The 461,373-nt window shown below is 60.6% G+C and carries 354 protein-coding genes, 7 tRNA genes, 3 rRNA genes, 1 other RNA gene, 9 pseudogenes and 1 riboswitch (2 of these 375 cut by a window edge); of the genes and pseudogenes, 153 read left to right on the forward strand and 221 right to left on the reverse strand.

From position 1 onward, the window contains the following. The 5 genes and pseudogenes from K5Y35_RS28050 to K5Y35_RS03435 all read right to left on the reverse strand — a co-directional run. Window positions 1-41, reverse strand: partial view of a methyl-accepting chemotaxis protein gene (locus tag K5Y35_RS28050; protein ID WP_410055918.1) — the 5' portion only. Its footprint begins 889 nt before the window's first position; the window shows 41 of its 930 coding nt (coding positions 1-41); its start codon is at window positions 39-41; its stop codon lies off the left edge, out of view. Then, a pseudogene (locus tag K5Y35_RS28055) lies at window positions 18-1,109 on the reverse strand (methyl-accepting chemotaxis protein); the annotation flags it as partial. The pseudogene K5Y35_RS28055 and the gene K5Y35_RS28050, both read right to left, overlap by 24 nt. A gap of 331 nt (window positions 1,110-1,440) precedes the next feature. After that, entirely contained in the window at window positions 1,441-2,280 is an 840-nt protein-coding gene (gene ampE, locus K5Y35_RS03425; protein ID WP_128615779.1) for a regulatory signaling modulator protein AmpE, read from the reverse strand. Continuing rightward, the gene (gene ampD / locus K5Y35_RS03430; protein WP_123464552.1) at window positions 2,277-2,837 is read right to left on the reverse strand and encodes a 1,6-anhydro-N-acetylmuramyl-L-alanine amidase AmpD; all 561 of its coding nucleotides are present in this window, start codon (window positions 2,835-2,837) and stop codon (window positions 2,277-2,279) included. Before ampD ends, ampE begins: the two co-directional genes overlap by 4 nt. A gap of 63 nt (window positions 2,838-2,900) precedes the next feature. After that, window positions 2,901-5,087 carry a DUF1631 domain-containing protein gene (locus tag K5Y35_RS03435; protein ID WP_222833675.1) on the reverse strand — a complete coding sequence of 729 codons (2,187 nt, stop codon included), beginning with the start codon at window positions 5,085-5,087 and terminating at the stop codon, window positions 2,901-2,903. Between the two features lie 377 nt (window positions 5,088-5,464). On the opposite strand from K5Y35_RS03435, the gene nadC reads away from it, so the two are divergent. Next, a complete protein-coding gene (gene nadC, locus K5Y35_RS03440) occupies window positions 5,465-6,313 on the forward strand; it encodes a carboxylating nicotinate-nucleotide diphosphorylase (protein WP_123464548.1) in 849 nt (282 codons plus the stop codon). A 95-nt stretch (window positions 6,314-6,408) separates the two neighbouring features. On the opposite strand, the gene K5Y35_RS03445 is transcribed toward nadC, so the two are convergent. Continuing rightward, complete coding sequence (locus tag K5Y35_RS03445) at window positions 6,409-6,708, reverse strand: DUF6388 family protein (RefSeq protein ID WP_122662506.1); 300 nt, start codon at window positions 6,706-6,708, stop codon at window positions 6,409-6,411. Between the two features lie 276 nt (window positions 6,709-6,984). Between K5Y35_RS03445 and K5Y35_RS03450 the strand changes: the two genes are divergently transcribed. Continuing rightward, the gene (locus tag K5Y35_RS03450) at window positions 6,985-7,479 is read left to right on the forward strand and encodes a hypothetical protein (protein WP_222833676.1); all 495 of its coding nucleotides are present in this window, start codon (window positions 6,985-6,987) and stop codon (window positions 7,477-7,479) included. Between the two features lie 6 nt (window positions 7,480-7,485). On the opposite strand, the gene K5Y35_RS03455 is transcribed toward K5Y35_RS03450, so the two are convergent. The 16 genes from K5Y35_RS03455 to rlmE form a co-directional block, all read right to left on the reverse strand. After that, window positions 7,486-7,561, reverse strand: a tRNA-Thr gene (locus K5Y35_RS03455). A gap of 194 nt (window positions 7,562-7,755) precedes the next feature. Further along, window positions 7,756-9,861 (reverse strand): polyribonucleotide nucleotidyltransferase, encoded by a 2,106-nt coding sequence (pnp, locus tag K5Y35_RS03460; protein ID WP_123464544.1) that lies wholly within the window; start codon window positions 9,859-9,861, stop codon window positions 7,756-7,758. Window positions 9,862-10,055: 194 nt separating this feature from the next. Next, a complete protein-coding gene (gene rpsO, locus K5Y35_RS03465; RefSeq protein ID WP_011332409.1) occupies window positions 10,056-10,325 on the reverse strand; it encodes a 30S ribosomal protein S15 in 270 nt (89 codons plus the stop codon). A gap of 143 nt (window positions 10,326-10,468) precedes the next feature. After that, entirely contained in the window at window positions 10,469-11,386 is a 918-nt protein-coding gene (gene truB / locus K5Y35_RS03470) for a tRNA pseudouridine(55) synthase TruB (RefSeq protein ID WP_024011571.1), read from the reverse strand. 4 nt (window positions 11,387-11,390) lie between these two features. After that, entirely contained in the window at window positions 11,391-11,792 is a 402-nt protein-coding gene (gene rbfA, locus K5Y35_RS03475; protein ID WP_128615783.1) for a 30S ribosome-binding factor RbfA, read from the reverse strand. Window positions 11,793-11,952: 160 nt separating this feature from the next. After that, on the reverse strand, window positions 11,953-14,472 hold the full coding sequence (gene infB, locus K5Y35_RS03480) for a translation initiation factor IF-2 (protein WP_222833677.1): 2,520 nt from the start codon (window positions 14,470-14,472) through the stop codon (window positions 11,953-11,955). 27 nt (window positions 14,473-14,499) lie between these two features. Further along, entirely contained in the window at window positions 14,500-15,981 is a 1,482-nt protein-coding gene (gene nusA / locus K5Y35_RS03485) for a transcription termination factor NusA (protein WP_003221546.1), read from the reverse strand. A 47-nt stretch (window positions 15,982-16,028) separates the two neighbouring features. After that, on the reverse strand, window positions 16,029-16,487 hold the full coding sequence (rimP, locus tag K5Y35_RS03490) for a ribosome maturation factor RimP (protein ID WP_007973115.1): 459 nt from the start codon (window positions 16,485-16,487) through the stop codon (window positions 16,029-16,031). Between the two features lie 139 nt (window positions 16,488-16,626). Then, a tRNA-Met gene (locus K5Y35_RS03495) sits at window positions 16,627-16,703 on the reverse strand. A 97-nt stretch (window positions 16,704-16,800) separates the two neighbouring features. Further along, window positions 16,801-16,886: transfer RNA gene (locus tag K5Y35_RS03500), tRNA-Leu, on the reverse strand. A 22-nt stretch (window positions 16,887-16,908) separates the two neighbouring features. Continuing rightward, the gene (gene secG / locus K5Y35_RS03505; RefSeq protein ID WP_027610782.1) at window positions 16,909-17,295 is read right to left on the reverse strand and encodes a preprotein translocase subunit SecG; all 387 of its coding nucleotides are present in this window, start codon (window positions 17,293-17,295) and stop codon (window positions 16,909-16,911) included. 4 nt (window positions 17,296-17,299) lie between these two features. Then, a complete protein-coding gene (tpiA, locus tag K5Y35_RS03510; RefSeq protein WP_016986498.1) occupies window positions 17,300-18,055 on the reverse strand; it encodes a triose-phosphate isomerase in 756 nt (251 codons plus the stop codon). 65 nt (window positions 18,056-18,120) lie between these two features. Further along, entirely contained in the window at window positions 18,121-19,458 is a 1,338-nt protein-coding gene (glmM, locus tag K5Y35_RS03515) for a phosphoglucosamine mutase (RefSeq protein ID WP_222833678.1), read from the reverse strand. 16 nt (window positions 19,459-19,474) lie between these two features. After that, window positions 19,475-20,326, reverse strand: coding sequence for a dihydropteroate synthase (gene folP / locus K5Y35_RS03520; RefSeq protein ID WP_123464538.1), 852 nt, complete (start codon window positions 20,324-20,326; stop codon window positions 19,475-19,477). A gap of 8 nt (window positions 20,327-20,334) precedes the next feature. Continuing rightward, window positions 20,335-22,242, reverse strand: a complete 1,908-nt coding sequence (gene ftsH / locus K5Y35_RS03525; RefSeq protein WP_123464536.1) for an ATP-dependent zinc metalloprotease FtsH — start codon at window positions 22,240-22,242, stop codon at window positions 20,335-20,337. A 202-nt stretch (window positions 22,243-22,444) separates the two neighbouring features. After that, a complete protein-coding gene (gene rlmE, locus K5Y35_RS03530; RefSeq protein ID WP_123464534.1) occupies window positions 22,445-23,074 on the reverse strand; it encodes a 23S rRNA (uridine(2552)-2'-O)-methyltransferase RlmE in 630 nt (209 codons plus the stop codon). Window positions 23,075-23,175: 101 nt separating this feature from the next. Between rlmE and K5Y35_RS03535 the strand changes: the two genes are divergently transcribed. Then, on the forward strand, window positions 23,176-23,484 hold the full coding sequence (locus tag K5Y35_RS03535; protein WP_003221534.1) for a YhbY family RNA-binding protein: 309 nt from the start codon (window positions 23,176-23,178) through the stop codon (window positions 23,482-23,484). 9 nt (window positions 23,485-23,493) lie between these two features. Here K5Y35_RS03535 and K5Y35_RS03540 read toward each other — a convergent pair whose 3' ends face one another. From K5Y35_RS03540 to grpE, 8 genes are all read right to left on the reverse strand, one after another. After that, entirely contained in the window at window positions 23,494-23,898 is a 405-nt protein-coding gene (locus K5Y35_RS03540) for an MFS transporter (RefSeq protein ID WP_128615784.1), read from the reverse strand. Window positions 23,899-23,926: 28 nt separating this feature from the next. Beyond that, a complete protein-coding gene (gene greA, locus K5Y35_RS03545) occupies window positions 23,927-24,403 on the reverse strand; it encodes a transcription elongation factor GreA (RefSeq protein ID WP_123465972.1) in 477 nt (158 codons plus the stop codon). A gap of 2 nt (window positions 24,404-24,405) precedes the next feature. Beyond that, a complete protein-coding gene (gene carB / locus K5Y35_RS03550; RefSeq protein WP_123464530.1) occupies window positions 24,406-27,627 on the reverse strand; it encodes a carbamoyl-phosphate synthase large subunit in 3,222 nt (1,073 codons plus the stop codon). A gap of 126 nt (window positions 27,628-27,753) precedes the next feature. Then, window positions 27,754-28,890, reverse strand: a complete 1,137-nt coding sequence (gene carA / locus K5Y35_RS03555) for a glutamine-hydrolyzing carbamoyl-phosphate synthase small subunit (protein ID WP_123464528.1) — start codon at window positions 28,888-28,890, stop codon at window positions 27,754-27,756. A gap of 256 nt (window positions 28,891-29,146) precedes the next feature. Beyond that, the gene (dapB, locus tag K5Y35_RS03560; protein WP_016771766.1) at window positions 29,147-29,950 is read right to left on the reverse strand and encodes a 4-hydroxy-tetrahydrodipicolinate reductase; all 804 of its coding nucleotides are present in this window, start codon (window positions 29,948-29,950) and stop codon (window positions 29,147-29,149) included. Between the two features lie 9 nt (window positions 29,951-29,959). Next, window positions 29,960-31,084, reverse strand: coding sequence for a molecular chaperone DnaJ (gene dnaJ, locus K5Y35_RS03565; protein ID WP_003221522.1), 1,125 nt, complete (start codon window positions 31,082-31,084; stop codon window positions 29,960-29,962). Window positions 31,085-31,381: 297 nt separating this feature from the next. Beyond that, window positions 31,382-33,298 (reverse strand): molecular chaperone DnaK, encoded by a 1,917-nt coding sequence (gene dnaK / locus K5Y35_RS03570; protein ID WP_222833679.1) that lies wholly within the window; start codon window positions 33,296-33,298, stop codon window positions 31,382-31,384. Between the two features lie 102 nt (window positions 33,299-33,400). Then, window positions 33,401-33,967, reverse strand: a complete 567-nt coding sequence (grpE, locus tag K5Y35_RS03575) for a nucleotide exchange factor GrpE (RefSeq protein WP_123464526.1) — start codon at window positions 33,965-33,967, stop codon at window positions 33,401-33,403. A 240-nt stretch (window positions 33,968-34,207) separates the two neighbouring features. On the opposite strand from grpE, the gene recN reads away from it, so the two are divergent. Beyond that, entirely contained in the window at window positions 34,208-35,881 is a 1,674-nt protein-coding gene (gene recN, locus K5Y35_RS03580; RefSeq protein WP_123464524.1) for a DNA repair protein RecN, read from the forward strand. Window positions 35,882-35,968: 87 nt separating this feature from the next. Here recN and fur read toward each other — a convergent pair whose 3' ends face one another. Beyond that, window positions 35,969-36,373 carry a ferric iron uptake transcriptional regulator gene (gene fur, locus K5Y35_RS03585; protein ID WP_003221515.1) on the reverse strand — a complete coding sequence of 135 codons (405 nt, stop codon included), beginning with the start codon at window positions 36,371-36,373 and terminating at the stop codon, window positions 35,969-35,971. Window positions 36,374-36,470: 97 nt separating this feature from the next. On the opposite strand from fur, the gene K5Y35_RS03590 reads away from it, so the two are divergent. Further along, a complete protein-coding gene (locus tag K5Y35_RS03590; protein ID WP_123464522.1) occupies window positions 36,471-36,998 on the forward strand; it encodes an outer membrane protein assembly factor BamE in 528 nt (175 codons plus the stop codon). Window positions 36,999-37,059: 61 nt separating this feature from the next. On the opposite strand, the gene K5Y35_RS03595 is transcribed toward K5Y35_RS03590, so the two are convergent. Genes K5Y35_RS03595 through K5Y35_RS03605 form a run of 3 tightly spaced genes read right to left on the reverse strand, consistent with a single transcriptional unit; the run spans window position 37,060 to window position 39,212 of the window. Beyond that, a complete protein-coding gene (locus K5Y35_RS03595; protein ID WP_128615787.1) occupies window positions 37,060-37,374 on the reverse strand; it encodes an RnfH family protein in 315 nt (104 codons plus the stop codon). Then, window positions 37,367-37,801, reverse strand: coding sequence for a type II toxin-antitoxin system RatA family toxin (locus tag K5Y35_RS03600; protein ID WP_123464518.1), 435 nt, complete (start codon window positions 37,799-37,801; stop codon window positions 37,367-37,369). The genes K5Y35_RS03595 and K5Y35_RS03600 overlap by 8 nt, the downstream gene beginning before the upstream one ends. 7 nt (window positions 37,802-37,808) lie before the next feature. Further along, window positions 37,809-39,212, reverse strand: a complete 1,404-nt coding sequence (locus tag K5Y35_RS03605; protein WP_128615788.1) for a sodium-dependent transporter — start codon at window positions 39,210-39,212, stop codon at window positions 37,809-37,811. Window positions 39,213-39,331: 119 nt separating this feature from the next. Here K5Y35_RS03605 and smpB point away from each other — a divergent pair, with 119 nt between their 5' ends. Next, window positions 39,332-39,814 (forward strand): SsrA-binding protein SmpB, encoded by a 483-nt coding sequence (smpB, locus tag K5Y35_RS03610; RefSeq protein WP_007915208.1) that lies wholly within the window; start codon window positions 39,332-39,334, stop codon window positions 39,812-39,814. Window positions 39,815-39,932: 118 nt separating this feature from the next. Here smpB and K5Y35_RS03615 read toward each other — a convergent pair whose 3' ends face one another. Continuing rightward, a complete protein-coding gene (locus K5Y35_RS03615; RefSeq protein ID WP_007915207.1) occupies window positions 39,933-40,700 on the reverse strand; it encodes an FCD domain-containing protein in 768 nt (255 codons plus the stop codon). 262 nt (window positions 40,701-40,962) lie between these two features. Between K5Y35_RS03615 and K5Y35_RS03620 the strand changes: the two genes are divergently transcribed. The 9 genes and pseudogenes from K5Y35_RS03620 (at window position 40,963) to K5Y35_RS28060 (ending at window position 51,583) form a co-directional block, all read left to right on the forward strand. Beyond that, entirely contained in the window at window positions 40,963-42,657 is a 1,695-nt protein-coding gene (locus K5Y35_RS03620; RefSeq protein WP_222833680.1) for a lactate permease LctP family transporter, read from the forward strand. 150 nt (window positions 42,658-42,807) lie between these two features. After that, the gene (locus K5Y35_RS03625) at window positions 42,808-43,632 is read left to right on the forward strand and encodes a (Fe-S)-binding protein (RefSeq protein ID WP_222833681.1); all 825 of its coding nucleotides are present in this window, start codon (window positions 42,808-42,810) and stop codon (window positions 43,630-43,632) included. Then, a complete protein-coding gene (locus K5Y35_RS03630) occupies window positions 43,629-45,083 on the forward strand; it encodes a LutB/LldF family L-lactate oxidation iron-sulfur protein (RefSeq protein WP_123464508.1) in 1,455 nt (484 codons plus the stop codon). Before K5Y35_RS03625 ends, K5Y35_RS03630 begins: the two co-directional genes overlap by 4 nt. Then, the gene (locus K5Y35_RS03635) at window positions 45,083-45,754 is read left to right on the forward strand and encodes a lactate utilization protein C (protein WP_222833682.1); all 672 of its coding nucleotides are present in this window, start codon (window positions 45,083-45,085) and stop codon (window positions 45,752-45,754) included. Before K5Y35_RS03630 ends, K5Y35_RS03635 begins: the two co-directional genes overlap by 1 nt. Then, on the forward strand, window positions 45,751-48,561 hold the full coding sequence (locus K5Y35_RS03640) for an FAD-binding and (Fe-S)-binding domain-containing protein (protein WP_222833683.1): 2,811 nt from the start codon (window positions 45,751-45,753) through the stop codon (window positions 48,559-48,561). Before K5Y35_RS03635 ends, K5Y35_RS03640 begins: the two co-directional genes overlap by 4 nt. Window positions 48,562-48,691: 130 nt before the next feature. Next, the gene (locus tag K5Y35_RS03645; RefSeq protein ID WP_222833684.1) at window positions 48,692-48,970 is read left to right on the forward strand and encodes a hypothetical protein; all 279 of its coding nucleotides are present in this window, start codon (window positions 48,692-48,694) and stop codon (window positions 48,968-48,970) included. 96 nt (window positions 48,971-49,066) lie between these two features. Beyond that, window positions 49,067-49,455: a transfer-messenger RNA gene (gene ssrA / locus K5Y35_RS03650) on the forward strand. Between the two features lie 192 nt (window positions 49,456-49,647). After that, window positions 49,648-50,883: pseudogene (locus tag K5Y35_RS03655) on the forward strand (integrase domain-containing protein). A 406-nt stretch (window positions 50,884-51,289) separates the two neighbouring features. Then, window positions 51,290-51,583, forward strand: coding sequence for a transposase (locus K5Y35_RS28060; protein WP_222833685.1), 294 nt, complete (start codon window positions 51,290-51,292; stop codon window positions 51,581-51,583). A 127-nt stretch (window positions 51,584-51,710) separates the two neighbouring features. Here K5Y35_RS28060 and K5Y35_RS03665 read toward each other — a convergent pair whose 3' ends face one another. Beyond that, the gene (locus K5Y35_RS03665; protein ID WP_261991234.1) at window positions 51,711-54,875 is read right to left on the reverse strand and encodes an Eco57I restriction-modification methylase domain-containing protein; all 3,165 of its coding nucleotides are present in this window, start codon (window positions 54,873-54,875) and stop codon (window positions 51,711-51,713) included. A gap of 13 nt (window positions 54,876-54,888) precedes the next feature. Then, window positions 54,889-55,112 (reverse strand): annotated as a pseudogene (locus K5Y35_RS03670) (type II toxin-antitoxin system RelB/DinJ family antitoxin). 513 nt (window positions 55,113-55,625) lie between these two features. On the opposite strand from K5Y35_RS03670, the gene acpP reads away from it, so the two are divergent. Then, on the forward strand, window positions 55,626-55,862 hold the full coding sequence (acpP, locus tag K5Y35_RS03675; protein WP_222833686.1) for an acyl carrier protein: 237 nt from the start codon (window positions 55,626-55,628) through the stop codon (window positions 55,860-55,862). A 395-nt stretch (window positions 55,863-56,257) separates the two neighbouring features. Here acpP and K5Y35_RS03680 read toward each other — a convergent pair whose 3' ends face one another. Beyond that, window positions 56,258-57,298: a DMT family transporter gene (locus tag K5Y35_RS03680; RefSeq protein ID WP_222833687.1), complete on the reverse strand. Its 1,041-nt coding sequence runs from the start codon at window positions 57,296-57,298 to the stop codon at window positions 56,258-56,260. Window positions 57,299-57,503: 205 nt separating this feature from the next. Between K5Y35_RS03680 and K5Y35_RS03685 the strand changes: the two genes are divergently transcribed. The 5 genes from K5Y35_RS03685 (at window position 57,504) to K5Y35_RS03705 (ending at window position 62,774) form a co-directional block, all read left to right on the forward strand. Further along, entirely contained in the window at window positions 57,504-58,427 is a 924-nt protein-coding gene (locus K5Y35_RS03685; RefSeq protein WP_222833688.1) for a PliI family lysozyme inhibitor of I-type lysozyme, read from the forward strand. An 85-nt stretch (window positions 58,428-58,512) separates the two neighbouring features. Then, window positions 58,513-59,919: a DUF2252 domain-containing protein gene (locus tag K5Y35_RS03690; protein ID WP_222833689.1), complete on the forward strand. Its 1,407-nt coding sequence runs from the start codon at window positions 58,513-58,515 to the stop codon at window positions 59,917-59,919. Window positions 59,920-60,062: 143 nt separating this feature from the next. Continuing rightward, window positions 60,063-60,428 carry a DUF6124 family protein gene (locus K5Y35_RS03695; protein ID WP_123464475.1) on the forward strand — a complete coding sequence of 122 codons (366 nt, stop codon included), beginning with the start codon at window positions 60,063-60,065 and terminating at the stop codon, window positions 60,426-60,428. A 250-nt stretch (window positions 60,429-60,678) separates the two neighbouring features. Beyond that, the gene (gene rimJ / locus K5Y35_RS03700) at window positions 60,679-61,266 is read left to right on the forward strand and encodes a ribosomal protein S5-alanine N-acetyltransferase (RefSeq protein WP_222833690.1); all 588 of its coding nucleotides are present in this window, start codon (window positions 60,679-60,681) and stop codon (window positions 61,264-61,266) included. Window positions 61,267-61,334: 68 nt separating this feature from the next. After that, on the forward strand, window positions 61,335-62,774 hold the full coding sequence (locus K5Y35_RS03705) for an ArnT family glycosyltransferase (RefSeq protein WP_222833691.1): 1,440 nt from the start codon (window positions 61,335-61,337) through the stop codon (window positions 62,772-62,774). A gap of 204 nt (window positions 62,775-62,978) precedes the next feature. Here the strand turns inward: K5Y35_RS03705 and K5Y35_RS03710 are convergent, their stop codons facing one another. Further along, the gene (locus K5Y35_RS03710) at window positions 62,979-63,650 is read right to left on the reverse strand and encodes a histidine phosphatase family protein (protein ID WP_222833692.1); all 672 of its coding nucleotides are present in this window, start codon (window positions 63,648-63,650) and stop codon (window positions 62,979-62,981) included. A 386-nt stretch (window positions 63,651-64,036) separates the two neighbouring features. On the opposite strand from K5Y35_RS03710, the pseudogene K5Y35_RS28065 reads away from it, so the two are divergent. Then, a pseudogene (locus tag K5Y35_RS28065) lies at window positions 64,037-64,915 on the forward strand (methyl-accepting chemotaxis protein); the annotation flags it as partial. A gap of 201 nt (window positions 64,916-65,116) precedes the next feature. After that, the gene (locus K5Y35_RS28070) at window positions 65,117-65,821 is read left to right on the forward strand and encodes a methyl-accepting chemotaxis protein (RefSeq protein WP_409347920.1); all 705 of its coding nucleotides are present in this window, start codon (window positions 65,117-65,119) and stop codon (window positions 65,819-65,821) included. A gap of 206 nt (window positions 65,822-66,027) precedes the next feature. Here K5Y35_RS28070 and K5Y35_RS03720 read toward each other — a convergent pair whose 3' ends face one another. From K5Y35_RS03720 to K5Y35_RS03745, 6 genes are all read right to left on the reverse strand, one after another. Next, window positions 66,028-67,401, reverse strand: coding sequence for a DUF1329 domain-containing protein (locus K5Y35_RS03720; RefSeq protein WP_222833693.1), 1,374 nt, complete (start codon window positions 67,399-67,401; stop codon window positions 66,028-66,030). Between the two features lie 130 nt (window positions 67,402-67,531). Continuing rightward, on the reverse strand, window positions 67,532-69,490 hold the full coding sequence (locus tag K5Y35_RS03725) for a DUF1302 domain-containing protein (protein WP_123464465.1): 1,959 nt from the start codon (window positions 69,488-69,490) through the stop codon (window positions 67,532-67,534). 47 nt (window positions 69,491-69,537) lie between these two features. Continuing rightward, window positions 69,538-70,827 (reverse strand): phospholipase, encoded by a 1,290-nt coding sequence (locus K5Y35_RS03730; protein WP_222833694.1) that lies wholly within the window; start codon window positions 70,825-70,827, stop codon window positions 69,538-69,540. 162 nt (window positions 70,828-70,989) lie between these two features. Beyond that, complete coding sequence (locus K5Y35_RS03735; RefSeq protein WP_222833695.1) at window positions 70,990-72,558, reverse strand: FGGY-family carbohydrate kinase; 1,569 nt, start codon at window positions 72,556-72,558, stop codon at window positions 70,990-70,992. A 20-nt stretch (window positions 72,559-72,578) separates the two neighbouring features. Continuing rightward, window positions 72,579-74,171 (reverse strand): glycerol-3-phosphate dehydrogenase/oxidase, encoded by a 1,593-nt coding sequence (locus K5Y35_RS03740; protein ID WP_123464459.1) that lies wholly within the window; start codon window positions 74,169-74,171, stop codon window positions 72,579-72,581. A gap of 5 nt (window positions 74,172-74,176) precedes the next feature. After that, a complete protein-coding gene (locus tag K5Y35_RS03745; protein WP_222833696.1) occupies window positions 74,177-75,772 on the reverse strand; it encodes an FAD-binding oxidoreductase in 1,596 nt (531 codons plus the stop codon). Window positions 75,773-75,983: 211 nt separating this feature from the next. On the opposite strand from K5Y35_RS03745, the gene K5Y35_RS03750 reads away from it, so the two are divergent. Further along, window positions 75,984-77,000 (forward strand): AraC family transcriptional regulator, encoded by a 1,017-nt coding sequence (locus tag K5Y35_RS03750; protein ID WP_222833697.1) that lies wholly within the window; start codon window positions 75,984-75,986, stop codon window positions 76,998-77,000. A gap of 516 nt (window positions 77,001-77,516) precedes the next feature. Continuing rightward, window positions 77,517-77,882 (forward strand): DUF6124 family protein, encoded by a 366-nt coding sequence (locus tag K5Y35_RS03755; RefSeq protein WP_222833698.1) that lies wholly within the window; start codon window positions 77,517-77,519, stop codon window positions 77,880-77,882. A 255-nt stretch (window positions 77,883-78,137) separates the two neighbouring features. On the opposite strand, the gene K5Y35_RS03760 is transcribed toward K5Y35_RS03755, so the two are convergent. From K5Y35_RS03760 to K5Y35_RS03790, 7 genes are all read right to left on the reverse strand, one after another. Next, the gene (locus tag K5Y35_RS03760; RefSeq protein ID WP_123464449.1) at window positions 78,138-78,506 is read right to left on the reverse strand and encodes a glyoxalase superfamily protein; all 369 of its coding nucleotides are present in this window, start codon (window positions 78,504-78,506) and stop codon (window positions 78,138-78,140) included. A gap of 195 nt (window positions 78,507-78,701) precedes the next feature. After that, a complete protein-coding gene (locus tag K5Y35_RS03765; protein ID WP_222833699.1) occupies window positions 78,702-80,159 on the reverse strand; it encodes an N-acyl-D-amino-acid deacylase family protein in 1,458 nt (485 codons plus the stop codon). A 1-nt stretch (window position 80,160) separates the two neighbouring features. Next, on the reverse strand, window positions 80,161-81,021 hold the full coding sequence (locus tag K5Y35_RS03770; protein WP_123464445.1) for a MurR/RpiR family transcriptional regulator: 861 nt from the start codon (window positions 81,019-81,021) through the stop codon (window positions 80,161-80,163). A 15-nt stretch (window positions 81,022-81,036) separates the two neighbouring features. Beyond that, window positions 81,037-82,386, reverse strand: a complete 1,350-nt coding sequence (locus K5Y35_RS03775; RefSeq protein WP_186746321.1) for a GntP family permease — start codon at window positions 82,384-82,386, stop codon at window positions 81,037-81,039. A 315-nt stretch (window positions 82,387-82,701) separates the two neighbouring features. Then, complete coding sequence (locus K5Y35_RS03780) at window positions 82,702-83,595, reverse strand: NAD-dependent epimerase/dehydratase family protein (RefSeq protein ID WP_222833700.1); 894 nt, start codon at window positions 83,593-83,595, stop codon at window positions 82,702-82,704. Between the two features lie 103 nt (window positions 83,596-83,698). After that, window positions 83,699-84,610 (reverse strand): LysR family transcriptional regulator, encoded by a 912-nt coding sequence (locus K5Y35_RS03785; protein WP_123464441.1) that lies wholly within the window; start codon window positions 84,608-84,610, stop codon window positions 83,699-83,701. Window positions 84,611-84,722: 112 nt separating this feature from the next. Beyond that, window positions 84,723-85,313 carry an NAD(P)H-dependent oxidoreductase gene (locus K5Y35_RS03790; RefSeq protein ID WP_222833701.1) on the reverse strand — a complete coding sequence of 197 codons (591 nt, stop codon included), beginning with the start codon at window positions 85,311-85,313 and terminating at the stop codon, window positions 84,723-84,725. Between the two features lie 182 nt (window positions 85,314-85,495). Between K5Y35_RS03790 and K5Y35_RS03795 the strand changes: the two genes are divergently transcribed. After that, window positions 85,496-85,810 (forward strand): putative quinol monooxygenase, encoded by a 315-nt coding sequence (locus K5Y35_RS03795; protein ID WP_123464437.1) that lies wholly within the window; start codon window positions 85,496-85,498, stop codon window positions 85,808-85,810. Here K5Y35_RS03795 and K5Y35_RS03800 read toward each other — a convergent pair. After that, complete coding sequence (locus K5Y35_RS03800) at window positions 85,800-86,564, reverse strand: sulfite exporter TauE/SafE family protein (protein ID WP_222833702.1); 765 nt, start codon at window positions 86,562-86,564, stop codon at window positions 85,800-85,802. The two genes, K5Y35_RS03795 and K5Y35_RS03800, sit on opposite strands and share 11 nt — an antisense overlap. Before the next feature lie 234 nt (window positions 86,565-86,798). Between K5Y35_RS03800 and K5Y35_RS03805 the strand changes: the two genes are divergently transcribed. The 3 genes from K5Y35_RS03805 to K5Y35_RS03815 all read left to right on the forward strand — a co-directional run bounded on the left by K5Y35_RS03805 (window position 86,799) and on the right by K5Y35_RS03815 (window position 88,922). Further along, window positions 86,799-87,680 carry a LysR substrate-binding domain-containing protein gene (locus K5Y35_RS03805; RefSeq protein ID WP_222833703.1) on the forward strand — a complete coding sequence of 294 codons (882 nt, stop codon included), beginning with the start codon at window positions 86,799-86,801 and terminating at the stop codon, window positions 87,678-87,680. 55 nt (window positions 87,681-87,735) lie between these two features. Next, the gene (locus tag K5Y35_RS03810; RefSeq protein ID WP_222833704.1) at window positions 87,736-88,311 is read left to right on the forward strand and encodes an NAD(P)H-dependent oxidoreductase; all 576 of its coding nucleotides are present in this window, start codon (window positions 87,736-87,738) and stop codon (window positions 88,309-88,311) included. Window positions 88,312-88,511: 200 nt separating this feature from the next. Next, entirely contained in the window at window positions 88,512-88,922 is a 411-nt protein-coding gene (locus K5Y35_RS03815) for a MerR family transcriptional regulator (RefSeq protein WP_123464430.1), read from the forward strand. A gap of 69 nt (window positions 88,923-88,991) precedes the next feature. Here K5Y35_RS03815 and K5Y35_RS03820 read toward each other — a convergent pair whose 3' ends face one another. From K5Y35_RS03820 to K5Y35_RS03870, 11 genes are all read right to left on the reverse strand, one after another. After that, window positions 88,992-91,613 carry an efflux RND transporter permease subunit gene (locus K5Y35_RS03820; protein ID WP_222833705.1) on the reverse strand — a complete coding sequence of 874 codons (2,622 nt, stop codon included), beginning with the start codon at window positions 91,611-91,613 and terminating at the stop codon, window positions 88,992-88,994. Between the two features lie 33 nt (window positions 91,614-91,646). Further along, window positions 91,647-92,483, reverse strand: coding sequence for an outer membrane lipoprotein-sorting protein (locus K5Y35_RS03825; protein ID WP_123464428.1), 837 nt, complete (start codon window positions 92,481-92,483; stop codon window positions 91,647-91,649). A 68-nt stretch (window positions 92,484-92,551) separates the two neighbouring features. Then, a complete protein-coding gene (locus K5Y35_RS03830) occupies window positions 92,552-93,850 on the reverse strand; it encodes a DUF1302 family protein (protein WP_222833706.1) in 1,299 nt (432 codons plus the stop codon). Between the two features lie 2 nt (window positions 93,851-93,852). Continuing rightward, complete coding sequence (locus tag K5Y35_RS03835) at window positions 93,853-94,617, reverse strand: SDR family NAD(P)-dependent oxidoreductase (protein WP_123464424.1); 765 nt, start codon at window positions 94,615-94,617, stop codon at window positions 93,853-93,855. Continuing rightward, window positions 94,614-95,351: a 3-oxoacyl-ACP reductase family protein gene (locus K5Y35_RS03840; protein ID WP_123464422.1), complete on the reverse strand. Its 738-nt coding sequence runs from the start codon at window positions 95,349-95,351 to the stop codon at window positions 94,614-94,616. The genes K5Y35_RS03835 and K5Y35_RS03840 overlap by 4 nt, the downstream gene beginning before the upstream one ends. Window positions 95,352-95,360: 9 nt before the next feature. Then, window positions 95,361-98,231, reverse strand: coding sequence for an aminotransferase class III-fold pyridoxal phosphate-dependent enzyme (locus K5Y35_RS03845; RefSeq protein WP_222833707.1), 2,871 nt, complete (start codon window positions 98,229-98,231; stop codon window positions 95,361-95,363). A gap of 54 nt (window positions 98,232-98,285) precedes the next feature. Next, window positions 98,286-99,494, reverse strand: coding sequence for a beta-ketoacyl synthase N-terminal-like domain-containing protein (locus tag K5Y35_RS03850; protein WP_123464418.1), 1,209 nt, complete (start codon window positions 99,492-99,494; stop codon window positions 98,286-98,288). Continuing rightward, a complete protein-coding gene (locus tag K5Y35_RS03855) occupies window positions 99,491-100,786 on the reverse strand; it encodes a beta-ketoacyl-[acyl-carrier-protein] synthase family protein (protein WP_123464416.1) in 1,296 nt (431 codons plus the stop codon). Before K5Y35_RS03855 ends, K5Y35_RS03850 begins: the two co-directional genes overlap by 4 nt. Beyond that, the gene (locus K5Y35_RS03860) at window positions 100,783-101,841 is read right to left on the reverse strand and encodes a beta-ketoacyl synthase (RefSeq protein ID WP_123464414.1); all 1,059 of its coding nucleotides are present in this window, start codon (window positions 101,839-101,841) and stop codon (window positions 100,783-100,785) included. Before K5Y35_RS03860 ends, K5Y35_RS03855 begins: the two co-directional genes overlap by 4 nt. Window position 101,842: 1 nt before the next feature. Further along, window positions 101,843-103,117 carry a beta-ketoacyl-[acyl-carrier-protein] synthase family protein gene (locus tag K5Y35_RS03865; RefSeq protein ID WP_222833708.1) on the reverse strand — a complete coding sequence of 425 codons (1,275 nt, stop codon included), beginning with the start codon at window positions 103,115-103,117 and terminating at the stop codon, window positions 101,843-101,845. An 8-nt stretch (window positions 103,118-103,125) separates the two neighbouring features. Next, a complete protein-coding gene (locus K5Y35_RS03870) occupies window positions 103,126-103,695 on the reverse strand; it encodes an acyl carrier protein (protein ID WP_186746345.1) in 570 nt (189 codons plus the stop codon). Between the two features lie 523 nt (window positions 103,696-104,218). On the opposite strand from K5Y35_RS03870, the gene K5Y35_RS03875 reads away from it, so the two are divergent. Next, a complete protein-coding gene (locus K5Y35_RS03875) occupies window positions 104,219-104,563 on the forward strand; it encodes a cupin domain-containing protein (protein WP_003177747.1) in 345 nt (114 codons plus the stop codon). A 248-nt stretch (window positions 104,564-104,811) separates the two neighbouring features. On the opposite strand, the gene mmsB is transcribed toward K5Y35_RS03875, so the two are convergent. Both mmsB and K5Y35_RS03885 read right to left on the reverse strand, forming a co-directional pair. Further along, the gene (gene mmsB, locus K5Y35_RS03880) at window positions 104,812-105,699 is read right to left on the reverse strand and encodes a 3-hydroxyisobutyrate dehydrogenase (RefSeq protein ID WP_128614874.1); all 888 of its coding nucleotides are present in this window, start codon (window positions 105,697-105,699) and stop codon (window positions 104,812-104,814) included. 9 nt (window positions 105,700-105,708) lie between these two features. Beyond that, window positions 105,709-107,235 (reverse strand): CoA-acylating methylmalonate-semialdehyde dehydrogenase, encoded by a 1,527-nt coding sequence (locus K5Y35_RS03885; RefSeq protein WP_123464406.1) that lies wholly within the window; start codon window positions 107,233-107,235, stop codon window positions 105,709-105,711. Window positions 107,236-107,384: 149 nt separating this feature from the next. Here K5Y35_RS03885 and K5Y35_RS03890 point away from each other — a divergent pair, with 149 nt between their 5' ends. The 5 genes and pseudogenes from K5Y35_RS03890 to K5Y35_RS27780 form a co-directional block, all read left to right on the forward strand. Then, a complete protein-coding gene (locus tag K5Y35_RS03890) occupies window positions 107,385-108,332 on the forward strand; it encodes a LysR family transcriptional regulator (protein WP_222833709.1) in 948 nt (315 codons plus the stop codon). A gap of 248 nt (window positions 108,333-108,580) precedes the next feature. Then, complete coding sequence (locus tag K5Y35_RS03895; RefSeq protein WP_261991235.1) at window positions 108,581-109,834, forward strand: S-type pyocin domain-containing protein; 1,254 nt, start codon at window positions 108,581-108,583, stop codon at window positions 109,832-109,834. 10 nt (window positions 109,835-109,844) lie between these two features. After that, window positions 109,845-110,201 carry a DUF6572 domain-containing protein gene (locus K5Y35_RS03900; protein ID WP_222833710.1) on the forward strand — a complete coding sequence of 119 codons (357 nt, stop codon included), beginning with the start codon at window positions 109,845-109,847 and terminating at the stop codon, window positions 110,199-110,201. Between the two features lie 43 nt (window positions 110,202-110,244). Continuing rightward, complete coding sequence (locus K5Y35_RS03905; protein ID WP_123464401.1) at window positions 110,245-110,721, forward strand: hypothetical protein; 477 nt, start codon at window positions 110,245-110,247, stop codon at window positions 110,719-110,721. Between the two features lie 112 nt (window positions 110,722-110,833). Continuing rightward, window positions 110,834-110,971, forward strand: a pseudogene (locus K5Y35_RS27780) (LysR family transcriptional regulator); the annotation flags it as partial. Here K5Y35_RS27780 and K5Y35_RS03910 read toward each other — a convergent pair. From K5Y35_RS03910 to K5Y35_RS03970, 13 genes are all read right to left on the reverse strand, one after another. Beyond that, window positions 110,968-111,420, reverse strand: a complete 453-nt coding sequence (locus K5Y35_RS03910) for an OmpA family protein (RefSeq protein WP_222834434.1) — start codon at window positions 111,418-111,420, stop codon at window positions 110,968-110,970. The pseudogene K5Y35_RS27780 and the gene K5Y35_RS03910 sit on opposite strands and share 4 nt — an antisense overlap. A gap of 46 nt (window positions 111,421-111,466) precedes the next feature. Continuing rightward, window positions 111,467-112,735: a diguanylate cyclase domain-containing protein gene (locus K5Y35_RS03915; protein WP_222833711.1), complete on the reverse strand. Its 1,269-nt coding sequence runs from the start codon at window positions 112,733-112,735 to the stop codon at window positions 111,467-111,469. Beyond that, a complete protein-coding gene (locus tag K5Y35_RS03920; protein ID WP_222833712.1) occupies window positions 112,732-113,307 on the reverse strand; it encodes a YfiR family protein in 576 nt (191 codons plus the stop codon). Before K5Y35_RS03920 ends, K5Y35_RS03915 begins: the two co-directional genes overlap by 4 nt. 118 nt (window positions 113,308-113,425) lie before the next feature. Continuing rightward, the gene (gene recD, locus K5Y35_RS03925) at window positions 113,426-115,534 is read right to left on the reverse strand and encodes an exodeoxyribonuclease V subunit alpha (RefSeq protein ID WP_222833713.1); all 2,109 of its coding nucleotides are present in this window, start codon (window positions 115,532-115,534) and stop codon (window positions 113,426-113,428) included. Next, window positions 115,531-119,220, reverse strand: coding sequence for an exodeoxyribonuclease V subunit beta (gene recB / locus K5Y35_RS03930; RefSeq protein ID WP_222833714.1), 3,690 nt, complete (start codon window positions 119,218-119,220; stop codon window positions 115,531-115,533). The genes recD and recB overlap by 4 nt, the downstream gene beginning before the upstream one ends. After that, window positions 119,217-122,669, reverse strand: coding sequence for an exodeoxyribonuclease V subunit gamma (gene recC, locus K5Y35_RS03935; RefSeq protein ID WP_222833715.1), 3,453 nt, complete (start codon window positions 122,667-122,669; stop codon window positions 119,217-119,219). Before recC ends, recB begins: the two co-directional genes overlap by 4 nt. A 153-nt stretch (window positions 122,670-122,822) precedes the next feature. After that, a 5S ribosomal RNA gene (gene rrf, locus K5Y35_RS03940) occupies window positions 122,823-122,938 on the reverse strand. Between the two features lie 150 nt (window positions 122,939-123,088). Continuing rightward, window positions 123,089-125,976, reverse strand: a 23S ribosomal RNA gene (locus K5Y35_RS03945). A gap of 246 nt (window positions 125,977-126,222) precedes the next feature. Beyond that, window positions 126,223-126,298: transfer RNA gene (locus K5Y35_RS03950), tRNA-Ala, on the reverse strand. Between the two features lie 30 nt (window positions 126,299-126,328). Next, a tRNA-Ile gene (locus K5Y35_RS03955) sits at window positions 126,329-126,405 on the reverse strand. A gap of 81 nt (window positions 126,406-126,486) precedes the next feature. Then, window positions 126,487-128,021: ribosomal RNA gene (locus K5Y35_RS03960) — 16S ribosomal RNA — on the reverse strand. Together the 16S, 23S and 5S rRNA genes with 2 tRNA genes alongside form the textbook arrangement of a ribosomal RNA operon. Window positions 128,022-128,650: 629 nt before the next feature. Continuing rightward, window positions 128,651-130,144, reverse strand: coding sequence for a CoA-acylating methylmalonate-semialdehyde dehydrogenase (locus K5Y35_RS03965; protein ID WP_222833716.1), 1,494 nt, complete (start codon window positions 130,142-130,144; stop codon window positions 128,651-128,653). 144 nt (window positions 130,145-130,288) lie between these two features. Next, window positions 130,289-131,638: an aspartate aminotransferase family protein gene (locus K5Y35_RS03970; RefSeq protein ID WP_123471149.1), complete on the reverse strand. Its 1,350-nt coding sequence runs from the start codon at window positions 131,636-131,638 to the stop codon at window positions 130,289-130,291. 138 nt (window positions 131,639-131,776) lie between these two features. On the opposite strand from K5Y35_RS03970, the gene K5Y35_RS03975 reads away from it, so the two are divergent. The 7 genes from K5Y35_RS03975 to K5Y35_RS04005 all read left to right on the forward strand — a co-directional run bounded on the left by K5Y35_RS03975 (window position 131,777) and on the right by K5Y35_RS04005 (window position 139,713). Next, window positions 131,777-132,697 (forward strand): LysR family transcriptional regulator, encoded by a 921-nt coding sequence (locus tag K5Y35_RS03975; RefSeq protein ID WP_123471147.1) that lies wholly within the window; start codon window positions 131,777-131,779, stop codon window positions 132,695-132,697. Between the two features lie 164 nt (window positions 132,698-132,861). After that, entirely contained in the window at window positions 132,862-134,250 is a 1,389-nt protein-coding gene (locus K5Y35_RS03980; RefSeq protein ID WP_222833717.1) for a uracil-xanthine permease family protein, read from the forward strand. Window positions 134,251-134,337: 87 nt separating this feature from the next. Next, the gene (locus tag K5Y35_RS03985; protein ID WP_123471143.1) at window positions 134,338-134,988 is read left to right on the forward strand and encodes a TetR/AcrR family transcriptional regulator; all 651 of its coding nucleotides are present in this window, start codon (window positions 134,338-134,340) and stop codon (window positions 134,986-134,988) included. An 8-nt stretch (window positions 134,989-134,996) separates the two neighbouring features. Beyond that, a complete protein-coding gene (locus tag K5Y35_RS03990) occupies window positions 134,997-135,578 on the forward strand; it encodes an IMPACT family protein (RefSeq protein WP_123471142.1) in 582 nt (193 codons plus the stop codon). A gap of 541 nt (window positions 135,579-136,119) precedes the next feature. Next, window positions 136,120-137,667 carry an ABC transporter ATP-binding protein gene (locus K5Y35_RS03995; protein WP_222833718.1) on the forward strand — a complete coding sequence of 516 codons (1,548 nt, stop codon included), beginning with the start codon at window positions 136,120-136,122 and terminating at the stop codon, window positions 137,665-137,667. A 13-nt stretch (window positions 137,668-137,680) separates the two neighbouring features. Beyond that, window positions 137,681-138,787, forward strand: coding sequence for an ABC transporter permease (locus K5Y35_RS04000; RefSeq protein WP_222833719.1), 1,107 nt, complete (start codon window positions 137,681-137,683; stop codon window positions 138,785-138,787). Further along, window positions 138,787-139,713 (forward strand): ABC transporter permease, encoded by a 927-nt coding sequence (locus tag K5Y35_RS04005; protein ID WP_123471136.1) that lies wholly within the window; start codon window positions 138,787-138,789, stop codon window positions 139,711-139,713. Before K5Y35_RS04000 ends, K5Y35_RS04005 begins: the two co-directional genes overlap by 1 nt. A 59-nt stretch (window positions 139,714-139,772) precedes the next feature. Here the strand turns inward: K5Y35_RS04005 and K5Y35_RS04010 are convergent, their stop codons facing one another. Beyond that, a complete protein-coding gene (locus K5Y35_RS04010; RefSeq protein WP_222834435.1) occupies window positions 139,773-140,219 on the reverse strand; it encodes a hypothetical protein in 447 nt (148 codons plus the stop codon). Between the two features lie 83 nt (window positions 140,220-140,302). On the opposite strand from K5Y35_RS04010, the gene K5Y35_RS04015 reads away from it, so the two are divergent. From K5Y35_RS04015 to K5Y35_RS04025, 3 genes are all read left to right on the forward strand, one after another. Beyond that, the gene (locus K5Y35_RS04015) at window positions 140,303-140,653 is read left to right on the forward strand and encodes a MerR family transcriptional regulator (protein WP_222833720.1); all 351 of its coding nucleotides are present in this window, start codon (window positions 140,303-140,305) and stop codon (window positions 140,651-140,653) included. Between the two features lie 27 nt (window positions 140,654-140,680). Further along, the gene (locus K5Y35_RS04020) at window positions 140,681-141,376 is read left to right on the forward strand and encodes an SDR family oxidoreductase (RefSeq protein WP_222833721.1); all 696 of its coding nucleotides are present in this window, start codon (window positions 140,681-140,683) and stop codon (window positions 141,374-141,376) included. Between the two features lie 254 nt (window positions 141,377-141,630). Continuing rightward, window positions 141,631-142,989, forward strand: a complete 1,359-nt coding sequence (locus tag K5Y35_RS04025) for an 8-oxoguanine deaminase (RefSeq protein WP_222833722.1) — start codon at window positions 141,631-141,633, stop codon at window positions 142,987-142,989. A gap of 125 nt (window positions 142,990-143,114) precedes the next feature. Here the strand turns inward: K5Y35_RS04025 and K5Y35_RS04030 are convergent, their stop codons facing one another. Beyond that, the gene (locus tag K5Y35_RS04030; protein ID WP_222833723.1) at window positions 143,115-144,206 is read right to left on the reverse strand and encodes a calcium:proton antiporter; all 1,092 of its coding nucleotides are present in this window, start codon (window positions 144,204-144,206) and stop codon (window positions 143,115-143,117) included. A 285-nt stretch (window positions 144,207-144,491) separates the two neighbouring features. Between K5Y35_RS04030 and K5Y35_RS04035 the strand changes: the two genes are divergently transcribed. The 3 genes from K5Y35_RS04035 (at window position 144,492) to K5Y35_RS04045 (ending at window position 147,707) form a co-directional block, all read left to right on the forward strand. Further along, a complete protein-coding gene (locus tag K5Y35_RS04035) occupies window positions 144,492-145,565 on the forward strand; it encodes a BMP family ABC transporter substrate-binding protein (protein ID WP_123471126.1) in 1,074 nt (357 codons plus the stop codon). A 142-nt stretch (window positions 145,566-145,707) separates the two neighbouring features. Then, the gene (locus tag K5Y35_RS04040; protein ID WP_222833724.1) at window positions 145,708-146,673 is read left to right on the forward strand and encodes a 2-oxoglutarate and iron-dependent oxygenase domain-containing protein; all 966 of its coding nucleotides are present in this window, start codon (window positions 145,708-145,710) and stop codon (window positions 146,671-146,673) included. An 80-nt stretch (window positions 146,674-146,753) separates the two neighbouring features. Next, entirely contained in the window at window positions 146,754-147,707 is a 954-nt protein-coding gene (locus tag K5Y35_RS04045; protein ID WP_123471122.1) for an adenosine deaminase, read from the forward strand. A 121-nt stretch (window positions 147,708-147,828) separates the two neighbouring features. On the opposite strand, the gene K5Y35_RS04050 is transcribed toward K5Y35_RS04045, so the two are convergent. From K5Y35_RS04050 to K5Y35_RS04060, 3 genes are all read right to left on the reverse strand, one after another. Further along, window positions 147,829-149,211 (reverse strand): MFS transporter, encoded by a 1,383-nt coding sequence (locus K5Y35_RS04050; protein WP_123471120.1) that lies wholly within the window; start codon window positions 149,209-149,211, stop codon window positions 147,829-147,831. A gap of 131 nt (window positions 149,212-149,342) precedes the next feature. After that, entirely contained in the window at window positions 149,343-150,074 is a 732-nt protein-coding gene (locus K5Y35_RS04055; RefSeq protein WP_123471118.1) for an ArsR/SmtB family transcription factor, read from the reverse strand. A 317-nt stretch (window positions 150,075-150,391) separates the two neighbouring features. After that, window positions 150,392-151,321, reverse strand: coding sequence for a LysR family transcriptional regulator (locus tag K5Y35_RS04060; protein WP_123471116.1), 930 nt, complete (start codon window positions 151,319-151,321; stop codon window positions 150,392-150,394). Window positions 151,322-151,438: 117 nt separating this feature from the next. Between K5Y35_RS04060 and K5Y35_RS04065 the strand changes: the two genes are divergently transcribed. Continuing rightward, window positions 151,439-152,452 (forward strand): zinc-binding alcohol dehydrogenase family protein, encoded by a 1,014-nt coding sequence (locus K5Y35_RS04065; protein ID WP_123471114.1) that lies wholly within the window; start codon window positions 151,439-151,441, stop codon window positions 152,450-152,452. 150 nt (window positions 152,453-152,602) lie between these two features. Then, entirely contained in the window at window positions 152,603-152,776 is a 174-nt protein-coding gene (locus K5Y35_RS04070; RefSeq protein WP_007914687.1) for a hypothetical protein, read from the forward strand. 7 nt (window positions 152,777-152,783) lie between these two features. Here K5Y35_RS04070 and K5Y35_RS04075 read toward each other — a convergent pair whose 3' ends face one another. Both K5Y35_RS04075 and K5Y35_RS04080 read right to left on the reverse strand, forming a co-directional pair. Continuing rightward, window positions 152,784-153,986, reverse strand: coding sequence for a multidrug effflux MFS transporter (locus tag K5Y35_RS04075; protein ID WP_222833725.1), 1,203 nt, complete (start codon window positions 153,984-153,986; stop codon window positions 152,784-152,786). Window positions 153,987-154,135: 149 nt separating this feature from the next. Beyond that, the gene (locus K5Y35_RS04080; RefSeq protein WP_123471110.1) at window positions 154,136-154,333 is read right to left on the reverse strand and encodes a heavy-metal-associated domain-containing protein; all 198 of its coding nucleotides are present in this window, start codon (window positions 154,331-154,333) and stop codon (window positions 154,136-154,138) included. Between the two features lie 148 nt (window positions 154,334-154,481). Between K5Y35_RS04080 and K5Y35_RS04085 the strand changes: the two genes are divergently transcribed. The 3 genes from K5Y35_RS04085 (at window position 154,482) to cueR (ending at window position 157,796) form a co-directional block, all read left to right on the forward strand. Beyond that, window positions 154,482-154,865, forward strand: a complete 384-nt coding sequence (locus K5Y35_RS04085) for a hypothetical protein (RefSeq protein WP_186748585.1) — start codon at window positions 154,482-154,484, stop codon at window positions 154,863-154,865. Window positions 154,866-154,992: 127 nt separating this feature from the next. After that, complete coding sequence (locus K5Y35_RS04090) at window positions 154,993-157,386, forward strand: heavy metal translocating P-type ATPase (protein WP_222833726.1); 2,394 nt, start codon at window positions 154,993-154,995, stop codon at window positions 157,384-157,386. Then, the gene (gene cueR / locus K5Y35_RS04095) at window positions 157,383-157,796 is read left to right on the forward strand and encodes a Cu(I)-responsive transcriptional regulator (RefSeq protein ID WP_025111722.1); all 414 of its coding nucleotides are present in this window, start codon (window positions 157,383-157,385) and stop codon (window positions 157,794-157,796) included. Before K5Y35_RS04090 ends, cueR begins: the two co-directional genes overlap by 4 nt. On the opposite strand, the gene K5Y35_RS04100 is transcribed toward cueR, so the two are convergent. Continuing rightward, a complete protein-coding gene (locus K5Y35_RS04100) occupies window positions 157,750-158,964 on the reverse strand; it encodes an MFS transporter (protein WP_222833727.1) in 1,215 nt (404 codons plus the stop codon). The genes cueR and K5Y35_RS04100 overlap by 47 nt on opposite strands. Before the next feature lie 321 nt (window positions 158,965-159,285). Further along, the gene (locus tag K5Y35_RS04105; RefSeq protein WP_123471103.1) at window positions 159,286-160,182 is read right to left on the reverse strand and encodes a PA4780 family RIO1-like protein kinase; all 897 of its coding nucleotides are present in this window, start codon (window positions 160,180-160,182) and stop codon (window positions 159,286-159,288) included. Window positions 160,183-160,782: 600 nt separating this feature from the next. Here K5Y35_RS04105 and K5Y35_RS28075 point away from each other — a divergent pair. Together K5Y35_RS28075 and K5Y35_RS28080 are read left to right on the forward strand one after the other, a co-directional pair. Then, window positions 160,783-161,667, forward strand: a pseudogene (locus K5Y35_RS28075) (cache domain-containing protein); the annotation flags it as partial. Window positions 161,668-161,868: 201 nt separating this feature from the next. Beyond that, window positions 161,869-162,573: a methyl-accepting chemotaxis protein gene (locus tag K5Y35_RS28080; protein ID WP_410055919.1), complete on the forward strand. Its 705-nt coding sequence runs from the start codon at window positions 161,869-161,871 to the stop codon at window positions 162,571-162,573. A 216-nt stretch (window positions 162,574-162,789) separates the two neighbouring features. Here the strand turns inward: K5Y35_RS28080 and K5Y35_RS04115 are convergent, their stop codons facing one another. Next, the gene (locus K5Y35_RS04115; protein ID WP_222833729.1) at window positions 162,790-164,067 is read right to left on the reverse strand and encodes an acetyl-CoA C-acetyltransferase; all 1,278 of its coding nucleotides are present in this window, start codon (window positions 164,065-164,067) and stop codon (window positions 162,790-162,792) included. Between the two features lie 239 nt (window positions 164,068-164,306). Between K5Y35_RS04115 and K5Y35_RS04120 the strand changes: the two genes are divergently transcribed. From K5Y35_RS04120 to K5Y35_RS04135, 4 genes are all read left to right on the forward strand, one after another. After that, the gene (locus K5Y35_RS04120; protein ID WP_222833730.1) at window positions 164,307-165,659 is read left to right on the forward strand and encodes a 3-oxoacyl-ACP reductase; all 1,353 of its coding nucleotides are present in this window, start codon (window positions 164,307-164,309) and stop codon (window positions 165,657-165,659) included. 2 nt (window positions 165,660-165,661) lie between these two features. Next, window positions 165,662-166,516: a MaoC family dehydratase gene (locus K5Y35_RS04125; RefSeq protein WP_222833731.1), complete on the forward strand. Its 855-nt coding sequence runs from the start codon at window positions 165,662-165,664 to the stop codon at window positions 166,514-166,516. 477 nt (window positions 166,517-166,993) lie between these two features. Beyond that, window positions 166,994-168,559: a collagen-like triple helix repeat-containing protein gene (locus tag K5Y35_RS04130; protein WP_222833732.1), complete on the forward strand. Its 1,566-nt coding sequence runs from the start codon at window positions 166,994-166,996 to the stop codon at window positions 168,557-168,559. Between the two features lie 133 nt (window positions 168,560-168,692). Further along, window positions 168,693-170,363, forward strand: coding sequence for a ShlB/FhaC/HecB family hemolysin secretion/activation protein (locus K5Y35_RS04135; protein ID WP_222833733.1), 1,671 nt, complete (start codon window positions 168,693-168,695; stop codon window positions 170,361-170,363). A gap of 107 nt (window positions 170,364-170,470) precedes the next feature. Here K5Y35_RS04135 and K5Y35_RS04140 read toward each other — a convergent pair whose 3' ends face one another. The 8 genes from K5Y35_RS04140 to cpaB are packed head-to-tail and all read right to left on the reverse strand — an operon-like array spanning window position 170,471 to window position 177,950. Next, window positions 170,471-170,752, reverse strand: coding sequence for a DUF3613 domain-containing protein (locus K5Y35_RS04140; RefSeq protein ID WP_222833734.1), 282 nt, complete (start codon window positions 170,750-170,752; stop codon window positions 170,471-170,473). Between the two features lie 11 nt (window positions 170,753-170,763). Continuing rightward, the gene (locus K5Y35_RS04145) at window positions 170,764-171,459 is read right to left on the reverse strand and encodes a hypothetical protein (RefSeq protein ID WP_222833735.1); all 696 of its coding nucleotides are present in this window, start codon (window positions 171,457-171,459) and stop codon (window positions 170,764-170,766) included. Window positions 171,460-171,469: 10 nt separating this feature from the next. Continuing rightward, a complete protein-coding gene (locus tag K5Y35_RS04150) occupies window positions 171,470-172,360 on the reverse strand; it encodes a type II secretion system F family protein (protein ID WP_123471086.1) in 891 nt (296 codons plus the stop codon). After that, window positions 172,357-173,241 (reverse strand): type II secretion system F family protein, encoded by an 885-nt coding sequence (locus tag K5Y35_RS04155; RefSeq protein ID WP_186747427.1) that lies wholly within the window; start codon window positions 173,239-173,241, stop codon window positions 172,357-172,359. Before K5Y35_RS04155 ends, K5Y35_RS04150 begins: the two co-directional genes overlap by 4 nt. 10 nt (window positions 173,242-173,251) lie before the next feature. Continuing rightward, the gene (locus K5Y35_RS04160) at window positions 173,252-174,523 is read right to left on the reverse strand and encodes a CpaF family protein (protein WP_222833736.1); all 1,272 of its coding nucleotides are present in this window, start codon (window positions 174,521-174,523) and stop codon (window positions 173,252-173,254) included. Further along, window positions 174,520-175,710 carry a pilus assembly protein gene (locus K5Y35_RS04165; protein WP_222833737.1) on the reverse strand — a complete coding sequence of 397 codons (1,191 nt, stop codon included), beginning with the start codon at window positions 175,708-175,710 and terminating at the stop codon, window positions 174,520-174,522. Before K5Y35_RS04165 ends, K5Y35_RS04160 begins: the two co-directional genes overlap by 4 nt. Continuing rightward, window positions 175,707-176,978: a type II and III secretion system protein family protein gene (locus K5Y35_RS04170; protein WP_186747431.1), complete on the reverse strand. Its 1,272-nt coding sequence runs from the start codon at window positions 176,976-176,978 to the stop codon at window positions 175,707-175,709. The genes K5Y35_RS04165 and K5Y35_RS04170 overlap by 4 nt, the downstream gene beginning before the upstream one ends. A 21-nt stretch (window positions 176,979-176,999) precedes the next feature. Then, on the reverse strand, window positions 177,000-177,950 hold the full coding sequence (gene cpaB / locus K5Y35_RS04175) for a Flp pilus assembly protein CpaB (protein ID WP_222833738.1): 951 nt from the start codon (window positions 177,948-177,950) through the stop codon (window positions 177,000-177,002). A 337-nt stretch (window positions 177,951-178,287) separates the two neighbouring features. On the opposite strand from cpaB, the gene K5Y35_RS04180 reads away from it, so the two are divergent. Both K5Y35_RS04180 and K5Y35_RS04185 read left to right on the forward strand, forming a co-directional pair. Beyond that, window positions 178,288-178,491, forward strand: a complete 204-nt coding sequence (locus tag K5Y35_RS04180; RefSeq protein ID WP_123471076.1) for a Flp family type IVb pilin — start codon at window positions 178,288-178,290, stop codon at window positions 178,489-178,491. A 59-nt stretch (window positions 178,492-178,550) separates the two neighbouring features. Continuing rightward, the gene (locus K5Y35_RS04185) at window positions 178,551-178,958 is read left to right on the forward strand and encodes a response regulator (protein WP_123471074.1); all 408 of its coding nucleotides are present in this window, start codon (window positions 178,551-178,553) and stop codon (window positions 178,956-178,958) included. 43 nt (window positions 178,959-179,001) lie between these two features. Here the strand turns inward: K5Y35_RS04185 and K5Y35_RS04190 are convergent, their stop codons facing one another. Beyond that, window positions 179,002-179,781 (reverse strand): response regulator transcription factor, encoded by a 780-nt coding sequence (locus K5Y35_RS04190; protein ID WP_315985724.1) that lies wholly within the window; start codon window positions 179,779-179,781, stop codon window positions 179,002-179,004. Between the two features lie 126 nt (window positions 179,782-179,907). After that, window positions 179,908-180,378 carry a prepilin peptidase gene (locus tag K5Y35_RS04195; protein WP_222833740.1) on the reverse strand — a complete coding sequence of 157 codons (471 nt, stop codon included), beginning with the start codon at window positions 180,376-180,378 and terminating at the stop codon, window positions 179,908-179,910. Between the two features lie 75 nt (window positions 180,379-180,453). Here K5Y35_RS04195 and K5Y35_RS04200 point away from each other — a divergent pair, with 75 nt between their 5' ends. Together K5Y35_RS04200 and K5Y35_RS04205 are read left to right on the forward strand one after the other, a co-directional pair. Beyond that, complete coding sequence (locus K5Y35_RS04200) at window positions 180,454-180,894, forward strand: TadE/TadG family type IV pilus assembly protein (protein WP_222833741.1); 441 nt, start codon at window positions 180,454-180,456, stop codon at window positions 180,892-180,894. Continuing rightward, window positions 180,891-183,620 carry a PAS domain-containing sensor histidine kinase gene (locus tag K5Y35_RS04205; protein ID WP_222833742.1) on the forward strand — a complete coding sequence of 910 codons (2,730 nt, stop codon included), beginning with the start codon at window positions 180,891-180,893 and terminating at the stop codon, window positions 183,618-183,620. The genes K5Y35_RS04200 and K5Y35_RS04205 overlap by 4 nt, the downstream gene beginning before the upstream one ends. Here K5Y35_RS04205 and K5Y35_RS04210 read toward each other — a convergent pair. The 5 genes from K5Y35_RS04210 to K5Y35_RS04230 all read right to left on the reverse strand — a co-directional run bounded on the left by K5Y35_RS04210 (window position 183,617) and on the right by K5Y35_RS04230 (window position 188,107). After that, a complete protein-coding gene (locus K5Y35_RS04210) occupies window positions 183,617-185,605 on the reverse strand; it encodes a pilus assembly protein TadG-related protein (RefSeq protein WP_222833743.1) in 1,989 nt (662 codons plus the stop codon). The two genes, K5Y35_RS04205 and K5Y35_RS04210, sit on opposite strands and share 4 nt — an antisense overlap. A 214-nt stretch (window positions 185,606-185,819) precedes the next feature. Then, entirely contained in the window at window positions 185,820-186,377 is a 558-nt protein-coding gene (locus K5Y35_RS04215; RefSeq protein WP_123471066.1) for a DUF4136 domain-containing protein, read from the reverse strand. A 51-nt stretch (window positions 186,378-186,428) separates the two neighbouring features. Then, window positions 186,429-187,043, reverse strand: coding sequence for a DUF4136 domain-containing protein (locus K5Y35_RS04220; RefSeq protein ID WP_123471065.1), 615 nt, complete (start codon window positions 187,041-187,043; stop codon window positions 186,429-186,431). A 12-nt stretch (window positions 187,044-187,055) separates the two neighbouring features. Continuing rightward, the gene (locus K5Y35_RS04225; RefSeq protein ID WP_222833744.1) at window positions 187,056-187,805 is read right to left on the reverse strand and encodes a methyltransferase domain-containing protein; all 750 of its coding nucleotides are present in this window, start codon (window positions 187,803-187,805) and stop codon (window positions 187,056-187,058) included. Then, on the reverse strand, window positions 187,805-188,107 hold the full coding sequence (locus tag K5Y35_RS04230; protein ID WP_123471061.1) for a MazG-like family protein: 303 nt from the start codon (window positions 188,105-188,107) through the stop codon (window positions 187,805-187,807). Before K5Y35_RS04230 ends, K5Y35_RS04225 begins: the two co-directional genes overlap by 1 nt. Window positions 188,108-188,272: 165 nt before the next feature. Here K5Y35_RS04230 and K5Y35_RS04235 point away from each other — a divergent pair, with 165 nt between their 5' ends. Together K5Y35_RS04235 and K5Y35_RS04240 are read left to right on the forward strand one after the other, a co-directional pair. Beyond that, window positions 188,273-188,566, forward strand: coding sequence for a hypothetical protein (locus tag K5Y35_RS04235; protein ID WP_222833745.1), 294 nt, complete (start codon window positions 188,273-188,275; stop codon window positions 188,564-188,566). Between the two features lie 818 nt (window positions 188,567-189,384). Then, entirely contained in the window at window positions 189,385-190,734 is a 1,350-nt protein-coding gene (locus K5Y35_RS04240; RefSeq protein ID WP_123471060.1) for an MATE family efflux transporter, read from the forward strand. On the opposite strand, the gene K5Y35_RS04245 is transcribed toward K5Y35_RS04240, so the two are convergent. The 7 genes from K5Y35_RS04245 to K5Y35_RS04275 form a co-directional block, all read right to left on the reverse strand. After that, complete coding sequence (locus K5Y35_RS04245) at window positions 190,728-191,603, reverse strand: alpha/beta hydrolase (protein WP_222833746.1); 876 nt, start codon at window positions 191,601-191,603, stop codon at window positions 190,728-190,730. The two genes, K5Y35_RS04240 and K5Y35_RS04245, sit on opposite strands and share 7 nt — an antisense overlap. Before the next feature lie 12 nt (window positions 191,604-191,615). Next, on the reverse strand, window positions 191,616-192,410 hold the full coding sequence (locus K5Y35_RS04250; protein ID WP_123471056.1) for a DUF4123 domain-containing protein: 795 nt from the start codon (window positions 192,408-192,410) through the stop codon (window positions 191,616-191,618). Then, complete coding sequence (locus tag K5Y35_RS04255) at window positions 192,407-193,744, reverse strand: type VI secretion system Vgr family protein (protein ID WP_186747454.1); 1,338 nt, start codon at window positions 193,742-193,744, stop codon at window positions 192,407-192,409. Before K5Y35_RS04255 ends, K5Y35_RS04250 begins: the two co-directional genes overlap by 4 nt. Window positions 193,745-193,977: 233 nt before the next feature. Further along, entirely contained in the window at window positions 193,978-195,891 is a 1,914-nt protein-coding gene (speA, locus tag K5Y35_RS04260; protein ID WP_222833747.1) for an arginine decarboxylase, read from the reverse strand. A 217-nt stretch (window positions 195,892-196,108) separates the two neighbouring features. Beyond that, entirely contained in the window at window positions 196,109-196,480 is a 372-nt protein-coding gene (locus K5Y35_RS04265; protein WP_041068080.1) for a translation initiation factor Sui1, read from the reverse strand. A 284-nt stretch (window positions 196,481-196,764) separates the two neighbouring features. Beyond that, entirely contained in the window at window positions 196,765-197,322 is a 558-nt protein-coding gene (locus K5Y35_RS04270) for an NUDIX hydrolase (protein ID WP_123471053.1), read from the reverse strand. 3 nt (window positions 197,323-197,325) lie between these two features. Further along, window positions 197,326-198,393 carry a DUF2333 family protein gene (locus tag K5Y35_RS04275; protein WP_123471051.1) on the reverse strand — a complete coding sequence of 356 codons (1,068 nt, stop codon included), beginning with the start codon at window positions 198,391-198,393 and terminating at the stop codon, window positions 197,326-197,328. 436 nt (window positions 198,394-198,829) lie between these two features. Between K5Y35_RS04275 and gcbA the strand changes: the two genes are divergently transcribed. From gcbA to K5Y35_RS04340, 13 genes are all read left to right on the forward strand, one after another. Beyond that, the gene (gene gcbA / locus K5Y35_RS04280) at window positions 198,830-200,500 is read left to right on the forward strand and encodes a diguanylate cyclase GcbA (RefSeq protein ID WP_123471050.1); all 1,671 of its coding nucleotides are present in this window, start codon (window positions 198,830-198,832) and stop codon (window positions 200,498-200,500) included. Between the two features lie 953 nt (window positions 200,501-201,453). Next, entirely contained in the window at window positions 201,454-202,497 is a 1,044-nt protein-coding gene (locus K5Y35_RS28085) for a methyl-accepting chemotaxis protein (protein ID WP_410055920.1), read from the forward strand. Between the two features lie 241 nt (window positions 202,498-202,738). After that, window positions 202,739-203,191, forward strand: coding sequence for a type II 3-dehydroquinate dehydratase (gene aroQ, locus K5Y35_RS04290; RefSeq protein WP_123471047.1), 453 nt, complete (start codon window positions 202,739-202,741; stop codon window positions 203,189-203,191). A gap of 48 nt (window positions 203,192-203,239) precedes the next feature. Continuing rightward, window positions 203,240-203,704 carry an acetyl-CoA carboxylase biotin carboxyl carrier protein gene (gene accB, locus K5Y35_RS04295; RefSeq protein WP_103306135.1) on the forward strand — a complete coding sequence of 155 codons (465 nt, stop codon included), beginning with the start codon at window positions 203,240-203,242 and terminating at the stop codon, window positions 203,702-203,704. A 17-nt stretch (window positions 203,705-203,721) separates the two neighbouring features. Further along, window positions 203,722-205,080: an acetyl-CoA carboxylase biotin carboxylase subunit gene (gene accC / locus K5Y35_RS04300; RefSeq protein ID WP_045122275.1), complete on the forward strand. Its 1,359-nt coding sequence runs from the start codon at window positions 203,722-203,724 to the stop codon at window positions 205,078-205,080. A gap of 195 nt (window positions 205,081-205,275) precedes the next feature. Next, window positions 205,276-206,154 (forward strand): 50S ribosomal protein L11 methyltransferase, encoded by an 879-nt coding sequence (prmA, locus tag K5Y35_RS04305; RefSeq protein ID WP_123471045.1) that lies wholly within the window; start codon window positions 205,276-205,278, stop codon window positions 206,152-206,154. Window positions 206,155-206,184: 30 nt separating this feature from the next. After that, window positions 206,185-207,471 carry a DUF3426 domain-containing protein gene (locus K5Y35_RS04310; protein ID WP_222833749.1) on the forward strand — a complete coding sequence of 429 codons (1,287 nt, stop codon included), beginning with the start codon at window positions 206,185-206,187 and terminating at the stop codon, window positions 207,469-207,471. A 185-nt stretch (window positions 207,472-207,656) separates the two neighbouring features. Then, the gene (gene dusB / locus K5Y35_RS04315; protein ID WP_222833750.1) at window positions 207,657-208,667 is read left to right on the forward strand and encodes a tRNA dihydrouridine synthase DusB; all 1,011 of its coding nucleotides are present in this window, start codon (window positions 207,657-207,659) and stop codon (window positions 208,665-208,667) included. Next, entirely contained in the window at window positions 208,664-208,984 is a 321-nt protein-coding gene (gene fis, locus K5Y35_RS04320) for a DNA-binding transcriptional regulator Fis (RefSeq protein WP_002555375.1), read from the forward strand. Before dusB ends, fis begins: the two co-directional genes overlap by 4 nt. A gap of 82 nt (window positions 208,985-209,066) precedes the next feature. Then, window positions 209,067-210,674, forward strand: coding sequence for a bifunctional phosphoribosylaminoimidazolecarboxamide formyltransferase/IMP cyclohydrolase (gene purH / locus K5Y35_RS04325; RefSeq protein ID WP_123471039.1), 1,608 nt, complete (start codon window positions 209,067-209,069; stop codon window positions 210,672-210,674). A 190-nt stretch (window positions 210,675-210,864) separates the two neighbouring features. Next, window positions 210,865-212,160: a phosphoribosylamine--glycine ligase gene (gene purD / locus K5Y35_RS04330; RefSeq protein ID WP_123471037.1), complete on the forward strand. Its 1,296-nt coding sequence runs from the start codon at window positions 210,865-210,867 to the stop codon at window positions 212,158-212,160. A gap of 99 nt (window positions 212,161-212,259) precedes the next feature. Then, window positions 212,260-215,034 carry a hybrid sensor histidine kinase/response regulator gene (locus K5Y35_RS04335; RefSeq protein ID WP_222833751.1) on the forward strand — a complete coding sequence of 925 codons (2,775 nt, stop codon included), beginning with the start codon at window positions 212,260-212,262 and terminating at the stop codon, window positions 215,032-215,034. Window positions 215,035-215,193: 159 nt separating this feature from the next. After that, window positions 215,194-215,790, forward strand: a complete 597-nt coding sequence (locus tag K5Y35_RS04340; RefSeq protein WP_064117315.1) for a MarC family protein — start codon at window positions 215,194-215,196, stop codon at window positions 215,788-215,790. Window positions 215,791-215,869: 79 nt separating this feature from the next. Here K5Y35_RS04340 and K5Y35_RS04345 read toward each other — a convergent pair whose 3' ends face one another. The 6 genes from K5Y35_RS04345 to cobG all read right to left on the reverse strand — a co-directional run bounded on the left by K5Y35_RS04345 (window position 215,870) and on the right by cobG (window position 235,040). Continuing rightward, on the reverse strand, window positions 215,870-222,937 hold the full coding sequence (locus tag K5Y35_RS04345) for a TcdA/TcdB pore-forming domain-containing protein (RefSeq protein WP_222833752.1): 7,068 nt from the start codon (window positions 222,935-222,937) through the stop codon (window positions 215,870-215,872). A 265-nt stretch (window positions 222,938-223,202) separates the two neighbouring features. Continuing rightward, complete coding sequence (locus tag K5Y35_RS04350) at window positions 223,203-230,387, reverse strand: TcdA/TcdB pore-forming domain-containing protein (protein WP_222833753.1); 7,185 nt, start codon at window positions 230,385-230,387, stop codon at window positions 223,203-223,205. 304 nt (window positions 230,388-230,691) lie between these two features. Continuing rightward, window positions 230,692-232,392: a precorrin-3B C(17)-methyltransferase gene (gene cobJ, locus K5Y35_RS04355; protein ID WP_222833754.1), complete on the reverse strand. Its 1,701-nt coding sequence runs from the start codon at window positions 232,390-232,392 to the stop codon at window positions 230,692-230,694. Beyond that, window positions 232,392-233,126, reverse strand: coding sequence for a precorrin-2 C(20)-methyltransferase (locus tag K5Y35_RS04360; RefSeq protein ID WP_371921307.1), 735 nt, complete (start codon window positions 233,124-233,126; stop codon window positions 232,392-232,394). The genes cobJ and K5Y35_RS04360 overlap by 1 nt, the downstream gene beginning before the upstream one ends. Continuing rightward, window positions 233,123-233,749: a precorrin-8X methylmutase gene (locus tag K5Y35_RS04365; protein WP_123471028.1), complete on the reverse strand. Its 627-nt coding sequence runs from the start codon at window positions 233,747-233,749 to the stop codon at window positions 233,123-233,125. Before K5Y35_RS04365 ends, K5Y35_RS04360 begins: the two co-directional genes overlap by 4 nt. Then, window positions 233,742-235,040, reverse strand: coding sequence for a precorrin-3B synthase (gene cobG, locus K5Y35_RS04370; protein WP_315985725.1), 1,299 nt, complete (start codon window positions 235,038-235,040; stop codon window positions 233,742-233,744). Before cobG ends, K5Y35_RS04365 begins: the two co-directional genes overlap by 8 nt. Before the next feature lie 132 nt (window positions 235,041-235,172). On the opposite strand from cobG, the gene cbiE reads away from it, so the two are divergent. The 10 genes from cbiE to K5Y35_RS04420 all read left to right on the forward strand — a co-directional run bounded on the left by cbiE (window position 235,173) and on the right by K5Y35_RS04420 (window position 244,164). Beyond that, complete coding sequence (cbiE, locus tag K5Y35_RS04375) at window positions 235,173-236,384, forward strand: precorrin-6y C5,15-methyltransferase (decarboxylating) subunit CbiE (protein ID WP_123471024.1); 1,212 nt, start codon at window positions 235,173-235,175, stop codon at window positions 236,382-236,384. Then, window positions 236,377-237,474 (forward strand): cobalt-precorrin-5B (C(1))-methyltransferase, encoded by a 1,098-nt coding sequence (locus K5Y35_RS04380; protein WP_222833756.1) that lies wholly within the window; start codon window positions 236,377-236,379, stop codon window positions 237,472-237,474. The genes cbiE and K5Y35_RS04380 overlap by 8 nt, the downstream gene beginning before the upstream one ends. Further along, the gene (locus K5Y35_RS04385) at window positions 237,471-238,199 is read left to right on the forward strand and encodes a cobalt-precorrin-6A reductase (protein WP_222833757.1); all 729 of its coding nucleotides are present in this window, start codon (window positions 237,471-237,473) and stop codon (window positions 238,197-238,199) included. The genes K5Y35_RS04380 and K5Y35_RS04385 overlap by 4 nt, the downstream gene beginning before the upstream one ends. Before the next feature lie 205 nt (window positions 238,200-238,404). Continuing rightward, window positions 238,405-238,659, forward strand: coding sequence for a type II toxin-antitoxin system RelE/ParE family toxin (locus K5Y35_RS04390; protein ID WP_222833758.1), 255 nt, complete (start codon window positions 238,405-238,407; stop codon window positions 238,657-238,659). Between the two features lie 3 nt (window positions 238,660-238,662). Next, the gene (locus K5Y35_RS04395; RefSeq protein ID WP_003221244.1) at window positions 238,663-238,953 is read left to right on the forward strand and encodes an addiction module antidote protein; all 291 of its coding nucleotides are present in this window, start codon (window positions 238,663-238,665) and stop codon (window positions 238,951-238,953) included. Window positions 238,954-239,051: 98 nt separating this feature from the next. Further along, a complete protein-coding gene (locus K5Y35_RS04400; protein WP_123471018.1) occupies window positions 239,052-239,450 on the forward strand; it encodes a DUF2946 domain-containing protein in 399 nt (132 codons plus the stop codon). A gap of 48 nt (window positions 239,451-239,498) precedes the next feature. Beyond that, the gene (locus K5Y35_RS04405) at window positions 239,499-239,975 is read left to right on the forward strand and encodes a copper chaperone PCu(A)C (protein ID WP_123471016.1); all 477 of its coding nucleotides are present in this window, start codon (window positions 239,499-239,501) and stop codon (window positions 239,973-239,975) included. 21 nt (window positions 239,976-239,996) lie between these two features. Continuing rightward, a complete protein-coding gene (locus K5Y35_RS04410) occupies window positions 239,997-240,431 on the forward strand; it encodes a DUF2946 domain-containing protein (RefSeq protein ID WP_222833759.1) in 435 nt (144 codons plus the stop codon). Between the two features lie 85 nt (window positions 240,432-240,516). Then, a complete protein-coding gene (locus K5Y35_RS04415) occupies window positions 240,517-242,637 on the forward strand; it encodes a TonB-dependent copper receptor (RefSeq protein ID WP_222833760.1) in 2,121 nt (706 codons plus the stop codon). Window positions 242,638-242,790: 153 nt separating this feature from the next. Beyond that, window positions 242,791-244,164, forward strand: coding sequence for a PepSY-associated TM helix domain-containing protein (locus K5Y35_RS04420; protein ID WP_222833761.1), 1,374 nt, complete (start codon window positions 242,791-242,793; stop codon window positions 244,162-244,164). A 54-nt stretch (window positions 244,165-244,218) separates the two neighbouring features. Here the strand turns inward: K5Y35_RS04420 and K5Y35_RS04425 are convergent, their stop codons facing one another. Then, window positions 244,219-249,051 (reverse strand): DUF4329 domain-containing protein, encoded by a 4,833-nt coding sequence (locus K5Y35_RS04425; protein ID WP_222833762.1) that lies wholly within the window; start codon window positions 249,049-249,051, stop codon window positions 244,219-244,221. A gap of 308 nt (window positions 249,052-249,359) precedes the next feature. On the opposite strand from K5Y35_RS04425, the gene urtA reads away from it, so the two are divergent. From urtA to ureC, 11 genes are all read left to right on the forward strand, one after another. Next, window positions 249,360-250,625, forward strand: a complete 1,266-nt coding sequence (gene urtA, locus K5Y35_RS04430; RefSeq protein WP_123471008.1) for an urea ABC transporter substrate-binding protein — start codon at window positions 249,360-249,362, stop codon at window positions 250,623-250,625. Between the two features lie 445 nt (window positions 250,626-251,070). After that, window positions 251,071-252,573, forward strand: a complete 1,503-nt coding sequence (gene urtB, locus K5Y35_RS04435; RefSeq protein WP_222833763.1) for an urea ABC transporter permease subunit UrtB — start codon at window positions 251,071-251,073, stop codon at window positions 252,571-252,573. Then, on the forward strand, window positions 252,573-253,652 hold the full coding sequence (urtC, locus tag K5Y35_RS04440) for an urea ABC transporter permease subunit UrtC (protein ID WP_123471004.1): 1,080 nt from the start codon (window positions 252,573-252,575) through the stop codon (window positions 253,650-253,652). Before urtB ends, urtC begins: the two co-directional genes overlap by 1 nt. Beyond that, window positions 253,649-254,518, forward strand: coding sequence for an urea ABC transporter ATP-binding protein UrtD (urtD, locus tag K5Y35_RS04445; RefSeq protein WP_123471002.1), 870 nt, complete (start codon window positions 253,649-253,651; stop codon window positions 254,516-254,518). The genes urtC and urtD overlap by 4 nt, the downstream gene beginning before the upstream one ends. Before the next feature lie 140 nt (window positions 254,519-254,658). Next, window positions 254,659-255,357 carry an urea ABC transporter ATP-binding subunit UrtE gene (gene urtE / locus K5Y35_RS04450; protein ID WP_123471001.1) on the forward strand — a complete coding sequence of 233 codons (699 nt, stop codon included), beginning with the start codon at window positions 254,659-254,661 and terminating at the stop codon, window positions 255,355-255,357. A 43-nt stretch (window positions 255,358-255,400) separates the two neighbouring features. Continuing rightward, on the forward strand, window positions 255,401-256,240 hold the full coding sequence (locus K5Y35_RS04455; RefSeq protein ID WP_128616171.1) for an urease accessory protein UreD: 840 nt from the start codon (window positions 255,401-255,403) through the stop codon (window positions 256,238-256,240). Between the two features lie 437 nt (window positions 256,241-256,677). Beyond that, a complete protein-coding gene (gene ureA, locus K5Y35_RS04460; protein ID WP_003221215.1) occupies window positions 256,678-256,980 on the forward strand; it encodes an urease subunit gamma in 303 nt (100 codons plus the stop codon). Between the two features lie 9 nt (window positions 256,981-256,989). Next, window positions 256,990-257,523, forward strand: a complete 534-nt coding sequence (locus K5Y35_RS04465) for a GNAT family N-acetyltransferase (RefSeq protein WP_222833764.1) — start codon at window positions 256,990-256,992, stop codon at window positions 257,521-257,523. A gap of 5 nt (window positions 257,524-257,528) precedes the next feature. Continuing rightward, complete coding sequence (locus K5Y35_RS04470) at window positions 257,529-258,065, forward strand: GNAT family N-acetyltransferase (protein WP_123470995.1); 537 nt, start codon at window positions 257,529-257,531, stop codon at window positions 258,063-258,065. Further along, window positions 258,062-258,367, forward strand: coding sequence for an urease subunit beta (locus K5Y35_RS04475; protein WP_123470994.1), 306 nt, complete (start codon window positions 258,062-258,064; stop codon window positions 258,365-258,367). Before K5Y35_RS04470 ends, K5Y35_RS04475 begins: the two co-directional genes overlap by 4 nt. Window positions 258,368-258,616: 249 nt before the next feature. Beyond that, window positions 258,617-260,317: an urease subunit alpha gene (ureC, locus tag K5Y35_RS04480; protein WP_123470992.1), complete on the forward strand. Its 1,701-nt coding sequence runs from the start codon at window positions 258,617-258,619 to the stop codon at window positions 260,315-260,317. Between the two features lie 188 nt (window positions 260,318-260,505). Here the strand turns inward: ureC and K5Y35_RS04485 are convergent, their stop codons facing one another. Next, window positions 260,506-260,811, reverse strand: a complete 306-nt coding sequence (locus tag K5Y35_RS04485; protein WP_123470991.1) for a chaperone modulator CbpM — start codon at window positions 260,809-260,811, stop codon at window positions 260,506-260,508. Window positions 260,812-260,833: 22 nt separating this feature from the next. Continuing rightward, window positions 260,834-261,784 (reverse strand): DnaJ C-terminal domain-containing protein, encoded by a 951-nt coding sequence (locus K5Y35_RS04490; protein ID WP_123470989.1) that lies wholly within the window; start codon window positions 261,782-261,784, stop codon window positions 260,834-260,836. A gap of 292 nt (window positions 261,785-262,076) precedes the next feature. On the opposite strand from K5Y35_RS04490, the gene K5Y35_RS04495 reads away from it, so the two are divergent. Further along, window positions 262,077-263,351 (forward strand): Hsp70 family protein, encoded by a 1,275-nt coding sequence (locus K5Y35_RS04495; RefSeq protein WP_222833765.1) that lies wholly within the window; start codon window positions 262,077-262,079, stop codon window positions 263,349-263,351. Between the two features lie 153 nt (window positions 263,352-263,504). On the opposite strand, the gene K5Y35_RS04500 is transcribed toward K5Y35_RS04495, so the two are convergent. The 3 genes from K5Y35_RS04500 to K5Y35_RS04510 all read right to left on the reverse strand — a co-directional run bounded on the left by K5Y35_RS04500 (window position 263,505) and on the right by K5Y35_RS04510 (window position 266,123). Then, on the reverse strand, window positions 263,505-264,518 hold the full coding sequence (locus tag K5Y35_RS04500) for an AI-2E family transporter (RefSeq protein WP_222833766.1): 1,014 nt from the start codon (window positions 264,516-264,518) through the stop codon (window positions 263,505-263,507). A gap of 441 nt (window positions 264,519-264,959) precedes the next feature. After that, the gene (locus K5Y35_RS04505) at window positions 264,960-265,265 is read right to left on the reverse strand and encodes a PsiF family protein (RefSeq protein WP_007950613.1); all 306 of its coding nucleotides are present in this window, start codon (window positions 265,263-265,265) and stop codon (window positions 264,960-264,962) included. A gap of 63 nt (window positions 265,266-265,328) precedes the next feature. Beyond that, window positions 265,329-266,123 (reverse strand): AraC family transcriptional regulator, encoded by a 795-nt coding sequence (locus K5Y35_RS04510; RefSeq protein ID WP_123470983.1) that lies wholly within the window; start codon window positions 266,121-266,123, stop codon window positions 265,329-265,331. Between the two features lie 96 nt (window positions 266,124-266,219). On the opposite strand from K5Y35_RS04510, the gene K5Y35_RS04515 reads away from it, so the two are divergent. After that, entirely contained in the window at window positions 266,220-267,107 is an 888-nt protein-coding gene (locus tag K5Y35_RS04515; protein ID WP_222833767.1) for a DMT family transporter, read from the forward strand. A gap of 121 nt (window positions 267,108-267,228) precedes the next feature. Here K5Y35_RS04515 and K5Y35_RS04520 read toward each other — a convergent pair whose 3' ends face one another. From K5Y35_RS04520 to K5Y35_RS04530, 3 genes are all read right to left on the reverse strand, one after another. Continuing rightward, window positions 267,229-268,107: an esterase/lipase family protein gene (locus K5Y35_RS04520; RefSeq protein ID WP_123470979.1), complete on the reverse strand. Its 879-nt coding sequence runs from the start codon at window positions 268,105-268,107 to the stop codon at window positions 267,229-267,231. 91 nt (window positions 268,108-268,198) lie between these two features. Next, complete coding sequence (locus tag K5Y35_RS04525; RefSeq protein WP_123470977.1) at window positions 268,199-268,504, reverse strand: DMT family transporter; 306 nt, start codon at window positions 268,502-268,504, stop codon at window positions 268,199-268,201. After that, complete coding sequence (locus tag K5Y35_RS04530; protein WP_222833768.1) at window positions 268,505-269,143, reverse strand: FMN-dependent NADH-azoreductase; 639 nt, start codon at window positions 269,141-269,143, stop codon at window positions 268,505-268,507. It lies immediately after the preceding gene. 109 nt (window positions 269,144-269,252) lie between these two features. Between K5Y35_RS04530 and K5Y35_RS04535 the strand changes: the two genes are divergently transcribed. Continuing rightward, entirely contained in the window at window positions 269,253-270,212 is a 960-nt protein-coding gene (locus K5Y35_RS04535; protein WP_261991236.1) for a LysR substrate-binding domain-containing protein, read from the forward strand. Window positions 270,213-270,303: 91 nt separating this feature from the next. After that, window positions 270,304-270,837 carry a bacterioferritin gene (locus K5Y35_RS04540; protein WP_128615924.1) on the forward strand — a complete coding sequence of 178 codons (534 nt, stop codon included), beginning with the start codon at window positions 270,304-270,306 and terminating at the stop codon, window positions 270,835-270,837. A gap of 92 nt (window positions 270,838-270,929) precedes the next feature. Here the strand turns inward: K5Y35_RS04540 and K5Y35_RS04545 are convergent, their stop codons facing one another. Further along, a complete protein-coding gene (locus K5Y35_RS04545; protein WP_222833770.1) occupies window positions 270,930-273,005 on the reverse strand; it encodes an AsmA family protein in 2,076 nt (691 codons plus the stop codon). A 384-nt stretch (window positions 273,006-273,389) separates the two neighbouring features. Here K5Y35_RS04545 and K5Y35_RS04550 point away from each other — a divergent pair, with 384 nt between their 5' ends. The 7 genes from K5Y35_RS04550 (at window position 273,390) to K5Y35_RS04580 (ending at window position 278,690) form a co-directional block, all read left to right on the forward strand. Then, window positions 273,390-273,980: a hypothetical protein gene (locus K5Y35_RS04550; protein ID WP_123470969.1), complete on the forward strand. Its 591-nt coding sequence runs from the start codon at window positions 273,390-273,392 to the stop codon at window positions 273,978-273,980. A gap of 156 nt (window positions 273,981-274,136) precedes the next feature. After that, a complete protein-coding gene (locus tag K5Y35_RS04555; RefSeq protein WP_007966952.1) occupies window positions 274,137-274,769 on the forward strand; it encodes a TetR family transcriptional regulator in 633 nt (210 codons plus the stop codon). Window positions 274,770-274,976: 207 nt separating this feature from the next. Further along, on the forward strand, window positions 274,977-275,477 hold the full coding sequence (gene ureE, locus K5Y35_RS04560; protein ID WP_222833771.1) for an urease accessory protein UreE: 501 nt from the start codon (window positions 274,977-274,979) through the stop codon (window positions 275,475-275,477). After that, window positions 275,474-276,148 carry an urease accessory protein UreF gene (locus tag K5Y35_RS04565; protein ID WP_222833772.1) on the forward strand — a complete coding sequence of 225 codons (675 nt, stop codon included), beginning with the start codon at window positions 275,474-275,476 and terminating at the stop codon, window positions 276,146-276,148. Before ureE ends, K5Y35_RS04565 begins: the two co-directional genes overlap by 4 nt. Before the next feature lie 12 nt (window positions 276,149-276,160). Then, complete coding sequence (ureG, locus tag K5Y35_RS04570; protein ID WP_123470963.1) at window positions 276,161-276,775, forward strand: urease accessory protein UreG; 615 nt, start codon at window positions 276,161-276,163, stop codon at window positions 276,773-276,775. A gap of 27 nt (window positions 276,776-276,802) precedes the next feature. Then, window positions 276,803-277,375: a HupE/UreJ family protein gene (locus K5Y35_RS04575; RefSeq protein WP_222833773.1), complete on the forward strand. Its 573-nt coding sequence runs from the start codon at window positions 276,803-276,805 to the stop codon at window positions 277,373-277,375. 181 nt (window positions 277,376-277,556) lie between these two features. Then, complete coding sequence (locus K5Y35_RS04580) at window positions 277,557-278,690, forward strand: AGE family epimerase/isomerase (protein WP_222833774.1); 1,134 nt, start codon at window positions 277,557-277,559, stop codon at window positions 278,688-278,690. Between the two features lie 93 nt (window positions 278,691-278,783). Here the strand turns inward: K5Y35_RS04580 and K5Y35_RS04585 are convergent, their stop codons facing one another. The 8 genes from K5Y35_RS04585 to K5Y35_RS04620 form a co-directional block, all read right to left on the reverse strand. Then, entirely contained in the window at window positions 278,784-279,548 is a 765-nt protein-coding gene (locus K5Y35_RS04585) for an SDR family oxidoreductase (RefSeq protein ID WP_123470958.1), read from the reverse strand. Window positions 279,549-280,388: 840 nt separating this feature from the next. Next, window positions 280,389-281,105 carry an ABC transporter ATP-binding protein gene (locus tag K5Y35_RS04590; RefSeq protein WP_123470957.1) on the reverse strand — a complete coding sequence of 239 codons (717 nt, stop codon included), beginning with the start codon at window positions 281,103-281,105 and terminating at the stop codon, window positions 280,389-280,391. After that, a complete protein-coding gene (locus K5Y35_RS04595; protein WP_123470954.1) occupies window positions 281,102-281,974 on the reverse strand; it encodes an ABC transporter ATP-binding protein in 873 nt (290 codons plus the stop codon). The genes K5Y35_RS04590 and K5Y35_RS04595 overlap by 4 nt, the downstream gene beginning before the upstream one ends. Further along, window positions 281,971-283,272, reverse strand: coding sequence for a high-affinity branched-chain amino acid ABC transporter permease LivM (gene livM, locus K5Y35_RS04600; RefSeq protein ID WP_123470953.1), 1,302 nt, complete (start codon window positions 283,270-283,272; stop codon window positions 281,971-281,973). The genes K5Y35_RS04595 and livM overlap by 4 nt, the downstream gene beginning before the upstream one ends. Before the next feature lie 3 nt (window positions 283,273-283,275). Then, complete coding sequence (locus K5Y35_RS04605; protein ID WP_034151619.1) at window positions 283,276-284,190, reverse strand: ABC transporter permease subunit; 915 nt, start codon at window positions 284,188-284,190, stop codon at window positions 283,276-283,278. A 241-nt stretch (window positions 284,191-284,431) separates the two neighbouring features. Next, the gene (locus K5Y35_RS04610) at window positions 284,432-285,565 is read right to left on the reverse strand and encodes an ABC transporter substrate-binding protein (RefSeq protein WP_123470951.1); all 1,134 of its coding nucleotides are present in this window, start codon (window positions 285,563-285,565) and stop codon (window positions 284,432-284,434) included. 368 nt (window positions 285,566-285,933) lie between these two features. Continuing rightward, window positions 285,934-287,217, reverse strand: a complete 1,284-nt coding sequence (locus K5Y35_RS04615; protein ID WP_128615915.1) for an NAD(P)/FAD-dependent oxidoreductase — start codon at window positions 287,215-287,217, stop codon at window positions 285,934-285,936. Window positions 287,218-287,362: 145 nt separating this feature from the next. Continuing rightward, a complete protein-coding gene (locus tag K5Y35_RS04620) occupies window positions 287,363-288,853 on the reverse strand; it encodes an aldehyde dehydrogenase family protein (protein WP_222833775.1) in 1,491 nt (496 codons plus the stop codon). Window positions 288,854-289,016: 163 nt separating this feature from the next. Here K5Y35_RS04620 and K5Y35_RS04625 point away from each other — a divergent pair, with 163 nt between their 5' ends. From K5Y35_RS04625 to nadE, 3 genes are all read left to right on the forward strand, one after another. Beyond that, window positions 289,017-289,919, forward strand: a complete 903-nt coding sequence (locus K5Y35_RS04625; protein ID WP_123470947.1) for a LysR family transcriptional regulator — start codon at window positions 289,017-289,019, stop codon at window positions 289,917-289,919. Between the two features lie 165 nt (window positions 289,920-290,084). Continuing rightward, window positions 290,085-291,308 (forward strand): nicotinate phosphoribosyltransferase, encoded by a 1,224-nt coding sequence (pncB, locus tag K5Y35_RS04630; RefSeq protein ID WP_123470945.1) that lies wholly within the window; start codon window positions 290,085-290,087, stop codon window positions 291,306-291,308. Between the two features lie 4 nt (window positions 291,309-291,312). Beyond that, window positions 291,313-292,140: an ammonia-dependent NAD(+) synthetase gene (nadE, locus tag K5Y35_RS04635; protein ID WP_123470944.1), complete on the forward strand. Its 828-nt coding sequence runs from the start codon at window positions 291,313-291,315 to the stop codon at window positions 292,138-292,140. Between the two features lie 198 nt (window positions 292,141-292,338). Here the strand turns inward: nadE and azu are convergent, their stop codons facing one another. After that, on the reverse strand, window positions 292,339-292,785 hold the full coding sequence (gene azu, locus K5Y35_RS04640) for an azurin (RefSeq protein WP_123470942.1): 447 nt from the start codon (window positions 292,783-292,785) through the stop codon (window positions 292,339-292,341). A gap of 339 nt (window positions 292,786-293,124) precedes the next feature. Between azu and K5Y35_RS04645 the strand changes: the two genes are divergently transcribed. Together K5Y35_RS04645 and K5Y35_RS04650 are read left to right on the forward strand one after the other, a co-directional pair. Beyond that, a complete protein-coding gene (locus K5Y35_RS04645) occupies window positions 293,125-293,712 on the forward strand; it encodes a TIGR00730 family Rossman fold protein (RefSeq protein ID WP_222833776.1) in 588 nt (195 codons plus the stop codon). A gap of 68 nt (window positions 293,713-293,780) precedes the next feature. Then, window positions 293,781-293,966 carry a hypothetical protein gene (locus K5Y35_RS04650; RefSeq protein WP_123470938.1) on the forward strand — a complete coding sequence of 62 codons (186 nt, stop codon included), beginning with the start codon at window positions 293,781-293,783 and terminating at the stop codon, window positions 293,964-293,966. Window positions 293,967-294,147: 181 nt separating this feature from the next. Here the strand turns inward: K5Y35_RS04650 and K5Y35_RS04655 are convergent, their stop codons facing one another. From K5Y35_RS04655 to K5Y35_RS04670, 4 genes are all read right to left on the reverse strand, one after another. Further along, a complete protein-coding gene (locus K5Y35_RS04655; protein WP_128615696.1) occupies window positions 294,148-295,038 on the reverse strand; it encodes a transglutaminase N-terminal domain-containing protein in 891 nt (296 codons plus the stop codon). Next, on the reverse strand, window positions 295,038-297,524 hold the full coding sequence (locus K5Y35_RS04660) for a circularly permuted type 2 ATP-grasp protein (protein ID WP_222833777.1): 2,487 nt from the start codon (window positions 297,522-297,524) through the stop codon (window positions 295,038-295,040). Before K5Y35_RS04660 ends, K5Y35_RS04655 begins: the two co-directional genes overlap by 1 nt. An 88-nt stretch (window positions 297,525-297,612) precedes the next feature. Further along, window positions 297,613-300,888, reverse strand: a complete 3,276-nt coding sequence (locus K5Y35_RS04665) for a DUF2126 domain-containing protein (protein WP_222833778.1) — start codon at window positions 300,886-300,888, stop codon at window positions 297,613-297,615. A 633-nt stretch (window positions 300,889-301,521) separates the two neighbouring features. Next, a complete protein-coding gene (locus K5Y35_RS04670; protein ID WP_123470930.1) occupies window positions 301,522-303,834 on the reverse strand; it encodes a YgiQ family radical SAM protein in 2,313 nt (770 codons plus the stop codon). Window positions 303,835-304,042: 208 nt separating this feature from the next. Between K5Y35_RS04670 and K5Y35_RS04675 the strand changes: the two genes are divergently transcribed. The 3 genes from K5Y35_RS04675 (at window position 304,043) to K5Y35_RS04685 (ending at window position 313,039) form a co-directional block, all read left to right on the forward strand. Then, window positions 304,043-306,610, forward strand: coding sequence for a hypothetical protein (locus K5Y35_RS04675; RefSeq protein WP_222833779.1), 2,568 nt, complete (start codon window positions 304,043-304,045; stop codon window positions 306,608-306,610). Between the two features lie 33 nt (window positions 306,611-306,643). Next, window positions 306,644-309,217, forward strand: coding sequence for a hypothetical protein (locus tag K5Y35_RS04680; protein WP_261991237.1), 2,574 nt, complete (start codon window positions 306,644-306,646; stop codon window positions 309,215-309,217). A 90-nt stretch (window positions 309,218-309,307) separates the two neighbouring features. Further along, entirely contained in the window at window positions 309,308-313,039 is a 3,732-nt protein-coding gene (locus tag K5Y35_RS04685; RefSeq protein ID WP_261991238.1) for an NEL-type E3 ubiquitin ligase domain-containing protein, read from the forward strand. 40 nt (window positions 313,040-313,079) lie between these two features. Here K5Y35_RS04685 and dnaB read toward each other — a convergent pair whose 3' ends face one another. From dnaB to rnr, 7 genes are all read right to left on the reverse strand, one after another. Then, a complete protein-coding gene (dnaB, locus tag K5Y35_RS04690) occupies window positions 313,080-314,477 on the reverse strand; it encodes a replicative DNA helicase (protein WP_053277211.1) in 1,398 nt (465 codons plus the stop codon). A gap of 121 nt (window positions 314,478-314,598) precedes the next feature. Then, window positions 314,599-315,045 (reverse strand): 50S ribosomal protein L9, encoded by a 447-nt coding sequence (rplI, locus tag K5Y35_RS04695; RefSeq protein ID WP_003221136.1) that lies wholly within the window; start codon window positions 315,043-315,045, stop codon window positions 314,599-314,601. A gap of 19 nt (window positions 315,046-315,064) precedes the next feature. After that, window positions 315,065-315,958: a hypothetical protein gene (locus tag K5Y35_RS04700; RefSeq protein ID WP_123470927.1), complete on the reverse strand. Its 894-nt coding sequence runs from the start codon at window positions 315,956-315,958 to the stop codon at window positions 315,065-315,067. Between the two features lie 36 nt (window positions 315,959-315,994). After that, complete coding sequence (gene rpsR, locus K5Y35_RS04705; RefSeq protein WP_002551829.1) at window positions 315,995-316,225, reverse strand: 30S ribosomal protein S18; 231 nt, start codon at window positions 316,223-316,225, stop codon at window positions 315,995-315,997. 28 nt (window positions 316,226-316,253) lie between these two features. Further along, window positions 316,254-316,676, reverse strand: coding sequence for a 30S ribosomal protein S6 (gene rpsF / locus K5Y35_RS04710; RefSeq protein ID WP_123470926.1), 423 nt, complete (start codon window positions 316,674-316,676; stop codon window positions 316,254-316,256). 239 nt (window positions 316,677-316,915) lie between these two features. Further along, complete coding sequence (rlmB, locus tag K5Y35_RS04715; protein ID WP_128614582.1) at window positions 316,916-317,686, reverse strand: 23S rRNA (guanosine(2251)-2'-O)-methyltransferase RlmB; 771 nt, start codon at window positions 317,684-317,686, stop codon at window positions 316,916-316,918. Next, complete coding sequence (gene rnr / locus K5Y35_RS04720) at window positions 317,683-320,313, reverse strand: ribonuclease R (RefSeq protein ID WP_222833780.1); 2,631 nt, start codon at window positions 320,311-320,313, stop codon at window positions 317,683-317,685. The genes rlmB and rnr overlap by 4 nt, the downstream gene beginning before the upstream one ends. Before the next feature lie 226 nt (window positions 320,314-320,539). Between rnr and K5Y35_RS04725 the strand changes: the two genes are divergently transcribed. From K5Y35_RS04725 to K5Y35_RS04740, 4 genes are all read left to right on the forward strand, one after another. Beyond that, window positions 320,540-320,626: transfer RNA gene (locus K5Y35_RS04725), tRNA-Leu, on the forward strand. A gap of 180 nt (window positions 320,627-320,806) precedes the next feature. Then, window positions 320,807-320,893 (forward strand) — tRNA-Leu (locus tag K5Y35_RS04730). Window positions 320,894-321,085: 192 nt separating this feature from the next. After that, window positions 321,086-322,096 (forward strand): extracellular solute-binding protein, encoded by a 1,011-nt coding sequence (locus tag K5Y35_RS04735; protein WP_186748567.1) that lies wholly within the window; start codon window positions 321,086-321,088, stop codon window positions 322,094-322,096. Then, window positions 322,096-323,661 (forward strand): ABC transporter permease, encoded by a 1,566-nt coding sequence (locus K5Y35_RS04740; protein ID WP_222833781.1) that lies wholly within the window; start codon window positions 322,096-322,098, stop codon window positions 323,659-323,661. Before K5Y35_RS04735 ends, K5Y35_RS04740 begins: the two co-directional genes overlap by 1 nt. 90 nt (window positions 323,662-323,751) lie before the next feature. On the opposite strand, the gene K5Y35_RS04745 is transcribed toward K5Y35_RS04740, so the two are convergent. From K5Y35_RS04745 to K5Y35_RS04800, 12 genes are all read right to left on the reverse strand, one after another. Further along, on the reverse strand, window positions 323,752-325,686 hold the full coding sequence (locus K5Y35_RS04745) for a methyl-accepting chemotaxis protein (protein WP_123471170.1): 1,935 nt from the start codon (window positions 325,684-325,686) through the stop codon (window positions 323,752-323,754). Window positions 325,687-325,826: 140 nt separating this feature from the next. Beyond that, on the reverse strand, window positions 325,827-327,116 hold the full coding sequence (locus K5Y35_RS04750; RefSeq protein WP_123470917.1) for an adenylosuccinate synthase: 1,290 nt from the start codon (window positions 327,114-327,116) through the stop codon (window positions 325,827-325,829). Between the two features lie 54 nt (window positions 327,117-327,170). Next, window positions 327,171-328,358, reverse strand: a complete 1,188-nt coding sequence (locus tag K5Y35_RS04755; protein ID WP_123470915.1) for an ATP phosphoribosyltransferase regulatory subunit — start codon at window positions 328,356-328,358, stop codon at window positions 327,171-327,173. A 313-nt stretch (window positions 328,359-328,671) separates the two neighbouring features. Beyond that, a complete protein-coding gene (gene hflC / locus K5Y35_RS04760) occupies window positions 328,672-329,541 on the reverse strand; it encodes a protease modulator HflC (protein WP_123470914.1) in 870 nt (289 codons plus the stop codon). Next, window positions 329,541-330,716, reverse strand: a complete 1,176-nt coding sequence (gene hflK / locus K5Y35_RS04765; RefSeq protein ID WP_123470912.1) for an FtsH protease activity modulator HflK — start codon at window positions 330,714-330,716, stop codon at window positions 329,541-329,543. Before hflK ends, hflC begins: the two co-directional genes overlap by 1 nt. A gap of 96 nt (window positions 330,717-330,812) precedes the next feature. After that, on the reverse strand, window positions 330,813-332,114 hold the full coding sequence (hflX, locus tag K5Y35_RS04770) for a ribosome rescue GTPase HflX (protein WP_123470910.1): 1,302 nt from the start codon (window positions 332,112-332,114) through the stop codon (window positions 330,813-330,815). Window positions 332,115-332,126: 12 nt separating this feature from the next. Then, complete coding sequence (gene hfq, locus K5Y35_RS04775; RefSeq protein ID WP_007902656.1) at window positions 332,127-332,387, reverse strand: RNA chaperone Hfq; 261 nt, start codon at window positions 332,385-332,387, stop codon at window positions 332,127-332,129. Window positions 332,388-332,481: 94 nt separating this feature from the next. After that, window positions 332,482-333,453, reverse strand: coding sequence for a tRNA (adenosine(37)-N6)-dimethylallyltransferase MiaA (miaA, locus tag K5Y35_RS04780; protein ID WP_186748569.1), 972 nt, complete (start codon window positions 333,451-333,453; stop codon window positions 332,482-332,484). Next, window positions 333,453-335,363: a DNA mismatch repair endonuclease MutL gene (gene mutL / locus K5Y35_RS04785; protein ID WP_222833782.1), complete on the reverse strand. Its 1,911-nt coding sequence runs from the start codon at window positions 335,361-335,363 to the stop codon at window positions 333,453-333,455. The genes miaA and mutL overlap by 1 nt, the downstream gene beginning before the upstream one ends. Continuing rightward, entirely contained in the window at window positions 335,360-336,790 is a 1,431-nt protein-coding gene (locus tag K5Y35_RS04790; protein WP_123470904.1) for an N-acetylmuramoyl-L-alanine amidase, read from the reverse strand. Before K5Y35_RS04790 ends, mutL begins: the two co-directional genes overlap by 4 nt. Continuing rightward, window positions 336,791-337,261: a tRNA (adenosine(37)-N6)-threonylcarbamoyltransferase complex ATPase subunit type 1 TsaE gene (gene tsaE / locus K5Y35_RS04795; protein WP_007967425.1), complete on the reverse strand. Its 471-nt coding sequence runs from the start codon at window positions 337,259-337,261 to the stop codon at window positions 336,791-336,793. Beyond that, window positions 337,249-338,748: an NAD(P)H-hydrate dehydratase gene (locus K5Y35_RS04800; protein ID WP_222833783.1), complete on the reverse strand. Its 1,500-nt coding sequence runs from the start codon at window positions 338,746-338,748 to the stop codon at window positions 337,249-337,251. The genes tsaE and K5Y35_RS04800 overlap by 13 nt, the downstream gene beginning before the upstream one ends. Window positions 338,749-338,811: 63 nt before the next feature. Here K5Y35_RS04800 and queG point away from each other — a divergent pair, with 63 nt between their 5' ends. Then, on the forward strand, window positions 338,812-339,876 hold the full coding sequence (gene queG, locus K5Y35_RS04805; RefSeq protein WP_123470900.1) for a tRNA epoxyqueuosine(34) reductase QueG: 1,065 nt from the start codon (window positions 338,812-338,814) through the stop codon (window positions 339,874-339,876). 101 nt (window positions 339,877-339,977) lie between these two features. Here queG and K5Y35_RS04810 read toward each other — a convergent pair whose 3' ends face one another. Then, window positions 339,978-340,589, reverse strand: coding sequence for a trimeric intracellular cation channel family protein (locus K5Y35_RS04810; RefSeq protein ID WP_123470899.1), 612 nt, complete (start codon window positions 340,587-340,589; stop codon window positions 339,978-339,980). Window positions 340,590-340,835: 246 nt separating this feature from the next. After that, window positions 340,836-341,378, reverse strand: coding sequence for an oligoribonuclease (gene orn, locus K5Y35_RS04815; RefSeq protein ID WP_003221098.1), 543 nt, complete (start codon window positions 341,376-341,378; stop codon window positions 340,836-340,838). A 107-nt stretch (window positions 341,379-341,485) separates the two neighbouring features. On the opposite strand from orn, the gene rsgA reads away from it, so the two are divergent. The 4 genes from rsgA (at window position 341,486) to K5Y35_RS04835 (ending at window position 344,590) form a co-directional block, all read left to right on the forward strand. Beyond that, window positions 341,486-342,517: a small ribosomal subunit biogenesis GTPase RsgA gene (rsgA, locus tag K5Y35_RS04820; protein WP_123470897.1), complete on the forward strand. Its 1,032-nt coding sequence runs from the start codon at window positions 341,486-341,488 to the stop codon at window positions 342,515-342,517. 212 nt (window positions 342,518-342,729) lie between these two features. Beyond that, window positions 342,730-343,137 (forward strand): TIR domain-containing protein, encoded by a 408-nt coding sequence (locus K5Y35_RS04825; protein WP_123470896.1) that lies wholly within the window; start codon window positions 342,730-342,732, stop codon window positions 343,135-343,137. Window positions 343,138-343,139: 2 nt separating this feature from the next. After that, entirely contained in the window at window positions 343,140-344,099 is a 960-nt protein-coding gene (locus K5Y35_RS04830; RefSeq protein WP_222833784.1) for a caspase domain-containing protein, read from the forward strand. Beyond that, complete coding sequence (locus K5Y35_RS04835) at window positions 344,099-344,590, forward strand: toll/interleukin-1 receptor domain-containing protein (protein ID WP_222833785.1); 492 nt, start codon at window positions 344,099-344,101, stop codon at window positions 344,588-344,590. Before K5Y35_RS04830 ends, K5Y35_RS04835 begins: the two co-directional genes overlap by 1 nt. A gap of 55 nt (window positions 344,591-344,645) precedes the next feature. Here K5Y35_RS04835 and K5Y35_RS04840 read toward each other — a convergent pair whose 3' ends face one another. The 3 genes from K5Y35_RS04840 to motA all read right to left on the reverse strand — a co-directional run bounded on the left by K5Y35_RS04840 (window position 344,646) and on the right by motA (window position 347,801). After that, window positions 344,646-345,779 carry a sterol desaturase family protein gene (locus tag K5Y35_RS04840; protein ID WP_123470892.1) on the reverse strand — a complete coding sequence of 378 codons (1,134 nt, stop codon included), beginning with the start codon at window positions 345,777-345,779 and terminating at the stop codon, window positions 344,646-344,648. A 90-nt stretch (window positions 345,780-345,869) separates the two neighbouring features. Beyond that, window positions 345,870-346,946 (reverse strand): flagellar motor protein MotB, encoded by a 1,077-nt coding sequence (motB, locus tag K5Y35_RS04845; RefSeq protein WP_222833786.1) that lies wholly within the window; start codon window positions 346,944-346,946, stop codon window positions 345,870-345,872. A gap of 3 nt (window positions 346,947-346,949) precedes the next feature. Continuing rightward, window positions 346,950-347,801: a flagellar motor stator protein MotA gene (gene motA, locus K5Y35_RS04850; RefSeq protein WP_123470887.1), complete on the reverse strand. Its 852-nt coding sequence runs from the start codon at window positions 347,799-347,801 to the stop codon at window positions 346,950-346,952. Window positions 347,802-347,967: 166 nt separating this feature from the next. Between motA and K5Y35_RS04855 the strand changes: the two genes are divergently transcribed. The 4 genes from K5Y35_RS04855 (at window position 347,968) to K5Y35_RS04870 (ending at window position 353,087) form a co-directional block, all read left to right on the forward strand. Next, a complete protein-coding gene (locus K5Y35_RS04855) occupies window positions 347,968-349,506 on the forward strand; it encodes an HDOD domain-containing protein (protein ID WP_222833787.1) in 1,539 nt (512 codons plus the stop codon). Between the two features lie 42 nt (window positions 349,507-349,548). Next, window positions 349,549-350,373, forward strand: a complete 825-nt coding sequence (gene rhdA / locus K5Y35_RS04860; RefSeq protein WP_222833788.1) for a thiosulfate sulfurtransferase — start codon at window positions 349,549-349,551, stop codon at window positions 350,371-350,373. 9 nt (window positions 350,374-350,382) lie between these two features. After that, entirely contained in the window at window positions 350,383-351,243 is an 861-nt protein-coding gene (gene asd / locus K5Y35_RS04865; RefSeq protein WP_123470881.1) for an archaetidylserine decarboxylase, read from the forward strand. A 92-nt stretch (window positions 351,244-351,335) separates the two neighbouring features. Next, on the forward strand, window positions 351,336-353,087 hold the full coding sequence (locus K5Y35_RS04870; protein WP_222833789.1) for a molecular chaperone: 1,752 nt from the start codon (window positions 351,336-351,338) through the stop codon (window positions 353,085-353,087). 60 nt (window positions 353,088-353,147) lie between these two features. Here the strand turns inward: K5Y35_RS04870 and serB are convergent, their stop codons facing one another. Next, window positions 353,148-354,362 carry a phosphoserine phosphatase SerB gene (serB, locus tag K5Y35_RS04875; RefSeq protein ID WP_123470877.1) on the reverse strand — a complete coding sequence of 405 codons (1,215 nt, stop codon included), beginning with the start codon at window positions 354,360-354,362 and terminating at the stop codon, window positions 353,148-353,150. Window positions 354,363-354,496: 134 nt separating this feature from the next. On the opposite strand from serB, the gene K5Y35_RS04880 reads away from it, so the two are divergent. Then, the gene (locus K5Y35_RS04880; RefSeq protein ID WP_222833790.1) at window positions 354,497-356,002 is read left to right on the forward strand and encodes an AhpA/YtjB family protein; all 1,506 of its coding nucleotides are present in this window, start codon (window positions 354,497-354,499) and stop codon (window positions 356,000-356,002) included. A 548-nt stretch (window positions 356,003-356,550) separates the two neighbouring features. Here the strand turns inward: K5Y35_RS04880 and K5Y35_RS04885 are convergent. From K5Y35_RS04885 to K5Y35_RS04925, 9 genes are all read right to left on the reverse strand, one after another. Further along, on the reverse strand, window positions 356,551-357,261 hold the full coding sequence (locus tag K5Y35_RS04885; RefSeq protein ID WP_123470874.1) for a membrane integrity-associated transporter subunit PqiC: 711 nt from the start codon (window positions 357,259-357,261) through the stop codon (window positions 356,551-356,553). 186 nt (window positions 357,262-357,447) lie between these two features. Then, the gene (parC, locus tag K5Y35_RS04890) at window positions 357,448-359,712 is read right to left on the reverse strand and encodes a DNA topoisomerase IV subunit A (protein ID WP_003221074.1); all 2,265 of its coding nucleotides are present in this window, start codon (window positions 359,710-359,712) and stop codon (window positions 357,448-357,450) included. A 7-nt stretch (window positions 359,713-359,719) separates the two neighbouring features. Next, window positions 359,720-360,244, reverse strand: coding sequence for a TIGR02281 family clan AA aspartic protease (locus K5Y35_RS04895; RefSeq protein WP_222833791.1), 525 nt, complete (start codon window positions 360,242-360,244; stop codon window positions 359,720-359,722). Continuing rightward, the gene (locus K5Y35_RS04900; protein ID WP_186748754.1) at window positions 360,241-361,230 is read right to left on the reverse strand and encodes an esterase-like activity of phytase family protein; all 990 of its coding nucleotides are present in this window, start codon (window positions 361,228-361,230) and stop codon (window positions 360,241-360,243) included. The genes K5Y35_RS04895 and K5Y35_RS04900 overlap by 4 nt, the downstream gene beginning before the upstream one ends. Further along, window positions 361,230-363,137 (reverse strand): DNA topoisomerase IV subunit B, encoded by a 1,908-nt coding sequence (gene parE, locus K5Y35_RS04905; RefSeq protein ID WP_003221068.1) that lies wholly within the window; start codon window positions 363,135-363,137, stop codon window positions 361,230-361,232. Before parE ends, K5Y35_RS04900 begins: the two co-directional genes overlap by 1 nt. Before the next feature lie 42 nt (window positions 363,138-363,179). After that, the gene (locus K5Y35_RS04910) at window positions 363,180-363,788 is read right to left on the reverse strand and encodes a YqiA/YcfP family alpha/beta fold hydrolase (RefSeq protein WP_222833792.1); all 609 of its coding nucleotides are present in this window, start codon (window positions 363,786-363,788) and stop codon (window positions 363,180-363,182) included. Between the two features lie 280 nt (window positions 363,789-364,068). Next, complete coding sequence (gene cpdA / locus K5Y35_RS04915; RefSeq protein WP_222833793.1) at window positions 364,069-364,884, reverse strand: 3',5'-cyclic-AMP phosphodiesterase; 816 nt, start codon at window positions 364,882-364,884, stop codon at window positions 364,069-364,071. Between the two features lie 99 nt (window positions 364,885-364,983). Next, window positions 364,984-365,436 carry a DUF1249 domain-containing protein gene (locus tag K5Y35_RS04920; protein WP_007967395.1) on the reverse strand — a complete coding sequence of 151 codons (453 nt, stop codon included), beginning with the start codon at window positions 365,434-365,436 and terminating at the stop codon, window positions 364,984-364,986. Next, window positions 365,427-366,044 carry an NUDIX domain-containing protein gene (locus K5Y35_RS04925; RefSeq protein ID WP_128613697.1) on the reverse strand — a complete coding sequence of 206 codons (618 nt, stop codon included), beginning with the start codon at window positions 366,042-366,044 and terminating at the stop codon, window positions 365,427-365,429. The genes K5Y35_RS04920 and K5Y35_RS04925 overlap by 10 nt, the downstream gene beginning before the upstream one ends. A gap of 228 nt (window positions 366,045-366,272) precedes the next feature. Between K5Y35_RS04925 and K5Y35_RS04930 the strand changes: the two genes are divergently transcribed. Then, window positions 366,273-367,019, forward strand: coding sequence for an RsiV family protein (locus K5Y35_RS04930; RefSeq protein WP_123470864.1), 747 nt, complete (start codon window positions 366,273-366,275; stop codon window positions 367,017-367,019). Here the strand turns inward: K5Y35_RS04930 and cytX are convergent. Both cytX and thiC read right to left on the reverse strand, forming a co-directional pair. Further along, on the reverse strand, window positions 366,988-368,280 hold the full coding sequence (gene cytX, locus K5Y35_RS04935; RefSeq protein WP_123470862.1) for a putative hydroxymethylpyrimidine transporter CytX: 1,293 nt from the start codon (window positions 368,278-368,280) through the stop codon (window positions 366,988-366,990). The two genes, K5Y35_RS04930 and cytX, sit on opposite strands and share 32 nt — an antisense overlap. Window positions 368,281-368,447: 167 nt before the next feature. Further along, window positions 368,448-370,337 carry a phosphomethylpyrimidine synthase ThiC gene (thiC, locus tag K5Y35_RS04940; RefSeq protein WP_222833794.1) on the reverse strand — a complete coding sequence of 630 codons (1,890 nt, stop codon included), beginning with the start codon at window positions 370,335-370,337 and terminating at the stop codon, window positions 368,448-368,450. 146 nt (window positions 370,338-370,483) lie between these two features. Next, window positions 370,484-370,589, reverse strand: a riboswitch (TPP riboswitch). A 206-nt stretch (window positions 370,590-370,795) separates the two neighbouring features. On the opposite strand from thiC, the gene K5Y35_RS04945 reads away from it, so the two are divergent. Then, window positions 370,796-372,229 carry a TolC family outer membrane protein gene (locus K5Y35_RS04945; protein ID WP_123470860.1) on the forward strand — a complete coding sequence of 478 codons (1,434 nt, stop codon included), beginning with the start codon at window positions 370,796-370,798 and terminating at the stop codon, window positions 372,227-372,229. A gap of 38 nt (window positions 372,230-372,267) precedes the next feature. On the opposite strand, the gene K5Y35_RS04950 is transcribed toward K5Y35_RS04945, so the two are convergent. From K5Y35_RS04950 to K5Y35_RS04985, 8 genes are all read right to left on the reverse strand, one after another. Continuing rightward, window positions 372,268-373,224 (reverse strand): hypothetical protein, encoded by a 957-nt coding sequence (locus K5Y35_RS04950; protein WP_222833795.1) that lies wholly within the window; start codon window positions 373,222-373,224, stop codon window positions 372,268-372,270. A gap of 4 nt (window positions 373,225-373,228) precedes the next feature. Continuing rightward, on the reverse strand, window positions 373,229-374,182 hold the full coding sequence (locus tag K5Y35_RS04955; protein WP_222833796.1) for a DUF6708 domain-containing protein: 954 nt from the start codon (window positions 374,180-374,182) through the stop codon (window positions 373,229-373,231). Then, entirely contained in the window at window positions 374,179-375,105 is a 927-nt protein-coding gene (locus K5Y35_RS04960; RefSeq protein ID WP_222833797.1) for a hypothetical protein, read from the reverse strand. Before K5Y35_RS04960 ends, K5Y35_RS04955 begins: the two co-directional genes overlap by 4 nt. Then, window positions 375,102-378,374, reverse strand: a complete 3,273-nt coding sequence (locus tag K5Y35_RS27785) for a toxin VasX (protein ID WP_261991239.1) — start codon at window positions 378,372-378,374, stop codon at window positions 375,102-375,104. Before K5Y35_RS27785 ends, K5Y35_RS04960 begins: the two co-directional genes overlap by 4 nt. Continuing rightward, complete coding sequence (locus K5Y35_RS04970) at window positions 378,371-379,204, reverse strand: DUF4123 domain-containing protein (RefSeq protein WP_222833798.1); 834 nt, start codon at window positions 379,202-379,204, stop codon at window positions 378,371-378,373. Before K5Y35_RS04970 ends, K5Y35_RS27785 begins: the two co-directional genes overlap by 4 nt. After that, window positions 379,201-381,222: a type VI secretion system tip protein VgrG gene (locus K5Y35_RS04975; protein WP_222833799.1), complete on the reverse strand. Its 2,022-nt coding sequence runs from the start codon at window positions 381,220-381,222 to the stop codon at window positions 379,201-379,203. Before K5Y35_RS04975 ends, K5Y35_RS04970 begins: the two co-directional genes overlap by 4 nt. A gap of 204 nt (window positions 381,223-381,426) precedes the next feature. After that, a complete protein-coding gene (gene waaA / locus K5Y35_RS04980; RefSeq protein WP_222833800.1) occupies window positions 381,427-382,701 on the reverse strand; it encodes a lipid IV(A) 3-deoxy-D-manno-octulosonic acid transferase in 1,275 nt (424 codons plus the stop codon). Window positions 382,702-382,712: 11 nt separating this feature from the next. Next, window positions 382,713-383,609 (reverse strand): LysR family transcriptional regulator, encoded by an 897-nt coding sequence (locus tag K5Y35_RS04985; protein WP_123470846.1) that lies wholly within the window; start codon window positions 383,607-383,609, stop codon window positions 382,713-382,715. Between the two features lie 108 nt (window positions 383,610-383,717). Here K5Y35_RS04985 and K5Y35_RS04990 point away from each other — a divergent pair, with 108 nt between their 5' ends. From K5Y35_RS04990 to K5Y35_RS05005, 4 genes are all read left to right on the forward strand, one after another. Continuing rightward, window positions 383,718-384,050: a DMT family transporter gene (locus K5Y35_RS04990; protein WP_123470844.1), complete on the forward strand. Its 333-nt coding sequence runs from the start codon at window positions 383,718-383,720 to the stop codon at window positions 384,048-384,050. A gap of 140 nt (window positions 384,051-384,190) precedes the next feature. Continuing rightward, window positions 384,191-385,366, forward strand: coding sequence for an NAD(P)/FAD-dependent oxidoreductase (locus K5Y35_RS04995; protein ID WP_222833801.1), 1,176 nt, complete (start codon window positions 384,191-384,193; stop codon window positions 385,364-385,366). Then, a complete protein-coding gene (locus tag K5Y35_RS05000; RefSeq protein WP_123470841.1) occupies window positions 385,363-386,175 on the forward strand; it encodes an aldo/keto reductase in 813 nt (270 codons plus the stop codon). The genes K5Y35_RS04995 and K5Y35_RS05000 overlap by 4 nt, the downstream gene beginning before the upstream one ends. A gap of 31 nt (window positions 386,176-386,206) precedes the next feature. Then, window positions 386,207-387,172, forward strand: coding sequence for a metal ABC transporter ATPase (locus K5Y35_RS05005; RefSeq protein ID WP_222833802.1), 966 nt, complete (start codon window positions 386,207-386,209; stop codon window positions 387,170-387,172). A gap of 3 nt (window positions 387,173-387,175) precedes the next feature. Here K5Y35_RS05005 and K5Y35_RS05010 read toward each other — a convergent pair whose 3' ends face one another. From K5Y35_RS05010 to msbA, 7 genes are all read right to left on the reverse strand, one after another. After that, the gene (locus K5Y35_RS05010) at window positions 387,176-387,976 is read right to left on the reverse strand and encodes a hypothetical protein (protein ID WP_222833803.1); all 801 of its coding nucleotides are present in this window, start codon (window positions 387,974-387,976) and stop codon (window positions 387,176-387,178) included. Between the two features lie 51 nt (window positions 387,977-388,027). Continuing rightward, on the reverse strand, window positions 388,028-388,714 hold the full coding sequence (locus K5Y35_RS05015) for a hypothetical protein (RefSeq protein ID WP_222833804.1): 687 nt from the start codon (window positions 388,712-388,714) through the stop codon (window positions 388,028-388,030). Beyond that, window positions 388,715-389,689: a glycosyltransferase gene (locus K5Y35_RS05020; RefSeq protein ID WP_123470833.1), complete on the reverse strand. Its 975-nt coding sequence runs from the start codon at window positions 389,687-389,689 to the stop codon at window positions 388,715-388,717. It abuts the gene before it with no gap. 131 nt (window positions 389,690-389,820) lie between these two features. Then, window positions 389,821-391,242, reverse strand: coding sequence for a bifunctional D-glycero-beta-D-manno-heptose-7-phosphate kinase/D-glycero-beta-D-manno-heptose 1-phosphate adenylyltransferase HldE (gene hldE, locus K5Y35_RS05025; RefSeq protein ID WP_123471167.1), 1,422 nt, complete (start codon window positions 391,240-391,242; stop codon window positions 389,821-389,823). A 64-nt stretch (window positions 391,243-391,306) separates the two neighbouring features. After that, window positions 391,307-392,707, reverse strand: coding sequence for a PIG-L deacetylase family protein (locus K5Y35_RS05030; RefSeq protein WP_222833805.1), 1,401 nt, complete (start codon window positions 392,705-392,707; stop codon window positions 391,307-391,309). Between the two features lie 4 nt (window positions 392,708-392,711). Further along, window positions 392,712-393,608, reverse strand: a complete 897-nt coding sequence (locus K5Y35_RS05035; RefSeq protein WP_222833806.1) for a GNAT family N-acetyltransferase — start codon at window positions 393,606-393,608, stop codon at window positions 392,712-392,714. Next, the gene (gene msbA / locus K5Y35_RS05040) at window positions 393,602-395,422 is read right to left on the reverse strand and encodes a lipid A export permease/ATP-binding protein MsbA (RefSeq protein WP_123470828.1); all 1,821 of its coding nucleotides are present in this window, start codon (window positions 395,420-395,422) and stop codon (window positions 393,602-393,604) included. Before msbA ends, K5Y35_RS05035 begins: the two co-directional genes overlap by 7 nt. 125 nt (window positions 395,423-395,547) lie before the next feature. Here msbA and K5Y35_RS05045 point away from each other — a divergent pair, with 125 nt between their 5' ends. After that, window positions 395,548-396,201 (forward strand): toluene tolerance protein, encoded by a 654-nt coding sequence (locus tag K5Y35_RS05045; protein WP_123470826.1) that lies wholly within the window; start codon window positions 395,548-395,550, stop codon window positions 396,199-396,201. 4 nt (window positions 396,202-396,205) lie between these two features. Here the strand turns inward: K5Y35_RS05045 and K5Y35_RS05050 are convergent, their stop codons facing one another. The 13 genes from K5Y35_RS05050 to K5Y35_RS27790 all read right to left on the reverse strand — a co-directional run bounded on the left by K5Y35_RS05050 (window position 396,206) and on the right by K5Y35_RS27790 (window position 411,359). Continuing rightward, window positions 396,206-397,645, reverse strand: coding sequence for a hypothetical protein (locus K5Y35_RS05050; protein WP_261991240.1), 1,440 nt, complete (start codon window positions 397,643-397,645; stop codon window positions 396,206-396,208). Between the two features lie 77 nt (window positions 397,646-397,722). Then, on the reverse strand, window positions 397,723-398,631 hold the full coding sequence (locus K5Y35_RS05055; RefSeq protein ID WP_123470823.1) for a glycosyltransferase family 2 protein: 909 nt from the start codon (window positions 398,629-398,631) through the stop codon (window positions 397,723-397,725). After that, window positions 398,624-400,378, reverse strand: a complete 1,755-nt coding sequence (locus K5Y35_RS05060) for a carbamoyltransferase (RefSeq protein WP_123470822.1) — start codon at window positions 400,376-400,378, stop codon at window positions 398,624-398,626. Before K5Y35_RS05060 ends, K5Y35_RS05055 begins: the two co-directional genes overlap by 8 nt. A 174-nt stretch (window positions 400,379-400,552) precedes the next feature. Further along, window positions 400,553-400,888 carry a YceK/YidQ family lipoprotein gene (locus K5Y35_RS05065; protein WP_123470820.1) on the reverse strand — a complete coding sequence of 112 codons (336 nt, stop codon included), beginning with the start codon at window positions 400,886-400,888 and terminating at the stop codon, window positions 400,553-400,555. 141 nt (window positions 400,889-401,029) lie between these two features. Next, window positions 401,030-402,481, reverse strand: coding sequence for a lipopolysaccharide kinase InaA family protein (locus K5Y35_RS05070; RefSeq protein ID WP_123470818.1), 1,452 nt, complete (start codon window positions 402,479-402,481; stop codon window positions 401,030-401,032). Beyond that, on the reverse strand, window positions 402,481-403,233 hold the full coding sequence (locus K5Y35_RS05075) for a lipopolysaccharide kinase InaA family protein (protein WP_222833808.1): 753 nt from the start codon (window positions 403,231-403,233) through the stop codon (window positions 402,481-402,483). Before K5Y35_RS05075 ends, K5Y35_RS05070 begins: the two co-directional genes overlap by 1 nt. Then, entirely contained in the window at window positions 403,230-403,964 is a 735-nt protein-coding gene (locus tag K5Y35_RS05080) for a lipopolysaccharide kinase InaA family protein (protein ID WP_123470815.1), read from the reverse strand. The genes K5Y35_RS05075 and K5Y35_RS05080 overlap by 4 nt, the downstream gene beginning before the upstream one ends. Next, complete coding sequence (gene rfaP / locus K5Y35_RS05085; RefSeq protein ID WP_186746179.1) at window positions 403,964-404,770, reverse strand: lipopolysaccharide core heptose(I) kinase RfaP; 807 nt, start codon at window positions 404,768-404,770, stop codon at window positions 403,964-403,966. The genes K5Y35_RS05080 and rfaP overlap by 1 nt, the downstream gene beginning before the upstream one ends. Beyond that, a complete protein-coding gene (locus tag K5Y35_RS05090; protein ID WP_222833809.1) occupies window positions 404,771-405,892 on the reverse strand; it encodes a glycosyltransferase family 4 protein in 1,122 nt (373 codons plus the stop codon). It lies immediately after the preceding gene. Beyond that, window positions 405,892-406,953 (reverse strand): lipopolysaccharide heptosyltransferase I, encoded by a 1,062-nt coding sequence (waaC, locus tag K5Y35_RS05095; protein ID WP_123470809.1) that lies wholly within the window; start codon window positions 406,951-406,953, stop codon window positions 405,892-405,894. The genes K5Y35_RS05090 and waaC overlap by 1 nt, the downstream gene beginning before the upstream one ends. Window position 406,954: 1 nt before the next feature. Next, the gene (gene waaF, locus K5Y35_RS05100; RefSeq protein ID WP_222833810.1) at window positions 406,955-407,989 is read right to left on the reverse strand and encodes a lipopolysaccharide heptosyltransferase II; all 1,035 of its coding nucleotides are present in this window, start codon (window positions 407,987-407,989) and stop codon (window positions 406,955-406,957) included. 308 nt (window positions 407,990-408,297) lie between these two features. Continuing rightward, the gene (gene glnE / locus K5Y35_RS05105; protein WP_222833811.1) at window positions 408,298-411,237 is read right to left on the reverse strand and encodes a bifunctional [glutamate--ammonia ligase]-adenylyl-L-tyrosine phosphorylase/[glutamate--ammonia-ligase] adenylyltransferase; all 2,940 of its coding nucleotides are present in this window, start codon (window positions 411,235-411,237) and stop codon (window positions 408,298-408,300) included. Then, on the reverse strand, window positions 411,234-411,359 hold the full coding sequence (locus K5Y35_RS27790) for a hypothetical protein (protein WP_256198919.1): 126 nt from the start codon (window positions 411,357-411,359) through the stop codon (window positions 411,234-411,236). The genes glnE and K5Y35_RS27790 overlap by 4 nt, the downstream gene beginning before the upstream one ends. Window positions 411,360-411,621: 262 nt before the next feature. Here K5Y35_RS27790 and aceE point away from each other — a divergent pair, with 262 nt between their 5' ends. The 5 genes from aceE to msrA all read left to right on the forward strand — a co-directional run bounded on the left by aceE (window position 411,622) and on the right by msrA (window position 421,737). Next, window positions 411,622-414,267: a pyruvate dehydrogenase (acetyl-transferring), homodimeric type gene (gene aceE, locus K5Y35_RS05110; RefSeq protein ID WP_123470804.1), complete on the forward strand. Its 2,646-nt coding sequence runs from the start codon at window positions 411,622-411,624 to the stop codon at window positions 414,265-414,267. An 11-nt stretch (window positions 414,268-414,278) separates the two neighbouring features. Then, window positions 414,279-416,240, forward strand: a complete 1,962-nt coding sequence (gene aceF / locus K5Y35_RS05115) for a dihydrolipoyllysine-residue acetyltransferase (protein WP_222833812.1) — start codon at window positions 414,279-414,281, stop codon at window positions 416,238-416,240. A 277-nt stretch (window positions 416,241-416,517) separates the two neighbouring features. Next, window positions 416,518-417,915, forward strand: a complete 1,398-nt coding sequence (locus K5Y35_RS05120; RefSeq protein WP_222834439.1) for an alkaline phosphatase D family protein — start codon at window positions 416,518-416,520, stop codon at window positions 417,913-417,915. Window positions 417,916-418,169: 254 nt separating this feature from the next. After that, the gene (locus tag K5Y35_RS05125; protein WP_123470799.1) at window positions 418,170-420,866 is read left to right on the forward strand and encodes a putative bifunctional diguanylate cyclase/phosphodiesterase; all 2,697 of its coding nucleotides are present in this window, start codon (window positions 418,170-418,172) and stop codon (window positions 420,864-420,866) included. Between the two features lie 205 nt (window positions 420,867-421,071). Beyond that, window positions 421,072-421,737 carry a peptide-methionine (S)-S-oxide reductase MsrA gene (gene msrA, locus K5Y35_RS05130; protein ID WP_123448336.1) on the forward strand — a complete coding sequence of 222 codons (666 nt, stop codon included), beginning with the start codon at window positions 421,072-421,074 and terminating at the stop codon, window positions 421,735-421,737. 125 nt (window positions 421,738-421,862) lie between these two features. On the opposite strand, the gene K5Y35_RS05135 is transcribed toward msrA, so the two are convergent. The 5 genes from K5Y35_RS05135 to putP all read right to left on the reverse strand — a co-directional run bounded on the left by K5Y35_RS05135 (window position 421,863) and on the right by putP (window position 428,282). Then, a complete protein-coding gene (locus K5Y35_RS05135) occupies window positions 421,863-422,702 on the reverse strand; it encodes a 23S rRNA (adenine(2030)-N(6))-methyltransferase RlmJ (protein WP_007915674.1) in 840 nt (279 codons plus the stop codon). 376 nt (window positions 422,703-423,078) lie between these two features. Beyond that, window positions 423,079-423,396 (reverse strand): hypothetical protein, encoded by a 318-nt coding sequence (locus K5Y35_RS05140; RefSeq protein WP_222833813.1) that lies wholly within the window; start codon window positions 423,394-423,396, stop codon window positions 423,079-423,081. A gap of 330 nt (window positions 423,397-423,726) precedes the next feature. Further along, on the reverse strand, window positions 423,727-424,440 hold the full coding sequence (locus tag K5Y35_RS05145; RefSeq protein WP_222833814.1) for a DUF4123 domain-containing protein: 714 nt from the start codon (window positions 424,438-424,440) through the stop codon (window positions 423,727-423,729). Beyond that, window positions 424,430-426,445, reverse strand: a complete 2,016-nt coding sequence (locus K5Y35_RS05150; RefSeq protein ID WP_222833815.1) for a type VI secretion system tip protein VgrG — start codon at window positions 426,443-426,445, stop codon at window positions 424,430-424,432. The genes K5Y35_RS05145 and K5Y35_RS05150 overlap by 11 nt, the downstream gene beginning before the upstream one ends. A 352-nt stretch (window positions 426,446-426,797) precedes the next feature. Beyond that, window positions 426,798-428,282, reverse strand: coding sequence for a sodium/proline symporter PutP (gene putP / locus K5Y35_RS05155; protein WP_123470792.1), 1,485 nt, complete (start codon window positions 428,280-428,282; stop codon window positions 426,798-426,800). 458 nt (window positions 428,283-428,740) lie between these two features. Here putP and putA point away from each other — a divergent pair, with 458 nt between their 5' ends. Next, a complete protein-coding gene (gene putA, locus K5Y35_RS05160) occupies window positions 428,741-432,694 on the forward strand; it encodes a trifunctional transcriptional regulator/proline dehydrogenase/L-glutamate gamma-semialdehyde dehydrogenase (RefSeq protein ID WP_222833816.1) in 3,954 nt (1,317 codons plus the stop codon). Window positions 432,695-432,954: 260 nt separating this feature from the next. Next, complete coding sequence (locus K5Y35_RS05165; protein WP_222833817.1) at window positions 432,955-434,757, forward strand: acyl-CoA dehydrogenase; 1,803 nt, start codon at window positions 432,955-432,957, stop codon at window positions 434,755-434,757. A 594-nt stretch (window positions 434,758-435,351) separates the two neighbouring features. On the opposite strand, the gene K5Y35_RS28090 is transcribed toward K5Y35_RS05165, so the two are convergent. From K5Y35_RS28090 to K5Y35_RS05180, 4 genes and pseudogenes are all read right to left on the reverse strand, one after another. Next, on the reverse strand, window positions 435,352-436,197 hold the full coding sequence (locus K5Y35_RS28090; RefSeq protein ID WP_410055921.1) for a methyl-accepting chemotaxis protein: 846 nt from the start codon (window positions 436,195-436,197) through the stop codon (window positions 435,352-435,354). A 69-nt stretch (window positions 436,198-436,266) separates the two neighbouring features. Next, a pseudogene (locus tag K5Y35_RS28095) lies at window positions 436,267-437,289 on the reverse strand (cache domain-containing protein); the annotation flags it as partial. 99 nt (window positions 437,290-437,388) lie between these two features. Next, a complete protein-coding gene (locus K5Y35_RS05175; RefSeq protein ID WP_123470784.1) occupies window positions 437,389-437,691 on the reverse strand; it encodes a cell division protein ZapA in 303 nt (100 codons plus the stop codon). Then, window positions 437,688-437,918 (reverse strand): hypothetical protein, encoded by a 231-nt coding sequence (locus K5Y35_RS05180; RefSeq protein WP_123471165.1) that lies wholly within the window; start codon window positions 437,916-437,918, stop codon window positions 437,688-437,690. The genes K5Y35_RS05175 and K5Y35_RS05180 overlap by 4 nt, the downstream gene beginning before the upstream one ends. A gap of 345 nt (window positions 437,919-438,263) precedes the next feature. Between K5Y35_RS05180 and K5Y35_RS28100 the strand changes: the two are divergent. From K5Y35_RS28100 to selO, 5 genes and pseudogenes are all read left to right on the forward strand, one after another. Beyond that, window positions 438,264-438,920, forward strand: a pseudogene (locus K5Y35_RS28100) (MCP four helix bundle domain-containing protein); the annotation flags it as partial. A gap of 303 nt (window positions 438,921-439,223) precedes the next feature. Continuing rightward, window positions 439,224-439,823, forward strand: a pseudogene (locus K5Y35_RS28105) (methyl-accepting chemotaxis protein); the annotation flags it as partial. Between the two features lie 419 nt (window positions 439,824-440,242). Next, window positions 440,243-441,985 (forward strand): potassium/proton antiporter, encoded by a 1,743-nt coding sequence (locus K5Y35_RS05190; RefSeq protein WP_123470781.1) that lies wholly within the window; start codon window positions 440,243-440,245, stop codon window positions 441,983-441,985. Window positions 441,986-442,019: 34 nt separating this feature from the next. Further along, window positions 442,020-445,373, forward strand: a complete 3,354-nt coding sequence (gene mscK / locus K5Y35_RS05195; protein ID WP_222833820.1) for a mechanosensitive channel MscK — start codon at window positions 442,020-442,022, stop codon at window positions 445,371-445,373. Window positions 445,374-445,421: 48 nt separating this feature from the next. After that, entirely contained in the window at window positions 445,422-446,885 is a 1,464-nt protein-coding gene (selO, locus tag K5Y35_RS05200) for a protein adenylyltransferase SelO (protein ID WP_222833821.1), read from the forward strand. 6 nt (window positions 446,886-446,891) lie between these two features. On the opposite strand, the gene K5Y35_RS05205 is transcribed toward selO, so the two are convergent. Next, window positions 446,892-447,218, reverse strand: coding sequence for a type II toxin-antitoxin system HigA family antitoxin (locus K5Y35_RS05205; RefSeq protein WP_261991241.1), 327 nt, complete (start codon window positions 447,216-447,218; stop codon window positions 446,892-446,894). A gap of 120 nt (window positions 447,219-447,338) precedes the next feature. Here K5Y35_RS05205 and trxC point away from each other — a divergent pair, with 120 nt between their 5' ends. After that, entirely contained in the window at window positions 447,339-447,773 is a 435-nt protein-coding gene (trxC, locus tag K5Y35_RS05210) for a thioredoxin TrxC (RefSeq protein WP_123470775.1), read from the forward strand. 130 nt (window positions 447,774-447,903) lie between these two features. Here the strand turns inward: trxC and K5Y35_RS05215 are convergent, their stop codons facing one another. Both K5Y35_RS05215 and K5Y35_RS05220 read right to left on the reverse strand, forming a co-directional pair. Continuing rightward, window positions 447,904-448,674, reverse strand: a complete 771-nt coding sequence (locus K5Y35_RS05215; RefSeq protein WP_123470774.1) for a ParA family protein — start codon at window positions 448,672-448,674, stop codon at window positions 447,904-447,906. 276 nt (window positions 448,675-448,950) lie between these two features. Beyond that, window positions 448,951-449,853, reverse strand: coding sequence for a LysR family transcriptional regulator (locus tag K5Y35_RS05220; protein WP_123470769.1), 903 nt, complete (start codon window positions 449,851-449,853; stop codon window positions 448,951-448,953). A 118-nt stretch (window positions 449,854-449,971) separates the two neighbouring features. Between K5Y35_RS05220 and K5Y35_RS05225 the strand changes: the two genes are divergently transcribed. After that, complete coding sequence (locus tag K5Y35_RS05225; protein ID WP_222833822.1) at window positions 449,972-451,246, forward strand: MFS transporter; 1,275 nt, start codon at window positions 449,972-449,974, stop codon at window positions 451,244-451,246. A gap of 177 nt (window positions 451,247-451,423) precedes the next feature. Here the strand turns inward: K5Y35_RS05225 and hemE are convergent, their stop codons facing one another. The 5 genes from hemE to aroB all read right to left on the reverse strand — a co-directional run. Then, a complete protein-coding gene (gene hemE, locus K5Y35_RS05230) occupies window positions 451,424-452,491 on the reverse strand; it encodes a uroporphyrinogen decarboxylase (RefSeq protein WP_083367241.1) in 1,068 nt (355 codons plus the stop codon). Window positions 452,492-452,744: 253 nt separating this feature from the next. Next, window positions 452,745-454,163: an FAD-dependent oxidoreductase gene (locus K5Y35_RS05235; RefSeq protein ID WP_007909438.1), complete on the reverse strand. Its 1,419-nt coding sequence runs from the start codon at window positions 454,161-454,163 to the stop codon at window positions 452,745-452,747. Window positions 454,164-454,196: 33 nt separating this feature from the next. Further along, window positions 454,197-458,642 carry a glutamate synthase large subunit gene (gltB, locus tag K5Y35_RS05240; protein WP_222833823.1) on the reverse strand — a complete coding sequence of 1,482 codons (4,446 nt, stop codon included), beginning with the start codon at window positions 458,640-458,642 and terminating at the stop codon, window positions 454,197-454,199. Window positions 458,643-458,991: 349 nt separating this feature from the next. Then, a complete protein-coding gene (locus tag K5Y35_RS05245; protein ID WP_123470763.1) occupies window positions 458,992-460,581 on the reverse strand; it encodes an AAA family ATPase in 1,590 nt (529 codons plus the stop codon). A 10-nt stretch (window positions 460,582-460,591) separates the two neighbouring features. Further along, a protein-coding gene (gene aroB / locus K5Y35_RS05250; protein WP_123470762.1) for a 3-dehydroquinate synthase crosses the window boundary here: on the reverse strand, window positions 460,592-461,373 show its 3' portion. The gene runs 319 nt beyond the window's last position; only the last 782 of its 1,101 coding nucleotides appear in the window; the start codon falls outside the window, past its right edge — the gene reads right to left on this strand; its stop codon occupies window positions 460,592-460,594.

Genomic DNA, 461,373 nt, shown 5'->3' on the forward strand with positions numbered 1-461,373 from the left:
CCCAGTTCATCGCGGCTGTTGGCTTTGAAATTGACCGTCATGTCGCCCGCTGCGACCTTGTCCATCATCGCGCCGAGACGTTTGAGCGTGGTGCGGGTCGAGGCGTAGAAGCCGCCGTAAAGGTAGAAAATCAGCACAAACACCAGCGATAGCGCGACAGCCTGCAAGACCATGTGCGTCCGGTTCTGCGTCAGACGCTGCTGCAATTGGGTGTCGAGGTAGTTCAACGTGGCTTCGTTGAGCTGGTAGGTGTTGTCCATCAACGCCGTGACCTGATCATAAAAGGCCTGCCAGGGTGCATCGAGGGTGTCAGCCATCACCACCTGTTCTTCGAACAATTCGCTGGCCTGCTTCAACGTCGCCTTGCTGGTATCGGCCTGCGCACTGAGCGCGGCGCTGGCAGCTTTGCTGGAGCCGAGGGCGTCCTGCAACTTCAGGCCGTACTCGGCCTGGAGCTTCTCGATCTGCACCAGCAATTCATCAAACCGGGTGCTCGAAGAACTGTTGAGAAAGCCCTGCCCCAACGAATACGAGCCCATGGCCCGGCCTTCGCCAAGGGTTTGCGTCACTGTCGGCGTAATCAGGGTGACCAGTTCGCTGAGCTGGCGGATATCGCTTTGGTTATCGCGGCTCAGACCAGCCTGACTGGTGATGATCTGACTGAAAATCTGCGCACTCGCCAGCAGTTTGCCGATCAGCGCACTTTTGCTTTGCAGTGAGTTTTCCGCTTGCTGAGCCTTGAACGCGGCAATCATTTCATCGCGTTTGCCGTCGAACACCTTGATCTGCTCGGGATCGTCGGTCATTGCCGTCAGCCCTTGCAGGCGCGCCAGCACCGCTTGTTCCAGCGTGGTGATCTGCGCTTCGACGTTACCGGCCTTGCCGGACTGGCCAAGGGTGACGTTGATTTGCACCAGATTGTTGAGGGTCTCCAGATCCCGGCGCAGGGTCAGGCTGCTGCCCAGCAGGTCGAGGCTTTGCAGCTCGACGCGGGTACCCTGGAACTCACGATAGGAATCGCGCACCAGATAGAAATTGGTCACCAGCATCGGCACCAGGAACAGCACGCTGATCAGGCTGAACTTCATGCCGAAGCTCAGACGGTTCATCAGCGAGACAGCGGGATAGAGCAAGCTCTTCACTGGAAGTCTCCCTTGGCTTTTCTTGTTTTTATTGGCAGGCGCGGGGCGACAGCAGATAGCCACTATCGAGCGCCATCTCTGTATAGCTCAAATCGAAGGGAGGTTTTGTAACTTAAGGTTAACGGCTACAGCGGCCGACCACCGACCGGTGGCGAGGGGATTTGTCCCCTCTCGGCTGCGCAGCAGTCTTAAAACCAAACACCGCAGACTTTCTGACACACCGCGTGTGCTTGATTTGCGGCCGCTGCGCAGCTGAACGGGGATAAATCCCCGCGCCACACGTGCTTTCACCGAAGGATCAGTGAACCAGCACGGTCCACAAGGCAAACCCGGCATACCACAACACCGCCGCCCGCAGCAGCAGTTCCCACAGGCAATCGAGGGTGTTGATGCCTTCCGGTCCGACCACCGGTGGCGGAATTTCTCCAGCCGCCAGACCGACCTTGTCGATCAGTTGCGCAGCGCTGATGTTCCAGTTCAGCAGTTCGTGCAGCATCACCCGGCTGACGGCGACAAAGTTGCCGACCAACGCCAGACTCGCGGCCAGCAGACGCACCGGCACCCAGTCGAAGGCATGGCGCAATTGCCCGGCGCGCTCGACCAATGCCGGGTTCTGACCATGCGCTTCGGCCAGCGCCAACAAGCGATAGGCCAGCGCCGCCACCGGGCCGAGCAGGAAATACCAGAAGATCACCGCAAAGAAGCTCTGATAGGCCTGCCACAGCAAGTGCCGTTGCACGCTTTCGAGCAATTGCTCGCCGCTGTCGGCGCAGATATTCAGGTCACGTTTGGCGACGTGGGCCGCCGCTTGCAGATCCTCACGGCGCCAGGCGTCGCGAAACGGTCCGAGGCCGCCCAACAGGTCACCGCGTCCGAGGGCATAGATGACCACCAGCAGATGCACCGGCAATGCCAGCAAGCCATACGCCACAGGCTCCAGCACCCACAGCAGCAGACCCAGCAGCGCCACCGGCAACAGCACCAGAATGGTCAGTATCAGCCACGGTTTGTCGGCCAGCCGGGCGCCGGTTTCGAGTTTGTTCAGCTCGCGGATCCATCCGCCATCGCGTTGAATCCGATGACGCAGGGCCGAGAATTTCTCGATCCAGACCGCCAGCAGTAACACCAGAAAACTCATTGTCCTTCCTCTTGTGCCAGGGCCGCGCGGTAACGCGCCCAGTCGAATGCCGGGCCAGGATCGGTCTTGCGCCCGGGTGCAATGTCGCTGTGCCCGCAGATGCGAGCGCCGGTGATCGCCGGAAATGCTGTTTGCAGCTGACGCGTCAGCGTGATCAACGCCTGATACTGCGCCTCGGTAAAGGGCAGATCATCGGTGCCTTCGAGTTCGATGCCCACGGAAAAATCATTACAGGTTTCGCGGCCTTCGAACATCGACACACCCGCATGCCACGCCCGCTCAAGACAGGAGACAAACTGGGTCACCGTGCCGTCACGTTCGATCAGAAAATGCGCGGAGACGCGCAGGTCGGCGATGCCTGCAAAATAGGGATGTTCGGTGACATCCAGACGATTCTGGAAAAATTCCTGCACCTTGCCGGTGGCGAATTGCGCCGGTGGCAGGCTGATGTTATGGATCACCAGCAAGGAAATTTCGCCCGCGGGGCGTTCATTGAAGTTGGGCGATGGGCAGACCTGCACCCCGTGACACCACCCGCTAGCGGGATCCAACTGCATACCGATTCCTTCAACGCCGACTGTGTTGCGCCCAGTATGCCGTGATCGGCACCCGACGTGCGATCACTTGGCGCGATTGAGGCGCCGCAGATTGCCCAGCACCGACTCCAGCGCCCGGTCAAACAGCAAGGTGTCGTCCAGTGCCCGTGCCGCCCCCCGGCGGAACTCAAGGGCCAGCCCGGTGCGGCTGTGTTCGAGGACTTTCATGCCGGTGCGGTCGACAAACACATACTTGCCGGTGGCTTCGATGATTGCGGCAAGCTTGCAGCGCAGGGTGTGCTCTTCATCTTCCTGAAACACGACCCAACTGCCCGGCCGCAGCTGATCGACCTGGCGCACACTGGCGTCGTCGTGGCCCAGACGTAGCGGGCTAAGCGCCATCGTGCCCTCCTCCGCGCCAGGCAGGACGATCTGCTGCGAGACTTCGATCAGCTCCGGCCCTTCGGCCTGAGCGGACTCGCTGGACGGTTCGAGCACTCGCACGTGCAGTGCCTCGAGCTCGCTGAAAAATTCGCTGGTGGCAAACGGGTCGAATGCCGAACGGGTCAAACCGTCACGCAATGACTTGAGCAGACCCGGGACCAGCGCCAGCAAGCGCAGGCCGGCTGCCGCATCGTCATGACGCTGCACACTCCAGATCAGTTGCTCCAGGGTTTGCACATCGGCCTGCCATTCGGCGGAGCGATCGCCATGCTTGAGGCAGGTCAGCAACAACACTTTGCTCCAGGCGTTCTGCGCGAACATGACCACGGTGGGCGGCAGCACCTTGCCCAACAGTGCCTGGTTCAACGCCTGCTCGACTCGCCGCCTGGCGAGCTCGGTCTTCGCCCGGCCCTCTTCGGCATCGCGCAAACGCTGTTCAAGCAATTCGCTGCGCCGGCGTTCATCGCTGGTGAAGGCGAGGAAGTCGGCGAGCAGCTCGGAGAAAATCGCCGGGTCATCGACAAAATCACTCAACAGCCGCTGCACCACTTGTTCGATGCGCAGGTACAGGCTGTCGCGCGCCTCGCCATTGCAATCGCCCCAGCCCATGGCGGCCTCGGCGATTTCATTAAGCAGGCGCCGTGCCGGGTGGCTGCTGCGGCTGAAGAAACTCTTGTCGAGTACCGCAACCTTCAGCATCGGGATCTGCAACCGGGCAATCAATGCCTTCAGCGAGTCCGGCAGGTTGCGATCCTCGAGCATGCAGTCGAAGACCATGGCAATCAGGTTGATCACATCTTCATCGGCGCCGTCCACGACCCGCGACTTGCCGCTTCTGACGCTGACCCGGGTCAGCAGTTGTTCGAGCTGATTGCGCAGATCGAAGTCGTCCTGCGCCGCCAGCGCCGGCACGTACTGTTGCAAGTGCGAGAGCAGCCGCAGCAGGTCGCGGGTGGTAATCGGCTGGGCGGCGGCGCTGGGTTCCAGGGTCGGCGCGACACTGCCGCGCACCTGCACCAACAAGGCCTGCAAGGCGCTGAAGACTTCCTGCACGCCTTCGTCCGCCGGCTGCAGATCATCACTTTCTTCGTCGTGCACACTGGCCACCGCGCGGTCGATTACCCGGCGCGCCGGTGCCGGTTTCAACTGCGGCAAGACGCCGGTGGCGAGCAGCAGCTGATTGGCTTCGGCATACAATTGTTCGGTGTCGGCCAGCACATAGCGTTCGAACAGCTTGAGCAGGATCAGCTTGACCTTGATCTCCACGCCCAGGTTACGTCCGGCCTGCAGAAAGTACTCGCAGAGCATTGCCGGACCGAGCGGGTTGTGTTGATCGTCAAGGGTATTGTCGAGCAGCGCATTGAGGCGCAGGGTCAATTGGTCGAGGGCAAAGCCATCACGCTTGAGCACCCGGCCGACCATGGTTTCGACGGCGACATTGCGTTCCATGTCATCGGTGCGGGGCGCCGAATCTTCGTAGATCAGCGAACCCGACAGCGCGTTGTGCGTGGCGTCGTGTCGGGTCAGGGCGACGAATGCTTCGAAGAATTGTTCGAGAAAACCACGCTCGATGTTTTTGCGCTTGAGGCGCAGGTCGCGCATGGCTTCGAAGAAAATGTTCTGCTCGACGTCGTTGCGCGCCCGATCGGCCATTTCAAACAGCGTGTCGTCAGCGTTATCGAACAGTTCCTGCAAACCGTGGCGCAGTTGCTGGGCAGCCTTGTCGCGAACCTGAAGCAGAATCACAGGCAGGCGGGCGAGCGGCGAGTGATTCGCCTGATCGGTAGTGGCCTTGTACAAAGGCACTACTTTCCCGTCGTTGTGCATCCAAGCCTCCTGAAACGGTGATTCGTTCGATCAAGCAAACGCTGCCCCTGTGGGAGCGAACCTGCTCGCGAGAGCGGTGTGTCAGCCGCTTCAATGTCATTGAAAGAATGCATTCGCGAGCAGGCCCGCTACCACAAGTTCCAATCAGGACGTCAAAGCTATGACGTCAAATGCAAGGCGGATTATCTTGCAAAAGTCGTCCCCGGCGCTATAGCCGTCAGGGTTTCCCCTATGCCTCGCCCCCCTCTCAATGACCACGACTGAACCGGCTTTACTCACAAGAAATCGACCAGATGCAGTCAGGCACGCGAGTTCTCGCCTTGGGTTGGCTCGCGCCATGCCCCTATAATCGAACCACTTTGTTTGTGGAGCCCGTTATGCCGAATCTACGTCTCGCCGATTTGACCGCCGAAATCGAAGCCAACGTGCGCCGTGCGTTGCTCGAAGACATCGGCAGCGGCGACATCACCGCGCAACTGATCCCGGCCGAACGCCTGGCCAAAGCCACCATCATCACGCGCGACGCAGCCGTCATTTGCGGCACGGCGTGGGTCGATGCGGTATTTCGTCAGCTCGATCCGCGCGTCGCGGTGCATTGGCAAGTGGTCGATGGCGAACGGGTCAAGCCCAATCAGCCGTTGTTTCATCTGGAAGGCCCGGCGCGCTCGCTGCTGACCGGTGAGCGCAGCGCATTGAATTTCCTGCAGCTGCTGTCTGGCGTGGCAACACGTGCGCAATACCTGGCAGATTTCGTCGGCGCCACTCAGGTCAAGCTGCTCGACACCCGCAAAACCCTGCCAGGCCTGCGTCTGGCGCAGAAATACGCGGTAACCTGCGGCGGTTGCCACAACCACCGCATCGGCCTGTACGACGCGTTCCTGATCAAGGAAAACCACATCGCCGCCAGCGGTGGCATCCCGCAGGCCATTAGCGCGGCCCACAAGATTGCCCCGGGCAAGCCGGTGGAAATCGAAGTGGAAAGCCTGGATGAATTGAAGGAAGCGCTGGCCGCCGGCGCCGACATCATCATGCTGGATGAGCTGAGCCTGGACGACATGCGCGAAGCCGTGCGCCTGAACGGCGGCAAGGCGAAACTCGAAGCCAGCGGCGGCATCAACGAAAGCACGTTGCTGCCGATCGCCGAAACCGGGGTGGATTACATCTCGATCGGCGCGATGACCAAGGATGTCAAAGCGGTGGATCTGTCGATGCGCCTGAGCCTTTAACAGCAACGGCAAGTTTCAAGCTACAAGCTGCAAGCCACAGCGCTTTTGCTTTGACTTGCAGCTTGCCGCTTGCCGCTTGAAACTCATAGCTGCTTTTATACGACGAGATTGTTCATCTCGCAGTACTCGTCCCACTCGACACCCAACACTTCAGCCGCCTCTTTGTGCAGCACGAGGCGCTGTGCCTCGAACTCTTCCGGCGTGCTCGTGTACTTGAGCGTCAGCTCCCACGGCTGCAACCCCTGGGCTTCGGCTTCGTCTTCGAATGCCCACTGGATCTGGTCCTTCTGATCATCGGGACTCAGGTCCTTGATCTCTTCTTTCAGGTCCGGGACGTCCAGAATGTATTTTTCCAGCGCTAGTTCGTGACGTTGCTCTTGAGTTAATTCGGTCATGGCGTTCTCGCTGATCGTAAGAATGGAGGATGGATCTGGATCATCAAGGATCTCTCTGACGCGGATTGTCCGGCCTTCGGAACCATTCGGGATCATCTGAAAACTGCTGGGCGATGCTCATGCAGGCACCGAATATAGGACGTTTGCATGACGAATTACACGGCTCTTTACATCTCAGGCGCAAAAAGTTGACTTGCGGAACATAAATCCGCTTTCCAAGTCATAGCGTTGTGCCACTTCGGCACCCACCCTCGCTGTTCACAAGGAAAACCAGTGATGCGCAGCTTTTCGAAGATTTGCTCCATTCTGTCTGCCAGTACCTTGCTCGCCGCCATGTTGCTGCCGGCAAGCGCCATGGCGCTGGAACTGAGCACCAGCAGTTCCTCCTACGGCGACAAAGTTTCATTGATTCACAACGATTACGGCAAAGAGGTTGTCATCAAAAGCGATATCAGCATTGATGAACTGCAAAAGATCCGCGATACCGTCCGTGACCAGTCACGCCAGATTGAAGAACTCAAACGCAGCAGCGGTTCCAGCTCGAGCGCCGGCAGTAAAGAAGTCGACGACCTGAAGAACAAGCTCAAGGAGCAGGATCGCCAACTGGAGACCCTCGGTCGCCAGGTCGAAGACCTCAAGCGCAACAGCGGTTCCAGCTCCAACTCGAACAACAGCGAGATTTCGAGTCTGAAACAGAAGATCAACGATCAGGATCGTGCAATGGACCAGCTCAAACGTACCGTCGAGGACCTGAGCCGCAAAGTGAAATAAGGGAAGTGGTGCCCGAGACAGGAATCGAACCTGCGACCTTCGCGTTACGAGTGCGCTGCTCTACCGGCTGAGCTACACGGGCGGTGGGCTAAACCTAGCACCGGTTTTCACAAAAGCAAAGATCGCAGCATGCTTCGGCTCCTGCGGAATCGGGTTATCACCGCGTTTTTACCAGCGCTGCCGCAGGCTGCGAGCTTTTGATCTTTATGGCAGACAAAAAAATGCCCCGCCGTTTTCACGGCGGGGCATTTTCATTGCGCTAAAGCGAGGGGGTGATTACACGCCCGATGCCTTGGCCGCTGCCACGTCTTTGATGGACAGCTTGATACGGCCGCGGTTGTCCACGTCCAGTACCAGCACTTCCACTTCCTGGCCTTCTTTCAGGATGTCGGTCACTTTCTCTACACGAGCGTCGCTCAGCATGGAGATGTGCACCAGACCGTCCTTGCCTGGCAGGATGTTGACGAATGCGCCGAAGTCGACGATGCGCTCAACTTTACCCACGTAGATCTTGCCGATCTCGGCTTCAGCGGTGATGCCCAGAACGCGCTGACGAGCAGCTTCAGCGGCTTCTTTGGTTTCGCCGAAGATCTTGATCGAACCGTCGTCTTCGATGTCGATCGAAGCCTTGGTTTCTTCGCAGATCGCACGGATGGTCGCGCCACCTTTACCGATAACGTCACGGATCTTGTCGGTGTCGATTTTCATCGCGATCATGGTCGGAGCGTTGGCCGACAGTTCGGTACGCGACTGGCCAATGATCTGGTTCATCTGGCCGAGGATGTTCAGGCGCGCTTCCAGGGCTTGGCCCAGAGCGATTTCCATGATCTCTTCGGTGATGCCCTTGATCTTGATGTCCATCTGCAGCGCGGTGACGCCTTTGGCGGTACCGGCTACCTTGAAGTCCATGTCGCCCAGGTGGTCTTCGTCACCGAGGATGTCGGTCAGGACGGCGAACTTCTCGCCCTCTTTAACCAGACCCATGGCGATACCGGCAACCGGCGCCTTCATCGGCACACCAGCGTCCATCAGGGCCAGGGAAGCGCCGCAAACGGAAGCCATCGAGCTCGAACCGTTGGATTCGGTGATTTCCGACACGACACGAATGGTGTACGGGAACACGTCAGCGGCTGGCAGCATGGCCGAAACCGAACGACGGGCCAGACGGCCGTGACCGATTTCACGACGACCAGCGCCACCCATGCGACCACACTCGCCCACCGAGAACGGAGGGAAGTTGTAGTGCAGCATGAACGGGTCTTTTTTCTCGCCTTCCAGGGTGTCCAGCAGCTGTGCGTCACGGGCGGTGCCCAGGGTCGCGACTACCAGAGCCTGGGTTTCACCACGGGTGAACAGCGCCGAACCGTGAGTCTTCGGCAGAACGCCGACTTCGATGTTCAGCGGACGTACGGTCTTGGTGTCGCGACCGTCGATACGTGGCTTGCCGTTAACGATGTTTTCGCGAACGGTGCGGTATTCGATTTCGCCGAAAGCGGCTTTGACGTCGGCAGCCGAAGGCTGGCCTTCTTCACCGGACAGCTTGGCAACAACCTGATCCTTCAGCTCGCCCAGACGTGCGTAGCGGTCAGCCTTGACGGTGATGGTGTAAGCCTGGGAGATCGCATCGCCGAACTCGGCACGGATAGCGCCCAGCAGTTCGGTGGCTTCTGGCGCCGGAGCCCAGGTCCAGGTTGGCTTGGCAGCTTCAGCGGCCAGTTCCTTGACGGCGTTGATCACCACCTGGAACTCGTCGTGAGCGAACAGTACCGCGCCCAGCATCTGGTCTTCGGTCAGCTCTTTGGCTTCCGATTCAACCATCAGTACGGCGTCGGAGGTACCGGCAACGACCATGTCCAGGCTCGAAGCGGCTTGTTGTTCGTAAGTCGGGTTCAGCAGGTAGCCGGTGCTTTCGTGGAAAGCGACGCGAGCGGCGCCGATCGGGCCGTCAAACGGGATGCCCGAAATAGCCAGGGCAGCCGAAGTACCGATCATCGCAGCGATGTCCGGATCGGTCTTTTTGCTGGTGGAAACGACGGTGCAGACAACCTGCACTTCGTTCATGAAACCTTCCGGGAACAGCGGACGGATCGGACGGTCGATCAGTCGGGAAGTCAGGGTTTCTTTCTCGGAAGGACGGCCTTCACGCTTGAAGAAACCGCCAGGGATCTTACCGGCAGCGTAAGTCTTTTCCTGGTAGTGAACGGACAGAGGGAAGAAGCCCTTGCCCGGATCGGCTTGCTTGGCACCGACGACGGTCACCAATACGCTGACGTCGTCGTCAACGGTGACCAATACTGCGCCGGAGGCCTGACGGGCGATACGGCCAGTCTCGAGGGTAACGGTCGACTGACCGAACTGGAATTTTTTGATTACCGGGTTCACGGTGTCCTACCTTCTTTGTGGCTCTTGGGGGAACTGGTTTCTTGCGAAATTCTTGGGCAATGTCGGGAATCGGCCCAACGCTTGTCCGGGGTAAAACGTGTATCCAGATAAAACTTGAGGCTGGGAGCCTGCAAGGCGCCAGCGGTAAACCGCCGACGTCCCACAGACCACCAACCTCATAGCGCAATCGCTGATTAGCGACGCAGACCCAGGCGAGCGATCAGAGCGCTGTAACGGCTCACGTCCTTGCCTTTCAGGTAGTCCAGCAGCTTGCGACGCTGGTTTACCATGCGGATCAGACCACGACGGGAGTGGTGATCTTTACCGTTGGCCTTGAAGTGACCTTGCAGTTTGTTGATGTTGGCGGTCAGCAGTGCAACTTGCACTTCTGGCGAACCAGTGTCACCAACAGCTTGCTGGTAGTCAGCAACGATTTGAGCTTTTTCTTGAACGTCGAGAGCCATGAGGCAATCCTTTTATCAGGAAACTGTTTCAGAGAAACAGCTTCAACAGGCCAGGGACAAATCCCTGTATCTATAAATGAGTAGTGACCGTGCCTGTTAACAGCCACACTCGCCGGCACGCTGTAATACGCACCGGTTTCCGGTCATTCTGACCGAATCAAACGACGTGGCGCGATGCGCCCGTCTTCGCTCACTTCACCGATACCGATGAAGCGACCATTGTGATCCTGTACCCGCACCATGCCGAACTTCGGAGCATCCGGGGCGCGTACCGGCTGGCCGTTGAGCCAGTAGAACGCGCTCGCTTCCGAAAAGTGCAGCAACGGCCAATCCTGCAGGCCGCTGTCCGATGGCATCAGGAAGCGATCGACCGCTTCGTTGCCGCCTTCGGCATGTACCGCTTCGAGCTCTTCGAGGGTAACGGTTTGCGCCAAAGTGAAAGGCCCGGCCTGGGTACGGCGCAATTCTGCGACGTACGCACCACAACCGAGTTGCTCACCGATATCCTCCACCAGGGTACGAATATAGGTGCCTTTGCTGCAATCCACTGCAAGACGCGCAGTATCGCCTTCGAAGGCCAGTAATTCCAAGCGCGCAATAGTAACAGAACGCGGTTCGCGCTCCACTACTTCGCCTGCACGGGCCAGCTTGTACAGCGGCTGGCCATCACGCTTGAGTGCCGAGTACATCGGCGGTATCTGACTGATTTGACCACGAAATTTCGGCAGGACCGCTTCGACGTCGGCGCGACCAACGGTCACCGGACGCTCCTGCAAAACCTCACCCTCGGCGTCTGCCGTGGTGGTGGTCTTGCCCAGTTGCGCCAGGGTTTCATAACCCTTGTCGGAATCGAGCAGGTACTGCGAGAACTTGGTGGCCTCACCGAAGCACAGCGGCAACACGCCAGTGGCCAGCGGGTCGAGGCTGCCGGTGTGACCGGCCTTCTCGGCGTTGAGCAGCCAGCGAACCTTCTGCAACGCGGCGTTGGAGGTGAACCCCAACGGTTTGTCGAGCAGGATGATACCGCTGACGTTACGACGGATACGTTTGACCTGAGCCACCGAATTACTCCTTGGCGTCTTCAGGTGCAGGCGCGGTGACGTGCTGATTGTCTTCAGCCACGGCGCGCTCGATCAGAGCCGACAGGTGCGCACCACGGACAACGGATTCGTCGTAGTGGAAGTGCAATTGCGGCACACTGCGCAGCTTCATTTCACGGGCCAGTTGCATGCGCAGGAAACCTGCGGCGGCATTGAGCACCTTGATGCTTTGCGCGATATCTTCGGCGTTGTCCTGCCCCATCACGGTGATGAAAATCTTCGCGTGACCGACGTCACGGCTGACTTCCACAGCGGTAATGGTGACCAGGCCGACGCGCGGATCTTTGACTTCGCGACGGATCAGTTGGGCCAGCTCGCGCTGCATCTGATCGCCGATACGTTGGGTACGGCTGTATTCTTTTGCCATGATTTTGTTACCTGTTACTGCCCCACGGTGAAACCCGCAAGGTCTGAAAGCGGCAAACGCCCGGCCTGACAAATGCCAGACCGGGCGTTGCGTTTAGAGTCCTGACGCCGTGGCGCGCATCTGCATGCGGCGGCTCGGCGTGGCCCTTGAAGTGCGCGAGTTAGAGGCTGCGAGCAACCTGAACCTTCTCGAAGACTTCGATCTTGTCGCCGACTTTGACGTCGTTGTAGCTCTTCACGCCGATACCGCATTCCATGCCGGCACGTACTTCGGAAGCGTCATCCTTGAAGCGGCGCAGGGATTCCAGCTCGCCTTCGAAGATAACGATGTCTTCACGCAGTACACGGATCGGACGGTTACGGTGCACAACACCTTCGATCACCATGCAACCGGCGATCGCGCCAAACTTCGGCGAACGGAACACGTCGCGCACTTCGGCCACGCCCAGGATGTTCTCGCGAACATCGCTGCCGAGCATACCGGTCAGGGCTTTCTTGACGTCTTCGATGATGTCGTAGATCACGTTGTAGTAACGCATGTCCAGACCTTCCTGCTCGACGATCTTCCGTGCGCCAGCATCGGCACGCACGTTGAAGCCGAACAGTACAGCGTTGGAAGCCAGTGCCAGGTTGGCGTCGGATTCGGTGATACCACCGACACCGCCACCGACCACGCGCACTTGCACTTCGTCGTTGCCCAGGCCATTCAGAGCGCCCTGCAATGCTTCCAGCGAACCACGGACGTCGGATTTGAGGACGATGTTGAGCGTCTTCTTCTCTTCCTGGCCCATGTTTTCGAAGATGTTTTCCAGCTTGCCGGCGTGAGCGCGGGCCAGTTTGACTTCGCGGAACTTGCCTTGACGGAACAGAGCCACTTCACGGGCTTTCTTCTCGTCGGCAACCACGCTCATCTCGTCGCCAGCGTCCGGAGTACCGTCAAGGCCGAGGATCTCGACCGGAATGGCCGGACCTGCTTCCTTGATCGGCTTGCCGTTCTCGTCGAGCATGGCGCGCACGCGGCCATAGTTCGAACCGACCAGCACCATGTCGCCTTGACGCAGCGTACCGTCCTGAACCAGAACAGTGGCTACCGGGCCACGGCCCTTGTCGAGACGCGATTCGACCACAACACCACGGCCAGGCGCCGACGGAGTAGCGGTCAGTTCGAGCACTTCGGCCTGCAGCAGAACGGCTTCGAGCAGTTCGTCAACGCCGGTACCCATCTTCGCGGAAACCGGAACGAATGGAGTGTCGCCGCCCCACTCTTCGGAAGTCACGCCATGAGCCGACAGTTCGCTACGGATGCGATCGAGATCAGCACCTGGCTTGTCGATCTTGTTCACCGCAACCACCAGCGGAACGCCAGCAGCCTGAGCGTGCTGAACGGCTTCGATGGTTTGTGGCATCACGCCGTCGTCCGCCGCAACCACGAGGATCACGATGTCGGTCGCCTTGGCACCACGGGCACGCATGGCGGTAAACGCAGCGTGACCCGGGGTATCGAGGAAGGTGACCATGCCGCGTTCGGTTTCAACGTGGTATGCACCGATGTGCTGGGTGATACCGCCGGCTTCGCCAGCAGCAACCTTGGCACGACGGATATAGTCGAGCAGCGAGGTCTTACCGTGGTCAACGTGGCCCATGACGGTCACGACTGGCGCACGAGGCACCGCTTCACCTTCGAACTTCAGCGACTCGGCCAGGGAATCTTCCAGGGCGGTGTCGCTGACCAGGGTCACTTTGTGGCCCAGTTCTTCAGCAACCAGTTGGGCAGTTTCCTGATCCAGTACCTGGTTGATGGTGGCCGGAGTACCCAGCTTGAACATGAACTTGATGATTTCGGCAGCCTTGACCGACATCTGCTGGGCGAGATCGCCAACAGTGATGGTTTCGCCGATCTTCACTTCACGCACGACAGGGCCGGTCGGGCTCTGGAAACCGTGAGCGTTGCGTTTCTTCAGCTTGGCCTTGCCGCGACCACCACGACGGAAGCCATCGCTTTCTTCGTCGGTAGTGCGTGGTGCCACACGTGGCGCCGGCGCTTTTTCTTTGACCGATGCGCGATGCGGAGCGTTTTTGCGCTCGCCATCACCACCGCCACGACGGTTGTTGTCGTCGGCACGCGGTTTGTCCGGACGGCGCTGTTCGTCACGCTTGCGAGTGTCGGCAGCCGGCGCAGCAGCTACAACCGGCGCAGCTTCGCGCACAGGTTCAGCCACTGCAGCTGGGGCAGCAACAGGTTCGGCAGCAGCGGTCGGAGCGGCAGCAGGCTGGCGGCGCGCTTCTTCTTCGGCGCGCTGCTTGGCTTCTTCTTCAGCCTTCTGACGAGCAGCATTTTCTACTGCGCGACGCTCATCCAGTTCACGCTTGCGTTCGGCTTCGATTTCTTCCGGGCTACGCTGTACGAAAACTTTCTTTTTGCGAACTTCTACGCTGATGCTTTTGCTACCAGCCACACGCAGGGTGCTGGTGGTTTTACGCTGCAGCGTGATCTTGCGTGGTTCTTCCACTTTCGCCTTGTGGCTGCTCTTCAAGTGAGTCAGCAGGGATTGCTTCTCACTGTCAGTCACATTTTCTTCGGCGGCGGTGTGCGGCAGACCTGCCTCACGCATCTGCTGCAACAGGCGCTCTACCGGTGTTTTGACCTCATCGGCCAGTTGTTTCACCGTGACTTGCGTCATGCACTTCTCTCCTCAGGCCGCGCCTAATTACTCGAACCAGTGGGCTCGGGCGGCCATGATCAACTTGCCGGCACGATCATCGTCAATGCCGTCGATGTCGAGCAGGTCGTCAATAGACTGCTCGGCCAGGTCTTCGCGGGTAATTACGCCGCGCACCGCCAGTTCCATCGCCAAATCCTTGTCCATACCCTCAAGCGAGAGCAGGTCTTCGGCCGGATGGGCGTCTGCCAGCTTTTCCTCAGTAGCGATGGCTTTGGTCAACAAACGATCCTTGGCACGAGCGCGAAGCTCGTTGACGATGTCTTCGTCAAAGCCGTCGATGTTGAGCATTTCTTCCAACGGTACGTAGGCAATCTCTTCCAGGCTGGTGAAGCCTTCATCAACCAGCACCTGAGCCAGTTCTTCGTCGACTTCCAGCTCGTCGATGAAGTTGCGCAGGATGTCGCCGGTTTCTGCTTGCTGCTTAGCCTGGATGTCCGATTCGGTCATCACGTTCAGGGTCCAGCCAGTCAACTGGCTCGCCAGACGCACGTTCTGACCACCACGACCGATGGCCTGAGCCAGATTGTCTGCGCCAACGGCGATGTCCATGGCGTGGGCATCTTCGTCAACAATAATTGCCGCAACCTCGGCCGGGGACATGGCGTTGATCACGAACTGAGCCGGGTTGTCGTCCCACAGCACGATATCAACACGCTCACCGCCCAACTCGCCCGACACTGCCTGGACGCGCGAACCGCGCATACCGATGCAAGCGCCCTGCGGGTCGATGCGTTTGTCCTTGGAGCGAACGGCGATCTTGGCGCGCGAACCCGGATCACGGGACGCAGCCATGACTTCGATCAGGCCTTCAGCGATTTCCGGCACTTCGATGCGGAACAGCTCGATCAGCATTTCCGGCGCGGTACGCGACAGGATCAGCTGCGGGCCGCGGTTCTCGGTGCGGATTTCCTTGAGCAGCGCACGCAGACGCACGCCGACACGGAAGGTTTCGCGCGAAATGATGTCTTCACGAGCCAGCAACGCTTCAGCGTTATTGCCCAGATCGACGATCACGTTGTCGCGGGTGACTTTCTTCACGGTGCCGGAGATGATTTCTCCCAGGCGCTCGCGATAGGCGTCAACCACTTGAGCGCGCTCGGCTTCACGCACTTTCTGCACGATGACCTGCTTGGCAGTCTGTGCAGCAATGCGGCCGAACTCGATGGATTCGATTTTTTCTTCGACAACATCGCCGACCTTGGCGCCCGGATGCGTTTCCGCAACCTTGCTTGGCCAGGTTTCGATGGCCGGATCATCGAGATCATTCTCTTCGACGACCGTCCAGCGACGGAACGTTTCGTAAGAACCGGTGTGGCGGTTAATTTCCACACGCAGGTCAACTTCGTCTTCAAAACGCTTTTTGGTAGCAGTGGCCAGAGCCAGCTCCAGCGCTTCAAAAATTACGCTTGCCGGTACGCCCTTTTCATTGGATACCGACTCAACAACCAGCAGTACTTCTTTGCTCATCGTACGCCTCGCCTTTCGCAAGCCATTGGATCCGCGGGATCCGCGTCTCAGTCAAAACTGGGAATAATGTTGGCCTTGTCGATCATATCGATCGGCAACAGGAACTCATGGTCTTCTACCTGCACCACGACGTCCTGTTCTTCTACACCGCGCAGAAGGCCCTGAAAGTTGCGTCGACCTTCAAAAGGCGAGCGCAGCTTGATCTTCACTTGTTCACCGGCAAATTTTGCAAACTGCTCAAGAGTGAACAGCGGGCGCTCCATGCCAGGCGAGGAAACTTCGAGGGTGTATTCAACGGAGATTGGATCTTCAACATCCAGTACACCGCTGATCTGACGGCTGACAATGGCGCAATCGTCCACCAGCACGCCGCCCTCTTTATCGATATAAACGCGCAACATCGAGTGACGACCCTGAGCCGAAAACTCGATCCCCCAGCATTCATAGCCCAGGGCCACGACCACCGGGGCCAGCAAGGCCTGCAACTCTTCTAGCTTGCTCGACACCTGAACCCCCTAGTGCATGATATGTGCATGCTTTGCAAAATAAAAAAATGGGCTTAACGCCCATCCTTGAAACGCCGTCGAATAGCGGCGTTGAAAGTGTCCAGCTAACAAAAAGCCCCTTAAAAGGGGCTCCTTAAACTGGTTGCGGGGGCCGGATTTGAACCGACGACCTTCGGGTTATGAGCCCGACGAGCTACCAGACTGCTCCACCCCGCGACAAAGCTGGGGCAGAAGTATACGACCGATCCCTTATAGGGTCAATGTAACCTTCCACCTGCAAGAAAGCCCGCAACAGCGGGCTCTCCTGACTAATTGGTACCGAGAAGGGGACTCGAACCCCTACACCCTATGGGCACAACCACCTCAAGGTTGCGTGTCTACCAATTCCACCACCTCGGCAAAACTACGTTTGAAACCCTTCTTACTTCTGCTCTTGAGCTGGAGGTACGTCAGTCGCTGGAGTAGCCGACTTTTGCTCTTGAAGCACCGGGACATCATCAGAAGCCGGTTGTTGTTGCTTAGGTACTTCCAACACTGCTGGGTCTGGGAGACCTGCTTGAGTCAGCTGATGAGCTTTCTCTTTAGCAAAGTAACCTAACCCCAAGCTGGTTATGAAGAAACCGGCGGCAAGTATAGCAGTAAACTTACTAAGAAAGGTAGAGGAACCTTGGCTTCCGAACACAGTATTTGAAGCACCTGCTCCGAAAGACGCGCCAGCATCCGCACCTTTACCCTGCTGCAGCAAAACCAGAGCAACTACGCCCAATGCACCCAGCAGATGAAAAACGACTACGACTGTTTCCAGCATTTTTTCAGTTTCCCGCGGCGCGACAGATCGCACCGAACTCATCTGCATTCAGGGAAGCTCCACCAATGAGCCCCCCATCGATATCCGGCATGCCGAACAGTTCGACCGCATTGGCCGCCTTCACGCTGCCGCCGTATAGAAGCCGCACACCTCGTGCGACCTCAGAATTCTCTGCCGCCAACTGCTCGCGAATGGCTTTATGCACATCCTGCGCCTGTTGCGGCGTTGCAGTCAGTCCGGTACCAATAGCCCAGACCGGCTCGTAAGCAATGACTGCCTTGGCAAAGGCACCTACACCCAGCTCCTCGATGATACTGCCCAGCTGACGCCCGACAACCTCAAGAGTTTTACCGGCTTCGCGCTGTTCAAGGGTTTCCCCTATACACAACACCGGAATCAAGCCACATGCCTGTGCCGCTGCGAACTTGCGATTCAGCATCCCGTCTCGCTCGCCCATTATCTGGCGGCGTTCGGAGTGCCCGACAAGCACCAGGGAACAACCTGCATCCACCAACTGACTGGGAGCAATCTCACCCGTCAATGCACCTTGCATGGATTCCACCGCAGAGTTCTGCGCACCGACCGAAATCGACTTGCCTTTCAAGCCATCAATCACTTGATTGATATACAAGCAAGGCGGGAATACCGCGACATCAACACCGCTTGGCAAGGCCAGATGACGAAGGCCGTTGATCAGCTCAGCGACGCTGGCGCGGGTACCGTGCATCTTCCAGTTACCAGCTACCATAGGGCGACGCATGCTGTACCTCGTCGGTCAAAGTGGGCGCAGATGTTACCCAACACAATCATGGCTGGCAAGCCGAATCAGGCAGAAACTTCACTTACCAGTTTTGCCAGTTCTTCCGCATAGCCTCGAACCTGGGTTTCGTCCTCCCCTTCGACCATCACGCGCACCAGAGGCTCTGTCCCGGACTTGCGCAAAAGCACACGGCCGCGACCCGCCATCGCCTGGGTAACACGCGCACTGGCCTCCTTGACAGCCGGATGCTCGAGCGGGCTTTCACCGCCACCAAAACGCACATTGATCAGCACCTGAGGACACTTGCGCAACGCCTGCCGGGTTTGCGCCAGCCCTTGGTTTCGAGTCTTGAGCGCCATCAACACCTGCAATGCAGCGATGATCGCGTCGCCAGTCGTGGTGTGATTGAAGCAAACGATATGCCCCGAATTTTCACCGCCGACCAACCAGTTACGCTCCAGCAACTCGGCGATCACATAGCGATCACCGACGTTGGCACGAATAAACGGAATCGAAAGATCCGCCAGCGCCAGCTCGAGCCCCAGGTTACTCATCAGAGTGCCGACTACGCCGCCCTGCAATTTGTCACGCTCATGCAGGTCACGCGCGATGATGAACAACAACTCGTCACCATCGACAATGGCGCCCGTGTGATCAACCATCAGCACCCGGTCACCATCGCCATCGAAGGCAATCCCCAGATCGGCGTGCTCAGCCATCACTGCCGCCTGCAACTGCCCCATATGGGTCGAGCCGCAGTTTTCATTGATGTTCAGGCCGTTCGGCTGCGCTGACAAGACGACAACTTCTGCGCCCAGCTCGCGAAAGACGCTCGGCGCCACCTTATAGGTCGCACCATGGGCACAGTCGATGACAATCCTGAGGCCGGCAAAACTGGTGCCGGTCGGCACACTGCTTTTACAGAATTCGATGTAGCGACCGGAGGCGTCATTGATGCGCGACACCTTGCCGATCTTGCTCGACTCGACCACGGTCATCGGCGTATCGAGCAACTCTTCGATCATCAGCTCCAGCTCATCGGGCAACTTGGTGCCTTTGCCGGAGAAGAACTTGATGCCGTTATCGTCATGCGGGTTGTGCGAAGCACTGATCACGATGCCGGCCTCAGCCTGGAACGTGCGCGACAGGTAGGCAATCGCCGGCGTCGGCATCGGTCCGAGCAGCATCACATCGGCGCCCGCCGATGTCAGACCGGCCTCGAGCGCCGATTCGAACATATAACCGGAAATCCGCGTGTCCTTGCCGACCAGCACCTTGCAGGCGCCCATCTTGCGGAACGCCATGCCGGCAGCCCAGCCGAGCTTGAGCATGAAGTCAGGAGTAATCGGGTATTCACCGACGCGACCACGAATGCCGTCGGTACCAAAATATTTCTTGCTCATAAGTGCTCCATCATTCTTATTCGGCTGATTCCACGGCTTCGATCATCCGCACCACATCTACCGTTTCCGCCACATCATGGACCCGCAATATACGCGCACCTTTGACCGACGCCAGTGCCGCCAGCGCCAGACCGCCATGCAGACGCTCGCCCACGGGACGATTCAATGCATGTCCGATCATGCTCTTGCGCGAAACACCAACCAACAACGGCCGCCCCAGCGCATGCAAGGCTTCCATATGCTTGAACAAGCTTAGATTGTGCTGCAGGGTTTTGGCGAAACCGAAACCGGGGTCGAGAATGATCCGATTGGCCGGGATACCCGCCAATGCACATTGAGCCATGCGCTCTGCGAGAAACTCGCCGACTTCCCGGGTGACATCCTGATACTGCGGATTGTCCTGCATGTCGCCAGGCTCACCCAGCATATGCATCAGGCACACCGGCAGGCCAGTGGCGGCGGCCGCGTCCAGCGCACCATCGCGCTGCAGGGAGCGCACATCGTTGATCAACCCTGCACCCAGTCGCGCAGTTTCACGCATGACCGCCGGCGTTGAAGTGTCAACCGAGATAACCACATCCAGTTCGCGATTGATCAATTCAACGACGGGCGCCACGCGCTCCAGCTCCTCCAGAGGAGAAACCGCTCGCGCACCTGGCCGGGTCGATTCGCCGCCGACATCAATCAGCGTCGCGCCAGCCAACACCATGGCTTCGGCATGGCGCAAGGCTGCGTCGTGCTGGCTGTAACGGCCACCATCAGAGAAAGAATCGGGAGTGACATTGAGAATGCCCATGACGTGTGTCCGGGCCAAATCAAGAACCCGGTTGCCGCAAGGCAACCGGGTCAGGGACTGTACAGAAGTCATTTCAAACCTTAAACGTCAGCAGCCGGGCCGCCGATCGGTGTTTCCGGACGCTCGTCCTGAACCACTGGAGGTGGAGGTGTACCCGTGCCGCCGGACCAGTCGCGAGGCTCGCGAGGAGTACGACCCGCCATGATGTCGTCGATCTGTTCAGCGTCGATCGTTTCGTACTTCATCAACGCATCAGCCATGGCGTCGAGCTTGTCACGGTTGTCCGTGAGGATCTGCTTGGCCGTGCCGTAGCACTGGTCAATGATGCTGCGCACCTCGGAGTCGATCAGCTTGGCTGTCTCGCCGGAGAAGCTGGCACTCTGACCGCCACCGCCGCGACCGAGGAACACCTCGCCTTCTTCTTCGGCATACATTAGCGGGCCGAGCTTTTCCGACAGACCCCACTTGGTCACCATGTTCCGTGCAATCTGGCTGGCACGCATGATGTCGTTGGACGCGCCGGTGGTGACACCGTCAAAGCCCAGGGTCATCTCTTCAGCGATACGGCCGCCGTACAGCGAGCAGATCTGGCTGATCAATGCACGTTTGGACAGGCTGTAGCGATCCTCTTCCGGCAGGAACATGGTTACACCCAGCGCGCGACCACGCGGAATGATCGACACCTTGTACACCGGATCATGCTCTGGCACTACACGACCGACGATAGCGTGGCCGGCCTCATGATAAGCAGTGTTCTGCTTTTCCTTCTCGGACATGACCATCGACTTGCGCTCGGCGCCCATCATGATCTTGTCTTTGGCCAGTTCGAACTCTTTCATTTCAACGATGCGTTTGCCGCTACGCGCAGCGAACAGCGACGCTTCGTTGACCAGGTTAGCCAGGTCAGCACCAGAGAAGCCCGGAGTACCACGCGCGATAACGGCCGGAGCAACGTCGTCACCCATTGGCACTTTGCGCATGTGAACCTTGAGGATCTGCTCGCGACCACGGATGTCCGGCAAGCCAACCACCACCTGACGGTCGAAACGGCCCGGACGCAGCAACGCCGGGTCAAGCACGTCAGGACGGTTGGTGGCAGCGATTACAATGATGCCGTCGTTCATCTCGAAGCCGTCCATCTCTACCAGCAACTGGTTGAGGGTCTGCTCGCGCTCGTCATGACCGCCGCCCATGCCGGCGCCACGATGGCGACCGACGGCGTCGATTTCGTCGATGAAGATGATGCAAGGCGCGTGTTTCTTCGCCTGCTCGAACATGTCACGTACGCGGCTGGCACCGACACCGACGAACATCTCGACGAAGTCAGAACCGGAAATGGTGAAGAACGGCACCTTGGCTTCACCGGCAATCGCTTTGGCCAGCAGGGTTTTACCGGTACCCGGAGGGCCGACCATCAGCACGCCGCGAGGAATGCGACCGCCCAGACGCTGGAACTTGCCCGGATCACGGAGGAACTCAACCAGTTCACCCACTTCTTCCTTGGCTTCGTCGCAACCGGCAACGTCAGCCAATGTGGTTTTCACCTGGTCTTCAGACAACAGACGCGCCTTGCTCTTGCCAAAGCTCATCGGCCCGCCCTTGCCGCCGGCTCCACCCTGCATCTGGCGCATGAAGAACATGAACACCGCGATGATCACCAGGATCGGGAAGCTGGCCACCAGAAGCTGGGTCCAGATGCTTTGCTGTTCAGGCTGCTTGCCTTCGACCACGACGTGGTTGTCGACCAGGTCGCCGATCAGGCCATTGTCCTGGATCGCCGGACGAATGGTCTTGAAGCTATCGCCATCGTTGCGCTTACCGGTAATCACATAGCCATCAACGGCTACGCGCTCGACCTTGCCATCCTTGACCTGCTGGATGAAGTCGGAATAGTTGAGGGTCTGCGGCTCGTTAGGGCTGGAGAAGTTGTTCATCACCGTCACGAGGACTGCCGCGATGATCAACCACAGGATCAGATTCTTTGCCATATCGTTCAATTAACTACCCTCTGAAGCAAGCTCCGCTACTGGCGCGCGCTTCGCATGATATTCACCGGCCTAACTTACTACATTACCTACAACTCTGGCAGGCGCCGTCTGTAACCCTTTGTGAAACACTTTCTACACAATATTCGCTTATGCACACGGGGCAAAATACGAAAAACCTATCACCCCGGCAAAAAACCTCGTGTTACTCACTACGCCCGCGGTAACCCCAGGCCAGCATGTACTGCTCGCGGGAACTGCCGCGGGAGGAGTCTGGCTTGATCATCTGGATCTTGTCGAATTTCCGACGAGCATCCTTCAGGTAAACATCAAAACCTTCGCCCTGAAAAATCTTGATCACGAAATTGCCACCCGGCTTGAGTATCCGTTCCGCCAGATCAAGCGCCAGTTCACAAAGGAACATGGCTTTTGGCATGTCCACTTCAGGCGTACCACTCATATTGGGGGCCATATCGGAAATCACAAGGTCTACCTGCGAATTACCCACGGCCTCAAGGATCCGCGCGAGCACTTCGTCCTCGGTGAAGTCCCCCTGAATGAAATTCACGTCCGGAATACTGTCCATTTCCAGAATGTCCGAGGCGATCAGGCGCCCCTGACCACCGATCAACCGGCTCGTGACCTGCGACCAGCCACCGGGCGCCGCGCCGAGGTCGACAACGCTCATGCCGGAACGGATCAACTTGTATTTCTCCTGGATCTCCAGAAGCTTGTAACTCGCACGCGAGCGGTAGCCATCCTTCTGCGCTTGCTTCACATAGGGATCGTTGACATGTCTTTTCAGCCAACCAAGGCTTGTCTTGGAACGCGCCATTGGGCACCTCGATGATAAGGGTCGTGATTAATTGGGCGGATCCACGAACCCTCGGGTAAAATGGCCGCCATTTTACAGAATCCAGACGAAAGGGTCAGATTATGCCGCTCACTCCAGAGCAGAAGAAACAGTACAAATCCATTGGCCACCATCTGAAACCAGTTTTGACTGTGGCTGACAACGGTTTGACTGAAGGTGTGCTAGCCGAACTTGAACGCGCCCTGGCGGATCACGAGCTGATCAAGATCAAGCTCAATATCCTCGATCGCGAGTCGCGCCTGGCGCACATTGCAGAGCTGTGCAAGGTCGGCAAAGCGGACCTGGTACAGGTCATCGGCAAGATGGCACTGGTTTACCGCAAGAACTTCAGCGTCAACAAGCAGCTGTCGAACGTTCATCGCTTCAAGTGATGACAAGGGTCAAGGGTGTGCTTCGCGCACCCTGCCACCCCATCCCGGCACCGGTTGCAGCACCAGCACCAGCCCGGAAAACCCCAGGATCAGAAAGCTGAACACCTGCCAGCGCTGCGCATCCGGCCAGCCGACACGTATTGCGACAAACATCGCGCACGCATACAACGCCATCAGCAGCACCTGACCGCGAAAATCCCGCCATAGACTGGCAAGGCCTTCGGCCTGTACCAGCACTAAAGCCTGAAAAATCACGCATGCGGCGGCGAATCCCACCACCAGCACTTCAAATGCACTGGCCACTTCATCGACCAACAGCGGTGCCAGGCCGATTTTGCCCAACACCGGCTGCAAGCCAAGATGAATCAGCCATAGACCGCCGACCCAAAGCATCTGGGTCAGCTGCCAAAGCATGGCGCCCGCACGCAGCGGGCGCCCGTTTTCAGATGTGACGGACTTCGACAATCTCGTACTCGATAACGCCACTTGGCGTTTTCACGGCAACCACATCGCCCTCTTCCTTGCCGATCAGGGCACGGGCCAGCGGCGAGCCGACCGAAATCTTGCCGAGTTTGAAGTCAGCCTCATCCTCACCCACGATGTGGTAAGTGACGCTTTCATCCGTCTCGACGTTAGCGATTTCGACGGTGGTCCCGAAGATCACTTTGCCAGTGTGCGCAATGGTCGTGACGTCGATGATGACCTGATTCTGAATCCGGCCTTCGATGTCACGAATCCGCGCCTCGACCATGCCTTGCTGTTCGCGGGCGGCATGGTATTCAGCGTTTTCTTTCAAGTCACCCAACTCGCGGGCCGTACCGATGTCCTGGCTGAGCTTCGGACGGACGACCTTGGTCAGGTGAGCATGCTCTTCTTCCAGGGCGCGAGCGCCCTGAACAGTCATTGGGTACTTGGTTATGCTCATGCCTTCAATCCTGCGTGTAGATCCTGCAAGCGGCGCACGGTCTTCTCGGGACCGAACTTCAGCGCTTCACAGATAGCTTCGCCCGCAGCAATGGTCGTGGTGCAGTAAATCTTGTGCTGCAGGGCATTACGACGAATGGAGTACGAATCAGCGATCGACTGACGACCTTCAGTGGTGTTGATGATCAGCGTGACTTCGTCATTCTTGATCATGTCGACCACGTGCGGACGACCCTCGGTCACCTTGTTCACACGGCGCACTTTCAGGCCTGCGGCTTCGATCAGCTTGGCAGTCCCGGCAGTGGCAACCACTTCGAAGCCCAAGTTGATCAGATCACGGGCCACGCCTGCAACCAGTGGCTTGTCATCGTCACGCACGCTGATGAACGCGGTACCACCAGTCGGCAGCACTTCGCTGGCGCCCATCTGGGCCTTGGCGAAAGCTTCACCGAAAGTGTCGCCGACGCCCATCACTTCACCGGTGGACTTCATCTCTGGGCCGAGGATCGGGTCCACGCCAGGGAATTTGGCGAACGGGAACACCGCCTCTTTCACGCTGTAGAAGTTCGGGATGATTTCTTTGGTGAAGCCGATTTCCTGCAGGGTCTTACCGGCCATCACGCGCGCAGCGATCATGGCCAAGGAGACACCGATGCACTTGGAAACGAACGGCACGGTACGGGAAGCGCGCGGATTGACTTCAATGACGTAGATGTCTTCGCCCTGCAGCGCCAACTGCACGTTCATCAGGCCGACAACGCCCAGTTCCAGGGCCATTTTCTTGACCTGTTCGCGCATCTCGTCCTGGATGTGCGCCGGCAGCGAGTAAGGCGGCAGCGAGCACGCGGAGTCACCGGAGTGAACGCCCGCCTGTTCGATGTGCTGCATGATCGCGCCGATCACCACATCTTTGCCGTCGCAGACCGCATCCACGTCCATCTCGATGGCGCAGTTGAGGAAGTGGTCGAGCAGCACCGGGCTGTCGTTGGACACTTGCACCGCGTCACGCAGGTAGCGCTTGAGCTCGTCTTCCTTGTAAACGATTTCCATCGCACGGCCGCCCAATACGTAGGACGGGCGCACTACCAGCGGGTAACCGATCTTGGCGGCAGCACGAACAGCTTCGTCTTCGCTGCGCACGGTGGCGTTTGGCGGCTGACGCAGGTTCAGGCGCTCAACCATTTGCTGGAAGCGCTCACGGTCTTCGGCACGGTCAATGGCGTCAGGGCTGGTACCGATGATCGGCACGCCAGCGGCTTCCAGGGCTCGCGCCAGTTTCAGCGGAGTCTGGCCGCCGTACTGGACGATCACGCCTTTCGGCTTCTCGACGCGGCAGATTTCCAGCACGTCTTCCAGGGTTACCGGCTCAAAGTACAGGCGGTCGGAAGTGTCGTAGTCAGTGGAAACGGTTTCCGGGTTGCAGTTGACCATGATGGTTTCGTAGCCGTCTTCGCGCAGTGCGAGGGCAGCATGTACGCAGCAGTAGTCGAACTCGATGCCTTGGCCGATACGGTTCGGACCGCCGCCCAGGATCATGATCTTGTCACGACCCGACGGTGCAGCTTCGCACTCTTCCTCGTACGTCGAGTAGAGGTACGCGGTGTCGGTGGCGAACTCGGCGGCGCAGGTGTCAACGCGCTTGTAGACCGGGAATACTTCCAGCTTCTGGCGGTGAGTACGCAGGTTTTTCTCGGTCACACCCAGCAGCTTGGCCAGGCGCTGATCGGAGAAGCCTTTGCGCTTGAGCTTGAACATCAGATCGCGGTCGATCGCGGACAGACCGAGGGTCTTGACCTTCTCTTCGTCCTTGATGAGATCTTCGATCTGCACCAGGAACCAAGGGTCGATCATGTTCATGGCGAAGATATCTTCGACAGTCATGCCGGCACGGAAAGCGTCTGCCACGTACCAGATGCGCTCGGCACCCGGCACGGTCAGTTCGCGCTTGAGCACGCTCATGCTTTCCGGGTTGCTCAGGTCGAGCTTCTCGTCCAGACCACAAACGCCCACTTCCAGGCCGCGCAGGGCTTTCTGCAGGGATTCCTGGAAGGTCCGGCCGATGGCCATGACTTCACCGACCGACTTCATCTGAGTGGTCAGACGTGCGTCAGCCTTGGCGAATTTTTCGAAGGCGAAGCGTGGCAGCTTGGTCACGACGTAGTCGATCGACGGCTCGAAGGACGCCGGGGTCTTGCCGCCGGTGATGTCGTTCGACAGCTCGTCGAGGGTGTAACCCACAGCCAGCTTGGCCGCGACTTTGGCGATCGGGAAACCGGTGGCTTTCGAAGCCAGCGCCGAGGAGCGCGATACACGCGGGTTCATTTCGATCACAACCATACGGCCAGTGTTCGGGCAGATACCGAATTGCACGTTGGAACCGCCAGTCTCGACGCCGATCTCGCGCAGTACCGCCAGGGAGGCGTTACGCAGGATCTGGTATTCCTTGTCGGTCAGGGTCTGTGCCGGAGCAACAGTGATCGAGTCACCGGTGTGCACGCCCATCGGGTCGAAGTTCTCGATCGAGCAGACGATGATGCAGTTGTCCTTTTTGTCGCGGACAACTTCCATTTCATATTCTTTCCAGCCGATCAGCGATTCGTCGATCAGCAGTTCCTTGGTCGGCGACAGGTCCAGACCGCGAGCGCAGATTTCTTCGAACTCTTCACGGTTGTATGCGATACCGCCACCGGTGCCGCCCATGGTGAAGGACGGACGGATGATGCACGGGAAGCCCAGGGTTTCGAGAACCGCGTTGGCTTCTTCCATGCTGTGGGCGATACCGGAACGCGGGCACGCCAGGCCGATGGACTTCATCGCCTTGTCGAAACGCGAACGGTCTTCAGCCTTGTCGATGGTGTCGGCGTTGGCGCCGATCATTTCCACGCCGAACTTCTCCAGAACGCCTTCGCGCTCCAGGTCCAGGGCGCAGTTCAGAGCCGTCTGGCCGCCCATGGTTGGCAGTACCGCGTCCGGACGCTCTTTTTCGATGATTTTGGCAACGGTCTGCCACTTGATCGGCTCGATGTAGGTCGCGTCGGCCATGTCCGGGTCGGTCATGATGGTGGCCGGGTTGGAGTTCACCAGGATGACGCGGTAACCCTCTTCGCGCAGGGCTTTACAAGCCTGGGCGCCGGAGTAGTCGAATTCGCAGGCCTGGCCGATAACGATCGGGCCAGCGCCGAGAATCAGGATGCTTTTAATGTCTGTACGTTTTGGCATGGGTTTGTCACTCAAATCCGCAGGTCAGTCGGCAAGCCGTCTTGATCGATTTCTGAAGCCTCGAAGGGGCCGCCGGGGTCGGGGCCGCCCTCGAGGGGCTTCTCTCTACAGTCTCAAGGCGAACGCTTAGCGTCGCTTGGCCATCTCGTTGATGAAGCGGTCAAACAGTGGCGCCACGTCGTTCGGGCCCGGGCTCGCTTCAGGGTGACCCTGGAAGCTGAAAGCGCTCTTGTCGGTGCGCTCGATGCCTTGCAGGGTACCGTCGAACAGCGATTTGTGGATCGCACGCACGTTGGCCGGCAAGGTTTCTTCGTCTACCGCGAAGCCGTGGTTCTGGCTGGTGATCATCACGACGCCAGTGTCGAGATCCTGTACCGGGTGGTTGGCACCGTGGTGGCCGTGGCCCATTTTCAGGGTCTTGGCGCCGGAGGCCAGAGCCAGCAACTGGTGACCGAGGCAGATGCCGAATACCGGGATTTCGGTTTCCAGCACTTCCTTGATCGCCTTGATCGCGTAGTCGCAAGGCTCCGGATCACCAGGGCCGTTGGACAGAAACACGCCGTCCGGCTTCAGTGCCAGTACGTCGGCAGCCGGAGTTTGTGCCGGCACCACGGTGACGCGGCAGCCGCGCTCGACCAGCATGCGCAGGATGTTCAGCTTGACGCCGTAGTCGTAGGCAACCACGTGGTAAGGCAGCTCGGAAGCGTCGATGGTCGCGTGGCTGTCGGTCTTCAGATCCCAGACAGTCGAGCGCCATTCGTATTGAGTCTTGGTGCTGACGACTTTCGCCAGATCCATGCCCTTGAGGCCCGGGAAGCCTTGCGCGGCGGCGATTGCAGCTTCTTCGGAGATGTTGTCGCCGGCCATGATGCAGCCGTTCTGTGCGCCTTTTTCACGCAGGATGCGGGTCAGGCGACGGGTGTCGATACCGGCGATCGCCACAACATTGTTGGCTTTCAGGTAATCGGACAGGGACATCGTGTTACGCCAGTTGCTCGCTACCAGCGGCAGGTCACGAATGACCAGGCCAGCGGACCAGACGCGGTCGGACTCGGCGTCTTCCGGCGTGGTGCCGGTGTTGCCGATGTGCGGGTAAGTCAGGGTCACGATCTGTTGGGCGTAGGAAGGATCGGTAAGGATTTCCTGATAGCCGGTCATTGCGGTGTTGAACACCACCTCACCAACGGTTTGACCGTCGGCTCCAATGGCTTCGCCGCGAAAAATGCTGCCATCAGCAAGGGCGAGTATGGCTGGCTTAGTCAAGAAGACCTCCCGTAAATAACGCATGAAAGGGCAATCGCAGGTTGTAAAAAAGCGGAGTGACGTATGGACACGTCACCCCGCTTCTTCACTGAATTATTCTGCGCGCTTTTAGTGGACACACTAAAGCTGTAGCTTACAGAAAAAGGCTTTTTTGGTCCACCGCTAAAGAGCCTAAAAGGCCGGAGAATGCGACAGGTCGTCGCTCAGCGGGAAAAACCGGCGCAAACAGGGCGTTTGCACCGGGTTCAACAGGGGTTTAACGCAGGTCGAGCACGTCTTGCATGTCGTACAGACCCGGCTCGCGACCGTCCAGCCACAGCGCCGCACGTACCGCGCCTTTGGCGAACGTCATGCGGCTCGATGCCTTGTGCGTGATCTCGACACGCTCGCCATCAGCGGCGAACAGCACGGTGTGATCACCCACGATGTCGCCCGCACGCACGGTAGCGAAACCAATGGTTTCACGCTCACGCGCACCGGTCTGACCTTCGCGCCCGTAGACCGCAACCTTTTTAAGGTCACGTCCCAACGCATCAGCAATCACTTCACCCATGCGCACAGCGGTGCCCGACGGCGCATCGACCTTGTGGCGATGGTGAGCTTCCATGATTTCGATATCGACATCATCACCCAGCACCCGCGCAGCCGTGTCGAGCAGCTTCAGGCACAGGTTGACACCCACACTGAAGTTGGCGGCGAAGACAATTGGAATGTCCTTGCCCGCTTCGGCCAGCAATTGCTTTTCTTCGACACTGAAACCGGTCGTGCCGATGATCATCGCCTTGCCGTGCTTGCGGCAGAACGCGAGATTCTTCAGGGTCACGGTCGGGTGAGTGAAGTCGATCAGCACGTCGAACTCTTCGACCACGCGATCCAGATCCCCGGACAACGGCACACCGATACGGCCCAGCGCTGCCAGCTCACCGGCATCCGCACCGACCAGCGTGCTGTCGGGACGATCCACCGCCGCCGTCAGACCGGCACCCGGCGTTTGCTGCACCGCTTCAATCAGGGTTTTGCCCATGCGCCCGGCGGCGCCCATCACTGCAATACGTCGCATGCCGACTCCTTACAAATCGCCGAAGAAGCGCTTTACACCGTCGAACCAACCGGTGGTTTTCGGCGAGTGGCTGTTGTCGTCGGCCAGGGAGCTGCGGAACTCTTCCAGCAGTTCGCGCTGACGACGGTTCAGGTTGACTGGGGTTTCGACGGCCACGCGGCACATCAGATCGCCCGCACCGCCGCCACGCACTGGCGCCACGCCTTTGCCACGCACGCGGAACTGCTTGCCGGTCTGGGTGCCCTCGGGGATTTTCAGTTTGACGCGACCGTCGAGGGTCGGAATTTCCAGCTCGCCGCCCAATGCCGCATCGACGAAGCTGATCGGCACTTCGCAGAACAGATGCTTGCCATCACGCTGGAAGATGTCGTGCTCGCGCACATTGATGACGACATACAGATCGCCTGTCGGACCACCCTGCGTACCCGCCTCGCCTTCGCCGGACAGACGAATGCGGTCACCGGTATCGACGCCGGCCGGCACTTTGACCGACAGAGTCTTGTACTCTTCGACACGACCGTCGCCGTGGCAAGAGTCGCACGGATCGGAAATGATCTTGCCCTGGCCATGGCAACGCGGGCAGGTCTGTTGTACCGAGAAGAAGCCTTGCTGCATGCGCACCTGGCCGATGCCGCCGCAGGTCGGGCACGTCGACGGCGACGAGCCTTTCTTCGCGCCGGAACCGTCGCACGGCTTGCAGTTGACCAGTGTCGGAACGCGGATGTTCACGGTGGTGCCGCGTACCGCTTCTTCCAGATTCAGCTCCAGGGTGTAGCGCAAATCGCTGCCACGCTGGGCGCCACCACGGGAACCGCCGCGACCGCCACCGAAGAAGTCACTGAAGACATCGCCAAAGATGTCAGAGAAGTTCTGCCCGCCGAAACCGGCGCCACCGCCACCCATGCTCGGGTCGACGCCGGCATGACCGTATTGGTCGTAGGCCGCGCGCTTGCTGGAATCGGACAATACTTCGTAGGCCTCATTGGCCTCTTTGAACAGTTCTTCCGACGCTTTGTCATCGGGATTACGGTCCGGGTGATGCTTCATCGCCAGGCGGCGATAGGCCTTCTTCAAGTCCGCGTCGCTGGATCCACGCTCAACACCCAACACTTCGTAATAGTCACGCTTTGCCATAAGTTCTTTGCACTCTTGAGGACGTCCGGCAAACCCCTCCTGAGGATGGCCAAACTCGTTGAGCCCCAATACAGGCCCGGACCCAACTCACGTCAATTCAACGATCCTGGTCTTTGTTTCTTGTGGTACTTGCGGCGCGAAAAGCAGGAGCATTCCCGGCCATACCAGCAACACGCGAGGCTTGTCGCATGTTGTAAAAATTCACGTATTCCAGATACGCCAACGCGGGAGCAAGCTCCCGCGCGGCGACATCCTACCAGTCACCGCCGCAAGGCAGTCAACCGGCCGACCAACAACTTACTTGTGGTCTTTGACTTCTTCAAACTCGGCATCGACAACATCGTCGGCCTTTTCAGCTTTCTCGTCGTGCGGCGCCGCGCCTTCAGCAGGCTGAGCCTGTTCGGCGTACATCTTCTGGGCAACCGGAGCCGAGACTTTCGACAGCTCTTCAACCTTGGCTTCGATGGCAGCCTTGTCGTCGCCTTTTACAGCGGCTTCCAGTGCAACCACGGCAGCTTCGATCGCGGTCTTCTCTTCAGCGCTGACTTTGTCGCCCGCGTCAGCAACCATTTTGCGCGTCGAGTGAACCAGAGCATCACCCTGGTTACGGGCAGCGGCCAGCTCTTCGAACTTGCGGTCTTCCTCGGCATTCGCCTCGGCGTCACGCACCATGCGCTCGATCTCTTCGTCGGACAGACCGGAGTTGGCCTTGATCACGATCGACTGAGTCTTGCCGGTCGCCTTGTCTTTCGCGCCGACGTGCAGGATGCCGTTGGCGTCGATGTCGAAGGTCACTTCGATCTGCGGCACGCCACGTGGAGCAGGTGGAATGTCGGCCAGGTCGAACTTGCCCAGAGACTTGTTCTGCGCCGCTTGCTTACGCTCACCTTGCAGGACGTGAATGGTCACAGCGCCCTGGTTGTCGTCGGCAGTCGAGAACACTTGCGATTTCTTGGTAGGAATCGTGGTGTTTTTCTCGATCAGCGCGGTCATCACGCCACCCATGGTTTCGATACCCAGGGTCAGCGGGCTGACGTCGAGCAGCAGAACGTCTTTCACGTCACCGGCCAGAACCGCGCCCTGGATGGCAGCACCCATGGCAACTGCTTCGTCCGGGTTCACGTCTTTACGTGCTTCTTTACCGAAGAAATCGGTCACCAGTTTCTGCACCAGCGGCATACGGGTCTGACCGCCGACCAGGATCACGTCGTTGATCGCGCCAACGTCGATACCGGCGTCTTTCATGGCGATGCGGCAAGGCTCGATGGTGCGCTGAACCAGGTCTTCAACCAGTGCTTCGAGCTTGGCACGCGAGATCTTCACGTTCAGGTGCTTAGGACCGGTCGCGTCTGCAGTGATGTACGGCAGGTTGACGTCGGTCGACTGAGCGGACGACAGCTCGATCTTGGCTTTCTCAGCGGCTTCTTTCAGGCGCTGCATGGCCAGCGGGTCACCTTTGAGGTTCATGCCGCTTTCTTTCTTGAATTCGTCAACGAGGTAGTCGATCAGACGAATGTCGAAATCTTCACCGCCGAGGAAGGTGTCACCGTTGGTGGCCAACACTTCGAACTGGTGCTCGCCGTCAACTTCAGCGATCTCGATCACGGAAACGTCGAAAGTACCGCCACCCAGGTCGTAAACGATCACGGTGTGATCGCCCTTGGCCTTGTCCATACCGTAAGCCAGAGCAGCTGCGGTTGGTTCGTTGATGATACGTTTAACGTCCAGACCGGCAATGCGGCCGGCGTCTTTGGTCGCCTGACGCTGGCTGTCGTTGAAGTAGGCCGGAACGGTGATTACCGCTTCGGTCACTGGCTCGCCGAGGTAGTCTTCGGCGGTCTTCTTCATCTTCTTCAGGATTTCAGCCGAGATTTGTGGCGGTGCCATTTTCTGGCCGTTCACTTCTACCCAGGCGTCGTTGTTGTCAGCCTTGACGATCTTGTAAGGGACCATCTGGATGTCTTTTTGCACAACTTCTTCGTCGAAACGACGACCGATCAGACGCTTTACTGCGTACAGGGTGTTGTGCGGGTTGGTCACTGCCTGACGCTTGGCCGACTGACCTACCAGGATTTCGCCATCGTTGGCGTAAGCGATGATCGACGGCGTGGTGCGCGCGCCTTCAGCGTTTTCAATAACCTTGGCCTTGCCGTTTTCCAGCACGGAGACGCAGGAGTTGGTAGTCCCCAGGTCGATACCGATAATTTTGCCCATGTTCACTCTCCCGAAACTTTGGATTTTGTTGCCGCAGCAGTGGTGGCTAACTGCGGTAATACTTAAACGCTTGACTTCTAAATGGGGGCCTTGCGGCTAATTTCAAGCCTTCTCGTCAATCGAAGGCGAAATTGGCGCTGGCGCCTTGCTGACCACAACCATGGCCGGACGCAACAGGCGACCGTTGAGTTGATAACCCTTCTGGAACACCTTCAGAACGCTGTTCGGCTCTACGTCGGCACTTTCTTGCATGGCCATCGCCTGATGATGAACGGCGTTGAACGGTTCGCCATGCGGGTCGATCGCTTCAAGCTGATAACGCTTGAGGGTGTCGTGGAACATTTTCAGGGTCAGTTCGATGCCTTCACGCATCGGACGGATGCTTTCGTCGTCCGGGCTCGAAAGCTCGAGGCCGCGCTCCAGGCTGTCGACGATCGGCAGCAGGTCGCCGGCGAATTTTTCCAGCGCAAACTTGTGCGCCTTCTCGACATCCTGTTCGGCACGGCGACGGACGTTCTGCAGATCGGCAGCTACACGCAGAGACTGATCCTGCGCGGCGGCCAATTGCTCTTCGAGCACTTGTACACGGGTCGCCAGGTCGTCACCCGAGCCTTCGGGCGCCTGATTGGCTTCTGGGTTTTGCGTATCTACTGTCTGTTCGTCAGCCATAGAATTCTCCTTTCAATTTCGTCCGCGAGCCTGACTCGCGCTTCTGCCCCGATATATGGGGCCGCAAAATCAGGCTTCAAGGGCTGCCAATGATTAACCCTACAAAAAAGTGCCGCATTCTCATTACCGGATGCGCTAAGCAGTTTTTGAGTTCAAGCAAATCGAGCTAAGGAAGGGCATTGTCAGCCCGAAACAAAACACTGTATAAATAACCAGACCTTAAGCTTGGGAGCGGCCTTCATGCTGGTGCACCTGTCCGTACATAACTACGCCATCGTTGAACATCTCGATCTCGAACTTGATCGCGGGATGAGCGTGATCACAGGGGAAACCGGCGCCGGCAAGTCGATCATGCTCGACGCTCTGGGCCTGACCCTCGGCGATCGCGCCGACAGCGGCGTGGTTCGCCCCGGCGCCGACAAGGCCGACATCCTCGCCACCTTCGACCTGGTGGACATCCCTGAAGCCCATGCCTGGCTGGCCGAGCGCGACCTGGACATCGACGGCCCGTGCATCCTGCGCCGGGTCATCACCTCCGAAGGTCGTTCCCGCGGCTATATCAATGGCACGCCCTGCCCGCTCGGCGATCTGAAGTCGCTCGGCGAGTTATTGATCGACATCCACAGCCAGCATGAACACCAGTCGCTGCTGAAGACCGATACTCATCGCCGTTTGCTCGACGAATACGCAGGCGCCACCGACCTGGCCCGTCAGGTTCAACTGGCCGCCCAGCGCTGGCGCCAGACGCGTCAGGAGCTTGAGCGACTGTCCAACTCCGGCGACGAGCAACGCGCTCGCCACCAACTGCTCAGCTATCAGCTGGAAGAACTGGAGAATCTCGGCCTCGGCGAAAACGAACTCGAGCAACTGGAGCAGGAACACAAGAACCTGACAAACGCCGAGACCCTGCTGGGCATTTGCCGACAAGTGGTCGAGCAATGCAGCGAGAGCGATTCCGGCAATGTGCTGAACGCGCTCACCGCCAGCCTCAATCGCCTATCGAGCGTGAACAACTCGGTCGGCGCACTGGGCGAAGCCAGCAGCCTGCTCACCAGCGCGCAGATTCAGGTGGAAGAAGCCGTCGGCGAGCTCAATCGCTTCCTCGATAACTTCGATGCCGACCCGGCCCGCCTGCAATATCTGGAGGAGCGCCTCGACGCGATCTATACCCTGGCTCGCAAGCACCGGATCCAGCCGACCGAAGTCGGAGAAATGCAGCAAAAGCTGCTGGATGAAATCGAAACCCTCAACGCCAATGATGAATCCATCGAGCGCCTGGGCGAGGAACTGGCTTCCTATGCCCGCCACTATCAGGAAAAAGCCCGAGAGCTGAGCGATCTGCGCCATCAGGCCGCCGGCAGTCTCGCCAGCGCGGTTGAGCAGGAAATTCAGCGCCTGGGCATGCCTGGTGGTCGATTCACCATCGAACTGCGGGCCAATAGCAGTGACGAACTATTGCCTAACGGCCTCGAACAGGTCGAACTGCTGGTCAGCGCCAACCCCGGCCAGCCACTCAAGGCACTGGCGAAAGTGGCCTCCGGTGGTGAGCTGTCGCGGATCAGCCTGGCGATTCAGGTGATCACCGCGCAAACCTCTCGCGTACCGACCCTGGTATTCGACGAAGTGGATGTGGGGATTGGCGGGCCAACCGCTGAAATCGTCGGCCAATTGTTGCGTCGGCTCGGCGAGCGCGGGCAGGTCCTGACCGTGACGCACTTGCCGCAAGTGGCGGCGCAAGGGCATCAACATCTGTTCGTGCACAAGGTGCGCGGCGAACAGGCGACGCATACCGCCGTTTCCAAATTGAGCAAAAACGACCGTATAGAAGAAGTAGCACGGATGCTGGGCGGGATCGACCTGACCAAGGAGTCGCTGGCGCACGCCAAGAAGATGGTCGTTACCGCGAAAGCCTGAGCGCCGAAACAAGTACGACAGAAAGCACGAAGGCGACCCTTGGGTCGCCTTCGTTCGTTTCGCGAACCTGAAATTCGCGCGACATGCTTACTTTTTCTTGCGTACGTACAGCACCAGATTGTGATCTACCAGATCAACACCGTGCTCCTCGGCAATTGCCTTCTGGAGCTTTTCGATTTCCGGGCTGACGAATTCGACGACCTCACCGGTTTCCACGTTGACCATATGATCGTGGTGGCCGCCGTCGGCCAATTCAAATACCGCGTGGCCACCGTCGAAGTTGTGACGGACCACGAGGCCAGCGGCTTCGAACTGGGTCAGAACACGGTAAACCGTGGCCAGACCGACGTCCTCGCCCGCTTCCATCAACGCCTTGTAGACGTCCTCGGCACTCATGTGACGCTGCTCGGTAGAGTCGAGCATTTGCAGGATCTTGACCCGTGGCAGGGTCACTTTGAGGCCGGCTTTGCGTAGTTCGCTATTTTCAACCATGGTCAGCTTTCTCGCGATGCTGCTTCGCAGCTTCTCTTAATGCGGGTATGATCGGCGTTTACGTTGTCCCAGCCAAGATAGTGGAAGTCGCCCACCGATGCAAAACACCAAGCTCTTGCTAACCAGTTTCACCTTTGTGGGACTGCTCGCACTCGCCGGTTGTTCATTCCCCGGGGTTTACAAAATCGACATCCAGCAGGGCAATGTCGTCACGCAGGACATGATAGACCAGTTACGCCCGGGAATGACCCGGCCGCAAGTACGGTTTATCATGGGCAACCCTCTGCTTGTCGACACGTTCCATGCCGATCGCTGGGATTATCTGTACAGCCTGCAACCGGGTGGCGGTGAACGCCAACAGGAACGCGTCAGCGTTATTTTCAACTCAAACGACCAGCTTGTCAGCCTGTCCGGTGACTTTATGCCGGGCGTCAGCCGTGACGAAGCCATTCTCGGCAAGGACAGTGGCACCAAGGTGACCGCTCCTGCTGAAAACGCCGAGAAGCCAAAACCGGAAAAACCGGTCAAGCCAGGTTCCTTGCTGGATCAAATCCAGAAGGACGTCGATGGTGTAGAAACCGTTCCGGTTCCGACACCAGAGCCCCTGGACACCTCGCCGCAATAATTTGCGACGCAATAAAAAACCCGGAAATTCCGGGTTTTTTATTGTCTGCCGTTTGGCATTCTCACTGATTTCGAGCTTTCGCCTCGGCAGCCTTGGCTGCGCGCAAGCGCCGTACCTCTTTCGGGTCAGCGAGCAACGGGCGATAAATCTCAATACGATCCCCCGCCTGAACCAGGCGAACCTGAGGATCGGCAACCACTTTGCCAAAGATCCCCAAAGGGCAATCCGCCAGATTCAGTTCGGGAAACGCCTCACCGATGCCCGAGGCGAGCACCGCAGCCCGTATTGTCGAACCTTCAGCCACACTGACGGTACGCAAAACCTGACGATCAACGGCCGCATACACGACCTCTATCTCGATCACCGGCTCAACCATGCATCTGCTTGGCGCGCTGGCAGAACGCGTCCACCAGGGTATTCGCAGCCTGATTGAACAGCGGCCCCAAGGTCGCACGCACCAAAGGCCCGGCGTAGTCGAAGGAAAGATCCAGGCTGATCTTGCAAGCCTTCTCATTCAACGCTTTGAACACCCAGACACCGTGCAACTGATTAAACGGACCTTCTTCAAGGTTCATCTCGATTGTTTGCCCCGGCACCAGCGTATTACGCGTCACAAAGTGCTGACTGAGTCCACCCTTGGCCACGCCGACGCTGGCGCGCATGTGTTCCGGCGAGCTTTCCAGCACTTCGGCAGACGAGCACCACGGCAGAAACTCCGGATAACGCGCCACGTCGTTGACCAGGTCGTAGAGAAATTGCGCCGGGTACGGCAGCAGCGCTGATCGTTGAATATGTGTCGTCATGTAAGCGTTACTTCCAGAGCTGAGCGGCAAATACTACAAGAATGCCGATAGGCGCCACGTAGCGCATCAAGAACAAAGACAGGGCAAACAGCGCCGGATTGCGAATCGACAACTCGTCACGCACCGCCTCACGCCCCATCACCCAACCGGCAAACAGCACAAAACACAGGCCACCGAGCGGCAGCATGATCCGCGAGGTGAAGAAATCGATCACGCCGAAGAAGTCCAGACCGCCCGCCGCCCCCCATTGGTAGAGATGGAACATTCCGCCTTCGTTCACGAAAAATTTGGCCTCCTTCCAGATATTGAAGGAGAACACCGTGCCCAGACCAACGAACCAGCAAATGAATGCCAGCCAGAAAGTAACCCAGGCGCGGCTGATTTTCGTGCGCTCAACCAGATAGGCCACCATCGGCTCCAGCAGGGAAATCGCCGAACTCCACGCCGCAATCGCCACCAGCACAAAGAACACCACGCCCATCAACTGACCGAATGCCACGTTACCAAAAGCAAATGGCAGGCTGACGAACATCAGGCCTGGGCCTTCGCTAGGGTTCAGTCCGCCGGCAAACACAATCGGGAACAGCGCCAGACCGGCCACCAGCGACACAAAGGTATCGAGCAGTGCGACGCCGACCACCGTACCGGACAACGACGCATCCTTAGGCATGTAAGCACCGTAGATCATGATCGAGCCGACACCGACGCTCAGCGAGAAGAACGCGTGGCCCATGGCCGGCAACAAGCCGTCGAGGACTTTTTCCGGGTGGAAGTCGAACATGAAATGCACGCCTTCCATGAAATGCCCGGTGGTCATGCTGTAACCCAGCAGCACCAGCACCATCACGAACAACAGCGGCATCATGATGCGCAGGCTGCGCTCAAGCCCGGCGACCACCCCTTTGGCGATCACCACCGCCGACAGCAGCATGAAAATCGTGTGCCAAAGTGTCAGACGCCACGGATCGGCAATGACCTTGCCGAAATAAGCGCCGACCTGGTCGGCCGTGGCGCCCTGAAAGTCCCCGCGCCCCATGTCGACGATGTAATCCAGCGACCAGCCGCCGACCACACTATAAAAAGACAGGATCAGCAGCGCCGTGATCATCCCGGCAAAGGCGCCCCACGACCACTTGGCCGAATGCCCGGCATCGAGCGCCAGGACCTTCAGGGCGTTCGCCGGACTTTGCCGGGCGCGACGACCGATCAGGGTTTCAGCGAGCATGACCGGAACACCGATCAGCGCGATGCACGCCAGAAACATCAGCACAAAGGCACCGCCGCCGTAGACCCCGACCATGTAGGGGAATTTCCAGATACTACCCAGTCCCACGGCCGAACCGGTCGCGGCGAGTATGAATACCCAGCGGCTAGCCCAACTGCCGTGGACAGAAACCTTGTCTGTCGACATCGTTTATCACGCCCAAGCGTTAGAAAAAGAGGCCGCATTGTCCGGGATTCACTCAACCTGCTCAAGCACGCAGCATCACCGTAGCCGACAGCGGAACAACTCCATATAATGCCGCCCCTATGGCTAAACAGAAGAAACACCCAACAGGGACCATCGCGCAGAACAAAAAGGCGCGACACGATTACTTCATCGAGCATAAGTTCGAGGCTGGTCTGGTCCTGGCCGGCTGGGAAGTAAAAAGTCTGCGGGCAAGCAAGCTACAGCTGGTCGACAGCTATGTCCTGCTCAAGGATGGCGAAGCGTGGCTGCTCGGCAGTCACATCACGCCTCTGATGACCGCAAGCACCCACGTCATCGCAGACCCGGTGCGCACACGCAAATTGCTGCTCAACCGCCGCGAGCTGGAAAAGCTCGCCGCCGCCGTGCAGCAAAAGGGTTACGCCTGCGTATGCCTGTCCTGGTACTGGAGCAAGCACATGGTCAAGTGCGAAATTGCTCTGGGCAAGGGCAAGAAGGAATACGACAAGCGCGACACCGAGCGCGAGCGCGATGCCGGTCGCGAGTTGCAGCGCGCCGTGCGCAACAAGGGCAAGGAAGACTGATTTCTTCTGCCTTTAGAGCGTATTCGCGAGCAAGCTCGCTCCCACCTTGGAATGCATTTCAATGTGGGAGCGAGCTTGCTCGCGAAAGCTATTGCAGCATCAACACAAAAACAACTGATCACATCCCTTTGCGTCGCTCCGCCCGGGCCATGCGCTGAACCTCCTGCCGCACCTCTTCCAGCACTTCCTGCACATACAGAATGTGCCGACTGGACACTTCCCGCGCCTGCTCCGCGCGACCTTCGATGATCGCCAGATACAATTCCCGGTGCTGAGTGATCAGCATGTCGCGGGTTTCCGTGCGTTGTTTGTACATGCCGCCGATGTTGGTCACGACGTTACGCTTGAGCAGATCGAACAGCCCGCGAATGGTGTGCAGCAACACCGCGTTATGACTGGCCTCGGCAATCGCCAGATGGAATTTTGCGTCCGCCGCGCCCTCTTCTGCCCGACTGACTTCGTCGTGACGCGAATAACAATCCTGCAACTCTTCGAACGCTGCGGTCAGCCGCTCACGGTCGACATCGGTGGCACGCAATGCAGCGTAATAGGCGCACGATGCCTCCAGAGTGTGCCGAAATTCCAGTAGATCGCGCTGCGCCTCCGGATTGCTTTCGAGCAGTTGCAGCAGTGGATCACTGAAGGTCGAACCGAGGCTTTCCACCACATAGTTGCCACCGCCCTGACGACTGACCAGCAAGCCTTTGGCCGCCAGTTTCTGGATCGCCTCGCGCAGCGACGGCCGTGATACGCCAAATTGTTCGGCCAGCGTGCGTTCCGCCGGAAGCCGCTCCCCCGACTTCAGCGTGCCCTCGAGAATCATCCCCTCGAGTCGCTCGACAATATCGTCAGACAAACGGCGCTGCCGAATCTGATCAAACCCCATAGCTCATTTCTCCACGACCCCGACCGCTCGCCGGGCTCTCTATTCTGGCCTATCGGCGCCTTGCCGACACCTACCAAACACCACCTGCCCGAACCGGATCAGTTGCCATCTGCACCGCTTGTTCGACAAAAGTTTTAGGGCGGCAAATTGACACACCGCCATCAAGGCTTTTACCCTAGCCAACAGCGATTGTAAATTGGTATTACCAATTAACCAAGAACGCTGACAGTGCCTGACCAACAACAATTAGGGGCCACCCCATATGCAAACCTGGCAACAGCTCTACAGCCCGCTCGGCAGTCTCGGCGTGTCCGCTCTCGCGGCCGTCATTCCCATCGTTTTCTTTTTCCTCGCGCTGGCGGTGTTCCGCCTCAAAGGTCATGTGGCCGGCAGCATCACGCTCGCCTTGTCGATTGCTGTGGCGATTTTCGCTTTCCACATGCCGGTCGACATGGCCCTCGCTGCGGCGGGATACGGCTTTGCCTATGGTCTGTGGCCAATTGCCTGGATCATTGTGGCGGCGGTGTTCCTCTACAAACTGACGGTCAAGAGTGGTCAGTTCGAGGTCATTCGCAGTTCGGTGCTGTCGATCACCGACGACCAGCGCCTGCAGGTGCTGCTGATCGGTTTCTGCTTCGGTGCATTTCTGGAAGGTGCCGCCGGTTTCGGCGCGCCCGTGGCGATTACTGCCGCGCTGCTGGTCGGCCTGGGTTTCAACCCGCTATATGCCGCCGGCCTGTGCCTGATCGCCAACACTGCACCGGTTGCCTTCGGCGCTTTGGGGATTCCAATCATTGTTGCCGGGCAAGTGACCGGCATTGATGCGTTCAAGATCGGCGCCATGACCGGTCGCCAACTGCCGCTGCTGTCGCTGTTCGTGCCGTTCTGGCTGGTGTTCATGATGGACGGCCTGCGTGGCGTGCGTGAAACCTGGCCGGCTGCACTGGTCGCGGGCCTGAGCTTCGCCATCACCCAATACTTCACCTCGAACTTCATTGGGCCAGAATTGCCGGACATCACCTCGGCGCTGGCCAGCCTGATATCGCTGACCCTGTTCCTGAAAATCTGGCAGCCAAAACGCACCGCAGGCGCGCAAATCGCCGGCGCCACGTCGAGCGCAGCGATCACCGCCAGCGTCGGCGGTTTCGGACAGAAGCGCACCACCGTGGCGTCGCCTTACAGCCTCGGGGAAATTTTCAAAGCCTGGTCGCCGTTCCTGATTCTCACCGTGCTGGTGACGATCTGGACGCTGAAGCCTTTCAAAGCGATGTTCGCCGCTGGCGGCTCGATGTACAGCTGGGTGTTCAACTTCGCGATTCCGCACCTTGATCAAATGGTGATCAAAACCGCACCGATCGTGGCCACCCCGACTGCCATTCCAGCGGTGTTCAAACTCGACCCGATTTCCGCGACCGGCACGGCGATTTTCTTCTCCGCGCTGATCTCGATGCTGGTGCTGAAGATCAATTTCAAAACTGGTCTGACCACTTTGAAAGAGACCTTCTACGAACTGCGCTGGCCGATCCTGTCGATCGGCATGGTGCTGGCCTTCGCTTTCGTCACCAACTACTCCGGCATGTCTTCGACCATGGCCCTGGTGCTGGCCGGTACGGGCGCAGCGTTCCCGTTCTTCTCGCCATTCCTCGGCTGGCTCGGCGTGTTCCTCACCGGTTCGGATACCTCGTCCAACGCACTGTTCAGTTCGTTGCAAGCGACCACCGCACACCAGATCGGCGTCAATGACACCCTGCTGGTGGCGGCCAATACCAGCGGCGGCGTGACCGGCAAGATGATCTCGCCACAGTCGATTGCCGTGGCCTGCGCGGCGACCGGCCTGGTGGGCAAGGAATCGGATCTGTTCCGTTTCACCCTCAAGCACAGCCTATTCTTTGCAACCATTGTCGGTCTGATCACGCTGGCCCAGGCCTACTGGTTCACCGGCATGCTGGTGCACTAAACCTACAACAAACACAGAAAAAACCGACGCCGGTTCGTGATACCGGCGTCAGCAATTCACACCCCGGTCTGTAAGGCTGCTGAAAGCAACGCTCTTTATATTCAGCAGCCGCCACAGACGGATAACCGGGACCACCCGGAGACACGCCTGATGAGCGAGCTTTTTTACAACGCTGTGCCCAACGCCACCCGCGTGGCACCGCCACTGCCCGAACCTCGGCAATACCCCAGCGAGAAACCGTCGCGGGTCTACCTGTTCGGCACGTGTGTGGTTGACCTGTTCTACCCCGAAGCCGGGATGGACGCGATCCACTTGCTGGAGCACGAAGGGATCAAGGTCGAGTACCCGCAAGGGCAAAGCTGCTGCGGACAACCGGCCTACACCTCGGGTTACACCGAGCAGGCACGAACCGTCGCGCGCTCGCAACTGGCGCTGTTTACCGGGGATTATCCGGTGGTGGTGCCGTCGGGTTCATGCGCGGGCATGCTGCGCGAGCATTACGCCGATTTGTTCAAGGACGAGCCGGAGACGTTGAAACAGGTGCAGGCCCTCGCCGCCCGCACCTATGAACTGGCTGAGTTTCTGCTGTTTGTCTGCAAGGTGCAGCTCAAGGACAGCGGCGAGCCGGTCAAAGTCGCGCTGCACACTTCGTGTTCGGCACGGCGCGAGATGAACACCCACCTGCACGGCCGCGAGTTGTTGGCGCAGCTGAGCAACGTGGAACGGGTCAACCACGATCACGAAAGCGAATGCTGTGGCTTCGGTGGGACATTCAGCGTCCGTATGCCAGACATTTCCGGCGCGATGGTGGCTGACAAGACCAAAGCGTTGAAGGAATCCGGCGCGCACAAGGTCTTGAGTGCCGACTGCGGCTGCTTGATGAACATCAACGGCGCATTGGAGAAACAAAAAGAAGCGCTGCGCGGGCAACATCTCGCCAGCTTCCTGTGGCAACGAACCGGAGGTGCGCAATGAGCACTTCCGCGATTATTCCTACGGTCGCCGTAGAAGAAGATTTCCGCACCCGGGCGCACAACGCTTTGGGTGATCAGCAGTTGCGGAACAACTTCCGCACGGCCATGGACTCACTGATGGTCAAGCGGGCAGCCGCTTTCAGTGATGCCCACGAAAGAGAACATTTGCGCGCCCTGGGCAACTCGATCAGGGCGCGTGCGCTCTCCAAGTTGCCCGACCTGCTCGAGCAACTGGAAAAGAACCTGACCCGCAACGGTGTGACAGTGCACTGGGCGGAAACGGTGGACGAGGCCAATGGCATCGTCTTGTCGATCATCCGCGCTCACGAGGCGCGGCAAGTGATCAAGGGCAAATCGATGGTCAGCGAAGAGATGGAGATGAACCATTTCCTCGAGGCTCAAGGTGTTGAATGCCTGGAGTCCGACATGGGGGAATACATCGTCCAGCTCGACCACGAGAAGCCTTCACACATCATTATGCCGGCGATCCACAAGAATGCCGGTCAGGTCGCGTCCTTGTTCCACGACAAACTTGGCGTGGAATACACCAAGGACGTTGACCAACTCATTCAGATCGGTCGCAGAGTCCTGCGGCAGAAATTCTTCGAAGCGGACATCGGCGTCTCCGGTGTCAACTTCGCCGTCGCCGAAACCGGCACCCTGCTGCTGGTGGAAAACGAAGGCAACGGGCGCATGACCACCACCGTGCCACCGGTGCACATCGCCGTCACCGGCATCGAAAAGGTGGTGGAAAACCTGCGCGACGTGGTGCCGCTACTGTCGCTGCTGACCCGCTCGGCGCTGGGTATTCCAATCACCACCTACGTCAACATGATCTCCGGCCCGCGCAAGGAACATGAACTCGACGGCCCGCAGGAAGTGCATCTGGTGCTGCTCGACAACGGTCGCAGCCAGGCCTTTGCCGACAGCGAATTGCGCCAGACCCTGAATTGCATCCGCTGCGGCGCCTGCATGAATCATTGCCCGGTCTACACCCGCGTCGGCGGTCACACCTACGGCGAGGTGTACCCTGGACCGATCGGCAAAATCATCACCCCGCACATGGTCGGCCTGGCGAAAGTCCCGGATCACCCGAGCGCTTCGTCGCTGTGCGGCGCCTGCGGTGAAGTGTGCCCGGTAAAAATTCCGATTCCGGCAATCCTGCGTCGTTTGCGCGAAGAAAACGTCAAGGCCCCGGACTCGCCGCATCAAGTGATGCGCGGTCAGGGCAGCAAGTATTCGCGCAAGGAACGTTTCATCTGGAACGCCTGGGCGAAACTTAACAGCTCGCCGACGCTGTATCGACTGTTCGGTTTCTTCGCCACACGCCTGCGCGCACTGACGCCAAGCAACGTCGGCCCGTGGACGCAAAACCACAGCGCGCCGAAACCCGCCGCCCGCTCACTGCACGACATGGCCCGCGAGCATCTGGCCAAACAGGGAGACCGCTGATGAGCGCCAAGCAAAACATCCTCGCCAAGCTGCGGAAAAGCCTGACCGGCGCCACACCAATTGCCGACAACTTTGATGTCGATCTGGTGACGCAGCCTTACACCTACAGCGCCGATCAACGCATCCCGCAACTGCGCAAACTGATGGAAGCGGTGCACACCGAAATTCATCTGACCTCTGACGCAGAATGGCCGGCGCTACTCGCGCAATTGCTGCGTGATCGCCAACTGCCAAGCCTGTTGATCGCGCCGACTACAGCGCACGGGCAACGCATCACACAACACTGGGCGAATCATCCTGATCTGCCCGCGCTGAAATCCTACGACCGGCCGATGGAAGCGTGGAAAGCCGAGTTGTTCGACGACACCCCGGCCAGCCTCACCGGCACCCTCGGCGCAATTGCCGCCACCGGTAGCCTGATTATCTGGCCGACCCGCGAAGAACCGCGGTTGATGAGCCTGGTGCCGCCGGTGCATTTCGCCCTGCTCAAGGCCAGCGAAATCCGCGACAACTTCTATCAGGTGCAACAGGAATTCGAGTGGGCCCAAGGCATGCCGACCAACGCATTATTGGTGTCCGGCCCGTCGAAAACCGCTGACATCGAGCAAGTCCTCGCTTACGGCGCCCACGGCCCGAAAGACCTCGTAGTGCTGATCCTGGAGGACCAATGACGCTTCCGGTGAATTTCCTGCGTGATGCGCAACAACTGATTCCGGCCGAGCGCCGTTTTGATGATCCGCTATCGACGCTGGCCTTTGGCACTGACGCCAGTTTTTATCGGCTGATCCCGAAACTGGTCATCCGCGTCGAGTCCGAAGATGAAGTCGTCGGCCTGTTGAAACTGGCCCAGCGCGACCACGTTCCGGTGACCTTCCGCGCTGCGGGCACCAGCCTTTCCGGGCAAGCCATCAGCGATTCGGTGCTGATCGTGCTGGGGGATAACTGGAACGCCCGCGAGATTCGCGGCCAAGGCACGCAAATCCGCCTGCAGCCGGGCGTCATCGGTGCGCAGGCCAACGCATGGCTGGCACCGTTCGGCCGCAAGATCGGCCCGGACCCGGCGTCGATCAACGCCTGCAAGATCGGCGGCATCGTCGCCAACAATGCCAGCGGTATGTGCTGCGGCACGGCGCAAAACACCTATCACACGCTGGCCGGGATGCGCCTGGTGCTGGCCGATGGCACGCGTCTCGACACCGAAGACGCTGCCAGTGTCGCAGCATTTCGCAACAGTCATGGCGATCTGCTGGAGCGCCTGGCGACATTGGGCCGCGAGACCCGCGCCAATGCCGAGTTGGCCGCGAGAATTCGCCACAAATACCGTCTGAAAAATACCACCGGCCTGTCACTCAACGCCCTGGTGGATTTCGACGAGCCTGTGGATATCTTGAGCCACCTGTTGGTTGGCTCCGAAGGCACCCTCGGTTTTATCAGTGCGGTGACCTACAACACAGTGATCGATCACCCGCACAAGGCGTCGGCGCTGATCGTGTTCCCGGATGTGGAAACCTGCTGCAACGCGGTCACCGTGCTGAAAAGCCAACCGGTGTCGGCGGTGGAACTGCTCGATCGACGCAGCCTGCGCTCGGTGCAGGACAAACCCGGCATGCCCACTTTCGTACAACAGCTGTCGAACAATGCCTGCGCCCTGCTGATCGAATCCCGCGCCGCCTCTTCCTCTTTGCTGCAGGAACAGCTGGCGCAGATCATGGCGTCACTCAGCGGTTTCCCTGTGGAAAAACAAGTCGACTTCACCGAAGACCCGGTCGAGAACGCCCGCCTCTGGGCGATTCGCAAGGACACCTTCCCCGCCGTCGGTGCCGTACGCAAAACCGGCACCACGGTGATCATCGAAGACGTGACTTTTCCGGTCGAGCAACTGGCCATCGGCGTCAATCGCCTGATCGAGCTATTCGACAAGCATGCCTACGACGAAGCGATCCTTTTCGGACACGCACTGGAAGGCAATCTGCACTTCGTCTTCACCCAAGGCTTCAACAGCGCGGAAGAAGTCGCACGCTATCAGGCGTTCATGGACGACGTCGCGCAACTGGTGGCGGTGGAATTCGGTGGCTCGCTGAAGGCCGAGCACGGCACCGGGCGCAACATGGCGCCGTTCGTGGAGCTGGAATGGGGCAGCGATGCCTATCAACTGATGTGGCAGCTCAAACGCCTGCTCGACCCCAACGGCATCCTCAACCCGGACGTGGTGCTCAGCGAAGATCCGCAGATTCACCTCAAGCACCTGAAGCCGCTGCCGGCGGCCGACGAGATTGTGGATAAATGCATCGAGTGCGGCTTCTGCGAACCGGTCTGCCCGTCGAAAGGCCTGACCCTGAGTCCGCGCCAGCGCATCGTGATCTGGCGTGACATTCAGGCAAAAAAACGCGCTGGCATCGACACCCGCGAACTGGAAGAAGCCTACGCGTACCAAGGCATCGACACCTGCGCCGCCACCGGCTTGTGTGCGCAACGCTGCCCTGTAGGCATCAACACCGGCGAACTGGTGAAAAAGCTCCGCGCCCGTAACGCCACGCATCAGAAAACCGCTGACTGGATCGAAGGAAATTTCGCCAAGACCCTGCAAGGCGCACGTTTTACTCTGCACGTGGCCAACGGTGCGCGGATGCTGCTCGGTGCGCCACGTCTGGCGAAGCTTTCAGCAACCCTGACGCGCTTGTCCAAAGGCCAGGTGCCGCTGTGGACGAATGCGATGCCGCAGCCGGAAAAAGCCATTCGCTTCAGTCCGAGCGTCTCCGATGAGCGTCCGCGCGTGGTCTATCTGGCTGCCTGCGTATCGCGGGTCATGGGCCCGGCAGCCGGAGACAAAGAGCAGATGTCGCTGTACGACAAGACCCGTGGCCTGCTGGAAAAGGCCGGTTACCAGGTGGTGTTCCCGGACAATCAGGACAACCTCTGCTGCGGTCAGCCGTTCGCTTCCAAAGGCTATGCCGAACAGGCCGAGCACAAGCGCCAGGAGCTGATCAGCGCCCTGCTTCACGCCAGTCGCGGCGGACTCGATCCGATCTATTGCGACACCAGCCCGTGCACCCTGCGCCTAGTGCAGGATGTCGGCGATGTTCGCCTGGACCTGTACGACCCGGTGCGCTTCATTCGTACGCACCTTCTCGAGCGACTCGAGTTCACCCCGCAGGATGCACCGATTGCTGTGCATGTGACGTGCAGCACCCAGCATCTGGGCGAGAGCCAGGCGCTGATCGATCTGGCACGCAAATGCAGCACCAACGTGGTCATCCCCGAAGGCATCCATTGCTGCGGGTTTGCCGGTGACAAGGGCTTCACCACGCCGGAGCTGAACAGCCATTCGCTGCGCACGCTCAAGGAGGCGGTGCAGCATTGCAGCGAAGGGATTTCCACCAGCCGGACTTGCGAGATCGGTCTGACGCAACATGGCGGAATTGACTACCACGGACTGGTCTATCTGGTGGATCGAGTGACCCGGGCGAAGGCCTGCTGAAGAAAAATAGAACCCTTGAGTTCGACTGTAGTCCACAGAATAACCCCGACTGATCGGGGTTTTTCTTCCATACGGTTGCCCGTCCTGACGGCCAGCGAAGTCTGGACCCACTCGGTTCAAGGAGATACACATGAAACGTTCTGTACTGTTAGGTCTGTTCGTTACTGCATCGATGATGGCTTCCACTTCGTTCGCCGCGGACAAGCCTGCCAACCTGTGCGATGCCAATATTCAGACCATCAACAATGCCAAGGGGCAGCTGTCAGCGAACCCGGAACTGAGCCAGCGCGCTAACGCCAGTGTGAGCAAGGCCGAGGCGCTCAAGGCTGATGGCAAAATCGACGATTGCATTGCGGAAACCTCGCAAACCATCGTGGAACTGCGCAAATCCACCGGCACCAACAACTGATCAGCTGCCCGGCCAACCTTCGGGTTGGCCTCGCGGGCCGTTTGGCGTACACTGCGCAGGCTTGTTGCTCAAACAGTTGTGCTGAGCAATGAGTTCGGGGCCGTTTAGGATTCGACGCCGGTTGCGAAACTTTAGGTGCATGCCGACTTGGTAACAGAAGTCGTAAATCCACTGTTGCAACTACTTATAGTTGCCAATGACGACCAATACGGTGTTGCTCTCGCTGCTTAATTGCAGCTGACAATGCTCCTGGTACCTTCGGGTCCAGCAATCATCAGGGGATGTCTGTAAACCCGAAATGATTGTCATATAGAACAGAATCGCCGTGCAGTACGTTGTGGACGAAGCGGCTAAAACTTACACAACTCGCCCAAAGCACCCTGCCCTTCGGGTCGCTGAGGGTTAACTTAATAGAAACGGCTACGCATGTAGTACCGACAGCGGAGTACTGGCGGACGGGGGTTCAAATCCCCCCGGCTCCACCACTTCATCATCTAAAGACGTCCACGGACGTCTTTTTTTGTGCCTGAAATCCAGTAAATACGGGGGTTTCAGATCCATTGGCGTCCGAAGGGATCCGAAGGGATCCGAGATCATCCATCAACTCGTGTATTCCAGGTGGTATTCCAAGCCTTCCACTGATATTTTTTGGAATACACACAGCGTTGGAGAACACCATGGGTGCCCAAGCCACGCGGCTTTCAGACGTCAAAGTCAAAGCCGCTAAAGCAAAGGAAAAGGACTAAATCCTCACAGATGGCGACGGCCTTCAGATGAGGGTCAGAGCCAATGGCTCAAAGCTGTGGAATTTTAACTATATCCACCCAGTGACCAAAAAGCGGATCAACATGGGCCTCGGCACGTTTCCGGAGGTGAGCCTGGCTCAAGCGCGAAAACGGACGGTTGAAGCCAGGGAATTTGTTGCTCAAGGACTTGATCCGAAGGCGAAGCGCGACGCAGATCGGCAAACGCTGAAAGCGAGCACGGAGCACACTTTCAAGAATGTGGCCACCGCATGGTTCGAGCTCAAAAAAGACTCGGTGACCACTGCCTACGCTGAGGACATTTGGCGGTCTCTGACGCTGCACGTTTTTCCTGATTTGGCTATTACTACAATCTCAGCGATCACCGCGCCAGCGGTCATAAAGTTGCTGAGGCCTCTTGAAACCAAGGGTAGTCTTGAGACCGTCAAGCGGCTAAGTCAACGTCTAAACGAAATCATGACTTACGGCGTCAACTCAGGCCTGATCCATTCGAATCCGCTTAGCGGGATTCGCTCAGTCTTCAAGAAACCAAAAAAGAAAAACATGGCGGCACTCGCGTCTGATGAGCTGAAAGAGTTAATGGTGACCGTCGCCAATGCCAGTATAAAAAGAACTACGCGCTGCTTGATCGAGTGGCAACTTCACACGATGACTCGTCCAGCAGAGGCTGCTACTGCTCGCTGGGTGGACATCGACGTCGAGAAGAGGATCTGGACGATACCGCCGGAGCGGATGAAAAAGCGTCGCACGCACATCATTCCGCTAACAGAACAAGCAGTAGCTCTCCTTGACGCAATCAAGCCCCTCAGCGGACACCGTGAGTATGTCTTTCCTGCAGACCGGAATCCTCGCACTCACTGCAACAGCCAGACCGCCAACATGGCATTAAAGCGTATGGGTTTCGAAGGCCGCCTGGTGAGCCACGGTATTCGGTCAATGGCGAGCACTATCCTCAACGAGCACGACTGGGATCCTGAGCTGATAGAGGTTGCGCTTGCTCATGTTGATAAGGACGAGGTACGCAGCGCCTATAACCGGGCTGACTATATCGAGCGCAGGCGTCCAATGATGCAATGGTGGAGCGAACACATTCAGGGGGCTGCTACCGGAAATCTTTCAATGTCAGCAATCATTGAAATGAGGAACTAAAGATTCGCGCCAACTCTCACCAAGCCACTTTTATCCGAGAGAGGCCAGCAGGTAAAGGCGAGCATCCAGTCCGCAATACTTAGAAGATGCATCGCAATTTCAAAATAGTCTGCGTGAGGAGGGTCAGGAATTGACGGAAAATTAGACAGCGCTCACCTACCCGAAACCGATGACACGTGAAAAGCTGCCTGCCTAGACTTAAAGCCAAGGCAGGCGGCCCTTCTTTTTTTGCACATTTGTACAGCTATCAGCAAACCGCGCTAAGCCTAAGGCGGGGTACATTCTCACACTCCGGCGATTGTGAGTATGCGTCCGGCCAAGTCATCTACCCGCCCCGCAAAGCCAGAACATGGTGCGCACTAAAATTTAGGTAAGCACCAGTTCTAGCCTTTAAAGCGGTTATTTCATGCAGCCAACACGCCGTTCGTACTCCAAATACTTCAAGGCCCAGGTCATTCAAGAGTGTGCCCAACCCGGAACTTCGATTGCCAGCATCGCGCTCAGCCATAGCCTCAACGCAAATCTCGTCCACAAGCGGATTCGGGTGCAGGTGCAGAAAAGCACGGCCCTTCAAACAGCATCCATCCCATTGCCTGCGCAAACAACGGCGCCGGTATTTTCATCGAATATTAGCGTTGCGATTCCTGCAGATGAACATCAGCGACAAGCTCCACTTGGGTGTCGGTTTGGCGATGGCTGAATATGCCGCTCGTGATGCAATCGTCGACATGCGCCGCGGACTTAAGTTGTGCATTAGGCAATCCGTAAACTTAAACGAAAAAGGGCCTAAAAGGCCCTTTTTTTGCGTGGCTCAATTAAAGATTAGCTTAGCGTTTAGCCATCCACGATTCTAAAACATTATCTGCATTGGTCGAAATTTCCGCAACAAGCGAAAGTCGTTTGACCCCATCATGCTCTTGATGAGCATGCTCAACCAACATAGCTAGCTCAAGGTGAGCCTTATTTTTGTTATCGAATCGAGGTAACTCCATATGCTTGAAAATATTGCCAACTTGTATCGAGATGTTATGACTCTCAACGTACTCTTTTACAACTAAAGAGTTCAGTAGACCACAAAGAAAATGAGCTTCCTGCTTATTATCAAAAGCTACAAAGTATACTTTATGATCCGGCACGTAGGGACGGTCACCTTTAAAAGGAACGCTCCCATTACCAGCCACTGCGGCAGAAAAACGCCCTGACATTTCTGCCCAAATAACTTTCCAAGGTTTGAAAGTAAAATCACCTACATTATAGACAGCATAATAAGGTGCGCCGGGCATTCGACCTCGATAAGTGGATCGCTCAGATAAGATTTTCTCGAACGATTCAAAGTACTGCCTCGTTTTTTTCAACTTATTGACAGCCGCTGTAGCGGCCTTATAGTCGTCCCTATTTATGCCAGTATTAGGTACAAATGTAAAAAGATCTTGCGATGGCTTGAAGTAGCAAGCTTCAAAGTCTCTTGCACCTTTAATTAAGGGAAAAAGTAAATCAGGCTCTATCCAAACCTTTTTTACATTTCCAATATCCTTTTTTCCTGCTTCAGGTCGAGTTCTGATTTGAACCAATCCATTCGTAGACACATCTTCGATTGGCACAAAATAAACACCATTAAGATCTGCTGTTATACCTTTCCGTCCTAGGATCCACTTTGATTCGCCCGAGAGCTTGTTGAGCATTTCCCAGCGTCCCGGCCGAAGAATGGCCCATGGCGATCCAGTATCGCCAACAGGCATAGCCTCCATGTTCTGAATCGATACACGACTTAAGACGTCCTGGAGAGAAAGCGTCGGATCAATCGACCTTCCTCCACGCGCTCCTGCCTGCCAAACCCGGTAGTCAACCGGGTAAATCGGAATAACATTCCCTTTCTCGAAAACGACCACAGAAGTCTTGTTAGCAGCATCCGGAAATGGCTTAAGGGCTTGAAGATCGTCAACGAAAAGTGGTGACAACCAATCCGTTTGGTTGATTTTAAAGTTTCTAAAACCCGCAGATGATGGTGATTGAAAGACTGTCTGGGTTATTACGAAAGCAAGCTTACCGCCAATTTTTAACCATTTATCTCCAGCGGTGTAAGTGATCATGGCAGAAATATCAAGCTCATTGCCGCCATGAAATTTGGTATTGGAGAAAATCGAATATTGTTCACATGTGGGTTTTACTCGTTCTCTATATGCTTCGGGTAGCTTAGACCAGCGCACCCAGGGCGGATTCCCACATACTAGATCGAACTTACCAGCAGTAGCTGACCAGAAAAAATTTCGTACAATACGAAACCAAATACCATTCCAGTTTTGCCGATGAAGGTTTAAAACCTGGTCATAAGTCTCTTTCAATGGCTTACGCCAAGCTGCAGCATCTTGAGTGCTCAAGAGCTCAGATTCGATCAAGACACTTTCGGCTTGCTCAAACGCCATGTTGTCTTCTACAGATTTACCCATAAGCTCAAAAACGTTGTCTAACCGTTTACGATTAAAAGCTAGGTCCGCTGGTAAACGAATATCCAATCGGGCTACTTGGCTGCCAATTTGATAAGAGATCACATCTTCATTTTCATTTGGGTCTCGTGCCGGTGAGTAAATGGCATCCGCTAATAAAATTGGGATTTCGATTTGCTCACCTTTGCATACTCGCAATAGGTCAGCGATTTCCATTAGGTAATTCACACGTGCTGTCTGTACAGCTAGGGGGTTTAAATCAAAACCCCATACTGATTCGCAGAGCATTTCGATAGTTTTAGAAGCTGACATCCCAGCCTCTTCTGCTAGACGTCGCTTGCGGCGAATCATTTCAATAACGAAAGAGCCTGACCCACAAGTAGGATCAAGCCCCCTAATTTTCAGCCAATCATTTACATTTACACTGGAAAGCGTATGTTCAACAAGCCAGTCAGGTGTGTAAAACTCTCCGAGACTCTTGCGTAATGTTTCAGGAACCAGTCCTTGGTAAAAATCACGCAACACATCTCGGGTCCGTTCAAGTCGATCTGTGCGATATATTACTAGCTTACGCAAAACACCGCGTAAAGAGTTAATAATTAACTTTTTATAAGTAGGGTTGTCGCAGACGTCCAAGTACCAGCTAAAAATAGCTTCCTCAACAAATCCCTTGATACCAGCTTCGGAAAAAATCCGACCGCGCTCAATATCGGTAGCTAGCGATTTAATCAAGGCGTCATCAGACAAAAGGAACGCCATTTCCTGGGCTGGACTAGTCTTCGACGATAGACCATGTGCAGATACAATCTCCGCAGCTAATAGCTTGATAAGGAGAGAATTATAGCTATGAATGACAAAAAGCCGACCTGCCATTTTGTATCTTGGACTGCCATTCCAGACAAATCGCAATGAAGCGTTAATAGCACTATGTTGCTCAATGGAAAGATCCGCAACCTGACCGTAGAGCGTGCGCCATTCTTCAAACAGCATTTTAACTTTATTGTTACCGGACAACTCAAGGCTATCGGACAATGCGTCTGCCATAGCCTGCATCAGTGCAATAGCACTTGGCGCACCCTGGCCAAAATCCTCAATTAGATTTTCTGTAATTACTGCACGTCGATAGTTGTTCTGTATAGCATCCAGAACAAGTCCAACTGTATCAGGCGAGAATGGTAGCAAGTGTTGTGTGTGTATATTGTTATCTACAACCTGAGCGAAACAAACATGTTCGCCATCGATCGCTATTCCAATATATTCATCTTGATTAATATTCTGAGCTATTGCAGCGCGAACAATGTACTTAAGTAGCCGATCTTCCGTCGCTTCTTTAAATTTAGCGCTGTTTTTTGATCCATTAAAGAGTCCTGGAGCTTTAAATTCTATAATTACGTTGTTGTAGCTACCATCACGTTTTGCTCGCTCTGCATCGAAGTGCACGCCCAAAGCGTTTTCAATAGCCCCAATCCACGCCAGTCTTACTTCCTCCTCATTACTCCACGGCCGATTACGCTTTGCTTGAATTGCGTTAAATACTTGTTGTAACACGTTCCATCCCCAGTTAAGCTTTATCGTGCTGCGGTTTCGCTAAACGCTCGCGCACAATATTTATGCGGGTTCATTATCCGTTGTCATGAGCACAGACTGGAATGGTAGCTGACCGTGATCAGCTACATACCGTAAGGCTTGGCGCATGAGTTCGGACGGCGTCATTCCCAAACGTTCCAATTCGCGATAAGCACGGTTTTTGAGGTCATCGTCCACACGGACATTGATCGAAGCCATAACATGACACCTGTACAGACGTTTGTCTTTACAATATCATTAAAGCGGACTTTTTCCAAGTATAAGTCCAAACATTTCGTATATAAAGTGTAGTTAGTCTTAACGCTTTTGGTCTTCTAAAATACGACATAACTATTTTAAAATTTTTAATCTAGAGTAGATTTGAGCCTCCCGAACGCGCTGATGACCGATGCCGTTAAAGCTGCGATTTAGCCCGATGCACCGCTTAACCTCCCTTGACCTGCGCTCTCGCCTCAACCGGCCAGCCATGTCTCGGTAATGGGATTGGGCGGCGTTTCTCAAATCCATGATGGCCGTTAGTGCTTTGTGCTTTGATTGCAGGCAGTCAACGACCGTAGTGCCTCGCTTATGTGCAGATCGTCGACGAAATTAAGGCTAACGAGCATCTCATGGCTGAGGAGTGAAGCTTTCAGTTGAAAAACTGAAAAGTCTTTCTATACACTTAGCCACTGGCTAGCTGCCTGAATTTGTCCATTGGGAGTGAAACAAGTTATGAGCACCATTGAAGCCCGCGTCAAGAAAATCGTTGCCGAGCAACTGGGAGTTAAAGAAGAAGAAGTGGTCAATACTGCTTCCTTTGTTGACGAACTGGGTGCTGACTCCCTAGACACCGTTGAGCTGGTGATGGCTCTGGAAGAGGAATTCGAGACTGAAATCCCTGACGAAGAAGCCGAGAAGATCACTACTGTACAAGCTGCAATCGACTACGTTACCAGCCACCAGGCGTAACAGAACGGAGCAGTGTTCGGGCTGAAGCGAAATGGAGATGGAGATGGAGATGGAGATGGAGATGGAGATGATGGTAATAAATGTGCTGATGGCTACTTCTATACGATATAGAAAGTAGGCCTTTTTAGGGATGAGCTATTACAGTCGAATCTCACTGGACTAGGTGAGACAATATCGGACACGTCGAACCAGCTCACAAAGCACCGCCACTGACGACAGTATTCCAAGAAGTATTCCAACACGATTACTAAGAATAATAATCTGATATAAATCAACTAGTTACAAACCCGGTACAGATTACCCCGGCACTCTCAACGACAAAGCCCGCCTAGTGCGGGCTTTGTCGCATCTGGCCGTCCCATCCAGCCCCTCCGCCACCCCCCCCCCCACACACCTCAATGCTCATGCCGATGATGCACATCCGGAAAATGCGCATGGCTATGCCGCATCGGCGTATGCACATGCGGATGACTGTGCGGCTCAGTTCCATCCCATTCAAACCCGTGCGTATGCTGATGGTGCTCGTCGTGTGTGTGGCGATGATCGTGCTCGAGCCGTTCGTGCTGATGCTCGTGGGCATGGTTCTCCATCAGGTGAATCCACACCCCCACGGCCATTAACGCCGCAGCGAGCAGGAACATCAGCGATATCGACTCGCCCAGTAGCAGAATGGAGATAGCTGCGCCCAGAAACGGCGCGGTGGAAAAGTACGCGCCGGTGCGCGCACTGCCAAGTCCGCGCAGGGCGAGGACGAACATCACCAGGCTGACGCCGTAGCCGAGAAACCCGACCAGCAGGATCGGCACCAGCGAGTCGGCGGCGGGCAATTGTTTGCCGATGAACAAGGCCAGGCCGCAGTTGACCAGACCGGCCACGAGGCCTTTGCTGCCGGCGATGAACAGTGCGTCCGAGGCAGAGACTTTCCGCGTGAGGTTATTGTCGATGGCCCAGCAAAAGCAGGCGAAGGCGACGGCCAGTGGCCCGATCCAGTCTTGCGCCGATATGGCCCCCTGCGGCCATGACAACACCACACCGCCGGCCACGATGGCGAGCATGCCGAGTACGATTCGCCGATCGGCATTTTCCTTGAACACCACCCAGGCCAGCAGCGCCGTGAGCACCGATTCCAGGTTGAGCATCAGTGACGCGCTGGCGCCGGATGTTCTGGTCAAACCGAACATCAACGCCACCGGCGCCAGCACACCGCCGAAGCCGATGGCGCCGACCAGCCATGGCCATTCGCCGGTGCCGAGTCCGGAACGCTGCCAGCCTCGATCGCGGGCAACACGCAGCAGGGTCAAGCCCAGACCACTGCCCAGATAGAGCAGCCCGGCCAACAGAATCGGCGAAATCTGTGCTCCCAACAGTTTGGCAAGTGGCGTACTGGCGCCAAACAGCGCCGCCGCAACCAAAGCGTAGAGAACGCTGACATTCATGACGGGATCACTCGTTTGAGCCTATGAAGTACCGGCAACGATCATGGCAAAACTCAGGTGAGAATTATGTGAACAGCTGATTCGTGTCAGGGAACATCACCCCAAGCACGTGCTCAAATCCAGCAACATTTAATCCGCGTAATCACTGGGCGACTGCTCGACGCAGCCTCTATGCTGCAAACATCGAGATGCAATGGAGTTGAAGATGAAAACCTGGATCGCCGCCGCGCTGGCGGTACTGATTTCCCTGCCTGCCCACGCAGCAGATGCTGGCGCTGTGCGCGTCGAACCGATCGCTTTCACAACCAGCGCCGACAGCGTCCAGCGCAAACAGTCGATCAAGGGTGACCAGACCGCGGAGTACAGATTCAATGCCAGGGCCGGCCAGTTGCTCACCGTCGACTTCAAACCGTCCAACACCTCCGCCTATTTCAACATCACCGCCAAGGGCGCGGATTACGCGCTGTTCAACGGTTCGATCATGGGCAATCACTTCCTCGGAACGTTGCCGGCCGATGGCGAGTACACGGTTCAGGTCTATCTCATGCGCAATGCCGCACGGCGCAACGAGGTGGCCAACTACGAGTTGTCTCTGAGACTGGTCAATGGCGATGCCACCCGCGGCAAACAGCCCTTCGAGCAGACGCTGGAATGGCAGGGCATTACCTTTCACGTCAGCACCGAACAGGTTGACGGCAAACCGACGCTGCGCATCACCCCCAAAGGTCTGGAGATCGATAACGCGATCATCAGCCGGGCGCTCACCGGTGAGGTCGTGCGTGCCGAAGTCGCAGACCTCAATAACGACGGCTCCCCTGAACTCTACGTGTTTACCCGCTCGCCCGGGCGCGGCATGCCGGGCGATCTGATCGCCTATTCAGCCAATAACAAAAAATCCCTGAGCGAAATCTACTTGCCCCCGGTCAGCGACAACCCGAAAACCGCCGAGGGCTATCAGGGCGAGGATTCGTTTGCAGTGGTGGAAAACCGCCTGGTGCAGCGCTTCCCGGTGTATGACAGCGCTGACGCAGGCGCAGGCCGCACGGGGAAGATGCGCCAGGTTCAATACACGTTGGTGGCGGGCGAGGCCGGGTGGGTTTTGCGCGAGGACAAGGTGACGGAGTATTGAGTTAGCTTCACCCGGCTCACGCCAGCGGATAAACCCCGAAAGCGCTTCTACACTCACGGCGCCCCTTCCGCCGAACCGAGCCCTCATGACTTCACTCAAAGACCGCATGCAACAAGGCAAGGACGCCCGCAAGCAGTGCTCGCGCAGTGCTCAGGCGTCCACAGGCAAGATGAACCGTGATCCGATTCCGTTGATCAAGGCCTCCAGCCAGGGCCGTGTCGAGTCGCTGGTCGAACTGCGTTACGGGCGCATGCTGGTGTCGCCGTTCACCTTCTTTCGCGGCAACGCGTTGCTGCAGGCGCACGATCTGTCGGGCACGGCGAACATGGGCCTGAACGTGCCCATCTGCGGTGACTGCCATCTGATGAACTTCGGGGGCTTTGCCACGCCTGAGCGCAATCTGCTGTTCAGCGTCAACGATTTCGACGAGGCGCATCCCGGTCCGTGGGAGTGGGATCTGAAGCGACTCGCAGCGAGTTTCGTAGTGGCCGCCCGCGACTTGCGCCACGGTGAGTCGGTCGAGGAGCAGGTGTGCCGTGAAATGGTCGGCGCCTATCAGACCACACTGCTGGAATGCGCCGAACAGAGCACGCTGGAAAACTGGTACGAGTCCATCAGCTACAACGACCTGCTGGCGCAGGCACGCAAAAGTACCCTTGAACATGTGCAGCGCGCCATCGAGAAGGCCGAGCGGCGCACGCACGCCGAGTTGCTGCCGAAAATCAGTGAACGCGATGCCCACGGGCGCCTGATCATTCGCGATGACCTGCCGGAAATTTTCCACCTGCACAAAAACACTACGCTGCTGGATGCCGAGGATGACTGGCTGCGACTCGCGGACTGGCGTCCGCTCTTCGACACTTTCATGCGCGAGTATCGCAGCACGTTGCAACCCGACCGCCGCGAGTTGTTGTCGCGGTTTCACGTGCAGGATCTGGCATTCAAAGTGGTCGGCGTCGGCAGTGTCGGCACGCGTTGTCTGGTGGCGCTGCTGACCGACGATCAGGAGTTCCCGCTGTTCCTGCAACTCAAGGAAGCCCGGCGCTCGGTGCTCGCCGACTACGTCAAAAGCAAATCGCGGGTGCGCCATGAAGGTCAGCGCGTGGTCGAGGGGCAACGCCTGATGCAAGCGGCCAGCGACATGTTTCTGGGCTGGACCACCGGCCCCAGGGGGCGGCACTTCTACGTGCGGCAATTGCGCGACATGAAGATCTCCGCCGAACTGGAAAACTTCGACGCAGAGACGTTCGCCGCCTACGGGCGAGTTTGCGGCCGCGCCCTCGCCCGAGCCCATGCCAAAGCCTCCGGCCTCGCTGCGCAGATCAGTGGTTACATCGGCAAAGGCGATGCGCTGGCGGATGCGCTGTTGAAGTACGCGCAACATTACACCGCGCAGAACGAACGCGATTTCGAACGCTTCCAGACGGCCTGCCGCAAGGGGCGGTTGCGGGCCCGCTCAGAGGCTGATTTTGCCGCTGACCATTTGCCTTGAGCCGGGGCGCTGCCAGCGCGGCAGTGTCCTACGCCGGGCGTCCTAGGAAAATTCCCGCAACACGTGTCGACTTTCATGAACTGGTGCAGCGATTTTCGGGGCGTTACCCTCCTCGCCTGCTGTTCATTCCACGGAGCTGCGTCATGAAAAAAATCACCCGACTTTCGCTCGTTGGACCGGTATTACCCGATGCGCAAACGGCCCGCACGAAAACCCGATCGAACGCCACCGCCGCCACAGGCGGTTCGAAACGACGGCCTGGCCTTCCCCTCAACCAGATGCTCAGGGTGCGTGACGACGTCGACACCATCACCCTGCTCGAGCATGCCAGCGAACTGCTCGGGTCTCTCGCCGCCATCAGTGAAAATTTTGCCGAAGAATTCGATGGCTCCCGGCGTCATGTGGCGGTGGCGATCAAACAGCTGAGCGCATTGGCCGAAATCGTCGTCTGCCGGGCTCGGGACAATCTTGCCTCGCCGGGATCGCCGACGCCGGACGTTCGCCACTGACGGGCGAAACCCTTAAGGCGCGAGCGGTCTTGCCTGTCAGGATCGAGCCACGGTGTAGCAGTTGATCGAGATGAATTTTTCTTCACTGCCGTTGCCCGGTCGAACCTGTACATTCCGTTTGCTCATTCAAGAAACTACGGTTCGCCCGCGCTCTCCCGCGGGCTTTTTTTTGCCTGAAATCAGCCACAGCTTGCTGTGCCCCGGGTAATTGCGCGACGCTGCCAGCAGATCCCTCGCCAAGGAACGCCCGATGCCGCTGTTGACCCTGCCCTGCCAACGCCTGACGCTGGCGATACTCGCCCCGGATCAGGCAGAGCTCGAAAGTGATTTCTATCGACGCAATCTGCACCACCTCGCCCCGTGGTCGCCGATCCGCACCACCGAATACTTTTCCACCGAGCAAATTCGCCGACGCCTTGAGGTCCAGGCCAGCGCATTCGAGGCCGGACTGGCCATGCACTTCGCCCTGTTGACGCCGGATGGTGAGCAAATGATCGGTGCGTGCAACTTCAGCGGCCTTATTCGCGGCGCGTTCCAGGCGTGTTATCTGGGTTATCACCTCGATGAAACCCGTCAGGGTCAGGGGCTGATGCAGGAAGCGCTGGAGGCGGGCATCGGCTATATGTTCGAAACCCAGAACCTGCACCGGATCATGGCCAACTACATTCCCGGTAACGAACGCAGTGCGCGGTTGCTTGAACGGCTGGGTTTCGAGCGCGAAGGCTACGCCAAGGCGTACCTGAATATTGCCGGGCGCTGGCAGGATCATGTGCTGACGGCGCTGGTCAATCCGGTGTTCGAAACACCGGAAAAGCGCTGGTCGCGGCATCTCGCGTGAGTTTCACAATTTGTTAAGCATTGGCGAAGTATGCTCAGACCTTCGCCCCTTCCGGTTGCTTGAAACCCATGTCGCGTTCCGCCACTTCGCTGTTTCTCCTCGCCGCCCTGCTGTTTTTCTTCGCGCTGGGCAACCATCAATTGCAAGGTTCTACCGAAGCCCGCGTCGCCGGCATCGCCATGGAGATGCATCTGGACGATGACTGGGTCACGCCACGGCTGTTCGGCGAGCCGTTTCTGGAAAAACCACCGCTGAGCCTGTGGCTGGATGCGGGCGCGATGCGCTTGTTTGGCGTTTCGCCGTGGGCGGTACGATTGGCTTCGGCGGTGGCCGGGCTGCTCAGTGTGATGGTGTTGTACGGCATGTTGCGCCGGTTTGGCCGACCGAAAACGGTCGCATGGACCGCCGGGATCCTGCTGGCCACCATGGCCAGTTACTGGAGCAACGTGCGCGGGGTCGGCGAGGATGCGCTGCTGGCCCTCGGCGTGACCACCGCGTTGCTGGGGTTTTTCCAGGCGCAAAAAGCGTCGACCCCGGGCAGTTCGTTGCTGTTCGTGGTCGGGATCGCCATCGCCACCTTGAGCAAAGGGGTGTTGGGCCTGGCCATGCCGGGGGTGGTGATTTTCGCTTATCTGCTGGCCGACAACCTGTTGGACAAACGCCTGAAACTCGGCGACTGGCTGCGGCCGGGCCTGCTGACCGTGGTCGGTTTGATTCCGTTGATGATCTGGCTGGCGGTGCTCTATCAGCACGGCGGCGCGCAAGCGCTTAAAGAAGTGTTGCTGACCAACAGCGTCGGGCGCTTCAGCGGGTCGTTCGTCGAGGCGGGGCACTACGAACCGTTTTATTACTACCTCGCCAAACTGCCGGAAGCTTTTCTGCCGTGGAACATCCTGGTGTATCTGGGGCTCTGGCATTTCCGCAAAGAATTGAAGACCCACCGTTACCTGCTGTTCTTCAGCCTGTGGATCGTCGCGCAGTTCGTCATGCTGACGCTGGCGTCGAGTAAACGCACGGTGTACCTGATGTCGATGACACCGGCAGCAGCGGTGATCGCTGCGGAATATGTGGGTGTGCTGTTCGAAAAACTCAAAGCGTACGAATCTTCCAGCCGCTTTGCAGGGCGCATCGCCCGTCATCGTCAGGCATTGGGCGCTACTGTCCTGACGGTGATCATCGCCAGTTACCTTGGCGCCGCACAATGGGCGCTGCCCAACGCGGATAAAAAACTCTCGTTCCTGCCGCTGACCGAACAAATTCAGACGCTGCAGGCGCAAGGGCATCAGGTCGCATTGTTTCAGGCCAACGAACGGCTCGGCGGTGCCAGCGTGTTCTACACCCAACAGGTGCTCAAGGGCCTGGACACGGATGCGCAACTGCGCGAGTACCTGAGTGCATCGCCATCACACGTCGCGGTGATGGCGGGCGACAGCGAGCCCGCTGCGCCGCTGAAGGTGCTCAAGACATTGATCGTCGGGCGGCAGGCGTACTACTTCGTCGGCTACTGAATCTTTTGCCGCGTGGCGGCAAGCCATGGTGGCGAGGGGATTTATCCCCGTTGGCGCGCGCAGCGGCCCTTCTCTTGATTTAAAAGAGGGCCTGCTGCGCAGTCCAACGGGGATAAATCCCCTCGCCACCAATCAACAGCAGGCGTACTCAGGTTTCCTGATTCACCTGCAATAACCCGAAGTTGTAAACGCAGAAACGAGACGTCATCGGGCGGTTACCGTGCGCCAGTCGGAAGCTTCAATAAAACCGAGCATTTTGGGGCCCACCGGACTCGCGGTGGAAACGAACAGCGAGGAGCCGTAACCCGGGTTCGAGGCCGAGACGTCCAGGTCTTTTTCAAGCTGCCCCATGCATTCGCTGTGGGTGACCAGAATCAGGTTGCGCCCCGGAATTTTATGCGCGAGCGCGTCCTGCAACATGCGCCCCTTGCAGTCGATCAGCCACTCTTCGCCACTGGCGGCGCGGTTAAACATATAACCGGCGGTCTGCACCGTGCGCATCGACGGGCTGTTGTAGATCTCGGCCTTGTTCAGGCCCAGGTGCTCGAACTGTGCGCCCACGGCCACCGCGACACTGCGCGAGCGGTCGGTGATGCCGTCGTTGCCGCTCAGGCAGGACGCTTTCGAGTGATCGCAGCGCTCGACATGGCGCACCAGCACGATCACATCGCCCCTGGCCCAATCCGCCGCCAGTGCCTTGGCCCCGGCGACATTGCCGTGGGCCAGGTCCGGCACCGTCGCCGGGGCCAGCAGCCACAACGTCAACGGAATCACCAACACCGAGGCCGCCAGCACCACCCAGGTATTGCGAAAACGCGCCAGGGCGCTCAGGTTGATCGAGCGCTTGACGCCAAACAGACTCAGTCTCAATTCCACAAAAACCGCCTCGCCAGCCAGCATCACTTGTCATTCGATGCGCCACGGTACCGATGGCCACATGGGCAGGCAGTGAAACTCATGTGAAAAAAGTCTTGGGATCCGTTGTTACAAATCCACCGGGACAAAATCCTTTCAGCTCTCGGATTTACGGCCGATACAGTCCTGCTACACCCTTGCTGGCTCAAAAAAACAACAATCTTCCAGCCTGACCGATGATCGAGAAGCACAACGTTCCTGGAGGAATTGTGATGAATAGCTGGTTCGGCAACATCAGCGTGAACATGAAATTGGGCCTGGGCTTCGGCCTGGTCCTGGCCCTGACCTGCGTACTGGCCCTGACCGGATGGACCAGCCTCGGCGGCCTTATTGACCGCAGCAACTGGATGAGCGACATCACCCAGCTCAATGCCGGTCTGACCAAACTGCGCGTGGTGCGCCTGCAATACATGCTGACCAACGGCGACGAAACCGCCGCGCAGAATGTGCAGACCACCCTTGAAAGCTTTGCCGCCCAGCAGCAAGCACTGATCAACAAGTTCAAGAGCCCGGAAAACGTCAAGCTGCTCAAGCAGCAGGCGGCGACCATCGCCGAATACCAGACGTCGCTGAACAAGATGCGCAACGCCTACCGCACCGGCAACAGCGCGCGCGACGTGATGAGCACCAATGCCGAGACCGCTTACAACATGATCGAAACGATCAGCAAGCGCGTGCAGCAGATGGACATGAGTGAGCAGCGTTTCGATCAGTTCCAGGCAATCACCACCGCCAAGGAAGCGTTCATCCTCGCCCGTTACGAAGTGCGCGGCTACACCGCCACCACCAACGCCGAAACCGAACAGAAAGCCGTCGGCCAACTCGACGTCGCGATCGCCAGCCTCAAGCAGTTGAGCGCGCATTTCGCCGACAGCCAGCAAGACGCCCTGCGTCAGCTGGAAACCGCACTGCTCAACTACCGCAGCGCGTTGCAGGCGTACAAAAACGCCAACAGCGAAGCGGTACAGGCGCGCAAGGAAATGACCGACCAAGGCGCCGCGATCGTCAACACCAGCGAGCAGCTGTATCAGATTCAACTCGACCGTCGTGACATCGAAAGCGCTCAGGCCCGTACCTTCCAACTGATCAGCACCCTGCTGGCGCTGTTGGTCGGCGTGATTGCCGCCGTGATTATCACTCGTCAGATTACCCGTCCGCTGCAAGAAACCCTGGCCGTGGTCGAGCGCATTGCCAGCGGCGACCTGACCCAGAACGTCACAGTCACCCGCCGCGACGAGCTCGGCGTACTGCAACAAGGCATTGCGCGCATGGGTGTGACTCTGCGTGACTTGATCAGCGGCATCCGCGACGGCGTTACCCAGATCGCCAGCGCCGCCGAAGAGCTGTCGGCCGTTACCGAGCAGACCAGCGCCGGTGTGAACAGCCAGAAGGTCGAGACCGATCAGGTTGCCACCGCCATGCACGAGATGACTGCCACCGTGCAGGAAGTCGCGCGCAACGCCGAAGAAGCCTCGCAAGCCGCAGCCGCCGCTGATGGTGAAGCCCGTGAAGGCGACAAAGTGGTGAATGAAGCCATCGCCCAGATCGAACGTCTGGCGAGCGAAGTGGTGCGTTCCACCGAAGCCATGAGTGTGCTGCAACAGGAAAGCGACAAGATCGGCAGCGTCATGGACGTGATCAAGGCAGTAGCCGAACAGACCAACCTGCTGGCGCTCAACGCTGCGATTGAAGCAGCCCGCGCCGGTGAAGCCGGCCGTGGGTTTGCCGTGGTCGCCGACGAAGTCCGTGGCCTGGCTCAGCGCACGCAGAAATCCACCGAAGAGATCGAAGGCCTGGTCGCCGGTCTGCAGAACGGCACCCAGCAAGTCGCTGCCGTGATGAACAACAGCCGCGCCCTGACTGACAGCAGCGTGGCCCTGACCCGCAAGGCTGGCGACTCACTGGAAAACATCACCCGCACGGTGTCGAACATCCAGTCGATGAACCAGCAGATCGCGGCGGCTGCCGAGCAGCAAAGCGCCGTGGCCGAAGAGATCAGCCGCAGCATCATCAACGTGCGCGACGTGTCGGAACAAACCGCCGCCGCCAGCGATGAGACCGCAGCGTCCAGCGTTGAGCTGGCGCGTCTGGGTGGCCAGTTGCAGCAGATGGTCAGCCACTTCCGCGTCTGACCTTCAATCAGCGCCAAAGCGTAAATCCAATCGCGGGCCAGCCCGCTCCCACAGGTAACGAGTCGAACACACAATTGTGAACGACTCAAAAAACTGTGGGAGCGGGCTTGCCCGCGATTGCGTCAGCCCCGTCCCCCAATGTCACAGACAACCCGCCTTGTGCAGGATCTGCAGCAGGGATTGCGTTCGATCACCAGTCCAGTCCGTCAGCGAGTGCCGCGCTGACGCAACGCCGACGGCATGAAATACGCGTCTTCCGGCACCGGTTGTGAGAAGTCCACGGTGGAGGCTTCTTCGTTGTCGAGGTTCTGCACGTAGTAACGACGGGCTTGTAAGTCGTGGAACACGTCCAGTGCGCTCCAGGTGGTCGGCAGGTCGTAGAAGTTTTTCAGGTAGGCCATCGACACCCGCCACAACTCCCCTCGCCCATCGTATTGATCGACCAGCGCCGCGCCCCAGCTGTCCTCGTCAAGAAACAGCACGCGCCTGGAATAGATATGCCGCGCCCCCGGTTTCAGGTTGCCTTCGACCACCCATACGCGGTGCAGCTCATAGCGGGTGAATTGCGGGTTGAGGTGGCCCGGGGTGAGCAGTTGTGCGTACTTCACGTCCGGGCTGCCGACCTTGTAGTTGTTGTAGGGGATGTAGATTTCCTGCTTGCCCTTGAGCTTCCAGTCGTAGCGATCCGGCGAGCCGTTGAACAGGTCGGTGTCGTCGGCGGTGCGCAGGCCATCGGATGAGGCGATCGGCGTGTCGTACGCCAGGTTCGGCGCGCGGCGCACGCGGCGTTGGCCGGCGTCGTAGACCCAGGCCTGACGCGGGTCCTTGAGCTGATCGAGCATCTCGTGCACCAGCGCTGCACCGCCGGCCAGCCGTGCCGGGCTTTTCACGAAGGCGAGGTAGTAGAACAGGATGTTTTTCAGGTCGGCGTACTGACCGCCCGGACGGTAGAAGTTGAACAGCGCTTCCTGCTGCGAAGTGACCAACGCAAAGCTGCCGTTGCGCTGCACCGGGGCCTCGGATGCGCGGCGCACCACGTAGATCCCGCGATAACGGGTGATGTGATTCCACAGCACTTCGATACCGTCCTTGGGCACCGGGAACGGCACGCCGCCGTAGGCATCGGCGAATCCACTGCCGCCCTCGAGCAGCTTGGCCGAGGTCGCGTTCTTCAAGGTGTTGTCATACAGCCACTGCGGCGCGGAACCCGAACGACGCGACGGATAGACCGGCATCTGGAACGTGTCGGGGTAGCTGTTGAACAGCGCGATCTGCCCGGGACTCAGGTGCGCCTTGTACTGGTCGAGATTGGCCTTGGTGATGGTGAACAGCGGTTTGTCGGCGGCGTATGGGTCCGGGTGATGCTGACCCGGTTTGTAGCCGGCCGGCGCCTGGGTGATGCCACCGGTCCAGGCCGGGATGGTGCCGGCGGCGTTGCCCGCACGCTCGGCGCCCATGGGCGTGAGGGTGGTTTTCAGTTGTTCGGCTTGTTGCGGGGTGATGGCGGCAAGTGCGTTGCCGGCGCTCAGGCCCAGAACAAGCGCCAATGAGATCCGGGACATCCTTGAAGTGTGAAACATGATCTTCTCCAAAGTACAAAACCTGTGGGAGCGAGCTTGCTCGCGGAAACGGTGTGTCAGGCAACATCTGTGTTGAATCTGCTGGCCTCTTCGCGAGCAAGCTCGCTCCCACAGGGGGATGAGTTGGAATTCACAAGAAGTACTTGAGGTTGAACCCGACGTTGTCGCGGTCGCGAATCCCGTTGTTCTGCCCGCCGCCCCAGAAGTTGGTGTATTGCACCTCGGCTTCGAGCTTGTTCTGGTAGTTGGCCTTGATTCCCAGGGTGTAGGCCTTGCGCCCGTCGATGGTGTTGCCGGCCTGATAGCTGTTGCCTTTGAAATCGTCCTTGTAGACGACGTAAGGCGAGACGTTGACCCCGGCGTACACGTCGTTCCAGGTGCCGTTGAGCATGGCCGTGTAGCTGTAGGAATCGCGATTGACCTGATCGTCACGATCGCCGCCCGACACATAGGAATAGTTACCAGTGCCGGCGTAGTAACGACGACTGCCGTCATAAGCGGTGTATTGCAGGCTGCTGCCGCGCAGGTGCTCGGAGGCCAGTTCGAAGATGCCGAACAGTGAGTCGAACGACGCCGTCGGGCCGAAGTTATAGATAGTGCCCAGCGAAGTATTGAACGCTTCCACGCGTTCGGCGTTGTTGATCTGGCTGTCGAGGGTGACCATCTGCCCACCGACGTTGATCGCTTTGCCGGTCACTGCCGCAGCCGCACCGTTGGCCAAGTCGCCAATCAGATCGTTGGTCGCGGCGACGCCGATAGGCAGGTTGGGCCGATAGGCCAACTCGCCGAACACCGAGGCCTCACCCAACGTGGTGTTGAAGCTGAACCCGTACATGCGGATGTCTTCGGCATAGCGCCGATGCGCCTGGATGTTGCCCATTACATCCGCGGTGGCCAAACCGTTGGCCAGTGCGCCGGCCTGACTGCCCGCGACACCCGCCAGCAGATTGGTCAGGGCATTCATGTCGATGCCCTTGTAACCGCCAAGATCCGCAGCGATGGTCGGTTCCTTGGCGTGGTAATTGACCAGGTACAAACCGAACTCGGTGCTATTGAGTTGCTCGGCAATGTAGCGAAAGGCGAAACCGAACTGACCGTCGTTGCGCGCGTTATAGTCCTTGCCGATGGACGCGACCTTGAGCGTATTGCCGTAGGCCGGCGTCACGCCGTTGGCGTACAGGCCGGTGGTTTGCAGGGCCTGGCTCAGCAACGGGTTGTTGCCCAAGGCACTGTAAAGCCCGATGACGTTGCCAAACCCCGGCACCGGCGTGTCGAGCGCGGTGCCGCTGAAGTTGTTGTAGCCGGTGTTGCCACCGTCGGCGAACAGGTCGGTCTGCGAGTAGAACGTGCCGACCGGGTCGATGCGGGTTTCCTTCCAGTTGGTCTGGTAGAAACTCTCCAGGGTCAGGCTGTCGGTCAGACCGATGTTGAAGCTCAGCGCCTCCACCGGTACCAGCACTTCCTTCACTTCGGCGCCGGGCAAGCGGTACTTGGCAGCGTCCACCGGGTTGGTGGTGTTGATCCCGCCGCGATAGAAAATTCCCTCGCCCCAGTTGAATACCTGGCGGCCGACCCGCGCGGTCACCGGCATCTGCGCGACGTCCCAACTGCCGTGGACATAGGCGTCGAGCATCTCGATCCGGCTGCCGGCGATGTCGCGGGTCTGACTGGTGAAACGGTCGTCCTGCGGGTAGCTCTGGCTCGGTTGCGACGGGTTGTTGTTGCGGTAGTAATCGTTGCGCTTGTCCATCAACTGGGTGTCGTAGAACGCCGTGCCGCGCACGAACAAACCGTAGTTCTGATAGTTGGCCTCAAGCTCGGAGGTGATCTTGTACACCTCGGAAACCAGCCCGGTATCGAAGTTGCGATTGCCGTCGTTGGTGTTGACGTCATCGTTGTTCTTGTCGCGCCCTTGCACCCGCCACAAACGACCATAGGACAGGGTCGTGTCGATCGAGCCGGTGACTTGATTGTCCAGCACGCTGAACTCGGCAGCCTGCACAGCATCCACCGCACAGAGTTGCAGCAGCCCTGCCAGGCCGACACCGGGAAGTGCCACGCCGGTCAGGCGCAATCGAGTGTTGATCATGGGTTTCTCCCTCCTTGTTCTTATTGTTTTTTGCGTGGCCGCGATGGCTAGGGTGCCAGCCCCGCACGGACATAAATCCGGCTGTGCGCGCCAAAATGGCCGAGCAGTTTGAACAGCTGCCGATTGAGTGCCGGATGCTCGAAACGCTCGCGCTGCAACTGATTGCCGCTGCTGAAATCGCTGGTCAACGGGGCCGTCTCCAGCCACTGGCCGATGGCTTCATCGAACGCTGCCGAGTCCTCGACCGACTCGGCGCTGACCACTTCGCGCAAGTAGTCCACGGAGTACGGCGGATACTGTTTGTCTTGGGCCACATCAGCGTAGGCAGCGAGCATCGGATGCTGCTGACCGGCGCGCAGCAGGCGCCGCAGCCAGGTCGACTGGTACTTCTCGACTTCCATGTGGCGGGTGGCGACGCGCTCGATCGAGGCTTTTTTATCATCGGCAAAACCGGCCAACGCCTTGCCCTCCAGCAGCAACAGACTGGGCAGTTCGACCCCGGGCAATGGCTTGGCGTGATACGGCTGGGTCAAGTCCTGCACGTGGTGCACGCCCCAACCAAGGAACCGATAGCCCCAGTAAGGATGGCCACTGGCGAACGCCAGTCGCGCCAGCCCCAGGTACTGATAGGCGCGCCAGTCCGGCCAGCTGCGCTGAAGAAATCCGGCCGCGGCATACACCACCGCGCTTTCATGGAAGAAGCCCATGTGGAACGGCGCCTGCGAGCTGTACTGGAAACGCGCATCGCCAAACGGCTGCGGGCCGAAGCCGTACAGCGCGGCAACCGCGCCGGGGTTGTCGCTGAACAGGTTGATGTCGTGACCGTAATCCGGCTCATCGGCGGCGCTCGCCAGTACCGCCAGCGCCGCGACTTTTTCGCCGTCCGCCACGCGAATGAAACGCTGACGATTCCATGGCGAACGCGTCTGCTCGACCATCACCTGATCGGCACTGAGATGTTCGCGCTCGGGTATGTCTTGACCCGGCAATGGCTGAATGACCATCGCCAGATGAATGCGCGGATTGAGCCGCAACGCAGTGAGAAAGTCGTGGCGCAGATTGTCACCCGGCACGGCGGGCAGCTTCAGATTGTCGGGGCGCGGCGGGTACTGGGTGAAGTGTTCCCGGGCGAAGCTTTCCTGTTGCTCCAGCAGCGCAACCACGGCCGGATATTGCTCGGCGAGAAAGCGCTCCAGCGGCTCGACCTCCACCGGTGGCGCATCACGCAGCGCCGGCAATTCCTGCAACGCCAGATAGCTGCCCACCGTGTGGTTCGACCAGCCCCACGCCGTCGGGGCCATTGCACAAAGCAGCAACAGGAGAAATGTCAGCTTCATTGCTTTTAATTCTTATTGGAAGTGCTGTGGGGGTTGAGCCTAACAACCGCCCCCGGCGCTGACACTGTCCAATCTCACCAGAAAAAGTCTCCGATAGCGCCACATGAGAATCGCCATGCCTCCCTGCAGGAGTGAGCCTGCAAGGGAATTGGCGGTGTTTCTTCAGGCCGGGTAACCGGTGATTTTGCGGATGCTCTGATACAACGGTTTGAGCTGGCGATACATGCGCAGGTACACCTCTTTGTACAAACGCTCATAGACCTGCTGCGCCTCGGGTTGCGGCGTGAATACCGCGCCAACCCGCGTCATTGCCGCGATCGCACTCGGAAAGTCCGCATACAACCCCAACCCCACCGCACAACAGATCGCCGCGCCCAGCCCGGACGCTTCGTACACATGCGGACGTTCCGCCGGCAGGCCGAAAATATTCGCCGTCAGTTGCATCGCCGCGTCGCTCTGCGAGCCGCCACCGGCTACCCGCAAGCGCTTGATCGAGACCTTCGAACGCTGCTCGATTTTCTCCATGCCCTGGCGCAACGCGTACGCCAGCCCTTCCAGAATCGCCCGGTAAATATGCGCGCGGGTGTGCACATCGCCGAAGCCGATCATCGCGCCTTTGGCCTCCACGCCGGGCTCGCGAATACCCGGTGACCAGTAGGGTTGCAGCATCAGCCCCATCGACCCCGGCGGCACCGCGTTGACCAGTGCATCGAACAACTGCTCCGGCTCGATGCCCTGCGCTTGCGCCTGCTGCATCTCGCGCAGGCCGAACTCATTCTTGAACCAGCTGACCATCCAGTAACCGCGATAAATCATCACCTCGCAGTTGTACTGATCCGGCACCGCCGAGGGGTACGGCGGAATCAACGGGACGATTTCCCGGTAGCGCGCGCGGGTGCTGGTGATCGTCGCCGTGGTGCCATAGGAAAGGCACACCGTATCGACATCGACCACGCCGGAACCGACCACTTCACAGGCCTTGTCGGCACCGGCGGCAATCAGCGGCAAGCCCTCGGGAATCCCGGTGTGGCGGCTGGCTTCAGCACTGATGTGGCCGAGGATTTCCCCAGGTTTGTGCAAGGTCGGCAACTGCTCGGGACGCACCGCCAGCGCCTGCCATTTCCAGTCGCTGGGCGCGGCCCATTTCAGGCGTTTGAAATCGAACGGCAGGTAGCCGACGCAACAGCCGACAGAGTCAACGAAGCGCCCACACAGACGATGGGTGAGAAACCCCGAGAGCAGCAAAAACTTGTCGGTCGCCGCCCAGATTTCCGGTTGATGCCTGGCGATCCAGTTGGCCTCGGCCTGGGCGCGAAAATAATCCACCGTAGCCTGCGCGCCGACCAGTTTGAACAGCCAGCCCCACGGGCCCTTGATCCCGCCCTCGACTTCGCTCTGGCGCTGATCGAGCCACAGAATCGCCGGGCGCAGCGGTTTGCCCGCGGCATCGACGTTGATCACCGTGCCGCGTTGAGTGGTTAGCGAAACACCGGCGATCTGCGAACGATCAATCCCGGTTTGCGCCCACACCTGCTGGCAGGCCTCGCCGAGTTTCGCCCAGTAATATTCCGGGTCCTGCTCGGCCCAACCCGGTTGCGTCGAGTAATACGCCTGCAATTGGACCTTGCCTTTGCCGAGCAGATTGCCCTGCAGATCGAAGAGCAATGCGCGCACGCTCTGGGTGCCGTTGTCGATCGCCAACAGGTAACGCTTGTTCGAGTGGTTATCCATGGCGCTCTCTTCAAGGGGCATCAAGGCGTGGCCTCCGGCAAACCGTGATGGCGTTGCCACAACACCCGGTAACGCTGCTGCTCTTGCTGCCAGTGTGCATCGTCCCAGCCCAGACGTGGCTGGCAGAGCTGGCGAATGGCAGGGAAATACGCTTCGCCACCGCGCGCCAGCAACAAGCCCAGTCGGGTGCGGCGCAACAATAGATCATCGAGGTGCAGAACCATTTCCGCTTCGCAGGCGAAGGCCAGCTCTGCCCACAAGGTGTCGGTGTTGCCGACCGTTTCGGGGCCCGACTCGGCGATCAGCTGCGCCAGCCTCGGCAGGTCACGGCCGTGGCGTCCGGCCAGGCGTCGCCACTGTTGAGGGCTGAGTCCGGGAATGCTCAGGGCTGGTACGGCGGCGAACACCGCAGCGGCATCATCTTCAAAATGACGGCCGAGCATGTCTGCGCAAGCCTTGAGCACTTCAATGGCTTGCGGGCGAAACGTCGTCAGTTTGCCGCCGGCCAGGGTCACGCAACCGGGCTCCTGCCACAGCACATGTTCACGGGTTTCATTCGACGGCTTGCCTTGATGCGCACTTGCGCTGCCCACCACCGGGCGCACGCCCGACCAGGTTGACAGCACATCGGTGGCCGAGACTTCGGCAGCGGGAAACTGTTGCGTGCAGGCCGCCAGCAGATAGTCGAGTTCTTCGGCGCTGATGCTCGCGCTCTGGTCCAGATCCTCGCGATGATCAAGATCGGTGGTGCCGACCACCGTCGCGCCCTCCCAAGGGAAAACAAAGACTGGCCGACGGTCTCGCTCATGCAGAAAGGTGAACGCCTGCGCCACCGGCAAACGCCAGCCCGGCAGCAGCAGATGACTGCCACGCAGTGGCCGCAGTTGTCGCGGTGACTCGGGCAAACGCAAGCGCTCCGCCCACGCCCCCGTAGCCACCGCCAACACGCCGCAGCGTAATTGCAGCGGCCCACCTGCCTCGCAATCTTCGACCTGAACTCCGTACACCCGCCCGTCTTCGCGCAGCAACTGTTCGACGCGCACACCGTTGAGCACCACCGCACCATCGGCCCGCGCCTCGCTCAATACGCGCATCACCAGCCGCGCATCATCGGTCAGCGCATCGACAAAACAGGTGCCGCCAATCAGCTTGCTCTCCTTCACCCCCGGCGCCAGAAAACGCAATTGCTGCGCGTCATGAAAACGATGGCTGCGCCGTCCGGCCAACGCGTCGTAAACCGACAGCAAGCCACCGAGCACACGCGGCCCGGGAAAGCCGCCGCGATAGTGCGGCATCATGAAACTCATCGGCTCCACCAGCCCCGGCGCCTCGTCGAGCAGACGCTGGCGCTCGCGCACCGAATCGCGGGTCAGACGCCACTGACCCTTGGCGATGTAACGCAAACCACCGTGGACCATTTTCGACGATCGGCTGGACGTGCCCCAGGCGAAATCCCGTTGTTCCAGCAGCAGGCAACGCCAGCCACGCCGCGCCGCTTCGCGCAGAATGCCGGCACCGCTGATGCCGCCGCCGATGACAATCAGATCCCAGGTTTCGGCTGCCAGCGTCGGCAGAATCTGCTGGCGCCACGCGGCGTTCCAGTCCTGATTCATGGTCGTCACTCCGGCAACAACGTGCCGGGATTGAGGCGCCCGGCCGGATCGAAGTGCTTGCTCAGCGCCTGCAAGGTGTCCAGCGCCAGCGCGCCTTTTTCGCGCAGCAGGTACGGTGCATGATCCTTGCCGACACCATGCTGGTGACTGATGGTGCCGTGGTTGTCGACAATGGTCTGGCTGGCCGCGTGTTTGAGTGCCTGCCAGCGCGCCAGCGTCGCCGGGTAATCCGCCGCCGGGCGAAACACATAGGTGGTGTAGATGCTCGAACCTTCGCCGTAGACGTGGGACAAGTGGGTGAACACATGCACCCGCTCGCCCTCCGCTGCCAGGGCATCGCGCAGGCTGTTTTCGATCAGGTTGAGCAAGTGGTCGACGTTGCTCCAGTCGGTGGCCGTTTCCAGGGTGTCGACCACGTAACCGGCGTTCCACAGGTTCTCGCGCAGGTAGGGAAAACGGAAACGGTTCTGCGCCCACTTCTTGCCGAGCAGGGTGCCGGTGAACACCCCGCCAAAGGCTTTCAGATGCTGCCGGGCCTGGGTCAATGACAGCGCGTTCTGCCGACGATTGCCGGTCACGCCGAAGGTCAGCAGGCACTTGCCCTCACCGGCGCCGCGCAGGTTCAGATACTTCTCCAGCCAGGCGATTTGCTGTGGATGCCCGGCCAGCGCCAGTTGGGTTTCGGTTTCCACGGCGTTGGACAGACGCAGCATCGACAGCGGCACCCGCGCCTGGGCCAATTGGCGGATCGCTTGCAGCGCCTTGCTCCAACTGGGCAGGAAAACGCCATAAAAGCGCTCATCGGCGGGCAACGGACTGACCCGCACTTTGACCTCGGAAATGATCCCGAAACGGCCCTCGCTGCCGAGCACCACTTCGCGCAGATCAGGCCCTGCGGCGGAGGCCGGGAAGGTCGGGATGTCCAGAGGTCCGGCAAAGGTTTCCAGGGTGCCGCCAGCGAACAATTGCTCGATGCGCCCGTAGCGCAACGACTGCTGGCCGCTGGAGCGACTGGCGACCCAACCGCCCAGCGTCGACAACTCCCACGACTGCGGAAAATGCCCCAACGTGTAGCCGCGAGCGCGTAGCTGACTTTCCACCTGCGGGCCGCTGGCGCCGGGGCCGAACGTCGCCAGTTGGCTGGCCTCGTCGAGGTCGCTCAGGCGATTCATCCGCGCCAGCGACACCGTCACCACCGGCCGCGTCGAATCCGGCGGATTGATGTGCCCGGCCACCGAGGTGCCGCCGCCGTAGGGAATCAGGCACAGGTCCTGTTCATGGGCGAGCGTCAGCAATTGGCGGATCTGCTCGGCGGTTTCGGGGAACGCCACGGCGTCGGGATAGTTGCCCAGCGCGCCTTCGCGCAGCGCCAGCCAGTCCGGCAGGCTCTGGCCGCGGGCATGCAGCAGGCGATCATGGGCATCGACGCTGTACAACGCGTGCTGCGCCAGCCGCGAGGCCGGCACCCGCGCCAGTGCCGACTCCAGTGAGGCATCCGGCAGCGCGCGCCCGCCCCCCAGCCGTTCGTTGAGAAAACTCGCGCCCTGGGCCGGCAGTTCGACCACCGTGCCTGCCTCTCCCCAGCCGTTCCAGCGTCGCATGCGTGTGTCCTTCTTTGCCGTCGGATCATGGATGTTTCAGGCCTCCATACTAGCCAGCGGCCGCCCGGTGTCACGGTCGTATCCGGCCAGTTCATGTAGCCAATTGAGTCAAACGTCGCGCAAGCGTCAGGCATTTACTTTAGTCGCGGTTTGCACTTACCTTTCAGGCTATTCGTCTGCCCATGCCGCCGTTGATCAAAGGATCGGGATCATGCAATCGCTCGGCTTCACCTCAGTGCCGCCCCTGCTCAAATACCTGCGCCATGCCGAACAACTGGGCATGGCCATCGAGCCGGCATTGACGGCGGCCGGGTTGCAGGCGCAGCAACTGAGCGACAACACCCTGCGCTTGCCGGGTGAGGCTCATGAAAAACTGCTCGATTATTTCTGCGAACACTCGGGCGACCCGCTGTTCGGGCTTAACGCAGCGAATTTTGTCCTGCCCAACTCCTGGAGCGTGCTCGGTTACATCACCATGAACTGCGCGACGCTGGGCGATGCCATGAGCCGGATCATGCCGTTCGAGAAACTGGTGGGCGACATGGGCGTCAGCCGCGCCGAGGTGCAGGACGGCCATGTGCACCTGATCTGGACCTGCCGCTATCAGCGCCCGCGCATTCGTCGGCATCTGGTGGAAAACGTGCTCGGCTCGTGGCTGCAATATGCTCGCTGGATTGCCGATACGCAGATGTCGCCGGCCGCTGTGTGGCTGGAGCATGCGCGCCCGGACGAAGTGACGCTGGCGCAATATGAGCAGTTCTTCGATTGTCCGGTGTTGTTCGATCAGCCCTATTCGGCGCTGATCGTGCCGTTAGCGTACTTGCAGTTGCCGTTGCGCCAGGCCGATGCGCAATTGCTGCGCACGCTGGAAGAACATGCGATGGGGTTGATGGCGACGCTTGAGGATGCGTCGCTGGAACAGCAGGTGAAAAGCATCCTGCGCCAGTTGCTCAAGGAAGGCTTGCCGCGCAAGGAGCAAGTGGCCGAACAACTGGCGGTGTCGGTGCGCACATTACAGCGCCAGTTGCATCAGGCGGGGACGTCGTATCAGCAGATTCTCGATGATTTGCGCCAGGAGCTGGCTGAGCATTATCTGTTGAACAGCACCTTGCCGATTCAGGACATTGCGCAGTATCTGGGGTTTACCGAACCGAGGTCGTTTCATCGCACGTTCAAGAGTCGGCGGGGGATGCCGCCCGGCGAGTTTCGGCAGATGCATCGTGGGTGATTGTTCCGGCCTCTTCGCGAGCAAGCTCGCTCCCACAGTTGATCTCGGCTGCTCACAAATTCGATGTTCACTGCAGATCCATTGTGGGAGCGAGCTTGCTCGCGAATGCGCCAGCTGCAGCACCCAATTCCTACAGGTAAATCTTCGATATTTGAGCGCAATAAACATCCCGCATCACAGATGTTTAAAGACACTCAGAGTTACGCGAAACAGCCCACAAATCCTTGCGCCACTGCCTACGCCTGCGCCAGAATCCGCCGGCTTGTGCGCCCTGAGCATGCTGCGTAACTTGATTGCGTCACTGATTCCCAGTGATCGAGCTTAGCGGCTCGGCTACATTCGCTCCCCGCTGCACGAGTATCATCCAGTCAGGTATTTGCCTGTGCTTAATGGTGGCTGTGCGCATGGCACCTTCGGGTGCGCCGGGGTGGGATGCGACCGGTCCGCTAACTTGCGCACAGCTGCCTCCCTTTTGCTTAGCGGCGAAATGGATGCGGCTTTAAAAGGTACGCTCCCATGTTCAAAGTAACGCCAAACCCGCCGGTCACCGACCCGGCCTCCCCCTACGAATCCCCCGACTCAAAGAAACTCCACGAAGCCGCCGAGCGCGCCCTCGACCACTACCTCGGCCCGCCAACCGCCGAGATCATGGCCGCGCCCTACAAACCCAACAGGCTGTACATGACCGACCCCGAAGCCGATACCGAGTCGCTGCTGGTGGATGCCAGTGAAACCCTCGGCTCGGCCACCGTCATGCTGCATAACCACGCAGCGCTGGTTGAGGGCACGCACCGCAAAACCCTGCAAGGCATCGCTCAAGTGGTGATGTTGGCGGAGCTGGCGGTTAATCGCGTGCTGGATAAGTTAGTGCCGACCGAGTGACGAAAAAGCCCGCTGTCAGACCTTGGTGGTTTGGCAGCGGGCTTTTTTGTCTGGGTTGCGATTTTTGCCCTCACCCCAGCCCTCTCCCCGAGGGAGAGGGGGCCGACCGAGGTGTCTGGCGTTTTACATCGACCTGAACGACCGAGTCGATTATGGATTCAGCAAAGCATATTCAGGTCGGCGTAACTCGAAAGCATCCCACAACCAGTCCCCTCTCCCTCCGGGAGAGGGTTAGGGTGAGGGGCTCTTCTCAGCTCAAACGCTGATCGCGTTGGTAAACACCAACCGATTACCAAACGGATCAGCAATCGTCATGTCCTGACTCCCCCACGGCATCGCCTGAATCTGTGGGTGTGAGAACTTGTAGTCCTTGGCCACCAATTGCTGCTGGAACGCCTCCAGCTCATCGGTCTCGATGCGCAGCGCCGAACCCGGTGTTGCATCGCCGTGATGCTCGGTCAGGTGCAGCACGCATTCGCCACGGGACACCTGCAGATACAACGGAAAATTCGCCTCAAAGCGATGCTGCCAGTCGATCTTGAAGCCGAGGAAGTCGACGTAAAACTCGACAGCCTTGGCTTCATCGAAGATCCGCAGGATCGGGGTGGTTTTGCCGAAGCTCATGGGGTGCTCCCTGACTGATTGGCCCCACAGTGTAGATGGGGTGGATGTCAGCAATTCGGCTTGGGCTGGCGTTTCTTTAATTGCACAGTGCCACTATGAGACGCAGTTCAAAAGATCGCAGCCTGCGACAGCTCACACCTTGGAGCGCGTACCTCTGGAGCTGCCGCAGGCTGCGATCTTGTGCCGGCATCACAATCACCGAAACCCTTCTCGCAAATCCCCGTCCCGTGCAAGAAACCGCCCTTCCCGGCGACCATTCGCCTGCCCGTCGCGATAGCTCAGCACGCCATTGACCCACACCCCGTCAATCCCTTGCGCTGCTCGTTGCGGGTCATTGAAATCCGCCACATCGCGCACGGTCACCGGATCGAACAACACCAGATCCGCCCAGTGTCCTTCGCGAATCTCGCCCCTTTCCTTCAAGCCAAAGCGCGCCGCTGACAGACCGGTCATCTTGTGCACGGCGGTGTGCAGCGGAAACAGCCCGACATCGCGACTGAAATACCCGAGCACCCGTGGGAAAGCGCCCCACAGGCGTGGATGCGGGAACGGGTCTTCCGGCAGTCCGTCAGAGCCGACCATCGACAACGGATGGGCAAGGATTCTTCGCACATCGGCCTCGTCCATTCCGTAGTACACCGCGCCCGCCGGTTGTAGGCGTTTTGCCGCGTCGAGCAGTGGCACGCTCCATTCGGCGGCGATGTCGATCAGGTCGCGGCCGCTCACTTGCGGATGCGGTGTCGACCAAGTGATGGTGATGCGATGCGCGTCGGTGACTTGCTTCAGATCCAGCGTCGAAGAACTTGCCGCATACGGGTAGCAGTCGCAACCGACGTGCTGGGTTTTCGCCGCTTCCTCCAACGCCGCCAGCAACTGCGGACTGCGTCCCCAGTTACCGACTCCGGCGCACTTGAGGTGGGAAATGATCACCGGCGAGCGCGAATGACGGCCGATACTGAACGCTTCATCCATCGCCTCCAGCACCGGTTCGAATTCACTGCGCAGGTGCGTGGTGTACACCGCGCCGAATGCCGTCAGTTCTTCGGTCAGTTGCTTCACTTCATCGGTAGAGGCGTTGAACGCACTGGCGTAGGCCAGACCTGTGGATAAGCCGAGCGCACCGGCTTCAAGGCTTTCACGCAATTGCTCGCGCATCGCAGCGATTTCGCCTGGCGTGGCGGTGCGGAACAAGTCGTCGAGGTGATTGCTGCGCAGTGCCGTGTGGCCGACCAGTGCCGCCACATTCAGCGTGGTGTTCGCCGCTTCGACCGCCGCACGGTAATCGCTGAAGCGTGGATAAACGAAGGCTGCCGCGGTGCCGAGCAGGTTCATCGGGTCCGGCGGATTGCCTTTCAGCGTCACGGGCGAGGCGCTGATCCCGCAGTTGCCGACGATCACGGTGGTCACGCCTTGGCTGAGTTTGGGCAGCATCTCGGGTTGGCGGATGACCACGGTGTCGTCATGGGTGTGGACGTCGATAAAACCCGGCGCCAGCACGCGGCCGGCGGCGTCGATTTCTTCGGCAGCACTGGCGTCTTGCAAGTCACCAATGCGCTCGATGCGACCAGCACAAATCGCCACATCGGCGTGGTAGCCGGGCGTGTTGCTGCCATCAATGACCAGGGCGTTGCGAATCAGCGTGTCGTACAGCATGTCAGTCTCCCAGCGGCAGGTGATCGTCGCCGCCACGGTATTCGTCGAGGGCCAGTTTGATCCGCCGCAGACGTTCTTGATTGTCTTCAGGATTGGCCAGTGCCAGCTCGGTGGCGAGTACGTCGATGGCCAGCAGCATGCCGTAGCGCGCCGCCGTCGGTTTGTAGATGAACGAGGTTTCTGCGCCTTGCAGCGGCAGGACGATGTCGGCCAATTGCGCCAGCGGCGAGCCGGCGCGGGTGATGGCGAGGATGCGCGCGCCGTAGTTGCGCGCCAGTTCGACCGTTTCCAGCAGCTCTGGAGTGATACCGGTCAGCGAGCAGACGATCACCACTTGTTCGGCATTCAGGCTGGCGGCAGTGACGCGCATCATCACCGCGTCGTGACACACCGCAATCGGGTAGCCGAGGCGCACCAGCCGCACCTGCAATTCGTCGCTGCACAGGGTCGAGCAACCGCCCATGCCGAACGCATGAATCATCCGTGCCTGGCCGAGCATTTTCACCGCATCGGCGAAGCGCGATTCGTCAAACCCGGCCAGATGCTGGCGCAGGGTGGTTTCGATATCGCCGACAATCTGCCCGTAGAACGCCGACTGCTCGGGGGTGCCCGCCGGATCGAGAAAACGGCTGCCAACGCCGCTGGCCTGAGCCAGTTGCAGGCGCAGATCACGCAGGTCGCGACAGCCCACGGTGCGGGCGAAACGCGACAGCGTGGCGGTGCTGACTTCGGCACGGCGCGCGAGGTCTTCGAGACTGGCGCTCGCAGCAAAACCAACGTCGTCGAGCATCAGCCGGGCGATGCGGCCCTCGCCGGCGCTGAAGGAATCCTGACGGGCGCGGATCTGATAAAGGATGTCCATGGCGGCGGGCTCCGGTTACAGCAGGTAGGAAAGGCCGACGGTCAGGCCGAAAGCGACCAGCGAGATCAACGTCTCGAGCACGGTCCAGGTCTTGAACGTCTGCGCGACCGTCATGTTGAAGTATTCCTTGATCAACCAGAAGCCGCCGTCGTTGACGTGGGAAAAGATAACCGAGCCGGCACCGGTCGCCAGCACCAACAGCTCAGGGTGTGGATAACCCAGACCAATGGCCACCGGCGCAACCACGCCGGACGCTGTGGTCATGGCCACGGTCGCCGAACCGGTGGCCACCCGCATCAACGCGGCGAACAGCCAGCCCATGATCAGCGGCGACAGGTGAAATTCATGGGCCAGGCCGACGATCTGATCGGTGACACCGGCGTCGACCAGAATCCGGTTCAAGCCGCCGCCGGCGCCCACCAGTAACGTGATACTCGCGGTCGGCGCCAGGCATTCGTTGGTGAACTTGAGGATCGACTCGCGATTGAAGCCCTGGGCGATGCCCAGCGTCCAGAAGCTCAGCAAGGTCGCCAGCAACAGCGCAATCACCGAGTTGCCGATGAACAACAGGAACTGATTGAAACCGCTGCCCGGCGTGGAGATCAGGTTGGCCCAGCCACCGATCAGCATCAGCACCACCGGCAACAGGATGGTCGCCATGGTGATGCCGAAACCCGGCAGATCGTCGCGCGGTTCGCGGTCGAGGAATTGTTTTTCCAGCGGGTTATCCGCCGGCAAGTGAATGCGCGGCACGATGAATTTGGCGTACAGCGGCCCCGCGATAATCGCCGTCGGAATGCCGATGGCAATCGCATACAGCAAGGTCTGCCCGACCGACGCCTGATAGGCCTGCACCGCGAGCATCGCCGCCGGGTGCGGCGGCACCAGCGCATGCACCACCGACAGGCCGGCCACCATTGGCAAGCCGACCATCAGAATCGACACCCCCACCCGTCGCGCCACAGTGAAGGCAATCGGCACCAGCAAGACAAAACCGACTTCGAAAAACAACGGCAGGCCAACCAGAAACGCAATGCAGACCATCGCCCAGTGCGCGTTCTTCTCGCCGAATTTCGCGATAAGCGTGCGCGCCATCTGCTCGGCGCCACCGGATTCGGCCATCATCTTGCCGAGCATCGTCCCGAGCGCGACCACCAGCGCAATATGCCCCAGCGTCTTGCCCACCCCGGCCTCATACGCCCCCACCACGCCTGACGGCGGCATCCCCGCCACCAGCGCCAGACCGATGGAAATCAGGGTGATGACAATGAACGGATTGAGCCGGTAACGGGCGATCAACACGATCAGCGCGATGATGGCGACGGCGGCATAGACCAGCAGCCAATAGCCGAAGGAAGGCGTCATGCGGTACTCCTCGAAAGGGTCACGTTCGAATGGGTTGTGAAACTCATAAATCATTTCGAGATCGAGTTTTCAAACCACATGAAAGTTATTTTCGTGGAGAGGTAAGGCGTGTCGCGAACGGATATGTCTTGTCGCGATAAATGAAAATCACGGGGCGGGATTTACATGACATTCCGACAGATGAGAAACCCCTGTGGGAGCTGGCTTGCCAGCGATGATGGCCGCACATTCAACACAGATGCTGACTGGTCGACCGCTATCGCTGGCGAGCCAGCGCCCACAGGTTCGGTGGTGTTTACAGAGGGGGTGTACGACTCACACCATTTCGTTACGAATCCATTCCACCACTGACGTACGCTTCGGCGCCCAACCCAGCAGTTCGCGGGCGTGTTTGCCGCGTACGCGGCTGTTGGAGCCGAGGCCGTAGTTGGCCATTTCGTAGCCCCATTCGGCTTCGGCGTCTTGCAGCGGCCAGTCTTGTGGCTGGCCGAGGTTCAGGGCCTGGGCCATGGCGGTGGTCATGTCGATGAATGACGCTTCACCGCTCTCGACGAAGTAGAAGGTACCCGGCACGTTCCTGGTCAGCGCCAGCAGGTACAGGGCGACGACGTCTTCGATGTGCACGTTGGACCAGATGTTCTGGCCGCTGCCGACGTGCCGTACCACGCCGCTTTTGCGGGCCTGTTTGAGCAGGCGCGGCAACTGCACGCTGTCGCGATTGACGCCCAGGCTGTGGCCATAGATCAGGGTGTTGCAGATCACCGCCGAATTCACTCCGTCTTTCGCCGCCGCGAGGATCAGGTTGTCGATGGCCACGCGGGCCGCCTTGTCGACGGTCGGTGGCGGCAGGTTGTCTTCGACGTAGATAACGTCGCTGGACTTACCGCCCGAGGCATCGCCGACGATGCTCGAACCGCTGGTGTGCAGGAACGCTTTGTTCGAGCCGCGCAACGCGTCGAGCAAGGCTTCGACCGCACCGCGATGGTCGCTGCTGGCGGCGTTGATCACCGCGTCAGCCGCGCGGGCCTGTGCGGCCAGCAGCGTGCTGTCTTCGAGGGTGCCGATCACCGGGGTGATGCCCAATGCCTTCAGCTCATCAGCCTGCTCGGCGCTGCGCATCAGGCCCGTGACATTGTGCCCGGCCTGGACCAGACCGGTGGCGATGGAGCCGCCGATAAAACCGGCGGCGCCGGTGATGAATACCTTCATGGAGAAACTCCCTGCGTGAATAAGTGATGGGGCGAGTATCGGCCGCCGAGCGTGCGGGAAACACCCGCCCTCGCCCAATTCACTCTTGCGCAGAGGTCACGAATCAGCCCTTGAAGTCGGCGTTGGCGTAAGCGACGAGTTTGCTCTGGATGAAGTCGAGGAAGCACTGAATGCGCAGCGCCAGTTGCGAGTTACGGTAGTACACGGCGTTAATCGGCTGACGATAACCGCTGTTGAATTCCGCCAGCAGCACCTTGAGGCGCCCGGCACGGATGTCGTCGATGGTCATGAAGTGCGACAGGCAGGCGATGCCCTGACCTTCCAGCGCCAGATGACGCACGGTCTCGCCACTGGAGGCGCTGATCGCCGGGGTGATCGGCCAGCGGTCGCCGTGCACGTAGCGCAGCGGCCATTGGTTGAGGCCTTCGTTCTGGGTGAAGCCGAGCAAGGTGTGTTCGCTCAGATCGGCGACTTGCTGCGGCGCGCCGTGTTTCTCCAGATACGCGGGGCTGGCGACGATCAGCAACGGACTGCAGCCGAGGGAGCGCGCGTGCAACGTCGAATCGGCGAGGGTGCCGATGCGGATGGCGATGTCGGTGCTTTGTTCCAGCAGGTCAATGATCAGGTCATTGCTGTTGAGTTCGAGCTGGATGTCCGGATAGAGGCGGCGGAATTCGTCGATGTAGGGGACGACGGCATGCAGCATGAACGGCGATGCGGCGTTGATCCGCAGGCGTCCGGACGGGGTTTGCTGGCGCGAGGACAGACGCTCTTCGAGGGCGTCCATCTGATCGAGAATCAGCTTGGCCTGCTCGAAGAAGTACTTACCCTCCTCGGTCAGGTCCATGCGCCGTGTGGTGCGGTTGATCAGCGTGGTGTCGAGCTTGGCTTCCAGCCGTGACAAGGTGCGACTGACCGCCGACGGCGTCTGCCCGACCTGCTCGGCTGCGGCAGAAATCGAACCGCACTCGATCACGCAGACGAAAATCTGCAATTCATCGGATCTGGCTTTCACAGGTATCCCTTGGGCTGATCATCACCCTTGTATTGTGGGGAAGGTATCCAATTGTGGCGAGGGGATAAATCCCCCTCGCCACAGATCACTCGCCTGGCCCAAGGAAATCACTTCACGCCTGGAGGCCAAACACCTCTGTCAGATGCCGCTCATAGCGCGCCACATCGTTCTCGATGTTCGGCCGCTTCATCACGTCGACACAGAGGAATGTCGGCAACCCGGTCATGCCGAGAAACTCATTGGCCTTGTGAAACGGGAAGTACACCGCGTCCACGCCTTGGGCTTCGAAGAAGTCGGTCGGGTCATCGAAGGCCTGCTGCGGTGCGTTCCAGGTCAGCGACAACATGTATTGCTTGCCCTGGATCAGGCCGCCACTGCCGTACTTCTGCGACGCGTCGGAACGGGTACGACCGTCGCTGGCATAGAGGCTGCCGTGGCCTTCGGTGAACACTTCGTCGATGTACTTTTTCACCGTCCACGGTGCGCCCATCCACCAGCCCGGCATTTGATAAATGATCACGTCGGCCCAGAGGAATTTGGCCACTTCTTCTGCGACGTCGTAGCCCTCGTCGATGAACGTGGTCTTGACGTCGACACCGCCGCGATCCAGCACACTCAGTGCGGCTTCATGCAGGGTGGTGTTGTAGCGACCATCGGAGTGGGCGAATTTTTTACCGCCATTGAGCAACAATACTTTTTTCATGAAAGCGCCTCGCACAGCCATTGGGCTGGAGAAAGATGGGCAAAGGAATGGCGGCAGGTTACCCACCCATCACGCGCGGAATAAGCCGCTTGAGCGCAAAATACATTTGATCAAAATGCACGAATCTAATGCCGATTGTTGCAATAGCATTTCCGGCTATCAGTATTTGAGGAGTTGTTTTGATGAATGAACACCACGGTTTTATCCTGCACGCCAAGACTCGCCCGGAGAAAGCCGATGCCTTCGAAGCGCTGTTTCGCGCTTACGTCGAACCGAGTCGCGCCGAGCCCGGCTGCATCGAGTACCACATGCTGCGCGACAAGGAAGACCCGACGCTGTTCATCTTCTACGAGATCTGGGAAAGCCAGGCGCATCTGGACGTGCATTCGAATCTGCCGCACATGCGCGAGTTTTTCGAGAACCGCATGGCGTACCTGGAGCGCGATTTCGATATCCGTCGGATCGACATGCTCAGCGCGTCGTCGGCTAGCCGCTGATCAGCAAATGGGCGCCGAGCGCGCCCAGTCCAATGAAGAATGCGCGCTTGAACAACACCGCGCTGATCCGCTGACGCAGCCATTGGCCGAGCAACATGCCCAGCACTGCCGGGATCAGCGCCAACAGCGAGGCACTCAATTCGCCGCCACCCAACGCGCCGCGCCAGAGCAAACCACCGGCCAGCGCCAGCGTTGAAACGGTGAAGGACAGACCCAGCGCCTGCACCAGTTCATCACGACTCAAGCCCAGCGCCTGCATGTACGGCACCGCCGGAATCACGAAGACGCCCGTGGCCGAGGTGATGACGCCCGTCAGCAAACCGCACAGCGGACCGAGCCAGGTTTCGTGGCGCGGTTTGACGTGCATCGCTGGCAGGAACAACCCGCTCAACGCATACAGCAACAACGCCGCGCCCAGTCCGCGTACCACCCAATGTCCACCGGCCATGCCGATCCACAAAGTGCCGACGCCGGTGCCGAGGAAAATCATCAGCAGCATCGGCCACAGACGCTTGAGCAATCCTTTCAGATGCCCGCCAAAGGCCAGTTGCCAGACGTTGGTCAGCGTAGCCGGAATGATCAGCATGGCGGCTGCCTGTGACGGTGCCATAGCCAGACCGAGCAGGCCCATCGCAACGGTGGGCAGGCCGAGGCCGATTACGCCTTTGATCAGGCCGGCGAGGACAAAGGTCGCGATGACCAGCAACGACAGGGCCAGCCCCAGGTTTTGGTAGAAATCTGTGAGTGTGTTCATGGCGCTACTGTGCGCCAGTCGGGGTTGGCTGAAAATCCGCCATATACTGAGAGTGCCTCTCACTGAGCAAGAGGCTGATATTGTCTTTGGCGCTTCTGGCCCCATCGCTGGCAAGCCAGCTCCCACAGGTTTCAGTGTTGAGCTCTAAATGTGTGATCAACAACAATTCTGCGGGAGCTGGCTTGCCAGCGATGAGGCCCGCCCAGACACCACCAAAATCAGAGGCTGCCAACCATGCACTTCGACCTCACCGACCTGCGCCTCTACCTGCACATCCTCGACACCGGCAACATCACCGCCGGCGCCGCCCGCAGCCACTTGTCCCTGGCCGCCGCCAGCGCCAGAATCCGCGCCATGGAAGCCTCGCTTGGCGTCGATTTTCTTGAGCGCGGCCGCCGTGGCGTCACCCCGACTGCCGCCGGCAAAGCGCTGGCGCAACACGCACGGATCCTTCTGCAGCAGGCCGAACGCATGCAGCAGGATCTGGCCGAATACGCCCAAGGCGTGAAAGGCCAGGTGCGCTTGCTGTGCAACACCACGGCGATCACTGAATACCTGCCGGAGGTGCTGGCGGACTTTCTGCGCAGTCATCCCAATCTCGACATTGATCTGCAAGAACTGCCAAGCGCACGCATCACCCATGCCCTGCGCCAGGGCGCAGCGGACATCGGGATTGTCTCCGATGCGGTGGACACCCACGGTCTACAGACCCGCGCCTTTCGCGATGATCCGCTGGTGTTGATCCTGCCGCCGGCGCATCCGCTGGCCGAGCAGCCTTCCCTGACCTTTGCGCAAACCCTGGCGCATGATTTCGTCGCGCTCGGCGCTCATAGCGCGCTGGCCATTCACCTGGAGGAACAGGCGCTGCACATCGGCCAGCGCATGGCGATCCGCATCCGCACCGATGGCTTTGACGGAGTCATGCGCATGGTGGCGCGCGGGGCGGGGCTGGCGATCGTGCCTAAGGTCGCCGTCGAGCGCTGGGCCTCGGTGCATTCGCTGGTGTGCCGACCGCTCGACGAGATCTGGGCGAACCGCGCCCTGCAACTCTGCGCGCGGGATTTCGCGCAGTTGCCCGGTTACGCACGGGCCTTGCTCGACGCATTGACGCCTTGACTCTACCGCTAGGGGCAGACTCTATCCTGTGCGCTTCATTTCAGGAGTACACACAATGAGCAAACGAATGCTCGTGATTCTGGGGCACCCCTCCACCGACAGTTTTTGCGGGGCATTGAGCGAGACCTATGTGCAGGCGGCCAAAGACGCCGGGCATGACGTCCGCCTGCTACGCCTGGATGCGCTGGATTTCGACCCCGTGCTGCACGAGGGCTACAACAAGGTGCAGCCACTGGAGCCGGATCTGCTGCAAGCCCAGGCCGATATCACCTGGGCCGAGCACCTGACGTTTGTCTATCCGATCTGGTGGGGCGGGATTCCGGCGTTGCTGAAGGGCTTCCTCGACCGGATTTTTCTGCCCGGATTCGCCTTCAAGTACCGTGAGGGCAAAGCCTTTCCGGACAAGCTGCTCAAGGGACGCACTGCACACCTGCTGGTGACCATGGACACGCCGCCCTGGTATTACAAGTGGATCTATCGCATGCCGGGGCTGCACCAGATGCGCAAGACCACCCTGGAATTCTGCGGGATCAAACCCCTGAAAACCCTGACGTTCGGACCGATCCTGGGCTCCAAACCCGGCCAGCGCGATATCTGGCTCGAACAGGCCCGGGCAATCGCCGCCAGCTGACGTTGCCTGTCTGAACCACTGACGGCGCAGTCGCCGCCGTCAGTCCGCCACCGGGCTGCCGTCACAGGCCCGTCCGTCGCCTGTGCGCGTCATTTACGCACAGTTGCAATACCTCGATGATATTCGACATATAATCGCCCCTCGATCTGGCATGACGCCTGATCGCGCTACGCCCTGTTTGATCATCGAGACGGACCTTTATGTACATTGGCAAAGCCGCCCAGCTGTCGGGCACCACAGTCAAAAGCATTCGCCATTACGAAGAAATCGGCCTGTTGCCCGAGCCCAAGCGTGAAGGCAAATACCGCATCTACAGCCAGCAAAGCGTTGAAGTGTTGACGTTCATCAAGTGCGCCCAGCAACTGGGCTTCAAGCTCAAAGAGCTGCAGGTGATCCTCAACAACTACCGCGGCGACGAGTTTCCCTGGGACATGGCGCAACGTGCGATTGCCGAAAAAAAAGCCGAACTGGTGTCCCAGATCGGCGATTTGCAGCAATTGCACGACGGCCTTGAAGCGTTTGAGAACAACCTCAACGATGCCCGCCAGGAATGTCAGTTCGAGCGCATTGCCCGCTATGGCGAAAAAAACCCGGGCAATACACTGAACTGAAAACCCTGCTGCACCGTATGACCGGGCTCGCCTGCCGCCTCAGGGCCTGCGCACCCGGTCGGCGGCGAATCAGCCCGGCACCGCCTCTGTCTCTGCCTCAGTGCGGGGGGCCTGAACCGGCGCATGCACTGGCGCAATCGCCGCAAAGAACCACGGCGATACCAGCGTCACCAGCACAATGGTCATGACCCCGCTGGAAAACAGCGCCATCGCCACCAGTGCACCGAGGTCGACGATCGGTTTGAAGTCGGAAAACAGCAGCGCCATGAAGCCCACGGAGAAGATCACCACGTTGATCACCGTCGAGCGCCCGACGCTGTGCATCGCCTGCAGAATCGCCGCATCAATTTCGATGCCCTGCTGCACCAGCAGCTTGATGCGCGACAGCAGGTGCACCGCGTAATCGACCACGCCTACCACCAGGAACGTCACCAGCGTCGTGCCGATGTTCAGTTCGATGTTGAACAGGAACATGAAGCCGTAGACCGTCACCGAAGTGGTCAGCAAGGTCAGCATGCCGAGGATCCCGAGGCGCACCGACTTGAGCCAGTACATCATCATCAACGTGACGACCAGCAGCGCCAGGGAAAAGCTCAATACCTGGCCCTGAGTGATTTCCTGCAACACACCGGTCCAGATCAATGGCGTGCCGGCGTGGGTCACCTCGAGGTTGGCGGGTTTGTTGATCAGCAACCAGGCATCGAGCCGATCGAGCATGCCCTGATAGTCGCTGGCGACCGACGAGGTCATGGTGTACAGGGTCAAGGCCTTGGAAAAGTCCGCATTGAGTACGTTGTTCAGGTCGGAGCCGCCACCGTTTTCGAACAGCATCACGTGTTGCTCGATCAGCGAATTGCCCGGCACTTCAAACTGCTCGACCTGCCCGTCATCATTGACCGACGTGACCTTCTCCACGGCATTCGGCACCCGCAGATAATCCGGGTTCATGTCGTTGAGCACCAGGTTCATGCGCTTGACGTAAGTGGCCAGCGAGTAGCCGTAGCTGACGTTCGGCTGCTGCTTGATGAAGTGGTCGAGCTTGTCGATGAACTGCACCACGTCGGTGGTCAGCACCCCGCGCGGCTCCTTGCTGTCGATGGCGATCCAGCCCGGCGCCGTGCCCGCGACCTTCGCGTGGTTGATGAATTGATCGGACACGCGAATGTGGCTCTCAGGCTTGAAGTAGGCAATGCCGGAGTCTTCGATATCGACGCGGAAGGTGAACACCGTGGCCAGCGCCAGCAGCGGCAGCACGACCATCAGGATCGGCTTGCGAAAGCGGATCATCCAGGCGCAGAACGCGACCAGGTAACGCGAGATGATCGATTCCTTGTGCACGTCAGCCTTGGCTTGCGCCGGGTGATCCTTGCCCCACAGCGAGATCCACGCCGGAATCAGCAACAGCGAAATGATCAACGCCGCCGTCAGGCCGATGGACATGAACACGCCGAAATTGCGAATGCTGACAATGTTGTTGGTGGTGGAAATCATAAACGTGGCGATGGTCGTCACCGTCGTCAACACCACCGGCACCACCATCAGGCGCTGGGTTTCACGGTTGGCTTCGCGGTTGCTCTTGCCGGCGTTTTTCTGCTCGTAATATTCGGCCATCACATGGATCGCGTCCGAGCAGCAAATGGTGAACAGGAACACCGGCAGCACACTGGTCAGCAGGTCGAACGGCACCCGCAACAGCGCCATCAGCCCGAGGGTCCAGATGGTGCAGAACAGAATATTGAACAGCGGCAACAGCACGCCCAGCGGTTTGCGGAAGAAGAAAGTCAGCAACAGGGTGATCAGCAAAAACACGATCGGGAACAGCACGGCCAGGTCGTGGTCGATGATTTCCTGCTGCGCGGCGATGAAGATCGGCATGCCGGCAATGAAAATTTCGTCCTTGTACTCCGGATGATCGGCCTGATATTGCGCAACGATGCCGCGCACGATCTGATAGGCGCGCAGTTGCGCCTGGGCATCGTCCTGCTTGGTGCCGAGTTCGGCCACCAGCATCGCGACTTTCTTGTCCTTGGACACCACCCCGTCGACCATCAATTCGTTGCCCATGATCTGCGACTCGACCACGGCCGGGTCCATGTCATAGGCATTGAGAGTCTTGTGGATCAACAGCTCGCCGTCGTCGGTCAGGACGATGTTTTCCAGGTCGCCCATCGAGGCCATTTCGCGGATCGGGTTGATCCGCTCGGCGAGAAAGGTCAGGAACAGCTGATCGTGCGAGTCCCAGTTCTGGCTCTGCGCATGGTCACGCAAAGCCTTGGCCTGGGCATAGTCGTTCTGGGAAAAGCCGCCCTCCAGGATGTCCCGGGTCAACAACTGCGCGCGGCTGTCATTCGGGTACTTGCCGACGATTTGCGCCAGTTGCTCCTTGTCGGCATCGTTGGCCAGAATCATCTTGCGCACTGACTGCGACATCGAAAACAGCGCGTTGAGCGTCTGCTTGTTGAACACCGTCTGCGGGTTGTTCAGCGCCACCATCACCGAGTCGAAGGTGCCGGTGAACTCACCCTGCAAGTCGATGATGGTCTTGCGCGCCGGGTGGCTTTCCTTGAGCAGATAAGGGTTGGTGTCGGAGACCAGCGCGCCCAGCGTATAGGTGAAATACGCGGTAATCGCCACCAGCAGGAAAACAATCGCCCGCGCATAACGCTCGACGAAATTCAGATATCTTTCCATGATCATGCGGTTCCAGGTCGTCGGGGTCGGCGCTTAGCGGGCAGACACGGCAAATTCCGGCAAGTCACCGGATTTCAGGCCGCGCTTGATCGCGGTCTGGGTAAACAGGCGGTCTTCCAGCGGGACGTTGTACTGCAACTGGTTGAAGCGCATTTCCGAGCGCGTGCCGTCGATGAAGTGTTCGGTTTCACTGAGCACGATGCTGTCGATCGAGTCGATGGTCGCGACTTTCTGCGTGCGCATCTGCTTGATCAACACGCCTTTGACGTCGAAAAAGTCCTGGCGCATGACCAGGAAGTTCTGCTTGTCGATCCACACCTTCAGCTTGTTGTAGCCGGTCTTGGCCAGCACTTCAGGGGATGCCGGTTCGCGCTCGATCACGTAGCAGTCGCGGCCCTTGATCTGCTCTTCGCCGACGAGCTTCTGCGAGTAATCCTTGACGCGGATCTTGTCCAGGTCGGCATACGAATACTCACTGCCCATGAACGAGCCGCGCTTGTCGGTGGTGGAGATGCGGCGGGTCTGGCGGCTGACCGGCAGGTACATCCACTGGCTGTCTTCCAGGCCCAGGGTTTCGTGGGGGTTCTCGATGTGGAAGGCAACGTCACGCACGTCGGTCGGCGCGGAAAAGTACATGCTGAATTTGTCGCTGTCCGGGTAGTCCTTTTGCAGGTAAGTGAACTCGCGAACCCGGGTATTGCCCTTCTTGTCATGCAGGATCAACGAGACCTGGGACATGAAGCTGTTACCGTCGTTGCGATCACGCACCTGACGGATGATGTCATCGGCATTGCCGGCTTCGGCGGCACTGGCGCAGGCGCTGCCCAGAATCAATGCGGCGGTGGTCAGACTTTTCAAAAACGGCAACATAAGAACTTCCCTTTTCATCGGATGAATGCGTGGGCGCCTGCACCAGCGTGGCGACAGGCGCAATGGGGTTAAAACAGATAGCCGGCCGACAGGCGCAGCTGGTCGTGCTTGCGGTACTCGCCGAAAGACCGCTCAGGTTTGCCGAAGAACACGTCCACTTCCAGGCCGAGCTTGATGTAGTCCACCGGTTTGTAGGTGAAGATGCCTTGCAGCAATGCGTTGTCCTGAAACGGTGGCGAGGCGGCGGCCACCAGACGACTCTTGAGACGGTCCTGCCAATGGGTGCCTTCGGCCGACAGGGTGAACAGCGGTTCGCGCTTGTCCTGCAACATGCCGTCCTGCCAGTCGAGCAGCACTTGTTCCTGCCACTGCGCGGAAATCAACCAGTCGCGCAACAGGTAATCGACCCCCAGCAATGACTTGACCATCGGCGTGCTGTCGGCACCGTAGGCACGCGTCGGATTGGTCACGCGCCAGTTGTCGAAATACGCCACCTCGCTGCGCACCACGATGCTGTGCCCGGCGTCGATCGCCAGCCCGGCACCGCCCATGGTGTAACGGGGAAACTGCCGTTCCAGCCGAGTGCGACCGTCGTCGGCGAGGCCTTCGACCGCGTACACCGGGTCCTGCTGACGCGCGCTCAAGGCGACAAAACTGGTGTCTACCGCGCCGATCCGGCCGTTGGCGCTCAGGCCATAGGAATAACCCTTGTCACCGTCATAGCCAGGTTTGGAATCGAGCAGGAAATATTGCGGGTCCGGCGCGGCAAACAGTGGCGCGGCAAACTCACTGCCGGCCACCGGCGGCTGGTTTTTCACAAAATCGGTGATCCACAGCGCTTCCAGTTCCCACTCGCCCACCGGTTGCGCAAACCGCACCATCGGCACGGCGATGCGGCTGTCTTCGAGCAGCGGGGTCAGGCCGTCGCGGTAGTCCAGCGGGTTGATCTGGTCGAGCACGCGCAACTCATCGGCACGCCCCCAGACCACTTGCTGCCAACCGACCGTCACCTCGCCATCGCCCAGTGCATGGCCCACATACAAGTGCCGCCAATCGGCATCGAAACGGTATTTGTCCCGCGCCCGCTCGCTGTACGGTTGGTTGCCGTCGTAGCGCGCGTCATACCGCACGCGGCCCTTGGCCTTGTAGTAACCGCCGTCCCAGTTGTCTTCCAGGTTGGCTTTGAAATACACGGCTTTCTGCGTGACCTGATCGTCACCGTGCAGGCGCACGGCCGTGGCCACGCCGACTTCACCGTCGGCGTAATCCGGCTTGAGATCATCGACGGTGAATTCGGCCATCGCGGCGGGCGCGGCCAGGCACGTCCACACGGCACAGGCGAGGTGGCTGATGTGAAATCGAGGCATCGTTACATTCCCAACCCGACACCGCCATCAATCACCAGGCTCTGGGCAGTCACCCCACCAGCCTCGGGACTGGCCAGGTAACGCACCATCGCCGCCACTTCTTCGCTCTGGATGAAACGGCGCATCGGCAGTTTCTTCTTCGCGTTGCGCACGATCTGTTCCTGGGTCAAACCGGCAATCGCCGCTTGCGTCGCCAGTTCACCCTGCAACATCGGCGTATCGATCCAGGCCGGCAGAATCGCGTTGACGGTGATCTGACGCGACGCCAGGTCCAGCGCCAGCGCCTTGGTCATGCCGACGATGCCGTGCTTGGACGCACAGTACGCGGTGTTGCGCACCTTGCCGGCCCGGCCGAGGATCGACGACATGTTGATGATCCGGCCCCGATCGGGCATCAGCGCCAGACACAACGAGGTCACGTAGAACGTGCCGTTGAGGTTGACCGAAATCACCTTGTGCCAGTTGTGCAAATCCTCCGGCTCGTTCTCGTTGCAGATACCGGCGCTGTTGACCAGCACATCAACGTATTCGACTTGCGAACCGAGGGTCTTGAAGAACGCCTCCATCGCCGGCAGGTCGGCAATGTTCGCCGCGTGGGTTTCGACCCGTGCCTTGATCTGCGCGTGTTGTTCGTCGACCCAGCGCTGCAGTTCCGGCAGATCGAGATCCAGCAGGATCAGACGATTGTCGGCCTCGGTGGCGAAATTCTCCGCCACCGCGCGGCCGATGCCCTTGGCGGCACCGGTAATCAGAATGGTCCGGCTCATGGCATTTTCAGCCCGCCGTTGACCGGCAGGACCTCCCCGGTCAGGTACAAACCGCGATCAGCGAGGTACAGCACCGCTTCGGCAATTTCTTCAGGTTCGGCGTAGCGTTTGATCAGCAGGCGCGACTGGATTTCTTCCTCCTGACTGCCGATCAGCGCCGTGCTCATCTCGGTCTTGACGATGCCCGGCGCTACCGCATTGACGCGAATGTTGCGCGGCGCCAATTCCACAGCCAGGGCACGAGTCAGCGACTCGACCCCGCCCTTGGCCGCGGCATAATTGCTTTGGCCCTTGCCGGGTTTTTGCGCCGCCACCGAACTGATATTGACGATGCAGCCACTGCGCTGGCGCATCATGCCCGGAACCACCTGCTGACAGCACAGCAGGGTGCCGATCAGGTTGGTCTGGATCACCTCGACGATGTCGCGGGCCGACATCGTCGCGAGCAAGCCGTCACGGGTAATGCCGGCGTTGTTGACCAACAGATCGACACGCTGGAAATGCTGGTCGACCCGTTCGAAAAACGCCTTGATGCTCTCGCCGTTACCGACGTCGCATTGCAGCGCCAGGCAGTCGATGCCCGACGCCTGCACTTCATCGCGCAAGGCCATCGCCGCCACTTCATCGCGCACGTAACTGAACGCGATCTGATAACCCGCACGGGCGAGGGTCAGGACAATCGCCCGACCGATGCCGCGACTGCCACCGGTCACCACTGCTACTTTATTCGGCATGACCGTTCCTTAAAGCGAGTTGTCGGTTTTGAACTGGGCGAGGCTGAAGCCGTGGGTCGCGGCCAGTGCACGAATCTGCTGCACTTGCTCGCGGCTGATATCGCCGTAGGAGTAGTGCTGCTTCATTCCGGACAGGCCCATCAACACCGACTCGGCCATGCACGCATACAGCTGACCTTGCTTGAGGTAGGCGCGGACGTTTTTCTCCAGGCCATCGCCCAGTGGCGTCTGCACGATGCCGCCATGCATGTAGAGCACGTCGGCGCGCTGGCTGGCGAGGTTCTGGTCAACGTTCAGCGGCACGGCGATGTCGCAGATCACGCTGTTTTCGGCGAAGTGCTCGGCAAAGAGAAACGGCTGCGGTGCGTTCGCCGCGCAGAGCACGATGCGCGCTTGCTTCAACACCTCAAGATCGTTGCTGACCGTGATAAAGGCGTTGGCGCCCAGGCGTTCTTCAACCAGCTTCGCCACGCGTTGACCGAGGTCGGCACTGTTGCCATGGACCTGCAGCAGCGCTTCGATACCGTCGATTTGCTGCAAGCGCCGGGCGAGACGATCGTGTTCGGCGACACCCTTGAGGATCGCCCGGGCGGCTTCGGCGTAGATCTGTTGAGCGGTTTTCTCCAGACGGCGCAGCGAACCGTCGCGACCGCTGCCGATAAGGATCAGGTGCTCGACACTGGTCGACAACAACGAGGCATAGGTCGAAGCGATGTTGCCGGCAGCGCCGACTACCGCTGCAGTCTGCTCGCCCAGCTCAAGGCCCTGTTGCTTGCAGCCCTGTTCGATGGCTTCCAGGCCCATGCCGATGGTCAGTGCATTGCCGGAAGTCAGCGCCATGTCAGGAATCTGCAGCGCCTGGCAGTTGTTGGTCACGATCGAGGTGTACATGCCCAGACCGGCGACGCTGTAGCCATCGGCGCGGGCATCCTTGATGCGATTTCCAACCTCTTCGCGGATGGTTTGCAGATCACCGCTGGCGATATACGCAGCCATCGCATCGGAGTCCATGCACAGCGGGTACAAGGTGAACTCCACCGCCGTGCCGAGTTTCGAGCGAATCTGCACCGGGCCGATCGGCGCGGCACGGCGCTCGGGGGCCATGCGTTTGATGAACTCGCGCTTCTGTTCAGCGCTCAGGGTCGACAGCGAAGGATCGACATCGCTGAGCATGTCCGAATCGATCAAATGGTTGATGAACGCCACGCGAGCCACCACGCGCACGTTCTCGTCAGACTTTGGGCGGGTTTCGGTCTCCTTGAAGCTGACCTCGCGCGCTGGCACGTCAGCGATGCTGTCGGCACACACACCGGCGGCCAGCGGGAAGGCATCGCGGCGGCGCAGCATGTCGCAGACTTTTTGCAGGGAAGCGATCAACCCGTCAATTTCCGCAAAGGTGATGCACACCGGCGGTTCCAGACGGATCACATTGGCGTTACTGCCCGACGGCGCCACGCGCAGGGATTCGAATTGCAGCAGGTAGCCGGCGATGATGTAGCCCAGCGCGTCGTTGTACTGCGCCGATGCCTGAACCAGTGAGCTGGTGCCGGTCAGGTCGTGCAGTTCGAAACCCAGCAGCAAGCCGCGGCCGCGCACGTCGGCGATGACGTCCGGATAGGCCGCCTTGAGTTCCAGCAACGAAGATTTGAGGTATTCGCCCTTTTTGTTCACGTCCTTGAGCATCGCGCTGTCGTTCTCAAACAAACGGCGCAGGGCCGACAGGGCGATATGGCAGGACGCATCGTCTTCGGCGAAGGTCGAGCTGTGGATGTAGCTGAAATCGTTTTCGTAGTGGCTGGCGCGGATCACCGTCGCGGCGATTTTCATCAGGCCACCGCCCAGGGCTTTCGACAGGCAGTAGTAATCGCCCTGCAAGTTGAAATGGCTGGCGCCGAGCAAGGTGCCGGTGCGGCCGAAACCCGATTGCACTTCGTCGATGATCAACGGGCACTGCTGCTCGTTGCACAGGCGGCGCAGGCCCAGGTAAAACTCGCCGGCGAACTCGTTGATGCCGCCTTCGCCCTGGATCGGTTCGAGCAGGACTGCGGTGATCGCGCTGAACGCCTCGCGCCGTACCTGCAGGGTTTCACCGCTCCATTCCAGGCTCAGCCAGTGACGGATATGCCGGGCCGGCAGTTCTTGCAATTGCTGCGGCTGCTGCGGGTCGATGAACTCGACGTTGAGACCGAAACGGGCGAACGGCTTGCGGTACTGCTTGCCATAGGTCAACTGAACGGTGTTCACCAGTTTGCCGTGGAAGCTGCCGCGCACAGCCAGGAACACCGGCTCGACATGCAACTGCGCCAGGTTGTGCTGACGCACCGCTTCGGCCACTTGGCGCACGGTGACGCAGGACAGATTCTGCGGCAGCAGGCCCGCAGGCAAATCGAGATCGTCGATGTCCAGTTCGACATAAGCCTTGTCGCTGGCAACCAGATTGGCGAGGGCGAAATCGCGCTCGTCGAATTGCTTCTGCAGGTTTTTCTGACGACGGTATTCGGCGTGCTTGACGGCGATTTCCACCGACTCGGCGCCGCTGTTGGAGAAGGTCGAAATGTAGCGTTCGTTATTGTTCAGCTCACGGTTGAACGCCTCACTGAGTTCGCGCCCCAACTGGCCGGCGGCACCGCGCACCGACATCTGCGCGTTGAACGGCACATCGGCACGCAACAGGCCGCAGAGCTGATCGACGAATTGCGGATCGTTGTGGCCATACAGCGCGGCCCCGTAACCGCCGAGGAAGTCGGTGACGGTCACCTCTGCACCCTGCTTGTCGCGGTAAAACAGTTTGCTGCCGAGCGCACGATGGAACTGGCACTCCAGGCCCAGGGCCTGCATCAGTTCAACGAATTTCGGCCGTACGTAATCGCGATAATCCATGACAGTTATATCCCTTGAGTGAAAAATCAGATGCGCTGCGTTGCGTCCGGACAGTCAGTCGGCCGCGTGAAATTCCAGTTGAAAACAGGCGCTGAAGCCGTTGTCGTCGCGGTTGATGACCAGGCAATCGTGCAGCACGGCATCGCGCGGCTGCGCCATGACAAACGGCAGATGCGGGTCCACCGGTTGCTCAAGACCGATGATCGGCGCGACGCTTTGCGCCTGCAGGGTTTGCCGGGCGAGAATCAGATCCACCAGGCTCGGCGCACCACTGAGAATGCCGGTCAGCGGCGTGCTGCTGGTGATGTGCGCGGCACCGGTTCGCGCCAGTGTGCGGGCCAGGTCGGCGTCCTTTTGCGGGTCACCGGTGGCGCTGCTGATCAGCAGATCAACCTGTTTGTCCGGCAGGTTCAACGAGTCCAGGCGTGGGTGCGCAAAGAGCCCTGTCAGACAGGTCTGCGGCCCGGCCGGCAGGTCATCGGCACGTCGCAGCACCACGGCCGCAGCGCCTTCGCCGACAATGCCGCCGTGTCCCTGGCGATCGAATGCGCGCAGGTGCTGCGAACCGTCGGTGCTGATCACACCGGCCTCGGCCAGGGCAGCCAGCGCCAGCGGATCGAGCTCACTGCCGGCACCCACCACAATCGCCGCATCAATGCGGCCACTGTGCAGCGCCGCGCAGGCTTCGCGCAGTGCCGCCAGATTACCGGCCACGCCTTGCATGTAGGCGTTGCACTCGCACTCCAGTTTCAGCGCCAGACTGACCACGCCGAGCAAACCGTTGCTCAGGCTTTTGAGCACCAGAAACGGATCGAGCGCACGCTCCTGCAACACCCGTTGGGCGAGGCGTCGCATGTCGGCACCGTTCTCGGTCTGACATTCTTGCAGCAGTTCGCCGTAGGACGTCAGCGATGGATGGGTGTAGCCGCCCTGACAGCAATAGAGACCGAAACGCACGTCGCTGGCACCCGGCTCGAGTCCGGCTTGCGCCAACGCCTGACGCACCGCGCTGACACCCCAGATCACCGCCGGCGGGCAGTAACGCTGCAGGTTTTGCGCGACGTCCTGGCGACTGCGTTGGTGCGCCGCATCGCTGACGTGGCCGAATGCGACGACCCGCTCACTGTGCAACAGCGACGATTGCAGGGGCGAGATCGCGCTGCGACCTTCAAGGGCCGCCGACCACAATCGGTCGACGCCCCAACCGCTGGGCAACACACAGCCGCTACCGGCAATGGCGATACGCGCGGTGGCATGAGTCATTGTCCGTGCTCCCGATATTTGCCAAGGGCCAGCGAGGTGTTGAGGCCACCGAATCCGAAGGAATTGCTCAGCGCGTAATCAACCCGACGGCTGACAGCCTGACCGGGGCAATAATCCAGATCGCACTGTTCATCGGCGGTATGCCGGTTCACCGTTGGCGTGATCTGGTCATTCAGGCAGGCCAGCGCAGTGACGATGCATTCCGGCGCACCGGCGGCCGCAATCAGATGGCCGAATTGCGATTTGTTGGCGCTGACCGCCAACGCCCGATAATGCTGCTGTTCGGCGAATACGCTCTTGATCGCCAGGGTTTCGGCAACATCGTTGAGCGGGGTCGAGGTACCGTGGGCATTGATCAGGTCGATCTGCTGTGCGCGCAGGCCGGCGTCGTCCAGCGCGGCCTGCATCGCCAGTGCGGCGCCGCGTCCTTGCGGTTGTGGCGCGGTGACCTTGTAGGCATCCAGGCTGCTGCCGAAACCCAGCACTTCGGCATAGGGCGTCGCGCCACGGGCCAGGGCATGCTCGAGGCTTTCGAGGACGACAAAACCACCGCCCTCACCGGCAATCAAGCCGCTGCGGTCGCGGTCGAACGGCCGGCACAGATCGGCGCCCCAGCGTTGTTCGCCCGAGGCGGCGCCGAGCAGGTACAGCGCGGCCATGGTGTCCAGGTTGAGCACCGAATCGGCACCGCCGGCCAGCGCCACGCTGACTTCGCCACGTCGAATCATCTGAAAGGCATTGCCGATGGCCTGAGAAGCACCGGCGCAGGCACTGCTGATGTTGATCACCGGTCCTTCACACCCCAGATCGTCGGCGATCACACGCGCCAGCCGGTCATTGCTCTGACGCAGCGAACCTTCGGCACTGACCTGGGCCGATCGCGACATCAAATGCTGCCAGCCCGGCACACCGCCCTGCGGCGACTCGGTCAACAGCATGTCGGCGAGCATGTGCTGCGGTGCACCCGAGGCACACAACACCGCCGCGCCGCGCAACTGCTCTGGCTGCAGGCCGCTGTCGCTGACCGCCTGGGTGGCAGCCACCCAGCCAAAGCGGCTGCGCTTTTCCAGGGGCAACGTCCAGGCCGGGTGGTCTTGCAGTTTTTCCGGCATCAGGCGCATGTCGACAGGCGCGGCATAGCGCACGGCAAATGTCCCGTCGTCCACGTCATCGGGTTGCCACGGCCGCACACAATGTTCGGCGCCGAGCATTTTTTCCCAGAGGGTCTGCCATTCGAAACCGAAGCCGGTGACGGCGCCCATTCCGGTGATCACAATCCGTGTCGCACTCATGCGTGCTTCTCCATGGTTTCACTGGCCAACAGCAACGCGCCCCAGTGACCGGCGCGGGTGTGGCTGACAAGCAACGTGTAGCCCGGCGTCGCGGCCGCTTCACGGCTGAGGTGCAACGTCAGGGCGACATCGGTCAACAGGCCGCTGGCGCCCAACTCACCGGTGAAGACCCGCGTGTGGCGCAGGCCGTGCCGGGAGGCTTGGAGCACGCTCATCAATTGAGCGTCATCACCGTTGCCGACGAGGTGCTCGACGTCGCCCAGACGCAGCTTCTCGCGACTCAGGGCCTGTTCGATCACACGTTGACCGACCGCAGCAGCGCGCTGCGGATCGGCGCTGTAGCCGCGGGCAAAACCGGCCACGCGCAGTATCTGTGTCGCGCCCGCAGGCGGGGTCGCGGCCAGCAGCAAAGCCGCTGCGCCTTCACCGAAAACCGGTTCGCCTGCCGGATCGGAGTCCCGCAGGTACAGCGCCGGCGTCAGGTTCGGACTGCTGCTGACCACCAGCGCCGCATCGGCACGGCGTTCGCCGATCTGCTGGCAGGCTTCGATCAGCGCATCGAGCCCGGCGTTGTCCTGAGAACAGAAACCGCCCATCGGCCCATGGCAATTCAGCGCTTCGGCGACGTAAGCCATAACGCTGCTGTTGAGCAGGGTCAGCGCGTGCAGCGGCGGCGTATTGGCCAGCAGTTGCACAAGCTGTTTTTGCGGCTGCTCGATGATCGCTTGCACCGCGTCCCAGCAAGGGCTCGGGGCGTCGACTTCCGGAATGGCCGCCGTCAGGGCGATGCGCGACGCGGGCAATTGCAGTGCCGCCAGCGCTGGCGCCAGCCGCGCGGTGCAATGCAGCAGCCGCAACCCCTGCGGCTCAACGCTGCGCTGGATTTTGCGGTCGAACAGGTCACTGGCCAGACGCGGCGTCGGCAAGGCGAATGCCTGGCGCCGAGGGTCAAAGGCCAGTGGCTGGGCTGCCGGCGGGGTGCCAAGCAAGTCGGCGCATTCGCTGCCGGCCGCGTTCAGCACGGCAGCGGCATTGATATAGATGGCTCGGTTCATGTCATGCCCTCCCCAGAACCAGCGAGCTGTTGATGCCGCCGAAGCCGAACGAATTGGACATCACCACGCTGATCGGCTGCCGCGCCGGTTCGCTCAGGAATTTCAGCGACGGGTATTCGCTACGCTCATGCTGATAGTTCAGGGTTGGCAGCAGCACCCCCTCGCGCAGACTGATCAGCGACAGCACCGCTTCGATCGCACCGCTGCCGGCCAGAGAGTGGCCGATGGCGGACTTGTTCGCGGTGAAGGTCATGAAGTCCTGGCATCCACCGAACAACCGTTGCAGCGCCAGCGCTTCACAACTGTCGTTGGCCTGAGTGGAGGTGCCGTGGGTGTTGACGTGTTGCACGGCACTGCGCAGCAGCCCGGCATCTTCGATTGCAGCTTCCATGCATTCCTCGTATTTGCTGCCGTCGCGGCTACTGGACGTCATCTTCTGGGCCTCGCAGACATTCGCGTAACCCAGCACCCGCCCCAGTGGCGCGGCCTTGCGCCGCTGGGCGTGCGCGGCGGATTCAAGCACGACCATCGCCGAACCTTCGCTGAGTACAAAACCACTGCGGTCCGGCATGAACGGGCGACTTTGCTCACTCGCGGGCAGATCGGCCTGACACAGCGCCCCAAGGCTGTTGAACATGTAATAAGGCAATTCGTTGGCCATCAGTTCGACGGCACCGCAAAGAGCCACGTCGATCTCGCCGCGCTCGATGGCCCGGTAAGCACTGCCGATGGCCATGGTGCCGGCGGCGCAGGCATCGGAGTGAGTGGAGATGTGATCGCGGATACCGAGCCGGTCGGCCAGATGCTGGGTCTGTTGGTCGACCCGCCGCACGAACCTCGCGCTCGACGGGGCCGGGTTGTCCAGCAGCTGATCGAGGTCAACGCGGCCGGCCGGGTCCATGCAACGGCTGACCCGCTGCAAGTCATGGCTGTCGGCACAGTACTTGTTGGCCCCCAGAAACAGGCCGCTGCGACTGTGGGCAAAATCCGCCGGCGTCAGACCGGCATGTTCCAGTGCCTGACGGGCCACGTACTCGGCCAGCACGCTTTGCCGTGGGTGCAGCGCCACGTTGCCGCCGAAACCCGCGCCGATCTGCTGCCACTGCGCGTCGTCGATAAACCCCGCTGCGCTGTTGGCAAAACCCAGCGCCCTGAACCGGGGATGTTCGCGGACACAGGATTGCTTCCGGCAAATCCGCTCGAACAACGTGGCAGCGTCCAGCGCCATGGGCGCAACCAGACCGAACCCGCTCACATAGACTTCTCGTGCCCGCATGAGAACTCCTACACCGTCTCTTTGACGTGAGTGGCGACAAACTGCTCGACCAGTTGACGGGACACTTCGTCACCATCCGCCGGCACCAGACGTGCACTGCACGCACCACAGACCACTTGCTGACGCTCGTTCAGCACGGCCTGGTGAGCGCCGCAATCCGGGCAGGTGGCCGGCAGGTAGTTGAAGAGGTTGCGGCACTGGTTGGCCCAGTTGCGCACGGTGGTCGCGGCGAAGACCTGAGCTGGCTGCATGCCAGCCTTCAGTTGATCCGGGGTGTAGGCACTCAGGCTTTGCTCGAGCAGGGCCTTGCCGCTTTCGGTGATACGGCCGCTGGCGAGAAATTCGCTGGCGTCGCCGCACACCGCCACGGCGTGGTCCAGTACGCTGGTTTTTGGCAGCGTGCAGCCGTACTGGCGGCCCAGCTGGAAACTCAGGTCGACGATGTCGAGCGAGTCGGCACCGAGGTCTTCGACGATACTGCTGTGTTCATCAATTTCATCGGCGCCCATCACCAACAGCTGAGCGAGGATTTCGCGAGTGCTGGCAATGACATGTTCCAAGTCCAATGGATTGTTCATTTCTATCTCCCTATATGTCGTGACTACTTCATGATTTCGGCTTATGAGAAGTAACTTTTCCCACAGCAACTTCTTACGCGGCGGCAATCTAAACTCTGCCCTTAAGGGGAGAGTCAACGAACTATTCAAGGTTTTTTTACAACTTGGGAAAAGCGTACGAAGTCCCGCAACCACCGCGCCCCATTGGTGCAGAGCAGCATGACGAGCGACATATTTACTTAACAAAGACGGGGTATGGTGAAGCGCCCGCGCCCTCATGCGAAAGAAGTCTCGAGAACAACTTAACGAGGTGGCACTGACGTAAGAAAAGAAAAATACCGGAGAAGTAAATTAGTTATAACTTCATAACCTTTGTCCTGGATCAATACTGCTGTTAATTGAGTTCACAGGAAGGTTTATTCAGGTTGTGAGTAAACCTGAGGCAGCGTTTATGGATAACTGAATGTCGAGCACAGACATCTGACATAGAGCGTGGCGCTATACGGTGCTGCTTCCGTTTCATCGCCTTGTCTGGAGCCGACACATGACCGCCCCCATCACCGTTCTGCGCGACACCCACCCGCTGCCGGTACTCGATGCCTGCAAATGGGAAAAACTCGAAGGCGACCCACACACCGTCAACCTCAACGCCTACACCAGCGAAGACGGCAGCAAGATCATGGGCACCTGGATTTGCACACCGGGCAAGTGGCGCGTCGATTACGTGAAGTGGGAGTACTGCCATTTCCAGGAAGGCTACTGCGTGATCACCCCGGATGGCATGGCGCCGATCCACTTGCGTGCTGGCGACATCTTTGTGGTAGAGCCGGGGATGAAAGGCACGTGGGAAGTGGTCGAGACCGTGCGCAAGTATTTCGTGTTCGCCTGATGCAAAAAAGCCGGGAGATCACCCGACGTGATTTCCCGGCAACACCTGCTGCATTCTGACTGCCTGGCCTTGTGGACGCTGTGGCAATAGAGAACCTGTGGCGAGGGGATTTATCCCCGCTCGGCTGCGCAGCAGTCGCCAAACCTGAATAGCCGATTTGACTGACAGTACGCAGGGGATCGCCTTGCGACCCAGCGGGGATAAATCCCCTCGCCACAAAGCGCCCTCACCACCAAAGCCGCGGCAAACTATTGCGGTTTACGATAGCTGTTAATGATCGCCGAGAAGTCCTTGCCGCCCTCGCCGCGCTGACTCATCGCCTGATACAACTGCTGCGCCACCGCGCCGAGCATGACCGGTTGGTGCGCCTGACGCGCCGCTTCGGTCGCCAGCCCCAGATCCTTGAGCATCAACTCGGCACCAAACCCACCGGTATACCCGCGCGAGGCCGGTGCCGTTTCGACGATGCCCGGCCAAGGGTTGTACATTTCCGAACTCCAGCAACGCCCGGTCGAGCTGTTGATGATCCCGGCCAGCACCGAGGTGTCGATCCCCAGTGCATCGCCCAGCGCCATCGCTTCACTGACGCCGACCATCGAGATCGCCAGCAGCAGGTTGTTGCAGATCTTGGCGATTTGCCCGGTGCCGACTTCACCGCAATGCACAATGTTGCGACCCATCTGCGCCAGCACCGGTTGCAGGGTGGCGAACAGCTCCGGCGTGGCGCCGACCATAAAGGTCAGCGTGCCAGCCGTCGCCCCACCGGTGCCGCCGGAGACCGGCGCGTCAGCCATTGCCACGCCTTGTTTGGCTGCGGCAGCGGCGACATCGCGGGCGGTCTGCGGATCAATGGTGCTGCAATCCACCGCCGGTACGCCTTTGCCGATACCGGCAAGCACACCATCCTCACCGAGCCAGACGCTGCGTACATGCACAGCGGCCGGCAGCATGGTGATCACCAGTTCGGCATCCTCGGCGGCTTCCCGCGCCGAAGCGCGAATGCTGCCGCCCAGTTGTTCAAGTTCCGCCAGCACGGTCTTGTTCAGGTCGACCAGGTTCAGCGAGTGGCCGGCCTTGATCAGGTTGCGCGCCATCGGCGCGCCCATGTTGCCCAGCCCGATAAATGCGATTTTCATGGCCAGTCCTCAGCGCAGGTTGATGGTGGTGTTGACGCCGTCGTTGACGCTGTCGTCATCGAACCAGCGCGCCGTGACCGTTTTGGTCTGGGTGTAGAACTGCACCACTTGCTTGCCGTACGGGCCAAGGTCGCCAAGTTTCGAACCGCGCGAACCGGTGAAACTGAAGAATGGCACCGGCACTGGAATCGGGATGTTGATGCCGACCTGGCCGACGTCGATTTCACTCTGGAATTTGCGCGCCGCTGCACCGCTCTGGGTGAACAGACCCGTGCCGTTGCCGAACGGGTTGGCGTTGACCAGCGCGATGGCCTGATCGAGGGTGTCGACTTCCAGCACCACCAGTACCGGACCGAAGATTTCCTGGGTGTAGATCTGCATGTCAGTCTTCACCCCCGAGAACAGGGTCGGGCCGACAAAGTTGCCTTGCTCGTAGCCCGGCACCTTGATGTCGCGACCGTCCAGTTCCAGCTTGGCGCCTTCCTTGATGCCGCTTTCGATCAGCTCGAGAATCCGCGCCTTGGCTTTCTTCGAGATCACCGGGCCGACATCGGTGCCCGGCTCACTGCCGGCGTTGACCTTGAGTTTCTGCGCCAGCGCTTTCAGGTCCGGCAGCCATTGTTTCGCCGCACCGACCAGCACCACCACCGAGGTGGCCATGCAACGTTGCCCGGCCGCACCGAAACCGGCGCCGACCAGCGCATTCAGCGCTTGTTCGCGATTGGCATCCGGCAGTACCACGGCGTGGTTCTTCGCGCCCATCATCGACTGCACGCGTTTGCCGTGCTTGCCGGCCAGGTCATAGACGTGGGTACCGACCGCGGTCGAACCGACGAACGATACCGCTTTGATGTCCTTGTGGGTGCACAAGGCATCGACCACATCCTTGCCGCCGTGCACCACATTGAGCACGCCGGCCGGAACGCCGGCCTCGATCGCCAACTCGACCAGCAGCATGGTCGACAGCGGATCCTGTTCCGAAGGTTTCAAGACGAAGGTGTTGCCGCAGGCGATGGCCATCGGGAACATCCACAGCGGAATCATCGCCGGGAAGTTGAACGGGGTGATGCCGGCGCACACGCCGATTGGCTGACGCAAGGTGTAGGTATCGACGCCGCCGGCAACGTTTTCGGCGAACTCGCCCATTTGCAGGGTGCCGATGGAGCACGCATGCTCGACCACTTCCAGGCCTCGGAAAATATCACCCTCGGCATCGGCAATGGTCTTGCCCTGCTCGGCACTCAGGACGACGGCGATGCGTTTGGAATGCTCACGAATCAGCGCCTGCAGCTTGAGCATGATGCGCATGCGTGCACCGATCGGCGTCAGTTTCCAGGTCTGGAACGCGCGGTGTGCGGCACTGATGGCGGCATCGACTTCAGCCGCGGTGGCGAACGGCACTTTGGCCAGCACTTGCTGGGTCGCCGGGTTGACGATGTCGTGCCACTCGGTGGTCTGCGATTCGACCCACTCGCCGTCGATCAGCAGCTTGACCTTCTGGACCGTGGTTTCATTGGGCGTAAGCGATGCGTTCATGCTGGTCTCCGAAACTTGTTTTTATCGTAGGAGCCAAGGCGAAAGGTTCGCCTTGAGATGAGGCGTGTGTCACGAATTGGTTGTCGGACTGTTTTTGGAGTATAGATGTGCAAACTTCTAATAAGAACGCACATATAAGCCCGTCCATCATGCAAAAAAACATCACCTCACTCGGTTCCCTGAATTGGGACGACCTCAAGTTTTTCCTCGAAGTCGCCCGCACCCGCAAGGCCAGCACTGCGGCCAAGCGCCTGGCGGTCGACTACACCACGGTGTCGCGGCGCATCAGTTCGCTGGAAGCCGCATTGGGTACGCTGCTGTTCGAAAAATCGCGCACCAGCGGTTTTGTGCTGACCGCCGAAGGCCAGCGGCTGCTGGGGTATGCCGAGTCGATTGAAAGCACGCTGCACATGGCCTGCGAGCAGGTGTCCGGTTCCGGCGTGGCGCTGTCGGGGCACGTACGCATGGGCTGCACCGAAGGTTTCGGCAGCTTTTTCATCACCCCGCAGCTGAGCCACTTCGTCGACGCCTACCCGGCGATCTCGGTGGACATCCTGCCGCTGCCGCACTTCATCAGCCTGTCCAAACGCGAAGCCGACATCGTCATCGCCCTGGAGCGCCCGGAGCACGGGCCGTACGTGTGCTGCAAACTCTGCGACTACCGCTTGCAGCTCTATGCAACCCAGGACTACCTCGACAAACATCCACCGATCCGCCGCCCGGCAGACTTGGGCAAGCATCAATTCATCAGTTATGTGGATGACCTGGCGTTCAGCTCGGAGCTGCTGTACCTGGCAAATGTGCTGCCCGGCGCCAGCGCACATCTGCGCAGCACCAGCGTGATCGCGCAATTCGTCGCGGCGCAGCAAGGGCGTTCACTGGCGATTCTGCCGTGCTTCCTCGCCGCGCAGGATCCACGCCTGTTGCCGGTGCTGCCCGAAGAGATCGACATCACCCGGCAGTTCTGGATGTACTGCCGGGAGGACCTGCGCAAGTTGAAACGGATCACCTTGTTGTGGGACTACATCCGTGAGGTGACCGAGCGTAATCAGGGTCTGCTGATGGGACAGACCCGCGACATGCAGTTCGCTGACTAAAAACTTTCAAGGAATAAGGCTGCGGATTCGTAACGTGCTCTACAGCCTTCAGTCGTTTGTATCCCTGCTTGATACGCAACCGGTCCCCCCTGCACTTCCGCCCCCCGCAATGAAATCAAACCACTCAAGCAGCCTCTGAAGATTTTTCAGAACTTTGGGAAGCGCCCTACATACACGCCAAACACCCTTGGAGTAGCGTCCTGTCGCACTTCAATGGCGAAGGATCGCCAATTTGCACAAGGGATGTTATGGCGGTTGAAAACCTGTTCCCGAATTATCGAGGATGTAACGGGATAGACAGCAACAGGCGACATGCAGAGGCGACAGAGGCAGTGCAGGCCGCTTGGGGCAGAACAGTGACGGCGAACGAAAGGAACGAGCGGGAAGCGGACGCACGCAGGAATGCGATTAAAAAGCGGGATGAAGTGGCACCACGCGGATGCGTCTTTGCCAAGAGTTGTAACCTTCCCGACGGCGTGATCAATCACAACAACCCATCCGGGTTTGTACCTGTTGAAAAACTGGCCGAATACGGACTGTGGGCTGTGCTTGGCACCGGCGCAGCAATCACAGCACAAGGCACCCCACTGCAACTGGTGGCAGGGTCTGCCAACGGCAGTGCAATTGCTCAACGTCTTGGCGGGTCACTGTCACTGGGTCTACTGACAGGAACAAGTGTGGTTGCTGCGGGCTTCGTAACGGGCATGGTTGGGATGCTGATACCAAACACCCGCATTTCCCCAGACAGCGCCTTCTACACGAACGATCAGTACGCAACGCTTGAAACTGGCCGCTCTCGTGTCCGTTTCAACGTGAAGACGTTGCCGGACGGCTCCGTTGACGTTTATGGCTTCTACACGGGTGGTAAACCGGAATGGGAAAACGTTCCAGTCATCAGGGGCGAGAAGGTCGGGGAGAAATACGTTGCTGACATTGGCAACGGAATTGGCCTGACATGGACGCCAACAGAAAGTGGTGATGGTGTACTGGGTATTCCTGCACTTGAAGGTGCCCCACAGTTGCCATCTGCCTGGGTGTATCCGCCGACAGCACGGTCTGACTCGGTGTTGGCAAACCCTGCACATCCTCCTGAGTTCCAGGATGCGATTATCTGGTTCCCTGACTCGGGCATTGAGCCACTCTACATCGTGCTTAGCACGCAACTGCAAAAGAACAAGCAGAGAGGCAAAGAGTACGAAGACGAATCCTTCGAGGAGTACAGCAAAACCAGACCCGAGGCAGCCCGCGAGATTACAATTAAAGCCGACAACGGAGTTAAAACCCGAGTTGATATGATTGGGCGAGACGCTGACGGTGAAATCTCATGTGTCGAATGCAAATCATCCGATACAGCGCCATTGACCAAGAATCAGAAATCGGCCTTTTCTGAAATTGAGAAAACGGGGGGTACGGTTGTAGGTAAAGGAAAACCCGGCTTCCCCGGAGGCACCAGAATTCCACCTACAAGAATTGACATCATTCGACCCGACCCAACCCTCTGAGGGAGCAGACATGTCCATCACCGAAACAAAAGTCGTCGATATTATTGCGGTGCCCGAGTGGGAGCCTGAAAACGTTATTTTGGTAATCACTGACCACCTTGAGTGGGGTGATAAAGCGCAACAAGGCGAACACCTGCTACTGCTTCAAGAAAAGATCAACAGTTACGTTGCTTTCATTGAGAGCGGAGAGCTGCTGGAAAGCTACCCGCCAGCGAAAGACAAGCTACCAATCATCCGAGTTAACGGTTTGTATGAGCTGCCAGCACAAGGCGAAACCTTTGTAGACCGAGTCACTGACCTTCTGAAAAGTGCAGGTATCGGCTTTGAGTTCGTGCTGAAAGAAAGCGAGAAAATTCGCAAAATGTGACTACCCGTGTCCAAAGGCTAGCGGATTGCTCAAGGAGAAAACTATGAAGCTTCGCCCTGACTTAATGCCACCGGTGCTGGATGAACCCTTGGTTGCTCGATTGACGATGCTTGCAGAAGAAATTGATTGCGGGCACGAAGAACAAACCCAGAGTCAGGTGGCTGCATTCAACCGGGAAGCAATGACCGCACTTGAGTTCATCGACTTTCAGGGAATCTATGGCGGGCAATCTCACGACACATGGGTTCGCAAGGTCTTAGCAACACCTTATGAGCGGCGCGTGGCAGACGTGACCAAGCAAGAGTTGGTTGAGTTGGCTCGAAGGGTCATGGAGGGTGTTGGCGCTGACCATGAAGTCGAGTTCTGGTTGAGCATGTTGGCAATCAACATACCCCATGAACGCATATCCGATCTGATCTTCTGGCCAGACGAATACTTCGATGAAGCAGATTACCCACAGCGACTATCCCCAGAGCAGGTGATCGAAATCGCGTTGAATGATAGAGATGCTGTGCTGTAGCGACAGCCGGCACATACAAAAGGATTGTCGACCGTGGTTTAACAAAAGGTCGAACTTCAAGAATACCGACGGCGGTTCCCCCCGTAATCATTGAATGAGCCTGAGCTCCTTGAAGTTCTGGATGCACCACCGGGCGGATCTCAGGAAGTTGAAGCGGATTACCCTGTTGTGGGATGACTTCCGCGAAGTGCCCCAGCGCAATAAGGGTCTGCTGATGGGGCAAACTCGGGAGATGCGGTTCGCCGACTAGTCGGCGCTGACCACAATCGAGACCCGGCGGTTTTCCGTGCGACCGGCCGCCGTATCGTTGGACGCCACAGGCTCTTTGCTGCCCAGGCCCTGCAGCTGGATGTTTTCTTGCTTCATGCCGACTGTGAGCAAGACGTTGGCGACACTTTTCGCACGACGCAGCGACAGTTGCTGGTTGTAGACTTCCTTGCCCGACGCATCGGTGTGGCCATCAACCCGCACCCGCTCGATGCCGACGCCCAGCAAGGCCTTGCCAATGCGCTCGACGATTTCCGTGCTCTGGCTGTTCAGGCTTTCGACGTCGCTGCCAAACAGCACCTTGCCGGACAGGCCAAACTCCCAGCCCTCATCGGTCAGCTCAAAGCCCTGTTGTTTGAGTACCGCGACTTGTGCCGGGGTCAGGCCTTTTTGCGGGGCGGTCTGGCAGCCGGTCAGGGCCAGTAGGGCCATCAGCAACACGGCGGAAAACAATCGAACGGGAAGTTTGAACACGGGATTAGCTCCTGGTTTGAATGGGATCGGCCGGGTGCTCCGACCCGGCCGTGAATTGGGCGCCACGTGACAGGCGCTTGGCCTGATACATCGCCGCGTCAGCGGCATTTAGCAGCGCACCGGGTGTGGCGCCATGGTCGGGATAAACCGCGATGCCGATACTGAGTGAGGTCACGACACTGGTTTCGCCCGGCAGCGCAATCGGCATGTCCATGCTGGCGAGGATCTTGTCGCCAATGCGCTCGGCGTCTTCGATCCTGTGCAGCGGAGTGAGCAACACGGCGAACTCGTCACCGCCCAGACGCGCCACCAGATCCTCTTCACGCAGTTGCGCGCGGACCCGGTTAGCGATCGCCACCAACACCGCGTCGCCGGCAGCATGACCGAAGTTGTCATTGATGCCTTTGAAGCGATCACTGTCGAGAAACAGCACGGCCACCCGCTCGTTGAGCTTGCCGGCATTGCGCAAGGCCCGAATCAGACGGCCCTCGAAAAAGGCACGGTTCGGCAGACCAGTGAGGCTGTCGTGGCTGGCCTGGTGGGCAAGGGTTTCGTTTTCGCTTTGCAGGTGGCTTTGCCAGGATTCGAGTTCGCCGAGCAAAGCGTTGAAGTCGTTGCCGAGGTTGTCCAGTTCGGCGATCTGCGCCGGCGGTACGCGGCGATCCAGTGCCCGTTCGCTGCGAGCGGCGTGAGCTACATCGGCGAGGCGGCGCAACGGGCCGGTGATCGCACGCAACTGTCGACGCGCCAGGTACAGCGCCACCCAGGCACTGATCGCGGTACACAGAAAAATCCCGGCCAGACCGCTCAACAGAAACCGCATCAGGCTGCCGCCGTGACCGGTGAGCAGAATATGACCGATCTCCCGATCCTGATGCATGATCGGCAGGTTGATCGGCCGTTCCAGTACGGCGCGGGTAATTTGCATTTCCAAACCGGAAAACAGACCGTTTTCCGGACGCTGCCAATGGGCGAGCAACTGGCCTGTCGCGTCCAGCACCTGAGCATCTGCCACCTCTTCGGTGGAGGCGATCAAGGCCAGCGCTTCGGTTGCGGCAGACTTGTCGTTGAAGACGACGGCCGCCTCGACGGTGTAACTGATCGAGCGGGCGATCAGGTGCAGGTTGTGGTCGGCGTAGACCCGCAACGCCAGCACGCCGAGAAAGGTCAGCGACACACTGGCCATCGCCACGCCGACCAGTGCGACAATCAAATGCCCTCGGCCAATCACCGAACCCAGGGTTGGGCGGCTGCCAGGTTTGAACAACTTCATGGGGCCGCCGGTTTGCGGCGCGACAACTGCAGCACGCTGGGATGAATGCGCACGCCGCTGCGGGCAACGGAGTCGAGGTTGACCTCGAACGACACTTGCTCATCGCCCACCCGCAGGCAGAACAGGCTGCCGACCGTGCATTGGTCGCCGCCTTCGCTGATGCTCAGCACCGGATGGCCGATCAGCGAAGTGAACAGTCGGCTGCGTTCATCCGTGGTGAGTTTGCCGATGTACACCGCGTCGCATTCGCTGACGATGGCCGGGTTGTCTGCGAGCAGTCGCCGGACGACAACGGGACGGCCCGTGGCCTGGGTGGTGCCTTTGACCAGATCATCGGTGTATTCGGTGGGGCCGACGATGCACAGGCGCAACTGCGCAGGTTCCACCGGCCAGCGTGCGTAGCTGAGGATGCCAAGAACGACCTGAGTGACGGATTTTGCCCGTTGTTCAGCCATGCCCGTCGGCGCTTGCGTTTGCGCAACGGCAACGCCCGTCAACAACCAGAGCAGACCGACAAGCAACGTGTGCTTGCAGCCCGTTACGCGCTCTGCCGCCCAGACAGACACCTTCATGCAGGGATTCTCTTGGACCGTACCGAAATGATGCCGCAACGATAGCACAGCAGGGAAACACCAGCGAGGCATCGACCTCTGACCGCTTGGTCAGTAATTACAGCTGATCACCGCTACTTCATCGCCGCCCCTTACTGCCCTCCTCCAGCTCCAGCATCAATCCGCTCAGGCGTTTGACCTTGCGCTGCACCGCCTCTTCAAAGACCCCGGCACGCGGTTCGATCAGGGTGAACCAGTGCTTGGCACGCGTAATCCCGGTGTAGATCAGTTCCTTGGTCAGTACCGGATTCAGGGCATCCGGCAGGATCAGCGCAGTATGGGCAAACTCCGAGCCCTGGGACTTGTGCACAGTCATGGCATACACGGTTTCAACATCGTTGAGCCGGCTTGGCAGCACGAAACGCACCCCGCCCTGGCCATCATTGCGCGGGAACGCCACGCGCAGCACCGGTTTACCGGCATCCGGCCCCTCACGTTCGGGCAGCTTCAGGGCGATGCCGATGTCACCATTCATCAAGCCCAGTCCGTAATCGTTGCGGGTCATCAGGACGGGGCGACCTTCGTACCATTGCTGGTCACTCTCGATCAGGCGCGCCTTGAGCAACGCCGCCGTGATGCGCTGGTTCAACCCTTCGATACCCCAGGGACCTTTACGCACCGCGCACAACAACTGGAAGGCATCGAACGCCTGCAAGACTTCACGGGCCCAGACGGTCCAGTCCGGATGCTCCAGTGGCCTGCCCAACGGCGGACGCTGATGGCGCAGCACACTCAGGTAATGTCGATAACCTTGTGGGCCATCGCCGTGACCTTCGAGCAGCAGGCGCTCCAGCTTGTGATCGTTTTCGCCGGCCAGGCGCAACGAAAACACATCGTCATAGTGCTTCGTTTGCAGCAACTCACGGGCCTCGTCCGGCAGTTGCTGATTGACCCGGCGGGCGAGCTGGCCAATGCCGCTGCCCTCGCCGAAACGCCGTGAGTGGCGCAACATCACCACTTGCTGTGCCAGCGGATGCGAGCCATCGACGTCTTCATGCAAACCGCTGCCCTGCAAGGACTCACCGCTGACGGCCTCCAGCCACTGCCGGGTCTGCGGGCTGTACCACCCGCCCTCGGCGTCGCGACACAGATCGCCGAGCACTGCACCAGCCTCCACCGAGGCCAGTTGATCCTTGTCACCCAGCAACACCAGGCGCGCATGGGCGGGCAAGGCATCGAGCAGATTGGCCATCATTTCCAGGTCGATCATCGACGCTTCATCGACCACCAGCACATCCAACGGCAAGCGGTTGCCGGCATGATGACGAAAGTGTCGGGTGCCGGGACGGCTGCCGAGCAAGCGGTGCACCGTGGTCACGTCGCAGGGGATTTTCTCTCGCACCGCTTCGGCGACTTTCAGCGATTGCACCTGCTGACTGATCGACTCGGTCAAGCGTGCCGCTGCCTTGCCCGTCGGAGCGGCCAGTCGGATCCGCAGCGGGTGCCCGGCCTCCACTGCCGGCGCCTGAAGCAACGCGAGCAAGCGCACCACCGTAGTGGTCTTGCCGGTGCCCGGTCCGCCCGTGACGATGCTGAAAGCACCGCGCGTTGCCAGGGCACAGGCGAGTTTCTGCCAGTCGATCATGTCGCCGGTTCCGGCGGATCCGAACAGCTCATCGAGTCGTTGCGGCAGATCAACCGGTGTCGCCTCAGCCTGGGCAAGACGCTGACGCAACGCCAGATCAATACGGCGCTCGTACGCCCAATAGCGCCGCAAGTACAAGCGTTTCGAAGACAGCACCAACGGCCGTTGCTGCGCTGATTCACCGCTGTCGGCAGCCAGTGCTACCAAGGGGCTGCCCGCCAGAACCTTGCACCAATGCGCGCCGTCGAGCGCTTCAAGCAATTGCGAGGGCAGCAACAGCACGCCACCTTGCACATCGCCTTCGGGCGGTAGCGACAGCGCAAAATCCGGCGCTTTGAGGGTTTCGAACAGATCCAGACAAACGTGACCATGGCCAAGCTGATGACTGGTAAGTGCCGCCGCGAGCAGCACCAGTGGATCGGTATCTGGCTCCAGTTCATGCAGAAAGGCCACGAAGGCCTTATCCAGTGAGCGCAGCCAGCCGCGCTCGACCCATCGGGTGATCAGCAACAACAAATCATCGGCGCTGGTCAGCGGCGAGAGTGCGGACAGACTGTCGGCTGCCAGTGGCGTCGGCAAAAGATCGGCGAAGGTGCGGCTCATAGCAGGACTCCCTGTTCCCATGCGGGTTCGGCCTTGGGTTCGGGCTTGCCCTGGAACATTCGGTCAAGACGCTCGATCAGCTCCCGGGGTGGCCGCGCAAAATACACGCCGCGACTGGCAGCACGGGTACCGCGCAGGAACAGGTACACCGCGCCTCCCACATGCCGGTCGTAATCATAGTCGGGTAGCCGCGCCTTGAGCTGGCGATGCAAGGCCAGCAGGTACAAGACGTATTGCAGGTCGTAGCGATTGTCGAGAATCGACTGCTCCATGGCTTGCTCGGTGTAGGCGAGATCATCCACGCCCAGCCAGTTGGATTTGTAATCGGCCACGTAATAACGGCCTTCGTGTTCGAAGGTCAGGTCGATGAAGCCTTTGAACATGCCATTGAGCTGCACCGCTTCGGCGCCCACCCGGGCCACGCCCTTGTGGGTGTACTGACGCACCAGCTCGTCGAGCTTGAGCACATCGACCTTGTGGCTGGCGAACCAGAATTCCATCTCGACCCGGTATTGTTGCAACTGCTCGAGAATGACCGGTGGCTGTTCACCGCCAATCGGTAGCGGGGATTTGAGCAGATGCTGCAACCAGTCACTCAGGGTGTTGATCCAGCCCTCCCAGCCACGCAGGTTGCAGCGCCGCGCAATCGCGTCTTCCAGCGCCTCGCGGGCAACCGTAAATCCCTCATCCCCCGCCCATTCGAGCAAACCGTGGAGAAACGTCCCGGGATTGGGGCCACGCGGGAAGCGGTGAATGTCGGCACCACCGGCAATGATTTCTCGCGGGGCGTCAGGGTCGAGGCGTTCGTCATCGAACAGCTTTTGCGCTTGCGGACTGTCCGGCGCCTCGTCGCTACCGACACTCAGCACATCACTGATACGCAAGGCGCTGTAGGACGCAATCCACCAGTTTTCACTGGCCTTGCGTCTGGGCAACAGCGTGGCACTGAGGATGGCCTCATTACGCGGCGGCAGATAATGTTCGGCGGTGGCGTCGGGCATTTCACCGATGCTGATTGCCGGGCAGTCCTGTTGCAGGTCATGCAGCCAGCGGTTCAGTTGCGTCGATTCCCCCAGTAAAGCGCCGCCACCCAGTAAATAACCCAGCGCCGAAAGATGCAGCACGGAACTGTTGTTATTGCCGCGTTTGAGATCCGTCACGCCCAGCCAGCAGGCATGTTGTGCCCGGGTCAGAGCGACATAGAGCAGGCGCAAGTCTTCAGCCAGACGTTCCTCATCCGCTTGGGTAATCAGTTCGGCAGTGGGTTTGAGACTGACCTGGGCCTTGCCCGAGGCGTCGTGGTAATGCAGCGGCAACCGACTGCCATCCACCGGCTTCGCCGAGCAGATAAACGGCAGAAAGACCAACGGGTATTCAAGACCTTTCGACTTGTGAATGGTCACGACCTTGACCAGTTGCTCGTCACTTTCCAGACGCAGAATCTGCTCTTCACCGGCCTGACCGGACAATGCCAACAGCTCGGCCAGATGACGGATCAGCGCTTGCTCGCCATCCAGTTCGGCTGCGGCCTGCTGCATCAACTCCGACAAGTGCAAAAGGTTGGTCAGCACGCGCTCGCCATCACTGCGCGTCATCAGGATCTGCGGCAAATGGAAGTCGTGCAGCAGGCGCCGCAACATTGGCAGCACGCCTTGCTTGCGCCAGAGCTCGCGATAGCCACGGAACTGCATGACGCGGTTTTCCCAAACCAGTTCGTCCTGATTCAGACGCTCCAGTTCGGCCAACGGCAGATTTAACGTGATGCAGGCCAGCGCGGCTTTCAGCGAACGCTCGACATCAGGTTCGGCGCAGGCCTTGAGCCAGGACAACAGGTCGTGCGCCTCTTGCGCAGCGAATACCGAGTCCTTGTCGGACAAATAAACGCTACGCACACCACGAGCGGCGAGCTCGGCACGCACGGCCTGTGCCTCTTTGCCGTCACGAACGAGGATCGCAATGTCGGAAGGCCGTAATCCCCTGAAGTCTTTGCCCTCCTGCACGAACCCGGCCTGAGCGGTTTGCCCGCCATTGAGCAGCGCGGTTATTTCACTGGCGCAGGCCGTCGCCAATTGCTGACGATACACCGCGCCCGACAGTGGCTGGTCGGTGGACAGGTGCCAGATATTCAACGCCGCGACACTCGCTCCGGCGATCTGTAGATGCTCTTTACGTCCCTGAGATTCGACCGGTTGAAACGGAACCGGATTTTCACCACTTTTCTCCCGGAACAGAAACGCACCACGCCCCAGCACCCGGGTTTCCGCACGCTCGAAGACATGGTTGACCGCCTGCACCATGCCATGACTGGAACGGAAGTTGGTACCCAGCGTATGCAGACGCCCCGTAGTGGCCTGCCGGGCGCGCAGATAGGTGTAGATGTCTGCACCGCGAAAAGCGTAAATCGCCTGCTTGGGATCGCCGATCAGAAACAGACCGGTGTCAGGGCTGTTCTCTTCAATGCGATAGATGCTCTCGAAGATTCGGTACTGCACCGGATCGGTGTCCTGGAACTCATCGATCAGTGCGACCGGAAACTGTTCGCGGATCAGCGTCGCCAGACGCTCGCCGCCCTCGGCCTGGAGCGCCGCATCAAGGCGCAGCAACATGTCGTCAAAGCCCATTTCGGCGCGGCGCCGCTTCTCTTCTTCGAAGCGCGCGCCGACCCATCGGGCTGCATGCTGCAGCACTGCGGCGTCGGGGGTCGGCAAGGCATCGAGACTCGATTTGAGATCCGACATCGCGTCCAGTCCCGGATGGCTCGGCGCCTGGCCTTTCCAGGCTTCGGCCATGCCGTCGGGGGTCAGCCGCGTGAAGCCGGTGCCGATGTCCAGCTGTTCCACGGACTCATCTTCGGCCCAGGCCTTGAGCTTCTCGAACCACGGTTCAAAATAACGTGCCTGCATCTTGCGGCCGTCGACGGTCTTGCTCGCGACGCCTTCATGACAGATGGCCAACAGCTCGTCCGCCCACTCACGCCAGGGCATTTTCAATTCAAGCAACGCAACCCGGCGTTCCTGCAAGCACTCGTCGATCAACTCCGCCGGAGCCTTGCCTTCGTCGCTGTCGCGTGCACTGGCGAACAAGCCTCGTACACGAGGCAACAACGCCGCCGGCCCGCCCCAATGACTGCGAACCCAGTTCAGCGCGTCGCCCTGCATCGGGTAGCAGAACAACCGCCAGTAATCGCGCAACACCTCTCCCAGCAATTCGCTGTGATCGGTTTCCAGCGATTGCGTAAACAGGCTGCCACTGTCGAACGCATGTTCCCGCAGCATGCGCTGACACCAGCTGTGGATGGTGGACACCGCGGCTTCGTCCATCCATTGCGCCGCGATATCGAGGCGGTTGGCGCATCCTGGCCATTGCTGCGGATCAAACTGATCGCGCAATTCGGCGATCAGTCCATCGGGCGCAGGTGTCTCGTCGCGGAAGAAGCGCGCGGCCTCGGCCAGACGCGTGCGAATCCGCTCGCGCAACTCTTTGGTTGCCGCGTCGGTGAAAGTCACCACAAGAATCTGCGGCGGCAACAGCTCGCGACTGAACCCGTTCGCCTCACCGCCGTGCCCCAGAATAAGCCGCAGATAGAGCGCAGAAATGGTGAAGGTTTTACCAGTGCCGGCGCTGGCTTCGATCAGTTGGCTACCGCGCAGCGGGAAGGCCAGTGCAAGAGGAGTCTTCGAACTCATGGGCGCGCCCCTTCACTGGCCAATGAGCGCCAAGGCGCTTCAAACAGAGGTCGATACAAGACATCACACCAACCAGAGAAAGTCTCGTCGGTCAGCAATGCAACGAAGTCAGTGTATTGGCGAAATAGCGCAGGGCTTTCGCCGCGTTCGCCCTTGTTGTCCAGGCCATCGCCTTCGTAAGCTTTACGGGCAGCCGCCTCGGCTTTCAGCGGATCGGACTGGGATAACCAGGCGAACGCGGTCTTTACGGCGATCGGCAGAGGTTGTCGCATGCCCGCCTGCCAGGCCAGGAGCAGATCGGCGAGCAAGCGAGTGGCTCTGTCCTGATCCAGCGGCTCCAGCAGCAGCGTGTCGTCACTCGCCACCAATGCAGTGGTCAATGGAATTGCGCTGGCACAGGCCACGACGTGATTGACCCACGGTTTGGTCAACCGATGCCATTTGCGGCTTTTGATCGAGCCAATGCTGTTGGGAATGGTGGTGACCGACAAGACACCACCATCGGCACGTTGATGCAATCCCGCAAGCCAGCCTTCCAGACGCACCCCCTTTAACTCCAGATTGACCGGTATTGCGCTGGTGAGCGGCGTTGGCCAGAGCGTCAGCAGTTGTTGATAGCGCTGCAGCAAGTCCGGAAGTGGTTCGATCAATTCGCGTTGCAGACACTCGCCAAAACCCGCCATTGGCAACAGTCCGCTGTTTTGCAGGCGCCGGGCCTGGGCTTCGAGCGCTTGATCAATGTTGTCCGGCTGGCTAATCGCAGCTTCGAGCAGACTGTCGCTGAGTGTGTAGCGCTGCAGTGCGTCCAGTACGAAGGGTTCTTCGTCCGCCAGCGGTGCTTCAGCTGCTTCGAAATACACTTTGAGTCGCTGAGTGAAAAAGTGCCGAACCGGATTGCGCAGGAAATCCTGCAACAGTGCCAGACTCAACGGCTCCTCTTGGGTGTAGGGGGCGAGCAACTCGGTATCCTTTTGCAGCTCATGCTGCTGGTGCAACACCTGCCATTCGCTGGCATAGCTGAACAACGGGTCGCCTTCATGAAAGTAGCGCGCGCTGAATGGCTGCAAGGGATGCTCTTCAGTCATGGCGCCAAGTAGATCCTGGTTCTCGTCGGGCAATCGCCAACCGCTTGCGAGATGGTCGCGCAACTGGCCGATCAGGACTGAAGCGGGACGTTCACTGTTGTCGCGAATACTGCGACCAACCCAGCTGATATAGAGCTGATTGCGCGCAGACAAAAGTGCTTCCAACAGAAGATAGCGATCATCCTCACGTCGGGAGCGATCACCCGGCCGGTAGTCACTGCCCATGAGATCGAAATCCAGTGGTGGTTGTGCGCGGGGGTAGTCCCCATCGTTCATCCCCAACAGGCAGACCAGTTTGAAAGGAATGGCCCGCATGGGCATCAACGTACAAAAATTCACTGCACCGGCCAGGAAGCGTTGAGACAGGCGCCCCTGATCAAGCCCCGCCAGCCAGGCTTCACGAACGACGGTCAGCGGCAGGTCATCTGTCAGGCCTACGGCTTCACACGTCTCCAGCCAGGTTTCACGAAGCTCTTCCAGTTGGGTCAACAAGTAATCGTCATGTTCGTTGCTGGCTTTGAAAAACACCTGCATCAACGCTTGCAGGCGCTGCCCCCAAGCCTTGGGTTGAGCGGGTTGCATAAGCGCCTGGTGGGCGAGCTCCAGCGCATCGAGCAAGGCTACCAAGGGCCCGATCAATGCTGCATCCAGGCCACCGATCTCGTCGTAGGGCTCGATACCGGCGCAGGCTTTGGCACTGCCGACGGCGTATCCCAGCAACATTCGGCGCAGACCGAAATGCCAGCTGTTCTGTTCCAGTTCCTGCGGTAACCCCAGGCCCGCTCGCTGCTCGGCGTTCATGCCCCAACGCACTCCGGCACCTTCGATCCAGCGATGCAATGTTGGCAGGTCACGCTCCTCCACACCGAAGCGGGCCCGCAGTGCAGGAACGTCAAGCAGGTCCAGGATTTCACTGACGGGGAAACGGCTGTCTGGCAGTTTGAGCAGATGTTCGACGGCGATCAGCAAAGGATCGCGTCCACGTTGTCCCTGATCCGCCAGGGTGAATGGTATGAACCGCGGATCGTGCCGATCCAGTTGACCAAACACAGCGCGAATGTGCGGCGCGTAGCTGTCGATATCCGGCACCATCACAATCACGTCTCGAGGGCGCAGATCCGGATTGGCACTGAAACGCGCCAATAGCTGATCGTGAAGAATCTCCACCTCACGTTGAGCACTGTGAGCAATGTGAAAACGGATCGACTTGTCTTGCGTCAGATCGACGGCGGGCCAAAGCTCGCGGGTTTCATTGAGCGGCCGTAATTCCAGGATATCGTCCTGAAGCTGGTTGAGCAGGTTATGTGGCCGGGTTTCGCTGAACAGGTCGATACGCCCGTCGCGAAAGGCCGCGCGATAGCTGTTGGGATCGTCATAGCTATCGAGCAGATTGATGTAGTCACGACCTTGCTTGCCCCACGCCGCCAGAAGCGGGTGAGCATGCTGATGCAGGGTTTCGGGATCCAGTACGACGGGCATACCGCTCTTGCGGGATTGTCGCTTGTATTGATGACGCAGCAAGTCTTTGTCCGCGACGATATCGGCCCAGTGGTGGCGGCAGGGATTATGCACACACAGCAGGACCTGACTGAAACGCGCGAGTCCGGCCAGTGCTTCAAGCACCTGGGCCGGCAACGAAGAAATCCCGAAAACGATCACTCGCGGGGGTAAGCCGGCAGGCGCTTTCTCGAGCCTGTTTATACACTCGATGAATCGTTGGTGTACGCCGGCCCGGCTTTGAGCCATGCCCTGCTCACCGACATCATCCAATAACGCACGCCACAGTTCGGCCTGCCAGCAACTGGACGGCGGCAGCGGCTTCACCTCGCCTCTGACGTTACGCAACTGGTGCCGCCCTTCAGCCCAATCCTCAAGCCAGTCGGCACGATACACCTGATACTGGTCAAAGAGATCCGCGAGACGTTCGGACAGCTGATAGCGCTTGCGCAGGTCGGTGTCGTGGGTGAGGAAACGTTGTAGCGGTTCGAAATGCGGTCGATTGATGACCTGCGGCAACAAACGCATGAGCCGCCATGTCAGCGGGGCCTTGTCGAGCAGGGATTTGGCAGGAATTTCCTCCCGTCCCAACACCATGCGGTAGAGCTGCCACATGAAGCTGCCCGGCAATTGCACATCAATGGCAGCAGCAATCCCGCAGCCGCCGAGATCATCCTCTTCGGGATCTTCGGCCAAGGCCAGCTTCAGCCACTGAGCGATGCCGTTGCTCTGCACCAGAGCAATTTCATTCTCCAAGGGTGCCAGCGGATAGCGCCGCATGATGCTGACCACAAGGCTGCGTAGCTCGTCCAGGCTGTTGCTCTGAACCACCATGAATGCAGCGTTGAGGGACTGGGCGTCCGGCATAGGGTTTCCTTGGAAAAGTACGAAAGCCAGGGCAGAACCTTAGCATTGTCGGCAGGTTGTGACAGCCGGACGGAGTCGGTGAATGCTGTACGAACTTTCCTGCGGGCAAAACAAAACCCCAACTGCTTTCGCAATTGGGGTTTCGGAATTTAATCTTGACGATGACCTACTCTCACATGGGGAAACCCCACACTACCATCGGCGATGCATCGTTTCACTTCTGAGTTCGGGATGGGATCAGGTGGTTCCAACGCTCTATGGTCGTCAAGAAATTCGGGTACTGACTCGTGACCATTTGGCCTCGCTTCAGCAAATCGGGTATGTGATACAGGTGTCTTGTGAGTTGCGCGAACTTTCGGTTCATTTCGTCTTCACACACCGCAATCTGGTCTCTTCGACGCAAATTGCTTGGGTGTTATATGGTCAAGCCTCACGGGCAATTAGTATTGGTTAGCTCAACGCCTCACAGCGCTTACACACCCAACCTATCAACGTCGTAGTCTTCGACGGCCCTTCAGGGAACTCAAGGTTCCAGTGAGATCTCATCTTGAGGCAAGTTTCCCGCTTAGATGCTTTCAGCGGTTATCTTTCCCGAACATAGCTACCCGGCAATGCCACTGGCGTGACAACCGGAACACCAGAGGTTCGTCCACTCCGGTCCTCTCGTACTAGGAGCAGCCCCTCTCAAATCTCAAACGTCCACGGCAGATAGGGACCGAACTGTCTCACGACGTTCTAAACCCAGCTCGCGTACCACTTTAAATGGCGAACAGCCATACCCTTGGGACCGGCTTCAGCCCCAGGATGTGATGAGCCGACATCGAGGTGCCAAACACCGCCGTCGATATGAACTCTTGGGCGGTATCAGCCTGTTATCCCCGGAGTACCTTTTATCCGTTGAGCGATGGCCCTTCCATACAGAACCACCGGATCACTAAGACCTACTTTCGTACCTGCTCGACGTGTCTGTCTCGCAGTCAAGCGCGCTTTTGCCTTTATACTCTACGACCGATTTCCGACCGGTCTGAGCGCACCTTCGTACTCCTCCGTTACTCTTTAGGAGACCGCCCCAGTCAAACTACCCACCATACACTGTCCTCGATCCGGATAACGGACCTGAGTTAGAACCTCAAAGTTGCCAGGGTGGTATTTCAAGGATGGCTCCACGCGAACTGGCGTCCACGCTTCAAAGCCTCCCACCTATCCTACACAAGCAAATTCAAAGTCCAGTGCAAAGCTATAGTAAAGGTTCACGGGGTCTTTCCGTCTAGCCGCGGATACACTGCATCTTCACAGCGATTTCAATTTCACTGAGTCTCGGGTGGAGACAGCGCCGCCATCGTTACGCCATTCGTGCAGGTCGGAACTTACCCGACAAGGAATTTCGCTACCTTAGGACCGTTATAGTTACGGCCGCCGTTTACCGGGGCTTCGATCAAGAGCTTCGCGTTAGCTAACCCCATCAATTAACCTTCCGGCACCGGGCAGGCGTCACACCCTATACGTCCACTTTCGTGTTTGCAGAGTGCTGTGTTTTTAATAAACAGTCGCAGCGGCCTGGTATCTTCGACCGGCATGAGCTTACGGAGCAAGTCCTTCACCCTCACCGGCGCACCTTCTCCCGAAGTTACGGTGCCATTTTGCCTAGTTCCTTCACCCGAGTTCTCTCAAGCGCCTTGGTATTCTCTACCCAACCACCTGTGTCGGTTTGGGGTACGGTTCCTGATTATCTGAAGCTTAGAAGCTTTTCTTGGAAGCATGGCATCAACCACTTCGTCACCTGAAAGGTAACTCGTCATCAGCTCTCGGCCTTAAGATCCCGGATTTACCTAAGATCTCAGCCTACCACCTTAAACTTGGACAACCAACGCCAAGCTGGCCTAGCCTTCTCCGTCCCTCCATCGCAATAACCAGAAGTACAGGAATATTAACCTGTTTTCCATCGACTACGCTTTTCAGCCTCGCCTTAGGGACCGACTAACCCTGCGTCGATTAACGTTGCGCAGGAAACCTTGGTCTTTCGGCGTGGGTGTTTTTCACACCCATTGTCGTTACTCATGTCAGCATTCGCACTTCTGATACCTCCAGCAAGCTTCTCAACTCACCTTCACAGGCTTACAGAACGCTCCTCTACCGCATCACCCGAAGGTGATACCCGTAGCTTCGGTGTATGGTTTGAGCCCCGTTACATCTTCCGCGCAGGCCGACTCGACTAGTGAGCTATTACGCTTTCTTTAAAGGGTGGCTGCTTCTAAGCCAACCTCCTAGCTGTCTAAGCCTTCCCACATCGTTTCCCACTTAACCATAACTTTGGGACCTTAGCTGACGGTCTGGGTTGTTTCCCTTTTCACGACGGACGTTAGCACCCGCCGTGTGTCTCCCATGCTCGGCACTTGTAGGTATTCGGAGTTTGCATCGGTTTGGTAAGTCGGGATGACCCCCTAGCCGAAACAGTGCTCTACCCTACAGTGATACATGAGGCGCTACCTAAATAGCTTTCGAGGAGAACCAGCTATCTCCGAGCTTGATTAGCCTTTCACTCCGATCCACAGGTCATCCGCTAACTTTTCAACGGTAGTCGGTTCGGTCCTCCAGTCAGTGTTACCTAACCTTCAACCTGCCCATGGATAGATCGCCCGGTTTCGGGTCTATTCCCAGCGACTAGACGCCCTATTAAGACTCGCTTTCGCTACGCCTCCCCTATTCGGTTAAGCTCGCCACTGAAAATAAGTCGCTGACCCATTATACAAAAGGTACGCAGTCACAGAACAAAGTCTGCTCCCACTGCTTGTACGCATACGGTTTCAGGATCTATTTCACTCCCTCTCCGGGGTTCTTTTCGCCTTTCCCTCACGGTACTAGTTCACTATCGGTCAGTCAGTAGTATTTAGCCTTGGAGGATGGTCCCCCCATATTCAGACAAAGTTTCTCGTGCTCCGTCCTACTCGATTTCATGACTAAGAGATTTTCGCGTACAGGGCTATCACCCACTATGGCCGCACTTTCCAGAGCGTTCCGCTAATCTCAAAGCCACTTAAGGGCTAGTCCCCGTTCGCTCGCCACTACTAAGGGAATCTCGGTTGATTTCTTTTCCTCAGGGTACTTAGATGTTTCAGTTCCCCTGGTTCGCCTCTTGCACCTATGTATTCAGTACAAGATAACCATCTTATGATGGCTGGGTTCCCCCATTCAGACATCTCCGGATCAAAGTCTGTTTGCCGACTCCCCGAAGCTTTTCGCAGGCTATCACGTCTTTCATCGCCTCTGACTGCCAAGGCATCCACCGTATGCGCTTCTTCACTTGACCATATAACCCCAAGCAATCTGGTTATACTGTGAAGACGACATTCGCCGAAAATTCGCAAAACTCTTAAGAGTCACTCACAAATTTTACCTTAGCCTGATCCGTTACCAGTGAAAGTAACGTTCAGTCTATCTTTCTATCACATACCCAAATTTTTAAAGAACGAACTAGTCAAAGACTAGAAATCAACATTCATCATCACACTGATGGAATGCTCATTTCTAAGCTTTCAAACTTCAGAAGCAGTAGTGGTGGAGCCAAGCGGGATCGAACCGCTGACCTCCTGCGTGCAAGGCAGGCGCTCTCCCAGCTGAGCTATGGCCCCGTATTTCTACAGGCGTTTCCCACACAAAATTGGTGGGTCTGGGCAGATTCGAACTGCCGACCTCACCCTTATCAGGGGTGCGCTCTAACCAACTGAGCTACAGACCCAATTTCGGGCTGCTTCTATCGTCTTCTTCAATGAATCAAGCAATTCGTGTGGGAACTTATGGAGCAGCTGATGTCGTCGATTAAGGAGGTGATCCAGCCGCAGGTTCCCCTACGGCTACCTTGTTACGACTTCACCCCAGTCATGAATCACACCGTGGTAACCGTCCTCCCGAAGGTTAGACTAGCTACTTCTGGTGCAACCCACTCCCATGGTGTGACGGGCGGTGTGTACAAGGCCCGGGAACGTATTCACCGCGACATTCTGATTCGCGATTACTAGCGATTCCGACTTCACGCAGTCGAGTTGCAGACTGCGATCCGGACTACGATCGGTTTTATGGGATTAGCTCCACCTCGCGGCTTGGCAACCCTTTGTACCGACCATTGTAGCACGTGTGTAGCCCAGGCCGTAAGGGCCATGATGACTTGACGTCATCCCCACCTTCCTCCGGTTTGTCACCGGCAGTCTCCTTAGAGTGCCCACCATTACGTGCTGGTAACTAAGGACAAGGGTTGCGCTCGTTACGGGACTTAACCCAACATCTCACGACACGAGCTGACGACAGCCATGCAGCACCTGTCTCAATGTTCCCGAAGGCACCAATCCATCTCTGGAAAGTTCATTGGATGTCAAGGCCTGGTAAGGTTCTTCGCGTTGCTTCGAATTAAACCACATGCTCCACCGCTTGTGCGGGCCCCCGTCAATTCATTTGAGTTTTAACCTTGCGGCCGTACTCCCCAGGCGGTCAACTTAATGCGTTAGCTGCGCCACTAAGAGCTCAAGGCTCCCAACGGCTAGTTGACATCGTTTACGGCGTGGACTACCAGGGTATCTAATCCTGTTTGCTCCCACGCTTTCGCACCTCAGTGTCAGTATCAGTCCAGGTGGTCGCCTTCGCCACTGGTGTTCCTTCCTATATCTACGCATTTCACCGCTACACAGGAAATTCCACCACCCTCTACCATACTCTAGCTCGCCAGTTTTGGATGCAGTTCCCAGGTTGAGCCCGGGGATTTCACATCCAACTTAACGAACCACCTACGCGCGCTTTACGCCCAGTAATTCCGATTAACGCTTGCACCCTCTGTATTACCGCGGCTGCTGGCACAGAGTTAGCCGGTGCTTATTCTGTCGGTAACGTCAAAATTGCAGAGTATTAATCTACAACCCTTCCTCCCAACTTAAAGTGCTTTACAATCCGAAGACCTTCTTCACACACGCGGCATGGCTGGATCAGGCTTTCGCCCATTGTCCAATATTCCCACTGCTGCCTCCCGTAGGAGTCTGGACCGTGTCTCAGTTCCAGTGTGACTGATCATCCTCTCAGACCAGTTACGGATCGTAGCCTTGGTGAGCCATTACCTCACCAACTAGCTAATCCGACCTAGGCTCATCTGATAGCGCAAGGCCCGAAGGTCCCCTGCTTTCTCCCGTAGGACGTATGCGGTATTAGCGTTCCTTTCGAAACGTTGTCCCCCACTACCAGGCAGATTCCTAGGCATTACTCACCCGTCCGCCGCTGAATCCGTGAGCAAGCTCACTTCATCCGCTCGACTTGCATGTGTTAGGCCTGCCGCCAGCGTTCAATCTGAGCCATGATCAAACTCTTCAGTTCAAACATCTTTGGGTTTTTAAGAAACCCTAAACTTGGCTCAGCAATCGTTGGTTACATCTTTGATTTCTCGCGGAGTAACTTGTGATGCTGACAATCTTGCTGACTATCAGTCTGACTCCACAAGCACCCACACGAATTGCTTGATTCAGTTGTTAAAGAGCGGTTGGTTAAGATCTTTCGTCTCAACCGAGGCGCGCATTCTACAGCAGCCTCATTTGCTGTCAAGTGATTATTTTCAGAAGTTTTCGAAGATTTCCTCAACAACTTCAACCACTTGCGCTTCCGATCTCTCGTTAGCGGGAGGCGAATTCTACAGCGTTACTCGCCGTTGTCAACACCTCTTTTTCTCCGCTTTCGACCGAGAAGATCGAACCGTTGAAAGCGCCAGATCAACCGGCATTTCCAACTCTTTCCAGGCTTCGATAATCTGAAGCAAGCCACTGTCGAAAACTGCGTAACTCATTGAATCTCAAGGAGTTTTCCGTTTCGACTGCGCCGGAAGTGGGGCGAATTATAGACTTCCAGAATTTGCCGTCAACCCCTATTTTCATAATTTTGTCATATCGGTCAAAAAAGCCCGAAAACACCAAGGCCGACCTTTAAAGGTCGGCCTTGGTCATCCCTTCCAGTTACAAGCTAGGGAACGCGAACTGTGAAGCTTCGTGGCTCGCACGCTGTGGCCAACGCTGGGTGATAGCCTTGCGACGCGTATAGAAGCGCACACCATCCGGACCATAAGCATGCAAGTCGCCGAACAGCGAACGCTTCCAGCCGCCAAAGCTGTGGTAAGCCACCGGCACCGGCAACGGTACGTTGACGCCGACCATGCCAACTTCGATCTCGTCGCAGAACAGACGCGCCGCTTCACCGTCACGGGTGAAAATGCAGGTGCCGTTACCGTATTCGTGATCGTTGATCAGTTGCATCGCCTCTTCCAGGCTGTTTACCCGAACGACGCACAGTACCGGACCGAAGATCTCTTCTTTATAGATGCGCATTTTCGGGGTGACGTTGTCGAACAGGCAGCCACCGAGGAAGAAGCCTTCCTCATGACCCGCCACGCTCAGACCACGACCGTCGACCACCAGGGTCGCGCCTGCGGCTACGCCGTCATCGACATAACCGCTGACTTTGTCGCGCGCCTGACCGGTGACCAGCGGGCCCATGTCCAGACCGCACGAAGTGCCGGCACCGATTTTAAGTGCCTTGATCTGTGGAACCAGTTTCGCCACCAGCGCATCGGCCACCTGGTCGCCCACACACACCGCTACCGAGATCGCCATGCAGCGCTCGCCGCAGGAACCATAGGCCGCGCCCATCAGTGCGCTGACGGCGTTGTCCAGATCGGCATCCGGCATCAGCACCGCGTGGTTCTTCGCGCCGCCGAGAGCCTGAACGCGCTTGCCGCGCTTGGTGCCTTCGGCATAGATGTACTCGGCAATCGGCGTCGAACCGACGAAGCTCAGCGCCTTGACTTCCGGCGCTTCGATCAACGCGTCAACGGCAGTCTTGTCACCATGCACCACGCTCATCACGCCTTTCGGCAGACCGGCTTCCAGCAACAGTTGAGCGATCAGCAGGGTCGAACTTGGATCGCGTTCGGATGGCTTGAGAATGAAGCAGTTGCCGCAGACGATCGCCAGCGGGTACATCCACAGTGGCACCATCGCCGGGAAGTTGAACGGGGTGATACCGGCAACAATGCCCAATGGCTGAAAGTCCGACCAGGCGTCGATGTTCGGGCCGACGTTGCGGCTGTACTCACCCTTGAGAATTTCCGGGGCGGCGCAGGCGAACTCGACGTTCTCGATACCGCGTTTCAATTCACCGGCAGCGTCTTCCAGGGTCTTGCCATGTTCCTCGCTGATCAATTGCGAGATGCGCGCTTCGTTCTGCTCCAGCAGTTGCTTGAAGCGGAACATCACCTGGGCGCGCTTGGCCGGTGGCGTGTTGCGCCACGCCGGGAACGCAGCCTTGGCGGCATCAATGGCTTTCTGGATGGTTGCCTGGCTGGCCAGTGGCAGCTTGTGGATCGCCTGACCGGTAGACGGGTTGAACACATCAACCGCGCGACCGTTCTCGGTCACCAGTTCGCCATTGATCAAATGCGGGATAACGCTCATCGGGGGACTCCTGAATTTTGTACGCTGGGCGCCCGCCAGGGAGCGCCTTCTATATATAGGTAGCTTTGGGTCGGAACCGAACTGCATCGGCGCGCTTCAGTGCACCTTCGCAAGCAAGCTCGGCTCCTACAGGTCATGCGTAAATCAGTCGAGCTTGTTCAGCACTTCGCCAACCGCGTCGAACAGACGATCGAGGTCTTGCGGCTTGCTGTTGAAGGTTGGGCCGAACTGCAGGGTGTCGCCGCCGAAGCGCACGTAGAACCCGGCTTTCCACAGGGCCATGCCGGCTTCGAACGGACGCACGATGGCGTCGCCATCACGATGGGCAATCTGGATCGCACCAGCCAGGCCATAGTTACGGATGTCGATGACGTTCTTCGAACCTTTCAGGCCGTGCAACGCGTTCTCGAAATGCGGTGCAACCTCGGCCACGCTCTGCACCAGGTTTTCCTTTTGCAGCAGATCGAGTGCCGCCAGGCCAGCGGCGCACGCCACCGGGTGCGCCGAGTAGGTGTAGCCGTGCGGGAATTCCACGGCGTATTCCGGGGTCGGCTGATTCATGAAGGTCTGGTAGATCTCGGAGCTGGCAATCACCGCGCCCATCGGGATCGCGCCGTTGGTGACCTGCTTGGCGATGCACATCAGGTCCGGGGTCACGCCAAAGCTTTCAGCGCCGAACATCGAACCGGTGCGGCCGAAACCGGTAATCACCTCGTCGAACACCAGCAGGATGTTGTGCTGATCGCAGATTTCGCGCAGACGCTTCAGATAACCCTGAGGCGGCACCAGTACACCAGCGGAACCGGCCATTGGCTCTACGAATACCGCCGCGATGTTCGAGGCGTCGTGCAGTTCGATCAACTTCAACAGTTCATCGGCCAGGGCGATACCGCCCTGCTCCGGCATGCCACGGGAGAACGCGTTGCTGGCCAGCAAGGTGTGGGGCAGGTGATCGACGTCCATCATCGCCTGACCGAACAGCTTGCGGTTGCCATTGACGCCGCCGAGGCTGGTGCCGGCGATGTTCACACCGTGGTAACCACGAGCACGGCCGATCATTTTGGTCTTGGTCGCCTGACCTTTCAGGCGCCAGTAGGCACGGACCATTTTCACCGCGGTGTCGGCGCACTCGGAACCGGAGTCGGTGAAGAACACGTGGTTCAGATTGCCCGGGGTCAGGTCAGTGATTTTCTCGGCCAACTGGAACGACAATGGATGGCCGTACTGGAAGCCCGGCGAGTAATCGAGAGTGCCCAGTTGTTTGGCGACAGCTTCCTGGATTTCCTTGCGGGTATGACCGGCACCGCAGGTCCACAGACCAGACAGCGAATCGTAGATCTTGCGGCCCTTGTCATCGAACAGCCAGCTGCCTTCGGCACCGACGATCAGACGCGGATCGCGCTGGAAGTTGCGGTTGGCGGTGTACGGCATCCAGTGCGCGTCCAGCTTCAGTTGGCTGGCCAGTGGCGACGGCGCGTTTTCAGGCATGTTCATCGGGCAAAACCTCGCAGGGCATAAGCGTCAGGGAGATAGAAAGCGTTGTTGCAGCTAAATTGCCACGGCGATAAAGTCGGTGAAATCCAACTTTTCTAACCTTCAGTTAGATCCCTGCTAAACAATGAGCACAACATTATGAGCAGCCGTCGCCCCGATCCACTGGCTCAGGTCAGTGATTTTGATATACGCCTGCTACGGATTTTCCGCAGTGTGGTGGAGTGCGGCGGCTTTTCGGCAGCGGAAACCGTGCTCGGCATCGGCCGCTCGGCGATCAGCCAGCAGATGAGCGATCTGGAGCAGCGCCTCGGCCTGCGTCTATGCCAGCGCGGACGCGCCGGGTTCTCGCTGACCGAAGAAGGGCGTGAGGTTTATCAGTCGGCGCTGCAACTGTTAAGTGCACTGGAAAGTTTCCGCACCGAGGTCAATGGCCTGCATCAGCACCTGCGCGGCGAGTTGATCATCGGCCTGACCGACAACCTCGTCACCCTCCCCCACATGCGCATCACCCACGCTCTGGCGCAATTGAAAGAACGCGGGCCGGACGTGCAGATCCAGATCCGCATGATTGCCCCCAATGAAGTCGAACAAGGCGTGCTCGACGGCCGCCTGCATGTCGGCGTGGTACCCCAGGCCAGTGCGTTGTCGGGGCTGGAGTATCAGCCGTTGTACAGCGAGCGCTCGCTGCTGTACTGCGCGGTGGGTCATCCGTTGTTTTATGTCGATGACAAGCAACTGGAAGACCAGCGCCTTAATGACCAGGACGCGATTGCCCCGACGTTTCGTTTGCCGGCGGAGATTCAGGCGCATTACCAGGCGCTCAACTGCACCGCCAGTGCGTCTGACCGTGAGGGTATGGCGTTTCTGATTTTGACCGGGCGTTATATCGGTTATCTGCCGGATCATTACGCCAGCCTGTGGGTTCAACAAGGGCGCTTGCGTGCGCTGAAATCGACGACGCGGTTCTACGACCTGAGCCTCGCATCGGTCACGCGCAAGGGCAGGCGCCCTCATTTGGTGCTGGAAAGCTTTCTCGAGAGCCTGGCGGCAACGCGTTGAAAATATAAACCCAGGATCAACCGCTTCGGCCTCGAACAGCAAAATCAAAGGATCGTAGCCTTCGGCAACTCCTGCATTGGAAGGTGTACAACCATAAAGCTGAGCAAGTGGACAGGTTTTTGCAGTGAAGGGTGAACTCGATCCCTGAACAAGAAACCAAAACCATGCAGCCAGATTCTGAACCATCCAGCGAATTGATCTACGGCCTCGACGATCGCCCCAACCCCCTGGCCGCCATTCTTGCCGCGCTACAGCACGTACTCGCCAGTTTCGTCGGCATCATCACGCCGCCGCTGGTGATCGGCTCTGCGCTTGGCTTGACCGCGCATCTGCCTTACCTGATCAGCATGGCGCTGATGGTGTCCGGGGTCGGCACTTTTATTCAGGCGCGCCGCCCGTTCGGGATCGGCGCCGGGATGATCTGTTTGCAGGGCACCAGTTTTGCGTTTCTTGGCGCGGTGCTCTCGGCCGGGTTTCTGGTCAAGCAACGCGGCGGCAGCCCGGAAGACATTCTGGCGATGGTTTTCGGCGTGTGCTTTTTCGGCGCCGTGGTGCAGATCGTCCTCAGCCGTTTCATTGGCCAATTGCGCCGGGTCGTGACACCGCTGGTGACCGGGATTGTCATCACCCTGATCGGCATCAGCCTGATCAAGGTCGGCATCACAGACCTGGGCGGTGGTTTCAATGCACCTGACTTTGGTGCACCGGGCAATCTGGCACTGGGGGTGTTCGTGCTGCTGACGATCATCCTGCTCAACCGCTCGAACACGCCGTGGGTAAGACTCTCGGCGATCATCATCGGTTTGGTGCTGGGCAGTCTGGCCGCGTGGTTCAGTGGGAAACTGGTGCCGCAGCCATTGCCTGACTTGCCACTGGTCAGCCTTCCTACGCCATTCAAGTTCGGTTTCAGTTTCGACTGGACGGCTTTCCTGCCCGTCGCGCTGATTTATCTGATCAGCACCATCGAAACCGTCGGCGACCTCACAGCCAATTGCATGCTCGCCCGCCAGCCCATCAGCGGCCCTTCTTATATAAGCCGTTTGCGCGGCGGTGTATTGGGCGACGGCGTGAGTTGCTTGATCGCTGCCACCTTCAGTGCCTTCCCCAATACGACGTTCGCGCAGAACAACGGCGTGATCCAGTTGACCGGCGTGGCCAGCCGTTACGTCGGGCTGTACATCGGCGCGATTCTGTTCTGTCTCGGCCTGTTCCCCATGATCGGCGCGGTGCTGCAACAGATTCCGAAACCGGTGCTCGGCGGCGCAACACTGGTGATGTTCGGTGCGGTTGCGGCGGCCGGCGTGCGTATCCTCGCGCAGTCGCCGCTGGATCGACGCAGCATGTTGATTATTGCCACGTCGTTCGGGGTCGGCCTGGGCATCGCAGCGCAACCGAACCTGCTGCACTTGCTGCCGAAACTGGTACAGAACCTGTTCGACTCGGCGATCACCAGCGGTGGCCTGACGGCAATCAGCCTCTGCCTGTTGCTGCCAGAGTCCAAATCGACGACCAGACAAATGCCGGCGCCACTGAACAAGATCGAACAGGCGTAACGGTTTTATGCATCAGGACTTGTCGGATCCCTGTGGGTGCGCTATCAACGCAACTGGTTGCACCCACAGACAAACCCGGAAGTGCCTATGACCTTTGAAGTCCCAGCCCACGGCGGCAAACCCGCCAGCCGCATTCGTCAGAAGAACGAAGAGACCATCCTCAAAGCCGCCGAAGACGAGTTCGCCCGTCACGGGTACAAAGGCACCAGCATGAACACCATTGCCCAGAATGCCGGGTTGCCCAAGGCGAACCTGCATTACTACTTCACCAACAAGTTGGGGTTGTACGTGGCGGTGCTGAGCAACATCATCGAGCTGTGGGACAGCACCTTCAACACCCTCACCGCCGAGGACGATCCGGCCGAAGCGCTGACTCGCTACATTCGCGCGAAGATGGAGTTCTCCCGTCGCCAGCCACAGGCCTCGCGGATTTTCGCGATGGAGGTGATCAGCGGCGGTGAATGCCTGAGCGAATATTTCAACCAGGATTACCGCGCCTGGTTCAACGGTCGGGCCGCCGTGTTTCAGGCGTGGATAGATGCAGGCAAAATGGACCCGGTCGATCCGGTACACCTGATCTTCCTGCTGTGGGGCAGCACGCAGCATTACGCGGACTTCGCCACGCAGATCTGTCGGGTCAGCGGACGCAGCAAGCTGACCAAACAGGACATGGAAGACGCCGGCAACAACCTGATCCGCATCATTCTCAAAGGCTGCGGCCTCACTCCTTCTGTATAAGACGTTTTATGCCTTTCACCCTCAGCGGCTTGTGCGAGTACCGCGAAGAGATTCGCAAAAGCCGCTTTATCACCTTCGCCGCACCGATCAGCAGCCCTGCCGACGCGCAGGCGTTCTTCGAGCAACACAGCGACTTGAACGCTTCGCATAACTGCTGGGCGTGGAAGCTCGGCGACCAGTACCGCAGCAACGACGATGGCGAACCCGGTGGCACCGCCGGGCGGCCGATTCTGGCGGCGATCGAGGCGCAGGATTGCGATCAGGTCGCGGTGCTGGTGATCCGCTGGTACGGCGGTATTCAACTGGGCACTGGCGGATTGGCCCGAGCCTACGGCGGCGGCGCGAACAAGTGCCTGCAAAACGCGGAAAAAACCGAGTTGATCAGCCGCGTGCCGCTGCGCTGTGCCTGCGGCTTTGCCGAGTTGCCACTGGTGAAGCTGCGAGTGGCGGATCTGGGCGGCCTGGTGGTGGAAGAACACTTCACCGCCAATGGTGTTGAATTGCAGCTGGCGGTGGGTGAGGCGCAGATTCAGTTGCTGCAAACGCAGTTGGCGGATTTGAGTCGCGGGCGGATTCTGCTGCAGCGTTAACAGCACGGCTGCGATCTTTTGGGGCGACCCCGAAATGCCTTATTCCCCAGAGTTGCCCACATCCGCTGTGCACCCAACTGTGGATAACCTGAGCACATACCGCTGTAACCCTTCTGTCACGTGGCTTTGCGCGGTTTGTTCACTTTTCGTTCAATCCTCGCAATGAAACGGAAATTTCACGCAGAAACAATCAGTTAGCCGTGTTTATCGCCATTGGAAGAAAGCACCATCGTGCTTATGCCTCGGCGGGAAGCTTGCGCACAAATACTGTGGAGCAACCTGTGGATAACCCGTTCATGGCTGGCGCAGTCGCAGGTTCTGCATAGCTCCCACGCGATTGTTCGTTTTTTGATCAGTTACCAGCGGGCAAAACTGGAGCCGGATCAACGGCTTTGCTCTGCATTGGTGCCAGGCAACACTGCGATTTGCCGGCGAATGCTCTACCCAAGGTGCCTTGATGCAGCGGCACCGGCGGTTCCTGACTCAATGGCCAGGAAATTGCTTTATCCACAGGCACAACTCCAAGCCAGTCGAGCCTGTCATGCCTATCGCGCCTCCCCTCCCGCGCCTGCAACTGCGCCATATCAGCAAACGCTACCCCGGTTGTCTGGCCAACGACGCCCTTGATCTCACGATCGCCCCCGGAGAAATCCATGCGCTGCTCGGTGAAAACGGCGCCGGTAAGAGCACGTTGATGAAGATCATTTACGGCGTCACCCAGGCCGACGCCGGCGAAATGCACTGGCACGGTCAGCGCGTGACCGTGCGCAACCCGGCGCAAGCGCGGCAACTGGGGATCGGCATGGTGTTCCAGCATTTCTCGTTGTTCGAAACCCTCAGCGTGGCGCAAAACATTGCCCTGGCAATGGGCGCGAAGGCCGGCACGCCGAAACAGCTGGAGCCGAAGATCCGTGAAGTCTCACGGCGCTACGGCATGGCGCTGGAGCCGGAGCGACTTGTCCACAGCCTGTCGATCGGCGAGCGACAACGGGTGGAGATTGTGCGCTGCCTGATGCAAGACATTCGCCTGTTGATCCTCGACGAACCGACCTCGGTGCTGACACCGCAAGAAGCCGACGACCTGTTTGTCACCCTGCGCCGCCTCGCGGCCGAGGGCTGCAGCATTCTGTTTATCAGCCACAAACTCGCGGAAGTGCGCGCCTTGTGCCACAGCGCCACAGTGTTGCGCGGCGGCCGCGTGGCCGGGCATTGCGTACCGGCCGAATGCTCGGATCAACAGCTGGCGCAACTGATGGTGGGCGAGGCGGCGGCGTTGATCGGCGACTACCCGAAAGTCAGTGGCGGCGCGGCGTATTTACAGGTGGCGGGCTTGAGCTGGCACAACCCGGACCCGTTCGGCTGCTCACTCAGCGATATCGACGTGCAAGTGCGCAGCGGTGAAATTGTCGGCATCGCCGGGGTGGCGGGCAATGGGCAGGATGAACTGCTGGCCCTGCTCAGCGGTGAGCACACCCTGCCCCGCGCCGAGGCCGCGACGATTCGGTTTGGCGAACACGCGGTCGCCGATTTACGCCCGGATGCACGACGCAAACTCGGTCTGGCATTCGTCCCTGCCGACCGTCTCGGGCATGGCGCGGTGCCGGAACTGAATCTGGCGGACAACGCCCTGCTGACGGCGTTTCAACAAGGGCTGGTCAGCAACGGCTTGATCGCGCGCGGCAAAGTCGAAGCCCTTGCTCAGCAGATCATTCAGCGTTTCGGCGTGAAAACCCCGGATACACAAACCGCTGCGCGCAGCCTGTCCGGCGGCAATCTGCAGAAATTCATCATCGGCCGGGAAATCCTCCAGCAACCGAAGCTGCTGATTGCCGCGCACCCGACCTGGGGCGTGGATGTCGGCGCGGCCGCGACGATCCACCGTGCGCTGATCGCGTTGCGCGATGCCGGTGCGGCGATTCTGGTGATCTCCGAAGACCTCGACGAACTGTTCCAGATCAGCGACCGCCTCGGTGCATTGTGCGGGGGGCGCCTGTCAGCCCTGCACAACACGGCGGACACTTTATTGAGCGATGTCGGCGGCTGGATGGCCGGCCAGTTCGACAATCCCCCTTCATCCGCCACGGCTTAACGGAGTTATTCACATGCTGCTTTCCCTCGAACCCCGTGGCCAGCAATCGCGCCTGATGCTGTGGTGCTCGCCGCTGTTGGCGGCGCTACTGACACTGGGCTGCGGTTCGCTGCTGTTTATGGCCCTCGGTCATGATCCGCTGCACACCTTGCACACCCTGTTGATTGCACCGGTCAGCGACCTGTATGGCGTCTCCGAATTGCTGGTCAAGGCGTTGCCGATTCTGCTCTGCGCACTCGGGCTGGCCGTGGCTTATCAGGCGCGCATCTGGAACATCGGTGCCGAAGGTCAACTGTTGCTTGGTGCACTCGCCGGCAGTGCGTTGGCAGTGAACATCATCGACATGCAAAGCCGCTGGGCGCTGGTGCTGATCCTGCTCACCGGCACCCTCGCCGGTGCCGCGTGGGCCGGGCTGACGGCGTGGTTGCGCACGCGCTTCAACGCCAATGAAATCCTCACCAGCATCATGCTCAATTACATCGCGCTGAACCTGTTGCTGTTCTGCGTGCACGGGCCGCTGAAGGACCCGGCCGGGTTCAACTTTCCCGAGTCGGCGATGTTCGGTGACGCCAGTCGTCTGCCGTTGCTGATGGAGGATGGCCGTGTACATGCCGGGGTGTATTTCGCCCTGCTCGCGTTGGTCGCGGTGTGGGTGCTGTTGAAGAAAAGCTTTGTCGGCTTCCAGATCAAAGTGCTTGGGCTGGACAAGCGTGCAGCGGGGTTTGTCGGTTTTCGCGAGAAACGGCTGATCTGGCTGGCGCTATTGATCAGCGGCGGTTTGGCCGGGCTGGCCGGAGTCTGCGAAGTGACCGGGCCGATCGGTCAACTGGTGCCACAGGTGTCGCCGGGGTATGGCTACGCGGCGATTACCGTGGCGTTTCTCGGGCGCCTGAATCCAATCGGCATTCTGTTCTCCAGCCTGCTGATGGCGCTGCTGTACATCGGTGGCGAAAATGCGCAGATGACCCTCAACCTGCCGCAAGCAATCACCCAGTTGTTCCAGGGCATGATGCTGTTTTTCCTGCTCGCCTGTGACGTGCTGATTCTCTATCGGCCACGCCTGAAACAGCGCTGGGCACGGCGCACCTCGACCACTGCCGCAACCGCCGGAGCGCTGTGATGGACATTGATCTGCTGAGCAATATTTTCTACGCCATGGTGCGTTGCGGCACACCCCTGTTGTTGGTGGCGCTGGGTGAACTGATCTGCGAGAAGAGCGGCGTGCTCAACCTCGGCCAGGAAGGGATGATGCTGTTTGGCGCTGTCATCGGATTTATCGTGGCACTGAACAGCGGCAACCTGTGGTTGGGTGTGTTGCTGGCGATGCTCGCCGGCATGCTGTTGTCGTCGCTGTTTGCCCTGGTGGCGCTGGTGTTCAACGCCAATCAGGTAGCGACCGGCCTGGCCCTGACGATTTTTGGTGTGGGACTGTCGACGTTTGTTGGTGCGGCCTGGGTCGGTAAACCACTGGCCGGCTTCGAGCCGTTGGCGATTCCGTACTTGAGTGAAATTCCGCTGATCGGGCGGATGCTGTTTGCCCAGGATCTGCTGGTGTACCTGTCGTTCGCCCTGTTTGCGCTGGTGGCCTGGGTGCTCATCAAGAGTCGTGTCGGGTTGATCATTCAGGCAGTCGGCGAAAACCCGGATGCCGCCAGTGCGATGGGGTTGCCGGTACTGACCGTGCGCACCCTGGCGGTGCTGTTCGGCGGGGCGATGGCAGGGTTGGCCGGGGCGTATCTGTCGCTGGCATACACACCGATGTGGGCCGAGAACATGACCGCCGGGCGCGGCTGGATCGCCCTGGCACTGGTCGTGTTTGCCAGTTGGCGGGTGTGGCGCCTGTTGCTCGGGGCTTACCTGTTCGGCCTCGCCAGCATCCTGCACCTGGTGGCGCAGGGGCTGGGGCTGGCGATTCCGTCGAGTCTGCTGGCGATGCTGCCGTATGTGGCGACGATTGTAGTGTTGGTACTGTTGTCGCGCGATGCGGTGCGGACTCGGTTGTATGCGCCGGTATCACTGGGGCAGCCTTGGCAGGCCGGCCATTGATTAGTGTGTGGGCGGGCCTCTTCGCAAGCAGGCCCGCTCCCACATTTTCCGCGCCCGACTCAGGAATGTGAGGTGATACCCACCTCCTGTGGGAGCGAGCCTGCTCGCGAAGACTTACTCACAGGCAACACCTGAGCAATACCCCACGCCAGTTCAAGGACCAGAAAACCTACCACCAACGAACTGGCGCCGTGGGCCAAGGCATACGCCAGCCACGCGGCGAACAGAAATCGCGTCACCGCGTCATAGCGCCCATAAATCTGCTGCGGATCACGAATCCGCAGCACCGCCCACATGCACACCACCGAACCGAACAAATTAGCCATCAACCGATGCACAGGTTCGAACGGCGGCAGCTCGCCGGGCAGATCCAGCGCCTGACTCAGCGCCGTCAATAACCCATGCAACACAGCAAAACTCCACGGTGTGACAAACGCCGCCGTCACGATCAAGTCATACCAGGCACTGCCGCGCACCAACTGCCGATACTGCGTTGAAGTCCACATCATCCTTGCTCCGAAAATTCAGGGAGCAACCACGCTAAAGCCTGGAGTATGCTCCAGGGTCAAACACTTTCGAGATCTGCAAGATGCGCATCGGTGAGTTAGCCCAGGCCTGCGATGTCAGTCGTGACACGTTGCGTTTTTACGAAGAGCGCGGATTGATCACGGCACGACGCAGCGCCAACGGTTATCGCGACTATCCGCCGGAGATGGTGCAACTGGTGCTCTACATCAAAACGGCGCAGCGCCTGGGCTTTACCCTCGGCGAGATCGGCAACAGCGTTGGCGCGTTGTGGCAATCGCCAAACCCCGATACTACTGTCACGCAACTGCTGCAAGACAAGCTCAAGTTGGTCGAAACCCGCATGGCCGAGCTCGGCGAGCTGCGCCACGAATTGCAGCATCGGCTCGCTCAACGCTGTCCATTGAACCCGTGATATTTCAACTTTCAAGGAACGCCCATCATGTCCGCACTTAATCCTGCCAAGCACGCACTGATCATCGGCGCCTCCCGGGGCCTCGGCCTGGGCCTGGTGAAAACCCTGCTGGCCGACGGTTGGCATGTCACCGCCACGGTTCGCAATCCTGCGAACGCCGAGGCGCTGAAAGCACTGGGCAACGTGCAGATCGAAAAGCTCGACATGGATGATCAGCAAGCCGTGATTGCCCTGAGCCAACAGCTCAAGGGCGAAACCTTCGACCTGCTGTTCGTCAACGCCGGGGTCAAGGGCCCGGAAGTGCAAACGCCCGGCGGCGCGACACTGGCCGAAGTCGGCCAGTTGTTCTTCACCAACGCGGTGGCGCCGATCAATCTGGCGCAACGCTTCGTCGGGCAGATCCGCGACGGCAGCGGTGTACTGGCGTTCATGAGTTCCGGGCTGGGCAGCGTCACCGTACCCGACGCGCCGGAACTGGCGCTGTACAAAGCGAGCAAGGCCGCGCTGAACTCGATGACCAACAGTTTCGTCACGCAATTGGGCGAGCAGAAACTCACGGTGCTGTCGCTGCACCCGGGCTGGGTGAAGACCGACATGGGCGGTGAAGGTGCCGACCTTGACGTGGACACCAGCACTCGCGGGCTGATTGATCAGGTGAATGCGTACACCGGCAAGGGTGGGCATCACTTCATCAACTACAAGGGTGAAACCATTCCCTGGTGAGCAAAGCAAATCCTGTGGGAGCCGGGCTTGCCCGCGATGACGGCGTGTCAGTCTCCGCATGAGGTGGCTGATCCGCCGCCATCGCTGGCAAGCCAGCTCCCACAGGGATGTGAGTTGTCCTGTCGGGTTGGGCTTGCCCGATGCCGCGATTTGTTTGAAACTGCGCGCCTCGTCCTTCGCGGCGACCCTGGATCAGCAGACAGGGCAACACTGAGCTGGCAACCCTGAACCCCACTTTCAGAGGAGCCGGCAACATGCCCGCGACCCGTACCTGGTTAAAAAATCCCCTCGCCATTTTCACGGCCAATGCGCTCGATGCCCGTGGCGGTCTGGTGCTGCAAGACGGCGTGATCGTCGAAGTGCTGGCAGCCGGTCAACAACCGTCCGCGCCGTGCAATGAAGTGTTCGATGCCCGCGAGCATGTGATCCTGCCGGGCCTGATCAACACCCACCATCATTTCTATCAAACCCTGACGCGCGCCTGGGCGCCGGTGGTCAATCAGCCGCTGTTCCCGTGGCTGAAAACTCTCTACCCGGTGTGGGCGCGGCTGACCCCGGAAAAACTCGCCCTCGCCACGAAAGTGGCGTTGGCCGAGCTGTTGCTGTCGGGTTGCACCACCGCCGCCGACCACCACTACCTGTTCCCGGAAGGTCTGGAGAACGCCATCGACGTGCAAGTCGAAACCGTGCGTGAACTGGGCATGCGCGCCATGCTCACCCGTGGCTCGATGAGCCTCGGCGAGAAGGACGGCGGCCTGCCACCGCAGCAAACCGTGCAGGAAGGCCAGGTGATTCTCGACGACAGTCAGCGCCTGATTCACGAGTACCACGAGCGTGGCGACGGTGCGCAAATCCAGATCGCTCTGGCGCCGTGCTCGCCGTTCTCGGTAACCCCGGAAATCATGTCGGCCAGCGCCGAACTGGCGAACAAGCTCGACGTGCGCCTGCACACGCACCTGGCGGAAACCCTCGACGAAGAAGACTTCTGCCTGCAGCGCTTCGGCCTGCGCACCGTGGATTATCTGGACAGCGTCGGCTGGCTCGGCCCGCGCACCTGGCTGGCCCACGGCATCCACTTCAACCCCGACGAAATCGCCCGCCTTGGCCAGGCCGGCACCGGTATCTGCCATTGCCCGAGCTCGAACATGCGCCTGGCGTCCGGCATCTGCCCGAGTATCGACTTGACCGATGCCGGTGCGCTGTTTGGTCTGGGCGTGGACGGCTCGGCCTCCAACGATGCGTCGAACATGATCCTCGAAGCGCGGCAGGCGCTGTACATCCAGCGTCTGCGCTACGGTGCGGAAAAGATCACCCCGGAACGCGTGCTGGGCTGGGCAACCAAAGGCTCGGCAAGCCTATTGGGGCGTACCGACATTGGTGAACTGGCGGTGGGCAAGCAAGCGGATCTGGCGCTATTCAAGCTCGATGAGCTGCGTTTCTCCGGCAGCCATGATCCGATATCGGCACTGTTGTTGTGCGGTGCGGACCGCGCGGATCGGGTGATGATCGGTGGCAAGTGGCGCGTGGTGGATGGTCAGGTCGAAGGGCTGGACCTCAAAGGCCTGATCGCTGATCACAGCCAGGCGGCTCGGCAGTTGATCGCCGGGACCTGATCCCAAACGGGTTAAACCCTGCAGGGGTGAGCCTGCTCGCGATTGCGGTTTGTCAGATATGAATATCTCGACTGACACTCAGCTATCGCGAGCAGGCTCACTCCTGCAATTGTTGGGTGGTGGGCTTAAAGGCCCAGCAGCGACAACATGATGAAGGTCGCAAACAGCACAAAGTGCGTCATGCCTTCGATGGCATTGGTCTCGCCGTCATTCAGGTTGATCGCGCTGACGATCAGCGTGATGAAGATCATCACCGTCTGCACCGGGGTCATCGCCATTTGAAATGGCTGGCCGGTGTACAGCGCCATCGCTTCCATCACCGGCACAGTCAGGATCACCGTCGACAGTGACGCCCCCATCGCAATGTTCACCACCGATTGCATGCGGTTGGCCAACGCCGCACGCAACGCAGTCAAAATCTCCGGCGCCGCCGAAATCGCCGCCACCAGAATCGCCGTGATCACCGGCGGTGCGCCTGTGCCTTCCAGGCCCAGATCGAGGGTCTTGGACATCACTTCGGCCAGCGCGCCGATCACCACCACCCCGAACACCAGAATGCCGATCGACCACGCCAGGCTCAGCGGTTTTTGCGCCTCCTCCACCGGCTCTTTCTTGCGGCGCTTGTCCGGGTAGCTATAGCTGAAAAAGTAACTGTGCGGGCCGACCTGCATACGCAGGAACAACGCGTAAAGCACCACCATCGCGCCGATAGTGAACGCCGAATAAATCTTCCAGTTGGCCGCCGGAATAAACTCCGGCACCACCATCGAAACGCCCATGGCGGTGAGGATCATCACGCTGTAGCTGCGCGCCGAATCGTCGTTGTACGACTGCTCGCCGTGCTTGAGTCCGCCCATCAACGCGGCGAGGCCGAGGATGCCGTTGATGTCGAGCATCACCGCCGAATAGATCGTGTCGCGCACCAGCGTGGCCGACGCCTCGTTGCTCATCATGATCGCCAGAATCACCACTTCCACCAGCACTGCGGCGAGGGTCAGGATCATCGTGCCGTAGGGGTCGCCGACTTTTTCCGCGAGCAGTTCGGCATGATGGGCGACGCGCATCGAGGCAGCGACGATGAAGGCGATCAGCACCAGACCCGAGATCAACGCGACGATCTGCCCGCTGTGCAGCATCCAGTGTTCCAGCGGGTAGGCGATGCACGCGGCAATCACCGCCAGCAGCAGAAAGCTTTCTTGCTTGAGAATCGTGAGCATGGCGGGCCTTTTTGCCGAGAGGTTCGAATGAGCTACTGACTGCGGCGCGGCGCTAACGTTTCGTTACACCTTAGCGCACCAACTGATAGCGGTACTTTGGCAGGTGCACTTTTATTGGCCTTGCAGGCCCTGTCGCGAGCAGGCTCACGCCTACAGAGGAATGCGGTCCCCTGTAGGCGTGAGCCTGCTCGCGATGGCCTTCATACGGATTCGAGCCGTTTGTTGTCCTGTTGGTCAGCAATTTGCATTGCCCTCGACCACACACAACAAAAGGAGCTCCAATTCATGCAAATACGTCCGCTGCACAAACTGCTGTGCGCCGCCATCGGTCTGGGGATCAGCCTGAGCGCCAGCGCTGCCGATCCGCTGAAGGTCGGTTTCGTCTACATCGGCCCGATCGGCGACCACGGCTGGACGTATCAGCATGAACAGGGGCGCAAGGCCCTCGCCGAAAAACTCGGCGGACAAATCACCACCAACTACGTGGAAAACGTCGCCGAGGGTGCCGACGCCGAGCGGGTGATCCGCAACATGGCCAAGGACAACTACGACCTGATCTTCACCACCTCGTTCGGCTACATGAACCCGACGCTGAAAGTCGCCAAACAGTTTCCCAAGGTGACCTTCGAACACGCCACCGGCTACAAGCAGGACAAGAACCTCGGCACCTACCTCGCGCGTACTTATGAAGGCCGTTATGTCGGTGGCTTCCTCGCCGCGAAGATGACCAAGACCAAGAAGATCGGCTACGTCGCCTCCTTCCCGATTCCCGAAGTGATCCGCGACATCAACGCCATCCAGTTGGCCCTGAACAAATACAACCCCGGCACCGAAATCAAAGTGGTGTGGGTCAACTCGTGGTTCGACCCGGGCAAGGAAGCCGATGCCGCCAACGCGCTGATCGATCAGGGCGTGGACGTGGTGTTTCAGCACACCGACAGCCCGGCGCCGATCCAGGCCGCCGAACGGCGGGGCGTATACGCCGTGGGCTACGCCTCGGACATGGCGCACTTCGGCCCGAAAGCGGTGCTGACCTCGATCGTCAACGACTGGGCGCCGCACTACATTCAGGCCACGCAAAGCGTGATCGACCACACGTGGAAGTCGCAGGATTACTGGGGTGGACTGAAGGAAGGCACCGTTGAACTGCCGATCAGCGATCTGGTGCCGGCCCCGGTGAAAGCCGAGGCCGAGCAGATCATCGCCGACATCAAGAGCGGTGCATTGCAGCCGTTCACCGGGCCGATCAAGGATCAGGCCGGCGTGGAGAAAATCCCGGCGGGCGTGAGTGCGACCAATGCCGAACTGGCGTCGATGAACTACTACGTTGAAGGGATGAAGGCCGAGATGCCGAAGTAACTTTTACTAACGACACGGCCCCTGTGGGAGCTGGCTTGCCAGCGATGAGGCCATCACATTCGACATCATTGTTGCCTGTCAGACCGCTATCGCTGGCAAGCCAGCTCCCACATTTGAGTTTCAGCGTATTCAAGGATTGCGTATGGATCAGCTTCCGATCATCGACATCAGCCCGCTCTACTCCAACGACGAAAACGCCTGGCCCGCCGTGGCCGGGCATATAGACCAGGCCTGCCGCGAATGGGGCTTCTTCTACATCAAGGGCCATCCGATTTCCACGCAACGCATCGCTGCCCTGCTCGATCACGCGCAACGCTTTTTCGCACAACCGGCCGAAGAAAAACTCAGGATCGACATCACCCAGACCCGCCATCATCGCGGCTACGGCGCTATCGCCACCGAGCAGCTCGACCCGGACAAACCCAGCGACCTCAAAGAAACCTTCGACATGGGCCTGCACCTGCCGGCCGATCATCCAGACGTGCTCGCGGAAAAACCGCTGCGCGGGCCCAATCGTCATCCGGCGCAAGCAGGCTGGGAAGCCTTGATGGAGCAGCATTACCTCGACATGCAGGCGCTGGCGCAAACCCTGCTGCGGGCGATGACCATTGCGCTGGGCATCGAACGCGATTTCTTCGACTCGCGCTTCAATGAGCCGGTCAGCGTGCTGCGCATGATCCACTACCCGCCGCGTCACACCGCCAGCAGCGCCGAGCAGCAAGGCGCCGGGGCGCACACCGATTATGGCTGCATCACCCTGCTCTATCAGGACAGCGCCGGCGGCCTGCAGGTGAAAAACGTCAATGGCGACTGGATTGATGCGCCGCCCATCGAAGGCACCTTCGTGGTCAACCTCGGCGACATGATGGCGCGCTGGAGCAACGACCGTTATCGCTCGACACCGCACCGGGTGATCAGCCCGCTGGGGGTGGATCGCTACTCGATGCCGTTCTTCGCCGAGCCGCACCCGGACACCCGCATCGAATGCCTGCCCGGTTGCCAGGACTTACAACACCCGGCGAAATATCCGACCACCACCTGCGCCGAATTCCTGCTGTCGCGCTTTGCCGACACCTACGCCTATCGTCGCGAGCAAGAAGCGGTCTGATGGATCGCTTGGTCAGGTTTTGCCAATTGTTTCAGCGAGCATCTGTAGAATGCCGTCATTGCACCTGATGAGAAAAGCATATGTACGACTGGCTCAACGCCTTGCCCAAGGCTGAACTGCACCTGCACCTGGAAGGCTCGCTGGAGCCCGAGCTGCTGTTCGCCCTGGCCGAACGCAACAAGATCGCCCTGCCGTGGAGCGACGTCGAAACCCTGCGCAAGGCTTACGCCTTCAACAACCTGCAGGAATTCCTCGACCTGTATTACCAGGGCGCCGACGTGCTGCGCACCTCCCAGGATTTCTACGACCTGACTTGGGCCTACCTGTTGCGCTGCAAGGCGCAGAACGTGATTCACACCGAGCCGTTCTTCGACCCGCAGACCCACACCGACCGGGGCATCCCGTTCGAAGTGGTGCTCAACGGTATCGCCGCGGCGCTGAAGGATGGCGAGCAGCAACTGGGCATCACCAGCGGTTTGATCCTCAGTTTCCTGCGCCACCTGAGCGAAGACGAAGCACAGAAAACCCTCGATCAGGCGCTGCCGTTCCGTGACGCCTTCGTTGCCGTCGGCCTCGACAGTTCCGAGATGGGCCACCCGCCAAGCAAATTCCAGCGGGTGTTCGACCGTGCTCGCCACGAAGGTTTCCTGACCGTCGCCCACGCCGGTGAAGAAGGTCCGCCAGAGTACATCTGGGAAGCGATCGACCTGCTGAAAATCCAGCGCATCGACCATGGCGTGCGCGCCATCGAGGACGAGCGCCTGATGCAGCGGATCATCGACGAGCAGATCCCGCTGACCGTGTGCCCGCTGTCGAACACCAAGCTTTGCGTGTTCGATCATATGTCGCAGCACAACATCCTCGACATGCTCGAGCGTGGGGTGAAGGTCACGGTGAACTCCGATGACCCGGCGTACTTCGGCGGTTATGTCACCGAGAACTTCCATGCGTTGTACGAACACCTGGGCATGACCCAGGATCAGGCCAAGCGCCTGGCGCAAAACAGCCTGGATGCGCGTCTGGTAAAACCGTAAGCCTCAGCGCATAACCCTTTGCAGGAGTGAGCCTGCTCGCGATTGCGTCGTGTCAGTCGAAACATCTGTATCTGACACACCGCCATCGCGAGCAGGCTCACTCCTACAATTGGATTTGTGTTCAGCCTGCGACTTGGGTTTCAGTCAGCTCCTCCAGCGTCTTGCCCCGCGTCTCCATCCCGAACAGCCACACCACCCCCGCCGCGATCGCAAAACACAACGCCCCCAGCGCAAACACCCCGCCCTGCCCGGTTATCGGAAACACCAGCCCGGTCACCAACGGCCCGAGCAATGAGCCGACCCGGCCAATCGCCGAGGCAAACCCCGAACCGGTCGCCCGCGCCGAGGTTGGATATAACTCGGGCGTGTAGGTGTAGAGCACCGCCCACATGCCGAACAGGAAAAACTGCATCAGCAGCCCCGTACTGATCAGCAGTGCCACGTTGCCGCCGAACACCGCGCTCTGGCCATAGAAAAACGCCATCACCCCACCGCCGAGCAAGGTGACGATGCACACCGGTTTGCGCCCCCAGCGCTCGACCAGCCACGCCGCCATCAGAAACCCGGGAATCCCGCCGAGCGAGATCAGCACCGTGTAATACACCGACTGGGTCACGGCGAAACCCGACTGTTGCAGCAATGCACTGAGCCACGACGTCAGGCCGTAAAAACCCAACAGCGCGAAAAACCACAAGCTCCAGATCATCGTCGTGCGGCGGCGGTATTGCGCCGACCAGATTTGCTTGAGGGCCGAGAAAAAGCTGCCCGGAGGCGTCACCGTCCGCGGCAAACTCACCGGCTCGGGCAACGTGGTGACACCGAGCGATGCGCGCACGCGCTGTTCGATCGCAGCCAAGACCTTGTCTGCCGCCTCATGCCGCCCGGCCTGTTCCAGCCAGCGCGGCGATTCGGGGATAAAGAAACGGATCGCCAGGACAAACACCGCCGGCACCGCCAACACCAGAAAGATGTCGCGCCAGCCAATCACTGGCAGCAGGAAATACGACAGCACCCCGGCCGCAACAAACCCCAACGGCCAGAAACCATCCATCAGGGCAATGTAGCGTCCGCGTCGTTGCGCCGGAATCAGCTCCGACAACATCGACTGAGCGATGGGAAACTCCATGCCCATGCCGATTCCCAACAGGATGCGGAACAGCGTGAGCATCTCGACGGTTTGCGCCGTCGAGCACAGGTAACTGGCAACGCCCCACAACACGATGCTCCACTGGAACACCGGCTTGCGGCCGAAACGGTCGGCGAGCAGGCCCGACAGCGACGCCCCCAGCACCATGCCGAAAAAACTCGAACTGGCGAGCAGGCCGGCTTGCGCGCTGCTCAGGCCGAATTCGCTTTTGATCGAGCCGAGCAGAAACGTCATCATCGCCAGGTCCATGGAGTCGAAGAAGAACGCCAAAGCAATAATGATGAAAATGATGCGGTGATACCCGCTCAGTGGCAGACGTTCCAGGCGTTCTGCCGCGCTAAAGCGTTGAGTGTCCATATCGTGCTCCCCCATCCGGAAATTCCCCGGATCGAGTGTGCGCGATGGTGATTCAGAGGTCGTACTGAATGCGACCTGCTCACAGTCGTAGGCGACGCCGGGACGGCCTGACGTCGATCACGAATGCTCTATCACGCCATTTCCAGCTCGGTTTCCCGGGCAAACCGCTGCAATTCACGCTGGCCTGTGGCCGTCAATTGCAGGGCTCTGGAGTCATTGGGCAAGGTCAGCCATCCCGACTGCATGAACAACTGCAGCAGCGCCGCGCCGAGAGAGCCGCCCAAGTGTGGGCGTCGCTCGCTCCAGTCCGGACAGGCGCAGGCCACCTGCACATTGCGGTGTGCCAGTGCCTGGATGAAAACCCCGCGACCGGCCAGCTGTTTCGCGCCCTTGTGGGTGACCACTACGCGTTGCTCAAACTGTTCGATCCAGCCGACGTCGAGCAGTCGCTGATACAGGTCAGCGGCCAGCGTGCCGCCCAGGTGGTCATCGCAAAAGCGTGCGCGCAACAGCGAAGAAGGTGCCGCCTGGGATTTGGCCATCGGTGTAGTGCGTTTGAAAATCTCGGGAATGTCCCGTGGTGCGCTGGCGATGGTAGCGCTGGCCAGCGCTTCGATGGCGGCGCCGACCTCGGGTGCCGAGAGACGGAAAAAGCGTTTGCGACCACGGACTTCGACCTTCAACAGACCGCCAGTGGACAGACGCGCCAGATGCGCGCTCGCCGAGGATGGTGACAACCCTGCCAGCAACGCCAGCTCCTCGGATTGGCGGGCCGAGCCATCCATCAACGCCCACATCATCGCGCTGCGCTTGGGATCGGCCAGCAGCGTGGCGATCTGGCTGATGCAAGGTGCATGTTCCATGTATTCACTCCCTGTGGAATCGTATCGTCTACTGCTCGGAGACATCTTGACCAGTAATGGGGCATCGGCCAAGGCGCGCGCATCACCCTGAACCGGGGCAAGGCAGGCCATTGGCTCAGCAGCCTGCGGCACTGATCTCGCCGCGGTGGCGCTGGCAGACATTAAACAGCGCCCGGTCGGCCGGACGGTGTCCGGGCCGGGGTTTGCGTACTGGCTTGAGGCGGACGCTAGTATAAGCGGGATGGGCGCCGCGTCCTGTAACGGGGCCTGCACGGGTGGTGATTGTTCCTGAGAGAAATTTCTCTATTTACCTGCGACTAATGATCAACTCTCGGGAAAGCGGGAAATTGACTACTCAAATCGGCGCATCGACTGGCGAGCATTTCCCTCAGCAGGTTCACCGGCTTACTCAATTGGGCGCGATGGGCGCACAACAAATTCAGCGGAGCGCGCTCGCACAACAACTCCGGCAACAGCACTTTGAGGCGCCCCGCCAGCACGTCGGCGCCCACGTCCAGCCAGGATTTGTAGGCAATGCCCGCCCCCGCCACAGCCCACAAGCGCACCACGTCCGCGTCATCGCTGAAGCGGTCGCCGCTGACCGTCAGGCCGACTTCACGTTTGCCGTCGTGGAAACTCCAATGGTCGTGGACGCGGCTGCCAAGCATGTACAACAGGCAATTGTGCTGGGCCAGTTGTTCGAGCTGGCGCGGTTCACCATACCGCGCCAGATAGGCCGGGGAGGCACAGAGCACGCGGCGGTTATGCGCAGCGATGGGCAAGGCGATCAGGCTGGAGTCTTCCGGTTCGCCATAACGCAAGGCGATGTCCACCGGCTGACGGAACAGGTCGGCGATGCGGTCCCCCAATAACAGGCGTACCGTCAGTTTCGGATGTGCGCGCTGGAAATCATCGAGCCAGGGCAGCAACAGATTGCGCCCGAAATCCGACGGCGCCGACAGCTGCAGAATCCCGCTGACCTGATCCTGCCCGCTGGCCAGCAGACGCCGGCCCTCGTCGAGATTGCTCAGCGCCGCCCGGGCGTATTCGAGAAAGCCCTCGCCCTCTGCCGTCAGGCGCAGGCTGCGCGTCGAACGAGCCAGCAGGCGTGCGCCCAGCTGCTGTTCGATTCGCTTCAACGCCGCACTGGCGACCGCCGCCGACATGTCCATCACCCGCGCCGCCGCCGACAGACTGCCCAGATCCGCCGCACGAACAAACAACTGCAAGTCATCGAAACGCAGCATCCTCAGCCCCGATTATCAAAAAAATATTGAAAGAGACTGCTGTTTTAGCCGGTTTTATCTTGCAGAGAAATAGCCAATCATCTGTCCCATCGTTGTCCCCACTTCTGGAGTCCACCCATGAAAGCCATTGCCTACTACGCCTCCCTGCCGATCAGCGACGAAAAAGCCCTGCAAGACATCGAACTGCCAGAACCGGTCGCCGGCCCGCGCGACGTGCTGGTGGAAGTCAAAGCCATTTCGGTCAACCCGGTCGATACCAAAGTGCGGCAGAACGTGGCCCCTGAAAACGGCGCGGCAAAAGTGCTCGGCTGGGACGTGGCCGGTGTGGTCAAGGCCGTCGGCAGCGAAGTGACGCTGTTCAAGGCCGGCGACAAGGTCTTTTATGCCGGCTCCATCGCCCGCGCCGGCGGCAACAGTGAACTGCACGTGGTCGATGAGCGGATCGTCGGCCATATGCCCAAGTCGCTGGGTTTTGCCGAAGCCGCAGCCCTGCCGCTGACGGCGATTACCGCGTGGGAATTGCTGTTCGAGCGCCTGCAGATTCGCGAAGGCAACACCGATGAAGGCCAGAGCCTGCTGATCGTCGGCGCAGCCGGTGGCGTCGGCTCGATCCTGACGCAACTGGCCAGTCAACTGACCGGGCTCAACGTGATCGGCACCGCTTCCCGTGCGCAGACCCGCGACTGGGTCAGCCAGTTGGGCGCCGATCTGGTGATCGATCACAGTCAGCCGCTGAGTGAAGAACTGAAGCGCGCCGGCATTGACAGCGTGACCCACGTCGCCAGCCTGACCCAGACCGATCAACACCTGGATCAACTGGTCGAAGCCCTGGCACCGCAAGGCAAGCTGGCACTGATCGACGATCCGAAATCCCTGGACGTGACCAAGCTCAAGCGCAAGAGCCTGTCGCTGCACTGGGAGTTCATGTACACCCGTTCGCTGTTCGAAACCGCCGACATGATCGAGCAGCACAATTTGCTCAATCGTGTGGCCGAGCTGATTGACGCCGGGACATTGAAGACAACCGTGGGCGAGCACTTCGGCACGATCAACGCGGCCAACCTGCGTCGGGCCCATGCATTGCTGGAAAGTGGCAAGGCCAAGGGGAAAATTGTTTTAGAAAGTTTCTAAAGGCAAAGGATCGCAGCCCTCGGCAGCTCCTGCGGGCTTCGAGGGCTTTTTGCCGTCAGTCTGACAGTTGACCCTTGTCACAATTGCGATCGTATTCAGGTCTACAATCGAAAACTCTGCGATACATCTTTTACGCAAGGGAGGTCAGCAATGAAGATCCTGATAAAAGAAGTGGCAAAGTCTCAATGGCAGGTTCGTCTGGACCAACACGCCGTCACTTTCCGCAGTGAAGCCGAAGCACTCGCCTTTACCCGCACCCTCGAAGCGCGACTCTGCGCCCCCCATCAGATTCCCGACCGCAGCCAACAGCGCGCTGCTGGCTGACGACTGTTCAGGCCTGCGCCTGGGCTTGTGCCAACGCTCGGGCATTCTGCAGACGCCGGGTGAGCATCGCGACGCTCACCACCAGCACACCGCACAGGCTGATGACTATGGACATCGGCACGGCGGTGCCGTCGTGCAGCACGCCCACCAGTGCCGATGCCCCGGCGGCGACACTGAACTGCATGCAACCGAGCAACGCCGACGCGCTGCCGGCACGACCGCCCTGCCCGTTCATCGCGCAAGCGGCAGCGTTGGGACTGATGCAGCCCAGGCTGGATACACAGATGAACAATGGAATCAGCAATGGCCACAAGGCCGCGGTATGCAAGGTGCTGACGGCCAGCAGCGTCAGCCCGGCCGCCAGATAAACCCAGACTGCGCGCGCCAGCAGGAACGCCGGGCCACGCTTGGCCAATAACCGCGCATTGACCTGTGCGACGAGAATGAAGCCCGCCGCGTTGGTACCGAACAGCCAGCCGAAATGCTCGGCCGGCACGCCATACAGCTTGATGAAGATGAACGGTGAACCGGCGATGTAGGCAAACATCCCGGCAATGGCGATGCCGCCGGTCAGCGCATGGCCGAGGTAAACCGGATCCTTCAGCAGGCGCCCGTATTGGCGCAGGGCACCGGACAACGGTTGGCGCGGCATGTGCGCCGGCATACTTTCCGGCAGGCCAAGAGCGACCGCCAGTCCGGCCAGCGCACTGAACACGGTCAGTGCCAGGAAGATCGACTGCCAGCCCGTGGTGTTGACCAGCAGACCGCCAAGCATCGGCGCCAGAATCGGCGCCAGGCCCATCACCAGCATCAACTGCGAGAAGACTTTTGCCGAACCGACCGCGTCGCATTTGTCGCTGACCACCGCCCGGGCAATCACCATGCCTGCGCAACCGCCCAACGCCTGCACGAAACGCGCACCGATCAGCCAATCCAGATTCGGTGCATAAGCGCAGGCCAGCGAGGCGAGGGTGAACAGCGTCAGGCCCACGAGCAACGGAATCCGTCGGCCGAAGCGATCCGCCACCGGACCGTACGCCAGTTGACCGATCGACAACCCGGCGAAATAAGCCGCCAGCGTCATCTGCACGTGTTTCTCGTCGGTGCCGAAGGCCAGCGCCATCGCGGGAAAGGCGGGCAAATAGAAGTCGATGGCCAAAGGACCGAAAGCGGTCAAGGCTCCGAGAATCAGAATGGTACGGAAGTTCATCAGGCACCCAGGTTGGCAAGTCGGCAGCCCGACAGTCTAGCCGCGCGTGGACGCCTTGAACATTCCGATAGCTCGCTAACAATTAAATAACCTGGAAGCCGGGCGCAAATCGGTGGCGAGGGAGCAAGCTCCCTCGCCACTGGGGTCAATCAGGCCAGTTTCACGGCGTAGCCTTCCTCGCTGATGACCTCGATCACCTGTTCGGCACTCAGCGAACTTTCCACGCCGACCTCTTTCGCCGCCAGATCGACCCGCACGCTGGCCGCCGGATCCTTGGCCTGCACCGCCCGGGTGATGGCGTTGACACAGTGACCGCAGGACATGCCTTGAACGTTGAACACTTGCATGCGATGACTCCTTTGAGTGAGGTTGCCGGCAGTCTCGAGCTTGCCACGATGGCAAGGTCAAGTTCTGAAAGAAACTGCCGGGCTGGCAATCGGCGCCGCGCTCGGCCAAGCTGCGTACATCAATGACTTCTATTCAGGAGATTCAGCCATGCGCTGGTCAGCTTACAGCCTGTTTGGCTTCCTCAGCCTTTTTGCCGCATTGCCCCAGGCCAACGCGACCGGCGAGGACTACGCCGTTCTGATCATCTCTCGCGAGCGCCTGGAAGTGCCGACCTCCTGCGAGATTGGCGTGTACATCCAGGATCAGTTTGCCGGGCGTTTGCTGCAGGAACAGTCCACCTCGTTCAACCTGCAACATGGCACGTTTTCCATCCGCCTGAAGCTGGAGCCGAGCCAGGTCCCTGGCTGCAAGCCGGGCATGCTGGCACCGCCGGCGCAGGAGATCTCGCTCAAGGCCGGTGACGTGGTCAAGTACCGGATTGCAGCATCCGCCAAAGGCTTGTACCTGCGACCTGCCGCTCTCGAATACTGAGCAAAGGCAGACTGTGGGAGCAGGCTCGCTCCCACAGGTGTTTTGTGACGCGCCAGAGATTGGCGCTTGACCTTGCCCGCATGGCAAGGTTGATCCTTGTAGGCATCTACTACAGGGGGTACGACCGATGTCCGATTCCATCACTTTCGACCTGCCGATTGCCGGCATGACCTGCGCCAGTTGCGCCGGACGGGTCGAGCGGGCGTTGAGCAACGTCAGCGGCGCCAGTGCGGTCAGCGTCAACCTCGCCACCGAACAGGCCCGGGTGCAGGCACCCGGCGGCAGTCTGCCGGCGCTGATGGAGGCGGTGACGCGTGCCGGTTACAGCGTGCCGCAACAGACCCTCGAATTGAGCATCGACGGCATGACCTGCGCTTCCTGCGTCGGTCGCGTCGAGCGTGCCCTGAACAAGGTCCCGGGGGTGAAAAGCGTCAGCGTCAATCTGGCCAACGAACGCGCCCACCTCGAACTGCTCGGCAAAGTCGACGCGCAAACCCTGCTCGACGCGGTGAGCAAGGCCGGCTATTCGGCGAGCGTCTGGCAAGCCGAACACCCACAAACCGATGACCAACAGCGGCGTCTGCAACATGAGCGCTGGGCGCTGATCTGCGCAATCGCCCTCGCCTTGCCGCTGGTGCTGCCGATGGTGCTGCAACCGTTCGGCATTCACTGGATGCTCCCGGCCTGGGCGCAATTCGCCCTCGCCACCCCGGTGCAATTCATTTTCGGTGCACGGTTTTATGTCGCCGCGTGGAAAGCCGTGCGCGCCGGCGCTGGCAACATGGACTTGCTGGTCGCCCTTGGCACCAGCGCCGGCTATGGCTTGAGCCTGTACGAGTGGGCCACCGCCGCCGGGCGCATGCCGCACCTGTATTTCGAAGCGTCAGCGGTGGTGATCGCCCTGGTGCTGCTCGGCAAATACCTCGAAAGCCGCGCCAAGCGCCAGACTGCCAGCGCCATCCGCGCCCTCGAAGCCTTGCGCCCGGAGCGGGCGACGCAAGTGATCGACGGCCGCGAGCAAGACGTCGCCATCAGCGCACTGCGCCTGAACGATCAGGTATTGGTCAAACCCGGCGAACGCTTCCCGGTGGACGGCGAGGTACTGGAAGGTCAGAGCCACGCGGACGAAGCCTTGATCAGCGGCGAAAGCCTGCCCGTGCCGAAACAACCGGGGGACAAGGTCACCGGTGGCGCGATCAACGGTGAAGGCCGGCTGCTGGTGCGCACCACCGCCCTCGGCGCGGAAAGCGTGCTGGCGCGGATCATCCGTCTGGTCGAAGACGCCCAGGCAGCCAAAGCGCCGATCCAGAAACTGGTGGATAAAGTCAGCCAGGTGTTCGTGCCGACGGTGTTGGTGCTGGCCCTGGCAACGTTGATCGGCTGGTGGCTGTACGGCGCGCCCATGGAAACCGCGTTGATCAACGCCGTCGCCGTGCTGGTGATCGCCTGTCCGTGTGCCCTCGGCCTCGCCACCCCGACAGCGATCATGGCCGGCACCGGTGTAGCGGCGCGGCACGGCATTCTGATCAAGGACGCCGAAGCGCTGGAACGCGCCCATGAAGTCAGCAGCGTGGTGTTCGACAAGACCGGCACCCTGACTTCCGGCACGCCACGCATCGCCCATTTCAGTGCCGTCGACGATGACGAAGACGCCCTGCTGCAAATGGCCGGCGCCCTGCAACGCGGCAGTGAACACCCACTGGCCAAAGCCGTGCTGGACGCGGCTGCCGAGCGTGATCTGAGCGTGCCCGATGTCAGCGACAGCCAATCTCTGACCGGGCGTGGCATCGCCGGCAACCTTGGCGGGCGGCGCCTGGCGCTGGGCAACCGGCGTTTGCTGGAGGAAAGCGGGTTGAGCACCGGCAGCCTCGCCGAATCCGCCACGGCCTGGGAAGGCGAAGGCAGGACCTTGTCGTGGCTGATCGAACAAAGCCCCGAGCCGCGTGTGCTTGGTTTGTTCGCCTTCGGTGACACGCTCAAGCCCGGCGCACTGGAAGCGGTGCAACAACTGGCCGCTCGCGGTATCCACAGCCACTTGCTGACCGGCGACAACCGCGGCAGCGCTCGCGTGGTCGCCGAGGCGTTGGGCATTGCCAACGTTCATGCCGAAGTACTCCCGGCCGACAAAGCCGCCACGGTCGCCGAACTGAAGAAAACCGGCGTGGTGGCGATGGTCGGCGATGGCATCAACGACGCGCCGGCACTGGCCGCGGCCGACATTGGCATCGCCATGGGCGGCGGCACCGACGTGGCCATGCACGCCGCCGGCATTACCCTGATGCGCGGTGATCCACGACTGGTGCCGGCGGCGCTGGAGATCAGCCGCAAGACCTACGCGAAGATCCGCCAGAACCTGTTCTGGGCCTTCGTCTACAACCTGATCGGCATTCCGCTGGCGGCGTTCGGCTTCCTCAACCCGGTGCTGGCCGGCGCGGCGATGGCGCTGTCGAGCGTCAGCGTGGTGAGCAATGCGCTACTGTTGAAAACCTGGAAACCCGAGGATCTGGAGGAGCACCGATGAACATCGGCCAAGCGGCCCGGCACAGTGGTCTGAGCGCGAAAATGATCCGCTATTACGAGTCGATCGGCCTGCTCAAGGCGGCTCATCGCACCGACAGCGGTTATCGGGTCTACGGCGATGATGACCTGCACACCCTGGCATTCATCAAGCGCTCGCGCGACCTGGGGTTTTCCCTGGAGGAAGTCGGCAAGCTGCTGACCCTGTGGCAGGATCGCCAGCGCGCCAGTGCCGACGTGAAGGCTCTGGCGCGCCAGCACATCGACGAATTGAATCAGAAGATCCGCGAACTCGGCGAATTGCGCGACACCCTGCAGGATCTGGTCGAGCACTGTAATGGCGACCATCGCCCCGATTGCCCGATCCTCAAGGAACTGGCGTCGGGCTGCTGCGCGCAACCCGCTCGCGCTTGAGTGCGAGGACTTTCACCGTCACTAACGTACCGAGCGGGATGCCGTGGAACAGCAGCACCACGGCACCCGGCGTCCACCAGCCATAGAACGGCGCGGCAATCAGCATGCCGACGCCGAACCCGGTCATTTGCAGCAAGGTCAGGAAGCTGAAGATCGGCAGGCGCAAACGCTCCGGTTCGCGTTGCAGGCGCGACATCAGGCCCACTTCGGAAACGCCGTCGCCCAACCCTGCCGGCAGGGAAAACAGCAAGAGACCATAGAGGTTGTGCTGCTGGAACATCAGGATGAAGCCGCAGGACATCAGCGCCACGCCGAAGAAAAACCGGCGTTCGAGGTGGCTGTTGTCCGAGCCCTTGAGGCGGCTGGCGATGCGCGCGCCCAGCAGTTTGCCGCTGGCCCATACCGCGAGCATCAGGCCCAGCGTGGTACTCGCCGACTCGGGCGTGAGCAGTTTGGAGATGATCGGAAAACCAACGTTGTGCGCGGCGCTGCCCAAGGTGTCGGCCATGGTCACGGCGAGCATCGCCGCAATCACCGGCGCGCTGCGCAGGCCCTGCTTGAGGACTGACCATTCGCCGCGTTCGCAGGTTGATTGTTCGCTGACGTCTGAAGCGGCGAAGCGCAATGGTGCAATCAACAGCGCCGCCAGCACATAGGTCAGTGCGTTGAGCGCGAATACCGTTTCAAAACCGAACGCTGCCACCAGCAAACCGGAGACCAGACTGCCGCCGACCATCGCTGCGGATGACGCCGAGGTGATCCAGGCATTGGTTTTCAGCAACTGCGCCGGCTCGATCAGCCTCGGCAACTGGCTGTTGAGGCCGATGGCGAACATCGAGTTGCCAAAGCCCAGGCCAAAAGCGATCACCGGCAACAGCAACGCCTGCTGGCTCACCGGCAGGATCAACAACAGGCCAAGCAGCGCCGCGCGTAGCAGATCGAAGGCAATCAGCGGCACCCGACCATTCCAGCGGCGGTAGAAACGAGTACCGATCAGACTGGCAAAAATCCCCCCGCCTACACGGCTGGCGAGAAAGATCCCGACGCTCATGGCGCTGTTGCTCAGCAGGTAGACGTAAGTCGCCAGCGCAACCATGTTGAGGAAAGCGCCGAAGTCGGAGATCAGCCGGGCGGCGATGATCAGATGGGTGTTGCGGGGGGTGGTCACATTCAGTCCTTGAGTGTGGTCGGAGCGATGGACAGTAGACGTGAATTTGCAGGGATCCGAAAGAGGCCCCTCACCCTGACCCTCTCCCGGAGGGAGAGGGGACTGATTGGGGGATGCTTCAGAGCTGCGCCGACGTGAAAGTGCCTTGCCGAATCCATAATCGGCGGTGTTTCACTCAGATGTTTAACCCACTCCATAATCGACGAGGTCCTTCAGGTCGATGGATAACGCCAGACACCTCGGTCAGGGAGAGGGCTGGGGTGAGGGGTTTTTCTGAGTGGCACAAAAAACCCGGCCGAGGCCGGGTTTCTGGTCAAGCGATCACTGCATCCACGGGGGTGGCGGTGGCTCGTCGGACTTGCCTTTCGGCTCGTCGTCCGCTGCACGGATTGCCTGCTTGCGCTCCTCGTCGAGGCGCGCCGCTTCGATCTCGCGCAATACCCCGCCAACGTCGGCCAGGTCTTCCGGATCATCGAACTCACCGGTCAGCACACTGTTCGGGTGCAAGGTGCCAGCTTCGTACAACGCCCACATTTCCTTGGCGTACTTGGTCTTCTTCAACTCCGGGGCAAAGCGGCCGAAGTACGAAGCCATGTTGCCGACATCGCGCTCCAGCATGCTGAAGGCGTGGTTGTTCCCGGCAGCGTCGACGGCTTGCGGCAGGTCGATGATCACCGGGCCGGTCGGCGTCAACAGCACGTTGAACTCCGAAAGGTCGCCGTGCACCAGACCGGTACACAACATCAGCACGATCTGCGAAATCAGGAACGCGTGATATTCGCGCGCCTGATCCGGCTCCAGCACCACGTCGTTCAGACGCGGCGCGGCATCGCCGAATTCGTCGGCCACCAGTTCCATCAACAGCACGCCGTCGAGGAAGTCGTAGGGTTTGGGCACCCGCACGCCGGCACCGGCCAGACGGAACAGCGCCGCCACTTCGGCGTTCTGCCAGGCATCTTCGGTCTCTTTGCGACCGAACTTGGAGCCCTTCGCCATCGCCCGAGCCTGTCGACTGTTGCGAACCTTGCGGCCTTCCTGATACTCGGCCGCCTGGCGGAAACTGCGTTTGTTCGCCTCCTTGTAGACCTTTGCGCAACGTAACTGATTGCCGCAGCGCACCACATAAACAGCTGCTTCTTTACCACTCATCAGTGGGCGCAGCACTTCGTCGACCAGACCGTCCTCGATCAGGGGTTCAATGCGTTTTGGAGTCTTCATCAGCTTTTATTGTGGGTCCTTTATTACCAAACACGCGAATGTCACTCGTTATACGGCAATCCTCGCATCACGGGGAGGGGTTGCCGACCTGTGAACCTTGAGAATGCACACACTGTGCCGGATTGAACGGCGCCAACGCTACGCGTACATGACCGTTGCGAATCATAGCCGAGCCCACCGAACTTGTAGGCGCCCGTGTTCAAGGGCATTTGCGACAGAATCTGACAGTTGCCTTCACACCCGTCGCAAGATTTTTCCGCAGTGCCCTCAATTTCCCCGTTTTGCAGCCGAAGTCCTCAATGACAGAGGGATTTGTCCGACAATCGTTCCACAAAAATCAGCGATGTCGCACTCAGGGCAACGGGTGATCCACACCGTTTTCGGCTGCCAATAAACCACAAGTCATCTGCACTGCGTGGGCCTACAAGAAAATCTGGAGCGCGGATGAACATCAAACAGAAATTGACGTGGGCGTTTGCAATCATCGCCTGCTTGCCAGTGGTGCTGGTCGCGACCCTGGTGGTGATGAACCTGCGCAGCGATGCCCGGGACAGTTTTGTCGACAGTAGCGGTCGCGAGATTCGTCAGGTCAGCAATGCCATGCAGCTGTTTTTTGATGGCATCAGCCAGAACGTCGATTACCTGGCGTCGCAACCGCTGATCAAAAACACCGACGACAGCCTCAAGACCTACATGAGCGCCAACGCCGAATCCATCCCCCAGGGTGAGATGGATAAAAAGGTCTTCGCGTTCCTGCAGGATCTGGGCAACGCTCACCCGGCGTACGCCTATGCCATCGTCGGCACCGCCGCCGGCGGCTACGTGTCGTGGCCGGATGATCCCAAACTCAACAACTACGACCCGCGTCAACGGCCGTGGTACAAGGCGGCCCAGGCCAAACCGGGCAAACCGTTCCGGACCGCCGCTTACTACTGGGCGCAGGACGATGCGACCTACGTCAGCACCGTGCGCACCATCGACAACAAACTCGGCAGCAACGGCGGCGTGGTCAGCATCGACGTGACGCTCAAGCAGCTCACCGAGATCGTCAAGCAGATCAAGCTGGGCGAAACCGGCTACCTGATGCTCCTGGAAAACAGCGGCACGGTGCTGGTCGACCCGAAACAGCCGGAACACAATTTCAAGCCGCTGGACAGCCTCGGCGAAGGTTATGCGCAGCTGGCCAAGGCCGGCAAAGGCCTGGTCGAAGTCGAGCTTAACGGTGAGCGCTACATGGCCAACGTCTGGCCGTCGGAGCAATTGGGCTGGACCTTCGTCGGCCTGATCAAGCAGAGCGATGTGATGAGCTCGGCCACGCAACTGACCTGGCTGATCGCGATCATCGCCGCCGTGCTCGCCGTGCTGTTCGCCGTGGTCGGCGCCAGTTTTGCCAGCCTGATCGTGCGTCCGATCCGCAGCGTCGCCAATGGCCTGGAAGGCATCGCGCAGGGCGAAGGCGACCTGACCAAAAACCTCGACATCCGTGGCAACGACGAAACCGCGCAACTGGCCAACTGGTTCAATCAGTTCCTCACCGCAATCCGCAGTCTGATTCAGCACATCGGCGGCGCCGCCGGAAAAATCCTCGCCACCTCGCAGAGCTCGACCCGGGTCTCCAGCGACATGGCCGAAGCGGCCGGACGACAGCGTGAAGCGGTAGACATGGTGTCGACGGCGTTCCACGAAATGGTCGCCACCGCCAACGAAGTCGCCCGCTCGTGCAGTCAAGCGGCGGACTCCGCTGACAGCGGCCAGCGTCAGGCCCGCCAGGGGCAACAGCAGATTGATGCAGCCGTGCACAGCGTCGATCAACTGAGCCAGGAGCTGGAGCAGTCGGCACAGTCGATGCAGCAACTGGAGCGCGACAGCAACGATATCCAGTCGATCCTCGGCACCATCCGATCCATCGCCGAGCAGACCAACCTGCTGGCGCTCAACGCCGCCATCGAAGCAGCGCGCGCCGGTGAACAGGGGCGCGGCTTTGCCGTGGTGGCGGATGAGGTGCGCGCACTGGCCAAACGCACGGCGGACTCGACGGCGGAAATCGACGGCTTGCTCGGCAACCTGGCCAAGCGCACCAGCGAGGTCACGCAACAGATGCACGCCAGCCTGCAAGTCTCGCAGCAGTCGGTGACGCGCATCGGCGAAGCGCGCGAGAGCTTCGGTCAGATCCGTGAGTCGGTCGACGTGATTCGTGACATGAACACGCAAATCGCCACGGCCGCCGAAGAGCAGCATCAGGTGGCTGAAGACATCAATCGGCACATCAGCCAGATTCATGGCGATGCGCAACTGGTGGCGGAACTGGCGAACTCGGCACAGCAGGATTCGCAGAGTCTGGCGGGGCTGTCGAATGAGCTGGACGGGTTGGTACGTCGTTTTCGTACCTGAACCTCGGTCAGCCCTAACCCGGAGGGAGAGGGGGCTGACCGAGGTGTCTGGCGTTATACATCGACCTGAAATACCGCGTCGAATTTGGACTGGCAAAATTCTCCAGACTGGGTCGATTCTGGATTCAGCGTTGTTCTCTCACGTCAGCGTAGGTCTGCAATTTCCCGCGATCAGTCCCCTCTCCCTCTGGGAGAGGGCTAGGGTGAGGGGCCTTTTCTAGCGTTCGATAATGGCGGTGACGCCCTGCCCGCCCGCCGCGCAGATCGAAATCAGGCCGCGGCCCTTGCCCGCTGCGTCCAGCAACTTGGCCAGGTTGGCCACGATGCGCCCGCCGGTGGCGGCAAATGGATGCCCGGCCGCCAGCGAACTGCCCTTCACATTGAGCCGGCTGCGATTGATCGAGCCCAGCGGCGCGTCGAGGCCCAGACGGGTTGTGCAATATTCGGGATCTTCCCAGGCCTTCAGCGTGCACAACACCTGCGCCGCGAACGCCTCATGAATTTCGTAATAGTCGAAGTCCTGCAAGGTCAGGCCATTGCGCGCCAGCAAACGCGGCACCGCGTACACCGGAGCCATCAGCAGACCTTCGGCGCCATTGACGAAATCCACCGCGGCCGCCTCACCGTCACGCAGATAAGCGAGGATCGGCAGCCCGCGCGCGTTCGCCCATTCCTCGCTGCCCAACAGCACCACCGAAGCGCCATCAGTCAGCGGCGTGGAGTTGCCCGCCGTCAACGTGCCCCTGGCGCTTTTCTCGAAGGCTGGCTTCAGCGTGGCGAGTTTTTCCAGGGTCAGGTCCGGGCGCAGATTGTTGTCGCGGGTCAGGCCGAGGAACGGCGTCATCAAATCGTTGTGCCAGCCTTCGCTGTAGGACGCAGCGAGTTTGTGGTGGCTTTCGAGGGCCAGTTGATCCTGTTCTTCGCGCGGGATGTTCCAGGTCTGCGCCATCAACTCGCAGTGTTGGCCCATCGACAGCCCCGTACGCGGCTCGCCATTGCGCGGAAACTCCGGAATCAGGTGTTGCGGCCGCAGTTGCAGGAAGGTCTTCAGTTTGTCGCCGGTGGTCTTCGCGCGGTTGGCTTGCAAGAGGATTTTGCGCAGGCCTTCGCTGACGCTGATTGGCGCGTCCGAGGTGGTGTCGACGCCGCCGGCAATGCCGCAATCAATCTGGCCGAGGGCAATTTTATTGGCCACCAGCAATGCTGCTTCCAGGCCGGTGCCGCAGGCTTGCTGGATGTCATAGGCCGGGGTGGTCGGGGACAGGCGTGAGCCCAGCACGCATTCGCGGGTCAGGTTCATATCCCGTGACAATTTCAATACTGCGCCCGCCACCACTTCGCCAATGCGCTGGCCGTGCAGGTTGTAGCGTTCGATCAGGCCTTCCAGAGCGGCGGTGAGCATTGCCTGATTGCTGGCGGTGGCGTAAGGCCCGTTGGAACGGGCGAAAGGGATACGGTTACCGCCGATGATCGCGACGCGGCGCAGCTGACTCATGAATAACTCCTTGTTGAATATCCGGGTTCATAGAGAACCCTGTGGGAGCTGGCTTGCCAGCGATGGGGCCGGCACCTCCAACCTTTTCAGTGGCTGACACTCCGCTATCGCTGGCAAGCCAGCTCCCACAGGGTCGGTGGTCTACTCTGCTGTTCTAGCGTAGGCCTTATTGCGTGGATCGAACGATTGATTGCCGTGGGTAGTCCACACTTTGAACCCCAACTTTTGGAGAGCGTTCCATGTCTGACCGCTATATCGACTTCGCCAACTCGTCCATCGGCCACCGTTTGGTCGGGGCTTTGGGCCTGCCGTCGCCGGTGCGACTGGAACGCTGGCAGGCCGGGCGCCTGCGGCCGGTGGACGGTGCGCTGCTGCTCGGTGGCGGGCCGCTGGCAGAGCGGGTCAATGCCTTTGCCAACCGCCTGACCGATGCGATCTACAGCTACGGCACCGAACCTTCGATGGCCGCCGCGTGGATTCCCGGCCACGGCCCGAAACTCAAGGCCGTGGTGTTCGACGCCAGCGACCTGCGGCACACCGATCAGCTCAAGCAGTTGCGCGAGTTTTTTCAGCCAATGATGAAAAATCTCGAGCACAGCGCGCATCTGGTGATTCTCGGCCGGGCGCCGGAAACCCTGCGCGATCCCTTTGCGGCCAGCGCGCAACGGGCGCTGGAAGGTTTCTCGCGCTCGCTGGCCAAGGAGCTGCGCAGCGGCGGCACCCTGCAACTGATTTATGTCGGCGAAGGCGCCGAAGATCAGCTGGAAGGCCCGCTGCGGTTTTTCCTCTCGCCGAAAAGTGCGTTTGTTTCCGGGCAAGTGATTCGGCTGACGGCGTGCACCACGCCAGTGACCGACTGGACCCGCCCCCTGGCCGGGCGCAAGGCGCTGGTCACCGGCGCCGCGCGGGGCATTGGAGCGTCCATCGCCGAAACGCTGGCCCGTGATGGCGCCGAGGTGATTCTGCTCGACGTGCCGCCGGCCAAGACCGATCTTGATGCCCTGGCGGCGCGCCTCGGCGGTCGCAGCATCACCCTCGATATCTGTGCCGAAGACGCTGCCACGCAACTGATCGAACACCTGCCGGATGGCCTCGACATTCTGGTGCATAACGCCGGCATCACCCGTGACAAGACGCTGGCCAACATGACCCCGGAATTCTGGGACGCGGTGCTGGCGGTCAACCTCAACGCCCCGCAAGTGCTGACCAAGGCCCTGCTCGACAACGGCACCTTGCACGACAATGCACGGGTGATTCTGCTGGCCTCGATCAGCGGCATCGCCGGCAACCGCGGGCAAACCAACTATGCCGCGAGCAAGGCCGGGTTGATCGGACTGGCTCAGGCGTGGGCCCCGACATTGCTCGAGCGCGGTATCAGCATCAATGCCGTGGCACCGGGTTTTATCGAAACCCAGATGACCGCGCATATCCCGTTCGGCCTGCGCGAAGCCGGGCGGCGCATGAGTTCACTGGGCCAGGGCGGCTTGCCCCAGGACGTCGCCGAAGCGGTGGCATGGCTGGCGCAACCGGGCACTGGCGCGTTCACCGGCCAGGCGCTGCGGGTCTGCGGCCAAAGTGTTCTGGGGGCGTAGACATGAGCATTGAATGGCACACCCTCCACCGCGAACCGCGCCTGCCCGGCCTGTACGTGCGGGCCGCGACGCGTCGCAAGATCACCGGCACCCAGTTGCCCGACAACGGTTTGCGCTGCTGGGTCGATGTCGACGCACAGAAACTGGCGGCCTATCGCAAGGTCTGTGGTTTTGCCGATGACGGCCTGTTGCCGCCGACTTATCCGCATATCCTCGCCTTCGCGTTGCAGATGCAATTGCTCACAGCGAAAGACTTTCCGTTTCCGCTGCTGGGGCTGATTCACCTGAGCAACTGCATCCGCGTAGTGCGGCCGATGGGCGGGATCAGTCGCGCGCAAGTGAGCGTTCGCGTGCTCAACCTGCAACCGCATCCGAAGGGCGCGACGTTTGATGTGCTGACCACTCTGGACGACCAGCTCGGACCGCTGTGGGAAGCCGAAAGCCGCATGCTCTGTCGCGGGGTGAAACTGGCAGGCGAGTCGCCCGAACAGGACTGGGAGCCCGCGCAAACGCTGGTGGAAGTGGCGCACTGGAAAGCCCCGACGGACATCGGCCGGCAGTACGCCAGGGTGTCCGGAGACTACAACCCGATTCATCTGAGCGCCGCGAGTGCCAAGGTATTCGGCTTCCCCACGGCCATCGCCCATGGCTTGTGGAACAAGGCTCGCACGCTGGCAGCGCTGGCCGATCACTTGCCCCGGGCGAATCTGGAAATCACCGTGCACTTTCGCAAACCGGTGCGCTTGCCGAGCGAGGTGACACTGCTGGCGAGCGCGCCTGGGTCCAGCGGTGAATTGCGCCTGGTGGGCGCCGGGGATCTGCAACACATGGTTGGGCAGTGGCAGCCGCTGGCCTGAACAACCGGGAAAATGGCCTGCTGCCTGTGGCAAGGGGATTTATCCCCGTTGGGGCGCGCAGCCGCCCCAGCACAAGCACCTGCGGTGAATCTGATACACCCGGTACATCTCATTACGACGGCTGCGCCGCCGAGCGGGGATAAATCCCCTCGCCACAGATGCTCCGTTGCGTGCATTTCACTGGCGGGGCAAGCCTGTAAATTGTGTATATATCACTTAAGTTTTTCTTCGCGCTTCGCTCCCTGCGGCAAAAAACCCGGCCTTGATTTTCAAGGCTTTTTTTGCCCGCCTATCACCCCGGTATTAGTTCTTAGGCACTGCGCAGCCCCTCATATATAAAGGCGTTAATACCAACTTGAGAATGGCGTGAACCGACCCTGCGATTGAGATTGGCACCACGGACGAGGCATTGCCGGCGACAGATCGGCGAGCCATCGAAAACGACGAATGTTGTGACAGGTGCAAGGAATCTCAATCATGAAAACTCAAGGCGTGTGGTGCAAATCGGCAATTACTCTGGCATTGATCCTCTCCCTCGGCCTCGCCGGCTGCAGCAGTGGCGGTGGTGGTCATCGCAGCAGCTCGGGCAGCTCATCCTCCGATGGCGCGGCACCAGGAGCGGCTGACGGCGGCACCAGTGGAACCGGTGGTTCAAGCGGCACCGACGGTACTGCGGGCACGGGCGGCACGGGCGGCACTGGCGGAACCGGTGGCACGACCACCCCGACAACACCAACCACGCCGACCGATCCGGGCGGTCCAACCACCCCGACCACCCCGACACCTTCAGCCCTGGTGACCAGCACCCTGGTCCAGGATGTCGGTAATACCGTCGCCGGGGTCGGCACTGGCGTCGGTCAGGTCGGCGACTCCCTGAGCGCCGTGCCTGTGGTCGGTGGCGTGGTGCAAAGCGCCGCCAAAACAGCAGGCAACGTGGTCACCACACTGGGTGATGGCGTGGCCAACGGCATCGGCAAGTTAGGCACCGTCGATAACGGTCTGGGTGTCACCGCGTCGTCCGTCGGCGGCGTGGTCGCGGATGTCGGCAGCGGCGTCTCGGACCTGAGTGGCAAGCTCGCCACCGCCACCAACAGCGTTCCCGTGGTGGGCGGCGTGGTGACCAAAGTCGCACCGGTGCTCGACGGTGTTGGCGAGAAAGTCACCATGCTCGGTGACACCCTCAGTGTCGCCACCACCACCGGGCCGCTCGGTTCCGTGACCAAGAGTGTCGGCAACGGGCTGGTGCCGGTGATCGCCATGGTGGAAAGCACCACCGACAAAGTCGGTGATGCAACCGGGCTCGGCGCTCCACTCAACGGCCTGATCAAACAAGTCGGCACTGCGGTTGACGGCGTGGGCGACAAAGTGACCGGCGCCGGCAACGGCAACGCGCTGACCAATACGGTCGGCGGCGCCCTGAGCAACGTCGGCACGGCGGTCGGCAAAGCCGGCGGACTGGTGGACAACGGCACCGCTTCAGGGGGCGTCGGCGGCGGTCTTGGCGGCGGTCTCGGTGGCACCGGCCTGCTGCAAACGGTCGGTGGCGCAGTGGTCAACGTCGGCAGCGGCCTGAACGCCGGCAACACCAACGGCGCGGTCAGTGCCGGTGGTGTCGCGGTAGGCGGACTGGGCAACACCATCGCCTCGCTCAACACCGTGCTCGGCGGTTCCGGTACACCGATCACTGGCACCACTGCACCGCTGGCGGGAGTGGGCAACAGCGTCGGTACGGCACTTAATCCAGTGACCACCGCGGTCACCGGTCTGACCCAAAACGTCGGCGCTGCAACCGGTCTCGGCACTCCGGTCGCCGGTCTCACCGGTCAGGTCGGCGGAGCGGTCAGCAATGTCGGCGCCACCATCGCGGCCACCAACAATCCGGTGACCACAGCAGTCGGCGGTCTGGTCAGCAACGTCGGAGCCACCGTCGGCGCAGTCGGTGGCCTGGTCAACGGCGGCGCCACCACCGGAGGCACGGCAACCGGCGGACTGGGCGGCGTACTGGGCGGCCTGACCGGCACCCTGGGAGGCAACAAACGCTAAATTGCACCTGGCCGATTCGACGGCCTCACCTACAGCGCCTACGCTTGGTTGAGGGCGGAAGACTCCGACGAGTCTTCCGCTTTTTTCTTAGGAAAAAACAGCCCTGTGCTGCGACCTGACCACGGAGTGTCCTATGCGCGTAATGGCATCCCTGCTGTTTCTCAGTCTCAGTTCCGCCGCTTTCGCCGACACCCTGCCCAGTTTTCTCAACAGCAACGAAACCATCCGCAACCTGCCCGTACCGAACCTGCCCGCCGATGCCTATCGGCCGGCCGCCACCCCGGTGCTCGTGCCGGAACCCGGAGCGGCCACTGCGCAGCCGCTGATGCTGGAAACCCGAATCAACCTGAAAACGGTGCAGATTGAAGGCGGTACGATCTACCCGCTCAACGAGTTGGCCGAGATCTACAAACCCCTGATCGGTCACCCGACCAGCCTCGCCGATCTGATCGAAGCCACCCGCAACATCACCCGCCGCTATCAACAGGACGGCTATCTGCTGTCCTACGCGTTTTTGCCCCAACAGAAGTTCGACGACGGCGTGGCGCGGGTGGTGTTGGTTGAGGGCTATGTCCGGGATATCCAGATGCAGGGCGATGTCGGGCGGGTCAAAGGCCTGCTCGACGAACTGGCGGCGAAAATCCAGGCCGAACGGCCGCTGACCCGCAAGACTTTCGAGCGCTACACCACGCTGATGACCCGCATTCCCGGGGTGACGGTACAGGCCCGGGTGCCACCGCCGGGCACCACCGACGGCGCCACCACCCTGGTCGCCCAGGCCAGCCGCAAACCCTTCACCAGCACCCTGAGCACCACCGAAGACAATCGCAATGGCACCCAGGCATTGCTGGGTGTCAGCAGCAACTCACAGACGTCGATGGGTGAGCAACTGACCCTCAGCGGCCTGTTTCCGCCGGGGGACGATCACGAGCATTACTACCGCCTGGACTACAACCAGTTCCTCAACAGTGAAGGCACGCAGTTGAGCCTGTTTGCCTCGCGCTACCGCGCCGACCCGGGTACCAATCTGGTCACCAGCGACGGCTTCGAACTCAAGCCGCACAAGGAAGACGACCGTTACTCGATCGGTGTCAGCCACCCGTTCATCGCGGCGTCCAACGAACTGCTCAATGTCGGCGCGCGGCTGTATGCGGTCGATAGCAGCACCCGCTACAACGTGATCGGCTTCCCCCTGAGCATCGAGGAACGGACCGACGTCCGCGCCCTCGCTTTCGAAAGCGACTGGCGCAAGGCCGATGCCCGCCGGTTGCGGATTCTCAGTGGCGGTGTGTATCAGGGCTTCGACAGCATGGGCGCCCATAGCAACAACCCGGCGCTGGACCTGAACTTCCTGCGCCTGCGCCTTTCCGGCGTGCAGAGCGACAAATTCCTCGACAACTGGCAAGGCGTGCTCTCGGCGGCGGGGTACTGGAGCAATGACACCTTGCCCGACAGCGAGCGCGCAGTGTTTGGCGGGCAGAACTTCGGTCGGGGCTACCCGGACGACCAGGCCTCCGGCGACAAAGGCTGGGGCGCGGCGTACGAGGTCAACTACAGCTTCAATCGTGATGGCAACTGGGTGCGCATCCTGCAGCCGTACGTGGTACTGGATCGCGCGAAAACCTGGTTCAACCAACTGGCGGTGCAGAGCAGCGACCTGTCATCGGCGGCCATCGGCCTGCGGTTTGGCGACGCCAAGTACTACAACATCGCGCTGGAGGCAGCGAAAGCGATGTCCGATGAAGCGCTGGACACCCACAACCGGCGCATGAGGTACAGCATCAGCTTCAGCTATCAGTTGTAGGGCAAGCCCTGCGAGTTTGACCAAGTGCCCTCGCTGGCAGGCCGGCTCCCACAGGGGGACTACATCCCCCAGTGAGGCCCGCCCGCTGGCGATCAACAACGCCCGGCCTAAGGTGTCCCGCCCCCAGATCCACTGTCGACCTTGCCACCCTGCTGCTGATCGTAGAACTGCGGAATATCGTGCTGGTAACTTTTCAACCAGCGCTGCATGGCCAGCTCGCGCTCGGTCGGCGTGACGGTTTGCAGGGTCGGCGAAGGCACCTTGTTGCGCGCCTGCAGCTGCAACCAGCCTTCGGTTTCCTGTTGCTCGGCCGAAGCCGGGCCCGCGTCGATGGCATGACTGACCAAGGGCAAGGCCAGCAGACTGAAGCAGACAATCGCAGCTCTCATCGCAGTTCTCCTTATTTGAGCATGGCCGTGACAGCGGCCGGGGCCGGGACTTTCGCCGGCACCTTGAGCTGTTCCGCGCGCCTCTGCGCTTCGCTGAATTGCTCGGGGCTCAGGCCGAGGCGACTGACCAGTTCACCGGCACGGTTCCAGTCATCCTGATACAGCAACAGCGTGACCAGATTCAGCGCGGCCAGTTGATCGCTTTGCTTGAGCTCCATCGCCGTCAGGAATTCGAAGCGCGCGTCTTCAATGCGCAGTTGGTTGAGGTAGACCACGCCGAGGTCATTGCGGATTTTTTCGTCGGTCGGCGCCAACCGTGCGGCGCGTTGCAGATGCGCTTGAGCCTGACCGTAATTGGCCTTGGCCGCCGCCAGTTGACCCAGACCGTGCTCGGCCTCGGCCGCCAGGCAACTGCCGAGCAGGCCTCGATAAAGCGGCTCGGCCTCACTGCGGCCGAGCAAGCGGTAAACCCGGGCCTTGCGCAGGCGCACGTCGGCGAGGTTGTCCGGCAGGCTCTGCAGGTTGGCGAGGCTGGCGTGCAGCTTGCCGTCCTTGACCATATCGTCGGCGAGGTTCAGCGACAGTTGTTGCTCGGAACTCAATTGGCCGCAGCTGGCGTTGCTGCTCAGCGCCGCCCAAGGGGTCTGCCCAGTATTGGCACAGCCCCCGAGCAACAGAAGACAGGTACCTGCAATCATTGCTTTCATTTCGATCCCTCTAGGCTCCCAGGGCCTTGGCCAGGGCGGTGAAGCCCGGGCCGGCCAGGACGATCAATAACGCCGGGAAGAGAAACAGCATCATCACGACGGACATTTTGGCGGACATTTTCGAGATGTATTCCTGCAACCGGGTCAGGCGGCGGTCGTCGAGCAATTGCTTGAGTGACAGCAACGATTTCATCGCGCCGCCGCCCTGATGCAGCAATTGCTGGAGGATCACGCAGGTGTCGGTGAACTCGTCCACCGCCAGCAGTTGCGTGGCCTTGTTCAGTTCTTCACCCAGCTCAAGGCCCGAGTCGACCCGCGCCAGCACCAGGCGCAACTCTTGCGTCAAGACCGGCAGCAACGCCTGGGCCTCGTGGCTCAAGACCCGCAACGCCTGCTCCACGGCCATGCCCGACTCGAAGAGAATGCGCAGCAGCGGCAGGAACGTAGCGATCTCGCTCGCCAGGCGTTTCTGCCGACGCGCCACCGCCATTACCAGCAGGCGCTTGGGCAGCAGGTAGCCAACGCCGAGGGCGAACAACGGCGCGATCCATTGTTTCTCTACAGACGTAAAGAACACCCCTTGCAGCAACACCACCACCGCGAGCATCAACAGCGGCGCGCCGATCTGGCAGGCAGCGAACAGCGAGCGCTGGCGCGCACTGCGCCAGCCCAGGCGGCTGAGCAGGGTCTGGGTTTCATTGTCGAGCTTGACGCTGTGCTGGCCCACCCGGCTCTCGCCGAGCACTTGCAGCAGGTTGCCAAAACGGTTCTCGCGGCTCAGCTCGCCGTCGAGCCGGCGGCTGATCTGGCGGCTGCGCCGACGCTGCTCCAGCAGGTTGGCAATCAGCAGCACTGCGGCACCGAGCAAGCATAAAGCGCTGATCATCAGGGGCGTGGTCATAGGCTGCGCAACATCCGCCAGAGCAACAGACTGCCGATCACCTGCATGCCGAACGCCGAGGCGAGCATGCGCTGCCCGGACGGGTCGTGCCACATGGCAACCAGGTACACCGGATTGGACATCAGGAAATAACCGGCCATGGCGATCGGCAATAGTCCCAGCACCCACGCGGTCAGGCGGGTTTCGCCGGTCATCGCGCGCAACTGGCGCGAGGCTTGGTCACGTTCGCGGATCATCTTGATCAGGTTTTCCAGCAACTCGCTGGCGTTGCCGCCGTAGCGGTGATTGACCTTGAGGCCGAGGGCGAACAGACGAAACTCATCCTTCTCGTACAACTCGGCCAGATCCGCCACGGCGTCCGGCAGGCTCACGCCCAACTGCACATTGCGCTGAACCCGGCCCATGGCATTTTTCAGCGGATCTTCACTGGCTTCGATGCCGCCAAGCACGGCATCGGCCAGCGTGCGCCCGGACTTGAGACTGCGCACGGTGTGGTCGAGCAGTTGTGGCAGTTGTTCGATCATCCGCCGCAATCGACGCTGGTAACGCCAACTGACATACAGGCGCAAAACCACCGGCGGCAACGTCAGCAACACCAGCAAGCCAATCCATCCGGCGATGGCAAAGCCGATCAGTGTCGCAAACGCCCACAACAGCAGCCAAACGCCGAGTCGATCCGTCGGACGCCCCAGACCCGCGCGTAGAAATGTCCGGTCCAGACCGGCCCAGCGCGGAACTTCGCCAGCCCGTTGCGGCTGCCCCTGACTCAGCCGGTCGAGCACGCGCTCCGCACCACTCTGGCGCCAGCTGTTATAGAACAGGCGCAGCGACAGACCGAGCAACGCCAGGCAAATCACGATCAGCAACAGCGGTTTGAGCATGCCGTGCCCCTCAATGCGAATGCGCCGGCTCGCGGCGCAATTTGTCACCGGCCGGGTTGACCGCTTCGCGCAGAAAGCCGAAACCGGTGCGACGGTCGAGGCGGAACAAGGTGTTGGTGACATAGATGTCGTCGCGCACGCCAACCACTTCCACCACTTCGCTGACGCAGCGGCGACCGTCAGGCATGCGGGTCAACTGAATGATCACGTCGAGGGCTGCGCAGATCATCTGGCGCAACGTACGTTCGGCGATGGAACGCCCGGTGAGCCCCACCAGTGTCTCCAGCCGGAGCAAGGCATCCTGAGCGTTGTTGGCGTGTACGGTGCTCATCGAGCCGTCATGGCCGGTGTTCATGGCGGTCAGCACATCGACCACTTCGACCCCGCGAATCTCGCCGAGGATGATCCGGTCCGGGCGCATCCGCAGGGCGTTGCGAATCAAGTCGCTGGGCTTGACCTCACCGTGGCCCTCGGCATTCGGTGGTCGGGTTTCCAGACGCACGACGTGCGGGTGACCCAGCTGCAATTCGGCGACGTCTTCGATGGTCACCAGCCGTTCATGGGGATTGATCAACTGGCTGAGAATATTCAGCAGCGTGGTTTTCCCGGTGCCGGTACCGCCGCTGATGAGGATATTGCAGCGCTTGCCGACGGCTTCCTCGATAAAGTCGAAAATCGCCTGATCGATGGTTTGCATCGCCATCAGGTCGGTGCTTTTGAGCATGTCCTTGCGAAACTTACGGATCGACAGGCAGGGGCCGTCGAGGGCAATCGGCGGGATGATGGCGTTGACCCGGCTGCCATCGGGCAGCCGCGCGTCGACCATCGGCGACGACTCGTCGAGGCGACGCCCGAGCGGGGCGAGGATGCGTTGCATCACCCGTTCGACGTGATGCGCATCAATAAACCGCAGATCGCTCAGGTGCAACACGCCGTCGCGTTCGATGAACACCCGGTGCGGGCCATTGACCAGAATCTCGGTCACCGCACTGTCGCGCAGCAGCACTTCCAGCGGGCCGAAACCGGTCAGCTCGTCGACGATTTCTTCAGCCAGTCGCTCCATTTCATAGCGCGAAATCGCCAGGTGCAGCCGTGCGATGTAATCGGCCACCTTGTCGATGACAAACTGCGAGAGCACCTGCCGCGAACCTTCCAGCAGGTTTTGCCCGGACTCTTCGATAGCGTCGATGATGTAGCGGTGCAGCACCAGTTTCAGGCCGTCGTGATCGGTGTTGCCGGCGGCTTGGCGCTGCTGTCCGCCGAACAGTTGCTCGCCATTCATGAGGTGCCTCGCAGACGGTTGAACCAGTTGACCTTGGGTTTGACCAGGCCTTCGGAACGTTTGGCCAGAAGTTCGCCGAGGGTGCGCAGGCTTTGACTGAGGGCTTCGCGCGGCGCCAGCTCAAACAGGGTGACACCCTGGTTTTTTGCGTTCAGGCGCAGCTCCGGACTGCAAGCGAGCACGGCGATCACTTCCAGGCCAAAGGTCTTGCCGAGGGTGTCGGAGTCGGGCGCGACGTTGCGCAGATAACGGTCGACCAACAAGCGGCCGTGCTCGAGTTTCATGCCTTTTTCGCGCCACAGGTTGAGCACCGCGAGGTTGCGCCGACAATCGAGGACATTCTGGTCGGTGTACCACAACAGCTTGTCGCAATGGCTGACGAAGGTGCGCAGGGCTTCGCTGTCCGGCTGGCCGGTGAGGTTGACCACAATGTGCTGGAAGTGCTGCCGCAAGGCGCTGAGCAGCATGTACAGCTCAGCGGCACTGGTGCGCTCGAGCGGCTCGTCGCCACTGGCGTACGCGAGGATGCGCAGGCCAGCCTCGGCAGTGGTGAAGGCGCTGTCGATCAGGGTCGCGTCAAGGCGCCGCAAGTGGCGCAAGGCATCGCCGAAATGGAACGAGCTCTCCAGCCCCAGCAGCGCCAGACTGTCACCACGCGGCAGGCCCAGATCGAGTAACAGGGTTTGCTGGCCGCTCTTCTGCACCACCAGCGCCATGTGGTTGGCGAGCAATGCGCCGTCGGCATTGCTTTGCACGCCGTACAGCACGGTCAGGCCGCCGAGCTGGGCATTCGGCGTCACCGCCGGCAGGCGTTTGCTCAGGCGTCGCACCAGCCCGGCGACCTCGCTGGAACGCGAGCCATAGGCGACGAAATCCCGCGCCCCGGCGCGCATCGCATTAAGCACCAGCTGATTGTCCATGCCATCGCCGAGGGCAACGATGGCGAGCATCGGTTTGGCTTCCAGCACACCTTCGATCAATGCACTCTGCGCCACCAGATGGTCGCGATCGAGACCGACGAAGACCAGGCTGGCGAAGGTCACATCGACCAGCGCCAGCAATTCATCAAGACTGCCGCCACCGGCACTGACCACTTGGCCCAGCGGCGCCAAAGCGCCCTGCAACCATTCAAGGTCGGTGTCGTTGCGAGTGATGGCGAGGAAGGTCTGGCTGAGGCTCTGGCTCATTGCGATAGCCCGCTGCGTTTGTCGAAGTTGCCGTTTTCCAGGAAGTACAGGCGGTACCAGTTCGGATCGTAGTTGCGCAGTTTTTCCCCGGGCAGCGACGGTAATGGCGCATTCGCGGCCAGTGGCTGCACCAGGTGCGGGGTGACGATCATCAGCAGTTCGCGCTCCTGGCGGTTGACCGACGAGTTGCGGAAAAACGCACCGAGCACCGGGATATCGCCCAGCCCGGGAAACTTGTTCACTTCCGAAGCGTTGTTGGTGCTGATCAGCCCGCTGATGACAAAACTCTCGCCATCGGCCAGCGAGATGCTGGTATCGGTGCGGCGAATAGTGAACGCCGGCACCTTGGTGCCGCCGATGGTCACGCCGTTGTTGTAGTCCAGCTCACTGACCTCCGGAGCGACCTTGAGGGCAATCCGGTCGCGACCGATCACGGTCGGGGTCAGTGTCAGGCGAATGCCAAATTCCTTGTACTCGATGGAGTAGCTGTTGCTGTTGGCACTGGGGACCGGGATCGGGATTTCGCCCCCCGCAAGGAAACTTGCACTCTGCCCGCTCAGCGCCACCAGGCTCGGCCGCGCCAGGGTATAAGCGAAGCCGCTGCCCTCCAGCGCGTTGACGATGCCAAGGAATTTACTGCTGCCGCCACCCCAGACAATGTTGAACATATCGTTGGCCAGCGGGATGCTCGGCACCGCGATGCGCGGATCGAGATTGCGCAACGGCACCACGCCCGGCGTGACCGAGGTGTTGGGCACTGTGCCCGGCGCGCCGAACAGGAAGTTGTTCGAGCCCTTGCCGAAAATCTGCGTGCCGGCTTCTTTCAGCTTGGTGCGACTGACTTCGACGAAGCGGATGTCGGTCTGCACTTGCGACGGCAGGGTCGGATCATCGCTGGCCGGCAATGCCACGGCGGTCATCGCTGCACTGGCCTTGCCCTGGACGAACACCATGCTTTGGCGCGGAGCGCTGGCGCAGGCGCTCCAGATCATCAGTGTGGTTGCACCGGGAGCGACGCCGGTCAGCAATACCCCTTGATCGCCGGTCACGCGCACGTCGGCGATTTTCGGGTCGCCCACCGCAACCCGGGTGATCGCCACCGGTGATTGCAACGCCTGCTGCATGCCCTCGCCGACTTCCAGCGCCGCCGGCAACGGGGCCAGTGCCGCGCAATTGCCACTCGCGGCGGCAGCACTGCCGCTGGCGGCAACGCCCAGCAGCGGGGCCAGTAGCAAGCCGATGAACAGGGGCGTAAAACGTCTGCGCATGTAAAGGCGTCCTTGCTCGATTCAGGGGGTGGGTTGTGCGGTTTCGGCACCGCGGATCACTTCCACAGATGCTTTGCGTGGGGCCGGTGCGCCAGCCACTGCCATGGGTTTGGGTGGCGCAGCCAGTGACAGCTGACTGAACTCCAGAAGTTCGCGACGCGGCGTGTCGAGTCGCGTCGCGACATCGTTTTCACCCTTCCAGTATTTCGCCAGTTGCTGTTCATCGGCACTGCGCACGGCCAGGCGCAGCACACCGGCGCCGGACGCCAGCATCAAGCGACTGAGTAACGGCTCCGGCACCGCCAGCACCACACTGCGCGCGGCCATGCGTTGCTGTTCCTGCTTGAGGCGTTCATCGTCGCTGCGTGCCGCACCGGTGGGCTGGCCGTCGTTGGTCAGGCCGGTCTGGCTGCCGACCACCAGCACCCGTACCGCCGGGATCACCAGCTGTGCCGAAGGTTGTGGATTCACTTCGTCCTTGCGCAGAAACAACAGCACGTCCACGTAATCGCCGGGCGCCAGTTGCCCGCCGACGTTGATCACTTCATCGACGGCCACGGCCAGTGCGCGCTCACCGGGACGAATCATCCGCGACAGTTGGCTGCCGGGTTCGAAGCTTTCTTCACTGAGCCAGCTGCCAGCGCTCAACGGCCGCCACGGCGTGCGCCCAATGACTTGATCGACGTTGCCCAGACTACCGGCCGGTGCGGTGCGCAGCTTCTCCACGGCCACGTCGGCGGCGGTGATTTTCACGAACGAAGCGATGTCGCGCAGCAGCACGACAACCGGTTGGCGGCTCGGGTCCTCCACCGCAGCAGGGGTAGCCGGCGCTGACGCGACAGCTGCGGTCGCGGGCGCCGCGACCGGTTCAGCAATGGCAGGTTGCCGGCTCAACGTGAGTCCCCAATACCCGGCGATGATGGCCCCCAGCAGGAACAATCCGGCCAGACCCAACGTGATGCGACTGTTCATGACGGCTCTCCCTTTCCCGCTGCGCGCTCTTCTTACTGCAATGACCCGTACTTCCAACGAGATAACTTCGCAATCAGGCAGCTATGAACAAGTAACTATTTCGCTATTTGACGGTAGCGCAGGAAGAACAAAACGCCATTACGAAGGCGGAAATATCCAACGAAAGTAGCGGGCGGATACGCCAAAAGTGGTTTTGCATGGTCTAAGGGCGCCTTACTACTTTGGAGTTAATCCGTTCTTACAGTTGCTGGGGCGGAAAATGCCGACAATGCTGATGCTGGCACAGGGAAATCATGTTGCGAATGCGCAACACCTGGTGTGCTCAAGGAGAACTCTCATGTCGTATTCCCGGGTAGCCCGCAAAATCAAAGCTCAAATGGCGTTTTTCAAAAGGCTGGCCAAAGACACCGAAGGTGCATCCGCCATCGAATATGCATTGGTCGTGGGTCTGGTGGCGCTGGTGATTGCTGCCTTCGGTAACGGCATCGGCCTTCGTGTCACCGCGATCCTGACTTCGATCCAGACCGCGCTGGGCGGATAACTTGTCAATGCGCCCATTGGGTTCTACCGTCAGAACTCAGTCCATTGCAGGTGTCGCCCATGAACGCTTCCGTACCTTCTCGCCAGCAGTTGCTTCTCGTCGACGATGAAGAGGATGCACTGCTGGAGTTGGCGGAATTGCTGGAAGGCGAAGGCTTCATCTGTCATACCGCGACGTCGGTGAAGCTTGCGCTGCACCATCTGACCCGCCACCCCGATATCGCATTGGTGATCACCGATCTGCGCATGCCGGAGGAAAGCGGCATGTCGCTGATAAAGCGCCTGCGCGAGCACACGTCGCGCCAGCACCTGCCGGTGATCGTCACCTCGGGCCATGCGGACATGGAGGATGTCAGCGACATGCTGCGCCTGCAGGTCCTGGACCTGTTTCGCAAGCCGATCTATCACGTGCGCCTGCTGGAAACCCTGGACAACCTGTTTCCCAAGGTCAGGACCCATCTCGGTTGAGATCAAACGGTTTGACCCCGGCGAATGCCGGGGTCATCAGCGGTCAGTGCGCCGTCACTCGCAGGCGTGATCCCGAAGTGCCTGGCGACAACGCCAGGGCCAACTGGGTGCGGTTATGCATGTGGGTCAGGCGCAACACCTGCGAGACATACAGCTTCACCGTGTTCTCGGTAATCCCCAGTTCACAGGCGATCTGATAGTTGGTCTGGCCTTTGCCGACCAGCCGTGCGACGTCGAGCTGACGCGGTGACAACTGATTGAAGATCGCCGGGATTTCCACCTCGTGCTGCCCGTCCGCCGACGGCTCGGCGCTGCTCGGCACTGGTGCGCGGCGCACCTTGTCGAGGTCCTGATACAGGTCGTCGATCGACTCGGAGAGGTACTGCAGCTTCTCGTTCAGATGGCCCAATTGCAGGGTTTTCTGCCGTTCCTGCAGGGCGGCCTCCTGACGTTGCAAGCCCTCCAGCAACTCGTCCAGATCAATCGGCTTCTGGTAGTAATCGGCGATCCCGGCACGCAAGGCCTTGATCACGTCCTGCTTGTCGGCACGCCCGGTAAGCATGATGGCCTCGAACACCCGGTGTTTGCCCGACAGGCGTTGCAGTTCCTGCACCAGCTGGATGCCGTCCATGTCCGGCATGTGCAGATCGCACAACACCAGGCCGATGGCAGGGTTTTCGACAAATTGCTCGATGGCCTGCCGGCTCGATTGGCAAGGCACGCAACGGTAGCCACTGCTTTCGAGAAACTCGCAGAGCTCCTCGACGATCAGCGGCTGATCGTCGACCACCAGTACCTTCACAACAGACGTAAGCTTGTTCACTTGCAACTCCATGCCCGGGCCAAAAGGCTGACCGTTCCTGTACTCACAGCGTGTGGTTGTATAACCGTTGATTTGAAAGTAGACCCACTTTCCTACTATGTACATAGCAGTAGTGGCAGGTGGCGACTAATGGATCCAAGCCAGCGTCAGAGCGGCTCCCGCGAGCACGAACGGTGCAAATGGCAGCTTTTTTGACTTTGATGGCGCCATATATCGCAGACGTCGCCTAAGTCCTTGACTCATATGCAGCCAGAGTTTTGGCGCAAGCAACAGCCAGAGCACACTGGCGAGTGCGGCGCCGATGAACGTACCGAGCAGCAGTTGACCGTCCGTCGCAAGGCCCAAGGCTGTCATTAGTTTCACATCGCCGGCACCCAACCGACGCCATCGGTAACCGGGCAACGTCAACGCCAGCGCGAGCACTGCGGCCCAGCCGCCCTGAACCGCTTCAGCCCCCAGCCAGGTGGTGCCGGTGCTCAGCAGATAGGCCATCGCCAAGGCACCCACACCCAGCGTGAGCGCATTGGCGATATGCCGCTGGCGGGCATCCTGCGCCGCGCACAGGGTCAGCCAGATCAGTAGGACAATGCTCTGCATGCGGTAAAAAACGTCCGTTTTGGCCGATTGATTCTATGCTGACATTACGTAGTGATTGTCAGGGTAGACGCACTCATGAAAACCAACCTCCCCCGCAAGCAAAAAGGCGCCGTGGCCATCGAGTTCGCCCTGGTGTTCGCGGTGTTCTTCGCGGTGTTTTATGGGCTGGTGAGTTACAGCCTGCCGCTGCTGCTGATGCAGTCGTTCAACGAGTCCACCGCCGAAACGGTGCGCCGCAGCGTGGCGCTGGATCCGGCTACCGCCAACTACCCCACCGCGCTGACCACCCTCGCCCGCACCGAACTGACCCGACAACTGGGCTGGCTGCCCGGGGCTCTGAACTTCAATGCCGCCACCGACAGCAGCATCACCTATGTCGGTGGATTGCTGACGGTGAGCATCAATTACCCCACCTCCAAGTTGAATCAGGCGCTGCCGTTTCTGGTACTGCCGGGAATCGGTACGGTGCCACGTCTGCCGGCGACGTTACGCGCCTCCTCGAGCATGCAGTTTTGAGTCCCGGGGACACCTTGTTCGGGCGCCTGCTCAATCGACCGCCGGGAACGCCCGAGGCTACGGATCTGCCGCTCGTGCCGGGCGTCGGCCTGCAGGTGTATCTGGACGGTGAGGGCCACGTCGAACACCTGGGCGGCCCCGTGCGCCATGCCCTGCTGCGGTTGACGGCGCGTTCGGTCACGCACCTGACAGACTACCTGCTGCCCCACAGCGGCCTGGTGGTAGAAGGTCGGCCGCAGGACTGGCAAGGGCAAACTCTCGATCTGGATTTTTTCAGCCAGACCGGGCCGCCCCTGCATTTACGCGGCTGGGTTCAGCCTCAGGGTGATGGCTGGTTGCTGCACTTGCTCGACATCGGTGACCTGCTCGGCGAGCGGCGTCAGGCGCGCAGTCGCGAACAATGCCAGTGGCTCGCGGGGCAGATCCGCGAGCAACTGCGCCTGTGCAGTTTCACGCGTCTGGCGCAGGTGCTGGGCGAACAATTGCAACGCGTCAGTCAGTACTTGCACATCCCGTGTCTGGCGCTGGCGGTACTCGATGATCAGGAACAAGGCTGGCAGATCTATCAGCACTACTGCGCGCCCGGGGCGCCGCAGCTGTGGAGCCCGGCGCAAGGACTGGGGACCGCGCTGGACAGTCTGAACAGTGCGGCCCCGCAAGCCCTGCAGGCCAGCGTACAGCCGCGCCTGAGCAGCGTGTTTGGCCCCAATCCGGGCTTTGCGGTGCCCTACTGTGATGCTCAAGGAGTCGCGGCATGGCTGCTTTGCGCCAACTATGACGCCGGGCAACAGGCGCCAGACCTTGGCGATCGTGACTGGCTGGCACTGGCCACCGCCATCGCCGCGCCACTGCTGGAAAGTTTGCGCGAGCACCGCCATCAGCAACAACTGGAACGCCTGGAAGCGCTTCAGGCACTGCTCGGCACCGGATGGTGGGAAGTGTTCGACAGCGCCGAAGTGCAACTGGCCAGGTCGCTGGCCGACAGCCTGGGCCTGCCGGCAACTCGCCTGTCGCTGCAGGACTGGTTCGCCCGGGTGCACCCCGCCGATCGCGATGAACTGCGCAGTCAGCTGCAAGCCTTGCAGGATGAGGGCACACCGCTGGAGTTATGCGTGCGCCTGCAACCCTGCGAACAGGCGCAATTGCTGTGGTATCGGGTGCAGGGCCAGGCGCTGGGCATCGGTGCCGGACGCCGGCTCGTGGGATTCATGCTCGACATCAGCGACATCAAGAATCAGCAGCAACAGGCCGCCGCCGCCCATGCGCGGCTGGACAACCTGATCGCCAGATCACCGGCGGTGATTTATGTGCAGCGCTACGTCGAAGGCGCGCTGCAACCGACATTTTTCAGCGCCAGTCTGCAACCGCTGCTGGGCTGGAGTCTGGCCGACTGCAGCGATGGCGCACTGGTCGAACACGTGCATCCTGACGACCGCGCGGAGTATTTCCAGCGCACGCGACAATTGCTGCGCGAGGGCACGGTGAGCACGCGCTATCGGGTCCTCGACCGGCAAGGCCATGCACACTGGTTGCTCGATGAAGCCAAGCTGCTGCGCGACGACCTCGGCTTGCCGGTGGAGGCCGTGGGCCTGTGGCTGGATATCACCGAGGCGACGCTTGCCGCCGAGCAGGTCCGGGCCAGCGAAGAACGCTACCGGATTCTGGTAGAGGATTCGCCGGCGATGATCTGTCGCTACCGTCCGGACCTGACCCTGATATTCGGCAATCGGCCCCTGGCGACGTATCTGGAGTGCGCGCCGGAGCAGTTGCCCGGGGTCAACCTCGGCAGCTGGATGTCGGACGAACAGCGCGCAGCGTTCACCCAGCGTCTGGCGCAACTGACCCCGCAGGTGCCGGTGAGCACAGCCGAAGTCAATCTGCGCCTGCCAGGACGTGAACATGCGTGGTGGGTCTGGTCGGATCGCGGCGTGTTCGACGAGCAGGGGCGCCTGCTCGAAGTGCAGGCGGTGGGCCGCGACAACACCGAGGTCCGCCGCTCGCAACAGCAACTCACGCAGAGCGCGAAAATGGCCACCCTCGGCGAAATGGCCACCGGTCTGGCGCACGAAATCAATCAACCGCTCAACGTGATGCGCATGGCCATCGTCAACGTGCTCAAACGCCTGGGCAACGGCGATGTGCAGGTCGATTACCTGACCGACAAACTCAACCGCATCGACGCCCAGGTCCAGCGCGCCGCGCGGGTGGTCGATCACATGCGGGTATTCGGACGCCGCTCGGAAATCGAACAACATCCGTTCAACCCCCTCGAGGCCATCGACGGCACCTTGTCGCTGCTCTCGGAGGGCTTGCGCGGCAAAGGCGTGGAGCTGCGGCTCAAGGAGTCGGACTTGCAGGTGCAGGTGCGCGGTTATGTCGATCAACTGGAACAGGTGCTGATCAACCTGATGGTCAACGCCCGGGATGCGCTGCTGAGCAAGCGCGAAGCCGATCGCGACTTCCAGCCGTGGATCGCGGTGTCCGCCGAGAGCGACGAGCACGTGGTGCGATTGTGGGTGGAGGACAACGGCGGCGGCATCGACCAACGCCTGCTGGAGCGGATTTTCGAGCCTTTTTTCACCACCAAACCGGTGGGCGTCGGCACCGGCCTGGGGCTGTCGGTGAGCTACGGCATCGTCGAAAACATGGGCGGACGCCTGAGCGTGCGCAATGGCGATGAAGGCGCACGCTTCTGCATTGAACTGCCGCTTGCCGTGGTCGACTAGATCGCCAGCATCGGTTGTCCGGGCGGCTTGCAACTGAGGTTGGCGCCGACGTCGACCTTGTTCAGGGTGATGCCGAGGTTGGCGAGCAAACCATCAAGAATCGGATCGAGCACCGGACTGAGCAGGTTGTCGATCACCACCCCCAGCGTGTTGTTCACCCCCGCCAGCACATCGGCGGTGGTGGTCAGCAAACCGCCCAACAGGCTGGAGCCGGTCGGTTTGTATGCCTGCACCTGAACCCCGGCCAACGTGCCCCGAAGGCTGTCGACCACGCCCTGGGTAGCAAAACTGTAGTACTGCGGCGGGGTTTTGATTTCCGGTGGCTGATTGTAGATGTGCGTGCTTTGGGTGGCGGCCACCGAGGTATCGACCTTCACCCCCAGACCACCGCCGTAGAACGGTTTGCGACTGTTCGGGTCACAGGTCGCCGAGCCGAGCCCCAACAGCGGAATGGTGCAGGTGACGACACCGACGTCGATCAGCGCCAGCGGCTGCACAGTGATGTCTGCCGAGGACGAAAAGGCATTGGCGGCGTCGATCCTGCCGACCTTGAGCTTGACCAGCGACGAGTTGGTCTGGGTGGTCAGGGTCTTGGTCGCATCGCTGACGCAGGTGTAATCGGTGACATGGCTGTCAGCGGCCGCCACATCCAGTGCGATGTCGATGGTCGAGGTCGGGAGGATTTTCAGGTCGGTCCGCTGGCAGGTGCCTCCCAGTGTGCAGAACAACGAGTTCAAGGTGCCGGCGATGTTCAGGTGCAACAGGTTGTTCAGGGTATCGGTCAGCCCGCCCACCAGCGGCGCGCTGACAATCGCATTGGCCAGGCCGGTGACGCCGGTCAGCAATGGCAGGTTCAACGAAATCACTGTGCGGACTTGCGCGGTTCGCACGTAGATCCGGTTGGCGCCCATCGGGTCGGCCTTGGCCAGCGCCGGGTTGCCGAACGCCGACAGTTGCGGCGGCTCGATGACCTTGACCTTGACCGAACCATTGACCAGCCCCGGAATGTTCAGCGGCACGCTCGCCACCAACGCATTCTGACTGTTGGCCAGTTGCACGAAGGCTTCCACCAACTGGAACACTTGAAGATTGGCATTGAGCGCCGAAGACGTGGCGCCGGTCTGCAATTGCAGCAGTTGCCCGAGCACCACCGAGGTATTGCCGACCACCGCTCGCAGCCCGACCAGACCGTCGACGGCCACACTGGCCGTGTTGCCGCCCTGGGTCAGCACGTTGATGGCGGTGTCGATCAGTTGCGTCAGCTGGATGTTCTGGCTGAGCAGTTGCGTGTAATTGCCGGCTTGAACGTTGACGTCCAGTGCCAGCTGATTGAGGTAGCTCAGCACATTGATATTGGTGTCCACCAACCCCTGCCAGCCCGCCACACTCAGGTTGAGATTACCGCCGAGCATCTGCCCGATCAGTGCATTGAGGGCAGCCGATTTGCTGGCGTCGATGGTCAGCGCCGTGGTGCCGAGGGTCAGTTGTGCGATCGGTGGCAACACCGCATAAGTACCGACGGCGGTGGCCGTAAGGCGTGTGGTCGGGGACACCGAACCCGGTGTGAACAGGGCGTAGAGGGCGGCGGCGACGCTGGTTGGCACCACGCGGGTGGCAACCACGCTGATGGCTTGCTTTTGCGCAGCGTTCGCGGTGAACGTCCGCAGGTTGTTCGCTCCGGTCTGCACGGTGCCGCAGGTCACAGTCAGGGTTGTCTCCGAGCCCACCGTGAAGTCGTTGCGCGCAGCGCTCGCGGTGGCGTAAGTGGCAGCCGTTGTGCCCGCCAGGCAATCGCCCTGGCGCGATACCGCTTCCAGGGCCGCCACATCCACCACGCGCTGCAGGCGACGCTGTTCCATGTACAAGCGGCCGCTGTCGACCACCAGCACCATGCACACCAGGGCCAGTCCGAGTGTCAGCGCGGCCATCAGACCGATCGCCCCGCGTTGCCGGGTGCGGCCTTTGAAACGAGAACGGGGCGACATGGCGCACTCCTTTGCCGGCCCACTGCCGGGCGCTGCCTCCATGGGTGCAATTGAGTGTAGTAGCCACTACTGGCAACGCGCCATTCCATACACCGCAAAACCCTGTAGGGGTGCGCCTGCTCGCGACAACGGCGGCACATTCAACAACAAAGTGCCAGACAGACCGCCATCGCGAGCAGGCTCGCGCCTACAGGGGAGTTGTTTTTATGCCGTCTTAGCGCGGTGGATAGTTGGCGAGGATCCGCCCGACCGTTTCGCGAATCGCCTTGCTGCGCTCCTGCGGATTCGGCGAGCTGCTGAGCATTTGTTCGTCACTGCCACGCCAGACCAGTTTGCCGTCCTTGCCGTCGAGCAGATCAATCTGGATGGTCGCGACCTTATAAGTGATGTTGCGCGTTTCGTTGTACATCGGCGCGCCCCAATAACCGTTCCACGGGCCACCCCAACCACCGCCGTAGTTGGTCGTCACTTGCTGCTGACGATCTTCGACGATCAGGTAGGCCTGCACATTCAAATCGCCCCTGGCCCCCGCGGCGGCCGGACGCAAGCCACGTTGATCGAGCTGATCGGCAACCGACTGGCGGATACGCTGCTCGGTCAGGTCGCTCTTGATTCGCGGATCATCGGGACGATATTGCAGGGCGGGCTCTTTCCAGCCCCAGCTGCGGTAGGCAGCGAAATCGCGGCTGGCATCAAAATCATGGTTGACCTGGTTGGCGGCGCAGGCGCTGAGCAGCGCGGCCATGGCCAGTAAAGCGAGACGGCGGAACATGGCATTTCTCCGGTGGAAGACATGACCCTGCGAAAAAGGCTGACTTGAAGATTAGCTCGGTGGATACGTCGACATGGCTTTTTCCAACGCCTCGCGAATGGCATCGGTGCGCACGAGCTGGCTGCCCTGGTTGGCGGTTTCGGCACTGGCGCTCCACACCGGTTGACCGGTGCCGGCGTCGAACAGATTGACCTGCACCACCACGACCTGCTCCTGATACGTGCGCACGATCGGTACCGTGTTGTACATGCCGTAGCCGCGGCCATAACGATCGTAGCCGCCGTAGCCACTGCCGTAATAACCATAGTCGTCCTGCACCTGACGCAAACGGGTTTCCAGGCGCAGATTGGCGCTCACCAGCAGATCGGCCGGACGCTTGTCGTGCAACGGGCGCAAGCCGCGCTGATCCAGCGCATTGCTCACTGCTTCGGCCACTTGTGCCGAGTCAGCCCACGCCGTGCCCGGCGGCAGTTGGCCGTTGAGCCAGGCCCAACTGCGGTAGCGCCCGTAATCCCGTGGCGGTGCCGGGTACGCGCTGCGATCAAAGGTGTTGGCCGCTTGCGCCGGCGCCGGGGGCAAGGGCCGCGACTGCGCCACGTAAGGGTTGCTGCCCTGGCAGGCAGCCAATCCCAGACACATCAGCAATAACCCGGATTGAGCTTTCATGTCGCGCTCCGATCAGATCGGCCGGCAGATCCAGTGCAAGTAACGCCCAAGCCCGGCGAAGCTTGGGTGACGACGGTGGGCGAGCTCCATTTCCAGCAAGTCCACCAGTTCGGCGCGGGCCTGGAATTCCACCGGCATGTAGTCGTGGAAAACCCGGATCCCGCTTTGCGTTTCGACCTGCCACAAGCCTTCGAGTTGCGTTGCCAGTTCCCGTGGATCAAGGGGTTGCTGCGGGGTCAGGCTCTGCTTTTCCCCGGCCATGCTGTTCTTGCGCATTTTCTTGAAATGGCCTTTGAGCAGGTTGCGATAGATCAAGGCATCGCGGTTGTAGAACGCCAGCGACAACCAGCCGTCGGGCTTGGTGAGTTGATGCAGCACCGGCAGAATCGCATGGGGTTCGGCCAGCCATTCGAGTACGGCGTGGCAGATCACCAGATCATACGGTTCGGTGAGTTGACCGAGCAGTGCCTGCCACGGTGCCTGGATGAATGTCGCGGTCTGCCCGGCCTCGGCGAAACGCTGGCGGGCGCCTTCGAGCATCGGCTCGGCAGGTTCCGTGAAGGTCACGTCATGCCCGCGTTCGGCCAGCCACAATGACATGTGGCCGAGGCCGCCACCGATATCGAGCACCCGCAGCGGCCGATCCGGCAGCGCTTCAGCGAGGTCGGCCTGCAACACCGCGAGGCGAATCGCGCCTTTGGCGCCGCCGTAGATTTTCTCGGCGAACCGCGTCGCCAACCGATCGAAATGCCGGTCGCTCATCAGCTGAACCGCCGTTCGCTGTCGGCGAGCTTGGCGCGCACCACTTCGTTCATGTCCAGGCCCAGTTCACTGCACAGCAATAACAAATACAGGACGATATCGCCGACTTCCTGCCCGGCATGCGCCAGTGTGTCCGCCGGCAACTGGCGCGACTGGTCTTCGCTCAGCCACTGGAAAATCTCCACCAGTTCGGACATCTCGACGCTGGCGGCCATGGCGAGGTTTTTCGGGCTGTGAAATGGTCGCCAGTCATTACGGTCGCGAATGGCGTGCAGGCGTTCGGTCAATTCAACAAGGTTCATCGGGCTCTCCTGAAGGCGTATAGCTTCGGGGGGATACGTCCCGAAGGCAAGCGGCGCGCTGCGCTTTTGGTGGGAGCGGGCTTTAGGCAAACCCTCTATAGTTGCAGGGAACTCGGCCACCTCCGCTGCGGCCCAAGGCTCAGCTCTTTTCATCAGGATGCACACATGCAGGTAGAAAGCTTTTTCGAATGGCTCGGCCAGGCACTCGGCTCGATCATCCGCTTCATCGTCGATGGGCTCAGCGGCTTGTTCAACATTCTGAGCAACGCCGGCGGCAATTTCGTCGATGGGCTGGCCAGGACGCTGGGCATGGACACCTCGATCATCAGCATCCTCGCGCTGATTGTCGGCTTGATGCTGTTGTGGTCAGCGATCCGTGCGTTCATGAATGCGTCGATCATTGCCGGGATCATCTGGTTGCTGCTGGGGTTGTGGTTACTGAGCTGCATTATCCATTAACACCTTCAAAAGCCCCTCACCCTAACCCTCTCCCGGAGGGAGAGGGGACTGACCGGAGTGTTTTCGAGAAATACACCGACTTGCAATACCGCGTCGAACTCCGGTTTTGAAAACGCCAGAGATCGGCGCCCTCTCCGACCGGGAGAGAGGACTGACCGGAGTGTTTTCGAGAGATACACCGACTTGCAATACCGCGTCGAACTCCGGTTTTGAAAACGCCAGAGATTGGCGCCCTCTCGCATCGGGAGAGGGGACTGACCGGAGTGTTTTCGAGAAATACACCGACTTGCAATGCCGCGTCGAACTCCGGTTTTGAAAACGCCAGAGATCGGCTCCCTCTCGCACCGGGAGAGGGGACTGACCGGAGTGTTTTCGAGAAGTACACCGACTTGCGATACCGCGTCGAACTCCGGTTTTGAAAACGCCAGAGATCGGCGCCCTCTCCCACCGGGAGAAGGGACTGACCGGAGTGTTTTCGAGAAGTACACCGACTTGCAATACCGCGTCGAACTCCGGTTTTGAAAACGCCAGAGATCGGCGCCCTCTCGCACCGGGAGAGGGGACTGACCGGAGTGTTTTCGAGAAATACACCGACTTGCAATGCCGCGTCGAACTCCGGTTTTGAAAACGCCAGAGGTCGGCTCACTCTCCCACCGGGAGAGGGGACTGACCGGGGTGTTTTCGAGAAATACACCGACTTGCAATGCCGCGTCGAACTCCGGTTTTGAAAACGCCAGAGATCGGCTCCCTCTCCCTCCGGGAGAGGGCTGGGGTGAGGGTCGTTTCTACCGCTACAATGCAGCTCCCAAGGAGCCCGCATGTCCAACCTGATTGCCGACTGGCGCGACCGCCCGACTCACCGCAAGGTCTGGGCGCTTGCCGCGCCGATGATTCTTTCCAATATTTCCGTGCCACTGGTGGCGCTGGTCGACAGCACCGTCATCGGACACTTGCCCCATGCCCATCAATTGGGGGCGGTGGCGGTCGGCGCCAGCCTGTACACCTTTCTGGCCTGGGCCATGGGGTTTCTGCGCATGGGCACCACCGGGTTTGCCGCACAGGCTGCCGGGCGCAGCGATGGCGCGGCGTTGCGGCAGATTCTGTTGCAGGGCTTGTTGCTGGCGATGGGCCTGGCGCTGGTGCTCGGCACCCTCGGCGTGCCATTGAGCGAGGTCGCGTTGCACTTCATGCAGCCGTCGGCCGAACTCGATCAACTGACCCGCGACTTCTTTCACACCCGGTTGTTCGGCCTGCCGGCCGCGCTGGCCAGTTATGCGCTGGTCGGCTGGTTCCTCGGCACCCAGAACGCCCGCGCACCTCTGGCGATTCTGCTGAGCACCAACCTGATCAACATCGCCCTCAACCTGTGGTTCGTCATTGGCCTGGAATGGGGCGTGGTCGGTTCGGCCCGGGCTTCGGTGATCGCCGAATGGAGCGGCGCCCTGCTCGGCCTGTGGTTGACCCGTGGCGCCTTGCGCGCCTATCCCGGGCACATCGCCTGGGCCGCGTTGAAGCTGTGGCACAGCTGGCGCCCGCTGCTGGCGGTCAATCGCGACATCTTCATCCGCAGCCTGGCCCTGCAATCGGTGTTTTTCATGATCACCGTGCAAGGCGCGCGGCTGGGCGATGCGACCGTCGCCGCCAATGCGCTGCTGCTCAATGGCCTGCTGCTGACCGCCCATGCGCTGGATGGTCTGGCCCATGCGGTCGAAGCATTGTGCGGCCACGCCATCGGTGCTCGTGATCGCCTCGCGCTGCGCCGTTCGCTGGTGGTGGCCGGTGGCTGGTCACTGATCGCCAGCCTGGGGTTTGCCGCATTGTTTCTGTTGGCCGGGCACTTGTTCATCGAAATGCAGACCAACATCCAGAACGTACGCGACACGGCGTTCATCTACCTGCCGTATCTCGCCGTGCTGCCGTTGATTGCGGTCTGGAGCTACCTGCTCGACGGCCTGTTCATTGGCGCCACCCGCGCGCGGGAAATGCGCAACGGCATGCTGCTGACCATCGCCCTGCTGTTGCCGTTTGCCTGGGCGTTGCAAGGGCTGGGCAATCACGGGCTGTGGATCTCTTTCCTGCTGTTCATGGTCCTGCGCAGCCTGACCCTCGGTGGCATCGCCCTGTGGCTGCGACGTCACGACGGCTGGTTCAGCGGCGGTGTTCACTGAGCCGGCGTGTGCTTGACGAATGACACCACCTGGTCGAGCACCGGCGCCAGACGCCGAAGCGGTCGTGACAGGGTTGCCACCAGCGTCACATGACTGGGCCGCGAGTAGTACAGGTCCTGAACCGGCACGCCCGCCTCGCGCAGTTTGCGTGCCAGGCCTGCGGTGTTGCGCGTCGGGTTGACCAGAGTGTCCCGGGTCGCGGCGATCAGCAGCGCCGGGGGTTCGCCCTGCCTGACATGGTTGATCGGTTGCGATTGCGGCGGTGAGTCCGGCCAGAAAAACACCGGGCGCACGTCGGCATTCTTGATCGGCAGAAAATCATAAGGGCCGGCCAGGCCGATCCAGCCGCTGAGGTCTTTCGACGACATGCCCACCGCCCCCAGCAGGCCTGGGTCTAGCGCCAGCATCGCCGCGTTGTAGGCCCCGGAACTGTGGCCCATCAGGTACAGGCGCTGCGGGTTGCCGGAGAACGCGCGTATGTGTGCCCGGGTCCAGGCCACCGCCTGCGCCGAGTCCTCGAGAAACAGCGGATAACGCACTTGCGGGTACAGCCGATAATCCGCCAGCACCGCGACGATTCCACGCGACGCCAGCGCCTCGCCGACAAAGGCGTAATCGCCGCGATCGCCGCTGTTCCAGCTGCCGCCGTAGAAAAACACCACCACCGGCGCCCCTTCCAGAGGCTGGCGTGGCATGTACACGTCGAGTTTCTGCCGTGGATCGGCGCCATAGGCAATGCCGGCGGTTCGGTGGAAGGTGTCTTCGGGGGTCAGCGCATTCAGCAGCCTGACCGGTGAACACCCTGTCAGCACCATCAGCAGGAGCCCGCCGAGAACTGTGCCGAACCGCTGCCGCGAAGGATTTGCCATGGACGCCTTACCTCACGATTGATCTTTCTGCCAGTACCGCCGCACATGGTCGAGCCGCTCCTGCGCGGTCAGCGCGCGCGGAAAGTCTGGCAGTTCCGCCCGGGGATGCTGCAAGCGTAGCCACAACCAGGCATCCAGCACCGTCCGTTCGCTGAAACCCAGGGCCAGACCTTGCTGAACATGGGAGGCCATGCACACGTAATCGGTTCCCATCGCTTGGCTCCAGCGCCAGATGTGCTGTTCCAGCAGGCACGTCTGCAACCGCTCGCGCTGACGATACGTGAGGCTTTGTTCGATCCCCAAGGGTTCGACCGGCCACTGCGGATTGCGCAACTGCTGCCAGCCTTGACTGCCGATCGCCCGATCGGGCCAGGTGCCGCCGAACCAGCGCAACCGGCGGATCGGCCCCAGCCAGCGACTCAGCTCGGCGGCATCGCAGGCGTCGAAGAAATAGCTCGCGGTCTGGCGGTTGTAATAGCCGAGCAAGGCCCGGTGATTGCGGCCGAACGAAACCGTCAGCATGCGCCGCAGGTGACTCAACAGCAGCTGCTCCGAGGCATCTGAGTCGAGCAGCAGCCCGCGCCAGGTAAACGGATCGTGGTGACACAACGCTGCCAACGCGCTTTGAGCCTGTAAGTCGACCAACACCGGGCCCACGTCGCTGACCGGTTGAAACTCGGTGCCCTCGAATAATTGCCAGCGGCGCACCGCGACGAAGCTCTGGCGCAATACCGCCAGGGCACGGGGCGCGTCGGGACCGTCGAGCAGCAACCACCGCGCAGGTGGCTCAAGCGCCGCGCCGCTCATGGTGCGCCGCTCTGGTCCAGCGACGCGAGCAACCGACAGCTGCACACCGACGCCGGACAATGCTGGTAACTGCCACCACCGGGCACCAGACACAACAGCAACATCGGTTCCGCCGACTTCAGCCATTGCGCAAACCCGGCACTGGGCAGTTCGTCAGCAAAAACCGGCTCGCCTTCTTCGTTGTCGTCGGCAAGTGCCGGTTCCAGCAATACCCCGCTGATCACGGGTTGATCCGGGTCGCCCTCAAGAAAACTCACCACCACCTCGACACCTTCACGCAGGGTCGCCAGCGAGGTCGCGTTCAGCGACGGGGCGAGCGGCAGCCAGCAATGGCTCGCGGCGGCACCTTCGCCTTGATAGAGCCAGTCGAACTGCACCGCCACCGGTCGCGAATGATCCGGGCGCGGCTCGTCAACCGACACCACCCAGGCCCGTTGCAGACTGTGCATCGGCGGCCTGAGCCGGGCGGTAGCGGCAGGCGCCAGCATTTGCGCGACGCCCGCGATGCGATTGCTGTAGGGCGGTTCAGCGCCAGTATCGGCGCGATGTTCGATCCGGCTCAGCAGCCAGTGCCGGTTGCACTCGGCAAAGGGATGGCCGTGCAGCGACAGCCACTGCCCGCTGCGCAGGGCCGACAGATCCGATTGCCCCTCAGCCGTGCGCAACGCCGGGGCAGTCTCGCCGCCGGCTCGTGTGCCCGCCTGCAGTTGCCAGCGACGTACTGCCGGCGATTTGCCGAGGTGATCGAAGGACGCCGCGCCAGCTCCGGGCAATTGCCCGGGGTCATCGCCGAAGACCAGGCAATGCCCGTCACGCCCATGCTCGAAGTAGTAGTGGATGTGCGCCTGCGCGCACAGACGCTGGACAAATTGCAGATCAGACTCGCGGTACTGAGTGCAAAAGGCGCGTGGCGGATAGTCGCCATGCAGGTCAAAGCGGCATTGTGCACCGACAATTCCATGCTCCTTGAGGACCTGCATCAAAATCTGCGGCACCGAACGGCCGCTGAAAATCCGCTGACTGAAACGCAGCGCCAGACAACTCAGCTTCGGCCCCAGCGAAACACGACATAACCGCAACCCCTCGCCGTGCTCGTACTGGACCACACGCAGCAACTGACCATTCAGGCCTGCGCGCAATGGGCCGAACTGCAGGAAGGCGCAGCGGTACAACAGACCGGCAAGGTCCAGGTGCGGGTCAGCGATCAACAGGTCGATGTCAAAGGCAAAGGGCTCGCTGATGCCCTCACTTCCGGTAAAGGCCAGAACTTCGAAGGGGTCGGACAGACCCGCTACATCGAGACGAAAGGACGGCTCGTTGACTGGATCGAACATAGGCGGATCTCTACAGGAGGGGCGGTCGGGGATTCTCGCCGAGAGCCATGGCCGAGTAGAGTGCCGAAGTTCAACTTAGGAAATGACCTACGCGAAAAGCAGACCAGATGACTTTGCTGGCTGAGGTAGCCAGGTTTTTCGCGCGGATTTGGAGAAATGTCCCACCGGATCATCTGAAGTTTCCGCTGTAAGCGGAAAAACTTCAGACAACCCGGTGAGCGGGCAACCTGGCCTCAGGAAGACAGGTAGGAGGAGCGGGTCAGGCCCAGGCGCAAGGCATCGAGGAACTGCGTGCGTTCGCTGGCACTGATGCGGGCACTGGCGCACTTGTCGCGGTAGTGAGTCATCAGTTCTTCCGGCGACAAGTGCACGTAACGCAGCATGTCTTCGATGGTGTCGTGGGTTTCGATACCGGCGTGGTACACGCTGCCATCGGCGTTCTGATAGATGTTCACCGAGTCGGTGTCACCGAACAGGTTGTGCATGTCGCCGAGGATTTCCTGATAGGCGCCGACCAGGAACACGCCTAGCAGGTAATCTTCACCTTCATTCAAACCGTGCACCGGCAGGCTGGTCTCGATGCTCTGCTCGTCGACGTACTGGTTGATCTTGCCGTCGGAGTCGCACGTCAGGTCCTGCAGGACCGCACGACGCAGCGGCTCTTCATCCAGACGATGCAGCGGGATGATCGGCAGGACCTGGTCGATCGCCCAGGTGTCCGGCAGGCTCTGGAACACCGAGAAGTTGCAGATGTACTTGTCGGCCAGCTTGTCATTGAGTTCGTCGAGCACCTGACGGTGCGAACGCTGACGCGCCTTCAGCGAGTTGTGCAGGCGGCGGCACACGGCAAAGTAGCATTGCTCGGCCAGGGCTTTTTCGGCCAGGGTCAGCTTGCCGTCGGCGTACTGCGACGCCACGTCGCTCATGTAGTGGGTGGCGCGCCAGTAGGTTTCGGTGACCATTTCGATGTCGGTCGGGCCGAGCAGGTCGACCAGCCACTGCACGGTTTCCGGCAGGTTTTCCTTGTTTTCGATCAGCGGGATTTCGTCGTTGTGTTTCTCGACGTCGGTCACCTGCACCACCAGCATCGCGTGGTGCGCGGTCAGCGAGCGGCCGCTTTCGGAGAAGATGTGCGGATGCGGCAGGCTCTGCGCGTCGCAGAATTCCTTGAGCATGCCGACCACGACACCGGCGTAGTCGTCCATGTCGTAGTTGATCGAACTGGCATTGCGCGAGTGGGTACCGTCGTAGTCGACACCCAGACCGCCGCCGACGTCGATGTGATCGACCGGCAGGCCAAGGTTGCGCAACTCGCCGTAGTAACGGATCGCTTCCTTGAAACCGTGCTGGTAGTCAGCCAGGTTGGCAATCTGCGAGCCCATGTGGAAGTGCAGCAGGCGAATGCCCTGATCCAGGCCAGCCGCGCGGAAACGCTCAACCACCGACAACAGTTGCGCCGCCGACAGACCGAACTTGGATTTCTCGCCACCGGTGTCTGCCCACTTCGACGAGGCCAGCGACGACAGGCGCACGCGCAGGCCGACCTGTGGCTTGACCTTCAGCGAAGCGGCTTCTTCGATCACCAGGCCGACTTCGGATTCTTTCTCGATCACGATGAACACGTTGTGGCCGAGCTTTTGGCCCATCAGCGCCAGACGGATGAACTCGCGGTCCTTGTAACCGTTGCAGACAATGGTGCCGCCCTTCGGCGCCAGTGCCAGCACCGCCAGCAGCTCTGGCTTGGAGCCGGCTTCCAGACCGATGGAAACGTTCTGGGTGGCGATGATGTTCTCGATTACCGCTTCTTGCTGGTTGACCTTGATCGGGTACAGCGCGGTGTACTTGCTCTGGTACTCCAGGCGCTCGATGTTCGAGTCGAAAGCACCGGTCAGCTGACGGACGCGGTCTTGCAGGATGTCGGGGAAACGAACCAGCAACGGCAAGGACAAACCGCTCTTGCGCAGTTGATCGACTTGTTCGAACAGGTCGATAGGCAAGCTGCTCGGGCCGTTCGGACGAACTTCGACGCGACCGGCGTCATTGATCGCGAAATACCCGGCCCCCCAATGGCGAATCCCGTAAACACTGCGGCTGTCCGCAACTGTCCATTGGCTGCCATCGTCTTTACGTGTGCGTCGTACGGACATCGAAGTCCCCTATAAAGAAGTCATAGTGCGTCGCCTGATCGCAGGCCGGCGCAGTCTAAAGAATGAAAATGACGATTCGTCAGCGCGGCGGTAGACCGCACTGACCGCGTGTAGTTTAGAAACCGGTATGAACAGGCTCTGTGAAAACCATGGAGACGACGCCGGCGCTGAACATTGCAGAACCGGATCAAGCCGCAGGTGGTTTTCACAGAGGCTGCTAGCCGCCGGACTTCTTCGCCTTGAAACCGTGCTTGATCAACTCGGCCAAGAGTAGCTCGACATGATCGCCCTGGATTTCGATGACCCCGTCCTTCAACGCTCCGCCGGTGCCACAACGTTTCTTCAACGTTGTCGCCAGCTCTTTGAGCGCGTCTTCGGCCAGTGGCACGCCGGTGATGGTGGTCACCGTCTTGCCGCCACGGCCCTTGCTCTCGCGACGCACGCGGGCAATGCCGTCCCCGGCCGGGATCACGGTTTGTTTGCAGATACAGGCGTCCACCGGCTTACTGCATTCCGGGCAATGACGACCTGCGTCGGTGGAAAATACCAGACCGCCCAGGGCGGCGAAGGATGCGGCTTTTTTGGCCACCGGCAATCCTCTTCGGAGGACAAAGACTGATCGCAACCTTGGGCAAGGTTATCGACCGCGAAGCCCCACTCAGGCAGGGGCAGCGCTACTGCATCGGTAAAACGCCAGATGTCGGAGCTGTCGAGTGAAACGAGGCTGCGATCTTTTGATTTCGACGCCAAAACAAAAAATCAAAAGATCGCAGCCTGCGGCAGCTCCAACAAAAAGCAATCGCGGTGCAGCTTGAAAAGGTCGCGCAGTGTAACGGCAAAATTCCCGATTGCTAAGTGCCAATCGGCGCCAATTTATGAGTTCTTTGCGACGTCGCTTTGCTGCGCTTTCAAATAGCGTCGCAAAGCCGCCAGAGAGTCCGGGCAGTAAGGCTTCTGCTCGATTTCGCGCATCACTTGTTCGACCGGAATGAAGCGTGCTTCCAGCACTTCTTCCGGCTGAAGCTTCAGCGGGCCATCCCACACGGCGGAAAATGCCGAACACCAGAGACGGTTGTCGGTGTCCTCGAAGAAGAAATGGTCATGGGCGGTGAGTTCAACCCCGCTCACGCCCAGCTCCTCTTCCAGCTCGCGGGCCGCCGATTCGGCGTAGCTCTCGTCCGCCTGCACCATACCGCCCGCCGCCACGTCCCAGTAACCGGGATAGATGGCTTTGCTCAACGTGCGACGGTGCACGCAAAGGTCGCCGGCGGAATTGAACAACATGATGTAGGTGCCCCGGCCGATCAGCCCGCGCTCGCGCAAGTCGGCCCGCACCAGGGCGCCGAGCAGGTTGTCCTGTTCGTCGACCCAGGCGATCTGTTCGGCATCCGAGGCGGCGCGATGGGCCGCCTCTTTGGCGTTCTGACTCATGAATCAGCCCTGATTGAGCAATTGACGCAGGTCGATGACGGCAGCGTTGGCCCGGGAAATATAGTTGGCCATGACCAGCGAGTGGTTGGCCAGCACGCCGAAGCCGCTGCCATTGAGAATCATAGGACTCCAGACCGGTTCCTGCGAGGCTTCCAGCTCACGGATGATCTGGCGCACGCTGACCGTGGCGTTCTTCTTCGCCAGGACGTCGGCGAAGTCGACTTCGATCGCACGCAGCAGGTGCGACAGGGCCCAGGCCTGACCGCGCGCCTCGTAGAACACGTTGTCGATCTGCATCCACGGAGTCTCGACGACCTCCTCGTCAACCTGCGGCACTTCACCGATGGCGGGGACTTCGGTTTTCAGCGCAGTGTTGAGTTTGACCCGGCCGACGCTGGCCGACAGGCGTTGCGACAGCGACCCCAGGCGGGTGCCGACATCGCCGAGCCAGTTGTTCAGGTTGTCGGCGCGGGCATAGAACAGCGCGTTTTTCTGGGTTGGATCGGACAGGCGCGCCTGATAGCGGCTCAGGGAATTGATACCTTCCTGATACTCCGACTCACTCGACGGCAGGATCCAGCTCTTGTTGTCGAAGTTGAAACGCGGCTCGGCCTTGGCCAGATCGGCATCTTCAGCCGACTGCGACTGCGAACGGGCAAAGTCTTTGCGCAGGGCACGGGTCAGGTCGCGCACCTGCACCAGCACGCCATATTCCCAGCTCGGCGTGTTGTCCATCCACAGGCCCGGCGGGAAGCGGTCGTTGGAAATGTAGCCGCCCGGCTTGTTGAGCAAGGTGCCGGCAACGGTCTTCAGGGTTTCGACGGTGGTGTAGCCGATCACCATCTGCTTGCCTTCTTTCTCGGCCGCTACCTGAGCATTTTGCGCCACAGGAAACAGTGCCGGCTCCTGACTCCAGTACCAGCCCAGGCCAATGGTCACCAACAGATAAATGCCGACCAGAGTGGCCAGCGCACGGCTGAACAACAGCCCGCCGACGTAGCTGCGGGTGGCCGACTTGGGCTCGGCGGCACGTTCAGGCGCGCTGCCCGCGCGGTTTTTCCAGTCCAGCATGGCGATATCCTTTCAATTACTTGGGTTCAACAGTTCGACCACAACCATACAACAACGTGCCGGGGCCGGGCACCCGCGAGTATAGATAAGCCGCAAATTGCGTGAGCGGATGTCGCCTCTGTCAGATATAGGGGAATCCCTGAGGGCAGTTCCCCTACCCACACAGCTCAGGACACTGAAAAAACGGGCAAGGCTCATTCATCGTGCGGCTGTGCGCCAAACCGGAAACGCCGTCCGAATCGCCGCGAACCGCAGAGCAAGCGCCCTGCCGGCAGGGGCCTGAACGACGTGCAGGTCGAAAATAAAACCACTCGGTCAGAAACTGAATGGCGTCCCATTGCAGATTATTGACGTGCGACACGCGTCTAAGGGAAAAGAGGTGCTAGCATAGAGCCACCAGTCGATCTCAGCATGCAGCCTAACTAGTAGTCAGGATATGACCGAGCCAGAAGACCCCAGCCGTGAGCGTCTCAAGCACCACTTTGCCCAGCGGGTAATTCATCAGGCACGTCAGATTCTTGAGATATGGCAGCGCCTGCAACGCAGCGAATGGTCCACCGTCGACCTCGCCGAGCTGAGCGAGGCCAACCTGCGCCTGCTGCGTTTTGCCGAGCGTTTCGAGCAGCCTGAACATACCCAGCTCGCGCACCACATCAGCCAGTCGCTGGAAGCGGTGGATGCCAATCGCGGGCGCCTGAGCAGCGGCCTGATCACCGACCTCAATCGCCTGATGCAGCGTCTGTCGCGCACGGGCCTGCGCCACGGCGATCAACTCGACCAGACCTTTCTGCCGCCGCTGCGCAAACCGATCTACGTGATGCTGCAAGACCACGACCGCGCCGAGCGGCTGGCCAAGCAACTGGAGTTTTTCGGTCTGAGCGCGCAGGCGCTGGACAGTGTTGCGGCGTTTCGCTCTTCGATGGTCGAGCGTTTGCCAGCGGCAATTGTGATGGACGTGGACTTCAGCGGCGCCGGCGTCGGCCTGAAACTCGCCGCCGAAGCTCAGGTCGGTCTGGAGCAACCGCTGCCTTTATTGTTCTTCAGCCTGCACGAAACCGATACGCCGACCCGCCTTGCCGCCGTGCGCGCCGGTGGCCAGGAATTCCTCACTGGCACCCTCGAAGCGTCGAGCCTGCTGGAAAAGATCGAGGTGTTGACCTGCGTCGCCCAGTACGAACCTTATAAGGTGCTGATCATCGACGACTCGCGCGCTCAGGCCCTGCACACCGAGCGCCTGCTCAACAGTGCCGGGATCGTCACGCGCACCCTGATCGAACCGATTCAGGCGATGGCCGAACTGGCGGATTTCCAGCCGGATCTGATCATCCTCGACATGTACATGCCGGCCTGCACCGGCACCGAGTTGGCCAAAGTGATTCGTCACAACGATCGCTATGTCAGCGTGCCGATCATTTACCTCTCGGCCGAAGACGATCTGGACAAGCAACTCGACGCCATGAGCGAGGGCGGCGACGACTTCCTGACCAAACCGATCAAGCCGCGACACCTGATCACCACCGTGCGCAACCGCGCTGCCCGCGCACGCAATCTGAAGGCACGGATGGTCCGCGACAGCCTCACCGGCCTGTACAACCACACGCATATTCTGCAGTTGCTCGAAGACTGCTCGTTCCGCGCCCGCCGCGAGAACAAGCCTTTGAGCTTTGCCATGCTCGACATTGACCACTTCAAACGGGTCAACGACAGCCACGGCCACCCGATGGGCGACCGGGTGATCAAAAGCCTGGCACTGTTCCTCAAGCAGCGGTTACGCAAGACCGACTTCATTGGCCGTTACGGCGGTGAAGAGTTCGCCATTGTAATGCCCGACACCGACATCGAAGCTGCGCACAAAGTGCTCGACGAAATCCGCCAGCGTTTTGCCGAAATCCACTACCCGGCCCAGCCGCAGGATTTGTGGTGCACCTTCAGCGCAGGTGTGGTGGAGATGAGTGATGACTCCGACAGCCTGATGATGGCCAGCCAGGCCGACGAGGCGCTGTACCGCGCCAAGGATGGCGGACGCAATCGGGTGCAGACCGCGCGGGAGTCAAAGCAAAGTGCCACTTTTTCATCGGAATCCACTGATTCGGTCATAACCCTGTAATAGAAACGCAATAAATTCAGGCGCTTACCATTCTGCCGTTGGTAGCCGTCATGCGCCTGAAGTTGCTCACCAATCTCAATACTCTGCTGCTGGTCGCCGTCTGCGTGGCCCTGGGTGCCACTTTGTGGTGGTCGCAAAAAGCCCTGGAACGCCCGTATCTGTTGATGGAGCGCTACCTGGGGCTGTCGCAGCAATTTCAGAATGACGTGGCGCGCAACGTCGAGGATTACCTGGCCAGCGGTGATGCCCTGCGCCTGAGCAGCGCCAGTCAGGCCATCGAAGGTTTGCAGAAAGAACTCGGCGAACTGCCGCCGGCGCTGGCCGACACCTTGCGCCCGAGCCTGTCGAGCCTGGAAGAATTCAGCAAAACCGACCTACTCGCCGCCGGCAAACTGGCCGGTGATCCGCAGGCCCTGCTGTTGCAGGCCGAGCGCGAGTTGAGCGCCAGCCTCGACCAGCTCAACACTTATGCCAACGGCAACGCGACTTATCTGACACCCCTGCTGGCCGCGTCGCAGCACTTGGGCAAACTGTCACTGGCGCGGGACAAACTGGTCAGCAGCGGGCGCAGTGAGCTGGCCGCCGATGTCGAGCGTGAAGTCAGCAACATCCGCACCCAGGCCCAGGCCCTTGATGCCCTGCCCCTGCTGGGCGTGGTCGCCAAAAACGAATCCGGCAGCGATGACTTCGCCGCGATGATGGGTATCGAAAGTACAGAAAAAGCCGTCGCCGAAGACGCCGGCGTCGGCCTCAAGCGCGAACTCAACAGCCTGCTCGGCCGCTATCCGGCGGAGCTTGCGCGCACCCGCGAGCAGATCCAGAAGCGCACCGACCTGAGCACCGCGACCCATCTGAAAATCGCCGCCGTCCAACAAGCCATTGCCGGGCTGGAGCCGGTGGTACGTGCCCAGCACGGGCATATCCAAGGCGAAGTGCGCCTGATGCAAGGCGTGATGATCGGTCTGATTCTGCTGATCGCGCTGTTGATCGACACGCTGCAGCGACGCCTTTCGCGCACCCTGACCAACCTCGCCCCGGCCCTGTCGACCTGGGCCGAAGGCGATTTCAGTCGCGACATTCGTCTGGGCAAGACCAACCGCGAACTGCACGACATCGAAGCGTCGCTCAATCGGCTGCGCGCCTATCTGGTGGACCTGGTCGGGACGATTCGCGGCAACGCCGAACAAGTCGCCGGCAGTAGCCGCACCCTCGCCGAACTGAGCAACGACCTGCACAGCGGCGCCGAGCATCAGGCCGGTGACACCGCGCTGATCCGCGACTCCCTCAGTGAACTCGAAGCGACCATTCAACAAGTCGCTGGCGATGCACGCCAGGCTGCGGATGCCAGCCGCCATGCCGGGATTGCCGTCGAGCACGGCCAGACGGTTATCGGGCAAAGCCTGACCGGATTGCACGCGTTGGTAGGTGAAGTCCAGGGTAACGCGCAAATGATCGAGCACCTGGCCGAAGAGTCGGCAACCATCGGCGGTGTGCTGACGGTGATCCGCTCGATTGCCGACCAGACCAACCTGCTGGCGCTGAACGCGGCGATTGAAGCGGCCCGTGCCGGGGAAATGGGTCGCGGGTTTGCCGTGGTGGCCGAGGAGGTCCGTTCGCTGGCGCAGCGTACCGCCGGGGCGACGGCGGAAATTCAAACGCTGATCGCCGGCCTGCAAACCGCCGCCCGGCAATCGGTCGAAGGCATGCGCGCGCAGGTCGAACACGCCGAGGCCACGGCCAATCAGGCGCAAGCGGCGGATGGTGCGCTGGATAAAATCGTCGGGGCGATCCAGACCATTTCCGACACCGCGATCCGCATCGCCGATGTCACCGCCCAGCAGAGCGGCGCGGTCAGCGAGATTCGCGATCACAGCGAGCGGATTCATCAGTTGGGTGGGGATAACCTGCTGCGCATCGGCGAAGGTCGGGAACAGGGCGAGAACCTGCTGGTATTGGGCGGGCAACTGCACACCGCCGTACAGGCGTTTCGCGTCTGACAAATTGCCTTCGCGAGCAAGCTCGCTCCCACATTGGAATGCATACCCCTGTGGGAGCGAGCTTGCTCGCGAAGGTGTCAGTCCAGACACCACAAGTGACCGGATCAAATCACTTGGTCACATATTTCGCGCAAACATCGGCCATCGTGCTGGCTATTGCATAGAACTGGACAGTCATAAAGTCTTTGCGGCATAGTCGCCGGGTTCTGACGACTGCTCATTCATAACAAGGACAACGCAGATGGCAACCTTACTGGTCCTGCACGGCCCCAACCTGAACCTGCTCGGCACCCGCGAACCCGGCACCTACGGTTCCACGACGCTGGCGCAGATCAATCAGGATCTGGAACGCCGCGCCCGTGAAGCCGGCCATCATCTGCAATATCTGCAAAGCAATGCCGAGTACGAATTGATCGACCGCATCCACGCCGCACGCGGCGAAGGCGTCGATTTCATTCTGATCAATCCAGCAGCTTTTACACATACAAGTGTTGCATTACGTGACGCGCTGCTGGGAGTGAGCATCCCATTCATCGAAGTGCATTTGTCCAACGTGCACAAACGCGAACCTTTCCGCCATCACTCTTACTTCTCCGATGTAGCGGTGGGAGTGATCTGCGGCCTTGGCGCCAGCGGTTACCGACTGGCCCTGGAGGCTGCGCTAGAACAGCTTGAAACACAGGCAACGGCTTGAACTACAAGCGTTAAACGCCCCTGACCGACCCTTGGGAGTTGATGATTCATGGATATCCGTAAAGTTAAGAAATTGATCGAATTGCTGGAAGAGTCCGGCATCGACGAGCTCGAGATCAAGGAAGGCGAAGAGTCCGTACGCATCAGCCGTCACAGCAAGACCCCGGCTCAGCAGTACTACGCGCCGGCTCCGATGCAAGCGCCGGCCGCTGCACCTGCCGCCGCTGCTGCTCCGGTTGCTGCCGCAGCCCCGGCTGCCGCTGCTGCGCCAGCGCTGAACGGCACTGTTGCCCGTTCGCCGATGGTCGGCACCTTCTATCGCAAATCTTCGCCAACCTCGCCGTCCTTCGTTGAAGTCGGCCAGACCGTGAAGAAAGGCGACACCCTGTGCATCGTCGAAGCCATGAAGATGATGAACCACATCGAAGCTGAAACCAGCGGTGTGATCGAATCCATCCTCGTCGAAGACGGCCAGCCGGTTGAGTACGACCAACCGCTGTTCACCATCGTTTGAACTGCGGAGAGCCTTTGATGACTGCGAAGTTGGAAAAAGTTCTGATCGCTAACCGCGGTGAGATCGCCCTGCGGATTCTGCGTGCCTGCAAAGAGATGGGCATCAAGACCGTCGCCGTTTACTCCAAGGCCGACAAAGAGCTGATGCACCTGGGTCTGGCAGACGAATCCGTCTGCATCGGCCCGGCGTCTGCCGCTCAGTCCTACCTGCACATCCCGGCCATCATCGCTGCTGCTGAAGTGACTGGCGCTACCGCCATTCACCCAGGCTACGGTTTCCTCGCGGAAAACGCCGATTTTGCCGAGCAAGTCGAGAACTCCGGCTTCGCCTTCATCGGCCCGAAAGCCGACACCATTCGCCTGATGGGCGACAAGGTATCGGCCAAGCACGCGATGATCGAAGCTGGCGTACCGACCGTTCCAGGTTCCGACGGCCCGCTGCCGGAAGACGAAGAAACGGCATTGCGCATCGGTCGTGAAGTCGGCTACCCGGTGATCATCAAGGCCGCTGGCGGCGGCGGTGGTCGCGGCATGCGCGTGGTGCACAAGGAAGAAGACCTGATCGCCTCGGCGAAACTGACCCGCTCCGAAGCTGGCGCGGCGTTCGGCAACCCGATGGTCTATCTGGAAAAATTCCTCACCAATCCACGTCACGTCGAAGTGCAGGTACTGTCCGACGGCCAGGGCCACGCCATTCATCTGGGCGACCGTGACTGCTCGCTGCAGCGTCGTCACCAGAAGGTTCTCGAAGAAGCGCCGGCACCGGGCATCGACGAGCAGGCGCGCCAGGAAGTACTGGCTCGTTGCGTCAAGGCGTGCATCGACATCGGTTACCGTGGCGCCGGCACCTTCGAGTTCCTCTACGAGAACGGTCGTTTCTACTTCATCGAAATGAACACCCGTGTTCAGGTGGAGCACCCGGTTTCGGAGATGGTCACCGGTATCGACATCGTCAAGGAGATGCTCAGCATCGCCGCTGGCAACAAGCTGTCGTTCACCCAGGATGACGTGGTTATCCGCGGTCACTCGCTGGAGTGCCGGATCAACGCTGAAGACCCGAAAACCTTCATGCCGAGCCCGGGCACGGTCAAGCATTTCCACGCCCCGGGCGGCAACGGCGTTCGCGTCGATTCGCACCTGTACAGTGGCTATGCCGTTCCGCCGAACTACGACTCGCTGATCGGCAAGCTGATCACTTACGGCGCCACCCGCGACGAAGCCATGGCACGCATGCGCAATGCCCTGGACGAAATCGTGGTTGACGGGATCAAGACCAACATCCCGCTGCACCGCGATCTGACCCGCGACGAAGGCTTCTGCAAAGGGGGCGTGAACATTCACTACCTCGAGCACAAGCTGGCTGGCGAGAAGCACTAAGCTTCAGCCCGCACCAGACAAAGCCGCCTTCGGGCGGCTTTGTTGTTTCTGCAGATTACATACACCCCTGCAGGCTCACGCCGACAAGGGTATGGCGTTTCAAGTCTCTCCCACAAACGGCGCGCGCTCGCGTAAACTTGCGCGCTTCTCGCTGGCCGCTAGGCTGCAATCAATATTTTTTCAAAGGTGCCCGCCATGCCTTGGCTGCAAGTACGCCTCGCCATCAGCCCGGAACAAGCCGAAACCTACGAAGACGCTTTCCTTGAAGTGGGCGCCGTGTCGGTGACCTTCATGGACGCCGAAGATCAGCCGATCTTCGAGCCGGAACTCAACACCACCCCGCTGTGGGCGCACACGCACCTGCTGGCGCTGTTCGAAGGCGGCACCGAGCCTGAACCGGTACTGGCGCACCTGGAACTGCTGACCGGCAGCCCGCTGCCCGAGCACCACAGCGAAGTCATCGAAGATCAGGACTGGGAACGCAGCTGGATGGACGGTTTCCAGCCGATGCGTTTCGGCCAGCGCCTGTGGATCGTGCCGAGCTGGCACGCGGCGCCGGAACCTGACGCGGTCAATCTGCTATTGGACCCGGGCCTGGCGTTCGGCACGGGCACACACCCGACCACCGCGCTGTGCCTGGAATGGCTCGACGGCCAGGACCTGAAAGACTGCAACGTGCTCGACTTCGGTTGCGGTTCGGGAATTCTGGCGATTGCCGCCCTGCTGCTCGGCGCCAAAGAAGCCGTCGGCACCGACATCGACGTACAGGCGCTGGAAGCCTCGCGCGACAACGCCGGGCGCAACAATATTGCCGACGAACTGTTCCCGCTGTACCTGCCGCAAGACCTGCCGCAGGTCAAAGCCGATGTGCTGGTCGCCAACATTCTCGCCGGCCCGCTGGTTTCGCTGGCGCCGCAGCTGTCCGGGCTGGTCAAGTCCGGTGGGCGTCTGGCGCTGTCGGGCATCCTCGCCGAACAAGGTGATGAAGTGGCCGCCGCTTATGCACAGGACTTCGATCTCGACCCGATCGCCAATCGCGATGGCTGGGTGCGCATCACCGGCCGTCGGCGCTAATATGTCCGCCTGCATAATCCGGATCGCCGCATGACCGACAGTTTCGTCACCCAGTGCCCGCATTGCCAAACCAGCTTCCGTGTCAGCCATGCTCAATTGAGCGTGGCCCGCGGGGTGGTTCGCTGCGGCTCCTGCCTGCAAGTGTTCAACGCCGCCAAACAGCTGCTTGAGCAACACGCCGGCAAGGACGCGGTGACACCGGTCGCGCCCCCCTTGGGCGAACCGGCGCCGAGCCCGGCACCAACGCCTGCGGCAGAACCTCCGTCCGTCGCCGAAACACCCGCACCACGCGCCATCAGCCAAAAGCAATGGAGCGCCTCGGACCTGGACCTCGACAGCCTCGATCTGGACGAAGAACTCGCCCGCCTCGAGCAACGTGAAATCCAGCCGACCACGGAATTCGGTCGCCCGCGGGAAGACGCCTTGAGCGCCCGCCGTGACAACCACGAAACCGATGAACCGGTATGGCGCGACAGCCTGTTCAGCGCTCGCGACGACGAGCATTTGCCCGAACATGAGCCCGAGCTCGCTGCCGAACCCGAGATTGTCGAGCCAGAACCACTCAAGCCTGCGCGCACCGAACCTTCGCTGTCGCTGGAACCGGTGGACCTGGACGACGAACCGGCGATCCCGCAACTGCGCCTGCACGATCCGATTGATCCACATGCCCGCCGCGAACGTTTGTCCGCCAGCGACGACAGCGATGAGGACGATCTGCCAGCGGTCGAGCCTTTGCGCAAACAGCGTGAACGCGCCGAACCGGGCGTGCGCGCTGAAGTCCTGCAGGACCTGACCGACGATCCGCTACAACTGGACTGGCAAAAGCGCCGCTCGCCCTGGGGCCGACGCCTGCTCTGGCTGCTGTTGGTGCTGCTGGCGGCCGGCGGCCTTGCCGGCCAATACATTGCCTATCATTTCGATGAGCTGGCGCGGCAGGATCAGTACCGCCCCTGGTTTCAGCAGGTCTGCCCGCAGATCGGCTGCACGGTGCCATCCAAAGTCGACATCGCCAGAATCAAGAGCAGCAACCTGGTGGTGCGCAGCCACCCGGAGTTCAGCGGCGCACTGGTGGTCGATGCGATCATCTATAACCGGGCGACGTTCTCCCAGCCGTTTCCGCTGCTGGAACTGCGCTTTGCCGACCTCAATGGCCATCTGATAGCCAGTCGTCGCTTCAAACCCGGCGAATACCTCAGTGGCGATCTCGAAGGGCTGGCGGAAATGCCACCACAAACACCGATCCACATCGCGCTGGATATTCTCGACCCGGGCCCGAAAGCGGTGAATTACAGCCTGAGTTTTCACTCCCCGGAGTGAACCGCTTCACCGCTTCTGCATTGACGGCGGTTTTCTGACTGCGCCGCGGCCAACCAAACCGCTGGCGATAACAGAATAACTGTTCAGATTTTGTTCAATTCAGCCTTTATCCAGTCATCGAGAGCGGGTATCATGCCAACCCTTTTTCGAACTCTCATGATCCGGCCCCACTTCAGGGAAGTCCTATGTCGGCGGTACGCATCGGCCCATACACATTGCAGAACGGCTTGATTCTCGCCCCGATGGCGGGGGTCACCGACCAGCCCTTTCGTCAGCTGTGCAAGCGTTTGGGCGCAGGGCTTGTAGTCTCGGAAATGGTCACCAGTGACATGAGCCTGTGGAACACCCGCAAGTCGCGCATGCGCATGATCCACGAAGGCGATCCCGAGCCACGCTCGGTACAGATTGCCGGTGGCGACGCGCAGATGCTGGCGGAGGCGGCCCGGGCCAACGTCGAGCTGGGCGCACAGATTATTGATATCAACATGGGTTGCCCGGCAAAGAAGGTCTGCAACAAGGCCGCCGGCTCCGCGTTACTGAAAGATGAAGCACTGGTGACCGAGATCCTGCAGGCCGTGGTGGCTGCGGTCGATGTGCCGGTCACCCTGAAGATCCGCACCGGATGGGATCGCGACAACAAGAACGGCTTGACCGTGGCGAAGATCGCCGAGCAGGCCGGGATCACCGCGCTGGCAGTGCATGGCCGCACTCGCGCCGATCTGTATACCGGTGAAGCCGAGTACGACACGATTGCCGCGATCAAGCAGGCCGTGTCGATTCCGGTGTTTGCCAATGGCGACATCGTTTCGCCGGGAAAGGCCCGTTACGTGCTCGACGCGACCGGTGCCGATGGCCTGTTGATAGGCCGTGCCGCCCAGGGGCGGCCATGGATTTTTCGTGAGATCGACCACTTCCTGCGTACCGGCGAGAAATTGCCGGCACCGGAGCTGATCGAAGTGGAACGCATCCTGCTGGAGCATCTGGCCGCACTTCACGCCTTCTATGGGGATGTGATGGGCGTCCGTATTGCCCGCAAGCATGTGGGCTGGTATCTCGCAACCTTGCCGGGCGCCAAGGAGTTTCGCGCCCACTTCAATCGTTTGGATGGTACGGAAACACAATGCGCCAACGTTCGGGAGTTTTTCGCCGAGCGTTACAAGAGCCTGACAGGGGACGAAGAAGGGGTGGCCGCATGACGATGATGACCGAGACTTTAGTGAGTGGAACAACACCCGTGAGCGACAACGTGAATTTGAAACAGCACCTCAATACCCCGAGCGAAGAAGGCCAGACCCTTCGCGGGAGTGTCGAGAAGGCGCTGCACAATTATTTCGCCCACCTTGAGGGCGCGTCCGTCACGGATGTGTACAACCTGGTGCTCTCCGAAGTCGAGGCTCCCCTGCTCGAAAGCGTGATGAACTACGTCAAGGGCAACCAGACCAAGGCCAGTGAGCTGCTCGGACTCAACCGCGGCACGCTGCGCAAGAAACTCAAGCAGTACGATCTGCTGTAAGCATTCAATCAAACCAGAAAGGCGCCCGCGTAAAACCGGTCGCCTTTTTTGCTGACTTCCTTTGCTTTTGATGGAAATTGAGATGACCGACCAGACTACCCGCCTGCCGATCCGCCGCGCCTTGATCAGCGTTTCCGACAAGACCGGGATCCTCGAATTCGCCAGGGAGCTCGAAGCTCTGGGCGTCGAGATCCTCTCCACCGGCGGGACGTTCAAGCTGCTGCGCGACAACGGCGTTGCCGCAGTGGAAGTCGCGGATTACACCGGTTTCGCTGAGATGATGGACGGTCGGGTGAAAACCCTGCACCCGAAAATCCATGGCGGGATCCTCGGTCGTCGCGGGATCGACGACGCGATCATGAACGAGCACGGTATCAAGCCGATCGACCTGGTTGCCGTTAACCTCTACCCATTCGAAGCCACCATCAACAAACCAGGCTGCGACCTGCCGACCGCGATCGAGAACATCGACATCGGCGGCCCGACCATGGTTCGTTCGGCAGCGAAAAACCATAAAGACGTGGCGATCGTGGTGAATGCCAGCGATTACGCCAACGTTCTGCAAAACCTCAAGGCCGGCGGCCTGACCTACGCGCAGCGTTTCGACCTGATGCTCAAGGCATTCGAACACACCGCCGCCTACGACGGCATGATCGCCAACTACATGGGCACCGTGAATCAGGCTGCCGACGTGCTGAGCACCGAAGGTCGCAGCGAATTCCCGCGCACCTTCAACAGCCAGTTCATCAAGGCTCAGGAAATGCGCTACGGCGAGAACCCGCACCAGAGCGCGGCGTTCTACGTGGAAGCCAAACCTGCCGAAGTCGGCATTGCCACCGCGACCCAACTGCAGGGCAAAGAGCTGTCGTACAACAACGTGGCCGACACCGACGCCGCGCTGGAATGCGTGAAGAGCTTCGTCAAACCGGCCTGCGTGATCGTCAAGCACGCCAACCCGTGCGGCGTGGCCGTGAGCCCGGACGCCGAGGGCGGCATCCGTCAGGCCTACGAACTGGCCTACGCCACCGACACCGAATCAGCCTTCGGCGGCATCATCGCTTTCAACCGTGAGCTGGATGCCGAGACCGCCAAGGCGATCGTCGAGCGTCAGTTCGTGGAAGTGATCATCGCCCCAAGCGTGAGCGAAGAAGCCCGCGCCATCGTCGCGGCCAAAGCCAACGTGCGCCTGCTGGCCTGCGGCGAGTGGTCGGCTGACCGCGCTCCGGCGTGGGACTACAAGCGCGTCAACGGTGGCCTGCTGGTACAGAGCCGCGACATCGGCATGATCGGCGCCGATGACCTGAAGGTCGTGACCAAGCGCGCCCCGACCGAACAGGAAATCAACGACCTGATCTTCGCCTGGAAAGTGGCCAAGTACGTTAAGTCCAACGCCATCGTCTACGCCAAGAACCGTCAGACCATCGGCGTCGGCGCCGGCCAGATGAGCCGCGTCAACTCGGCACGTATCGCCGCGATCAAGGCTGAACACGCCGGTCTGCAAGTCGCCGGTTCGGTGATGGCATCGGACGCGTTCTTCCCGTTCCGCGACGGTCTGGACAACGCGGCCAAGGTCGGTATCACGGCGGTGATCCAGCCGGGCGGCTCGATGCGTGATGCTGAAGTGATTGCCGCTGCCGATGAGGCAGGGATTGCGATGGTGTTCACCGGCATGCGCCACTTCCGTCACTAACCAGTCGACGGCCGCACTGAAGCCGGCATCTGCTGCGTTGGAGCCGACCTCGATGATGCTCATTGCCAAAAGGCAACTCCGCTCACCGAGGTCGACTCCGCCTTGCATCTACCGACTTCATTGCGACCTCCTACAGCGTGAAGCGCTTTAGGCTCTAAAAACAGAATTAGCGTCATCCGAGGTTTTTGAAATGAATGTTTTGATCATTGGCAGCGGTGGCCGTGAACACGCCCTGGCCTGGAAAGTGGCTCAGGATCCGCGTGTGCAGAAGGTTTTTGTCGCGCCGGGCAACGCCGGTACCGCGATTGAAGCCAAGTGCGAAAACGTCGCCATCGACGTACTGGCCCTTGAGCAACTGGCCGACTTCGCCGAGAAAAACGTTTCCCTGACCATCGTTGGTCCGGAAGTGCCACTGGTGGCGGGTGTGGTTGATCTGTTCCGCTCCCGTGGCCTGGACTGCTTCGGTCCGACCGCCGGCGCTGCACAGCTGGAAGGTTCGAAAGCCTTCACCAAGGACTTCCTCGCCCGTCACAAGATCCCGACGGCCGATTACCAGAACTTCACCGAGATCGAGCCGGCCTTGGCCTATCTGCGTGAGAAAGGCGCACCGATCGTGATCAAGGCCGATGGCCTGGCCGCCGGTAAAGGCGTGATCGTTGCCATGACCCTGGCCGAAGCCGAAGACGCCGTGCGTGACATGCTCGCCGGCAACGCGTTCGGCGACGCCGGTTCGCGCGTAGTCATCGAAGAATTCCTCGACGGCGAAGAAGCCTCGTTCATCGTCATGGTCGACGGCAAGAACGTCCTGCCGATGGCCACCAGCCAGGACCACAAACGTGTCGGCGACGGCGACAGCGGCCCGAACACCGGCGGCATGGGTGCCTACTCCCCTGCCCCGGTGGTCACCGCTGACGTGCACCAGCGCGTGATGGATCTGGTGATCTGGCCGACCGTGCGCGGCATGGCTGAGGAAGGCAACGTCTACACCGGTTTCCTGTATGCCGGTCTAATGATCGACAAGGCCGGCAATCCGAAGGTCATCGAGTTCAACTGCCGCTTCGGCGATCCGGAAACCCAACCGGTGATGCTGCGTCTGCAGTCGAGCCTGGTGCTGCTGGTCGAAGCCGCTCTGGCGCAAGCGCTGGACAAGGTTGAAGCACAGTGGGACCCACGTCCGAGCGTCGGCATCGTTCTGGCCGCTGGCGGCTACCCGGGCGACTACGCCAAGGGCGCAGCGATCAACGGTCTGGACACCGCCGCCAGCCTGGAAGGCAAAGTCTTCCATGCCGGCACCGCGCTGAAAGACGGCAACGTGGTCACCGCCGGTGGTCGCGTACTCTGCGCCACCGCCATGGGCGCCAGCGTGAGCGACGCCCAGCAGCAGGCCTACAAACTGGCGGCGGCGATCGACTGGGAAGGTTGCTTCTACCGCAAGGACATTGGCTACCGCGCCATTGCCCGTGAACGTGGCGAAACCCAGGAATAAGCTGCACATCACGCCCGGCGGGGAATGCCGTTCCTTGCCGGGCTGTTCCGCCGTCGCGCATCGTTATATTCTGGCATCAACCTACGAAGGGATTTCGCCGTGCGCTGGCTCAGGATTGCCATAAGCTTCACCGTCACGTTGCTGACCTTGCTCTGCATGCTCCCGGCCCAGGCCGCGCAAGGCAGTGGCTGGTCGGTATTGCTCGACGACCAGGGCAATCTGCAACTGAGCGACATTCGCTCGGCTCGCTACACCAATCAATTCAGCCCCATCGAACTGGACCGCCTCACGGCCGCCGAGCCCGATGGCGCACTGTGGCTGCGTTTCAAACTGGCGCCGGGCAAACACGAACAGGTGCTGCGCATCTTTGCCCCGGACCTGTCGCACCTCAATCTCTATGTGCTGGACGGCGACCAGCTGATCGAGCAACGCGACACCGGCACCCGCCAGCCCCAGGCTGAACGGCCATTGCCGAGCAGCGACTTCATGCTGCCGCTGCCCCAGAGCAACAAACCTCTCGATATCTACCTGCGGATGGTCTCCGACCACCAGTTACGCCCGCATATCACGCTGCAATCAGCCGTGATGAGTGCGGCCAACCAAAACCAGACATTGATTTTCGGCCTGTTGTTCGGCTGCCTCGGCATGTTGTTGCTGCACAACCTGGTGCGCTACGCCTATTCCCGTTCGCGCAGCAGCCTGTGGCTGGCCATTTGCGAAGCTCTGCTGGCGCTCAGCCTGTTGTTGCTGCTCAACCTCGCTGGTCCCTGGTTGCCGAACTGGCATGCGATCCAGACCCCGGGCGCCTACCTCGCGCTGTTGCTGACCGCCCCGGCCGGGCTGATGTTCGCCTTGCGCTTCTTCGCCCCGCTCGGTCCGCACCCGCTGAACAAACTGCTGCTGGGCGACATTCTGTTCATCGTGACCTGCAGCCTGTTGCTGTTGTTCGTCAACACCCTGCCGCTGAACATCATCACCTATGCGCTGGTGGCCCTGGCCGGCCTGAGCATGCTGTTCGTGGCGGTCTATCACTGGCAGAAGGGCTATCGTCCGGCACGGCTGTTTGTCGCGGCAATGGTGGTGTTCAACATCGGCACGCTGATCATTCTGCCGGCGCTGCTCGGGTTGACCCTGGTTGCACCGCAAGGCTTGATCATGACGCTGATGGCGTTCATTTGCGTCAGCGGCCTGTTGATGAGCATTGCCTTGGGCGAGCGCCAGCGCAGCATCACCGAAAGCCGTTTCAGCATCAGCCGCGACCTCGCCGCGAGCAATGCCGAGATCAACGCCAAGGCCGAATTCCTCGCCAAGATCAGCCACGAAATCCGCACCCCGATGAACGGCGTACTGGGCATGACCGAGCTGCTGCTGGGCACCCCGCTGTCGGTTAAACAACGCGATTACGTGCAGACCATCCACAGCGCCGGCAACGAACTGCTGACGCTGATCAACGAGATTCTCGACATCTCCAAGCTCGAATCCGGGCAGATCGAACTGGACGACGTGCAGTTCGACCTCAACGCCCTGATCGACGATTGCCTGAGCATCTACCGCGCCAAGGCCGAACAGCAGAACGTCGAGCTGATCAGCTTCATTCAGCCGCAGGTGCCGCGCGTGATCAGCGGTGACCCGACCCGCTTGCGCCAGACGCTGCTGAGCCTGCTGGAAAACGCCCTGAAAAAAACCGACGAAGGCGAAGTGCTGATCGTCGTCGCCCTCGACGAGCGCAGTGTCAAACCGCGCCTGCGCATCGCCGTGCAGGACAGCGGCCAGCCGATGGAGCCGGAGGAACGCGAAGCGCTGATGCACGCCGAACTGCACAGCAAGCATTTCCTCTCGGCCAACCGCCTGGGCGGCAACCTCGGACTGGTGATCGCACGGCAACTGATCCGCCTGATGCACGGCGAATTCGGCATCAAGAGCGGCGCCAGTCAGGGCAGCACGTTGTGGCTGACCTTGCCGCTCGATCCAGATCGCCTCGAACACCCGACTTCCGATCTCGACAGCCCGTTGCAAGGCGCGCGCGTGCTGGTGGTCGACGACAACGACACCTGCCGCAAAGTGCTGGTGCAGCAATGCAGCGCCTGGGGCCTGAACGTCAGTGCCGTGCCGTCTGGCAAGGAAGCGCTGGCGCTGCTGCGGACCAAGGCGCACCTGCGCGACTATTTCGATGTGGTGCTGCTCGATCAGAACATGCCCGGCATGACCGGCATGCAACTGGCCGCGAAGATCAAGGAAGACCCGAGCCTGAACCACGATATCCTGCTGATCATGCTCACCGGCATCAGCAACGCGCCGAGCAAGATCATCGCGCGCAACTCCGGGATCAAGCGCATTCTCGCCAAACCGGTGGCTGGCTATACGCTCAAGACCACGCTCGCCGACGAGTTGAACCAGCGCAACAAGGGCCAGGTGGTGTTCCAGCCGCAAGTGGTGACGCCGTCTACGGCAGCCAAGGTGCCGAGCGATTTCCGCATCCTTGTCGCCGAAGACAACACTATCTCGACCAAAGTGATTCGCGGCATGCTCGGCAAACTCAACCTGCAACCGGACACCGCCAGCAACGGCGAAGAAGCCCTGCAGGCGATGAAAGCCCAACGTTACGATCTGGTGTTGATGGACTGCGAAATGCCGATTCTCGATGGTTTCTCCGCGACCCAGCAACTGCGCGCCTGGGAGGTCAGCAACCAGCGCATCCGCACACCGATCGTCGCGCTGACGGCGCACATCCTCGCCGAACACAAAGAACGCGCACGTCAGGCCGGCATGGATGGGCACATGTCCAAACCCGTCGAGTTATCGCAGTTGCGCGAGTTGATCGAGCATTGGGTGGCCCAGCGTGATCAGCAGAACCGAACGGCGTCGACCTTCTGAATCGCCCGTTGGCGGGATGCAATCGACGCTCGAGTGCACCCGGTGAGCTGGGCGAGACGGACACCACCGCGGCCTGCGCTGCCATGAGTTCTGTCACGCCTCAATCGCTGCTCGACTGATAGACTCCATCCCCACACTCTCCTGCCGCGAGCCGACACCATGCTCCATGTGCTGTTCAGCGTTTACCTGAAGATGCTGGTGCTCTACAGCCCGTTCTTCGTATTGTCCTGTTTCATCAGCCTGACCCGTGGTTATTCGCGCAAGGAACAACGACGCCTGGCCTGGAAGGTGGCGTTGGCGACGCTGGTCTCCAGCGTGTTGCTGTATCTGTTCGGGCGGGTGATTTTCGATGTGTTCGGCATCACCGTGGATGCTTTTCGCATAGGTGCCGGCAGTGTGCTGTTCATTTCGGCACTGGGCATGGCACAGGGAAAACCGGCGGTGCAGGCCGATAACGTGCAGCAGGACGTGACCATCGTGCCGCTGACCATTCCGTTGACGGTCGGCCCCGGCACCATCGGTGCTTTGTTGGTCATGGGCGTCAGCCAGCCACACTGGGACGACAAACTCACCGCGATCATGAGCATCGCACTGGCCAGCTTCACCGTGGGCGTGGTGCTCTACCTGTCGAACCGCATCGAGCGGATCCTCGGCGATCAGGGTTTGCAGATTGTCAGTCGGCTGATGGGCTTGTTTGTCTGTGCCTTGGCGGCACAGATTATCTTCACCGGTATAAAGGGTTATCTGGTGCCCTGACGGCCGGGATCGCGGATAACGGGTGCACAACAAAACGCCGCGAACGACAGGGTTCGCGGCGTTTTGCTGTCGGACGACCTTACGCGGCGATCGCGGGTACCGCCGTCAGATCCTGCAGCGTCATGCTTTTCGAACGCCCTTCACCAGCCAGCAAACGTTGCACCCACGTCGATACCGCATGGGATTGCTGGTGATTGAACGCGAGGAAAACCTCGCCGCGCAACGCCTCGTCAGCAGAACAGACATCACGCAAGATCAGGCAATGCTCACTGTCTGGATCAATGATCAGCAGATGTTCCCGGACGATTTCGAAGAGCAGTTTTTCCGGCGCATCGAACTCCCAGATCAACTTGCCAGGCACCGCTGGCACTTCACCCGACGCGTGCCGGCAATCAATGATCAGCGAATCAAGCCTGCGCCAGGCGGCCCGCGATAGCCTGCAGGTCACATGCCCCTGCCCCAGCCGCAGAACCATCAAAGAGACGTCATCGGGAATCAGCGGCAACAGATCATCCACACGGTCCTGTGCCTCAATGGTCACCACCTGAGCGTTGCGCTGGAAGTAGTTGAATCGCCCAAGGCCGTGCATGCCCGGATAGGTCTGCACCGTGCCCGCGGCAGGCTCGTGGAGCAATACCGTGGTTGCCCCCTCGCGGGATGATTGATGCTGTGTACCGAGCAGAACAACATCCAAAGGCAGCGCTTTGCCGACAACGCGCACCAGCCTGGCACCCTGCACGTCATACCATTGCAGACTGTCCGGACCAGACTCGACGAAAACGAAATCTTCGTGATCGACGTCGTTCAACAAGGTTTGCAGGCGTTCGAGCAGCGGACCGCCCTGCGCAGTGACCCAATGTCGATTGACCCCACTGATGACTTCAGACTCCTGATAGCGAAGGTTCAGCAATACGCCTTCCACCGTAGTGCCCGCTAACCCCGAGCCGTCGACGCGCACCTCGGCAAATCGCCAGTCAGCCCATTCCGGCACAGGTGCAGGCAGAGCGTCGGCGTGCAACAACTGCGCACCTGCGCCAAAAGCCCGCTCAAGATTCTGCGGATCCATGAGTGGCTGGCTCCAGATCGCTCCGCTCGAGAGGTCAAACACCCAGCACGCCTGGTTATCGGGTGTGACGCCGAGCAAACGTACTTCCTTGTCGCGCCCCATATCGCACAGCAGCAAGCGGTTGTTCACAAACCAGGCCGACAGGTTGCCGTCACCGGCGACGTTGCGTAAACCGACAATCGCAAAACCGTTCGCCGCATAACGTTTGGCGATTGATTCCAGCGCCAGCCACCATTGCGCTCGATCCTGCAGCCATCGCTCATCAAGGCCAGCCAGCAGCACATCGCCTTGCGCGGTCAGATTGAAGAAACGCCCCTCGTCATCGAGTAGCAGATACCCCCCGTCAACAGCCACCACCTGCGTCAGTCCTGCCGGCTCGATCCAGCGTTTCGACCATTGCGCCTGGCCCTGCCTCACGGTTCGCTCCTGCCGGCAAAGCGTCTGGTCGATGCGGTTGTAGATGAAGAACACATCGGCGGTGTCCGTCATCGGCATCAGCATCAAGTCGCCGAGGTGCTTGATCGAGTCTTTCCAGCCGCGGGCATGACGAGGCAGCGGCTGGGGATGAATCAGCAGTCGATCGGCGCTGCGGATCCAGACCATATCGCGCTTGCCCGGATCGAATGCCCAACACACGGAAACATAGGCCGCCGGTTGCCACTCCACCGTAGTCACACCATCTTTTTCGGGATGGGAACGGGCGATCAGGTAATTGCCCAGCACCGAGGGCCAATCGACCAGCGTATCGCTGGCAAACACGGTGGCTTGCAACTCGCGATGCTGACCGTAAGTCACCGAACCGAGCAATAACTGTCCGTCGTGGATCAGGTAACCGAATTCACGCGGGGCATGGGCAGCGCTGACCGTTTGCACAAAATGAATCACGCCGTGGGCATCGACCTGGAATTTGTCGAGCAGACTGTCCCCCTCCAGCAATACACGGAAGCGATGTTTGATCAGTCCGCTGAGCGTATCGACCTGCCAGATGTCGTAGCTGTCCGCCACGTAAAAGTACGCGTAACCGTTGACCACCAGCGCCAGCTGGGCCTCATCGGTTTCCCCGGCGCCTTCGTTGCGAATATAGAGAAAGCGCTCTTCGTGCGCGTCATACCACCCTGTGACGTACCGGGGTTGTTGCGGTGACTCGAATGGGATTGGCCACTGATGAATCGGCGTGTAGGGCAGCAGCAAACGATGCTCGTTGGCCAACATCTTGTAGTGCGTCAGCAACGCCTGCTCATCCAGCCCGGCAGGCGCACTCTGTTCGATGATCGCCAGCTGACGCCTGACCTGATCAACCTGGAACAATTGCTGATCGGCTATACGCAAGCGCAGCGTATGTCGACCACGGCCGGACAGCTTCAGGTGCACATTGCCGATGTACAGCTCACCGAGTTCGACGCGGATATCCGTCACACGCGCCCATCCGGCCTCCAGCACCCAGCTGCATCGGGTGCCACTCGGCGCTTGCAATTCGATGTCATAACCGCGGCTCAGCGCCAATGTGCATGAAGCGCCGGCTCCGCAAATACGGTAGGACACCTTGCCCTCCCAGATACTCGGCAGCGACGGCGCCACCAGGACCCGTTCGACGGCATCCAGCTGCACCTCGATGACAGTCTGGCGATAGTCGGCATACAACCGATGCAGGATGTATTCGCAAGGAAAGGAATAAAACGAAAAACGAAACAGCCAATTGCCGTTCTTGTTCTTTTTTTCCAGACGTCGCGCCGTATCGAAACCGCGGTCGTCGCGCAGGTTGCCAAATGGCAGGGCCTTGTATTCATAGCCATAGCAAGTCTGCGGTGTACATGGCAAGACGATGGTCTGTTTGGCTGGAGGGGTAAACACGATCTCGCCCGGCAGTTTTAACTGCTGACGAATATCAATCGCCCGGTCGTAGTCGAGGTCGTAGTCCGTCACGCCGATGTGATCACGCAAAGGGTAGAGTTTGGGACTGTCGAGGCGCAGTTTGCCATTGGCCAGATCAATACTTTTGACCAGCAGCGAAGGCGGCACAATCCAGGCGCCCAGGCGAGCGTCGAAGTGAAAGCCGATCCCGCGATACGCATGTTCCATGTCCGCGAAAAAGTTACCGACGGCCTCCGCATCACGTGCAATGCCGGTAAAGCCCTGGGCGAGCGCAGCGAACCCGACCGCCAGACCGCCGAGGATGACCCCCGCGCCCCCGAGCACGGCCGCAGCGGTTGAGGCGCCGGCCAGTGCCGCTCCGATCCCCCCCGCCGTCAAGGCCAGGCTGGCTGAGTCAAAGGCCAGTTGGGTGCCGAACTGTGCCTTCTCGACCTCATCTTCGGCGGTCGCCAACTGGTAGACATCAAAACCAACGTTGGCCAGCCCCAGCACGGCGCCGACACCTTCATTGGCAGCGTGACCCAGCGCTTCGCTGACCACCGGCCCAACGGTGCGGGCAATGACCTTTTGCTCATTCAGCGCCGTGCGCACCAGGCGAATCAGCCCCACGACATCCACCACGTTGCCATGCACCAACTGTGCATAGTTGACGTAGCCATGCAGACGCACAGCCGTGGTCAGTGTGCGCGCCTCCCCTTCCCGTCCGCGCAATGTGTTCATCAAGGCCTGAAGAGTGAAGCCGGCGTTAAGGGTATGCACACTGCCGGCTTCGGTGGGATCCACCCCATGAGCGGTCCGCTGCGGTTTGCGCGCCAAGGTTGAGAACTGCCCGGACAACCAGGTTTTGATGCGCAACAGACGGTGATCCTCACTGAGCACCTCGACCACCTGCGCAGGATTTGACGGATTGATGAGACTCAGTCGGTATGAGCCTTCAGGCGTCACTTGCAGCGTTTCGAACAACGGCACCAAAGGCGTCGCCCCGGCGTGCAGTTTTTGCAAGGCCGCTGTGGCGGCGGCGATCTCCTGGCCCCACCAATGGCTGTCCAGTCCGAGCAGGCTCGCGCCCAGGTGGGCGTTTTCGATCAGCGATCGGCCGTGCGCGCTATTAAGACGCTGGCGAAGGCTGCCTTCCGGTTGTTCCGGCAACGGTTCATTACTCAACAATGTGCCCGCCGTTATCGCGCCGGACAATGGCCAGGATGAGATCCGCTCGGCGTGCAGCTCTGCCAGATTGAACTGTGGCCGCGTTTCGTCACCGTAAGCTGCGTAATAACCGGCCATCTTCTGACGCACGAAAAAATGCTCGAGCGCTTGCTGGAACTGGATGGCGTCGCTGAACCCGAACAGGCCAAAGTTGGGATCATAGAAGTGATAAGTGGTCACCCCTCCCGCCACGGTTTTAGCCGCGAGCATCGAATGGTTGTCCGAGTTGAGCATCAACATCCGGGGGCCGCTGCGACTCTCCAGAGCGGCGCTGATTTGCGTGAGGTCGGCATGGCCCAGCGGCGTACCGACGTCACTCAGTGCGATACCGCGCAGTTCCTCCACCGCGTGCTTGAAAGCGATCGAATCGTTCTTCCCTGGCTCGATCACCGCCAGAAAAAAGCGTTCGCGTAATTGCTGGAGGGCTGGGCTGCCCTCGGTAAGGGCCGCGCTCATCAGCAACGCCAATGGGTAACACCGCCCGCCAATGGCCTCGCCGCGACCACCGAGCAAGAAATCCTGAGGCACCGCTGCGAAACTGCCGAAGTCGAACGAACCGAGCAGGCGATCGGTTTGCTCGTTGATCTGCATGCGATGTTCAAGTGTGGCGACGTGTTGGATCTGCCCGACCTGCCGCCCCCACTGGCGCTGGGTGTGCGCATCCTTCAAGGCGCTTTTCTTCAGCGCCAGTGCCCCCACGGCGCTGGTTGGCAACAGGTCAGCCGCCAGACCGTTCAGGAACGCCCGATCCTGTCGCTGATACAGATGTCGCTCGATGACCGCGTAACGATTGGAACCCCCCAGATCACGAACCTGGTTGGCGAGGTTGTCCAGCTCCCCCGTGCGCGCCAGGAACGCCTGACCGTGCAGCGAGTCGGCTCCAATCAGTGCGCCGAGGGCCAGTCGTTGCAACGGGGTAATCTCGTCAAGACTGAGCTCACCACGGCCCATCCCGACCAGCACTTCATCCAGCCCCAGCGCTTGCGTATTGGCGACACTGAGAAACGGCGGAGGCAGCGCACTGGCTGGCTGTTGCCTGATCAGCTGGCGTTCGGCGTAACTCAACGGCAATGGATGCTCAAAGATGACAGGGCCATCATGACCAAGGCGCATCGCCCTGATAAACGGCTCGCCAAGGGTATCGACCAGGTGCTGCAAGACGTCCGTCAGCAATACGGTGCGGCCTTCGATTTTTGGCCATCCCTGTTCAAACACCAGGGTCGAGCCCTTGAGCAACTGCCCAATATCACCCGCATAACGGGTTTTATATTCACCGCTACTCCAGCGCTGGCGCTCTGTCTTGAGCCATTGCTCAGGATCGGTTTCGTTGTCTTTCCAGGAGTGGTCCTGCTCCTCTTCGGTATCGCGATTGATTGTCCCAAGGGCAGAGATCGGCGTATCCGCGCGAAACACCTGCGCATCCACAGGGGTAAAGTGAGTTCTTTCGTAATCGCCCATGCTGTCGCGCATGGCGCCGGGTCCGGTCAGGTAGATGGTCAGTTCGCTTTGCAGGCGAATGCCGTCACTGAAGTGACAGGCTGCTGCATGGGCCAGAAACGCTGCAAAAATTTCCTGCTCTGCGGGCAGTTCGCCCAGAGGGCCATAGAATTTCTCTAACGCCTCATTTGCCAGCTCTGACATACGCTCCCTGTCACTCAACGCAACTCCTCGCTGCACCGCTAAACGGGCCGTGGCATCAATCAAGTCATAGCTCAAGCGCAATCGCTTGATCAGCGATTGCAACATCGCTGCGCCGGGGTGAGCCATCAAAAATGCATTGCTCATCGACCCCCCTTCAGCAACAGCCCTCAGCGCAAAAGGTCGGACCAGCCGATCTGCCGGAGGCTGAAACACCTCGCCCATGGCGGGATGGCTTTTGGCGAAGGTTTCGATTGTCGAACGGTGCTCGAGAGGGATCTGTTCCAGATAAGGCGTATAGCGCTGACGCAGCGCCTGACGTCCGGGCATCCAGTGCGGATTGTGATCGAGCATCAGTTGCAAGACGCCGGCGCGGGCCGGCGGTTGAAGGCTGCCCATGTCAACACCGGCGAGATGCTTTCGCAGCGGTGGCAGGTTATCCACATCGGCGTAACTGCCACCTTCGCGGTACAGGACCTCGGCACGCACCACATCGGACGCCGCCGCCAGATTGCCGCGCAAACGGGTCTCGCGTTCGTAGATGTCTTGCAATTGCAGCGGTTCTTCGCCGACATCAAGATCGCGCAACTGCAGGTCGGCTCCCGCGAGTGCCTGCACGCTGTCACGATTGCGCTCCCTGAGCAGTTGCAACGTTGCGCGGTCCTGGCCGTAGGCCTCGACCAACAACGCGATGCGTGCTTCATCAGCCGACTCGCCGCCTTCAACGGCAGCATTGATGTGGGCGTACATTTGCTGCTTCAAGACGATCGCGCGCTCTTCGTAGAGAGTGGCCAACGCACTTTCATCAATGACTTTTTCACCAACCTGTGCGAGCGCATCGGCCTTGGCCGCCTCGACAATCAGCTTGTTGGTCTGGTGGGCCAGCAGTGCATCACTGTCATACCAGAGATTGAGTGCATAACCTTGCCCGGCAAGCACCTGGCGCCAGACGTAGAGGTAATCGCGCTGAATGTCACCAACACCACCACCGAGCCAGACAAAGTGCAGCGTTTTCGCAACAGGTGTCGGCGCGGTTTTGAGCAGCGCAGCACTCGACTGAACACGGGACTCGAAGTGTTCGACCTGATGGTAGATATTCGTTAGCCGGTCATTCGTGACAGGCTGCTCCGTACCGCGCTTTACTCGCCCCGGCGCCAGCAGCAGGGCCAGGGTCTGACGCAGCAGGGCCAGCGGTTCAAGTATTCGTGCGGAGTTTTGGGGGTCGACACAAGCGCTGTAAAAACGCAGTACGGCATCACTCAGTTGGTTGTCGGCTTGCAGTTCAAGAGCCTTTTTAAGGTCGGCCAGATCAAACAGACTGGCAAAATCGAACTCTTTATCCTCGGATGTTTTATTACTCTTCATAAACCGGGTCTCAACGAGATAATTGAGCCAACACGCTAACTACCATCAACTTCAGGCTCAAACCGGATTACATTCAAATATTATCGTGCGTCGCCAATTGCAAGCGCCCATGTCAGCAGACACATGGACATTTATAGACCGTCTGTTACGCACAACCGACAACCCCAACAAACAATAACTATTGCCTGACAACCGATAATTTTATAAACAAAAGAGCCGCCAATAATCTGTTGGCGGCCCTGCCATTTAAATTTTGATTTATAAATCAGATTATTTCTTTGATCACCGCGCCCAGCGTAACAATGGCTTCATCGCCCTGTGCCCGTGAGTAAGCCTGCAGCCACTGTTCAATGCTCAACGTGCACTGTTTGCCTTCAATGGTGACGGCCAGGGCCATGGGCATTGGCGACTCGCCATCCTGCGGATCGACGCCCCGCACTATCAAGCTGTGGGCATTGTCCGGGTCACTGAGTACCAGATGCCCGGCGACCCGGGACATCAGCAGATGTCCGGCTTCAGGTAAATCCAGAGTCAATAAGTCTGCTCGCGGCATCTCGAGCCCGGAGCTACGCCGTGGATTGACCACAATACAATCGAGGCGCTGCCAGACGGGTTCCGATAGCCGATAACGGGCGGCCTGCGCGCCGAAAGTCAGAATCAACTTGTCGACCCCATCAGGCAACATTGGCAGCCAATCCGTTACTTCGTCGTTCACTTCAAGCGACAACACGTCACCTTCACGATGGGCGTAACTGCCTGGCAGCCAGAGATCCTCCGCGGATCCGCGGCTGAAGATCAACCCGTCCACCGGATCGAAAAGCAAAGGCACCGTCTCGTTGAGGGTTCCCAGAAACTGCGGGGACTGCCCATCGGCTCGCCCCGCGATCTCGAAAACGCGATCCAGTGCCGGCACGTAATACTTGTAGCGATCCGGAACACTGCCCAAGGGCAAAAACGCGGCGTGGGGCTGCTCGTGCACCAGCGCTCTCAAGCGAGCCCGCAATGCCTCGGGTGATTCGCTATACACGTACGACCAGGCATTCTCGACACCGACGATACGCGCGGGCTGATGATCGCGCAGTTGCAGATTCACCCCTTCGCGAGTGCGGCCCACCAAACCTTCGCCATCGGCCGACACCTGACTGAATGTCCATTGCGGCCAGACTTTTTCCGCGTTTGGCAATGAGTCGGGATGCAGCAGCCGCTGACCGTCACCAAACACCTTGCGCAGTGCATCGAGCGGCATCAGCGGCTGGCGCAGGATTTGCCCTGCGGCAACGTCCAGCAGCCAAACGGCCTGCTCATCCGGAGTCCGCCCCAGCAAGGCGAACTCCTTGCGCTCGCTGCCACGAGCCAGCACGACCTTTTCCCCCATGCACCACACCGCCAGCAACGCATCGCCGGATGCACCGGCCAGGCCGAGGATCGGAAACGGTTCCGATTTATAGGCCTTGGCCAACGCCGGTAGCGCGCTCAGCCAATCAGGATTGCGTTGCAGCCAGTGCTGCCCCAAACCAAAGAACCTCAACACGTGCTCGTCGATTTCGGACTGCCAGTTATTGGCTTTGGCGCTCAAGTCGATCTCGAAAAGCCGGCCATCGGCGCGAGTGGCAATATAACGATCCCCTGCCCGGGTGACCTCGACGATGTCCTTCGCGATGACCTGATTGAAGAAGTAATCGGTTCTGAGTTCGATGCCATGACTGAGCGTCTGAGTGTCTTTACTGTAAAAAATCAGCGCGGCTTCCGGATCCGTTACCTTGGGCATGAGCATGACCATGTCAGGCGCACTGCCGTGTTGCGCGCGAAAGTATCGCTCATGGCCGGTGGCAATCCAGGCGCGTTCCAGCAACACGTCAAAAGAGTAAGCGTGCGCGTGAACAAAGGGAGTGTATGACCAAATGCTGATCGCCGGTGCCATGCCTGGCGTTCCGTCCGCGAAAGGGCGAGCCTTTTTCAGACGGTGCCGCAGAAAAGAGATTCTGCTTCCGTCTTCGGGCTTGAGGCTGGAGCCCTCAAGGCCGGGCGACCACATTTTGATATCCAGCAACGTCACATTCAGTCCGCTGATCTGGAACGTCAGTGTGGTCTCGACCTTGCTCGCGGATGCCTGCTCACGCAACTGCTGCGCGATATGCAGACTGCCGTCCGCCTGTTGGGTGAAACTCGTAATCCTGGTGCCCAGGTCAAGGCTGAGCAGACGATAGCGACGCACGACGGTGCCGGTCAGCGCATCAACCTGCCATATCGTCCCGTGATCGGGGTGATAGAACCACGCATGAGTGGCGGTCGCCGCGCCCAACACCAGGCCGCGATTGACCTCGACAGGCAGATTGCGGGCAAACAGCAAGCGCTCCTGCCGCGTGTCGTAATAAGCCGTAGTGAGCACCGGCGAGCGGGCTGGATTGTAGGGCACTTCGAATCCGTTCAGGGTCACATAGCCCTGCGCCAGACGCCTCTCGCCAGCCCGTTTGCGCAGATGAACCAGAACCTTTTGCAGGGTGTTTTGCTCGTCCTGCAGCGTGACCGAAACCAGGCGCAAACGGCGCGCCTGCCAGTCGACCTGGAACAGCTCGCCGTCAGCCAGTTCGATCAAGCCGTCGAAACCTATAACCAGCATACCGTCGACACTCAGTGTGCGAGCATCGTGGCCTGCCGATAAACGCTCGCCCGCCTGCGGTGGCGAAGCGTTGAACACAACGCGTTCGATATTGACCCATGGCGCACGGACCACCCATTTGGCACTGCCTTGAAACTTCACGGCGACCAATCCGGGGGTGAGTTGCATCTGGTATTGACCGGCGACAGCAACGATTTCGTAGGAGATTTTTGCGTGCCACTCTTTAGGCAGCTCTGGAACCACCAACTGACGAACCTGATCGTCGAGTCGCACGCTGATTTTCGTTGTTTTACAGAAGGGATGCAGCTTGTAGAGGATGTGCTTGAACGATGGCGTGCTGTGCAGATACACCTGACGGTTGCCTTGCCTGTCATATTCAAGCTTGTCTGCCACTGCGTTGCGCAACTGCGGATATCGGGTATGGATGCCGTTGTTCGAACGGTTGGCCCACACTGCTCCCAGCACCTTCGGCAGCGACGTCAATGCCCACCAGTTCGGCCCGCGTATCTCACTCGCGAGACGTGGCGTCACCCGCTCTCCAGGCAATGGCACATAGTCATAGCCCGAACCTCCCAACTGATACTCGTAACCGAAGTAACAGATCGGTGTGCACGGCAACACCACGGTATGACGACCACCGGCATTGCCCAGCCTGATCACCTCAGGCAGCTCCAGTGCCTGACGAATGTCGACGGCCCGGTGCAGCTGTTTCGGGTCATCGTTGTACTGCGGCAACTCGAGCGCACCGCCCTTCCAGGGGTAAAACTTCTGGCTGTCGAATCGCGCTTCATCGGCTTTCAGGTCGAGGCGCGTGATGACCGCCTCGGGCGGGAACTGCAAGACCCCGTGTTCGAGTGTGTAGGCGCCGTGCTGGTAAGCATTGTAGATGGCGCGCAAATGGTTACCGACGGCGGTCGCCTTGTCGCTGATCTGTCCCAGGTTGCTGGCAATGGCCGATACACCGATCCCGACCCCGAGCAGCGGCACAGACAGAATCGCCGCCGCGGCGCCGGCCGTTCCGCCCACAGTCAGCGCGACCACGTCCAGCCCCAGCGCGGCGATATCGAACGTGAGTTGCGCGGACAACCGCGAGCGCTGCTCATGATTCTCGGCCACCGTCAGCCCATAAACATCGAAGCCGATATTGACGATGGAAAAGCCGACACCGGCCGCCGTGGCGGTGCGGCCCAGCAACCGTCCGGACAGCGACGACTGGCGCACGGCCAGCGCCTGCTCACTGGCCGCGACCTGACGCACCAGATTGATGATCTGCGCGGTATCGGTCAGCACGCCAAAACCCAACTGCGCATAGCTGACATAAACCTGCACTTGCAGCGCAATCGACAACGCCGGTATCTCGCCACCTGCCGCCTGATATTCGCGCAGGCGCATTTCGTTGATTAACGTCTGAATCACAAAAGCGAAACTCAACCGGCTGCCACCGTCGGCTTCGGCCGGAGCGCTCGCGCTGCCTGCAAAGGTCTTCACCAGACGTTGCAGGTGCTGTCTGACCCGGCTCAGACGCGCATCGCTGGTACTGACCGTGCGGCTGTTTTGCGGTTTTTTGACGTCCACCATCGTCACCGAAAAACCAGCCTCCGGGGTCGCCCGCACCGTCTCCAGCAATGGCAGATAGTCACCGCTCAGTTTGTGTTCATCGCGGATGCGCCGGGTGGCTTCATCGAGTTCCTGCGCCCAGTAACGAGCGTCCATTTGCGCCAGGCTGGCTCCCATTCGGGCATTTTCGTTCAGGGAACGGGCACGGCCGAGCGCTTGTTTGGCCCAGACTGACGACGTTTGAGAAGCCGGGTCCTTGGTCTGTAAAAAACTGTCCACACGCAGGCTGGATGAAAGCTGCCGTTCGGCGATCGCGGCGGTGTCCAGTTCGATGACGTTGAAGTGCGCTGCGTCGACATCACCCAAACCGTAAAGCGTGGCCAATGCGTGCTGGCTGTCATTCAGGTAATGCTCCACGCCGAGTTTTAAATCGGCGTGTCCGGCAAAGGTATAGAGCGCAAAGTTAGGGTCATAAAAACGATAGAACGTTTGCTCGCCCACCTGCACGTTGGCGACCAGCAGCGCATGATTACCGGTGTCGAGCAGCAGGACGGTCGGCGCGGTTTTCGCCGCCAGCGTCTGCATCACGCTGTCGAGGCGCTGTAAGCCTCGAGACTCTCCAAAGGCCTTGCCGGACACGTCCTGAAGCTCACCCAATGCGTTCAACAACGCCTGCGACTCAACGTCCTGCGGATGTTGCGCAGCATGACCGACACGCGCGACCAGTGCACGTTCGGCCGGCTCACCGGCCGCCATGGCTGCGCCCATCAACAGCGCCAGCGGATAGCAGCGCCGCCCCGGGTCACCCGTGCCGAGCATCAACAGATCCTGGGGCACCTGCCTGCTGGAAAGCGCCCCGGCCTGGAAAAACCCTTCGCGCACCCGTGCGCTGCGCTTGAGGATCCGGGTGGTGTATTCACGCTGCGCGGTACGATGGATGTGTCCGATGCGCTCGCCCCATTGCTTCAGTGTCAGCGCGTCATTCATCGCCAGCACCTTGAGCACGCGCGACGTGTGCGTGCCGTTCGCCACGCCCCGCGCCAGTGCGGCCTCGAAGGCCGGCGACTGGCGCTCGACCAATACCTTTTCAATCGCGTTATAACGGGCGAACAAGCCTTCATCGGAGGTATCCCGGGCAATGCTCATGACGTTCTGCCAGGCGCCGGCGAACCCGCTGGCATCCAGGCTCGTCGCGCCAAACAGGCCACCGAGCATGACGCGCTGCAAAGGACTCAACTGCTCAGCCAACAGAGAGCCGTGGGCCACGTGCGAAAACAGTTCGTTGAGGTTGCTGGTGGGTTCAGCCCCCAGAGAAACGGGAATCTCACCTGCCGGTTGTGTGCGTATTTGCTCACGACTGTCGAAGTCGATGGAAAACGCTATCGGGAAGTTAATGTCACCACTCAACTTGTCTCTCATTGCGCGAGTGAACGGTTCACCGAGGTCATCAATCAGTTGCTGCAGTACCGAGGTCAACAGCACCGGTTTGCCTTCAATGACCGGCCAGCCTTGTTTGAAGGTCAGCGTATGCTGCCTGAGCAACCCGGCCAACTGACCCACGTAACGTGACTTGAGTTTGCCCGTGCGCCATTTCTCCTGCTCGTTCCTGAGCCATTCATGTTCATCGCCATTCACCGTCCAGCCGGAGATCCGTTCCTCTTCAGTGGAAACGTTATAGCCCTCGACCAGTTTCAGGCGACTACGGATCTCATTGATCTGATCGGGTTGCAGATGCTGTTCGATATACCGGGTAAGCCCTGCGGCAGCCGCCCCCGGTCCGGTAAGGGTGATGGTGCCTCGTGCATCGACGCGTATCCCGTCCTGATAATAGGTCCGGATGGCGTCAATCAATTTGGACGCTGAAAAATGAATCTTGGAATCAGGCAACTTGCCCAGCGCCTGCATTTCATTCACGACGTTTTGAATGACGTCCAGCAAACGCCCCTCATCGGCGAAGTCGATACCGGCGACGATTGATCGACGCTCGACTTCCTGCAGGCAGTCATAATTCAGGCGGATCATCTGCATGTAGGCCATGACCATGGCACTGCCTGGATGGGCGATGAAGTGCGCATTCATTTCCCCGGTGACCGCACTTCCATGAGCCGTTCCCAAGCGCATGGCATCTTGCGGTGCCGCGTGCTCCTTCGGTGCAACGAAGATCTCATGGACACCCGGCTTACTGTGCGCGAACGCCGTCAGCGCCGCGTCGGCAGCAGTGGGAATTTCACCGGTTATCTCCAGGTAACGCAGTGGATCGCGCCCCGGCATCAAAGCCTCGTTGTGATCCAGTAGCAGTTTCAGAATCCCGAGTCGCTGGTTGCCGTTAAAGTCACTGATATCGACAGCGCCCAACTTCTCGGCCAGCGGCGGCAAGTAGTCCATGTCGCTGTAGCGACCACCCTCCAGGTACTCGGCCTGTAACCGCACGACATCGCTCGCTGCCGCGAAGTTGCCACGCATGGCAATTTCACGCTGGTAGACATCTTGTAAGAAGTGCCCGGCAAACTCTTGGCGAACGTCACGTAACTGCAAGTCCGTTGCAACCATTGCCCGATGCGTTTCCAGGCATTGCTGGCGAAAGTTTTCCAATGTCGCCCGATCCTTGCCGTAGGCGCGCACCATCAAGTCAATGCGCGCCTGGTCGGCGTTACCGCGCCATTGAGGTTGTTCCAGGAACGCGAACATCTGCTGTTTCAGCACCCGCGCGCGATCTTCGATCATTTGTGACAACACAGCGGGTTTGCTCAGCGTGTCGCCTCCCGCCTCCATCGCATCCACTCTGGCGGCGTCGAGAATCACCCGGTTCATTTCAAAGGCCAGCAACGCATCGCTGTCGTACCAGAGGTTGAACCGGTAACCCTGTGGTTCGAGGATCTGGCGCCAGATGTTCATGTAATCACGCTGGTTGACGCCGACTTCACTGCCACCGACCCAGACAAAGTGCATGATTTTCGGCACGGGCCGGCCTTCATCCTTGAGCAGGGTTAGCGTGTCCGCCATGCGCGCGATGGACTTGTTCAGTTGCGATCTGATCTGTTTGACGTCCCCTAACACCGGCGTTGTCTTACGCTTGATCAGTAACTCCAGCAATTCCTTGAAGAGCTTCACCGACAGCAGTCTTTCGTTGTGATCGGTTGTTTGCATAGCCCTGTTGTAATGCTCTGACAACGCCGTGTGTTCAGCGCTACCGGTAAACTCACCAAGTGTTTGTTGCATTTGCGAGTAATCTTCAGCGGAAATGAACTCGCGCAACTTATCGTTAGTTTCCATTATTACCTTCCTTGACTAAATAGAATTACCGGAAGGAAATCTATTCTGCAAAAACGGCATATTCAAACCTCAATAAGCTCAAACAATATCCAGCGAAACAACGAATAACACTTATCCCGCCCGCGCGAATGACCCGGCAATATATTTAACTTTCCATTTATCCTGCCACCGCACGCAAAAAGCCGCCAATCAATATGATTGGCGGCTTTTTCATTCAAACTAATTATTCAACTCAAAAGATTAACTGCATGTCACGCCAAGGGAAGTTACTTACAACTTGGCTCGGCGTTTACCGCCACTATTATCAACCAACAGGCTTTTCACCATACCAACGAGGCGTGTAAACCCATGTCTTTCCATCGGCGCGCGCGAACGTGCAAGTGGTCGAAGAACCGATCAGCACCATGGTGCGCATGTCCACTTGGTCCGGCGTCAATTCGCCCAGGGTTGTTGTGCGCAACGTCTGCCCCGGACGCCCGATATCGCGCCCCAGCACCACCGGGGTTTGCGGCACGCGATGGCGGGCGACGATCTCCAGTGCGCGTCCCAGCTGCCACGGGCGGGCACGCGAGATCGGATTATAGAAGGCCAGTGCCAGGTCCGCTTCTGCGGCCAGATCCAGACGCTTCTCGATGATCGACCACGGTTTGAGGTTGTCCGACAGCGACATCACGCAAAAGTCATGACCCAGCGGCGCGCCGGCCTGCGCGGCGGTTGCGAGAGACGCTGAAACACCCGGCAGGATTTCCAGATCGACGCTGTGCCAGGCCGGATCGTTCGATTCATGCAGCGCTTCGAGCACCGCCGCCGCCATGGCGAACACCCCCGGATCGCCGGACGACACGACGATCACCGAACGGCCGGCAGCGGCCAGGCGGAAGGCGTGGCGGGCACGTTGCATCTCTTCGCGGTTGTCGGTGCAGTGTTGCACCTGATCGTCGCGAAACGGGCCGGCCATGCGCACGTAGGTTTCATAACCGAGTACGTCGGTGGCGCGGGCCAATTCAGCCTTGACCGCCGGCACCATCAGTTCGGCAGCGCCGGGGCCGAGGCCGATCACCGCCAGACGCCCGCGCGGGCGACCGATGCTCGACACCTGCAACGGCTGCTCGGCAACCGCGATGGCCAAGCCGTTGGCGGTAACCACGGCAGTCCCGGGCACGGCGGCGCGCACAAGGGCTTCGCTGTCCGGTTGCGCCGCTACAAAGCGCAGCGGCACACCCAGTTCGAGCGCCGCTTCACGCAGGTTCGCAGAGGCGATTTCGCTATCGGCTGCGACCAGACAGGCCAGCGATTGCAGCGCAACTTTCGCCTGCTGCAAGCTGGCGCGTACAGCATTTGCCACATCGTCAACGGCGGCGCTGACCGCCACCGCGACACTGCGTGGATAGATCAATAACTCATCCGCGCTCGCCGCGCGTACGCCGCTGCCAACATGAATGGCACGCTGCGCCTGCGGGTCTTGCGGCAACTGCGCCTGATCCAGCCACGGCGCCGCACCTTCGATGCGTACGCTGTGCCCGGCGAGCAAATCGGAGACGAAACGCTTGCCCGCCTCCAGATCAGCCAACGCGTAGCCACTGGGTGGATTGAGCAGGCAGGTACCAAACCGCAATTCGCCACTGGTGGTAATGGCCGCCGTCACCTGTAATCCGGCAGCAATGTCACGCGCCATGACATTCACCCCGCCCAATCCGCCAAGCAGCGGCACGACGGCGCTGCCGTCTTCGGCCACCGCAAGCACGGCAGGTTCGGCGCCCTTTTCCAGCAGCAGCGGCGCCAGTGTGCGGATGACAATCCCGGCGGCGCACAAGGCAATGATCGGCGTGTCCTGTTGATACAACTCGCGCAGGGTCTCGCCGAACGCCTGATACACCAGGTCGGCGCCCTCGACACGGCCAGCCAGGCCATGGATCTGCGCTGCCGGATACACCTGCTGGATGCGCCGGGCGGTGGCCAGGCTGGCCTGACCGAGAATGACAATAGCGGGGGTGGATTGAGTCATCAGCCTTGCCACCGTTCGCCCGGCACAATGATCAGCGAGAAGTACGGCGAGGACATCGGCTCGACCTGATCCATCGGCACGATCTTCTGGTTGGCCATGGTCGCGCGTTCGACGTACAGCGCGCGCTCGGCCAGGCCCAGCTCTTCGAGCACCTGACGTACTTTGGGGAAGTTGCGCCCCAGCTTCATGATCACTGCCGCGTCGGCATCGGCCAGACGTCGCTTCAATTCTTCGTGCGGCAACACACCGGAAAGCACTGACAGGCTTTGATTGCGATACACCAGCGGCGCACCCAGCACCGAGGCGCCGCCAAGCATCGAGCACACACCCGGCACCACCTGCGCTTCGTAACGCGTGGCCAGCCGGTCATGCAGGTACATGTAGGAGCCGTAGAAGAACGGATCGCCCTCACAGATCACCGCCACATCACGGCCGGCATCCAGATGCGCCGCGACGGTTTCGGCAGCTTCATCGTAAAAATCGCTGATCACTTGTTCGTAGGACAATGGCGCCGGCAGCGCTTCGGTGGTCACCGGGTACACCAGCGGCAGCAGATTCTGCGCCGCTTGCAGGTGCGCTTCGATGATGCCGAATGCGTTGCCTTTTTTGCCTTTGGCCACGAAGTACGCCACCACCGGCGATTCGCGCAGCAGGCGCAGGGCCTTGACGGTAATCAGCTCCGGATCACCGGGGCCGACGCCCAGGCCAATCAAACGTCCTTTGGCCTGCATCATTCGATCTCCGTGGCGAGGGCATTGACGGCGGCGGCCGCCATGGCGCTGCCACCGAGGCGGCCCTGCATGATCACGAACGGTACGCCACGGCTGTCGGCGGCCAGTGCGGCTTTCGATTCGGCGGCGCCGACGAAGCCCACCGGGAAGCCGAGGATCAGCGCCGGTTTTGGTGCGCCGGCGTCGAGCATTTCCAGCAGATAGAACAGTGCGGTCGGCGCATTGCCGATCACCACCACACTGCCTTCCAGGTGTGGACGCCACAGTTCCAGCGCCGCAGCGGAACGGGTGTTGCCCAGCTCACGGGCCAGCTCCGGCACGCTGTCGTCGCGCAAGGTGCAGATCACTTCGTTGTTGGCCGGCAGGCGCGCGCGGGTCACGCCTTCGGAGACCATCCGCGCATCACAGAGGATCGGCGCACCGGCGGCCAGCGCATCACGCCCGGCCTTGCCGGCACCTTCGGAAAACTGCAGACCGTCGACGGCCTCGACCATGCCGCAGGCGTGGATCACCCGCACCGCAAGTTTTTCCAGATCGGCCGGGATGCGCGCCAGATTGGCCTCGCGGCGAATGATCGCGAAGGAGTTGCGATAGATCTCCTGACCGTCGCGGATGTAATCAAGCATCAAGGGGGCTCCGGGAGCGGGCGTCGAGCAGGGTCGCGGCCGCTTCAATAGTAAGGTTGCGTGCGTGCAGCGTGCCGAAACCCGGCAGCGTTGCATCGCGAAAATAGAGGTCGTAATGACCGGGGCTGACCGCCAGCAAGGTGGCCGGTGCACGGTGCGCGGCGGCGCAGGAGCGCGGGCAGCCGGTGAGGTGCACATCCAGTGCTTGCGGCAACAACCTCGCCAGCCGCCGGGCATCCTGCTTGGTGTCGGCCAGTCCTTTGCCGCAGCCGTTGGAGCCGGTGCAGGCAATCAGGTGTGCCAGCGGCTCGCGGGATCGGGTCAGCAGGTTCAGTTGCTCAAACGCCGCCAGGACGGCAGCCGCGTCGGTTGCCTGCACATTCGGTAGCAGCAGACTTTGCCAAGGGGTGAAGCGCAGGCTGCCATCGCCGAACTGGCGGGCCAGGTGTGCGACACCGCGCAGCATCGCTGGATCGAGGCGCCCCAGCGGCGGAACGGCACCGATGTAAACCAGACCCGCGGTGTTTTGCGGATGAACGCCAATGTGCAGATTGTCCGCTGACAGGGGGCGCTGCCAATCGCGGATAGCGGTGATCGGCAGGCGTGATCTCAGTTGTTCGAGAAACGCCAGCAGCGGCAGTTCGTCGAGCAAATGGCGCATACGCGTCTGCTCGGGTCGGGCCAACTCAAGGAACAACTCCAGCACCGCCACCACCAAGGCATGGCCGTTTTCCAGCGACACGGCAGCGATCGCGGGATCCGTCGGACATCCGGCCAGACCGAACGCCAGCAACGTTTCACCGTCGCGTTCGAACGCCGACAACCACAGATCATGGGGATGTTCGAGCATCGCCAGCGCTTCGCCGCCGTCCAGTTGCACGGCGAACTTGGCGCTCAACGCATGGAAACGTGGATGGCTTTGCAGTGTGTCGAGAATCTGTCCGGCCAGTGCACGGGTGTCGAGGCGCATCTGCCGGTCGATGCCGGCGGCTGGGCTGAGCATCAGGTTGCGCACATCGTCGCTGGCAGCAGTGCGTGGCCCGAGATCCGCAGCCAGCAGGGTGTCGATCAGTGCCGCGCTCTGCTGACCGATCCCGCGAATCTGCAGATTGGCGCGATTGGTCGCCTCGATCACGCCGCCGGCGAACTGTGCGCCAGCATCGGCCACTGCATCGGCCTGCTCAGCGCTGATCGCACCGCCATTGAGCTTGATCCGGCAGATGCCGCCGTCCAGCGCCTGGACAATGCGCAACAACCCCGGGCAGGCCGAGGGGCGTAAGGCGGTGGACATCGGGCGTTCGTTCAAGGGGCTGACCGGCTGCGTGGGAAAGGCGCTTCGCGGGCGAAGGCGCGGTATTATGCCTGCTTTGTCCGGCGGCATGAAAAGTCTGCCCGTCGGAACGGCGTGTTTAGAGGAATATAGATGTCACCCTGGCTGACGGTTGTGGGAATCGGTGAAGACGGCTTCAAGGGCCTGGGCAAAAATGCCCGGCGTGCCCTGATGGGCGCCTCGCGGATCGTCGGCGGCCAGCGGCAGCTGGATTTGCTCCCGGTGTGCATCCGCGCCGAGCGGCAGTTGTGGCCGAGCCCGTTCGCCCTCGCCCCGGTGCTGGAGCGGCGTGGGGAGGCGATCTGCGTGCTGGCCAGCGGTGACCCGATGTTTTATGGCGTCGGCGCCAGCCTCGCGCGGCAACTGCCGAGCGACGAGATGCTGATTCTGCCGGCGCCGTCCTCCTGCGCACTGGCCGCCGCGCGACTTGGCTGGCCATTGCAGGACGTGGTGACGCTGTCGCTGGTGGCCCGGCCGCTGGCGGCGCTGAATGCGCCGTTGTCCAGTGGCGTGCGGCTGTTGTTGCTGAGCAACGACGGACAGAGCCCGGCGGCGGTCGCGCAGCTGTTGCGCGAGCGCGGTTTCGGCGCGAGCCGGATGTGGGTGCTGGAACATCTGGGCGGCGACGCCGAGCGGCGCATCGCGGGCAACGCCCATGACTGGGCCAACCCGCCGATTGCCGATCTGAACGTGATCGCCATTGAATGCCGCGCCGACGCACACGCCCCGCACCTGTCGCGGCTGGCCGGGCTGCCGGACTCGGCGTTTCAGCACGACGGTCAACTGACCAAACGCGATGTGCGGGCCATCACCCTCGCCCGCCTCGCGCCAATCCCCGGTGAACTGCTGTGGGACGTGGGCGGCGGGTGCGGCTCGATCGGCATCGAATGGATGCGCGCGCACCCGAGTTGCCGCGCCATCGCCATCGAGGCAGATGAGGGCCGGCAGACACTGATCGAACACAACCGCGATGCACTGGGCGTGCCCGGCCTGCAACTGATTCGCGGCAAGGCACCGCATGCCCTCGCCGGGCTGGATCGTCCGGACGCCGTCTTCATCGGCGGTGGTGTGACCCGTGAAGGCGTGTTCGAGACTTGCTGGGAGCAGCTCAAACCCGGCGGGCGACTGGTCGCCAACGCGGTGACCCTGCAAAGCGAAATCACCCTGATGCACTGGCGGGAACGCCACGGCGGCGAGCTGACGCGCATTCACGTGGCCCAGGCGCAGCCGCTTGGCGAGTTCGACACCTGGCGCCAGGCGCTGCCGATCACGCTGCTCGACCTGGTCAAACCCCGCGATGCGTGACGAGACCGGCGAACAACCCGCCCCCCTGCGCAGCGGGCTGACCACCGGCAGTTGCGCCACCGCCACCAGTCTCGCGGCGGCACGCCTGCTGCTGGGCGGCGTCGCGGCGGATGCCGTGCAAATCGTCTTGCCCAAAGGCAAACAGGTGCAGATGCGTCTGGAGTTCTGCCGATTGACCGCCGACGGCGCCGAGGCCGGGACGATCAAGGATGCCGGCGACGATCCCGACGTGACCCACGGTGCGTTGCTCTATACGCAAGTGCGGCTGATGGCGGAACCGGGCATTCGCTTCAATGCCGGCCTGGGGGTCGGCACGGTGACCCGGCCAGGGCTGGTGCTGGCCGTGGGCGAACCGGCCATCAACCCGGTGCCGCGCAAGATGATCAGCGATCACCTGACCCTGCTCGCTGAAGAAACCGGTTATGCCGGCGGTTTCGAGGTCACGGTCAACGTCGAGGGCGGCGAAGCGCTGGCGCTGAAAACCATGAATCCGCGCCTGGGCATTCTCGGTGGCCTGTCGATTCTGGGTACCAGCGGCATCGTCCGGCCGTTCTCCTGCGCGGCGTACATCGCCTCGATCCACCAGGGCATCGACGTCGCCCGGACTAACGGCTATCTGCACATCGCCGCCTGCACCGGCAACGCCAGCGAAGACACCATGCGCCGGGTCTACGACCTGCCGGAAATCGCCCTGATCGAAATGGGCGACTTCGTCGGCGCGGTGCTCAAGCATCTGCGCAAAGTGCCTGTGGATAAACTCAGCCTGTGCGGCGGCTTCGGCAAGATCAGCAAACTGGCAGCGGGGCACATGGATTTGCACTCGCGGCATTCCAGTATCGACTTGCCGCAACTGGCGGAATGGGCGGCGGCGATTGGCGCCGATGAGGCGTTGCAGCAAGGCATTCGTGAGGCCAATACCAGTCAGCAAGCCTTGGCGATGGCCAGTGCGGCGGGGATTGCGCTCGGTGATGAGGTCTGCCGCCATGCGCTGAATTTCGCCCGCAGCGTGGTACCGACGCAGGTGCAGGTCGAGGTGTTTGCGATTGATCGTCAGGGCGGCATTGTCGGCCACGCCGGAGGTTTTGCATGAAGCGGATGCTGTTGCTCGGCGGTGTCACCGAAGCGCTGGCCATCGCCCGCACGCTGGGGCCAGAACATATTTACAGCCTGGCCGGCGTGGGCCGGGTGCCGACCGACCTGGCCTGCCAGGTGCGTGTCGGCGGCTACGGCGGCGCCGAAGGGCTGGCGCAGTTCATTCGCGCGGAAGGCATCGACCTGCTATTCGATGCCACCCACCCCTACGCCGCGCAAATCAGCCATAACGCCGCCCTCGCCGCGCGCCAGGCCGGCATCCCCTGCTGGGCCCTGCGCCGCCCCGCGTGGCAGCCGCAAGCGGGTGACGACTGGCGCGAGGTCAGCGACTGGGCCGAACTGACCGAAGCCCTCAAACCGTTCCGCCGCCCGTTGTTCACCCTCGGCCGCGAGCCACTGCAACACCTCGACGAAATCCCCAGCGAGCAGTTCTGGACCCTGCGCGCCCTCGACGTCTACCCCGGCAACGAACGCTGCGAAGTCATCGGCGCCCGTGGGCCGTTTCTGCTGGAAGACGAGCGTGCGCTGTTTGAGCGCCGGCAAATTGATGTGCTGATCAGCAAGAACAGCGGCAGCACCGCGACCGAGCCGAAGCTGGAAGTGGCGCGGGAGTTGGGAGTGCCGGTGCTGGTGTTGAAGCGGCCGGTGTTGCCGGGGGTTGATCGGGAGTTTCTGACGACGTCTGAAGTCCTTAATGCACTGCTCACGTCAGACTTTTCCTGATTTCAAATTTATCTGCGAATTAACCGGCTTGTTTTGAGGAAGCAGCCGACTGGTCTTCGCTTCCCCTCGCCCAATACTTCGGTTCCTTTAATCCATACAGGCAGACAACCGCAGAAAAGCGGCTTGCCAGACTGTATCCCAAGGAATACGACCCTGACATGATCGACTTGAACGATCCCATGTATTTTCCGAATGGCTCGACTCGTTGAAAGACATCATCGGCAAAGGCCGAATCATCTCCAGACTTCGAGCAGCCGAACATGGCAACTTTGGCGATTACGGTTTTGTCGGTGACACCGTTTACGAAATGCGTGTTCACTACGGTCCTGGTTACAGGATGTCCTTCACTCGTCGAGACGACGTGATTTATCTGCTTTTGATCGGGGGCGATAAATCGACACAACGGCGTGATATCAAGCGCGCCGTACAAATGGCACATAGCATCGGTAATGAGGAGTAAGTCATGACCGAAAAATTCACCCGTTTCGACGCCGCCGAATACCTCAAAACTCCCGAGGATATGGCGGCGTATCTGGACGCTTGCTTTGACGATGATGAAGGCGATGGCGTACTCATCCGTGCAGCACTGAATGACATAGCCCGAGCTCAGGGCATGACACAGGTGGCACGTGATGCCGGCCTGGGTCGTGAAAGTCTCTATAAAGCGCTGAGCAGCACTGGTAACCCCGAATTCGCAACTATCATGAAGGTCATGAAGGCTTTGGGTTTGAGATTGCACGCCGTCGCGGTTTGATTGATCTGCGACACCAAACCGCACGACGCCTTTTTACTTATCGGCCCTGATCAGGCTAAATAGCCCGCGCCTGATCGCCCACCCAACGGATCTGTCCCATGAACCGACACCGGCTCGCATTTGCCTGGATCGCCTGCTTCGCAGTGCTGTTCAACATGCTCGCCATGCCGATGACCGGGGCGATGGCGCAGGCGGCCAGTTCACCGGCCGAACAATTGCTGTGGAGCAGTTTCTGCACCGGCAGCGGGACGAAGATGGTGGCGATCGACATCGGCGCCACCGATCAGAAGGCCCCGAACAACGACACTCATTCGAACATGCAGCATTGCTGGTGCTGCTCGGGCTCGGCGCCATTGGTGGCGTTGCCGGGTCATACACCGCAGTTGTATTTCGCCCGCTACGAAAGCAATCGCAGCGTGGCGCCACCCTCGTTGCAAACACCGACACCGCGCCAGCAATGGCCGAGCCTCAACCCCCGCGCCTCGCCTCTGGTTTGATTTGTTCTCGCAATTGACCTGCGTATCAAATCGTTCTGGAGAACTGCCATGTTGAACAAACTCTTCGTCATCGCTGCGCTGTTGCTGCCTGCGTGCTTCGCCCATGCCCACGAATACAAGGCCGGCGAGCTGGAAATCGCTCACCCGTGGTCGCAGGAACTGCCGCCCAATGCGCCGACCGTTGCCGCTTACTTTGTGATCAGCAATCCCGGCAAGACCGACGACCGCCTGCTCAGCGTCGATTCGCCGATCACTGACCAAGCGCAGCTGCATGAGCATGTAATGCAGGGCGATCTGATGAAAATGCAGCAGGTGCCCAACGTGGTGATCCCTGCCGGCGGCAAGGTGACGTTCGCGCCGATGGCCTATCACGTGATGCTGCTCAACCCCAAAGACCGCAGCCTGCTCAGCGATGGCAAACGCTTCCCGCTGACCCTGCATTTCGAGAAGGCCGGTAACGTGACCGTCGAGGTTGCCGTGCAGAAGAAGCCAGCGGAAACCAAGACGCACGATCACGCCCAGTAACCGATCCGGCTGACCACGCCCGTGCGCCCGCAACGCGCCGGGGCGTCCAGCAGGCATCGCCAGAGCCAGACTCTGACCCGCGGTAGCTGGATCGCCCTGTTCGCCATGATGATGATCTTCATCGGCCCGCTGATTTCTCAGTCGATGCCGATGGATCAACACGCCTCGACGTCCATGTCGATGAGCATCGACATGCCCGGCATGGATCACGGTGGTCAAGACGCGCAGCCCGGCGCCGAACATTGCCCGCCGCAATCCTCGCACCACGTTCTGTGGGAAAAATGCGGTTATTGCAGCCTGCTGTTCAATTGCCCGGCGCTGACCGGTGGTGGCAGTTTCACCACGTTCAGCATCGCCCACGTCAACACTTTCACCCCGCCCTCCCCGCGCCTGGGTCATGCCCGGCGAACCTTCTTCCCTGGCGCCCGCACCCGCGCCCCGCCCGTCGCCGCGTAAACACCGCACCTTTGATTGCACACGGTTGAAAAGACAGCTCCAGGCTGCCGTCCGTGTCGTTTACGACTGTTTGATGGAAATTGTCATGTCCAGGTTTTCCGCTGTTCCACGTTTGAGCGCAGCTCAGGCGTCCTTCGCGCTGAACGCATCGCGTATTCGTTTCTCGCACGCTACCGCCGTCCTTTGCGGCGTCCTGCTGTCCCCGCTGGTGCTGGCCGATGATCACGCCGGTCACAACGAAGAACTCAGTCCAACGGTGATCACCGCCCTCGCCCCGAGCTCGCCGCTGACTATCGTCACCAATCCCAAGGACCCGCGCCAACCGGTGCCGGCCAGCGATGGCGGTGATTACCTGAAAACCATTCCCGGTTTCGCCCTGGTGCGCAATGGCGGCACTAACGGTGATCCGGTGCTGCGCGGCATGTTCGGTTCGCGCCTGAACATTCTCACCAATGGCAGCATGATGCTCGGCGCCTGCCCGGGCCGGATGGACGCGCCTACCTCGTACATCTCGCCGGAAACTTACGACAAACTCACGGTGATCAAAGGCCCGCAAACCGTGCTGTACGGCCCCGGCGCGTCGGCCGGCACCGTCCTTTTCGACCGAGAGCCGGAGAGTTTCGGTGAACTCGGTACGCGAGTGAATGCGAGTATCCTCGCCGGTTCCCACGGCCGCTTCGACAAAGTCGTCGACGCTGCGGCCGGGGGGCCGTTGGGTTACGTGCGGGTGATCGGCAATACCGCGCACTCCGATGACTACCGCGACGGCAACAATGACATCGTCGCCTCGCGCTACGACAAGTGGAACGGTGACATCGCCGTCGGCTGGACCCCGGACGCCGACACCCTGATCGAACTCACCGCCGGCAAGGGCGACGGCGAGGCGCGCTACGCCGGACGCGGCATGGACGGTTCGCAGTTCCTGCGCGAAAGCCTCGGCCTGCGCTTCGAAAAGTCCAACATCACGGATGTGCTGGAAAAACTCGAAGCGCAGGTCTACTACAACTACGCCGACCACGTGATGGACAACTACACCCTGCGCACGCCGTCCGGCACCGGGATGATGGCCGGGCCCATGGCGTCCAACGTCGACCGGCGCACCCTCGGCGCGCGGATCAAGGCGACCTGGCGCTGGGCCGACATCCAGTTGATCACCGGGCTCGACGCACAGACCAACGAACATCGCCAACGCAGCGCGATGGGCATCGACACCTACAAGGACCTGCCGTACACCAAGGACGCCGATTTCCATAACTACGGCGTGTTCAGCGAAATGACCTGGTACGCCGCCGACCGTGATCGCCTGATCACCGGCGTGCGGGTCGACCGCGCTTCGGCCAAGGATTATCGGCAGACCACCGGTTCCGGAATGATGAGCCGGCCGAACCCGACCGCCGACGACACCCGTGCCGACACCCTGCCCAGCGGGTTTGTCCGTTACGAGCACGACCTGGCTGACAGCCCGACCACCCTCTACGCCGGTTTCGGCCACGCGCAGCGTTTCCCGGATTACTGGGAACTGTTTTCACCGAAGTCCGGCCCGGCCGGTTCGGTGAATGCGTTCGACTCGATCAAACCGGAGAAAACCACCCAGCTCGACTTCGGCGTGAACTACAAAAATGCCGACCTTGAAGCCTGGGCTTCGGGCTACATCGGCGTGGTGCGCGACTACATCCTGTTCGACTACACGCCGACGATGATGGGCATGAGCAGCTCGCGCGCGGAGAACATCGACGCGCGAATCATGGGCGGCGAACTCGGTGCAGCGTACAAGCTCACCGATCACTGGAAAGCCGACGCGACCCTGGCCTACGCCTGGGGCAAAAACAGCAGCGATGGCAAAGCCCTGCCGCAAATGCCGCCGCTGGATGCGCGTTTCGGCCTCACCTACAGCGAAGACAACTGGAGCGCCGGGGCGCTGTGGCGGGTGGTCGCGGCGCAACACCGCATCGACCAGAACAAGGGCAACGTCGTCGGCAAGGACTACGACAAGAGCGGCGGCTTTGGCGTCTTCTCGCTCAACGGCGCCTATCGGATCAACAAAAACTGGAAGGTCAGCAGCGGCGTCGACAACCTGTTCGGCAAGGCTTACGCCGAACACCTGAACCTGGCGGGTAACGCCGGATTCGGCTACCCGGCCAACGACCCGCAAGCGATCAATGAACCGGGGCGCACGCTCTGGACCAAGGTCGACATGAGCTTCTAACAGTCAAATCCCACCCTGTGGGAGCGAGCTTGCTCGCGAAGGGAACGGCACATCCAACATAGATGCAGCCTGATACGACGCCTTCGCGAGCAAGCTCGCTCCCACAAGGGTTGCAGAACAACTAAAAGATCCAAGCCAAGCGGAGCACACGTGATGAAACAGCCCAAACCGAATTTCTACAACCTGGCCTGGCGTTGGCATTTTTACGCCGGTCTCTTCGTCGCCCCGTTCATGGTGATGCTGGCCCTGACCGGCATCATCTATCTGTTCAAACCGCAACTCGATTCACTGATGTACAGCAGCCTGCTCAACGTCCCGGTCGGTCACCACAGCGTGCCCGCCGATGACTTGCTGCAACGGGTGAAAAGCGCCTATCCACAGGGCCAGATCACCCAGTACCTGCCGCCGGCCAACGCCGGACGCAGCGCGCAGTTCGTGGTCAAGAACGCTGACCACGAACTCAACGTGTTCATCGACCCCTACCATGGCGACATCCTTGGCGAGCAGGATGCCAAGCGGAATCTGCAAGCCATCGCCCGCGCCATTCACGGCGAGTTGATGATCGGCACGGTCGGTGATCGCCTGATCGAAATGGCCGCCGGTTGGGGCGTGGTGCTGGTGGTGTCGGGGGTGTTCCTGTGGTGGCCGCGCGGTCAGGCCGCGGGCATTTTGTGGCCTCGGCTGAACAGCCGCTGGCGCGTGTTGTGGCGTGATCTGCACGCGGTCACCGGGTTCTGGGGCGCGGCATTGCTGCTGGTGATGCTGCTCAGCGGCATGACCTGGACCGGGTTCTGGGGCAAGCAGTACGCCCAGGTCTGGAACGTGTTCCCCGCCGCCATGTGGAACAACGTGCCGACCTCCGACGTCGAGGCCGGCAGCCTCAACAACGCCGCGCGCCAGACCGTGCCGTGGGCGATGGAAAACACGCCGATGCCGATGTCCGGCGACCATGCCGAACACATGGCCCACGGCGCCATGCAACACGGCCCCGCTGCGCCGGCCATCAGCCTGCAAGACGTGCAGAACATCGCGATTGAACGCAAGGTCGAGCCGGGCTACAGCATCACCCTGCCGAAGACCGCCACCGGGGTATTCACCATTGCCGTGTTCGCCGATGACCCGCGCAACGACGCCACCCTGCACGTCGATCAATACACCGGCAAGGTGCTGGCCGATGTGCGATTCGAACAGTACGGCGCGGTGGCCCGCGCCACGGAAATCGGCGTGATGCTCCACGAAGGCAAGATGTTCGGCACCTTCAACCAGATCGTCGTGCTGCTGATCTGCCTGATGATTCTGCTCAGTGCCGTCAGTGGCGTGGTGATCTGGTGGAAGCGCCGACCACAGGGCAAATTCGGCGTACCACCGCTGCGCCATGACTTGCCGAAATGGAAAACCGGCGTGGTGATCATGCTCGCGCTGGCGGTGGTGTTTCCGTTGGTGGGGGCTTCGCTGGTGGTGGTGTGGTTGCTGGATCGGTTTTTGCTGGCGCGACTCGGTCAGCAAACGGCAGATCTGCCCGGTTGACCCCTTGCACGCGGGTGACACCTGTCACCCGCGTCAAGCGGCCTTGATCGGCGCCTACAACTCATCCCTGCGGCGAACAATGCCCGGGCTGGGCGTTTGCTGACGGCCAATCGGCCAGGTGGCACCCTGTCGCCCGGTCTGGCGCCAGTAGTGGCCGGCGACCAGTACTGACAGTTCGCCCAGCGCCCCAAGCCTGGAAATGAACTCGCCGGGGCTCAGCCGTGTGACCCATCGGCCCTTTTCATACGCCACCTGCCGGGTCGACAGCAACTTCCTCTCGGCGGCTGTATAGACCGGGATGTACTTGAGCAAAACGCCGTGGGGCGTGGAAAAGTAGTAGGTCTGGATCGCGAAACCCTGATCCTTGAGCTGATGGGTATGCGCCTGTAGCTGAGCCGGCGAGGCAAAGTTGGCCTGCACGTGCTCCGAATCGACACCAAGCGAGGTGTTCCCGGACAGGTGCAGTTGATGACTGGCAACCAGGGAAAAGCCCTCAGGGTATCGCGGGGCGGGGTTGCGCCAACCGGTCGACGGATCCGTGGAGGCGCGGAATATCCGTGCCAGCGGGCGGCTTTGACGCGCCGAAACGGCAACCGGTTCGAGCGGGACAAAGCGATTGCTCGTGCTGTGCGCCAGTATCGCCCCTTCGTACCCTCGGTCGATGACCGGTTCGCCGGTTCGACTGCCGGCATGGCGGGCGGCATCGTCGGCGTGATGGAACACCGGCCCCAACGCGGGCTCCGGATGGTTGCGCCATCTTTCATCGTCGGCAGTCTCGCCCTCGACAGGTTCTCTTTCCTCGCGAATCCAGCCCAGGCGCGACCAATACTCGCTGGTTTGCAGCACGTCGAGCTTGCCCGCCCGGGCCATTCGACGCACGTAATCGGCAATCACGAACGTGCCTTTGGCCATGTCACGCTCATCGTTCGCCGCCTGCGCGGGCGAATCGAACGTGTTGGGGCGCAGTTCGATCTGCCCGTGCCTGTCGTAGAACTCACCGGGTTCGAAGGCATGCAGTTGCAATCTCAACAGTGCCCCGTCGGCGCAGGAAATGTAGATGGGTAAATAGCCCTGGGGCGTGTTGGCCCGTCGGCAGGCTTGCAAGACATCGGTCGGTGAAAGAAACACACTGCGCACGTCATTGTGCCGCGCGCCCAACGGCGGAAAGGATGCTCGCAGATAAATAGCCTCCAGCCCATGACCGTAGTGTATCCGCCCCTGCTCGAAGACCCGGTCCAGCGCCAGCCGCGAACCCTGCGCCGCAATCGGCAGGCTGGCAATGAACGCATTGCTCTCGGAGCGCAGGATAAAACCGAAGGTCAGCGTATCGCGGCTCACGACCGCCTCATGAACATACGTGGCGGCGGCATCGGCCTGAATGAACAATGGACTGCAGACCGGTGCATGGGTGGCTTTGTGGTAATCGGCAATGGGCAGCAAATCCGCAGCGAAGGGCACCCAGCGAGTGACATGACGGGGCGCGCCCCAAATATCGCTGCCGACCACCACGTGCAAATAGCCGGACTCGGCCAGCGAGCCGACCCATTTATCCATCTTCAATGCGCCGCTGCGGATGCGCTGCCTGACGGTCTCGGCATCAAGCGAAGGAGGTACATGGCCGGTGTCGGTCAGGGATTGTGACAGGTCGGCGAGCACGCGGTCCCAAAGGCCTGCCTGATAGCGAATCAACGAACCGTCGGGCGCGAACAGGTATTCGTCCCACGTCCCCGGCATCGTGCGGTTGAATGCCGAGTAGACGGTGTCGACCGACAGCATATTCAGGTAAAGCTGCTTGTCGGCTCCGGAAAAAATCACCGACAGTTCTCGCCGGACTCTCGAGCGGTAACGTGCAACGATGTAGCAGTCTGCCGGAGCCAGTCCGGCACTGATACTTTCGTACGGGAACACCTCGGTGACATCGAAATTTTCCCGGGACACCTTGATCGGCAACGTGGCAACGAACAGGCCTTCGGCGGTTTTCAGAATCACTCCGCCATAAGGACCGTCGGCGGAGGCCGGCACTTGCAGACGGGCATGTACCGCCGCATCGTCAGCACTCTGGAACACCGGGCCGAGCCAGCGACGCTCGAGGTTCGCGAAGGGTTTCCAGGCACTGCTGACCCGTCCGACCCGGTCCCAACACAGGCTCGTGCGCAGGACAGACAGTTCACCGCTGCCGGCAACCTCATGGACGAAGTCCACTGGCTGCCACTGACCTGATGCCAGGTCTTGCTTGATGGTTTCAAGTCTCCGGCTGGAGAGATCGTCATGGAACAGCTTGCTCGCGCTGCTTCTTACGTACTTCAACAGGGCACCGTCCTGAGTACTGATATACAACGCGGCGGGCAGACCAGAGGGGCGCACCGGACGACTGGGCGAGTAGTACATCGCCACCGTCAGGTTATCCGGCGAAATGAAATGCCGTGCCAGCCACGCGCTTGTCCCGCTGGCGAGACCGTTCACCTCATGGTGCACGTAAAAGTTGCCGTACAGACTGAAGCCGTCCGGGTAGTGGTAGCCGGAATCTGAATGCCCTATGCCAAACAATGTCCCCAGTTGAAACAGATTGTCGCCACGGCCGTTGACGGGCACCCCTTCAGTGGCGACGTACTCCTCCCGTTCGCGATGCTTGAGGATAAATCCGAACAACGCTCGGGTTTCGTCCTGCAAATGCGCAGCACGCGCCGATTGATCCTGCGCCGCCTCATCCGCCGAAGGAAAAACCGCTCCGCAGGCGACCCTGTCAGGGCGTTTCCAGGCAAGCGTCGATGTCGACAGAAATTCGCCACGGGAGAAAATCGGCGATAGGTCCAATGGCCTGTTCGGATGCATGGCGGGGGGGGCCGGCAGTTGATCGGGCAGTGCAGGGTCCGGCGTGGTCGGCACGGATGTTCCTGCCAACGGCACCGCCATCATGGCCCAGTTTGCAGGTACATCACCGCGATATCCCCACAGGGGGTTGTCGAGCAGCACCGTCAACCGGCCGGCCGCTGCCTGCTGGCGGACAAAGTCCTGCGGTCGCAGTTCACCACTGGCAAGTTTCAACGCCAGCGAACCGGGATATTCACGTGTCCCCAAAAGGGCGGCAAGCTCTCGGCCACTGGCGCCCTCGGACAGTTCATACCTGAGCAGACTGTTCGCCGCCCCTGAGACATAAAGCGCAGTTTTGTCGAGCCATGCCTGCCGGACCTCATCGACATTCAACATCTGCAGGCTCAGGGCCGCTTCTTCGTGCGTCCACTTGAAACTGTCAATCACCACCGGTTCGAGCTGCGACAGCGCCCCGTGTGACACATATCGACCGCGCAGCACATGGTCATCGGGAAAAATGGTCTGCCCATGATGGTCCCGCGGATAAAGACCGCCCGAGGCAAGCGTCTCAATGTCACCCGCGAGGGGTTCGGTGACCACGAAGCGCTCGTCGGCGCTGCGCTGAAAGACGTAACCGACAAATGTACGATCACGCCGACTGCCGACTTGTTCGTGTGCATATCGAACAGCATCCTCGGCCGAGAGGAAGTCATCACTCAGACTTGGCCAGGGGAAATTCGCAAAGGGCTGCCATTGCAGATCTACGCGCCCCAGCCGCGGCCACAGCGCACTGCCTCGCAGAACGTCCAGCCGACCGCTGATCACCAGGATCGACACGAACTCACGCGGTCGCAGTGTCCCGGCCAGCAACCTCGATTGCAGTCCCGGATCGGTGACGCTGCCATCGGCTTGCTCGATGCTCATTGCGGTTTCGACCGGATCGCCGCTGAAGGTGTACTTCAACATCGCGGCATCACGGGTCTGCAGGTACAACGCCAACGGCCTGTCGGGCGCCGCCAGATGCCGGGCGCGGCCACGACTTGCAATGGCCAGTGCCATTTCCTGCGGTGTGAAGAAGTTCTCGTACAGCCACGCCTGCGCAGGGGATGTGCGCACAGGATCCGGCCGGGAGGCGCAGTAAAAACCCTCGAGCGCATAGCCTGTGGGGAGTTTCAATTTCCCGTCACGGCCCACCGGAAAGATTTTCTGCGGGTCCCATGCGGACAGCCCGGCCGCACGCGCATGGGTCGCGACATACTCTTCGCCTGTGAGTTTTTTCAGTACCAGCCCGGCGGTCTGCGCACCTCTGGATTTCAACGCAGCGAGCACAGCCCGATCGGCGCTGACGCAAACGCGCGTCATCAGCGGCAACTCAGTCACCCGACCCGTGGAAAATCCCTGCCCGCGTTGCCAGTCAGGCGGTACGACGCCCACCGAGTACCCCCAGTCGGCATTCGACACAAGGACCTTCAGCTCACCGAGCATGGCCAGTTTATTGATGATGCTCAACGCGTCACGCGTCCATGGCTCACGGCCCGGCCGCGCGCCTGCTTCATGCCAACGGTAATACTCACGCTCCGCCTCTGAACCACTGGCAGTGTACTTGAGCAATGTTCCGTCAGGCCCGGACAGATAGGCGCTGCGAAACCAGGCCCGGCCGTCGACATCGCCCATAAAGTCGACGTCGGAAAAGAAATTGACGAACAGCCGCAGCCCCATCTCATCCAGCTCTGGATAAGCCTCGCCAACCTCTGCGTGTAACGCGACATGGCTGTGGACGTTTGCGGCAAAACGATAGCCTGCTGGCGGCTGGAGATCGCCGGAGGCATCGAAGTCGACGAGGACGCTCATATCGAAGGTGGTTGCGTCTCCGGGCACAGGTGAACTGGCGACGAACTTTCCATCCGGTCGCAGCAGAATCAAGCTGCCGTATTCCTTTTTCGCCTTTAGCGGAATCCTCGTATGCACCCAGTACGCCGCATCCTCTTGCGTGAGAAATCCCGGACTGAGTGGCGGCAGTCTGGTTCTGCCGGAGGGGGTTGCGGCGCGTTCGGTGCGTCCTGACACATCGTTCATGATAAAGATCCTGCTGAAAGAATTCGGGATGACTGGCGAACGAGTGTGTCGCCTCGCTGCCCGGACCATGCGATGCAGGGTTATCGTTTCTGTGTCCAATTCTGTAGCCGTCCACTCGCCCCAATCTGGCGCATACAAGCGCACCACGGCCTTCAGCGTGTCCGTTGCTGGTGCGCGAGCGGCGTCGCCCAACCGCTCTGCGACGGCATTTTCATGTTGGATCCCGACCGGGCACAGCCCTTGCAAACCTCCCTTCAGTCGTCCGCATCTGCCAACCAGAAAAATTAAATGTTCATGGAGATCGCACAATGAAGCGTCGCAGTTTGATCAAGGCTTTCACACTCTCGGCATCCATTGCCGCGATGGGCATGACCTGGACTGTCCAGGCCGCCGAGACCATCAAGGTCGGGATTCTGCATTCGTTGTCCGGCACCATGGCGATCTCCGAAACCTCACTCAAAGACATGGCGTTGATGACCATCGACGAGATCAACGCCAAGGGCGGCGTCAACGGCAAGATGCTCGAACCGGTGGTGGTCGACCCTGCATCCAACTGGCCGCTGTTCGCCGAAAAGGGCCGGCAGTTGCTGACCCAGGACAAGGTCGCGGTAGTGTTCGGCTGCTGGACTTCGGTGTCGCGCAAGTCGGTATTGCCGGTGTTTGAAGAACTCAACGGCCTGCTGTTCTACCCGGTGCAATACGAAGGCGAAGAGATGTCGCCGAACGTGTTCTACACCGGCGCCGCGCCCAACCAGCAAGCGATCCCGGCGGTGGAATACCTGATGAGCGAAGAAGGCGGCAGCGCCAAGCGCTTCTTCCTGCTCGGCACCGACTACGTCTACCCGCGCACCACCAACAAGATCCTGCGCTCGTTCCTGCATTCCAAAGGCGTCGCCGACAAGGACATCGAAGAGGTCTACACCCCGTTCGGTCACAGCGACTATCAAACCATCGTCGCCAACATCAAGAAGTTCTCCGCCGGTGGCAAGACTGCGGTCATCTCCACCGTCAACGGCGACTCCAACGTGCCGTTCTACAAAGAACTGGCCAACCAGGGGCTGAAGGCCACCGACGTACCGGTGGTGGCGTTTTCGGTGGGTGAAGAAGAACTGCGCGGCATCGACACCAAGCCGCTGGTGGGCAACCTCGCGGCGTGGAACTACTTCGAGTCTGTCGAGAACCCGGTGAACAAGAAATTCGTCGCGGACTGGAAGGCCTACGCCAAGAAACACAACCTGCCGGGCGCCGACAAAGCGGTGACCAACGACCCGATGGAAGCCACTTACGTCGGCATCCATATGTGGGCGCAGGCAGCGGAGAAAGCCAAGTCCACCGACGTCGACAAGGTCCGCGAAGCGCTGGCCGGCCAGACTTTCGCCGCGCCGTCGGGCTACACCCTGACCATGGACAAGACCAACCACCACCTGCACAAACCGGTGATGATCGGCGAGATCCAGAGCGACGGTCAGTTCAATGTGGTGTGGCAGACCGAAGGGCCGATCCGCGCGCAACCGTGGAGCCCGTTCATTCAGGGCAACGACAAGAAGCCGGATTACGCGGTGAAGAGCAACTGAGTCCGACTTGGGCTTTGAGGTGGGGCGGAGATCCTTTCCCCCTCACCCCAACCCTCTCCCCCCAGGGGGCGAGGGGGAAAGGGAGCTGATCTTCGTGCTTTTCAAAGCTTGAGTTCGACTCGAGTTTGCAGGTCGCAGCACATGATCCAAAACACCTCGGTCAGTCCCCTCGCATGAGGGAGAGGGGGAAAGGGAGTTGATCTTCATGCTTTTCAAAGCCTGAGTCCGGCTCGAATTTGCAGGTCACAGTACATCGCCCAGACACCTCGGTCAGTCCCCTCGATTGCATGAGGGAGAGGGGAAAGGGAGCCGATCTTCATGCATTTCAAAGCCTGAGTTCGACTCGAATTTGCAGGTCACAGTACATCGCCCAGACACCTCGGTCAGTCCCCTCTCCCTCCGGGAGAGGGTTAGGGTGAGGGGGCGGTTGAACAGGACACCACTAATGCCCACTGCCATATACCGCTTGTTTCTGATCATCGCACTGCTGTTGCCGATGACTGCCTTTGCCGGCGACGCCGAAGACTTCGTCGTCGCCAACCCCGTGCAACAAGCCAAACTGCTGGAAGCCTGGGCCGCGCAGCCCGAGCCGGCGCGTGTCGAGCTGATCAATGCCTTGCAACAAGGCGAACTGACGATCGACGGCCAGCCAAAAACCCTGCGCCTGAACAACCGCCTGCGGGGTCTGATCGACACCGCGCTGGCCAGCCACCAATTGCTCGCCGCCGACGCCAAAATCCGTCTGGCCGCCGCGCAGCAATTGCAGAAAAGCGCGAAACCCGCGCAGCTGAAATTCCTCGACCAGCAACTGGCTGGCGAAAAGGACCCCGGCGTGCACGATGCCCTGAGCCTGGCCCTGGCCAATCTGCAACTGGTGGATACCGACCCGGCAGTGCGTCTGGCCGCCGTGCGCCTGCTCGGGGAAACCGGCGACCCACTGGCCCGCACCCGCCTCGAAGGCCTGCTCGAACCCGGCGTCGAAAGCGATGGCAGTGTGCGCACGGCCGCCGAAACCAGCCTCGCCCAAGTCAAACGCAAACTGTTGATCGGCGAAGTGTTGGGGCAGGCGTTCAGCGGCATGTCCCTCGGCTCGATCCTGCTGCTCGCCGCGCTCGGTCTGGCGATCACCTTCGGCCTGCTCGGGGTGATCAACATGGCCCACGGCGAGATGCTGATGCTCGGCGCCTACTCGACCTATGTCGTGCAGTTGATGTTCCAGCGCTATGCCCCGCAAGCCATCGAGTTCTATCCGCTGATCGCGCTGCCAGTGGCGTTCTTTGTCACGGCGGCGATCGGCATGGCACTGGAACGCACGGTGATTCGTCACCTCTATGGCCGGCCGCTGGAAACCCTGCTCGCCACCTGGGGCATCAGCCTGATGCTGATCCAGTTGGTGCGCCTGCTGTTCGGCGCGCAGAACGTCGAAGTGGCAAACCCGGCGTGGCTGTCCGGCGGCATTCAAGTGCTGCCGAATCTGGTGCTGCCGTACAACCGCATCGTGATCATCGCCTTCGCCCTGTTCGTGGTGGTACTGACCTGGCTGCTGCTGAACAAAACCCGTCTGGGTCTCAACGTCCGCGCCGTCACCCAGAACCGCAACATGGCTGCCTGCTGCGGCGTGCCCACCGGGCGCGTGGACATGCTCGCCTTCGGCCTCGGCTCGGGCATCGCCGGCCTCGGTGGTGTGGCGCTGAGCCAGATCGGCAACGTCGGTCCGGACCTCGGCCAGAGCTACATCATCGACTCGTTCCTGGTGGTGGTGCTCGGCGGTGTCGGGCAACTGGCCGGCAGCGTGCTGGCCGCGTTCGGCCTGGGTATCGCCAACAAGATTCTCGAACCGCAGATCGGTGCGGTGCTCGGCAAAATCCTGATCCTCGCGCTGATCATTCTGTTTATCCAGAAACGTCCGCAAGGCCTCTTCGCACTGAAAGGACGGGTGATCGACTGATGAATCAGCCTCTGCTAGTCACGGCCACACAAAAGGCCGGACCGAAAGTCACGATGGCGGTCGGTGCGGTGATTCTCGCGCTGCTGATCGCCCTGCCGTTGCTCTCGTTGTTGGCGCCGGACAATGCGCTGCACGTCTCGGCCTACACGCTGACGCTCGTCGGCAAAATCCTCTGCTACGCCATCGTCGCCCTGGCGCTGGATCTGGTCTGGGGTTACGCCGGCTTGCTGTCGCTGGGCCATGGCCTGTTCTTCGCCCTCGGCGGTTACGCGATGGGCATGTACCTGATGCGCCAGGCGGCCGGCGATGGCTTGCCGGCGTTCATGACTTTTCTGTCGTGGACAGAACTACCGTGGTACTGGAGCGGCACCAGCAGCTTTGTCTGGTCGATGTGCCTGGTGGTGTTGGCACCGGGTCTGCTGGCGCTGGTGTTCGGTTTCTTTGCCTTCCGTTCGCGGATCAAGGGTGTGTATTTCTCGATCATGACCCAGGCCCTGACCTTCGCCGGCATGCTTCTGTTTTTCCGCAACGAGACCGGGTTTGGCGGCAACAACGGCTTCACCAACTTCCGCACGATCCTCGGTTTCGGCATCACCGAGCCGGGCACCCGCGCGGTGTTGTTTCTGGCCACGGTGCTGTTGCTGGTCGCCAGTCTGTTCATCGGCTGGCGCCTGGCGCAGAGCAAGTTCGGCCGGGTGCTGACCGCGCTGCGCGATGCAGAAAACCGCTTGATGTTCTGCGGCTACGACCCGCGCGGTTTCAAGCTGTTTGTCTGGGTGTTGAGCGCGGTGTTGTGCGGACTGGCCGGTGCGTTGTACGTGCCGCAGGTCGGCATCATCAACCCCAGCGAAATGTCGCCGACCAACTCGATTGAAGCGGCGGTGTGGGTGGCCCTCGGCGGCCGTGGCACGCTGATCGGCCCGCTGCTCGGCGCCGGCGTGGTCAACGGCATGAAGAGCTGGTTCACCGTGGCCTTCCCCGAATACTGGCTGTTCTTCCTCGGCGCGCTGTTCATCGTCGTGACGTTGTACCTGCCCAAAGGCGTGATCGGTCTGCTGAAGAAACGAGGTGAATCATGAGAGTGACAGCCACTGCCGAATTCATGCTGGAGCCGGCGTTTTTTCCGGTGGAGCCGAACAAGGACGAGGGCACCAGCCGCGACTCGATCGGCCTCGGCCAACGCGTCGGCCCGGGCCTCGACACCCGGCACGGCACGATCCTGACCCTGGAAGACATCAGCGTCAGCTTCGACGGCTTCCGCGCCCTGAACAATCTCAACCTGTACATCGGCGTCGGTGAGCTGCGTTGCATCATCGGCCCCAACGGCGCGGGCAAGACCACGCTGATGGACGTGATCACCGGCAAGACCCGGCCCAGTCACGGCAAGGCCTGGTTCGGTGAAACCCTGGACCTGACGCAAATGAGCGAAGTGCAGATCGCCCAGGCCGGCATTGGCCGCAAGTTCCAGAAGCCGACGGTGTTCGAAGCCCTCAGCGTGTTTGAAAACCTCGAGCTGGCGCAGAAGACCGACAAGTCGGTGTGGGCCAGTTTGCGTGCGCGGTTGAGCGGCGAGCAGCGTGATCGCATCAGCGAAGTGCTGGAGACCATTCGCCTGACCACCTCGGTCAATCGCCCGGCGGGTTTGCTGTCCCACGGCCAGAAGCAGTTCCTGGAGATCGGCATGCTGCTGATGCAGGACCCGCAACTGCTGCTGCTCGACGAACCGGTGGCGGGCATGACCGACGCCGAAACCGAGTTCACCGCCGAGCTGTTCAAATCGCTGGCGGGCAAGCATTCGCTGATGGTGGTTGAACATGACATGGGCTTTGTCGGCTCGATTGCCGACCACGTCACCGTGTTGCACCAGGGCAGCGTGCTGGCTGAAGGCTCGCTTGAGCAGGTGCAGGAAAACGAGCGGGTGATCGAGGTCTATCTCGGCCGCTAAGGTTTGCGAATACAAAACCTGTGGGAGCTGGCTTGCCAGCGATCGCGGTGGATCAGTCGACATCATTGCTGGATATGCCGGCCTCATCGCTGGCAAGCCAGCTCCCACAGGGTTCTGTGTGCAACAGAAGGAATTCGAACATGCTGCAAGTCGACAAGCTGCACCAGTACTACGGCGGTAGCCACATCCTCCGGGGCCTCAGTTTTGATGTGAAGGTCGGCGAAGTCACCTGCCTGCTCGGACGCAACGGCGTGGGCAAGACCACCCTGCTCAAATGCCTGATGGGCCTGTTGCCGGCCAAGGAAGGCGCGGTGAACTGGGAGGGCAAACCGATCACCACGTTCAAGCCGCACCAGCGCGTTCACGCCGGTATTGCTTACGTGCCGCAAGGTCGGGAAATCTTCGGACGGCTGACCGTGGAAGAAAACCTGTTGATGGGGCTGTCACGGTTTCCCGGCAGCGAAGCCAAAGAAGTGCCAAGTTTCATCTACGAACTGTTCCCGGTGCTGCTACAAATGAAGCAGCGTCGCGGCGGTGACTTGTCTGGCGGGCAGCAACAGCAACTGGCAATCGGTCGCGCACTGGCCAGCCGTCCGCGCTTGCTGATCCTCGACGAACCCACCGAAGGCATCCAGCCGTCAGTGATCAAGGAGATCGGCGCGGTGATCAAGACACTCGCAGCCCGTGGCGACATGGCGATTTTGCTGGTCGAGCAATTCTACGATTTCGCCGCCGAGCTGGCCGATCAGTACCTGGTGATGTCCCGGGGCGAGATCGTCCAGCAAGGTCGCGGTGAAAATATGGAGGCCGAGGGTGTACGCGGACTGGTCACGATCTAAGGCAACGTTCTAATCTGTAGCTTCCTAACGATAATCACACACCATGAATTCGACTGTTTCACCTGCCCTGTTTACCCCGAGCTGGCACGCCGAGCTGGAGCTGGCCTACGCCCGCTTCGGCGAGTGCACGCGCCCGGTTCAGCGTCGGCACATCGGTCCGCTGCGGGTGCAAAAGCATCTGTACGCCGAAGGACCTGAAGTCTGCCAACACATCATCGTCCACCCGCCGGGCGGGATTGCCGGCGGCGACCGACTGGACATCAGCGCCCGCGTCGAAGCGCACGCCTGGGCGCAGATCACCAGCCCCGGCGCGGCGAAGTGGTATCGCGCGGGTGGGCCGGCTTATCAGAAGCTCGACTTGCAAGTCGCGGCCGGGGCGACGCTGGAATGGCTGCCGCAGGAAACCATCGTCTACAGCGCGGCGCAGGCTGAGCTGAGCACTTCGATTGAACTGGAAGGCGATGCCCGGCTGTTCTACTGGGATGTGGTGGCGCTGGGTCGCCCGGCCAGCGGCGAACGTTTCGACCGCGGGCATTTTCAGGCGCATCTGGATATTCGCCGTGATGGTCGATTGCTCTGGCACGAGCGCCAGCGCGTTGTTGGCGGTGACGGCTTACTTGATTCACCGATCGGGCTGGACGGTAATCCGGTATTTGCGACGTTGTTGGTCACCGGTGAGATTGAGGCTGAATTGCTTGAGCGCTGCCGCTCGCTGGGCCACGAAGTGCGAGGGGATCTGACGCAATTGCCGGGGCTGTTGGTGGCCCGTTGTCTGGCCAGTGAGGCATTGCTCGCCCGCGCCTGGCTCATCGACTTATGGCGTTTGCTGCGGCCGGTGCTTCTGGATCGCGAGGCGGTGTCACCGAGAATATGGAGCACCTGAAAGCCCCCCTCACCCCCCGCCCTCTCCCGGGGGGAGAGGGAGCCTGACCGAGTCGTTTGAATTGAATTTAACTGCCTGAACGAATACTGCTTACTGAACCGGCCATTGAAAACAACCGAGATCAGTCTCCTCTCCCGCGAAAGAGGGAGCCTGACCGAGTCGTTTGAAATGAATTCAACTGCCTGAACGAATACTGCTGACTGAACCGGCCATTGAAAACAACCGAGATCAGTCTCCTCTCCCGCGAAAGAGGAAGCCTGACCGAGTCGTTTGAAATGAATTTAACTGCCTGAACGAATACTGCTGACTGAACCGGCCATTGAAAACAACCGAGATCAGTCCCCTCTCCCTCGGGAGAGGGCTAGGGTGAGGGGCTGCTCCAACTGGCACCCCGCACCCACAAGAACCTCAAAAATCTGCCCTGATGGAACGACACAATGGACCTGACCCCACGCGAGAAAGACAAGCTGCTGATCTTTACCGCCGGCCTCGTCGCCGAGCGGCGACTGGCCCGCGGCGTGAAACTCAATTACCCGGAGGCCATGGCCTACATCTCCGCCGCGCTGCTGGAAGGCGCGCGTGATGGCCAGACCGTGGCCGAGCTGATGCACTACGGCACCACCCTGCTGAGCCGCGAGCAAGTGATGGAAGGCATCCCGGAAATGATCCCCGAGATCCAGGTCGAAGCGACGTTCCCCGATGGCACCAAACTGGTCACCGTCCACCAACCGATCGTCTGAGGCCGCGCCATGACTTACACGATTCGCGACGCCCTCCACGCCGACCTGCCGGCGATCCGTGACATCTACAACGATGCGGTGCTCAACACCACGGCGATCTGGAACGAGTCGGCGGTCGACCTCGGCAACCGTCAGGCCTGGTTCAGTGCACGTCAGGCCCAGGCGTATCCGATTCTGGTGATCGTCGGCGGCGACAACGCAGTGCTCGGCTACGCTTCATTCGGTGACTGGCGGCCGTTCGACGGCTTTCGCCATACCGTCGAGCACTCGGTCTATGTGCGCAGCGATCAACGCGGCAATGGCCTTGGCCCGCAATTGATGGGTGCCCTGATCGGACGGGCAAGGGCCTGCGGCAAACATGTCATGGTCGCCGCCATCGAAAGTGGCAACGCCGCCTCCATTCGTCTCCATGAGCGCGCCGGTTTCAGCATCACCGGCCAGATGCCGCAGGTCGGCACCAAGTTCGGTCGCTGGCTCGACCTGACGTTCATGCAACTGACCCTCAACCCCGGCGCGGAGCCGCCTGACGCCAACAAGGAGTGATACCGATGAACGCTGCCCAACTGCGCCGCGTCAACGCTGAAAGTTTTGCGCACTATCGTCAGGGCCTGATCGACCTGCTGCTCGATGCGGTGGGCTATGGCGCCAGCGTCGGCTTCATGGCCGACCTCGATGCCGCCCAGGCCCGCGCCTATTTCGATGAGGTCCAGGACAACGTGAACAAGGGCAGCGTGTTGCTCTGGGTGGTGGTCAAGGACGAACAGGTGCAGGCCAGCGTGCAACTGAGCCTGTGCCAGAAGGCCAACGGTCTCAATCGCGCCGAAGTGCAGAAACTGCTGGTGCGCGAACACGCCCGCCGACGCGGCCTCGGCCAGCAATTGATGAGCGCGCTGGAACTCGAAGCGGCCAAGCACAAGCGCGGCATGCTCTACCTCGACACCGAGGCCGGTTCCCCCGCCGAAGATTTCTACAAGGCCCTGGGTTACAGCCGCGCCGGTGAAATTCCCGACTACGCCTGCGACCCGCACGGCACCTATCGCCCGACCGCCCTCTATTACAAGATCCTGCAAGGAGCCCGGCCATGATTCCCGGCCAGTACCAGATCCAGCCCGGCGACATCGAACTCAACGTCGGCCGCCGCACCCTCAGCCTGAAAGTCGCCAACAGTGGCGACCGGCCGATCCAGGTCGGTTCGCACTATCACTTTTTCGAGACCAACGACGCCCTGACCTTTGACCGCGCCGCCAGCCGTGGCATGCGCCTGAATATCCCGGCCGGCACCGCCGTGCGCTTCGAGCCGGGGCAGAGCCGCGAGGTGGAGCTGGTGGATTACGCCGGGCACCGGCGGGTGTTCGGGTTTGCCGGGCGGGTCATGGGTGATCTCTGACATCTGCGTGCTCCGCTACCCCTCACCCCAGCCCTCTCCCGAGGGAGAGGGAGCCGATCACCGATAGCTGACCCACCGTGAACAGTCCCCTCTGCGGAGCTGATCGCCGATAGCCGACCCACCGCGAACAGTTCCCTCTGCGGAGCTGATCGCCGATAGCCGACCCACCGCGAACAGTCCCCTCTCCCTCTGGGAGAGGGCCAGGGTGAGGGGGCGATGGCTCACCACTATTTTCTTGAAGGACGCAGCATGAAGATTTCCCGTCAAGCCTACGCCGACATGTTCGGCCCCACCGTCGGCGACAAGGTGCGCCTGGCCGATACCGAGTTGTGGATCGAAGTCGAAAAGGACTTCACAACCTACGGCGAAGAAGTGAAATTCGGTGGCGGCAAAGTGATCCGCGATGGCCAGGGCCAGAGCCAGTTGCTCGCGGCCGAAGTGGTCGACACCTTGATCACCAACGCGCTGATCATCGACCACTGGGGCATCGTCAAGGCCGACGTCGGCCTCAAGGACGGGCGCATCGCCGCGATCGGCAAGGCCGGTAACCCGGACGTACAGCCCGACGTGACCATCGCCATCGGCGCCAGCACCGAAGTGATCGCCGGTGAAGGCATGATCCTCACCGCCGGCGGCATCGACACCCATATTCACTTCATCTGCCCGCAGCAGATCGAAGAAGCGCTGATGAGCGGCGTCACCACCATGATCGGCGGCGGCACCGGGCCTGCCACCGGCACCAACGCCACCACCTGCACCTCCGGCCCGTGGCACCTGGCGCGCATGCTCCAGGCCGCCGACGCATTCCCGATGAACATCGGCCTCACCGGCAAGGGCAACGCCAGCCTGCCGGAGCCGTTGATCGAGCAGGTCAAGGCCGGTGCCATCGGCCTCAAGCTGCACGAAGACTGGGGCACCACCCCGGCGAGCATCGACAATTGCCTGAACGTCGCCGACCAGTACGACGTGCAGGTGGCGATCCACACCGACACCCTCAACGAATCCGGCTTCGTCGAAACCACCCTCGGCGCGTTCAAGGGCCGCACCATCCACACCTACCACACCGAGGGTGCCGGTGGCGGCCATGCGCCGGACATCATCAAGGCCTGCGGTTTCCCGAACGTGCTGCCGAGTTCCACCAACCCGACCCGGCCGTTCACCCGCAACACCATCGACGAACACCTCGACATGCTGATGGTCTGCCATCACCTGGACCCGAGCATCGCCGAAGACGTCGCATTTGCCGAAAGCCGCATCCGCCGCGAGACAATTGCCGCCGAAGACATCCTCCACGACCTCGGCGCGTTCTCGATGATCAGCTCCGACAGCCAGGCCATGGGCCGTGTCGGCGAAGTCATCACGCGCACCTGGCAGACCGCCGACAAGATGAAGAAGCAGCGCGGCCCGCTGCCGCAGGACGGCGCAGGCAACGACAACTTCCGCGCCAAGCGCTACATCGCCAAGTACACCATCAACCCGGCGATCACCCACGGCATCAGCCACGAAGTCGGCTCGGTGGAAGTCGGCAAATGGGCGGATCTGGTGCTCTGGCGCCCGGCATTTTTTGGCGTGAAACCGACGCTGATCCTCAAGGGCGGCGCGATTGCCGCCAGCCTGATGGGCGATGCCAACGCGTCGATCCCGACCCCGCAACCGGTGCACTACCGCCCGATGTTCGCCAGTTACGGCGGTTCGCTGCATGCCACCAGCCTGACCTTTATCAGTCAGGCGGCGCAGGAAGCCGGGTTGCCTGAAGCGTTAGGATTGAAGAAGAAAATCGGCGTGGTCAAAGGCTGCCGTGATGTGCAGAAGACCGACCTGATCCACAACGATTATCTGCCCAACATCGACGTCGATCCGCAGACGTATCAGGTCAAGGCGGACGGGGTGTTGCTCTGGTGTGAGCCGGCAGAAACCTTGCCGATGGCACAGCGGTACTTTTTGTTTTGAGCACAAAAAAGGCCCTTCGGGGCCTTTTTCAATGGTGAATCAGAATGACCGTGTAATCGTTCTTCGCTGGCAAGCCAGCTCTCACAGGTTCTGCGTCGAACTAAAATCCCTGTTTCAACCCAAAACCCTGTGGGAGCTGGCTTGCCAGCGATGAGGCCAAATCAACCGACACAAAGTTTTCAGGCTATCTACTCAACCACCAACCGCCCCAGGCGCTGGCGCAACATGCGGTTCTCGGCACGCAACTCGCGCACTTCTTCCAGCAGATCCAGCGCCAGGGCGACGCCTTCCCACTCCAGTTCCAGTTCGCGGCGCAATTTCGCCGCACGTTTGGCCAAGGCCAGTTCGTAATCGGTGAAGCGCCATTCCCGGGGCTGTGCACCCTGAGGTTCGAGGATGCCGTGTTCGACGATTTCGATCACGTAGGCATCCGACAAATCGGCCGCCTCACAGAATTCTGCCAAGTCCAGTTGAACGATCAGGGGGCTGCTCATGATGGGCTACTCCGTCGTCGAATCAGAAGTTCTCTCGCGGATTGAAGGCGGCTTTCTTCGCCAGTTCCTGCCACAGCGCCTTGACCTCATCGTCCGAGGCTTTCGGCATCACGGCTTTGAGCTGCACGAACAGATAACCGCGCTCGCCGGCCTTGTTTTTCAAACCATGACCCTTGGCGCGCATGCGCTGGCCGTTCTGGCTGCCCGCCGGCACCTTGAGGTTGATCTTGCCGGTCAGGGTCGGCACGGCCACTTCAGCGCCCAGCGCCAGTTCCCACGGCGCCAGCGGCAGGGTGATGATCAGGTTTTCGCCTTCGACATCGAATTTCGGGTGCGGCGCAAAGCGAATGGTCAGGTACAGATCGCCATTGGCCCCGCCACCGATCCCAGGTGCACCCTGGCCCTTGAGGCGGATGCGCTCGCCGTCGGTCACGCCCGCCGGGATCTTCACGTTCAGGCTCTTGCTGGTGTTGCTGACGTGCTGGCCGTTGGCGTTGTATTGCGGCACCTGGAAGGTGACCTTCTTCGACTCGTTCGCCAGCGTCTCCTCAAGGAAGATCGGCAGTTCCATTTCCACGTCTTGTCCCCGGCGCCCGGTACTGCGTTGTTGCCGACCTTCGCCGCCACCGAAACCGGGGCCGCGATTGCCGAAGATCGAACTGAAGAAGTCCGAGAAGTCGCCGGTGTCGCCACCGCCGCCGCCAAAGCCGCCACGGCTCTGCCAACCCGGTGGGCCCTGGAACGGCTGACCGTGCTGGCCATAGCGGCGCAGCTCGTCGTATTCGGCGCGCTTGTCGGCGCTTTTCAGCGCTTCATAGGCTTCCGAGGCATCCTTGAACTTGGCCTCGGCGTCTTTTTCCTTGCTGACATCCGGGTGGTATTTGCGCGCCAGCTTGCGATAGGCCGCCTTGATCGCCTTGTCGTCCGCCGTCGGCTCCACGCCGAGTATCTTGTAATAATCTTTGAAGTCCATCGAAGGAATCACCGTCCGTTATCGATTTCGCGCCGAGCCCAGCATGCGCTCATTCGCGCGTGCCGGGTTGACCGATCTCAAGTTTGTGACCGGGTGGCGCTGCAGAAGTTTATCGGCAGTGGGCGACGGTTCTTGTGACCGCCGGTGTGTCTGCCGGCCCATGCCAGCAAGTTTGGGGCAAAGTCCGGGCTTTCAAGGCAGTTTAGTCGTGAAATAGCAGATGACCGGCCTTCGAATCTGTCGCGCACTGACATACACTGCGCGGCCGTTTTTTAGACCGGAACCGAAAGACATGAAAGACGCCTCTCCAGCCCGTGCCTGCGGCATCGACTTCGGCACGTCCAACTCCACCGTCGGCTGGCTGCGCCCCGGCATGGAAACGATGATCGCGCTGGAAGACGACAAGATCACCCTGCCGTCGGTGGTCTTCTTCAACATCGAGGAACGCCGCCCGGTGTACGGTCGCCTGGCGCTGCACGAGTACCTGGAAGGCTACGAAGGCCGGCTGATGCGCTCGCTCAAGAGCCTGCTGGGCTCCAAGCTGATCAAGCACGACACCAGCGTCCTCGGCACCGCGATGCCGTTCAAGGACCTGCTCGGCCTGTTCATCGGCCAACTGAAGAGCCGCGCCGAAACCGCCGCCGGTCGGGAATTCGAGCAAGTGGTCCTCGGTCGCCCGGTGTTCTTCGTCGATGACGATCCGCTGGCCGACCAGGAAGCCGAAGACACCCTGGTCGAAGTGGCGCGCAAGCTCGGTTTCAAGGACGTGTCGTTTCAGTACGAACCGATCGCTGCGGCCTTCGACTACGAGTCGACCATCGAAAAAGAAGAGCTGGTGCTGATTGTCGACATCGGCGGTGGTACCTCGGACTTCTCGCTGGTGCGCCTGTCGCCCGAGCGTCGCGGCATGGACAACCGCCACGATGACATCCTCGCCACCGGCGGCGTGCACATCGGCGGTACCGATTTCGATAAACAACTGAGTCTGCAAGGCTTGATGCCGCTGTTCGGCTACGGCAGCCGCATGAAGAGCGGCGCCTACATGCCGACCAGCCACCACATGAACCTGGCGACCTGGCACACCATCAACTCGGTCTACTCGCAGAAATCCACCCTGGCGCTGGGCAGCATGCGTTACGACATCGAAGACACCGGCGGCATCGACCGCCTGTTCAAGCTGATCGAACAGCGCGCCGGCCACTGGCTGGCGATGGAAGTCGAAGAAACCAAGATCCAGCTGACCCACACCGACAGCCGCCATGTGCCGCTGGACCGGATCGAGCCCGGCCTGAGCGTTGAGCTGAGCCGCGCCCTGTTCGAATCGTCCATCGACGCACTGCTTGAGCGCGTGCGCGGCAGCGTCACGCAGCTGTTGAACGATGCCAACGTGTCGGTGAGTCAGGTCGATACGGTGTTCTTCACCGGCGGTTCGAGTGGCATTCCGGCGCTGCGCAACAGCGTCTCGGCCATGCTGCCGAACGCACGGCATGTCGAAGGCAACATCTTTGGCAGCATTGGCAGCGGTCTGGCGATTGAGGCGATGAAGCGTTACGGCGCAATGGCCTGATCACAATCGCTGTGGCGAAGAGCCTTTGTGGCGAGGGGATTTATCCGCGTTGGGTCGCGAAGCGGCCCCGACTTTTGAAAGCAGGGGCCTGCTGCGCAGGCCAGCGGGGATAAATCCCCTCGCCACAGATGCATTCGCTTCAGATGCCTGGCCTTAGACCATCCCACCCAGCTTCAACTCACTCTTCAGGTACGCGTAATAAATCGGCCCCGCCACCACTCCCGGCAGGCCGAACGCGGCTTCGAACACCAGCATCGCCAGCAGCAACTCCCACGACTTGGCACTGATCTGCCCGCCGACGATGCGCGCGTTGAGGAAGTATTCGAGCTTGTGGATAAAGATCAGATAGCCCAGCGCCGCCACCGCCACCCAGATCGACAGCGACAGACCGACGATGGTGATCAGCGTGTTCGACATCAGGTTGCCGATCACCGGCAACAGGCCGAGCAGGAAGGTCAGGACGATCAGGGTCTTGGTCAGCGGCAGCTTGATGCCGAACATCGGCAGGATCGCCGCGAGGAAGATCCCGGTGAAGATCGTGTTGAGCAGGGAAATCTTGATCTGTGCGAAGACGATGTTGCGAAAGGCCTGGACCAGCAGGTGCAGGCGATCGAACAGGGCGGCGGCCAGCGGCTTGCGCTTGGTCACGTCCGGTATCCGCTGCAGAGCGATGATCGCGCCGAGGACCATGCCGATCAGCAGGGTGACAAACATGTGCGCCGCGTCCTTGCCCACCAATTGCAGCTCGGACAGATGCTTGCTCGCCCATTGACCGATAGCGACACGGAACTCAGCGGCGCTGGCAGGCAGGTAGGCATCGAGAAACGGCGGCAGTTGCCCGCGCGCGCGATCGACCACGCCCATGAATTTATCGAGAGAAGCGCCGGGGTTTTCTGCTTCGTGCAGCAGGAAACTGATAGCGCCGGCGAAGATCAGCGCCAGCACACTGACCACCAGCGTGCCCAGCAACGCCACCGCCAACCAGCGCGCGCGCCGGCCTTCGATCAGCCGTTGCAGTTGCGGGGTGAGCATGTTGACCAGCTCATAGACCAGCAGACCGGCCAACAGGCTGGGCAACAAACGCAGCGGCAGCACCAGCAGCAAACCGCCAAAAATAATGATGCAACTGACCCAGAACACAACATGACGCTCAGAAAACGTTGGCATACAGCCTCAAAACGAACGGCGTAAAAGGATTGGCAGTCTGCCAGCGATCCAGAGAGAGCACTAGGGATATGCGGTGCTTCAGGTCCCCTCACCCTAGCCCTCTCCCAAAGGGAGAGGGCTAGGGTGAGGGGATGCTCTGCATATCCAGTGACCTGAAACAGCTACATGGAATCCAAAATCGACCGTTTTTTTCAGGTCGACGAGTTTCTTGAGATTTGCCCTCACCCTAACCCTCTCCCTCCGAGAGAGGGAACCGATTGGGGGATGCTCTGGATATCCTGTGACCTGAAACAGCGACATGGAATCCATAATCGACCGGTTTCTTTCAAGTCGACGAGTTTCTTGAGACGCTGCGGTCAGTCCCCTCTCCCTCCGGGAGAGGGTTAGGGTGAGGGCAAATCTCAAGCGGACGCGTCGACCCTGACACGCCACAGAAGCGGGTTATTTTTTCTTCAGGCAGTCACTCATGAAGGTCTTGCGCGCATCACCGGTCAGGGCTTTGGTTTTCGCGTCGGCGTTGCAGGTTTTCATTTTTTCCTGCTGCGGGGTCAGGGCCTTGGCATCGTTGGCCGCCGGCGCAGCCTTGAGGCAGGTGCTCATGAAAGTCTTACGCTCATCGCCCTTGAGGCTCTTGGCGGTCGCATCGGCATTGCAGGTGGTCATTTTGTTCTGCTGCGCGGTGGCGGCGAAACCCTGGGAGCACAGCAGCAGACCGATCATCAACAAAGGGACACGCAACATCTTCATGGAGTTTTCTCCTTGTCGCCGCACCGATGGATGCGGCCTCTGCTGAAGTGTAGCCAAATCTTGTTACACCTTCCCGCCTTCCAGGTGGCTGCGCCGATACTGCTCCGGCGTGCATCCGGCCTGACGGGCAAACATGGCGATGAAGGCCGAGCCACCGCTGTAACCCAGATCGAAGGCGATCTCCTGCACGCTCTTCGAACTTTCCAGCGCCTCGATCGCTGCCAGATAGCGCAGACGCTGGCGCCATTCGCCGAAACTCATCCCCAGCTCACGCACAAACTGCCGGGCCAGCGTGCGCTCGCTGACGTGTACCTGCGCCGCCCAGTGCGCCAGCGGTTGGTTACTGCCCGGATCGGCCTGCAATGCATCGAGAATCGCCAGTAACCCGGGATTACTCGCATACGGCAGATAACATTCATGCACCGGCGCCTGTTGCAGTTGATCAACCAGCACCTGGGCCAGTCGCCGGTCGGCTTCGAGTTCGGGGATTTTCACATCGCGGGCGGCGAAGTCCTTGAGAATCGCCTTGAGGATGTCGCTGATTGCCAGCGTGCAGGCCCGTGCCGGCAGTTCGGCGCAGACCTTGGGGTCTAGGCACACCGCACGATAGTTGACTGGTTGGTGGCTGTAGAAACTGTGCTCGACCTGCGGCGGTACCCACACCGCGTACTGCGGCGGCGACATGAAGCGGTTGCCATCAACGTCCATGTGCAGCACGCCGTGCGCCGCGTACTCCAGCGTGCCCCACGGATGCCGGTGCGGCGCGGCGTATTCATGGGCGTTGAAGTCGGCGTAGCGGAAGTACACCGCTGACGGCAGTTCGCTGAAATCCAGCAGATCGATGTGTTTACTGTTCATGCTGTCCGGTTGCAGAGGCAGGTTGTCCGGTTCGCAGTATAGGGCTGCATCCAGACAGGGGATAATCACCGTTCATCAACGTTCTGGTTTTAACCCATGCAATACGCGTTTCCCCTGCTGGCGATTTTCATTTGGGCCGGCAACACCGTGATCAACAAACTGGCGGTCGGGGCGATCTTCCCGGCCGAGATCGGTTTCTACCGCTGGCTGCTTGCCGGCCTGCTGTTCACCCCGTTCATGCTCAAAGCGGTCATCGCGCACTGGCCGCAGATCCGCCCGAACCTGGGCAAGATCTTCATCCTTGGCGTGCTCGGCATGGCGGTGTATCAAAGCCTCGCCTACTTCGCCGCGACCCTGACCACGGCGACCAACATGGGCATCATCCTGTCACTGATGCCGCTGATGTCGCTGGCCATGGCGATCATCAGCCTCGGCCAGCGCCTGACCGCCGGCGCCTTGTTTGGCGCGGTGCTGTCGTTTGCCGGCGTATTGGTGGTGGTCTCGTCAGGCAGCCTTGGCGCTCTGTTGCAACACGGCGTGAACCTGGGTGACGCGATGATGCTGATCGCTACCCTCGCCTACGCGATCTACAGCACCTTGCTGAAAAAATGGCAGCTGCGCCTGCCGCCACTGGTGTTGCTGTACTTGCAGGTGCTGGTGGCGATCGTGGTGCTGTTTCCGCTGTACGCGATGTCGCCGAAAACCGGGCTGACCCTGCAGAACATTCCGTTGGTGCTGTATGCGTGCCTGCTGGCGTCGATGCTCGCGCCGCTGGCGTGGATGCAGGCCGTACAGCGTCTGGGGCCGAGCCGGACGACGTTGTTCTTCAACTTGCTGCCGCTGATCACTGCGCTGATTGCAGCGCTGGTCTTGAAGGAACAGCTGGCGATGTATCACCTGGTCGGTGGTCTGCTGACGTTGGGCGGGGTGATTCTTTCCGAGCGCTGGACCACGGTGTTGGGCCGCAAGGTCAGCGTTGCCTGACCCGACGCCATCGCTGGCAAGCCAGCTCCCACAGGGTCGGTGTCGCACACACATGTTGTGAACGCCACGAATCAGTGTGGGAGCTGGCTTGCCAGCGATGAACGATAACGCGGTGTGCCTGCTAAACCCCGGCAGCCTCAAGCCGCGCCGCATGCTCGACGAACAGACGCACCGGATCCGCGCCCTTGCCCACCAGCCCCAGCGACTGGTTGACGATGTCGAAGTGATCCAGCGGATAGTCATCGCCAATCACCGTGCCCAGATGCGAGCTGTAGCGCCCGACCATCCCGTCACACTGCCCCGGTTCGCGCACGAAGGTTTTCGCGAACAAGCGGCAGCTGCGATTGGTGCCGTCGAACAGGTTGCCGCCGCGGTCGGTCTTGCCCGGCTGCAGCGTGCCCGACCACGAGTAATAGCGCACACCGTTGACCTCTTCCGGCCCGTGTCCGCCCCAGGTGTCAGGCAGGCCTTGTGGATAACGCTGATTGAACAGCGCCACGCCTTCGCTGGTCAGCGATTGGTGCGAAGCGTGGATATCCACCGGCAACTTCGGCCCGCGGTAACCGGTTTCCAGTAACGCCATCAGCCAGCCGACAACGCGCAACAACACCTCAAGGACGCGTCCTCTGGCGCTGTCCGCCGGATAGTGTTTTTGCAGATAGTCAGCCAGTTCCGAACCGTGATTGGGTCCGGCCACCGAGGTCACCGACGCGACCAGATCCGGACGTTTGGCCGCTGCATAGCGTGCGGTCAGCGAACCCTGGCTGTGGCCGAACAGGTTGACCCTGGCCGCGCCGGTCTCGCGCAGGATCTCGTCGATCCGCGCCAGCAATTGCTCGCCGCGCACTTCGGTGGAATTGAGCGGCGACACCTGCACCGCAATGACCGTCGCACCACCACGGCGCAAGGCCTTGATGATTCCGTACCAATACGGATAGAGCACCAGCCGGATAAACCCGAGCATGCCCGGCACCAGCACCAGTGGATAACGCGTCGACATGGGCAAACATCCTTGTGGTCGATGAGTGGATGCAAGGCGTGCAAAACGCCCGCCAAGCATCCTCCCTGATGATGACAACTCAACGACCAGCCTACTTCAGCCCCGCCACCCCCGCCACAATCAGACCTACCGAGAGCAGTTTGACCAGTGTCAGGCTTTCGCCGAGCAACGCGAACCCAAGGAACACCGTGCCCAGCGAGCCAATCGCCGTCCAGACCGGATAGGCAATGCTCACCGGCAATTCACGCATGGCCAGCGTGAGAAAGTAGATCCCGCCGATTGCCGCAATCACGGTGATCAACGACGGCCACAACCGGGTGAAGCCTTCGGCGTACTTCATGCCCATGGCGAAGGTGACTTCGAACCCGGCGGCGATCAGCAGGAACAGCCAGGCCATCTAGAACGCCCCGGCGAGGTCGAACAAGCGCTGCTCGGCCTCCGCCACCGACGCCGCGAAGGTGCGTTCAGCGGATTCTTCACCCTCGGCCGCGACCACGGTGACGTCGTTGATACCGATAAAACCCAGCGCCGTGCGCAGCCATGGATCGGCATGGTTCAACGCCTCCAGCTCACCGCCCGGGCCAAAACCGAAGCCGCCGCGACTGGTGACGATCAGTGCCTTCTTGCCTTGCAACAGTGGCGTGTAGTTGGCAACGCCGTTATCCAGCGTGTGATCGAACGTCAGCCCCAGCCGCACGATCTGATCGACCCAGGCCTTGAGGCCGCTGGGCACGCTGAAGTTGTACATCGGCGTGGAGATCAGCAGCAGATCATGCTCGAACAGCTCGCCGACCAGTTGATCGCTGAGCGCCAGATCGGCCTGCATCGACAACGGCCGTGCTTGCGGCTCCGGGTAGAACGCCGCCGCTACGAACGCCTCGTTGACCGCTGGAATCAAGGCCCGACCGACTTCACGGCGAGTGACGTGAGCCTGTGGATGACGCGCCTGCCAGGCGCTGAGAAAACCTTCAGCCAGACGCCGCGAATGCGAACGGTCACCGCGCGGACTGGCATGGATCACAAGAATCTTGCTCATCTGTCTTTCCTCCGGACTAGAATCAAACGGCTTGTGGCGTGCAGCTTGAGGCGCACCGCCGCTGTCCTTCAAATGAGCAAAAATCAGTCGGGATGAATTCATTTCATCCGTGGAGTTTTCAATGTTCGCCTCGCTGCCGCTGACCGCCCTGCGCGCTTTCGAATCCGCTTCGCGCCTGTTGAGTTTCAAGGCTGCTGCCGAAGAGCTGTCGGTCACCCCCACAGCGATCTCTCATCAGATCCGCTCGCTGGAAGACTGGCTCGGCGTCGCCCTGTTCGAACGTCTGCCGCGTCAGGTGCGCCTGACCGAAGGCGGCGAGCGCCTGTTTCGCAGCCTGCACAGTGCCTTGCTGGAAGTGGCGCAAAGTGTCGACACCCTGCGCCCGCAACGCAGCGGCAGCAGCCTGACGCTGTCGACCACGGCCGCGTTCGCCGCGCTGTGGCTGGTGCCGCGCCTGGGGCGGTTTTATGCGCAGCATCCGAACATCAACCTGCGCCTCGATACCCATTGCGAGGTGATCGATCTGCATCAGGACGCCAGCGTCGATCTGGTGTTGCGCTACAGCCTCGATGACTATCCGAACCTGTATGGGCAGTGCCTGTTCGACGAGTCGTTCGGCGTTTACGGCTCGCCCGAGCAAGTGGCGCTGGCCGCGCGGCGCACGCCGACGCTGATCAGCGTGCGTTGGCACAACTCGAAGCTGTATGCCCATGGCTGGGAAGCGTGGTGCGCGCGGTCCGGCGAGCACTGGCTGCAGCAGCATCCGGTGAGTCGTGAATACGACGAAGAGCATTACGCCCTGCAAGCGGCGATTGCCGGGCAAGGGTTGGTTCTGGCGAGCAATATTCTGGTGTCGGAGAGTGTCGGCAGCGGGCTGCTGGTGCCGTACAAAGGCGAGATTCAGGTCGATGGCGCCGGGTACAGCGCGTTGTGCGTGCCGGGGCGCGAACGGCATCCACCGGTGCGGGCGTTTTTTACCTGGCTGCATGAGGAAGCGCTGTTGTCCGGACTGACGCGCAGATCGCAACCGTTGGCAGCGTCTGTAGAGCAGGCGGCAAAAATCTCATAAAACTTTTTGCTTCGCGCAGGACTCACAACTGGGGTAGGCGAGCACGCCTGTAGAGCGTGGCGCCAATCGGATTAGCCTCCAGGAGATCGAAATGAGCGACGACCTGCATCTGTCAGATGTCCAAACCCTGCGCGACCGTGCGCGCCAACACGTCGAGAACGGCGCCGTCACCGAAAGCTACAGCGCCGACCGTGAAGAGGTACTGCGCTTGCTCAACGCATCGCTGGCCACCGAACTGGTCTGCGTATTGCGTTACAAACGCCACTACTTCATGGCCTCCGGGGTGAAAGCCAGCGTGGCCGCCGAAGAGTTTCTCGAACACGCCACCCAGGAAGCCCAGCACGCCGACCGCCTGGCCGAACGCATCGTGCAACTGGGCGGCGAGCCTGAGTTCAACCCCGACCAGCTGTCGAAAATGTCCCACGCCCAATACGTGGCCGGCTCCACCCTGAAAGAAATGGTCTACGAGGATCTGGTGGCCGAGCGGATCGCCATCGACAGCTACCGCGAGATCATTCAGTACATCGGCGAGAAAGACCCGACCACCCGGCGCATCCTGGAAGACATCCTCGCGCAGGAAGAAGAACATGCCGATGACATGGCCGATATCCTGAAAGACCTCTAAACCCTATCGCGAGCAGGCCCACGCCTACAGAGGAACGCATTCCCAATGCAGGAGTAAGCCTGCTCGCGATGGCGTCGTTATATACGCTGAAGTTATTGAGTTGGTTTAACGGTGACAGGCGCCTTGCCTGCCTTCATCTGCTCCAGCAACGGCGCACACTGATTAGGCTCGCCGCCACTCGGTGCCACCAGGGCCAACAGCCCCGCCGCTGGCGCCGCAATCACACCCAGCGCCACCATACCCGCCCCACGCAGTATCAACGGCACGGCCTTGACCCCGGCATCCGGCTTGATGAACTTGCCGCGCACATACAAAGGTGAACGCAGGGAAATCAAACGCCAGCCCTTGGACTCCGGGGTCACCGTCAGATCGAGTTGCTCGGTGGCCATGTTGGCTGTGCCGTCGATATAGATGATCGCGTTCTCGGTATCGAAGACAAACAATCGCGTGGTCGCCAGACCCGTCTTGATGTCGAAGTCGGCCGCCGCGCAGTTGATCTTCACTTCCTTGTCGCCAAAGATCTTGCCGACCACATAGTTACCGACGTTCAGCCCCGCCAGTTCCATCAGTTCACGGCTGATTGCGCCGTCGTTGATCAGCATCTTCAGGTTGCCGTTGGCGCCGCCGAGCAACTTCGCCACCGAATTGCCGCGCCCGCTGATATCGGCATCACCGTTGAGCTCACCGAAACTGGTTTTCATCGGCTCGAAGGTGGGGAACAGTTCCTTGAGCTTGAATTTGCGCGCAGTCAGTTTCGCCCGGCCTTCCAGCGGCTCGGTGCGGCCGTCGAGGCGGATTTGCGCATCGAGGTTGCCGCCAGCCACGCCGAAGCGCAGCGGTTCGAGGCTGAGTTCGCCGTCGTTGAGTTTCAAATGGGTATAGAGGTCGGTGAACGGCAGTTTCTCGCTGTGGACAATGCGTTTGCCGGTGAACTCGACATCGGCGTCCATCGCGCGCCAGCGATCGGTCTTGAACTCTTCCACCGGCAAGACTTTATCGGCCGGCTGCTTACTCTCGCCGCCCCGGGCCTTTTGCTTGGCGTTGGAGTCGGCGCCGATCAGCGGGGCGAGGTCGGCGAACAGCAATTGATTGGACAGCAACGCGCCGCTGAGTTTCGGCCGCGGCTGGCTGGCGACATAAGTCAGGTCGCCGTGGATATCACTGCTGCCGATCTTGCCGTTGAACTGCTCATAGGTGAACGTCGCCCCGGCCACGTCATGCAGTTTGGCGATCAAGTGACCGTCGGTGGAATAGGGTGGTGTGTCGGGCAGGGTCACGCCGGTCAGCGGATACAGGTTACCCAGGCTCGCGCCGGCCAGTTTCAGGCGCAGGTCGAGAGCGCCGAGATTAAGCGGGTCAGTCAGGGTGCCGGCCAGGTCGAGGCTGGTGTCGCCGATCTTTGCCTGCGCCTGCAGCGGGAACGGTTTGCGCGCGTCCTGCAAGGCCAGCAGCCCGCCGATCTTGCCTTGGCCGGTGAGGCTCTGGCCGTGGTACTGGCCTTTGACCTTCAACGCAAACGCATAATCCTGGGGCGCGCCGCCCTTGTCCTGGGCGGTCTTGGCCGCTTTGTCACCGACGATTTCGCTGAATGGAATCGGTTTGCCCAGCGGATCGATCAGCACATCGAGGCTGGTCTTGAGGGTCTGATCGTCGAGGGTCACATGGCCCTTGTCGAAACCGATGGCGCCGATGTCGACCACCCAGTTCGACGGCTCGGCATTCGGGTCCTTGGGATCGAACTTGAACACCCAGTTGGCGCGACCGTCCGCCAGCCGCTGCAACTCAGCGTTGGGCTCGGTCAGGTCGATACGCGGAATCACCACGCGCTGCGCGAGCAAGGCCAGCGGCGAGATACGCAACTCGACCCGCTTGAGGGTCACCATCTGCGGCTTTTTCGACCAGTCCGGATTGCCCAGGCTCAGGTCTTCGGCCACCACGTGCGGCCACGGCACCCACGACCGCCAGCCGCCCTCATCGGGCTCGCGCTGCCAGATCACCGCGAGGTTGCCATTGATGGCGAACGGTCGGTGCAGTTCTTCCGAGACTTTGGCGTTGAGCGGCGGTTTGATCCGGTTCCAGTCGAAGAACACGATGATCAACACCAGCACAGCCAGTAGCAGCACGAGAATGGTGAGGGTCCAGCTGAAGATTTTTCCAGTGCGCGTCATGCACAAAGCTCCTGATCACGACCGCACGCAAAGACTGCGGCGTACGGCTGAAACGGCGGGCCAAAGCGGCCCTCATGAAATCTACGACTGGCAAACGGGCCGCAGGTTTAATCGAAAGGCCAATTACCGCGCAAAAAGCCGCGCGAAATCTGACCGATCAGTCGAGCAGCGTTACCGCGCCCGCACTTTTGCGAGGCGCGAGTGAGTCGAAAATACCCACTGCGGTGCAAAAGCGTCGCTCTGAAAGGCCCGTTCTAGAGCCTCCCGGCAGAACAATCAATTCTGTTGATTATTACCATTGCGTTTATGAACTTTTATATCGACTTATCGAGAGTAGCATTGCCTCCGTACCCACTTTATCGCCCTCCCAAGGAGCAACCCATCATGAAACGCCAATTACTGTTCAGCCTGACCCTGTCGATGCTAGCCAGCACTGCTTTCGCCCTGCCCGCTGCCGATCAGGCTACCCCGCAAGTGAAATCCAGCCACTCGGTGTTCAGCCAGACCGTTGCGGCTGATGGTTCGGACCGCACGCCACAAGGCCAGACGCTGGCTGAAAACGGTCGCAACCGCCTGGAAGAAAAAGGTCTGGTGCAAGACGGCTCCGATCGCACGCCACAAGGCCAGGCGCTGGCTGAAAACGGCCGCAATCGCCTGGAAGAGAAAGGTCTGGTTCAAGACGGTTCCGATCGCACCCCACAAGGTCAAACCCTGGCGTCTGACGGCAGCGATCGCACCCCACAAGGTCAGACCCTGGCTTCCGATGGCAGCGACCGCACCCCACAAGGTCAGACTCTGGCTTCCGATGGCAGCGACCGCACCCCACAAGGTCAGACCCTGGCTTCCGATGGCAGCGACCGTACCCCACAAGGTCAGACCCTGGCTGAAGATGGCTTCGACAAAACCCCACTGGGCCAAGCCGTTGCCGAAGGCGGTGGTGACCGTGTGATCGAACGCAACAGCCAATTGAGCTAAGCCCGTGGTGGCCTGGAAAAAAAGCCCGATCAAGCGATTGGGCTTTTGACTTTTCAGTCCCGGTAAAATCCTGCCTGACCTGCCCCTGCGGTTCGACGCCGACAAAGTCGATTTGCTAGAGTGCGACGCTTGTCCTGCCGAAGAACACACCTTGCGATGCTGCCCCGCGCCGAACAGAAACAACAGACCCGCAACGCCCTGATGGACGCTGCCCGCCACCTGATGGAAAGCGGCCGAGGATTCGGCAGCCTGAGCCTGCGCGAAGTGACGAAGACCGCCGGCATTGTACCCACCGGTTTTTATCGGCACTTTGCCGATATGGACGAACTGGGTCTGGTGCTGGTCAGCGAAGTCGGCCAGACCTTCCGCGAAACCATCCGCCTGGTGCGGCACAACGAATTCGTCATGGGCGGCATCATTGATGCGTCGGTGCGGATCTTTCTCGATGTGGTCAGCGCCAATCGCTCGCAATTCCTGTTCCTCGCGCGCGAGCAGTACGGCGGCTCGCTGCCGGTGCGCCAGGCGATCGGGCGTTTGCGCGAAAACATCAGCGCCGACCTCGCCGCCGACCTGACGCTGATGCCCAAGCTGCAGCATCTGGATGCCGCCGGGTTGAGCGTGATCGCCGACCTGATCGTCAAATCGGTGTTCGCCACTTTGCCGGATATCATTGATCCCCCCGCCGAAGCCTTGCCGGAGCATCTGACGCCCCAGGCGAAGATCACCCAGCAACTGCGCTTCATCTTTATCGGGCTCAAGCACTGGCAAGGGTTGGGCAGTACCGAGTAACAACCTCTTCCTTGCTGACACCCCTACAAAGGTGCGGCGTCACGGCCTCCATTTGGTGCATGTAAAAACCTTCATGCACCAAAACACCCCAAAATTCCGCAACATCTTGAAACATCCACTACGCTCCGACAGGGATTTCCTACATCCCGTCCGATTGGCAAGGCCCTTGCTCTAGCCTGAGCATTGTCCATAGCTGGAAGTTTTCCGATGCTGGTGATTCACCGCAGAATCGAGTCTCAACCCGTCTGGGCCGCCGAGTTGCACCTGACCTTCGAAGCCCGGAGCAAAAGCCGTTTGCGCTGTTTCAGTGCCGAGGGTGAAGACGTCGGGTTGTTTTTGGAGCGCGGCCAGTCCCCGTTGTTTGATGGTGAGTGCCTGCAGGCCGAAGACGGCCGCATTGTCCGCGTCTGCGCCCGCCCCGAGCAATTGCTGCACGTCACCTGCGCCAATGCCTTTGAACTGACCCGCGCCGCATATCACCTGGGCAACCGCCATGTGGCGCTGCAGGTCGGCGATGGCTGGCTGCGCTTGCTCGACGACTATGTGCTCAAGGCCATGCTTGAACAGCTCGGTGCACAGGTCGAAGCGATCGAAGCGCCGTTCCAGCCAGAGCACGGCGCCTACGGTGGCGGCCATCACCATTCGCGGCACGGCGACGAAGATTTCAACTACGCGCCAAAACTCCATCAGTTCGGCGTACGCCTGTGAACCCGGCCTGGGCGCTGCTGCGCCTGGCCAGTCCGCAATTGCCGATTGGCGGCTACAGCTATTCGCAAGGCCTGGAAATGGCGGTGGAAAACGGTCGCGTCAACAACCCGGACAGCGCCCGGCGCTGGATCAGCGATCAGTTGCTGCTCAACCTCGCACGCTTCGAAGCACCACTGCTGCTGGCCCACTGTGCGGCAGCGGCGGAGCAAAACTGGGATGAATTAAGGCAGCTGTGCGAATCCCACCGCGCCAGCCGCGAGACCCGCGAGTTGCATCTGGAGAGCCGGCAGATGGGCTACTCGTTGCAACAACTGCTCAGCGGCTTGCCGGAACTCGACACTGCCGCTCGCGAATTTCTCGATCAGTGTGCTGAACCGCATCTGGCTCTCGGCTGGGCACTGGCGGCGCGTGCCTGGGGCATCAGTGCGCAAGACGCCCTCGCCGCCTGGCTCTGGAGCTGGCTGGAAAACCAGCTCGCGGTGCTGATGAAAACCCTGCCGCTGGGCCAGCAAGCCGCCCAGCGCCTGACCAGCGAACTGCTGCCGCTGCTGCAACAGGCGCAGCAGGACGCCACCCGAATCCATCCCGAACACATCGGCAGCGCCGCGTTCGGTCTGTCCCTGGCGTGCATGGCCCATGAGCGCCAGTACAGCCGTCTGTTCCGTTCCTAGGAGAAACACCACATGAACGCACAACCTCTGCGAGTCGGCATCGGCGGCCCGGTCGGTTCCGGCAAAACCGCGTTGACCCTGGCCCTGTGCCTGGCCCTGCGCGAGCGCTATAACCTCGCGGTCGTCACCAACGATATCTATACCCGCGAAGACGCGGATTTTCTGGTGCGCAACGAAGCACTGGCACCGGAGCGGATCATCGGCGTGGAAACCGGTGGCTGTCCGCACACGGCGATCCGCGAAGACGCCTCGATCAACCTCGAAGCGGTCGACCAACTGAACCGGCGCTTTCCGGGGCTGGACCTGATTCTGGTGGAGTCCGGCGGCGACAACCTGTCGGCGACGTTCAGTCCGGAACTGTCCGACCTGACCATCTATGTGATCGACGTCTCGGCCGGCGACAAGCTGCCGCGCAAGGGTGGGCCCGGTATCTGCAAGTCGGACCTGCTGGTGATCAACAAGATCGACCTGGCGCCGCTGGTGGGCGCGTCGCTGGAGATGATGGACAGCGACACAAAACGCATGCGCAACGGCAAGCCGTTCGTGTTCAGTAACCAGAAAACCGGTCAGGGCCTGGAAGACATCATCGCCTTCATCGAACGCCAGGGCCTGCTGACCGCAGCCTGATTCACTGCTCAACAAGGAAGCTTATCCATGACACTCAAACGTATTCTTGGCGCTGCGGCGCTGCTGCTGACACCAGCACTGGCCTTCGCTCACCCGGGGCATGGCGACAGCGGTCTGGTCGCCGGCATCAGTCACCCGATTGGCGGCCTCGACCATTTGTTGGCGATGCTGGCTGTCGGTTTGTGGGCCGCGCAGCAGCAGGGCGCCGCGCGCTGGGCGCTGCCGTGCACGTTTGTCGGCACCATGCTGATCGGCGGCATGCTCGGCTTTGAAGGACTGGAACTGCCGGCGCTGGAAAGCGGGATTGCCGCATCGGTGCTGGCATTGGGTCTGGCCGTGGCCTTGGCGGTGCGGCCGCCGCTGGTGATGGCGGTCGCGGCGACGGCGTTGTTTGCGCTGTTCCATGGCGTGGCGCATGGTCTGGAACTGCCAGACATGAGCAGTCCTTGGGCGTATGCGGCGGGTTTCGTTGTGGCGACCGCCGTTTTGCATGCCGTCGGTTATGGCGTGGTTCGCGTGTTGCCGCAGGCAGCGGCGCCGCTGGTGCGGTTGGCGGGTGCGGCTTCGGCGGTGACTGGGGCTTGGTTGCTAGCAGGCTAGTTTTTATTGTCTGAACTGGCCTTTTCGCGAGCAAGCTCGCTCCCACATTGGATTTGTGGCGAACACAAAACCTGTGGGAGCGAGCTTGCTCGCGAAGGCGGCCGATCAGACGCCGCATCGCTGATGTCAGTCTCTCTGCTACCATGTCGCGCAATCGCCCCAGCCGTGACGACGTCCGCCCATGCCCCACGCTTCCCGTTCCGACCTCCTGCCTGAATTGACCGCCCTGTTCAGCGACGTGCACCAGCACTTCGTCAACGTCATCGTGCCGCTCTGGCAAGGTCCGGGCTGGAACGCCGACATGGCGCTGCCTTACGAAGCGCTGGACGCCGCCCACCAACCGCTGCCACCGCAACGCTATCGGGCGATGGCCTGCGCACGGCAGCTGTACCTGTTTTCCAGCCTGATCGGGGTTGTGGATAACGTCGAAGTCCGTGCGGCGGCGCTGTTTCGCTCGTTGCAACGGCACTTTCACGATGCCGAACACGGCGGCTGGTTCTACAGCATTGATCCACAGGGCCAACCGCTGGACCAACGCAAGGATCTCTACACCCACGCCTTCATCCTGTTCGCCTGCGCGCATTACTGGGAAAAATCCCGCGAGCCGCTGGTGGAATCGACGCTGAACGCAGCACTGGAAGTCATCGGCCGCCGCTTTGCCACCGGTGATGGTTTGTATGAAGCGTGTCTGAACCGCGACTGGATCACCCTCGAGACCGGCCCGTTGCAAAACCCGCTGATGCACCTGGCCGAAGCGTTCCTCGCCACCCTTGCCGTGCGCGAAGATGCCCAGACGCAGACAGCGTTGCTGGCGTTATGCACAGCCATGCACAAGCAGTTCGTCGATCCGCAATATGGCGTGTTGATGGAGAAGCCGCTCGGGGCTGTGGATAACTGGTATGAGCCGGGGCATCAGTTCGAATGGTATTTCCTCTTGGAGTCGTCGCCGCTGTTGCGCGAATCGAAACTGCATTCGGCGCTGGACCGGACGTTTGCGTTTACCGAGCAATATGGCGTGGAACAGGCGACCGGTGCGGTGTGGGCGATGCTTGACCTGCAACGGGACGCACGGCCCAAGGATTCGACCCAGCGTATCTGGGCGCAGGCAGAATACCTGCGTGCCCTGACGTTGCGCCCGGACAGTGAAGCCGTGGTGCTGCGCCAGTTGCAGGCGCTGCAGCAGCGGTTCCTGCATGCCGGGGGCTGGCATGAGTGCCGGGATGAGCAGGGTGAGGTCAGCCGCAAGGACATGCCGTCGACCACGCCTTATCACCTGGCGACGTGCTACAGCGGTTTAGCCGAATACCTGCGCTAACAGATAAATCGCCATCACGAGCAGGCTCACGCCTACAGGGAAATACATTCCAACTGTAGGCGTGAGCCTGCTCGCCATGGCCGTTATGCGGTCTTAGACCTTGTTACGTTCGATGGCAAACCCGGCCCAGGTCTGGCTCACCGGCATCAGCTCGAGGCTGTTGATGTTGATGTGCGCCGGCGTGTTCATGACCCAGAAGATCGTCTCGGCGATGTCCTGCGGCTGGATCGGCTCGGCGCCAGCGTAGGTCGCGTTGTAGCGCTCCTGGTCACCGGCAAAACGCACCAGCGAGAACTCGCTTTCGCACAGGCCCGGCTCGATGTTGCTGACGCGCACGCCCGTGCCCTGCAGGTCGCAACGCAGGTTCAGCGAGAACTGTTTAACGAACGCCTTGGTCGCGCCATACACATGGCTGCCCGGGTACGGATAGTTGCCGGCGATGGAGCCGAGGTTGACGATACCGGCGCCACGGCCATGCGCGATCAGGCGTGGCAGCAGCAGACGTGTGGCGTACATCAGGCCTTTGACGTTGGTGTCGACCATGGTGTCCCAGTCATCCAGGTCGCACTTCGGCGCCGGGTCAACACCCAGCGCGAGGCCGGCGTTGTTGATCAGGCCGCGCAGCTTGGCGAACGATGGCGGCAGGTTGGCGATCGCCTCTTCCATCGCCTTGCGATCGCGTACATCGAGCACCAGGCCGTGGACTTCAGTCTGCGTGGACAACTCGGCGCACAGGGCGGTCAGGCGTTCTTCACGACGGCCGGTCAGCACCAGTTTCCAGCCGGCCTCGGCAAAACGGCGGGCACAGGCTTCACCAAAACCGGACGTCGCGCCGGTGATAAACAGGGTGTTGGACATCGTGTTCTCCTTGCTTCGGCCGCCGAGGCGGCCCTTGGAATAGAAAATCAGCAGGCAGCATGCCCGCCCGCGCATGCACGGGCAACACCCACAAGCTGTACAAAAAACAGCCAAGCCTGCCAACACCATAGCCACCGTGGCCTGCAGCCATGTGCACGCATGTTATCCACAGTCCCTTCCACAGTTTCCGGGGGCAAGTGCAAACGCGCAAAGCCGCGCCACATAAGGCTTTGCGGGGGAAATAGAAAGTTTTTTGCTTGACCCTGAAGTGGCAGTTGTGCCGGACGTGGCATTTTGCACGACCGACCGGTCACACCAGTGATTGCGCGAGGCCAGCAATTACGGCCCTCAGCGCGGTCTTTCCAGAGTTTAATCACAGACTTATCCACAGGCTTGTTCACATGGAACAGCCTGATAGTCGACGCCCAGAAAAAGGTTGACAACGAAGGTGTCAGCTCCTGCAAAAAAGCCTGATCAAAAAACAGCCACACCCTTGCAGGCCACGTTTTAAAAGGCTTGCAGCCAGATACACCCACCTTATTCACAGCCAGCTCCACAGCAAACGGGGACAAGTCAAAACTGTGGAAAAACAGTCATTTGCAGCGTCTATATGTCGCGCTTTGGCAGCAGGCGGAATTTGTTTTCCACAATTCGCGAATCCGGCACAAATCAACTGTAGGAGTAAGCCTGCTCGCGATAGCGGTGTATCAGCCAGCGGAGATGGCGAATGGGAAACCGCGATCGCGAGCAGGCTCACTCCTACGGGTTTTTGCGGTGGGTTTGAGAGATAAAAAAGCCCCGGGACTTGCGTCGCCGGGGCTGTGCATAACGTGGGAACAATCAGTGCCCGCCCAGATAAGCGTTACGCACCTCCTCATTCACCAGCAGTTCCTTGCCTGTACCAGTCAGGCGAATCTCGCCGTTGACCATCACATAGGCCCGGTCCGACAGCTTCAGCGCATGGTTGGCGTTCTGCTCAACCAGGAAAATGGTCATGCCGGTTTTCGCCAATTCGCGCAGGGTGGCGAAAATCTGCTTCACCACAATCGGCGCCAGGCCCAGGCTCGGTTCGTCGAGCAGCAACAGCTTCGGCCGACTCATCAGCGCGCGGGCGATGGCGAGCATTTGCTGTTCGCCGCCGGACATGGTCATCGCCCGCTGCGTGCGCCGTTCCTCGAGCCGCGGGAACAGTTCGAACATGCGCTGCATGTCTTCCTTGGCGTACTTGTCGCCAATCGGGATGGTGCCCATCAGCAGGTTCTCCTCGACGGTCATGTCGGGGAACACCCGCCGCCCTTCCGGCGACTGCGCAATGCCATTGGAGGCGATGTAGTGCGAGGACTTGTGGGTAATGTCGACGCCTTGATAGAGGATCTGCCCGCCCGCCGCCCGTGGCTGGCCGAAGATCGACATCAGCAGCGTCGACTTGCCCGCGCCGTTGGAGCCGATGAGGCTGACGGTCTCGCCTTCGTTGATTTCAAGCGACACGCCTTTGAGGGCCTGGATCGGGCCGTAGAACACGTCCAGGTCCTTGAGTTGGAGGATCGGTTGGGTCATGCCACTTCCTCTTCATCGGCGCCGAGATAGGCGGCAATCACTTTCGGATCATTGCGAATCGCTTCAGGGCCACCTTCGGCGATGACCACGCCGTGGTCCAGCACCACGATGTGGTCGGAGATGCTCATGACCATGCCCATGTCGTGTTCGATCAGCACCACGGTCAGATCGTGCTCGTCGCGCAGCAGCCGGATCATCGCGCTCAGCGCTTCGGTTTCCTGAGGGTTGAGGCCGGCGGCCGGTTCGTCGAGGCAGATGATCTGCGGCCGCGTGCACATGGCCCGGGCAATCTCCAGACGGCGCTGTTGGCCGTAGGACAGTTCACCGGCGAGACGGTTGGCGCAGTCCACCAGATCGACCACTTCCAACCAGTAGAACGCGCAATCCAGCGCATCGCTTTCGGCCTTGCGATAGCCCTTGGTGTTGAGGATACCGGCGAGCATGTTGCGGTTGACCCACATGTGCTGGGCCACCAGCAGGTTTTCCAGCACCGACATTTCCTTGAACAGGCGAATGTTCTGGAAGGTCCGCGCCAGTCCCGCACGGTTCACCAGATGCGTACCGCCGAACATCTTGTAGTACAGACGGCTGAGGAACGACTTCGGCGAAACGAAATCGGTCGATTTGAACGATTCGCCCAGCAACTGAATGACGTTGGTCTGCTTGCCGCGCACGTTGAGTTCGATCTTGCCGCCAGAGGCCTTGTAGAACCCGGTCAGGCAGTTGAACACCGTGGTCTTGCCCGCACCGTTGGGGCCGATCAGGGCGAAGATCGAGTTGCGTTTGACCTTCAGGCTGACATCGCTCAAGGCCTTGATGCCACCGAAATGCATCATCAGTTTTTCCACAGAGAGTACGACTTCACTCATGGCGCAGCCCTCTCATAGTGAATGGCACCTTTGCGTGGAGTGACCCCGGTACGGCTGATGCGGATCAGCCCTCGTGGTCGCCAGATCATCATCAACACCATCAGGATGCCGAACAGCAGCACGCGGTATTCAGCGAAGCCGCGCAGCAGTTCCGGAGCAACCGTGAGCACGAACGCCGCAATTACCACGCCGATGGTCGAGCCCATGCCGCCGAGCACGACGATGGCGAGGATCAGCGCCGATTCGAAGAAGGTGAACGAGGTCGGGTTGACGAAGCCCTGGTAAGTGGCGAAGAACACACCGGCGAGGCCGGCCGTCGACGCACCGATGGTGAACGCCGAGAGCTTGACCAGCACGTGGTTGAGGCCCATCGAGCGGCAGGCGATTTCGTCTTCACGCAGGGCTTCCCAGGCGCGGCCCACCGGCATCTTCACCAACCGATGCTTGATGTACAGCACGGCCAGTACCACCAGAAACAATACCGCGTAGATGAAGTAATACTTCACGTCCGGGTTGTAGGCGATGCCGAAGAACTCATGGAACGGCACCCCGCCATCCTTCGCCCGCTTGCCGAACTCCAGACCGAAGAATGTCGGCAACGGCGCCGGCATACCGTTCGGGCCGCCGGTCAGTGACAGCCAGTTGTTGAGGACCAGGCGAATGATTTCACCGAAGCCCAGGGTCACGATCGCCAGATAGTCGCCATGCAGGCGCAACACCGGGAAACCGAGGATGCAACCGGCCAGGCCGGCAGTGACCGCCGCCAGTGGCAGCACGGTCCAGAACCCCAGCCCGAGGTACTGGTAACCGAGTGCCAGACCGTAGGCGCCGATGGCGTAGAACGCCACGTAACCGAGGTCGAGCAGACCGGCCAGGCCGACCACGATGTTCAGCCCCAGCCCCAACAGCACGTAGATCAACCCGAGGATGACCACGCCCAGCAGGTACGAGTTGGAGACAAACGGCACGATGATCGCGAGCACAATCAGCAGCGGGATGATCCAGCGCAGACTGGATTTGTGGTCGGACGGCAATACATGCACGCCCGAACCGCTGCTCTCGAACCCGTCGAGAATCTTCAGGCCCTTGGGCGTTTGCAGGAACAGGCTGAGGGCAAAGCGGCCGAGCATGACGATGCCGATGATCCACGCCACACGGGTCGGCTCGAGGTTGAAGCTGTAGCCGTCGAGCACCACGCCGACAATCGGGCCGAACACGATCAGGGCAATCAGGCCGGCCAGAATCGCCTCAACCAGGCTTTTTTTGATATCAATGCTTTTTTGAGTGGTTGAAGACATCGCTTACACCTTCGACACAAGAGGACGGCCCAACAGGCCCTGCGGCCGGAAGACCAGAACAAGTACGAGCAGCGAGAAGCTGAACACGTCTTTGTAGTCGGAGTTGACCAGGCCGGAGAACAACGACTCGGAGATGCCGAGAATGATCCCGCCGAGCATCGCGCCAGGCAGCGAACCAATACCGCCCAGCACCGCCGCGGTGAACGCCTTGATGCCGATAATGAAGCCGGCATAGAAGTCGAAAGTGCCGTAGTTCATGGTGATCAGCACGCCGGCCAGCGCCGCCATGGCTGCACCGATGATGAACACATAGGAAATGACCCGGTCGGTGTTGATGCCGAGGATCGACGCCATCTTGCGATCTTGCTGGGTCGCGCGGCACATGCGGCCGAGCTTGGTGTACTTGATCACGTAGGTCAGCAGACCCATGCCGACGAAGGCGGCCACCAGAATGAAGACTTTGGTGTAGGTCAGTTGCACGAAGCCAGTACCGACTTCAACGCGCCACGCACCGCTCAGCAGGGTCGGCACCCCCTGTTGTTTGGCGCCTTGGGCGATCTGTGCATAGTTTTGCAGGATCAGGGAGATACCGATGGCGCTGATCAACGGTGCCAGTCGGGTGGAGTTGCGCAGGGGTTTGTAAGCGACTCGCTCGATGACCCAGCCATACACCGCCGTGATCACGATGGTGAAAATCAGCGTGCCGAGCATCAGCAGCGGGAAGGATTCAATACCGAAGTAAGCCAGCAGAGCCAGACTGATTGCCGCCAGGTAAGCAGAAATCATGTAAACCTCGCCGTGGGCGAAGTTGATCATGCCGATGATGCCGTAGACCATTGTGTAGCCGATGGCGATCAGGCCATAGACCGACCCGAGGGTCAGGCCGTTGACCAGTTGCTGCAGGAAAATACCATCCATAACGCAATCTCACGCAGTGAGAACCTGCACACCCGGGGTGTGCGGTTCTTCTAGGAAAAATACAGATTTACGTCGGAGCAATGTCAGAGCGCGAACAGTTCGAACACCACTGGACCTTGTGGGAGCTGGCTTGCCAGCGATAGCGGTAGAACATTCAACACAGTTGTCGACTGTCAGGCCGTCATCGCGGGCAAGCCCGCCCCCACAGGGATTTGCGGAGTTCAAAGGGTCGCGTCAGCCCTTACTTCTGTTTTTCCAGCTGGTGATATTTGCCGTCCTTGTCCCACTGGTAAACCACGTAGTCGGAGACTTTCAGGTCGCCCTTGGAGTCCCAGGTTTTTTCGCCCATCACGGTTTTCACCGGGTTGGCCTTCAGCCACTTGGCAGCGGCTTCGCCGTCGTTTTTCTTCGCGCCGTTGAACGCGGCCGCCAGGGTTTGTACCGAAGCGTAGGCGTACAGGGTGTAGCCCTCAGGTTCGGTACCGGCCTTGCGGAAGGCGTCTACCACGGTCTTGCTGTCTGGCAGCAGGCGTGGGTCGGCGCCAAAGGTCATCAGCACGCCGTCGACGAATTGCGGGCCACCGGCGGTGGTCACCAGTTCGTCGGTCACAATGCCGTCATCGGACATGAACTTGACGTCTTTCAGGCCTTGCTCACGCAGTTGCCGAACCAGCGGGCCGGCCTCCGGGTGCAGGCCGCCGAAGTAGACGACATCGGCGCCAGCGCCACGGATCTTGGTGACGATGGTGCTGAAGTCTTTTTCGCCACGGGTCAGGCCTTCGTACAACACGGGCGTCACGCCGCGTTTGACCAGTTGTGCCTTGGTGGCATCCGCCAGGCCTTGGCCGTAGGTGTCTTTGTCGTGCAGCACGACGACTTTCTTGCCCTTGAGCACGTCGACGATGTAGTCGCCGGCCACAATACCTTGCTGGTCATCACGCCCGCACATACGGAACATCGCGCTGAGGCCACGCTCGGTGACTTGTGGGTTGGTCGAACCCGGGGTGATCGCGATGATCCCGGCTTCGTCGTAGATTTCCGACGCTGGAATGGTCGAAGAGGAGCAGAAGTGACCGACTACACCGGCGACTTTCTGGTTGGTGAGGTCCTTGGCGACCGTCACGGCCTGCTTCGGTTCGCAGGCGTCATCGCCCTTGACCAGAACGATTTTCTCCCCGTTGACGCCGCCCGCCGCGTTGACCGCGTCCGCCGCGGCCTGTGCACCCTTCATGTACTGCTCGCCAAATGCCGCGTTGGCGCCAGTCATTGGACCCGCTACACCGATTTTCACATCAGCTTGAGCAAACGCAGAAACACCCAGCGCAGTAGCGACTGCGAGGGCCAGAAAGCCTTTCTTGTAAAACGTCTGGGACATGAGGTGGTGCTCCAAGGTTTTTTTTAGTTGGCACTGCGACTTCACTTCACTGATTGCTCTGAGCAAGCGCCGTGCCATCGGTTTTTTATTCTTCAAAAAGTCGCTGCTTTCTTGTTATTTCGACTGTTTCGTTCCCATTTTCATTGGGCGTGCAACCGTCTAAACCGCGGAAGGTGAAACCTTTTAAAATCTCAGGCGCAACCCGCTTGCGCCATCATTGCAACCGCGGCACCAAACGACGTGCAACCAGCCTGTAACAGCCCGCGTCACCGAACTGCACACTGCTGGTGCGGGACTGCTACAACCCGCACCATTACAGGCTAGTCGCTGCATCGAAAAGCGCCGCTTCCGGCAACATATTTCAACACTCAGATAACGATGCGCAGGCACTGGCCCGCGTGATACAGCGAAAACCCGGCCTCGTACAGGCAACTGCGCAGGCCCACACCCGCCAGAGGCTGCATCGGTGCAAAAGGAATCGGCAAGGCTTGAGGATTGCCGTGACACAGGTAATCGGCGAACGCCTTGCCAACCACCGTGCCGGTGGTAACGCCACGCCCGTTGTAACCGGTGACGGCCACCAGTCCCGGTGCCGGCTCGAACAGGCGCATCAGGTGATCGGGGGTGAAGGCGATGCGCCCGGTCCAGGTGCACTCCCATTCCACCGGCTTCAGGTTAGGGAAGTAGTGTTGCTGCACGCGATCGGCCCAGGCCTTGAGAAACCACGTGGGTTTCTGATTGCCGTTGCCGAGACTGCCGAGCAACAACCGTCCGTCCTTGTCGCGGCGGATGCTGCTCAACACTTGCCGGGTATCCCACGAGCCCTGCCCGCCTGGAAGAATGGCCTGCGCCGCGTCTTCGGTCAGTGGCACCGAGGAGACCTGGTAGTAGTAGCCGGGGAAGAAGTTACGCTTGAGTTCAGTCCAGTCGCCTTCGGTGTAGGCGTTGGAGGCGATCACCACTTGCTCGGCGAGCACCGAACCCTGCCCGGTCTGCACCGACCATTGCGGGCCCTGGCGTTCAAGGCGGGTGACCGGCGAGTGATCGAACATCTGCCCGCCCAACCCTCTCACAGCGTTGGCCAGACCGGTGACATAGGCCATCGGGTTGAGCGTGCCGGCGCGGCGGTCGAGCAATGCGGCGGCAATCTTTTGCGTACCAGTGGCCTGTTCACAGGCCTTGCCGGTGAGCAATTCGACCGGCGCACCACGACGCTTCCATTGCTCTTCGCGACTGCGCAGATCCGCCTCACCCTTGGCGTTGTGCGCCATGTGCAGAGTGCCTTCGCGGCGCAACTGGCAGTCGATGTTGTATTTATCCACCAGGCTGAACACCAGCGCCGGCGCCGCCCCGAGCATGCGGTTGAGCTGACTGCCGACCGCCTCGCCGAAACCGGCTTCGATCTCGTCCGGTGGAATCCACATGCCGGCATTGACCAGCCCGACGTTGCGCCCGGAACCGCCGTGCCCGGCGCGATGCGCTTCCAGCACGCAGACGCTTTTACCTTTTTCCAACAGATGCAGCGCCGCCGACAACCCGGTAAACCCGGCACCGATCACACAGACATCGACCTTGACCTCGCCGCGCAGCGCGGTGTTATCCGGGCGTTGCGGCGTGAGTTTTTCCCACAGACATTCTTCGCGTAACGGCATTGCCAGACTCCAACAGAAACCTGCCAAACACACAATTCAATGTAGGAGTGAGCCTGCTCGCGATAGCGTCGGAAAATCCGGCACTAATGTTGACTGAACAATCGCCATCGCGAGCAGGCTCACGCCTACCGGGGATCTCCATCGGTCAATCGAAGGTAATGCCCTGCGCCAGCGGCAATTCCAGCGAATAGTTCACGGTGTTGGTCTGGCGGCGCATGTACGCGCGCCATGCGTCGGAGCCCGACTCACGACCGCCACCGGTTTCCTTTTCGCCACCAAACGCGCCGCCGATTTCCGCGCCGCTCGGGCCGATGTTGACGTTGGCGATGCCGCAGTCACTGCCGACCGCCGACATGAACCGCTCGGCCTCGCGCACGTCGGTGGTGAAAATGCACGACGACAGGCCTTGTGGCACCGCGTTGTTCAGGCGCAGCGCTTCCTCGAAATCGCTGTAGCCGACCACGTAGAGGATCGGCGCAAAGGTTTCGCTGCAGACCACATCGCTCTGCTCCGGCATTTCAACGATGGCCGGCGACACGTAGTAGGCATTGGGGAATTGCTCTTCGAGCTGACGCTTGCCGCCGAATACCCGGCCACCCTCGCTCAGCGCCTGCTCCAGCGCATCCTGCATGTTTTCGAAGCTGTGCTTGTCGATCAGCGGGCCGATCAGATTGCCTTCCAGCGGATGACCGATGCGCACTTTCGAGTACGCAGCTTTAAGGCGAGTGACGATCTCTTCCTTCACCGACTCATGGGCGATCAACCGACGTAATGTGGTGCAACGCTGGCCGGCAGTGCCGACCGCGCTGAACAGAATCGCGCGTACCGCCATGTCGAGATCGGCGCTTGGGCCGAGGATCATCGCGTTGTTGCCGCCGAGCTCCAAAATGCTGCGGGCGAAACGTGCAGCGACTTTCGGCGCCACTTCGCGGCCCATGCGGGTGCTGCCAGTGGCGCTGATCAGCGCGACACGCGGGTCATCGACCAGCGCTTCGCCGGCATCGCGGCCACCGATGATCACTTGGCACAAGTTGGCCGGGGCATCGGTGAAGCTCTTCACCACGCGATCGAACAATGCCTGGCAGGCCAGTGCGGTCAGCGGGGTTTTCTCCGACGGCTTCCACACCACCGGGTTGCCGCAGACCAGCGCCAGCGTGGTATTCCACGCCCACACCGCGACCGGGAAGTTGAACGCACTGATCACGCCGACCACGCCCAGTGGATGCCAGGTTTCACGCATGTGGTGGCCCGGGCGCTCGGAGGCGATAGTCAAGCCGTACAACTGACGGGACAGGCCGACGGCGAAGTCGCAGATGTCGATCATCTCCTGCACTTCACCCAAACCTTCCTGGGTGATCTTGCCCGCTTCCCACGACACCAGCTCGCCGAGATCGGCCTTGTATTCGCGCAACACTTCGCCGAACTGACGCACCAGCTCGCCACGACGCGGGGCCGGAACCTTGCGCCATTGCTCGAACGCATGATCTGCGCGACTGATGTGCTGCTCGACTTCGGCCGGGCCTTCCCAGTTCACCGCAGCGATGCGGCTGCCGTCGATGGGCGAATGCACCGGCACCTTGCCGTTCTGGTACAGGGCCGGGTTCACACCGAGACGATCAAGCAATGCGGCAACCATGGGTCACTCCTCAAGCAAAAAACTGAATGTGTGCGGACGCTTTTTCGCGACCGGGCAGGCCTTTAGTTGTAGCGTCACAATGGCGAGGCAACAAACGACCTTTACGCGAGATATCATTCCGTTTATTCATGCTGCGCTGAGAAAGACAAGAAAAGGACCACCCATGCTGAATAAACGCCACCTGCCGTCGATCACCGCGTTGCAGTGCTTCGAGGCCGTGACCCGGCACTTGAGTTTCACCCGGGCCGCCGAGGAGCTGAACCTGACCCAGAGCGCCGTCAGCAAACAGGTGGCGCAGCTTGAGGAATTGTTGCAGCACTTGTTGTTCCGCCGCGTGCGTCGTCGCTTGCAGATGACCCCGGCCGGGGATCTGTACCTGGTGGAAGTCCGAAAAATCCTCACCCAGGTGGAAATGTCGACGCATTACCTGCGTTCCTACGGCGGCGAGACCGAAGTCCTGCGCGTGTCTACGCCTTCGACCTTCGGCGCCCGCTGGCTGGTGCCGCGCCTCAAAGGCTGGCGCCTGCGCCACCCGTCGATTCACCTCGATCTTTGCAACGAGCAGGAGGCGGATGATTTGCTGCAAGGGCGCAGCGATCTGGCGTTCTACTTCGGCCAGGGTTCACGCCCCGGCACCGAGTGCCTGAAGTTGTTTGGCGAGGAGCTGGTGCCGGTCTGTGCGCCGGGCAGCCTGCCGGACAAACCCTTCACTGACCCGACGCAACTGACCGACCTGGTGCTGCTGCAAAACGCCTCGCGCCCGCAGGCCTGGCACGACTGGTTCGACAGCCAGGGTTACCAGACCGAGCACAGCTACCACGGGCCACGCTTCGAAACCTTTTATATGTGCATCCGCGCCGCCCAGGTCGGTTGCGGTGTGGCGTTGTTGCCACGGTTTCTGGTGGAAGAGGAATTGGCCGACGGCAAACTGGTCATTCCCTGGCAGCATGCGATGCCCAGTTCCGACGCTTATTACCTGGCCTATCCGGAGCACGCGGCGGAAGTGCCGAAGGTGCGCGATTTTGTGAAGTGGATGCTCGAACAGATTGATAGCCCGGATGCCTGACTATCAATCGCCTGACACACCTCCAGTGGCGAGGGCGCTTGCTCCCGCTCGCCCCGGTTGACCTCACGCGCAGCAGAAATCGCTGGCAATCCCTGCCGCTGATATGCGCCACTAGCACCATTGTTTGATACCGCGCCGGGCGCGGTGCACCTGGAGACCCCGTTTATGAGCGAGAGTGTGTTTGCCGATCGCATCGTGCAGAACCTGCTCGACACCGACTTCTACAAACTGACGATGATGCAGGCGGTGCTGCACAACTACCCCAACGTCGAAGTCGAATGGGAGTTCCGTTGCCGTAACGCCGAGGATCTGCGCCCGTATCTGGCCGAGATCCGCTTTCAGGTCGAGCGTCTGGCCGAATTGAGCCTGAGCGCCGACCAGTTGAGTTTTCTTGAGCGCATCAGCTTCATCAAACCGGATTTCCTGCGTTTTCTCGGGCTGTTCCGCTTCAACCTGCGCTACCTGCACACCGGCATCGAGAACGGCGAGCTGTTCATCCGCCTGCGCGGGCCGTGGTTGCATGTGATCCTCTACGAAGTGCCGTTGCTGGCCATCGTCAGCGAAGTGCGCAACCGCTATCGCTACCGCGACACGGTGCTCGAGCAGGCCCGCGAGCAGCTTTACCGCAAGTTCGACTGGCTCACCGCGAATGCCTCTGCCGATGAACTGGCGCAATTGCAGGTAGCCGATTTCGGTACCCGTCGACGCTTCTCGTACCGCGTGCAGGAAGAAGTGGTGAACGTGCTCAAGCACGATTTCCCCGGGCGCTTCGTCGGCACCAGCAACGTGCACCTGTCCCGCGAGCTGGACATGAAACCGTTGGGCACCATGGCCCACGAATGGATCATGGCTCACCAGCAACTCGGCCCGCGGCTGATCGACAGCCAGATCGCTGCGCTCGATTGCTGGGTCCGCGAGTACCGTGGCTTGCTGGGGATCGCCCTGACCGACTGCATCACCACCGATGCGTTCCTCGGCGATTTCGACCTGTTCTTCGCCAAGCTGTTTGACGGTTTGCGTCATGACTCCGGCGATCCCGTGGCCTGGGGTGAAAAATGCATCGCGCACTACCACAAGCTCGGCATCGACCCGATGAGCAAGACCCTGGTGTTCTCCGACAGCCTGACCCTGCCCAGGTCGCTGGAAATTTTCCGCGCCCTGCACGGCCGGATCAACGTGAGCTTCGGCATCGGCACCAACCTGACCTGTGACATTCCAGGTGTCGAACCGATGAGCATCGTGCTTAAAATGACCGCCTGCAACGGCCAGCCGGTGGCGAAGATCTCCGACGAGCCAGGCAAGACCCACTGTAAAGACCCGAATTTCGTCGCCTATTTGCGACACGTGTTCCAGGTTCCTGCCGATTCCAGTCTATCTAGCAAGGAGTGAATTCATGCAAGCCGTACAGCGTGAGATTGCTGAACAGCTCAAGGTGCAACCGCCGTTCGCTGACTACCAGGCCCTGCAGGCCGAAGTCGCCCGGCGCATTACCTTTATTCAGGATTGCCTGGTCTATTCCGGGCTCAAGACGCTGGTGCTGGGCATCAGCGGCGGTGTCGACTCGCTGACCGCCGGCCTCCTGGCCCAGCGTGCCATGCGTGAACTGCGCGAGCGCACTGGCGACGACAGCTACAAGTTCATCGCCGTGCGCTTGCCGTACGAAACCCAGTTCGACGAACACGACGCCCAGGCCTCGGTGGATTTCATCGCCCCGGACGAGCGCCACACCGTCAACATCGGACCGGCGGTGAAGTCGCTGGCCAGTGAAGTTGCGGCGTTCGAAGGCAAGCACGCGGTGTCGGTGGATTTTGTGCTCGGCAACACCAAGGCGCGGATGCGCATGGTCGCCCAGTACACCATCGCCGGCGCGGCCCACGGTCTGGTGATCGGCACCGACCACGCGGCGGAAGCCGTGATGGGTTTCTTCACCAAGTTCGGTGACGGCGCCTGCGACCTGGCCCCGCTCAGCGGCCTGGTGAAAAACCAGGTCCGGGCGATTGCCCGCAGCTTCGGTGCGCCGGAGTCGTTGGTGGAGAAAGTGCCGACTGCGGACCTGGAAGACCTGTCGCCGGGCAAACCGGACGAAGCCTCCCACGGTGTGACCTATGCCGAGATCGACGCCTTCCTGCATGGCGAGCCGGTGCGTCAGGAAGCGTTCGACATCATCGTCAACACGTACAACAAGACCCATCACAAGCGCGTCATGCCGTTCGCACCCTGATCGGTGATGGAATGAAAAAGCCCGCTGAGGCGTGATCCTCAGCGGGCTTTTCTTTGGCCAGAACATCGCTCGAGGCGGATGGCCTCTTCGCAGGCAAGCCCGCTCTCACAGGATTTCAGGTGTACACAAAAGTTGTGGCAGACATAGAACCTGTGGGGGCGGGCTTGCCCGCGATGAACGATGACACGGTGGCCCGGCTTACTTGACCGTAATGGTGCCTTTCATCATCGAGATGTGGCCCGGGAACGAGCAGAAGAAGCCGTATTTTTCAGCGGCATTCAGTTTCGACACGTCGAAAGTCAACGAGTCGGTTTCCTTGGCACCGATGATCTTGGTGTGAGCGATGACGCGCGCGTCGCCGTCTTTCAGGTAGTTCTTGTCGATGCCGGCAGCCAGGCCGTCAGTAGCAATCGGCTGCATGTCCGCTTCTTTGCTGATCACCAGGTTATGGCCCATGACGTTTTTCGGCAGGCTGCCGGAGTGGGTCAGTTCGACGGTGAACGTCTTGCAGCTCTTGTCGATCACGATTTCCTTGGTGTTGAAGGACATCTGATCGGTGGAGTCAACGGTGGTTTTGCACTCGGCAGCCATCAATTGGCTGCTGGCCAGCGCCAGCAGGGATACCGCAACAACTTTGGAAAACATGGTGAATCTCCAAGGCAGGGTTAACAAAACACGAATGATGGAAAGACTGCCTGAAATCTTCGCAAGTTCCTATGACTTGAGTCAAAAATTGTATACAACTTTCAGGCTATGACACTCATCGAAACAATCTACCGGCCAGATGCAACGGACGCCCCTATGATCGGCCCATCTACTGAGACGGAGTGCCTGTCATGTTCTTTAACGGTCTGTTGTGCAGTTTGCTTGCCGCCTATGCCTGCGGCGCCAGCGGTACTTTTGAATCGCCGGAGCGAGAAGTCTAGCCCTTGGATCAGGGCGTGCCAGCCGTTACCCTGTGACGGATTGACCCAGGAGGAAGGCATGTCTCTCACATCCGTTTGTGTATTTTGCGGTGCCAACGCCGGTACCGATCCGGCTTACACTGAAGCCGCCAAAACCCTTGGCCGCGCGCTGGCCGAGCGCCAGTTGACCCTGGTCTACGGCGGTGGTGCCGTGGGCTTGATGGGGCTGGTCGCCGATGCCGCACTGGCCGCCGGTGGTGAAGTGATCGGGATCATTCCGCAGAGCCTGATGGACAAGGAAATCGGCCACAAAAGCCTGACACGCCTGGAAGTGGTCGACGGCATGCACGCGCGCAAGGCGCGCATGGCTGAACTCAGCGATGCATTCATCGCCCTGCCCGGCGGCCTCGGCACGCTGGAGGAGCTGTTCGAAGTCTGGACCTGGGGCCAGCTCGGCTACCACGGCAAGCCGCTGGGGCTGCTGGAAGTGAACGGTTTTTACAGCAGACTCACCGCTTTTCTTGACCATATCGTCGGCGAAGGCTTCGTTCGTGCGCCACACCGTGACATGCTGCAAGTGAGCGAATCGCCAGACACCCTGCTCGACGCCCTCGATCAGTGGAAGCCGACCGTCACGCCGAAGTGGGTCGACCAAAAACCCGGCTAACCGCCGGACACCGATACAGGGCAGAATACGCGCCGCTCAACCTCACCTTCGACCCCAGAGGATCGCCCATGGCCAAACCCAATTACTCCTTCGCCAAACGTCAACGAGACCTGGCAAAGGAACAGAAGAAAGAGGAAAAGCTTCAGCGCAAGAAACAAATGGCTGAAGAAGCGGCACTGAACCCTGACGGTGAAGTGGCGACTGATGACGATGATGATGTTGAAGCACCGAAAGATCAGGCGCCCGACGCCTGAGCTGATTGCTGATTCGCTCCCTGAGGGAGCGATCTGTGGCGAGGGGATTTATCCCCGATGGGTCGCGAAGCGGCCCCTGTGTCCGGCCTAATCGAATGAGTTGTCTGGACTGGGCGACTGCTTCGCAGCCGATCGGGGATAAATCCCCTCGCCACAAAAGCTCCTCACGCTCGAGTTGTCTTCAGTCCAGTGGCATCACGGTGACCCGCACTTCCGGGTCGTGGCTACCGCCCCCCAGAATCACCCCTCGCAACGGCGACACATCGGAAAAGTCCCGGCCCCAGGCCAGGGTAATGTGCTCCAGCGCCGGCTGCACATTGTTGGTCGGATCGAAATCCACCCAACCCAATACCGGACAGAACACTGACACCCAGGCGTGCGACGCATCGGCGCCGATCAGACGTGGCTGTCCCGGCGGTGGCTGGGTCAGCAGATAGCCGCTGATGTAACGCGCCGCCAGCCCTCGCGAGCGCACACAGGCGAGCATCAGGTGGGCGAAGTCCTGACACACGCCACGGCGGCGCTCCAGCACCTCCACCAGCGGCGTCGCCACCTGCGTGGCCTCGGCATCGAACGTGAACTCGCTAAAAATCTTCTGCATCAAGGCCTGCACGCCCAGCATCAAAGGCCGGCCCGGCGGGAAGCAGCTTTCGGAGAACTCGACGAAGCTGCGTTTCAGGTGCACGTAGGGTGACTGAAAGCGATAACGACAAGCCTCCAACATTGCGGCGGACAACGGCTGACTGCTGTAGGTCAGCGCATTGCACGTCTGCTCCCACGCCGGGGACAGATTGAAGTCCGCCGGCGGTCGCGCCAGCACTTCAACGGTGAGCCGTGCGTTGACCTGCAACTCGTCGTGCGGCCGCTCGAAGGCCAGACGGGTCAGCGGATTGCCGAAGACATCGAGTTCGTCACGCCGGGTTGTCGGCTCCGGACTGATCAGCAATTGCTGTTCGGTGCAGCGCTGCCATGTGCATTCACGGGGCCACAAGTGCGCCAATTGCTGCGCCAGCGACACCGGGCTGTCGTAGTGATAACAAGTGTCGTGGAAGATCTGGTAATTCGCGCTCATCAGACCGACACCGTACGCTGGCTGACATCATCGACATGGGCAAAGTGGCGCAGGGCCAGGCGATCCGAGACTTGCCCGCTGGCCTCGGCGATGTCTTGCAGCAAGTCCGCCAGACCATCGAGTGCGGCGCGCACGCTGGATTCGCCGAACAGCGAATTCTCCAGACAACCCAGATCAAAGCGTGCCAGACGCTCGACCAGTTGCGGCAGTCCGGCCTCGCGGGGCACGCCGAAATCATCGTTCAGGCGTTTCAGCGTGCGGGTCACCAGTTTCAACTGGAACAACACTGCATGCGGGTTCTGCTCGTCGAGCAGCAACAAGTCGAGCACCGGGATCAACTGCGCCACCGCCAGATAACGAGAACGGTAAGTGATGCTGCTGTTGCCCAGCTCCAGCAGCCACTCAAGCCCCGCCTGATCGAACGCGGCGCTCCCTCGCAGGAACGCCGCAAGGCTGCTGCTGAGAAACTGCAGGCGTTCGATGCGCCGACCGATCATCAAAAAGCGCCAGCCTTCGTCGCGGGTCATGTCGTCCAGGGCGAACCCGGACAGCGCCGCCAGCGACATCACCAGGCGGTTGAGAAAGTCCAGCAGCTCGCCGAAGTCCGGCGCGTCGGTGTCCAGCTCCATGGCTTCGCGCTGCAACTCCACCAAGGCCTGCCAGTTTTCCCGGGAGAGCTTGCCGCGCACCTGTGAGGCGGCCCACTGCAAGCGCTGCAGGTTGGAACGCAGGCTGAATGACCAGTCTTCACCGAGCAATGCGGCGAGCAGTCGCTCCGGCAATTCACCTTCGTCTGGCAACAACGTCAGCCGCTCGCCGAGATCGACCGCCGCTTGCAAGGCCTGCGGATCATCGCCATCGACATACCGCGCGAGCATGATGCGCAGCAATCGCGCACTGTCATCGCAACGCTCGCAATAGCGGCCGAACCAGAACAGGTTTTCCACCACCCGTGACGGCAGATATGGATCGCGGCGCACCAGATCATGTACACCGACATTGCGCTGGGTTTTCCATTGCTCACCACTCGGCGGGCGCTCGCCCAACACCCAGGTGTCCTTGCTCGCACCGCCGCGTTGCATCGACACCACTTCGGCATCGGCCTCGGCGGCCACCCGGGTCAGGCCACCGGGCAGCACGCGGTAGCCGTCGCGACTGGCCACGGCGTACATGCGCATGCCGATGGCCCGCGGTTGCAACTGGCCGTCCTCGGCTTGCCAGATCGGAGCCTGGGACAGCTGCGCCAGCTCTTGCGCCACGTAGGCATAGGGCCGGGCCTGCATGCGCTCGGCGAGCGCCTGACGCTGTTGCTCACTCAGATCCCGGCCGAACACCGGGGCAAAACTTTGTGAGGGGAAGGCCGGTTTGATCAGCAGCTCCGGCAGTTTTTCCAGGGCCTGCGCCAGCACCGGCGCCTCGCCGCACCACCAAGTGGCGATGGACGGCAGGATCAGCTCTTCGCCAAACAGGTATTGATTGATCTTCGGCAGAAACCCGAGCAACCCCGGTGACTCCAGCACACCGCTGCCCAGGGCGTTGGCCACCAGCACCCGGCCCTGCCGCACCGCTTCCAGCAAGCCGGGCACGCCGAGCGCCGAATCGGTACGCAACTCAAGCGGATCGCAGAAGTCATCGTCGAGCCGACGCATGATCGCGTGGACCCGGCGCAAACCGCTGAGGGTTTTCAGGAACACCGTGGCATCGCGCACCGTCAGATCGCCGCCTTCAACCAGCGGATAACCGAGCTGGCGCGCCAGATAAAGGTGTTCGAAATAGCTTTCGTTGAAGCGTCCGGGCGTCAGCAGCACCACCAGCGGCGCGTCGTCGTCACAGGGCGCCTGCCGCGCGAGGGTTTCCTGCAGGGTACGGAAGAACCCGGCCAGGTGCTGCACCTTCAGATCGCGGTACAACTCGGGAAACGCCCGCGAGACGATGGTGCGGTTTTCCAGCGCATAACCGGCCCCCGACGGCGCCTGGGTGCGATCTGCCGTCACCCACCAGCGCCCGTCCGGCGTGCGCGCCAGATCCACTGCGTACAGATGCAGAAAGTTCTCTTCCGGCGGCGCAATGCCTTGGCAAGGCCAGAGAAAATTGTTGTGACCGAAGACCAGCTCCGCCGGCAACAGCCCTTCGCTGATCAACCGTTGCGGGCCGTACAGATCGGCCAGCACCGCATTGAGCAGGCGCGCCCGCTGGGCGATTCCGGCTGACAGGTGCTGCCACTCGTCAGCGGCGATCACGTGCGGCAACAGGTCCAGCTCCCACGGCCGATCAGCGCCCTTCGGGTCGGCGTAGACGTTATAGGTGACGCCGTTTTCCTGAATCTGCCGGGCCAGCAACGCCTGACGCTGCACCAGTTGCGCCGGGCTGCTGCGCTGTAAATGATCGAACAGCCGCTGCCAGTGCGGGCGCACTGCACCACTGCCATCGAGCAGTTCGTGATAAGTGCCCGCAGTGAGCGGGTAGCGGTCTAGCAGGTCAGGCATGGAAAGCTCGGCAGACAGCAAGGAACGGTCAGACTAACGCAGGCAGATGACGCCCGGATATACGAAAAATCCGCACGTCGCGCAGGAATTAGAAACGTCGCAAATCGAGCGTCATCGGCAGTTCGTCGGAAACGGTCGGATTCGGTATCGGAAGTTTCCCCGGCGTGTGGCCGATGCGGAAGAAACGCGCCATGCGCCGGCTCTCCGCCTCGTTGGCATTGACCGGCAGTGTCTCGTAGTTGCGCCCGCCCGGGTGCGCCACGTGGTACTGACAACCGCCCAGCGAACGTTGCATCCAGGTGTCGAGCAGGTCGAACACCAGCGGCGCGTGCACCGGAATCGTCGGCTGCAGGCAATTGGCCGGTTGCCAGGCCCGAAAGCGCACGCCGGCGACGAACTCGCCGATCCGCCCGGTCGGTTGCAGCGGCACCGGGATGCCGTTGCAGGTCAGCAGGTAACGCTGCGGCGGCAAGCCCTTGAGCCTGACCTGCAAACGCTCCAGCGACGAATCGACATAACGCACCGTGCCACCCGCCGTGCCCTCCTCGCCCAACACATGCCAAGGCTCCAGCGCCTGCCGCAGTTCCAGTTCGATGCCATTGACCGCGTAATCGCCCACCTTGGGAAAGCGGAATTCCAGATGCGCGGCGAACCATTCGGCGCGCAATGGATAACCGGCATTGTTGAGTTCGACGATGACGTCGGCGAAATCCTGCTCGATGAAATGCGGCAGCATGAAGCGGTCGTGCAGTTCAGTCCCCCAGCGCGCCAGGTTCGGCGGCGCATAAGGCTCGCGCCAGAATCGTGCAACCAGCGCCCGCAACAACAACTGCTGAGCCAGACTCATGCGCGCATGGGGCGGCATCTCGAAGGCGCGCAACTCCAACAGACCGAGGCGCCCGGTGGCACCGTCCGGGGAATACAGCTTATCAATGCAGAATTCGGCGCGATGGGTGTTGCCGGTGACGTCGATCAGCAAGTTGCGCAACAGCCGGTCGACCAGCCACGGCGCACACTCCTCGCCCGGCGCCGGCATTTGCGCGAAGGCGACTTCCAGCTCATACAACGCATCGTTACGCGCCTCGTCGACCCGTGGCGCCTGGGAGGTCGGGCCGATGAACAAGCCGGAAAACAGATACGACAGCGACGGGTGGTTGTGCCAATAACTGATCAGGCTGCGCAGCAGGTCCGGACGGCGCAGAAACGGCGAGTCCGCCGGTGTCGCGCCGCCGAGCACGAAATGGTTGCCCCCGCCGGTGCCGGTATGGCGGCCGTCGATCATGAATTTCTCGGTGGTCAGGCGGGTCTGGCGTGCCTGCTCATAAAGAAACTCGGTACGTTCGACCAACTCGTCCCAGGTTGCCGACGGCTGCACGTTGACCTCGATCACGCCCGGATCCGGGGTGATGCGCAAGTTGCTCAGGCGCGGATCGCCTGGCGGTTCGTAGCCTTCCAGCAGCACCGGGCAACGCAGTTCTGCGGCCGTCGCCTCAATGGCCGCGACCAGCTCCAGATAGTCCTCGAGCCGCTCCAGCGGCGGCATGAACAGGTACAAACGCCCCTCGCGAGCTTCGGCGCAAAACGCGGTGCGGGTCAGCCAGTCGGCGGACTCGTCGATCTGCGGCACACGCTCGTCAACGCTCGCAGGTTCAGCGTGGCGGTTGAGCTGCGCGGTATCCGGCAACGCGGGAAAATCCTGATTCGGATCCTGAGGATGGATGAACGGATACTCGGCGGCTTTTACCCACGGCTGCGAACCGAGCGGCAGCCGATAGCCCAGCGGCGAATCCCCCGGGACCAGACGGCAATGTTCGTCACGCAGATACCAGCGCCCGCTCTGCCATTGATCGCCCTTGGCCGTGCGCGCCAGCGGCAGTACCTGGCCGATGACCTTGTCGAGCCCGTGGCTGAACACCTTGCGCAGCCGGGCGCGCTCCAGAGGTTCTTCCAGACGCGAATCCTCGGCGCTGACATTGCCCGGCAATGCCCCCTCGCGCCACAGGTAATAGAAATGGTCCTCGTAAGCCGGGAAGACAAAGCGCGCGGGCAATTTCAGACGCTCGGCGACGCTCGCCAGAAAGCGTCCGGCCAGCTCGCCGTCAGCGCCGTAGTCTTGCTGCTCATCGGCGATCAGTGCGTCGTTGTGCCAGATCGGCACGCCATCACGGCGCCAATAACAATTGAGCGACCAGCGCGGCAGCTGCTCGCCCGGATACCATTTGCCCTGCCCGAAATGCACCAGCCCTTGCGGTGCGTAATGCTTGCGCAGGCGCTGGAACAGTTCGGCCGAAAGCCGACGCTTGTCCGCCCCCAGGGCGGCGGTGTTCCATTCGGCGCCGTCCGGGTCATCAATGGAGACGAACGTCGGTTCGCCGCCCATGGTCAGGCGCACGTCCCCTTCCAGCAGGTCGGCATCGATCTGGCGGCCCAGCGCCTGAATCGCCAGCCATTGCTCCTCGCTGTAGGGCTGGGTGACCCGAGGGGCTTCCCAGATCCGTTCCACCGACATTTCGTGGCTGAACTCACACTCGCACGGTTCGACCAAGCCACTGATCGGTGCCGCCGAGGACGGATCGGGACTGCAGGCCAGCGGGATATGCCCTTCGCCGGCGAACAGCCCGGAAGTGGCGTCGAGGCCGATCCAGCCGGCGCCCGGCAGATAGACTTCGCACCAGGCGTGCAGATCGGTGAAATCGACTTCGGTGCCGGACGGACCATCGAGGCTTTTCACATCGGCGGTCAATTGAATCAGGTAACCGGAGACGAATCGCGCCGCGAGGCCAAGGTTACGCAGCAATTGCACCAGCAACCACGCCGAGTCGCGACACGAGCCAGAGGCGTGTTCGAGTGTGTGTTCCGGGGTTTGCACGCCCGGCTCCATGCGGATCAGGTAATTGATGTCTTCGCTCAGACGCTGGTTGAGCGCTACCAGAAAGTCCACAGCCGGCAACGGCGTGCGGTCGATGCCTTCCAGATAGGCTTTGAAGGTCGGCGTCAGAGGCAGGGTTTCGAGGTACGGCGCCAGCTCCTTGCGCTCATCGGCGGCATAGGTGAAGGGGATTTTCTCGGCGTAGGGCTCAAGGAAGAAGTCGAACGGGTTGAACACGGCCATCTCGGCCAGCAGATCGACTTCGATGCGCAACTCATCGGTTTTCTCGGGGAACACCAGACGCGCCAGGTAGTTGCCCTGGGGATCTTGCTGCCAGTTGATGAAATGCTGCTCGGGCGAGACTTTCAGTGCATATGAAAGAATCCGCGTGCGGCTGTGGGCAGCCGGGCGCAGGCGAACGATCTGCGGGCCGAGTTCGACAGCGCGGTCGTAGCGGTAATGCGTAACGTGATGCAATGCGACATGAATCGACACGGCGTGCCTCCTGCGAGCCCAAGCGTATTCGAAAGCGCGCAAGACTTATGCCATGCACAGGCTTGGGCGCTTTCCCGGAATGCTCAGGGCAGTACAGCACCAAAATCGGGCGATGCGGGGAAATGGTTTGGCCTCATTGCACGTAAATGTTGCGAAGAGCCCCTCACCCTAGCCCTCTCCCGGAGGGAGAGGGAACTGACCGAGTTGACCATTCGAGCTACACCGACCTGAAACTCCGAGCCGAACTTCAATTGTGAAAAGCACTCAGATCGGCTCCCGTCCCTGGCTCTTTCCCAGAGAGAGCGGACTGACCGAGTTGATCATGCGAGCTACACCGACCTGAAACTCCGAGCCGAACTTCGATTTTGAAAAGCACACAGATCGGCTCCCTTCCTTGGCCCTTTCCCGGAGGGAGAGGCAACTGACCGAGTTGATCATGCGAGCTACACCGACCTGAAACTCCGAGCCGAACTTCGATTTTGAAAAGCACACAGATCGGCTCCCTTCCCCCTCGCCCCCCATGGGGGAGAGGGTTGGGGTGAGGGGGATGGATCTTGCAGCCAACATAAATCCAATCCCGGAAACGCAAAACGCCAACCCGAAGGTTGGCGTTCTGTTCAGCTCAAGTGTTGCTTAGCGCGGGACGACCGGCTTGCGCGCCGGTTTCGGTCCTTTACCCTTGGCCGCGTCCTTACGCTCCTTGGCCGCCTGCTGGTTGCGGGCGAATGCCGCCGCCTTGGCCTGCTCACGCTTGTCCCACGGATTACCACCATCACTGGCACGCGGCGGCAGGCCGTTGTGCTGGGTGAGGATCTTGGTGGTCTTCTCTTTGCCTTCTTTCGCCACTTTATGGCTGCCGGCCGGCGTCGAGTTCTTGCGACGGGCGCTCTGGTAGCTGTCGGTAGACGGCTGGTGCATCGGAATCAATTGGTCCTTGCCCGAACCGATCAGATCAGCGCGGCCCATGCGAATCAGCGCTTCACGCAGCATCGGCCAGCCTTTCGGGTCGTGATAACGCAAGAACGCCTTGTGCAGACGACGCTGCTCTTCGCTCTTGACGATGGTCACGCCGTCGCTCTTGTAGGTGACCTTGCGCAGCGGGTTCTTGCCCGAGTGGTACATCGCGGTGGCGGTGGCCATCGGCGACGGGTAGAACGCCTGCACCTGGTCGGCACGGAAACCGTTGCCCTTGAGCCACAGCGCCAGGTTCATCATGTCTTCGTCGGTGGTGCCCGGGTGGGCGGCGATGAAGTACGGAATCAGGTACTGCTCTTTGCCCGCTTCCTTGGTGTACTTCTCGAACATGCGCTTGAACTTGTCATAGCTGCCGATGCCCGGTTTCATCATCTGGTTGAGCGGACCTTCCTCGGTGTGTTCCGGGGCGATCTTCAGGTAGCCGCCGACGTGGTGGGTCACCAGTTCCTTGACGTACTCCGGCGACTCGACCGCGAGGTCGTAACGCAGGCCGGAAGCGATCAGGATCTTCTTCACGCCCGGCAAGGCACGGGCGCTGCGGTACAGCTGAATCAGCGACGAGTGGTCGGTGTTCAGGTTCGGGCAGATGCCCGGGAACACGCAGGACGGCTTGCGGCACGCGGATTCGATTTCCGGCGTTTTACAGGCGATGCGGTACATGTTCGCGGTCGGGCCGCCGAGGTCGGAAATGACCCCGGTGAAGCCTGGCACCTTGTCGCGGATCTCTTCGATTTCGCGAATGATCGACTCTTCGGAACGGTTCTGGATGATCCGGCCTTCGTGCTCGGTGATCGAGCAGAAGGTGCAGCCGCCGAAGCAGCCACGCATGATGTTCACCGAGAAACGGATCATGTCGTAGGCCGGGATCTTTTCCTTGCCGTACGCCGGGTGCGGAACCCGGGCGTAAGGCATGCCGAACACGTAGTCCATTTCTTCAGTGGTCATCGGAATCGGCGGCGGGTTGAACCAGACGTCGATCTCGCCATGCTTCTGCACCAGCGCACGGGCGTTGCCCGGGTTGGTTTCCAGGTGCAGCACGCGGTTGGCGTGGGCGTACAGCACCGGGTCGTTACGCACCTTTTCCATCGACGGCAGGCGGATCACGGTCTTGTCGCGGGTCATCTTCGGGCTGGCCAGGATCTGCACGACCTTGGCTTCCTCGGGATCATCCACCGGGCCTTTTTCTTGCTCGATGGCGCAGGCCTGGGTGTCCTGGGTGTTCACGTACGGGTTGATGATCTTGTCGATCTTGCCCGGACGGTCGATACGCGTGGAGTCGACTTCGTACCAGCCTTGCGGCGTGTCACGACGGATGAACGCGGTGCCACGCACATCGGTGATGTCTTCGATCTTGTGACCGTAGGACAGACGCTGGGCCACTTCGACAATGGCGCGCTCGGCGTTGCCGTACAGCAGAATGTCGGCGCTGGCGTCGATCAGGATCGAGTTACGCACGCGGTCCTGCCAGTAGTCATAGTGCGCGATGCGGCGCAGCGAAGCTTCGATGCCGCCGAGCACGATCGGTACGTGCTTGTAGGCCTCTTTGCAGCGCTGGCTGTAAACCAGGCTCGCGCGATCCGGACGCTTGCCGGCCATGCCGCCCGGCGTATAGGCGTCGTCGGAGCGGATTTTCTTGTCCGCGGTGTAGCGGTTGATCATCGAGTCCATGTTGCCGGCCGCCACCCCGAAGAACAGGTTGGGCTCGCCAAGCTTCATGAAGTCGTCTTTGGACTGCCAGTTCGGCTGCGCAATGATCCCGACGCGGAAGCCCTGGGACTCCAGCAGCCGGCCGATGATCGCCATGCCGAACGACGGGTGATCGACGTAGGCATCACCGGTAACAATGATGATGTCGCACGAATCCCAGCCAAGCTGATCCATCTCCTCCCTGCTCATTGGCAGGAATGGCGCTGGTCCGAAACATTCGGCCCAATATTTTGGATAGTCAAATAACGGCTTGGCTGCTTGCATGTCGACGACCGGTGTTGAGATGAAAAATCGCGGGCGCGGAATATAGCACAAATTTTGACCAATTCCGACGGCAATGGTCGGTTTCTCTTTGAGCCGATACCTTGCCGGTCTCGCCCCCCCTGCGGCGCCAAAACCGGCCACACAACCTGACTCCCCATCGGCCAGCCATTATCGGCAGCCGATGTGACAACCCTTCAAGGATGAAGAAATGTCACCGAAACCACCCATCAGGGGCACGGCAATTGTCGATGTCCATCCACGTCCCGGCGCAGTCGTCAGCGGGCAAGCGCCGCGCACGCGAGTATCCAGCGCCGGTGCGCGCCCCCCTGCCCGGTATACACCGGACAGCCCTGATCTGGATGCCATCCGCCGCGTGCCTGCGGTCACAATCACGGCGGCGTCCTCCTCGCCTGTCAGTCACCGTCCTGAAATGCGATCGCTGGAAGATTACTGGCAGAGCGCCGATATCCGCTTGCCGCCTGCCGATGACCAGGGATTACGGACGTTCAAGGGGCGCGACTACGTCGACCTGTCAGACGACCGCGTGGCGCTGGTGAAGAAGGATCCGGACACGGGACTCTACCGGGCCCGCTTGCCCAGTGAGCTCAGCCCCTCCGGCCCCGTGTTGATACGCGATGCACAGAGCCGGCTGTGGCATCCGCTCGATGATGCCAGACCGGCCACTTTTCTCCTGTCTGACGCACGCCTCGAAGCCTTTCGTACGGCGCTCGATTTCAGCGGTATCGAACCCGGGACGGATCGTCTGTACCGATTCAACGGCAAGCTGTATGCAGTCATCGCAGAACACGCGTATCAGGTGCTGCATGATCTGGATGCTTCCTCACCGAGGTCGGCGGTCATGCGCATCGTTCATCCCGCAGACCCCGTGGCCCGGGACCACGGCAATATTTACATCGGGACACGCCCGGGGCGCTCGGAGCCGATCGTTTTCGATGCGCGGCATGGCTGGGTCGCCGCCCAGGTGGGCGGTACCAGCGGGATGCGCAGACGGGGGCAAACGTCCGCCGCCAGCCATTCAGCCGATCTGGCCTTGGAGCTGCGGTTGATGGATCTGGAATTAGAGCAGGCGATCACCATGACCGATCAGTTGGGATACCGATGGCTGGCAGCCAAAGACAAGCAGAACGAGCGAAACATCCTGGTGCAACTGGAAGACCAGCACCGACGAGAACTGGGAATACTGGAAAAAACCGTCAGTCTGCACCTCGAACAAAAGGAGGCCGTCGTCGCCATCAAGGGCCGTGAGGCCTACAAAAACAAACTGATCACGCTGCGCAAGGGACAGATCCTGTCCTGCAACCAGTTGATGATCGCCAACGATTCACGCAAGTTGCTCGACGGTCCGATCTTCGGCGGCCCCGACACCGAATACCGCGCAGTCGCCACACATCTGGCGGACAAGCTGGTAGTCATGAAACAGCGTGAGCATTTTGCCGAGGAACTGTTGCACAAGTGGCGCCTGTCCGAAGAGGAGTTGAAGGCGGCGGCGTACGACCCGATAGAAATTCATGAAATCGTCGCCTTCTGGGTCTATGCCGAAAGTCGCACGCTGCCCGATGCCGCAACCTCCCTGGCCAGCCATGACTTCAATGCCAAGTACCTGGCGTATTCGTTCGGCCAGGTAACGTTCTCCTACCGGGCACTCAAGGGCATGCCGGAAGAAACCCGCGTTGCGGTGCTGAGCAGCCTGTTCGACCAATGCACGGCCATTCGCGCCGCGTTCGAACACATGCCGTTGCCGCCCGGCGCCGAGCCTGCCCGTTCACACGCAAAGATCGTCGAGGCGGTCCAGGCTTTCGAAACCACACTTGAAGAAAGCCTGAACCGTTATCACCGGCAATTGCTGAAGACGTCGATGCTGCCGGCGCACGAACAGCCCATCGACTTCGACTTCATCCCGCCCCAGGACCGCAGCGCACCGCCCGCCAGCCTCCGACGGGTTTTCCGCGCCAGGCACCAAGGGGTCGACAAGATCAAGGTCGGGCGCCCGCGCCGCTCCGAGACCGGTGTGGAAGTGATTGATGTCATGAGCCCCGTGGACGCCGCTCAGGTCATGCACACCTACGCACTGCAAGAGGGCCAGTGGCGCCCGATCGTGCCTCTGCAGGCCACGCCTCTGCCAGCGCTCAGGGCACAGGCCGGGCAGCAACTGCAACGCACCCAATCCTGGCTCGACCGGGCCTGGCAGGATGAACGGGAAAAACGCAATGCCACCAATATCGTCGAGTTTCTCGGCAGCAAGGCGGACGCTTGCGATCACCTCGCCAGACAGATCGACACCGCTCCCGATCGCACCGACGCCGACACCGCCACCTTCGTCCAGCGTCTGCAGCAGGACAGCCTCCGCCTGCGCAGCGAAGGCGAACACATCCGGATTCGCCTGTACAAAGACAAGGCGTTTCTCAGCGCCGACCGACTGGCCTACTTGATCGCCAAGGAACAGATCAGCGTGGTGCAGACCCAGCCACGCACGGTCTCCGGCAAGGGCTCGGATAAACACTTTCTCGACGTTTATTCGCTCAACGACAGAAGCACCGGCGACCCCCTCTGGCACGCGCACTTTCACTACGACCGCATGAACAGCCCGAAGCAGGGCTTCACCGCACGCGGCGGCCACCTCAAAACCCTCGAGCAGAGCCGCCAGGGCATTAGCTCGCAACGCAGGGACGCCCGAAGCGGACACGAGCATGCCCCCATCTGGCGCGAAAGCATTGATGGCAAAACTGCACAGAAAATATTCGAACTGGCGACATGAGCCACTCACAGCACACTTTTCAAGGATGAAACCATGGTGATCAAACCACCCACCCGCCTCAATGTAGCGGTCGACGTTCACCCTCCGGCCCGGCCTCCGAGTACGCCCCCCCCTTCACACCACATCGACGCAGGCCGGGTCAATTCGACACGCCGCACAGTGCCATCGCGGTCCGAGACGGGCGACATCAATGCGGACGCGATAATGCCCACGCGGGCGCCTTCGGTGACGCTCAACGAGTCGCCCCTCAGTACCCAGCCGACAACACCGCAGTCGATCGAGGGTTACAGCATGCCAGCCATCCCCGCGCTGCCGGATGCCAACAGCGATGGTTTCAGGGTGCACAGGGGACGGCGCTACGTCGATCTGGCCAACAGCCGTGTCACGCTGGTTGCGAGAGATCCGGACACGGGACTGTTCAGAGCCCGACTGCCCAGCGAGCTGATCGCTTCCGGCCCGCTGCTTCTGCGCGATCCCGTCAGCCGGCTCTGGCACCCGCACACGCCACTCGACGCGGACAGCTTGCCGCTGACCGATACGCGTCTGGCTGCCTTTCGCACGGACCTGGACTTCAGGACTGCCGCCGCCGATGTCGACGGTCTGTTCAGTCACGCAGGCAAACGCTACGTGGTCATCCGTGGCCATGCTTATCAGGCATTGCAGGATCTCGATGCCTCCACGCCCGAACGGGCGGTCTGGCGCATCGTCAAACCGGCTGACCCCGTGGCCACCGACACCGCCAATACCTATAACGCCAGTCGCGCCGGGGCAACCCTGGCAGTCACCCGAAACGAGCGAAACGAATGGCTGGCAATCAACACCGGTCTCAAGGGCGGCATGCCACGCCATCCGGCGTTCAAACCGATACGGGACGAACTGATGCAGCGCTACCAGCCCATTCATAACGCGCACAAGGCCATTGAAAGGTCATCGCAACAATACGATGCCCTGCATGAGCAGGTGCGGCTGCAACCCGAAGGCAGTACCGAAAGAACCGAGGCCCTGATCAAGCTTGAAGTGCACATGCTCAAACTCCTCAAAATGCAGGCGGACTTCGTGCAGTCGCTGATCGATAACAGGGAATGGCTCAAGCATTTGAAAGCCAGCGGGCAATATAAGCGGGAATTGCGAACGTTCCAGAAGGAACGGGTGGAGAACCTGAACCGGCTCATGGTGATCATGGACATGCGAGTCAAACCTCTCGCCTTGGCCGTGTCCGTAAGCACTTACCGGAGAGTCATTACCCATCTGAACAAGAAGCTCAAGCTGCTCGAAGACCGTCAGGCCTTGATGGAACACATCAAGAAATCCGACCCCAGCTCAGTGTCTGACCTGGATGAATTGAACAACAAGCTCCCCGGCGTCGATCAGATCAAATTCAACCAGTTGACGCTTTACCTGCGCCTGCTGACGGATGACTCTCCAAATCCGCCCAGTCCGGGCATGGAATCGTTACGGGCGATCGACCTGTTCACCGAAAGTCTGAAGAGCATTCCCGAGCACCAGCAACCGTTGGCGTTGTTATTGGCCCTCGATCAGCTAAAGAACGAGAAAGGCCGATTCGCAGCGTTAATGACGCTGGAGAGTCCGGAAAAGGTCGGCTACATCAAAGAAATCATTACGCTGATCGAGCAATACGAAAGCAAAATCGAAAGTCGCCTGACCAGGATCTATGACAGTTTTGAGCGCAACACCGAGCTTCCGCATCTCGATCAGGAGATCGATTTCGACTTTGTTCCGCCGCAGTCGAATACCTCGTCAGCCGTTCCGGCGCCGCCCAGGAAAATGTTCCGTACCCGCCAACACGGCACTTACAAGGTACTGGTGGGAGAAACGGAAATCGCTACCGATGGTAATGTCACGCTCAAGGTGCCCGACCCGTTCCGCCCCGACAGCCCGCCGCAGCGCTACGAAAAACACCAGGGCGAATGGTTGCCGGTGCGCCCGCACATTGTCGACACACCTCGGCCCGAACGCCTCAGCGAAGCCCGTCGCCTGCTGGCCGGCGTCGCCGGACACTTGGCCGAAGCAAAATCCAGGGAAGCCAGAAAAACCAACCCGACGGATATTCTCGAGTATCTGGGCGCCGAGGCCGATCGCCTCAACGATCAGGCAAGATTGTTGGAAAACCATCAACAGGCCGTCGATGACAGCGAAACTGCCGGGCTGGTCGCACGCTTGCGCAGCGCTGGCGACTCACTGACCGAAGAAGGACAAAACGTTCTGGTGCGCATGTACAAAAACAGAGCCGTGCTGGATGTCATGCGCCTGAATTATCTGCTCGACCATGGCGAACTCGATGTGGTCCGTAAGGTGTCTCGCAAACCGATGGGCAAAGGCGCGAAAAAAACATTTCTCGACGTTTATTCGATCAATGATCGCTCTGACGCCATGCCGTTATGGGAAGCCCATTTCCACTACGAGGCCCACGACAGCCATGCGCTGAATTTCACGGTCAAGGGCGGGCATCTGAAAACCCTTGAGCAGGCCGGACGCGGCACGTTGTCCCAGCGCAGGGATGAACAGGCCGGTTTACCGCACGTGGCCATCTGGCGTGAAACCTTCGATGGCAAAACCGCACAAAAAATATTCAACCTGGCGGCTTAAGACCGCCGGACAAACCTCAAGGCAATGACGCCGAATGCCTCACGGCTCCCGTTCGCGAGGGTCGAGGGGCAACCCTGCAAGGATGAAAATATGAAGATTCGCCCCCCCGTCAGAGGCACCACCACTGTCGACATCCATTCCCCTGCGACCTCCCCCGCACAGGCCCCCTCGTCGTCGCTCGACAGACCGGGCCGGATCGATGTCTGGGCGCCAACCACGACGCTGGCGCGGTACCACCCCGAGCCTGGTAGAGCACGACCCGACGTCAATCCCGATGCGATTGCGCCAGCCCCTCCATTGACCGTTCATGAGCTGCCGACGGCTGCAACCCTGCCCTCGCCCCGTGCGCAAACAGCCATCGAGTCCTACTGGATCGCCACTGGCGCACGCTTGCCGGAGGCTGACGCACAAGGTTTTCGTACACTCAAGGGACGCCCATATGTCGATGTGCCGGACGGCGGCATCGTGCAGATCGGCATCGATCCGTTGACCGGTCTGTACCGCGCCAGACTGCACAGCGAACTGACCCCTTCCGGCCCGGTGCTGGTGCGTGATGCCGACAGCGCGCTCTGGCATCCGCGCCCGGACCTTGAGTCGATCATCTTCACACTGTCCGAGACCCGCCTTGAAGCCTTCCGGACAACGCTGGACTTCGCCCACGTCGAAGTCGATGGCGACGGCCTGATCCGTCACGAGGACAAACTCTACGTGGTGATCCACGAACGCACCTATCAGGTCTTGCATGATCAGGAGGCGTCGTCGCCCCACGCGGCGGTGATGCGCATCATCCGGACGCAGGATCCGGTGGCCCGTGACCCGGACAACGTGTATATCGCCACTCGTCCCGGCCGATCGGAAGCCATCGTGTTCGACCCCCGGGATGGCTGGGTGGGCGTCAACGTCGCGGGAACGGGCGGAATGCGCCGTGGCGAACCGGAACGGCCGGTGCGCCAAAGTCTGGCCGAGCGCTTGGCCGCTTTCGTCAATCGCCCGAAAAGGCTGGAGCCTCGCGTGCGCAAACTGTTCCCCTCCTTTGACGATCAACAGGTTGCGACCTGGCTCCAGTGGTTTGGCGACACCGCCAGCGCCGCGCTGACTCGCAAGGAAGCTGAATACAAAACCCTGAAAAAGGATTTGCTTGCCTGGATCGAAAGCGGCGCACAGACCTCCTCAGCTTCAGAGGTCAAGGCGAAGCTGATCGCCGATGAGATCAAACGCTGCTGGCGTCACGAGACCGCAGCGCGGCTGATATTGTCCGCCGAAGGCATATCCCTGCCGGTACTGAGCGCGGATTTCAGTCACGTGCGCGTGTTAACGCTTTCGGGCGTCAACGGGTCGGCTGCCGCCGAGACTTTTCTGTCCGGTTTTTCCGACCTGCGCAGCTTGTCCATCAAGCATTCCAGCCTTGAAAAACTACCGGCTCCGGTGGCGGACATGCGCAAGCTGACACGGCTGGACTTGAGTTCGAACCACATAGAACTGGATCAGCAAGACGCTGCAAGGCTGGCCGGCCTGAACCAGTTGATTGCGCTCGACCTTTCCCATAATCCTTTGAACAACACACCGGACTTCAGTGGCATGACCGGATTGAATTCGCTGGATCTCAGTCACACCGGAATCACTCACTGGCCGACAGGCCTGGAGGAGATGAGCGCATTGACAGACCTGAATCTGAGCCACAACGCGCTTCGGGAAGTGCCACAGGCCTTCATTAATCCGGCCGCAGAACGCCTGGCGTCAGTGGCGCGTATCAACTCGGTCACACACCTGGCGGGTAACGACTTCCCTCCGGGCTACTGGAGAGAATTCGACAGTTACTGGCGGCGACTGAACAGAGAACATCCCGAGCTGATCAAGACGACGCGCCCGACAGCCTTTGATACCGAAGATTCAGGGGTTCAGCGCTATCGGCGCTTGTATCCGGGCAAAAGCATCAAGGCCTGTCGGGACTTCATCTGGAGCCTTGAACAGGACGCCGCAGGCATCCGGCTCAATAACCTCGAACAGGAGTTCAGCATGCTGAAAGGCCAGCTCGATGCCTGGGTGTTTTCCGGCGGTGGCATCCGTCAGCGCTATATTCGGGCGAATCAATTGCAGATCAACGCGCAAAACCGTAACGACCGGACCGAGGCGAGCAATCGGATACTCGCTTGCTGGCGGCGTGAAACACCCCAGAAACTGGCCAACGACCAAACGCCGATCGGCCTCGAGCTGGACCTCAGCGGTCTGAACCTGCCCAGCCTGCCGGACATTGATGTGGACTTCAGTCATGTCGGTTCGCTGAAACTGAGCAACATGAGCCTGAGCACGTCGCCCGAAGGTTTTCTGACCCGTTTTCGCCATGTGCGCTGGCTGGACCTTTCGCGCAATCAACTGCGTGAACTACCGCCCGCCGTTGGCGAAATGCACGGTCTGACCCGTCTGTTTTTGCAGGACAACCAGATTGCCCTGACCGCCGAGAGCGCCCAGGTTCTGGCCGGACGCAGCACACTGCGCGCCCTGTGGCTGAACGACAACCCTCATTTGGCTATCACCCCGGACTTCAGCCAGATCCTCGATATGCGCTCGCTCAATCTGGCGAGCACTGGCATCGACGCATTCCCCACGGGACTTGTCGACCAGCCCTTGCTCGACACCGTCAATCTGCGTCACAACCGGATCACGGAGATTCACGACGCGGTCATCGCACCACCGGACGAGCGCCTGGCGCACACCGCACGGGTCAACAACGTCACCGACATTGGCAGAAATCCGTTATCTGCGGAAACCCTTACACGCCTCAACCGTTACAACGAACGCCTGATAGAAGCCGAGACACCGTTGACCGGCCGCAACAATCTGATCGACTCCGCCCGCGGACGGGGCCCGGCCGTCGTTCGGGCCATGGCTGATGACCCGATGGCACGCTGGACCGCCGGCCTGTCCGCCGACGAGGTGTCCGCCAGGAGAACTCAATGGCAGACCCTGCGTGATCAGCAAGGTTCGGACGGTTTGTTCGATACCCTTGAACGCTTGCTGCAAGATCCCGCCGGCCACCAGGCACTGCAGCAAAGGGTCTGGAAGGTGATTGATAGCATCACCGAAAACAGTCCGGAGTCCGAACGCTTGCGCAGGGAGCTTTTCTCTCGGGCGGGCGAAGCGACCTGCTGTGACCGGGCGGCCTTCACATTTGCCAATCTTGAAGTGCGGACAATGATGTACAACGCGCGGACCCAGGCCCGTGACCAGGCACAAGGCCCGGAGCTGTCAGCGCTTTCCAAAGCGTTGTTCCGCCTGCACGAGGTGGACAAAATCGCATCGGCGGACATCGCACGGCGTGAAGCGGCCATCAGCGAAACGCGAGGAACCCAGGCAGGCGCGGCCCATGTACAGGAAGAGGTCGAAATCCGGCTCGCCTACCGCCACGGCCTGAAAGATCGCCTGCAACTGCCGGGACAACCCGAGCGGATGGGCTTTGCACAGTTGGCCAATGTGTCAAAGGCCCAATTGGATGCCGCCTACGAAAAGGTCATTGCGCTGGATAATTCTCCAGAAGAATTTCAGGCGTTGATCTCGCGGGAGTTCTGGCAGGAATTCGTCACACACAAGTACCGGTCGCAGTTCGAATCCCAGCGTCAGCCGTTCCAGGATCGTCAGTCGACGCTCGACGACGCACATAACGCGAAGACACTGGCGTTTGCCGACTATGACGAGCAGTCAAGGGCACTGCAGGCTTCACTGGCAATCGAGGAAGCGGCGCTGGTCGAGACGCTGACCCGGCAAGAGCTGAGTGAGCAGGCTGTCCGCAGCACGGACGAACAGGCAACCCGCGAAGCTGAATGACACTGAGAGAGACCGTTGGCCGAATGATGTCGGCCGACGGTCACTCGTCGTCGTCGAAGTTGTAACTGCCCGGCGCGAGGTTTTCGAAACGCGTGTACTTACCGATGAACGCCAGACGGATGAAGCCGATCGGGCCGTTACGCTGCTTGCCGATGATGATTTCGGCAATGCCCTTGTGTTCGGTTTCCGGGTGATACACCTCGTCCCGATACACGAACATGATCACGTCGGCGTCCTGCTCGATCGCTCCGGATTCCCGCAAGTCGGAGTTCACCGGGCGTTTGTTCGGGCGTTGCTCCAGGGAACGGTTGAGCTGTGACAGGGCAACCACCGGGCAGTTGAACTCCTTGGCCAGGGCTTTGAGGGAACGCGAGATCTCGGAAATCTCGTTGGTCCGGTTGTCACCGCTGGAGCCGGGAATCTGCATCAGTTGCAGGTAGTCGATCATGATCAGGCCGATATCGCCGTGCTCACGCACCAGACGCCGGGTGCGCGCACGCATTTCCGACGGACTGATACCCGCAGTGTCGTCGATGAACAGCTTGCGATCGTTGAGCAGATTGACTGCGGAGGTCAGGCGTGGCCAGTCGTCGTCTTCCAGCTGGCCGGAACGAACCTTGGTCTGGTCGATACGACCCAGCGACGACAGCATACGCATGATCAGCGATTCACCTGGCATCTCGAGGGAGTACACCAGCACGGCCTTCTCGCTGCGCAACACCGCGTTTTCCACCAGGTTCATCGCAAAGGTGGTTTTACCCATCGACGGACGGCCCGCGACGATGATCAAGTCGGCCGGTTGCAGGCCACTGGTCTTCTCGTCGAGGTCGGTGTAACCGGTGGACAAGCCGGTGATGGCGTTGTCGGTGTTGAACAGGGTGTCGATGCGGTCGATGGCCTTGGTCAACAGTTCGTTGACGCCCACCGGGCCGCCGGTCTTCGGCCGCGCTTCGGCGATCTGGAAGATCTGCCGTTCGGCCTCGTCGAGGATCTCTTCGGCGGTGCGACCTTCGGGGTTGAAGGCACTGTCGGCGATTTCGGTGCTGATGCCGATCAACTGGCGCAACGTCGCCCGCTGGCGAACGATCTGCGCATAGGCCTTGATGTTGGCGACGGACGGCGTATTTTTCGCCAGCTCGCCGAGGTAACCGAGGCCACCGACCTGCGAGGTCTGCCCTTCCTTGTCCAGTTGCTCGGACAGGGTCACGACGTCGATCGGCATGTTCTGATCGGCCAGTTTGGCGATCGCACGGAAGATCAGACGGTGGTCATGCCGATAGAAATCGCCGTCGGAGACTTGATCGAGCACGCGTTCCCAGGCGTTGTTGTCCAGCATCAGACCACCGAGCACAGCCTGTTCGGCCTCGATGGAATGCGGCGGCACCTTCAGGGCAGCGGTTTGCAGATCGTATTGCTCGGGAGCGGAGATATCGTTCATGGCCACTTGTGTTTGTTTGGAAAAACAGGGAATTCAGAAAGACAAAGGGCACGACCTGTAAACAGGATCGTGCCCGATGTTAACCGTCTGACGGACAAGCCGCCAGCCGATCAGGTGTTGCTTAAGCTGCTACCACGACAACGCGTACGGTGGCTTCAACTTCGGCGTGCAGGTGCACAGCCACGTCGAATTCACCCACGTTGCGGATGGTGCCGTTCGGCAGACGAACTTCGCTCTTCTGCACTTCAACGCCGGAGGCGGTCAGTGCGTCAGCGATGTCGTGAGTACCGATCGAACCGAACAGCTTGCCTTCGTCGCCAGCGGTGGCAGTGATGGTCACTTCCAGCTCGGCCAGTTGGGCAGCACGGCTTTCAGCCGATGCTTTACGGTCTGCGGCGGCTTTTTCCAGCTCAGCGCGACGCTCTTCGAACGCAGCCAGGTTGGCAGCGGTCGCAGCGGTAGCTTTGCCGAAAGGCAGCAGGTAGTTACGGCCGTAACCGGCCTTAACGTTTACTTTGTCGCCCAGGTTGCCCAGGTTGGCGATTTTTTCCAGAAGGATCAGTTGCATGTGGAAATCCTCTTAACTTTTAACCTTCACCGTTCGCGCTGTCGGTGTCTTTCGACACGTGACGACCGCGAAAATCAATCAGGCTGTCGACAATGGCCAGAACCACGAGCAACGGATAGATCAGCTGCATGAACAACAGCAGCGTGACGTACAACCCCACCAGCCAGAAACCGGCCAGTCGCTTCTGCCCGACCAGCCCGTGAATCAGGGCGAGTCCGGCGAACACCAGCGGTACACTGCACAACGGCGTCAACATGGCCATCTGTGCACCGAGATTCGGGCCCAGAAGCATCAACGCCAGCAGCAACATCGCCGGCCCCAGCGGGATCCGGATGGCGCGAAACTCGCGACCAAAACCACCCGGGTTGTACAACAACGCCTGCCAATGCCGCCCGACAATCAGGCTCAGCACGCTGACGATCTGCAACAGTGCCGCAATCAGTCCGGTCAGCACGGGTGCAATCAGGGACGCGAAATGCGCTTGCTCATCGACCGACAATTGCTTGTAGGTTTCACCGAGAAGCGCCGGCATGACCTTTATCAAGGCCTGCGCGAGCATCTCGATCTGGGCCGCAAACGCCGCCCCGAGCACCACTGAAAACACCACGCCAATCGCTACGCTGACCAGCAGCGTACGAACCCAGGACTCACTTGCGCGCAAAACCAACGCAAGTCCCGAAGACCCCAGCAGCACCAGAAGTGCCCGTGGGTCATCGGCATACAGCCACCAGATCAACGCCGGCAGCAGCCCCAGAGACAGAACACCCAGGGCGTCCGTCAGTCCGCGCCGCAGCAGCACAAGGCTCCCTGCGGCAGCACCCAACCAATACAACAACGGCAATGTTGCACATCCGGCCACCACGAGAGTGGCCTGCATACGGCCTCGCATGATGAACTCAGCTAAGGCACGCATGCATTCAATCCTTTGCTACTTGTCGACTGCCCGGTCTCAGCGGCCGTGGCTGTCGGTGTAGGCCAGCAGGGCCAGGAAGCGGGCGCGCTTGATAGCGGTGGCCAGCTGACGCTGATAACGAGCTTTGGTACCGGTGATGCGGCTTGGAACGATTTTGCCGGTCTCGGATACGTAGGCTTTCAGAGTGTTGAGATCTTTGTAATCGATCTCTTTCACGTCTTCAGCGGTGAAGCGGCAGAATTTACGACGACGGAAGAAACGTGCCATTTGATAGGCTCCTTAAAAGGTCCGTGGATTACTCGTCAGCGTTATCGCTGTTGTCGCTGTCATCACTATCAGCGCTATCAACGCCTTCGTGCTCAGGACGGTCGCGACGCTCACGGCGCTCACTGCGGTTTTCTTCAGCCTTGAGCATCTCGGACTGGCCAGTAACGGCTTCGTCGCGACGGATGACCAGGTTACGGATCACTGCATCGTTGTAGCGGAAGTTGTCTTCCAGCTCGGCCAGAGCCTTGCCAGTGCACTCAACGTTCAGCATCACGTAGTGAGCCTTGTGAACATTGTTGATTGCGTAGGCCAGTTGACGACGGCCCCAGTCTTCCAGACGGTGGATTTTGCCGCCGTCTTCTTCGATCAGCTTGGTGTAACGCTCAACCATGCCGCCGACTTGCTCGCTCTGGTCAGGGTGGACCAGAAAGATGATTTCGTAATGACGCATGAATGCTCCTTACGGGTTGTAGCCTGCCGCTCAAAAACGGTCAGACAAGGAGTGAATGACACTTATGGACTTGCTGGCGCGGGGCACATCGGTGCCTGCCGTCACAGCAAGGGGCGCAATTGTAGAGAAGGGACTGCAGAGGTGCAAGGCAATTGGTGAATATTTGAACAGCAGCTGTAAGCATCGAGCCTCAAGCTGCAAGCGGGTCCGCTTTTAGCTTGAGGCTTGCAGCTCAATGCTTAAGGCTTGCGCGAAGCGGCAGCCTTGGCCTTGGCGCCGCGTTGACGCTGCGCTTCGAACAGGCACACACCGGTTGCCACGGACACATTGAGGCTGCTGACGCTGCCGGCCATCGGCAGGTTCACTAGATAGTCGCAGTGCTCGCGCGTCAGGCGGCGCATGCCTTTGCCTTCGGCGCCCATGATCAGAATGGTCGGGCCGGTCAGGTCCTGGTCATAAATGCTGACCTCGGCCTCACCTGCCGTGCCAACCACCCACAGACCGCGCTGCTGAAGCTTTTCCAGGGTGCGGGCGAGGTTGGTCACTGCCACCAGCGGAATCACTTCCGCCGCGCCGCAGGCGACTTTGCGCACCACGGGCGTCAGGGTCGCCGACTTGTCTTTCGGCACGATCACCGCCAGCGCACCGGCGGCATCCGCCGAACGCAGGCAGGCGCCGAGGTTGTGCGGATCGGTCACGCCGTCGAGCACCAGCAACAGTGGCGCGCCTTCGGTGCGATCAAGCAGCTCATCGAGCATCGCCTCGCCCCAGACCTGGCTCGGACTGACGTCCGCCACTACGCCCTGGTGCACGCCCTCAACCCAGGCATCCATTTCGCGACGCTCGGCCTGACCGACCTGAACGCGGTTTTCATTGGCCAGTTCGATCAGGGTCTGCACCCGCGGATCGTTGCGGCTTTCGGCCAGCCAGATCTGCTTGACGCGTTTCGGATGGTGACGCAGCAACGCTTCTACCGCGTGAACGCCGTAGATTTTTTCCAACTGACTCATGACTTCGCCTTCGGTTTACGTGCCCCGCCACTTTTGGCTGGAGCAGAACCCGCTTTCGGCGGGCCTTTACGGTGTTTGCTCGGTTTGGCTGGCTTGCCGCCGGTCGCCTTGTCAGGCGCCGACCGTCCGGTCTTTCCCCCGGACGCCGCTTTACCACCGTTTTTGGCATCGGAAAGCAGCGCTTTCTTCATTTCACGGCTTTTGCGCAACTCGGCGTTTTTCGCCACGGCGTCGCTCGGGCGATAGGCTTCTGCGGCTTTTTCCTTGGCAGGGCGACGGCTGGCAGTTTTAGCCGGGGCCTTTTCTTCCGAAACCTTGGCCGCTGGAGCTGCAGTTTCAGCACCACGTTTTTTGCGACCGATCGGCGCGCTGATGGTTTTTTCCGCCATCTCGAAGTCGATCTTGCGCTCGTCGAGGTCGACGCGCATGACACGCACTTCAACGGTATCGCCGAGACGGAAGCTACGACCGGTGCGCTCGCCCGCCAGGCGGTGATGCACAGGATCGAAGTGGTAGTAATCGCCCGGCAACGCGGTGACGTGCACCAGGCCTTCGACGTAAATGTCGGTCAGTTCGACGAACAGGCCAAAACCGGTCACGGCGGTGATCACGCCCGGGAACGATTCGCCCACGCGATCCTTCATGAACTCGCACTTGAGCCAGTTCACTACGTCGCGGGTCGCTTCGTCGGCACGGCGCTCGCTCATCGAGCACTGCTCGCCGAGTTGCTCCAGCGCCGCCTCGTCGTAAGGATAGATCCGTGCTTTCGGGATGGTCATCGCGCCGGCACGACGAACGTGCGGGGTGTCCTGCTTGGAATGGATCACGCTGCGGATGGCGCGGTGCGTGAGCAAGTCCGGGTAACGACGAATCGGCGAGGTGAAGTGGGTATAGGCTTCGTAGTTCAGGCCGAAGTGACCTTCGTTCTGGGCGCTGTACACCGCCTGGCTCAGGGAGCGCAGCATCACGGTCTGGATCAGGTGGAAGTCCGGACGGTCCTTGATGCTCGCCAACAGGGCCTGATAATCCTTCGGCGACGGGCCATCCTTGCCTTTGTGCAGGGACAGACCGAGCTCGCCGAGGAAGGCGCGCAGTTTTTCCAGACGCTCCGGTGGCGGGCCGTCGTGGACGCGATACAGCGCAGGAATTTCGTGCTTCTTGAGGAACTCGGCAGTGGCCACGTTGGCCGCCAGCATGCACTCTTCGATCAGCTTGTGCGCATCGTTGCGGGTGGTCGGACGGATTTCGGCAATCTTGCGCTCGGAACCGAAGATGATCCGGGTTTCCTGGGTTTCGAAATCGATCGCGCCACGCACGTGACGAGCCGCCAGCAGCACTTTGTACAGCGCATAAAGCTGCTTGAGGTGCGGCACGACGTCGGTGTATTCGCCACGAAGCTTGCGGGCTTCGGTGGCTTTCGGGGTTTCCAGCATCGCGCTGACCTTGTTGTAGGTCAGACGGGCGTGGGAGTGAATCACCGCTTCATAGAAGCAGTAGTCGGTCATTTCGCCGGACTTGGAGATGGTCATCTCGCAAACCATGGCCAGACGATCGACGTGCGGGTTCAGCGAGCACAGGCCGTTGGACAACTGCTCAGGGAGCATCGGCACCACACGCTCAGGGAAGTACACCGAGTTGCCGCGTACCTGGGCTTCGTTGTCCAGCGCCGAACCGATCTTCACGTAGCTGGAAACGTCGGCAATCGCCACGTACAACTTCCAGCCACCGGAGAACAGGCGCAGCTTGCCCGGTTTGGCTTCGCAATAAACAGCATCGTCGAAGTCGCGGGCGTCTTCGCCGTCAATGGTGACAAACGGCAGATGGCGCAGGTCGACGCGCTTCTCTTTGTCTTTTTCTTCGACTTCCGGCTTGAGCTTGGCCGCTTCTTTGAGAACAGCTTCAGGCCAGACGTGCGGGATGTCGTAAGTGCGCAGAGCGACATCGATTTCCATGCCCGGCGCCATGTAGTTGCCGACCACTTCAACCACGTCGCCTTGCGGCTGGAAGCGCGGCGTCGGCCAGTGGGTGATTTTCACCTCGACGAACTGACCGATCTGCGCGTTGGCGTTGCGGCCCGGAGTGACCAGCACTTCCTGCTGGATCTTCGGGTTGTCCGCGACGACGAAGCCGATACCGCCTTCTTCAAAGTAGCGACCGACGATGGTTTCGTGAGCACGCGAGACCACTTCGACGATCACGCCTTCGCGGCGACCACGACGGTCGAGACCGGAAACACGTGCCAGCGCACGGTCGCCATCGAATACCAGACGCATTTGCGCCGGGCTCATGAACAGGTCGTCGCTGCCGTCGTCCGGCACCAGGAAGCCGAAACCGTCACGGTGACCGCTGATGCGGCCGAGGATCAGGTCGAGCTTGTCGACCGGCGCGTAAGTGCCACGGCGGGTGTAGATCAGTTGAGCATCGCGCTCCATGGCGCGCAGACGGCGGCGCAGGGCTTCGATCTGGTCTTCTGTGGTCAGACCAAACTCTTCGACCAGTTGCTCACGGGCAGCAGGCGAACCCCGATCGGCGAGATGCGCCAGGATCAGTTCGCGGCTAGGAATAGGGTTTTCATATTTTTCCGCTTCACGAGCGGCCTCGGGATCGAGGGACTGCCAATCGGCCATTAGAGAGTTTTCACCTTGTCTATATGCGGGTTAGTTTGGCATAGGCGCCATGAAACGGGAAATTTCCGACTATATAAGGCCCTTATGAGGGTCTGTATCGTCGCTTGAAAGCCGTTTTGAACACCGCCGGTAAAAAAAATCATATTTTTTGCTGACAGGGGTTTACAGTTAAAAAGACGCTCCGTATAGTGCGCGCCATCGACGACGCACAAGCGTTAACGATACTGCCCAGATGGTGAAATTGGTAGACACGCCAGCTTCAGGTGCTGGTGACCTTACGGTCGTGGAAGTTCGAGTCTTCTTCTGGGCACCAATTTCGAGTTTGAGACTAGATCAGTTTCAAAGCTCACACAAAACCCGCGAAAGCGGGTTTTTTGCATTCTAAGCCCGGGTTTTCTTAAAACTGATTTATTAAAATTAAATCAGGGGTTTACAGATCAAAACGCGCTCCGTATAGTTCGCCACATCAACAGCGGCAACGCTAGCGATGATTGCCCAGATGGTGAAATTGGTAGACACGCCAGCTTCAGGTGCTGGTGACCTTACGGTCGTGGAAGTTCGAGTCTTCTTCTGGGCACCAATTCAAATTCAAGGTTACGGCCTTGAGTTTCCCAAAAACCCGCGAAAGCGGGTTTTTGCGTTTCTGGCTTCCCGAAACCCCATCACCATCGCACCTATCAAAACGCCAGCCCCACCGCAAGGCGCACTTGAGAAACAATATCGTTTATCATTGTTGCAAGTTTTTGCAATGCGACAGTGAGGAACCCTGCGAATGACGTTTCGAAATACCCTGCGCCGAGGCTTGACCTTCACCCTGCTCGGCCTGGCACTCGCCTCTCCCCTCACCCAGGCTGCCGATACGGTTTCCCTGACTCTTTACAACGGCCAGCACAAGGAAGTCGGCGACGCGATCGCCAAAGCCTTCGAAGCCAAGACCGGCATTCACGTCAACGTGCGCAAAGGCAGCAGCAACCAGCTCGCCAGCCAGATCATCGAGGAAGGTGACCGCTCCCCCGCCGACGTCATTTACACCGAAGAATCCCCACCGCTGAACAACCTTGGCGAACAGGGTCTGCTGGCCAAGGCCGATGACGCGACCCTGGCCGTACTGCCGGAAAAATACGTCGCGGCTAACGGCACCTGGATTGGCGTGACGGCACGCGTTCGCGTGGTCGCTTACAACCCGAAACTGGTCGACGAAAAAGACCTGCCAAAATCAGTCCTGGATTTCGCCAATCCACAGTGGCAAGGCAAAGTCGGCTTCGTGCCAACCAGCGGCGCGTTTCAGGAACAAGCCGTGGCCATCATCAAGATGCATGGTCGTGACGCCGCCGAAGAATGGCTGACCGGCCTGCGCGCTTTCGGCAAGACCTACAGCAACAACATGGTCGCGCTCAAAGCCGTGGAAAACGGCGAAGTCGCCACCGTGCTGGTGAACAACTACTACTGGTTTGCCCTGCAACGCGAGAAAGGCAAACTGGATTCGAAACTGCATTACTTCACCGGCGGCGACGTCGGCGGCCTGATCACCGTGTCCAGCGCTGCCGTGCTGAAATCCAGCAAACATCCAAAGGAAGCCCAGCAATTCCTGGCCTACATGGCCAGTGAAGAAGGTCAGCGCGTGATCACCCAGACCACCGCCGAATATCCGCTGCACAAGGGCATGGAATCGGATCGCGGGCTCAAGCCGTTCAGCGAGCTGGAAGCGCCGAACGTGACCCCGGCCGATCTGGGCAATGCCGAAGAAGCGCTGGAACTGGAACGTGAAGTTGGCTTGAACTGATGGCCGCATCGTTATCCGCCCCCGCCGCGCGCGGGGGTTACGTACCCCGGCGCAAGCGACCGTCGATCTGGCTGGTGCTGCCGGTATTGCTGCTGGTGGTGATGAGCGTATTGCCATTGGCCTACGTTGGACTCAAGGCCTGGCAAGCGGGCTGGGCCGAGGCGCTGCACCTGTTGTGGCGCCCTTACGTGTTCGGCCTGCTGCGCAATACCCTGGCGCTGATGGTCGGTGTGACCATCACCTGCGCCGTGATTGGCCTGTCGCTGGCCTGGCTGCTGGAGCGCAGCAATTTGCCGGGGCGACGTCTGTGGGGCGTGATTCTATGTCTGCCGTTTGCGGTGCCGGCGTTTGTCAGCAGCTTCACCTGGGTGTCGCTGAGCGCGCAGTTCGAAGGCCTCGGCGGTGCAATTCTGGTGATGAGCCTGTCGAAATACCCGCTGATCTTTCTGCCGGTCGCGGCGACCTTGCGCAATCTCGATCCCTCCCTTGAGGAATCCGCCCGCACCCTGGGACAGAACCGCTGGGGTATGTTTTTCCGCGTCACCCTGCCGCTGCTGTGGCCGTCGCTGCTGGCGGGCTCGCTGCTGATTGCCCTGCACATGCTGGTTGAATTCGGCGCGCTGTCGATCATCGGCCTGCAAACATTCACCACGGCGATCTATCAGCAGTTCGAGCTGGAGTTCAGCAACGCCAATGCCGCGATGCTGTCGGCGGTGTTGCTGGCGTTGTGCCTGGTGCTGTTGTGGCTGGAACTGCGCGTGCGCGGCAAGGGTCGGCATGTGCGCACCGGCCAGGGTGCCGCGCGTCAGGCCGAGCAAGTGCGGTTGGGGCCGTGGGCGGTTGCCGGTCAGTTGTATTGCCTGTTGCTGGCGATTGTCGGCAGCGGGATTCCGCTGGGCATGCTCGCGTACTGGCTGGCGGTGGGCTCATCGGCAGCCTTCCCGGTCGGGGCGATCACCGAGGCCCTGCTGTCTTCGCTGGCCTTGTCGCTCGGCGGCGCCGGGCTGTGCCTGCTGCTGGCGGTGCCGGTCGGGTTGCTGGTGGTGCGTTACAAGGGCCGACTGGCGATCTGGGCCGAGCGCCTGCCGTATCTGCTCCACGCCTTGCCGGGCCTGGTGATCGCGCTGACGCTGGTGTATTTCGCCCTGCATTACGTGCCGGTGCTGTATCAGACGTCGGCGCTGTTGCTGATTGCTTATGCATTGCTGTTTTTGCCGCTGGCGCAGGCGCCGATTCGTACGGCACTGAATAAGGCTGCACCGCAGCTGGAAGAGGCCGCGCGTACCTTGGGGGCGTCGTCGTTCACAGCGTTTTGCCGGGTGACATTGCCGATCATTTTCCCGGCATTGGGCGCGGCGTTTGCGCTGGTGTTTCTCGATGCGATGAAGGAACTGACCGCGACGCTGTTGCTGAGCCCGACCGGGCTCAACACACTGGCGACGGAAGTCTGGGCGCATACCGCGAATGTCGAGTTTGCGGCGGCGGCGCCTTATGCGGCGCTGTTGATTTTGGTGTCGGGGCTGCCGGTTTATTTACTTACGACCCGGATGTATCTGAGCCGCTGAAATAGCTATCGCGAGCAGGCTCACTCCTACATCGGAATGCGTTTCCCCTGTAGGAGTGAGCCTGCTCGCGAGAGGCCAAACCAGATAGCATCAAGCCCTGAACTGCCCCAGACTCGCCTTCAACTGCGCCGCCAACCCATCCAGCACCTTGCCACTGGCCGTGGTCTCCACTACCGCTTGCGCCGCTTTCTCGGCCTGCGCATGAATCGTCTCGACTCGCCCACGCACAGCCTGAGCACCCTGCGCCTGATGCGCGGCTGCTTGTGTCGCGAGGCCAATCGCCGCATGCACCTGCTCGACCGAGGCCTGCACCGACTGTTGCAGCCGCGCACTGTCGCGCAACACCAGCAAACCTTCGCTGGCCTGACGCCCGGCCTGACCGATAGCCTCTACCGCTTCACGTGCGCCCTGCTGCAAGGCGACGATGTGCGCCTGAATGTCGCCGGTAGAGCTTTGCGTCTTGCTCGCCAAGGCACGCACTTCGTCCGCCACCACGGCAAAACCACGACCGGTTTCACCGGCCCGCGCCGCCTCAATGGCCGCGTTGAGCGCCAGCAGGTTGGTCTGCTCGGCGATGCCGTGAATCACCGTCAGCACCACTTCAATCTGTTCACTTTGTTGCGCCAGGCGCTCGATGACTTTCGCCCCGGTATCGACCTGCCCGGCCAGCGCTTCGATCAAACTGCCGACCTTGGCCGAGGTGCGAGTGTTTTCATCGGTGGCCTGACGAATATCCACCACCTGCTTCAACGCCGCTTGCATCGCCTGACTTTCCGATTGCGCCTCATCGGCCATTTGCGACAGCGCGCGCAAACTCTCGGCCACTTCGTCACGCTGCATCCCGGCCGCCGCATCGGCACCGGCATTGCGCAGGGTCATGGCACCGATCTCGACGCCGGTACGCTGGGCCACGTCGCCCGCCTCACGCACGATCGGCTGCAACTTATCCACAAAGCGATTGACCGCCGACGCCATGTCGCCGATTTCGTCCTTGCTGTTGATCTGCACGCGCTTGGTCAGGTCGCCCTCGCCCGCCGCCAGATCGTCCATCGCTGCGTTGAGCATCTTCAGGCGATTGACCACCCGATGCCCCAACACCACGGCCAGCAGCAGCAACACTGCGCAACCGACCAGCGCCAAGCCCAGGCCGATCCGCCAGCGCAGAGTCGCCGCAGCGTCCTGCACGGTACTGGTGGTATTGGCTTTCATCTCGGCGGCGGTGGACTGCGCCGATTGCAGGCGCCCGCGCATCGCGCTGGCGCTATCGGCAGCGGCACCCTTGAGGCTGTCGCCGACCAGTTGATCACTGCTGGCGATCAACGCCGAGAAACGCTTATCGAGCGCCGCCAGATCGGTTTCCACCGACGCCGTCGAGACACCCATCAGCACTTTGCCGATTTCCACGCCGTTGGGGTTGATCGAGGCTTCGAGGTAGTAGACCGACGGATCGTTTTTCGCCGCATCCAGCACTTTATCCAGCGCACGCTCGCCCTGCCCCTTTTCCAGCAGGGCCTTGTTGATCGGGTTTTCGCGATTGAGATAACGGGTCAGGTGCTGGCCGGTGGCGTCGTCGTAGACCACAAACAACACATTGGGATTGCGCTGGGCACGCCGGGCGAACTCGGACAGGGTCGGCACGTCGCTGTCCCACATGGCGCGGGGTGCGACCGAGGCGAGCAATTGCGCCATGTCATTGGCCGAATCTTTCAGATCCTTTTCCAGCGTCGCACGCAGTTGCGCCTGCTCTTCTTTCAGACGCGAAGACAGGCCGGCAGTCAGACGCTGACGGGTACTGGCGGACAAGGCATCGAGGCTCGACGTGACTTCGCGCCCGGCCTGCTCCAGCTCACCGGAGAGTTTCTGGCTATCAGTCCCCAGGCGCACACCCAGATCGGCTTCCAGCGCCGTGACGGTGCTCCGCGTCAGGGCAACGGCCACCAACACTTGCACCAAAAGGGCGATACCAAGGGTAACGAACACGGGGCGCAACAAACGGCTTTGTAACAGTGAGAGAACGGCCGACACTGTGAATACCTCTACTTCTGACGCCATTAATTTGATGGCACTCTTGTAGACAGATTCACAGCAAAGGTCATGCCGTCCAACAGGCATAAACGACAAAGGCCCCGATGAAGGGGCCTTTGTGGTTTTACATCAACGACTTATCAAGCAAACGGATGACGCAGAACGATGGTTTCGTTGCGGTCCGGGCCCGTCGAAATAATGTCGATCGGCGCGCCGATCAACTGTTCAACGCGTTTGATGTAGGCACGAGCGTTAGCCGGCAGCTCTTCCAGGGTCTTGGCGCCCACGGTCGATTCGGTCCAGCCCGGCACTTCTTCGTACACAGGCTGCAGGCCCACGTAGCTGTCAGCGTCGGTCGGCGCAACGGCGTTGCCTTGTGCATCTTTGTAGCCGGTGCAGATGTTGATGGTTTCCAGACCATCGAGTACGTCCAGCTTGGTCAGGCAGATGCCCGAGATGCTGTTCACATCAATAGCGCGACGCAGGATAACGGCGTCGAACCAGCCGCAACGACGGGCACGGCCGGTGGTAGCGCCGAACTCGTGACCTTGTTTGGCCAGGTGTGCACCCACTTCGTCAAACAGCTCAGTCGGGAACGGGCCCGAACCTACGCGAGTGGTGTAAGCCTTGGTGATGCCCAGGATGTAATCGAGGAACATCGGGCCAACGCCCGAACCGGTCGCCACGCCACCGGCGGTGGTGTTGGAACTGGTCACGTACGGATAGGTACCGTGGTCGATGTCGAGCAACGAACCCTGGGCGCCTTCGAACATGATGTCTTTGCCGGCGCGACGCAGGTCGTGCAGCTCGGCCGTGACGTCCAGCATCAGCGGCTTGAGCAGTTCAGCGTATTCCTTGCACTCGGCCAGCGTCTTTTCGAACTCAATGGCCGGCTCTTTGTAGTAACCGACCAGCATGAAGTTGTGGTAATCCACCAGCTCACGCAGTTTGTCTTCGAAGCGCGGCATGTTCAGCAGGTCGCCAACGCGCAGGCCACGACGTGCAACCTTGTCTTCGTATGCCGGGCCGATGCCGCGACCGGTGGTACCGATCTTCAGCTCGCCACGGGCCTTTTCACGAGCCTGGTCCAGCGCTACGTGGAAGGACAGGATCAGCGGGCAGGATGGGCTGATACGCAGGCGCTCGCGCACCGGTACGCCTTTCTCTTCCAGCTTGGTGATTTCTCGCAGCAGAGCGTCAGGCGCAACCACCACGCCGTTGCCGATCAGGCACTGCACGCCTTCGCGCAGCACGCCCGACGGGATCAGGTGCAAGACGGTTTTTTCGCCGTCGATCACCAGGGTGTGGCCAGCGTTGTGGCCACCTTGGTAGCGCACTACGGCGGCAGCATGTTCGGTCAGCAGATCAACGATCTTGCCTTTGCCCTCATCACCCCATTGGGTGCCCAGGACTACGACATTCTTACCCATAACACTTGTCCTCATTCGCGCAAACTTGGTGCCGGCGTTGGCCGGCAGGAAAACTCAAGAAGCCAGTGGCGATACTTGCCAAAGCCCGTTCTGCTGAATCAATTGCCGGTCGCAGTCCGCATCACGGGCGGCGGCCAAAGGTTGTCCAGGCAAGGCCTGAACGACACGCTGACCCTCACTGCGCAACTGGCAAACCTGCTGCCAGAGTGCCGCATCCGTACTGTCAGGCATCCAGATACCGCCAGACGGTAGCTCGATCTCAGCACGCCCCAGGGTCACCAGGGTTTTCAAATCGGTAGAGAAGCCGGTTGCCGGGCGGGCACGACCGAAGTCGGCGCCGATGTCGTCGTAACGACCGCCCTGGGCGATGGACTGGCCAACGCCCGGCACGAACACCGCGAACACCACACCCGTGTGGTAGTGGTAGCCGCGCAGCTCGCCCAGGTCGAAATACAGCGGCAGCTGCGGGAAACGCGCCGACAGGCGCTCGGCGATCGCCAGCAAGTCTTCCAGTGCGGCCAGCACCGGCGCCGGCGCATTGGCCAGGCGCTCGCGGGCAGCGCTGAGGACTTCACGACCGCCACACAGATCGACCAGCGCGCGCAGCATGCCGGACAGGTCGGCCGGCAAGCCTTCGGTCAAGGTAATGACCTCGTCGATGGCCTTGCGTTGCAGCGCATCGAACAACTGCTGCTCGACTTCACCGGACAGACCGGCGGCGCGCGCCAGACCACGGTAGATGCCGACATGACCGAGGTCCATGTGCACATCCGGCACATCGGCCAGTTGCAGCATGGCCAGCATCAGGCTGATCACTTCAACGTCACTGCTCGGGCTGGCATCGCCGTACAACTCGGCGCCCAGCTGGATCGGGCTGCGCGAGGACGACAGTGCACGCGGCTGGGCATGCAGTACGCTGCCGGCGTAGCACAGGCGGCTCGGGCCTTCGCGCCGCAGAGTGTGCGCATCAATGCGCGCCACTTGCGGCGTGATGTCGGCACGGAACCCCATCTGCCGGCCCGATTGCGGGTCGATGACCTTGAAGGTACGCAGATCCAGGTCCTGGCCCGCGCCGGTCAGCAGGGATTCCAGGTACTCGATATGGGGAGTCACGACAAACTCGTAACCCCAGCTCTGGAACAGATCCAACACCTGACGACGCGCGACTTCAATGCGCGCCGCTTCCGGTGGCAGTACTTCTTCGATGCCATCTGGCAGCAGCCAGCGGTCTACCGTTGCCATTACGCCATTCCCCTTTGATCCGGGCGGCCAGCCCGAGGGCGAGCCTTGAGTGAAGCAGAAAATGACCGGCGCGTTGAAAACGCACGCGCATGAACGACGCGGCGAAAGGCCTGTTACCGGCTTCGCCCATCACTTTCCTCGAAAAACGCTCGGGCCATTCAACCCGGCACCTGCAACAAAAAACAGCAATCAAACGTGCAGACGCAAAAAAGCCGGGAATTTCCCGGCTGCCGCATCATACACACGTTTTCCCAAAGGATCACCCCGCCCGAGGTTTTAGCCGCCGGGCGGAGTGATTCAGGTCAACGTCGTATCAAGGCTTGGCCTTTTCCAGGTAACGGAAAAAGTCGCTGCTTGGGTCGAGGACCAGTACGTCGGACTTGTTCGCGAAGCTTTCACGGTAGGCGCGCAGGCTACGGTAGAAACCATAGAACTCCTGATCCTGACCGTAGGCCTTGGAGTAGATCGCAGCGGCCTGGGCATCGCCGTCACCGCGAATCTCTTCGGATTCACGATAGGCTTCCGCCAGCAGCACGCGGCGTTGACGATCGGCGTCGGCACGGATGCCTTCGGCCAGCTCGTTACCCTTGGCGCGGTGCTCGCGAGCTTCACGCTCACGCTCGGTGCTCATACGCTCGAACACACTGCGGTTTACTTCTTTCGGCAGGTCGATGGCCTTGACCCGGACATCGACAACTTCGATCCCCAGCTCCTTTTCCGCCATCCTGTTCAGCGACGCAGTGATGTCAGCCATCAGCGCATCACGCTCACCCGACACCACTTCGTGCAGGGTGCGCTTGCCGAACTGGTCACGCAGACCGGATTCCAGACGACGGGACAGACGCTCGTCGGCGATTTGCTTGAGGCCGGAAGTCGCGGTGTAGAAGCGCTCGGCATCTTTCACGCGCCACTTGGCATAGGCATCGACCATTACCGCTTTCTTTTCCAGGGTCAGGAAGCGCTGCGTCGGTGCATCCAGCGTCATCAGGCGTGCGTCGAATTTACGCACCTGGTTAACGTAAGGCACTTTCACATGCAGGCCCGGCTGAACATCAGCCTGAACCACACGGCCGAACTGCAGCAGCACCGCACGCTCGGTCTGAGCGACGATGTAGAAGCAATTCCAGCCCACCAGGACTACAACGACGCCAACAATAAGGGCGATCAGCGATTTATTGCTCATCAGCGGGTCTCCCTTGTGCGCGACTGCGGCAGGTCAGTGACATGCGGCGTGACGTCCGTGTTGCTGCTGGCGGCGGCCGAACCGGTGACCGGTGCATTGCTGCCCGAACTGTTCTGAATCATTTTGTCCAACGGCAGGTAAAGCAGGTTGCTCTGGCCGTTCTTGTTGCCGGTCACGAGTACCTTGCTGGTGTTGCTGAAGACTTCCTGCATGGTGTCCAGATACAGACGCTCACGGGTGACTTCAGGGGCCTTGCGATACTCGGCGACCAGTTTGGTGAAGCGATCAGCCTCACCCTTGGCGCGCGAGACCGTTTCGTCGCGGTAACCGTTGGCATTCTCGATGATACGCTGGGCCTGACCACGGGCTTCCGGCACCACGCCGTTGGCATAGGTTTCGGCCTGGTTACGCGAACGCTGCTCGTCTTCACGGGCGCGGATCACGTCGTCGAAGGCTTCCTGCACTTCACGCGGTGCCGCTGCGCTCTGTACGTTGACCTGAGTAACGGTGATACCGGTGCGATAGGTATCGAGGAAGCGTTGCAGACGCTCCTTGATTTCGCTGGCCATCAATTCACGACCTTCGGTCAGCACCTGGTCCATGGCGGTGGAACCCACCACGTGGCGCAGGGCACTGTCGGTCGCATGCTGCAGGCTGATTTCCGGCTGATCGACGTTCAGCACGAAATCCTGCAGGTTGCTGATCTTGTACTGCACGGTCAGCGGCACTTCGACGATGTTCTCGTCTTCGGTCAGCATCTGGCCCTGCTTGGTGTACGCACGCTCACGCGTGACGTTTTCCATGTACTTCTTGTCGATCGGCGGGAAGTAAATGTTCAGGCCCGGGCCAACGGTCTCGTAGTACTTGCCGAAGCGCAGCACCACGGCTTGCTCCTGCTCGTCCACCACATAGACCGCGCTGTACAGCCAGACAGCCGCCAGCACCACGAGGCCGATGCCGAGCAGACCGCCGAAGCCGCCACCGCTCCTGCCCGAACCACCGCCGTCGTCACCACCGCGTTTCTTACCACCACCGAACAACCCGTTCAGGCTTTCCTGCAGCTTTCGGAAGGCCTCGTCGAGATCCGGTGGCCCCTTGCGGTCGCCGTTATTGCGGCGCTTGCCACCCCAAGGATCCTGATTATTCGAGTTGCCACCCGGCTCATTCCAAGCCATAGCGCTCTCCATCTGATAAAGCAAAGACGCACCCACGGCGCGCCAACCAATGCTACAGAATGCCTGCCGTTGCGGCACAACCGCTTTGTCAGGCTTTTATTGCAAAGTGTGTTGCTCGATGAATTCCATCGGCTGCAATCCTTCGCGGCTTACCAGTCGATTCAGCTCGACCCGGGGCAAACGAACGGCCAGCAAACTGATGCCTTCTTCGTCGTGTTCTTCTTTCTGCACCGCACCGATCTCGAAAAACTGCGCACGCAGTCGAGCGAATCGTTGCGGCAAACGCAAGGTACCCACGAACAAATCACTGCCCAGCAACTCGGCGATGGCTTGCTCGAGCAGCTCCAGACCCGTGCCATCACGCGCCGACAGCCAGACCCGTTGCGGCTTGCCATCGGCATCGCGCTGGATTTGTGGCTCAACGCCTTCAAGCAAATCGAGTTTGTTGTATACCTCGAGGATCGGCAAGTCCTGGGCCCCAATCTCGCCCAGCACCACCATCACCTGCTCGATCTGCAACATGCGATCCGGTTCGGCGGCATCAATCACGTGCAACAGCAGGTCGGAGTTGCTCGACTCTTCGAGCGTAGACCGAAATGCCTCGACCAGCTTGTGCGGCAAGTGACGGATGAAACCTACAGTGTCAGCCAGAACGATCGGCCCGAGGTCGTCCAGTTCCAGACGGCGCAAGGTCGGGTCCAGCGTGGCGAACAACTGGTCAGCCGCGTACACCTCGGACTTGGTCACGTTATTGAACAGCGTGGACTTGCCGGCGTTGGTGTAGCCCACCAGGGACACAGTGGGAATATCCGCACGGGACCGGCCGCGTCGCGATTGCTCACGCTGGCTGCGGACTTTCTCCAGACGGCCCTTGATCTGGCGCAGGCGCACCCGCAGCAGACGGCGGTCGGTTTCCAGCTGGGTTTCACCCGGGCCGCGCATGCCGATACCGCCACCCTGACGCTCAAGGTGAGTCCAGCCGCGAACCAGTCGGGTGCTCATGTGGTCAAGCTGGGCCAGTTCGACCTGGAGCTTGCCTTCATGGGTCCGGGCGCGCTGGGCGAAAATATCGAGAATCAGACCGGTACGGTCAATCACGCGACACTCGAAAACACGTTCGAGGTTACGTTCCTGACTGGGCGTGAGGATGTGATTGAAAATCACCAGATCGGCCTTCTCGGCATGGACCAGGTCTCGCAACTCCTCGACCTTGCCACTGCCAATCAGGTATTTGGCGGTTGGCCGATGACGCGGTACGTTAAAAAACGCAACGGTCTCGGCGCCCGCCGAATTAGCCAGTTCCTGAAACTCCTGCGGATCTTCGCGCGCCTCAGGGTCCTGTCCATCCAAGTGAACGAGAATGACTCGCTCACCACCACCGTGGCGCTCAAAGAACAAAGGAGACTCCTATCAGGCGTTACCTGGCTCAGCGTCACCTGCTTCGGATTCGGTTGCGCTAGGCAGACGAATTGGACGAACCGGCACTACTGTCGAGATAGCGTGTTTGTAAACCATCTGGCTCACGGTGTTTTTCAGCAGGATCACGAACTGGTCGAACGACTCGATCGTACCTTGCAGCTTGATACCGTTGACCAGGTAGATGGAAACCCCAACTTTCTCTTTACGTAAAGTATTCAAGTAAGGGTCTTGTAGCGAATGCCCTTTTGACATGTGCCGCACTCCTTTAAGGATTCAATAATAAAAATAGGTAATTCAGATGGCTTTGGCCGCCACACCCCCAAGGATAGACGGCAATTGCAAGGACTCAGCTCAATATGGAGATGGTCCCGAGGTATTTCAAGGCGCGTGGCAGATTGTCGCAATCAAGACTGTCCAGCCAGTGTAAATCTTCCCAGCTGCGCAGCCAGGTGAACTGGCGTTTGGCCAATTGGCGCGTGGCGATGATGCCGCGCTCCTGCATTTCGGCCAACGTCAGCTTGCCATCCAGGTAATCCCAGACTTGGCGGTAACCTACTGCACGTATAGACGGCAACCCTGAATGCAGGTCACTTCTTTTACGCAGGGCTACGACCTCGTCGATGAATCCCTGTTCCAACATATTTGTGAATCTTTGTTTAATGCGCTCGTGCAATACCTGACGGTTTGCCGGAGCAATCGCCAAGTTCGCGACAGTATAGGGCAATTGTTGCAGTCCCGAAGCGGCGGCTTCAGTACTTTGCGCAGATTGTTGCTGACGCAGGGCAGTCATGCTCTGACCGCTGACCCGATAAACTTCCAGCGCCCGACTCAAGCGCTGCGGATCGTTCGGATGAATCCGCGCTGCCGAGACCGGGTCGATGACCGCCAACTGATCGTGCAGGGCCTGCCAGCCAAGGCGTGCAGCCTCTTCCTCGATCTGCGCACGAACCCCGGGATCGGCCGCCGGCATGTCCGCCAGACCTTCGACCAAAGCCTTGTAATAGAGCATCGTGCCGCCCACCAGCAGCGGAATTTTCCCCCGTGCGGTGATCTCGGCCATGGCTTGCAGGGCATCGCGACGAAAATCGGCAGCGGAATAGGCTTCACTCGGATCGAGAATGTCGATCAAGCGATGGGGAAATTCGGCCAGAAGCTCTTTCGACGGCTTGGCGGTGCCGATGTCCATGCCACGATAGACCAGCGCCGAATCGACACTGATCAGCTCGCACGGCAGCACCTTGGTCAGTTCGATGGCCAGGTCGGTCTTGCCCGCAGCGGTCGGGCCCATCAGGAAAATTGCTGGAGGGAGCTGGCTCATCAACGACCGCGCAGGAACAGTTTGTCCAGATCGTCCAGGCCCAGTTGGGTCCAGGTCGGTCGGCCATGGTTGCATTGACCGCTACGCTCGGTGTTTTCCATGTCGCGCAGCAGGCCGTTCATTTCCGGCAGGGCCAGACGCCGGTTGGCGCGGATCGCGCCGTGGCAGGCCATGGTGCCGAGCAGTTCGTTGAGGTGCGCCTGAATCCGGTCGCTGGTGCCGTACTCCATCAAATCCGACAGCACGTCGCCGACCAGGCGGTTGGCTTCGGCCTGTTTGAGCAACGCGGGGATCTGGCGGATGGCCAATGTTTCCGGGCCGAGACGCTGTAGCTCGAAACCGAGGCGCTGGAACCACGCGGCGTGCTCTTCAGCGCAATCGGCCTCACGCTGACTCACCGCCAGCGATTCCGGCACCAGCAACGGCTGGCCGCTGAGGCCTTCGCTGGCCATGGCAATTTTCAGGCGTTCGTACATGATCCGCTCGTGGGCGGCATGCATGTCCACCAGCACCAGACCCTGGGCGTTCTCGGACAGGATGTAGATGCCTTTGAGCTGCGCCAGCGCGTAACCCAGTGGCGGAATGTCCTCCTGACCGGCCGGCAGCGCGTTGGCATTGGCCTCGGGCAGCGGCGCGAAAAACTCACGGTACGCTGCTTGAGCTTCGGCGGCTGGCGGCACCGCCGATTGCGGCCGCGGCGTGTACTGATACTGATAAGCGCCGCCAGCACTGGCGCCAGTCGAGGTATTGAACGCCGGTTGCGCCTGTGGCTGCTCGAGCAGCGCATTGGCCGCCAGACGCATTTCACCCTGCGGACCGAACTCGCCAGCCTCGATACCGGTTGGCCGCACGACAGCGGTCGTCACGGAACCGGCCAACTGATCCTCAGGGCGCACATCGCCCAGTGCGCGGTGCAGCGTGCCGTAAAGGAAGTCATGCACCATGCGCCCGTCACGGAAGCGCACTTCGTGCTTGGTCGGGTGGACGTTGACGTCGACCGCGGCCGGATCAACCTCGAAAAACAGCGCGAAGGTCGGATGCCGGCCGTTGAACAGCACGTCGCGATAGGCCTGGCGCACCGCGTGGGCCACCAGCTTGTCGCGTACCGCGCGGCCATTCACAAAAAAATACTGCAAATCCGCCTGGCTGCGGTTGAACGTCGGCAAACCGACCCAGCCCCACAAGTGCAGGCCATTGCGTTCAATTTCGATCGGCAAGGCCTGCTCAAGGAAGCCCGAACCGCAGATCGCCGCCACACGCCGGGCGCGGGCCGCATCATCGTGAGCCTCGTGCAGACTGAGGATGGTCTTGCCATTGTGGCGCAGGTGGAAGGCCACGTCGAAACGCGCCAGCGCCAGACGCTTGATCACTTCTTGCAGGTGATCGAATTCGGTTTTTTCGGTCTTGAGGAATTTGCGCCGCGCCGGGGTGTTGAAGAACAGATCGCGCACCTCCACCGACGTACCGACCGGATGTGCCGCGGGCTGAACGCGAGGCGCCATGTCGCGACCCTCGGTCTCGACCTGCCACGCCTGGTCGGCATCGCGGGTGCGCGAGGTCAGGGTCAGGCGCGCCACAGAGCTGATCGACGCCAGGGCCTCACCGCGGAACCCCAGGCTCATCACCTGCTCGAGGTCTTCGAGGTTGCGGATCTTACTGGTGGCGTGACGGGCCAGCGCCAGCGGCAGGTCATCGGCAGAAATGCCGCTGCCGTCGTCGCGCACCCGCAGCAGCTTGACGCCACCCTGCTCGACGTCGACGTCGATGCGTTTGGCACCGGAATCGAGGCTGTTTTCCAGCAGTTCCTTGATCACCGAGGCCGGGCGCTCGACCACCTCACCGGCGGCGATCTGGTTCGCCAGCCGTGGGCTGAGCAGTTCGATGCGGGCAGTGTTCAGCACCTGGCTCATTCTTTGGACGCCAGTTCGGTGCCAGGAATGGTCAGGTGCTGACCGACTTTCAGCTCGTCGCTGCTGAGGTTGTTGGCGCTGCGCAGGGTCGCGGGCGACACCTGGTAACGCACCGCAATCATCGCCAGCGTCTCGCCCGGACTCACGCGGTGATCGCGCGGGCCTTGGGCGATCTTGCCGGAGTCACGCAGCCAGGCAATGTAAGTGCCCGGTGGCGGGTTTTGCTGGAAGAACTGGCGTACACCGCTGCTGATCGAACGGGCCAGCGCCTGCTGGTGGCTCGATGCCGAGAGTTTGTTCGCTTCGTTGGCGTTGGAGATGAAGCCGGTTTCGACCAGGATCGACGGGATGTCCGGCGACTTCAGCACCATGAACCCGGCCTGTTCCACACGCTGCTTGTGCAGCGGCGTCACCCGGCCGATGTTGGTCAGGACTTTCTGACCGACGTTGAGACTGGAAGTCAGCGACGCGGTCATCGACAGGTCGAGCAGCACACCGGCGAGCATGCGGTCCTTGTCGTCGAGGCTGACGTTGCCGGCGCCGCCGATCAGGTCGGAACGGTTTTCGCTGTCGGCCAGCCAGCGGGCGGTCTCCGACGTGGCACCGCGATCGGACAAGGCAAACACCGACGCACCGAAGGCGGCCGCCGACGGCGCGGCGTCAGCGTGGATCGAGACGAACAGGTCAGCACCCTTCTTGCGCGCGATTTCAGTACGGCCACGCAGCGGGATGAAGTAGTCGCCAGTACGGGTCAATTCGGCGCGGAAGCCTTTCATGCCGTTAACCTGACGTTGCAGTTCGCGAGCGATCTGCAGCACCACGTCTTTCTCACGCTGGCCGCGCGAGCCGGACGCGCCCGGGTCTTCGCCGCCGTGGCCGGCGTCGATCACCACGATGATGTCGCGTTTGCCGGCCGGCGCTGGCGGTAACTTGATGGCGGGTTCCGCAGGCGTGACCGGTACCGCAGGCACCGTCGCCACTTGCGGCGCTGGCGCAGGCGGCGGAGCGGCATCGGCCGGGTTGTCGAACAGGTCGACCACCAGACGGTTGCCGTATTGCGCGTTCGGCGCCAGCGAGAAGCTTTTCGGGGTGACGGCTTTTTTCAGGTCGATGACCACCCGCAGGTCGGTCGGCGTGCGCTGGGCCGAGCGCATCGCAGTGATCGGTGTATTCGCAGTTGAGACTTTCAACGGCGCGCCGAGGGTGGCGCCGTTAATGTCGATCACCAGCCGGTCCGGTGCGGTCAGGGTAAAGACGCTGTGCTGCACCGGGCCGCTGAGGTCGAAGACCAGCCGCGTGTTGTCCGGCGCCCGCCACAGGCGCACGCTGTTGACCTTTGTCTCGGCCACAGCGTTGACGGTTACTGCCATCAACATCAGTCCAGCGGCAGCCACCAACGCGCGAAAGCGCATACCTAACCCCATCATTTAATTGGATTCCAATGCCAAAGCGGCACACCAGGCCTCGCCACGCGAGCCTTGGGATAAAATTTTCAGCGAACGCCCGCTGTCTTGCGGGCTAATGGTAATGGTCAGGTCAGGCTTTGGCAAAAAGCCTGCACCTTTATCGGGCCACTCGATCAGGCACAGCGCATCGTCTTCGAAATAGTCGCGGATGCCGAGAAACTCCAGCTCCTCCGGATCGACCAGGCGATACAGGTCGAAGTGGAAGGCACGGACGTCACCGATCTCGTAGGGTTCGACCAGGGTAAAGGTCGGACTTTTCACCGCCCCGACATGCCCCAGGCCACGAATGATGCCCCGCGACAGGGTGGTTTTGCCCATGCCCAGATTGCCTTCGAGAAAAATCAGGCCGTGGCCCTGGGTCACGCGGGCGATCCGTGCGCCAAAGTCGCTCATGGCCTGTTCATCGGCCAGGTACAGGGTTACTTCAGACACGGTGCATGCTCCTCCAACAACTGACGAATGGCTGGAATCAAATCACTGGCCGCCAGCCCACGGCCCAATTTTCCTTGCTGCATGCCGGCATTGGCGTGCAGCCAGACGGCCAGGCACGCCGCATCGAAGCCGTCCATGCCTTGCGCCAGCAGCGCACCGGTCACCCCCGCGAGCACATCGCCGAGGCCGGCGCTGGCCATGGCCGGATGGCCCTGATGACACAGCGCCAGACGCCCGTCGGGATGGGCGATCAAACTGCCGGCGCCTTTGAGGACGACGACGGCTGAGTATTTCTTGCTCAGCGTCCGCGCCGCCGCCAGACGATCGGCCTGCACATCGGCGGTACTGATCCCCAACAAACGCGCGGCCTCACCCGGATGCGGGGTGATCACGCACTCCTTGGGCAGACGGACAAATCCGCCGGCGAGCAGATTCAATGCATCGGCGTCCCATACTTGCGGCAACGGCGCATTCGCTGCGGCCGACAACAACGCCCGCCCCCAACTCGCCTGCCCCAGCCCCGGCCCGACCACCAGCACCGAAACTTTCTCGAGCAAGCCCATCAACTGATTGGCCGATGAAGCGCCCAAAGCCATGGCCTCCGGCACACGGGTCAGCGCCGCCGGGACATGCTCCGGGCGCGTCGCCAGCGAGACCATGCCTGCGCCACTGCGCAAGGCGGTTTCGGTACTGAGCAGGATCGCCCCGCCAAAGCCATGATCGCCACCGATCAGCAACACATGACCGAAGCGACCCTTGTGGGAGGTTGGGGCACGTGCCGGCAACCGCGGCAGATTAGCCGCGTTGAGCCGGCAAGCCGCGACCGGAATGTCACGGTAGGTTTCAGGTGTAGCCTGCAGACCGCTGAACACCAACTCGCCGACACAATCTGCCGCGTCACCGGTGAACAATCCCGGCTTCAGACCAATGAACGTCACTGTAAGGTCAGCACGCACCGCAAGCCCCAGCTCTCGCCCGTTATCGGCACACAACCCGGAAGGAATATCGACCGCCACCACTGGCAGGCCGCAGGCGTTGATCGCGGCAATCGCGGCGGCATAGGGTTCACGCACCTCGCCACTCAAACCGGTACCGAGCAGCGCATCGAGGACCACGCCGCGCAACTCGGCCTGGGCACTCCAGCCCTGCACCGCAACACCTTCGGCCAGTGCCTCGGCATGGGCCAGCGCTGCGTCGCCTTGCAACCGCTGCGGCTCACCGACCGCCAGCACCCGTACCGCCCAACCGGCCCGCTGCGCCAGCACGGCCAGTAAATAGCCGTCGCCAGCATTGTTGCCACGCCCGGCCAGCACGGTCAGTTCCGTGGCTGAGGGCCAGCGCCGCACCAGTGCACGCCAGCACGCATACGCAGCGCGCTGCATCAATTCGAAGCCCGGCGTGCCGGCAGCGATCAGCCGCGCGTCGAGCTCGCGCACCTGGGCGGCGGCGTACAGCGCGTCGGGTAATTCATCTTTCGTGTGCGGCATGCGTCTTCGGGCTCCGATGTCTGGCAGAATTATACGCACCTCAGCTCCGGTTTCTCTCGCCTCATGTCCGCCATCCCCACAGATCTGCCCGCCCTCGCCCAATCGATCAAGGATTGGGGCCGCGAGCTGGGCTTCCAGCAAGTCGGCATCAGTGGCCTGGACCTCGCCGAGCATGAGCAGCACCTGCAACGCTGGCTGGCAGCCGGCTACCACGGCGAAATGGATTACATGGGGGCACATGGCAGTAAACGCTCGCACCCCGAGGAACTCGTCCCGGGCACTTTGCGCGTGGTTTCGCTGCGCATGGACTACCTGCCCGGCGACACGCAAATGGCGCAAATGCTGGCGCAACCGGAGAAGGCTTACGTGTCGCGCTATGCCTTGGGCCGCGATTACCACAAATTGATCCGTAAACGCGTGCAACAATTGGCCGACAAGATCCAGTCCGAGATCGGCCCGTTCGGTTTTCGCGCGTTTGTCGACAGTGCGCCGGTATTGGAAAAAGCCATCGCCGAACAGGCCGGACTGGGCTGGATCGGCAAAAACACGCTGGTGTTGAACCGCAAGGCCGGCAGCTATTTCTTCTTGAGCGAACTGTTCGTCGATCTGCCGCTCCCGGTGGACGAACCCCACAGCACCGAACATTGCGGTCGCTGCACGGCGTGCCTGGACATCTGCCCGACCAACGCTTTCGTCGGCCCCTATGTGCTGGACGCCCGGCGCTGCATCTCTTACCTGACCATCGAACTGAAAAACGCCATCCCCGAAGACCTGCGCCCGCTGATCGGCAACCGCGTGTTCGGCTGCGACGACTGCCAGATCGTCTGCCCGTGGAACCGCTTCGCCCGACCGTCCGGGGAAAGCGACTTCAAGCCACGGCACAATCTGGACAACGCCGAACTGGCCGAGCTGTTTCTGTGGGACGAGGACAAATTCCTCAGCAGCACCGAAGGCTCGCCGCTGCGCCGCGCCGGTTACGAGCGCTGGTTGCGTAATCTGGCCGTGGGCCTGGGCAATGCGCCGTCGAGCATTCCGGTGCTGGAAGCCTTGAAGGCGCGCCGCGATTACCCGTCCGATCTAGTCCGCGAACACGTCGAGTGGGCACTGAAACAGCACGGCCTCGCGTAATCACACAATGTTGGATCTGACGAAGGCTGCGATCTTGTGACTTTGATTTTTACCAGACAAGAGCAAAAGCTCGCAGCCTGCGGCAGCTACAGGGAATCGCGTCAGGGCTGATCGTTATAAACGAACTTGGGCATTTCCCAGTGGAAACGGATCGCCAGCAGTCGTAGCAGGAAACCGCCGAACAAGGTAATCAGGATCGCCTGCTCGCCCGGCACGTTCAGGTACAGACAGAGCATGTAGCACCACGCCGCCGCGAACGAGACGCTGGCATACAGCTCGCGACGGAAGATCAGTGGGATGTCGTTGCAGAAGATGTCGCGCAGGATGCCGCCGAAGACCCCGGTGATCACGCCGCTGACCGAAGCCACCAGCATGCCGTGGCCCATTTCCAGAGCGGTCATGCAGCCAATCAGGGTGAACGCCACCAGGCCCACCGCATCGAGCACCAGGAACAACGAACGCAGATGACGCATCCAGCGGGCGGTGAACACGGTGAGCATCGCTGCCGCCGAGGTCAACACCAGGTATTCCGGGTGTTTGACCCAGGTCAGCGGGTAGTGCCCGAGCAGCACGTCGCGCACCGAGCCGCCACCCAGCGCCGTGACACAGGCGATCAGCACCACACCGAACCAGTCCATGCCGCGCCGTCCGGCAGACAGCGCGCCAGTCATGGCTTCAGCAGTAATGGCAATCAGATAGAGCATCAGCAACATGGCGGCGGTCCAGGCAGGAAGGCGCGCAGTCTAGCCATTTCGGTGCCGCACCAGAAGGGGGCGATGCCATTCCAGATTACTCGGTGAACGCGATACCTGTGGCGAGGGGATTTATCCCCGTTCGGCTGCGCAGCAGTCGCAAAACCTGCACACGCGGTCTCTCCGTTTTAATGCACGGGGATCGCTTCGCAATCCAACGGGGATAAATCCCCTCGCCACAAAAGCCATCACCCACCGAATCCGAAGTCAGAACTTGATGAAGTGCTTGCGGTAGTGCTGCAGCTCGGCAATCGACTCGCGGATGTCGTCCAGCGCCAAGTGGGTGCTGCCCTTCTTGAAACTGTCGCGGACATCCGGCGCCCAGCGTGCGGCCAGCTCTTTGAGCGTGGAGACATCGAGGTTGCGGTAGTGGAAGTAGCTTTCCAGCGCTTTCATGTGGGTATAAAGGAAGCGCCGGTCCTGGCAGATGCTGTTGCCGCAGATCGGCGACTTGCCCTTCGGCACCCACTTCTCCAGGAACGCGATGGTTTCGGCCTCGGCTTCGGCCATGCTGATGCGGCTGTCGCGCACCCGCTGGGTCAGGCCGGAGTTGCCGTGGGTGCGGGTGTTCCACTCGTCCATGCGGGCGAGCACTTCGTCGCTGTGGTGAATGGCGATCACCGGGCCTTCGGCCAGGGTATTGAGGTCACTGTCGGTGACGATGGTGGCCATTTCGATAATGACGTCGTTTTCCGGATCCAGACCGGTCATTTCCAGGTCGATCCAGATCAGGTTCTGCGGGTTTTGCATATTCGGGCTCCTAGGCAATGCTGCGCAGTTTAGCCTAGGCCAGTGCCCGGGCGTGCTAAACTCGCGGCCGTTTTACCTAATCGCTGCATTCTTCAGACGGAACACCCATGGCCAAACGCCAACTCAATCGTCGTCAAAACTGGCGCATCGAAAAGATTCAGGGCGAGCGCGCCGCCCGCGCCGCCAAACGCGAGTCCTCGGCGGTCGAAGCCCTCGAGGGCGGCGACCTCGGCCCTGAGCAACACGGCCTGGTGATCGCCCACTTCGGTGTGCAGGTCGAGGTCGAGGCCGTAGACGGCGAGCTGGCCGGCCAGGTATTCCGTTGCCACCTGCGCGCCAACCTGCCGGCACTGGTGACCGGCGATCGCGTGGTCTGGCGTGCCGGCAACCAGGGCATCGGGGTGATTGTCGCGCAACTGCCGCGCACCACCGAACTGTGCCGTCCGGACAGCCGTGGCCAGCTCAAGCCGGTAGCCGCGAACGTCGACATGATTGTCATCGTCTTCGCGCCGCTGCCCGAGCCGCATGCCAACCTGATCGACCGCTATCTGGTCGCAGCCGAACATGCCGGCATCCGCCCGTTGCTGCTGCTGAACAAATTCGACCTGATCGACGAGCAGAACGCCCCGGCACTCAACGCCCTGCTGGCGGTGTACCGCACGCTGGGTTATCCGGTGCTGGAAGTCTCGGCGCATCACGGCAACGGCATGGAACAGCTGCAACAGCAGCTCGACGGCCGCATCAGCGTGTTCGTCGGCCAGTCCGGTGTCGGCAAGTCGTCGCTGGTCAACAGCCTGCTGCCGGAAGTCGAAACCCGCGTCGGGCCGTTGTCCGAGCTGTCCGGCCAGGGCACGCATACGACAACCACCGCGCGCCTGTTCCACTTCCCCGGTGGCGGTGAGCTGATCGACTCCCCGGGCATCCGTGAATTCGGCCTGGGCCACGTCAGCCGCGCCGACGTTGAAGCCGGTTTCATCGAGTTCAACGACCTGCTCGGCACCTGCCGCTTCCGCGACTGCAAGCATGACCGTGAACCGGGTTGCGCACTGCTCAAGGCCCTGGAAGATGGCCGCGTGCAGCAGCAGCGGATGAACAGCTACCGCTCGATCATCGCCAGCCTGCCGGAAAACGGCTACTAAACACCTGCACCGGCAGCACCTCGCCCGAGGGCTGCCGGATGTCGGACCGCGCCTGACAAATCTCCGATTTCGTTAAACGTCAGACTTTTCTGACGGGCCCGCGCACGCCTGCTTGCAGGACATTTCTCTTTCACCGCCCAACCCTTGTAGGCAAGCTCCAGATGCCTAGATTGGGGTCCTCCTTCGCACCTTTGCGACCTTCGAGGAACCCCATGCAGACCTATCACCTGTTCATCAGCCATTCGTGGAACTACGCCCACGCTCACGACAATCTGGTACGCCTGCTCGGCGCCAAGCCGGATTTCAGTTTCAAGAATTTTTCCGTGCCGCCACATAACCCGATCATGGGCGCGCAGACCGACAAGCAGCTCGAAGAAGCCATCGAAAACAAGATTCGCCCTTGTTCGGCGGTGCTGATCATGGCCGGGATGTATTCGACCTACAGCAAGTGGATCAACAAGGAAATCGAGATCGCCAAACGCATGGGCAAGGTGATCATCGCGATCAAGCCATTCGGCGCCGAGCGCATTTCCACCGTGGTGCGTGAAGCGGCGCACGCCGAATGCGCGTGGAACACCAACAGTATCGTCAGTGCGATTCGCCTGCACACGGCGGTGTAACCATGCGCAAGGGACTGTTTATCGGCATCAACCACTACGCCCATGTCGCTCCTTTGAGCGGTTGTAACAACGACGCAATGGCGATGGCTTCGGTACTGGAGCGCCACGCCAACGGGCGCCCGAACTTCAGCAGCAAAGTGCTGACCTCCTCTGAGGAGAACCTGACGCTCAAACACATGAAACAGCAGATCCAGAGCCTGTTCTCAGGCGACTGTGACGTGGCACTGCTGTACTTCGCCGGTCATGGGCAGTTCGACACCAGCATCGACGAAGGGCTACTGATTCCTCAGGACTACCAGCATGGCGGAGACGGTATCCGCATCAGCGACATTCTGCTGTGGGCTGATCAGGCGTCGCAGATCAAAAACAAAATCATCATTCTCGATTGCTGCCAGGCCGGAGCAGCGGGTGCGATGCGCAATTTACGCGGCGGCAGCAGTGTGATCGGCGAAGGCATGACCATTCTCACCGCCTGCAAAAAAGAACAGTCCGCCCTCGAAAGTCGCGGCCACGGTGTGTTCACGGATCTGTTGCTGCAAGCGCTGCATGGTGGCGCCGCCAACGTGCTCGGCAAGGTCACCCCCGGTAGCGTCTATTCGTTTGTCGACAATGCGCTGGGAGCCTGGGAACAGCGTCCGGTATTCAAGACCAACGTGTCGCAGTTCGTGCCACTGCGCGAAGTGGCACCGCTGATTGCCGAGGAAACCCTACGCAAACTCAAGGACTGGTTCCCCGAGCCGAGTTTCGTCTTCAGGCTCGACCCCAGCTACGAGCCCACCGAAGCGCTGTTCGACCCCGAGCACGGCGACATCTTCAAGCAACTGCAAATGTGCAATCGCCACAGCCTGATAGAACCGGTGGGCGCCGAACACATGTATTACGCGGCCATCAACTCCACCGGCTGCCGCCTCACCGCCCTCGGTGCCTACTACCGCGAACTCGCCCTAAAAGGACACTTCTGATGCCCGTATTCATCAGTTACCGCCACATGGATCGTCCACAGGCCATGGCCATCAATAGCCAATTGATGCAGGCCAACATCAAGACCTACCTCGACGTGCTCGACCCGGAATCGCAGACCACCGACGACATCACCGGGGTCATCACGCGCAACATCACCGAATGCACGCACCTACTGGCAGTGGTGTCAGAGAAAACCGCATTGTCGTGGTGGGTGCCGTTCGAAATCGGCGAGGCGACGATCAGCAATCGGCGGATCTGCTCATTCAAGACCGGCCCCACGCAATTGCCGGCTTATCTGGATAAGTGGCCGAAGCTGAGCACACCGGCCGATGTGGATTTCTTCATCGACGCTTATCGCAGCGAAGGAACAATCAAGCGCTCGATGACGCTCGACTCGGTGACCGGCAATCAATCGACACGCAGCGCCAACAAGACCAATGCCGAGATGTTCCATGAGGGATTGAAGAACCGTATCCGGCGCGGCTTCTAACCCCACCAGACACAAAAAAGCCCCGAACATTCGGGGCTTTTGCTGTCCACCTGGCCTACTTCGGCTCAGGCTTGCGAAACGCATACAGATGCTGCCGCACGATCCCGCCCGGCAGCTCCTTGCCAAATACGCCATAACGCACCGGCCACTCTTTCGGCGGCAGCTTGAACGTGCCGAACAGCATGTCCACCAACGGCGTGTGGATCGCGTAGTTCTTGTAGATGTAGTCCTTGTGCCGGGCATGGTGCCAGTGGTGATAACGCGGCAGGACGATCAGGTAGTTCAGCCAGCCACCATTGATTCGCACGTTGGCGTGGGCAAGTACCGCTTGAACACCGACCAGAATCACGTAGGCATTCAACGCCTGAGGCGCGAACCCCAGCAGCATCAGCGGCACCAGTACGCCGGTGCGCGTCAGCAGGATTTCGATGAAGTGCACGCGCGAACCGGCAAGCCAGTCCATGTGGGTGCTGGAGTGATGCACCGCGTGGATACGCCACAGAAATGGCACCACATGGTAGAGACGATGCAGCCAATACTGGCCGAGATCCGCCACCAGCACCGCGAGCAGGAACTGCACCACCAGTGGCAGGCTCTGGACGCTGGCCTGCAACCCCGGCGACACCGCCCAACCGGCGATGTAACCCGACGAGGCGGTGATGAAAATCAGGATGAACTGCACCAGCATGTGGCTGACGAAAAAATAGGTCAGGTCGGTGCGCCAGTGCGGGCGCAGGATGTTTTGCTCGGGGTCCTTGGAATAGAGCTTTTCCAAAGGAATGAAGACGATCGCCGACACCAGCAGCGCCAGCACGAACCAGTCCAGACCCAACGAGTAAGGGGTCTGCCCGATTTCGCTGACTTGCACGTTGGTGCCGCCGAGGAACACCGCCAGCCCCGATGCGACCAGCCCGGTAATCCCCAGGCGCTTGCGCTTGTTGAGCAGGATGTTCAGGGTGCCGAGGCTGAACGACAGCACCAGCCCGAGCAACAGCGTGGTGCGTGCGAACTGCTCGTCGTAGACCTTGCGCAGTTCGGCGGTGGTCAGCCATTCAGGAAACAGGAAACAGAGCACCGCCAGCAGGCTCAACAGCCCGAGGGTGGCTGAAATATAGCCACTGACCCGCCCCTCACCAAATTTGAAGGGTGCGTTGCCGTGCCGTTGAAAATAGGCTTTGAGTCTTTCCATAACTGATCTTCCGTGAATGCGATAACTGCGACTGCTCATTGCGACGCAGGCAGAAACCAAAAAGCCACGGTGGCCGTGGCTTATTGTCGGTTACTGCTTCGGCGCGACAGCCGGTGCAGTGGCCGGTGGCGCAGCGGGTGCCGGCGGCGCAGTTCCCGGCGCGGCCGGTTTCGGCGCGGCGTCGTCGAACAGGTTGAGCCGTTCGCGCAGTTCGTGCGCCGGCACCGGTTGCTGATCCGCCGGCAGCGCGTTCGGATCGACCGGTGTCGCCGGAGCGTTACCGTTCTGGCTGTCATCCGCCGGTTTGGTCGGATCGGCACCTTGCGCACCTTCGATGGCTGCCTGAGCCTTCTTGGTCAGGACCACAATGTCGATGCGACGGTTGACCGGGTTGAACGGGTTTTCCTTGTCGAACAATGCCGACGAGGCATAACCCACCACCCGCGCCACCTGCGACTCCGGATAGCTACCGGCAACCAAGGCACGCCGGGCGGCGTTGGCGCGGTTGGCCGAGAGCTCCCAGTTACCGAAATCGCCGGTGCCGGTGTACGGCTTGGCGTCGGTGTGGCCGCTGATGCTGATCTTGTTCGGCACCGCTTTGATGGTGTCGGCCATGGCCAGCAGGATGTCTTCGAAGTACGGCTTCAGACGCGCCGAGCCCGAGTCGAACATCGGCCGGTTTTCGGCGTCCATGATCTGGATGCGCAAGCCGTTCGGAGTGATCTCGAACAGGATCTGATCCTTGAACTTCTGCAGTTGCGGGTTCTCGTCGACCTTGTTCTGCAGTTCTTGCAGCAACAGCTCCAGGCGTTCTTTCTCGACCTGCTCGGCCATGCCTTCGACCTGCTCGGTGTCGACCGTGACCTTGTCCGGTTGCGGCTGCGACTTCACTTCGGGGTTGAGGGTGTTTTCCGGCGCGAGAGTCGGCGTGCCGCCCAGATCAATGATGTATGGCGTGCCGCTTTCGGAGAAGCCGACCGGGTCCTTGAAGTAACCGGCGATGGCGATCTTCTGTTCCGGTGTGGCGGTGGACAGCAGCCACAACACCAGGAAGAACGCCATCATCGCCGTGGCGAAGTCGGCGAAGGCGATTTTCCACGCCCCGCCGTGATGCCCGCCGGCGATGCGCTTGACGCGCTTGATGATTATCGGCTGGTTATTTTCCATGACTTAACGACCGCGAACGGCTTGTTCCAGCTCGGCAAAGCTTGGACGGTGGGCCGGGTACAGCACCTTGCGACCAAACTCGACCGCCAGCGATGGCGGCATGCCGGAAGCGGAGGCCACCAGCGAGGCTTTGATCGCTTCATAGACGTTCAACTCTTCCTTGGCATCGTGAGCCAGGGAGTGCGCCAACGGACCGAAGAAACCGTAGGCCGCGAGAATACCGAAGAAGGTACCGACCAGTGCCGCACCTACGTGCAGACCGATGGATTTCTGATCGCCTTCACCCAGCGAAGCCATGGTCACCACGATACCCAGTACCGCCGCGACGATACCGAAACCCGGCATGGCGTCGGCAATGCCGTTCACCGCATGGGATGGATGCTCGAGGTCTTCTTTCAGGCTGTACAGCTCCATGTCGAACAAGCCTTCCAGCTCGTGCGGCGCCATGTTGCCGGAGGACATGATGCGCAGGTAATCGCAGATGAACGCGGTCATGCGCTCGTCTTTGAGCACGGCCGGGTACTTGGCGAAGATCGGGCTCGCGGCGGCGTCTTCGATGTCGCCCTCGATGGCCATCATGCCTTCGCGGCGGCTCTTGTTGAGGATCTCGTAGATCAGGCCCAGCACTTCCAGATAGAACGTGTGGCTGAAACGCGAACTGAACATGCTCAGGGATTTCTTGAGCACGTGCATCGTCATGTAACTGGGGTTGGCCTGCAGGAATGCACCGAGGGCCGCACCACCGATGATCATCACCTCGAAGGGCTGGATCAGGGCGGCAATTTTGCCGTGGGAGAGCACGTATCCGCCGAGCACGCTCGCGAATACGACGATGATGCCGATAATTTTAGCCATAGGTAGAAAGTACTTATTTAAGTCGGGTTCAAGGTCATATTCGGAAGTTAAAAAATCTCTTCTTCTACTTATCGGCAAAACTGCGCCAGACTATAGCCAGTTCAGGCGAAAAGCCAATTTAGCCCATGCCGGGCGCGTCTACAGTCAGTGAAGATCTCGTCCAGACATGGCTAATGAAACGAACGTCCCACACGCAAAACCGACCACCCTCGAGGGCTGGGTAAAGTTGCTCGATGGCGTGCTCCTGCCCGTGCCGCAAGAGGCTCACGACAAAGTGTGCCGCGCGATCCGTGACAACCGCAGCTCGCTACGCGACATCGCCGAGCTGATGCAGGACAGCCCGGCGCTGGCCTTGAGCATCATCCGTGAGGCGAATCGTCACACCCATGGCACCATGTCCGCACCGGCGGAAAACCTCGAGGTGGCGATCAACCGTCTGGGTCTGGCGCGCACCGAAGAACTGCTGGCGCGCCTGCCGGCCCAACCGCAGATGCAGATCCCCAAGGCCCTGCGCCAACTGCAAATGATCAGCCAGCACGCCACGCAACAGGCCAATGGTTTTTTCGCCAGCCGCCTGGCGCGACTGTGGCAGGACATCCATTGGGGCAGCCTGTTGTTTCTCTCGCCGTTATGGCCACTGGCACTGACGTTTCCCGAGTTGCTCGAAGAATGGGAATTGCGGGTGATCCACAAGGGCGAATCGGCTCCGGTGGTCGAGAAGCAACTGTTTGGCGTGCGCCTGCTGAAGATCGCCGAGGCGCTGGTGCAAGTCTGGCACCTGCCGATCTGGGTGCAGCAAGGCTATAAATTGCTGCTCAGCGAACAGCGCGAACTGGTCAAAGTGCTGCGCATCGCCCGCGACAGCGAACACCCGTTGCGCCAGCAGAATCGCCTGGATGACGATCCGACCCTGCGTCGCTGGCTCAATCAGCCGGCCAACACCGTGCTGCTGGCCAACGGTCTGGCGTTATCGGCGCAACAGGCCTGGGACAGTCCGCACAGTGAGCGCTGGCAGTACCTGACCAGCCTGTATCTGCAAATCTCGATGGATGAAGTGCAACAGCAATTGCACCAACAAGCCGCCAACAGCGCACGCCACCATGCAATGCCGGACCTGTGGCACCCGGCGGTGTCGCTGTTGTGGCCGTGGGGCACGCACCGTTTGCCGGCGGGCATGCTGCCTGCCGCCGCGCCGTCCGCTGAAGACCTGAGCCAGTGGCGCCGGCAATGTGCCGAATTGCTCGCCGAACCGAGCCGCTTCACCAATGCCATGAGCCTGACAGTCGCTGCCCGCGATGCTCTGGTCGCCAGCGGCATGCGCCGGGTGATGATCCTGATGGCCGATCGCACGCAGTCCAATCTGCGCGTGCACCAGACTTTCGGTTTGCCGAAAGACGCCGCCGCGCTGAATTTCGTTGTCAGCCAGAGCAAGGTGTTGCAGCGCCTGCTGGCGCAGCAGGCACAGGTGCGGATCAACCCCGAGAACAATGCACAATTTTCCGCGTTGTTGCCGCCGGGCCTGCGCTCGCTGTTTCGCGGCGAACATTTGTTCCTGCGCTCACTGGTCAACAATGGCCGGGTGATCATGATCGTCGTGGCCGACCAAGGCGGCGGGCCGTTCGCCGACATCACCGTGCAGGCGTTCGGCAAAACCGCGCAGTGCATCGAAAAAGCCCTGCACAGCTTTAGCAGCCGTGGCCGATGAGGCTGCGCTACAATCCCCCCCTTTGTGCTCTGGAGACCTCACATGTCTGACTTCTCTGGCTTGCCGCTCGTCATCGAGCCGAGCGACCTGCTCCCGCGTCTCGATTCCCCTGAACTGATTCTGGTGGATCTGACCAGCCCTGCCCGCTATGCCGAAGGTCACCTTCCCGGCGCACGTTTTGTCGACCCGAAACGCACCCAGCTCGGTCAGCCGCCAGCACCGGGATTGCTGCCGGCCAAGGCCGACCTGGAGGCGCTGTTCGGTGAACTGGGCCATCGCAAGGACGCGGTCTACGTGGTCTATGACGACGAGGGCGGCGGCTGGGCCGGGCGTTTCATCTGGCTGCTCGACGTGATTGGTCACGACAACTACCACTACGTCGACGGCGGCTTGCCGGCGTGGCTGGAAGCCGGCATGCCGATGTCGATCCAGATACCTCCCGCCGTCGGCGGCCCGGTGGCGCTGACCCTGCACGAAGAACCGACCGCCACTCGCGAATACCTGCAAAGCCGACTCGGCGCCGCCGATCTGGCGATCTGGGATGCGCGCGGGCCGCTGGAGTATTCCGGTGAGAAGGTGCTGGCGGCCAAGGGTGGACACATTCCGGGCGCGGTCAACTTCGAATGGACCGCCGGCATGGACAAGGCACGCCAGTTGCGCATTCGCACGGACATGCCGCAGATCCTCGAAGACCTCGGGATCACCAAGGACAAAGAAATCATTACCCACTGCCAGACCCATCACCGGTCGGGCTTCACATATCTGGTGGCCAAGTCCCTCGGTTATCCGCGGGTCAAGGGCTACGCCGGTTCCTGGGGCGAATGGGGCAACCACCCTGACACGCCTGTCGAGATTCAAGGTTTTTAAGGACAACTAATGAAAGAGCGCCTGTTTATCCTCAGCCAGTACCTGCTGCCTCATCACCTGCTGTCGCGCCTGGCCGGCTGCGTTGCCGAGTGCCGCGTGCGCTGGTTCAAGAATGCCTTCACCCAGTGGTTCGCCAAGCGTTATCAGGTGGACATGTCGCAAGCACTGGTCGAAGACCTGACCGCTTACGAGCACTTCAACGCGTTCTTCACCCGTGCACTGAAAGACGGCGCACGTCCGCTGGACGAAACTCCGGGCGCGATCCTCAGCCCGGCCGACGGTGCGGTCAGCCAGCTCGGCCCGATCGAACACGGTCGGGTATTCCAGGCCAAGGGCCACAGCTTCAGCGTGCTGGAACTGCTCGGCGGTGATACGGCCAATGCTGCTCCGTTCATGGGCGGCGATTTCGCCACCATCTACCTGTCGCCGAAAGACTACCACCGCGTGCACATGCCGCTGGCCGGCACCCTGCGCGAGATGGTCTACATCCCGGGCCGGATCTTCTCGGTCAACCAGACCACCGCGGAAAACGTTCCGGAGCTGTTCGCCCGCAACGAGCGTGTGGCGTGCATCTTCGACACCGAGCGCGGGCCGATGGCCGTGGTGCTGGTCGGCGCGATGATCGTCGCTTCGATCGAAACCGTGTGGGCCGGTCTGGTCACCCCGCCGAAGCGCGAGCTGAAAACCTTCCGCTACGACGAAGCCGCCCGCGCACCGATCCATCTGGAAAAAGGCGCCGAACTGGGCCGCTTCAAGCTGGGTTCGACCGCGATCGTGCTGTTCGGGCCGGATCAAGTGAAATGGGCTGAAGAACTGGTCGCCGGTTCGCCAGTACAAATGGGCCAGGCTCTGGCACTGCCAACGGCCTGATATCTCCGCGCTCTCCCTGTAGGAGCTACCGAAGGCTCTTACAGGGTTTGCCGTCGCGACAGACCCCGATTTTTACTGCTATGGTTTTTGGCATGAGCCAGACCATCGCCCCGCCGCCACTTCGCGCCCCTGCCCCGACGCAATCGCGCCTGTCGTTTTGCGAAGCCTCCCCGCGCGACTTCAAGCGCTGGATCGCCGGCCTGCCCAAGGCCAACATCGGCGAAACCGCCCGCCAGTTGTATCAAGGCCTGGGCGAACTCAATCAGTTGCTCACCCCCAGCGACAATCGCCTGCAATTGCTGGAGTTGCTGCGCCCCGAGGTGTATTTCGTCTGCCAGCATCTGGAGCGGCAGTTTCTGCATCAGGCGATCATGCTCGACGAGCGTTCGCGCAAGATCAACAACCTGTGTCAGGCGCTGCAAAGTCATCTGGCGATTGGCTACAAACAGATCGTGCTGCGCATCACCCCGAAATACAGCAAGGATCGCGCGACTCTGCTCAGCACTGCCCTGCAACGGGCGGCACATGCGCTCAAGGGGCAACTGGTACGCGCCACGCAGCTGTACAGTCCCGCACCGGAGCAGTTGTGGTTCGAGTTGCACCAGCTCTATCGCAGCGCCTGTGAACTGCAGCTTCAGCACAAGCGCGTGCATGACGACCTCGCCAGCCTGACGCCCGAGCTGAGCCTTGAACAGACCTACATCACCGCGTTGTTGCTGGGCAGTGGGCGTTGCAATCAGTTGCGGCAGAACCAGATCGCCCGCCTGGCCGAGGTGCTGGAGCCGTGGAGCGCGTTGCTCAAACTGCATCCCGGGCGTCCGGACGATGGCCTGTTTGCGGTCAGCGCAGAACTCGATGTCGGGCCGCGTTATCGCAGTATGTTTCGCCGCGAACAACAGGCCGGACTGCTCGGCTTCGATCCGCAGCCGCTGGTGAATGCCGTCGAGGCGCACCTGCTGCGGCAAGACACATCGCCGCCGTTGCAAGTGCCCAACGGCATGAGTCAGGACACCCTGCAACACTTGCATGCCACGTGGGGACAGGCCGCCGAACGCAGTTTTCAGCGCAGCGTTGGCCAGGGCAATCTGACCGTGTGCGTCGGCATGAGCGCCCTGCATTTCTACCTCGGTGGCGAACGCACATTCAGCGAATTGCTCAAGCATCCCGGCGCTCGCGCAGCCAATTTCAGCAGTGCCGTGGCCAAGGGCGAAAAGGACAGCTGGAGTCAGGCGTTCGACGCCGCGCCGCTGGGCAACGAGCAGTTTCTGCCTTATGAAGAAATCCAGTATGACCATCTGCCCGAGGACGAAAGCACCACCGACAGCACACCGCATTACCCGACCTACACGTTGCCGGTGATCAACCATAGCCCCGGCGGCTACTGCCTGGCCTGGCCCGATGAGGTGCCTGCCGAGCTGCAGGCTGGAGAAATGCTCGGGATTCAGGACAGCACGAGCCAGGGCTGGAGCATTGCCGTGATTCGCTGGATTCGTCAGGTACGGGGTAGCGGGACGCAGATGGGCATTGAACTGGTGGCTCCGCATGCGCAGCCATGCGGTTTGCAACTGGTGCGCTCGCGGGACGATCACAGCCATTACTTGCGCGGGTTACTGCTGCCGGAGATCAGCGCAATCGACTTGCCGGCCACCTTGCTGGCACCGCGCCTGCCGTTTCAGGAAGGCAATAAAGTACTCATCAACACTCAGGGCGAAGAGCACCGCGCCGGACTGGATCGGCGGCTGGCGAGTACACACAGCTTCAATCAGTTTGCCTATCGCTCGCTCGAGGCCGCGCAGAATGGCGGGAGCGAGGAGGATTTCGACTCCTTGTGGAAGTCGCTTTGAAGCCTTAAAGAAACCGTGGCGAGGGCGCTTGCGCCCTCGCCACAGAGACCTGCTTCAAGCTTAAAGCTGGCCGTCGCGGTCGCGGAAGCCGAGCAGATACAGCACACCGTCCAGCCCCAGTGTCGAGATCGCCTGCTTGGCCGACTGCTTGACCAGCGGCTTGGCCCGGAACGCCACGCCCAGCCCGGCAATCGCCAGCATCGGCAGGTCATTCGCGCCATCGCCAACTGCGATGGTCTGCTCCAGACGCAAACCTTCCTTGTGCGCCAGTTCCTTCAGCAGATCGGCCTTGCGCTGGGCGTCGACAATCGGCTCGATCGCCACGCCGGTGCACTTGCCGTCGACCACTTCCAGTTCGTTGGCGAACACGTAGTCAATGCCGAGCTTGGCCTGCAACTGCTTGGCGAAGTAGGTGAAGCCGCCGGACAGGATCGCCGTCTTGTAACCCAGACGCTTGAGTTCGGCGAACAGGGTTTCGGCGCCTTCGGTCAGGCGCAACGAGGCGCCGATCGAATCCAGCACGCTGACATCCAGCCCTTTGAGCAGCGCCAGGCGCTCCTTGAAGCTGGCACGAAAATCCAGCTCACCGGCCATCGCGCGCTCGGTGATGGCCGACACTTGCTCGCCGACACCGGCCGCCTTGGCCAGTTCGTCGATGACTTCGGCTTCGATCAGCGTGGAGTCCATGTCGAACACCGCCAGGCGCCGGTTGCGGCGGAACAACGAATCTTCCTGGAAGGCGATGTCGACGTTCAGCGCCTGCGCGACGCTGAGGAATTCGGCGCGCAGGGCCTGCGGATCCGCCGCCTCGCCACGCACGGAGAACTCGATGCAGCCCTTGCCCTTGTCCGCCGGCGTATCCAGCGGCATGCGACCCGACAGACGGTCGATATGGTCGATGTTCAGGCCATATTTGGCGGTGATCGAGCTGACCGCCTGCAATTGGCCGGCGGTGACTTTGCGGGTCAACAGGGTAACGATGTGGCGTTTCTTGCCCTGATTGCCCACCCACTGCTGGTAATCCTCCTCGGACACCGGGGTGAAGCGCACCTGCTGGTCGAGCTCGTAGCCCTTGAACAGGATGTCCTTGAGCACGGCCTTGCCTTGCTCGGAATCGGGAATTTCAACCAGGATGCCGAACGACAGGGTGTCGTGGATCACCGCCTGACCGATGTCGAGAATGTTCACACCACCTTGTGCCAGAACGCCGGTAATGGCCGCAGTCAGACCCGGACGGTCGACTCCCGTGATGTTAATCAGGACGATTTCGCGCAACGCGCACCCCCGCAACTGGAAAAAAACCGCATTCTACCCACTTTCAGTGACCATCGGGCACCGCGAGCGCTTTGCCGGTCTAGGGCCTGTCGCTATACTGCGCGTCAACTTCACGGACAAAAGAGCCGAGCTCAGTGAACCGGCCCACGCCAGTTAAAACCGATAACTTCTTCCTGCTGATCTTCCGTGCACTGCGCCACCGCCGTGTACCGATTGCATTGCGCATTGCCAGCCATAACGTGATCCTGGTCGCTCTGGCCCTGGTGATCTATGCCGGGGTGATGGGCTTGCAGTTCAAGCAGGCCATGCACGAGCAGGCCGATGCACTGGGCGAAAGCCTGACCACGCAGACCGCCACCTCCGCCACGGAGCTGTTGGTGTCCAACGACATCCTCAGCCTCAATGTGCTGCTCAACAACCTGACCAAGAACAAACTGGTGGCGCACGCGGCCATCTATAGCGTGGACAACCGCATCCTCGCCGAATCCGGTCAGCGCCCCAAGCACAGCCTGTTGGGCGAAGCCGAAGGCATGTACGAGAGCAAGATCACCTTCCAGGACGTGACCGCCGGGCAACTGCGCATCAGCCTGGACATGGATCAGTTCCAGCAGCCGATGACCATCAGCCTGCAGAGCATGGGCATTCTCAGTGCGATTTTGCTGGCGCTGTCGCTGGCCTTGAGCCTGCGCATGGGCCGCTACCTGTCCACGCCGCTGCTGCAATTGCGCGTATGGTTGCGCCATATCGACGAATTCACGCCGGGCACCGAGCGCCAGGACGAAATCGGTGATCTGGCCCGTCAACTGCACGCCAACTTTGCTCCGGAGCCGGCGCCGAAACCCGAGCCGGAACCCGAGTTCGAAGAAGAGGACGAACCGGAATTCGAAGTGCGCAACCTGCGCGATCCGAGCTTCGACGAAACCCGTCCGCTGGCCGCACAGAAGCCGGCGCCGCGCCACGTGGTCAGCACCGTTGAAGACGATGACGACGACGCCTTTGCCGATCTGCGCGACGAGTCGCTGGATGCCGCCCCGCAACCGGCTGTGCGCAAGGCCACACCCAACGTGCCACAGCACAGCGCCGTACTGGCCGTGCAACTCGGCTCGCAAGAACAACTGCGCCGCCTGCCACGCGCGCGCCTGGAGGAGTTGCTGGAGCGTTATCGCGACTGCCTCGACCAGGCCGCCTCGTTGTATCAGGGTGAAATCGAAACCCTCAACGACGGCAGCACGCTGATGCTGTTCCACAGCGAAGACAGCGGCGACGATTACCTGACCAACGCGATCTGCTGCGGCGAGCTGCTGCGGGCGCTGGGCCATCAGTTGCAGATCGAAGTCGCCGACAGCGGCATCACCCTGCAATTGCAGCTGGGTCTGACCCTGGGTGACGAGTTGTTCGGTCTGAGCCAGATCGACCTGCTGCTGACCGACTCTGCACAGGATGCCTTGGCCTTGTCGCAACACAGCCGCAATCTGCTGCTGGTCGAGCGCAAGATCAGTGACGATGCACTGATCCGCCAGCGTGCGCGGATCCGCCCGATTGCCAGCCCTGAAGGCGCTTGCTGCGTGGAGCGCTTGATGGAGCCTTATCCGTCGATGCTCGAGCGACAACTGGCGCGGATGCATGAACGTCGGGCGTAAGCCTTAGGCCAGAGGTACGAAAGCCCGCAGACACGCGAATGTCTGCGGGCTTTTTTGTTGCCTGCACTTTGCCCCTCACCCTAGCCCTCTCCCGCTGGGAGAGGGAACCGATCCGGGAATATTGAAGACCTGCAGCGACGTGAACGCCCAGCTGTGAATTCATAATCGCCAAGCGCTTTCAGGTCGATGCATAACCTCACCCCAGCCCTCTCCCTCGGGGAGATGGAACCGATTCGGGAATATTGAAGACCTGCAGCGACTTGAACGCCCAGTTGTGAATTCATAATCACCAAGCGCTTTCAGGTCGATGCATAACCTCACCCCAGCCCTCTCCCTCCGGGAATATTGAAGACCTGCAGCGACGTGAACGCCCAGCTGTGAATCCATAATCGCCAGGCGCTTTCAGGTCGATGCATAGCACCAGACACCTCGGTCAGTCCCCTCTCCCTCCGGGAGAGGGTTAGGGTGAGGGGCTTGTGATCTCCCCCACCAAACCCCAGACACAACAAAGCCCGCACAAGGCGGGCTCTGTTCTGACTCGATCCGACTTAGAAGCGGAACACTTCCATATCGGTGCGAATCGGCGAAGCCATCGGAATCTTTGGCTGCTTCTCGGCTTCCGCTGCCGGCGCGGCCGGTTTGGGGGCCGCTTTACGCGGTGCTTCAGCCACCGGCGGCTGATTGGCCAACGGTTTGAGCGCCACCGACAACTGCTCGGCCAGACGCTGCAGCAGAATGCCTTGCGCCTGAACCTGTGAAGCCGTGGTGCCGGCATGCAGCTCCTGCAGGTGGACGATGCGGTTATCGCGCACCTGACCACGACGGTCGATCAAGCGCCATTGCGCATCGAGGATCGCCGGTTGTTTCTCACCCGAGTCCAGACGCGTGATGGTCAGCAACACCTGCACATCCGGGGTAAAACCCAGGGTCGCCGGCGCCAGCACCACACGCTGGCTGTCGAGATGACCGGCCACCTGACGCATCAGCAATTGATCGATATCCGACGAAAGGCTGCCCGCCCAGCGACCGTCGGTCGCCGCTTGCAGGCTACCGTCCGGTTGACGTTGCAGCAGGGTTTCACGTTGCAGGTAATCAGCAATGACTACCGGACCCAACAAAACCGCCATGCCTGCGCTTTGCGCAGGCTGAGCCGGACTTCCGCTGTCCAGCTGATACAGCGACACCGGCTGGTGAACGCTGCAACCCGCCAGGCCCAAAACGCCGGCGAGTAGGAAAATAAGGGGGCGCAGAGCAGTCATCATCCCGTCCAGGTGGCCGCCACAAGGCTGACCACAGTGAAAATACCCAATAAATATGAAGAACGCTCGGCCACGCCGGCGTTTGGAAAGGCCATATCATCCGTGAATATGCGTTCCGACTCCAGCGCCAAAGCGTCGATCTACGCGTTAAATCGTAGATCGACGCCTCTAGGTGGGCGTTTTCGCCTAATTGAGGTTTTCGACGAGCAGCGCATCCACCCTCTGGAAGCCCCTTGGCAGCTTGTTGCCACGACGGCCACGTTCACCCTTGTAGTGTTCGAGGTCGTCGGCCTTCAGCGACAGGGTCCGTTTTCCGGCCTGCAGCACCAAGGTGGCGCCTTCCGGCAGTACGGCGATGTCCGTGACATATTCTTCGCGACTGGCCACACGCTCACCGGAAATACCGATGATCTTGTTGCCCTTGCCCTTCCCTAATTGTGGCAGATCGCTGATTTTGAAGATCAGCAGGCGACCTTCGGTCGTGACCGAGGCCAGCCAGTTCTGCTCACGATCGGCCACTGGCCGCGGCGCGATGACTTTGGCGTTGTTCGGCAGACTCAACAGGGCCTTACCGGCCTTGTTCTTGGCTTGCAGGTCTTCGCCTTTGACCACGAAGCCGTAACCGGCATCGGACGCGATCACATACAGCGCATCGTCTTCCGGCATCAGCACGCACTCGAACGTGGCGCCGGGCGGCGGCGTCAGACGGCCGGTCAACGGCTCGCCCTGGCCCCGGGCCGACGGCAAGGTGTGCGCGGCGACCGAATAGCTGCGGCCGGTGGAGTCGATAAACACTGCAAACTGGTTGGAGCGCCCCGCCGCCGAGGTCTTGAAACCGTCACCGGCCTTGTACGACAGGCCAGTGGCGTCGATGTCGTGTCCTTTGGCCGAACGGATCCAGCCTTTTTCCGACAACACGACAGTCACTTTTTCGTTTGGCAACAGGTCGTGTTCGGTCAGCGCCTTGGCTTCTGCACGTTCGACGATGGGTGAACGACGGTCATCGCCATAGGTTTCAGCGTCTTTCAGCAGCTCGGTGCGCACCAGCTTCTTCAGCTTGGCTTCGCTGCCCAGCAGCGCTTGCAGCTTGGCTTGTTCCTTGAGCAGTTCGTCCTGCTCGTCGCGCAACTTCATCTCTTCCAGTCGCGCCAACTGACGCAGACGGGTGTCGAGGATGTAGTCGGCCTGAATCTCGCTGAGGGCGAAACGTTCGATCAGCTTGGCTTTCGGGTGCTCCTCGGTACGGATGATGTGGATCACTTCATCCAGGTTGAGGTAAGCGATCAGCAAGCCGTCCAACAGGTGCAGGCGACGCTCGACCTTGTCGAGGCGGAATTGCAGGCGGCGACGCACGGTCAGCACGCGGAATTCCAGCCATTCGACCAGCAACGCACGGAGGTTTTTCAGCTGTGGCTTGCCGTCCAGACCGATGATGTTGACGTTGACCCGGTAGGTCGACTCCAGCTCGGTGCTGGCGAACAGGTGCTGCATCAGCGCTTCGTGATCGACGCGGCTGTTGACCGGAATGATCACGATGCGGCACGGGTTTTCGTGGTCGGATTCGTCACGCAGGTCAGCGATCTGCGGCGCTTTCGACGGTTTGGCCTGCATCAGCGCAGCGATCTGCTCCAGCACCTTGGCGCCAGACACCTGGTGCGGCAGCGCGGTGACGATGATGTCGCCGTCCTCGACGTGGTACACGGCGCGCATGCGCACCGAGCCCTTGCCGGTTTCGTACATTTTCAGCAGGTCGGCGCGCGGGGTGATGATTTCCGCTTCGGTCGGGTAGTCCGGGCCCTGAATGTGTTCGCAGAGCTGCTCGACCGTGGCTTTCGGCTCATCGAGCAGGCGCACGCAGGCAGTGGCGACTTCGCGCAGGTTGTGCGGTGGCACGTCGGTGGCCATGCCCACGGCGATACCGGTGGTGCCGTTGAGCAGGATGTTCGGCAAACGTGCCGGCAACACCAGCGGCTCCTGCAGGGTGCCGTCGAAGTTCGGGCCCCAGTCGGCGGTGCCCTGGCCCAGCTCGCTGAGCAGCACTTCGGAATAGCGCGACAACCGCGCTTCGGTGTAACGCATGGCGGCGAAGGACTTCGGATCGTCCGGCGCACCCCAGTTGCCCTGGCCGTCGACCAGTGTGTAGCGATAGCTGAACGGCTGAGCCATCAGCACCATCGCTTCGTAGCACGCCGAGTCGCCGTGCGGGTGGAACTTGCCGAGCACGTCACCGACGGTACGCGCCGATTTCTTGTGCTTGGAATCGGCATCCAGCCCCAGTTCGCTCATGGCGTAGACGATACGCCGCTGTACCGGTTTCAGGCCGTCGCCGATATGCGGCAAAGCACGGTCCATGATCACGTACATGGAGTAGTTGAGGTAGGCATTTTCGGTGAAGTCAGCCAGCGAGCGGCGTTCTACACCGTCCAGGCTGAGATCAAGGGAGTCGCTCATGCGGGCCTCATCGGTTCGTTGTCTGGCGCAGCAGCATGGTGCCACCGCGCTGGGTAAATTCAAGTTTGTTCAGGGCGCTCATGCCGAGCAGCACCTGATCGCCATGCAGCCCCGGCGCCACCAGTGCGCGGACGTCCCGCAGCACGATGTCGCCCAGTTGCAGGCGGTCGATTTTGGTCCGGTAGCCCTGGCTCAGGCCGTTGGCCGTGCTCAGGGTTACACCGAAACCCTCTTCCAGTTTCAACCGTTTGGCCAGATCCGCCGGGATCGCCACATCGGTGGCGCCGGTGTCGAGCATGAACTCCACCGGCTCACCGTTGATCTGGCCGCTGGCGACAAAATGCCCTTGGGCGTTGCCGGCCAGCTTCACTTCGATCACGCCGCCATGCTGCTCGGACGTGATCACCACGTTCGGATTCTGCTGGCGCTGCTCCCACTGGCCAAAAAACCGCGTCGCCAGAAACAACGCCGCGCACCAGGCCAGAATCATCAATACCCGGCCGGCGCGCTTGCCCGGCGGTTGCTGGCTCACGGCTTGGCGCTCCAGCCACCTTCAGGCGCGGCGAAGCGCCAGACGATCGGGCGTTTCTCGCCATCGGCGCGGACGCCGTCGTTATTGTCCAGGCCAATCCACGCGCCATCGGCGTCCACCACCAAGGCTTCCGCCAGACCGTAGGCCTGGGAATAAAGCCGTTGTGGCTGCAAGGCCTCTTCAGCAAACGACCAGCAGCGTTCGACCTTGGCCGTCACCGCATCACGCCGACAGACCCTGAACGCATTGCGCTCAAGGGTGAACAGCTTGCCGTTGAACAGCGACAGATCGGCGAAATCACGGCTGACGGCGCGAGCCTTGGGGAACTGCGGTGGCTGCATCTCCACCCCGGCTTCGCTGAGCAAAACGCAGCCGCCGTGGCAATCCCAGACTGTTTGCTGGCGCTTGATCTTCAGCAGGCCACGCCGTTCACGCTCGGCCGCCAGCCACATTTCATCGCCCGCGGGGTTGATCGCCAGGCCTTCGAACAACGCATTGAAGTGCAGCAACATGCCGCTGGCCCGGGCTTCCTTGACTAGCATCGGCGAGATTTTCAGCCACGATGCCGTCCCCTCGGGCGACACCTGCAGCACCGCCGCATGGGCTTCGCTGACGATGTAGCGGTTACCGGCGCTGTCGCAGGTGATCCCTTCGAAATCGAGGTCGCCGCCACGGATGAACGACGCCGCCCAGGTGCGCGAACTCAAGCCCCACGGCAAGCCGCTGTCGGGTACTTTCGGCACGTCGAGGTGCACGGTTTCGGCCTGCCAGACCTGATCGCCCGTGTTCAGGCGATAGATCTGCTCGTCGTCACGGTCGGACACCGTCCACAAATCCTTGCCGCACACCGCCAACCCCGAGAGGTTGCCGCCGCGCATGCCGTCGACCGGATGCTCGGCCAGCAGCTTCAACTCGGGCACCGGCTCGGCCGCCACCGTCATCGAGCCCAGCAGCAACGCACATGCCAGGGCGACGCCGAAGCGCATCAGGCCAGCACCTCGGCGAGGTTGCCCTTGGATTCGAGCCAGGTCTTGCGGTCACCGGCGCGTTTCTTCGCCAGCAGCATGTCCATCATTTCCGAGGTCTCGGCGAAATCATCGCCCAGCGTCAGTTGCACCAGTCGCCGGGTGTTCGGGTCCATGGTGGTTTCACGCAGCTGCGGCGGGTTCATTTCGCCCAGCCCCTTGAATCGGGTGACCTGTGGCTTGCCGCGTTTCTTTTCGGCCACCAGACGGTCGAGAATCCCGTCGCGCTCGGCTTCGTCGAGGGCGTAGTAGATCTCTTTGCCGAGGTCGATGCGGTACAGCGGCGGCATCGCCACGTAGACGTGACCGGCATCCACCAGCGGGCGGAAATGCTGGACGAACAAGGCGCACAGCAGCGTGGCGATGTGCAGACCGTCGGAGTCGGCGTCGGCGAGGATGCAGATCTTGCCGTAGCGCAGCTGGCTCATGTCTGCGGCGCCCGGATCGACACCGATGGCCACGGCGATGTTGTGCACTTCCTGGCTGGCCAGCACTTCGCTGCCATCGACTTCCCAAGTGTTGAGGATCTTGCCGCGCAACGGCAGGATCGCCTGGAATTCCTTGTCCCGCGCTTGCTTGGCGGAACCGCCGGCGGAATCACCCTCGACCAGGAACAGCTCGGAACGCATTGGGTCCTGCCCGGCGCAATCGGCCAGTTTGCCCGGCAGCGCCGGCCCCTGGGTAACGCGCTTGCGCTCGACCTTCTTGCTGGCCTTGAGGCGGCGACCGGCGTTGTTGATCGCCAGTTCGGCCAGGGCCAGACCGGTTTCCGGGTTGGCGTTGAGCCACAGGCTGAAGGCGTCCTTGACCACACCGGAGACGAACGCCGCCGCTTCACGGGACGACAGGCGCTCTTTGGTCTGGCCGGAGAATTGCGGCTCCTGCATCTTCATCGACAGCACGAAAGCGATGCGTTCCCAGACGTCTTCCGGCGCCAGCTTCACGCCACGCGGCAGCAGGCTGCGGAATTCGCAGAACTCGCGCATCGCGTCGAGCAAGCCCTGACGCAGACCGTTGACGTGGGTACCGCCCTGCGCCGTCGGGATCAGGTTGACGTAGCTTTCCTGCACCGCGTCGCCACCTTCCGGCAACCACAGCAGCGCCCAGTCGACCGCTTCTTTATTACCGGCCAGGCTGCCGCAGAAGGGCTCGTCCGGCAGGCGTTCGAATTCGCTGACCGCGTCCACCAGGTAGGAGCGCAGGCCGTCTTCGTAATGCCATTCGACTTTCTCGCCGGTGCCTTTGTCTTCGAAGCTGACCAGCAGCCCCGGACACAGCACAGCCTTGGCCTTGAGCACGTGCTTGAGGCGGCTGATGGAGAATTTCGGTGAATCGAAGTATTTCGGGTCCGGCGCGAAGTACACGCTGGTGCCGGTGTTGCGCTTGCCGACGGTGCCGACGATTTCCAGTTCGGTGGCTTTGAAGCCATCGGCGAAGGTCATCTGGTACTCGTTGCCGTCACGCTTGACGCGCACCCGGACTTCGGTCGACAAGGCGTTGACCACGGAAATACCCACCCCGTGCAGACCGCCGGAGAACTGGTAGTTCTTGTTGGAAAACTTGCCGCCCGCATGGAGTTTGGTGAGGATCAGCTCAACGCCCGACACGCCCTCTTCCGGGTGAATGTCGACCGGCATGCCACGGCCGTCGTCGCTGACTTCCAGCGAGTGATCGGCGTGCAGGATCACCTGCACCGATTTGGCGTGGCCGGCCAGGGCTTCGTCGACGCTGTTGTCGATGACTTCCTGGGCAAGGTGGTTCGGCCGACTGGTGTCGGTGTACATGCCGGGGCGTTTGCGCACCGGGTCGAGGCCCGAGAGGACTTCGATGGCGTCGGCGTTATAAGAGCTAGCGCTGGGAGTGGCCATAGGGTCTCGTCGTCAGTGATTCAATGAAAAAGGGGCAAGACTTCACAGTGCGGTGAAATCAATTGCCTGATACAAATCGGCGCCAATGCCGGCAAAACTCAGCAACGCCGGCAATTGCCCGGCAAACCCCTGGAAACTATGGTCGCCGCCGGCCTGAATCCGCAGGGCACAGGCCCGGTAATACTGCTGGGCGAGGCGATAATCCAGTGTTTCATCACCGGTCTGCAACCACACCTGATAACGCTGCGCGTCCTGTGGGGCCGGCACTTCCAGCTCGGCCAGGGCCGTCACATGGTCGTGGGTCAGTTCCCAGGTCTCATCGGTATACAGGTTTTTCTGCGTGCCCAGGTACCCGTCAAACATCCGGTGCGGACTGACGGCCGGGTTGACCAGCAGGGCTTTCAAGCCGTGGCGCTCGGCCAGGTGAGTCGCATAGTAGCCGCCGAGTGAGCTTCCCACCAGCAACGGCCGACCCAGTTCGGCAATCGCCTGCTCCAACTGACCGATGGCTTCACGCGGGTGGTGATGCAGGGCCGGGACACGCAACTTGTCGCTCAAACCCAGCAGCTCCATGACCGCGACCAGCTGACAGGCCTTTTTCGAGGCCGGGGCGCTGTTGAAACCGTGGATATAGAGGATCGAACCGGACATTTGAGCTCCCTGAGTGTCGGTTTGGGTTTGCGGAGTTTACAGGGAGAGAAGAGCGGATTGGGGGTGGTTTCGAGAAATTGCTCGCTCAGCAGGGGCGGCCCTCACCCTAGCCCTCTCCCAAAGGGAGAGGGGACTGATTGGGGGATATTTCGGAAGTACGCCGACCTGAAAGAGCTTCACCGAATCCACAATCGACACAATCTTTCAGGTCGATGCATAACGCCAGACACCTCGGTCAGCACCCTCTCCCTCTGGGAGAGGTGAGGGGCTTTTGATCTGATCAGTAACCGTCGGAGCCGTAATCGACGGTGAAGGAAAAACCGGTCACACGTTCAATACCAGTTTCCAGGCGCCCATCCGGCAACAACCGCAACCAGCGATACCCCGGCGCCTGCTCACCGACCTTGAAGTCATCACTCCCCGGCTCGAACTGAATGCAGGTCGAAGGCGAAGCCAACAGGCGCACGCCGTTGCGTTCGCGGTCGATTTCCTGGTGCACATGCCCCCACAGCACCGCGCGAGCCTGCGGAAAACGATCCAGCACCTCGAAAAACGCCTCTGGATTGCGCAAACCGATCGGCGCCATCCACGCACAACCGATCGCCACCGGATGATGGTGCAGGCACACCAGATGATGGCGCTCCGGCGCTTCGCTCAGCGAACGGGCCAGCAGTTGCAACTGGTCGTCCTGCAAATACCCCGGCACCGAACCCGGCACCGCCGAATCGAGCAGCGTCACCCGCCAGTTACCGATATCGACTACCGATTCCAGCAACGCGCTCTGCACGGCAGCCTCGGCCATGATCATCGGTTCGTCGTGATTACCGGGGATCCACCGCGCCGGGGCAGCGATCTGCGCGCTCATCTGGCGAAACTGCTGGTATGACTCCAGTGTGCCGTCCTGGGAGATATCGCCGGTGGCCAGAATCAGGTCGATCTGCGGCTGCTGCCCCAGCACCAATTCGATAACCTTTTGCAGGCTTTGACGGGTGTTCATGCCCAGCAGCGTGCTATCCGCTTCAGCGAATAAATGGCTGTCGGACAACTGCACCAGCAACGCCGCATCGGCGGTGGTCAACGTGGATACGCTCGGCAAGGCGCTCTCCCAGGGCAAAAGCACGGAATCGGTCAGGTGCCGCAATTATGCTGGGGGATGAGCGAAAGGGGAAACCGACGAACCGGACGCAGTTCACAACTAGCGAACGACTTCGTACTCGTGCCCCAGGGCCAGACAATGGCTCAGCCATTCCCCCAGGAACAGATTGAGCTGGGCCTTTTCATCCGGCTGATGCATCGCGGCGTTCGGGTAAGGATAGATGCCGCGAAAGCGTCGTGCATGTTCGGCGCTGATCACTTCGGCCATGCGCGCGTCGTGATAGACCTGAACCTCCAGTTGCGGCACCGGCAACCACGGCAGGCTGTGTTCCTGACGCACCTGCAACGTGGTGGTGTACGGACAGGTCTGCAGCACTTCGAGGGCCAGTACGCCGAGCATCTGCTCGCCCTGGGTCACGGCAATGCGCCGTGCCTCGGGGTCATTGCGCATGTCCGGCACCAGTCGCATCAGGCGCGCGTAGTTGGCCTCGCAGGCAGCTTGCAGCCCCGCCAGGTCAACCCGATAACGATCGCGCAGCTTGTTTACGACCATAGCCCCCTCACTTCGGCGCGGTTGAGCGCCAGCCACTGCAAGGCGATGATGCTCGCCGCATTGGCAATGCGTCCGTCACGGACAGCCTGCAAGGCATCTTCAAAGGCCCAGACCGTGACGCGGATATCTTCTGCCTCTTCCTCCAGCCCATGCAGGCCGCCTACGCCTTCGGTGCTGCAACGCCCCAGAAACAAGTACACGAATTCGTTGCTGCCACCCGGCGACGGGAAATATTGGGTCATCGGCCACAAGGCCTTGATGTCCAGTCCAGCTTCCTCCTGCGCCTCGCGGTGAGCAACCTCTTCCGGCACTTCTGCCTTGTCGATCAGACCGGCGACCAGTTCCACCAGCCACGGGTTGTCGGTCTTGCCCAGGGCGCCGACGCGAAACTGCTCGATCAGCACCACTTCGTCGCGCTGCGGATCGTAAGGCAGCAGGCACACCGCGTCGTGGCGCACGAAGACCTCACGGTCGATCTCGCGACTCATGCCGCCAGCGAACAATTCATGGCGCAGGTGCAAACGGTCGAGCTTGTAGAAACCCTGGTAGCAGCGCTCGCGCTTTACGACATCAACGGTGGCCGGCGTGGCGTTGGCAAAATCAGTCATGAACATCCTCTTTACTGCAAATCCGATACGAGGTTCCTTGTTGTCACTGGCAACCCCGACTTCGCGCCATCCTAACGCGCTCGTGATGATTGATGCAGCCCCTTTACCGTCAGCGGGATGGACGGTGGCGGCGAAACCCACTCTAATTAGCTTAGTGGCGAACTGACTGCTTCGGCGAGAGTCGAAGCGGATAACTTTTTGCCTTCCCCTGTTTCAGAAAGGACGCCCATGTCGCTTTTCAAAATTGCCTCTGTGGCCGCCATCGCCCTGACCCTGGGCGCCTGCGCCAACCTGTTCCAGCCCAACTACCGCACGCCGCTGGAAACCACCCGCGACGCATCGGAAACCCTGAAACCCGGTTGCTCCAACCCGGACTGCCCGCTGGTGAACATCGACACCCTGCACTTCCCGGCCGAGCCTGCCCTGGACGGCATTATCGAAAAACGCCTGCTGCAAATGACCCGCACCGAGGCGAATGAACCGGTAGCGCCAACGCTGGCGGCCTATCGCGAGCAGTTCCTGCGCACCGCTGGCCCACGCAACAGCAGCTATTTGCAGGCCAAGGTACGCGAGCAGCATGACGGCTTGGTGATCATCGAGCTGTCGAGCTACCTCGACACCGGCGGCGCCCATGGCACCCCGGGTCGCGGTTTCATCAACTACTCGCGCCAGCAGCATAAAGTGCTGAACCTGTCGGACATGTTGCTGCCGGGTCAGGAAGAGGCGTTCTGGAAGGCCGCGCAAGTGGCGCACAACAGCTGGCTGATCAGCACCAAGCTCGATCAGGAAGCCGAGTTCGTGAAGAACTGGCCGTTCGTGAAAACCCCGAATGTGGCGCTGACTTACGGTGGCGTGATCCTCAAGTACGACGTGAGCACCCTCGCGCCTTACGCGCTGGGCCACGTCGAACTGAAGATTCCTTACCCGCGTCTGAACGGCATCGTCAAACCCGAGCTGTTTCCGGGCCGTAACTGAAGGCTCGACCGAGCACCAGTTGCAACAGCCCTGCCAGCACCAGTGCCGGCAGGGTCGCGCCGACGTCCGGATACAAGTTCGCCAGCAAGTGGTAGGTGCTGATCCCGCCCAGCCACGCCAACAGCGCCGGCCAGCGCAATGCAGCTGACGCGACCTGAGCACTGCGCTTGCGCAGGATGAAGTGATCCACCAGCACCACGCCGAACAGCGGCGCGAACACCGAGCCGATCAGCAACAGGAAGTTCTGGTACTGCGCCAATGGCGCCAGCAGCGCGATCAGCGTGCAAAGCACGCCGATGGCCAAGGCCAGATGCTCGACCTTCAAGCGCAGCAGAATCCCGCTCGATACCGCCGCCGAGTGAATATCGGCAAACGCGTTTTCCGATTCGTCGAGCAGAATCAGCAACAGCGGAATCCCCAGGCCGGCACCGGCCAAAGCCAGCAGCAACGCATTGACTTCACCGCTCGGCGCGAACGCCAGGGTGTAGGCCACGCCGAGGCTCATCAGCCAGAAATTGCCGATGAAGAAACCGATGGCCGTGCCACCGAAGACGTTCTTCGCACGCTTGCCGAACCGCGAATAGTCAGCGATCAGCGGCAGCCACGACAGCGGCATCGCAATGGCAATGTCAAAGCCCACGGCGAACGGCATCGAACCGTCCCCGGCACGCGCCCAGAGTGCCGCCAGATCGGCCTTGGCAAACAGGTTCCAGGTCAGCCAGATGCACGCGGCGAGGATCAGCCAGATGCCCCACTTGCGCAGGATCTTGCGCACGAAGGTCAGCGGCCCGCTGACCGCGAGCAAGGTGGCCAGCGCACCGAAGCACAAGGTCCATAGCATCGGACTGGCCCACAGCGAACCTTCGCTGAACGCCCGGGTGCCGAGCAGGCTGGCGGCGTCGCGCATGACGATGATTTCGAACGAGCCCCAACCAATCAGCTGCAGCAGGTTAAGCAGCGCCGGCAGGCTCGCGCCTTTACTGCCGAGGCTGAGTTTCAGCGCGGCCATCGACGACAGGCCGGTGTCGCTGCCGATCACACCCACAGCAGCCAGCAGCAGAACGCCGACCAGAGTGCCGAGGAAAATTGCCAGCAGTGAACCCGACAAGCCCAGACCGGGCGCGAGCAAGGCACCGGTCTGCAACACCATCAGGCCGATGCCGAGGGAAAACCACAGGGAAAACAGATCGCGACCGCCGAACACACGCTTGTCAGCGGGCACGGCGAGGTCGGGGGAATAAGTGCTGGGTTGAATGCTCAAGGGTGTTATCTCAGAGGGACATTTGTTGTTTTTTTGATCGCCATCGCGGGCAAGCCCGCTCCCACAGGATCCTTGTTGAACACACATTTTGTGAGCAACGCAAAACACTGTGGGAGCGGGCTTGCCCGCGATGACGGCGGCGCGAATGCCGCCGGACTCAGGTCAGATCAAACCTTCTTGTACAGCTGACTGCCTTCCTTCTTGAACCGCTCGGCCTGCTCCGCCAGGCCTTGGGCGACGTCCACGTCGACCGTGTCGATCCGCTGGTTGGCCGCGTATTCGCGGACTTCCTGAGTGATCTTCATCGAGCAGAATTTCGGCCCGCACATCGAGCAGAAGTGCGCGACCTTGGCCGAATCCTTCGGCAGGGTTTCATCGTGATACGAACGGGCGGTGTCCGGATCGAGACCGAGGTTGAACTGGTCTTCCCAACGGAATTCGAACCGCGCCTTGCTCAGGGCGTTGTCGCGAATCTGTGCGCCCGGGTGGCCCTTGGCAAGGTCGGCGGCATGTGCGGCGATCTTGTAGGTGATGATCCCGGTTTTCACGTCATCCTTGTTCGGCAAGCCGAGGTGCTCCTTCGGCGTCACGTAGCAGAGCATGGCGCAACCGAACCAGCCGATCATCGCCGCCCCGATACCCGAGGTGATGTGGTCGTAGCCCGGCGCAATGTCGGTGGTCAGCGGGCCGAGGGTGTAGAAAGGCGCCTCGTCGCAGCACTCGAGCTGCTTGTCCATGTTCTCTTTGATCAACTGCATCGGCACGTGCCCCGGGCCTTCGATCATGCACTGCACGTCGTGCTTCCAGGCAATCTTGGTCAGCTCGCCGAGGGTTTCCAGTTCGCCGAATTGCGCTTCGTCGTTGGCGTCGGCAATCGAGCCCGGACGCAGGCCGTCGCCCAGCGAGAAGCTGACGTCGTAGGCCTTCATGATTTCGCAGATTTCGTCGAAGTGGGTGTAGAGGAAGTTCTCTTTGTGGTGCGCCAGGCACCACTTGGCCATGATCGAACCGCCGCGGGAAACGATGCCGGTCACGCGCTTGGCGGTCAGCGGCACGTAGCGCAGCAACACGCCGGCGTGGATGGTGAAATAGTCGACGCCCTGCTCGGCCTGCTCGATCAGCGTGTCGCGGAACAGCTCCCAGGTCAGGTCTTCAGCAACGCCATTGACCTTCTCCAGCGCCTGGTAGATCGGCACGGTACCGATCGGCACTGGCGAGTTGCGGATGATCCACTCGCGGGTTTCGTGAATGTGTTTGCCGGTGGACAAGTCCATCACGGTGTCCGAACCCCAGCGAATGCCCCAGGTCAGTTTCGCCACTTCTTCTTCGATGGACGAACCCAAAGCGCTGTTGCCGATGTTGCCGTTGATCTTCACCAGGAAGTTACGGCCGATGATCATCGGTTCCAGTTCGACGTGGTTGATGTTGGCCGGAATGATCGCGCGGCCACGGGCGATTTCTTCGCGAACGAATTCAGCGGTGATTTCTTTCGGGATGCTCGCACCGAAGCTGTGGCCGGCGTGTTGCTGGTTCAACAGGCCAGCGGCGCGGGCCTCTTGCAGCTTCATGTTTTCGCGGATGGCGACGTATTCCATCTCGGCGGTGATGATGCCTTTGCGCGCGTAGTGCATCTGACTGACGTTGGCCCCGGCCTTGGCGCGGCGCGGGTTGTTGACGTGGGCGAAACGCAGCTTGGTCAGTTCCGGGTCGGCGAGGCGTTCCTGGCCGAAGTTGGAACTCAGGCCTGGCAGACGCTCGGTGTCGCCACGGTCGTCGATCCACGCCGAACGCACGTCGCCCAGGCCTTTGCGCACGTCGATCACCACGTTCGGATCGGTGTACGGGCCCGAGGTGTCATACACGGTGACCGGCGCGTTGATTTCGCCGCCGAAGTCGGTCGGCGTCACATCGAGGGTGATTTCGCGCATCGGCACGCGGATGTCCGGGCGCGAGCCCTGAACGTAGACTTTTTGCGAACGGGTGAACGGCTTAACCGACTGCTCATCGACCTTGGCCGAGTCACTCAGGTTGATCGCGTTTTTTGCTTTTGTAGTCATCACGGGCTCTCCAGACAGCATCCAGGCAATGGATTGTCGGAGCAGAACCTGAAAGGCACGGACGCACCAGGACCGGTGCTGTGCATCGTCGTCGAGCGTTCGATTGTCGAACAATATCCCGGACGAAGCACAAGAGGACTCGCCGGGTGACGAGAAATCTTGTTCCCTACGCAGGCGCTAACCTGATCAGGTTCAACGGGATCCGAAATTATTCGATCTCAGCCTCATAGCAAGGCACCCCGACAAGAACCCGGCCAGTCTAGACACAACCGGCAAAGAACGCCAACACCGCAGCAAACACCATGATGAATGGCGCAATTACCGGGACTTGCAGGATTGTTGCCGCACGATTGCACAACTACACTCGCTTTGCCCTGTGCGCCTTGACGCTGCGGGAGCTGCGCCTTAGCCTTGGCGCGCACATTATTTTCGTAATATTTCTTGCTAGGGATCGCCTCATGCTGCGCAAACTTTCACTGGCTCTTGCCGTGTCTTGTGCGTCCAACGCAATGGCCTGGGCAGCAGAAGCGCCCTTGTCGACCAAGACCGATCTGGTCAGCGTCTATCAGGAAGCCGTCGACAACAACGCCGATCTGGCCGCTGCCCGCGCCCAGTACGGCGCGCAGAAAGAAGTGGTGCCACAGGCTCGCGCAGGGTTGCTGCCCAACCTGTCCGGCGGCGCCGAAGTCGCCGACGTGCGCACCTCGATCGACCAGCCTTCGGCCAATGCCACTCGCAGCGCGCATTCCTATCAGGCGACGCTGGCTCAGCCATTGTTCCGCGCCGACCGCTGGTTCCAGTACCAGGCGGCCAAGGACGTCAACGAGCAGGCCGCGCTGCAACTGTCGGCCACCGAGCAGAACCTGATCCTGCAATCGGCCGAAAGCTATTTCAACGTGCTGCGCAGTCAGGACAATCTGGCCTCGACCAAGGCTGAAGAAGCCGCGTTCAAGCGTCAGCTCGACCAGTCCAACGAACGCTTCGATGTGGGCCTGTCGGACAAGACCGACGTGCTGCAATCGCAAGCCAGTTACGACACCGCGCGCGCCAACCGCATCGTTGCCCAGCGTCAGGTCGACGATGCCTTCGAAGCACTGATCACGTTGACCAACCGTCAGTACAACTCGATTCAGGGCATCGTCCATACACTACCGATCCTGCCGCCGGCGCCGAACGACGCCAAGGCCTGGGTCGACACCGCCGCCAAACAGAACCTCAATCTGCTGGCGAGCAACTTTGCGGTCAGCTCCGCCGAACAGACCCTCAAGCAGCGCAAGGCCGGCCACTTGCCGACCCTCGACGCCGTGGCCAAATACGAGAAAGGTGACAACGACGCCCTCGGCTTCGCCAACCCGAACGCCTTCGGCACCCCCTACGGTGGCAACGTCGATCAGCGCACGCTGGCCTTGCAACTGAACATCCCGATCTACAGTGGCGGACTGACCAGCTCGCAAGTGCGCCAGTCCTATGCGCAACTGGATCAGAGCGAGCAGCAGCGTGAAGCCCTGCGCCGGCAGGTCGTCGAAAACACCCGCAACCTGCACCGCGCGGTCAATACCGATGTCGAGCAGGTGCAGGCGCGCCGCCAGTCGATCATCTCCAACCAGAGCGCCGTGGAAGCCACGGAAATCGGCTATCAGGTGGGTACACGCAACATCGTCGATGTGCTCGATGCCCAGCGTCAGCTGTACACCTCGGTGCGCAACTACAACAACACCCGCTACGACTACATCCTCGACAACCTGCGCCTCAAGCAGGCGGCGGGGACGTTGAACCCGGGTGACCTGCAGGACCTGACGCGCTATCTCAAAGCCGACTACAACCCGGACAAGGACTTCTTGCCGCCGGATCTGGCCAAGGCCGCCGAGGCACAGCTCAAGGCCCGGCCTTAATCCAGAAACCCGCAGAAATGCGGGTTTTCGTTGCCTGATCATTGTCGCCAGACAAATCCGCCCTTGCGCCGCCCTTGCGGATAGATGGACCGCTGCGCCTTGTCCAGATGACCACCCTGGCGCACGAAACTGACCGCTTCATTGTTTCGCCGACTACGCATCCAGGTGATCCATCCCAGTAGCTCAGCGTGCCCCAACGCTTCGATCAATAACAAAAACTGTCGCCGCCAGCGTGTACTGGCCCCCATGCCCAGCCCGGAACTGCGCTTGAGATCCGGGATGCTTTGACCATTCATCACCCCTTTCACGAAGTCTAGCCAGAGGTCAGGCCGGATCATCCCTTCCAATGGCGTTCCAGACAGAATGGAAAAGCAGGTCACACAGGGATCACATTTGAACTTGGGACGAATCCCTGTGATTCGATAGGTTCGATCGCCTTTACACTTGGGGCATATCGCGTGCCGGGCATTGAGCATCGTGTCGATCCAGGACATGACCGCTTGCTGCTGCGCAGCAATATGCTCGGGGGCTTGCAGGTTTTCCCGGTAATGTCGCGTCGTCCACCACTGATACAACTCAGGGCACTCTTCGGCCATCACCTCGCGGGTTGCTTTGCCCCAACTGAAATAGACCTTATGGTTCATTCCCAGACGAGGCGCTATCTGGACACTGGACCAGCCGGCCAACAAGTAAAGCGCAAACGTGGACCACAGCTCCATACGGCGCAGATTGGCGAACGGCGTATCGCTCAGACTGTTGCAGCCTTTCTGACATGAGCCGCAGTAGTAGTACGGTAGCCGACGGGCCGGATGAGTCTGGCAGGTTAGATTGGTGTTACTACACCATGGGCAAAACTTCACTCGCCGATACGGCAATTCGTGCAGATAGCGGATCAACCGATTGGCGTCGGGCCGCAGGTGCATCGGGAGACGGACCTCGTAGTCCGGCAAATCGCCTTGTCCGGGGATGGGCAGATCGGGCAGTCGAGACGTCATTGGCTCAGCACCGACTCATCAGCAAGGCTTGCTCGGCTAGCTCAGCTTCGCGCTGAGCGATGGCAGCTTCCAGCTCTGGGGAAGGTTTGGCCCAGTCATCCGCAGGGAGTGGTTTTGACCATTCGATGATGTCGGGATGGGGCAATTCCGGGGGAGGCGATAACTTCCACGTTTGCAACATCATTGCCAGTGGAGCGCCAAAAAGCACAGCACCAATGACCAGCCACGCTGCCTTACCGACTTCTTGCGCGACCAGATGGTGTCTGATGCCATCCACATATTCACAACAAATCCCCCAGAAGACGCTTCGGCCTCGCAGCTTTTCTCGACCGCCCTCAAAGTCATTTGTCTGTGGCAAAACTTGCGGGCCAATTTCCATGTAACTGCGTATGCACTCCCACAAAGCCATCGCGGTAGTGCCGCCGCCGCAGTTGAAACCTAGGGAAAAGTGTCTGTTGTCTTCCGTGGCGTGCGGGTCTGGATTTTCGAAACCGATGACCAGCAGACCCATTGTGGCTTTACCGGCCTGACTGACGGATGACTGCTGGGTGGCGGCGGCTGTTACGGTTTCCCACGGGACACTCCAGTATTCACCGTTGTCGCGGGGGACGCAGACTTCGCGGCGTTGGCGGTTGAAGCGTATGGGTAAGGGGACTTCGCGGAGGAGGCCTTGGATCAACCAAAAAATGGGGAGTGCCATGATGCACGCCCCCAAGATCAAAGCATCCGGATCTTTGAAGATGTATGCCAACCCCAAAAACAACATCACTCCGGGCCACATCACCATCACCGCCGAGCCGATGCTGTAGTTACCAATGTCGAGAAACACCTCGTTCTTGCGCCAGATGGTGTTGAGCACATCAGAAGGCTTTTCACCCGTAGGAATGGGCAACGGCGCCAAGTAATCATTGCGCGAAAACATCCCTTTTTTCGTAGTGCCTGCCGGTGGCGTACTCATGCCTGTGCCTCAACTCGTCCGGCCAACTCGGCTTCGCGCTTGGCAATGGCCTCTTCCAACTCGGCGGAACGTTTGGCCCAATCATCCGCAGGGAGTGGTTTTGACCATTCGATGATGTCGGGATGGGGCAATTCCGGTGGGTGGGAAAGCTTCCAGTCCTGCAGCTTTTCCGCCAGATAAGTGCCCAGAAGCGTTATGCAGAAAACTCCCCACAGGACGCTAAACACTTCCCCTTTGCGCAAGTCGACAAGGAGCGATCCGATTTGGGTTTCTTCGTAAGGCGCGATACCCACCCGACTGTCGGGGACAGCCTCAGGTCCGATTTCCATGTAACTGCGCATGCACTCCCACAATGCCATCGCGGTAGTGCCGCCGCCGCAGTTGAAGCCTAGGGAAAAGTGTTTGTTGTCTTCCGTGGCGTGCGGGTCTGGATTTTCGAGACCGATGACCAGCAGACCCATTGTGGCTTTACCGGCCTGACTGACGGATGACTGCTGGGTGGCGGCGGCCGTTACGGTTTCCCACGGGACAATCCAGTATTCACCGTTGTCGCGGGGCACGCAGACTTCGCGGCGTTGGCGGTTGAAGCGTATGGGTAAGGGGACTTCGCGGATGAGGCCTTGGATTAGAAAGAAGGTTGGCACTCCAATAATGAACGCGGTCATGACCGCAAAAATATGCATTTCATCGTGATCATTCCTGAACAGATATCCCATGAACGCAAACAACACCACCATTGGCCAAAGCACCATCACCGCCGAGCCGATGCTGTAGTTACCAATGTCGAGAAACACATCGTTTTTGCGCCAGATGGCGTTGAGCACATCACAAGGCTTTTCACCCGTAGGAATGGGCAACGGCGCCAAGTAATCATTGCGCGAGAACATCCCTTTTTTCGTAGTGCCTGCCGGTGGCGTGCTCATCGCTTGTCCTTGGGTTGCAGATAAGTGGCGCCAGGGTGATCCTCGCCGAGCGGGTAATTCGGTACACGATCAATTTCGGGTGTTGGGTCGTTTCTCAGTGCTATGACTCCCGTGGAGTCGTTCAAGGTAAAAGCAAGCCCGCGCTCCCCGCCGATAAAACTCCGAGCGCCGAGTATTGCGGTCAGTGGGGTGCGATAACGCAACCGAAGTGAAACCGTGCTGGGTGGAGTGCCCAAAACGTTCGAAAGCTTGTTAAACGCGCCACTCAGGCGTAAACCCTGACCTTCCTTGCACGGTATCCACTCGCAACGGCTGCTGGCCAGCCAGTGAGGCGTCATATCTCGCCATGGCCGCGGCGCTTTGTAGCCATTGGTGGGGCTGTTCTTGATTAGATGTCGGTAGCCCTGAGTATCCACCGGGTCGCCGACCATGCTCAGTTCCAGATAGACACTGTCTGGCTCGGCGCCCGGCAAGTCGATGGTCAGAGAATTAATGGCGCTGACGAAAGCCAGGCCGGAACGGCCATTATCAGGCGCTGGATCAGAACTGCTTTGCATGGTGACCCGAGGCGTATAGAGGATGAGGTACAAACGGTCGAGTTCGTCCTGCTGGGCTTTAGGCGCAATGGGTTCCAAATCGTTAGCTCGCGCTTTAGACCAACAGCAGTTGTTCAGGAAGTTTTGCAGCGGCGTTTTCTCGAAAATCCAGGCAGTCAGATACAGCAAGCCTAATCCAGCAATAATCCAGTTCAGCGGCCCCATGTACAGCGTGTAACGCAAGATTGCGACTTCGGCTGTTATCGAACCAGCCAACGCTCTCATCGTGTAAGAAGCTCCCAGTATTGCTTGGGCACTAAATGCGGTCACTTGTCCTCCTACCGCAATTTGGCGCATTTGCAGCCAGGGATCAGTCTGACTCTGGGAGTTTTCAAATCGCTTTTGCAAGGATCTGAATTCTTGATACGCAGCACCCGCCGACAACCCACCAATCACCCCACCAAACAACGTTAAAGTCGGAGCGATTGACCGGCCCCGACCAAACGCCTTAACCCCCAACCCCATCCTCACCTGACTATCCACCACCGCCACCAACGCCGCCGCCCCATACAAACTCGCCGATACGGTCTCATTCACCCGCCGGGCCTCCATCCCCTCCAGCACCCCGGCCTCGCGCAAATAGTTCTGCACATTCACCACGTTCAGCAACAACGCCGCCAGCGGCACCACTCCCCCGCTGTTGACCACCACCGGCGAATTCACAATCCGTTCCACTCGCCCAACGCCAATCGCTTTCCCCGTCTTGCTCACCCATTCATCCAACGCCTCGGCCCGTTGCCCCAACAATTTCCACGCCGGTCGCACGCCCTCGGTCACGAATTGCAAACGGCTCTCAGCGCCCAACCTCGCGGCAAGAAAAATGCTCATCCACGAGGCACTGAAACCCTTGTCACCCTTGAGCAACAACAACGCCGCGCCCAGCCGATTGACCAGCACGCTCCATTGGCTGCCGGCATCCCGAGCCATGCTTGCGATGTGATCAAGCACTGCCACGCTCAACGGCGCCAAGGCCTGATGGGTGGCGCTGAGGTTGTCGGCGGACAGTGCGGCCATCAACTCGCCGAGGCGCGAGGTGTTGTTGACCGCCGCCTCGAGCGACGGCGTCCAGGCGTGGAACAACTGCCGGAGTGCGCCACCGTCGGCGGTGCGCACGTAGTCGGCGTATTGCTCGGCGCCCTGGGCGCGGATGCATTGCGCGGTCAGGCAACCGGTGGCGAGTTCGGTCAGCCATTGGCGGGTTTCGAGGTCGTCGTAATCGACAAACCAGGTACCGCTGGCGGAGCGTTTCAGGTACACGCCACGGTCGGCGAACAGTGCGGTGTGGCGTTGTTCGAGTTGTTGATAATGCGCAGCGGCGGTGTCAGTGAACCAGGTGTTCATGGCGTCGAGGTCGATGTACTCGCCGACCTTGGCGCTGAACGCATGGCTGTTGAGGTTGGCGTGTTTTTGCGCGCGATATTCACGGACAACGGCCTCTGCCTCGTAGTACAGGTCCGCCGGTATAAACGCCCGTACCGGGCCGACAATCGCCGCGATCCGCGCATCACGAGCCGCAGCTTCGACCTGAGTCGGCCGACCGCCGTACTGACGGGCGCGGGTTTCAGCCCTGAGTTCCTCATTCAGCCGATCCTGGGTGTCGAGCATGATCTGGCCCTGCTCGGGCGTGAGGCTGATGTCGCGATCCTTGTAGCGATAACTGAGATTACCAGCCAGTTCGGCGCCATCCTCGCTGATCAGACTGCGCACAAACCCGCCGATGCTCAGGCGCAAATTGTTCTCGCCGAGCCATTTTTCGTGGCCGGTTTCCAGCCATTCCTGTTCGTGGTTGATGTCGCGCAACACACCCAGATCGTCGTCCAGGCAGGCGAAGACAGCGAACAGCCCCCCGGTGTGTGCCTGGGCGTTTTCCAGCCAGTCGCGCGTGCCCTGCCCGTCCCATGGCTCGGCGCTCCATTCGCCCGGTGGCTCGTCACTGGCGTCGGGATATTGATCGAGAACTTTGTGACGCTCACGAATACGATGCCTGGCGTCTGTGTAGGCCTTGATGTTGCTCGGGGTCGGGTTCGCTAACAGCGTCGCGCCGAGTGCGTCGGTGTCCTCGGCGTTTTTTTGCTGATCGGCTTTCATCGACCGGGCGTAGCTGTCAGGGAGGAGTTCGGCCATGACCTCGTCGGCCTTCTGCAGCGGTGGGCAGTGCGGGGCCTGTAATTCGTCGGCCACCGTGCGCAGGGCAATGTGGCGCATATGCTGGTTGCGTTTGGCGCTGCTGTCGCTCAGCGACTGGCAGTGCTCGGCGTTTAACGGGAACTCGCTGTAAAGCATCCAGGCGTCGTGGATTTTTTGCAGCGCCAGGCCCGTCAATGTCGCGTCGAGTACCGGAGTGGCCGCCGCGTCCAACGCCTGTTCCTGCAACAGCCCCTGTGGCGAAACAGCAAAACGCTTGAGCGGCCCCTGATGCTGCCAGAGGTACACAAACCCTGCCCGCAAACGACGTGCGGCCATCGGCCGACTCTCGGGCGCGATAGCGGGAACGCAACAAACGTGCTCAGATTTTTCGTGCGCCAGCGCGTAGCGAACCGGTACGACAAACAGTTCGGGCTGACTGGCAGGGCATGGATGCACCAGGCCGTTGATGTCCACGTGGGGCTGGGCTTTGGCCGCGCGTTCGGCCTGAGCGGCCTCATCGACCATGGCCAGTTTTTCGGCGCTCATCGCGTGAAGTCCTTGTCGTTCAGTAACTGGTGCGTCAATGCACGGTTGAGGTTGTCCAAGCGCTGGCGCGGCAGGAGTCCGGGTTCGGCCAGTAACTGCCTGTATGCAGCGTGCTCCGGGCCATCGGGGAAGTCAGCGCCCAACACCACACAGAAACGCACCCAGAGAAAGACTTCATCGACGGCACTGAAGCCGCTTCGTGCAGCACTGGCCTGACAGTCCATGGCCCACTGCTGCAAAGCAGTCGAAGCCAGTGAACCAAGGGATTTGGGGAAGTGACATTGACCGTATTCGATCAATTGCCGGGCGAAACACTTGCGTTTGGCAGTGTTCAATTGATCGAGTTGTTCCGCTGTCAGCAGCAACCACGGCTTATCCGCATACGGGATCGCAGGTTGCTCGGTTTGCTGATGGATTTGTGACTCCGGCAGACGGATCAGCCGTACCGGCCCCATCAACCGATCCCGTTCGGGCGCGGGCAAGTCCATCAGCCACAACGCGGTGATACGGGGGTCGTAGAACCGAAAGAAAACCGTCGCAGCCCCCTCGACACGGGCATGGATCAAGCTGCGCAAATGCTCCTGCACCTGACTTTCGTCGGCCGCCGACTCCAGCCAGATGCCCGCCGTTGCGCTCCACTCCTGCGAAAAAACCTTTGCCAACGGGCTATCGGGCACGACGCCGATCAGCACGGGACCGACACTTTCCAAATGGCTGTAGGCGGTGCGCTGATAAAGCGAGTGAACCGTCGCGCCGCCCGTCATTTCAAACAGACGATCCGAAAGGTTTTCGATCTGGACTCGATCCAGCAACAGGTAAGCCCGATTCATGCGTTCACCTGCGCCAGTTTTTCGCACACGGCGCAGACTGAAGCGGCTTGCTCTGCGGCCTGAGCCAGCGCAGCTATTTGCGGGGTGATGGACAGCGCGATCAGCACCTGTGAATCGTCGGGCACTGCCGCCAACGCGGTCTGCGGCGCGACACCTGTCATCGGCGCGCCCCCCTCGACGATGGCCACACTGCTGAAGATCCCGCCCGCATTGATCACGAGGTGATGGCCGCCAGCAGTCAGCGTCAGGCTCGTGCCGGCATCAATCACCACCTGACTGGCCGTAACCCGCGCATGCGGGCCGGCCTGAATCACCAGCGTGCCTTGCGCCGTGGTGCTGCTGTTGCCGCTGATGCTGAGCAGGTCGTCGCGGCCGATCACGGTGTTGCGCGTACCGTCGGTGGTGTGGCGCTCGTCAGCCTTGATCAGGCTGGTGCTGTGGTTGTCCACCTGCTCGAAACGGTCGCGGCGGATTTGGTTGTGGCTGTCGTTGAGGATCAGTTGTTCGAAATCACGTTCGGCGCGCAGGTAGATTTTTTCCTGGCCGGCGCGGTCTTCAATCATCAGTTCGTTGTAACCGCCGGTGTGCGGTGAACTGTGGCTGCGCAGTACGGTTCGGGTCTTCTGTTCGGGCAAGGTGCAGGGCGCAGACTTGACCTTGTTGGGCACGCAACCGGTGATCAGCGGTTTATCCGGATTACCTTCGAGAAAGGTCACCACCACTTCCATGCCGATGCGTGGAATCGTCACCGAACCGAAGCCTTCCCCGGCCCAATTCGACGACACCCGAATCCAGCAACTGCTGCGCTCGCTGTTGAGTTCGGCGCGGTCCCAGTTGAATTCGCACCTCACTCGGCCATATTCGTCGCAATAGATTTCTTCACCGGGAGGCCCCGTGACCCGTGCGGTCTGGCAGACCAGCGGACGACGTGGTGTCGGCAGCGGCGCACGAAACACCACCTCGGCAGGAATCACGCTGAAGGTGTTGCGATAACCCTGAGTGAAACCGTCGGTGTCTTTCGTGTCGCTGGTAATCGCTTCCTCAAGCACCTGAGGCTGTCGCCCAATGTGAGATACGCTGAGCAACAGCCATAGGTCATTGCAGCTTTTGCGCGGGTGTTCGGTCAGTTCGAACAGATGGCCGCAGCGCAGATTTGCCTGATCGCTTTGACCCTGGCCCAATTCATAGTCGCTGCGATGGCGCTCCAGCGCCTGCCGGGCCCATTGCTTGCCGGACTTTTCGTTCTCGATCAACAGCGGATAGCGGTAATCCTCCAGCGTCGGGGTGAACTCGGCGGTGAAGCGGCTTTCGATCAGCAGGCTCGGCCGCTTGAGGTCATAGTCGCGGCGAGTAACGGTGCTGGTGCGTGTGCTTTTGCGCACGCTGAAACGGCTGACCACCGGATGCTCCGCAACCATCCCGCTATCTTGCTGATACGGCGTGGCGCCGAGGGTGGGCAGAAACACCTGATCGTCGGTGAACACCAGCAAATGGCCGTCCGCCGAGTGCTGGTGATGCCAGGCGATGCCGTCTTCGGCGCACAGGCGCTGGATGAATTCCAGATCGGATTCGCCGTACTGAGTGCAGTAATCACGCGGCGGGTTCGCCGTGACATGAAAGGTAAAGGCATCACCCTGAATGCCATGTCCCTTGAGTACCTGCGCGATGATCTGCGGCACCGTGCGCTGCTGGAAAATCCGCTGATCGTGGCTGAACTGCAAGTAATGCAGCGCCGGCACCAGCGTCAGGTGATAACGGGTCAGGCGCTTGCCGGCCTCACCGACCAGGACGTCTTCGATACGCCCATGAATACCCTCACCGTTGTGGCCAAACTGCAAAAACGCAGGCTGGCTGAGCAGGCGTTCCAGATCGAAATCCGGGTGCTCGCTAACCAGTTCGATGTGGAAGGTATAGAGGGTGCTGATCGCTTCGCTGCCATTGAACGCCAGCACCTGAAAGTCGTGACGGATAGCAGGAATCTGCAACGCAAAATGCGCGGCATTGGCCGACCGGAACATACGCTTATCCTTAAGCAAAGAGGAAAAGAGCGCGATGTCCAAACCGTCCTTGGTTCGTGCTCGCGAGAATTGGCGGGCACGCTAACAAGACGAAAAAAAGATAGATGTAGGGGGATTCCCCAAAGCCTGAAGGACACTTCCTCAAAGCCAACGATGGACCTGAGGCGAGGGAGCTTGCTCCCTCGCCTCAGGTTTGGTTTTTCCTCAGCGAATCAGTCTGCCCAGCCCGTCCAGCAAGCGCTGCAACGCCCCCTGATTGCGGCGCATCACCGCCAGCCCGGCCTCGGCCATGCGCTGGGCATCGCGCGGCAATTCGAACAGGCGCTGCACTTCCACCGCCAGCCCTTCGGCATCATCCACTTCCGCCAGTGCGCCGGCTTCGCGCAACTGCGCGGCGATGTCGAGGAAATTGAACAGGTGCGGGCCGCTGAGCACCGGCTTGGCCAGGGCCGCCGGCTCCAACAGGTTATGCCCGCCGTTCGGCACCAGACTGCCGCCGACGAAAGCGCTGTCGGCCAACGCATAGAGAAACAGCAACTCGCCCATGGTGTCACCGAGCAGCACCGAGGTGTGTGCCTCGACGTTGACACCGGTCGAACGGCGCACCGTGGCAAAGCCTTCACGCTGGCACAGCTCGAACACCGAGTTGAAGCGCTCGGGATGGCGCGGCACCAGAATCAGCAGCGCATTCGGGTAGTTCGTCAGCAGACGACGATGGGCGTCGAGCACCACTGCGTCCTCACCATCGTGGGTACTGGCGGCGATCCACACCGGGCGTTCCAGCGCCTGCCATTGGCCGCGCAGTGCGTTGGCGCGTTGCAGCAGTTGCGGGTCGATGGTCAGGTCGAACTTGATCGAACCGGTGACCTCGACTGTCTCCGGCCGCGCCCCCAGATCACGAAAGCGTTGGGCTTCGGCTTCGGTCTGTACCGCGAAAAAACTCATTTCCGCCAGCATCGGCGCGGTCAGTTTGCTGAAGCGTCCATAACCCCGGGCCGAACGTTCGGACAGTCGGCCGTTGGCCAGCGCCACCGGTATCGCGCGTTTGGCGCACTGATGAATATGGTTGGGCCACAGTTCGGTTTCCATGATCACCGCCAGTTTCGGCTGTGCCCGATCAAGAAAGCGCGCCGCCGCACACGGCACGTCGTAAGGCAGGTAGCAATGCTGAATGCGCGGCTCGTCGCCGAACAAGGCATGAATCCGTTCCGAACCGGTCGGGGTCATGCAGGTCACGGTAATCGGCAGCTGTGGATAACGTTGCAGCAAGGCGCGAATCATTGGCGCGGCGGCAATGCTTTCGCCCACCGACACGGCGTGCACCCAGATCCCGCCGGGCTGCAGTGACGGCATCCCGCAGGAGAAGCGCTCGCCAATCCGCTTGGCATACGCCGGGGCCTTGCGCGAGCGCAGCCACAGCCGAATCGCCACCAATGGCAGCCCCAGGTAAAACAGCGCGGTGTAGAGAGTTCTATTCATGGCGGCGGAGTTTATCGACTTTTATCGCCGATCGCCCGCAAGTGCACGGCAAAACGTTCAGCCAGCCAGCGCGCCGCCGGCCCCAGCGGTTCATCGCGGCGCCAGACCAGTTCCACCACCAGTGCTGGCGGTGTCCATTCGCTGTCCAGTTCGACCATCAGGCCCTGATAGGCGGAATACTGCACCACATGCCGTGGCAGCCAGGCCCAACCGAGATCGCGCACCAGCCATTCGGCCATCACGTAGAAACTGTCAGCGCGCCACACCTGCGGGCTGGCCGGCTCATTGCCGGGGTAGACACTGGTTTGCGTCGACATCAGCAATTGCCGGTGCTGCGCCAACTGCTGACACGTCACGTAGGACTGCGCCGCCAGCGGATGGTTGATGCCGCACACGGTGACCATTTCCACACTGCCGAGCACCCGGCGCTCCAGCGCCTCGGGAATTTCATCGTGGTAAAACAACAGACCGAGATCGGCCCGGCGCTCCACCAGTTTGCGCGCGACTTCGCCCTGGGCGGCGCTGGTCAACTGCACCTCCAGACTCGGAAACTGCTCGGCCAGTGCGCCGAAACTTTCCACCAGCGCCTGATAGGGCATCGCTTCGTCCTGCGCCACGCGCAACTGTGCTTCCTGGCCACGCAGCATCGCCATTGCCCGGCCGTTGAGACGCTCGCACTGACGCAAGACTTCCCGCGCCTCTTCCAGCAGTGCCTCGCCGGCTTCGGTGAGCGAGGGCTGGCGACCGCTGCTACGCTCGAACAGGCTGACGCCCAGATCATCCTCAAGCATCGCAATCGCGCTGCTGATCGCCGATTGCGCCTTGCGCTGCCGGCGCGCAACGGCAGAAAACGAACGCTGTTCGGCGACGTCGACAAACACTCGGAGCTGATCAAGATTCCACTGCATACCACCCCACCAACCCATCTTCAAAACAGATAGGTAATGACTTTACCCCATCTGACGATTCTCTAGAATGCCGCCCTGAAAGCAACGTTTCATTTGAGGGTTTGAACCATGAACGCCTACGTCTATCTGACCATTGCCATTTGCGCCGAAGTGATCGCCACCGTGTCGATGAAAGCGGTCAAAGGCATCAGCACACCACTGCCGCTGATTCTGGTGATCGTCGGTTATGGCATCGCCTTCTGGATGCTGACCCTGGTGGTACGCTCCGTACCGGTGGGTGTGGCCTACGCCGTCTGGGCGGGCATGGGGATCGTGCTGGTCAGCATCGCGGCGCTGTTCATTTATGGGCAGAAGCTGGACGTGCCGGCGATGCTGGGGATGGCATTGATTGTCCTCGGAGTGGTGGTCATCCAGCTGTTCTCCAAGACCGCCGGGCATTGACCTGCACTGCACACCTCCCCTGTGGGGCGGGCCTGCTCGCTCCCACAGTGCTTTTGCGCCACGGCTGTTGATCATCGACAAATCCCCCTCTTTCCCGAGTCTGTATACTGCGCCCTCGTCTTGAACACTGAGGTCGTTGCATGCCATCCGTTATTTCCACCGACGTTCTGATTGTCGGCGCTGGTGTCGCCGGCCTCTGGCTGAACGCGCGTCTGCGCCGTCAGGGGTTTTCGACCGTGCTGGTGGAAAGCGCCAGCCTCGGCGGCGGGCAGACAGTGAAGTCGCAGGGCATCATCCACGGCGGCGCCAAGTACGCGTTGCACGGCGCCCTGACCGGCGCCTCCGAAGCCATCGCCGACATGCCGCGCCGCTGGCGTGAAGCCCTCGCCGGCCATGGCGAGCTGGACCTGTCCGGCGTGCGCCTGCTGTCCGAGGCTCATTACCTGTGGTCACCCGGCACCCTGGCCGGCAACCTCACCAGTTTCTTCGCCAGCAAGGCCGTGCGTGGCCGGGTCGATCAGGTCAAGGGCGAGCAATTGCCGCCGGCCCTGCAAGACAAACGCTTCAAGGGCAAGGTCTACCGCCTCGCCGAACTGGTGGTGGATGTGCCGAGCCTGATTGCGCGCCTGGCCGATCTGGCCGGTGACGGCCTGCTCGCCGGGCAAACCATCGAGCCGCTGCTGGAGGCGGGAGTGCTGGTCGGTCTGCAGGTCGACGGTCGCGAGATCCGCGCCCAGCGCATCGTCCTCAGCGCTGGCGCCGGTACCGCGCAACTGCTTGAGGCCCTGGGCCTGAGCCAGCCGGCCATGCAGCGCCGGCCGCTGCACATGATCATCGCCAAAGGCCCGGGGCTGAAACCGCTCTACGCCCATTGCCTGGGCGGCGGCACCAAGCCGCGCATCACCGTGACCACCCACCCGGCCGCTGATGGTCAGTGGGTCTGGTACATGGGCGGTGACATCGCCGAAAGCGAAGGTGTCGCCCGCGAGCCCGCCGAGCAGATCGCCACCGCGCAAAAGGAAATCGCGCAATTGCTACCGTGGATCGACCTTGGCACCACGCAATGGGCGACGTTGCGGGTCGACCGTGCCGAGCCGCTGCAAACCGGCCTGACACGCCCGGATAACGCGTTCCTCGCCGACGAGGGCCGTTTGCTGGTGGGCTGGCCGACGAAACTGGCACTGGCACCGGACTTTGCCGACCGCGTGATCGCCTCCTTGCAGCGCGACGGCATCCAGCCACATGCCACCGAACCCCTGCCGGCACTGCCGAAACCACCGATGGGCATTGCTGCCTGGGAGCAACTGCTGCCATGAGTATCGCGACTCTGCATGATCTCCATCGCCCATTGGGCAGCACCGGCCTGACGGTTTCGCCGCTGGGCCTGGGCACGGTGAAACTGGGCCGCGACCAAGGCGTGAAATACCCCAACGGGTTCCAGATTCCCGATGACGAGGCTGCGCGCATGCTGCTCAGGCAGGCACGCGAGCTGGGCATCAACCTGATCGACACCGCGCCGGCTTACGGCCGCAGCGAAGAACGCCTCGGCCCGCTGCTGCGTGGCCAGCGCGAGGACTGGGTGATCGTCAGCAAGGTCGGCGAGGAATTTGCCGACGGCCTGTCGCGCCACGACTTCAGCGCGGCGCACACGCGAAGGTCAGTGGAACGCAGCCTGCAACGTCTGGAAACGGATTCTATCGACCTGGTCCTGGTGCACTCTGATGGCAATGACATGGCCATCCTCGAACACGAAGAGGTCTACGCCACGCTGGCGGCGCTCAAGGCCGAGGGCAAGATTCGCGGCTTCGGCTTCTCCGGCAAAACCGTCGAAGGCGGGCTCAAGGCGCTGGAGCAAGGGGACTGCGCGATGGTCACCTACAATCTGAACGAACAGAACGAGAAGGCAGTCATTGACTATGCTGCTGCCCACGGCAAAGCCATTCTGGTGAAGAAAGCCCTGGCCAGCGGCCACGTGTGCCTGAGCCCGGGAGTGGATCCGGTGCGTGCCAGCTTCGAGTTGCTGTTTGCGAAGCCTGGCGTGGCCAGTGCTATTGTCGGAACGATCAATCCGCTGCACCTCGCCCATAACGTTGCGACCGTTGCCCGGGTCCTTCGTGGTCACTGACGCCGCTTCGCGGCCTTAAGCAGGAGCCGATATGCCGCGCACGCTCATCAGAAAGAACCCGAGCAACTTCAAGACCCTGCCCCTGTTCGTCGAAGCCACGCCCGACGGCTTGACCTATCAGAGCGTCGGCATGCCGCTGAACTTCGCCCAGACGTTGCAGCGACGCAAACCGGTGAGTGTCGCCGACACCGAACGCTTCTCGCTGGAGCTGGCCAATCTCGGGGTCTCGGTGCGCCTGACCCTGCACTGGCAGAATCGCGACTACTGGGTGCTGGTGCGCCAGCGGCGGCAGGATCGCGGCGACGTGGTACTGAAACTGATTTCCGGTTATGTGCCGGCTCACGAACTGAACATTCCGCTGCACACGGCCATTCAGGAAATCGCTGAAGAGTGCCTGCTGGAGACGCCGGAAGGCTGGCTCGGCGGGCGCTTCAACGACACCTGGCTGCCGGCGCCCTACGCCTCGGCCCTGCACTATCGCGAGGCGTTGCCGTTTCGCCTGACCCCGTTGTCCGGATCGGCGCGGCCGATACGTTGCGCCAATCTGCAATTGGTCGAACGGCCGCGGGCTTATGTACATCTGCCGACGGCATCGCTGCAATTGATCTACGACCTGCGCCTGGACGTGCCCAAGGAAGCCAAATCCCTGAGCCTGTTTCATGTCGATGAACGTCTGGAGGGCGATCAACTGGTCGCGCGGCTGGACCGCAAACGCCCGGATCTGTACCTGATGCCGCTCAAGGATGGCGCGCCGCTGGCCGAGCTCTACACCCTCAAACGCGACAAACTTGTGCCGGCCGGCACGCGTGGCCTGTATCTGGCCGAAAGCTTCGCCACGCAGACCGGCTGGGTCGTGCGCGAAGAGCGAATTCGCTGGAAGGACTGGCTGGTGCAACAGGGCCTGCAACCGGCGAAAGCCCCGCGTCAGGGCCTCAAGCAGTTGAGCATCAAGGCGCTGCGGCTGGTCGGCCTGGGCAAAAAGCGCGCGAGCAAATAGCCGCTAGCGCCGGCGATCCATCCAGGTGCGCAGCGTGGCGAAGAAATGGAAATAGCGGTTTTCGCGCTTGCCCATGCCGCGCTTGGGCGAGAACGATTCTTCGGCAAACGCCCCGGTAATCCGTACACGCGAGGCCTGGGTCGGCAACGTGCAGACCTTGGCACCCGCCTCTAGCAGCGCGTACTTGAGCAGACGCTCGGAATGCAGCTTGCGCCCCGTCGCCTTGCAGAAATCGAAAATGCGCTCGATGCGCTTGCCATAGGCGACATAGGTATCGCGCCCGCAAATGGCAAAGCGATCGTTCAGCCCGCCCCACCACTGCCAGTCCGGAATGTACGCGTTGTGGCGTCGCGCCTGCGCATGGTTGAACACATAACCGGGCAACGCGTTGTGGAAGAAATTGTCCGGTCGCACGAACACGACGAAATCCGGGTTGAACGGTTCGATCATGCCGGTGACGGTGTGCAGCGAGTTGAGCTGATAGATCAGGTTGCGCAGCGACGCATAGTCATCGCCCCAGGTATCGCCCTGAGCCTTGACCTGTTCGAAATCCCAACGCTCCAGCACGGCCTCGGTCGAGGTCAGCCCGCCGGACATCGACTCGAAGGGTTGGTAGTTGTCCGCCGCCAGCTCGCCTTTTTCGCCAGAACGGGTGTTCTGCACTTCATCGATTTTATACAGGTGATAAAAGCACTTTACGTCGCTGCCCGCAGGCAACTGCGCCAGCACGTTCTGTTCGATGGAGGGGAAACAGATCGACGAATTTCTCGGAATCCCGAAAAACGCCACGGCAATTTTCAACACTCAACAGCACCTTTTGAAAGTAGTTCGGGCCTGCCGGCAATGCGGCACCGCTTAGCGCTGGCGAAACAGCTTTTGCCACCAGCGGCGGGGTTGCAGTGGCACCACGATGATGTCCGATTTCTGCAGCCAGTCGCGCTCGTAATCCCAGGCGTGACCGCCCCACAATTTTCCCGCCTCGTTGGAAAACCCCAGGGTCAGGAGCTGATAGGTGTAACCGGCGTGACCGCGCAACCAGTCAAACAGCACCAGCGTATTGAAGCCGGTGGAGGGCCCGACGTAGCGCTTGCCCCCTGGCCGGTCGACCGGGTAATTCCACAGCGGCGGCAACGGGATGCGGTCCCAATACATGGCCACCTGTGGCAACGGGCACATCGGTGCAGCGCAGCCGACGAGCATGGTGAAACAGCGTTCGCCCGCCCGCTCGATCAGCCGCTGCACGTCGGGACCGTAAGGCAGACCAAAAAAGTAGGCGTCCGGCGCGTTGTAGCCATGCACGAAGACATTCACGCTTTGCGCGTTGAGCAGCGGTGCCTTGATGCAGGTATTGAAGCTGACGACGATGTCATCGGCGCCGATGCCCAGCGCCTGAAAATCCGCCGCGGTGATGGCCGGGTTGTTGGCGATCAGTACCACCCGCGCCGCACGGCTCAGGCACGTGCGCAGCGCTTCGGGCAAGGCTTGCAGAACCGATTGGTCACCACCTGGCAGCGCATCCAGCGCCATGTGCTCATCCATCATTCAGACCGGCACCTTCATGCCGTAGCGCAACTTCACCCAGAACCGGGTGAACGCCGAAGGCGGCTGCCATGGGCGCATTTCGCGCTGGATTTCGGTGGCGAGGGCCTGTCCGACTCGGGCGAAGGAATAGCGACTTTCGGCAAACGCCTGGCCATTGCGGGCAATACCTTCGGCCAGCTCGGGGTTGTCCTGCAGCAGTTTGATCTTCTCCACCGCCTCGTCTTCGCTGCGATAGAACACCGTGTTGTGCATGTCCTCGAAGCCCAGCAACTGATCCTCTTCGCCCTGACTCCACGCCAGCAACACGCACCCACAGGCCATGGCTTCGAAGTTCTTGATCATGAACTCGTTCATGCCGATGTCGGCGCTGACGAAGATCTTGATGCGGTTGAGCGTCTCCAGGTATTCCGCGCCCGACTGGGTGCGGGTGACCAGCATGCCGGTGCGCTTGGAGAGCGACTCCAGCAGTGCCTTGCGCTGGGCGTACTCGGTGCTTTTCAGGCTGCCGAGAAAACCGAGCGGAATGTCGCGCACCGCACCGGTGTTGCGCAGCATCTGCTCGTCATAACCTTTGGAAACGAACACCGTGTCGATGCCTTCGGCCAGCATCTTGCGGGCAACGACGGCACCGGACACCAGCGCCCGGCAACTTGGCAAACGGCGATAAAGACGCGAATACACGCCGCGATACTTACTCGCCGGCATGTAGTTCTGATAGGCGTCGTGCTCGAGGAAGATCAGCCCGGGGATGCATTTGAGCACCTGCAGTTGCGTGGCCAGACGCTTGACCCGGGAGAAAATCACCACGCGGTCGAAGGTCTGGTAATCCACCGAAGCCAGAAACGAGCCCAGATTCAACTGCTGCTGCTTGCTCAAACGATAGATCAAACACTCATCACAGTTCTGCTGCACGATGTCGTAGAGCCGGTCGAGAATGACCCGCTGTTCGTCCATCACCAGGAGCATGACTTTCATAAATTAATTGACCACGCGGCGTAGGCAGGCAAGCGCATCGGATTCATGGCAGCCTGCATCAACGGAAACGATGAGATCCCCAAGGCAAAATCCGTTCACACGCCGTACACATCGGTAAGAATTCATCGGGATCAACGACTGCGAATCTTCTCGACAATCGCAGTTGTCGAGCTGTTTTCCACCAGTCCAAGCACTTTCACCGTGCCACCATACGCGGTCACGATATCAGCACCGACTACCTGATCAATCCCGTAGTCGCCACCCTTGACCAGCACATCCGGCTTGACTTCACGCAGCAGGTTTTCCGGAGTGCCTTCGGGGAAACTGATCACCCAGTCCACTGCCCCGAGGCCTGCCAGTACGGCCATGCGCCGGTCGACACTGTTGATCGGGCGGCCCGGCCCTTTCAGGCGGCTGACCGAAGCGTCGTCGTTGACCGCGACAATCAGTCGATCGCCCTGGGCTCGCGCCTGTTCCAGATAGGTCACATGCCCGGCATGCAGGATGTCGAAACAGCCGTTGGTGAAGACAATCCGTTCGTTATGCGCCCGGGCGTCGGCCACGGCCAGCACCAATTGCTCGAGACCCAGAACACCGCGCTCGGAGCCTTCTTCACGCTGAATGGCGCGACGCAGTTCCGGCGCACTGATGGCAGCCGTACCGAGTTTGCCCACCACAATGCCGGCGGCCAGATTGGCCAGCGCGACGGCGTGGGGCAACTCTTCACCGGCGGCGATTGCGGCGGCCAGGGTAGAAATGACCGTGTCACCGGCACCGGTGACATCGAACACTTCGCGGGCACGGGCCGGCAGGTGCAAGGCCGGGTGATCCGGACGCAGCAGGGTCATGCCGTGTTCGCCACGGGTCACCAGCAGCGCACCGAGCTCGAGGTCGTGCATCAGCGCCGCGCCCTTGCTCACCAGTTCGTGCTCATCGGCACAACCGCCGACGATGGTCTCGAACTCGCTGAGGTTTGGCGTGAGCAGGCTGGCCCCGCGGTAGATGGTGAAGTCCTTGCCCTTCGGGTCGGCCAGCACTGGTATGTTTTTCGCCCGGGCCGCCTGGATCAGGGCCTGATGGTTTTTCAGCGCACCTTTGCCGTAGTCGGAAAGGACCAGCACCTTGATGCCTTCGAGCAGGTCGTCGACCTGTGTGCCGAGCGCCAGGGCGTCGGTGGCGAACGGTTCTTCGAAGTCGATACGCAGCAATTGCTGGTGCCGGCTCATGACCCGCAGCTTGACGATGGTTGGCTGATGCGCAATGCGCTGAAACAGGGCGCGTACGCCCGCTCCCTTGAGACTGTTGCTCAGGCTGTCGGCGGCTTCGTCGTCACCGGTCACACCGACCAGGGACGCCGGCGCACCCAGCGCGGCAATGTTCAAGGCAACGTTCGCGGCACCGCCCGGACGATCTTCGATCTGCTCGACCTTGACCACCGGCACCGGCGCCTCAGGGGAAATCCGTGAGGTTCCGCCATGCCAGTAACGGTCGAGCATGACATCGCCGACTACCAAGACCGGGGCTTGATCGAAACGCGGCATGGACAACTTCATGGAGCAACCCACATACAAAATGAACAGGGGCGCGATATTAACACAGGGGAAAGCGCCGTCCGCCTCAATCTGAAAGGTCGCGCACCCAGAACAATTCGTGGCGCCGGACGGCCTTGCGGAAAAATTCGTTACTGCCCGTGACAGGCCAGCGCCGCCCCGCCAGTCCCTGCTGGATCCAGCGGCGCAACTGCCGCTTGAACACTTGCCCGCCCTGCAGGTCGTGCTCCATGGCCAGCGCCATGGCCTTGTCCAGTTGTACATCCGCAGGCACCAGCGGACTCCACAAGCGATCGGCCGGCAGCGGCTCGATCGCCGGCGGCAAGGCAATCCCCGCGCCGGCCGGGCCCATTGGCCAGCGGTCGTTGTCGTGCAGGTGGTTGGCGTACATCAGCAGGGTCGTCGGTTTCCACTGGCTCAGGCCAACCGCCTCAAGCAGCGCCTGGGTCGATGCCACGTGATCGCTGTGCGGATCCAGCTCGGGATGCGGCGTCACAAGCACTTCAGGGCGGTAATGCTCGAGCAGCGCCACCAGGTCAGCGACCAGGTTGCGCCAGGTCGGCTGACCATCGACGTCGGCTGGCAGGCACAGTGGATTGTGTCGACGGACGCTGCGCACGTCGCTGTCCTGCGACTCCCGGGAACCGAACGCCTTCGTCGGCTCCTTGGCCATCTGCGGCAATTGCAGGCAGTAATAGCCCAACTGCACGCAACGCCCGGCAGGCACGCCGCCCCACAGCGGGATCGTCAGGCTGTCCCAACTGCGCAAGCGCCCCTTCAACCGCGCAGCCTGGGCCTGATCCAGCCCCAGACGCTGGAAGTTCTCAGCCTCGATTTCGCCCTGAGTCAGGGTGACGATGCTGACGTCTTCGCAGCGGCTGTAGAGGCCGAATGCGGCCAGCTCGGCATCATCGGCATGAGGGGCCAGGACCATCACCCGCTGGCGGGCATAGTCAGGATTGGTCATCACCCACAGGGTGCCTGTGGCAGCCACCGCGCAATAGCGTCCGCGCAGTACGAGCGTGCCCTGGGTCAGCGCAGTGGCCTGCCCGGACAGATTAAGGAATCGCCGCCCGTTGACGCCTCGTTCGAACGCCTGACAGTCATCGCCGATCTCAACGCAGGGGTCGAGCCAGCGGCCCAGCCAATGAGCCTTTACGTGCAGCTCGAGAACAAGCGTCTCACCCGCTGCCAACGGCTCGCTCAGGCGTACCGTGCCGCCCTCCACGCTGACCGACTGACGGGCCGCGTGCGCAGGAAAGTCATAGTGATAGTCGTCTGAGGGCCGGTAGAACAAGTGATCGGCGAACCAGGCCTCGTGGGCCACCCAGGCCAGCACGAGCAGCACCGGTACCAGCCACCAGCCGGCCAGGAAGCCGATCAGCAGCAACGCCAGCAGAAAGACCACGAGAAACAGACGCTTGCTGCGTCGATGGGCCTTGAGAAGCTGTTGCTTGCGAGCGCTCATGAATTCAGACCTTGTAGACCGGCACCGTATGGCACCAGCGATCCTTGTACTCACGGTCGGCACGACCGAATGAATAACGCAATGGTTTGCCCAGCGCCTGCGCATCCGCCCAGACCTGCTGGGTATTGACGAAACTCAGTACGCTGCCGGGGCTGAACTCGCGACTCTGCGGGTCGACGCCGCCGTTGATGTATTCCAGCGACACCCATTGCGGCGCTTCGACGCGGTAGAGCACCTGAATGGCTACCGGCGCCGAATCGAGCATCGCCACAGAACCGGTCATGAATTCACGCAGCAGGGTAAAGACTTCCGCCAGCCCGGCCTTGCCCGGCACTTCGAAGCCCCAGCGGCGCTGAAACAGATCGCCATACGCCGCAGCCTGTTCCTGCGGCGTGAAGTCGGACATCGGAACCAGCGACCCGCCCGCCTCTTCCAGCAGGCGCTGTTCGCGACGCTGGTTGTAACGGAATTTCTTCGAATACTCTTCCGGCAACCGGGCCAGGGCCAACCCTTCGGGCTGGACCTTCAGGGTGCTGATCTGCCCGGCATTCAGTTGGGAAACATAGGCCATGCGCTGGCGCACCGGCACGACAACGTCCGGCGCGATGGGCAGGATGATTTCCGCATTGCCCATATCCAGCAAACCACGCTTGCCCTCGCGCTTGAGCACTTCCTTGGACAGCGCGACATGGCGGCCCCAGCAGGGAATGGCAGCGACCACGTCACCGTCGACAATCCAGCCCAGGTAACGCAACTCGATGCCAACGAACGTCGACAACCGCTCGACGACCTCGGGATGCGTCGCAACGCTGCCGCCGAAACGCTGCCAGGCGCGGGCGTAGGCATCCCGATCGATTTGCGTCCAGCCACGTTCACGAAAGCTGCGAAACACCGTCAGCATACGTCGGTCGCGTGGGCCGGTTGTGGCTCGTCACCCTCTTCGAACTCTTTGGCGTGCAGGCGCGAGTAGTAACCGTTCTGCTCCAGCAATTGCGCGTGAGTGCCGCGTTCGACGATCCGGCCTTCATCCATGACCAGAATCAGGTCGGCTTTCTCGATGGTGCTCAAACGGTGCGCGATCACCAGCGTCGTGCGGTTCTGCACCACATGATCCAGCGCGGCCTGAATATGCCGCTCCGACTCGGTGTCGAGGGCCGAGGTGGCCTCATCGAGAATCAGCAACGGCGCATCCTTGAGCAGCGCTCGGGCAATGGCAATGCGCTGACGCTGGCCACCGGAAAGCAGCACGCCGTTCTCGCCGACCATGGTTTCGTAACCTTGCGGCATCTTGGCGATGAACTCGTCGGCGTATGCCTCGGAGGCCGCGCGTTTGACATCGTCGAACGGTGCTCCGGCCAGATCGCCGTAAGCGATGTTGTTGGTCACCGTATCGTTGAACAGCGTGACCGCCTGGGTCACCAGCGCGATCTGCCGACGCAGGCTGCGCAAGGTGAAGTCCTGCACTTCTACGCCATCGAGCAGGATCTGCCCGTGTTCATGCTGATAAAAACGCGGAATCAGCCCGGCCAGGGTCGATTTGCCGCTGCCTGATCGACCCACCAGTGCAACCATCTGCCCAGGCTCCACGACAAAACTGATGTCGTTGAGCACCTGCTTGTCTGTGTCCGGGTACTGGAAGCTGAGATTGCGCACTTCCAGGCGACCCTCAAGGCGATCGCGCTCGACCGTGCCCTGATCCACTTCTGCCGGCTCATCCAGCTGCTCGAAAATACTTTCGGCACCGGCCACGCCTTTCTGGATGGTCGAGCTGACTTCGGAGAGCTGACGAATAGGCTTTGGCAACAGACCGGCCATGGTGATGTAAGCCACCAGATCGCCCGGCGATGCATCGCCGCGAAGGTAAAGCACAAGGAACATGACCACGGCCATGGCGCTGTAGGTCACCAGCTGCAGCATTGGCGTATACACCGCGCCGGTCTTGGTCATCGTCAGTTGCTTGTCGGTATTGCTTTGGCTGGCATCGCGAAACCGGGTCTTTTCATAGACTTCGCCGCCGAAACTGCGCACGACGCGATAACCGTGAATCGTCTCGGACGCAACGTGCGTCACGTTGCCCATCGAAACCTGGATCTTTTTGCTCTGCTTGCGAAATTTACGGCTGGTGCTATTCACCATGATGCCGATCACCGGCAGGATAGCCACCATCACCAGAGTCAGCTTCCAGTTCATCCACAACAGAGTGCAGAACAGGAAAATAACGGTCATGCCTTCACGGATGACCACCTTGATCGCATCGGTCGCCGCACCCGTCACCATGGTGACGTTGAAGGTGATGCGGGAAATCAGATGGCCGGAGTTGTTCTTGTCGAAGAACCGGTTGGGCAGTTCCAGCAACTTGTTGAACAGCACCACCCGCAGGTCATGGACCAGGCCCAGGGAGACCCGGGCCAGGAAGAAGTTGCCCAGGTACGAGCCCACGCCCTGCAACAGGGCAATGAACACGATCATCAATGGCACGGTTTCGAGCAACTGCAACTTGCCCAGGTAAGGGTTGCCCGGAAACAGGCTGGCTTCAGGATTGGCCAGGCCGTCGACAAAGTACTTGAGGATGTAAGCGAGCATCGGTTGGGTCGATGCGAAGATCAGAAACCCGACGATGCTGAGAAGGAAGAGACCGGCGTAAGGCCGCACGTAAGCCAAAAGGCGGAAATAGATCGCCAGCGTTGACTGGGCTTTCGGTTCAGGACTGCTCATGGTGATCCGCACAATTCAGTGAGGCGCCGATGATATCACAGGCCTTTTTCCCTCGATAAACATGACTGCGAGCCAGCCCTTGGGCAACTCGGTTAAGATACCCCGCTAATGATGGGGAGCCTGATATGCAATCGATTGATCACAGCACTTACGAGGCACTGCGCAAAGGTGCACACGTACTGGAAGCCGACGGTTCCGGCGACAAGGTGCTCAGATTGGCCGATGGACGCATGCTCAAGCTGTTCCGGCGCAAGCGACTGCTCAGTTCGGCGCTGTTCTATCCCTATGCCCAGCGTTTTGCCGACAATACCCGCGCACTTGAACAGCGCGGCATCCTCTGCCCCACCGTCATTGCGGTCTATCGCATCCCAAGCATCGAACGCGACGGCGTGTATTACAGCCCGCTGGCCGGCAACACCGTGCGCCAGTTGCAAGGCACCCGCGAGGAGGCTGACGCACTGAGGTTCAAGCTGGGTGGCTATTTCGCGCAACTGCACGAGAGAGGGGTGTATTTTCGATCATTGCACTTCGGCAACGTGGTGCTCACGCCCGATAACCAATTGGGCCTGATCGATATCGCCGACCTGCGCTGCCAGAAACGCGCACTGAGCGACAGCAAACGCCTACGCAACTTCGCCCACCTGCTGCGCTATAAGGAAGACCGCCAGTGGTTACTCGGCGAGGACGCCGGCGACACCTTTATCGAAGGCTACCGCCAGGCCTTGCCGAGCAACCGGCAGGCGCCACTGATCTCGCGCCTGCGTCCACTGCTCGCCTGAGCCTCTAAGGCCCGATCACCAACACCGTTGCACCCTTGCGATTGGCGAAATGTTCGATGACGCGCAATTTGTGGGCGACCAGCCATTCCTTCAGCCACGGCTCATCGCCCTTCGCGTCAATCAGAAAATACCGGTAGTCGCCGGCATGAACAGCCGACATCGCTTCCTCACGGGTCAGAACCGGCAGCGCATAGCCGCGACCGGCGTAATAACTGATCCGGCCGTCCTCGAAGTACGTCGGCGCGTCACGTTCGACATGGGCGGCCATCCAGCGACCCGCCTCGATGTAATGCGTCTTGCCGGCCCCGGTGGAAATGACGTTCGACAACATCACCAGCAACGCCACGGCGACCAGCCACTTGCTCCAACGGGGAAACTCGCGAACGAACGCCGCCAGCCCCATCGCCAGCACGGGTACAAACAGCAGGTTCAGAAAACTCATGTAGCGCGTATTCATGAACTGCAGCTTGAGGAAAAACAGCACCAGCACGACCAGATAGAGCAAGGCCGTCCAGGCAAAAGGCTGATAGTCACGCCAGTAGTCACCCAGAACACCCCAATTACGGCGCAGGATGAACGGCACGGCAAATGGCCCCATCAACTTCACGAACGTGATGGTCATGGTCGCCAGGATGCCGAAAAAAATGATCCGCCCGGCTTCATCCTGGGAGTATTTGGTGATCATCGAATTGGCGAACTGATCGCAGAGCATCTGAAACGAAGCCAACACGCTGTGGGGCGCGATCATGTCCAGATAGAGCATCACCCGTGCGGACATCAGCACGCCCGACACCAGCACCAGCACCATGCCGATAACCGGCAACACCGAGAACTGCACGAAGCGCATGCGCCGGGTCGAAGACCAGAGATTGGGTAACTGCCACAGCGCCAATGCGGGTATCAGCAACAGCGCCTCAAGCCTGAACAGGGCCGCCGCGACCACCGCCAGATGGATCAGTGCGGCACGCAACCAGCCACCCCGATCTTGCCAACGCAAAGCGAGCCAAAGGGCCAGCGTGCAGAAAAACCAGAAACCGCATTCGCGGATGATGTCGTTTCGAAAGCTGTTGACTGCCGGCATCGCCAGCACCACCAGGCAAGCCCAGCGAGTGGCATGCGCAGAACGCTGACGAACGCAATCCACCATCAAGGCGCTGGTGCCGGCAAAAAATACACCGCACCAAAGGTAGGCGCTCAGCTCCAGAGGCAAATGCAGGACGAGATGGGTGCCGGCCAACAGAAAGGAAAACCAGGGCCAGTCAAACGTTGCCCAGGCCACCTGGGGGCCATGCTCACTGACTTGTTGCGCAATATCGAGGTACAGCGCCGCATCACGCGCGACTGTCGCCGTGCCCATGACCGCAATCAGCGATAACAGCACACTGCCACAAAATGCCAGCCATACCGGGTATTCGTCGATGATCCGTGAGACTTGAGCGCCCACTTTACTGCCCGTACCTTTCACCCAGCCACCTCACCGACACGCTTGAACAGGGTACGCGCACGTCATCGCGAACCGTTTTACCGAAACAACAACCTCAACGCCTTGCGCGTGTATGACCAGCGCGAGAAGGTGCGCCAGTCCGCACGCAACGCCTGAAAGTAGAACGCTCTGGCGAGTTTGTATTCGCCGTGGGAATAGCAGTCGCGAAACAACGAAAGACAACGCTGCGCCAGAAACGCCTGTCGCAGGTCGTGCATCTGCGCCGGCATACGCCGGGCCGAGAACACTTCACTGACAACCTGCTCCGTGCCTGCAGCAAGACTCTGGCGCAAATCATGGCGCATGCTGTCGGCGTGCTTGTAGATAAGTGCCAGAGGCTGATTCAGAACAGTGCAGGGATAACGCGCCAACACCTGGGCAAACACCGGCAGATCTTCAACGTTGCGCAGATGCTCAGGATAAGTGCCCGGCACGAACACACCGCGATGCATGGCACAGGCACCGTTGGAAATTGATATGGTCTTGTCCAGCAGATACCCCTGCAGGCATTGACGTGGTGTCAGCGGCAATGGCTTGGCGCCTTGCAGGCTGCGCCTGCCGTCCGCGAATACCGACCAGTGCGCGCCGATGACCATCATGCTTTGGGGGTTGTGGGCAATATGCTGCGAAAGTGCCGCGAGCGCACCGGGCGCCATTTCGTCATCGGAGTCGAGGAAAACCAGATACCGCCCGGTCGTCTCTTCAAGCCCCCGATTACGCACGGAAGACAACCCGCCATTGCTTTTGCGCACCGCACGAAAACGCCCACTGTGTTCGCGCAGAAGCGCTTCCACCACTGCAGGCGTCTCGTCCGTCGAGCCATCGTCGATGACTAAAAGATCCGCCGCCGCTTCATCCAGTTGCGCCAACACCGACTCCACTGCCCGGGGCAGGGTTCGCGCATAGTTGTAAGCCGGAATAACGACGCTGATCAGTGTTTCAGTCAAGACCGTATCCTTTCGCACCCTCTTTTACGACCAGAATATCTTCCATGATCAGGTATTGCAGGTCGGAACCGAAAAACATGTTCAACGCGTCAGTCGGCGAACAGATCATCGGCTCGCCACGACGGTTGAGGGAGGTGTTCAGCGACACACCGTTACCCGTCAGGTTCTCCAGAGCCTTCATCATGTCGTAATAGCGCGGGTTGTATTCGCGCTTGAGTACCTGAGCACGGGAAGTGCCGTCTTCGTGGACGACTTCCGGCACGCGGGTCTTCCACTCTTCAGCCACTTCGAAGGTGAAGGTCATGAACGGCGCCGGGTGATCGATCTTGATCATCTGTGGCGCCACGGTGTCGAGCATCGACGGGCAGAAAGGCCTCCAGCGCTCGCGGAACTTGATCTGGTGGTTGATGCGGTCAGCCACACCGGCCACGCTCGGGCAACCGATGATCGAACGGCCACCCAGTGCACGCGGACCAAACTCCATGCGCCCCTGGAACCACGCCACCGGGTTGCCATCGACCATGATCCTGGCGATTTCTTCCGGCATGTTGTCGAGCTTGCGCCAGGTCGGCTTGTTCTCGTGACGGGCGCACGCGGCGATCACGTCTTCGTTGCTGTACGACGGGCCGAGGTAGACGTGCTCCATCTTCTCGACCGGTACGCCACGGGCGTGGGACACATAGGCCGCTGCGCCAACCGCGGTGCCGGCATCGCCGGACGCCGGCTGCACGAACAGCTCCTTGATGTCATCGCGGGCGATGATTTTCTGGTTCAGCTTGACGTTCAGCGCACAACCACCGGCGAAGGCCAGCTTGCCGGTTTCCTTGAGGACGTCGCCCAGGTAGTAGTCGATCATCTGCAACGCCAGTTTCTCGAACAGCGCTTGCATGCTCGCGGCGTAGTGGATGTAAGGCTCGTCGGCGATGTCGCCTTCGCGCTTCGGACCCAGCCACTCGATCAGCTTCGGCGAGAAGTAGAAGCCTTTGCCCTTCTCTTTGTAGCGACGCAGGCCGATCACGTTGGCGTAGTCGGTGTTGATCACCAGTTCGCCGTTCTCGAACGAGGCCAGACGCGAGAAGTCATATTTGCTGGCGTCGCCGTATGGCGCCATGCCCATGACTTTGAACTCGCCGTCGAGCATCTCGAAACCGAGGAACTCGGTGATCGCGCCATAGAGGCCGCCGAGGGAGTCCGGATCAAAGAATTCCTTGATCTTGTGGATCTTGCCGTTTTCGCCGTAGCCGAAGAAGGTCGTGGCGTACTCGCCCTTGCCGTCGATGCCGAGGATCGCGGTTTTCTCTTTGAAACCCGAGCAGTGGTAGGCGCTGGAGGCGTGAGCCAGGTGATGCTCGACCGGCTCGATCTTGATCTTCTTCGGATCAAAACCCAGTTGCTCAAGGCACCAGACGATCTTGTTGCGATAGCGCTTGTAGCGACGGTTGCCCATCAGGATCGCATCGAGGGCGCGATCCGGGGCATACCAGTAACGCTTGGCATAGTGCCAGCGGGCCTTGCCGAACAGGCTGATCGGGGCGAACGGAATTGCAACCACATCGACATCGGACGGCTTGATGCCGGCCTGCTCAAGACAGAACTTCGCCGATTCGTAGGGCATGCGGTTTTTTGCATGCTTATCGCGTACGAAGCGCTCTTCTTCAGCCGCCGCCACCAGCTTGCCATCAATGTACAAGGCCGCTGATGGGTCATGGCTAAGGGCGCCGGACAGGCCAAGAATCGTCAATGCCACAGGGTCTAGCCTCTTAAGTCTGCGTTCGGGCGCCGGGCGCCCTGAAAAATTGATGTGCCCCCCGCACCGGGCGAGAGACAGCTAAAGGGCGGGATTATAGCGTAAACATGTCGGGAATTACCCTGTACGAATCGCGCCCGAATCGAATGAATCAGATAATTCCTGCTCAATGTCTTAATAACCACCCTTGCGCCAATAAATACCGAGGTTGCCATCGGTGACCTGACGATAAACCGTATAAGGCAGCGATATCGTATCGACCACGCCCGAAAGGGGCAGATCCAGCAAGACAAACGGCACAAGAAAACCGCTTGGGTCCGGCGGCGCATTCAGTACGCAAAAGTCGAAAGCCAGACCACTGTAAATGCGCGGTATGGATTGGCAGTAGGTTTTTTGCTTGCGCAGATCTCGAGCGGCATCGGCATCGTCCTGCAATACGGTCAGGGCACTCCCACAACCGGCTAGAGCCCATGAAAAAACACTCAACGACATTGTCTGTTTTATGGTCAAGGTTCGCCCTCCGAAATGGACAGGCAAACTACCATCGGTGTTGAACCGTACCCAGTTCATGGTTTCTGCAGATACTGTAGGACATGTCGCTAAATCTCGTCCTCAATCGCCGAAACCTCTGAGTGAGAGCTTCCCGGACTTTCACCCGGCGCCAGATACATCCTTGGGCAGGCGCTGATCAATCACCTGATACAACGCACTGCTCTCGGGCCAGTTACGCATGAAGCGCGCCCGGTCGCGGGCATAAGCCGGCGCAAAACTGCTGACTGATCCATGCTGGCACATCGAATCCAGGTCGATCAGCGCCCAGCGATCGTCCTGCCAGAACAGGTTATGACCTTTGAAATCACCGTGACTGATGCGTTCGGCAATCAATTGTGCGAATAACAGATCGAGCGCCAGCAGCTCCGGCTCGGGCGCCTCGCCACTGTCCACGTAAGGGGCAAAACGCGCGATGATGTCTGGCCCCGACAGGAACTCGGTCACCAGATAGGCTCGACTGCGCAGCCACAAAAAGCGTTTCTCCAGCACCGCCAGCGGGGTCGGCGTGGCGATACCGAGAAACGCCAGGCGATTGCCTTCGCGCCACGAATGCCAGGCACGGCTCGGGCGCCAGAAGCGCTTGAGCCAATGGGCGAATCCCTTGATGTTGTAGCGCTTGATCACCAGCGTGCGCGCACCCACCTTAACCTCGCCAACGCTCGCCGCGCCGCCGGTTTTATAGAGGTGACCGCGACTGAGCAACGCATCGGCCTGCTCAAGCACCGGGATCATCGCAGCTTCTTCTTCACGACGGATCGCCCGCAGGCCAAAAGCCCCACGCCGGACACTGAACAGCGTGCACTCGCGACCAACCTTGATCAGGTAATCCTTCAGACGCCAGCGACGCACCTTGTCGATCTGCTTCTGCAAGGCTTCCAGCGGCAACGCGTGCTCGCTGTTGCTCAGCAGGTAATACACCAGCAGTTCTTCGGTAAACGGCTCAAGGCTCTTGGGCAACTGGGCGAAAAACACGCCGAGATTTTCCAGGACTTTCTGTCGCGACAACGGCTCGCCGGCGGTTTCTGCACGAATGCCGGCACCGTCGATCAAGTACAACTGGCCGCCATGACGCAGCAGGTTGTCCAGATGCAAGTCTTCCTGCCAGAGGCCTTTGCCGTGCAGTTGGCCAATGGCAGCCAGCGCTTCGGCCAGGACTGCCGATTGTTCATCAGCCAGAACCGGCAGCGCCTCGACTTTCGCCCAGGCCTCGCCGAGACTTTCGGCGCCTTCAAGGTAGTCGAACAGCAGCCAGCCACCTTCGCCATCGCGCAGGCCATCGGCCAGCAGCAATGGGGTGGTCATACCCTGTGCGGCCAGCAGGCGCACCCCTTCGAGCTCGCGCTGAAAATGCCGCGATGCCTTGCTGCCGACCAACAATTTGGCCAGCACCGGACGCCCGCGCCACACACCGGCGCCGACATAGCGTTGTCCCGGCAACACTCGCAGCAGGCTCAGCAACTGCAGATCCGCCGTGCCGGCAGCATCGGCCAGCGTCACCGTCAGCGGCAGTTGCGGGGTCCGACCGACAGCGGCCAGCGCGGACAATTGCATCAGCGCGTCTCCTTGTGACTGCGACGAGCGGTCAGCCGCTCGAGCCAACGGTCGAGCAACGGGCTGTCGCTCGGCTGATCGAGATAAGCGGCGAGCAACTCACGCAACTGCGCCTCGTCCCACTCCGGCGCACGGCGTTGCAACGGTTCCAGATCCCGGATCCGGTCACGCATGCCGAACAGCAGCGGACGGGTCTTCTCCAGGTCGATGAGTTGCGCCTGATAGCCGTCCCCGGTGGCCTGCAGAAAGATGTGTTTGGGGTAGAAACAGCCATGCACCTGACGCACGCCATGCAGATGGCGGGCCAGCAGGCCACAGGCCTGGAGGATCGCCGAGTGTTGCGCCTCATTGAGTTGCGACCAGCGTTGCAGCAGCGATTCCAGGTCACTCCAGCCATCCAGTGCGCGGGTCATCAGAACCGCACGGACTTCGCCATCCACTTTGCGCTCACCGAAAAACACCGCTTGCAGCGCCGGGATGCCGAGCTTCTGGTAGCGTCGGATATTGCGAAACTCCCGAGTAAAACTGGGCTCGCCGAAAGGCGCATGCAACGTGCGGGTCAGGTAATTGCTCTGGCGCTTGAGGTAATAACCGCGCCCCTCCAGATCCAGACGAAAAACACTGCTCCAGCCACCCCGCCCGGTGTTCGGTTCGTCGACGGCCTCCAGTTGCTTGGCCCACAGCGCGTCAAAAGTGCCGAGGCCATGGCGTTCAAGCAACGCACGGTCCTCTTCGGCCAGAAAATCGGTCATTCGCGTCCCTCGAAAAATCTCACCACGTGCCGAATCCGTTTCTTGTCGGCGTCATTGAGCCGATCGCACTGGCGGTATTGCATATAGAAGCGCAGGCGTTGGGTATTGGACAGGTGGTATTTGGCGAGCTTGTCGAGACAAGCCAGATCCTTGGTGATCCGGTACTTGAGCCAGAAGCCGCGCCAGAACTCGCCATTGGGGCAATCAATCAGAAAAATCCGCGCCTGGTCATCGACCAACAGGTTGCGCCATTTCAGATCGTTATGGGTAAAACGGTGATCATGCATCGTCCGGGTGTAACCCGCCAGCTGCCGGCTGACGCCATCGACCCAGGCAGGATCCTTGAGTTTCGGATCCTTGCGCTCGGCCAGGGCCGAGAGGTCTTCGGTTTTCGGCAGTTCGCGGGTGATCAGCGCGCCACGGTCGTACGCCGCACCACGTCGCTCCAGCCCCCAGGCCACCACTTCAGCGGTAGGAATACCCCATTTGGCGAAGCGCTTGAGGTTCTGCCACTCCATCTTCACGCGTGGCTTGCCGAGGTATCGGCGCAAGCCTTTACCGGCGCCGACGTAACGCTTGACGTAATAATTGACGCCGCTGCGCTGTACGCGAATGACTTCCGACAGCGGATCGCGGGTCAGGCGTTCGCCTTGCAGAGCGAACACGGCCTCGAGGCTGCCGAAGTCACTGGCCAGCTCGCCGTACTGCGGCTCAAGATTCCAGCCCGCCATCAGAGCGCATCCCCGTAACGCTGTTTGCGCGCGTAGAGCTTGTTGGCCTTGCCTTCCAGCCAGTTCAGCAACGGCGCTTCTTCCGCCAGGATCCGGCGCAGCGGTTGCTGGAAATAGCCCTTGAGAAAACGCAACTTGTCGCGGCGGGTCAGGCCGATGTCCAGAGCGGAGAAGTACAGCGCTGCCAGATCCTTGTTGCGCCAGCGTTGGGTGATCTTTGCACGGGTCTGGGCGCGGTGCAGGTCGATCACCGAGAGCTTGAAATCGTCCGGCGTCACCGGTTTGTCGGTGTGCAGCAGGAAATGGCAGATGTAGCAGTCGCGGTGATTGACCCCGGCGCGGTGCATCATGCCGGTCATGCGAGCAACTTCAGCGATCAGCGCGCGCTTGAGTTTCGGCTCGGGCGGCTGCTTGACCCAGTCGATGCTGTAGTCTTCGAGGCTGATGGTCGGCGCCAGTTCTTCGGTGACGATGAACGAGTGCTGATCGGCCGGGTTGCTGCCCTTCTCGCCGTACGCGACAGCGGTCATGGTCGGCACGCCGACTTCCTGCAAGCGCTGGATGGCTTGCCACTCCTGACCCGCGCCAAGCACCGGCAGCTTGGCGGTCAGCAAATTCTTGAAGATTTCGCCCCAGCCAATACCCCGGTGAATCTTGACGAAAAATCCGTTGCCATCGACTTCCGTGCGTAGCGTGCGCCGAGCTTCCAGCTCGCGGTATACCTCGCCCTGCAAGCCCTCGACTTCGGCGAACGGATCGCGCCCGGCCCAGAGGGATTTGAAGGGTTCAGCCAGCATCAACTTCATTTAAGCGTGCTCCGCCAGAATCACATCGGCCGCGTGCTGCGGCATGCTGTAGAGGTCGGCCGTCTCGGCGAAGGCCAGACCATTGCGGCTCCAGGCCGCGCGTGCAGAGGCATCAGTCAACATTCGGCTCAGGTACTCGGTCAACTGCGCCTGATCGAACGGTTCGTCCAGCACCAGCCCGGCGTCCGCCTCGGCGATGTAATGCGCGTAACCGCAAACCGCGCTGACCAGCACCGGCAAACCGGCCACCAGCGCTTCGAGCAGCACCGTACCGGTGTTTTCGTTGTACGCCGGGTGGATCAACAGGTCGGCGCCCAGCAGGAAACGCGGGATATCGCTGCGCCCCTTGAGGAACGTCACGTTGTCGCCCAGGCCCAAAGTTGCACTCTGCATCTGGAACAATTTGGGGTCATCCTGCCCGATTACAAACAACCGGGTGCGTTTCTTCAGTTCGGCAGGCAACGCCGCCAGCGCTTTCAGACTGCGATCGACGCCCTTGGTCTTGAACCCGGAACCGATCTGCACCAGCAGCAACTCGTCATCCTTGAGGTTGAATTCGGCACGGAAACCGGCGCGAATCTCATCGGCATCCGCCGGGCGCCGACGATCCTGGGCAATGCCCGGCGGCAGCAGGTGGAAGCGCTCGAGCGGGGTGTCGTAATGCTTGATGAACAGCGGCTGCTGCACTTCGGAAATCATCAGCACTTCGGTTTTCGCGTCTTTGGCGAACACTGCGCGCTCGTATTCGGCGAAGTGGCGATAGCGGCCCCAGCGGCGGTACAGCGAGTGGCGCAGGTTCTGCGCCTTGTCTTCGAAGCAGCCGTCGGCGGCGTAATAGACGTCCAGCCCCGGCATCTTGTTGAAGCCGATCAACCGGTCCACCGGACGTTTGGCCAGGTCAACTTCCATCCACGCCGTGAGCTTCTCGTTGCGCCGATGATTGAACAACGCCTTGACCGGCGCCACCAGCACTTCGAAACCTGGCGGCACGTCGCCTTCCCAGATCAACGTGTAGACGCGGATCTGATGGCCGCGCTTCTGGCATTCGAGGGCGATGCGCATGAAGTCACGCTGCAAGCCACCGAACGGAAAATATTTGTACAGGACGAATGCCAATTGCATCAGCGCAGCTCCTCAGCCATCAACAACGTGCTCAGTCGGCTGGCGACACGCTCGGGGTTCAGACGCGTGAAGCACAAAGGCTGTTCACGCTTCAGGTCAAACTGACGGGCATCCTGCGCGGTCGGTTGGTAAGTACACTTCTTTTGCAGGCACGGTGCGCACGGGAAGTCGCTGGCCAGGTGAATCTGCAACTTGCCGTAGGCACCGGTCAGGCCCGGGTTGGTCGGACCGAAGAGCGAGATGGTCGGCACGTCCAGCGCGGCGGCCAAATGGCCAAGGCCGGTGTCCACCGCGACACACGCCTGCGCACCGGCCAGCACTTTGCCAACGCCGGCCAGATTGAGTTTCGGCAGCACTTCAGCGTGCTTGAAGCCGGCGGCGATGCGTTCGGCGCGGGCCTTTTCCTGCGGGTTGCCCCACGGCAGTTTGACGCCAACGCCGAGATAGCCAACGCGCTCGGTCAGCTCGCGCCAATAGGCTTCCGGCCAGTGTTTGGTGTCCCACGTGGTGCCGTGGAGGAACACCACAAAGGCGTTTTTGCGCGGCAACTCGACCAGACGTTCGACGTTCAAACCGTAATCGCCCAAGCCTTTAGGCAGGTCGTAGCCCAGCGCGATGGCGAACAGTTGGCGCACGCGCTCGACGGCGTGCTGACCACGGGCCACGGCCAGTTTGCGGTCGTAGAAACGCGAAGCCATCGGCTCTCGCGCCGAACCTTTGTCGAGACCGGCCACCGGTGCTTTGACGTAACGGGTCAGCCAGGCACTTTTCAGCAGACCCTGAGCATCAATCACCAAGTCGTACTTCTGAGCGCGCACGCTTTGCTTGAAGCGTTTCCACTCGCCACTGGCGAGGGTCTTCCAGAGGTTTTTGCGCCAGCGGCGGATCGCCACCGGAATCACCTTGCCAACGGCCGGGTGCCAGGTCGGGATCTCGGCAAAGCCTTCTTCCACCACCCAGTCGAACTTGATCCCGGGGATCGCCCGGGCGGCATCGGTCAGCGCCGGCAACGCGTGGATCACGTCGCCCAGCGATGAAGTCTTGATCAGCAATACCCGCAACTTAATGAACCTCGACCACGGAGCCCTGCAACCTCTGCAAGGCATCGTTGACCGCGTCCGGCATCAGCTGGCGCAGGCAGTTGTAATGGCCGAACCGGCAGGTGCGGTCGAAACACGGACTGCACTCCAGGCCCAGACGGACGATTTCGACATGTTCGGCCAGCGGTGGCGTGAAGCCTGGCGAGGTCGAGCCGTAGACCGCCACCAGCGGACGGTTCAGCGCCGCCGCGACGTGCATCAGGCCGGAGTCGTTGGACACCACCGAGTCGGCGCAGGACAGCAGATCAATCGCCTCGGCCAGCGAAGTACCACCACTGAGGTTGACCGACTCTTCGCGCAGGCCGGGAATCAGCCGCGCGCGGATGTCTTCGCCCACCGCATGATCGTTTTTCGAACCGAACAGCCACACCTGCCAGCCTTCACGAATGCGCGCTTCGGCGACCTTGGCGTAGTGCTCGGACGGCCAGCGCTTGGATTCGCCGAACTCGGCGCCAGGGCACAGGGCCAGCACCGGGCGGTCGAGGGTCAGGCCGAATTTGGCCAGGGCCGATTCGCGGGTCACCGGGTCGATTTGCAGGCTTGGGCGCGGATACGGTTTCGGCAGTTCAGCGTTCGGTTCATAGGCCAGGGCCATGAACCGCTCGATCATCAGCGGATAACGCGCCTTGTCGAGAGTGCGCACATCGTTGAGCAGGCCATAGCGAAACTCGCCGCGCCAGCCGGTGCGTTGTTTGATCCCGGCGAAGAACGGCACCAGTGCCGACTTCAGCGAGTTGGGCAACAGAATCGCCTGATCGTACTGGCCGGCCAGGGATTTGCCGATGCGCCGGCGCGTCGCCAATTCCAGCGCACCGTGGCCGAGCGGGAAGCTCAAGGCCTTGCGCACTTCGGGCATGCGCTCAAGGATAGGCCGGCTCCACTCGGGGGCCAGCACGTCGATTTGGCATTGCGGGTGGCGCTGCTTGAGACACTGAAACAGTGTCTGCGCCATCACCATGTCACCGACCCAACTGGGCCCAACGATCAGAATATTCATGTGGTTTCCATAAACGAACCGGGGAGGCATTTACGCCTCCCCGCCTCGATAATCACTGAGGGAGCGGCACTGCTTGCGATGGGTCATTACCTTCAACATGACTGTCGACTGTCACTCCACTATCGCGAGCAGGCTCGCTCCCACATGGTTTGTTCGTCCTGCTTCAGATCTACAGACACTGTAGATCCACTGTGGGAGCGAGCTTGCTCGCGAAGGGGCCATCACATCCGACATCGGTGTCGTCTGACACTCCGTCTTCGCGAGCATGCTCGCCCCCCACAGGGTATTGGGTGCTACACAAACCGGTTTCAGCTTAGCCCCAACTCTTTCCAGATCCGCAAAACCTGCCGGCGCTCGTCGGCAAACTGGTCTCCCGCAATCACTCCGGCGTCCTTCTGCAAGGCCTGCCGGTGGGCGGCGGAGCGGTAGGCCTTATAGGCCTCGCGCAACAGGCTGGCATCTTCGGCAGGCATCAGCCCTTCGTGTTCCAGCTCTTCCAGAATGCGGATGTTATCGGTCCAGCGCAGCAATGGCGGGTGGTTGTGCGACCACGCCAAGGCCGCGTATTGCACCATAAATTCAATATCGACGATACCTCCGGCGTCCTGCTTGAGGTCGAACGGCGCCGTGGCTTCGAAGGCATTGGCGGCAGTACCGGCCGCGGTGCCCTTGCTGCCGAGGTTGTCACGCATCTTCGCGCGCATCTCGCTGACTTCCTGTTGCAACTTCGCCAGATCCCGCGCCTTGCCCAAGACCTGCGCCCGGACTTTCTCGAACGCCTGGCCGACATCCTGACTGCCCACCAGCACCCGCGCGCGCACCAGGGCCTGATGCTCCCAGGTCCAGGCTTCATTTTCCTGATAGCGCTCGAACGCACCCAGCGAACTGACCAGCAACCCCGAGGCACCGGATGGCCGCAGGCGCATGTCCACCTCATAGAGCTGACCGGAGTTGGTCTGCGCCGTCAGCAGGTGAATGATCCGCTGGCCCAGCCGGGTAAAGAACTGCGCGCCATCAATCGGCTTCGGCCCGTCGGTTTCTGCCTGCGGATCGCCGTCATGGATGAACACCAGGTCAAGGTCCGAACCATGCCCCAGTTCCAGCCCGCCGACTTTCCCGTAACCGACAATGATGAAGCCGGGATCGCACAAAGTGCCGTCGGTGCGCAGCGGCGTGCCGTACTTGGCCACGGTCTGGCGCCAGGCCAGCGCCAGCACTTGCTCGAGAATCGCTTCGGCCAGCCAGGTCAGGTAATCGCTGACTTTCATCAGCGGCAGACTGCCGGCGATTTCCGAGGCGGCGACGCGCAAGCGATGCGCGAGCTTGAAGTGACGCAGGGCTTCCATCTGCTGCTCGAGGTCGTCCTCGGGAATCCGCGTCAGGCGCTCGCGCAACTCGGCAGCCAGTTCTGGCGCCAGCGGTGGCTTGAACAGCCGGCCTTCGTTGAGCAACTCATCGAGCAGCAGCGGGAAACGAGTGATCTGCTCGGCAATCCACGGGCTGGCCGCGCACAGCGTCAGCAAGCGTCGCAGGGCTCCGGGGTTTTCCGTCAGCAACACTAAATAAGCCGAGCGCCGGGCGACCGCTTCAACCAGCGGCAGTACACGCTCGAGCACCAGATCCGGATTGTCGTGCTCCACCGCCTGCGCAAGCAGACGCGGAATAAAGGCATCGAGCCGCTCACGGCCCAGACGCTGCATCGCCCGCAACTGCGGGCTGCTGCGCAAACTGGCGAGGGCTTTGAGGGCCTTGGTCGCATCAGCGAAACCGCCCTCCTCCAACTGCCGGCACGCCGCCTCTTCGTCCTGCGCCTCTTCCCACAGTGGCAGCCACTCGCCGCCCACCACCACCTCACAGCTGGCGCCTTCTTCCTCATCGGGGTCGGCAATCACTTGCGCGAAATGCCAGGCCACGCGACCGCGCCAGAACATCAGCTTTTCGTGGAACGCCTCCCAGTCGGCAAATCCGAGCATGAACGCAATGCGTGCCTGATCCTGCGCACCGTCCGGCAGCATCTGGGTCTGGCGGTCGGCAATCGCCTGAATCGCATGTTCGGTGTAGCGCAGGAATTCGTAGCCTTCGCGCAATTCGCTGATCACCGCCGGCGGCAGATAACCCTGCCCTTCCAGTGTGCTCAATACTTTTAATAGCGGACGCTGTTGCAGGCTCAGATCACGCCCGCCGTGAATCAGCTGGAAGGCCTGGGCGATGAACTCGACCTCGCGGATACCGCCGGAGCCGAGCTTGATATTGTCGGCCATGCCCTTGCGCCGCACTTCCTGCTGGATCAACTGCTTCATGGTGCGCAGCGCTTCGATCGCCGAGAAGTCCAGATAACGCCGGTATACGAACGGCCGCAGCATGTCGAGCAATTGCGCACCCGCCACCTGATCGCCGGCCACCACCCGCGCCTTGATCATCGCGTAGCGCTCCCAGTCGCGCCCCTGATCCTGGTAATACTGCTCCAACGCATTGAAGCTCAGCACCAGTGCGCCGGACGAACCGTAGGGGCGCAGGCGCATGTCGACGCGGAACACGAAACCGTCGACGGTCATCGGGTCCAACGCCTTGATCAGGCGCTGGCCGAGACGAATGAAGAACTCCTGATTATCCAGCGCGCGTTTCACCCCGACGGTTTCGCCGCCCTCGGGGTAGGCGAAGATCAGGTCGATGTCGGAAGACAGGTTGAGCTCGACCGCACCGAGCTTGCCCATGCCGAGGATGACCATTTGCTGCGGCAACCCGCTGCGCCGGCCGGTGGGCGTGCCGAACTGCTGGCAATGGCGGCTGTACAGCCATTGATAGGCCTGGTCGATGGTGGCGTCGGCCATGTCCGAGAGGTCGCGACAGGTCTGCACCAGATCGGCCTGGCGATTGAGGTCACGCCAGATAATCCGCACTTGATGGCGCGCGCGCTGGCGACGCAGCACACGACCGAGTTCGTCTTCGCTCTGCGCTTCGCTCACGGCGGCGGCAATCTGTGCACAGAGTTCACCCGGCACGAAAGGCCGATCGAGCTCGCCGGACTGCACCAGCGACAACAACATCAAAGGGTCACGAACGCTCTGTTCAATGACAAAATCGCTGGCGGCACTGACGCGGGCGAATTGCGCCCAGCGCTCCGGCGTCCAATTGGCGAAGCCGTGATCGTCTTCGAGTGAGGCGACGGCCGTACGGAACGACTGCTCGGATCGAGTGACCAACGGCAGGAGAATGGCGGGCAGTTCGGCAAGCACGGGCAGGGTCATGGTCTATCCTTGATCGGCGTGTAAATGGCCGCTTGTAGTGTTTGATGAAAACCCGCTACGCGAAGGACTGTCGAACAAAAGTTAGAAATAGCTGAAATTTCTTCTTCTTTAGCATCCAGCATCAAAGTTTCACCTTTTACGGATGGTAATCGACCAACCTTAACGATTATTCTCACAACGCAGTCGGAGGCCACAAGCCTTTCATCTGTAGTTTTACTACTCGTCTATACATCCGAAAGGCTGAAATGCTCAAAGATTTGTAGTAAAACTACACGCCGCCGGAACAACCTGTCGGCAATCCAAGAATTTTAAATCGTCTGCCCACAAGGCCAGTCGCAAACTCAGGCAACCGATTCTGGAAGCCTTTCCGCCCTGGAGCAAGCCATGCAAGACCTCGATCCCGTCGAAACCCAGGAATGGCTGGACGCCCTGGAATCGGTTCTCGACAAAGAAGGCGAAGACCGTGCTCACTATCTGATGACCCGTATGGGTGAACTCGCGACCCGCAGCGGCTCGCAGCTCCCTTACGCCATCACCACGCCTTACCGCAACACGATCCCCGTGACCCACGAAGCACGCATGCCTGGCGACCTGTTCATGGAACGCCGCATTCGCTCGCTGGTACGCTGGAACGCGATGGCCATGGTAATGCGTACGAACCTGAAAGATTCTGACCTGGGTGGTCACATCTCCAGCTTCGCCTCCAGTGCGACTCTGTATGACATCGGCTTCAACTACTTCTTCCAGGCCCCGACCGACGAACACGGCGGCGACCTGATCTACTTCCAGGGCCACACCTCGCCAGGCGTTTACGCCCGCGCATTCATGGAAGGCCGCATCACCGAAGACCAGATGAACAACTTCCGCCAGGAAGTCGACGGTCAGGGCCTGTCGTCCTACCCGCACCCTTGGCTGATGCCTGACTTCTGGCAGTTCCCGACCGTATCCATGGGTCTGGGTCCGATCCAGGCGATCTACCAGGCACGCTTCATGAAGTACCTGGAACACCGCGGTTTCATCCAGCCAGGCAAACAGAAAGTCTGGTGCTTCCTGGGCGACGGCGAGTGCGACGAGCCGGAATCCCTGGGCGCGATCTCCCTGGCCGGCCGCGAGAAGCTGGACAACCTGATCTTCGTCATCAACTGCAACCTGCAGCGCCTCGACGGCCCGGTTCGCGGCAACGGCAAGATCATCCAGGAACTCGAAGGCGTGTTCCGCGGTGCTCAGTGGAACGTGACCAAAGTCATCTGGGGCCGTTTCTGGGACCCACTGCTGGCCAAAGACGTCGACGGCATCCTGCAGCGTCGCATGGACGAAGTCATCGACGGCGAGTACCAGAACTACAAAGCCAAAGACGGCGCGTTCGTTCGCGAGCACTTCTTCAACACGCCTGAACTGAAGGCGATGGTTGCCGATCTGTCCGACGACGAGATCTGGAAACTCAACCGTGGCGGCCACGACCCGTACAAGGTCTATGCGGCGTACCACGAAGCGGTCAACCACAAAGAACAACCGACCGTCATCCTGGCCAAGACCATCAAGGGTTATGGCACCGGTGCCGGCGAAGCGAAGAACACCGCGCACAACACCAAGAAAGTCGATGTCGACAGCCTGAAGTTGTTCCGCGATCGTTTCGACATCCCGGTCAAGGACGAAGAGCTGGAGAACCTGCCGTTCTTCAAGCCAGAGCCAAACAGCGCCGAAGCCCGCTACCTCAGCGAGCGCCGTGCTGCACTGGGCGGTTTCGTTCCGCAGCGCCGCGCGCAGAGCTTCAGCGTACCGACGCCGGACCTGGATACTCTGAAAGCCATCCTCGATGGTTCGGGCGACCGTGAAATTTCCACCACCATGGCCTTCGTGCGGATCCTCGCGCAACTGGTCAAGGACAAGGAAATCGGCCCGCGCATCGTTCCGATCATCCCGGACGAAGCCCGTACCTTCGGTATGGAAGGCATGTTCCGTCAACTGGGCATCTACTCCTCCGTTGGCCAGCTCTACGAGCCAGTCGATAAAGACCAGGTGATGTTCTACAAGGAAGACCAGAAAGGTCAGATCCTTGAAGAAGGCATCAACGAAGCAGGCGCCATGAGCTCGTTCATCGCCGCCGGTACTTCGTACTCCAGCCACAACCAGCCGATGCTGCCGTTCTACATCTTCTACTCGATGTTCGGCTTCCAGCGTATCGGTGACCTGGCCTGGGCCGCTGGCGACAGCCGCACCCGTGGCTTCCTGATCGGCGGCACCGCCGGCCGTACCACCCTGAACGGTGAAGGTCTGCAACACGAAGACGGTCACAGCCACCTGCTGGCCGCGACCATCCCGAACTGCCGCACCTACGATCCAACCTACGGCTACGAGCTGGCGGTGATCATTCAGGACGGCATGAAGAAGATGACCGAAGAACAACAGGACATCTTCTACTACATCACCGTGATGAACGAGTCGTACCAGCAGCCAGCCATGCCGGCCGGTGCCGAAGAAGGCATCAAGAAAGGCATGTACCTGCTCGAAGAAGACACCCGCGACGCGGCGCACCACGTTCAGCTGATGGGCTCCGGCACCATCCTGCGTGAAGTCCGTGAAGCGGCGAAGATTCTGCGTGAAGAGTTCAACGTCGGCGCCGACGTGTGGAGCGTCACCAGCTTCAACGAACTGCGTCGCGACGGCCTGGCCGTGGAGCGCAGCAACCGTCTGAAGCCTGGCCAGAAGCCTAAGCAGAGCTACGTCGAAGAATGCCTGAGCGGCCGTAAAGGTCCGGTCATCGCATCGACCGACTACATGAAGCTGTTCGCCGAGCAGATCCGTCAGTGGGTACCGTCCAAGGAATTCAAAGTCCTGGGCACCGACGGTTTCGGCCGCAGCGACAGCCGCAAGAAACTGCGTCATTTCTTCGAAGTCGACCGTCATTTCGTGGTGTTGGCAGCCCTGGAAGCACTGGCTGACCGTGGTGATATCGAACCTAAAGTCGTGGCCGAGGCCATCGTCAAGTTCGGCATCGACCCGGAAAAACGCAACCCACTGGACTGCTGAGGAGACATTTTGTGAGCGAACTCATTCGCGTACCTGACATCGGCAGCGGTGAAGGTGAAGTAATTGAACTGTTTGTGAAGGTCGGCGACCGCATCGAAGCCGACCAGAGCATCCTGACCCTGGAATCGGACAAGGCCAGCATGGAAGTGCCCGCCCCGAAAGCCGGCGTCATCAAAAGCCTGAAAGTGAAGCTGGGCGACCGTCTGAAAGAAGGCGACGAACTGCTGGAGCTGGAAGTCGAGGGCGCCGCGCAAGCGGCCCCTGCTCCTGCTGCTGCACCGGCTGCCAAAGCTGAAGCCAAACCAGCCGCCGCTCCTGCTGCCGCTGCACCAGCCGCGGCCCCTGCGGCCGCTTCGGTTCAGCAAGTGCACGTGCCGGATATCGGTTCGTCGGGCAAGGCGCAGATCATCGAGATTCAGGTCAAGGTCGGCGACACCGTCGAAGCTGATCAATCGTTGATCACCCTGGAATCCGACAAGGCGAGCATGGAAATCCCGTCGCCTGCCGCTGGCGTGGTCAAGGCCATCAGCGTCAAGCTCAACGACGAAGTCGGCACCGGCGACCTGATTCTGGATCTGGAAGTGGCGGGTGCTGCGGCCCCTGCTGCGGCCGCTCCGGCTCAAGCTGCTGCGCCAGCCGCTGCCGCTGCGCCTGCTCCTGCAGCAGCCCCGGCTGCGCCAGTGGCCGACAGCGTTCAGGACATCCACGTTCCGGACATCGGTTCGGCCGGCAAGGCCAAGATCATCGAAGTGCTGGTCAAGGCTGGCGACAGCGTTGAAGCCGACCAGTCGCTGATCACCCTGGAATCCGACAAGGCGAGCATGGAAATCCCATCGCCTGCCGCTGGCGTGGTGGAAAGCGTTTCCATCAAGCTGGACGACGAAGTCGGTACCGGCGACCTGATCCTCAAGCTGAAAGTCAAAGGCGCGGCGCCTGCTACTGCACCGGCGCCTGCTGCCGCTGCTGCACCGAGCGCTCCAGCACCAGCCGCTGCTGCTCCGGCTGCCGCTGCACCTGCTGCTGCCGCTCCGGTTGCTGCTCCAGCCAAGCCAGGCGCGAAAGTTCACGCCGGCCCGGCCGTGCGTCAACTGGCCCGTGAGTTCGGCGTCGAGCTGAGCGCCGTTGGCGCCAGCGGTCCGCACGGTCGCATCCTCAAGGAAGACGTGCAGGTTTACGTCAAGGCGATGATGCAGAAGGCCAAGGAAGCGCCGGCTGCTGGCGGTGCCACCGGTGGCGCGGGCATCCCGCCGATTCCGGTCGTGGACTTCAGCCGCTTCGGCGAAATCGAAGAAGTGCCGATGACCCGCCTGATGCAGGTCGGCGCTGCCAACCTGCACCGCAGCTGGCTGAACGTGCCACACGTGACGCAATTCGACTCGGCGGACATCACCGAGCTGGAAGCCTTCCGCGTGGCGCAGAAAGCCGTTGCCGAGAAGGCCGGCGTCAAGCTGACCATCCTGCCGCTGCTGCTCAAGACCTGTGCGCACCTGCTCAAGGAACTGCCGGACTTCAACAGTTCGCTGGCGCCAAGCGGCAAGGCGATCATTCGCAAGAAATACGTCAACATCGGCTTCGCGGTCGACACCCCGGATGGCCTGCTGGTACCGGTCATCAAGAACGTCGACCAGAAGAGCCTGCTGCAACTCGCTGCAGAAGCCGCTTCGCTGGCTGAAAAAGCCCGCACCAAGAAGCTGTCTTCGGACGAGATGCAGGGCGCCTGCTTCACCATTTCCAGCCTCGGCCACATTGGCGGCACCGGCTTCACGCCGATCGTCAACGCGCCGGAAGTGGCGATCCTCGGTGTTTCCAAGGCCACCATCCAGCCAGTCTGGGACGGCAAAGCCTTCCAGCCGAAACTGATGCTGCCACTGTCGCTGTCCTACGATCACCGCGTGATCAATGGCGCTGCCGCTGCACGCTTCACCCAGCGTCTGGGCAGCCTGCTGGGCGACATCCGCACCATCCTGCTGTAACCGAACAGGCCCTCCGGCAACGGAGGGCCTGTTGCGTCACCCTTTCGAGCGCCACACGCTCGTACCTCAACCCCGTCAGTTTGACGGGGCTTTTTTTTGCCTGGCGAAAGCCACCCTCAAGATTTTTCCCACGAGTTGTACTGATATCAGCTACGACCCGAGTCCACTTCGCGCCGATATTTTTATGCGCCAGATAACTAATCTTGGCACTGCAAAGCCAACTAACGCGCTTTGCCTTATTTATTCTTATCAAGCATTTATTCGAATGGACTCATTCATGTTCAAACCCACTATCGGCCCGATCATTGGCCACGTCACAACTAACCATGCGCGCATCTTTATTCGCGGCGAGCATCAAAACAATGCAACCGTATTTGCGGCAGTTCGTTATCGCGCTGTCGATTCCCAACAATGGTCAAGCGTGACTTTCGCCAGACTAAGCGAATTACGTGACATGTCAGAAGTACTGACACTCAACAACTTGAATGCGGATACCGAGTACGAATACCAGGCCATGTGGTTCAGCCCGATGAATCCGGTACACACCGTCGACAGCGTGGCGGAGTTGCCCCTGCAATGGCCACGTGAGAGCTATCGTTTCCGCACCCGCTCCGCCCAGTCCTTGCAGCCCAGAGCCTACATCATCGGCTCCTGCCGCTACTTGCGCATGACCGCCGGCATCGCTTCGCTGCCGCAATTGGGCGACCGGATCTTCGCGTCCATCAACCAGTTGATCGAAGGTGCGCAACCGCCGGTCAGTGCCACACTCATGACCGGAGACCAGATCTATGTCGATGATCTGAACCTGATCGCCCCCGACCGGGAATATAAAGACATCCTTCTCAAGTACCGCGCCGCGTTCTCGCAACCGCATATACAACGGCTGATGTCTGGAACGTCGACTTACATGATGCTCGACGACCATGAAATCGAAGATAACTGGCCGGCGAACGCCGGAAAGTCCGACCATGAGTTATACCGCAACGCCATGGCTGCCTATGAGTTGTATCAAGCCAGTCACAGCCCGGCACATTCACTGACAACTAACGGCGAAGTTGACCGCTCGAAACTTGACCATTACTGGTATCAATTCAGTGACGGCGATATTGAATGGTTCGTGACCGACAGCCGCACTCGCCGCAACTTGTCGGCCGATAATCGCCGTATCCTGGATGAGGCGCAGGAACAGGCGTTGCTCACGTGGCTGGTCAACAGCCCGGCACGGGTCAAGTTCGTGGTCACCAGCGTGATGTTCTACCCGGATCGCAAACGGCATGGCGACGATGCCTGGAAGGCCTTCCCGGAACAGCGGCTGCGGCTGCTGGAAACCATCCGCACCCAGCGCATCAGAAATGTCGTGTTTGTTTCCGGCGATGTGCATGGATCGCTGACTGCACGCCTGAGCCACAGCGAAGACGCTGACTTCGAAGTGCACACCATCGTTTCCTCGCCACTGTGCAACAGCAAGCTGCTGCCCTATGCCAAAGCCTCCACCTTCATCCTCGATCAGCCGCTGGTGCGCACGGCAGCGGGCGATTATCGGCATGAGCTGACCAGTGCGGTGGTCAGCGAGGACAACTTCGCCCATGTCGTGGTCGAGACTGATCATATTTTGATCAATTACCATGATCGTGATGGCAAGAAGCTGCAATCCGTCAGGATCAAACTGCGTTGAAATCGAAAAAGATCGCCGCCTGCGGCAGCGCCTACCTGGGTAGGCGTCCCCTGTAGGCGCTGCTGCAGGCGGCGATCCTTTGCTCTTTTACAAGAGGCGCTGGAGAAATGCCCCGCGCGGCCGACACATTCTTATAGCACTTGGCCTTCATCTCTCTTGTCAGTCAGTGCCGCAATGATGCAACCTTGCCGCAGGCAACAGTTAAGAGGGCGAGAGCCCGGCGCGTTCAGCATATTTCCAAGCGAGTTCCCTTCATGAAGAGCCAACCCGATGCCGCCAGCCGTATGGCGGCCGAGGTAGTGACGCAGTTGCCTGTGCCCTCGCGGCTCGGCATGCTGCGTTTCGAGCGCTTGAATGAAGCCAGTTGGGCGATGCTGTTTCTCGACCCCAACTGCGAGCGCCAGTTCGGTCAACCGGCCGTTGAACTGTGCGCACTGGTCGGCTCGCCGTACGCCAGCCTGATGGAACCCGAAGCGCGCTATCAGTTGCATGACACCATCCAGCAGCAGCTCGGCACCAGCCCGCACTATCTGGTGCGCTACACCCTGCACACCGCCGCCGGCACGCTGAGCGTCCTGGAATTGGGTGAAGCCTATAAACAACACAATCGGCACCTGCTGCGCGGCTATCTGCTGGCGGTCGACGATGTGTTCGACGAAGCGTCGTCACTGCCCTCGGTCGACCTCGAAACCCAGAACTCTCGCCTGCAGATCGCCTTGGAACTGAACCAGCGCGCCCAGCAGGAGCAACTGCAGCACCTCGAACGCGTGCGCGCCCAGCAAGACCTGATTCTGCTGCTCGCCCGCCAGCGCTACAGTTCGCACAATTCGTTGCAGGAAGCCGCCGAGCTGATCACGCGCTGCGCCTGCGACATCTACGAGATCGACTGCGCCAGCCTGTGGAACCTCGAAGGCCAGCAACTGGTGCCGATTTCGGCCTACCACCGCGCGACCCAGGAATACATTCTCCCGGATGTGATCGACATCAGCAGCTTCCCCGACTACATGGAAGCGCTGCACAGCAGCCGCGCCATCGACGCCCATAACGCGATGCGTGATCCGCGCACCCGCGAGATGGCCGAAGCCTTGCGCCCGCGCGACGTCAACGCCATGCTCGACGCGAGCATCCGCGTCGATGGCCAGGTGGTTGGCGTGCTGTGCCTGGAACAGACCGGCGTCACCCGCGCCTGGCAGTCCGACGAAATTGCGTTTGCCGGTGAGCTGGCCGACCAGTTCGCCCAGGTCATCAACAACCACAACCGCCGCACCGCCACCAGCGCCCTGCACCTGTTCCAGCGTGCCGTGGAGCAAAGCGCCAACGCCTTTCTGCTGGTCAACTGCGACGGTGTGGTCGAGTACGTCAACCCCAGCTTCACCGCGATCACCCAGTACACCACCGAGGAAGTCCATGGCCAGCGCCTGTCGGAGCTGCCGGCTCTGGAAAACCTCAGCGAACTGCTGTTCGACGCGCCCTCGGCGCTGGCCAAGAGCAACAGCTGGCAGGGCGAATTCAAGAGCCGCCGGAAAAACCTCGAACCCTACTGGGGGCAGCTTTCGATCTCCAAGGTCTACGGCGACAACCGCGAACTGACCCATTACATCGGCATCTACGAAGACATCACCCAGACCAAACTGGCGCAGCAGCGCATCGAACGTCTGGCCTACACCGACAACCTGACCAACCTCGGCAACCGTCCGGCGTTTATCCGCAACCTCGACGAACGCTTCGCCCGGGACAGCGATACGCCGATCAGCCTGTTGCTGGTGGACATCGACAACTTCAAGCGGATCAACGACAGCCTCGGTCACCAGACCGGCGACAAACTGTTGATCAGCCTCGCCCGGCGCCTGCGCAACAGCCTGAGCCCGAGCGGCAGCCTCGCCCGGTTCGCCAGTAACGAATTCGCCGTACTGCTCGACAACACCGATCTTGAAGCCGGCCAACAAATCGCCAGCCAGTTGCTGATGACCCTCGACAAACCGATGTTCGTCGACAACCAGTTGATCAGCGTCACCGGCTCGGTCGGCCTGGCCTGCGCGCCGCTGCACGGACGCGACCCGCAAACTCTGATGCGCAACGCCGGGCTGGCCCTGCACAAGGCCAAGGCCAATGGCAAACATCAGGTACAGGTTTTCACCGAAGCACTGAACGCCGAGGCCAGTTACAAGCTGTTCGTCGAAAACAACCTGCGCCGCGCCCTGACGCAGAACGAGCTGGACGTGTTCTACCAGCCCAAGCTGTGCCTGCGCAGCGGTCGCCTGCTGGGGATGGAAGCGCTGCTGCGCTGGAATCACCCGGAGCGCGGCATGATCCGCCCGGACCAGTTCATCAGCGTCGCCGAAGAGACCGGCTTGATCATTCCGATCGGCAAGTGGATCGCCCGTCAGGCCTGCCGCATGAGCAAGGCGCTGACCGCCGCGGGCATGGGCAATCTGCAAGTGGCGATCAACCTGTCACCGAAACAGTTCTCCGATCCGGATCTGGTCGCCTCGATCGCCAACATCCTCAAGGAAGAAGCGCTGCCGGCCAACCTGCTGGAGCTGGAGCTGACCGAAGGCCTGCTGCTGGAAGCCACCGAAGACACGCACTTGCAGCTCGACCAGCTCAAGCGCCTGGGCCTGACCCTGGCCATGGACGATTTCGGTACCGGTTATTCGTCGCTCAGCTACCTGAAGAAATTCCCGATCGACATCATCAAGATTGATCGCAGCTTCATCCACGAAATCCCGGACAACCAGGACGACATGGAAATCACCTCGGCGGTGATCGCCATGGCCCACAACCTGAAGCTCAAGGTCGTGGCCGAAGGCATCGAGACTGCCGAGCAACTGGCGTTCCTGCGCCGTCATCGCTGCGACGTCGGCCAGGGCTACCTCTTCGACCGGCCGATCCCGGGCAACGAGCTGATCCACGCCCTCAAACGCTACCCGCGCGGCCCGCTCTGCCTTTAATCCTCTACATTTCCCTGTAGGCCTTCGCCTGCTCGCGATAGCGGTGGGTCAATCAACTGTTTGTCACTGAAATACCGCTATCGCGAGCAGGCGAAGGCCTACAGTGGGGCGAGTACCCGCACATTTTGGGTAGTGATTAACCGGGCATCATTGGGCACACTGGCGGTCTGACTTTTTACATCCAACCTGACTGAGAGGAACGATCATGGTTCTGCGCTCGGAAATTCTGGTGAACAAGAACGTGCTACCGACCAAAGAACAAGCATTGCCCGGCCGCGAAACCGCGATGACCCTGCCTGAAAAACACTTCGTCTTCGAAGAAACCCCGCTGCTTGGCCCGTTTTTCCAGGACGTCGACTTCGCGATTTTCGGCCTGGGTTGCTTCTGGGGCGCCGAGCGCCGCTTCTGGCAGCGTGAAGGCGTGGTCAGTACGGTCGTGGGTTATGCCGGCGGTTTCACGCCGAACCCGACCTACGAAGAAGTCTGCTCGGGCCTGACCGGCCACGCCGAAGTGGTGCTGGTGGTGTATGACAAGGCCAAAGTCAGCTACGAAGAGCTGCTGGCAATGTTCTGGGAGCTGCATAACCCGACGCAGGGCATGCGTCAGGGCAACGACATCGGCACCCAGTACCGCTCGGTGATCTACGCGACCTCGCCTGAGCATCTGGATGCGGCGCTGAAGAGCAAAGCGGTGTATCAGGCTGAACTGTCGAAGGCCGGTCTGGGCGAGATCAGCACCGAGATCGAACAGGCGCCAACCGTGTACTTCGCCGAGGCGTATCACCAGCAGTATCTGGCGAAAAACCCTGAGGGTTACTGCGGGATTGGTGGCACCGGTGTGTGCATGCCACCGAGCCTCGCGGGGAACTGAACCCTGAAAGCATCGCGGGCAAGCCCGCTCCCACAGAGTGATGCGCGATTGTGAATTCGGCGCTAAACCTGTGGGAGCGGGCTTGCCCGCGAAGGCGTCCGATCAGACACCATCAAACCAACTGATCAACTCTCGGCAATCAACCAATCCATCTGCCACCCACCCTGGGTCTGCCCCAGCTTCTTCGACAGCCACGGCAGCAACTCACGCAATTCTTCCTCCAGCCCCCACGGCGGATTGGCAATCGCCATGCCCGAACCGTTCAGGCTGTTCGGCGTATCCAGCGGATGCACCAGCAGTTCCACGCGCAGCAACTTCGGCGCACCGGTGCCAGCCAGATCCTGATAGAACCGACGCAACGCACGCTGATCCTTCACCGGATACCAGATCGCCGCCACCGTCTGGCGCATGCGACCAATCGCCTCTTTCAACGACGCCGCGCAGCGCTGCATTTCATCAAGCTGCTCGAACGGCGGATCAATCAACATCACCGCACGCTTTTCCTGCACCGGCAACATCGCCCGCGCCACATGCCAGCCCTCGCCGAGGTGAACCTTGACCCGGCGATCACCGGCCATGTTGTCCTTGAGCAGCACGCCGTCTTCCGGGTGCTTCTCGTTGAGCATCACCCGATCCTGCGGCCGGGTCAGGCGCCGCGCCAGCTCCGGCGAACCCGGGTAGTAGCGCAACTGGCCATCCGGGTTCATCTCGTGCAGCACCTTCATGTAGTCGGCGGTCAGCGCCGGCAGGTCCGGCTGATCCCACAACCGCGCAATGCCTTCCAGGTATTCGCCGGTGCGATTGGCCTGATCGCCCTGCAAGTCATACAGACCGATGCCGGCGTGCGTGTCGAGATAGGCAAACGGCTGCTCCTTGCGCGACATCAGGGCGATGAGGCGGGTCAAGGTCAGGTGTTTGAACACATCGGCGTGATTGCCGGCATGGAAGGCGTGACGATAATTCATGGCTGCTCCTGCGAAGGGCGCAAAGTTTACCTTTTACCGGGCGGCAAGTCAGGGGTTCGCAGCCGAGTGGGCAAAAGCCTTTCCCTCACCCTAACCCTCTCCCGGAGGGAGAGGGGACTGACCGTGGTGATCTTGCGAGTTACATCGACCTGAAAGATCAGCGTGATCTCAGGCTTGGCCAAGCGAAGTTAACCGCGGAAGTCGCAAGTCGGCGTACATCACCCAGACGACTCGGTCAGTCACCCGAAAGAACGCCACCCTCCAGGCTTGGCCAGGCGAAGTTCACCGCGGAAGTCGCAGGTCGGCGTACATCACCCAGACGACTCGGTCAGTCCCCTCTCCCTCTGGGAGAGGGTTAGGGTGAGGGGCTTTGCTTTTATGGCGCGGCGCGCAGGCGCTTGCCGATGACATCGAGCACATCGCAGCCGTCGCGCAAGGGGATTACGCAGAGCTGGGCGAAGTCGCTGAGGATGACGGAGTCGCATTCGACCGAGCCGCGCATGCACATGTTTTCCAGCACCTGGATCACGGCGCGCAGACGATGGTTGGCGGCGTCCATAAGGATGTCGAGAGGCACGTGGGTGTCGATGAACAGGGTGGGCATGTCGCTGCAATTGCCGGTGAGTGCCATGAAGCGGTTGTCGGGATGGGGGATGATTTTTTCGTAGGGTGGATCGGGTGTGAGCGTTTTCATTTTTGAACCTCTGGTAGTGAAATGAGCTTCCACCATCGCCCTCCTACGGGTTTGGGTGGCAGCCGTACGCGGGGTAGGAGTACCGAGACCAGAGAACTCGGCCACGCCGAAGCGTGCCCGCGCATAGCCGCCGCAAATGATCTTACGGACGCACGTAGACTGCCGCAAATCGGGCAACGACGTTTATGCACTCTTCTAGTCTCAAGGCTCCTACACCCTGTCGCCGCATCTGCGGTGACCTTTTAAGACTATCCCTGCAACCCACCGCCCACCAGTTCATGAAAACCGCCGCAACTCGAAGGAAACGTCCGAAGCCTTCGCCCGGAAATGTCACTCCGACTCTGCAAGCAAATACGCCAACAACGCCGATTGCGACGATTCTTCCGACGTTGAACTCTGAAAAAACTGCCCAACCTTGCAGCGCAAAACCACCTCGGGAAATGCCTCGAACAATGCCGGATGCTCCTCGCTCAGCCACTGCACAGCGCTGCCGACCCGGACTTCATCACCCGCCGAAGCCAACACCGAATCAGGCACCGCCCACCAAGGAAACACCCGCCCCGAAACCGGCGCCCGCCCCCCGATTTCCAAGGCCTGACCATTGATCAGTCCGCGTGAAATCACCGGCAACAGCTGCGCCGCCTCCACGGCTTCGGATTGCAGGATCGGTAACAAAAACCGCCCATCCCAAAAACGGAAAAACACCGTTTTGCCACTCGGCATCAGCACTTGGGTCAGGCTGCGAAAGTGCGCCACCACCTCCTCAAGACTCGCCGAAGAAACCGCCAACCATCCCCAATCCCGCGACTCGGTGGTGGCGACCCAATGCAGAAACTCACTGTCGGCGGCGACAATTCCCACGTAAGGCATCACCGCATCCCACTCGGCATAGATCGTCTCGGCCCAGATCGGACTCGCCGCTTCTGGCCAAGCCTTGAGCGGCTTCGCCTCGCTGGCACTGCTGAACACCGCGAACAATTGCTCAGATGCGCTCAACGGTTCACGCGCCAGCCAATCGGCAGGCAAGAGGAAATCAGGCTGCACAGAGACCGTCCTTGCAACGCTCACACTCTTCGCAGAATGGCGCATCACCTTTAAAACTCATGATTTGCGCGGCAGTGAGCATGGCTGCCGGCGCGGCGGCCAGTTTCTCCGGCAAACCCGGCGCCACAGGTGCGGCACTCATCGCCGCCATCGGTGCGCCGCCCACGACAATCGGCACGCTGCTGAAAATGCCACCGGGGCCGATGTTGATCCATTGCCCGCCGGCCTGAATCGTCGCACTCGCACCACCGTCGATCACCACTTGCTGACCGGCGCTGACGTGGAACTGCTGGCTGGCACTGGTCGCCTGATTGGCCACCTTGATATGGCGGCTGCCGGTGACGCTCAAATGATCGTCCTGCTTCACTTCGGTCTGGCGCTGGCCGTGGGTGATGCGCTGCTCATCCGCCTTCAACTCATGGCGGGCGGTGCCGGTGACGACAATGCTGCGCTGGTTATCGACCTGCACCTGTTGATCATTCAACACATGCTGCGTCCAATTGCGCTGGGCGCGCAGGTAGATTTCCTCGGCGCCTTTTTTATCTTCAATGCGCAGCTCGTTGTAGCCTCCGCCACCGGGGGTGCTCTGGCTGCGGAAAACACTGCGGGTCTTGTCCGCTGGCAGATCCAGCGGCACCGGCGTCGCGGCGTTTGGCAGGCAGCCCACGACCAAGGGCTTGTCGGCATCGGCATCAATGAAGCCGACCAGCACTTCCATGCCCACGCGCGGAATCAGCACGCTGCCGTAACGATCATGGGCCCAACCGGTGGCGACGCGCAGCCAGCAACTGGAATGCTCGTTCAATTCACCGTCGCGATCCCAGGCCAGTTGCACCTTGACCCGACCGTACTCGTCGCAGTGGATTTCCGTGTCTTTCGGCCCCGTGACAACGGCGGGTTGATAACCGAGCATCCGGGGTTTTTCCGGGCCAAGCGCCGGGCGAAAGAACACATCCCACGGCGTAGCGAGAAAGGTATTACGGTAGCCTTGGAAGGATTCGCCATCGCTGGTTACCGATTCCTCCAGCACTTGCGGCTGTCGCCCACGATGCTCGATCGCGGTCAGCAGCCAAAGGTCATTCCAGCTCTGACGTGGGTGCTCGCTGAGGTGCAGGAAATGTCCGCAAACCAGTGCGGATTCATCGCTGATGCCCTCGGCCTGACGGTAGTCGGCGACATGCCTTTCAAGCGCTCGCTGGGCCAGGTGTTTGCCGGTTTCACGATTATCGAATTGCCCGGGAAAGTGGTAGTCCTCGAGCACCGGGCGTTGCTCGCCGTCGATGCGACTCTCCAGTTGCAGGCGCGGCTTTTCGAAGTTGTAGTCACGCCGGGTGACCACGCTGGTACGGGTTTCCACACGCACATTGAAGCGCTTGATCGCCGGCGCCCCGGCAGACATGCCGCTACCGGGCAGATAAAGCGTTGACTCGGCCAATCGCGGGAATACGGCTTGATCGTCGCCGAACACCAACAGATGTCCGTCGAGGCTGTGCTGAAAGTGGTAATGAATGCCGACCTCGGCACACAGCCGCTGAATGAACGCCAGATCGCTTTCGGCGTACTGCACGCAATATTCACGCACCGGGTAATCGCTGCCGAGTCGAAACTCGAAAGCATCGCGCAGGATCGCGTGATCCTTGAGGATTTGCGTCACGATCTGCGGCACGCTCTGGTGCTGGAAAACCCGCTGATTGATGCGATGCCCGAGGTACGTCAGACGCGGCACAAGGCTCAAGTGATAGCGCGTCAGACGTTTCCCGGAGTCGCCCTGCCCGACCTGATAAATCTGACCGTGAACACCGGCGCCCTGAGCATCAAAACTCAGAAATGCCTGACAGTGCAGCAGGCTTTCGAGGTCCAGATCCGGCCGCTCGCTGACCAGTTCCAGTTCGAAGCGATAGGGCTGGCTGATGGCTTCCTTGCCCGTGAACTCAAGGACTTTGAGGTCATGCTGGGCGCCTTCGAGGGTCAACGTGAAACGCGGTTGATTGGCAGGCGCGAACATCCGATGTCTCTCTGCAGAATGAAGGGCGGGCGATTCTGCATGAGGGGCAAGGGGTGATGAATGGGTGACTGGAAAATCAGATTTGCCCTACTTTCATTGATGAAAAGCCCTGCAAAAAGCGGCGCCTTCAACTACAGACAAACCCCCGAAATCCACCATAAAACCCTGTGGGAGCTGGCTTGCCAGCGATAGCGATGTGTCAGTTACTGAATGTTCTGAATGTGCCGCCCTCATCGCTGGCAAGCCAGCTCCCACAGGTTTCTTCAGCGTTGGCAAAAAATCACAGGCAATAAAAAACGGCCCGTCTCCTGTAGGAAACGGGCCGTTTTTGAGTGAGCCGAAGCTCAGCGCATCACTTGTTCAGGTGGAAATCTTTTTCCGCCGCTTCAAAGCGCTGCACCATGCCAGTGGTCGGCGAACCGAGCTTGCTGACGATGTAGATAGCCAGGCTGGCGAAGATGAAGCCCGGGATGATTTCGTACAGACCCAGCAGTTCGAAATGCTTCCAGACCACCACGGTGATCGCGCCGACCAGGATACCGGCCAGTGCGCCGTCGCGGGTCATGCCTTTCCAGACCACCGAGATCAGTACAACCGGACCGAACGCAGCACCGAAACCGGCCCAGGCGTAGGACACCAGGCCCAGCACGCGGTTTTCCGGGTTGGCGGCCAGGGCGATCGCGATCAATGCAACCAACAGCACCATGGCGCGGCCGACCCAGACCAGTTCAACCTGGGAGGCGGATTTACGCAGGAAGGTTTTGTAGAAGTCTTCGGTCAGGGCGCTGGAGCACACCAGCAACTGGCAGCTCAGCGTGCTCATCACCGCGGCGAGAATTGCCGACAGCAGGACACCGGCCACCCATGGATTGAAGAGAATTTTCGCCAGCTCGATGAACACGCGCTCGTGGTTCTCGGTCACGGGACCGGCCACTTCCGGGTGTGCCGAGAAGTACGCGATACCAAAGAAGCCCACCGCCACGGTGCCGCCCAGGCACAGGATCATCCAGGTCATGGAGATGCGACGGGCGTTGGCAATCGATTTCACCGAATCCGCCGCCATGAAACGCGCCAGGATGTGCGGCTGACCGAAGTAGCCCAGACCCCAGCCCATCAGCGAGATGATGCCGATGAAAGTGGTGCCCTTGAGCATGTCGAAGTTGCTTGGATCCTGAGCTTCAATGGCCAGGAACGTAGTGTCGACGCCGCCCGTGGCCAGCAGGACGATGATCGGCGTCAGCAGCAGGGCGAAAATCATCAGCGTAGCTTGTACGGTGTCAGTCCAGCTCACCGCGAGGAAACCGCCGATAAAGGTGTAAGCAATCGTCGCCGCAGCACCGGCCCACAGCGCCGTCTCGTAGGACATGCCGAAGGTGCTTTCGAACAGACGGGCGCCAGCCACGATGCCGGAAGCGCAGTAGATGGTGAAGAACACCAGAATCACGATCGCCGAGATGATCCGCAGCAGGCCGCTTTTGTCTTCAAAACGGCTGGCGAAGTAGTCTGGCAGAGTCAGGGCATCGCCGTTGTGCTCGGTCTGCACGCGCAGACGGCCGGCAACGAACAGCCAGTTCAGGTAGGCACCGATGACCAGACCGATGGCGATCCAGCTTTCGGAAAGACCGGACATGTAAATGGCGCCCGGCAGGCCCATCAACAACCAGCCGCTCATGTCGGAAGCACCGGCAGACAGAGCCGTCACGACGCTGCCTAGGCTACGACCGCCAAGAATGTAGTCAGAAAGGTTGTTGGTGGAGCGATAGGCCATCAGGCCGATCAGCACCATTGCTGCGATGTAGATCACGAACGTGATCAGGGTTGGATTGCTTACGCTCATTGAGTTACGCCCTGGCTTTGTTTTTATGTAGCGGCGGTGGTGAACCGCTCGCAAACGACGACGTTTGGCAGACGATCCGGGATCCCGCGCATTTAGGACTGATGTTTCCCCAGGAAAGCCATCAGCCGGTACACCGGGTTATTCCCGGTTGCACCTAGGGCGCGAATGCTATGCAACAAATCAAATAAGGTGCAACCAGTTTCGAGCGAATAAGTTGCACCTAGTCGGATTTATCGACAATCACCGCGTTTTTGCTCCCTTTTGTGGCAGTCATCACCGTTGGCTAGAAGCAAAAGCACCAAGCAGGAGCAGCACTTTCGTACCAGAAAATAATTCCTGACGAGCTGCCTATTATTCCGACAAAAAAAGGGTTGCACCCGGTTGCACCTCTCTCAGCGCGCGGCTAATCTTGCGGCCAGCTGATGCCACGCAACTGTGGCAACCATGAGGATAAAAATATGGCTACCACCACCCTTGGGGTCAAACTCGATGACCCGACCCGCGAACGCCTGAAGGCGGCCGCAACCTCGATTGATCGCACGCCGCACTGGCTGATCAAGCAGGCAATTTTCAATTACCTGGAAAAACTCGAGGGTGGTGCAACCCTGACCGAGCTGAACGGTTTGACCGCCAAGGACGCCGACGACGCCGGTGAAGTCCACACCGATCATGCCCACCAGTGCTTCCTCGAATTCGCCGAAAGCATCCTGCCGCAATCGGTACTCCGTGCTTCGATCACCGCTGCTTACCGTCGCCCTGAGCCGGAAGTGGTGCCGATGCTGATCGAGCAGGCGCGCCTGCCGGCACCGATGGCCGAAGCCACCAACAAACTTGCCGCGACCATCGCGGAAAAACTGCGTAACCAGAAAAGTGCCGGCGGTCGTGCAGGCATTGTTCAGGGCCTGCTGCAGGAATTTTCCCTGTCGTCCCAGGAAGGCGTCGCCCTGATGTGCCTGGCTGAAGCGCTGCTGCGTATTCCGGACAAAGGCACTCGCGACGCACTGATCCGCGACAAGATCAGCACCGGCAACTGGCATCCGCATTTGGGCAACAGCCCGTCGCTGTTCGTCAACGCGGCAACCTGGGGTCTGCTGCTGACCGGCAAGCTTGTGTCCACCCACAACGAAGCCGGCCTGACCTCGTCGCTGAGCCGCATCATCGGCAAGAGCGGCGAGCCGATGATCCGCAAGGGCGTCGACATGGCCATGCGCCTGATGGGCGAGCAGTTCGTCACCGGCGAAACCATCGCCGAAGCGCTGGCCAACGCGAGCAAGTTCGAAGCCAAGGGTTTCCGTTATTCCTACGACATGCTCGGTGAAGCGGCCCTGACCGAACACGACGCACAGAAGTACCTGGCGTCGTACGAACAAGCCATTCACTCGATCGGCAAAGCCTCCCACGGTCGTGGGATTTATGAAGGTCCGGGCATTTCCATCAAGCTCTCGGCCCTGCACCCGCGTTACAGCCGTGCGCAGTACGAGCGCGTAATGGACGAGCTGTACCCGCGCCTGCTGTCGCTGACCCTGCTGGCCAAGCAATACGACATCGGCCTGAACATCGACGCCGAAGAAGCCGACCGTCTTGAACTGTCGCTGGATCTGCTCGAGCGCCTGTGCTTCGAGCCGCAACTGACCGGCTGGAACGGCATCGGTTTCGTCATCCAGGCGTACCAGAAACGTTGCCCGTACGTGATCGACTACGTGATCGACCTGGCCCGCCGCAGCCGTCATCGCCTGATGATCCGCCTGGTGAAAGGCGCGTACTGGGACAGCGAAATCAAACGCGCCCAGGTCGAAGGCCTGGAAGGCTACCCGGTCTACACCCGCAAGGTGTACACCGACGTTTCCTACATCGCTTGCGCACGCAAACTGCTGTCGGTGCCGGAAGTCATCTACCCACAGTTCGCCACGCACAACGCCCACACCCTGTCGGCCATTTACCACATTGCCGGTCAGAACTATTACCCGGGCCAGTACGAATTCCAATGCCTGCACGGCATGGGCGAACCGCTTTACGAGCAGGTTGTCGGCAAAGTTTCCGAAGGCAAGTTGAACCGTCCGTGCCGCGTGTACGCACCGGTCGGCACCCACGAAACCCTGCTGGCGTACCTCGTGCGTCGCCTACTGGAAAACGGCGCGAACACCTCGTTCGTCAACCGCATTGCCGACCAGTCGATTTCGATTCAGGAACTGGTGGCCGATCCGGTGGCGCAGATCGAGCAGATGGCGACCGTGGAAGGTGGTTTCGGCCTGCCGCACCCGCGTATTCCGCTGCCGCGTGACCTGTACGGCGCCGAGCGCGCCAACTCCGCCGGCATCGACATGGCCAACGAACACCGTCTGGCCTCGCTGTCCTGCGCCCTGCTCGCCACCGCGCACAACAACTGGAAAGCCGCGCCGATGCTCGGTTGCGCTTCCAGCAACGAAGCGCCGGCACCGGTGCTGAACCCGGCCGATCACCGCGATGTGGTCGGACACGTACAGGAAGCCACCGTCGAAGACGTCGACAACGCCATTCAATGTGCCCTGAATGCTGCGCCGATCTGGCAGGCCACGCCGCCGGCCGAACGGGCGGCGATTCTGGAACGTGCCGCTGACTTGATGGAAGGCGAAATCCAGCCACTGATGGGCCTGCTGGCCCGTGAAGCCGGCAAGACTTTCGCCAACGCCATCGCCGAAGTCCGTGAAGCGGTCGACTTCCTGCGTTATTACGCAGTGCAGGCACGCAACGATTTCAGCAACGACGCCCACCGCCCGTTGGGTCCGGTGGTGTGCATCAGCCCGTGGAACTTCCCGCTGGCGATCTTCAGCGGTCAGGTCGCTGCCGCGCTGGCTGCCGGTAACCCGGTACTGGCCAAACCGGCCGAACAGACCCCGCTGGTGGCTGCTCAGGCTGTGCGCCTGATGCTTGAGGCCGGCATCCCGGAAGGCGTACTGCAACTGTTGCCGGGCCGCGGTGAAACCGTCGGTGCCGGTCTGGTCGGTGACGAGCGCGTCAAAGGCGTGATGTTCACCGGTTCCACCGAAGTCGCGCGTCTGCTGCAACGCAACATTGCCGGTCGCCTCGACAACCAGGGTCGTCCGATTCCACTGATCGCCGAAACCGGCGGCCAGAACGCGATGATCGTCGATTCTTCGGCACTGACCGAACAGGTTGTGATCGACGTGGTGTCTTCGGCCTTCGACAGTGCTGGCCAGCGTTGCTCAGCCCTGCGTGTACTGTGCCTGCAGGAAGATTCCGCGGACCGTGTCATCGAAATGCTCAAAGGCGCGATGGCTGAAAGCCGTCTCGGCAACCCGGAGCGTCTGTCCGTGGATATCGGCCCGGTGATCGACGCCGAAGCCAAGGCTGGCATCGACAAGCACATCCAGGGCATGCGCGATAAAGGTCGCAACGTGTACCAGGTGGCAATTGCCGACAGCGAAGAAGTCAAACGCGGCACCTTCGTCATGCCTACCCTGATCGAGCTGGAAAGCTTCGACGAACTGCAACGCGAGATCTTCGGTCCGGTGCTGCACGTGGTGCGCTACAAGCGTAAAGAGATCGATCAACTGATCGGCCAGATCAACGCTTCCGGTTATGGCCTGACGCTGGGCGTGCACACGCGCATCGACGAGACCATCGCCAAGGTGATCGACAACGTCAACGCCGGTAACGTCTACGTCAACCGCAACATCGTCGGTGCCGTGGTCGGCGTGCAGCCGTTCGGCGGCGAAGGCCTGTCGGGTACTGGCCCGAAAGCCGGTGGCCCGCTGTACCTGTACCGCTTGCTGTCGACGCGTCCTGCCGACGCGATCGAACAATCCTTCGCTCGCGGTGATGCGGTCGTCGCCCCGGACGTGCGTCTGCGCGATGCCATGAGCAAGCCGCTGAACGCCCTGAAAGCCTGGGCCGACAGCAACAAGTTCGCTGACTTGAGCACCCTGTGCGTGCAGTACGCTGCGCAATCGCAGAGCGGCATCACCCGCGTATTGGCCGGCCCGACTGGCGAGAAGAACAGCTACGCGATCCTGCCGCGAGAGCACGTGCTCTGTCTGGCAGAAGTCGAAGGTGATCTGCTGACCCAACTGGCGGCGGTACTGGCGGTAGGTGGTTCGGCGGTATGGCCGGAGTCCGACATCAGCAAGGCCTTGTTCGCACGCCTGCCGAAGGACGTTCAGGCGCGGATCAAGCTGATTGCCGACTGGAACAAAGACGAGGTGGTGTTTGATGCGGTTCTGCATCATGGCCATTCCGACCAGTTGCGCGGCGTTTGCCAGCAAATTGCCAAGCGGGCCGGTGCGATTGTGGGCGTTCAGGGCTTGTCCCAGGGCGAGACCAACATTGCCCTGGAGCGTCTGGTGATCGAGCGTGCGTTGAGTGTTAACACCGCTGCGGCGGGTGGTAACGCGAGCTTGATGACTATCGGTTAACACCCGATAAACCGGGCACCTGCATGGGTGTCCGGCATAGCAACAGTCCCTGTGGGAGCTGGCTTGCCAGCGATAGCAATGTGTCAGTCACCATAAATGTTGGCTGATCAGGCGCCATCGCTGGCAAGCCAGCTCCCACAGTGTTTTGTGGTGCTTGTTAAGTCGGCGCGCGGCTCCAACATCACGCCCATCAATCATCCTGTTCAGCCTCTATCAGCGAGCCTAGACTCGGCCCAAACCCCAATCTCAGGTAGGCCGCCATGTCCGAGACGCTGCTCAGTTCCCGCAATCTGGCTTTCGAGCTGTACGAAGTCCTTGATGCCGAGGGCCTGACCCGGCGTGAGCGGTTTGCCGAGCACAACCGCGAGACCTTCGACGCCGCCATCGGCACCGCGCGCAGCATCGCCGAGAAATTTTTCGCACCGCACAACCGCAAGGGCGACGAAAACGAGCCGCGCTACGAGAACGGCCAGGCGATTCTGATTCCGGAAGTCAAACCGGCGGTGGATGCCTTCCTCGAAGCCGGTTTCCTCAACGCCGCCCGCAGCTTCGACGCCGGCGGCATGCAGTTACCTACGCTACTTTCCCAGGCCTGCTTCGCGCATTTCCAGTCGGCCAACGCCGCTTCGACGTCGTATCCGTTCCTGACCATGGGCGCGGCCAATCTGATCGAAAGCTTCGGCACCGACGAGCAGAAACAGCGCTTTCTGCAACCGATGATCGACGGCCGCTTCTTCGGCACTATGGCGCTGACCGAACCCCACGCAGGCTCATCGCTGTCGGATATTCGTACCCGCGCCGAGCCGGCGTCCGACGGCACTTATCGCCTGAAGGGCAACAAGATCTTCATTTCCGGCGGCGATCACCCGCTGTCGGAGAACATCGTGCACATGGTGCTGGCGAAATTGCCGGACGCGCCGCCGGGGGTGAAAGGCATATCGCTGTTCATCGTGCCGAAGTTTCTGGTCAACGATGACGGCAGCCTCGGTCAGCGTAATGACGTGCTGCTGGCCGGGCTGTTTCACAAGATGGGTTGGCGCGGCACTACTTCGACCGCGCTGAACTTCGGCGATAACGGTGAGTGTGTCGGTTATCTGGTGGGCAAACCGCATCACGGTTTGAGCTACATGTTCCAGATGATGAACGAAGCGCGGATTGGCGTCGGCATGGGCGCAGTGATGCTCGGTTACGCCGGTTACCTGTACTCGCTGGAGTACGCCCGCGAGCGCCCGCAAGGCCGGGTGCCGGACAGCAAGGACCCGACCACCGCGCCGGTGGCGATCATTCAGCATGCGGATGTCAGACGCATGCTGCTGACACAGAAATCCTACGTCGAAGGCGCCTTTGACCTCGGTCTGTACGCGGCGCGGCTGTTCGATGACACCACCACACTGGAAAGCGAAGCCGAGCGCCAACAGGCCCATGAGCTGCTGGACCTGCTGACGCCAATCGTCAAATCCTGGCCGTCGGAGTTCTGCCTCAAGGCCAACGAACTGGCGATCCAGATTCTCGGCGGCCACGGCTACACCCGTGAATACCCGGTGGAGCAGTATTACCGCGACAACCGCTTGAACCCGATTCACGAAGGCACTCACGGTATTCAGTCGCTGGACTTGCTCGGGCGCAAACTGGCGCAGAACGGTGGCGCGGGGCTCAAGCAATTGATCCGGTTGATCGCCGACACTTCCGAGCGCGCCACTGCGTACGAATCGTTAACCGCATTGCGTGAGCCGCTGGAGAAACTGGTCGCGCGCCTGCAAGGGGTGACCATCGGTTTGCTGACTGATCTGGCGCAAGGCAAGGTCAACAGCAGCCTGGCCAATTCGGCGCTGTACCTGAAGGTGTTCGGGCATACGGTGATCGGCTGGCGCTGGCTGGAGCAGGCGATTCGCGCCGAGGAAGGCCTGGCCAAGGGCAATGCAACGGATGTCGACTTCTATAAGGGCAAGTTGCAGGCGGCGCGGTATTTCCTGACGTGGGAAGTGCCGGGTTGCCACCATGAACTGGCGTTGCTGGAGGCGCGGGATGAGACGTGTCTGGCGATGCAGGATGCGTGGTTCTGAAAGCCAACCCTCACCCCAGCCCTCTCCCGGAGGGAGAGGGGGCCGACCGAGGTGTCTGGCGCTATACGTCGACCTGAAAAATCCAGTCGATTATGGATTCGGTGTAGCCCTTTCAGGTCGGCGTATTTCTCAAGTATCCCGCATTCAGTCCCCTCTCCCGCAGGGAGATAGGACCGACCGAGGTGTCTGGCGCTATACGTCGACCTGAAAAATCCAGTCGATTATGGATTCGGTGTAGCCCTTTCAGGTCGGCGTATTTCTCAAGCATCCCAAATTCAGTCCCCTCTCCCGCAGGGAGATAGGGCCGACCGAGGTGTCTGGCGCTATACGTCGACCTGAAAAATCCAGTCGATTATGGATTCGGTGTAGCCCTTTCAGGTCGGCGTATTTCTCAAGCATCCCAAATTCAGTCCCCTCTCCCGCAGGGAGATAGGGCCGACCGAGGTGTCTGGCGTTATACATCGACCTGAAAAATCCAGTCGATTATGGATTCATCGCAGCATTTTCAGGTCGGCGTATTTCTCAAGTATCCCGCATTCAGTCCCCTCTCCCTCCGGGAGAGGGCTAGGGTGAGGGGCTTTTCAGGATCAGCACTCAGCTCAGCTTGAACCCACCCATCTGCCGCGTCAGATCATCCGCCAGTTTCTGCAGCATCTGACAATCCTCGCGACAGGCCCGAACCTCCCCCGCTGTCGCCCGCGCCAGATCAGAAATCCCCTGTACATTCCGGTTGATTTCCTCCGTCACCGCCGACTGCTCTTCCGTCGCCGTCGCCACTTGATGGTTCATGTCGCTGATGCGCTCGACCTGCCCGGTAATCGCGGTCAACGACGCGCCGGTACGCTGGCTCGACTCAACCCCGGTGCCGGTTGCAGCTTGCCCGGTGCGCATCGACGACACGGCATTTTCCGCGCCTTGCTTGAGGCTACCGATCATCTGCTGGATTTCATCAGTAGACGCCTGCGTGCGTCGTGCCAGGGTGCGCACCTCATCCGCCACCACGGCAAACCCGCGCCCCATATCCCCGGCCCGCGCCGCTTCGATGGCGGCATTGAGTGCCAGCAGGTTGGTCTGCTCGGACACCCCGCGAATCACCGCCAGCACCGAGTCGATCGACGCCACTTGCTGCGCCAGCTCCCCCACCGCACCGGCGGCCACGCCAATCTCATCGGACATGCTTTCGATATGGCGGATCGAGCCGCCGACTACTTCCCGCGCCTGCAGGGCTTCATCCCGTGCGGTTTGCGAGGCCAGCGCGGCGTTGCCGGCGTTCTGCGCGATCTCCTGCACGGTCAGGCCCATTTCATGAACGGCGGTGGCGACCATGTCGGTCATCTCCTGCTGACGACCAGAGCGCTCGGCGGTGTTATCCACAACCTTGGCCACTTGGCCGACAGCCGTGCGCAAACGCTCACTGGTGGCCAACACTTCGCCAATCATTGCGCGCTGGCTGTCGAGGAATCGGTTGAAGCCCCGAGCCAGATCGCCCAACTCGTCGGCGCGACTGGAATCTAACCGGTGGGTCAAATCTCCACCACCGCTACCGATTGCTACCAGCGCGGCTGTTACTTGGCGAATCGGTCGCACCAAACCTTGCGCCAACCACACCACCAAAGCGAGGCACACCAGTGCCACCGCCAGACCAATGCCGCCGCTCATCCACATGGCTTTGCGCGCCTCGGCATAGATCTGCGATTGCGGCACTTCGGCCACCAGGGTCCAGCCCAGATCACGCAGAGGCAGGCTGAAGGCGAGGAAGTCTTCGCCGTCTCTTTGGAAGCCGCTGCTCACGGCAGCTTTTTGCCCCATGACGGCTTGTGCCGCCGAAGCACCGATCTGCTCCGAGAGGGTGCGCTTGCCACTGAACTGCGCTTCAGGATGCACCTGGATCAAACCGTCGGAACGCACGAGATAGACCTTGCCGCGCTCACCAAAGCTGAAGTTGTGGATCAACTCCGACAACTCTTTCATGCTCAAACCAAGCCCGGCCACGCCGACCACTTTGCCGGCCTGCTCGACCTTCAAGTCGATGAACAGCGCCAATTCTCCGGTGGCGCCATCGTTGTCGATATTCAGGGTGCGCGGCTGATGGCTGTCGAGGAAGGAATAAAACCAGGCATCGGCCGGTTTGGCCCGACTGAGGGTGCGGTCCAGGCCTTTTTCGGTGATGTAGTGATTGGATTCGGTGCCGATGATCAGCGCGGTGAAGGCCTTGTGTTCGGCGCGGATGCCTTCCAGATACTGCGCGAAGGCCGCCGTTTTGCCGCTGTCTTCACCCGAGGCCAGCCAGTCGCGGACCATCGTGTTGCTGGCGATGTCTTTGGCGGCGGTCAGCGGCTGGACGAGGATGCGCTCAATATCGTTGCGCGTCGCTTCGATGCTCGACGGCAGCGCTTGTTCGACCAGATAGCTCTGGGCGAGGCGGTTGACCACCAGGGTATAAATGCCAACCACGATCAGGATACTGACCAGCAGGGCGGTGCCCATGCTGAGAATCAGCTGCCATTGAATACTGCGTCGCCACAACTGCATGGAGCACCCCCAAAGAATAAGTGGCCGAAACAATGCAACAGCCGTGCCGATTGTATACAACCATATCGACAATCTATTCTTTGGTTGTGCGCAACTCCATCAGCCCTGATTGATGGTCTTGGCGATGGTTTCGACCGTGGCGCTGACTTGCTCTTGGTAACGGTCGAGTTCTTCCTGGTGCTGCTTCTTCATTTCGATCTGCTGCGAGCACAGATTCATCGCCGCCAGCACCAGCAAGCGGTCACCGATCAGCGTCGGGTATTTGCGCTTGGTGTCGTCCAGCGCAGCCTTGAGCATCATGGCTGCGTCCAGCAGGGTCTGTTCTTCCCCGGCCGGTGCCTTGATCGAGTAGTCCTCCCCGAGAATGGAGATGACCTTTACCCCTGCTGTGCCGTAATTCATGCGCTGACAGGACCTGCGTTGACGCGATCAACCAGGGCCTGGATGCGCGCTGCGGTGGCGCCGTGTTTCTCTTCCTGCTCCATCAGGTTCAGTTGCAGGCTTTCGTTTTCATCCTTGGCCTGAGCCAGTTCCGCAGACAGGGTCTGGTTGGTTTCCAGCAGAGTCTGGTTCTGTTGCACCAGGTCGCTGACGAGCTGTTCCAATTGGCTGAGGGATGCTTCCAACATTTTGATCTTCCAGGCGTTTTTCAAAGGGCGCGTACGATAAAGAAAAGTCATCACGGATGCCAGGGTTAAACCGGCGCAAGGCCTTGATTTTCCTGGCGGCCGACCGTTCTCGCGAGTTTAAAAGACTGTGATCTGCCGATCTGGTTCCTGCACTTCGTCGCTCAACCCCCTATGCGACAAATACGCGCAGCGCCTCAAGACTTTAGTCGTATGACCGATAAGTCATCCATACAGCCGTCTCAGCCCGCATGGATGCGGCCCTCCTCTGGTATCCGCCCCATGTCCCTTCGCAATATGAATATCGCCCCCCGGGCGTTCACCGGCTTCGCCCTGATCGGCGGCCTGATGCTGATTCTGGGTGTGTTCGCCTTGAACCAGATGAGCAAAATACGCGCAGCGGGCCAAGAAATTGCCACTGCCAGCGTGCCATCCATTAAGGCCCTCGACGAGTTCACTCAACTGACCCTGCGCCTGCGGGTGCTGTCGTACCGGTTGCTGATCAACCGCGAACCGGACGTGCAGCAAAAAACCATCGAGCTGTTCGAGCTGCGCAACAAGCAGATCGCCGACGCCCAGCGCGCCTACGAACCGTTGATCAATGGCCCGCAAGAGCGTGCGGCCTACGATCAGTACGTGCAGCTTCTGGCCCAGTACCGCCAACTCGAAGAGCGGATGAAAAGCCTGTCGCGCAACAATCAGGTCGATGAACTGCGGCAGATGCTCAACGCAGATTTGCTGAGTAACTCGGAAGCGGTGAACACCGCACTGGCGCGCCTGCTGGAGATCAACACCCAGCAAATCGCCGAAACTGATCAAGGCGCAGCCGATCAGTACGCGATATCGTTCAACCTGGTCGTGACCCTGTTGCTGATCGCCACCGGCCTGACCTTCCTGTTCGCCTGGTTGCTGACCGTCAGCATCACCAAGCCGATTGCCAAGGCACTCGACGCAGCGGAAACCATCGCCGAAGGCAACCTGACCCAGCCGATCCACGTTGACGGCAACGACGAAGCCGGCCGCTTGCTGGCGGCGATGGCCAAGATGCAATCGAAGCTGCGCGACACCCTGCAGCGGATTTCCGGCTCGGCCACGCAACTGGCGTCCGCTGCCGAAGAGCTGAACAGCGTCACCGACGAAAGCGCCCGTGGCCTGACCCAGCAGAACAACGAAATCGAACAGGCCGCCACGGCGGTCAACGAAATGACCAGCGCCGTTGAAGAAGTCGCACGCAACGCGGTCAGCACGTCGGAAGCGTCGAAAAACGCCACCACGTCCGCCGGCGACGGTCGCGACCTGGTGCAGGAAACCGTCAGCGCCATCGAACGCATGAGCGCCGATGTGCAGAGCACGGCGACCCTGATCGGTGATCTGGCCAACGAATCCCGTGACATCGGCAAGGTCCTGGACGTTATTCGTGGCTTGGCCGACCAGACCAACCTGTTGGCACTGAACGCTGCCATTGAAGCGGCACGCGCCGGTGAAGCCGGCCGTGGTTTTGCGGTAGTCGCCGATGAGGTGCGTGCGCTGGCCCATCGCACCCAACAGTCGACCAGCGAAATCGAGCGGATGATCGGCAGCATTCAGAGCGGCACCGAACACGCGGTGGACTCGATGCGCAACAGCACCGAACGCGCCGAGTCGACACTGAACATCGCCCGGGGCGCCGGGATGTCGCTGGACACCATCAACACCGCAATCGTCGAGATCAACGAGCGCAACCTGGTGATCGCCAGCGCCGCCGAAGAGCAGGCACAAGTGGCCCGCGAGGTGGATCGCAACCTGGTAAACATCCGCGACCTGTCGGTGCAATCGGCCACCGGCGCGAATCAGACCAGTGCGGCGAGCAACGAGCTGTCGCGTCTGGCGCTGGATTTGAACAACATGGTTGGGCGGTTCAGCCTCTGATTCACTCGACCAAAAGCAAAAGCACCCTCACCCCAGCCCTCTCCCAGAGGGAGAGGGAGCAGATACGGGGCTTTTCAAAATCTGAGTTCGACTTCGGACTTTCAGGTCGGCGTACCTCGCACAAACACCTCGATCAGCCCCCTCTCCCCCCGGGAGAGGGCTGGGGTGAGGGTGCTTTTCAAACCTGAGTTCGACTCAGAATTTTCAGGTCGATGGACCTCGCCCAGACACTTCGATCAGTCCCCTCTCCCCCCGGGAGAGGGCTAGGGTGAGGGCAGCCATCGCCAGCCGAACCCAAACCTCGAATCCCCCAGCGTAAAAAGCTTTTTGACAGCATCACATTTCAACAGGTTAGAATCGCTGGCACGCAGACTGCATGGTCAGTTTGTGCCCGTCTTTACGCTTCTGGAGTACTGCCTTTGAATGCGACGACCATCAACAGCCTGTTCTTGATCGGCGCGTTGCTGGTAGGTGCAAGCATTCTTGTCAGTTCCCTGTCTTCGCGTCTCGGCATTCCGATTCTGGTCATCATTCTTGCGGTCGGCATGGCCGCCGGGGTCGATGGCGGCGGGATCATTTTCGATAACTACCCGACCGCCTATCTGGTCGGCAACCTCGCCCTGGCAGTGATCCTGCTCGACGGTGGTTTGCGCACCCGGGTTTCAAGTTTCCGTGTGGCCTTGTGGCCGGCGCTGTCGCTGGCCACGGTCGGGGTATTGATCACCACCGGGCTGACCGGCATGGCGGCGGCGTGGCTGTTCGACCTCAATCTGATTCAAGGCCTGCTGATCGGCGCCATCGTCGGCTCCACGGACGCCGCAGCGGTGTTCTCGCTGCTCGGCGGCAAGGGACTCAACGAACGGGTGACCGCCAGCCTGGAAATCGAATCCGGCAGCAACGACCCGATGGCGGTGTTCCTCACCGTGACCCTGATCGACATGCTCGCCAGCGGCCAGACCGGCCTGCACTGGAGCCTGTTGACCCACCTGATCCGCGAGTTCGGCATCGGTGGCGTGATCGGCCTCGGTGGCGGCTGGCTGATGTTGCAACTGGTCAACCGGATCAACCTCGCCACCGGCCTGTACCCGATTCTGGTGATCGCTGGCGGTCTGGTGGTGTTCGCACTGACCAACGCCCTGCATGGCAGCGGCTTCCTCGCTGTTTATCTGTGTGGCCTGGTGATCGGCAACCGCCCGGTGCGCAGCCGTCACGGCATTCTGCACATGCTCGACGGCATGGCATGGCTGGCGCAAATCGGCATGTTCCTCGTGCTGGGGCTGCTGGTCACGCCGCATGATTTACTGCCGATCGCCCTGCCGGCGCTGGGTCTGGCGCTGTGGATGATTCTGTTCGCCCGGCCGCTGTCGGTGGTCGTCGGCCTGCTGCCGTTCAAGGCGTTCCACGGCCGCGAGAAAGCCTTTATTTCCTGGGTCGGCCTGCGTGGCGCGGTGCCGATCATTCTCGCGGTGTTCCCGTTGATGGCCGGGCTGCCGAATGCGCAGCTGTACTTCAACCTCGCGTTTTTCATCGTGCTGGTGTCGCTGCTGGTGCAGGGCACGAGCCTGCCGTGGGTGGCCAAGCTGTTGAAGGTGACGGTACCGCCGGAGCCGGCGCCGATCTCGCGTTCCGCACTGGAGGTGCACATCACCAGCGAGTGGGAGCTGTTCGTTTACAAGCTCGGCGCCGAGAAATGGTGCATCGGTTCGCCCCTGCGTGAACTGAAAATGCCCGAAGGCACACGCATCGCCGCCCTGTTTCGTGGCCAGCAACTGCTCCATCCGTCGGGTAGCACGGTGCTGGAAGTCGATGATTTGTTGTGTGTTATCGGCCATGAACACAACTTGCCGGCCCTCGGCAAACTGTTCAGCCAGGCACCGCAACGCGGTCTGGATCTGCGCTTCTTCGGCGACTTTGTACTCGAAGGAGACGCCCAGCTTAAAGCGGTTGCAGCGCTTTACGGGTTGCCGGCCGACGGCATCGATCCGGACATGACCCTCGGTGCGTTCATTGCCCACAAGGTTGGTGGTGCACCGATCGTCGGCGACCAGGTGGAGTGGAACAACACTCACTGGACAGTCGCGGTCATGGACGGGAACAAGATCGGCAAAGTGGGCGTCAGATTCCCCGAAGGAAGTCGCCCGGGTCCCGGTCTCTTCCTCTAAACTGCGTCCACTCTCACTTGCTTGACCGGTCTCTATGCCTACCCTGCGCTCTTTCTTTTTCGCGGCCCTGCTGGGCCTGAGTCTTTCCGTCGGGCCGCTGTATGCCGCCGAACCGCCGTCCAGCGAAGCCGTGCAGGCCAGCCTGGACAAACTCGCCGACAGCAAACTGCCGGACGCCGATAAAAAGACCCTGCAAACCGTCCTGCAGAACACGCTCAATCAGCTGAACAACCAGCGTGACTATGAACAGAAGCTGATCGACCTCAAACAGCAACTGGCAAGCGCGCCGAAGCAGACCGTCGAGAACACCCGCGAATTGACGCGCCTCAAGGCCTCCGCCGTGGTGCCGGTGGCGCAGCGCTTTCCCAAGGAATCGATCCAGCAGCTGGAACAGATCCTCACCGATCGTTCGACCCAGCAGAGCGATCTGCAAAAAGCCCTGGCCGACGCCAACAGCCTGATCATCACCGCGCAGACCCGCCCGGAGCGCGCCCAGGCGGAAATTTCCGCCAGCCAGACGCGCATCCAGCAGATCAACAACATCCTCAAGTCCGGCAAGGACGCGGGCAAAACCGTCAGCACCGAGCAACGCGATCAGTTGAACGCCGAACTGGCCGCCCTCAACGCGTTGATCCCGCTGCGTCGTCAGGAGCTGGCCGGCAACAGCCAGTTGCAGGATCTGGGCAACAGCCAGCATGACCTGCTCTCGGAGAAATCCGACCGCCTCGACCGCGAGATTCAGGAACTGCAAACCCTGATCAACCAGAAGCGTCTGGCGCAGTCCCAGGAGACCGTTACCCAGCAGTCGATCGAAGCGCAGAAAGCCGGCGGCAGCAGCCTGCTCGCCAGCGAAAGCACGGCCAACCTCAAGCTCTCCGACTACCTGCTGAAAAGCACCGACCGTCTCAACGAAGTCACCCAGCAGAACCTGCAAACCAAACAGCAACTCGACAGCCTGACCCAGAGCGACTCGGCCCTGGATGAACAGATCAACGTGCTCAAGGGCAGTCTGCTGCTGTCGAAGATTCTTTATAAACAGAAGCAGGCCCTGCCGCGCCTCAAGGTCGATCGTGACCTGGCCGACCAGATCGCCGACATTCGCCTGTATCAGTTCGAAGTCAGCCAGCAGCGTGAGCTGCTGAGCAACCCGGCGACCTACGTCGACAACCTGCTCTCCACCCAGCCGCCGGAGCAAGTCACCCCGCAACTGCGCAAGAGCCTGCTGGACCTGGCCAACACCCGCGCCGACCTGCTGGAACGACTGAACCGCGAACTGAGCGCGGTGCTCAACGAATCAATCACCCTGCAACTCAACCAGAAGCAACTGCTGAGCACTGCCCAAAGCCTGCGCGCAACCCTCGATGAGCAGATGTTCTGGATTCCCAGCAACAAGCCGCTGGACGTGGAATGGATGCGCGGCGTGCCGGAGCGGCTCAAACGCCAGATCGACACCCTGCCGCTGGCCTCGAGCCTGAGCGAGCTGACCGACGGCCTGACCCAGCGTCCGCTGCTGTTCCTGCCGCTGGCATTGCTGATCGGCGCGCTGCTGTGGCGGCGCAAGGCGCTGTATGCGCGGTTGAACAAGGTTCACCAGGACATCGGTCACTTCAAGCGTGACAGCCAGTGGCACACCCCGCAGGCGATCCTGATCAATATTCTGCTGGCGATGCCCGTCGCCCTTGGCCTGGCCCTGTGCGGACTGGCCCTGCAGATCGACGCCCGCGGACAAAACGCCAACATGGGCGCGGCGCTGCTGCAAATGGGTCAGGCATGGCTGGTGTTCTACACCGCCTACCGGATTCTCTCGCCAGGTGGCGTGGCAGAGTTGCACTTCCGCTGGGAAAAACCCCAGGTCGAATTCCTCCAGGGCTGGATCCGTCGCCTCGGACTGGTGGTCATGGCGCTGGTGACCGTAGTCGCCGTGGCCGAACTGCAACCGGCCGCACTGGCTGACGACGTCCTCGGCATGCCGGTGGTGCTGACCTGCTACGCCCTGATGGCCTGGCTGCTCAGCCGTCTGCTGATCAGCAGCCCGGCCCACGAAAATACTTCGTTGTTCCGCAAGGCCGTGGGCGTGATGTTCACCTTGCTGCCGATCGCCCTGTTCGTCGCGGTGTGCTTCGGCTACTACTACACCGCGCTGAAACTCAGCGACCGCTTGATCAACACCCTGTACCTGCTGATGTTCTGGCTGGTGATCGAAGCCACCTTCGTCCGGGGTCTGGCGGTTGCCGCCCGACGTCTGGCCTACCAGCGCGCCCTGGCCAAACGTCAGGCGGCAAAAGAGGCCGGCGACGGCGAAGCCGTGATCGAAGAACCGACACTGGACATCGAGAAGGTCAACGAACAGTCCCTGCGCCTGATCCGTCTGGCCCTGCTCGGCGGCTTCATCGCGGCGCTGTACTGGGTCTGGTCGGACCTGATTTCGGTGTTCTCGTACCTCGACAACATCACCCTCTACGAATACACCAGCGGCACCGGCGCCAACATGAGCATGGTGCCGATCAGCATCGGCGACATGCTCGGCGCGCTGATCATCATCGGCATCACCTTCGCCCTCGCGCGCAACCTGCCGGGCCTGCTGGAAGTGTTCGTGCTGTCGAAACTCAATCTGGCCCAGGGCAGTGCCTACGCGACCACCACGTTGCTGTCGTATGTGATCGCCGGCGTCGGTTTCGTCTCGACCCTGTCGACCCTCGGCGTGAGCTGGGACAAGTTGCAATGGCTGGTGGCGGCGCTGTCGGTCGGCCTCGGTTTCGGCATGCAGGAGATCTTCGCCAACTTTATCTCCGGCATCATGATCCTGTTCGAACGCCCGGTGCGGATCGGTGACACCATCACCATCGGCAACCTGTCGGGCACGGTCAGCAAGATCCGCATCCGCGCCACGACCATCACCGACTTCGACCGCAAGGACATCATTGTCCCGAACAAGACGTTCATCACCGGGCAACTGATCAATTGGTCGCTGACCGACACCATCACCCGCGTCACCCTGAAACTGGGTGTCGACTACGGCTCCGACCTGGATCTGGTCAAGGAACTGCTGCTCAAGGCTGCCCGGGAAAACCCGCGCGTGCTCAAGGAGCCCGAGCCGCACGTGTACTTCCTCAACTTCGGCGAAAGCACTCTCGATCACGAGTTGCGCATGCACGTGCGTGACCTGGGCGACCGCAACCCGGTGCTTGATGAGGTCAACCGCTTCATCAACCGCGAGTTCAAGAAGCAGCACATCAACATCTCGTTCCGCCAGATGGAGGTTTATCTGAAGAACCTTCACGGTCAGGAATACAAGATGGTGCCGATCGAGCCAGAAACGAAAACCATCGTGCCCATCGCCGACGATCAGAAACCGCTGCAAGAGCCGCCGCCGGCCAAACTCGACTAACCGGCCTATTCCCAGCAGAATGCTCGGACATTCTGCTGGAGCCGGCCCTTGAAAGCCCTCGACGAACTGACCTTCGACAATCGCTTCGCCCGCCTGGGCGACGCGTTCTCCGCCCACGTGCTGCCCGAGCCGATCGACAATCCGCGTCTGGTCGTCGCCAGCCCGGCGGCCCTCACCTTGCTGGATCTCGACCCGGCGAGCGCCGAAACCGAGGAGTTCGCCGAACTGTTTGGCGGCCACAAGTTGTGGGCCGATGCCGAGCCGCGGGCGATGGTCTATTCCGGGCATCAGTTCGGCGGCTACACACCGCAACTGGGTGACGGTCGTGGCTTGTTGCTCGGCGAGGTCTACAACAGCGCTGGTGAGCACTGGGACTTGCACCTGAAGGGCGCCGGACAGACGCCGTTTTCACGCATGGGGGACGGTCGCGCCGTTCTGCGTTCATCAATCCGCGAGTTCCTCGCCTCCGAAGCGCTGCACGCGCTGAACATCCCGTCTTCGCGGGCCGCCTGCGTGATCGGTTCCGACACCCCGGTGTGGCGCGAGAAACAGGAACGTGCGGCGATGGTCCTGCGTCTGGCACCGAGCCATGTGCGCTTCGGCCACTTCGAATATTTCTACTACACCAAGCGTCCCGAGCAGCAGAAGCAACTCGGCGAGCACGTGTTGGCGATGCACTTCCCCGAGTGCCTGGAACAACCGGAGCCGTATCTGGCGATGTTCCGCGAGATCGTCGAGCGCAATGCCGCACTGATCGCCAAGTGGCAGGCCTACGGCTTCTGCCACGGCGTGATGAACACCGACAACATGTCGATCCTCGGCATCACCTTCGACTTCGGCCCGTTCGCGTTCCTCGATGATTTCGACGCCCACTTCATCTGCAACCATTCCGATGATCAGGGCCGCTACTCGTTCAGCAACCAGGTGCCGGTCGGCCAGTGGAACCTCAGCGCGCTGGCCCAGGCGTTGACGCCGTTCATCAGCGTCGAAGCCCTGCGCGAAACCCTCGGCCTGTACTTGCCCTTGTTCCAGGCGCATTACCTTGACCTGATGCGCCGCCGCCTCGGCTTTACCACGGCGGAAGAGGACGACCAACAGCTGCTGGAGAACCTGCTGCAACTGATGCAGAACAGCGGCGTCGATTACACGCTGTTCTTCCGCCGTCTCGGTGAAGAACCCGCCGAACAGGCCGTCGCCCGTTTGCGCGATGATTTCGTCGACATCAAGGGCTTTGACGCCTGGGGCGAACGCTACGTCGCCCGGGTCGCCCGCGACGGTGACACCGATCAGGCACAGCGCCGCACGCGAATGCACGCGGTCAATCCGCTGTACATCCTGCGCAATTATCTGGCGCAAAAAGCCATTGATGCGGCGGAGCAAGGCGATTACTCAGAAGTGCGCCGGCTGCATGCGGTGCTGAGCAAACCGTTTGAACAGCAGCCGGGGATGGAGGGTTATGCCGAGCGGCCGCCGGAGTGGGGCAAGCATCTGGAGATCAGTTGTTCGTCTTGAGTCGGTCTAGATAAACACGTCTACAGGCACCTTGAAGTGGTCCGCCAACCAGCGGACCTGCCGCAGGTTCAACTTGCGCTTGCCGTTCAGAATTTCTGAAACGACAGATTGAGTACCAACACCCGGCAGGTCGCTCTGGGTCAGTCCATGTTCGCGCATCATGTAGCCGAGGACCTCTTCGCCACTTGCCTCGGCCATGGGGTGATGTGTGCGATCCCATTCCGCAATCCAGTCACTGATGATCTCCGCCAGACTCGTGAGTGGATGCGACTCGTCATCGCCGGTTATTTCGAGGATCTCGTCGACTGCATATCGCAAATTGCGATAATGCAAGACAGACCAACGGCCACGCCGGTACGTCTTGGCCCAGGTCTTACGTTGAAAGCCGCATGATTGAAAATGTGAACAAACGCCTCCAACTAGGTGTTATCAGCTCACTTGCGGAATGCCCTCATGACCAACCCACTCCTCATCCCCTGCCCCTCCTGCAACGGCCTCAACCGCATCCCGGCCGAGCGCCTCGCGGACCAGCCAAAATGCGGGCGCTGCAAATCCGCCGTACTGCTGAGCAAGCCGTTCGAACTCAAGCAAGGCGACTACGCCAGCCAGATCAAGGGTGATCTGCCGCTGCTGGTGGACGTGTGGGCGGACTGGTGCGGGCCGTGCAAGTCGTTTGCACCGGTGTTCGAGCAGGCGGCGGCGCAGTTGGCGGGCAAGTGCCGGCTGGCCAAGCTGGACAGTGAGGCCAATCAGCAACTGTCGGCGCAGTTGGGGATTCGTTCGATTCCGAGCCTGATTCTATTCAGGAACGGTCGGGAAGTAGCGCGGCAGAGCGGCGCGTTTCCATTGCCGCAGTTGATGGCGTGGCTGCATAGCCAAGGCATCTGATACACCGTAAACCAAATTGTAGGAGTGAGCCTGCTCGCGATTGGGTTCTGTCAGTCCACTCAAGTGTTGGCTGAAAGGACCCCATCGCGAGCAGGCTCATTCCTACAGGGGATCTGCGTAGCCCAAGAGATCAGTGGTCTTCGAGCAAGTTGTGCAGCTCAACGAACTGCTGCGTCAGTTTGTGTTTCGGGTCGAGGTGAATCAGCGGCATGCTGGCCTGGTGCGATTCGCGCATGCGTACCGAACTGCTCAGATACACCGGCAACACCGGTAAACCTTCGGCAATCAACTCATCGAGAATCTGCTGGGGCAGGCTCGCCCGGGCCTGGAATTGGTTGACGACGATGCCTTCGACCTCCAGGCCTTCATTGTGGTCGTCTTTCAGCTCTTCGATTTCCGCGATCAGCCCGTATAGCGCCTGACGCGAGAAACTGTCGCAATCGAAGGGGATCAGCACGCGATCCGCAGCAATCAGCGCCGATACCGCGTAGAAGTTCAGCGCCGGTGGCGTATCGAGGTAGATCCGGTCGTAATCCTCGGACAATTCATCCAGCAACTTACGCAGCTTGTTGATCTTGTGCTTGGCCTCGAGCTTGGGCTGCAGGTCGGCCAGTTCAGCGGTGGCGGTGATGATATGCAGATTATCGAACGGGGTTTCGTAGATGTCGGCCTGATTCTTTTTCGAAAACGGCCCCGATGACAGCGTCTGCTTGAAGAAATCGGCAATGCCCATCGGGATGTCGTCGCCGGTGAGCCCTGTCAGATATTGAGTGGAGTTGGCCTGGGCATCGAGATCCACCAACAGCGTGCGATAACCCTCGCTGGCGCTGACCGCCGCCAGATTGCAGGCAATGCTGGATTTGCCCACGCCACCTTTCTGATTGAACACCACGCGCCGCATGACAAAACCTCCGTGTATCAAAGAATGACCGAGTGTAGATGCCTGCGCCCTCGCTTCGCTACCTTCACCGACACGGACTACAGCGCCTGGTGACAATATCCGCGTGCAGACGGGGCAAAAGCGGCCTTTGATCGCCGAGATACCTGACAGACAAGAGGCTGACCAACTGGAAAATGGACCCCTTGACGCCGCTTAGCACGTCCTTGAGCAAGGCACTCATCCGCCACGGCTCCAACTGCATGGGAGCGGGCTTGCTCACCAAGCGGCCAGCCGCCATTACCCAATTGAAGGCTCAACCTTGCGCGTGAGCAGGTCGACAAACGCCTTGGCCATCGGCGATTTCTGGTCCTTGCGCTGCACCAGCCACACCGCCGACACCGCCTCCGGATCAAGCAGCGGTCGATAGACCACGCCTTCAATGCGCATCCGCTGATAGGACGCCGGCAACACCGAAACCCCCAGCCCCGCCGCGACCAGACCGATGATGGTCATCGCCTCTCCGGCCTCTTGGGCGAAGTGCGGGCTGAATCCGGCATCACGCGCCAGACTCAGCAGTTGCGCATACAGCCCGCTGCCGTAGCTGCGCGGAAAGAACACGAACGGCTCCAGCGCCAGCGCCGAAAGGAAAAGCCCTTCCTCGCTGCCCTGCGCCAGCGGATGTTTGGAGCCAAGCACCGCCACCAGCGGCTCACGCATCAGCTCCACCACACTCAGCGAATCCGGCAGGCCCAGCGGACGCATGATGCCGACCTCGATCGACTCATCCACCAGCCCTTCGGCGACTTGCGTGCTGCTCATCTCACGAAGGTTAAGGTGCACCGCCGGAAAACGCTGGCGAAAGGCAAAGATCGCCTGGGGAATCGTCGAGTTGAACGGCGCCGATGAGGTAAAGCCGATCTTCAATTCGCCCAGCTCCCCCAATTGCGCACGTCTTGCGACATCCGCCGCTTTGTCGACCTGCGCCAGCACCAGCCGCGCTTCCTCCAGAAACAATCTGCCGGCTTCGCTCAGTTCGACCCGACGATTGGTCCGCTCGAACAATCGTGCACCGACCTCTTGTTCCAGCGCCTGAATCTGCTGGCTCAGCGGTGGCTGGGAAATACCCAGCACCTGTGCCGCGCGGCCGAAATGCAGCTCTTCGGCAACGGCGATGAAGTAGCGCAGGTGACGCAATTCCATGAACACCTCATTAGGTCGTTAAAGCTATCAAACAGGTCGAACAATATATTGGATAGAAACATTAGCCAGCTATATGATTTTTTCATTGCCTGCCTGGCCGTGCACCCCGAGGTCTGATGTGAAAACTGCTGTCGCACCCCTTGCCCACGAAGTCCCGCCTGCTGCGGCGGACGATGTCGTCGCCGAACTGCAAGAGATCTACATCGAAAAAGGCACGCCGATGTTCATGCGCACGGTACTGGCGCTGTTCAGCGGCGGGTTCGCGACCTTTGCCCTGCTGTACTGCGTGCAGCCAATGATGCCGCTGCTGTCCCACGAATACGGGATCAACGCGGCACAGAGCAGCCTGATTCTTTCGGTGGCCACCGGCATGCTCGCCATCGGCCTGCTGATCACCGGACCGATCTCTGATCGGGTCGGGCGCAAACCGGTGATGGTGACTGCGCTGTTCGCAGCGGCGCTGTGCACCATGGCCAGTGCAATGATGCCGAGTTGGGAAGGTGTGCTGATCATGCGCGCGCTGATCGGGCTGTCGCTCAGCGGACTGGCAGCGGTGGCGATGACTTATTTGAGTGAAGAGATCCATCCGCAACACATAGGCCTGGCGATGGGTTTGTACATCGGCGGCAACGCGATTGGCGGGATGAGCGGGCGGTTGATCACCGGGGTATTGATCGACTTCGTCAGCTGGCACACGGCGATGCTGGTGATTGGCGGTCTGGCGTTGATCGCGGCGGCGGTGTTCTGGAAGATCCTCCCCGAGTCGCGCAACTTCCGCTCGCGCTCGCTGCACCCGCGCAGTTTGCTCGACGGCTTCACCATGCATTTTCGCGATGCCGGTCTGCCGCTGCTGTTTCTTGAAGCATTCGTGCTGATGGGCGCGTTCGTCACGCTGTTCAACTACATTGGCTATCGCTTGCTGGCCGCGCCGTACAACCTAGATCAGGTGTTCGTTGGATTGTTGTCGGTGGTGTATCTGTCGGGCATCTACAGTTCGGCGAAAATCGGTTCACTCGCGGACAAACTGGGGCGGCGCAAAGTGTTGTGGGCGACGATTGCGCTGATGTTTGCCGGCCTTGCCTTGACGATGTTTACGCCGCTGTTGCTGGTGATTGTCGGCATGTTGATTTTCACCTTTGGCTTCTTTGGCGCGCACTCGGTGGCGAGTAGCTGGATCGGCCGACGCGCGACCAAGGCCAAGGGGCAGGCGTCGTCGTTGTATCTGTTCAGTTATTACGCGGGGTCGAGCATTGCCGGGACGGCAGGCGGGGTGTTCTGGCATTTGGGTGGCTGGAACGGGATTGGTCTGTTTATAGGCTCACTGTTGCTGATCGCGCTACTGGTGGCGTTGAAGCTGGCGAAGTTGCCGCCGCTCGGCGGTGTAAAAGCCTGACACAAAACCCAATGTGGGAGCGAGCTTGCTCGCGAAGGCGTTGTGTCAGTTGATGCAAAAGTTGCTGATCCACCGCTTTCGCGAGCAAGCTCGCTCCCACATTTCATCTGTGTCCGACGTTGAATCGTGGAAACAAAAACGCCCGGCATAAGCCGGGCGTTTTTTATGGTGTGGCGATCACTCGTGATACTGCGCCGACAGCTCATGCACCGCGCGCAGGAACGCACCGGCATGTTCCGGATCAACCTCTGGCGTGATGCCATGGCCAAGGTTGAACACATGCCCACTGCCCTTGCCGTAGCTGGCCAAGATGCGCCCGACTTCAGTGCGGATCGCTTCCGGTTTGGCGTACAGCACGGTCGGGTCCATGTTGCCTTGCAGTGCGACCTTGTCGCCGACGCGGGCGCGGGCGTTGCCGATGTCGCAGGTCCAGTCCAGGCCCAGGGCGTCAGCGCCGGCCTCGGCGATGCTTTCCAGCCACAGGCCGCCGTTCTTGGTGAAGAGGATCACCGGCACCTTGCGACCGTCGTGTTCGCGGATCAGGCCGCTGACGATTTTCTTCATGTAGGCCAGCGAGAACTCTTGATACGCCGCCGCCGACAGATTGCCGCCCCAGGTGTCGAAGATCTGCACCGCTTGCGCGCCGGCCATGATCTGGCCGTTGAGGTACGAGGTCACCGACTGCGCCAGCTTATCCAGCAGCAAGTGCATGGCTTGCGGGTTGTCGTAGAGCATCGCTTTGGTCTTGCGGAAGTCTTTCGACGAGCCGCCTTCAACCATGTACGTCGCCAGGGTCCACGGGCTGCCGGAGAAACCGATCAGCGGCACGCGCCCGTTCAGCTCACGACGGATGGTGCTGACCGCGTCCATCACGTAGCCGAGGTCCTTGTGCGGATCAGGGATCGGTAGCGCTTCGATGTCCGCCAGGGTGCTGACGACTTTCTTGAAACGCGGCCCTTCACCAGTCTCGAAGTACAGGCCCTGGCCCATCGCATCGGGAATAGTGAGGATGTCGGAAAACAGGATCGCCGCGTCCAGTTGCGGATAGCGGTCGAGCGGTTGCAGGGTGACTTCGCAGGCGAATTCCGGATTCATGCACAGGCTCATGAAGTCACCGGCGTGGGCACGGCTGGCGCGGTATTCCGGCAGGTAGCGGCCGGCCTGGCGCATCATCCACACCGGGGTGACGTCAACGGGTTGCTTGAGCAGGGCGCGGAGGAAACGGTCGTTCTTCAGGGCAGTCATGTCGGCATCCGGAAAAAAAGTGCGGGCATTTTCTCAGAGCGCGACGCAAAAGGCACGGATGCAGGTCAGCCTTTTGTCTATCGGGTCAATTTATTGCGTTGGAAATGCGTTCTCAGCAACACCGAGAAACAACTGTGGGAGCGAGCTTGCTCGCGAAGAGGGCTTCACATTCAACATTGCTGTTGGCTGATCCACCGCTTTCGCGAGCAAGCTCGCTCCCACAGGGTTATTGCTTTTGACTCAGGATCCGGGTTTAGACGCCCAGGTAATCGAGGATCCCTTCGGCGGCATTGCGGCCTTCGAAGATCGCCGTCACCACCAGGTCGGAACCGCGCACCATGTCGCCACCGGCAAAGATTTTCGGATTGCTGGTCTGGTGCTTGTACTGACCTTGCTCAGGCGCCACAACGCGGCCCTGGCTGTCGGTCTGGATCTCGAACTGCTCGAACCACGGCGCCGGGCTAGGGCGGAAGCCGAAAGCGATAACCACGGCGTCCGCCGGGATGATCTCTTCGGAACCCGGGATCGGCTCTGGGCTGCGACGGCCACGGGCATCCGGTTCGCCGAGACGGGTCTCGACCACCTTCACGCCTTCGACCTTGTCTTCACCGACAATGGCGATCGGCTGGCGGTTGTAGAGGAATTTCACGCCTTCTTCCTTGGCGTTCTTCACCTCTTTGCGCGAGCCGGGCATGTTCGCTTCGTCACGACGATACGCGCAGGTCACCGACTTGGCGCCCTGACGGATCGACGTACGGTTGCAGTCCATCGCCGTGTCGCCGCCGCCCAGCACCACAACCTTTTTGCCTTTCATGTCGACGAAATCTTCCGGCGACTTTTCAAAGCCCAGGTTGCGATTGACGTTGGCGATCAGGAAGTCCAGTGCGTCATAGACGCCCGGCAGGTCCTCACCGGCAAAACCGCCCTTCATGTAGGTGTAGGTGCCCATGCCCATGAACACTGCATCGTATTCGGCGAGCAGTTGTTCCATGGTCACGTCTTTACCGACTTCGGTGTTCAGACGGAACTCGATGCCCATGCCAGTGAAGACTTCGCGACGATTGCTCAGCACGGTCTTCTCCAGCTTGAACTCGGGGATGCCGAAGGTCAGCAGACCGCCGATTTCCGGGTTCTTGTCGAACACCACCGGGGTTACGCCGCCACGCACCAGCACGTCGGCACAACCGAGGCCCGCCGGGCCCGCGCCGATGATCGCGACACGCTTGCCGGTCGGTTTGACCTTGGACATGTCCGGGCGCCAGCCCATGGCGAACGCGGTGTCGGTGATGTACTTCTCGACCGAACCGATGGTTACCGCACCGAAACCGTCGTTGAGGGTGCAGGCACCCTCGCACAGACGATCCTGTGGGCACACCCGGCCGCAGACTTCCGGCAGGGTGTTGGTCTGGTGCGACAGCTCGGCGGCCTGCAGGATGTTGCCCTCGGCGACCAGCTTCAGCCAGTTGGGAATGAAGTTGTGCACCGGGCACTTCCATTCGCAATACGGGTTGCCGCAACCCAGGCAGCGGTGGGCCTGATCGGCCGACTGCTGGGGTTTGAACGGTTCGTAGATTTCGACGAACTCTTTCTTGCGTTGACGCAACAGTTTCTTCTTCGGATCTTTGCGCCCGACATCGATGAACTGGAAGTCGTTATTCAGACGTTCAGCCATTGTTAAAACCTCATCAAACTCTTCAGGCGCATATCACTGCGGGTTGGCACGAGTGCTGGAAAGCAACGATTTCAGGTTGGCAGCCTTCGGCTTGACCAGCCAGAAACGGCGCAAGTAGTCATCGAGGTTTTCGGCGAGTTCACGACCCCACTCGCTGTCGGTTTCGGTGACGTACTCGTTCAGCACGTTTTGCAGGTGGCTGCGATAGGCTTCCATCGCCTCGCCGCTGATCCGCTGGATTTCCACCAGTTCGTGGTTGACCCGGTCAACGAAGGTGTTGTCCTGGTCGAGCACGTAGGCGAAACCACCGGTCATGCCAGAGCCGAAGTTGTAACCGGTCTTGCCCAGAACGCAGACAAAACCACCGGTCATGTACTCGCAGCAGTGATCGCCAGTGCCTTCCACAACCGTGTGGGCACCGGAGTTACGCACGGCAAAACGCTCGCCTGCGGTGCCGGCGGCGAACAGCTTGCCGCCCGTGGCGCCGTACAGGCAGGTGTTGCCGATGATGGCGCTTTCCTGAGTCTTATAAACGCTGCCCTTCGGCGGCACGATGGTCAGCTTGCCACCGGTCATGCCTTTGCCGACGTAGTCGTTGGCATCGCCTTCGAGGTACATGTTCAGACCGCCGGCGTTCCACACGCCGAAGCTCTGCCCGGCAGTGCCCTTGAAGCGGAAGGTGATTGGCGCTTTCGCCATGCCCTGGTTGCCGTGCTTGCGGGCGATTTCGCCGGAGATCCGTGCGCCGATCGAACGGTCGCAGTTGCAGATATCCAGGTCGAACTCGGCACCACTGAGGTCGTTGATTGCCGACGAGGCCATCTCGACCATTTTTTCGGCCAGCAGGCCCTGGTCGAATGGCGGGTTGCGTTCAACGCCGCAGAACTGCGGTTTGTCCGCCGGGATGTGATCGCTGCCCAGCAGCGGGGTCAGGTCCAGGTGATGTTGCTTGGCGGTCTGGCCTTCGAGGATTTCCAGCAGATCAGTGCGACCGATCAGTTCTTCGAGGGAGCGCACACCAAGCTTGGCCAGCCACTCACGTGTTTCTTCGGCGACGTAGGTGAAGAAATTCACCACCATGTCGACGGTGCCGATGTAGTGATCCTTGCGCAGCTTCTCGTTCTGCGTCGCGACGCCAGTGGCGCAGTTGTTCAGGTGGCAGATGCGCAGGTATTTGCAGCCCAGGGCGATCATCGGCGCAGTACCGAAGCCGAAGCTTTCGGCGCCGAGGATGGCAGCCTTGATCACGTCGAGGCCGGTTTTCAGGCCGCCGTCGGTCTGCACCCGGACTTTGCCGCGCAGGTCGTTGCCGCGCAGAGTCTGGTGGGTTTCAGCCAGACCGAGTTCCCACGGAGCGCCAGCGTATTTGATCGAGGTCAGCGGCGAAGCGCCGGTGCCACCGTCGTAGCCGGAGATGGTGATCAGGTCCGCGTAGGCCTTGGCCACACCGGCGGCGATGGTGCCGACGCCCGCTTCAGCCACGAGTTTCACCGACACCAGTGCCTTCGGGTTGACCTGTTTCAGGTCAAAGATCAGCTGCGACAAGTCTTCGATCGAATAGATGTCGTGGTGCGGCGGCGGCGAAATCAGGGTCACGCCCGGCACTGCATAACGCAGCTTGGCGATCAGCCCGTTCACTTTGCCGCCCGGCAGTTGCCCGCCTTCGCCCGGTTTGGCGCCTTGGGCGACCTTGATCTGCAGCACTTCAGCGTTGACCAGGTATTCCGGGGTCACGCCGAAACGGCCAGTCGCGACCTGCTTGATTTTCGAGCTCTTGATGGTGCCGTAGCGCGCCGGATCTTCGCCGCCTTCGCCGGAGTTGGAACGCGCGCCGAGGCGGTTCATGGCTTCGGCCAGCGCTTCGTGCGCTTCCGGCGACAGGGCGCCCAGCGAGATACCGGCGGAGTCAAAGCGCTTGAGCACCGATTCCAGTGGTTCGATTTCACTGATGTCCAGCGGTGTGTCGAGGGTCTTGACCTTGAACAGGTCACGGATCATCGACACCGGACGGTTGTCCACCAGCGAGGTGTATTCCTTGAACTTGGCGTAGTCGCCCTGCTGCACAGCGGCTTGCAGGGTGTTGACCACGTCCGGGTTGTACGCGTGATATTCACCACCGTGAACGAACTTCAGCAGACCGCCCTGCTGGATCGGCTTGCGCGGACTCCAGGCTTCGGTGGCCAGTGCTTTCTGTTCGGCTTCGATGTCGACGAAACGCGCACCCTTGATGCGGCTCGGCACGCCACGGAAGCTCAGCTCGCAGACTTCTTCGGACAGGCCGATGGCCTCGAACAGCTGCGCACCACGGTACGAAGCGATGGTCGAGATGCCCATCTTCGACAGGATCTTCAGCAGGCCTTTGGTGATGCCTTTACGGTAGTTCTTGAACACCTCGTAGAGGTCGCCCAGCACTTCACCGGTACGGATCAGGTCACCCAGCACTTCGTAGGCGAGGAACGGATACACCGCCGAGGCGCCGAAACCGATCAGCACCGCGAAGTGATGCGGGTCACGGGCGGTGGCGGTTTCAACGAGGATGTTGGAATCGCAGCGCAGGCCTTTTTCGGTCAGGCGGTGGTGCACCGCGCCGGTGGCCAGCGAGGCATGGATCGGCAGTTTGCCCGGCGCGATATGACGGTCGCTCAGGACGATCTGGGTCCGGCCGGCGCGCACGGCTTCTTCGGCCTGATCGGCGACGTTGCGGATCGCCGCTTCGAGGCCGACGCTTTCCTCGTAGTTGAGGTCGATGATCTGCCGCTCGAAACCCGGACGGTCGAGGTTCATCAGCGAGCGCCACTTGGCCGGCGAGATCACTGGCGAGCTGAGGATCACGCGCGAGGCGTGTTCCGGCGATTCCTGGAAAATGTTGCGCTCGGCACCGAGGCAGATTTCCAGCGACATCACGATCGCTTCCCGCAGCGGGTCGATCGGCGGGTTGGTGACCTGCGCGAACTGCTGGCGGAAGTAGTCGTACGGCGTGCGCACACGTTGCGACAGCACGGCCATCGGCGTGTCGTCGCCCATCGAGCCCACGGCTTCGTAGCCTTGTTCGCCGAGCGGACGCAGGACCTGATCGCGCTCCTCGAACGTGACCTGATACATCTTCATGTATTGCTTGAGCTGATCGACGTCGTAGAACGCCGAACCGTGGTCGTTGTCTTCCATGGTTGCCTGAATACGCAGGGCATTCTTGCGCAGCCATTGCTTGTACGGATGACGGGACTTCAGACGGTTGTCGATCGCATCGGTGTCGAGGATCTGCCCGGTTTCGGTGTCCACGGCGAAGATCTGGCCAGGGCCGACACGACCTTTGGCAATCACGTCTTCCGGTTTGTAGTCCCACACGCCGATTTCCGAGGCGAGGGTGATGAAACCGTTCTGGGTGGTGACCCAGCGCGCCGGACGCAGACCGTTACGGTCGAGCAGGCACACCGCGTAGCGACCGTCGGTCATGACCACGCCGGCCGGGCCGTCCCACGGCTCCATGTGCATCGAGTTGTACTCGTAGAACGCACGCAGGTCCGGGTCCATGGTTTCAACGTTCTGCCACGCCGGCGGAATGATCATCCGCACGCCACGGAACAGGTCGATGCCACCGGTGACCATCAGTTCGAGCATGTTGTCCATGCTCGAGGAGTCGGAACCGACACGGTTGACCAGCGGGCCGAGCTCTTCCAGATCCATCAGATCGTTGGTGAACTTGGTCCGACGGGCCTGGGCCCAGTTGCGGTTACCGGTAATGGTGTTGATCTCGCCGTTGTGGGCGAGGAAGCGGAATGGCTGAGCCAGCGGCCATTTCGGCAGGGTGTTGGTGGAGAAGCGCTGGTGGAACACGCAGATTGCGGTTTGCAGGCGCTCGTCACTCAGGTCTGGATAAAACGCGGCCAGGTCGGCCGGCATCATCAGGCCTTTATAGATGATGGTCTTGTGCGAAAAGCTGCAGATGTAGTGGTCGGTGTCGGCGGCGTTGGCCACCGACGAACGACGACGGGCACTGAACAGCTTGACCGCCATGTCCTGATCGCTCAGGCCTTCGCCGCCGATGTACACCTGCTCGATCTGTGGCAGACGCTCAAGGGCCAGGCGGCCGAGGACGCTGGTGTCGATTGGCACTTTGCGCCAGCCGATCAGTTGCAGGCCTTCAGCGAGGATCTCGCGATTCATGTTCTCGCGAGCGGCTTCGGCCTTGACCGGATCCTGGTTGAAGAAAACCATGCCCACCGCGTATTGCTTGGGCAACTCGACACTGAAGGCTTCCTGGGCAATGGCTCGCAGGAACGCATCAGGTTTTTGAATCAGCAGACCGCAACCGTCACCGGTCTTGCCGTCGGCATTAATCCCACCGCGGTGGGTCATGCAGGTCAGGGCCTCGATGGCCGTTTGCAAAAGGGTATGACTGGGTTCGCCCTGCATATGGGCTATCAGGCCGAAACCGCAGTTATCCTTGAATTCATCTGGTTGGTACAGACCTGCTTTCATAGACACTTTCTCACCAGGCTGCCTCTTTTCGAGGCAAATTTCTTTTCAATTCAACCACTTGCATCCTGCGCCGAACGTACGCCGGCTTAGCGGGGGCAAAAGGGTGGTCATTGTACACAGCGACACAGAGGCTCACAAATTTGACGACGAAATGTCGCAAATTCATGTCGCATTTGTGAAAGGTTTAAAGCGATCTGCTGTGCTAGTCAAAACTTTTTTAATTTTGACCGCAACGACTCAAAGACTACTGTGACGCAGACACCACAAGGCACGCGACCTGGAAGGAAGCGCGCACTCGTAGAAATTTTGAGGTGCTTGGAGAGGCGGCCTGGGTAAGGCCGCCGAATCTTCAGCGAGTTGTTGCCAGTTCCTGTTGGACGCTGGCGACAGTGCGAGGCCAAGGTTTACCAGCCTGAACCTTCGCTGGCAAGGCCTTGATGGCAGAAACGGCTGCATCACGATTGGCGAAGTTGCCGTAGGTGATCACGTAGAGAGGCTTGCCGTTGAGAACTTTCTTGAAATAACGGTACTCGCCGCCCTGCTCCTTGACGAAGTTTTGCGCGGCCGCTTCAGAGCTGGTGCCGAGGATCTGCACCACGTAGTTACTGGTCGGCTGACCGGCGTACCAACTGCCACCGGCTGCTTTGGCCACGGTAACCGGCTTCTCGGCCGGTTTGGCGGCCGCTACAGGCTTGGCCGGCGCAGGAGCCGGTTTCGCCGCTGGCGCTGCCGGAGCAGGCTTCGCGGTGGCGACCTGAGTCGGCGCCGGAGCAGGCTTGGCCGCCGGGACAGGCACCGGCGTTGGCGCAGGACCTGCCGGAACACCCGCAGGCGGTGCGGAAGTGGTGACGGTCGGCGGCGTCGCGCTGGAGCCTTCGACCGGCACGCCGTCGTCACCTTCAGTGATGCCACCCGCGGCTTCAGCCAACGGACCACGCATCACCGGTTGCGAGTTGCCGACCAGCGGCAACGGCATCGGCTGCGTATTGCCGGCGAACTCGACGTTCGGCGCGCCGCCATTGGCACCCTGCCCCAATGGCAACTGTGCCTGTTCATTGGCAGGAGCGCCGGTGGTTGGCGCCTTGTTGCGACCCGGCATCAGCCAGGCAGCGGCGACCGCGACCACAACGACGGCGGAAATCGCCAATACGTGTTTCTTCGGCATGTTGAACCCCATACTTGGACGCTTGACCGCAGAGCGGCTGGCAATCATGACTTCGATCAGAGCATCGCGAGCGACCTGGTTGATGTTGCCCGGCCAACCCTCGGCACTTTCGTGAATATCAGAGATCTGATCTGCGGTGAAAAGTTCGACACCCCGGCCGGCACCTTCCAGCCGTTGGTCGAGATACTCGCGGGTCTCTTCTTCGGTGTACGGCTGCAACTCGATGACGTGGAAACGCTCTTCTTCGAGTTGCAAGGCCTCGAGTTGCGCGATCAGCGACGACTCGCCGAACAGGAACACGTGCGGGCGACCTTCCGGAGCCCCGGCACCCAGCGCCATCAGGGCTTCAAGGGCGGATTCGTCGAGCTGCTCGGCGTCATCCACCAGCAAGTAGACTTCCTGGCCGGTCAGTGCGAGCTGAACCACTTGCGCCAGAATCGCGCCGACGTCGGCTTGTGCCACGTCCAGCGCCTGAGCCACCTGACGCAACAGGCCAGCGGCATCACCGGCGCCACGGGCGGAAACGACCACGCTTTGCACCGATTGCTTGTTGGTGCTGGCGACCAGCGCCTGGCGCAGCAATGTCTTGCCGCTGCCTTGCGGCCCCGTGACCACCAGCAGCAACTGGCTGTAACGGGCCAGATGATGCAGCTGCCCGAGCACCGGCTTGCGCTGGGCCGGGAAGAATTTGAAGCCCGGCACCCGTGGCGCGAACGGGTCGTGACTTAACTGGAAATGGCCGAGAAACGCCTCGTCGGCATGCAAACTAGTCATCGGAATCTTATTAACCTTTAAGCTGAGCCAGGGCGCGGTAGTCCGCTCCCAGCGTGGCCTGTAAAACCTCTTTCGGATAATCGGCGGTCACTACCGCTTCGCCCATCCGGCGCAGCAGCACCAGGCGCAGACGACCGTCGATCACTTTTTTGTCGATTGCCATGTGTTCGAGAAAATCGGCTTCGGTCATTTCTTCCGGTGGAATCACCGGCAGACCGGCCCGCTGGAACAGACGAATGCCGCGATCACGCTCCTGTTCGCTGATCCAGCCCAGACGCGCCGACATCTCCAGCGCCATCACGGTGCCAGCCGCGACCGCTTCCCCATGCAACCAGACACCATAGCCCATGTGGGTCTCGATGGCGTGGCCGAAGGTATGACCGAGGTTGAGCGTGGCGCGCACGCCGGTTTCCTTCTCATCGGCGCCGACCACCGCAGCCTTGGCTGCGCACGAGCGCTCGATCGCATAAGTCAGGGCTTTCTGGTCCAGCGCGCGGAGGGCGTCGACGTTGTCTTCGAGCCAGGTCAGGAACGGCTCGTCGCAGATCAGGCCGTACTTGATGACTTCCGCCAGCCCGGCCGACAGCTCACGCGCCGGCAGGGTTTTCAGGGAAGCGGTATCGATCAGCACCACGTTCGGCTGATAGAACGCGCCGACCATGTTCTTGCCCAGCGGATGGTTGATCCCGGTCTTGCCGCCCACCGACGAGTCGACCTGGGACAGCAAAGTGGTCGGGATCTGGATGAAATCGACACCGCGCTGGTAACAGGCCGCAGCGAAACCAGCCATGT

The sequence above is a fragment of the Pseudomonas sp. SC3(2021) genome (genome assembly GCF_019856535.1).
GTDB classification, from domain to species: domain Bacteria; phylum Pseudomonadota; class Gammaproteobacteria; order Pseudomonadales; family Pseudomonadaceae; genus Aquipseudomonas; species Aquipseudomonas monsensis.

Coding starts and splice junctions, on each gene's coding strand:
- ampE (WP_128615779.1), bottom strand. CDS start 2,280: ATGAGTTTTCTGGTGTTACTGCTGGCGGTCTGGATCGAGAAATTCTCG.
- ampD (WP_123464552.1), bottom strand. CDS start 2,837: ATGCAGTTGGATCCCGCTAGCGGGTGGTGTCACGGGGTGCAGGTCTGC.
- K5Y35_RS03435 (WP_222833675.1), bottom strand. CDS start 5,087: ATGCACAACGACGGGAAAGTAGTGCCTTTGTACAAGGCCACTACCGAT.
- nadC (WP_123464548.1), top strand. CDS start 5,465: ATGCCGAATCTACGTCTCGCCGATTTGACCGCCGAAATCGAAGCCAAC.
- K5Y35_RS03445 (WP_122662506.1), bottom strand. CDS start 6,708: ATGACCGAATTAACTCAAGAGCAACGTCACGAACTAGCGCTGGAAAAA.
- K5Y35_RS03450 (WP_222833676.1), top strand. CDS start 6,985: ATGCGCAGCTTTTCGAAGATTTGCTCCATTCTGTCTGCCAGTACCTTG.
- rpsO (WP_011332409.1), bottom strand. CDS start 10,325: ATGGCTCTCGACGTTCAAGAAAAAGCTCAAATCGTTGCTGACTACCAG.
- rbfA (WP_128615783.1), bottom strand. CDS start 11,792: ATGGCAAAAGAATACAGCCGTACCCAACGTATCGGCGATCAGATGCAG.
- infB (WP_222833677.1), bottom strand. CDS start 14,472: ATGACGCAAGTCACGGTGAAACAACTGGCCGATGAGGTCAAAACACCG.
- nusA (WP_003221546.1), bottom strand. CDS start 15,981: ATGAGCAAAGAAGTACTGCTGGTTGTTGAGTCGGTATCCAATGAAAAG.
- secG (WP_027610782.1), bottom strand. CDS start 17,295: ATGCTGGAAACAGTCGTAGTCGTTTTTCATCTGCTGGGTGCATTGGGC.
- tpiA (WP_016986498.1), bottom strand. CDS start 18,055: ATGCGTCGCCCTATGGTAGCTGGTAACTGGAAGATGCACGGTACCCGC.
- glmM (WP_222833678.1), bottom strand. CDS start 19,458: ATGAGCAAGAAATATTTTGGTACCGACGGCATTCGTGGTCGCGTCGGT.
- folP (WP_123464538.1), bottom strand. CDS start 20,326: ATGACTTCTGTACAGTCCCTGACCCGGTTGCCTTGCGGCAACCGGGTT.
- ftsH (WP_123464536.1), bottom strand. CDS start 22,242: ATGGCAAAGAATCTGATCCTGTGGTTGATCATCGCGGCAGTCCTCGTG.
- rlmE (WP_123464534.1), bottom strand. CDS start 23,074: ATGGCGCGTTCCAAGACAAGCCTTGGTTGGCTGAAAAGACATGTCAAC.
- K5Y35_RS03535 (WP_003221534.1), top strand. CDS start 23,176: ATGCCGCTCACTCCAGAGCAGAAGAAACAGTACAAATCCATTGGCCAC.
- K5Y35_RS03540 (WP_128615784.1), bottom strand. CDS start 23,898: ATGCTTTGGCAGCTGACCCAGATGCTTTGGGTCGGCGGTCTATGGCTG.
- carB (WP_123464530.1), bottom strand. CDS start 27,627: ATGCCAAAACGTACAGACATTAAAAGCATCCTGATTCTCGGCGCTGGC.
- dapB (WP_016771766.1), bottom strand. CDS start 29,950: ATGCGACGTATTGCAGTGATGGGCGCCGCCGGGCGCATGGGCAAAACC.
- dnaJ (WP_003221522.1), bottom strand. CDS start 31,084: ATGGCAAAGCGTGACTATTACGAAGTGTTGGGTGTTGAGCGTGGATCC.
- dnaK (WP_222833679.1), bottom strand. CDS start 33,298: ATGGGCAAAATTATCGGTATCGACCTGGGGACTACCAACTCCTGCGTC.
- grpE (WP_123464526.1), bottom strand. CDS start 33,967: ATGGCTGACGAACAGACAGTAGATACGCAAAACCCAGAAGCCAATCAG.
- recN (WP_123464524.1), top strand. CDS start 34,208: ATGCTGGTGCACCTGTCCGTACATAACTACGCCATCGTTGAACATCTC.
- fur (WP_003221515.1), bottom strand. CDS start 36,373: ATGGTTGAAAATAGCGAACTACGCAAAGCCGGCCTCAAAGTGACCCTG.
- K5Y35_RS03590 (WP_123464522.1), top strand. CDS start 36,471: ATGCAAAACACCAAGCTCTTGCTAACCAGTTTCACCTTTGTGGGACTG.
- K5Y35_RS03595 (WP_128615787.1), bottom strand. CDS start 37,374: ATGGTTGAGCCGGTGATCGAGATAGAGGTCGTGTATGCGGCCGTTGAT.
- K5Y35_RS03600 (WP_123464518.1), bottom strand. CDS start 37,801: ATGACGACACATATTCAACGATCAGCGCTGCTGCCGTACCCGGCGCAA.
- K5Y35_RS03605 (WP_128615788.1), bottom strand. CDS start 39,212: ATGTCGACAGACAAGGTTTCTGTCCACGGCAGTTGGGCTAGCCGCTGG.
- smpB (WP_007915208.1), top strand. CDS start 39,332: ATGGCTAAACAGAAGAAACACCCAACAGGGACCATCGCGCAGAACAAA.
- K5Y35_RS03615 (WP_007915207.1), bottom strand. CDS start 40,700: ATGGGGTTTGATCAGATTCGGCAGCGCCGTTTGTCTGACGATATTGTC.
- K5Y35_RS03620 (WP_222833680.1), top strand. CDS start 40,963: ATGCAAACCTGGCAACAGCTCTACAGCCCGCTCGGCAGTCTCGGCGTG.
- K5Y35_RS03625 (WP_222833681.1), top strand. CDS start 42,808: ATGAGCGAGCTTTTTTACAACGCTGTGCCCAACGCCACCCGCGTGGCA.
- K5Y35_RS03630 (WP_123464508.1), top strand. CDS start 43,629: ATGAGCACTTCCGCGATTATTCCTACGGTCGCCGTAGAAGAAGATTTC.
- K5Y35_RS03635 (WP_222833682.1), top strand. CDS start 45,083: ATGAGCGCCAAGCAAAACATCCTCGCCAAGCTGCGGAAAAGCCTGACC.
- K5Y35_RS03640 (WP_222833683.1), top strand. CDS start 45,751: ATGACGCTTCCGGTGAATTTCCTGCGTGATGCGCAACAACTGATTCCG.
- K5Y35_RS03645 (WP_222833684.1), top strand. CDS start 48,692: ATGAAACGTTCTGTACTGTTAGGTCTGTTCGTTACTGCATCGATGATG.
- K5Y35_RS28060 (WP_222833685.1), top strand. CDS start 51,290: ATGCAGCCAACACGCCGTTCGTACTCCAAATACTTCAAGGCCCAGGTC.
- acpP (WP_222833686.1), top strand. CDS start 55,626: ATGAGCACCATTGAAGCCCGCGTCAAGAAAATCGTTGCCGAGCAACTG.
- K5Y35_RS03680 (WP_222833687.1), bottom strand. CDS start 57,298: ATGAATGTCAGCGTTCTCTACGCTTTGGTTGCGGCGGCGCTGTTTGGC.
- K5Y35_RS03685 (WP_222833688.1), top strand. CDS start 57,504: ATGAAAACCTGGATCGCCGCCGCGCTGGCGGTACTGATTTCCCTGCCT.
- K5Y35_RS03690 (WP_222833689.1), top strand. CDS start 58,513: ATGACTTCACTCAAAGACCGCATGCAACAAGGCAAGGACGCCCGCAAG.
- K5Y35_RS03695 (WP_123464475.1), top strand. CDS start 60,063: ATGAAAAAAATCACCCGACTTTCGCTCGTTGGACCGGTATTACCCGAT.
- rimJ (WP_222833690.1), top strand. CDS start 60,679: ATGCCGCTGTTGACCCTGCCCTGCCAACGCCTGACGCTGGCGATACTC.
- K5Y35_RS03705 (WP_222833691.1), top strand. CDS start 61,335: ATGTCGCGTTCCGCCACTTCGCTGTTTCTCCTCGCCGCCCTGCTGTTT.
- K5Y35_RS28070 (WP_409347920.1), top strand. CDS start 65,117: ATGACTGCCACCGTGCAGGAAGTCGCGCGCAACGCCGAAGAAGCCTCG.
- K5Y35_RS03720 (WP_222833693.1), bottom strand. CDS start 67,401: ATGTTTCACACTTCAAGGATGTCCCGGATCTCATTGGCGCTTGTTCTG.
- K5Y35_RS03725 (WP_123464465.1), bottom strand. CDS start 69,490: ATGATCAACACTCGATTGCGCCTGACCGGCGTGGCACTTCCCGGTGTC.
- K5Y35_RS03730 (WP_222833694.1), bottom strand. CDS start 70,827: ATGAAGCTGACATTTCTCCTGTTGCTGCTTTGTGCAATGGCCCCGACG.
- K5Y35_RS03735 (WP_222833695.1), bottom strand. CDS start 72,558: ATGGATAACCACTCGAACAAGCGTTACCTGTTGGCGATCGACAACGGC.
- K5Y35_RS03740 (WP_123464459.1), bottom strand. CDS start 74,171: ATGAATCAGGACTGGAACGCCGCGTGGCGCCAGCAGATTCTGCCGACG.
- K5Y35_RS03745 (WP_222833696.1), bottom strand. CDS start 75,772: ATGCGACGCTGGAACGGCTGGGGAGAGGCAGGCACGGTGGTCGAACTG.
- K5Y35_RS03750 (WP_222833697.1), top strand. CDS start 75,984: ATGCAATCGCTCGGCTTCACCTCAGTGCCGCCCCTGCTCAAATACCTG.
- K5Y35_RS03755 (WP_222833698.1), top strand. CDS start 77,517: ATGTTCAAAGTAACGCCAAACCCGCCGGTCACCGACCCGGCCTCCCCC.
- K5Y35_RS03760 (WP_123464449.1), bottom strand. CDS start 78,506: ATGAGCTTCGGCAAAACCACCCCGATCCTGCGGATCTTCGATGAAGCC.
- K5Y35_RS03765 (WP_222833699.1), bottom strand. CDS start 80,159: ATGCTGTACGACACGCTGATTCGCAACGCCCTGGTCATTGATGGCAGC.
- K5Y35_RS03770 (WP_123464445.1), bottom strand. CDS start 81,021: ATGGACATCCTTTATCAGATCCGCGCCCGTCAGGATTCCTTCAGCGCC.
- K5Y35_RS03775 (WP_186746321.1), bottom strand. CDS start 82,386: ATGACGCCTTCCTTCGGCTATTGGCTGCTGGTCTATGCCGCCGTCGCC.
- K5Y35_RS03780 (WP_222833700.1), bottom strand. CDS start 83,595: ATGAAGGTATTCATCACCGGCGCCGCCGGTTTTATCGGCGGCTCCATC.
- K5Y35_RS03790 (WP_222833701.1), bottom strand. CDS start 85,313: ATGAAAAAAGTATTGTTGCTCAATGGCGGTAAAAAATTCGCCCACTCC.
- K5Y35_RS03795 (WP_123464437.1), top strand. CDS start 85,496: ATGAATGAACACCACGGTTTTATCCTGCACGCCAAGACTCGCCCGGAG.
- K5Y35_RS03800 (WP_222833702.1), bottom strand. CDS start 86,564: ATGAACACACTCACAGATTTCTACCAAAACCTGGGGCTGGCCCTGTCG.
- K5Y35_RS03805 (WP_222833703.1), top strand. CDS start 86,799: ATGCACTTCGACCTCACCGACCTGCGCCTCTACCTGCACATCCTCGAC.
- K5Y35_RS03810 (WP_222833704.1), top strand. CDS start 87,736: ATGAGCAAACGAATGCTCGTGATTCTGGGGCACCCCTCCACCGACAGT.
- K5Y35_RS03815 (WP_123464430.1), top strand. CDS start 88,512: ATGTACATTGGCAAAGCCGCCCAGCTGTCGGGCACCACAGTCAAAAGC.
- K5Y35_RS03820 (WP_222833705.1), bottom strand. CDS start 91,613: ATGGAAAGATATCTGAATTTCGTCGAGCGTTATGCGCGGGCGATTGTT.
- K5Y35_RS03825 (WP_123464428.1), bottom strand. CDS start 92,483: ATGTTGCCGTTTTTGAAAAGTCTGACCACCGCCGCATTGATTCTGGGC.
- K5Y35_RS03830 (WP_222833706.1), bottom strand. CDS start 93,850: ATGCCTCGATTTCACATCAGCCACCTCGCCTGTGCCGTGTGGACGTGC.
- K5Y35_RS03835 (WP_123464424.1), bottom strand. CDS start 94,617: ATGAGCCGGACCATTCTGATTACCGGTGCCGCCAAGGGCATCGGCCGC.
- K5Y35_RS03840 (WP_123464422.1), bottom strand. CDS start 95,351: ATGCCGAATAAAGTAGCAGTGGTGACCGGTGGCAGTCGCGGCATCGGT.
- K5Y35_RS03845 (WP_222833707.1), bottom strand. CDS start 98,231: ATGGATTATCGCGATTACGTACGGCCGAAATTCGTTGAACTGATGCAG.
- K5Y35_RS03850 (WP_123464418.1), bottom strand. CDS start 99,494: ATGACTCATGCCACCGCGCGTATCGCCATTGCCGGTAGCGGCTGTGTG.
- K5Y35_RS03855 (WP_123464416.1), bottom strand. CDS start 100,786: ATGAGTGCGACACGGATTGTGATCACCGGAATGGGCGCCGTCACCGGC.
- K5Y35_RS03860 (WP_123464414.1), bottom strand. CDS start 101,841: ATGAACCGAGCCATCTATATCAATGCCGCTGCCGTGCTGAACGCGGCC.
- K5Y35_RS03865 (WP_222833708.1), bottom strand. CDS start 103,117: ATGCGGGCACGAGAAGTCTATGTGAGCGGGTTCGGTCTGGTTGCGCCC.
- K5Y35_RS03870 (WP_186746345.1), bottom strand. CDS start 103,695: ATGAACAATCCATTGGACTTGGAACATGTCATTGCCAGCACTCGCGAA.
- K5Y35_RS03875 (WP_003177747.1), top strand. CDS start 104,219: ATGACCGCCCCCATCACCGTTCTGCGCGACACCCACCCGCTGCCGGTA.
- mmsB (WP_128614874.1), bottom strand. CDS start 105,699: ATGAAAATCGCATTTATCGGGCTGGGCAACATGGGCGCGCCGATGGCG.
- K5Y35_RS03885 (WP_123464406.1), bottom strand. CDS start 107,235: ATGAACGCATCGCTTACGCCCAATGAAACCACGGTCCAGAAGGTCAAG.
- K5Y35_RS03890 (WP_222833709.1), top strand. CDS start 107,385: ATGCAAAAAAACATCACCTCACTCGGTTCCCTGAATTGGGACGACCTC.
- K5Y35_RS03895 (WP_261991235.1), top strand. CDS start 108,581: ATGGCGGTTGAAAACCTGTTCCCGAATTATCGAGGATGTAACGGGATA.
- K5Y35_RS03900 (WP_222833710.1), top strand. CDS start 109,845: ATGTCCATCACCGAAACAAAAGTCGTCGATATTATTGCGGTGCCCGAG.
- K5Y35_RS03905 (WP_123464401.1), top strand. CDS start 110,245: ATGAAGCTTCGCCCTGACTTAATGCCACCGGTGCTGGATGAACCCTTG.
- K5Y35_RS03910 (WP_222834434.1), bottom strand. CDS start 111,420: ATGGCCCTACTGGCCCTGACCGGCTGCCAGACCGCCCCGCAAAAAGGC.
- K5Y35_RS03915 (WP_222833711.1), bottom strand. CDS start 112,735: ATGAAGTTGTTCAAACCTGGCAGCCGCCCAACCCTGGGTTCGGTGATT.
- K5Y35_RS03920 (WP_222833712.1), bottom strand. CDS start 113,307: ATGAAGGTGTCTGTCTGGGCGGCAGAGCGCGTAACGGGCTGCAAGCAC.
- recD (WP_222833713.1), bottom strand. CDS start 115,534: ATGAGCCGCACCTTCGCCGATCTTTTGCCGACGCCACTGGCAGCCGAC.
- recB (WP_222833714.1), bottom strand. CDS start 119,220: ATGAGTTCGAAGACTCCTCTTGCACTGGCCTTCCCGCTGCGCGGTAGC.
- recC (WP_222833715.1), bottom strand. CDS start 122,669: ATGCCGGACGCCCAGTCCCTCAACGCTGCATTCATGGTGGTTCAGAGC.
- K5Y35_RS03965 (WP_222833716.1), bottom strand. CDS start 130,144: ATGAGCGTTATCCCGCATTTGATCAATGGCGAACTGGTGACCGAGAAC.
- K5Y35_RS03970 (WP_123471149.1), bottom strand. CDS start 131,638: ATGAACATGCCTGAAAACGCGCCGTCGCCACTGGCCAGCCAACTGAAG.
- K5Y35_RS03975 (WP_123471147.1), top strand. CDS start 131,777: ATGAGCAGCCGTCGCCCCGATCCACTGGCTCAGGTCAGTGATTTTGAT.
- K5Y35_RS03980 (WP_222833717.1), top strand. CDS start 132,862: ATGCAGCCAGATTCTGAACCATCCAGCGAATTGATCTACGGCCTCGAC.
- K5Y35_RS03985 (WP_123471143.1), top strand. CDS start 134,338: ATGACCTTTGAAGTCCCAGCCCACGGCGGCAAACCCGCCAGCCGCATT.
- K5Y35_RS03990 (WP_123471142.1), top strand. CDS start 134,997: ATGCCTTTCACCCTCAGCGGCTTGTGCGAGTACCGCGAAGAGATTCGC.
- K5Y35_RS03995 (WP_222833718.1), top strand. CDS start 136,120: ATGCCTATCGCGCCTCCCCTCCCGCGCCTGCAACTGCGCCATATCAGC.
- K5Y35_RS04000 (WP_222833719.1), top strand. CDS start 137,681: ATGCTGCTTTCCCTCGAACCCCGTGGCCAGCAATCGCGCCTGATGCTG.
- K5Y35_RS04005 (WP_123471136.1), top strand. CDS start 138,787: ATGGACATTGATCTGCTGAGCAATATTTTCTACGCCATGGTGCGTTGC.
- K5Y35_RS04010 (WP_222834435.1), bottom strand. CDS start 140,219: ATGTGGACTTCAACGCAGTATCGGCAGTTGGTGCGCGGCAGTGCCTGG.
- K5Y35_RS04015 (WP_222833720.1), top strand. CDS start 140,303: ATGCGCATCGGTGAGTTAGCCCAGGCCTGCGATGTCAGTCGTGACACG.
- K5Y35_RS04020 (WP_222833721.1), top strand. CDS start 140,681: ATGTCCGCACTTAATCCTGCCAAGCACGCACTGATCATCGGCGCCTCC.
- K5Y35_RS04025 (WP_222833722.1), top strand. CDS start 141,631: ATGCCCGCGACCCGTACCTGGTTAAAAAATCCCCTCGCCATTTTCACG.
- K5Y35_RS04030 (WP_222833723.1), bottom strand. CDS start 144,206: ATGCTCACGATTCTCAAGCAAGAAAGCTTTCTGCTGCTGGCGGTGATT.
- K5Y35_RS04035 (WP_123471126.1), top strand. CDS start 144,492: ATGCAAATACGTCCGCTGCACAAACTGCTGTGCGCCGCCATCGGTCTG.
- K5Y35_RS04040 (WP_222833724.1), top strand. CDS start 145,708: ATGGATCAGCTTCCGATCATCGACATCAGCCCGCTCTACTCCAACGAC.
- K5Y35_RS04045 (WP_123471122.1), top strand. CDS start 146,754: ATGTACGACTGGCTCAACGCCTTGCCCAAGGCTGAACTGCACCTGCAC.
- K5Y35_RS04050 (WP_123471120.1), bottom strand. CDS start 149,211: ATGGACACTCAACGCTTTAGCGCGGCAGAACGCCTGGAACGTCTGCCA.
- K5Y35_RS04055 (WP_123471118.1), bottom strand. CDS start 150,074: ATGGAACATGCACCTTGCATCAGCCAGATCGCCACGCTGCTGGCCGAT.
- K5Y35_RS04060 (WP_123471116.1), bottom strand. CDS start 151,321: ATGCTGCGTTTCGATGACTTGCAGTTGTTTGTTCGTGCGGCGGATCTG.
- K5Y35_RS04065 (WP_123471114.1), top strand. CDS start 151,439: ATGAAAGCCATTGCCTACTACGCCTCCCTGCCGATCAGCGACGAAAAA.
- K5Y35_RS04070 (WP_007914687.1), top strand. CDS start 152,603: ATGAAGATCCTGATAAAAGAAGTGGCAAAGTCTCAATGGCAGGTTCGT.
- K5Y35_RS04075 (WP_222833725.1), bottom strand. CDS start 153,986: ATGAACTTCCGTACCATTCTGATTCTCGGAGCCTTGACCGCTTTCGGT.
- K5Y35_RS04080 (WP_123471110.1), bottom strand. CDS start 154,333: ATGCAAGTGTTCAACGTTCAAGGCATGTCCTGCGGTCACTGTGTCAAC.
- K5Y35_RS04085 (WP_186748585.1), top strand. CDS start 154,482: ATGCGCTGGTCAGCTTACAGCCTGTTTGGCTTCCTCAGCCTTTTTGCC.
- K5Y35_RS04090 (WP_222833726.1), top strand. CDS start 154,993: ATGTCCGATTCCATCACTTTCGACCTGCCGATTGCCGGCATGACCTGC.
- cueR (WP_025111722.1), top strand. CDS start 157,383: ATGAACATCGGCCAAGCGGCCCGGCACAGTGGTCTGAGCGCGAAAATG.
- K5Y35_RS04105 (WP_123471103.1), bottom strand. CDS start 160,182: ATGAAGACTCCAAAACGCATTGAACCCCTGATCGAGGACGGTCTGGTC.
- K5Y35_RS28080 (WP_410055919.1), top strand. CDS start 161,869: ATGGTCGCCACCGCCAACGAAGTCGCCCGCTCGTGCAGTCAAGCGGCG.
- K5Y35_RS04115 (WP_222833729.1), bottom strand. CDS start 164,067: ATGAGTCAGCTGCGCCGCGTCGCGATCATCGGCGGTAACCGTATCCCT.
- K5Y35_RS04120 (WP_222833730.1), top strand. CDS start 164,307: ATGTCTGACCGCTATATCGACTTCGCCAACTCGTCCATCGGCCACCGT.
- K5Y35_RS04125 (WP_222833731.1), top strand. CDS start 165,662: ATGAGCATTGAATGGCACACCCTCCACCGCGAACCGCGCCTGCCCGGC.
- K5Y35_RS04130 (WP_222833732.1), top strand. CDS start 166,994: ATGAAAACTCAAGGCGTGTGGTGCAAATCGGCAATTACTCTGGCATTG.
- K5Y35_RS04135 (WP_222833733.1), top strand. CDS start 168,693: ATGCGCGTAATGGCATCCCTGCTGTTTCTCAGTCTCAGTTCCGCCGCT.
- K5Y35_RS04140 (WP_222833734.1), bottom strand. CDS start 170,752: ATGAGAGCTGCGATTGTCTGCTTCAGTCTGCTGGCCTTGCCCTTGGTC.
- K5Y35_RS04145 (WP_222833735.1), bottom strand. CDS start 171,459: ATGAAAGCAATGATTGCAGGTACCTGTCTTCTGTTGCTCGGGGGCTGT.
- K5Y35_RS04150 (WP_123471086.1), bottom strand. CDS start 172,360: ATGACCACGCCCCTGATGATCAGCGCTTTATGCTTGCTCGGTGCCGCA.
- K5Y35_RS04155 (WP_186747427.1), bottom strand. CDS start 173,241: ATGCTCAAACCGCTGTTGCTGATCGTGATTTGCCTGGCGTTGCTCGGT.
- K5Y35_RS04160 (WP_222833736.1), bottom strand. CDS start 174,523: ATGAATGGCGAGCAACTGTTCGGCGGACAGCAGCGCCAAGCCGCCGGC.
- K5Y35_RS04165 (WP_222833737.1), bottom strand. CDS start 175,710: ATGAGCCAGAGCCTCAGCCAGACCTTCCTCGCCATCACTCGCAACGAC.
- K5Y35_RS04170 (WP_186747431.1), bottom strand. CDS start 176,978: ATGCGCAGACGTTTTACGCCCCTGTTCATCGGCTTGCTACTGGCCCCG.
- cpaB (WP_222833738.1), bottom strand. CDS start 177,950: ATGAACAGTCGCATCACGTTGGGTCTGGCCGGATTGTTCCTGCTGGGG.
- K5Y35_RS04180 (WP_123471076.1), top strand. CDS start 178,288: ATGTCGTATTCCCGGGTAGCCCGCAAAATCAAAGCTCAAATGGCGTTT.
- K5Y35_RS04185 (WP_123471074.1), top strand. CDS start 178,551: ATGAACGCTTCCGTACCTTCTCGCCAGCAGTTGCTTCTCGTCGACGAT.
- K5Y35_RS04195 (WP_222833740.1), bottom strand. CDS start 180,378: ATGCAGAGCATTGTCCTACTGATCTGGCTGACCCTGTGCGCGGCGCAG.
- K5Y35_RS04200 (WP_222833741.1), top strand. CDS start 180,454: ATGAAAACCAACCTCCCCCGCAAGCAAAAAGGCGCCGTGGCCATCGAG.
- K5Y35_RS04210 (WP_222833743.1), bottom strand. CDS start 185,605: ATGTCGCCCCGTTCTCGTTTCAAAGGCCGCACCCGGCAACGCGGGGCG.
- K5Y35_RS04215 (WP_123471066.1), bottom strand. CDS start 186,377: ATGTTCCGCCGTCTCGCTTTACTGGCCATGGCCGCGCTGCTCAGCGCC.
- K5Y35_RS04220 (WP_123471065.1), bottom strand. CDS start 187,043: ATGAAAGCTCAATCCGGGTTATTGCTGATGTGTCTGGGATTGGCTGCC.
- K5Y35_RS04225 (WP_222833744.1), bottom strand. CDS start 187,805: ATGAGCGACCGGCATTTCGATCGGTTGGCGACGCGGTTCGCCGAGAAA.
- K5Y35_RS04230 (WP_123471061.1), bottom strand. CDS start 188,107: ATGAACCTTGTTGAATTGACCGAACGCCTGCACGCCATTCGCGACCGT.
- K5Y35_RS04235 (WP_222833745.1), top strand. CDS start 188,273: ATGCAGGTAGAAAGCTTTTTCGAATGGCTCGGCCAGGCACTCGGCTCG.
- K5Y35_RS04240 (WP_123471060.1), top strand. CDS start 189,385: ATGTCCAACCTGATTGCCGACTGGCGCGACCGCCCGACTCACCGCAAG.
- K5Y35_RS04245 (WP_222833746.1), bottom strand. CDS start 191,603: ATGGCAAATCCTTCGCGGCAGCGGTTCGGCACAGTTCTCGGCGGGCTC.
- K5Y35_RS04250 (WP_123471056.1), bottom strand. CDS start 192,410: ATGAGCGGCGCGGCGCTTGAGCCACCTGCGCGGTGGTTGCTGCTCGAC.
- K5Y35_RS04255 (WP_186747454.1), bottom strand. CDS start 193,744: ATGTTCGATCCAGTCAACGAGCCGTCCTTTCGTCTCGATGTAGCGGGT.
- speA (WP_222833747.1), bottom strand. CDS start 195,891: ATGTCCGTACGACGCACACGTAAAGACGATGGCAGCCAATGGACAGTT.
- K5Y35_RS04270 (WP_123471053.1), bottom strand. CDS start 197,322: ATGAGTCAGAACGCCAAAGAGGCGGCCCATCGCGCCGCCTCGGATGCC.
- K5Y35_RS04275 (WP_123471051.1), bottom strand. CDS start 198,393: ATGCTGGACTGGAAAAACCGCGCGGGCAGCGCGCCTGAACGTGCCGCC.
- gcbA (WP_123471050.1), top strand. CDS start 198,830: ATGACCGAGCCAGAAGACCCCAGCCGTGAGCGTCTCAAGCACCACTTT.
- K5Y35_RS28085 (WP_410055920.1), top strand. CDS start 201,454: ATGATCGGTCTGATTCTGCTGATCGCGCTGTTGATCGACACGCTGCAG.
- aroQ (WP_123471047.1), top strand. CDS start 202,739: ATGGCAACCTTACTGGTCCTGCACGGCCCCAACCTGAACCTGCTCGGC.
- accB (WP_103306135.1), top strand. CDS start 203,240: ATGGATATCCGTAAAGTTAAGAAATTGATCGAATTGCTGGAAGAGTCC.
- accC (WP_045122275.1), top strand. CDS start 203,722: ATGACTGCGAAGTTGGAAAAAGTTCTGATCGCTAACCGCGGTGAGATC.
- prmA (WP_123471045.1), top strand. CDS start 205,276: ATGCCTTGGCTGCAAGTACGCCTCGCCATCAGCCCGGAACAAGCCGAA.
- K5Y35_RS04310 (WP_222833749.1), top strand. CDS start 206,185: ATGACCGACAGTTTCGTCACCCAGTGCCCGCATTGCCAAACCAGCTTC.
- dusB (WP_222833750.1), top strand. CDS start 207,657: ATGTCGGCGGTACGCATCGGCCCATACACATTGCAGAACGGCTTGATT.
- fis (WP_002555375.1), top strand. CDS start 208,664: ATGACGATGATGACCGAGACTTTAGTGAGTGGAACAACACCCGTGAGC.
- purH (WP_123471039.1), top strand. CDS start 209,067: ATGACCGACCAGACTACCCGCCTGCCGATCCGCCGCGCCTTGATCAGC.
- purD (WP_123471037.1), top strand. CDS start 210,865: ATGAATGTTTTGATCATTGGCAGCGGTGGCCGTGAACACGCCCTGGCC.
- K5Y35_RS04340 (WP_064117315.1), top strand. CDS start 215,194: ATGCTCCATGTGCTGTTCAGCGTTTACCTGAAGATGCTGGTGCTCTAC.
- K5Y35_RS04345 (WP_222833752.1), bottom strand. CDS start 222,937: ATGAAGAGTAATAAAACATCCGAGGATAAAGAGTTCGATTTTGCCAGT.
- K5Y35_RS04350 (WP_222833753.1), bottom strand. CDS start 230,387: ATGGAAACTAACGATAAGTTGCGCGAGTTCATTTCCGCTGAAGATTAC.
- cobJ (WP_222833754.1), bottom strand. CDS start 232,392: ATGACTCAATCCACCCCCGCTATTGTCATTCTCGGTCAGGCCAGCCTG.
- K5Y35_RS04360 (WP_371921307.1), bottom strand. CDS start 233,126: ATGATGCAGGCCAAAGGACGTTTGATTGGCCTGGGCGTCGGCCCCGGT.
- K5Y35_RS04365 (WP_123471028.1), bottom strand. CDS start 233,749: ATGCTTGATTACATCCGCGACGGTCAGGAGATCTATCGCAACTCCTTC.
- cobG (WP_315985725.1), bottom strand. CDS start 235,040: ATGTCCACCGCCTTACGCCCCTCGGCCTGCCCGGGGTTGTTGCGCATT.
- cbiE (WP_123471024.1), top strand. CDS start 235,173: ATGTCACCCTGGCTGACGGTTGTGGGAATCGGTGAAGACGGCTTCAAG.
- K5Y35_RS04380 (WP_222833756.1), top strand. CDS start 236,377: ATGCGTGACGAGACCGGCGAACAACCCGCCCCCCTGCGCAGCGGGCTG.
- K5Y35_RS04385 (WP_222833757.1), top strand. CDS start 237,471: ATGAAGCGGATGCTGTTGCTCGGCGGTGTCACCGAAGCGCTGGCCATC.
- K5Y35_RS04395 (WP_003221244.1), top strand. CDS start 238,663: ATGACCGAAAAATTCACCCGTTTCGACGCCGCCGAATACCTCAAAACT.
- K5Y35_RS04400 (WP_123471018.1), top strand. CDS start 239,052: ATGAACCGACACCGGCTCGCATTTGCCTGGATCGCCTGCTTCGCAGTG.
- K5Y35_RS04405 (WP_123471016.1), top strand. CDS start 239,499: ATGTTGAACAAACTCTTCGTCATCGCTGCGCTGTTGCTGCCTGCGTGC.
- K5Y35_RS04415 (WP_222833760.1), top strand. CDS start 240,517: ATGTCCAGGTTTTCCGCTGTTCCACGTTTGAGCGCAGCTCAGGCGTCC.
- K5Y35_RS04420 (WP_222833761.1), top strand. CDS start 242,791: ATGAAACAGCCCAAACCGAATTTCTACAACCTGGCCTGGCGTTGGCAT.
- K5Y35_RS04425 (WP_222833762.1), bottom strand. CDS start 249,051: ATGAACGATGTGTCAGGACGCACCGAACGCGCCGCAACCCCCTCCGGC.
- urtA (WP_123471008.1), top strand. CDS start 249,360: ATGAAGCGTCGCAGTTTGATCAAGGCTTTCACACTCTCGGCATCCATT.
- urtB (WP_222833763.1), top strand. CDS start 251,071: ATGCCCACTGCCATATACCGCTTGTTTCTGATCATCGCACTGCTGTTG.
- urtC (WP_123471004.1), top strand. CDS start 252,573: ATGAATCAGCCTCTGCTAGTCACGGCCACACAAAAGGCCGGACCGAAA.
- urtD (WP_123471002.1), top strand. CDS start 253,649: ATGAGAGTGACAGCCACTGCCGAATTCATGCTGGAGCCGGCGTTTTTT.
- urtE (WP_123471001.1), top strand. CDS start 254,659: ATGCTGCAAGTCGACAAGCTGCACCAGTACTACGGCGGTAGCCACATC.
- K5Y35_RS04455 (WP_128616171.1), top strand. CDS start 255,401: ATGAATTCGACTGTTTCACCTGCCCTGTTTACCCCGAGCTGGCACGCC.
- ureA (WP_003221215.1), top strand. CDS start 256,678: ATGGACCTGACCCCACGCGAGAAAGACAAGCTGCTGATCTTTACCGCC.
- K5Y35_RS04465 (WP_222833764.1), top strand. CDS start 256,990: ATGACTTACACGATTCGCGACGCCCTCCACGCCGACCTGCCGGCGATC.
- K5Y35_RS04470 (WP_123470995.1), top strand. CDS start 257,529: ATGAACGCTGCCCAACTGCGCCGCGTCAACGCTGAAAGTTTTGCGCAC.
- K5Y35_RS04475 (WP_123470994.1), top strand. CDS start 258,062: ATGATTCCCGGCCAGTACCAGATCCAGCCCGGCGACATCGAACTCAAC.
- ureC (WP_123470992.1), top strand. CDS start 258,617: ATGAAGATTTCCCGTCAAGCCTACGCCGACATGTTCGGCCCCACCGTC.
- K5Y35_RS04485 (WP_123470991.1), bottom strand. CDS start 260,811: ATGAGCAGCCCCCTGATCGTTCAACTGGACTTGGCAGAATTCTGTGAG.
- K5Y35_RS04490 (WP_123470989.1), bottom strand. CDS start 261,784: ATGGACTTCAAAGATTATTACAAGATACTCGGCGTGGAGCCGACGGCG.
- K5Y35_RS04495 (WP_222833765.1), top strand. CDS start 262,077: ATGAAAGACGCCTCTCCAGCCCGTGCCTGCGGCATCGACTTCGGCACG.
- K5Y35_RS04500 (WP_222833766.1), bottom strand. CDS start 264,518: ATGCCAACGTTTTCTGAGCGTCATGTTGTGTTCTGGGTCAGTTGCATC.
- K5Y35_RS04505 (WP_007950613.1), bottom strand. CDS start 265,265: ATGAAGATGTTGCGTGTCCCTTTGTTGATGATCGGTCTGCTGCTGTGC.
- K5Y35_RS04510 (WP_123470983.1), bottom strand. CDS start 266,123: ATGAACAGTAAACACATCGATCTGCTGGATTTCAGCGAACTGCCGTCA.
- K5Y35_RS04515 (WP_222833767.1), top strand. CDS start 266,220: ATGCAATACGCGTTTCCCCTGCTGGCGATTTTCATTTGGGCCGGCAAC.
- K5Y35_RS04520 (WP_123470979.1), bottom strand. CDS start 268,107: ATGTCGACGCGTTATCCACTGGTGCTGGTGCCGGGCATGCTCGGGTTT.
- K5Y35_RS04525 (WP_123470977.1), bottom strand. CDS start 268,504: ATGGCCTGGCTGTTCCTGCTGATCGCCGCCGGGTTCGAAGTCACCTTC.
- K5Y35_RS04530 (WP_222833768.1), bottom strand. CDS start 269,143: ATGAGCAAGATTCTTGTGATCCATGCCAGTCCGCGCGGTGACCGTTCG.
- K5Y35_RS04540 (WP_128615924.1), top strand. CDS start 270,304: ATGAGCGACGACCTGCATCTGTCAGATGTCCAAACCCTGCGCGACCGT.
- K5Y35_RS04545 (WP_222833770.1), bottom strand. CDS start 273,005: ATGACGCGCACTGGAAAAATCTTCAGCTGGACCCTCACCATTCTCGTG.
- K5Y35_RS04550 (WP_123470969.1), top strand. CDS start 273,390: ATGAAACGCCAATTACTGTTCAGCCTGACCCTGTCGATGCTAGCCAGC.
- K5Y35_RS04555 (WP_007966952.1), top strand. CDS start 274,137: ATGCTGCCCCGCGCCGAACAGAAACAACAGACCCGCAACGCCCTGATG.
- ureE (WP_222833771.1), top strand. CDS start 274,977: ATGCTGGTGATTCACCGCAGAATCGAGTCTCAACCCGTCTGGGCCGCC.
- ureG (WP_123470963.1), top strand. CDS start 276,161: ATGAACGCACAACCTCTGCGAGTCGGCATCGGCGGCCCGGTCGGTTCC.
- K5Y35_RS04575 (WP_222833773.1), top strand. CDS start 276,803: ATGACACTCAAACGTATTCTTGGCGCTGCGGCGCTGCTGCTGACACCA.
- K5Y35_RS04580 (WP_222833774.1), top strand. CDS start 277,557: ATGCCCCACGCTTCCCGTTCCGACCTCCTGCCTGAATTGACCGCCCTG.
- K5Y35_RS04585 (WP_123470958.1), bottom strand. CDS start 279,548: ATGTCCAACACCCTGTTTATCACCGGCGCGACGTCCGGTTTTGGTGAA.
- K5Y35_RS04590 (WP_123470957.1), bottom strand. CDS start 281,105: ATGACCCAACCGATCCTCCAACTCAAGGACCTGGACGTGTTCTACGGC.
- K5Y35_RS04595 (WP_123470954.1), bottom strand. CDS start 281,974: ATGAGTGAAGTCGTACTCTCTGTGGAAAAACTGATGATGCATTTCGGT.
- livM (WP_123470953.1), bottom strand. CDS start 283,272: ATGTCTTCAACCACTCAAAAAAGCATTGATATCAAAAAAAGCCTGGTT.
- K5Y35_RS04605 (WP_034151619.1), bottom strand. CDS start 284,190: ATGGATGGTATTTTCCTGCAGCAACTGGTCAACGGCCTGACCCTCGGG.
- K5Y35_RS04610 (WP_123470951.1), bottom strand. CDS start 285,565: ATGTCCCAGACGTTTTACAAGAAAGGCTTTCTGGCCCTCGCAGTCGCT.
- K5Y35_RS04615 (WP_128615915.1), bottom strand. CDS start 287,217: ATGCCGTTACGCGAAGAATGTCTGTGGGAAAAACTCACGCCGCAACGC.
- K5Y35_RS04620 (WP_222833775.1), bottom strand. CDS start 288,853: ATGGTTGCCGCATTGCTTGATCGTCTCGGTGTGAACCCGGCCCTGTAC.
- K5Y35_RS04625 (WP_123470947.1), top strand. CDS start 289,017: ATGCTGAATAAACGCCACCTGCCGTCGATCACCGCGTTGCAGTGCTTC.
- pncB (WP_123470945.1), top strand. CDS start 290,085: ATGAGCGAGAGTGTGTTTGCCGATCGCATCGTGCAGAACCTGCTCGAC.
- nadE (WP_123470944.1), top strand. CDS start 291,313: ATGCAAGCCGTACAGCGTGAGATTGCTGAACAGCTCAAGGTGCAACCG.
- azu (WP_123470942.1), bottom strand. CDS start 292,785: ATGTTTTCCAAAGTTGTTGCGGTATCCCTGCTGGCGCTGGCCAGCAGC.
- K5Y35_RS04645 (WP_222833776.1), top strand. CDS start 293,125: ATGTCTCTCACATCCGTTTGTGTATTTTGCGGTGCCAACGCCGGTACC.
- K5Y35_RS04650 (WP_123470938.1), top strand. CDS start 293,781: ATGGCCAAACCCAATTACTCCTTCGCCAAACGTCAACGAGACCTGGCA.
- K5Y35_RS04655 (WP_128615696.1), bottom strand. CDS start 295,038: ATGAGCGCGAATTACCAGATCTTCCACGACACTTGTTATCACTACGAC.
- K5Y35_RS04660 (WP_222833777.1), bottom strand. CDS start 297,524: ATGCCTGACCTGCTAGACCGCTACCCGCTCACTGCGGGCACTTATCAC.
- K5Y35_RS04670 (WP_123470930.1), bottom strand. CDS start 303,834: ATGCAAGCAGCCAAGCCGTTATTTGACTATCCAAAATATTGGGCCGAA.
- K5Y35_RS04675 (WP_222833779.1), top strand. CDS start 304,043: ATGTCACCGAAACCACCCATCAGGGGCACGGCAATTGTCGATGTCCAT.
- K5Y35_RS04680 (WP_261991237.1), top strand. CDS start 306,644: ATGGTGATCAAACCACCCACCCGCCTCAATGTAGCGGTCGACGTTCAC.
- K5Y35_RS04685 (WP_261991238.1), top strand. CDS start 309,308: ATGAAGATTCGCCCCCCCGTCAGAGGCACCACCACTGTCGACATCCAT.
- dnaB (WP_053277211.1), bottom strand. CDS start 314,477: ATGAACGATATCTCCGCTCCCGAGCAATACGATCTGCAAACCGCTGCC.
- rplI (WP_003221136.1), bottom strand. CDS start 315,045: ATGCAACTGATCCTTCTGGAAAAAATCGCCAACCTGGGCAACCTGGGC.
- K5Y35_RS04700 (WP_123470927.1), bottom strand. CDS start 315,958: ATGCGTGCCTTAGCTGAGTTCATCATGCGAGGCCGTATGCAGGCCACT.
- rpsR (WP_002551829.1), bottom strand. CDS start 316,225: ATGGCACGTTTCTTCCGTCGTCGTAAATTCTGCCGCTTCACCGCTGAA.
- rpsF (WP_123470926.1), bottom strand. CDS start 316,676: ATGCGTCATTACGAAATCATCTTTCTGGTCCACCCTGACCAGAGCGAG.
- rlmB (WP_128614582.1), bottom strand. CDS start 317,686: ATGAGTCAGTTGGAAAAAATCTACGGCGTTCACGCGGTAGAAGCGTTG.
- rnr (WP_222833780.1), bottom strand. CDS start 320,313: ATGGCCGATTGGCAGTCCCTCGATCCCGAGGCCGCTCGTGAAGCGGAA.
- K5Y35_RS04735 (WP_186748567.1), top strand. CDS start 321,086: ATGACGTTTCGAAATACCCTGCGCCGAGGCTTGACCTTCACCCTGCTC.
- K5Y35_RS04740 (WP_222833781.1), top strand. CDS start 322,096: ATGGCCGCATCGTTATCCGCCCCCGCCGCGCGCGGGGGTTACGTACCC.
- K5Y35_RS04750 (WP_123470917.1), bottom strand. CDS start 327,116: ATGGGTAAGAATGTCGTAGTCCTGGGCACCCAATGGGGTGATGAGGGC.
- K5Y35_RS04755 (WP_123470915.1), bottom strand. CDS start 328,358: ATGGCAACGGTAGACCGCTGGCTGCTGCCAGATGGCATCGAAGAAGTA.
- hflC (WP_123470914.1), bottom strand. CDS start 329,541: ATGAGCAATAAATCGCTGATCGCCCTTATTGTTGGCGTCGTTGTAGTC.
- hflK (WP_123470912.1), bottom strand. CDS start 330,716: ATGGCTTGGAATGAGCCGGGTGGCAACTCGAATAATCAGGATCCTTGG.
- hfq (WP_007902656.1), bottom strand. CDS start 332,387: ATGTCAAAAGGGCATTCGCTACAAGACCCTTACTTGAATACTTTACGT.
- miaA (WP_186748569.1), bottom strand. CDS start 333,453: ATGAGCCAGCTCCCTCCAGCAATTTTCCTGATGGGCCCGACCGCTGCG.
- mutL (WP_222833782.1), bottom strand. CDS start 335,363: ATGAGCCAGGTGCTGAACACTGCCCGCATCGAACTGCTCAGCCCACGG.
- K5Y35_RS04790 (WP_123470904.1), bottom strand. CDS start 336,790: ATGATGGGGTTAGGTATGCGCTTTCGCGCGTTGGTGGCTGCCGCTGGA.
- K5Y35_RS04800 (WP_222833783.1), bottom strand. CDS start 338,748: ATGCCGCACACGAAAGATGAATTACCCGACGCGCTGTACGCCGCCGCC.
- queG (WP_123470900.1), top strand. CDS start 338,812: ATGTCCGCCATCCCCACAGATCTGCCCGCCCTCGCCCAATCGATCAAG.
- K5Y35_RS04810 (WP_123470899.1), bottom strand. CDS start 340,589: ATGTTGCTGATGCTCTATCTGATTGCCATTACTGCTGAAGCCATGACT.
- orn (WP_003221098.1), bottom strand. CDS start 341,378: ATGCAAAACCCGCAGAACCTGATCTGGATCGACCTGGAAATGACCGGT.
- rsgA (WP_123470897.1), top strand. CDS start 341,486: ATGGCCAAACGCCAACTCAATCGTCGTCAAAACTGGCGCATCGAAAAG.
- K5Y35_RS04825 (WP_123470896.1), top strand. CDS start 342,730: ATGCAGACCTATCACCTGTTCATCAGCCATTCGTGGAACTACGCCCAC.
- K5Y35_RS04830 (WP_222833784.1), top strand. CDS start 343,140: ATGCGCAAGGGACTGTTTATCGGCATCAACCACTACGCCCATGTCGCT.
- K5Y35_RS04835 (WP_222833785.1), top strand. CDS start 344,099: ATGCCCGTATTCATCAGTTACCGCCACATGGATCGTCCACAGGCCATG.
- K5Y35_RS04840 (WP_123470892.1), bottom strand. CDS start 345,779: ATGGAAAGACTCAAAGCCTATTTTCAACGGCACGGCAACGCACCCTTC.
- motB (WP_222833786.1), bottom strand. CDS start 346,946: ATGGAAAATAACCAGCCGATAATCATCAAGCGCGTCAAGCGCATCGCC.
- motA (WP_123470887.1), bottom strand. CDS start 347,801: ATGGCTAAAATTATCGGCATCATCGTCGTATTCGCGAGCGTGCTCGGC.
- K5Y35_RS04855 (WP_222833787.1), top strand. CDS start 347,968: ATGGCTAATGAAACGAACGTCCCACACGCAAAACCGACCACCCTCGAG.
- rhdA (WP_222833788.1), top strand. CDS start 349,549: ATGTCTGACTTCTCTGGCTTGCCGCTCGTCATCGAGCCGAGCGACCTG.
- asd (WP_123470881.1), top strand. CDS start 350,383: ATGAAAGAGCGCCTGTTTATCCTCAGCCAGTACCTGCTGCCTCATCAC.
- K5Y35_RS04870 (WP_222833789.1), top strand. CDS start 351,336: ATGAGCCAGACCATCGCCCCGCCGCCACTTCGCGCCCCTGCCCCGACG.
- K5Y35_RS04885 (WP_123470874.1), bottom strand. CDS start 357,261: ATGACTGCTCTGCGCCCCCTTATTTTCCTACTCGCCGGCGTTTTGGGC.
- parC (WP_003221074.1), bottom strand. CDS start 359,712: ATGAGCGACTCCCTTGATCTCAGCCTGGACGGTGTAGAACGCCGCTCG.
- K5Y35_RS04900 (WP_186748754.1), bottom strand. CDS start 361,230: ATGCGCTTCGGCGTCGCCCTGGCATGTGCGTTGCTGCTGGGCTCGATG.
- parE (WP_003221068.1), bottom strand. CDS start 363,137: ATGGCCACTCCCAGCGCTAGCTCTTATAACGCCGACGCCATCGAAGTC.
- K5Y35_RS04910 (WP_222833792.1), bottom strand. CDS start 363,788: ATGTCCGGTTCGATCCTCTATATCCACGGTTTCAACAGCGCCCCGGCC.
- K5Y35_RS04920 (WP_007967395.1), bottom strand. CDS start 365,436: ATGGTCGTAAACAAGCTGCGCGATCGTTATCGGGTTGACCTGGCGGGG.
- K5Y35_RS04925 (WP_128613697.1), bottom strand. CDS start 366,044: ATGACTGATTTTGCCAACGCCACGCCGGCCACCGTTGATGTCGTAAAG.
- K5Y35_RS04930 (WP_123470864.1), top strand. CDS start 366,273: ATGTCGCTTTTCAAAATTGCCTCTGTGGCCGCCATCGCCCTGACCCTG.
- thiC (WP_222833794.1), bottom strand. CDS start 370,337: ATGACTACAAAAGCAAAAAACGCGATCAACCTGAGTGACTCGGCCAAG.
- K5Y35_RS04945 (WP_123470860.1), top strand. CDS start 370,796: ATGCTGCGCAAACTTTCACTGGCTCTTGCCGTGTCTTGTGCGTCCAAC.
- K5Y35_RS04950 (WP_222833795.1), bottom strand. CDS start 373,224: ATGACGTCTCGACTGCCCGATCTGCCCATCCCCGGACAAGGCGATTTG.
- K5Y35_RS04955 (WP_222833796.1), bottom strand. CDS start 374,182: ATGAGTACGCCACCGGCAGGCACTACGAAAAAAGGGATGTTTTCGCGC.
- K5Y35_RS04960 (WP_222833797.1), bottom strand. CDS start 375,105: ATGAGCACGCCACCGGCAGGCACTACGAAAAAAGGGATGTTCTCGCGC.
- K5Y35_RS27785 (WP_261991239.1), bottom strand. CDS start 378,374: ATGAGCGCCGAAAAACTGGCCATGGTCGATGAGGCCGCTCAGGCCGAA.
- K5Y35_RS04970 (WP_222833798.1), bottom strand. CDS start 379,204: ATGAATCGGGCTTACCTGTTGCTGGATCGAGTCCAGATCGAAAACCTT.
- K5Y35_RS04975 (WP_222833799.1), bottom strand. CDS start 381,222: ATGTTCCGGTCGGCCAATGCCGCGCATTTTGCGTTGCAGATTCCTGCT.
- waaA (WP_222833800.1), bottom strand. CDS start 382,701: ATGAATAGAACTCTCTACACCGCGCTGTTTTACCTGGGGCTGCCATTG.
- K5Y35_RS04985 (WP_123470846.1), bottom strand. CDS start 383,609: ATGCAGTGGAATCTTGATCAGCTCCGAGTGTTTGTCGACGTCGCCGAA.
- K5Y35_RS04990 (WP_123470844.1), top strand. CDS start 383,718: ATGAACGCCTACGTCTATCTGACCATTGCCATTTGCGCCGAAGTGATC.
- K5Y35_RS04995 (WP_222833801.1), top strand. CDS start 384,191: ATGCCATCCGTTATTTCCACCGACGTTCTGATTGTCGGCGCTGGTGTC.
- K5Y35_RS05000 (WP_123470841.1), top strand. CDS start 385,363: ATGAGTATCGCGACTCTGCATGATCTCCATCGCCCATTGGGCAGCACC.
- K5Y35_RS05005 (WP_222833802.1), top strand. CDS start 386,207: ATGCCGCGCACGCTCATCAGAAAGAACCCGAGCAACTTCAAGACCCTG.
- K5Y35_RS05015 (WP_222833804.1), bottom strand. CDS start 388,714: ATGATGGATGAGCACATGGCGCTGGATGCGCTGCCAGGTGGTGACCAA.
- K5Y35_RS05020 (WP_123470833.1), bottom strand. CDS start 389,689: ATGAAAGTCATGCTCCTGGTGATGGACGAACAGCGGGTCATTCTCGAC.
- hldE (WP_123471167.1), bottom strand. CDS start 391,242: ATGAAGTTGTCCATGCCGCGTTTCGATCAAGCCCCGGTCTTGGTAGTC.
- K5Y35_RS05030 (WP_222833805.1), bottom strand. CDS start 392,707: ATGAGCGCTCGCAAGCAACAGCTTCTCAAGGCCCATCGACGCAGCAAG.
- K5Y35_RS05035 (WP_222833806.1), bottom strand. CDS start 393,608: ATGCTGACGGTGTTTCGCAGCTTTCGTGAACGTGGCTGGACGCAAATC.
- msbA (WP_123470828.1), bottom strand. CDS start 395,422: ATGAGCAGTCCTGAACCGAAAGCCCAGTCAACGCTGGCGATCTATTTC.
- K5Y35_RS05045 (WP_123470826.1), top strand. CDS start 395,548: ATGCAATCGATTGATCACAGCACTTACGAGGCACTGCGCAAAGGTGCA.
- K5Y35_RS05070 (WP_123470818.1), bottom strand. CDS start 402,481: ATGCAATTGTCCGCGCTGGCCGCTGTCGGTCGGACCCCGCAACTGCCG.
- K5Y35_RS05075 (WP_222833808.1), bottom strand. CDS start 403,233: ATGACCGATTTTCTGGCCGAAGAGGACCGTGCGTTGCTTGAACGCCAT.
- K5Y35_RS05080 (WP_123470815.1), bottom strand. CDS start 403,964: ATGGCGGGCTGGAATCTTGAGCCGCAGTACGGCGAGCTGGCCAGTGAC.
- rfaP (WP_186746179.1), bottom strand. CDS start 404,770: ATGAAGTTGATGCTGGCTGAACCCTTCAAATCCCTCTGGGCCGGGCGC.
- K5Y35_RS05090 (WP_222833809.1), bottom strand. CDS start 405,892: ATGCAATTGGCATTCGTCCTGTACAAATATTTTCCGTTCGGTGGCTTG.
- waaF (WP_222833810.1), bottom strand. CDS start 407,989: ATGAATATTCTGATCGTTGGGCCCAGTTGGGTCGGTGACATGGTGATG.
- glnE (WP_222833811.1), bottom strand. CDS start 411,237: ATGACCCTGCCCGTGCTTGCCGAACTGCCCGCCATTCTCCTGCCGTTG.
- K5Y35_RS27790 (WP_256198919.1), bottom strand. CDS start 411,359: ATGCTGGATGCTAAAGAAGAAGAAATTTCAGCTATTTCTAACTTTTGT.
- aceE (WP_123470804.1), top strand. CDS start 411,622: ATGCAAGACCTCGATCCCGTCGAAACCCAGGAATGGCTGGACGCCCTG.
- K5Y35_RS05120 (WP_222834439.1), top strand. CDS start 416,518: ATGTTCAAACCCACTATCGGCCCGATCATTGGCCACGTCACAACTAAC.
- K5Y35_RS05125 (WP_123470799.1), top strand. CDS start 418,170: ATGAAGAGCCAACCCGATGCCGCCAGCCGTATGGCGGCCGAGGTAGTG.
- msrA (WP_123448336.1), top strand. CDS start 421,072: ATGGTTCTGCGCTCGGAAATTCTGGTGAACAAGAACGTGCTACCGACC.
- K5Y35_RS05135 (WP_007915674.1), bottom strand. CDS start 422,702: ATGAATTATCGTCACGCCTTCCATGCCGGCAATCACGCCGATGTGTTC.
- K5Y35_RS05140 (WP_222833813.1), bottom strand. CDS start 423,396: ATGAAAACGCTCACACCCGATCCACCCTACGAAAAAATCATCCCCCAT.
- K5Y35_RS05150 (WP_222833815.1), bottom strand. CDS start 426,445: ATGTTCGCGCCTGCCAATCAACCGCGTTTCACGTTGACCCTCGAAGGC.
- putP (WP_123470792.1), bottom strand. CDS start 428,282: ATGAGCGTAAGCAATCCAACCCTGATCACGTTCGTGATCTACATCGCA.
- putA (WP_222833816.1), top strand. CDS start 428,741: ATGGCTACCACCACCCTTGGGGTCAAACTCGATGACCCGACCCGCGAA.
- K5Y35_RS05165 (WP_222833817.1), top strand. CDS start 432,955: ATGTCCGAGACGCTGCTCAGTTCCCGCAATCTGGCTTTCGAGCTGTAC.
- K5Y35_RS28090 (WP_410055921.1), bottom strand. CDS start 436,197: ATGATTGGCGAAGTGTTGGCCACCAGTGAGCGTTTGCGCACGGCTGTC.
- K5Y35_RS05175 (WP_123470784.1), bottom strand. CDS start 437,691: ATGAATTACGGCACAGCAGGGGTAAAGGTCATCTCCATTCTCGGGGAG.
- K5Y35_RS05180 (WP_123471165.1), bottom strand. CDS start 437,918: ATGTTGGAAGCATCCCTCAGCCAATTGGAACAGCTCGTCAGCGACCTG.
- mscK (WP_222833820.1), top strand. CDS start 442,020: ATGCCTACCCTGCGCTCTTTCTTTTTCGCGGCCCTGCTGGGCCTGAGT.
- trxC (WP_123470775.1), top strand. CDS start 447,339: ATGACCAACCCACTCCTCATCCCCTGCCCCTCCTGCAACGGCCTCAAC.
- K5Y35_RS05215 (WP_123470774.1), bottom strand. CDS start 448,674: ATGCGGCGCGTGGTGTTCAATCAGAAAGGTGGCGTGGGCAAATCCAGC.
- K5Y35_RS05220 (WP_123470769.1), bottom strand. CDS start 449,853: ATGGAATTGCGTCACCTGCGCTACTTCATCGCCGTTGCCGAAGAGCTG.
- hemE (WP_083367241.1), bottom strand. CDS start 452,491: ATGACTGCCCTGAAGAACGACCGTTTCCTCCGCGCCCTGCTCAAGCAA.
- K5Y35_RS05235 (WP_007909438.1), bottom strand. CDS start 454,163: ATGGCTGAACGTCTGAATAACGACTTCCAGTTCATCGATGTCGGGCGC.
- gltB (WP_222833823.1), bottom strand. CDS start 458,642: ATGAAAGCAGGTCTGTACCAACCAGATGAATTCAAGGATAACTGCGGT.
- K5Y35_RS05245 (WP_123470763.1), bottom strand. CDS start 460,581: ATGACTAGTTTGCATGCCGACGAGGCGTTTCTCGGCCATTTCCAGTTA.